Annotated in this window: 411 protein-coding genes, 10 tRNA genes, 1 other RNA gene, 37 pseudogenes and 1 riboswitch (2 of these 460 cut by a window edge); of the genes and pseudogenes, 186 read left to right on the forward strand and 273 right to left on the reverse strand. The window is 74.7% G+C overall.

The window, feature by feature from the left end; genetic code table 11:
• From JKP76_RS01965 to JKP76_RS01990, 6 genes are all read right to left on the reverse strand, one after another.
• Positions 1-288 carry the beginning of an NAD-dependent protein deacetylase gene (locus tag JKP76_RS01965; RefSeq protein WP_200489346.1) on the reverse strand. 561 nt of this gene lie to the left of the window's left edge, so only the first 288 of its 849 coding nucleotides appear in the window; its start codon is at positions 286-288; its stop codon lies off the left edge, out of view.
• Between the two features lie 38 nt (positions 289-326).
• Positions 327-773, reverse strand: a complete 447-nt coding sequence (locus JKP76_RS01970) for an SRPBCC family protein (protein ID WP_200489347.1) — start codon at positions 771-773, stop codon at positions 327-329.
• 33 nt (positions 774-806) lie between these two features.
• Positions 807-1,826, reverse strand: a complete 1,020-nt coding sequence (locus JKP76_RS01975; protein WP_200489348.1) for a hemolysin family protein — start codon at positions 1,824-1,826, stop codon at positions 807-809.
• Positions 1,823-3,226: a hemolysin family protein gene (locus JKP76_RS01980; RefSeq protein WP_200489349.1), complete on the reverse strand. Its 1,404-nt coding sequence runs from the start codon at positions 3,224-3,226 to the stop codon at positions 1,823-1,825. Before JKP76_RS01980 ends, JKP76_RS01975 begins: the two co-directional genes overlap by 4 nt.
• Before the next feature lie 148 nt (positions 3,227-3,374).
• On the reverse strand, positions 3,375-3,614 hold the full coding sequence (locus tag JKP76_RS01985; protein WP_200491432.1) for a hypothetical protein: 240 nt from the start codon (positions 3,612-3,614) through the stop codon (positions 3,375-3,377).
• Entirely contained in the window at positions 3,575-3,850 is a 276-nt protein-coding gene (locus JKP76_RS01990; protein WP_200489350.1) for a hypothetical protein, read from the reverse strand. Before JKP76_RS01990 ends, JKP76_RS01985 begins: the two co-directional genes overlap by 40 nt.
• Positions 3,851-4,038: 188 nt before the next feature.
• On the opposite strand from JKP76_RS01990, the gene JKP76_RS01995 reads away from it, so the two are divergent.
• Positions 4,039-5,010 carry a helix-turn-helix transcriptional regulator gene (locus tag JKP76_RS01995; RefSeq protein WP_200489351.1) on the forward strand — a complete coding sequence of 324 codons (972 nt, stop codon included), beginning with the start codon at positions 4,039-4,041 and terminating at the stop codon, positions 5,008-5,010.
• 14 nt (positions 5,011-5,024) lie between these two features.
• Here the strand turns inward: JKP76_RS01995 and JKP76_RS02000 are convergent, their stop codons facing one another.
• Positions 5,025-6,200 (reverse strand): serine hydrolase, encoded by a 1,176-nt coding sequence (locus tag JKP76_RS02000; RefSeq protein WP_200489352.1) that lies wholly within the window; start codon positions 6,198-6,200, stop codon positions 5,025-5,027.
• Between the two features lie 28 nt (positions 6,201-6,228).
• Positions 6,229-6,290, reverse strand: a tRNA-Arg gene (locus JKP76_RS02005).
• Between the two features lie 156 nt (positions 6,291-6,446).
• Here JKP76_RS02005 and JKP76_RS02010 point away from each other — a divergent pair.
• Entirely contained in the window at positions 6,447-6,845 is a 399-nt protein-coding gene (locus tag JKP76_RS02010; protein WP_200489353.1) for a hypothetical protein, read from the forward strand.
• Positions 6,846-8,421: 1,576 nt separating this feature from the next.
• A pseudogene (locus tag JKP76_RS02015) lies at positions 8,422-9,591 on the forward strand (IS3 family transposase).
• Between the two features lie 708 nt (positions 9,592-10,299).
• Here JKP76_RS02015 and JKP76_RS02020 read toward each other — a convergent pair.
• Positions 10,300-10,375: transfer RNA gene (locus tag JKP76_RS02020), tRNA-Arg, on the reverse strand.
• A 179-nt stretch (positions 10,376-10,554) separates the two neighbouring features.
• On the opposite strand from JKP76_RS02020, the gene JKP76_RS02025 reads away from it, so the two are divergent.
• From JKP76_RS02025 to JKP76_RS02035, 3 genes are read left to right on the forward strand one after another with little or no spacing between them, the layout of a single operon-like run.
• Positions 10,555-10,875 (forward strand): GNAT family N-acetyltransferase, encoded by a 321-nt coding sequence (locus tag JKP76_RS02025; RefSeq protein ID WP_200489354.1) that lies wholly within the window; start codon positions 10,555-10,557, stop codon positions 10,873-10,875.
• A 34-nt stretch (positions 10,876-10,909) separates the two neighbouring features.
• On the forward strand, positions 10,910-11,719 hold the full coding sequence (locus tag JKP76_RS02030; protein WP_200489355.1) for an Fpg/Nei family DNA glycosylase: 810 nt from the start codon (positions 10,910-10,912) through the stop codon (positions 11,717-11,719).
• Positions 11,720-11,772: 53 nt separating this feature from the next.
• Entirely contained in the window at positions 11,773-12,627 is an 855-nt protein-coding gene (locus JKP76_RS02035) for a hypothetical protein (protein WP_200489356.1), read from the forward strand.
• Positions 12,628-12,651: 24 nt separating this feature from the next.
• Here JKP76_RS02035 and JKP76_RS02040 read toward each other — a convergent pair whose 3' ends face one another.
• The gene (locus JKP76_RS02040) at positions 12,652-12,960 is read right to left on the reverse strand and encodes a putative quinol monooxygenase (protein WP_200489357.1); all 309 of its coding nucleotides are present in this window, start codon (positions 12,958-12,960) and stop codon (positions 12,652-12,654) included.
• Between the two features lie 85 nt (positions 12,961-13,045).
• On the opposite strand from JKP76_RS02040, the gene JKP76_RS02045 reads away from it, so the two are divergent.
• Positions 13,046-14,446 carry an FAD-dependent oxidoreductase gene (locus tag JKP76_RS02045; RefSeq protein WP_200489358.1) on the forward strand — a complete coding sequence of 467 codons (1,401 nt, stop codon included), beginning with the start codon at positions 13,046-13,048 and terminating at the stop codon, positions 14,444-14,446.
• Positions 14,447-14,461: 15 nt separating this feature from the next.
• On the opposite strand, the gene JKP76_RS02050 is transcribed toward JKP76_RS02045, so the two are convergent.
• The 5 genes from JKP76_RS02050 to JKP76_RS02070 all read right to left on the reverse strand — a co-directional run bounded on the left by JKP76_RS02050 (position 14,462) and on the right by JKP76_RS02070 (position 19,623).
• A complete protein-coding gene (locus tag JKP76_RS02050; RefSeq protein WP_200489359.1) occupies positions 14,462-15,502 on the reverse strand; it encodes an inositol monophosphatase family protein in 1,041 nt (346 codons plus the stop codon).
• A 61-nt stretch (positions 15,503-15,563) separates the two neighbouring features.
• Complete coding sequence (locus tag JKP76_RS02055; protein ID WP_200489360.1) at positions 15,564-16,424, reverse strand: tetratricopeptide repeat protein; 861 nt, start codon at positions 16,422-16,424, stop codon at positions 15,564-15,566.
• 84 nt (positions 16,425-16,508) lie between these two features.
• The gene (locus tag JKP76_RS02060) at positions 16,509-17,489 is read right to left on the reverse strand and encodes a TIGR03557 family F420-dependent LLM class oxidoreductase (protein ID WP_200489361.1); all 981 of its coding nucleotides are present in this window, start codon (positions 17,487-17,489) and stop codon (positions 16,509-16,511) included.
• A gap of 38 nt (positions 17,490-17,527) precedes the next feature.
• Entirely contained in the window at positions 17,528-18,712 is a 1,185-nt protein-coding gene (locus JKP76_RS02065; RefSeq protein ID WP_200489362.1) for an ABC transporter permease, read from the reverse strand.
• Complete coding sequence (locus JKP76_RS02070; RefSeq protein WP_200489363.1) at positions 18,709-19,623, reverse strand: ABC transporter ATP-binding protein; 915 nt, start codon at positions 19,621-19,623, stop codon at positions 18,709-18,711. Before JKP76_RS02070 ends, JKP76_RS02065 begins: the two co-directional genes overlap by 4 nt.
• A 124-nt stretch (positions 19,624-19,747) precedes the next feature.
• Here JKP76_RS02070 and JKP76_RS21995 point away from each other — a divergent pair.
• Positions 19,748-20,041 (forward strand): annotated as a pseudogene (locus tag JKP76_RS21995) (uracil-DNA glycosylase family protein); the annotation flags it as partial.
• A 43-nt stretch (positions 20,042-20,084) separates the two neighbouring features.
• Positions 20,085-20,438: a uracil-DNA glycosylase family protein gene (locus JKP76_RS22000; protein WP_309232799.1), complete on the forward strand. Its 354-nt coding sequence runs from the start codon at positions 20,085-20,087 to the stop codon at positions 20,436-20,438.
• Between the two features lie 181 nt (positions 20,439-20,619).
• Here JKP76_RS22000 and JKP76_RS02080 read toward each other — a convergent pair whose 3' ends face one another.
• A complete protein-coding gene (locus JKP76_RS02080; RefSeq protein WP_200489364.1) occupies positions 20,620-21,903 on the reverse strand; it encodes an MFS transporter in 1,284 nt (427 codons plus the stop codon).
• Positions 21,904-21,925: 22 nt separating this feature from the next.
• Positions 21,926-22,573: a pyridoxamine 5'-phosphate oxidase gene (pdxH, locus tag JKP76_RS02085; protein WP_200489365.1), complete on the reverse strand. Its 648-nt coding sequence runs from the start codon at positions 22,571-22,573 to the stop codon at positions 21,926-21,928.
• A gap of 168 nt (positions 22,574-22,741) precedes the next feature.
• On the opposite strand from pdxH, the gene JKP76_RS02090 reads away from it, so the two are divergent.
• From JKP76_RS02090 to JKP76_RS02100, 3 genes are all read left to right on the forward strand, one after another.
• Complete coding sequence (locus tag JKP76_RS02090) at positions 22,742-23,872, forward strand: citrate synthase 2 (RefSeq protein ID WP_200489366.1); 1,131 nt, start codon at positions 22,742-22,744, stop codon at positions 23,870-23,872.
• 97 nt (positions 23,873-23,969) lie between these two features.
• On the forward strand, positions 23,970-25,082 hold the full coding sequence (gene serC / locus JKP76_RS02095; RefSeq protein WP_200489367.1) for a phosphoserine transaminase: 1,113 nt from the start codon (positions 23,970-23,972) through the stop codon (positions 25,080-25,082).
• A 76-nt stretch (positions 25,083-25,158) separates the two neighbouring features.
• Entirely contained in the window at positions 25,159-27,747 is a 2,589-nt protein-coding gene (locus tag JKP76_RS02100) for an ATP-binding protein (protein ID WP_200489368.1), read from the forward strand.
• Positions 27,748-27,753: 6 nt separating this feature from the next.
• Here JKP76_RS02100 and JKP76_RS23770 read toward each other — a convergent pair whose 3' ends face one another.
• The 3 genes and pseudogenes from JKP76_RS23770 to JKP76_RS23130 form a co-directional block, all read right to left on the reverse strand.
• On the reverse strand, positions 27,754-28,116 hold the full coding sequence (locus JKP76_RS23770; RefSeq protein WP_375335635.1) for a circularly permuted type 2 ATP-grasp protein: 363 nt from the start codon (positions 28,114-28,116) through the stop codon (positions 27,754-27,756).
• Positions 28,117-28,174: 58 nt separating this feature from the next.
• Positions 28,175-29,308: pseudogene (locus tag JKP76_RS02105) on the reverse strand (circularly permuted type 2 ATP-grasp protein); the annotation flags it as partial.
• Positions 29,203-30,462: a prolyl oligopeptidase family serine peptidase gene (locus JKP76_RS23130; protein WP_309232801.1), complete on the reverse strand. Its 1,260-nt coding sequence runs from the start codon at positions 30,460-30,462 to the stop codon at positions 29,203-29,205. The gene JKP76_RS23130 and the pseudogene JKP76_RS02105, both read right to left, overlap by 106 nt.
• Before the next feature lie 859 nt (positions 30,463-31,321).
• On the opposite strand from JKP76_RS23130, the gene sepH reads away from it, so the two are divergent.
• From sepH to JKP76_RS02130, 4 genes are all read left to right on the forward strand, one after another.
• The gene (gene sepH / locus JKP76_RS02115) at positions 31,322-32,209 is read left to right on the forward strand and encodes a septation protein SepH (RefSeq protein WP_200489369.1); all 888 of its coding nucleotides are present in this window, start codon (positions 31,322-31,324) and stop codon (positions 32,207-32,209) included.
• A 60-nt stretch (positions 32,210-32,269) separates the two neighbouring features.
• A complete protein-coding gene (locus JKP76_RS02120) occupies positions 32,270-34,045 on the forward strand; it encodes an ABC transporter ATP-binding protein (protein WP_200489370.1) in 1,776 nt (591 codons plus the stop codon).
• A 195-nt stretch (positions 34,046-34,240) separates the two neighbouring features.
• Positions 34,241-35,854, forward strand: coding sequence for an ABC transporter ATP-binding protein (locus JKP76_RS02125; protein WP_309232802.1), 1,614 nt, complete (start codon positions 34,241-34,243; stop codon positions 35,852-35,854).
• A 36-nt stretch (positions 35,855-35,890) separates the two neighbouring features.
• Positions 35,891-36,364, forward strand: a complete 474-nt coding sequence (locus JKP76_RS02130; RefSeq protein WP_200489371.1) for a general stress protein — start codon at positions 35,891-35,893, stop codon at positions 36,362-36,364.
• Here the strand turns inward: JKP76_RS02130 and JKP76_RS02135 are convergent.
• On the reverse strand, positions 36,348-37,163 hold the full coding sequence (locus tag JKP76_RS02135) for an RNA methyltransferase (RefSeq protein WP_200489372.1): 816 nt from the start codon (positions 37,161-37,163) through the stop codon (positions 36,348-36,350). The genes JKP76_RS02130 and JKP76_RS02135 overlap by 17 nt on opposite strands.
• Before the next feature lie 82 nt (positions 37,164-37,245).
• Between JKP76_RS02135 and JKP76_RS02140 the strand changes: the two genes are divergently transcribed.
• From JKP76_RS02140 to JKP76_RS02150, 3 genes are all read left to right on the forward strand, one after another.
• Positions 37,246-37,965, forward strand: coding sequence for an ABC transporter ATP-binding protein (locus tag JKP76_RS02140; protein WP_200489373.1), 720 nt, complete (start codon positions 37,246-37,248; stop codon positions 37,963-37,965).
• On the forward strand, positions 37,962-38,705 hold the full coding sequence (locus JKP76_RS02145; protein WP_309232803.1) for an ABC transporter permease: 744 nt from the start codon (positions 37,962-37,964) through the stop codon (positions 38,703-38,705). Before JKP76_RS02140 ends, JKP76_RS02145 begins: the two co-directional genes overlap by 4 nt.
• 80 nt (positions 38,706-38,785) lie before the next feature.
• The gene (locus tag JKP76_RS02150; RefSeq protein ID WP_200489374.1) at positions 38,786-39,337 is read left to right on the forward strand and encodes a TetR family transcriptional regulator; all 552 of its coding nucleotides are present in this window, start codon (positions 38,786-38,788) and stop codon (positions 39,335-39,337) included.
• A 1-nt stretch (position 39,338) separates the two neighbouring features.
• Here JKP76_RS02150 and JKP76_RS23135 read toward each other — a convergent pair whose 3' ends face one another.
• Together JKP76_RS23135 and JKP76_RS23775 are read right to left on the reverse strand one after the other, a co-directional pair.
• Entirely contained in the window at positions 39,339-39,563 is a 225-nt protein-coding gene (locus JKP76_RS23135) for an acyl-CoA thioesterase domain-containing protein (protein ID WP_309232947.1), read from the reverse strand.
• Between the two features lie 331 nt (positions 39,564-39,894).
• Positions 39,895-40,176, reverse strand: a pseudogene (locus tag JKP76_RS23775) (acyl-CoA thioesterase domain-containing protein); the annotation flags it as partial.
• 27 nt (positions 40,177-40,203) lie between these two features.
• Here JKP76_RS23775 and JKP76_RS02160 point away from each other — a divergent pair.
• Positions 40,204-41,172 carry an aldo/keto reductase gene (locus JKP76_RS02160; RefSeq protein ID WP_200489375.1) on the forward strand — a complete coding sequence of 323 codons (969 nt, stop codon included), beginning with the start codon at positions 40,204-40,206 and terminating at the stop codon, positions 41,170-41,172.
• Here JKP76_RS02160 and thpR read toward each other — a convergent pair.
• The 7 genes and pseudogenes from thpR to JKP76_RS02185 all read right to left on the reverse strand — a co-directional run bounded on the left by thpR (position 41,139) and on the right by JKP76_RS02185 (position 45,530).
• Positions 41,139-41,690, reverse strand: coding sequence for an RNA 2',3'-cyclic phosphodiesterase (gene thpR, locus JKP76_RS02165; RefSeq protein WP_309229443.1), 552 nt, complete (start codon positions 41,688-41,690; stop codon positions 41,139-41,141). The genes JKP76_RS02160 and thpR overlap by 34 nt on opposite strands.
• Positions 41,691-41,710: 20 nt before the next feature.
• Positions 41,711-42,097 carry a hypothetical protein gene (locus JKP76_RS02170; RefSeq protein ID WP_200491433.1) on the reverse strand — a complete coding sequence of 129 codons (387 nt, stop codon included), beginning with the start codon at positions 42,095-42,097 and terminating at the stop codon, positions 41,711-41,713.
• Between the two features lie 49 nt (positions 42,098-42,146).
• Positions 42,147-43,106, reverse strand: a complete 960-nt coding sequence (locus tag JKP76_RS02175; protein WP_309232804.1) for an MFS transporter — start codon at positions 43,104-43,106, stop codon at positions 42,147-42,149.
• 67 nt (positions 43,107-43,173) lie between these two features.
• Positions 43,174-43,494: pseudogene (locus JKP76_RS22005) on the reverse strand (MFS transporter); the annotation flags it as partial.
• Positions 43,491-43,619, reverse strand: coding sequence for a hypothetical protein (locus tag JKP76_RS22010; protein WP_255522494.1), 129 nt, complete (start codon positions 43,617-43,619; stop codon positions 43,491-43,493). The pseudogene JKP76_RS22005 and the gene JKP76_RS22010, both read right to left, overlap by 4 nt.
• Before the next feature lie 88 nt (positions 43,620-43,707).
• Positions 43,708-43,869, reverse strand: a pseudogene (locus tag JKP76_RS23145) (MarR family transcriptional regulator); the annotation flags it as partial.
• Between the two features lie 149 nt (positions 43,870-44,018).
• Positions 44,019-45,530, reverse strand: coding sequence for an NCS2 family permease (locus tag JKP76_RS02185; RefSeq protein WP_200489376.1), 1,512 nt, complete (start codon positions 45,528-45,530; stop codon positions 44,019-44,021).
• A 123-nt stretch (positions 45,531-45,653) separates the two neighbouring features.
• Here JKP76_RS02185 and JKP76_RS02190 point away from each other — a divergent pair, with 123 nt between their 5' ends.
• A complete protein-coding gene (locus tag JKP76_RS02190) occupies positions 45,654-45,869 on the forward strand; it encodes a DUF2530 domain-containing protein (protein WP_200489377.1) in 216 nt (71 codons plus the stop codon).
• A gap of 28 nt (positions 45,870-45,897) precedes the next feature.
• On the opposite strand, the gene JKP76_RS02195 is transcribed toward JKP76_RS02190, so the two are convergent.
• From JKP76_RS02195 to JKP76_RS20025, 3 genes are all read right to left on the reverse strand, one after another.
• Positions 45,898-46,722, reverse strand: coding sequence for a DUF3027 domain-containing protein (locus JKP76_RS02195; RefSeq protein ID WP_200489378.1), 825 nt, complete (start codon positions 46,720-46,722; stop codon positions 45,898-45,900).
• Positions 46,723-46,729: 7 nt separating this feature from the next.
• Positions 46,730-47,227: a hypothetical protein gene (locus JKP76_RS20020; protein ID WP_242471152.1), complete on the reverse strand. Its 498-nt coding sequence runs from the start codon at positions 47,225-47,227 to the stop codon at positions 46,730-46,732.
• Positions 47,228-47,341: 114 nt separating this feature from the next.
• Positions 47,342-47,551: a hypothetical protein gene (locus tag JKP76_RS20025; RefSeq protein WP_242471153.1), complete on the reverse strand. Its 210-nt coding sequence runs from the start codon at positions 47,549-47,551 to the stop codon at positions 47,342-47,344.
• 86 nt (positions 47,552-47,637) lie between these two features.
• Between JKP76_RS20025 and JKP76_RS20030 the strand changes: the two genes are divergently transcribed.
• Both JKP76_RS20030 and JKP76_RS02205 read left to right on the forward strand, forming a co-directional pair.
• Positions 47,638-48,300, forward strand: a complete 663-nt coding sequence (locus tag JKP76_RS20030; RefSeq protein WP_242471154.1) for a hypothetical protein — start codon at positions 47,638-47,640, stop codon at positions 48,298-48,300.
• Positions 48,291-48,785, forward strand: a complete 495-nt coding sequence (locus JKP76_RS02205) for a DUF2771 domain-containing protein (RefSeq protein ID WP_309229440.1) — start codon at positions 48,291-48,293, stop codon at positions 48,783-48,785. The genes JKP76_RS20030 and JKP76_RS02205 overlap by 10 nt, the downstream gene beginning before the upstream one ends.
• A 217-nt stretch (positions 48,786-49,002) precedes the next feature.
• On the opposite strand, the pseudogene JKP76_RS20035 reads toward JKP76_RS02205, so the two are convergent.
• Positions 49,003-49,190, reverse strand: a pseudogene (locus JKP76_RS20035) (cold-shock protein); the annotation flags it as partial.
• A gap of 42 nt (positions 49,191-49,232) precedes the next feature.
• Positions 49,233-49,799, reverse strand: coding sequence for a hypothetical protein (locus JKP76_RS02215; protein ID WP_309229439.1), 567 nt, complete (start codon positions 49,797-49,799; stop codon positions 49,233-49,235).
• Between the two features lie 70 nt (positions 49,800-49,869).
• Between JKP76_RS02215 and JKP76_RS02220 the strand changes: the two genes are divergently transcribed.
• Together JKP76_RS02220 and JKP76_RS02225 are read left to right on the forward strand one after the other, a co-directional pair.
• Complete coding sequence (locus JKP76_RS02220; protein WP_200489379.1) at positions 49,870-50,640, forward strand: endonuclease/exonuclease/phosphatase family protein; 771 nt, start codon at positions 49,870-49,872, stop codon at positions 50,638-50,640.
• An 11-nt stretch (positions 50,641-50,651) separates the two neighbouring features.
• A complete protein-coding gene (locus tag JKP76_RS02225; RefSeq protein ID WP_200489380.1) occupies positions 50,652-50,972 on the forward strand; it encodes a hypothetical protein in 321 nt (106 codons plus the stop codon).
• A gap of 18 nt (positions 50,973-50,990) precedes the next feature.
• On the opposite strand, the gene JKP76_RS02230 is transcribed toward JKP76_RS02225, so the two are convergent.
• On the reverse strand, positions 50,991-51,212 hold the full coding sequence (locus JKP76_RS02230; protein WP_200489381.1) for a hypothetical protein: 222 nt from the start codon (positions 51,210-51,212) through the stop codon (positions 50,991-50,993).
• 73 nt (positions 51,213-51,285) lie between these two features.
• Between JKP76_RS02230 and JKP76_RS02235 the strand changes: the two genes are divergently transcribed.
• From JKP76_RS02235 to JKP76_RS02250, 4 genes are all read left to right on the forward strand, one after another.
• A complete protein-coding gene (locus JKP76_RS02235) occupies positions 51,286-53,544 on the forward strand; it encodes a helicase C-terminal domain-containing protein (RefSeq protein WP_200489382.1) in 2,259 nt (752 codons plus the stop codon).
• 95 nt (positions 53,545-53,639) lie between these two features.
• Entirely contained in the window at positions 53,640-54,920 is a 1,281-nt protein-coding gene (locus JKP76_RS02240) for a cyclopropane-fatty-acyl-phospholipid synthase family protein (RefSeq protein WP_200489383.1), read from the forward strand.
• Positions 54,921-55,039: 119 nt separating this feature from the next.
• On the forward strand, positions 55,040-56,725 hold the full coding sequence (locus JKP76_RS02245) for a DNA repair helicase XPB (protein ID WP_200489384.1): 1,686 nt from the start codon (positions 55,040-55,042) through the stop codon (positions 56,723-56,725).
• 75 nt (positions 56,726-56,800) lie between these two features.
• Positions 56,801-57,205 carry a nuclear transport factor 2 family protein gene (locus JKP76_RS02250; protein WP_200489385.1) on the forward strand — a complete coding sequence of 135 codons (405 nt, stop codon included), beginning with the start codon at positions 56,801-56,803 and terminating at the stop codon, positions 57,203-57,205.
• A 76-nt stretch (positions 57,206-57,281) separates the two neighbouring features.
• Here JKP76_RS02250 and JKP76_RS20040 read toward each other — a convergent pair whose 3' ends face one another.
• Positions 57,282-59,465, reverse strand: coding sequence for an HNH endonuclease signature motif containing protein (locus JKP76_RS20040; RefSeq protein ID WP_242471155.1), 2,184 nt, complete (start codon positions 59,463-59,465; stop codon positions 57,282-57,284).
• Positions 59,466-59,741: 276 nt separating this feature from the next.
• Between JKP76_RS20040 and JKP76_RS02260 the strand changes: the two genes are divergently transcribed.
• Positions 59,742-61,502: a DEAD/DEAH box helicase gene (locus tag JKP76_RS02260; RefSeq protein ID WP_242471156.1), complete on the forward strand. Its 1,761-nt coding sequence runs from the start codon at positions 59,742-59,744 to the stop codon at positions 61,500-61,502.
• Positions 61,503-61,684: 182 nt separating this feature from the next.
• On the opposite strand, the gene JKP76_RS22880 is transcribed toward JKP76_RS02260, so the two are convergent.
• Both JKP76_RS22880 and JKP76_RS22015 read right to left on the reverse strand, forming a co-directional pair.
• Positions 61,685-64,678, reverse strand: coding sequence for an AAA family ATPase (locus tag JKP76_RS22880; protein ID WP_309232805.1), 2,994 nt, complete (start codon positions 64,676-64,678; stop codon positions 61,685-61,687).
• A gap of 83 nt (positions 64,679-64,761) precedes the next feature.
• Complete coding sequence (locus tag JKP76_RS22015; RefSeq protein WP_255522496.1) at positions 64,762-64,896, reverse strand: hypothetical protein; 135 nt, start codon at positions 64,894-64,896, stop codon at positions 64,762-64,764.
• Between the two features lie 241 nt (positions 64,897-65,137).
• Here JKP76_RS22015 and JKP76_RS02270 point away from each other — a divergent pair, with 241 nt between their 5' ends.
• A complete protein-coding gene (locus JKP76_RS02270) occupies positions 65,138-65,383 on the forward strand; it encodes a DUF6458 family protein (protein ID WP_200489387.1) in 246 nt (81 codons plus the stop codon).
• A gap of 245 nt (positions 65,384-65,628) precedes the next feature.
• Here JKP76_RS02270 and JKP76_RS02275 read toward each other — a convergent pair whose 3' ends face one another.
• Positions 65,629-66,375 carry a phospholipid scramblase-related protein gene (locus JKP76_RS02275; RefSeq protein ID WP_200489388.1) on the reverse strand — a complete coding sequence of 249 codons (747 nt, stop codon included), beginning with the start codon at positions 66,373-66,375 and terminating at the stop codon, positions 65,629-65,631.
• 440 nt (positions 66,376-66,815) lie between these two features.
• Here JKP76_RS02275 and JKP76_RS20055 point away from each other — a divergent pair.
• The 3 genes and pseudogenes from JKP76_RS20055 to JKP76_RS20060 all read left to right on the forward strand — a co-directional run.
• Positions 66,816-67,397 (forward strand): annotated as a pseudogene (locus tag JKP76_RS20055) (M20/M25/M40 family metallo-hydrolase); the annotation flags it as partial.
• 266 nt (positions 67,398-67,663) lie between these two features.
• Complete coding sequence (locus JKP76_RS22020) at positions 67,664-67,789, forward strand: hypothetical protein (protein ID WP_255522497.1); 126 nt, start codon at positions 67,664-67,666, stop codon at positions 67,787-67,789.
• Between the two features lie 369 nt (positions 67,790-68,158).
• Complete coding sequence (locus JKP76_RS20060) at positions 68,159-68,443, forward strand: hypothetical protein (RefSeq protein ID WP_242471157.1); 285 nt, start codon at positions 68,159-68,161, stop codon at positions 68,441-68,443.
• On the opposite strand, the gene JKP76_RS02290 is transcribed toward JKP76_RS20060, so the two are convergent.
• The gene (locus JKP76_RS02290) at positions 68,382-68,660 is read right to left on the reverse strand and encodes a DUF4031 domain-containing protein (RefSeq protein ID WP_200489389.1); all 279 of its coding nucleotides are present in this window, start codon (positions 68,658-68,660) and stop codon (positions 68,382-68,384) included. The two genes, JKP76_RS20060 and JKP76_RS02290, sit on opposite strands and share 62 nt — an antisense overlap.
• A gap of 18 nt (positions 68,661-68,678) precedes the next feature.
• Here JKP76_RS02290 and JKP76_RS20065 point away from each other — a divergent pair, with 18 nt between their 5' ends.
• The 3 genes and pseudogenes from JKP76_RS20065 (at position 68,679) to JKP76_RS20075 (ending at position 70,031) form a co-directional block, all read left to right on the forward strand.
• Positions 68,679-69,041 carry a VOC family protein gene (locus JKP76_RS20065; RefSeq protein ID WP_200489390.1) on the forward strand — a complete coding sequence of 121 codons (363 nt, stop codon included), beginning with the start codon at positions 68,679-68,681 and terminating at the stop codon, positions 69,039-69,041.
• 50 nt (positions 69,042-69,091) lie between these two features.
• A pseudogene (locus JKP76_RS23780) lies at positions 69,092-69,565 on the forward strand (Gfo/Idh/MocA family protein); the annotation flags it as partial.
• Between the two features lie 61 nt (positions 69,566-69,626).
• Positions 69,627-70,031 carry a hypothetical protein gene (locus JKP76_RS20075; RefSeq protein ID WP_242471158.1) on the forward strand — a complete coding sequence of 135 codons (405 nt, stop codon included), beginning with the start codon at positions 69,627-69,629 and terminating at the stop codon, positions 70,029-70,031.
• Here the strand turns inward: JKP76_RS20075 and JKP76_RS02305 are convergent.
• The 4 genes from JKP76_RS02305 to thrC form a co-directional block, all read right to left on the reverse strand.
• Positions 70,028-70,822 (reverse strand): DUF72 domain-containing protein, encoded by a 795-nt coding sequence (locus JKP76_RS02305; protein ID WP_200489391.1) that lies wholly within the window; start codon positions 70,820-70,822, stop codon positions 70,028-70,030. The two genes, JKP76_RS20075 and JKP76_RS02305, sit on opposite strands and share 4 nt — an antisense overlap.
• Before the next feature lie 213 nt (positions 70,823-71,035).
• Complete coding sequence (gene groL, locus JKP76_RS02310) at positions 71,036-72,667, reverse strand: chaperonin GroEL (RefSeq protein WP_200489392.1); 1,632 nt, start codon at positions 72,665-72,667, stop codon at positions 71,036-71,038.
• 251 nt (positions 72,668-72,918) lie between these two features.
• Complete coding sequence (locus tag JKP76_RS02315) at positions 72,919-73,119, reverse strand: cold-shock protein (protein ID WP_040337424.1); 201 nt, start codon at positions 73,117-73,119, stop codon at positions 72,919-72,921.
• Positions 73,120-73,320: 201 nt separating this feature from the next.
• Complete coding sequence (gene thrC, locus JKP76_RS02320; RefSeq protein ID WP_200489393.1) at positions 73,321-74,622, reverse strand: threonine synthase; 1,302 nt, start codon at positions 74,620-74,622, stop codon at positions 73,321-73,323.
• Between the two features lie 12 nt (positions 74,623-74,634).
• Positions 74,635-74,765: riboswitch (SAM riboswitch) on the reverse strand.
• Positions 74,766-74,814: 49 nt separating this feature from the next.
• Here thrC and JKP76_RS02325 point away from each other — a divergent pair.
• Positions 74,815-75,645: an HAD family hydrolase gene (locus JKP76_RS02325; protein WP_207168206.1), complete on the forward strand. Its 831-nt coding sequence runs from the start codon at positions 74,815-74,817 to the stop codon at positions 75,643-75,645.
• A 9-nt stretch (positions 75,646-75,654) separates the two neighbouring features.
• On the opposite strand, the gene JKP76_RS22025 is transcribed toward JKP76_RS02325, so the two are convergent.
• The 7 genes and pseudogenes from JKP76_RS22025 to rarD all read right to left on the reverse strand — a co-directional run bounded on the left by JKP76_RS22025 (position 75,655) and on the right by rarD (position 82,336).
• On the reverse strand, positions 75,655-75,786 hold the full coding sequence (locus JKP76_RS22025; RefSeq protein WP_255522498.1) for a hypothetical protein: 132 nt from the start codon (positions 75,784-75,786) through the stop codon (positions 75,655-75,657).
• A 10-nt stretch (positions 75,787-75,796) separates the two neighbouring features.
• Positions 75,797-76,117 (reverse strand): hypothetical protein, encoded by a 321-nt coding sequence (locus JKP76_RS20080; RefSeq protein ID WP_242471926.1) that lies wholly within the window; start codon positions 76,115-76,117, stop codon positions 75,797-75,799.
• 133 nt (positions 76,118-76,250) lie between these two features.
• A pseudogene (locus JKP76_RS20085) lies at positions 76,251-76,697 on the reverse strand (ABC transporter permease subunit); the annotation flags it as partial.
• On the reverse strand, positions 76,694-79,498 hold the full coding sequence (locus JKP76_RS02335; RefSeq protein ID WP_309232807.1) for an alpha/beta fold hydrolase: 2,805 nt from the start codon (positions 79,496-79,498) through the stop codon (positions 76,694-76,696). The pseudogene JKP76_RS20085 and the gene JKP76_RS02335, both read right to left, overlap by 4 nt.
• Before the next feature lie 77 nt (positions 79,499-79,575).
• On the reverse strand, positions 79,576-80,742 hold the full coding sequence (locus tag JKP76_RS23150; protein ID WP_200489396.1) for a LytR C-terminal domain-containing protein: 1,167 nt from the start codon (positions 80,740-80,742) through the stop codon (positions 79,576-79,578).
• A 203-nt stretch (positions 80,743-80,945) separates the two neighbouring features.
• Complete coding sequence (locus JKP76_RS02345) at positions 80,946-81,296, reverse strand: DUF3263 domain-containing protein (RefSeq protein ID WP_200489397.1); 351 nt, start codon at positions 81,294-81,296, stop codon at positions 80,946-80,948.
• A gap of 122 nt (positions 81,297-81,418) precedes the next feature.
• Positions 81,419-82,336, reverse strand: coding sequence for an EamA family transporter RarD (rarD, locus tag JKP76_RS02350; protein WP_200489398.1), 918 nt, complete (start codon positions 82,334-82,336; stop codon positions 81,419-81,421).
• Positions 82,337-82,376: 40 nt separating this feature from the next.
• Here rarD and JKP76_RS02355 point away from each other — a divergent pair, with 40 nt between their 5' ends.
• Positions 82,377-82,775, forward strand: a complete 399-nt coding sequence (locus JKP76_RS02355; RefSeq protein ID WP_200489399.1) for a DUF5313 family protein — start codon at positions 82,377-82,379, stop codon at positions 82,773-82,775.
• 19 nt (positions 82,776-82,794) lie between these two features.
• Here the strand turns inward: JKP76_RS02355 and JKP76_RS02360 are convergent.
• The 3 genes from JKP76_RS02360 to JKP76_RS02370 all read right to left on the reverse strand — a co-directional run bounded on the left by JKP76_RS02360 (position 82,795) and on the right by JKP76_RS02370 (position 84,514).
• A tRNA-Thr gene (locus JKP76_RS02360) sits at positions 82,795-82,867 on the reverse strand.
• Between the two features lie 51 nt (positions 82,868-82,918).
• Positions 82,919-83,974: a trans-aconitate 2-methyltransferase gene (locus tag JKP76_RS02365; RefSeq protein ID WP_200489400.1), complete on the reverse strand. Its 1,056-nt coding sequence runs from the start codon at positions 83,972-83,974 to the stop codon at positions 82,919-82,921.
• 81 nt (positions 83,975-84,055) lie between these two features.
• Positions 84,056-84,514, reverse strand: a complete 459-nt coding sequence (locus JKP76_RS02370; RefSeq protein ID WP_200489401.1) for a GNAT family N-acetyltransferase — start codon at positions 84,512-84,514, stop codon at positions 84,056-84,058.
• Between JKP76_RS02370 and JKP76_RS22885 the strand changes: the two are divergent.
• From JKP76_RS22885 to JKP76_RS02385, 4 genes and pseudogenes are all read left to right on the forward strand, one after another.
• Positions 84,513-85,565 (forward strand): annotated as a pseudogene (locus JKP76_RS22885) (hypothetical protein); the annotation flags it as partial. The gene JKP76_RS02370 and the pseudogene JKP76_RS22885 overlap by 2 nt on opposite strands.
• Before the next feature lie 91 nt (positions 85,566-85,656).
• Positions 85,657-86,181, forward strand: coding sequence for an ABC transporter permease (locus JKP76_RS22030; RefSeq protein ID WP_309232808.1), 525 nt, complete (start codon positions 85,657-85,659; stop codon positions 86,179-86,181).
• A gap of 106 nt (positions 86,182-86,287) precedes the next feature.
• The gene (locus JKP76_RS02380; RefSeq protein WP_309229434.1) at positions 86,288-87,712 is read left to right on the forward strand and encodes a trypsin-like peptidase domain-containing protein; all 1,425 of its coding nucleotides are present in this window, start codon (positions 86,288-86,290) and stop codon (positions 87,710-87,712) included.
• A gap of 43 nt (positions 87,713-87,755) precedes the next feature.
• Positions 87,756-89,039 (forward strand): DUF445 domain-containing protein, encoded by a 1,284-nt coding sequence (locus JKP76_RS02385; RefSeq protein WP_309229433.1) that lies wholly within the window; start codon positions 87,756-87,758, stop codon positions 89,037-89,039.
• Between the two features lie 10 nt (positions 89,040-89,049).
• Here JKP76_RS02385 and JKP76_RS02390 read toward each other — a convergent pair whose 3' ends face one another.
• The 8 genes and pseudogenes from JKP76_RS02390 to JKP76_RS02415 form a co-directional block, all read right to left on the reverse strand.
• Entirely contained in the window at positions 89,050-89,478 is a 429-nt protein-coding gene (locus JKP76_RS02390) for a CBS domain-containing protein (RefSeq protein WP_200489402.1), read from the reverse strand.
• Positions 89,479-89,559: 81 nt separating this feature from the next.
• Positions 89,560-90,552: a 23S rRNA (guanosine(2251)-2'-O)-methyltransferase RlmB gene (rlmB, locus tag JKP76_RS02395; protein WP_242471159.1), complete on the reverse strand. Its 993-nt coding sequence runs from the start codon at positions 90,550-90,552 to the stop codon at positions 89,560-89,562.
• Positions 90,534-90,851: a hypothetical protein gene (locus tag JKP76_RS23155; protein ID WP_309232948.1), complete on the reverse strand. Its 318-nt coding sequence runs from the start codon at positions 90,849-90,851 to the stop codon at positions 90,534-90,536. Before JKP76_RS23155 ends, rlmB begins: the two co-directional genes overlap by 19 nt.
• A 328-nt stretch (positions 90,852-91,179) precedes the next feature.
• A pseudogene (locus JKP76_RS20100) lies at positions 91,180-91,932 on the reverse strand (cysteine--tRNA ligase); the annotation flags it as partial.
• Between the two features lie 10 nt (positions 91,933-91,942).
• Positions 91,943-92,110 (reverse strand): 2-C-methyl-D-erythritol 2,4-cyclodiphosphate synthase, encoded by a 168-nt coding sequence (locus tag JKP76_RS23785; RefSeq protein ID WP_375335636.1) that lies wholly within the window; start codon positions 92,108-92,110, stop codon positions 91,943-91,945.
• A gap of 76 nt (positions 92,111-92,186) precedes the next feature.
• Positions 92,187-92,468, reverse strand: a pseudogene (locus tag JKP76_RS23790) (2-C-methyl-D-erythritol 2,4-cyclodiphosphate synthase); the annotation flags it as partial.
• Positions 92,465-93,142: a 2-C-methyl-D-erythritol 4-phosphate cytidylyltransferase gene (gene ispD, locus JKP76_RS02410; RefSeq protein ID WP_200489403.1), complete on the reverse strand. Its 678-nt coding sequence runs from the start codon at positions 93,140-93,142 to the stop codon at positions 92,465-92,467. The pseudogene JKP76_RS23790 and the gene ispD, both read right to left, overlap by 4 nt.
• A gap of 50 nt (positions 93,143-93,192) precedes the next feature.
• Positions 93,193-93,675 (reverse strand): CarD family transcriptional regulator, encoded by a 483-nt coding sequence (locus tag JKP76_RS02415; RefSeq protein WP_040337433.1) that lies wholly within the window; start codon positions 93,673-93,675, stop codon positions 93,193-93,195.
• Between the two features lie 123 nt (positions 93,676-93,798).
• On the opposite strand from JKP76_RS02415, the gene JKP76_RS02420 reads away from it, so the two are divergent.
• Entirely contained in the window at positions 93,799-94,653 is an 855-nt protein-coding gene (locus JKP76_RS02420; protein WP_200489404.1) for a UbiA family prenyltransferase, read from the forward strand.
• Here JKP76_RS02420 and JKP76_RS02425 read toward each other — a convergent pair whose 3' ends face one another.
• Positions 94,654-96,219 (reverse strand): cryptochrome/photolyase family protein, encoded by a 1,566-nt coding sequence (locus JKP76_RS02425; protein ID WP_309229430.1) that lies wholly within the window; start codon positions 96,217-96,219, stop codon positions 94,654-94,656.
• 107 nt (positions 96,220-96,326) lie between these two features.
• On the opposite strand from JKP76_RS02425, the gene JKP76_RS20115 reads away from it, so the two are divergent.
• From JKP76_RS20115 to disA, 3 genes are all read left to right on the forward strand, one after another.
• Positions 96,327-96,887: a copper chaperone PCu(A)C gene (locus JKP76_RS20115; protein ID WP_200489405.1), complete on the forward strand. Its 561-nt coding sequence runs from the start codon at positions 96,327-96,329 to the stop codon at positions 96,885-96,887.
• A 60-nt stretch (positions 96,888-96,947) separates the two neighbouring features.
• Positions 96,948-98,312 carry a DNA repair protein RadA gene (radA, locus tag JKP76_RS02435; protein ID WP_200489406.1) on the forward strand — a complete coding sequence of 455 codons (1,365 nt, stop codon included), beginning with the start codon at positions 96,948-96,950 and terminating at the stop codon, positions 98,310-98,312.
• A gap of 102 nt (positions 98,313-98,414) precedes the next feature.
• The gene (gene disA, locus JKP76_RS02440) at positions 98,415-99,500 is read left to right on the forward strand and encodes a DNA integrity scanning diadenylate cyclase DisA (RefSeq protein ID WP_200489407.1); all 1,086 of its coding nucleotides are present in this window, start codon (positions 98,415-98,417) and stop codon (positions 99,498-99,500) included.
• Here the strand turns inward: disA and JKP76_RS02445 are convergent.
• Both JKP76_RS02445 and JKP76_RS02450 read right to left on the reverse strand, forming a co-directional pair.
• Positions 99,491-99,919 carry a hypothetical protein gene (locus JKP76_RS02445; RefSeq protein WP_200489408.1) on the reverse strand — a complete coding sequence of 143 codons (429 nt, stop codon included), beginning with the start codon at positions 99,917-99,919 and terminating at the stop codon, positions 99,491-99,493. The genes disA and JKP76_RS02445 overlap by 10 nt on opposite strands.
• A 126-nt stretch (positions 99,920-100,045) precedes the next feature.
• Positions 100,046-100,732, reverse strand: coding sequence for a MucR family transcriptional regulator (locus tag JKP76_RS02450; RefSeq protein ID WP_200489409.1), 687 nt, complete (start codon positions 100,730-100,732; stop codon positions 100,046-100,048).
• Between the two features lie 77 nt (positions 100,733-100,809).
• Here JKP76_RS02450 and JKP76_RS02455 point away from each other — a divergent pair, with 77 nt between their 5' ends.
• Positions 100,810-101,712: an A/G-specific adenine glycosylase gene (locus tag JKP76_RS02455; RefSeq protein WP_200489410.1), complete on the forward strand. Its 903-nt coding sequence runs from the start codon at positions 100,810-100,812 to the stop codon at positions 101,710-101,712.
• A gap of 175 nt (positions 101,713-101,887) precedes the next feature.
• On the opposite strand, the pseudogene JKP76_RS02460 reads toward JKP76_RS02455, so the two are convergent.
• The 8 genes and pseudogenes from JKP76_RS02460 to JKP76_RS02490 form a co-directional block, all read right to left on the reverse strand.
• A pseudogene (locus JKP76_RS02460) lies at positions 101,888-104,426 on the reverse strand (ATP-dependent Clp protease ATP-binding subunit).
• Between the two features lie 290 nt (positions 104,427-104,716).
• On the reverse strand, positions 104,717-105,073 hold the full coding sequence (locus tag JKP76_RS02465) for an Lsr2 family protein (RefSeq protein WP_200489411.1): 357 nt from the start codon (positions 105,071-105,073) through the stop codon (positions 104,717-104,719).
• Between the two features lie 157 nt (positions 105,074-105,230).
• A complete protein-coding gene (gene lysX / locus JKP76_RS02470) occupies positions 105,231-106,754 on the reverse strand; it encodes a bifunctional lysylphosphatidylglycerol synthetase/lysine--tRNA ligase LysX (RefSeq protein ID WP_200489412.1) in 1,524 nt (507 codons plus the stop codon).
• Positions 106,755-106,765: 11 nt separating this feature from the next.
• Entirely contained in the window at positions 106,766-107,554 is a 789-nt protein-coding gene (locus JKP76_RS02475) for a type III pantothenate kinase (RefSeq protein ID WP_200489413.1), read from the reverse strand.
• 25 nt (positions 107,555-107,579) lie between these two features.
• Positions 107,580-108,005, reverse strand: a complete 426-nt coding sequence (gene panD, locus JKP76_RS02480; protein WP_200489414.1) for an aspartate 1-decarboxylase — start codon at positions 108,003-108,005, stop codon at positions 107,580-107,582.
• Complete coding sequence (locus tag JKP76_RS02485) at positions 108,002-108,655, reverse strand: pantoate--beta-alanine ligase (protein ID WP_309232809.1); 654 nt, start codon at positions 108,653-108,655, stop codon at positions 108,002-108,004. The genes panD and JKP76_RS02485 overlap by 4 nt, the downstream gene beginning before the upstream one ends.
• A gap of 28 nt (positions 108,656-108,683) precedes the next feature.
• Positions 108,684-108,860, reverse strand: a pseudogene (locus JKP76_RS23160) (pantoate--beta-alanine ligase); the annotation flags it as partial.
• Positions 108,857-109,801, reverse strand: coding sequence for a Rossmann-like and DUF2520 domain-containing protein (locus JKP76_RS02490; RefSeq protein ID WP_200489415.1), 945 nt, complete (start codon positions 109,799-109,801; stop codon positions 108,857-108,859). The pseudogene JKP76_RS23160 and the gene JKP76_RS02490, both read right to left, overlap by 4 nt.
• A 285-nt stretch (positions 109,802-110,086) precedes the next feature.
• Here JKP76_RS02490 and JKP76_RS02495 point away from each other — a divergent pair, with 285 nt between their 5' ends.
• Positions 110,087-110,827, forward strand: coding sequence for an SDR family oxidoreductase (locus tag JKP76_RS02495; RefSeq protein ID WP_207146666.1), 741 nt, complete (start codon positions 110,087-110,089; stop codon positions 110,825-110,827).
• A gap of 5 nt (positions 110,828-110,832) precedes the next feature.
• Here JKP76_RS02495 and JKP76_RS02500 read toward each other — a convergent pair whose 3' ends face one another.
• The gene (locus JKP76_RS02500; protein ID WP_200489417.1) at positions 110,833-112,260 is read right to left on the reverse strand and encodes a DUF6779 domain-containing protein; all 1,428 of its coding nucleotides are present in this window, start codon (positions 112,258-112,260) and stop codon (positions 110,833-110,835) included.
• An 89-nt stretch (positions 112,261-112,349) separates the two neighbouring features.
• Between JKP76_RS02500 and JKP76_RS02505 the strand changes: the two genes are divergently transcribed.
• Entirely contained in the window at positions 112,350-112,958 is a 609-nt protein-coding gene (locus JKP76_RS02505) for a DUF1684 domain-containing protein (protein WP_200489418.1), read from the forward strand.
• 96 nt (positions 112,959-113,054) lie between these two features.
• Here the strand turns inward: JKP76_RS02505 and JKP76_RS20125 are convergent, their stop codons facing one another.
• From JKP76_RS20125 to JKP76_RS20135, 3 genes and pseudogenes are all read right to left on the reverse strand, one after another.
• Complete coding sequence (locus JKP76_RS20125; protein ID WP_309232810.1) at positions 113,055-113,609, reverse strand: glycine betaine ABC transporter substrate-binding protein; 555 nt, start codon at positions 113,607-113,609, stop codon at positions 113,055-113,057.
• A gap of 136 nt (positions 113,610-113,745) precedes the next feature.
• A pseudogene (locus tag JKP76_RS20130) lies at positions 113,746-114,051 on the reverse strand (glycine betaine ABC transporter substrate-binding protein); the annotation flags it as partial.
• Between the two features lie 121 nt (positions 114,052-114,172).
• Positions 114,173-115,609 (reverse strand): ABC transporter permease, encoded by a 1,437-nt coding sequence (locus JKP76_RS20135; RefSeq protein ID WP_309232811.1) that lies wholly within the window; start codon positions 115,607-115,609, stop codon positions 114,173-114,175.
• Between the two features lie 182 nt (positions 115,610-115,791).
• Between JKP76_RS20135 and JKP76_RS22890 the strand changes: the two are divergent.
• Positions 115,792-116,070: pseudogene (locus tag JKP76_RS22890) on the forward strand (ATP-binding cassette domain-containing protein); the annotation flags it as partial.
• 67 nt (positions 116,071-116,137) lie between these two features.
• Complete coding sequence (locus JKP76_RS22895; protein WP_304504696.1) at positions 116,138-116,833, forward strand: CBS domain-containing protein; 696 nt, start codon at positions 116,138-116,140, stop codon at positions 116,831-116,833.
• On the opposite strand, the gene JKP76_RS02530 is transcribed toward JKP76_RS22895, so the two are convergent.
• From JKP76_RS02530 to dacB, 10 genes and pseudogenes are all read right to left on the reverse strand, one after another.
• Positions 116,823-117,329 carry a DUF3180 domain-containing protein gene (locus JKP76_RS02530; RefSeq protein WP_200489420.1) on the reverse strand — a complete coding sequence of 169 codons (507 nt, stop codon included), beginning with the start codon at positions 117,327-117,329 and terminating at the stop codon, positions 116,823-116,825. The two genes, JKP76_RS22895 and JKP76_RS02530, sit on opposite strands and share 11 nt — an antisense overlap.
• A gap of 10 nt (positions 117,330-117,339) precedes the next feature.
• On the reverse strand, positions 117,340-117,843 hold the full coding sequence (folK, locus tag JKP76_RS02535; RefSeq protein ID WP_200489421.1) for a 2-amino-4-hydroxy-6-hydroxymethyldihydropteridine diphosphokinase: 504 nt from the start codon (positions 117,841-117,843) through the stop codon (positions 117,340-117,342).
• Entirely contained in the window at positions 117,840-118,214 is a 375-nt protein-coding gene (gene folB / locus JKP76_RS02540) for a dihydroneopterin aldolase (RefSeq protein ID WP_200489422.1), read from the reverse strand. The genes folK and folB overlap by 4 nt, the downstream gene beginning before the upstream one ends.
• Entirely contained in the window at positions 118,207-119,055 is an 849-nt protein-coding gene (gene folP / locus JKP76_RS02545; RefSeq protein WP_309229426.1) for a dihydropteroate synthase, read from the reverse strand. The genes folB and folP (JKP76_RS02545) overlap by 8 nt, the downstream gene beginning before the upstream one ends.
• A gap of 11 nt (positions 119,056-119,066) precedes the next feature.
• Positions 119,067-119,642 (reverse strand): GTP cyclohydrolase I FolE, encoded by a 576-nt coding sequence (gene folE, locus JKP76_RS22040; protein ID WP_309229425.1) that lies wholly within the window; start codon positions 119,640-119,642, stop codon positions 119,067-119,069.
• Positions 119,639-121,625, reverse strand: a pseudogene (gene ftsH / locus JKP76_RS23795) (ATP-dependent zinc metalloprotease FtsH). The gene folE and the pseudogene ftsH overlap by 4 nt, the downstream one beginning before the upstream one ends.
• A 369-nt stretch (positions 121,626-121,994) precedes the next feature.
• The gene (gene hpt / locus JKP76_RS02560) at positions 121,995-122,582 is read right to left on the reverse strand and encodes a hypoxanthine phosphoribosyltransferase (protein WP_200489423.1); all 588 of its coding nucleotides are present in this window, start codon (positions 122,580-122,582) and stop codon (positions 121,995-121,997) included.
• On the reverse strand, positions 122,579-123,601 hold the full coding sequence (tilS, locus tag JKP76_RS02565; RefSeq protein ID WP_200489424.1) for a tRNA lysidine(34) synthetase TilS: 1,023 nt from the start codon (positions 123,599-123,601) through the stop codon (positions 122,579-122,581). The genes hpt and tilS overlap by 4 nt, the downstream gene beginning before the upstream one ends.
• A gap of 2 nt (positions 123,602-123,603) precedes the next feature.
• A complete protein-coding gene (locus JKP76_RS02570) occupies positions 123,604-124,686 on the reverse strand; it encodes a zinc-dependent metalloprotease (protein ID WP_200489425.1) in 1,083 nt (360 codons plus the stop codon).
• A 44-nt stretch (positions 124,687-124,730) separates the two neighbouring features.
• On the reverse strand, positions 124,731-126,053 hold the full coding sequence (dacB, locus tag JKP76_RS02575; protein ID WP_309232812.1) for a D-alanyl-D-alanine carboxypeptidase/D-alanyl-D-alanine-endopeptidase: 1,323 nt from the start codon (positions 126,051-126,053) through the stop codon (positions 124,731-124,733).
• Positions 126,054-126,207: 154 nt separating this feature from the next.
• Here dacB and JKP76_RS02580 point away from each other — a divergent pair, with 154 nt between their 5' ends.
• Positions 126,208-126,702, forward strand: a complete 495-nt coding sequence (locus tag JKP76_RS02580; RefSeq protein WP_200489427.1) for an inorganic diphosphatase — start codon at positions 126,208-126,210, stop codon at positions 126,700-126,702.
• A gap of 99 nt (positions 126,703-126,801) precedes the next feature.
• Here JKP76_RS02580 and JKP76_RS02585 read toward each other — a convergent pair whose 3' ends face one another.
• The 11 genes and pseudogenes from JKP76_RS02585 to tmk all read right to left on the reverse strand — a co-directional run bounded on the left by JKP76_RS02585 (position 126,802) and on the right by tmk (position 137,683).
• Positions 126,802-127,503: a PIG-L deacetylase family protein gene (locus JKP76_RS02585; RefSeq protein ID WP_200489428.1), complete on the reverse strand. Its 702-nt coding sequence runs from the start codon at positions 127,501-127,503 to the stop codon at positions 126,802-126,804.
• A 150-nt stretch (positions 127,504-127,653) separates the two neighbouring features.
• Entirely contained in the window at positions 127,654-128,097 is a 444-nt protein-coding gene (locus JKP76_RS02590; RefSeq protein WP_200489429.1) for a hypothetical protein, read from the reverse strand.
• A gap of 237 nt (positions 128,098-128,334) precedes the next feature.
• Positions 128,335-130,197 (reverse strand): non-hydrolyzing UDP-N-acetylglucosamine 2-epimerase, encoded by a 1,863-nt coding sequence (gene wecB, locus JKP76_RS20140; RefSeq protein ID WP_242471160.1) that lies wholly within the window; start codon positions 130,195-130,197, stop codon positions 128,335-128,337.
• Positions 130,194-130,736 carry an ATP-grasp domain-containing protein gene (locus JKP76_RS23165; protein ID WP_375335637.1) on the reverse strand — a complete coding sequence of 181 codons (543 nt, stop codon included), beginning with the start codon at positions 130,734-130,736 and terminating at the stop codon, positions 130,194-130,196. The genes wecB and JKP76_RS23165 overlap by 4 nt, the downstream gene beginning before the upstream one ends.
• Positions 130,642-131,124 (reverse strand): annotated as a pseudogene (locus JKP76_RS23800) (ATP-grasp domain-containing protein); the annotation flags it as partial. The pseudogene JKP76_RS23800 and the gene JKP76_RS23165, both read right to left, overlap by 95 nt.
• A 116-nt stretch (positions 131,125-131,240) precedes the next feature.
• Positions 131,241-132,455 carry an exosortase/archaeosortase family protein gene (locus JKP76_RS02600; RefSeq protein ID WP_200489431.1) on the reverse strand — a complete coding sequence of 405 codons (1,215 nt, stop codon included), beginning with the start codon at positions 132,453-132,455 and terminating at the stop codon, positions 131,241-131,243.
• The gene (locus tag JKP76_RS02605) at positions 132,452-133,954 is read right to left on the reverse strand and encodes a glycosyltransferase family 2 protein (protein ID WP_200489432.1); all 1,503 of its coding nucleotides are present in this window, start codon (positions 133,952-133,954) and stop codon (positions 132,452-132,454) included. The genes JKP76_RS02600 and JKP76_RS02605 overlap by 4 nt, the downstream gene beginning before the upstream one ends.
• A 188-nt stretch (positions 133,955-134,142) precedes the next feature.
• Positions 134,143-134,215 (reverse strand) — tRNA-Thr (locus tag JKP76_RS02610).
• A 57-nt stretch (positions 134,216-134,272) separates the two neighbouring features.
• Positions 134,273-134,617: a hypothetical protein gene (locus JKP76_RS23170; RefSeq protein ID WP_309232814.1), complete on the reverse strand. Its 345-nt coding sequence runs from the start codon at positions 134,615-134,617 to the stop codon at positions 134,273-134,275.
• Positions 134,618-134,651: 34 nt separating this feature from the next.
• Positions 134,652-135,449: pseudogene (locus tag JKP76_RS23175) on the reverse strand (DNA polymerase III subunit delta'); the annotation flags it as partial.
• Entirely contained in the window at positions 135,446-137,683 is a 2,238-nt protein-coding gene (gene tmk / locus JKP76_RS02620; protein WP_200489433.1) for a dTMP kinase, read from the reverse strand. The pseudogene JKP76_RS23175 and the gene tmk, both read right to left, overlap by 4 nt.
• A gap of 112 nt (positions 137,684-137,795) precedes the next feature.
• Here tmk and JKP76_RS02625 point away from each other — a divergent pair, with 112 nt between their 5' ends.
• Entirely contained in the window at positions 137,796-138,599 is an 804-nt protein-coding gene (locus tag JKP76_RS02625; protein WP_200489434.1) for a trans-aconitate 2-methyltransferase, read from the forward strand.
• A gap of 28 nt (positions 138,600-138,627) precedes the next feature.
• Here JKP76_RS02625 and topA read toward each other — a convergent pair whose 3' ends face one another.
• The 4 genes from topA to JKP76_RS02645 all read right to left on the reverse strand — a co-directional run bounded on the left by topA (position 138,628) and on the right by JKP76_RS02645 (position 145,961).
• Positions 138,628-141,471, reverse strand: coding sequence for a type I DNA topoisomerase (topA, locus tag JKP76_RS02630; RefSeq protein ID WP_309232815.1), 2,844 nt, complete (start codon positions 141,469-141,471; stop codon positions 138,628-138,630).
• A gap of 259 nt (positions 141,472-141,730) precedes the next feature.
• Positions 141,731-143,233, reverse strand: coding sequence for an alpha/beta hydrolase (locus JKP76_RS23180; protein ID WP_200489436.1), 1,503 nt, complete (start codon positions 143,231-143,233; stop codon positions 141,731-141,733).
• The gene (locus JKP76_RS02640) at positions 143,230-143,526 is read right to left on the reverse strand and encodes a type VII secretion target (RefSeq protein WP_200489437.1); all 297 of its coding nucleotides are present in this window, start codon (positions 143,524-143,526) and stop codon (positions 143,230-143,232) included. Before JKP76_RS02640 ends, JKP76_RS23180 begins: the two co-directional genes overlap by 4 nt.
• Before the next feature lie 170 nt (positions 143,527-143,696).
• Positions 143,697-145,961, reverse strand: a complete 2,265-nt coding sequence (locus JKP76_RS02645) for a sodium-translocating pyrophosphatase (protein WP_200489438.1) — start codon at positions 145,959-145,961, stop codon at positions 143,697-143,699.
• A gap of 295 nt (positions 145,962-146,256) precedes the next feature.
• Here JKP76_RS02645 and JKP76_RS02650 point away from each other — a divergent pair, with 295 nt between their 5' ends.
• Positions 146,257-148,701, forward strand: a complete 2,445-nt coding sequence (locus JKP76_RS02650) for a DEAD/DEAH box helicase (protein ID WP_309229422.1) — start codon at positions 146,257-146,259, stop codon at positions 148,699-148,701.
• Between the two features lie 45 nt (positions 148,702-148,746).
• Here JKP76_RS02650 and JKP76_RS23805 read toward each other — a convergent pair.
• From JKP76_RS23805 to JKP76_RS22045, 3 genes and pseudogenes are all read right to left on the reverse strand, one after another.
• Positions 148,747-149,079, reverse strand: a pseudogene (locus tag JKP76_RS23805) (Rv3654c family TadE-like protein); the annotation flags it as partial.
• Positions 149,076-149,414, reverse strand: a complete 339-nt coding sequence (locus JKP76_RS02660; protein WP_200491238.1) for a TadE family type IV pilus minor pilin — start codon at positions 149,412-149,414, stop codon at positions 149,076-149,078. The pseudogene JKP76_RS23805 and the gene JKP76_RS02660, both read right to left, overlap by 4 nt.
• Before the next feature lie 52 nt (positions 149,415-149,466).
• On the reverse strand, positions 149,467-149,727 hold the full coding sequence (locus JKP76_RS22045) for a DUF4244 domain-containing protein (RefSeq protein ID WP_309229420.1): 261 nt from the start codon (positions 149,725-149,727) through the stop codon (positions 149,467-149,469).
• A gap of 210 nt (positions 149,728-149,937) precedes the next feature.
• Here JKP76_RS22045 and JKP76_RS02670 point away from each other — a divergent pair, with 210 nt between their 5' ends.
• Positions 149,938-150,366, forward strand: coding sequence for a cupin domain-containing protein (locus tag JKP76_RS02670; protein WP_200489441.1), 429 nt, complete (start codon positions 149,938-149,940; stop codon positions 150,364-150,366).
• A 3-nt stretch (positions 150,367-150,369) separates the two neighbouring features.
• Here JKP76_RS02670 and JKP76_RS02675 read toward each other — a convergent pair whose 3' ends face one another.
• Genes JKP76_RS02675 through ssd form a run of 3 tightly spaced genes read right to left on the reverse strand, consistent with a single transcriptional unit; the run spans position 150,370 to position 154,122 of the window.
• Positions 150,370-151,113 (reverse strand): type II secretion system F family protein, encoded by a 744-nt coding sequence (locus tag JKP76_RS02675; RefSeq protein WP_309229419.1) that lies wholly within the window; start codon positions 151,111-151,113, stop codon positions 150,370-150,372.
• 13 nt (positions 151,114-151,126) lie between these two features.
• Positions 151,127-153,040, reverse strand: coding sequence for a TadA family conjugal transfer-associated ATPase (locus JKP76_RS20160; RefSeq protein WP_309232817.1), 1,914 nt, complete (start codon positions 153,038-153,040; stop codon positions 151,127-151,129).
• Complete coding sequence (ssd, locus tag JKP76_RS02690) at positions 153,037-154,122, reverse strand: septum site-determining protein Ssd (protein ID WP_309229418.1); 1,086 nt, start codon at positions 154,120-154,122, stop codon at positions 153,037-153,039. Before ssd ends, JKP76_RS20160 begins: the two co-directional genes overlap by 4 nt.
• A 127-nt stretch (positions 154,123-154,249) precedes the next feature.
• Between ssd and JKP76_RS02695 the strand changes: the two genes are divergently transcribed.
• On the forward strand, positions 154,250-155,095 hold the full coding sequence (locus tag JKP76_RS02695; protein WP_200489444.1) for an HAD family phosphatase: 846 nt from the start codon (positions 154,250-154,252) through the stop codon (positions 155,093-155,095).
• Positions 155,096-155,152: 57 nt separating this feature from the next.
• On the forward strand, positions 155,153-155,425 hold the full coding sequence (locus JKP76_RS02700; RefSeq protein ID WP_200489445.1) for a hypothetical protein: 273 nt from the start codon (positions 155,153-155,155) through the stop codon (positions 155,423-155,425).
• Between the two features lie 14 nt (positions 155,426-155,439).
• Here JKP76_RS02700 and JKP76_RS02705 read toward each other — a convergent pair whose 3' ends face one another.
• Positions 155,440-156,228: an oxidoreductase gene (locus JKP76_RS02705; RefSeq protein ID WP_200489446.1), complete on the reverse strand. Its 789-nt coding sequence runs from the start codon at positions 156,226-156,228 to the stop codon at positions 155,440-155,442.
• A gap of 145 nt (positions 156,229-156,373) precedes the next feature.
• Between JKP76_RS02705 and JKP76_RS02710 the strand changes: the two genes are divergently transcribed.
• Positions 156,374-156,925: a histidine phosphatase family protein gene (locus JKP76_RS02710; protein ID WP_200489447.1), complete on the forward strand. Its 552-nt coding sequence runs from the start codon at positions 156,374-156,376 to the stop codon at positions 156,923-156,925.
• Positions 156,926-157,028: 103 nt separating this feature from the next.
• Positions 157,029-157,790 carry an adenosylcobinamide-GDP ribazoletransferase gene (locus JKP76_RS02715; protein WP_200489448.1) on the forward strand — a complete coding sequence of 254 codons (762 nt, stop codon included), beginning with the start codon at positions 157,029-157,031 and terminating at the stop codon, positions 157,788-157,790.
• Positions 157,791-158,183: 393 nt separating this feature from the next.
• Here JKP76_RS02715 and JKP76_RS02720 read toward each other — a convergent pair whose 3' ends face one another.
• Entirely contained in the window at positions 158,184-158,516 is a 333-nt protein-coding gene (locus tag JKP76_RS02720; protein WP_309229416.1) for a tetratricopeptide repeat protein, read from the reverse strand.
• 149 nt (positions 158,517-158,665) lie between these two features.
• Here JKP76_RS02720 and JKP76_RS02725 point away from each other — a divergent pair, with 149 nt between their 5' ends.
• Positions 158,666-159,382: a DUF4383 domain-containing protein gene (locus JKP76_RS02725; protein WP_200489449.1), complete on the forward strand. Its 717-nt coding sequence runs from the start codon at positions 158,666-158,668 to the stop codon at positions 159,380-159,382.
• A 1-nt stretch (position 159,383) separates the two neighbouring features.
• Here the strand turns inward: JKP76_RS02725 and JKP76_RS02730 are convergent, their stop codons facing one another.
• A complete protein-coding gene (locus JKP76_RS02730; protein ID WP_200489450.1) occupies positions 159,384-160,565 on the reverse strand; it encodes a glucose-1-phosphate adenylyltransferase family protein in 1,182 nt (393 codons plus the stop codon).
• Between the two features lie 62 nt (positions 160,566-160,627).
• Between JKP76_RS02730 and JKP76_RS02735 the strand changes: the two genes are divergently transcribed.
• A complete protein-coding gene (locus JKP76_RS02735; RefSeq protein ID WP_200489451.1) occupies positions 160,628-161,893 on the forward strand; it encodes an MFS transporter in 1,266 nt (421 codons plus the stop codon).
• Here JKP76_RS02735 and JKP76_RS02740 read toward each other — a convergent pair.
• From JKP76_RS02740 to def, 3 genes are all read right to left on the reverse strand, one after another.
• Positions 161,878-162,504, reverse strand: a complete 627-nt coding sequence (locus JKP76_RS02740) for a flavodoxin family protein (protein ID WP_200489452.1) — start codon at positions 162,502-162,504, stop codon at positions 161,878-161,880. The two genes, JKP76_RS02735 and JKP76_RS02740, sit on opposite strands and share 16 nt — an antisense overlap.
• A gap of 37 nt (positions 162,505-162,541) precedes the next feature.
• Positions 162,542-163,045, reverse strand: coding sequence for an FBP domain-containing protein (locus JKP76_RS02745; RefSeq protein ID WP_200489453.1), 504 nt, complete (start codon positions 163,043-163,045; stop codon positions 162,542-162,544).
• A gap of 85 nt (positions 163,046-163,130) precedes the next feature.
• Positions 163,131-163,688: a peptide deformylase gene (gene def / locus JKP76_RS02750; RefSeq protein WP_200489454.1), complete on the reverse strand. Its 558-nt coding sequence runs from the start codon at positions 163,686-163,688 to the stop codon at positions 163,131-163,133.
• 158 nt (positions 163,689-163,846) lie between these two features.
• On the opposite strand from def, the gene JKP76_RS02755 reads away from it, so the two are divergent.
• Genes JKP76_RS02755 through JKP76_RS02765 form a run of 3 tightly spaced genes read left to right on the forward strand, consistent with a single transcriptional unit; the run spans position 163,847 to position 165,658 of the window.
• Positions 163,847-164,515 (forward strand): 1-acyl-sn-glycerol-3-phosphate acyltransferase, encoded by a 669-nt coding sequence (locus JKP76_RS02755; RefSeq protein ID WP_200489455.1) that lies wholly within the window; start codon positions 163,847-163,849, stop codon positions 164,513-164,515.
• Between the two features lie 44 nt (positions 164,516-164,559).
• On the forward strand, positions 164,560-165,195 hold the full coding sequence (locus tag JKP76_RS02760) for an MSMEG_1061 family FMN-dependent PPOX-type flavoprotein (protein ID WP_200489456.1): 636 nt from the start codon (positions 164,560-164,562) through the stop codon (positions 165,193-165,195).
• Positions 165,196-165,232: 37 nt separating this feature from the next.
• Positions 165,233-165,658 carry a VOC family protein gene (locus JKP76_RS02765; RefSeq protein WP_200489457.1) on the forward strand — a complete coding sequence of 142 codons (426 nt, stop codon included), beginning with the start codon at positions 165,233-165,235 and terminating at the stop codon, positions 165,656-165,658.
• Between the two features lie 3 nt (positions 165,659-165,661).
• Here JKP76_RS02765 and JKP76_RS02770 read toward each other — a convergent pair whose 3' ends face one another.
• Positions 165,662-165,859, reverse strand: coding sequence for a hypothetical protein (locus tag JKP76_RS02770; protein ID WP_200489458.1), 198 nt, complete (start codon positions 165,857-165,859; stop codon positions 165,662-165,664).
• Positions 165,860-166,190: 331 nt separating this feature from the next.
• Between JKP76_RS02770 and JKP76_RS02775 the strand changes: the two genes are divergently transcribed.
• The gene (locus JKP76_RS02775) at positions 166,191-166,574 is read left to right on the forward strand and encodes a type II toxin-antitoxin system PemK/MazF family toxin (RefSeq protein WP_309229415.1); all 384 of its coding nucleotides are present in this window, start codon (positions 166,191-166,193) and stop codon (positions 166,572-166,574) included.
• Positions 166,575-166,581: 7 nt separating this feature from the next.
• Here the strand turns inward: JKP76_RS02775 and JKP76_RS02780 are convergent, their stop codons facing one another.
• Complete coding sequence (locus JKP76_RS02780; RefSeq protein ID WP_309229414.1) at positions 166,582-166,797, reverse strand: hypothetical protein; 216 nt, start codon at positions 166,795-166,797, stop codon at positions 166,582-166,584.
• Positions 166,798-167,005: 208 nt separating this feature from the next.
• Between JKP76_RS02780 and cobT the strand changes: the two genes are divergently transcribed.
• On the forward strand, positions 167,006-168,049 hold the full coding sequence (cobT, locus tag JKP76_RS02785) for a nicotinate-nucleotide--dimethylbenzimidazole phosphoribosyltransferase (protein WP_309232949.1): 1,044 nt from the start codon (positions 167,006-167,008) through the stop codon (positions 168,047-168,049).
• A complete protein-coding gene (gene cobA, locus JKP76_RS02790; RefSeq protein WP_200489460.1) occupies positions 168,049-169,287 on the forward strand; it encodes a uroporphyrinogen-III C-methyltransferase in 1,239 nt (412 codons plus the stop codon). The genes cobT and cobA overlap by 1 nt, the downstream gene beginning before the upstream one ends.
• Before the next feature lie 5 nt (positions 169,288-169,292).
• Here cobA and JKP76_RS02795 read toward each other — a convergent pair whose 3' ends face one another.
• The 4 genes from JKP76_RS02795 to JKP76_RS02810 form a co-directional block, all read right to left on the reverse strand.
• Positions 169,293-169,934 (reverse strand): class F sortase, encoded by a 642-nt coding sequence (locus JKP76_RS02795; protein ID WP_200489461.1) that lies wholly within the window; start codon positions 169,932-169,934, stop codon positions 169,293-169,295.
• Positions 169,912-170,802 (reverse strand): hypothetical protein, encoded by an 891-nt coding sequence (locus tag JKP76_RS02800; protein ID WP_200489462.1) that lies wholly within the window; start codon positions 170,800-170,802, stop codon positions 169,912-169,914. Before JKP76_RS02800 ends, JKP76_RS02795 begins: the two co-directional genes overlap by 23 nt.
• A gap of 218 nt (positions 170,803-171,020) precedes the next feature.
• Complete coding sequence (gene ygiD / locus JKP76_RS02805; protein ID WP_200489463.1) at positions 171,021-171,872, reverse strand: 4,5-DOPA dioxygenase extradiol; 852 nt, start codon at positions 171,870-171,872, stop codon at positions 171,021-171,023.
• A 75-nt stretch (positions 171,873-171,947) separates the two neighbouring features.
• A complete protein-coding gene (locus tag JKP76_RS02810) occupies positions 171,948-173,081 on the reverse strand; it encodes a CdaR family transcriptional regulator (RefSeq protein ID WP_200489464.1) in 1,134 nt (377 codons plus the stop codon).
• Positions 173,082-173,156: 75 nt separating this feature from the next.
• Here JKP76_RS02810 and JKP76_RS02815 point away from each other — a divergent pair.
• The 9 genes and pseudogenes from JKP76_RS02815 to JKP76_RS02845 all read left to right on the forward strand — a co-directional run.
• Positions 173,157-174,071, forward strand: a pseudogene (locus tag JKP76_RS02815) (MBL fold metallo-hydrolase); the annotation flags it as partial.
• A 91-nt stretch (positions 174,072-174,162) separates the two neighbouring features.
• Positions 174,163-174,333 (forward strand): annotated as a pseudogene (locus JKP76_RS23810) (alkyl sulfatase dimerization domain-containing protein); the annotation flags it as partial.
• Positions 174,334-174,458: 125 nt separating this feature from the next.
• On the forward strand, positions 174,459-174,818 hold the full coding sequence (locus JKP76_RS02820; protein WP_200489466.1) for a DUF202 domain-containing protein: 360 nt from the start codon (positions 174,459-174,461) through the stop codon (positions 174,816-174,818).
• Positions 174,818-175,138: a DUF202 domain-containing protein gene (locus tag JKP76_RS02825; RefSeq protein ID WP_200489467.1), complete on the forward strand. Its 321-nt coding sequence runs from the start codon at positions 174,818-174,820 to the stop codon at positions 175,136-175,138. Before JKP76_RS02820 ends, JKP76_RS02825 begins: the two co-directional genes overlap by 1 nt.
• Before the next feature lie 31 nt (positions 175,139-175,169).
• A complete protein-coding gene (locus JKP76_RS02830; RefSeq protein WP_200489468.1) occupies positions 175,170-176,333 on the forward strand; it encodes an acyl-CoA dehydrogenase family protein in 1,164 nt (387 codons plus the stop codon).
• Between the two features lie 312 nt (positions 176,334-176,645).
• Complete coding sequence (locus JKP76_RS02835; RefSeq protein ID WP_255522501.1) at positions 176,646-177,800, forward strand: AMP-binding protein; 1,155 nt, start codon at positions 176,646-176,648, stop codon at positions 177,798-177,800.
• Positions 177,688-178,596 (forward strand): AMP-binding protein, encoded by a 909-nt coding sequence (locus JKP76_RS23185; protein WP_309232818.1) that lies wholly within the window; start codon positions 177,688-177,690, stop codon positions 178,594-178,596. The genes JKP76_RS02835 and JKP76_RS23185 overlap by 113 nt, the downstream gene beginning before the upstream one ends.
• 153 nt (positions 178,597-178,749) lie before the next feature.
• Complete coding sequence (locus JKP76_RS02840; protein WP_309232819.1) at positions 178,750-179,262, forward strand: phage holin family protein; 513 nt, start codon at positions 178,750-178,752, stop codon at positions 179,260-179,262.
• The gene (locus JKP76_RS02845) at positions 179,259-180,185 is read left to right on the forward strand and encodes an alpha/beta fold hydrolase (RefSeq protein WP_200489469.1); all 927 of its coding nucleotides are present in this window, start codon (positions 179,259-179,261) and stop codon (positions 180,183-180,185) included. The genes JKP76_RS02840 and JKP76_RS02845 overlap by 4 nt, the downstream gene beginning before the upstream one ends.
• Positions 180,186-180,188: 3 nt before the next feature.
• Here JKP76_RS02845 and JKP76_RS02850 read toward each other — a convergent pair whose 3' ends face one another.
• From JKP76_RS02850 to nth, 5 genes are read right to left on the reverse strand one after another with little or no spacing between them, the layout of a single operon-like run.
• Positions 180,189-181,361, reverse strand: a complete 1,173-nt coding sequence (locus tag JKP76_RS02850) for a MarP family serine protease (RefSeq protein ID WP_309232820.1) — start codon at positions 181,359-181,361, stop codon at positions 180,189-180,191.
• Positions 181,362-181,372: 11 nt separating this feature from the next.
• Positions 181,373-181,840, reverse strand: a complete 468-nt coding sequence (locus tag JKP76_RS02855; protein ID WP_200489471.1) for a cupredoxin domain-containing protein — start codon at positions 181,838-181,840, stop codon at positions 181,373-181,375.
• Complete coding sequence (locus JKP76_RS02860; protein ID WP_309229412.1) at positions 181,837-182,604, reverse strand: CoA pyrophosphatase; 768 nt, start codon at positions 182,602-182,604, stop codon at positions 181,837-181,839. Before JKP76_RS02860 ends, JKP76_RS02855 begins: the two co-directional genes overlap by 4 nt.
• Complete coding sequence (locus tag JKP76_RS02865; RefSeq protein ID WP_200489472.1) at positions 182,601-183,170, reverse strand: TlpA disulfide reductase family protein; 570 nt, start codon at positions 183,168-183,170, stop codon at positions 182,601-182,603. The genes JKP76_RS02860 and JKP76_RS02865 overlap by 4 nt, the downstream gene beginning before the upstream one ends.
• Positions 183,170-183,970, reverse strand: a complete 801-nt coding sequence (gene nth, locus JKP76_RS02870) for an endonuclease III (RefSeq protein WP_309232821.1) — start codon at positions 183,968-183,970, stop codon at positions 183,170-183,172. Before nth ends, JKP76_RS02865 begins: the two co-directional genes overlap by 1 nt.
• Positions 183,971-184,085: 115 nt before the next feature.
• On the opposite strand from nth, the gene JKP76_RS02875 reads away from it, so the two are divergent.
• Positions 184,086-184,325, forward strand: a complete 240-nt coding sequence (locus JKP76_RS02875) for a hypothetical protein (RefSeq protein ID WP_200489474.1) — start codon at positions 184,086-184,088, stop codon at positions 184,323-184,325.
• Between the two features lie 150 nt (positions 184,326-184,475).
• Positions 184,476-185,150, forward strand: coding sequence for a Crp/Fnr family transcriptional regulator (locus tag JKP76_RS02880; RefSeq protein ID WP_091987614.1), 675 nt, complete (start codon positions 184,476-184,478; stop codon positions 185,148-185,150).
• A 63-nt stretch (positions 185,151-185,213) separates the two neighbouring features.
• Here JKP76_RS02880 and JKP76_RS02885 read toward each other — a convergent pair whose 3' ends face one another.
• The 3 genes from JKP76_RS02885 to JKP76_RS02895 are packed head-to-tail and all read right to left on the reverse strand — an operon-like array spanning position 185,214 to position 186,639.
• A complete protein-coding gene (locus tag JKP76_RS02885; protein ID WP_200489475.1) occupies positions 185,214-186,005 on the reverse strand; it encodes an NUDIX domain-containing protein in 792 nt (263 codons plus the stop codon).
• A complete protein-coding gene (locus JKP76_RS02890; protein ID WP_200489476.1) occupies positions 186,002-186,472 on the reverse strand; it encodes a RidA family protein in 471 nt (156 codons plus the stop codon). Before JKP76_RS02890 ends, JKP76_RS02885 begins: the two co-directional genes overlap by 4 nt.
• Positions 186,469-186,639, reverse strand: a complete 171-nt coding sequence (locus tag JKP76_RS02895) for a hypothetical protein (RefSeq protein ID WP_091767663.1) — start codon at positions 186,637-186,639, stop codon at positions 186,469-186,471. The genes JKP76_RS02890 and JKP76_RS02895 overlap by 4 nt, the downstream gene beginning before the upstream one ends.
• A 92-nt stretch (positions 186,640-186,731) precedes the next feature.
• Between JKP76_RS02895 and JKP76_RS02900 the strand changes: the two genes are divergently transcribed.
• The 4 genes and pseudogenes from JKP76_RS02900 to JKP76_RS02910 all read left to right on the forward strand — a co-directional run bounded on the left by JKP76_RS02900 (position 186,732) and on the right by JKP76_RS02910 (position 191,375).
• Entirely contained in the window at positions 186,732-187,727 is a 996-nt protein-coding gene (locus tag JKP76_RS02900) for an ArsA-related P-loop ATPase (protein ID WP_309229410.1), read from the forward strand.
• A pseudogene (locus JKP76_RS02905) lies at positions 187,724-188,539 on the forward strand (ArsA family ATPase); the annotation flags it as partial. The gene JKP76_RS02900 and the pseudogene JKP76_RS02905, both read left to right, overlap by 4 nt.
• 109 nt (positions 188,540-188,648) lie before the next feature.
• The gene (locus JKP76_RS20170) at positions 188,649-188,921 is read left to right on the forward strand and encodes a hypothetical protein (RefSeq protein WP_242471161.1); all 273 of its coding nucleotides are present in this window, start codon (positions 188,649-188,651) and stop codon (positions 188,919-188,921) included.
• Between the two features lie 228 nt (positions 188,922-189,149).
• Positions 189,150-191,375, forward strand: coding sequence for a transglycosylase domain-containing protein (locus tag JKP76_RS02910; RefSeq protein ID WP_242471162.1), 2,226 nt, complete (start codon positions 189,150-189,152; stop codon positions 191,373-191,375).
• Positions 191,376-191,381: 6 nt separating this feature from the next.
• Here the strand turns inward: JKP76_RS02910 and JKP76_RS02915 are convergent, their stop codons facing one another.
• Complete coding sequence (locus tag JKP76_RS02915; protein WP_200489478.1) at positions 191,382-191,834, reverse strand: GatB/YqeY domain-containing protein; 453 nt, start codon at positions 191,832-191,834, stop codon at positions 191,382-191,384.
• Between the two features lie 356 nt (positions 191,835-192,190).
• On the opposite strand from JKP76_RS02915, the gene JKP76_RS02920 reads away from it, so the two are divergent.
• The 3 genes from JKP76_RS02920 (at position 192,191) to JKP76_RS02930 (ending at position 194,805) form a co-directional block, all read left to right on the forward strand.
• Entirely contained in the window at positions 192,191-192,841 is a 651-nt protein-coding gene (locus tag JKP76_RS02920) for a metallophosphoesterase (RefSeq protein WP_242471163.1), read from the forward strand.
• A gap of 17 nt (positions 192,842-192,858) precedes the next feature.
• Positions 192,859-192,935 (forward strand) — tRNA-Pro (locus tag JKP76_RS02925).
• 61 nt (positions 192,936-192,996) lie between these two features.
• Positions 192,997-194,805: a prolyl oligopeptidase family serine peptidase gene (locus JKP76_RS02930; RefSeq protein ID WP_200489479.1), complete on the forward strand. Its 1,809-nt coding sequence runs from the start codon at positions 192,997-192,999 to the stop codon at positions 194,803-194,805.
• Positions 194,806-194,861: 56 nt separating this feature from the next.
• Here the strand turns inward: JKP76_RS02930 and JKP76_RS20175 are convergent, their stop codons facing one another.
• Genes JKP76_RS20175 through JKP76_RS02940 form a run of 3 tightly spaced genes read right to left on the reverse strand, consistent with a single transcriptional unit; the run spans position 194,862 to position 197,162 of the window.
• Entirely contained in the window at positions 194,862-195,110 is a 249-nt protein-coding gene (locus JKP76_RS20175; RefSeq protein WP_309232822.1) for an Asd/ArgC dimerization domain-containing protein, read from the reverse strand.
• Positions 195,094-195,900: an aspartate-semialdehyde dehydrogenase gene (locus tag JKP76_RS02935; RefSeq protein ID WP_242471164.1), complete on the reverse strand. Its 807-nt coding sequence runs from the start codon at positions 195,898-195,900 to the stop codon at positions 195,094-195,096. Before JKP76_RS02935 ends, JKP76_RS20175 begins: the two co-directional genes overlap by 17 nt.
• Positions 195,897-197,162 (reverse strand): aspartate kinase, encoded by a 1,266-nt coding sequence (locus tag JKP76_RS02940; protein ID WP_200489480.1) that lies wholly within the window; start codon positions 197,160-197,162, stop codon positions 195,897-195,899. The genes JKP76_RS02935 and JKP76_RS02940 overlap by 4 nt, the downstream gene beginning before the upstream one ends.
• 74 nt (positions 197,163-197,236) lie before the next feature.
• Between JKP76_RS02940 and JKP76_RS02945 the strand changes: the two genes are divergently transcribed.
• From JKP76_RS02945 to leuA, 4 genes are all read left to right on the forward strand, one after another.
• Positions 197,237-198,838 carry a phospholipase D-like domain-containing protein gene (locus JKP76_RS02945; protein ID WP_200489481.1) on the forward strand — a complete coding sequence of 534 codons (1,602 nt, stop codon included), beginning with the start codon at positions 197,237-197,239 and terminating at the stop codon, positions 198,836-198,838.
• Positions 198,839-199,135: 297 nt separating this feature from the next.
• Positions 199,136-200,557, forward strand: a complete 1,422-nt coding sequence (locus tag JKP76_RS02950) for a ferric reductase-like transmembrane domain-containing protein (RefSeq protein ID WP_200489482.1) — start codon at positions 199,136-199,138, stop codon at positions 200,555-200,557.
• 295 nt (positions 200,558-200,852) lie between these two features.
• The gene (locus JKP76_RS02955; RefSeq protein ID WP_200489483.1) at positions 200,853-201,494 is read left to right on the forward strand and encodes a helix-turn-helix domain-containing protein; all 642 of its coding nucleotides are present in this window, start codon (positions 200,853-200,855) and stop codon (positions 201,492-201,494) included.
• A gap of 172 nt (positions 201,495-201,666) precedes the next feature.
• Positions 201,667-203,400, forward strand: a complete 1,734-nt coding sequence (gene leuA, locus JKP76_RS02960) for a 2-isopropylmalate synthase (protein ID WP_200489484.1) — start codon at positions 201,667-201,669, stop codon at positions 203,398-203,400.
• A 22-nt stretch (positions 203,401-203,422) separates the two neighbouring features.
• Here leuA and mnhG read toward each other — a convergent pair whose 3' ends face one another.
• From mnhG to JKP76_RS03000, 8 genes are all read right to left on the reverse strand, one after another.
• Positions 203,423-203,872: a monovalent cation/H(+) antiporter subunit G gene (gene mnhG / locus JKP76_RS02965; protein ID WP_200489485.1), complete on the reverse strand. Its 450-nt coding sequence runs from the start codon at positions 203,870-203,872 to the stop codon at positions 203,423-203,425.
• Positions 203,869-204,213 (reverse strand): monovalent cation/H+ antiporter complex subunit F, encoded by a 345-nt coding sequence (locus JKP76_RS02970; protein ID WP_309229407.1) that lies wholly within the window; start codon positions 204,211-204,213, stop codon positions 203,869-203,871. The genes mnhG and JKP76_RS02970 overlap by 4 nt, the downstream gene beginning before the upstream one ends.
• Positions 204,210-204,629 (reverse strand): Na+/H+ antiporter subunit E, encoded by a 420-nt coding sequence (locus JKP76_RS02975; protein WP_309232823.1) that lies wholly within the window; start codon positions 204,627-204,629, stop codon positions 204,210-204,212. The genes JKP76_RS02970 and JKP76_RS02975 overlap by 4 nt, the downstream gene beginning before the upstream one ends.
• Positions 204,630-204,821: 192 nt before the next feature.
• A complete protein-coding gene (locus tag JKP76_RS02980; protein WP_200489486.1) occupies positions 204,822-206,585 on the reverse strand; it encodes a Na+/H+ antiporter subunit D in 1,764 nt (587 codons plus the stop codon).
• The gene (locus JKP76_RS02985) at positions 206,582-207,112 is read right to left on the reverse strand and encodes a Na(+)/H(+) antiporter subunit C (protein WP_200489487.1); all 531 of its coding nucleotides are present in this window, start codon (positions 207,110-207,112) and stop codon (positions 206,582-206,584) included. Before JKP76_RS02985 ends, JKP76_RS02980 begins: the two co-directional genes overlap by 4 nt.
• The gene (locus JKP76_RS02990; RefSeq protein WP_200489488.1) at positions 207,109-209,985 is read right to left on the reverse strand and encodes a Na+/H+ antiporter subunit A; all 2,877 of its coding nucleotides are present in this window, start codon (positions 209,983-209,985) and stop codon (positions 207,109-207,111) included. The genes JKP76_RS02985 and JKP76_RS02990 overlap by 4 nt, the downstream gene beginning before the upstream one ends.
• 83 nt (positions 209,986-210,068) lie before the next feature.
• The gene (locus JKP76_RS02995) at positions 210,069-210,731 is read right to left on the reverse strand and encodes a response regulator transcription factor (RefSeq protein WP_200489489.1); all 663 of its coding nucleotides are present in this window, start codon (positions 210,729-210,731) and stop codon (positions 210,069-210,071) included.
• The gene (locus JKP76_RS03000) at positions 210,728-211,912 is read right to left on the reverse strand and encodes a sensor histidine kinase (protein WP_200489490.1); all 1,185 of its coding nucleotides are present in this window, start codon (positions 211,910-211,912) and stop codon (positions 210,728-210,730) included. Before JKP76_RS03000 ends, JKP76_RS02995 begins: the two co-directional genes overlap by 4 nt.
• 145 nt (positions 211,913-212,057) lie before the next feature.
• On the opposite strand from JKP76_RS03000, the gene JKP76_RS03005 reads away from it, so the two are divergent.
• Positions 212,058-212,756, forward strand: a complete 699-nt coding sequence (locus JKP76_RS03005) for a hypothetical protein (protein WP_200489491.1) — start codon at positions 212,058-212,060, stop codon at positions 212,754-212,756.
• A 115-nt stretch (positions 212,757-212,871) separates the two neighbouring features.
• Here JKP76_RS03005 and JKP76_RS03010 read toward each other — a convergent pair whose 3' ends face one another.
• Entirely contained in the window at positions 212,872-214,632 is a 1,761-nt protein-coding gene (locus tag JKP76_RS03010) for an ABC-F family ATP-binding cassette domain-containing protein (protein ID WP_242471166.1), read from the reverse strand.
• 220 nt (positions 214,633-214,852) lie between these two features.
• Between JKP76_RS03010 and JKP76_RS03015 the strand changes: the two genes are divergently transcribed.
• Positions 214,853-216,043, forward strand: coding sequence for a hypothetical protein (locus JKP76_RS03015; protein ID WP_200489492.1), 1,191 nt, complete (start codon positions 214,853-214,855; stop codon positions 216,041-216,043).
• Positions 216,040-216,720, forward strand: a complete 681-nt coding sequence (locus tag JKP76_RS03020) for a hypothetical protein (RefSeq protein ID WP_200489493.1) — start codon at positions 216,040-216,042, stop codon at positions 216,718-216,720. Before JKP76_RS03015 ends, JKP76_RS03020 begins: the two co-directional genes overlap by 4 nt.
• A 19-nt stretch (positions 216,721-216,739) precedes the next feature.
• Here JKP76_RS03020 and JKP76_RS03025 read toward each other — a convergent pair whose 3' ends face one another.
• The 6 genes and pseudogenes from JKP76_RS03025 to JKP76_RS03040 all read right to left on the reverse strand — a co-directional run bounded on the left by JKP76_RS03025 (position 216,740) and on the right by JKP76_RS03040 (position 224,199).
• A complete protein-coding gene (locus JKP76_RS03025; protein ID WP_200489494.1) occupies positions 216,740-218,647 on the reverse strand; it encodes a clostripain-related cysteine peptidase in 1,908 nt (635 codons plus the stop codon).
• Positions 218,648-218,747: 100 nt separating this feature from the next.
• Positions 218,748-219,635, reverse strand: coding sequence for a transglutaminase family protein (locus tag JKP76_RS03030; protein ID WP_200489495.1), 888 nt, complete (start codon positions 219,633-219,635; stop codon positions 218,748-218,750).
• Between the two features lie 7 nt (positions 219,636-219,642).
• The gene (locus JKP76_RS23815; protein WP_200492697.1) at positions 219,643-220,593 is read right to left on the reverse strand and encodes an alpha-E domain-containing protein; all 951 of its coding nucleotides are present in this window, start codon (positions 220,591-220,593) and stop codon (positions 219,643-219,645) included.
• A 210-nt stretch (positions 220,594-220,803) separates the two neighbouring features.
• Positions 220,804-222,225: pseudogene (locus JKP76_RS23820) on the reverse strand (circularly permuted type 2 ATP-grasp protein); the annotation flags it as partial.
• 567 nt (positions 222,226-222,792) lie between these two features.
• Positions 222,793-223,116, reverse strand: a pseudogene (locus tag JKP76_RS23825) (class I SAM-dependent methyltransferase); the annotation flags it as partial.
• Positions 223,117-223,182: 66 nt separating this feature from the next.
• Complete coding sequence (locus JKP76_RS03040) at positions 223,183-224,199, reverse strand: methylenetetrahydrofolate reductase C-terminal domain-containing protein (RefSeq protein ID WP_309229405.1); 1,017 nt, start codon at positions 224,197-224,199, stop codon at positions 223,183-223,185.
• Between the two features lie 114 nt (positions 224,200-224,313).
• Between JKP76_RS03040 and JKP76_RS03045 the strand changes: the two genes are divergently transcribed.
• Positions 224,314-225,309, forward strand: a complete 996-nt coding sequence (locus JKP76_RS03045) for a pirin family protein (protein ID WP_200489497.1) — start codon at positions 224,314-224,316, stop codon at positions 225,307-225,309.
• 70 nt (positions 225,310-225,379) lie between these two features.
• Here JKP76_RS03045 and JKP76_RS03050 read toward each other — a convergent pair whose 3' ends face one another.
• The 3 genes and pseudogenes from JKP76_RS03050 to JKP76_RS03060 all read right to left on the reverse strand — a co-directional run bounded on the left by JKP76_RS03050 (position 225,380) and on the right by JKP76_RS03060 (position 229,367).
• The gene (locus JKP76_RS03050; RefSeq protein ID WP_200489498.1) at positions 225,380-226,135 is read right to left on the reverse strand and encodes a VOC family protein; all 756 of its coding nucleotides are present in this window, start codon (positions 226,133-226,135) and stop codon (positions 225,380-225,382) included.
• Between the two features lie 71 nt (positions 226,136-226,206).
• Positions 226,207-227,302 (reverse strand): annotated as a pseudogene (locus tag JKP76_RS23830) (LLM class flavin-dependent oxidoreductase).
• 76 nt (positions 227,303-227,378) lie between these two features.
• Complete coding sequence (locus JKP76_RS03060) at positions 227,379-229,367, reverse strand: TPM domain-containing protein (RefSeq protein ID WP_200489499.1); 1,989 nt, start codon at positions 229,365-229,367, stop codon at positions 227,379-227,381.
• A 113-nt stretch (positions 229,368-229,480) separates the two neighbouring features.
• Here JKP76_RS03060 and JKP76_RS03065 point away from each other — a divergent pair, with 113 nt between their 5' ends.
• Positions 229,481-229,855 (forward strand): Rieske (2Fe-2S) protein, encoded by a 375-nt coding sequence (locus JKP76_RS03065; RefSeq protein WP_200489500.1) that lies wholly within the window; start codon positions 229,481-229,483, stop codon positions 229,853-229,855.
• Between the two features lie 16 nt (positions 229,856-229,871).
• Here JKP76_RS03065 and JKP76_RS23190 read toward each other — a convergent pair whose 3' ends face one another.
• Positions 229,872-231,566 carry an ABC transporter ATP-binding protein gene (locus JKP76_RS23190; protein ID WP_200489501.1) on the reverse strand — a complete coding sequence of 565 codons (1,695 nt, stop codon included), beginning with the start codon at positions 231,564-231,566 and terminating at the stop codon, positions 229,872-229,874.
• Positions 231,563-232,132 (reverse strand): ABC transporter permease, encoded by a 570-nt coding sequence (locus JKP76_RS03075; protein ID WP_200489502.1) that lies wholly within the window; start codon positions 232,130-232,132, stop codon positions 231,563-231,565. The genes JKP76_RS23190 and JKP76_RS03075 overlap by 4 nt, the downstream gene beginning before the upstream one ends.
• Before the next feature lies 1 nt (position 232,133).
• On the opposite strand from JKP76_RS03075, the gene JKP76_RS03080 reads away from it, so the two are divergent.
• Complete coding sequence (locus JKP76_RS03080) at positions 232,134-232,649, forward strand: hypothetical protein (RefSeq protein ID WP_200489503.1); 516 nt, start codon at positions 232,134-232,136, stop codon at positions 232,647-232,649.
• Here the strand turns inward: JKP76_RS03080 and JKP76_RS03085 are convergent.
• The 11 genes from JKP76_RS03085 to JKP76_RS03135 all read right to left on the reverse strand — a co-directional run bounded on the left by JKP76_RS03085 (position 232,624) and on the right by JKP76_RS03135 (position 244,359).
• Positions 232,624-233,724 carry an ABC transporter permease gene (locus JKP76_RS03085; protein WP_200489504.1) on the reverse strand — a complete coding sequence of 367 codons (1,101 nt, stop codon included), beginning with the start codon at positions 233,722-233,724 and terminating at the stop codon, positions 232,624-232,626. The genes JKP76_RS03080 and JKP76_RS03085 overlap by 26 nt on opposite strands.
• Positions 233,725-233,829: 105 nt before the next feature.
• On the reverse strand, positions 233,830-235,449 hold the full coding sequence (locus JKP76_RS03090) for an ABC transporter substrate-binding protein (protein WP_242471168.1): 1,620 nt from the start codon (positions 235,447-235,449) through the stop codon (positions 233,830-233,832).
• Between the two features lie 236 nt (positions 235,450-235,685).
• Positions 235,686-236,507 (reverse strand): MetQ/NlpA family ABC transporter substrate-binding protein, encoded by an 822-nt coding sequence (locus tag JKP76_RS03095; RefSeq protein WP_200489506.1) that lies wholly within the window; start codon positions 236,505-236,507, stop codon positions 235,686-235,688.
• Between the two features lie 35 nt (positions 236,508-236,542).
• Entirely contained in the window at positions 236,543-237,202 is a 660-nt protein-coding gene (locus JKP76_RS03100; RefSeq protein ID WP_200489507.1) for a methionine ABC transporter permease, read from the reverse strand.
• On the reverse strand, positions 237,199-238,296 hold the full coding sequence (locus tag JKP76_RS03105) for an ATP-binding cassette domain-containing protein (RefSeq protein WP_309229404.1): 1,098 nt from the start codon (positions 238,294-238,296) through the stop codon (positions 237,199-237,201). Before JKP76_RS03105 ends, JKP76_RS03100 begins: the two co-directional genes overlap by 4 nt.
• A 348-nt stretch (positions 238,297-238,644) precedes the next feature.
• Positions 238,645-239,244 carry a recombination mediator RecR gene (recR, locus tag JKP76_RS03110; protein ID WP_200489508.1) on the reverse strand — a complete coding sequence of 200 codons (600 nt, stop codon included), beginning with the start codon at positions 239,242-239,244 and terminating at the stop codon, positions 238,645-238,647.
• A 66-nt stretch (positions 239,245-239,310) separates the two neighbouring features.
• A complete protein-coding gene (locus tag JKP76_RS03115) occupies positions 239,311-239,658 on the reverse strand; it encodes a YbaB/EbfC family nucleoid-associated protein (RefSeq protein WP_200489509.1) in 348 nt (115 codons plus the stop codon).
• 74 nt (positions 239,659-239,732) lie between these two features.
• Complete coding sequence (locus tag JKP76_RS03120) at positions 239,733-241,997, reverse strand: DNA polymerase III subunit gamma and tau (RefSeq protein ID WP_200489510.1); 2,265 nt, start codon at positions 241,995-241,997, stop codon at positions 239,733-239,735.
• 76 nt (positions 241,998-242,073) lie between these two features.
• Positions 242,074-242,169, reverse strand: an RNA gene (ffs, locus tag JKP76_RS03125) — signal recognition particle sRNA small type.
• Between the two features lie 82 nt (positions 242,170-242,251).
• A tRNA-Ser gene (locus JKP76_RS03130) sits at positions 242,252-242,336 on the reverse strand.
• Positions 242,337-242,352: 16 nt separating this feature from the next.
• Positions 242,353-244,359, reverse strand: a complete 2,007-nt coding sequence (locus JKP76_RS03135; RefSeq protein ID WP_200489511.1) for a hypothetical protein — start codon at positions 244,357-244,359, stop codon at positions 242,353-242,355.
• Positions 244,360-244,565: 206 nt separating this feature from the next.
• On the opposite strand from JKP76_RS03135, the gene JKP76_RS03140 reads away from it, so the two are divergent.
• Positions 244,566-244,913 carry a hypothetical protein gene (locus JKP76_RS03140; RefSeq protein WP_200489512.1) on the forward strand — a complete coding sequence of 116 codons (348 nt, stop codon included), beginning with the start codon at positions 244,566-244,568 and terminating at the stop codon, positions 244,911-244,913.
• A gap of 25 nt (positions 244,914-244,938) precedes the next feature.
• Positions 244,939-246,582: a serine/threonine-protein kinase gene (locus JKP76_RS03145; RefSeq protein ID WP_200489513.1), complete on the forward strand. Its 1,644-nt coding sequence runs from the start codon at positions 244,939-244,941 to the stop codon at positions 246,580-246,582.
• Between the two features lie 96 nt (positions 246,583-246,678).
• Here JKP76_RS03145 and JKP76_RS03150 read toward each other — a convergent pair.
• The 5 genes from JKP76_RS03150 to JKP76_RS03170 all read right to left on the reverse strand — a co-directional run bounded on the left by JKP76_RS03150 (position 246,679) and on the right by JKP76_RS03170 (position 249,152).
• A tRNA-Ser gene (locus tag JKP76_RS03150) sits at positions 246,679-246,764 on the reverse strand.
• A 10-nt stretch (positions 246,765-246,774) separates the two neighbouring features.
• Positions 246,775-247,239, reverse strand: coding sequence for a nucleoside deaminase (locus JKP76_RS03155; RefSeq protein WP_309229403.1), 465 nt, complete (start codon positions 247,237-247,239; stop codon positions 246,775-246,777).
• Positions 247,240-247,321: 82 nt separating this feature from the next.
• Complete coding sequence (locus JKP76_RS03160; RefSeq protein WP_200489514.1) at positions 247,322-247,987, reverse strand: HAD-IA family hydrolase; 666 nt, start codon at positions 247,985-247,987, stop codon at positions 247,322-247,324.
• On the reverse strand, positions 247,984-248,493 hold the full coding sequence (locus JKP76_RS03165) for a tRNA adenosine deaminase-associated protein (protein ID WP_200489515.1): 510 nt from the start codon (positions 248,491-248,493) through the stop codon (positions 247,984-247,986). Before JKP76_RS03165 ends, JKP76_RS03160 begins: the two co-directional genes overlap by 4 nt.
• The gene (locus tag JKP76_RS03170) at positions 248,490-249,152 is read right to left on the reverse strand and encodes an O-methyltransferase (protein ID WP_200489516.1); all 663 of its coding nucleotides are present in this window, start codon (positions 249,150-249,152) and stop codon (positions 248,490-248,492) included. Before JKP76_RS03170 ends, JKP76_RS03165 begins: the two co-directional genes overlap by 4 nt.
• Before the next feature lie 11 nt (positions 249,153-249,163).
• Between JKP76_RS03170 and JKP76_RS03175 the strand changes: the two genes are divergently transcribed.
• Positions 249,164-250,114 carry a prephenate dehydrogenase/arogenate dehydrogenase family protein gene (locus tag JKP76_RS03175; RefSeq protein WP_200489517.1) on the forward strand — a complete coding sequence of 317 codons (951 nt, stop codon included), beginning with the start codon at positions 249,164-249,166 and terminating at the stop codon, positions 250,112-250,114.
• Between the two features lie 37 nt (positions 250,115-250,151).
• On the forward strand, positions 250,152-250,385 hold the full coding sequence (locus JKP76_RS03180) for a DUF2630 family protein (protein ID WP_200489518.1): 234 nt from the start codon (positions 250,152-250,154) through the stop codon (positions 250,383-250,385).
• Between the two features lie 13 nt (positions 250,386-250,398).
• Here the strand turns inward: JKP76_RS03180 and JKP76_RS03185 are convergent, their stop codons facing one another.
• A complete protein-coding gene (locus JKP76_RS03185; RefSeq protein ID WP_200489519.1) occupies positions 250,399-251,616 on the reverse strand; it encodes a CdaR family transcriptional regulator in 1,218 nt (405 codons plus the stop codon).
• A 277-nt stretch (positions 251,617-251,893) separates the two neighbouring features.
• Here JKP76_RS03185 and JKP76_RS03190 point away from each other — a divergent pair, with 277 nt between their 5' ends.
• Both JKP76_RS03190 and JKP76_RS03195 read left to right on the forward strand, forming a co-directional pair.
• Positions 251,894-252,880 carry a UDP-glucuronic acid decarboxylase family protein gene (locus JKP76_RS03190; protein WP_200489520.1) on the forward strand — a complete coding sequence of 329 codons (987 nt, stop codon included), beginning with the start codon at positions 251,894-251,896 and terminating at the stop codon, positions 252,878-252,880.
• 98 nt (positions 252,881-252,978) lie between these two features.
• Complete coding sequence (locus tag JKP76_RS03195; protein ID WP_200489521.1) at positions 252,979-254,622, forward strand: VWA domain-containing protein; 1,644 nt, start codon at positions 252,979-252,981, stop codon at positions 254,620-254,622.
• Positions 254,623-254,732: 110 nt separating this feature from the next.
• Here JKP76_RS03195 and JKP76_RS03200 read toward each other — a convergent pair whose 3' ends face one another.
• The 16 genes and pseudogenes from JKP76_RS03200 to JKP76_RS03265 all read right to left on the reverse strand — a co-directional run bounded on the left by JKP76_RS03200 (position 254,733) and on the right by JKP76_RS03265 (position 268,971).
• Entirely contained in the window at positions 254,733-255,677 is a 945-nt protein-coding gene (locus tag JKP76_RS03200) for a glycosyltransferase family 9 protein (RefSeq protein WP_309232824.1), read from the reverse strand.
• Between the two features lie 47 nt (positions 255,678-255,724).
• Positions 255,725-257,104 carry a D-glycero-beta-D-manno-heptose 1-phosphate adenylyltransferase gene (gene rfaE2, locus JKP76_RS03205; RefSeq protein ID WP_200489523.1) on the reverse strand — a complete coding sequence of 460 codons (1,380 nt, stop codon included), beginning with the start codon at positions 257,102-257,104 and terminating at the stop codon, positions 255,725-255,727.
• Positions 257,101-257,781, reverse strand: a complete 681-nt coding sequence (locus tag JKP76_RS03210; RefSeq protein ID WP_200489524.1) for an SIS domain-containing protein — start codon at positions 257,779-257,781, stop codon at positions 257,101-257,103. Before JKP76_RS03210 ends, rfaE2 begins: the two co-directional genes overlap by 4 nt.
• The gene (locus tag JKP76_RS22055; protein ID WP_309232950.1) at positions 257,778-258,074 is read right to left on the reverse strand and encodes a glycosyltransferase; all 297 of its coding nucleotides are present in this window, start codon (positions 258,072-258,074) and stop codon (positions 257,778-257,780) included. Before JKP76_RS22055 ends, JKP76_RS03210 begins: the two co-directional genes overlap by 4 nt.
• Positions 257,980-259,959, reverse strand: coding sequence for a glycosyltransferase (locus JKP76_RS22060; RefSeq protein WP_309232825.1), 1,980 nt, complete (start codon positions 259,957-259,959; stop codon positions 257,980-257,982). Before JKP76_RS22060 ends, JKP76_RS22055 begins: the two co-directional genes overlap by 95 nt.
• On the reverse strand, positions 259,956-261,005 hold the full coding sequence (locus JKP76_RS03225; RefSeq protein WP_200489525.1) for a glycosyltransferase family 9 protein: 1,050 nt from the start codon (positions 261,003-261,005) through the stop codon (positions 259,956-259,958). The genes JKP76_RS22060 and JKP76_RS03225 overlap by 4 nt, the downstream gene beginning before the upstream one ends.
• Positions 261,006-261,034: 29 nt before the next feature.
• Positions 261,035-261,943 carry an HAD-IIIA family hydrolase gene (locus JKP76_RS20200; protein ID WP_309232826.1) on the reverse strand — a complete coding sequence of 303 codons (909 nt, stop codon included), beginning with the start codon at positions 261,941-261,943 and terminating at the stop codon, positions 261,035-261,037.
• A gap of 172 nt (positions 261,944-262,115) precedes the next feature.
• Positions 262,116-262,532, reverse strand: a pseudogene (locus JKP76_RS23835) (glycosyltransferase family 2 protein); the annotation flags it as partial.
• An 86-nt stretch (positions 262,533-262,618) separates the two neighbouring features.
• On the reverse strand, positions 262,619-263,290 hold the full coding sequence (locus JKP76_RS03235; RefSeq protein WP_200489526.1) for a 3-oxoacid CoA-transferase subunit B: 672 nt from the start codon (positions 263,288-263,290) through the stop codon (positions 262,619-262,621).
• Positions 263,287-263,625 carry a 3-oxoacid CoA-transferase subunit A gene (locus tag JKP76_RS20205; RefSeq protein WP_242471169.1) on the reverse strand — a complete coding sequence of 113 codons (339 nt, stop codon included), beginning with the start codon at positions 263,623-263,625 and terminating at the stop codon, positions 263,287-263,289. Before JKP76_RS20205 ends, JKP76_RS03235 begins: the two co-directional genes overlap by 4 nt.
• 65 nt (positions 263,626-263,690) lie before the next feature.
• Positions 263,691-263,954: pseudogene (locus JKP76_RS20210) on the reverse strand (CoA-transferase); the annotation flags it as partial.
• 153 nt (positions 263,955-264,107) lie between these two features.
• Positions 264,108-265,610 carry a tripartite tricarboxylate transporter permease gene (locus JKP76_RS03245; protein WP_309232827.1) on the reverse strand — a complete coding sequence of 501 codons (1,503 nt, stop codon included), beginning with the start codon at positions 265,608-265,610 and terminating at the stop codon, positions 264,108-264,110.
• Positions 265,611-265,690: 80 nt separating this feature from the next.
• Complete coding sequence (locus JKP76_RS03250; protein WP_200489527.1) at positions 265,691-266,134, reverse strand: tripartite tricarboxylate transporter TctB family protein; 444 nt, start codon at positions 266,132-266,134, stop codon at positions 265,691-265,693.
• Positions 266,135-266,165: 31 nt separating this feature from the next.
• Entirely contained in the window at positions 266,166-267,155 is a 990-nt protein-coding gene (locus tag JKP76_RS03255) for a tripartite tricarboxylate transporter substrate binding protein (RefSeq protein ID WP_200489528.1), read from the reverse strand.
• A gap of 268 nt (positions 267,156-267,423) precedes the next feature.
• A complete protein-coding gene (locus tag JKP76_RS03260) occupies positions 267,424-267,825 on the reverse strand; it encodes a MarR family transcriptional regulator (protein ID WP_309232828.1) in 402 nt (133 codons plus the stop codon).
• A 147-nt stretch (positions 267,826-267,972) separates the two neighbouring features.
• Entirely contained in the window at positions 267,973-268,971 is a 999-nt protein-coding gene (locus JKP76_RS03265) for a hypothetical protein (RefSeq protein WP_200489530.1), read from the reverse strand.
• 746 nt (positions 268,972-269,717) lie between these two features.
• On the opposite strand from JKP76_RS03265, the gene JKP76_RS03270 reads away from it, so the two are divergent.
• Positions 269,718-271,487, forward strand: coding sequence for a right-handed parallel beta-helix repeat-containing protein (locus JKP76_RS03270; RefSeq protein ID WP_200489531.1), 1,770 nt, complete (start codon positions 269,718-269,720; stop codon positions 271,485-271,487).
• A gap of 111 nt (positions 271,488-271,598) precedes the next feature.
• On the opposite strand, the gene JKP76_RS03275 is transcribed toward JKP76_RS03270, so the two are convergent.
• The 3 genes from JKP76_RS03275 to JKP76_RS03285 form a co-directional block, all read right to left on the reverse strand.
• Positions 271,599-271,671, reverse strand: a tRNA-Arg gene (locus JKP76_RS03275).
• A 20-nt stretch (positions 271,672-271,691) separates the two neighbouring features.
• Positions 271,692-271,780: transfer RNA gene (locus JKP76_RS03280), tRNA-Ser, on the reverse strand.
• 176 nt (positions 271,781-271,956) lie between these two features.
• Positions 271,957-273,168 carry an MFS transporter gene (locus tag JKP76_RS03285; RefSeq protein ID WP_200489532.1) on the reverse strand — a complete coding sequence of 404 codons (1,212 nt, stop codon included), beginning with the start codon at positions 273,166-273,168 and terminating at the stop codon, positions 271,957-271,959.
• Between the two features lie 103 nt (positions 273,169-273,271).
• Between JKP76_RS03285 and JKP76_RS03290 the strand changes: the two genes are divergently transcribed.
• From JKP76_RS03290 to JKP76_RS03325, 8 genes and pseudogenes are all read left to right on the forward strand, one after another.
• On the forward strand, positions 273,272-273,805 hold the full coding sequence (locus tag JKP76_RS03290) for a CGNR zinc finger domain-containing protein (RefSeq protein WP_200489533.1): 534 nt from the start codon (positions 273,272-273,274) through the stop codon (positions 273,803-273,805).
• Between the two features lie 157 nt (positions 273,806-273,962).
• Positions 273,963-274,214, forward strand: coding sequence for a hypothetical protein (locus JKP76_RS03295; RefSeq protein WP_200489534.1), 252 nt, complete (start codon positions 273,963-273,965; stop codon positions 274,212-274,214).
• A gap of 335 nt (positions 274,215-274,549) precedes the next feature.
• Positions 274,550-274,885, forward strand: a pseudogene (locus tag JKP76_RS23840) (phosphatase PAP2 family protein); the annotation flags it as partial.
• Between the two features lie 268 nt (positions 274,886-275,153).
• Positions 275,154-275,816 (forward strand): annotated as a pseudogene (locus tag JKP76_RS03305) (diacylglycerol/lipid kinase family protein); the annotation flags it as partial.
• A gap of 214 nt (positions 275,817-276,030) precedes the next feature.
• Entirely contained in the window at positions 276,031-276,579 is a 549-nt protein-coding gene (locus tag JKP76_RS03310; protein ID WP_200489536.1) for a DoxX family membrane protein, read from the forward strand.
• 78 nt (positions 276,580-276,657) lie between these two features.
• Positions 276,658-277,623 (forward strand): PHP domain-containing protein, encoded by a 966-nt coding sequence (locus JKP76_RS03315; protein WP_309232829.1) that lies wholly within the window; start codon positions 276,658-276,660, stop codon positions 277,621-277,623.
• 163 nt (positions 277,624-277,786) lie between these two features.
• A complete protein-coding gene (locus tag JKP76_RS03320) occupies positions 277,787-278,539 on the forward strand; it encodes a class I SAM-dependent methyltransferase (protein ID WP_200489537.1) in 753 nt (250 codons plus the stop codon).
• A gap of 1,839 nt (positions 278,540-280,378) precedes the next feature.
• Positions 280,379-280,951, forward strand: coding sequence for a sugar transferase (locus tag JKP76_RS03325; RefSeq protein WP_200489538.1), 573 nt, complete (start codon positions 280,379-280,381; stop codon positions 280,949-280,951).
• 28 nt (positions 280,952-280,979) lie between these two features.
• Here the strand turns inward: JKP76_RS03325 and JKP76_RS03330 are convergent, their stop codons facing one another.
• From JKP76_RS03330 to JKP76_RS03350, 5 genes and pseudogenes are all read right to left on the reverse strand, one after another.
• Entirely contained in the window at positions 280,980-281,357 is a 378-nt protein-coding gene (locus JKP76_RS03330; protein ID WP_200489539.1) for a hypothetical protein, read from the reverse strand.
• A gap of 154 nt (positions 281,358-281,511) precedes the next feature.
• Positions 281,512-281,730: a hypothetical protein gene (locus JKP76_RS03335; RefSeq protein WP_200489540.1), complete on the reverse strand. Its 219-nt coding sequence runs from the start codon at positions 281,728-281,730 to the stop codon at positions 281,512-281,514.
• A gap of 100 nt (positions 281,731-281,830) precedes the next feature.
• Positions 281,831-283,444: a glycosyl hydrolase family 28-related protein gene (locus tag JKP76_RS03340; protein ID WP_200489541.1), complete on the reverse strand. Its 1,614-nt coding sequence runs from the start codon at positions 283,442-283,444 to the stop codon at positions 281,831-281,833.
• A gap of 271 nt (positions 283,445-283,715) precedes the next feature.
• A pseudogene (locus tag JKP76_RS23845) lies at positions 283,716-284,588 on the reverse strand (glycosyltransferase); the annotation flags it as partial.
• A 90-nt stretch (positions 284,589-284,678) separates the two neighbouring features.
• Positions 284,679-285,830: an OmpA family protein gene (locus JKP76_RS03350; protein WP_200489542.1), complete on the reverse strand. Its 1,152-nt coding sequence runs from the start codon at positions 285,828-285,830 to the stop codon at positions 284,679-284,681.
• Between the two features lie 300 nt (positions 285,831-286,130).
• Here JKP76_RS03350 and JKP76_RS03355 point away from each other — a divergent pair, with 300 nt between their 5' ends.
• From JKP76_RS03355 to JKP76_RS03365, 3 genes are read left to right on the forward strand one after another with little or no spacing between them, the layout of a single operon-like run.
• Positions 286,131-287,564, forward strand: coding sequence for a polysaccharide biosynthesis tyrosine autokinase (locus tag JKP76_RS03355; protein ID WP_200489543.1), 1,434 nt, complete (start codon positions 286,131-286,133; stop codon positions 287,562-287,564).
• A 32-nt stretch (positions 287,565-287,596) separates the two neighbouring features.
• A complete protein-coding gene (locus tag JKP76_RS03360; protein WP_200489544.1) occupies positions 287,597-288,898 on the forward strand; it encodes a hypothetical protein in 1,302 nt (433 codons plus the stop codon).
• Positions 288,895-289,788 (forward strand): glycosyltransferase, encoded by an 894-nt coding sequence (locus JKP76_RS03365; protein ID WP_200489545.1) that lies wholly within the window; start codon positions 288,895-288,897, stop codon positions 289,786-289,788. Before JKP76_RS03360 ends, JKP76_RS03365 begins: the two co-directional genes overlap by 4 nt.
• A 432-nt stretch (positions 289,789-290,220) precedes the next feature.
• Here the strand turns inward: JKP76_RS03365 and JKP76_RS03370 are convergent, their stop codons facing one another.
• Positions 290,221-290,496: a hypothetical protein gene (locus tag JKP76_RS03370; RefSeq protein ID WP_200489546.1), complete on the reverse strand. Its 276-nt coding sequence runs from the start codon at positions 290,494-290,496 to the stop codon at positions 290,221-290,223.
• Positions 290,497-290,714: 218 nt separating this feature from the next.
• On the opposite strand from JKP76_RS03370, the gene JKP76_RS03375 reads away from it, so the two are divergent.
• Together JKP76_RS03375 and JKP76_RS03380 are read left to right on the forward strand one after the other, a co-directional pair.
• Positions 290,715-291,137 carry a hypothetical protein gene (locus JKP76_RS03375; protein ID WP_200489547.1) on the forward strand — a complete coding sequence of 141 codons (423 nt, stop codon included), beginning with the start codon at positions 290,715-290,717 and terminating at the stop codon, positions 291,135-291,137.
• 20 nt (positions 291,138-291,157) lie between these two features.
• The gene (locus JKP76_RS03380; RefSeq protein WP_200489548.1) at positions 291,158-292,240 is read left to right on the forward strand and encodes a glycosyltransferase; all 1,083 of its coding nucleotides are present in this window, start codon (positions 291,158-291,160) and stop codon (positions 292,238-292,240) included.
• A gap of 4 nt (positions 292,241-292,244) precedes the next feature.
• Here JKP76_RS03380 and JKP76_RS23195 read toward each other — a convergent pair whose 3' ends face one another.
• Positions 292,245-293,282 (reverse strand): GNAT family N-acetyltransferase, encoded by a 1,038-nt coding sequence (locus JKP76_RS23195; protein ID WP_200489549.1) that lies wholly within the window; start codon positions 293,280-293,282, stop codon positions 292,245-292,247.
• Between the two features lie 510 nt (positions 293,283-293,792).
• On the opposite strand from JKP76_RS23195, the gene JKP76_RS03390 reads away from it, so the two are divergent.
• Genes JKP76_RS03390 through JKP76_RS03405 form a run of 4 tightly spaced genes read left to right on the forward strand, consistent with a single transcriptional unit; the run spans position 293,793 to position 298,879 of the window.
• Positions 293,793-295,217: a polysaccharide biosynthesis tyrosine autokinase gene (locus JKP76_RS03390; protein WP_200489550.1), complete on the forward strand. Its 1,425-nt coding sequence runs from the start codon at positions 293,793-293,795 to the stop codon at positions 295,215-295,217.
• A 4-nt stretch (positions 295,218-295,221) separates the two neighbouring features.
• Positions 295,222-297,093, forward strand: coding sequence for a nucleoside-diphosphate sugar epimerase/dehydratase (locus JKP76_RS03395; RefSeq protein ID WP_200489551.1), 1,872 nt, complete (start codon positions 295,222-295,224; stop codon positions 297,091-297,093).
• Entirely contained in the window at positions 297,090-298,238 is a 1,149-nt protein-coding gene (locus JKP76_RS03400; protein ID WP_200489552.1) for an aminotransferase class I/II-fold pyridoxal phosphate-dependent enzyme, read from the forward strand. Before JKP76_RS03395 ends, JKP76_RS03400 begins: the two co-directional genes overlap by 4 nt.
• Positions 298,235-298,879: a sugar transferase gene (locus tag JKP76_RS03405; protein WP_309229397.1), complete on the forward strand. Its 645-nt coding sequence runs from the start codon at positions 298,235-298,237 to the stop codon at positions 298,877-298,879. Before JKP76_RS03400 ends, JKP76_RS03405 begins: the two co-directional genes overlap by 4 nt.
• Before the next feature lie 62 nt (positions 298,880-298,941).
• On the opposite strand, the gene JKP76_RS03410 is transcribed toward JKP76_RS03405, so the two are convergent.
• The 3 genes from JKP76_RS03410 to JKP76_RS03420 form a co-directional block, all read right to left on the reverse strand.
• Entirely contained in the window at positions 298,942-300,603 is a 1,662-nt protein-coding gene (locus tag JKP76_RS03410) for an FAD/NAD(P)-binding protein (RefSeq protein ID WP_200489553.1), read from the reverse strand.
• Positions 300,600-301,307, reverse strand: coding sequence for an acetyltransferase (locus JKP76_RS03415; protein ID WP_200489554.1), 708 nt, complete (start codon positions 301,305-301,307; stop codon positions 300,600-300,602). Before JKP76_RS03415 ends, JKP76_RS03410 begins: the two co-directional genes overlap by 4 nt.
• 120 nt (positions 301,308-301,427) lie before the next feature.
• Entirely contained in the window at positions 301,428-301,634 is a 207-nt protein-coding gene (locus tag JKP76_RS03420; protein ID WP_200491248.1) for a phosphatase PAP2 family protein, read from the reverse strand.
• Positions 301,635-302,305: 671 nt separating this feature from the next.
• Between JKP76_RS03420 and JKP76_RS03425 the strand changes: the two genes are divergently transcribed.
• The 9 genes from JKP76_RS03425 (at position 302,306) to JKP76_RS23200 (ending at position 313,191) form a co-directional block, all read left to right on the forward strand.
• Entirely contained in the window at positions 302,306-304,132 is a 1,827-nt protein-coding gene (locus JKP76_RS03425) for a hypothetical protein (protein ID WP_200489555.1), read from the forward strand.
• 184 nt (positions 304,133-304,316) lie between these two features.
• The gene (locus JKP76_RS03430; RefSeq protein WP_200489556.1) at positions 304,317-305,411 is read left to right on the forward strand and encodes a Gfo/Idh/MocA family protein; all 1,095 of its coding nucleotides are present in this window, start codon (positions 304,317-304,319) and stop codon (positions 305,409-305,411) included.
• On the forward strand, positions 305,395-306,576 hold the full coding sequence (locus JKP76_RS03435; RefSeq protein WP_200489557.1) for a DegT/DnrJ/EryC1/StrS aminotransferase family protein: 1,182 nt from the start codon (positions 305,395-305,397) through the stop codon (positions 306,574-306,576). The genes JKP76_RS03430 and JKP76_RS03435 overlap by 17 nt, the downstream gene beginning before the upstream one ends.
• 597 nt (positions 306,577-307,173) lie before the next feature.
• Positions 307,174-307,500 carry a hypothetical protein gene (locus JKP76_RS03440; RefSeq protein ID WP_200489558.1) on the forward strand — a complete coding sequence of 109 codons (327 nt, stop codon included), beginning with the start codon at positions 307,174-307,176 and terminating at the stop codon, positions 307,498-307,500.
• Positions 307,497-309,107: a lipid II flippase MurJ gene (locus JKP76_RS03445; RefSeq protein WP_200489559.1), complete on the forward strand. Its 1,611-nt coding sequence runs from the start codon at positions 307,497-307,499 to the stop codon at positions 309,105-309,107. Before JKP76_RS03440 ends, JKP76_RS03445 begins: the two co-directional genes overlap by 4 nt.
• Complete coding sequence (locus tag JKP76_RS03450) at positions 309,104-310,552, forward strand: hypothetical protein (RefSeq protein ID WP_200489560.1); 1,449 nt, start codon at positions 309,104-309,106, stop codon at positions 310,550-310,552. The genes JKP76_RS03445 and JKP76_RS03450 overlap by 4 nt, the downstream gene beginning before the upstream one ends.
• Complete coding sequence (locus tag JKP76_RS03455; RefSeq protein WP_200489561.1) at positions 310,539-311,186, forward strand: sugar transferase; 648 nt, start codon at positions 310,539-310,541, stop codon at positions 311,184-311,186. The genes JKP76_RS03450 and JKP76_RS03455 overlap by 14 nt, the downstream gene beginning before the upstream one ends.
• Positions 311,183-312,157 (forward strand): glycosyltransferase, encoded by a 975-nt coding sequence (locus JKP76_RS03460; RefSeq protein ID WP_200489562.1) that lies wholly within the window; start codon positions 311,183-311,185, stop codon positions 312,155-312,157. The genes JKP76_RS03455 and JKP76_RS03460 overlap by 4 nt, the downstream gene beginning before the upstream one ends.
• The gene (locus JKP76_RS23200) at positions 312,154-313,191 is read left to right on the forward strand and encodes a GNAT family N-acetyltransferase (RefSeq protein ID WP_200489563.1); all 1,038 of its coding nucleotides are present in this window, start codon (positions 312,154-312,156) and stop codon (positions 313,189-313,191) included. Before JKP76_RS03460 ends, JKP76_RS23200 begins: the two co-directional genes overlap by 4 nt.
• A 50-nt stretch (positions 313,192-313,241) precedes the next feature.
• Here JKP76_RS23200 and JKP76_RS03470 read toward each other — a convergent pair whose 3' ends face one another.
• Positions 313,242-314,138, reverse strand: coding sequence for a right-handed parallel beta-helix repeat-containing protein (locus JKP76_RS03470; protein WP_375335638.1), 897 nt, complete (start codon positions 314,136-314,138; stop codon positions 313,242-313,244).
• A 246-nt stretch (positions 314,139-314,384) separates the two neighbouring features.
• Here JKP76_RS03470 and JKP76_RS03475 point away from each other — a divergent pair, with 246 nt between their 5' ends.
• The 8 genes from JKP76_RS03475 to JKP76_RS03510 all read left to right on the forward strand — a co-directional run bounded on the left by JKP76_RS03475 (position 314,385) and on the right by JKP76_RS03510 (position 324,890).
• On the forward strand, positions 314,385-315,656 hold the full coding sequence (locus JKP76_RS03475) for a nucleotide sugar dehydrogenase (RefSeq protein ID WP_200489565.1): 1,272 nt from the start codon (positions 314,385-314,387) through the stop codon (positions 315,654-315,656).
• Entirely contained in the window at positions 315,653-317,494 is a 1,842-nt protein-coding gene (locus JKP76_RS03480) for a GNAT family N-acetyltransferase (protein ID WP_200489566.1), read from the forward strand. Before JKP76_RS03475 ends, JKP76_RS03480 begins: the two co-directional genes overlap by 4 nt.
• A 1-nt stretch (position 317,495) precedes the next feature.
• Positions 317,496-318,653, forward strand: a complete 1,158-nt coding sequence (locus tag JKP76_RS03485; protein ID WP_200489567.1) for a lipid II:glycine glycyltransferase FemX — start codon at positions 317,496-317,498, stop codon at positions 318,651-318,653.
• Positions 318,650-319,888, forward strand: a complete 1,239-nt coding sequence (locus JKP76_RS03490) for an FAD-dependent monooxygenase (RefSeq protein WP_200489568.1) — start codon at positions 318,650-318,652, stop codon at positions 319,886-319,888. The genes JKP76_RS03485 and JKP76_RS03490 overlap by 4 nt, the downstream gene beginning before the upstream one ends.
• Positions 319,889-319,963: 75 nt before the next feature.
• Complete coding sequence (locus JKP76_RS03495) at positions 319,964-320,920, forward strand: LGFP repeat-containing protein (protein WP_200489569.1); 957 nt, start codon at positions 319,964-319,966, stop codon at positions 320,918-320,920.
• A 65-nt stretch (positions 320,921-320,985) separates the two neighbouring features.
• The gene (locus tag JKP76_RS03500) at positions 320,986-321,144 is read left to right on the forward strand and encodes a hypothetical protein (protein WP_200489570.1); all 159 of its coding nucleotides are present in this window, start codon (positions 320,986-320,988) and stop codon (positions 321,142-321,144) included.
• Between the two features lie 111 nt (positions 321,145-321,255).
• Positions 321,256-324,627 (forward strand): SIS domain-containing protein, encoded by a 3,372-nt coding sequence (locus JKP76_RS23205; protein ID WP_200489571.1) that lies wholly within the window; start codon positions 321,256-321,258, stop codon positions 324,625-324,627.
• Positions 324,628-324,722: 95 nt separating this feature from the next.
• A complete protein-coding gene (locus tag JKP76_RS03510) occupies positions 324,723-324,890 on the forward strand; it encodes a hypothetical protein (protein WP_200489572.1) in 168 nt (55 codons plus the stop codon).
• Position 324,891: 1 nt separating this feature from the next.
• Here JKP76_RS03510 and JKP76_RS03515 read toward each other — a convergent pair whose 3' ends face one another.
• The 4 genes from JKP76_RS03515 to JKP76_RS03530 form a co-directional block, all read right to left on the reverse strand.
• Complete coding sequence (locus JKP76_RS03515; RefSeq protein WP_200489573.1) at positions 324,892-325,734, reverse strand: NAD(P)-dependent oxidoreductase; 843 nt, start codon at positions 325,732-325,734, stop codon at positions 324,892-324,894.
• Complete coding sequence (rfbB, locus tag JKP76_RS03520; protein WP_200489574.1) at positions 325,731-326,726, reverse strand: dTDP-glucose 4,6-dehydratase; 996 nt, start codon at positions 326,724-326,726, stop codon at positions 325,731-325,733. Before rfbB ends, JKP76_RS03515 begins: the two co-directional genes overlap by 4 nt.
• A gap of 144 nt (positions 326,727-326,870) precedes the next feature.
• A complete protein-coding gene (locus JKP76_RS03525; RefSeq protein WP_309229396.1) occupies positions 326,871-327,728 on the reverse strand; it encodes a hypothetical protein in 858 nt (285 codons plus the stop codon).
• A gap of 112 nt (positions 327,729-327,840) precedes the next feature.
• The gene (locus JKP76_RS03530) at positions 327,841-329,154 is read right to left on the reverse strand and encodes a UDP-glucose/GDP-mannose dehydrogenase family protein (protein WP_200489576.1); all 1,314 of its coding nucleotides are present in this window, start codon (positions 329,152-329,154) and stop codon (positions 327,841-327,843) included.
• A gap of 557 nt (positions 329,155-329,711) precedes the next feature.
• On the opposite strand from JKP76_RS03530, the gene JKP76_RS03535 reads away from it, so the two are divergent.
• On the forward strand, positions 329,712-330,518 hold the full coding sequence (locus JKP76_RS03535; protein ID WP_309232830.1) for an LCP family protein: 807 nt from the start codon (positions 329,712-329,714) through the stop codon (positions 330,516-330,518).
• Between the two features lie 227 nt (positions 330,519-330,745).
• On the opposite strand, the gene JKP76_RS03540 is transcribed toward JKP76_RS03535, so the two are convergent.
• The 3 genes from JKP76_RS03540 to JKP76_RS23210 form a co-directional block, all read right to left on the reverse strand.
• The gene (locus tag JKP76_RS03540) at positions 330,746-332,359 is read right to left on the reverse strand and encodes a sugar transferase (RefSeq protein WP_309229393.1); all 1,614 of its coding nucleotides are present in this window, start codon (positions 332,357-332,359) and stop codon (positions 330,746-330,748) included.
• A 205-nt stretch (positions 332,360-332,564) separates the two neighbouring features.
• Positions 332,565-333,647: a glycosyltransferase gene (locus tag JKP76_RS03545; protein WP_200489577.1), complete on the reverse strand. Its 1,083-nt coding sequence runs from the start codon at positions 333,645-333,647 to the stop codon at positions 332,565-332,567.
• Complete coding sequence (locus JKP76_RS23210) at positions 333,644-334,729, reverse strand: glycosyltransferase (protein WP_200489578.1); 1,086 nt, start codon at positions 334,727-334,729, stop codon at positions 333,644-333,646. The genes JKP76_RS03545 and JKP76_RS23210 overlap by 4 nt, the downstream gene beginning before the upstream one ends.
• A 662-nt stretch (positions 334,730-335,391) precedes the next feature.
• On the opposite strand from JKP76_RS23210, the gene JKP76_RS03555 reads away from it, so the two are divergent.
• The 4 genes from JKP76_RS03555 to JKP76_RS03570 all read left to right on the forward strand — a co-directional run bounded on the left by JKP76_RS03555 (position 335,392) and on the right by JKP76_RS03570 (position 340,336).
• The gene (locus JKP76_RS03555) at positions 335,392-336,528 is read left to right on the forward strand and encodes a glycosyltransferase family 4 protein (protein ID WP_242471174.1); all 1,137 of its coding nucleotides are present in this window, start codon (positions 335,392-335,394) and stop codon (positions 336,526-336,528) included.
• Between the two features lie 87 nt (positions 336,529-336,615).
• Positions 336,616-337,578 carry a hypothetical protein gene (locus JKP76_RS03560; RefSeq protein WP_200489580.1) on the forward strand — a complete coding sequence of 321 codons (963 nt, stop codon included), beginning with the start codon at positions 336,616-336,618 and terminating at the stop codon, positions 337,576-337,578.
• The gene (locus JKP76_RS03565) at positions 337,575-339,047 is read left to right on the forward strand and encodes a hypothetical protein (protein ID WP_200489581.1); all 1,473 of its coding nucleotides are present in this window, start codon (positions 337,575-337,577) and stop codon (positions 339,045-339,047) included. The genes JKP76_RS03560 and JKP76_RS03565 overlap by 4 nt, the downstream gene beginning before the upstream one ends.
• Entirely contained in the window at positions 339,044-340,336 is a 1,293-nt protein-coding gene (locus tag JKP76_RS03570) for a lipopolysaccharide biosynthesis protein (protein WP_200489582.1), read from the forward strand. Before JKP76_RS03565 ends, JKP76_RS03570 begins: the two co-directional genes overlap by 4 nt.
• A 255-nt stretch (positions 340,337-340,591) precedes the next feature.
• Here the strand turns inward: JKP76_RS03570 and JKP76_RS03575 are convergent, their stop codons facing one another.
• The 5 genes from JKP76_RS03575 to JKP76_RS03595 form a co-directional block, all read right to left on the reverse strand.
• Positions 340,592-341,578 carry a cellulase family glycosylhydrolase gene (locus tag JKP76_RS03575; protein ID WP_200489583.1) on the reverse strand — a complete coding sequence of 329 codons (987 nt, stop codon included), beginning with the start codon at positions 341,576-341,578 and terminating at the stop codon, positions 340,592-340,594.
• A gap of 569 nt (positions 341,579-342,147) precedes the next feature.
• Entirely contained in the window at positions 342,148-342,639 is a 492-nt protein-coding gene (locus tag JKP76_RS03580) for a glycosyltransferase family 4 protein (RefSeq protein WP_200489584.1), read from the reverse strand.
• Positions 342,581-343,261: a glycosyltransferase family 4 protein gene (locus JKP76_RS03585; protein ID WP_200489585.1), complete on the reverse strand. Its 681-nt coding sequence runs from the start codon at positions 343,259-343,261 to the stop codon at positions 342,581-342,583. Before JKP76_RS03585 ends, JKP76_RS03580 begins: the two co-directional genes overlap by 59 nt.
• A gap of 112 nt (positions 343,262-343,373) precedes the next feature.
• Complete coding sequence (locus JKP76_RS03590; RefSeq protein ID WP_200489586.1) at positions 343,374-344,204, reverse strand: hypothetical protein; 831 nt, start codon at positions 344,202-344,204, stop codon at positions 343,374-343,376.
• Between the two features lie 613 nt (positions 344,205-344,817).
• Positions 344,818-345,090 (reverse strand): hypothetical protein, encoded by a 273-nt coding sequence (locus JKP76_RS03595; RefSeq protein ID WP_200489587.1) that lies wholly within the window; start codon positions 345,088-345,090, stop codon positions 344,818-344,820.
• 178 nt (positions 345,091-345,268) lie between these two features.
• Between JKP76_RS03595 and JKP76_RS03600 the strand changes: the two genes are divergently transcribed.
• Positions 345,269-346,189: a glycosyl hydrolase family 18 protein gene (locus JKP76_RS03600; RefSeq protein WP_200489588.1), complete on the forward strand. Its 921-nt coding sequence runs from the start codon at positions 345,269-345,271 to the stop codon at positions 346,187-346,189.
• Between the two features lie 7 nt (positions 346,190-346,196).
• Here JKP76_RS03600 and JKP76_RS03605 read toward each other — a convergent pair whose 3' ends face one another.
• From JKP76_RS03605 to JKP76_RS23215, 11 genes and pseudogenes are all read right to left on the reverse strand, one after another.
• The gene (locus JKP76_RS03605) at positions 346,197-347,012 is read right to left on the reverse strand and encodes a polysaccharide deacetylase family protein (RefSeq protein WP_200489589.1); all 816 of its coding nucleotides are present in this window, start codon (positions 347,010-347,012) and stop codon (positions 346,197-346,199) included.
• Positions 347,009-348,523, reverse strand: coding sequence for a hypothetical protein (locus tag JKP76_RS03610; protein ID WP_200489590.1), 1,515 nt, complete (start codon positions 348,521-348,523; stop codon positions 347,009-347,011). Before JKP76_RS03610 ends, JKP76_RS03605 begins: the two co-directional genes overlap by 4 nt.
• Positions 348,520-348,693, reverse strand: coding sequence for a hypothetical protein (locus tag JKP76_RS03615; RefSeq protein ID WP_200489591.1), 174 nt, complete (start codon positions 348,691-348,693; stop codon positions 348,520-348,522). The genes JKP76_RS03610 and JKP76_RS03615 overlap by 4 nt, the downstream gene beginning before the upstream one ends.
• Positions 348,693-350,018 (reverse strand): glycosyltransferase family 2 protein, encoded by a 1,326-nt coding sequence (locus tag JKP76_RS03620; protein WP_242471448.1) that lies wholly within the window; start codon positions 350,016-350,018, stop codon positions 348,693-348,695. Before JKP76_RS03620 ends, JKP76_RS03615 begins: the two co-directional genes overlap by 1 nt.
• Before the next feature lie 645 nt (positions 350,019-350,663).
• The gene (gene nrfD, locus JKP76_RS03625) at positions 350,664-351,581 is read right to left on the reverse strand and encodes an NrfD/PsrC family molybdoenzyme membrane anchor subunit (protein WP_242471177.1); all 918 of its coding nucleotides are present in this window, start codon (positions 351,579-351,581) and stop codon (positions 350,664-350,666) included.
• Between the two features lie 119 nt (positions 351,582-351,700).
• The gene (locus JKP76_RS03630; RefSeq protein ID WP_200489594.1) at positions 351,701-352,771 is read right to left on the reverse strand and encodes a 4Fe-4S dicluster domain-containing protein; all 1,071 of its coding nucleotides are present in this window, start codon (positions 352,769-352,771) and stop codon (positions 351,701-351,703) included.
• Between the two features lie 25 nt (positions 352,772-352,796).
• Positions 352,797-356,093 (reverse strand): annotated as a pseudogene (gene fdh / locus JKP76_RS03635) (formate dehydrogenase).
• 46 nt (positions 356,094-356,139) lie between these two features.
• The gene (locus tag JKP76_RS03645; protein ID WP_200489597.1) at positions 356,140-356,352 is read right to left on the reverse strand and encodes a hypothetical protein; all 213 of its coding nucleotides are present in this window, start codon (positions 356,350-356,352) and stop codon (positions 356,140-356,142) included.
• A 4-nt stretch (positions 356,353-356,356) separates the two neighbouring features.
• Positions 356,357-356,557 (reverse strand): hypothetical protein, encoded by a 201-nt coding sequence (locus JKP76_RS03650; protein WP_200489598.1) that lies wholly within the window; start codon positions 356,555-356,557, stop codon positions 356,357-356,359.
• A gap of 71 nt (positions 356,558-356,628) precedes the next feature.
• Positions 356,629-356,751: a hypothetical protein gene (locus JKP76_RS22065; protein ID WP_255522502.1), complete on the reverse strand. Its 123-nt coding sequence runs from the start codon at positions 356,749-356,751 to the stop codon at positions 356,629-356,631.
• Between the two features lie 358 nt (positions 356,752-357,109).
• Positions 357,110-357,637 carry a GNAT family N-acetyltransferase gene (locus JKP76_RS23215; protein WP_200489599.1) on the reverse strand — a complete coding sequence of 176 codons (528 nt, stop codon included), beginning with the start codon at positions 357,635-357,637 and terminating at the stop codon, positions 357,110-357,112.
• Positions 357,638-357,656: 19 nt separating this feature from the next.
• On the opposite strand from JKP76_RS23215, the gene JKP76_RS03660 reads away from it, so the two are divergent.
• The 7 genes from JKP76_RS03660 (at position 357,657) to JKP76_RS03690 (ending at position 367,830) form a co-directional block, all read left to right on the forward strand.
• A complete protein-coding gene (locus JKP76_RS03660) occupies positions 357,657-359,534 on the forward strand; it encodes a bifunctional diguanylate cyclase/phosphodiesterase (protein WP_200489600.1) in 1,878 nt (625 codons plus the stop codon).
• Positions 359,531-362,098, forward strand: coding sequence for a diguanylate cyclase domain-containing protein (locus JKP76_RS03665; protein WP_200489601.1), 2,568 nt, complete (start codon positions 359,531-359,533; stop codon positions 362,096-362,098). Before JKP76_RS03660 ends, JKP76_RS03665 begins: the two co-directional genes overlap by 4 nt.
• Before the next feature lie 129 nt (positions 362,099-362,227).
• Positions 362,228-363,037, forward strand: a complete 810-nt coding sequence (locus JKP76_RS03670; protein ID WP_200489602.1) for an MBL fold metallo-hydrolase — start codon at positions 362,228-362,230, stop codon at positions 363,035-363,037.
• Positions 363,034-363,684 (forward strand): VTT domain-containing protein, encoded by a 651-nt coding sequence (locus JKP76_RS03675; RefSeq protein ID WP_200489603.1) that lies wholly within the window; start codon positions 363,034-363,036, stop codon positions 363,682-363,684. The genes JKP76_RS03670 and JKP76_RS03675 overlap by 4 nt, the downstream gene beginning before the upstream one ends.
• Positions 363,681-365,828, forward strand: coding sequence for a phage holin family protein (locus JKP76_RS03680; protein ID WP_200489604.1), 2,148 nt, complete (start codon positions 363,681-363,683; stop codon positions 365,826-365,828). The genes JKP76_RS03675 and JKP76_RS03680 overlap by 4 nt, the downstream gene beginning before the upstream one ends.
• Before the next feature lie 74 nt (positions 365,829-365,902).
• On the forward strand, positions 365,903-366,877 hold the full coding sequence (locus JKP76_RS03685; protein WP_200489605.1) for a glucosyl-3-phosphoglycerate synthase: 975 nt from the start codon (positions 365,903-365,905) through the stop codon (positions 366,875-366,877).
• Positions 366,878-366,987: 110 nt separating this feature from the next.
• Entirely contained in the window at positions 366,988-367,830 is an 843-nt protein-coding gene (locus tag JKP76_RS03690) for a glycerophosphodiester phosphodiesterase family protein (protein WP_200489606.1), read from the forward strand.
• Between the two features lie 119 nt (positions 367,831-367,949).
• Here JKP76_RS03690 and JKP76_RS03695 read toward each other — a convergent pair whose 3' ends face one another.
• Positions 367,950-368,615 (reverse strand): HAD family hydrolase, encoded by a 666-nt coding sequence (locus JKP76_RS03695; protein WP_200489607.1) that lies wholly within the window; start codon positions 368,613-368,615, stop codon positions 367,950-367,952.
• A 29-nt stretch (positions 368,616-368,644) separates the two neighbouring features.
• Complete coding sequence (locus tag JKP76_RS03700; RefSeq protein ID WP_200489608.1) at positions 368,645-369,754, reverse strand: NDMA-dependent alcohol dehydrogenase; 1,110 nt, start codon at positions 369,752-369,754, stop codon at positions 368,645-368,647.
• Between the two features lie 178 nt (positions 369,755-369,932).
• Here JKP76_RS03700 and JKP76_RS03705 point away from each other — a divergent pair, with 178 nt between their 5' ends.
• Positions 369,933-370,631 carry a TetR/AcrR family transcriptional regulator gene (locus JKP76_RS03705; RefSeq protein ID WP_200489609.1) on the forward strand — a complete coding sequence of 233 codons (699 nt, stop codon included), beginning with the start codon at positions 369,933-369,935 and terminating at the stop codon, positions 370,629-370,631.
• Between the two features lie 12 nt (positions 370,632-370,643).
• On the opposite strand, the gene JKP76_RS03710 is transcribed toward JKP76_RS03705, so the two are convergent.
• The 6 genes from JKP76_RS03710 to JKP76_RS03735 all read right to left on the reverse strand — a co-directional run bounded on the left by JKP76_RS03710 (position 370,644) and on the right by JKP76_RS03735 (position 374,514).
• Positions 370,644-371,243 carry a TetR-like C-terminal domain-containing protein gene (locus JKP76_RS03710; RefSeq protein WP_200489610.1) on the reverse strand — a complete coding sequence of 200 codons (600 nt, stop codon included), beginning with the start codon at positions 371,241-371,243 and terminating at the stop codon, positions 370,644-370,646.
• A gap of 131 nt (positions 371,244-371,374) precedes the next feature.
• Positions 371,375-371,707, reverse strand: a complete 333-nt coding sequence (locus tag JKP76_RS03715) for a hypothetical protein (RefSeq protein ID WP_200489611.1) — start codon at positions 371,705-371,707, stop codon at positions 371,375-371,377.
• Positions 371,708-371,816: 109 nt separating this feature from the next.
• On the reverse strand, positions 371,817-372,704 hold the full coding sequence (locus tag JKP76_RS03720) for a 1,4-dihydroxy-2-naphthoyl-CoA synthase (RefSeq protein WP_200489612.1): 888 nt from the start codon (positions 372,702-372,704) through the stop codon (positions 371,817-371,819).
• A gap of 43 nt (positions 372,705-372,747) precedes the next feature.
• The gene (locus tag JKP76_RS03725; protein WP_200489613.1) at positions 372,748-373,539 is read right to left on the reverse strand and encodes a hypothetical protein; all 792 of its coding nucleotides are present in this window, start codon (positions 373,537-373,539) and stop codon (positions 372,748-372,750) included.
• A gap of 71 nt (positions 373,540-373,610) precedes the next feature.
• Entirely contained in the window at positions 373,611-374,114 is a 504-nt protein-coding gene (locus JKP76_RS03730; RefSeq protein ID WP_309229390.1) for an NUDIX hydrolase, read from the reverse strand.
• Positions 374,115-374,130: 16 nt separating this feature from the next.
• Entirely contained in the window at positions 374,131-374,514 is a 384-nt protein-coding gene (locus tag JKP76_RS03735; protein ID WP_200489614.1) for a nuclear transport factor 2 family protein, read from the reverse strand.
• 150 nt (positions 374,515-374,664) lie between these two features.
• Here JKP76_RS03735 and JKP76_RS03740 point away from each other — a divergent pair, with 150 nt between their 5' ends.
• The 4 genes from JKP76_RS03740 to JKP76_RS03755 all read left to right on the forward strand — a co-directional run bounded on the left by JKP76_RS03740 (position 374,665) and on the right by JKP76_RS03755 (position 378,012).
• Positions 374,665-375,123: a MaoC family dehydratase gene (locus tag JKP76_RS03740; RefSeq protein ID WP_200489615.1), complete on the forward strand. Its 459-nt coding sequence runs from the start codon at positions 374,665-374,667 to the stop codon at positions 375,121-375,123.
• Complete coding sequence (locus JKP76_RS03745; RefSeq protein WP_200491251.1) at positions 375,120-375,710, forward strand: TIGR00730 family Rossman fold protein; 591 nt, start codon at positions 375,120-375,122, stop codon at positions 375,708-375,710. The genes JKP76_RS03740 and JKP76_RS03745 overlap by 4 nt, the downstream gene beginning before the upstream one ends.
• Before the next feature lie 118 nt (positions 375,711-375,828).
• The gene (locus JKP76_RS03750; protein WP_200489616.1) at positions 375,829-376,791 is read left to right on the forward strand and encodes an alpha/beta fold hydrolase; all 963 of its coding nucleotides are present in this window, start codon (positions 375,829-375,831) and stop codon (positions 376,789-376,791) included.
• Positions 376,792-376,896: 105 nt separating this feature from the next.
• On the forward strand, positions 376,897-378,012 hold the full coding sequence (locus tag JKP76_RS03755) for an NAD(P)/FAD-dependent oxidoreductase (protein ID WP_200489617.1): 1,116 nt from the start codon (positions 376,897-376,899) through the stop codon (positions 378,010-378,012).
• 76 nt (positions 378,013-378,088) lie between these two features.
• On the opposite strand, the gene JKP76_RS03760 is transcribed toward JKP76_RS03755, so the two are convergent.
• From JKP76_RS03760 to JKP76_RS03770, 3 genes are all read right to left on the reverse strand, one after another.
• Positions 378,089-378,751 carry a GerMN domain-containing protein gene (locus JKP76_RS03760; protein ID WP_200489618.1) on the reverse strand — a complete coding sequence of 221 codons (663 nt, stop codon included), beginning with the start codon at positions 378,749-378,751 and terminating at the stop codon, positions 378,089-378,091.
• Positions 378,748-380,121, reverse strand: a complete 1,374-nt coding sequence (locus JKP76_RS03765) for a HAMP domain-containing sensor histidine kinase (RefSeq protein WP_200489619.1) — start codon at positions 380,119-380,121, stop codon at positions 378,748-378,750. Before JKP76_RS03765 ends, JKP76_RS03760 begins: the two co-directional genes overlap by 4 nt.
• A 76-nt stretch (positions 380,122-380,197) precedes the next feature.
• Positions 380,198-380,911, reverse strand: a complete 714-nt coding sequence (locus tag JKP76_RS03770) for a response regulator transcription factor (protein WP_200489620.1) — start codon at positions 380,909-380,911, stop codon at positions 380,198-380,200.
• Positions 380,912-381,045: 134 nt separating this feature from the next.
• On the opposite strand from JKP76_RS03770, the gene JKP76_RS03775 reads away from it, so the two are divergent.
• From JKP76_RS03775 to JKP76_RS03785, 3 genes are read left to right on the forward strand one after another with little or no spacing between them, the layout of a single operon-like run.
• Positions 381,046-381,402, forward strand: a complete 357-nt coding sequence (locus JKP76_RS03775; protein ID WP_200489621.1) for an STAS domain-containing protein — start codon at positions 381,046-381,048, stop codon at positions 381,400-381,402.
• On the forward strand, positions 381,402-381,665 hold the full coding sequence (locus JKP76_RS03780; RefSeq protein WP_375335639.1) for an STAS domain-containing protein: 264 nt from the start codon (positions 381,402-381,404) through the stop codon (positions 381,663-381,665). Before JKP76_RS03775 ends, JKP76_RS03780 begins: the two co-directional genes overlap by 1 nt.
• 57 nt (positions 381,666-381,722) lie before the next feature.
• Positions 381,723-382,199 (forward strand): hypothetical protein, encoded by a 477-nt coding sequence (locus tag JKP76_RS03785; RefSeq protein WP_200489623.1) that lies wholly within the window; start codon positions 381,723-381,725, stop codon positions 382,197-382,199.
• Here JKP76_RS03785 and JKP76_RS20245 read toward each other — a convergent pair.
• The 5 genes from JKP76_RS20245 to JKP76_RS03810 form a co-directional block, all read right to left on the reverse strand.
• Positions 382,196-382,477, reverse strand: coding sequence for a hypothetical protein (locus tag JKP76_RS20245; protein WP_242471179.1), 282 nt, complete (start codon positions 382,475-382,477; stop codon positions 382,196-382,198). The genes JKP76_RS03785 and JKP76_RS20245 overlap by 4 nt on opposite strands.
• Positions 382,478-383,388: 911 nt before the next feature.
• Positions 383,389-383,475: transfer RNA gene (locus JKP76_RS03795), tRNA-Ser, on the reverse strand.
• A gap of 36 nt (positions 383,476-383,511) precedes the next feature.
• The gene (locus JKP76_RS03800; RefSeq protein WP_200489624.1) at positions 383,512-384,543 is read right to left on the reverse strand and encodes an LLM class F420-dependent oxidoreductase; all 1,032 of its coding nucleotides are present in this window, start codon (positions 384,541-384,543) and stop codon (positions 383,512-383,514) included.
• Complete coding sequence (locus JKP76_RS03805; protein WP_200489625.1) at positions 384,504-385,412, reverse strand: thioesterase family protein; 909 nt, start codon at positions 385,410-385,412, stop codon at positions 384,504-384,506. Before JKP76_RS03805 ends, JKP76_RS03800 begins: the two co-directional genes overlap by 40 nt.
• A gap of 102 nt (positions 385,413-385,514) precedes the next feature.
• The gene (locus JKP76_RS03810) at positions 385,515-388,163 is read right to left on the reverse strand and encodes a bifunctional diguanylate cyclase/phosphodiesterase (protein ID WP_200489626.1); all 2,649 of its coding nucleotides are present in this window, start codon (positions 388,161-388,163) and stop codon (positions 385,515-385,517) included.
• Between the two features lie 479 nt (positions 388,164-388,642).
• On the opposite strand from JKP76_RS03810, the gene JKP76_RS20250 reads away from it, so the two are divergent.
• Positions 388,643-389,533 (forward strand): MFS transporter, encoded by an 891-nt coding sequence (locus JKP76_RS20250; RefSeq protein WP_242471180.1) that lies wholly within the window; start codon positions 388,643-388,645, stop codon positions 389,531-389,533.
• A gap of 95 nt (positions 389,534-389,628) precedes the next feature.
• Here JKP76_RS20250 and JKP76_RS03820 read toward each other — a convergent pair whose 3' ends face one another.
• From JKP76_RS03820 to JKP76_RS03880, 13 genes are all read right to left on the reverse strand, one after another.
• Complete coding sequence (locus JKP76_RS03820) at positions 389,629-390,660, reverse strand: ABC transporter ATP-binding protein (RefSeq protein WP_200489627.1); 1,032 nt, start codon at positions 390,658-390,660, stop codon at positions 389,629-389,631.
• Complete coding sequence (locus tag JKP76_RS03825) at positions 390,657-391,796, reverse strand: ABC transporter ATP-binding protein (RefSeq protein ID WP_200489628.1); 1,140 nt, start codon at positions 391,794-391,796, stop codon at positions 390,657-390,659. Before JKP76_RS03825 ends, JKP76_RS03820 begins: the two co-directional genes overlap by 4 nt.
• Positions 391,793-392,581, reverse strand: a complete 789-nt coding sequence (locus tag JKP76_RS03830) for an ABC transporter permease (protein WP_309232831.1) — start codon at positions 392,579-392,581, stop codon at positions 391,793-391,795. Before JKP76_RS03830 ends, JKP76_RS03825 begins: the two co-directional genes overlap by 4 nt.
• A gap of 141 nt (positions 392,582-392,722) precedes the next feature.
• A complete protein-coding gene (locus tag JKP76_RS03835) occupies positions 392,723-393,664 on the reverse strand; it encodes an ABC transporter permease (RefSeq protein ID WP_200491252.1) in 942 nt (313 codons plus the stop codon).
• Positions 393,661-395,184 carry an ABC transporter substrate-binding protein gene (locus tag JKP76_RS03840; protein ID WP_200489629.1) on the reverse strand — a complete coding sequence of 508 codons (1,524 nt, stop codon included), beginning with the start codon at positions 395,182-395,184 and terminating at the stop codon, positions 393,661-393,663. Before JKP76_RS03840 ends, JKP76_RS03835 begins: the two co-directional genes overlap by 4 nt.
• Before the next feature lie 120 nt (positions 395,185-395,304).
• Positions 395,305-395,460, reverse strand: a complete 156-nt coding sequence (locus JKP76_RS03845; RefSeq protein WP_200489630.1) for a hypothetical protein — start codon at positions 395,458-395,460, stop codon at positions 395,305-395,307.
• 13 nt (positions 395,461-395,473) lie between these two features.
• A complete protein-coding gene (locus JKP76_RS03850) occupies positions 395,474-396,430 on the reverse strand; it encodes a class E sortase (protein ID WP_309229382.1) in 957 nt (318 codons plus the stop codon).
• Between the two features lie 180 nt (positions 396,431-396,610).
• Positions 396,611-398,314, reverse strand: a complete 1,704-nt coding sequence (locus tag JKP76_RS03855) for a hypothetical protein (protein ID WP_200489631.1) — start codon at positions 398,312-398,314, stop codon at positions 396,611-396,613.
• Between the two features lie 345 nt (positions 398,315-398,659).
• The gene (locus tag JKP76_RS22920) at positions 398,660-400,318 is read right to left on the reverse strand and encodes a fibronectin type III domain-containing protein (RefSeq protein WP_200489632.1); all 1,659 of its coding nucleotides are present in this window, start codon (positions 400,316-400,318) and stop codon (positions 398,660-398,662) included.
• Between the two features lie 338 nt (positions 400,319-400,656).
• Complete coding sequence (locus tag JKP76_RS03865) at positions 400,657-401,871, reverse strand: acyl-CoA dehydrogenase family protein (protein ID WP_200489633.1); 1,215 nt, start codon at positions 401,869-401,871, stop codon at positions 400,657-400,659.
• Entirely contained in the window at positions 401,871-402,176 is a 306-nt protein-coding gene (locus JKP76_RS20265; protein ID WP_309232832.1) for a MaoC/PaaZ C-terminal domain-containing protein, read from the reverse strand. The genes JKP76_RS03865 and JKP76_RS20265 overlap by 1 nt, the downstream gene beginning before the upstream one ends.
• A gap of 563 nt (positions 402,177-402,739) precedes the next feature.
• Positions 402,740-403,606, reverse strand: coding sequence for a 3-oxoacyl-ACP reductase (locus JKP76_RS20270; RefSeq protein ID WP_309232833.1), 867 nt, complete (start codon positions 403,604-403,606; stop codon positions 402,740-402,742).
• Between the two features lie 585 nt (positions 403,607-404,191).
• Positions 404,192-405,484, reverse strand: a complete 1,293-nt coding sequence (locus JKP76_RS03880) for an acetyl-CoA C-acetyltransferase (RefSeq protein WP_200489634.1) — start codon at positions 405,482-405,484, stop codon at positions 404,192-404,194.
• 59 nt (positions 405,485-405,543) lie between these two features.
• Here JKP76_RS03880 and JKP76_RS03885 point away from each other — a divergent pair, with 59 nt between their 5' ends.
• Positions 405,544-406,260: a TetR family transcriptional regulator gene (locus JKP76_RS03885; protein ID WP_200489635.1), complete on the forward strand. Its 717-nt coding sequence runs from the start codon at positions 405,544-405,546 to the stop codon at positions 406,258-406,260.
• Complete coding sequence (locus tag JKP76_RS03890; protein ID WP_309229381.1) at positions 406,257-408,305, forward strand: acyl-CoA dehydrogenase; 2,049 nt, start codon at positions 406,257-406,259, stop codon at positions 408,303-408,305. The genes JKP76_RS03885 and JKP76_RS03890 overlap by 4 nt, the downstream gene beginning before the upstream one ends.
• Positions 408,306-408,407: 102 nt before the next feature.
• On the opposite strand, the gene JKP76_RS03895 is transcribed toward JKP76_RS03890, so the two are convergent.
• Entirely contained in the window at positions 408,408-411,125 is a 2,718-nt protein-coding gene (locus JKP76_RS03895; RefSeq protein WP_309232834.1) for a SpoIIE family protein phosphatase, read from the reverse strand.
• 182 nt (positions 411,126-411,307) lie between these two features.
• Between JKP76_RS03895 and JKP76_RS03900 the strand changes: the two genes are divergently transcribed.
• Positions 411,308-412,405: an EAL domain-containing protein gene (locus tag JKP76_RS03900; RefSeq protein WP_200489636.1), complete on the forward strand. Its 1,098-nt coding sequence runs from the start codon at positions 411,308-411,310 to the stop codon at positions 412,403-412,405.
• Positions 412,406-412,466: 61 nt separating this feature from the next.
• Positions 412,467-412,640, forward strand: coding sequence for a DUF1059 domain-containing protein (locus JKP76_RS03905; RefSeq protein WP_200489637.1), 174 nt, complete (start codon positions 412,467-412,469; stop codon positions 412,638-412,640).
• 63 nt (positions 412,641-412,703) lie between these two features.
• Here the strand turns inward: JKP76_RS03905 and JKP76_RS03910 are convergent, their stop codons facing one another.
• Positions 412,704-413,627, reverse strand: coding sequence for an aldo/keto reductase (locus tag JKP76_RS03910; RefSeq protein WP_200489638.1), 924 nt, complete (start codon positions 413,625-413,627; stop codon positions 412,704-412,706).
• A 180-nt stretch (positions 413,628-413,807) separates the two neighbouring features.
• On the opposite strand from JKP76_RS03910, the gene JKP76_RS03915 reads away from it, so the two are divergent.
• Positions 413,808-414,095, forward strand: coding sequence for an HU family DNA-binding protein (locus JKP76_RS03915; protein WP_200489639.1), 288 nt, complete (start codon positions 413,808-413,810; stop codon positions 414,093-414,095).
• 132 nt (positions 414,096-414,227) lie between these two features.
• Positions 414,228-415,484: a serine hydrolase gene (locus JKP76_RS03920; RefSeq protein WP_200489640.1), complete on the forward strand. Its 1,257-nt coding sequence runs from the start codon at positions 414,228-414,230 to the stop codon at positions 415,482-415,484.
• Positions 415,485-415,763: 279 nt separating this feature from the next.
• Here JKP76_RS03920 and JKP76_RS23220 read toward each other — a convergent pair.
• A pseudogene (locus JKP76_RS23220) lies at positions 415,764-416,222 on the reverse strand (MaoC family dehydratase); the annotation flags it as partial.
• Here JKP76_RS23220 and folP (JKP76_RS03930) point away from each other — a divergent pair.
• Positions 416,147-416,983 (forward strand): dihydropteroate synthase, encoded by an 837-nt coding sequence (gene folP / locus JKP76_RS03930; RefSeq protein ID WP_309232835.1) that lies wholly within the window; start codon positions 416,147-416,149, stop codon positions 416,981-416,983. The pseudogene JKP76_RS23220 and the gene folP (JKP76_RS03930) overlap by 76 nt on opposite strands.
• Positions 416,984-416,986: 3 nt before the next feature.
• On the opposite strand, the gene JKP76_RS23850 is transcribed toward folP (JKP76_RS03930), so the two are convergent.
• From JKP76_RS23850 to JKP76_RS03935, 3 genes and pseudogenes are all read right to left on the reverse strand, one after another.
• Positions 416,987-417,109, reverse strand: a complete 123-nt coding sequence (locus tag JKP76_RS23850) for a DUF5808 domain-containing protein (protein WP_375335640.1) — start codon at positions 417,107-417,109, stop codon at positions 416,987-416,989.
• Positions 417,110-417,542: 433 nt separating this feature from the next.
• Positions 417,543-418,088 (reverse strand): annotated as a pseudogene (locus JKP76_RS23855) (DUF1648 domain-containing protein); the annotation flags it as partial.
• Entirely contained in the window at positions 418,085-418,519 is a 435-nt protein-coding gene (locus JKP76_RS03935) for a GntR family transcriptional regulator (RefSeq protein WP_200489642.1), read from the reverse strand. The gene JKP76_RS03935 and the pseudogene JKP76_RS23855, both read right to left, overlap by 4 nt.
• A gap of 206 nt (positions 418,520-418,725) precedes the next feature.
• On the opposite strand from JKP76_RS03935, the gene JKP76_RS03940 reads away from it, so the two are divergent.
• From JKP76_RS03940 to JKP76_RS03950, 3 genes are all read left to right on the forward strand, one after another.
• The gene (locus JKP76_RS03940; protein WP_207146562.1) at positions 418,726-419,106 is read left to right on the forward strand and encodes a VOC family protein; all 381 of its coding nucleotides are present in this window, start codon (positions 418,726-418,728) and stop codon (positions 419,104-419,106) included.
• Between the two features lie 135 nt (positions 419,107-419,241).
• On the forward strand, positions 419,242-419,667 hold the full coding sequence (locus tag JKP76_RS03945) for a PaaI family thioesterase (protein WP_200489643.1): 426 nt from the start codon (positions 419,242-419,244) through the stop codon (positions 419,665-419,667).
• A gap of 85 nt (positions 419,668-419,752) precedes the next feature.
• A complete protein-coding gene (locus JKP76_RS03950) occupies positions 419,753-421,348 on the forward strand; it encodes a 4-coumarate--CoA ligase family protein (protein ID WP_200489644.1) in 1,596 nt (531 codons plus the stop codon).
• Between the two features lie 21 nt (positions 421,349-421,369).
• Here the strand turns inward: JKP76_RS03950 and JKP76_RS03955 are convergent, their stop codons facing one another.
• A complete protein-coding gene (locus tag JKP76_RS03955; protein WP_200489645.1) occupies positions 421,370-422,326 on the reverse strand; it encodes a hypothetical protein in 957 nt (318 codons plus the stop codon).
• Between the two features lie 166 nt (positions 422,327-422,492).
• Here JKP76_RS03955 and JKP76_RS03960 point away from each other — a divergent pair, with 166 nt between their 5' ends.
• On the forward strand, positions 422,493-422,669 hold the full coding sequence (locus JKP76_RS03960) for a hypothetical protein (RefSeq protein ID WP_200489646.1): 177 nt from the start codon (positions 422,493-422,495) through the stop codon (positions 422,667-422,669).
• 24 nt (positions 422,670-422,693) lie between these two features.
• Positions 422,694-423,686 carry an NAD(P)H-quinone oxidoreductase gene (locus JKP76_RS03965; RefSeq protein WP_200489647.1) on the forward strand — a complete coding sequence of 331 codons (993 nt, stop codon included), beginning with the start codon at positions 422,694-422,696 and terminating at the stop codon, positions 423,684-423,686.
• A gap of 34 nt (positions 423,687-423,720) precedes the next feature.
• Here the strand turns inward: JKP76_RS03965 and JKP76_RS03970 are convergent, their stop codons facing one another.
• Complete coding sequence (locus JKP76_RS03970) at positions 423,721-424,980, reverse strand: cysteine desulfurase-like protein (protein WP_200489648.1); 1,260 nt, start codon at positions 424,978-424,980, stop codon at positions 423,721-423,723.
• 108 nt (positions 424,981-425,088) lie between these two features.
• Between JKP76_RS03970 and JKP76_RS03975 the strand changes: the two genes are divergently transcribed.
• Complete coding sequence (locus JKP76_RS03975) at positions 425,089-425,634, forward strand: bacterial proteasome activator family protein (RefSeq protein WP_200489649.1); 546 nt, start codon at positions 425,089-425,091, stop codon at positions 425,632-425,634.
• Positions 425,635-425,789: 155 nt separating this feature from the next.
• Positions 425,790-426,797, forward strand: a complete 1,008-nt coding sequence (locus JKP76_RS03980; RefSeq protein ID WP_200489650.1) for a hypothetical protein — start codon at positions 425,790-425,792, stop codon at positions 426,795-426,797.
• A 114-nt stretch (positions 426,798-426,911) separates the two neighbouring features.
• Here JKP76_RS03980 and JKP76_RS03985 read toward each other — a convergent pair whose 3' ends face one another.
• The 5 genes from JKP76_RS03985 to serS all read right to left on the reverse strand — a co-directional run bounded on the left by JKP76_RS03985 (position 426,912) and on the right by serS (position 431,675).
• Positions 426,912-428,567 carry a methyl-accepting chemotaxis protein gene (locus tag JKP76_RS03985; protein WP_200489651.1) on the reverse strand — a complete coding sequence of 552 codons (1,656 nt, stop codon included), beginning with the start codon at positions 428,565-428,567 and terminating at the stop codon, positions 426,912-426,914.
• 87 nt (positions 428,568-428,654) lie between these two features.
• On the reverse strand, positions 428,655-429,038 hold the full coding sequence (locus JKP76_RS22070; protein WP_255522503.1) for an HAD family hydrolase: 384 nt from the start codon (positions 429,036-429,038) through the stop codon (positions 428,655-428,657).
• On the reverse strand, positions 429,035-429,460 hold the full coding sequence (locus JKP76_RS22075; protein ID WP_255522504.1) for an HAD family hydrolase: 426 nt from the start codon (positions 429,458-429,460) through the stop codon (positions 429,035-429,037). The genes JKP76_RS22070 and JKP76_RS22075 overlap by 4 nt, the downstream gene beginning before the upstream one ends.
• A gap of 11 nt (positions 429,461-429,471) precedes the next feature.
• Entirely contained in the window at positions 429,472-430,383 is a 912-nt protein-coding gene (locus tag JKP76_RS03995) for an HAD family hydrolase (RefSeq protein WP_200489652.1), read from the reverse strand.
• A complete protein-coding gene (serS, locus tag JKP76_RS04000) occupies positions 430,380-431,675 on the reverse strand; it encodes a serine--tRNA ligase (protein ID WP_200489653.1) in 1,296 nt (431 codons plus the stop codon). The genes JKP76_RS03995 and serS overlap by 4 nt, the downstream gene beginning before the upstream one ends.
• A 151-nt stretch (positions 431,676-431,826) precedes the next feature.
• Between serS and JKP76_RS04005 the strand changes: the two genes are divergently transcribed.
• From JKP76_RS04005 to JKP76_RS04015, 3 genes are read left to right on the forward strand one after another with little or no spacing between them, the layout of a single operon-like run.
• The gene (locus JKP76_RS04005) at positions 431,827-433,254 is read left to right on the forward strand and encodes a GuaB1 family IMP dehydrogenase-related protein (protein ID WP_200489654.1); all 1,428 of its coding nucleotides are present in this window, start codon (positions 431,827-431,829) and stop codon (positions 433,252-433,254) included.
• Between the two features lie 4 nt (positions 433,255-433,258).
• Positions 433,259-433,606: a metallopeptidase family protein gene (locus JKP76_RS04010; RefSeq protein ID WP_200489655.1), complete on the forward strand. Its 348-nt coding sequence runs from the start codon at positions 433,259-433,261 to the stop codon at positions 433,604-433,606.
• A gap of 59 nt (positions 433,607-433,665) precedes the next feature.
• Positions 433,666-434,001, forward strand: a complete 336-nt coding sequence (locus JKP76_RS04015) for a co-chaperone GroES (RefSeq protein WP_309229376.1) — start codon at positions 433,666-433,668, stop codon at positions 433,999-434,001.
• Here JKP76_RS04015 and JKP76_RS04020 read toward each other — a convergent pair.
• Positions 433,928-434,554, reverse strand: coding sequence for a MarR family transcriptional regulator (locus JKP76_RS04020; RefSeq protein ID WP_309232836.1), 627 nt, complete (start codon positions 434,552-434,554; stop codon positions 433,928-433,930). The two genes, JKP76_RS04015 and JKP76_RS04020, sit on opposite strands and share 74 nt — an antisense overlap.
• A 76-nt stretch (positions 434,555-434,630) precedes the next feature.
• Here JKP76_RS04020 and JKP76_RS04025 point away from each other — a divergent pair, with 76 nt between their 5' ends.
• Positions 434,631-436,772: an MMPL family transporter gene (locus JKP76_RS04025; protein WP_200489656.1), complete on the forward strand. Its 2,142-nt coding sequence runs from the start codon at positions 434,631-434,633 to the stop codon at positions 436,770-436,772.
• 95 nt (positions 436,773-436,867) lie between these two features.
• Here the strand turns inward: JKP76_RS04025 and JKP76_RS04030 are convergent, their stop codons facing one another.
• Together JKP76_RS04030 and pheA are read right to left on the reverse strand one after the other, a co-directional pair.
• Positions 436,868-437,212, reverse strand: coding sequence for a hypothetical protein (locus JKP76_RS04030; protein ID WP_200489657.1), 345 nt, complete (start codon positions 437,210-437,212; stop codon positions 436,868-436,870).
• Between the two features lie 145 nt (positions 437,213-437,357).
• Positions 437,358-438,305 (reverse strand): prephenate dehydratase, encoded by a 948-nt coding sequence (pheA, locus tag JKP76_RS04035; protein ID WP_200489658.1) that lies wholly within the window; start codon positions 438,303-438,305, stop codon positions 437,358-437,360.
• A 115-nt stretch (positions 438,306-438,420) separates the two neighbouring features.
• Between pheA and JKP76_RS04040 the strand changes: the two genes are divergently transcribed.
• From JKP76_RS04040 to JKP76_RS04050, 3 genes are all read left to right on the forward strand, one after another.
• Positions 438,421-440,112 carry a GGDEF domain-containing protein gene (locus JKP76_RS04040; RefSeq protein WP_309232837.1) on the forward strand — a complete coding sequence of 564 codons (1,692 nt, stop codon included), beginning with the start codon at positions 438,421-438,423 and terminating at the stop codon, positions 440,110-440,112.
• Between the two features lie 101 nt (positions 440,113-440,213).
• A complete protein-coding gene (locus tag JKP76_RS04045; RefSeq protein WP_309229375.1) occupies positions 440,214-442,910 on the forward strand; it encodes a diguanylate cyclase domain-containing protein in 2,697 nt (898 codons plus the stop codon).
• 45 nt (positions 442,911-442,955) lie between these two features.
• Positions 442,956-443,600 carry a YitT family protein gene (locus JKP76_RS04050; protein WP_200489660.1) on the forward strand — a complete coding sequence of 215 codons (645 nt, stop codon included), beginning with the start codon at positions 442,956-442,958 and terminating at the stop codon, positions 443,598-443,600.
• Here JKP76_RS04050 and JKP76_RS04055 read toward each other — a convergent pair.
• Positions 443,597-444,703 carry an MFS transporter gene (locus JKP76_RS04055; RefSeq protein WP_309229374.1) on the reverse strand — a complete coding sequence of 369 codons (1,107 nt, stop codon included), beginning with the start codon at positions 444,701-444,703 and terminating at the stop codon, positions 443,597-443,599. The two genes, JKP76_RS04050 and JKP76_RS04055, sit on opposite strands and share 4 nt — an antisense overlap.
• 311 nt (positions 444,704-445,014) lie before the next feature.
• Between JKP76_RS04055 and JKP76_RS04060 the strand changes: the two genes are divergently transcribed.
• From JKP76_RS04060 to JKP76_RS04070, 3 genes are all read left to right on the forward strand, one after another.
• Entirely contained in the window at positions 445,015-445,611 is a 597-nt protein-coding gene (locus tag JKP76_RS04060) for a TMEM165/GDT1 family protein (protein ID WP_200489661.1), read from the forward strand.
• A gap of 206 nt (positions 445,612-445,817) precedes the next feature.
• Positions 445,818-446,570 (forward strand): MerR family transcriptional regulator, encoded by a 753-nt coding sequence (locus JKP76_RS04065; protein ID WP_200489662.1) that lies wholly within the window; start codon positions 445,818-445,820, stop codon positions 446,568-446,570.
• A 142-nt stretch (positions 446,571-446,712) separates the two neighbouring features.
• Positions 446,713-447,795, forward strand: coding sequence for an aromatic acid exporter family protein (locus JKP76_RS04070; protein WP_200489663.1), 1,083 nt, complete (start codon positions 446,713-446,715; stop codon positions 447,793-447,795).
• 6 nt (positions 447,796-447,801) lie between these two features.
• Here JKP76_RS04070 and JKP76_RS04075 read toward each other — a convergent pair whose 3' ends face one another.
• From JKP76_RS04075 to JKP76_RS23865, 3 genes and pseudogenes are all read right to left on the reverse strand, one after another.
• Positions 447,802-448,596, reverse strand: coding sequence for a methyltransferase domain-containing protein (locus JKP76_RS04075; RefSeq protein ID WP_200489664.1), 795 nt, complete (start codon positions 448,594-448,596; stop codon positions 447,802-447,804).
• 58 nt (positions 448,597-448,654) lie between these two features.
• Complete coding sequence (locus tag JKP76_RS23860) at positions 448,655-449,011, reverse strand: glycerol-3-phosphate dehydrogenase C-terminal domain-containing protein (RefSeq protein WP_375335641.1); 357 nt, start codon at positions 449,009-449,011, stop codon at positions 448,655-448,657.
• A 177-nt stretch (positions 449,012-449,188) separates the two neighbouring features.
• Positions 449,189-450,185: pseudogene (locus tag JKP76_RS23865) on the reverse strand (FAD-dependent oxidoreductase); the annotation flags it as partial.
• A gap of 38 nt (positions 450,186-450,223) precedes the next feature.
• On the opposite strand from JKP76_RS23865, the gene JKP76_RS04085 reads away from it, so the two are divergent.
• The gene (locus JKP76_RS04085; protein ID WP_200489665.1) at positions 450,224-451,891 is read left to right on the forward strand and encodes an FAD-binding oxidoreductase; all 1,668 of its coding nucleotides are present in this window, start codon (positions 450,224-450,226) and stop codon (positions 451,889-451,891) included.
• Between the two features lie 169 nt (positions 451,892-452,060).
• Here the strand turns inward: JKP76_RS04085 and JKP76_RS04090 are convergent, their stop codons facing one another.
• Positions 452,061-453,506, reverse strand: a complete 1,446-nt coding sequence (locus tag JKP76_RS04090) for an FAD-binding oxidoreductase (protein WP_200489666.1) — start codon at positions 453,504-453,506, stop codon at positions 452,061-452,063.
• A 263-nt stretch (positions 453,507-453,769) separates the two neighbouring features.
• Between JKP76_RS04090 and JKP76_RS23870 the strand changes: the two are divergent.
• Both JKP76_RS23870 and JKP76_RS04100 read left to right on the forward strand, forming a co-directional pair.
• Positions 453,770-454,114 (forward strand): annotated as a pseudogene (locus JKP76_RS23870) (winged helix-turn-helix domain-containing protein); the annotation flags it as partial.
• A gap of 31 nt (positions 454,115-454,145) precedes the next feature.
• On the forward strand, positions 454,146-454,576 hold the beginning of the coding sequence (locus tag JKP76_RS04100) for a BTAD domain-containing putative transcriptional regulator (RefSeq protein WP_255522570.1). Its footprint extends 1,810 nt past the window's final position; 431 of the gene's 2,241 nt are visible here — the first part of the coding sequence; its start codon is at positions 454,146-454,148; its stop codon lies beyond the right edge, outside the window.

The raw sequence follows: 454,576 nt of genomic DNA on the forward strand, positions 1-454,576 counted from the left end.
CTGCAGCCGGCCCACCGCCCGGTGCCCGTCGTTGGGCCGGGCCGCGCGCATCTGCCGCCAGCCCACGAAGCTGCGCGCCCAGTACCGGTGCCGGCCGCGCGGGTCGCGGGTGAAGGTCTGGTAGGTCATCGGGGTGTGCCGGCGCAGGCTGCCGGTGGCGCCCCGGTAGTCGGGGATGCCCGAGTCGGTGGACAGGCCGGCTCCGGAGAGGACGACGACGTCGCCGTCGGCCAGCAGGTCGGCCAGGGCGTCGAGTGCGGCGCCGACGGCGGGCGGGGCGAGGGTCACCGGCCCATGGTCCCCGCCGAGCGGCGTCCGCGCCCGGATCAGCCGGCGGCGAGCTCGGCGTCCAGCCGCGCGATGAGGTCGGAGTACACGCGGGCCAGGCCCTTGGGCGCGAAGGTCCGCTCGAAGAACCCGCCGATGCCGCCGGCGCCGTTCCAGGTGGTGCGCACCCGCACGGTGGTCACGCCGGTGTCCGCGGCGAGCACCGTCCAGGTCGTGACCATGGAGGAGTTCCGGTCGGTCTCCACCAGGGTGCCGGGGGCCGGCTCGGTGACGTCGAGCAGCTGGTCGCGCACGCGCTTGGAGGTGGCGGCGAACTTCCAGTGCACCGTCGTCCCGACCCCGTGCCCGCCGGCCTCGACCCGGTACTCGCTGAACTGCACGGGCAGGATCCGCGGCCGCACCGTCTCGTAGTCGGCGAGCGCGCGGACCACCAGCTCGGCGGGCGCGGACACGATTCCTCCAGCGGTGGCGACGACCTGGCTCATGCCGCCATCCTCCCGTGCGCCGCGATCCGGCGATCAGGCGGTCACCGCCTCCCGCGGCGGGAACAGCCGGCGCAGCACGTCGGCCAGCGTGACGACGCCGACGACCGACCCGCCTTCGACGACGACGGCGAGGTGGTTGCGGGTCTCGCGCATGGCCTTGAGCGCGGCGTGCACGGTGGTGCCGGCGTCCAGCCGGAACACCGGCCGGGCGAACTCCGCCACCGGCGCGTCGTCGGCCGCGGCGAGGGTGTCGCGGACGTGCACGACGCCGACGATCCGGTCGCCGCTGCGGGTCAGGATGCGCAGGTGCCCGGTGCGCCGGGTGGCCGCGCGGAGCTCGCCGGCGGTGGCGCCGGCGGGCACGGCCGCCAGCGGCACGGTCGGGTCGACGAGCTCGCGCACGGTCAGCTGCTCGAGCTCGAGGACGCCGGCGATCTGCTCGGAGAAGCTGGCGTCCAGCGCGCCGACGTTCGCCGAGTGCTCCACCAGGTGCCGCAGCGCGTCGGGGCTGTGGCCGACGGCCAGCTCGTCGACGGCGTCGACGCCCACGAGGCGCAGCAGCCGGTTCGCGGCGACGTTGAGCAGGCGCAGCACCGGGCGGAACACGGCCATGAAGGCGCGCATCGGCACCGCGAGCAGCGTGGCCGACCGCTCGGGGTGGGCGATCGCCCACGACTTCGGCGCCATCTCCCCCACCACGAGGTGGATGAAGGTGACGATCAGCAGGGCGAGGACGAAGGCGACGACGTCGGCCGCGACCAGGGGCAGGCCCCAGCTCGTGAACAGCGGCGTCAGCCAGTGGTGCACCGCGGGCTTGCTGATCGCACCGAGCGCCAGCGTGGCGGCGGTGATGCCGAGCTGCGAGCCGGCCAGCAGCAGGGTCAGCTCGGCGGAGTTGCGCAGCGCGGCCCGGGCGGCGCGGCTGGTGGGCGCGGCCTCCTCGAGGCGGTGCCGCTTGGCGGCCAGCGCGGCGAACTCGACGGCCACGAAGAACGCGCTCAGCGCCACGATGACGACCGTCGCGGCGACGACGACCCACGGGTTGTCGCTCATCGGGAGGTCTCCTCGGTGTCCGTGGCGTCGTCGTCGGCACCGGCGGCGGTGCGGTCGGGCAGCTCGAGGCGCACCCGTGAGGGCACGTGCCGTTCCACCTCGAGCACCTCGATGCTGAGCAGCCGCGGCTCGGGCTCGTCGGCGTGCACCAGGTCGCCGGGGTCCGGCGGCAGCTCGACGGTCAGCCGGGTGCCCGGCTCCGGCAGGGTGCCGGCCGCGGCGATGACCAGGCCGGCGATCGTCTCGTAGTCCCCCTGCGGCAGGTCGACGGCCAGCGCCCGCTCGACCTCGTCGACGTGCACGTCGCCGGGCATCTCCCAGACGCCGTCGCCCTCGACCGGCACGTACTCGGGGTGCTCCTCGTCGTGCTCGTCGGTGATCTCGCCGACCAGCTCCTCGGCGAGGTCCTCGAGCGTGATGACGCCGGCGAAGCCGCCGTACTCGTCGATGACGCAGGCCATCTGCTCGCCCGCGTCGGTGAGCTGGCGCAGCGCGTCGGGCAGCGAGGTGAAGGTGGAGACGACCAGGCAGGGGCGGGCCATGGCGGTGACCGGCGCGTCGTCGTCCGCCGTCGTCGTCAGCAGGTCGGCGAGGTGGACGACGGCGACCACGTCACCGGTCGCGGGGTCCAGCACCGGGTAGCGCGAGTGGCCCTGGGCCATGAGCTCGCGCAGCTGGCCGACCGTGTCGGCCGGGGTCACGGTGCCGACCCGGGGGCGCGGGATCATCGCGTGCTCGACGTGCTGGTTCGGGAAGTCGAGGATCCGGTCGAGCATCATCGACAGCTCCGCCGGCAGGTTCCCGCTCTCCCGTGACTCCTCGAGGATGTGCTCGAGGTCGCGGGCGGTGGCGGCGTGCTCGACGTCGTGGACCGGCTCGATCCGCAGCGCCTTGAGCAGCAGGTTCGAGGCCTGGTCGAAGACGCGGATCAGCCAGCCGAGCAGCGTCAGGTAGACCACGGTGGACCGCGCCAGCCACAGCGCGACCGGCTCGGGCCGGGCGATCGCGAGGTTCTTCGGGAAGAGCTCGCCGAAGAGCATCTGCACCAGGGTGGAGAAGAGCAGGGCCAGCACGGCGCCGATGCCGACGCTCACCCCGGAGGGGACGTCGACCCCGCCGAGCAGCCCGCCGATCGACTCGCCGATCAGCGGCTCGGCCACGTACCCGACCAGCAGGCCGGTGACGGTGATGCCCAGCTGGGCGCCGGAGAGCATGAACGAGGTGCGGCGGGTGACCGTCAGGGCCCGCGCCGCCGCGGGGTCACCGGCCTCGGCGCGGGCGGCCAGCGTCGAGCGGTCGATCGCCATGTAGGCGAACTCCTGCGCCACGAAGTAGCCCGTGACCGCGGTGATGCCGAGCACCACCAGCACGCCGAGCAGGAGGGAGAGGAGATCTGTCACCGGCCACGCACCCCCTCAGCGGGGCAGGGAGTCGTGGCCTGGGGACTGTGACTTGTACTCATGTCTCTCTTCGACGAGGGCGCGGGCGCCGGCGGGCGCTCGCGGGGGTCAACGGGCGGATGGGCCGCCGCGTTCCGGCTCCGCGGGATCAGTGCGCGGGATCTCCGCCGCCGTGCAACCGGTGGACGACGGCGTGCCCCTCGCCCCGAGCGATCAGCCGGCGGTCGACCGGCACGGTGACGACGTCGTCGACCAGCTCCACGACGGCGATCGCGACGGTATCGGCGGCCGGCGCCACCCGGACGGCGGCGCGCAGGGGCAGCCCGGCCCGGGCCGCGGCATGGTCCCTCAGCGAGTCAGCGCGTGGCAGATCCAGCAGCGCGGCCACTCGTCACCGGTGTCGTCCGGCCAGCGCCAGTCCGCCGGGTCGAGCAGCACGACCGGCGCCATGCACACCGCCCGGCCGACGAGGAAGCCCGCGCTGTCGACCGCGTGCAGCCGACCGGTCGGCATCTCCACCGGCTCGCCGGACCACGACCGGACGCCGATGCCGTCGGCGCCCACGATCCACCTCGGCCGACCGGTCTCCGGTCGGTTCGCGCCCTCGTCGTGACCGGTCGTCACCTCCGCACCTCCGGTGCTCCATGACCCCACGCCCGGAGGGCCGGCAGCAAGAATCGGGCGGGCGGACCGCGGCCCGCGGCTCACCCGCCGCGCATCCCGGACCACCGGGCCGGGTAGCAGCAGGGAACCGGCCCGGACGGGTCAGGGGCACCACGGCCCGGTCGCATCGCGTGGCGAGGGGAGGGCGCATGTCCGGCGAGGACGCGGTCCAGCGGTTCGAGTTCGCCACCGGCGACGTGCTCCGCGCGCACGAGGCCATCCGGGACACGTTCGCCGGCCACCGGCTGTTGATCCGGGGGAGCCAGGAGGACTTCCGCTACCGGCAGACGACGGCGACGGCCGGCGACCTCTCGGTCGACTCGCTGCTGCACACCACGTGCGTGCGCGAGGAGGTCGACCCGATCGACGCCGTGTGGGTCGGGCTGGTCGCCGGCGGCCGGTTCCAGGTCGGCCACGCCCGGGAGCAGGTCAGCGGCACGGCCGGTGAGGTCCTGCTGTTCCCGCAGGGCGTGGACTTCACCTGCGAGTGGCGGCTGATGGACCTGCGGGTCGTCCGGCTGCCTGCCGCCCAGGTCGCCCGCCGGGCCGCTGAGGTCGCCGGGGTCGATCCGCGGGACTTCCGGTTCCACGGGCTGACCCCGATCTCCCCCGCCCTCGGCCGGTACTGCGCGAACACCATCGGCTACGTGCGCTCGCTCTTCGCGGGCGACGACGCGACGATCGCCGAGCCGCTGGTCCGGGCCGCGGCGCTCGACTCCGTCGCGGCGGCCGTGCTGGCCACGTTCCCGTACAGCGCGACGGACGACGAGGCGGCTCGGTCGGTCGATCACGGCACACCGGCCTCGGTGCGACGCGCCCTCGAGCTCATCGAGGCCCGGGCCCACGAGCCGCTCACCCTGCACGCCATCGCCGAGGGCGCCCGCGTCGGCCCGCGCGCGCTGCAGGAGGCGTTCCGCCGGCACCGCGACACGACGCCGATGGCCCACCTCCGCGAGACCAGGCTGGACCGGGCGCACCGGGAGCTGCTGGCCGCCGACCCCACCGGGGGCACCACCGTGGCCTCGGTCGCCGCCCGCTGGGGGTTCGGCCATCGCGGCCGGTTCGCCGAGGAGTACCGACGTCGCTTCGGGCGCAACCCGCAGCAGACCCTGCTGTCCTGAGCTGCGCGGGCCCGCTACCGGGCGGCGGTGACCGCCGCCTCGACGGGGTCGTACAGCTGAGCGGCCAGGGTCACACCGAGCTGGGCGTCGGCCTCGAGCACGAGGAAGGCGCCGAAGCCGCCGTCGAGGTCGAGCCACGGGACCGCCCCGTACGCCCCGGGGTCGTTGATCCGGTTGCTCCCGTCGCGGTCGACCCACCAGCCGAGGCCGTACCCCGTACCGGTCAGGGTCGTGCCGCCGAAGACCTCGCCGATGCGGTCGGTGTGCATGCGCTCGACCGACTCGGGCTCCAGGACCTGGGTGTCCCCGCAGCGGCCGCCGCGCAGCTGCATGAGCAGCAGCTCGGCGTAGTCGACGGGGTCGATGTAGAGGCCGCCCTCCATGCTCGGGTTCTCGGTCGGCGCCAGCACGCCCGGGTCGCCCCCGAACTCGGCCGGGTAGCCGGACAGGCCCTCGCCGATCTGGGTCCAGTGGTTGTTGTAGCCCAGGGAGTCGACGCCGCACGGCTCGACGTAGGTCTCCTCCAGCAGCTCCGCCCAGGTCCTGCCCGAGACGGTCTCGGCCACCGCGCCGGCGATCTGCCACTGCACGCCGCCGTAGCGCCACTCGGTGTCCGGCGGCGCGATGTCGGCGTCGTCGGCGGGGGTGGTCCAGGCGCCGGTCCCGCACTGCTCGAGCTCGCCCGCCGGCAGGAACTGGCAGACGTAGGGCCCGTACGCCGGGCTCGGCAGCAGCCCCACGAATCCGGAGCTGCTCGAGAGCAGCTGGGCGACGGTGACGCCGGGGTTCTGCCCGGCCGCCCAGTCGACGTACTCGGCGATCGGCTGGTCGAGGTCCAGCAGGTCCTGGTCGGCGAGGCGCACCAGCACCCCGGCGGTGACCATCTTCGACGCCGACGCGACCAGCGACACCCGGTCGGCGTCGAACTCGCCGACGTACTCCTCGCCGACGATCCCGTCGTCCTCCTGGACGACGACCAGGCCCGCGCCGTTCAGGTCGTGCTCGGCGACGAACGCCTCGAGCACCGGCCGGACGGCGGAGATGTCGTACTCGCGCTCGGCTGCCCCGGACGCGGTGGAGGCCTCGGCGGCGTCGGCGGAGTCGTCGGACGAGCAGCCGGTCGCGGTGAGCGTCGCCAGCAGGGCGAGCACCCCGGCCGTGGACCGGAGGCGGGCGCGGGAGGAGGTCACGCGGCGACAATGCCGCAGATCGGAGTGCCCCCGGCAGGATTCGAACCTGCGACACACGGTTTAGGAAACCGATGCTCTATCCCCTGAGCAAGTGCTCGCGCATCGACACCGTCTTGACCAGTAAGGACGCGATCGCGACCTAAACCGACGTTCGCTGCGGCCCTCGACGTCCGATCCTTATCGCATGCGAGTTGCACGACCGGCTCACGCCTCAAGCGGCGCAGACGGCGACCCGACAACCCCGACATGACTGAGAGCGCAGACGCGACAGACGTCCACCCCTACACGACCGTGGAGCGACGAGCGGCTCGCCTGAAGGACGAGGCGGAAGCGTGGGCGGCAGGAGACGCAGCCTTCATCGCGCTCGCTGGTGGTCCCATCCGAGCGAACCGCATCTACCGCCGCACCCAGCGGGGGCTCTCGTCCCCGGTAACGATGCACGGCGTCCTGATCGAGCCGGTGCAAAACGGACTTTGGCGCGTGAGCCGGACGGGCCGCCACCCACTGCTCTTGCGGGCCGTTGAGTACCACTTGGTTGGCAAGCGCCGGCTACTCGTCGTTGAGAACGAGTTGTCCGCCCTCCCACCTAAGACCGTTGCGGCCGATCCCCTGTTTTGGATGGATCAGGCCATCGACTTGGAGTGAACGGCCACGGGCGGGGCGCTCCTGTCACAGTCTGCGCCATCAGTGCTCTTGTCACCGGTGTGTGCGATTGCGACCCGACGGACACGGGCGGTCGATAGATCGCGAAGTTGTCAGACATGTCCTATAGACAGCACTCATCACCGCTGAGAAGGAGATGAATGGCAGTCGACGACCGGCCTCTGGGTGGACCCGAGTCAGTTCCTGAAACTGCACTTGAGCGGGCGTACTGGTACCTCGCGGGCCAGCGCAAGCATCTCCCGTGTAGGCCCCGGTCCGCCTGCGGACAGTGCATCCAGTCCCTTGATCTCATGCAAGCCATCTGGGAAGAGTTGTGGCCATGGGACACGGCTGACGAAGTGGAACGCGAGGCTCGACTGCTGGTGGAGTTCTTTTATCTCCAGGGGGCCTTGGGGCTCGACATCCACGTTCCAGGTCCCCTTTTCGACGTTTCCCTGGTCCCGTAGCCCGGTTGGGATGCGAACTCCGCACCGGGGACGCTCCGCCCTCGCTGGTCGACTCAAGTCGATGTTCCCGGCGGCTCCTTGGTCGTTCCTCCCGCGTCCCGCCGGGAACATCGAACTTTCGAAGACCACTCTTTAGACCCCGGTATTGCCCCTGATGCCATCAAGGGCAGTCGACCCTGACGGCATCAGGGGTAGATCGAGGCGTCGCATGTCGGTCGTCGGAGTCCCGTCACAAAAATCTTGCCGAGAGGAAACTGCAGGTGAGCGCAAATCACAGGGGCTACGCGGTTCCGGTCCGCCGAGACAGGGACGGCAGCCCGATCGTGCTGTGCTACTGGGATTCGCAGGCAGGCACGGGTCCCGCCGAGTATTGGGCGATCTGGTGCAGCACCTGTGCCGAGGTCGTATCCCCTCCCTTGGAGGGTTCGTTGGGTCTCGTGGACCTCGACGGCGCGCCCGAGTCGCAGGCGAACATCGTCCTGAGGGACGAGGAGCGCATGAGCGTCGCCCACGCCATCGCGATGGGTCAGCATTCCCACCGGAACACGGAATACGCGGCGCCAACCACGTCCGGTGGACCTACGTCCTCCCGAGTCGCCACAGAGGATCGTCGAACAGGCGAAGCATCCGACGACCTGATCGCCCTCGCTGCGAGGGGGTGACTCGGCCCTGCGCCTCACACAGCGAGGCGCTGAAGATGCAACCCACCGCATCGCGGACTCCGCCCCGGAAGTTGAACAGACCTCGCCAGCGGCGGTCGGGTCCCCCAAGATCATCACCGCCTGGACGACGGGGCAAACGACCTCCTTCTGCGTGTGTAACGCCTTCCCGCCTCGGTGAACGCCCAACCGAGGGCCTTGCGATGTCTCCGACGGGCATGGCTATCATCGCTGCGTGTCGATGAAAGCGGAGTCTGCCGCAATCACTGTGGACGCAACGGTTAACGAGCCGGCCGCGCTCTCGGCGGCGGCATGCATGTTCCGCAGCCTGGGCGATCCGGCTCGCCTAGCGATCTTGCGCCACCTCGCACTTGGCGAGCACAAAGGGGACTGCCCAGGGTTCGGTTGACTCCTTGCCTGTGAGGTTTCGGCCTCGCTGGAAGGATCAGCACCGTGCCCAAGCCGTTCCCCAAGGAGTTCCGGCGTGACGTGATCGCGGTGGCCCGGCAGGGCGACCAGTCGATCGCACAGGTTGCCAAGAGCTTCGGGATCTCCGAGTCCTGCCTGCAACGCTGGCTGAAGATCGCCGACCGCGACGACGGCCTGGCCGCCAAGACCTCGCCGCCGGCCGGCTCGAGCACCGGCAGCGACCTGGAAGCCGAGAACCGGGAGCTGCGCAAGCGGGCCAAGCAGCTGGAGCAGGAGAACGAGATTCTGCGCCGGGCGACCGCGTACTTCGCCCGCGACGTCCTCCCAAAATGATGTACCCGCTGGTCCAAGACCTCGCCGCCGACAAGATCCCTGTCGCGGTGACCTGCCGGGTGCTCGGCTTCTCCAAGCAGGCCTTCTACAAGTGGCAGGCCAACCCGGTCAGTCAGCGCGACTGGGACGACGCGCACCTGATCAACGCCGCGATCGACATCCACCACGACGATCCGGAGTTCGGCTACCGGTTCATCGCCGACGAACTCGCCGACAAGGGGCTGCGGGCCTCCCGCAACCGGGTCAACCGGCTCTGCACCTCGCAGCGGCTGTGGTCGGTGCACTCCCGCAAGCGCGGCCTGAACCGCAAGCCCGGACCGCCGGTGCACGACGACCTGGTGCGCCGGGACTTCACCGCCGAGCGCCCCAACCAGCTGTGGCTGACCCGACATCACCGAACACCCCACCGCCGAGGGCAAGCTCTACCTCTGCGCGATCAAGGACGCCAGCTCCAAGCGGATCGTCGGCTACTCCATCGACGCCCGGATGACCTCCGAGCTGGCGGTCAACGCGCTCCGTAATGCCATTGCCCTGCGCGGCCCGGTCGGCGCGATCATGCACTCGGACCGCGGCAGCCAGTTCCGTTCCCACGCCTACGTCCGGGCTCTGCGCGAGGCCCAGTTGCGCGGCTCGATGGGCCGAGTCGGAGCGTGTGCTGACAACGCCGCCATGGAGTCCTTCTTCAGCCTGCTGCAGAAGAACGTCCTCAACCGACAACGCTGGACCACCCGCGAGGAACTACGACTGGCGATCGTGGTCTGGATCGAGAAGACCTACCACCGCCGCCGGCGCCAAGACGCCCTCGGCCGCATGACCCCTATCGAGTTCGAGACACTGACCCAGACCGCTCACGCGGCCTGACCGCCCCTACCGAGACGAGTCAACTGAAGTCTGGGCAGTCCCCCCCGCGCCACCTGGACCTCGATGCGGGCGGCCTAAGGGTTGAGCGTGCTGCGGAGGAGGTTCGAGGGCGACTCGGCTGGAAGCCCCCAAAGGACCACGAAGTCCGTGTGGTCCGGCTGCCCCGCGCGCTCGTCTCCGACTTGATCACGCATCGGAGAAACATGGAAGCCGCAGGCAGCCCACTGCTCTGGCCGGGCCCGCGCACGCATGGGGTGGACATCCCTCGTCGTCAAGGATGGATGCACAGGGCGTGGGCGCCAGCAGCCGACGCGGCGGGCCTCGGCCCAGATCCCGCAGGGGACGTGGCGTCGAGGAGATCGCTGCGAAGGTCCGACCTTCGCCCGACGTGCGCGTCGCTGATGCACGCCGCAGGCGCCACCCTGGCCGAGATCCAGCGCCAACTCGGGCACGCTCCGGGAAGTGACGTGACGCTGCGCGTCTATACGGAGGTCGCTGAGGCGGCGGAACAGGCCCAAGGTGGATGGGCTCATGCCCGCGACCTCACCGGAACGCTCGTAGACCGCTTGGACGTGCTCTACCGCGAGGGTGTCCGCCGAGACCTCCAACAGATGGGTCGTCTTCCGTTGGATCGCACGCTAGTTGCACGGGTTCCGGCGCGGCCAACCCGCGTCAGGGAGCCCCTGCCCACCTGACCTGCGTTCTTTCTGGTGCCCCCGGCAGGATTCGAACCTGCGACACACGGTTTAGGAAACCGATGCTCTATCCCCTGAGCTACGGGGGCCTCGCGCGACGGAGCTGCGCGACACCGACGGCGCAGAGGCTATCGGGGTGGCGCGGGGAACCCCCGGGCGACCCGACTCGTCGTATCGGGGAGAGACGAACCGGTTCCCAGGCGTTACGGTTCTGGGTCACACGTCGAGCTCCGGCAACGGCGCCGGGGATGACGGAAGGTGGATCGCAATGGAGACCTCGGTGGTCGACGTCCCCGAGCGGGGACGCTTCGAGATCCGGCAGGGCGAGCGTGTCGTCGGCCTGGCCAGCTACCACGTCGACAACGGCCAGATGACCCTCCCGCACACCGAGGTCGACCCGTCCGTGGGCGGTCAGGGCATCGGCACCAAGCTGGTGGACGGCGTCCTCACCGCGGCGCGCGAGCGCGGCCTGACGGTGCTGCCGTACTGCTCCTTCGTGCGGCGGCACATCCTCCAGCACCCCGAGTTCCTCGACCTCGTCGCCGTCGACGACCGGCCGCACTTCGGCCTGGAGACCGCCGACCGCTGAGCGGGTACCCCGCGGGGGCACCTACGCTGCGCGGATGCCCGAGGGCCACACCCTGTACCGCCTGGCGCGGGAGCAGTCCACGCTGTTCGCCGGCCGGCCGGTCCACGTCACCAGCCCGCAGGGCCGCTTCGAGGCCGGGGCGGCGCTGCTCGACGGCCGCGTCCTCGACGAGGTCTTCTCCTACGGCAAGCACCTGTTCGCCCGCTTCGGCGAGGACCACCTGCACGTGCACCTGGGCCTGTACGGCAGCTACCTGACCGGCCCGGGCACCCCGCCGCCGGCGAAGGGCGCGCTGCGCATGCGGTGGGTGGCCGAGGGCCCCGACGGCGCGGGGGTGTGGACCGACCTGCGTGGCCCGACGGCCTGCGAGGTGCTGCAGACCGACGAGGTCGGCACGATCCTCGACCGGCTCGGCCCCGACCCGCTGCGCCCCCGTGCGGACGGCGGACGTGCGCACCGGCGGATCGCCGGCAGCCGCACCGCGATCGGCGCGCTGCTCATGGACCAGTCCGTGCTCGCCGGCGTCGGCAACGTCTACCGGGCCGAGCTGCTCTTCCGGCACCGGGTCTCCCCGTTCCGCCCGGGCCGCGCGGTCGACGAGGCGCTGTGGGCGCAGATGTGGGCCGACCTGGTCACCCTGCTGCGGTCCGGCGTCCGGATGGGACGCATCGTCACCACCCGCCCCGAGGACCGGTCCCGCCGCAGCGGCGCCGTCCGCCGCGAGGACGCGCACTACGTCTACCGGCGCACCGGCCTGCCCTGCCGGATCTGCGACACCGAGGTGCGGACCGAGGTCATGGTCGGCCGGAACCTCTACTGGTGCCCCACCTGCCAGGCCGTCTGAGCCCGCTCCTCGCGGCGCCCTGCGGAGCCGCCTCCCCCGGTACGGTCGCGGGTGTGGGCATCGGGGGCACGCGTCGTGGACGGCTGCGGTCCGCCGCCGTCGTGGCGCCGGCCGCCGTCGCGACCCTGCTGGCCGGGCCCTCCCCCGCGGGCGCGGCGCCCGCCGAGTACGACCGCCCGGTGAGCCCGGTCGGCGTCGACATCTCGCACCCGCAGTGCGACGCCGAGCTGCCCGACGACCGGGCGTTCGCCGTCGTCGGCGTCAACGGCGGCTCCGCCACCCGCGAGAACCCGTGCCTGGAGGAGCAGCTCGCCTGGGCCTGGGAGTCCAACGGCTCGGTGGACGAGCAGCCGGTCGCGCAGCTCTACCTGAACACCGCCAACCCCGGCCAGGTCATGGGCCTGGTCACCACCTGGCCCACGACCGGCGCAACCCCCTACGGGGACTGCGCCGGCGAGAACTCGCCCGCCTGCTCGTGGCGGTACGGCTGGGAGCGCGCCCGCGAGAGCGTGTCGGAGGTGTTCCAGCCCGCCGCCCGCGAGGCCGGCGTCGACAGCCTGCCGTCGAGCTACATCTGGTGGCTGGACGTCGAGACGGAGAACACCTGGCAGGTCGGCTCCGACGTCGCGCGCGCCCGCAACCGGGCCACGCTCGAGGGCATGGTCGCCTACCTGGACTTCCGCGGCGCGCGGACCGGGCTGTACTCCACCGCCCAGCAGTGGTCGGAGATCGTCGGCACGGTGCCGGCCGACAGCGCGCTGGTCGGCCTGCCCAGCTGGCTGGCCGGCTCGGTGAGCCTCGCCGAGGCCGTGGCCGAGTGCGACCAGCCGCCGCTGGTGCCCGACGGCGAGGTCGCCCTCGCGCAGTACGTCCCCGACGACCTCGACCGCAACCACTCCTGCGGCTGAGGTCGCCGGGCCCGCAGCGTCAGGTCAGACGGCGCCCTTGCCGGCGTCGCCGGCCGGCACGGGGGTGAGCCGGCGGACGTCGGGAGCGGCGGCCATCTTCCCGGCCAGGGCGGCGCCCAGGGTGGCCAGCGGCTCGGCCTTGCCGTGCGCCTTCATGGCGTCGGCGTCGGCCCACTTCTCCACCATGACGAACGCGCCGTCGGCCTCGTGGAGGGAGTAGAGCTCGCAGCCGGGCTCCTCGTGCACCTTCGGGATGGCGGCCAGCAGGGCCTCCCGGACGGCGTCCACCGCATCGGGCTTGGGGGTCAGGGTGGCGACGACGACGATGGACATGGAGGGGCCTCCTCGAGCGACGGTGATCGGGAAACCGGGCGCGCGCTCTGGTGGAAGCGCCCCCGGCCGGGTCAGGATGCCAGTCATGGTCGCCGAGGGTTCCGCCGCTCCCCCGTCCGAGCGCCACCCCCTCCGGGTGGCCATCATCGGCGCCGGGCCGGCGGGCATCTTCGCCGCCGACGCGCTGACGAGGCAGGACGATGTCCAGGTGTCGGTCGACCTCATCGACCGGCTGCCCACCCCGTTCGGCCTGGTCCGGCACGGGATCGCACCCGACCACCCCAAGATGCGCGCCATCCGCGAGACCCTGCACCGCAGCCTCGACCAGCCGCTGGTCCGCTTCGTCGGCAACGTCGACGTCGGCGTGGACGTGTCGCTGGAGGAGCTCCGCGAGCACGTCGACGCCGTCGTCTACACCTACGGCGCGGCGCTGGACCGTCGCCTGGGCATCGAGGGCGAGGACCTCCCCGGCAGCCTGGCCGCCACCGACGTCGTCGCCTGGTACTGCGGGCACCCCGACGCCGACCGGGAGCGGATCGAGTCGGCGCTGACCCACGCCCGGTCGGTCGTGGTCGTGGGCGTCGGCAACGTGGCCCTCGACGTGGCCCGGGTGCTGGCCCGCGCCCCCGAGGAGCTCGAGCCGACCGACATGCCGCAGCACGTCCTCGACGCGCTGGCCGCCGCCCCGGTGGAGCGGGTGACCATCCTCGGGCGCCGCGGCCCCGCGCAGGCCAGCTTCACCACCCAGGAGCTGCGCGAGCTCGACGAGATGACCGCCGCGACCGTCCTGGTGGACCCGGCCGACCTCGAGCTGGACGCGGCGAGCGAGGAGCGCGCCGCCGCCGACCGCGTGGTCGGCCGCAACCTCGGGGTGCTCCGCGGGTGGGCCGACCATGTCCTCGACGCCGACCGCATCCCGCTGCGGCTGAGCTTCTTCCGGCGGCCGGTCCGGCTCGTCGGCGAGGGCCGGGTCACCGGCATCGAGGTCGAGCGCACCGCCGTCGACGGCGACGGCCGGGCCGTGGGCACCGGCGAGACCGAGGTGCTGCCGGCCGACCTCGTCGTCCGCTCGGTCGGCTACCGCGGCACCCCGCTGCCCGGCCTGCCGGTCGACGAGAGCAGCGGCACGGTGCCGCACGACGGCGTCGGCCGGGTGCTCCGCGACGGGCAGCCGTCGGCCGGCGAGTACGTGGCCGGGTGGATCAAGCGCGGGCCCAGCGGCGTCGTCGGCACCAACAAGCACGACGCCCGCGAGACGGTCGACGCCCTGCTCGCCGACGCCGCGGACGGCACGCTGGCCGTCCGGGGCCCGGTCGACGACCTGGTGACGACGCTGCGCGCCCGCGGCGCCGAGCCGGTCCTGCTGGAGGACTGGCGGGCCATCGACGCCGCCGAGGTCGCGCTGGGCGCCACCCGCGGCCGGGCGCGGACGACGATGCACGAGCGGGAGGCGCTGCTCGCCGCGATCCGGGCCGCCACCCGCTGAGGCGGGCGGCCCGGGTCAGCCGAGCGCGGCGAGCAGCGACCGCGCGCCCTGCTCGTCGGCCGCAGCCACGAACCGGATGCGCGCCCCGGTGCCCGGGCGCAGCACCACCGGGCCGCCGGTGTCGGTGAGCGCGGACCCGCCGGCGGCGAGCAGGACGGCGAGCCCGGCGGCGATGTCGTGCACGTAGGTGCCCTGGCGGTCGACGTCGTGCCAGGCGGCGGCCGCGCCGTCGGCGACCAGGCACAGGTCGATCGCCGTGCAGCCGGTGATCCGCAGCCGCCCGGCCGCGCCGTGCACGCCGACGGACCCGCCGCCCGGCGCGTCGCGCACGACGACGGTGCTGCCGGCCCGTGTGCGGATCACGGTCCCGTCCCGCTCGGCCCCCCGCCCGTCGATCGCCGACCAGCGGCGGCCCGAGGAGAGGTCGGCGACCAGGCCGGCGACCGGCCGCCCGTCCTTCACCAGCGCCGCGGAGAACGCCCACGGCGGCAGCCCGGCGCGGAAGTTGCGGGCCCCGTCCAGCGGGTCGATGACGATCCACGGCATGCCCTCGGGCACCGCCTGGTCGCGGCTCAGGGCGCCCAGCACCGGCACCCCGAGCGCGCCGAGCACCGAGACGGCGGTGTCGTGCGCGGCGGCGTCGGCGTCCTCGTCTCGGGTGAGCGCGGTGGCCGTCTCGACCCGGGTGGCGGCCAGCGCGGCCAGATGGGCGAACCGGACGGCCAGGGGTGCGTCGACCGGCGGGGCCGGCACCGGCACGCAGCGGTCGCTGGCCAGGTGCCGCACGCGGTCGCAGCCCCAGGCCGCGGCGACGGCGAGGACGTCGGGGTGGTCCAGGGGCACGCCGGCCCGGCGCACCACCACGGCGTCGGCGGTCGCGTCGGGCGACCAGCGGCGGCGCAGCAGCACGACCTGCCCCTCGGCGCCGATGAGCACCCGGGCGCCCGGCTCGACGAGCGCGGGCGCGAGCGCCGGAACCGGCAGCCCGAGCGCCGTCCCGACCGCTTCCAGGTCGGTCCGGGTCGCCGTCCGCAGCGCGTGTGTGGCGTCGGTCACGCGATCAGTATCCGGACCGGGTGGAACCGGTCCGTACCGGGATGGGTGCGGGTGCTGCGGATCAGCCCAGTTCGAGGCCGCGCAGCGTCTGCGCGGCCAGCTGGTCCCCGGCCTCGGCGCCGAGCCGGAACTGCTCGACCGCGCCGTCGAAGTCGCCGCGGTCGGCCAGCAGCACCGCGAGGTTCTGGTGGCAGTAGACGTCGCCGGCGGCGATGCCGGCGCGGAACGCCTCCTCGGCGGCCTCGTCGTCGCCGAGGTCCTCGCGGTACAGGTTGCCCAGCGGCAGCCAGGCCACCTGCTCGCCGAGCTTCGCGCCGCGCTCGAGCACCGAGCGCGCCTCGGCGCCCCGACCGCTCTCCCGCAGCAGGTGCGCCAGGTCGGTGCGCGCGGCCGGGAAGTGGTCGGCCCCGACCCGCAGGTCGGCCTCCAGCGCCGGGTCCAGCGTGGCGCAGAACCGCCAGCACGCGACGACGGCGGCGGCCTCGGCGTCCCCGGCGGCGGCGATCTCCTCGGCGACGGCCAGCGCCTGCTGACGTTCCCCCTGCTCGCGCAGCAGGAACGCCAGCTGCAGCCCGCCCTCGAGGTCCCCGGCGTCGACGGCGCCGCGGTAGGCCCGCATCGCACCGGCGAGGTCGCCGAGGTCCTCGAGCACCAGGCCGAGGTTCCGCCAGGCGTCGGCCTCACCGGCGGAGAGCGCGACCTCGTAGGCGTCGACCGCCTCGGCCCACCGGCCCTGCGCGGCCAGGGAGTTGCCCAGGTTGAAGGAGGCGACCGTGTCCCCGGCGTCCGCGGCCCGGCGGAAGCACGCCTCGGCCTCGGCGTGCCGCCCGGCGTCGGCCAGGTCGCAGCCGAGGTCGATGAGCGCGTCGACGTCCCCGGAGGCCTGCAGCCGCCGGAGGCGCCTGTCGAGGTCCTCGGTCATGCCGCCGATGATTCCGGCGACTCCCCTGCTCGCGCGCCGCCCGCAGGGGTGACCTCACCCCAACGGGAGGGACGGCCGGCCCGGTCAGCCCCCGAACGCCTCCCGCCAGGCCGGCAGCAGGGTGCTGCGGGTCCACTCCAGGTAGGGCTCCTGCTGGTCGCCGCCGATCTGCACCAGCGCCAGGTGGGTGAAGCCGGCCTCGGCGTACTCCTTCGCGGCCTCGATCACCGCCTCGACGTCGTCCCCGCACGGGATGCTGTCGGCGACGTCCTCCTCGCGGACGAACTGGGCGGCCGCGTCGAAAGCGCTGGGCCCGGGCAGCTCGGCGTTGACCTTCCAGCCGAAGCCGAACCAGCGGAACAGCGTGTGCGCCCGGGTGACCGCCGCGGCCTTGTCGGTGCCGTAGCTGATCGGCATCTGCGCGATCCGCGGCTTGCCGGCGCCGCCGGCGGCGTCGAAGGCCTCGATCAGCTCGGCCTTCGGCTCGGTCGCGATGAGCGCGTCGGCCAGCTGACCGGCGATCGTCGAGGCCTGCTTCCCGCCCGACGCCACCCCGATCGGCACCCGCTTCTCGGGCAGGTCCCAGAGCTTGGCCGACTCGACGTCGAAGTGCTCGCCGCGGAAGTTGGTGTAGCCCTCGCCGTCGAAGAGCTCGCGGATGATGTGCAGGCCCTCCTCCAGCATCTCCTGGCGGACGTCGGCCGGCGGCCAGCCGGCGCCGACGACGTGCTCGTTGAGGTTCTCGCCGGCGCCCAGGCCCAGCGTGAACCGGCCGTCGGACAGGATCTGCAGGGTCGCGGCCTTCTGCGCCACGACGGCCGGGTGGTAGCGGAACGACGGGCAGGTCACGTACGTCATGAGCGGGATGCGGCTGGTGGCCTGCGCGGCGGCGCCGAGCACCGTCCAGGCGTGCGGCGAGTGGCCCATCTCGTCCAGCCACGGGAAGTAGTGGTCGCTGCTCACCGAGAAGTCGAAGCCGACCTCCTCGGCGCCCACCACGTGGCGGACCAGGTCCTTCGGTCCGGCCTGCTCGGTCATCATCGTGTAGCCCAGCTGCATCGCCATGACGCCCGGCTACCCGGGCGCCACGGCGACGAACCGGCTCACACGCGCTCGGCGGCCAGGGCCTCGCGCATCTTCAGCTTCCCGCCGGTGCGCAGCAGCGCTCCGGCGTAGATCCGGCCGCCCAGCCGGACGACCAGCCCGATCGCCACGACCATGAGGACGACGGCCAGCCCCAGCTCCCACAGCGGCACGTCGCCCGCCGCCTGCCGGACCGGCATGACCAGCGGCGAGAGGCCGGGCACCAGCGAGGTGATCCGCGCCAGCGCGCCGTCCGGGTCCCCCGCCGCCTGGATGCCGATGACGAAGGCGACGATGAGCACCGCCGACGTCGGCATGAGCACGGTGGCGAGGTCCTCCTGGCGGCTGACCAGCGACGCGGCCACCGCGAAGACGGCCGCGTACCAGGCGTAGCCCAGCAGGAACCAGGCGATGACGATCCCGACCGTGCCGATCAGGTCGCCGGGGACCTCGACGACGTCGAAGGCCAGCGCCGCCCCGACGGCGACAGCGCCGATGAGCACCATCTGCCCGAGCGCCAGGACGCCGAGGCCGATGATCTTGCCGGCCAGCAGCTGCCACGGGCGCATGGTGGCCAGCAGCAGCTCCACCACCCGGCTGGCCTTCTCCTCCACCACGCCCTGCGCGATGAACTGGCCGAAGAGGATGAGCAGGCTGTAGAGGATCACCACGCCGAAGATCGCGGCGATGACGCGCTGCTGATCGGCCGCGGCGTCGGCGTCGGTGGCCGTCACGGTCACCTCGGGCACGGCGAGCTCGGCCACGCCGGCCTCGGCGAGCTGCTCGGCGATCGCCAGCTGCGCCACGGCGCCGTTCACGATCGCCTCGAGCGTGCCGTCGGCGGAGTCGAGGACGAGCAGCTCCGGGTCGCTCCCGGCCAGCAGCGCGGCGTCGACGTCCTCGTCGTCGACCGCCGTCCGGGCCGCCGCCTCGTCGTCGAGGTCCACGACGGCCACCTCGACCTCGAGCGCCTCGCCCTGCGCCTCGAGCGCGGCGGTCAGCGCGGCGTCACCCCCGACCAGGCCGACCCGCCGCTCCTCGTCGCCGGAGCCGACCAGGACCTGGAACACCATCACGCCGACGATCAGCACCAGGATGACGACGGAGCTGATGATGAAGCTCTTGTCGCGGATGCGGGTGGCCACCTCGCGGGCGGCGACCAGCCGGACGAGGCCGGCGGAGGACGGGTCGCGGGTCTCGGTCACGCGGCCACCTCCTCGGCGGCGGGCGCCGCCACGGCACCGCGGAACAGCTCGACCAGGGTGGGCTGCTGCCAGGCGAAGTGCTCCACCCGGCCGGTGCGCAGCGCGGCCGCGAGGACGGACTGGTCGTCGGTGCCGGCGTCCAGCTCCAGCAGCGCGTCGCCGGCCCGGTCCGACACCACCCGGACGCCGGGCAGCGCCCCGGCCCAGGACGACGCCGGGTCGGGGGTCACGACCCGGAGCAGCCGGCCGGCCTCGCGGCGGCGCAGCTCCTCGACGGTGCCGGTGGCGACCATCCGACCGCGGGCGAGGATGCCGACGGAGTCGCACAGGCGCTCCACCAGGTCGAGCTGATGGCTGGAGAACACGACCGGGACGCCGGCGCGAGCCTGGTCCAGCAGCGCCTCGGCGAGCGAGTCGACGCCGATCGGGTCGAGCCCGGAGAACGGCTCGTCGAGGATCAGCACCTCCGGCCGGCTGACCAGCGCGGCGGCGAGCTGGACGCGCTGCTGGTTGCCCAGGGACAGCTTCTCCACCGCGTCCCCGCGGCGGGCGCCCAGACCGAGCCGCTCGAGCCACTCGTCGGAGGCCTTCGCGGCAGCGGCGGCCCCGAGGCCGTGCAGCTTGCCGAAGTAGGCGACCTGCTCCCCGACCTTCATCTTCGGGTAGAGCCCGCGTTCCTCGGGCATGTAACCCACCCGGCGGCGGGTGGCCTGGTCCAGCGGCCGGCCCTGCCAGCGCACCTCGCCTGCGTCGGCGCGGACGAGACCCATCGCGATCCGCATCGTGGTCGTCTTCCCGGCCCCGTTGGAGCCGCAGAAGCCGAACATCGAGCCGGGGGCGACGCCGAAGCCGACACCCTCCAGGACCCGGACGTCGCCGAAGCTCTTGTGGAGCCCGTCGAACTCGAGCACCTGTCCTCCTGCCGTCGTGGATGGCTGCTGCCGAACCGTATCGGCCGCCCCTGACCGGACGGCATCGTCCGCAATCTCGCCGGCTCCCCTCGCGCGCCGCCCCGACCTGCGGTGTCATCGGTGCATGGCCGAGCCGAACGGGACCGCGCAGCCCCCCACCGGGGTCGGCCTCGACGGCCTGGCATCCGCCGCGGCCGGCTGCCGGGCGTGCGAGCTGTGGGAGCCCGCGACGCAGACGGTGTTCGGCTCCGGGCCGCCGACGGCGCGGATCGTGCTCGTCGGCGAGCAGCCCGGCGACCACGAGGACCGCACCGGCGAGCCGTTCGTCGGCCCCGCCGGGAAGCTGCTGGACCGCGCGCTGGTCGACGCCGGCATCGAGCGCGACGACGCCTACGTCACGAACGCCGTGAAGCACTTCCGGTTCACGCAGAAGGGCAAGCGGCGGATCCACCAGAGCCCGGGTGCCGAGCACCTGCGGGCCTGCGCGCCAGTGGTGGCACGCGGAGCTCGCCGTCCTCCGGCCCGAGGTGGTGGTGGCCCTCGGTGCGACGGCGGCCAAGGCGCTGATCGCGCCGTCCTTCCGGATCACCGCCGACCGCGGCCGGCTGCTGCCCTTCGAGCTGCCCGGCCTGCCCCCGCCGCCGGTCACCGACGAGGCGGACGACGACGAGCCGGACGAGGCCGCGCCGGCGCAGACCTGGGTGCTCGCGACGGCGCACCCCTCGGCGGTCCTGCGCACGCCGGACGACGCCCGCGCCGCCGCCTTCGACGCCCTGGTCGCCGACCTGCGGGTCGTCGCCGGCGCCCTCGCCTGACGCGCCTCGCTGCCGCCAACTGCGGGGAACCTGGCCCTCCGCGACGCCCCCCGGGCCCGACTTCCCCGCAGTTGGGGCCGTCCGCCTGGCGCGCCGCCGCCTGACGCGAGGGCGGGCTTTGCGGGGTCCGGCGACGCCTGCGAAGCCCCGCAACCCCGCCCTCGACGCAGCAGCCGCCGGCTCAGACCGCCGAGCGGGACGCCCGGAAGAGCCAGAACGAGGGCACGAGCAGCGCGACCAGCGCCATGGCGACCACGACGACGACGCCGCCGGACACCATCGCCACGCTCACCGACGCCGCGCTGGCCAGCGCCCCGGCGCGCAGGTCGCCCAGCCGCGGCCCCCCGGCGACGACGACGATGAACACGCCCTGCATCCGGCCGCGCATCTCCTCGGGCGCGGCCAGCTGCAGCATCGACGAGCGGAGCACCGCGCTCACCATGTCCCCGGCGCCGGCCACGGCCAGGCAGAGCACCGCCAGCCACAGCGAGTGCGCCCAGCCGAACCCCACGATCGCCACACCCCAGACCGCGATGGCCGCGAGCACGACGGCGCCCTGCCGGTCGACCCGGGAGACCCAGCCCGAGGTCAGCCCCATGAGCAGGGCACCGATCGAGACGCCGGCGAACAGCCACCCCAGCGCGTTCGGGGAGTCGGTGAACCGGGTCTCCGACAGCTCGGGGAACACCGCCTGGGGCCAGGCGAAGCACATCGCGACGATGTCGACGACGAACGTCATGAGCAGCACCGGCTGGGTGCGCAGGAAGACGAAGCCCTCCCCCACGCCCCGGATCGCCGCCCCGAGCCGCAGCGGTCCGGCGTTCCGCCCGGGCGGCAGCGAGGGCAGCCCGCGCAGCAGCAGCGCGGCGACCAGGAACCCCAGCGCGTCGATCGCGTAGGCGAGGAACAGCTCACCCATCCCGATGAGCACCCCGGCCAGCAGCGGGCCGACGATCACGCCGGCCTGGCGCACCGTCATGGACAGCGCGTTGGCCGCCGGCACGCCCGCGGCACCGACGATCGCCGGGATCGCGGCGCTGCGCGTCGGCTGGTTGACCGCCGCGAACCCGGAGACGCAGGCGGTCAGCACCCACAGCACGACCAGGTTGCCCTCGCCCGGGAGCAGGGCCTGCACCGCCAGCAGCGCGCTGGTCACCGCGGCCCCCGCGGAGGTGATGAGCATGAGCGTGCGGCGGTCCATCGAGTCGGCGATGGCGCCGCCGAGCAGGCCGAAGACGATCAGCGGGACCAGCGCGACGATCGACGTCACGCCGACCATGAGCGAGTCGCCGGTCAGCGCGTAGACCTGGAACGGGACGGCGACCAGCGTCATCTGCTGGCCGAGCATCGTCGCGGCCACACCCCAGAACAGCCGCCGGTAGGCGGGGTTGCGCAGCGGCGTGGTGTCGATCGCCCAGGAACGCCGCCGGGGAGCCTGCTGGACCTCCTCGTGCGGCTCGCTCACGGCGTCATCAGTGCGCTGCCGCTCACGGGGCGAGCCGCTGGACGATCCAGCCCCCGCCCTCCTCGTCGTCGCGCACGAAGCGCAGGCGGTCGTGCAGCCGGTCGGCGCCGCCCTGCCAGAACTCCACGACCTCGGGGAGCACCCGGTACCCGCCCCAGGCGGCCGGCCGCGGCACCTTCCCCTCGGGCGTCTGCTCGTCCAGCCGGCGCACCCGCTCCTCCAGCTCCTGCCGCGACTCGACGACGGTGGACTGCACCGACGCCGCCGCGGCCAGCTGCGAGCCGCGAGGCCGCGGGTCCCACAGCGCGTCGGAGGCGGTGTCCCCGATCCGCTCCACGGCGCCGGTGATGCGCACCTGCCGCTGCAGCGCGTGCCACGGGAAGACCAGCGCCGCCCGGGGGTTCGCCGCCAGCTGCGCGCCCTTTGCCGAGGCGTAGCTGGTGCCGAACACGATCCCGACCTCGTCGTAGCCCTTCATCAGCACGATGCGGGCGTCGGGGGCGCCGTCGGCGTCGGCGGTGGCGACCACGACGGCGTTGGGCTCGGGGATCTCCGCGGCCACGGTGTCGGCGAACCAGCGGTCGAACTGCTCCACCCAGGTGGCGGCGAGGTCGGCCTCACCGAGCCGGCCGAGGGTGTAGTCGTTGCGCATGCGGGAGAGGTCGGGCACCCCGCCATGCTGACACCGCACGGGCCGGTCGGCTCGGAGGAGCTCTCCGCAGCTCAGGGCGGGGCCCCCACTTGCGCCGGGGGCGTCCCGACGGCCTAGTGTCGACAGGCAATCCCGTGCCCCGCGCGACCCGCGGGTCAGGGTCCCGCGCGCAGAGGAGCAGCCGAGATGGCCGACGACTTCGTACCCGGCCTGGAAGGCGTCATCGCCTTCGAGACGGAGATCGCTGAACCCGACAAGGACGGCGGCGCGCTGCGCTACCGGGGCGTCGACATCGAGGACCTCGTCGGCAAGGTCACCTTCGGCAACGTCTGGGCCCTGCTGGTCGACGGCAAGTTCGGCCCGGGCCTCCCCCCGGCGGAGCCGTTCCCGATCCCGGTGCACACCGGTGACGTGCGCGTCGACGTGCAGGCCGCGCTGGCGATGCTCACCCCGATCTGGGGCTACCGCCCACTGCTGGACATCACCCACGAGGAGGCGCGCGAGGAGCTCGCCCGGGCCGCCGTCATGGCGCTGTCCTACGTGGCCCAGTCCGCCCGCGGCATCGGCACCCCCGCCGTGCCGCAGAAGCGCATCGACGAGGCCTCGACCATCGTCGAGCGGTTCATGATCCGCTGGCGCGGCGAGCCCGACCCCCGCCACGTCGCCGCCGTCGACGCCTACTGGACGTCGGCCGCCGAGCACGGCATGAACGCCTCCACCTTCACCGCCCGCGTCATCGCCTCCACCGGCGCCGACGTCGCCGCCTCGCTGTCCGGTGCGATCGGCGCGATGTCCGGCCCGCTGCACGGCGGCGCCCCCTCCCGCGTCCTGCACATGCTCGACGAGGTCGAGCGGACCGGCGACGCCGAGAAGTACGTGAAGGACCTGCTCGACCGCAAGGAGCGCCTGATGGGCTTCGGGCACCGGGTCTACCGCGCCGAGGACCCCCGCGCCCGCGTGCTCCGCCGCACCTCCGAGGAGCTCGGCGCCCCGCGCTTCGAGGCCGCCCTCGCCCTGGAGAAGGCCGCGCTCAAGGAGCTGCGCGAGCGGCGCCCCGACCGGCCGGTCGAGACCAACGTCGAGTTCTGGGCGGCCATCGTCCTGGACTTCGCCGAGGTCCCCAGCCACATGTTCACCTCGATGTTCACCTGCGCCCGCACTGCCGGCTGGTGCGCGCACATCCTCGAGCAGAAGCAGACCGGCCGCCTCGTGCGCCCGTCGGCCCGCTACGTCGGCCCCGACCCGCGCAAGCCCGCCGACGTCGAGGGCTGGGACACCATCCAGACCAAGACCACCACGCAGGTCGCGCCCGCCTGAGCAGTCCGTCCGCCCGTCGACGGCCCGGTCCCGCGCCCCTGCGGTGCCGGGCCGTCGACGTTCGCACCACCCCGAGAAACCGAGAGGCACGCCCCGGATGAGCATCCAGATCCCCGCCGAGCTCCTGCCCTCCGACGGCCGCTTCGGCTGCGGCCCGTCGAAGGTGCGCCCCGAGGCGCTGCAGGCCCTGGCCTCCGAGGGCGCCGCCGTCATGGGCACCTCGCACCGCCAGGCCCCGGTGAAGAACCTGGTCGGCTCGGTCCGCGAGGGGCTGCGCACCCTGTTCGACCTGCCGGACGGCTACGAGGTCGTGCTCGGCAACGGAGGGACGACGGCGTTCTGGGACGCCGCGCTGTTCGGTCTCATCCGCGACCGCGCCGCCTTCGGCACCTTCGGCGAGTTCTCCGCCAAGTTCGCCTCCGGCGCGAAGGAGGCCCCCTTCCTCGGTGACCCGGTGATCGCGAAGGCCGAGCCCGGCACCCTGGCCCTGCCCACCGCGCAGGACGGGATCGACGCCTACGGCTGGGCGCACAACGAGACCTCCACCGGCGTCATGGCGCCCGTCGAGCGGCCGGCCGGCACCGACGACGCGCTCGTGCTCATCGACGCCACCTCCGGCGCCGGCGGGCTCCCGGTCGACGTCTCGCAGACCGACGTCTACTACTTCGCACCGCAGAAGTCCTTCGCCGCCGACGGCGGGCTGTGGGTCGCGCTCATGTCCGCCGACGCCCTGGCCCGGGTCGCCGAGATCAAGGCCTCGGGGCGCTGGATCCCCGGCTTCCTCGACCTGTCGATCGCGGTGGACAACTCCACCAAGGACCAGACCTACAACACCCCCGCCCTCGCGACGCTGTTCCTCCTGGACAACCAGATCCAGTGGCTGCTCTCCCTCGGCGGGCTCTCCGGCGCAGTCGACCGCACCCGCGAGTCGTCGAGCCGGCTGTACTCGTGGGCGGAGAAGTCGCCGTACGCGACGCCGTTCGTGAGCAACCCCGACGAGCGGTCCTACGTCGTCGGCACCGTCGACTTCGCCGACTCGGTCGACGCCGCCGCCCTGGCCACGACGCTGCGTGCCAACGGCATTGTGGACGTCGAGCCCTACCGCAAGCTCGGCCGCAACCAGCTGCGCGTCGGCATGTTCCCCGCCGTCGACCCCGACGACGTGACCGCGCTGACCGCCTGCATCGACCACGTGGTCGAGCGCCTCTAACGCGTGATCCCAGGACCCGACGGCGCCGCCGACGCCGGACCGGCTGTTCGCAGCCGGCGGCGAGGCGGGCCGCATCATGGCTGCCCTCGACTGGGCGGCGACCCCGGTCGGACCGGTGGAGAGCTGGCCGGCCAGCCTGCGCTTCGCGGTGCGCACCGTGCTGGTCTCCCGGTTCCCCATGGTCCTCACCTGGGGGCCGGAGTTCACCCAGTTCTACAACGACGCCTACGCGCCCTTCATCGGGGCGAAGCACCCGGCGATCGGCGCGGACATCCGCGCCACGCTGGCCGAGGGGTGGGACGCGCTCGGCCCGCCGATCGAGCACGCGATGACCACGCTCGAGGCCTCCTGGCTGCCGGGGCTGTTGCTGCTCCTCGAGCGCGCCGGCTACCGCGAGGAGACCTACTTCACCGTCTCCCACGCCCCGGCCTTCGACGACGACGGCCTGGTCGCGGGCATGCACGCGGTCTGCACCGAGGTGACCGGGGAGGTCCTCGGCTCGCGCCGCCAGGCGTTGCTGCACGAGCTGGCCACCGTGGGCGGCCGGCTCGGCGCGGAGCGGGACGTCGTCAGCGCCATGTGCGCCACCCTCGGGGACGACCCGCTCGACGTGCCGGTCGCCGCCGTCTACCTCTCCACATCCGGTGGCACCGGGTTCGACCGGGTCGCCGCGGTCGGCTGCGACGCCGGGCTGCTGCCCGCGACGGCGGTCACCGAGGCCGACCTGGCGGGGGTCGTCGAGGCGCTGGGCGTCGCGGGCGGACCGTGGGGCGACCGCGTGACCGACGCCGTCGTCCTCCCCCTCTCGGCAGGCCGGGACGGCGAACCCCTGGGCCTCCTGCTCGCCGGGCGGAGCCCCAACCTCGCCCTCGACGAGGAGTACCGGAGCTTCCACGAGCTGGTGGCCGCCCAGTTCGCCGGCGCCGTCGTCAACAACCGGGCGTTCGAGACCGAGCGGCGGCGGGCCGAGTCGCTCGCCGAGCTCGACCGCGCCAAGACGACCTTCTTCTCCGACGTGAGCCATGAGCTGCGGACGCCGCTCACCCTGCTGCTGGGCCCGATCGGCGACGTCCTGGCCGACTCCCGGGAACCGCTGCCCGCCGCCGCCCGGGAGGAGCTCGAGCTCGCGCTGCGCAACGGCCAGCGCCTCCAGCGGCTGGTCAACGACCTGCTCGACTTCGCCGGCATCGAGGCCGGCCGGGCGACCCCGGTGCGCGTGCCGACCGACGTCGCCACCTTCACCGCCGAGCTCGCCGGGATCTTCCGCGCCGCGGCCGAGCGGGCCGGGCTGCGGCTGTCCGTCGACTGCCCGCCGCCGGCCCGGACGGCGCACGTCGACCCGCGCATGTGGGAGAAGATCGTCGTCAACCTGCTGGCGAACGCGGTCAAGTACACGTTCGTCGGCGGCATCGACGTCGTGCTCCGCTCGGACGACGCCGGCTTCTCGCTCACCGTCCGCGACACCGGGGTGGGCATCGTCGCCGAGGAGCTGCCGCACCTGTTCGAGCGCTTCCACCGCGTCCCCGGGGCCGTCGCCCGCACCCGGGAGGGCACCGGCATCGGGCTGGCCCTGGTGCAGGAGCTGGCCGCCTTGCACGGCGGCACGGTCGCGGTGACGAGCGAGCCGGGCCGCGGCAGCGCCTTCACCGTGACCCTGCCCTACGGCACCGCCGACGGCGCCGACACCGACGGACCGGCCCGCCCCTCCGACGCCGCGCGCGGCGAGGCGGCGAGCTGGGCGGCCGACACCTCCCGGCCGGGCGGGCCGGCGGCCGCGCCCGCGGGGGCGGCCGAGCTGCTGGTCGTCGACGACAACGCCGACATGCGCGGCTACCTGGCCCGGTTGCTGGGCGCGCACTGGTCGGTCCGCACCACGGCCAACGGCGAGGAGGCGCTCCAGGCGGTCGCCGAGCGGCAGCCCGACCTCGTGCTCACCGACGTGATGATGCCGCGGGTGGACGGCTTCGAGCTGCTGCGCGCCCTGCGCGCGAACCCCGCCACCCAGCACATCCCGGTGGTCATGCTGACCGCGCGCGCCGGGCAGGAGGCGTCGGTCGAGGGCCTGGAGGCCGGCGCCGACGACTACCTCGCCAAGCCGTTCCGCGCCGACGAGCTGATCGCCCGGGTACGGGTCGCGCTGGAGCGGAGCACCTGCCGGACGGCGCCGATCCGGCTCGGCGCGATCGCCGAGGCCGCCGGGCTCGCCCCGGCTCCCGCCCCGCCGGTGCCGGCGCCCCTCCCCCGGCCCGCGCCGCCCGCGACCCCGCCGGCCGCGGCCGACCGCGAGCCGGTCCGGCTGCTGGCCAGCTGGCGGCTGCCGTCGGAGCCGACCTCGGTGGTGGTGCTGCGCCGCGCGCTGCGCGGGGCGCTGGACGCCGCCGGCGTCGACCCGGACCGGGCCTACGACCTGCTGCTGGCGGCCGGCGAGGCCGTGACGAACGCGATCGAGCACGCCCAGGAGCCGACCGAGCCGTTCGTCGAGGTCGCCGTCGCCACCCGCGGGGAGCGGCTGGAGATCACCGTGCGCGACTTCGGGCAGTGGCGGGAGCGGGTGCCGAGCATGGACCGCGGCCGCGGCTCCACCCTGATGAGCTCCTTCGCCGACGTCACCGCGACCCCCAGCCCCGCCGGGACGACCGTCGTCATCAGCAGCCCGAGGGCCTGACCGCCGTCAGGGCAGCAGCCAGGTGTCCTTGCTCCCGGCGACCGGACCGCCGGAGGCGACCCGCGTCCAGGGCGCGGGGAGGGCGCGGACGCCGTCGCCGCAGACGACCGAGAACACCCGCAGCCTTGCCGAGCGCGGGCGGAACGTGCCGTCGACGAACGCCGGCACGGTCGCCTCCGCCAGGGGCTCCCGCGCGACGAACCGGTGCGGCGTCGCGGCGACCTCGGCGGTGAGGCGGTCCAGCTCGGCGGCGCTGCACGTGCGACCGTCCACGGCCGCGTGGCCGCCGTAGCCGGCGACCTCCTCGACGACGAGCTCGGCCAGCCGGCCGCGGACCTCGGCCAGCGAGGCCGGGTCGGCGAGCACCACAGGTGCGCGGCGAGGGCAGCAGCGGCTGCTCGCCCAGGTAGAAGCCGATCATCGCCGGCACCCACGCGAAGGTGGCGGCGTCGTCGGCGACGCCGTTGCCGGGCACGTTGGCCAGCCCGAGCAGTCCGGCCCGCACGGCCTCGGTGAGCTGCACGTCCAGTGGCGAGCCGACCGGGGTGCGGTAGGCGCCGAGGGTGCCCTCGTCGAAGCGCCGGTACAGCACGTCGACGGGCCGGCGCTCGCCGTCGACGGCCACCTCGAGACCGCCGTCCGGGCGCGGCCACAGGTCACCGGCGGTGACCACCGGCACGCCCAGCGCCGCGGCGAGCACGGCGTGCTCGAAGCGGGAGCTGTCACCCTCCCCCGCGCTGAGGACGGCGACCTCCGGGACACCGGCGCAGGCCGGGGGCGCCGCCTCGGCGAGCGCCGCGCGGAGCAGGTCCACCGCCGCCTCGAGCGGGGCCGGCGCGGCCGCCGCGAACAGCCCCGGGAGGGCCGCGCGCAGGGCCAGCCGGTCCTCGAGGGCGAAACCCAGGCCGGCGGGGGTGCGGAGGTCGTCCGCGGTCACCGCCCAGCCGCCGTCGGCGGTGCGCACGAGGTCGGCGGCGGCGACGGTGGCGCGCGGCTGCCCGCGCCACGCCTGCCCGATGGCCGCGGGGTCGCGGGCCGGGTTGTGCTCGACCGCCCACTCGGGGAGCACGCCGGCGCGGACGATCTCGGGCGCCCGGTCCACGTCCCCGCGGCGGCGACCGGCCGCGCGGTAGACGTCGGCGAGGAAGGCCCCCAGGGCGCGGTGCCGCTGCTCGACACCGGCCGCCACCGACCGCCACTGGTCGGCGGGGAGCACCCGGGGCAGCGGGTCGAGGACCACCGGGTGCCGCTCGTGCCGCCCGTCGGTCCAGCTGCCCAGCGCCACCCCCCGGGCGGCACGCAGCTCGGCCAGCGCCCGCGCGGCCCCGGCGATCCCCTCGGTGCCCAGGCCGGCCACGACCGGCTCCAGCGCCGCGTACTCCGGACGCAGCCGGCCCTCGGCGGTCACCGCCTCGTCGGCGGTGGGCGCGGGGTAACCGGCGAGCAGGCCGCCGCTCACAGCAGCCGGTCGAACCAGGCGGTGACGGCACCGCTCAGCTCGACCAGGTGGTCGCGGCCCACCACGGTGTGGCCCTCGCCCGGCAGCAGGAGCAGCTCGCACGGCGCACCGCGGGCGGTGAGCGCGGCGTGCGCCTGCACCGACTCGGCGACCGGCACGTTCGTGTCGCGGTCACCGTGCGCCAGCAGGACCGGCGCGGTGACCCGGTCCAGGGCCGCCATCGGCGAGATCGTCGCCAGCATCCCGGCGTCGGCGACGGGGTCGCCGTACTCGGTGACGGAGGCGGCGGCCATCCACGGTTCGGTGCCGGCGAAGAAGGTCCGCAGGTCGCTCATGCCGGCCAGCGTGGCACCGGCGGCGAACAACCCCGGCCACCGGGTCAGCGCGACCAGGGTCAGGTAGCCGCCGTAGGACCAGCCGTGCGCCCCGATCCGGCCGGGTGCGGCGATGCCGGCGGTGACCAGTTCGTCGACCGTCGTCCGCACGTCCTCGAACGAGGCCTCGCGGGCGCCGAGGTCGTCGGCGGTCGTGAACGCCCGCCCGAACCCGCCCGAGCCGCGCACGTTGGGCGCGTACACCGTCAGGCCCGCCGCGACCAGGCACTGCACCAGCGGGTCGAACGCCGGCCGGTGCTGGCCCTCGGGGCCGCCGTGGAAGCTGACCACCGTGCGGTTGGGCTCGTGCGCACCGCGGGGCGTGTACAGCCAGCCGGACAGCGGCATGCCGTCCGGGGCGACGTGGTCCAGTCGCTCGGGCAGCACCGTCCGCGCACTGCGCGGACGGCGGGCCGAACCGGGCAGGGGGACGGCGGGGCACCGTCCGTCCAGCTTCATCCGCCACAGCGCCCGCGGGGTCGTCGGGCCGGTGAGCTCGGCGACCACGGTGCTGCCGTCGGCGGCCAGCGACCAGCCGGGCAGCACGGCGTCGGGCAGCGGGACGGTGCGCACGAGGGCGCCGTCGGCGAGGTCGTGCAGCCACAGCTCGGTGCGGCCGCCGGCGTTCCATACGGCCAGGACGGTGCCGTCGGCGCGCAGCGCGTAGCCGTCGAGGTCGGCGTCGGCCCGCCGCAGCACGACGCGCCCCTTCCCGACCGGCCCGTCGGGGCCCAGCGGCACCTCGACCAGGCCGGCCCGGTCGGCCAGCAGCGGTCCCGGCAGCGAGGCACGCAGGTGCACCGACCGGCCGTCGGCGGAGAACCGCCCGTCCTCGGAGGCGACGCCGCCCGGGGCGTCCGGGCGCAGCACGGGGCGCTGCACCCCGGTGACGACGTCGACGGCGACGACGTGCCGGTGCCCGCGCGGGCCGCGGCGGGCCAGCAGCGTGCGGCCGTCGGCGGACAGCGCGCAGGCGGAGAGGAACCCGCCGCGGGCGAGCGTCTCGGTGCTGCCGCCGGCCGTGTCGACGACGACGGACGTCGGCGTCCGGACCGGTGCCGGGCGCGATCGAGCAGACGTAGCGGCCGGGGCCGGCCCAGAAGCCGGCGAAGACGGTGGCCCGGGGGTCCTGCCCCGCCACCAGCCGGGCGCCGCTGCCGTCGGGCCGCACGACGTGCAGCTCGGCGCAGAGGGAGCCGCCCGGGCTGACCAGGTAGGCCAGCTCTCCGCCGTCGGGCGACCACGCGACCGACACCACCTCCTGGTCCGGCAGCGACAGCACCCGCGGCGGCTCGGCGCCGGCGAGGTCGGTGACCTCCAGCCGCGGGATCCCGGAGCGGTCGGTGACGTAGGCGACCTGCCGGCCGTCGGGCGACAGCGCGGGGCACCAGGCGCCGACGGCGCCGGCGATGAGCGCGATCTCGGCGCGCAGGGCGCCGTCGAGCCCTGCGGGCGGGGTGGTCACCACGTCGGTGGCAGGGCCGGGCATCGCACCTCCTCGGCACTCTCCGTGCGCGTCCCCATGCGGAACGCGAGCGGCAGGATCGCACGTCAGGGCGCGTTCCCCCACTGTGCCGAGCGCAGGTTTCCGGAACGTGTCGTCGGGATCAGGACTGCTGTCCCGTGCGTCCCGTGACGCGCCGCGCCGCGGCACCTGCGGCGCGGCGCGGCCGCGCGCGGATAGCCTCGGGTCCGGTCTCTCTCCGGAGCCCAGCCGCTCATGCCTTGCAGGAGGTCGCCCGTGCGCACGCTGCGCCTCGTGGGGCTCTCCGACGACGGCTCGAGCCTGGTGCTGGTCGCCGACACCGAGGACGGCGAGGAGCGCTTCGCCGTGCCGGTGGACGACCGCCTCCGCGCCGCCGCCCGCGGGGACTCCCGCCGGCTCACCCAGATCGACGTCGACCTCGGCACCGAGCTGCCGCCGCGGGTGATCCAGTCCCGCATCCGCGCCGGCGAGACGCCCGAGCAGGTCGCGGCCGCCACCGGCGCGCGGGTCGAGCGGATCATGCGTTTCGCCCACCCCGTGCTCCAGGAGCGCGAGCGGGTGGCCGAGCAGGCGCGCGAGGCGCGGGTCCGGCTCAGCGAGAGCACCCCGGGCAGCACGCTGCAGCAGTTCATGGCCGAGCGACTGCGGCTGATCGACACCGACGTCGACGCCGTCACCTGGGACGCCTACCGCAGCGACACCGGTGCCTGGGTGGTCACCGGCGAGTGGCGGGCCGGCGAGAAGTCCGGGACCGCGCGGTGGACGTTCGACCTGCCCTCCCGCACGGTCGCCCCCCTCGACGCCGGGACGACCGACTTCGCCGAGGGCACCCGCCTGGTGCGCGTCGTCCCCGACGTCCCGGCCGGTCCCCCGCCGGCCCCGGCGCAGCCGGCCCGGCCGGTCGCCGTCGTGCGCGAGGAGCAGCCCTCCGCGCCGGTGGACGACGACGCCCACGTGCGCGACGTGCACCCGGCCAGCGGCTCCCCCGACGACGCCCGCGCGGTGGACTCCTTCCTCGACGAGATCGCCGACCACGACACCGTCGTCCTCGGCCGCCCCGGCGAGGACCTCGACTCCGACGACCCCCGCGCCCGCATCCCGGCGTGGGAGGACATCGTCTTCGGGGTCCGCCGCAACCGCTGAGCGCCGGCGTCCGGTAAGTCGGTCGCTCCTGTCGGAGGTCGGGCCTAGCCTCGATCCCCCATGGACGCCGCCCCCGCACCCGACGACCACGGCCGGCTCTCCGCCCTCCTGCGGCTGTGGCCCTACGCCCGGCGCTACCGGGGGCTGATGGCGCTGACCTTCGGCGCGGCGCTGCTCGCCACCCTCGCCCAGCTCGCCGTCCCGCTGATCACCGCCGCCGTCGTCGACGGGCCGATCGCCGACGGCGACCGCGCCGCGCTGGTCCCGCTGCTCGGGCTGGCGCTGGTGTTCGGGGTCGCGGAAGCGGGTCTGTTCTTCCTCCGCCGCTGGTCGATGAACCGCAGCTGCCTGCAAATCGAGCGCGACCTGCGCAGCGCCCTGTACGAGCGCCTCCAGCGGCTGCCGGTCTCCTTCCACGACCGCTGGCCCTCGGGCCAGCTGCTGTCGCGGGCCACCAGCGACATGTCCACCGTGCGCCGCTTCGTCGGGTTCGCCGCGGTCTTCCTCGCGGTCAACCTGATCACCTGCGTCGTCGTGGCGGTGCTGCTGCTGGTCACCTACTGGCCGCTGGGCCTGGCGGTGCTCCTCACCACCGTCCCGCTCACCGCGCTCGGCCTGCGGTGGGAGCGGCGCTACAACGTGCAGTCCCGCCGCGTGCAGGACGAGCAGGGCGAGCTGGCCACCGACGTCGAGGAGGCGGTGCAGGGCATCCGGGTGATCAAGTCGCTCGGCCGCCGGGGGCTGGTCTTCGACCGCTACGACGCCAAGGCGCGGCGGCTGCGCCGGCTGGAGCTGGACAAGGTGCGCACCCTGGCGCTGCTGTGGTGCGTCTTCGAGCTGCACCCGCAGCTGAACCTGGCGCTCATCCTGGTCGGCGGCGCGCTCGCGGTGAGCAGCGGCGCCCTGACCGTCGGCGGCCTGGTCGCCTTCGTCGCGCTGTTCACCGTGCTGCTGTGGCCGATCCTGTCGCTGGGCTTCCTGTTCGCCTTCGCCCAGGAGACCGCCAGCGCCTGCGACCGCATCGGCGAGCTGCTCGACGAGCCGCTGACCGTCACCGACCGCCCGGGCGTCGCGCCGCAGCCCGTCGGCGCGCCCGCCCGGCTGGCCTTCGAGGGCGTCGGCTTCGCCCACCCCGGATCCGACCGGCCGGTGCTCGCCGGCGTCGACCTCGTCCTCGAGCCGGGCGAGACCGTGGCGCTGGTCGGGGCGACCGGGTCGGGCAAGACGACGCTGACGTCGCTGGTCGGGAGGCTGCACGACGTCACCGCCGGCCGGGTCACCCTCGACGGGGTCGACGTGCGCGACCTCCCGCTGGCCCAGCTGCGCTCGGTCGTCTCGGTCGCCTTCGAGGAGGCGACGCTGTTCTCCATGAGCGTCCGGGAGAACCTGACCCTCGGCCGCCGGGACGCGACCGACGCCGAGCTCGCCGAGGCGGTGGGGGTGGCGCAGGCCGGTTTCGTGCACGACCTGCCGTGGGGCCTGGACACCCGCATCGGGGAGCAGGGGCTGTCGTTGTCCGGCGGCCAGCGGCAGCGGCTGGCGCTGGCCCGCGCCGTCCTGGGCCGGCCGTCGGTGCTGGTCCTGGACGACCCGCTGTCGGCTCTCGACGTGCACACCGAGGCGCTGGTGGAGGCCGCGCTGCGCGAGGTGCTGGCCGGCACCACCGCGCTGGTGGTGGCGCACCGGCCCTCGACGGTGCTGCTCGCCGACCGGGTCGCCCTGCTCGCCGGCGGCCGGATCGCCGCCGTCGGCACGCACTCGGAGCTGCTGGCCACCGAGCCGGCCTACCGCGACCTGCTGGCGCAGGGCAGCGACCTGGCGGAGGCACGGCCGTGAGCGACCAGAGCTGGCGCGGCGTCGCCACCGAGGACGCCGACGAGCTGCCCCCGGGCGCCGGGGTCTTCCTGCCGCGCCCGCTCGCGGCGGCTGCTCGGCGAGCTGCTGCGGCCGCACCGGCGGGCGCTGTGGTGGCTGCTGGTCACCGTCGTCGCCCAGAACGCCGCGTGGCTGGCCGGGCCGCTGCTCGTCGGCGTGGGCATCGACGTCGCCGTGCCCGCCCTGCTCGACGGCGACGCCGGGCCGCTCGTGTGGATCACCGCCGCGATGGTGCTGGCGGCCGCCGCCGACACGCTGCTGCGCTTCGCCTTCCTCACCGGCTCCGGACGGGTGGGCCAGGAGGTGCTGCTGACCCTGCGCCGACGGGTGTTCACCCACGTGCAGGCGCTGCCGCTGTCCTTCCACGAGCGGTACACCTCGGGCCGGACGATCAGCCGGCTGACCAGCGATGTCGAGGCGCTGGCCGAGCTGCTCGACGAGGGCCTGGACGGGCTGGTCACCGCGCTGTTCAGCGTGCTCGGCATCGGCATCGTGCTGGTCGTGCTCGACGTGCCGCTGGGCCTCACCGCCCTGCTCGGCTTCCCGGCGCTGTTCTGGGTGGCCCGCTGGTTCCAGCGCAACTCCACCGCCGCCTACCGGCGCACCCGCGAGACGATCGCCGCGCTCATCGTCCAGTTCACCGAGACCTTCGGCGGCATCCGGGCGGTGCAGGCGTTCGGCCGCGAGCCGCGCAACGACGAGCTGTACGCCGCGCTCAACGACGACAACCGGCAGGCGCACCACCGCGCCTTCTGGTTGATCGCGGTCTTCGTGCCGGCGGTGACGCTGATCGGCAACCTGGTCACCGTCGCCGTCCTCGGCTACGGGGCGCTCCGCGTGATGGACGGCGCCCTGGCGGTCGGGACGCTGGTCTCCTTCCTGCTCTACCTGCGCCGGTTCTTCGACCCGCTGCAGGACATCGCGATGTTCTACAACAGCTACCAGTCGGCCACCGCGGCGCTGGAGAAGCTCTCCGGGGTGCTCGAGGAGCGGCCCACCGTGCCGGAGCCGGTGGACCCGGTGCCGCTGCCCGCCGCGGCCGGCGAGCTGGTCTTCGACGACGTCCGCTTCGGCTACGGCGGCAGCACGGTGCTGCCCGGCCTGGCGCTCACGCTGGAGCCGGGCCGCACGGTCGCGCTGGTCGGCACCACCGGCGCGGGGAAGTCCACGCTCGCCCGGCTGGCCGCCCGGTTCTACGACCCGGTCGAGGGCGAGGTGCGGCTGGACGGCGTCCCCCTGACCCGGCTGGCCGACGCCGACATGCGGCGGGCGGTCGTGATGGTGACCCAGGAGAGCTTCCTGTTCTCCGGTTCGGTCGCCGACAACATCGCCTTCGGCCGGCCCGGCGCCGACCGCGCGCAGATCGAGGCGGCCGCCCGGGCCATCGGCGCGCACTCCTTCATCGCCGCCCTGCCCGACGGCTACGACACCGAGGTGGACAAGCGCGGCGGCCGGCTCTCCGCCGGGCAGCGGCAGCTGGTCAGCTTCGCCCGGGCGTTCCTGGCCGATCCCGCGGTGCTCGTCCTCGACGAGGCGACCAGCTCGCTCGACGTCCCGAGCGAGCGGCTGGTGCAGCACGCCCTGCGCACGCTGCTGGCCGACCGGACGGCGCTGATCATCGCCCACCGGCTCTCGACGGTGGAGATCGCCGACCGCGTGCTGGTCATGGAGGGCGGCCGGATCGTCGAGGACGGCACCCCCGCCGAGCTCGTCGCCGGGCCCGGCCGGTTCGCGGCGCTGCACCGCGCGTGGGCCGACAGCCTGGTCTGAGCGGAACAGCGGGCCGGAGCGGGCCGTTCTCCTGGCATGAGTGCTTCCGTGTCGATGCCGCTGGGCGGCGTCCAGGTCGGTTCCTACGACACCTACGAGCGCGCGCAGGCCGCCGTCGACCACCTCTCGGACGAGAAGTTCCCCGTCGAGAACGTGACGATCATCGGCTCGGACCTGCGCCAGGTCGAGCAGGTGCTCGGCCGGCTCACCACCGGCCGCGCGATCGCGGCGGGTGCGGCCGGCGGCGCCTGGTGGGGCCTGTTCGTCGGGCTGCTGCTCGGCATCTTCTCCGAGGACGGCGCCGGCTGGATCGGTGCGGTGCTCACCGGGCTGCTGGTCGGGGTCGTGTTCGGCGCGCTGTTCGGGTGGATGGGTTACGCCGCCACCCAGGGCAAGCGCGACTTCACCAGCACCAGCCGGATCGTCGCCGGCCGCTACGACGTCATGTGCACCCCGCCGCACGCCGAGCAGGCCCGCGAGATCCTCGCCCGCTTCAGCCTGCGCTTCTGAGGGTCGCGAAGGCGATAGCAGCCGCGGCGGCGACGCCCAGGGAGTCGACGCCGGAGCGCATCGGGATGCGGGCGCGCACCCGGGCGGCCTGCTGCGCCTCGGGGGTGAGCCCCGGCCCCTCCGCGCCGAGCAGCACCGCGGTGCGCGGGTGCGCGCGCGGGTCCACCTCGTCGAGGTCGACGGCGTCCGCGGCCGGGGTGAGGGCCACCGTCAGGTACCCGGCGTCGTGCAGCCGGTCCAGGCCTGCCGGCCAGTCGGGCAGGACGGCGAACGGCAGCGTCAGGACGTGCCCCATCGAGACCCGCACCGAGCGGCGGTAGAGCGGATCGGCGCACCGCGGGTCCAGGAGCAGGCCCTCCACGCCGAGCGCCACGGCCGAGCGGGCGATCGAGCCCAGGTTCTCGTGGTCGTTGAGCCCCTCGAGGACGGCCAGCCGGCGCGGCGCTGCCGGATCCGGACCGGCGAGCAGGTCGCCGAGGTCGGGTGCGGGCAACCGGTCGGCCGCGGCCAGGGCGCCTCGGGTCAGCCGGAAGCCGATGACCTCCGACAGCACCCACTTGTCGGCGACGTAGACCGGCACGCCCTCGGGCACGTCGAACGCCTCGACCCGGCCGGCGACCCCGAACACGGAACGGACCGGGTAGGGCGAGATGAGCAGCCGCTCGATCGCGGCGACGCCCTCCACGATCACCGGCGCGGTGCCCCGCGACGCGCCCGCCGGCCGGTCCCCCGCCTTGAGGTCGCGGAAGTCGGCCACCCGCGGGTCGGCCGGATCGGTGATGACGACGGGTTCGGGCACCGCGTGATCCTGCCCCATTGACGCTCCCGCGATAACTCATCTAGCGTTGAGTTCATCAGCCGTTGAGTTGTCGGGAGCTGCCATGGACGCCGTCGTCGTCCGGGACCTGGTGGTCGACCGCGGCCGCCGCCGCGTGCTGCACGGACTGGGGTTCACCGTTCCGCCGGGCCAGGTGACCGGCCTGCTCGGCCCCAGCGGGAGCGGCAAGACCACGCTCATGCGGGCCGTCGTCGGGGTGCAGGTGGTCCGCTCCGGCGAGGTGACCGTGCTCGGCGAACCGGCCGGCTCCCCCGGCCTGCGCAGCCGGGTCGGCTACGTCACCCAGGCCCCCAGCGTCTACGCCGACCTCACCGTGCGGGAGAACGTCCGCTACTTCGCCGCCCTGCACGGCCGCGGTGCCCGCGAGGCCGACGCGGCGGTCGTCGACGTGGGGCTCGCCGACGCCGCGCACCAGCTCGTCGTGGACCTCTCCGGCGGGCAGCGCGGCCGCGCCTCGCTGGCCTGCGCACTGGTCGGGGACCCCGAGCTGCTGGTGCTCGACGAGCCGACCGTCGGGCTGGACCCGGTGCTGCGCGTCGAGCTGTGGGCCCGCTTCGCCGCGCTGGCCTCTGCCGGGACGACGCTCGTCGTCTCCAGCCACGTCATGGAGGAGGCCGCGCGCTGCGACCGGCTGCTGCTGCTCCGCGGCGGCGACCTGCTCGCCGACACCACGCCCGCGCGGCTGCGGGCCGACGGCCGCTCGCAGGACCTCGAGGAGGCGTTCCTCACCCTGGTCCGCGACTCCGAGCGGGTGGCGTCGTGATCGCCGCGACCGCGGGCCGGGTGCTGCGCCAGCTGCGGCACGACCCGCGGACGATCGCGATGCTGCTGCTCGTGCCCAGCCTGCTGCTGGGCCTGCTCTACCTGCTCTGGGCGGACGTGCCGGCGCCGCCCGGGCAGCCCGGCATCTTCGACCGGGTCGGGCTGACGATGCTCGGCATCTTCCCCTTCGTCGTCATGTTCCTCGTGACCAGCATCGCGATGCTCCGCGAGCGGACCTCGGGCACGCTCGAGCGGCTGCTCACCACGCCGCTGTCCCGGCCGGCCCTGCTGGCGGGTTACGGCGCCGCGTTCGGCCTGGCCGCTGCCGTGCAGGCGCTGCTCACCGTCACCGTGGCGGCGACGGTCTACGACCTGTCGGTGGCCGGACCGCTCGCCCTCGTCGTCCTCATCGCGGTCGTCGGCGCCGTCCTCGGGGTGGCCCTCGGCCTGCTGGCCAGCGCCTTCGCGCGCAGCGAGTTCCAGGCCGTGCAGTTCATGCCGGTGATCGTGCTGCCGCAGTTCTTCCTGTGCGGCCTGCTCGTGCCGCGCGAGCAGATGGACGGGTGGCTGCAGGCGGTCAGCGACGTGCTGCCCCTGACCTACGCCGTCGACGCGCTGCAGGAGGTCGGCCGCTCCCCCGACCCCACCGGCACGATGTGGCTCGACCTCGCCGTCGTGGCCGGCGCGGCGGTGCTCGCACTGGCCCTGGCGGCCGGCACCCTGCGCAGGAGGACCAGCTGAGCGGCGGGAGCACCGGCCGCGCCGGGCGGCCGGGCCGGCGCCCCGGCCGGCGGCCAGGGACCAGCGGAACCCGCGAGGCGGTGCTGGCCGCGGCGCGCACCGCGTTCGCCGAGCGCGGCTTCGACGGCGCGACGATCCGCGGCATCGCCGCCGCCGCGGAGGTGGACCCGGCGCTGGTGCACCACTACTTCGGCAGCAAGGAGCAGCTCTTCCTGGCCGCGGTCGAGGCGCCCGCCGACCCCGCCGACCTGCTGCCCGGCGTGCTGGCCGGCGGGCGGGACCAGCTCGGTGCCGGCGTCGTCCGCACGCTGCTGACCGTCTGGGACGGCCCGATGCAGCCCGCCGGCCTCGCCCTGGTGCGCTCGGCGGTCGCCAGCGAGTGGGGCGCGAAGCTGCTCCGCGAGTTCCTGGTGACCCAGGTGGTCCGCCGGGTCGTGGGCACCCTGGAGGTGCCCCCGCGGGAGGCCGAGGTGCGCGGCGCGCTCGTCGCCGGCCAGCTCATCGGGCTGGTGATGGGGCGCTACGTGCTCCAGCTCGAGCCGCTGGCCACCGCCACCCCCGACGCCCTCGTGGCCGCGATCGGCCCCACCGTGCAGCGCTACCTCACCGGCGAGGTGGCGCTGCCGGCCTGAGTCAGTGGCCGCGGGCGAGGCGGGCGAGCTGCCGGGCCTGGGCGACGAGCTTGCCCTCGGAGTCCCAGATCGTGCAGTCCTCGTCGATCCAGCCGCCGGCGATCTGCACGGCGCGGGTCTCGGCGAGGCACCAGCCCGGCGCCGGCACGCCGCGCACCAGCACCTGGAGCTGCACCGTCGGCGCCCAGCCCTTCTGGCCGATGGAGAAGCCCAGCGGCGGGAGCACGTCGGCGAAGGTCAGCAGCGAGACCGGGTCGGCGGGGCGCTCGTCGACGAAGCCGGATCCAGGCGCGCAGCAGCGGCTCGTCGCCGGGCTCCCCGACCGTCCAGCCCGCGGTGGCGGGGTCCAGCCGGGTGTCGATGTGCCGGCTCAGGCCGGGCCGCTTGCTGCGGTCGGGCTGGAGCCGGGCGGAGAGGTCCACGCACTCGTCCGGCGGCGGGATGGACGGCGCCGGCGCGGAGAAGTACTCCGGGGTGTCGTCGGTCAGCGTGGCCGTGGTCGCCTGGACGACGATCGACGGGCCGGCGCCCGAGCCGGAGAGGGTGACCACCGAGTGCGCCAGCGTGCGGCCGGCCGCGCCCGGGGTGACCTCCAGGGTGGCCTCGCCCGCGGGCGTCGGGCGGAGGTAGCTCGCCGCCACCGCCACGGGGTGCGGGTGCGGGCTCTCCTCGATCGCGGCGCGGGCGGCCACCGACAGCAGGTAGCCGCCGTTCAGGATGCCGCCACCGACCTGCCAGGTCTGGTCGAGGTCGGCGACGAGGCCTCCCCCGTCGCCCCGCCGCACGGCGGTGGCGGTGTCGAAGTCGTAGGTCGGCGAGGCGTCGTCAGTGTGCGGCACGCATCACAGACTGCCAGGGTGCTCGTCATGGAGTACGAGCACCTCGGCCGCAGCGGCCTGTCCGTGTCCCGTCTGTGCCTCGGCACGATGAACTTCGGCTCGCGGACTCCGGAGTCCGCATCGCACGAGATCATGGACCGAGCCCTGGCCGAGGGCGTGAACTTCTTCGACACCGCGAACGTCTACGGCGGCGAGGCCGGCAAGGGCCGCACCGAGGAGGTCGTCGGCAGCTGGTTCGCCCAGGGCGGGCAGCGCCGCGAGAAGACCGTCCTGGCCACCAAGGTCTACGGGAGCATGTCCGACTGGCCGAACGACACCTTCCTCTCCGCGCGCAACATCGTGCGGGCGTGCGACGCCTCGCTGCGCCGGCTGCAGACCGACTGGATCGACCTCTACCAGTTCCACCACGCCGACGTCCGCACGCCGTGGGAGGAGATCTGGCAGGCCTGCGAGACGCTGGTCGCGCAGGGCAAGGTGCTCTACGTCGGCTCCTCCAACCACGCCGCCTGGCAGATCGCCGCGGCCAACGAGGCCGCCGCCCGCCGGCACTTCCAGGGCCTGGTCAGCGAGCAGTCGCACTACAACCTGCTCACCCGGCACGTCGAGCTCGAGGTGCTGCCGGCCGCGGCGCACTACGGCGTCGGCATCATCCCGTGGAGCCCGCTGGCCGGTGGCCTGCTCGCCGGCGTCCTGGAGAAGGCCGAGGAGGGCCGGCGCGCCGACGAGCGCACCCAGAAGCGGGTGGCGAAGCTGCGGCCGCAGCTGGAGCAGTACGAGGCGTTCTGCCGCGAGATCGGCGCCGCACCGGCCGACGTCGGCGTCGCATGGCTGCTGCACCAGGAGGCGGTGACCGCGCCGATCATCGGCCCGCGCACGATGGCGCAGTTCGAGGGCGCGCTCACGGCGCTGGACCTGACGCTCGCCGACGACCAGCTGGCCCGCCTCGACGAGATCTTCCCCGGCTACAAGGCCGCGCCGATGGAGTACGCCTGGTGACGCTCGTAGGTGGGCGCCGGGCCGAGCCGGCTCTCCAGCAGTAGCACCTCGGGAGCCGGCCAGACGGGCCCGCGGTACCCGGCCAGCCGGTCGGGGAGCGCGCCGTCGGCCGGCTGCCGGGGGCGCCACCGGCCCAGGGTGAGGTGCGGCCGGAACGGCCGGTCCTCGACCGGCAGGCCGAGGCCGCGGGCGAGGTCGGCCAGCCGGTCGGCGAGGGCGGTGAGCGGGCCGACGTCCCCGGCCAGCCCGGCCCACGCCACCTGCGGACGGCGGGCGCTGCCGAACCGCCCCGCGCCCGCCAGCCGGAGGTGCAGCGGCGGCGCGGCGGCCACCAGGGGTGCCGCTCCGGCGGCGAGCGCGGGCAGCACGTCGCGGGGCACGGCGCCGAGGAACAGCAGGGTCAGGTGCCAGCGCTCGGGCGGGGTCCAGCGCGGGGCGCCGGGGAGCTCGCGCAGCGGGTCCAGCGCCCGGAGCAGGTGGGTGCGCGCGACCTCGGGCGGGTCGACTGAGAAGAACACCCGGGCCGGATCCGCCCGCGTCAGCCCCGCACCGCCAGCCCGGCCGCCTCGAGCGCCGCCAGCAGCCGGAGCCGCTCGGCCTCGCGCCCGGGCCCGTCGGGCTCGGCGTCCAGGGCGTGCGGGACGCCGAGCATCCCGGCCGCCTCGATCAGCACGTCGTCGCAGGCCGCCTGCAGCGCCCGCCGCCGCGCCATCGGCGCACCCGCGGGAACGAGCGCCAGCCGGCGGAGCAGCCGGCGGACGTCGGCGGCGACCACCTGCACGGGGCGGCGGTCCAGGGGTGGGAGCCGGCGGGCGCGTCGCCGGGCCGAGCGCTCGGCCAGCCACCTCTCGGCGGGGCCGAACCCGACCACGACGGCGCACAGCGCGGCGAACGGGAGTCCCAGGAGGACGAGCGAGCCGGTCATGGCATCTCCGGACCGAATCGGGCGGACGGTGCGCACCGTACCCCCGGGATCAGCCCACCGGGGGCCGGACGGCGCGCTCCCCCACCTGCAGCCGAAGCCACGGCCGCTCGGGCCGTCGCTCCAGCCGCACCGACCGGCCGCGCGCGAGCAGCGCCCCGGCGAGGGCCGCGGCCACGACGACGATCCCGCCGCCGAGCAGCAGCCCCCAGCGCGGGCCGAGGTGCTCGCCGACCACACCGATCAGCGGCGCGCCGATCGGCGTCCCGCCCATGAAGCACATGAAGTACAGCGCCATGACCCGGCCGCGCATCTGCGGGTCGACGCCCAGCTGCACGAAGCTGTTGTTGGCGACGCTGAAGACCAGCGCCGCCGCGCCGGTGGGCACCAGCAGCACCCCGAAGGCCACGTGGCCGGGCATCAGGCCGGTGATGACGGTGAGCACGCCGAAGACCAGCGCCGAGCCGATGAGGAACCGCACCCGCGGCCGGCGGCTGCGCCTGGTGGACAGCAGCGCGCCGCTGAGCGAGCCGACGGCGAAGACCGTGGCGAGCAGGCCGAACGCCTCGGCGCCCAGGCCGAACTCCGCGCGGGCCATCAGGGCGATGGTGATCTGGTAGTTGAACCCGAAGGTACCGACGACGAAGGCCAGCGCCATCGCCAGCACGAGGTCGCGGTGCGCCCAGGCGTAGGCCGCCCCGGCGCGCAGCTGCCCCTTTCCCCGCGCCACGGGGGCGCTGGGTCTCAGCTGATCGGCGCGCATGGAGCCCAGCGCGAGGATGGTGAAGCCGAAGCTGGCCGCGTTGATGAAGAAGGCCGGTGCGGTGTTCCCCGACGCCGCGCCGATGAGCACGCCGGCCACCGACGGGCCGACCAGCCGGGCACCGTTGAAGATCGTCGAGTTGAGGCTGACCGCGTTGGTCAGCAGCTCGGGCCCGACCATCTCCGAGACGAACGCCTGCCGGACGGGGGCGTCGATCGCCGCGGCGGCGCCGAGCCCGCTGGCCAGCACGAAGACGTGCCCACAGGGCGACCGCGTCGGTGACCACCAGGACGGCGAGGACCAGGGCGAGCAGCCCCATGACGGCCTGCGAGATCTGGAGCAGCCGGCGCTTGGGGTACCGGTCGGCGAGCAGCCCGCCGTAGGGGCTGAGCAGCACCGTGGGGGCGAACTGGAGGGCGGTGATCAGGCCGAGCGCGACGCCGCTGTCGTCGGTGAGCTGCAGCACCAGCCAGTCCTGGCCGATCCGCTGCATCCAGGTGCCGGTCTGGCTGACCAGGTTGGCCGAGGCGTAGCGGCGGTAGTTGGGCACCCGCAGCGCGCGGAACATGCCGCCGCCGGCGGGCTTCTCGGCCGCCACCGGCCGGTCGGTGCTCTCGTCGGTGTCCGTGGTGCTCATCCGGCGGCCAGCTCGTCCATGATCGCGGCGGCCTCGCGGAGCGCCGCCCGCTTCTCCGGGCTCAGCTCCTGGAGGCGGCCGGACAACCACGCCTCCCGGGCCCGCCCCTCGGCGGCGAGCAGCATCCTGCGCGGGGGCGGCCAGCCCGATGACGACCTGCCGGCCGTCGGTCGGGTGCGGGGTGCGGGTGACCAGCCCCATCGCCTCGAGCGCCCCGACGACCCGCGTCATCGACGGCGGCTGCACCCTCTCGTGGGCGGCGAGCTCCCCGGCGCTCATGGGGCCGTGCCGCTTGAGCGTCGACAGGGCCGAGAGCTGAGTGAGGGTGACGGTGGTGTCCACCCGCTGGCTGCGCAGCCGGCGGGCCAGCCGCATCACCCCCAGCCGCAGGTCGTGCGCGAGCGCCGCGGTGTCGAGGGTGGTCCGGGTCACATAGTTAGCGTACCTCACTAACTGTTCCCCCGCCGGGACGCAGAGGGGCCCGCCACCGGCGAACCGGTGACGGGCCCCTGGGACGTCCGGGATCAGACGATCTGCTGGATCGGCTCGAGCGCGAAGTAGACGACGAACAGCGCCGTGATCACCCACATCAGCGGGTGCACCTCGCGGGTCCGGCCGGTCGCGACGCGGAGCAGCACGAAGGTGATGACGCCGGCGCCGATGCCGTTGGTGATCGAGTAGGTGAACGGCATGAGCGCGATGGTCAGGAAGGCCGGGATGACCAGGGACATGTCGTCCCAGACGAGGTTCCGGATCTGGGTGATCATCAGCGCGCCGACGATGACCAGGGCGGGCGCGGCAGCCTCCGAGGGCACCATCTCGACCAGCGGCGTGAAGAGCATGGCCACCAGGAACAGCACACCGGTGACGACGCTGGCCAGGCCGGTGCGGGCGCCGTCGGCGACACCGGCGGTGCTCTCGATGTAGGTCGTGTTCGACGAGACGCTGCCCGCACCACCGGCGGCCGCGGCGATCGAGTCGACGAGCAGGACCGGCTGCGACTTGGGCAGGTTGCCCTTCTCGTCGAGCATCTCGCCCTCGGCGCCGACGGCGGTCACGGTGCCGACGGTGTCGAAGAAGTCCGCGATCATGATCGAGAAGACGATGAGCAGCGCGGCGATGATGCCGATGCGCTCGAAGCCGCCGAACAGCGAGAAGTTGCCGAGCAGCGAGAGGTCGGGGCTGCTGACGACGTCGTCGGGCAGCTCGGGCACCTGCAGCTGCCAGCCGCGGGCGTTGACCGAGCCGTCGTCCAGGAACGTGGGGCCGACCTCCGCGATCGCCTCGACGATGATCGCGAGCACGGTCGTGGCGACGATGCCGATGAGCAGCGCGCCCTTGACCTTGCGGACGACGAGGACGGCGCTGAGCAGCAGGCCGACGACGAAGACGAGCATCGGCCAGCCGGCGAGCTGGCCGCCGATGCCGAAGCTGATCGGGGTGCCCTGGCCGCCCTCGATGATGCCGGCGTCGGCCAGGCCGATGATCGTGAGGAAGAAGCCGATGCCGACGGCGATCGCCGTCTTCAGCTGCGCGGGGATGGCCTCGAAGACCGCACGGCGGAAGCCGGTGAGCACCAGCACCGTGATGAGCAGGCCCTCGAGGACGACCAGACCCATGATCTCGGGCCAGGACAGCTGGGTCGAGGCGTAGACCGCGACGATGGCGTTGATGCCCAGGCCCGTCGCGAGCGCGAAGGGGTACCTGCCGACGACGCCCATGAGGATCGTCATCGCGCCGGCGATCAGCGCGGTGACCGCGGCGACCGAGGCGAAGGGGAGCTCGTTGCCCGAGACGTCGAACCCGGACAGGATGATCGGGTTGAGCACCACGATGTAGGCCATCGTGAAGAAGGTGGTGAAGCCACCGCGGACCTCGCGGGCGACCGTGGAGCGCCGGGCGGTGATCTCGAAGTAGCGGTCCACGCCGTTCTTCGGCTTCCCGCGCGGGCCCTCGCTGCGGTGCGGTGCGGCGGGCGCGTCCGCGACGACGTCCGCGGGTGTGCCACCCGTGGTCGAGCGGGGCTGGTCGGCCATGGTCTGTACTCCCGGAGCGTGCGGCGGCGTCGAGCGGCGACAGCGTGCCACATGATCGTTTCGGGGCGATGTCGGGCCGCGGGCGGCGTCGTCCGGCGCGTCGCGCCGCCCTAGAGTCGGGGCGTGCCGACGCCGACGAAGCAGGCCCCTCCCCCGCTGCAGGTGGACACCGCGCGCGTGGTCCTCGCCGGGATCGCGCTGTGGGCGGTGGCCCTCGTCGTCGTGCTGCTCCTGGGCGATCGCGTCGACCGGATGTGGACCTGGACCTGCGTCGCCGCCATCGGCCTCGCCGTCCTGGGCCTGGCGATCATGCGCTGGCAGGGGCAGATCAAGCGTTGATGCCGTCGCGAGTGGGCCCCCGAGGCGGCTAGTCCGTCAGGACGTCGTAGGTGCCCGTGTCGTAGCGGGCGGTGTGCACGACCTCGCTGCGGTCGGCGACCACCAGCGTCGCCTGGCTGTGCGCGCCGCAGCCGTAGTCGGCGGTGACGACCCGGCCGTCGGCGGGGGCGTAGGCGTTGCCGCAGGCGCCGACCCGCTGCCGCAGCGATCCGGCCAGCGGCAGCCAGAACCCGCAGGTGACGCAGGGGCCGGGGGCCGAGCGGGCCATCGCCGAGGCGGGGCCGAAGTCGCCGTCGCCCCAGCGGGTGACGGCCTCGGCGCGCCCCTCGGCCGACATCACGCGCTCGCGGCCCAGGCCCAGCTCGGAGGCGACGATGCTGCCCTCGGGGTCGTCGGCGGAGTCGTCGTCCGCGGTGTAGGCCGGCACCAGGCGCGGGTCGTCCTCGGTGGAGGGCAGCACGTCGCCGACCGAGAGGTCGCCGGGGCGCAGCCGCTCGTGCCACGGCACCCAGGCCGGGGCGAGCAGCGCCTGCTCGCCGGGGAGCAGCACGACCTCGTCCACGGTCACGGTGTCCCCGCCGGGCACCGCCGCCAGCGTCACCGCCCAGTGCCAGCCGACGTAGCCGGGCAGGCGGCTGGCGAAGGTGTGCGTCGCGGTCGCGCCGAGGGCCTCGGGGGCCACCTCGTCGGTCGCGGGGCGGGCGATCTCCGGCTCGATGCCGAGGTGCTCACCGACCAGCTGGGGGTCGCCGGCGGTCTCCGCCGCCGCCGCACGGGCCTGCTCGACCGCCGCCGCCTCCGTCAGGACGGCGGGGAGGGAGGACACGGGCCGGGAGGCGGAGGGATCGGGCACGGGCCCATCATCCCTGAGGACGCCGCCCCGTGGTCGGCGGACCCTCCGCACGCCGCCGACGTCGCGAGCCGTCGGGCCGCCCGGCAGCCGGGGTGCGGCACCATGGGGGCGTGCCCGCCTCCCGCCGTCCGGTGCCCCCGCCGCCGGACCGGGCCGACACCACCCCGCTGCACCGCCCGCCGACGACGCCGATGCCCGCGGCCGGGGGCGCCGGCCCGGCGCAGCCCCGCGTCACGGTCACCCGCGTCGCCCTCTCGCGCAGCCGCGAGCTGTCCCGCGCGGCCGCCCGCCGGGTGCAGGCGGCCAGCCGGGCCGACGGCGCGGAGGCCAGCGGGCTGAGCCAGCTGCTGTGGGTGAACGCGCTGCACATGGCCGGGGACGCGCTGATCGCCGTCTCGCTGGCCGGCACCCTGTTCTTCGCCGCCGCGTCCGACGCCCAGCGCGGCAACGTGGCGCTGTACCTGCTGGTCACGATGGCGCCGTTCGCGGTGCTCGCGCCGGTCATCGGCCCCCTGCTGGACAAGCTGCAGCGCGGCCGCCGGTGGGCGCTGGCCGGCAGCCTCGGGGGCCGTGCAGTGCTGGCGCTGTTCATGGCCGCCCACTACGACGACCTGCTGCTCTACCCGGCCGCCCTGGGCGTGCTGGTGCTGTCGAAGGCGCACAACGTGCTGCGCGCCGCCGTCGTCCCCCGGGTGCTGCCGCCGGCGCTGACGCTGACCTCGGCGAACGCGCGGCTGTCGGTGTTCGGCCTGGCCACCTCCGGGGTGGCCGGTGGGATCGGCGCCGCGGTCGCGTGGGCGGTCGGCTTCGAACCGGAGCTGTGGGTCACCTCGGCGGTGTTCGCGGCCGCGGCCGTGCTCGCCGTCCGGCTGCCGCAGCACGTCGACGTCCCGGCGGGGCGAGCAGCCCGCGGACGTGTTCAGCACCGCGGAGATCCCGGTCGCCGGGGGCCGCCGCACCCGGGTGAGCCCGCACGTCGTGCTGGCGCTGCGCGCGACCGCGGCGCTGCGCGGGCTGACCGGCTTCCTCACGATCTTCATGGCGTTCCTCGTGCAGGCCGAGTTCGCCGACGGCTGGACCGCGACCCTGGCCCTGGGCGGGGTGGCCGTCGCGGCCGGTGCCGGCAGCTTCCTCGGCACCGCCGCGGGCTCGCGACTGGGCACCGCCACCCCCGACCGCGTGGTGCTGGTCGCGGCGGTCTCCGCGGCGGCGGTCACCGTGCTGGCCGCGGTCTTCTACGGCTTCGGGATGGCCGTGCTGGTCGCCGGGGTCGCCGCGGTCGCGAACGCCATCGGCAAGGTCGCGCTGGACGCGATCATCCAGCGCGAGGTACCCGAGAACCTGCGCGCATCGGCCTTCGCCCGGTCCGAGACGGTGCTGCAGCTGGCCTGGGTGGCCGGCGGCGGGCTGGCGATCGTGCTGCCGACGACCGGCTGGATCGGCTTCTCCGTCGCCGCGGCGATCCTGGTGCTCGCCGTCGGCCTCGTGGTGTGGAGCCTCCTGGGCGGCCGGCGCCGCTCCCCCGCGCCCGCCGCCCCCGACGACCCGACGACCCCGATGGGAACCCCGTGGACCTGAGACGGACGACCGCGCTGCTGCCCGTCGCCGCGCTGCTGCTGGCCGGTTGCGCGAGCGAGGAGGAGGGCCCCGGCCAGGTGCGCGTCGAGGTCGGCGCCGTCGACGTCACCGCCTCGGCGACGCAGGGGTGCGACGACGGCGAGAAGGTGCGCTACCAGACCGAGCCACCCGTGGTCGAGGTGGCGCCGGACAACGACATCACGATCACCGTGCCCGGCTCCGTCGCCGAGCGCGGCTGGGCCGTCCAGGTGTTCGACGTGAAGCTGGACACGGTGCTCATGGAGGCGATCCCGGCGCCCGAGGGCGAGGACCGTTTCACCGTCCTCGAGAGCTCCGCCGATCTCCCGAAGGCGTTCTACCTGCTGGTGGTGGAGGACAAGGGCGGCGCCTGCGGCGAGTGGTCGCGGGCGTGGCCCGTCGGCGTCATCCGCGCCGGGGGCGACCTCGGCGACGCCCCGTCGTCCGAGGCGCCGCCGGAGGGCTGACGGCGGGTCAGGCCTCCAGGTCGCCGGCGACGGCGCGCAGCACCGAGCCGATCTTGCGCGACTCGGCCCGGTCGGGGTGCCGGCCGTGCCGGAGCCCCTCGCCGACGTCGTCGAGCAGCTTGATCAGGTCCTCGATGATCGGGACCAGCTCGTCGGGCTTCTTCCGGCTCTTGGCCGCGACCGTGGCGGCCACCGACGGCAGCGGGTCGAGCATGCGGACCTGCAGCGCCTGGTCACCGCGGCGGCCGGCGACGATGCCGAACTCCACCCGCTGCCCCGGCTTGAGCTCGTCCGTGCCGGCGGGGAGCGCGTCCTTGTGCACGAAGACGTCCGGCCCCCGTCCTCGCGAGCGAGGAAGCCGAAACCCTTCTCCGCGTTGAACCACTTCACTTTCCCGGTGGGCACGTTCGATCCCTCAGTTCTCGCTGGAAGATGCTGCCACCCAGGCTAGGGCACCACGTCGAGCCGCCGGAGCAGTTCCAGGAAGACCACCGCGAAGTCGTTGCCGGCGACCTCCCGCGCCACCAGCGGCCAGTCGACCTGCTCGCGCAGCGCCCGGGCGACCGGCAGCATCCGGCCGAAGTCGCAGTAGTGCTCGTCGAGCGCCATCAGCTTGGTGACCACGATGTCGGTGGCGGCCAGGACCGGCATCTGCACCGACAGCACGGGCAGCACGTCGGCGCGGTCGACCAGGTCGGTCTCCACCGGCCGGCCGCAGGTCCGCCACAGCACGTCGACGAAAACGTCGTCGCGCACCACCTTGAGCAACCAGTCCTCGGCCGGGTCGACGACCTGGAGGCCGGCGTCGGCGAGGGCCTTGGCCGCGCGCTCCGCCTGGGCGGCGGGGACGAGGAAGTCGGCGTCGTGGTCGGGTTCGGGGGCGCCGCGCACGTAGGCGGCGTACCCCCCGCAGAGGGCGAAGGGGACGTCGCCCTGCTTGAGCGCGACCGCGGTGCGCTTGAGGAGGTCGCGGACGTTCTCGCGGAGGTCGTCGACGGTCGGCAGGCTCGGCACGGGAGGCTGCTACCCGCTCCCGGCGCGATACGCACCGTGTATCCGCCCCCGCCCCGGGCACTGCAGGCCCGTGCGCATCGCGACCTTCAACATCCTGCACGGCCGGTCCCTCGACGACGGGCGGGTCGACGTCGACCGGCTCGCCGCGGCGGTGAAGACCCTGGACGCCGACGTACTGGGCCTGCAGGAGGTCGACCGCGACCAGCCCCGCTCGTTGGGCGCCGACCTGACCGCCGTCGCCGCGGAGGCGATGGGCGCGGTCGACTCGCAGTTCGTGGCGGCGCTGTCGGGCACGCCGGGCGGCACCTGGATGGCCGCGACCGGTGAGGAGCAGCCGGGCTCGGCCAGCTACGGGATCGCGCTGCTCTCCCGCTACCCGGTCGTCTCCTGGCGGGTGGTGCGGCTGCCCGCGCTGCGGGCCAGCGTGCCGCTGTGGTCACCGCAGAGCCGGCGGCCGTTCCTGGCGCGGGACGAGCCGCGGGTGGCGGTCGCCGCCGTCCTCGACGGCCCGCACGGGCAGTTCACCGTCTGCAACACGCACCTGTCGTTCATCCCCGGCTGGAACGGCTCGCAGCTGCGCCGGCTGGTGAGCTCCCTGGCGGGGACCCGGGAACCGCTGGTGCTCATGGGCGACCTGAACATGGAGCGCCGGAAGGCGGCGCGCACCAGTGGGCTGACCCCGATCGCGTCGGTGCCGACGTTCCCCGCGGGGCGCCCCGCACGGCAGCTGGACCACGTGCTGGTCCGCGGGCCGGTCAGCGCGACCGGGCCGGCCGAGGCGGTCCGGCTGCCGCTGTCCGACCACCGGGCGCTGGTGGTGCCGGCCACGCTGGGTTGGTAGATCATGTCGCCATGGCAGCGACCGGCTCGACGCGCATCTTCACCCTGCTGGCCACCGTCGTCCGGGTGGTGGCGTCGGTGGTCGGTGCCCTGATCGTGGCCCACGCGGTGTTCGTCTTCTTCGAGGCGAACCCCACGAACCCGCTGGTGGAGTTCACCGCGGGCATCCGCGACAGCTTCGGCTGGTTCACCAAGGACCTGTTCCAGCCCTCCGACCCCAAGGTCGGGGAGACGATCAACGACGCGCTGGCCGCGCTGATCTGGGTGGTCGGCGGGAACCTGGTCTCGAAGCTGATCGTCCGGCTGGCGCCCGCCTCGAGCGCGCGGGCCTGAGGCGGGCGGCCGGGGCGCTCAGCGGTTCTCGGGGAGCTGCACGCCGGCGCGGTTGGGCTTGTCCGTCGGGTGCGCGTAGCGGACCAGCTCGACCGGCATCGGGAAGCCGTGGTCCTGGCCGAAGGGCGACAGGCCACCGGCGACGGACGCCGAGAGCTCGGTGAGCGGCGGGCCGCCGTCCTCGGACTCGCCCCAGGTGGGCTCGACCAGGTGGGCGTTCTTCGCGTTGCGCTTGGACATGGCGCCCATCTTCCCCGACGCCCCGGCCGCACCGCACGGCGCCGCTCCCCGCGCGCGTCGTAACGTGGTCCGGATGCCCGCCGCCCCTCCGCCGACGCTTGCCGCCTGGCTGCGCACCCGCGACGACGACCAGCTCGCTGCCCTGCTGGCCGCGCGCCCCGACGTCGCCCGGCCCGCGCCCTCGGACGTCGTCGCTCTCGCCGGCCGGCTGGCCGTGCCGGTGTCGGTCGACCGGGCCCTGGACGAGCTCGACGCCGGGACGCTGCAGGTGCTCGACGTGGTGCTGCTCGCGCCCACCGACGGGGTCTCGCCGGACGAGGTGGTCGCCGCGCTGCCCGACGTCCCCGGGGCGGTGCTGACCGCGGCGCTGACCGCGCTGACCGACCGGGCACTGCTGTGGGGCGACGAGGTGCTGCGCGCTCCGGACCCGGTGCGGCGCGCGGTGCGGCACCCGGCCGGGCTCGGCCGCCGCGCCGTCGACCTGCGGGTGCAGCTGCCCGCCGACCTGCCGGCGGTGCTGGACGGTCTCGACGACGACGAGCGCCAGGTGCTGGAGCGGCTGGCCAGCGACCGCCCGGTCGGCCACCTGCCCGACAGCGCCGGCGGCGCGGACTCCCCCGCCCGGCGGCTGCTGCAGCGCGGCCTGCTGGCGCGGATCGACGCGCTGAACGTGGAGCTGCCCCGCGAGGTCGGCCTGCTGCTGCGCGGCGACCGCCCCTACGGCCCGCCGCGGCTGCGGCCCGAGCCGGCGGTGACCACCCGCGATCCGCAGACGGTGGACCGGCAGGCTGCCGGCGCGGCGATGGAGTCGGTGGGCCGGATCGGCGAGCTGCTCGCGCTGCTCGAGGAGGAGCCGGCCGGGCTGCTGCGCAGCGGCGGGGTGGCCGTGCGGGACCAGAAGCGGCTGGCGCGGGAGCTGCACGTGCCCGAGCCCGAGGCGGCCTGGCTGCTGGAGCTGGCACTGGCCGCGGGGCTGCTCGACGTCGGCGGCCCGCACCGCGACGAGTGGCTGCCCACCCGCGGCTACGACATCTGGCGGGAGCAGGACCTCGCCGACCGCTGGGCGGTGCTGGCGGCGGGCTGGCTGGCCGGCATCCGGCTGCCCGCCCTCGTCGGTCAGCGCGACGTCGCCGGCAAGGCCGCCAACGCGCTCTCCCCCGACCTCGTGCGGCACACCGCGCCGACCATCCGCCGCTCGGCGCTGGCCGCGCTCGCCGAGCACCCGCCCGGCGCGGGGCTGGGCGCCGACGACCTGGTCGCGCTGCTGCGCTGGCGCACGCCGCGGCGGGCCGACCGGCTGGCACCGGTGCCCGGCATGCTCGCCGAGGCGGCGCGGCTCGGCGTGCTGGTCGGCGGGGTGCTCTCCTCCGGGGGGCGCGGCCTACTGGCCGGCGGCGAGGACGGCGCAGCCGCCGGCATGCGCGGACTGCTGCCCGCGCCGGTCGACCACGTGCTCGCCCAGCCGGACCTCTCGCTGATCGCGCCCGGCCCGCTGGTCGCCGAACTGGCCGACACGCTCTCCGTCGTCGCCGACGTGGAGTCCTCCGGCGGCGCGACGGTATTCCGCGTCTCGGAGTCCAGCGTGCGCCGGGCGCTGGACGCCGGCTGGTCGGCGTCGGACCTGCACGACTTCTTCGCGCGGGCCTCGCGCACCCCCGTGCCGCAGGCGCTGGACTACCTGGTCGACGACATCGCGCGGCAGCACGGCCGGCTGCGGGTCGGCGCGATCGAGAGCTACGTGCGCTCCGACGACCACGGGCTGCTCTCCCAGGTGCTCGGCGACCGGCGGACGGCGCCGGCCGAGCTGCGCCGGCTGGCGCCGGGCGTGCTGGTGAGCGGCCTGGGCGCGGACGAGGTCCTCACGGTGCTGCGCGCGGCGGGGTACGCCCCGGCCGGGGAGAACCCGGGCGGCGCCGTCCTGACCCGGCCGCCCGGGCGGCCCCGCGCCGCCGGCCGCCGGACCGGCAGCGAGGGCCCGTCCGCACCGCGGCCGCTGACGCCCGACGAGCTGGCCGCCACGGTGCGGGAGATCCGCGCGGGCGACGCCGCCGTCGCCGCCCGCCGCGGCGAGGCGGTCCGCCAGGTGCCGGGCGTGACGACGGCGTCGACGCTGGAGCTGCTGTCCCGGGCCGTCCGCGAGGGGACGCCGGTGTGGCTGGGCTACGTCGACGCCCAGGGCAGCGGCAGCCAGCGCGTGGTGCAGCCGGTGTCGCTGGTCGGCGGCTTCCTGCAGGGCTTCGACGAGCGCCGCGGGGAGAGCCGGACGTTCGCCGTCCACCGGATCACCTCGGTCGCGCTCGTCGAGGACGACGGCGCCCCCGCTCCCGCCTGACCTGCGCCCGGCGCGTCCCCGCCGCTTCCCCTCCCCCAGCGCGCTGCGGGAGGATCCCGCCACCGCTCAGCGATGCCTTGCGGTGAGGAGCAGTGATGGCACGACGGACGGTGGCCGACCGGCTGGCGGAGGCCCTGGGCCTCGTGCTCGGGACGCAGCAGCTCCCGCTGCGGCTGCGCGGGTGGGACGGCTCGGTCGCGGGCCCGCCGGGGGCCCCGGTCGTCGCGGTGCGCTCGCGCCGGGCGCTGCGACGGCTGGCGTGGTCGCCGGGGCAGCTCGGCCTGGGCCGGGCCTACGTCGCCGGCGAGATCGAGATCGAGGACGACGTCTTCGAGACCTTCGACGCGCTGCGCTCGGTCGGCCGGCTGGCCGAGAAGGGGTCCGTCCCGACGCCCACCGCGCGCGAGCGGCTGGCCCTGGCCGGCACGGCGCTGCGGCTGGGCGCGGTCGGCCCCGAGCCCGCGCCACCCGCGGAGGAGGTCGACCTGGGCCGCGTCGGCCGGCGGCACTCCCGCGGCCGGGACGCCGCGGCGATCGCGCACCACTACGACGTCGGCAACGAGTTCTACGAGCTCGTCCTCGGGCCGTCGATGGTCTACTCCTGCGCGGTCTGGGCCTCTCCCGACGTCGGCCTGGAGGCGGCCCAGGAGGCGAAGCTCGACCTGGTCTGCCGGAAGCTCGGGCTGAGCGGGGGCGACCGGCTGCTGGACGTCGGGTGCGGCTGGGGCGGCCTGGCGATCCACGCCGCGCAGCGCTGCGGCGCCACCGTCGTCGGCATCACGCTGTCGGAGGAGCAGGCGCAGCTGGCGCGCAAGCGGGTCGCCGAGGCCGGGCTGACCGACCGCATCGAGATCCGGGTGCAGGACTACCGCGCGGTCGACGACGGCCCGTTCGACGCGATCGCCTCGATCGGCATGTCCGAGCACGTGGGCCGCGCCCACATGCCCGCCTACGCCCGGCAGCTGCACGACCTGCTGCGCCCCGGCGGGCGGCTGCTCAACCACGCGATCGCCTGGAACGCCGGGACCGCGACGTGGAACCCCGACACCTTCATCGCGCGCTACGTCTTCCCCGACGGGGAGCTGCTCGGGCTGGGCGAGACGGTCGGGCTGCTCGAGGCCGGCGGCGCCCTGGAGGTGCTCGACGTCGAGGCGCTGCGGCAGCACTACGCGCTGACGCTGCGGGCCTGGGTGCGCCGGCTCGAGGCGCACTGGGACGCCGCCGTCGCCGCGTCGAGCCCCGGGCGGGCGCGGGTGTGGCGGCTGTACATGGCCGCGTGCGCGCTGGCCTTCGAGAGCGGGGAGCTGGGCCTGAACCAGGTGCTGCTGCGCCGGCCCGGGGGTGAGCAGCCACCGCTGCGGCGCGACTGGATCTGAGCCGGGGGGCTGCGCAGCCGAGCCCCGAAGGCGGAAGGGACCGCCCCTCCGCGGCGTTAACCTGGGCAGTCCGGCGCGCTCGCCCGCGCCGAAATCCCCGAACGAAGGACGCTGAACGCGTGTCTGACGGCCCCCTGATCGTCCAGTCCGACAAGACGCTGCTGCTCGAGGTCGACCACCCGCTGGCCAAGGAGTGCCGGTCGGCGATCGCTCCCTTCGCGGAGCTGGAGCGCTCCCCCGAGCACGTGCACACCTACCGGGTCACCCCGCTGGCGCTGTGGAACGCCCGCGCCGCGGGGCACGACGCCGAGCAGGTCGTCGACGCGCTGGTGCGGTACTCGCGCTACCCGGTGCCGCACGCGCTGCTGGTCGACGTCGCCGACACGATGGACCGCTTCGGCCGGCTGACGCTGGCGAACAACCCGGTGCACGGGCTCGTGCTGACCTCCACCGACCGCGCGGTGCTGGAGGAGGTCGTCCGCTCGAAGAAGGTCGCCCCGATGCTGGGCGCCCGCATCGACGAGGACACCGTCGTCGTGCACGCCGCCGAGCGCGGGCGGCTGAAGCAGGCGCTGCTCAAGATCGGCTGGCCGGCGGAGGACCTCGCCGGGTACGTCGACGGCACCGCGCACCCGATCCACCTCGACGAGTCCGGCTGGAACCTGCGCGACTACCAGCAGGAGGCGGTGGACGGGTTCTGGGCGGGCGGCTCGGGCGTCGTCGTCCTGCCGTGCGGTGCGGGGAAGACGTTGGTCGGCGCGGCGGCGATGGCCGAGGCGAAGGCGACCACGCTGATCCTGGTGACGAACACGGTCGCCGGGCGGCAGTGGAAGCGCGAGCTCATCGCGCGCACCTCGCTCACCGAGGAGGAGATCGGCGAGTACTCGGGCGAGCGCAAGGAGATCCGCCCGGTCACCATCGCGACCTACCAGGTGATCACGACCCGCCGGAAGGGCGAGTACATCCACCTGGACCTGTTCGACGCGCAGGACTGGGGCCTGATCGTCTACGACGAGGTGCACCTGCTGCCGGCGCCGATCTTCCGGCTGACCGCCGACCTGCAGTCCCGCCGCCGGCTGGGGCTCACCGCGACGCTGGTGCGCGAGGACGGCCGGGAGGACGACGTCTTCTCGCTGATCGGGCCGAAGCGGTACGACGCCCCGTGGCGGGACATCGAGGCGCAGGGCTACATCGCGCCGGCGGAGTGCATCGAGGTGCGGGTGTCGCTCGACGACGAGGAGCGGATGACCTACGCGGTCGCCGAGCCGGAGGAGCGGTACCGGATCGCGGCGACGGCGCAGTCGAAGCTGCCGGTGATCCGACGCGTGCTGGAGCGGCACCCCGACGAGCCGTCGCTGGTGATCGGCGCCTACCTCGACCAGCTCGAGGAGCTCGGCGCCGCGCTGGACGCCCCGGTCATCCAGGGGTCCACGACCAACCGCGAGCGCGAGAAGCTGTTCGACGCCTTCCGCGCCGGGGAGATCCGGACGCTGGTGGTCTCCAAGGTCGCGAACTTCTCCATCGACCTGCCCGAGGCGGCCGTCGCCGTGCAGGTGTCGGGGACGTTCGGGTCGCGGCAGGAGGAGGCGCAGCGGCTGGGCCGGCTGCTGCGGCCCAAGGCCGACGGGCGGCAGGCGCACTTCTACAGCGTGGTCAGCCGGGACACCCTGGACAGCGAGTACGCCGCGCACCGGCAGCGCTTCCTCGCCGAGCAGGGGTACGCGTACACGATCGTCGACGCCGCCGACCTGGCCGGCCGCGGCGAGGTCAACGGCCCGGACTGGGTGGACGAGCCCGCCGACTGAGACCCCGGTCACTGCTGGTCAGGGCTGCGCCGTAGGTTCCTGCCCACCGGTCCCCACTCCGAGAGGCATGCACCCATGGACGAGATCCAGCAGCTGGTCGCGCAGAACGAGATCCGCAACCTGGTCGCGCAGTACGCCCAGCACACCGACGACACCCGGATCCAGGAGTGGACCGAGCTGTTCGTCGAGGACGCGCGCATGGAGGCCGGCGGGCAGCCCCTCGAAGGCCGCGCTGCGCTGACCGAGTGGATCACCGGCGTGACCTCGAGCATGAAGCTGCGGCACGTCATGGGCGGGCACACCGTCACGCTCGACTCCGCGACCGAGGCCCACGGCGCCGCCGACATGATCCTGCTGGCCGCGGTCGAGGGGAACTGGATCCTCGCCGGCGCCCCGCGCTACGTGGACAAGTACGTGAAGACCGACGCGGGCTGGCGCTTCGCCGAGCGGATCCTCGAGGACCGTCCGGCCAAGGGCTGACGCCATCCCGCTCTACTGCTCCACCCGCACTGACTCACCTCCTCGCCGCTCAGCTGCCCCGCCGCCGTGACCCCGGTCAGAACGGCGGCGGGGCGCTGCGCGCCCGCAGCCCGGACGGCGTCGTCACGGTGAGCGTGCCGTCGGGCGCCAGCACGTGCCGCCAGCCCGGGGCCTGGTGCTTGCCGCGGTGGTGCGGGGTGCAGTAGCCGGCGAGGTTGGCCGCGCTGGTCGGCCCGTCCGGCCAGGGCCGGCTGTGGTCGAGCTCCCCGCCGCGCGGCACCGGTCGCCGGCAGCCCGGCAGCCGGCACCGCCGGTCCCGGGCGCGCAGGTAGCGTTCGAGCGCCGCTCCCGGCCGGTAGCCCGGTGACGGGGGCGGCGGTCCGAGCGCTCCACCCCGACGGAGCTCGCGGCTGTCCGCGAGCGCCACCAGGGCGCCCGTGAGCGCGTCGACCACGGCGATCCGCGGTCGCTCCGCCAGCCCTCCTCCCGCGGTCGCCTGGAGCAACCGGGCCAGCGCGGCCCGCTGCCCAGCACTGGCTGCCCGGAGCGCCTCGAGCGCGTCGGGAGCGGCTGAGACCCGCCCCGCGGGCGAGCCCTGCCACGCCGCCTCGTCAGCGGCATCGGCCACCTCGGCCCGCCGGACCTCGGTCGCCGCCCGGCCGACCGCGCGGTCGAACTCGAGAAGCGCTCGTCCCGCCGCGTCCACCGCCGCGTCGGCCGCTGCCCACGTCGGCGGGTCCGACGAGGCGGCTGGCGGATCCGGTGCGGCTGCGGTCGTGGCGCCCGGCGACGTCAGCGCGGCGGCGGGTGGACCTCCCCCACCCGCTGGATCCGGGGGTCGCGATCGGGCCGCGTGGAGCACGCCGTCGTACTCGAAGACCGGCCTCCCGCGGGCGCCCCACTCCTCGACCACCGCGCGTTTCTCGACGTCGCGCCACCACTCCGCGAGCGCGCGTTCCATCGCCGACGCGGATGCCGCGGGCACGAGCGCCGCCACGGTGCCTGCGTCGGGACGTTCCTCCCGCGACGCCTCTGCGCCCGGTGGAGCAGCGCCCGGTGGAGCAGCGCCCGGTGGAGCAGCGCCCGGTGGAGCAGCGCCCGGTGGAGCAGCGCCCGGTGGAGCAGCGCCCGGTGGAGCAGCGCCCGGCGGAGCAGCGCCCGGCGGAGCAGCGCCCGGCGGAGCAGCGCCCGGTGGAGTAGCGCCCGGTGGAGCAGCGCCCGGTGGATCGGCGCTCGGTGGATCGACATCCAGTGGATCGCCGTCGGGACGGGTCACGTCACCCTCGCCATCGGCCTCCTCGCCCGCGTCGGCGGCGCAACCGGGCCCGTCGCCGACGTCTGCGTCCTCCTCGGGCAGCAGCCCCAGCGCCCGGGCGAGCGCGCGCACCACCTCCGCGGGGACGACCTGGCCGGCGACCTCGCCCGGCTGATCCCCGCCGAGCAGCGTGGACACCGCGGCGACCACGGTCAGGTGCGCCTGGACCGGCGCGAGGTCCGACTCCCCCGGCCGCAGCACCAGGTCCAGCAGGCAGTCGGCCATCTTCTGGCCGCGGGTGCGCTCGTCGCCCGGCTCGTCGAGGGCGTCGGCGTACCGGCCCAGCGCGTCGACCAGCGCCGCCGCCTCGGGCACGGTCAGCAGCGCCACCGCCTGCGCCATCCCGTCGTCCCGGTCGGGCCGGACGTGCACCCCGCGCCGCCGCACCGCCTCGGCCAGCCGGCGCGCGCTGTCCCGCGCATCGACCAGCAGTCCCAGGCGGCGGGCCTTCGCGGCCAGCTGCGCCGGCGTCGTCACCCGCCCTTCCATCCAGGCGAGCAGCCGTGCCTCCAGCTCGGCCCGCTTCCGGTCGTCCGCGATCGGGCCCACCCGCTCCAGCACCGGGAACAGGTGGCCGACGTGCAGCCGCCCGGACTCCAGCGCCTCGAGCGTGCGCGGCAGCCGGTGCACGAGGGTGAGCGACCGCTCCAGCAGCGTCTCGGCCGCCGAGCCGCTGACCTCCAGCGCGAGCGCGAGCTCGTCCCCGACCCACTCGCTCACGTCGGCGAGCACCTGGGGCCGGGCCGCCCGCCGCTCCTCGCTCATCGACCCGGGCACATCGGCGGGGCGGTCGGCCGAGGCCGGGCGGGTGGCAGCGAAGGCCGCGACCGCGCGGGCCCGCACCGCGGTCTGCCGCGAGATCTCGCGATCGGCCGCCTGGACGGCACCGAGCGGCCCGGACGCCCACCCCGCCGTGGGCCTCGCCGTCGTCCCGCCGTCCCTCATGTGTTCGAACATACGATCGACCACCGACACTTTTCCGCGCATCCCGAGGCGGCCGGGAACGATGTGACCGGCGGGGCGTGACGTATCCGTCCCTCACAGGATGGGAATCACCACAGGACTCGCCGGGTGGATCGCATCGCCGCAGGTCAGCGACCCCGTCGCGGCGCTCCATACGCCGCCGGGGCCGGGGCACGCGGCAGGACCCGGGTTGGGCGTGTTGCCCTCGCGGCAGCCAGAATGGACCCCGACATGGGGAGCGCAGCACGAGCGGAGGCCTTGAGCCCGCAGACGAACAGCCGGCCGCTCCGGGCGTGGCAGCGCACCGCCCTCGAGCAGTACGAGGAGACCTCCCCCAAGGACTTCCTCGTCACCGCGACTCCCGGCGCCGGCAAGACCACGTTCGCCCTGACACTCGCCGCGCGGCTGCTCGCCCGCCGTGAGGTCGCGCGGGTCGTCGTCGTCTGCCCGACCGACCACCTGCGCCTCCAGTGGGCCGACGCCGCCGACGCGATGGGCATCGTGCTCGACCCCGGCCTCACCAACGCCGTCGGCCCCGTCCGCGCGGGCACGCAGGGGTACGTGACCACCTACGCGCAGGTCGCCGGCAAGCCGATGCTGCACGCCGCCCGCTGCACCTCGGTGAAGACGCTGGTCATCCTGGACGAGGTGCACCACGCCGGCGACGGGCTCTCCTGGGGCGAGGCCTCCGAGGAGGCGTTCGGCCGGGCCGCGCGCCGGCTGTGCCTGACCGGGACGCCGTTCCGCACCAAGCCCGACGAGCGCATCCCCTTCGTCCGCTACGAGGAGGACACCTTCGAGGGCGACGGCGGCGAGCGCGGCGTCGGCCTGGTCAGCCGCGCGGACTACACCTACGGCTACAAGGAGGCGCTGGCCGACAACGTCGTCCGCCCCGTCGTCTTCGCCGCCTACACCGGCACCTCGCGCTGGCGGAACTCCGCCGGCGAGGTGGTCGCCGCCTCCCTGTCGGAGGCCGGCACGCGGTCGGTCGAGATGCAGGCCTGGCGGACGGCGCTGGACCCCAAGGGCCAGTGGGTGCCGCACGTCATCGCCGCGATGGACGACCGGATCACCCACCTGCGCGAGAACGGCATGCCCGACGCCGCCGGGCTGATCCTCGCCAGCGACCAGGACGACGCCCGCGCCTACGCCAAGATCGTCCGCCGGGTGACCGGCAAGGCGGCCGAGCTGATCCTCTCCGACGACCCGAAGGCGTCGAAGAAGATCGAGCGCTTCGCGACCGGGTCGGCGCGCATCGCCGTCTGCGTCCGCATGATCTCCGAGGGCGTCGACGTCCCGCGTGCCGCCGTCCTGGCCTGGATGACCTCCTACCGGACGCCGCTCTTCTTCGCCCAGGCCGTCGGCCGCGTCGTCCGCTCGCGGGCGCCGCACGAGTCGGCGACCGTCTTCCTGCCCGCCGTCCGGCCGCTGTTGTCACTGGCCGCGTCGATGGAGGAACAGCGCAACCACGTCATGCCGCCGCCGCGCACCCAGCCCGAGGAGGAGCTCGAGGCGCTGGACCTGCCGCCGCGGGAGCCCCGCGAGGGCGAGCAGAAGCAGTGGGAGGCCCTCGAGGCCGACGCCCGCTTCGCGCACGTGCTGCACAGCGGGACGGCGCACACCGGCGAGGGCTCCGGCCCGACCGTGGTCGTCGGCGAGGAAGAGGAGGAGTTCCTCGGCATCCCCGGGCTGCTCACCCCGGCCCAGACCGCCGAGCTGCTCTCCAAGCGCGACGAGGAGCTGCGGCTGCGGATCGCGGCCAGCCACCGCGCGGACGCCGACGACTTCATGGTCGTCGAGGACCACCCCGACGAGGACGACGCCGGCCGCTCGTGGCGCGACGCCGCCGAGCTGCGCCGGGAGATCAACAAGCTGGTGAACCGGGTCGCCGCGCGCACCGCGCAGCCGCAGGCCGTGGTGCACACGCAGCTGCGGCAGTCGGTGCCCGGCCCGCCGTCGGCGTCGGCGTCGGTCGACGTGCTCCGCGCCCGGCGGGAGCGCCTCCGCACCATGCTCTGAGGGCGCCCCGTCGCCGACTGCTGACCTGATGTCGCTCGCTGCGGCGCGTCCGCCCGTGTCGGCGACCGCAACTCAGCAGTCGACCCCGGCGGGGCCGCCGTCCACACGCCGGCCGTTCTTCCACAGATGCGCCGGCGGCCGGTCGGACGAGGAGATCCTCCGACTCCTGACCGACAGAGCGGCTAGGACTCCACCGGCAGCAGACCTCGCGCCGCCGCTATGGCGACCGCCTCGGTGCGGCCGCCGGCGCCCAGCTTCGCCAGGATGTTGCTGACGTGCACGCTGGCCGTCTTCTCGCTGATGTAGAGCTCCGCGCCGACCTGCTTGTTCGTCCGGCCCAGCGCGAGCAGCCGCAGCACCTCGGCCTCGCGAGTGGTCAGCACCGCGCTCACCTCCACCGGCCGCACCCCGGCGACGTCGAGCCGGCCGCGGCGGGCCAGCGCCTCGAGCGCGGTCCGCAGCGGCTGCGCCCCCAACCGGACGGCGACCTCGTGCGCGAGCGCCACCTGCTCGGCCGCCCCCGCGCGGTCGCCGGCCGCCAGCAGCGCCTCGGCCAGCCGCCACCGGGACCGCGCCTGTTCGTAGACGTGCCCGAAGCCGAACGCCTCGACCGCCGCGCGCCACGGCTCGACCGCCGGCTCGTCCCGAACGCGGGCGGCCTCCGCCGCGACCCGGGCCAGCCACGCCCGCGCCTCGACGCCCATCGTGTCGCCGTACGTCCCGCGGTAGATCTCGACGGCGGAGTGCGCGGCCTCGACCAGCTCCTCGCCCTCGCCTCGCCAGCGGGCCTCGGCCTCGGCGTCGCCGCCCCTCCGCGCGGCGACGGCGGCATCGGCGACCGGTGCGAGCGCGCTGCCGGCCAGACGCAGCACGCCGAGGTGGTCGTCGTCCCACTCCTGCCGCAGCCGCCGGTAGCTCGCCAGCGCGACGTCGACGGCGTCCCGGGGCCGGCCCTCCCACGCGGCCAGGTCGATCTCCGAGCCCGCCGTGACCAGGTCGAGCAGCACGTGCGCGCTCAGCCGCGGGATCAGCCCACGGGCCCAGTCGATCCGCGCCCGGGCGGACGGATCGCCCCGGCCGACCAGCACGAGCAGCCCGTCGGCCCGCACGTGCGCGGACATGTCGGGCACGCGCGCCAGCACGTCGGCCTCGGCCAGGCTGCCGTCCCAGTCGCCGGCCATGTACAGCGCCGTCACGTGCAGGTGCCGCAGCTCGGCCGGGTAGTACGACCACTCGACGCCGAGGTCACGGGCCCGCCGGGTGCCCTGCCGCGTCCACTCCAGCGCCTCGGCGATGCACCCGGCCTCGAAGGTGACCGTCGCCAGGTTGAACAGCACCCGCATCTCGACCTCGACGTCGCCGGACCGGGCCGCCCGCGCCAGCGCCTCGTCCAGCCGCGCCCGCACCACGACGGGGTCGGCACCGGGCCGCGCCCGCACCTGGGTGACCGCGATGTCGGCCCACGCTCCGTCGAAGCCCAGCGCGTCCGCGGCCGCCAGGGCCTCCTCCGCCGTGGCGTCCGCCTCGTCCAGCCGGCCGACGGAGTAGCTCATCCGCGCGTGCGTCGCAGCCGCCCAGGTGCGCGCCTCCGACGGCGGCTGCGCGGGCACCAGCGCCATCGCCGCGGCGCTCTCTCGGTAGGCCCCCGCGTCGTCCTCGACCCGGACCATCGCCTGGGCCAGCGTGTAGTGGATCCGCGCCCGGACGGCGGGGTCGCCGTCGGGACCCAGCACCTGCAGCGCGGCCCGCAGCAGGGCGACGGCGCGGTGGGACTCCCCCACGGTGCGCGCGCTCGCCGCCGTCTCCAGCAGCAGCGCCGCCTGGTCGCGGCCCGCCCGCTCCTCGGCGTCCGGCACCGCCGACCACAGCGCCAGCGCCGCCTCCAGGTGCTGCAGCTGCTCGGCGGGGGCGCCGACACCGCGCGCCGCGGCCGCCGCCGCCAGGGACGCCTCGAACGCGCCCGGCAGGTCGTTGCTCTCCCGCGCGTGGTGGGCGCGCTCGGCCGCGGTGCCGGCGGCCGGGTCGCGGGCCAGGTAGGCGGCGATCTCCGCGTGCAGCCGCACCCGCTCCCCCGGCAGCAGGTCGGCCAGCACCGCCTCGCGGAGCAGCGCGTGCCGGAACCGGTAGCGGCCGTCGTCGGAGACCACCAGCAGGTAGTGGTGCACCGCCTCGGCGAGCGCGGCCTCCAGGTCGCCGTCCGCCAGTCCGCTGACCGCCGCCACCAGCTCGTGCCGCACCCGCCGGCCGGCGACGGCGGCGACCCGCACGACCTGCTGGGTCGCGGGCGAGCGCTGCTCCACGCGGGCGAGCAGCACGTCGGTCAGGCCCAGCGGCAGCACCTCCCCGTGCAGCCCCGCCGCCAGCAGCTCCTCGGCGTAGAAGGCGTTGCCCTCGGCCCGGGTGACGACGTCGTCGACGACGGAGTCGGGGAGCACCCCCGCGTCCGCCGCCAGCCGGCGCACCAGCGCGCCGACGTCGTCGTCCGGGAGCGGGCCGAGCTCCAGCCGCTCCACCGCGGGCAGCCGGACCAGCTCTGCGAGCAGCGGGCGCAGCGGGTGCCGCCGGTGCAGGTCGTCGGCGCGGTAGGAGGCGACCACCGCGACGCGCTCGTCGCTGAACCGGGCCAGCAGGTAGCGCAGCAGGTCGCGGCTCGACCGGTCGGCCCAGTGCACGTCCTCCAGCACCAGCAGCAGCGGCTCCTGCCCGGCGAGCTCGCAGACCAGGGCCGCGACCGCCTCGAACAGCTGGAGCCGGCCGTCGTCGACCGGCGGGGGCGCCGCGCGGTGCGGCAGCTCTCGCCCGAGATCGCGCGCCTCCGGCACCGCCGGCGGCGGCGCAGCCACCGGCCGGCCGGCGAACAGCGGGGCCAGGACGGCGCTCGTCGCCGCGACCGGGGCCGGCTCGGGATCGGCGGCCACCGGGCGCAGGAGGTCCACGAAGGGCAGGTAGGGCAGGCCGACGTCGCCCAGGTCGACGCAGTGCCCGGTGAGCACCCGGAACCCGCGCTGCTCGGCCCGGGCGGTGAGCTCGTCGAGCAGCCGGGTCTTCCCTACGCCCGCGTCGCCGGACAGGAGAACGGCCCCCGACCGCCCGGTGGCGGCGCGGTCGAGGGTCGCCAACAGGCGGGCGAGCTCGGCGGCCCGTCCCACCATCGGCGCGTCGTCCCGGTGCGGCACGGCGATGATCGTGGCACGGGCATCCGACGGGACCGAGCGGGTTCCGGGGCGCCCAGCGGCAGCGGCCGGCAGCGCCGGGGTGGTCAGCGCCGACGCCGGCGGGCGCGGAACCACGGGTTGGGCCGGGACCGGGTGCCGGCGCCGGCCGCGGTCAGCACCTCCCGCCGGTAGGCGAGCTCGGCCTCGAGCGCCGGGTTGCTGTAGTGCAGGGTGGTCATCGTCGTGCCTTCCGTCGTCCTCGGTTCGATGACGACGACGTTCGTGCTGAGGCCCCCTGTCCGGCATCGGTAGGTCACGCAGTTCCGCGGGCAGCCCGTCGTCTGAGGCCCTCAGACGGCACCCCCGTTCGGGGGACATCGGCGGCCCGGGCGGTTCCCGGCGGAGCCGGAGGGCAACCAGGCGTCCGCGGCGCCCGCCGTCGGCCCGGGTGCGCCCGGCCGCCAGCACAGGGAGTACGGCATGAGGCTCGGAACCGGCATCGTCCTGCTCGCGCTCGGCGCGATCCTGACCTTCGCCCTGGACGTGGACATCAGCGGCCTCGACCTGCAGGTGGTCGGGTGGATCCTCATGATCGTCGGCGCGCTGGGCATCGTCCTCGAGCTCGCCGTCTGGGGCCCGCGGCAGCGCCGGGTCACCCGCACCGACGCCTACGCCGAACCCGGCGCCGCGCCGGTGCGGCGCAGCACCACCGAGGAGACCTACTGACCGGCGCCTGACCACGACGACGAAGGGCCCCGTCCGCACGGACGGGGCCCGACGTGTGCGTGGAGGTCCGGACCGGGTGACGGCCGCCTCGCGGCGAAAAGCACAACACGGCTCCAGGCCCCCGACCGAGGTCGGGGCGGTAGTCCGTGAAGGCGTAACCAAATGGCACCCGGGGGCACGTGGCACCCGGCCCGGACCGCTCCCAGGGTACGCGCCGCTCCTCCGCGGTGCTGTCGTGAGCAGTCCTAGTTGAAGCCGCGGTCGTCCTGCTTCAGGGCGGTGTCGACGGTGAGCGCGGAGGCCAGCACCAGGCTGGCCAGCGGCTCCGGCAACCGGGCGTGCACGAGGACGACATAGCGGTCGGCCGTGGTGAACAGCGTGCGCGCCAGGCCCTCCCACTTCTTCGTGATCCGAGCGACCTCGGTGCCCGCCGCGTCGGTGATCGCGAAGTCCCAGGCCCGCCAGTTCTCCGCCTGGATGGCGCCGACCAGCTGGCCGCCGGACACGAGGTCGAAGCCGATCTTCCCGAAGACGTTCGCCTGCACGATCTCGCCGATCGGGCTGCCGTCCGGCCGCTGGACGACCACCCGCGACTTCACGAACTTCGCCGGTCGGGTCAGCACGAGGACCGGCCCGGTGGCGTCGCGCACCTCGAGCCGGTGGGTGAGGAACTGGTCGAGGTTGCTGAACAGCCGCACGGCCTTCTTCACCGCGCTCTGCCCGACCTGGACGACGGCGCCGATCTGGGTGCCCTGGCCGTCGAGCACGGCGTACTCGTTGGTGAGCTCGACGAGCTTGGTCTTCTGGTTCACCAGCAGGACCGGCTGCTCGTAGAGGGACGGGCCGGCGCCCCCGGGTGCCGGCGACGCCGCCGGCGGGGGCGGTGCTGCCTGCTGGACGTGCTCGGTCCAGCCCTGCCCGTCCCACCAGCGGGTGCCGGTCGCGCCGGAGGGATCGGGGTACCAGCCCGGAGGGGGCGGTGGCTGAGTCACGCGCGCACGGTAGCCGTCGGACGCCGGGACGCCGTCCTCCCTCACCGCAGCGCCTCCTCCCCCACGGTGCGCGCTGAGGGAGGACGCTCGACGATCAGGTGACCTGATCCCAGCGGGGGCGCCGTGCCAGACTCGGCGACGTGCCGCCGCTGACCGCCGTCGAGGAGCGGGTGCTGGCAGCGGTCGACGAGCGCTGGGTGGTCGAGCGGCTCTCCGCGCTGGTCCGCGTCCCGTCGGTGGGCGGTACCCCGGCCGAGAGCGAGATCCAGCACCTGCTGGCCGGCTGGCTCACCGAGCTGGGCTGCGACGTCGACCTGTGGCCGATCGACCTGGCCGAGGCGGCGCAGGCGGAGGACGCCCCCGGCCAGGAGGTCGAGCGGAGCGAGGCGTGGGGCGTGGTCGGCACGGTCCCCGGTGCCGACGACGGCACGCCCGCGCTGGTGCTCGCCGGCCACACCGACGTCGTCCCGCCCGGTGATCCGGCGCGCTGGCCCGGCGACCCGTTCGAGCCCCGGCTGGCCGGCGGCGAGCTGCACGGCCGCGGCGCGTGCGACATGAAGGCCGGCGTCGTCGCCTCGCTGGCCGCCGTCGCCGCCCTGGGGACGGCGGGGGTGCGGCTGCGCCGCCCGCTCGCGCTGCACGGCGTCGTCGGCGAGGAGGACGGCGGCCTGGGCGCCTGGGCCGCGCTGCGCCGCGGGCACACCGGCGACCTGTGCGTCATCCCCGAGCCGACGGCGGGTGCGGTCGTCACCGCGCACGCGGGCGCGCTCACCTTCCGGCTGGAGGTGACCGGGCGGGCCGCGCACGCTGCGATGCGCGACCGCGGGGTGAGCGCCGTCGAGCTGTTCGCCGTCGTCCACGCGGGGCTGCTGGAGTTCGAGGCCGAGCGGCAGCGGGACGCCGATCCGCGGTTCGGCGACGCGCGCTTCCCGTACGGCCTGTCGATCGGGCGGGTGCAGGCCGGCGACTGGGCCAGCTCCGTGCCCGACCGGCTCACCGCCGAGGGCCGCTACGGGGTTCGGATCGGCGAACCGGTCGCGCAGGCGAAGCGGGCGTTCGCTCGACGGCTGACCGCGATCTGCGCGGCGCACCCGTGGCTGGCCGAGCACCCCGTCGGTCTGGCCTGGACCGGCGGCGCGTTCGCCAGCGGCGCGCTGCCCGAGGGTTCCCCGCTGCTGCCCGCCGTCCGCGGCGCGGTCGAGGACGCCGGCGGCGGGGTGCCGCCCGAGCGGGCGCTCCCGGCCGGCGCACCGATCTCCGGCTCTACGCCGCCGCGGCCGTCCCGACCTTGCACTTCGGCCCCGGGGACCTGCACCTCGCGCACGGCCCCGACGAGCGGGTGCCGATCGCCGAGGTCGTCACCGCGGCCCGCGCCTTCGCGCTGCTCGCGCTGCGCACCTGCGGGTTCCGATGAGCGTCGACTTCCCGGCCTGGGCGGCGCTGGCCGGCGACTCCCCCACCTCGCGCACCGAGTGGGCAGCCCTCGTCCGCGCCTGGGGCGAGCCGCACCGCCGCTACCACGACCTCGCCCACCTGGCCGCCGTCCTCGGCATCGTCGAGCAGCTGGCCGACGCCGCGAGCGACCCGGACGCGGTGCGGCTCGCCGCCTGGTACCACGACGTCGTCTACGACCCGACGCGGAACGACAACGAGGCGGTGAGCGCCGGGCGGGCCCGGGCCGGGCTGCGCGGGCTGGTCCCCGACGAGCGGATCGCCGAGGTGGAGCGCCTGGTGCTGCTCACCGCCGGGGCACGCCGTCGAGCCCGGCGACGCCAACGGCGCGGTGCTCTGCGACGCAGATCTGGCGGTGCTCGCCTCCCCGCCGGAGGCCTACGCCGCCTACGCCTCGGCGGTGCGCGAGGAGTACGGCCACGTGCCCGACGAGCAGTTCACCGCCGGCCGGATCGCCGTCCTCGAGCAGCTGCTCGCGCTGCCCCGGCTCTACCGGCTGCCCGCGGTCGCGGGCACCTGGGAGCCGAGGGCGCGGGCGAACCTGGCCGCCGAGATCAGCCTGCTGCGGGCCCGCGCGGCTTCCGGACCCGCAACCCCGCCGCCAGCAGCCGGCTGAGCAGCTCCCGGCACTCGACCGGCGTCGCCCCGGCCGAGACCGCGACGTCGTACAGGTCCTCCGGGACGTCGTAGTGGTCGCCCTGGAACGCCCGCCGCGGGATGCCCAGCTCGACCTCGACGAAGGCGTGCAGCTCCTCGTAGGACACGTCGCTGACCAGGTGCGACCAGCGTCGGCCCCGCCACGGCCACACGGGGGTGTCGATCAGCACGGTCACCGTGCCAGTCTGCCCGCCATGGCGCCCGAGCACCCGGAAGTCCAGGTCTCGCCGATCTTCCCGGTCACCGACCTGCCCCGGGCGCTGGCGCACTACGCCGCCCTGGGCTGGTCGGTGTCGGCCCACGACGACGGCTACGGCTTCGCGGCGTGGGCCGGGGTCGAGCTGCACCTCGTCGTCACGGAGGGGCACGACCCGCTGCGCACCGCGGCTGCCGCCTACCTGCACGTGCCCGACGCCGACGCCCTCGCGCAGCGCTGGGCCGGCGTCCCGCGGACGACCACCCCGGTCGACACGGACTACGGCCTGCGCGAGGGCGCGCACGTCGACCCGGACGGCAACCTGCTCCGTTTCGGCTCCCCGCTACCGTCGGCCCGGTGACCACCGAGATCCGCTGGGGCGTCGTCGGGCCGGGCCGCATCGCGGAGAGCGTGCTGCCGGACTTCGCGCACGTCCCGGACGCCCGCGTCGTGGCCGTCGCCTCCCGGTCCCAGGACCGCGCCGACGCGTTCGCCGCCCGGCACGGCATCGACCGCGCGCACGGCTCGTACGCCGCGATCCTCTCCGACCCGGACGTCGACGTCCTGTACGTCGCGACCCCGCACGCCCAGCACGCCGCCTTCGCCGCCGCCGCCCTGCGCGCGGGGAAGGCCCTGCTGGTGGAGAAGTCGTTCACCGCCACTCCCGCGGGGGCCCGCGGGGTCGTCGCCCTCGCCCGCGAGACCGGCGTCTTCGCCATGGAGGCGATGTGGACCCGCTTCCAGCCGGCGGTCGTCGCGCTGCGCGAGCTGGTCGCCGACGGCGCGATCGGCGAGGTGCGCTCGGTGCAGGCCGACCTCGGCGTCGCCCGCGAGTACGACCCGGCCGACCGGCTCTTCGCCCTCGAGCTCGGCGGGGGCGCGCTGCTCGACCTGGGCGTCTACGTCGTCTCCTTCGCCCAGATGCTGCTCGGGACGCCGGACACCCGTGACGGCCACCGGCTCGCGCTACGAGACCGGCGCCGACGCCGAGGCCGGCCTGCTGCTGGGATACGACGACGGCAGGAGCGCCACGCTGCTCACGTCGTTGCGGCAGGCGCTGCCCGGCCAGGCGCGGGTGTTCGGGACGACGGGCTGGATCGACGTCCTCCCGCGATTCCACCACCCGGCCACGATCGTGCTGCACCGCGCCGGCGCGGAGCCCGAGACGATCACCCGCCCCCCGGCCGGCGCCGGGTACTCCCACGAGCTGATCGAGGTGGTCGAGTGCCTGCGCGCCGGCCGCACCGAGAGCGCGGTGATGCCGCTGGCCGACACGCTCGCCGTCCAGGACGTGCTGGGCCGGGCCGCGGACCAGCTCGGGGTACAGCACGCCGAGGACCCGGACTTCTAGCCCTTCGGCACGGGGACCGGCCACGCGGCGCCGGTCGCCTGCTCGGCGGTGGGCACGCGGGTCGTCGTCCCCCCGGCCCGGCGGACGGCGTCGGCGAAGCGCACCGCATCGATGACGGCGTTGCAGCCCGGATCGTTGTTGAAGTACACGAGGACGTCGGCGTCGCCGTAGGTGCCGACCACCCGCTCGGCCCAGAGCTCCAGGGTCTGCGCGCGGTACCCCCAGCCCTCGAAGCCGTGGTGGAAGCGCAGGTAGCCCCACTCGGCGGTGCGCCACAGCGGGGCGATCGGCTGCTCGTCGCGGTCGGCCCAGCACAGCGCGGCTCCGTAGCGCTCCAGCAGCGCGCGGACCTCGTCGGTCCACCACGACTCGTGCCGCGGCTCGACCGCCACCCGCGTGCCGGGCGGGAACTGCGCGAGGCACTCGCGCAGCAGCTCGGGATCGGCCTTCAGCGTGGGCGGCAGCTGCAGCAGGATCGTGTCGAGCTTGTCGCCCAGGCCCGCCGCGCGCTCCATCAGCCGGCCGACCGGCTCCTCGGGCTCGCGCAGCCGCTTCATGTGGGTGAGGAACCGGCTGGCCTTGACCGCCCACCGGAACTCCGGCGGGGTGCGGTCGCGCCACTGCTCGAAGGTCGCCCGCTCGGGCAGCCGGTAGAAGGCGTTGTTGCTCTCGACGGTGGCGAAGTGCTCGACGTAGTGCTCGAGCCACAGCCGCTGGGCGAGCTTCGGCGGGTAGAAGGCGCCGCGCCAGTCGCGGTACTGCCACCCCGACGTCCCGATGATCACCGTCACCGACGCCGCCTACCCGGCGCGACCGGCTGCGACGCCTCCGCCGCACAAGGGCCCGTCGTCCCCAACTGCGGGGAAGTTGGCCCCTCGGGCACCGCTGAGAGCCCTGTTTCCCCGCAGTTGCGCGGGAGGCAGGGCCCGGGAACGCCGACAGGGGCGGCCCGCTCGGAAGCGGACCGCCCCTGCCGGGCAGTGCGTTGTGCCAGGGGGCTGGACTCAGAAGTCCATGCCGCCCATGCCACCCATGTCGCCGGCGCCGGCGGCCGGGGCGTTCTTCTCCGGCTTGTCGGCGATGACGGCCTCGGTGGTGAGGAAGAGCGCCGCGATGGAGGCGGCGTTCTGCAGCGCGGAGCGGGTCACCTTGGCGGGGTCGATGATCCCGGCGGCGATCAGGTCCACGTACTCGCCGGTGGCGGCGTTGAGGCCGTGCCCGGTGTCGGAGTTGCGGACCTTCTCCGCCACGACGCCGCCCTCGAGGCCGGCGTTGACGGCGATCTGCTTCAGCGGCGCCTCGAGCGCGACGCGCACGATGTTGGCACCGGTGGCCTCGTCACCCTCGAGCTCGAGCTTGTCGAACGCGACAGCCGTGGCCTGCGCGAGAGCGACGCCACCACCGGCGACGATGCCCTCCTCGACGGCGGCCTTGGCGTTGCGCACGGCGTCCTCGATGCGGTGCTTGCGCTCCTTGAGCTCGACCTCGGTCGCGGCGCCGGCCTTGATGACGGCGACGCCACCGGCCAGCTTGGCCAGGCGCTCCTGCAGCTTCTCGCGGTCGTAGTCGGAGTCCGACTTCTCGATCTCGGCGCGGATCTGGTTGACCCGGCCCTGGATCTGGTCGGCGTCCCCGGCACCCTCGACGATCGTCGTCTCGTCCTTGGTGACGACGACCTTGCGGGCGCGGCCGAGCAGCTCGAGGTCGGCGTTGTCGAGCTTGAGGCCGACCTCCTCGCTGATGACCTGGCCACCGGTGAGGATGGCGATGTCGGTCAGCATGGCCTTGCGGCGGTCACCGAAGCCCGGGGCCTTGACGGCGACGGACTTGAAGGTGCCACGGATCTTGTTCACGACCAGGGTCGCGAGGGCCTCGCCCTCGACGTCCTCGGCGATGATCGCCAGCGGCTTGCCCGACTGCATGACCTTCTCCAGCAGCGGGAGCAGGTCCTTGACGGTGCTGATCTTCGAGTTGACGACGAGCACGTACGGGTCGTCGAGGACGGCCTCCATGCGCTCGGTGTCGGTCACGAAGTAGGGCGAGATGTAGCCCTTGTCGAAGCGCATGCCCTCGGTGAGCTCGAGCTCGAGGCCGAAGGTGTTGCTCTCCTCGACGGTGATGACGCCTTCCTTGCCGACCTTGTCCATCGCCTCGGCGATGAGCTCGCCGATGGCCGGGTCAGCGGCGGAGATCGAGGCGGTGGCCGCGATCTGCTCCTTGGTCTCGACGTCCTTGGCGGTCGAGAGGAGGTACTCGCTGACCGACGCGACGGCGGCCTCGATGCCCTTCTTCAGGGCCATCGGGTTGGCGCCGGCGGCGACGTTGCGCAGACCCTCGCGCACGAGCGCCTGGGCCAGCACGGTGGCGGTGGTCGTGCCGTCACCCGCGACGTCGTCGGTCTTCTTGGCGACCTCCTTGACGAGCTCGGCCCCGATCTTCTCCCACGGGTCCTCGAGCTCGATCTCCTTGGCGATGCTCACACCATCGTTGGTGATGGTGGGCGCGCCCCACTTCTTCTCAAGAACGACGTTCCGGCCACGGGGGCCGAGGGTCACCTTGACGGCGTCGGCGAGGGTGTTCATGCCCCGCTCGAGGCCGCGGCGCGCCTCTTCGTTGAACGCGATCATCTTGGCCATGTGGTGATGTCCTCCGAGCATGGATCGCTGCACGGCCGGGTGGGTGCCCGCGACGGACGACACCGGGGGACGCGGACTCCCTTGCGTCCGCGCGCCAGTGCCTCACCGTTCCGACCTGATTGGCACTCGGGAGCCCCGAGTGCCAGAAACGAGTCTGGCACTCGACCCTGGCGAGTGCAAGGAGGGGTCCCCCGGAACGCCGGAGGCCCGGCCCCTCGCGGGGACCGGGCCTCCGGGTCGTGCCGGCGTTCTCAGGCGCTGCGCACCGCGTCGGCCTGCGGGCCCTTGGCCCCCTGGACGACCTCGAACTCGACGCGCTGGCCCTCGTCGAGGGACTTGTAGCCGTCCATCTGGATGGCCGAGTAGTGGACGAAGACGTCCTGGCCGCCGTCGACGGCGATGAAGCCGAAGCCCTTCTCGGCGTTGAACCACTTCACGGTGCCCTGTGCCACGTGTGCTCCCACGTTTCGTGCATGCGGTCGTCCCATCCTGATGAACGGACGAGGTCTCGCTCTTCCGCCCGCGAACACGAACATGGAGGTCGAACCGGGCGGAAAGGTACAGCAGAGTGACGTGGCACACACGCATTTCGGGCACGACTCGTTGCCGGATCCGGCGAACGGTGTCACCTGAACCGGTGACACCGTCCGCGGTCAGCCGATCAGACCGGCCTGGCGGGCCGACTTCAGCGAGGGCTCGACGGTGTGCGTCGGGCCGACGACCGGCTCCAGCGGGTCGAGGGTCTTGAGCCCCTCCCCGGTGTTGAGGACGACGGTCTCCTTCGCCGGGTCCAGCCGCCCGTTCCCCACCAGCTGCCGCAGCACGGCGACGGTGACGCCGCCCGCGGTCTCGGCGAAGACGCCGGTGGTGCGGGCGAGGTCGCGGATGCCCTGGACGATCTCGTCGTCGCCCACCCGGCCCACGGCGCCCCCGGTGCGGCGGATCGCGTCGAGCGCGTACGGGCCGTCGGCGGGGTTGCCGATGTTGAGCGACTTGGCGATCCCGGTCGGCTTGACCGGCTTCACGACGTCCCAGCCGTTGTCGAAGGCCGTGGCGATCGGGTCGCAGCCGGCCGACTGCGCGCCGAAGATCGTCCACTCGGTGGCCTCGACGATGCCGGCGGCGGTGAGCTCGCGGAAGGCCTTGTCCACCTTGGTGAGCAGCGAGCCCGAGGCCATCGGGATGACGACCTGCGCGGGGATCCGCCAGCCCAGCTGCTCGGCCAGCTCGTAGCCCATCGTCTTGGAGCCCTCGGCGTAGTAGGGCCGCACGTTCTGGTTGACGAAGGCGGTGTCCTCGAACTCGTCGGTCTCGGCGAGCTCGCTGGTCAGCCGGTTGACGTCGTCGTAGGAGCCGTCGACGGCGACCAGCGTCTGCCCGTACACCGCCGACTGCACGATCTTGCCCGGCTCCAGGTCGGAGGGGACGAACACGAACGAGGGCAGACCCATGCGCGCGGCGTGCGCGGCCACGGAGTTGGCCAGGTTGCCGGTCGAGGCGGCGGCGATCTTCGTGTAGCCCAGCCCCTTGGCCGCGGTGGCGGCGAGGCTGACCACGCGGTCCTTGAAGGAGTGCGTGGGGTTGGCCGAATCGTCCTTCACCCAGAGCCCGCCGGTGAGGCCCAGCTCCTCGGCCAGCCGGTCGGCGCGGACCAGCGGCGTCATCCCCGGGTCGAGCGAGACGCGGGAGGCCGGGTCCTGGCCGACCGGCAGCAGCGCGACGTAGCGCCAGATGTTCTGCGGCCCCGCCTCGATCTGCTCCCGGGTCACCGCCTTCATCAGCTCGGGGTCGTAGTCGACCTCCAGCGGCCCGAAGCACTCGGCGCAGGCGTGCTCGGCGATGAGACCGAAGGTGGCGCCGCAGTTGCGGCAGATCAGCCCGCGCGCGGGGCAGGGCGGCACCGGGCCACCGGCGTGCGAGTCGGCCTGGAGAGAACCGGGAGCGGTCAGAGTCATGCGACGACTACCTCCTCATCTTCCCCGCGTCGGGCCGTCGAGCCGCGCGGGACGGAATTGGCACCTCCCGCTGCAGACGTGCGCGCAGTCGGCGGTTGCCGGGGCTTCATCGGGCCGTGTCCCTCTGCCCCTCTGGATGAGTGAACGACCGAACTCTACCCACCGGGCGGCCGGTAGCGAGCGGCGGACAGGATGGGGCGCGTGGCAGCACGCATCGTCTACACCGATCTCGACGGCACGATGGTGGGGCCGCGGGGGTCGTTCTGGCACACCGCCGGCCGCGATCTGACCGCCGACCCGGCGACGGCGCTGCTGGAGCTGCACCGCGCCGGGATCCCGTTGGTGCTGGTCAGCGGCCGGACGCTGGACCAGGTGGTGGAGGCCGGCCGGATCTTCGCCGCCGACGGCGCGATCGCCGAGCTGGGCGCGACGGTCAGCTGGGACGGCGGCCGGGAGCGCCGGCAGCTCACCGGCGAGCTGCCCGCCGAGCACGAGGGGCGCACGCCCATGGAGGCCATGGCCGCGCTCGGCGTCGTCGAGGAGTTGATGGCAGCGCACCCCGGCCGGCTGGAGTGGCACGCGCCGTGGCACGCCACGCACGAGACCGACGCGCTGCTCCGCGGCCGGGTGGACGCCCGCGCCGTCGACACCTGGCTGGCCGAGCGCGGCCTGGGCTGGCTGACCCTCAACGACAACGGCGCGATCCAGCGGACGTCGCGGATGACGCTGGCCCCCGATCCCGCGCCGCCGCGGGTCTACCACCTCATGCCGCGCGGGATCTCCAAGGGCGCCGCCATCGCCTGGGACCTCGAGCGCCGCGGCATCGACCCGGCCGACGCGGTGGCGATCGGCGACAGCACCAGCGACCTGGACATGGCCGCCGCCGTCGGCCGGCTGTGGATCACCGCCAACGGCGCGGCGGTCGACGGGATGGCCGACCGGATCGCCGCCGTCCCGAACGCCGCGGTGACCGGGGCGCCCATGGGCGAGGGCTGGGCGCAGGCGGTGCGGGCGAGCCTCTGAGCGCGCGGGTCACCGGTCCAGCGGCCGCACGACCCGGCGGCACCGGCGGCAGGCCGCCGTCCCGTCGGGACGCAGCGGGCCGAAGCGGTGCCCGCGCCACCAGCAGACCAGGCGCGCACGCACCGTGCTGGGCGGGGTCACGCCGGGCAAGCTAGCTGGTCACGTCGCGGCGGGCGAAGGCGCGGAAGCCCAGCGCGGTGAACAGCGCCGCGTAGACCAGGGACTGCACGACGCCGCGGAACAGGTCGCCGTCCTGGACCGGGGTCTGCAGCAGGTCGACCCAGGCGAACTCGCCGGCGGTCGGGAACCAGTCGCGCAGCGAGCCCAGCTGCTCGACCTGGTCGAGGATGGCGAAGACGAACATGGTGAACACCGCGCCGCCGACGGCGGCCAGCGGCGCATCGGTGATCGTGGAGAACCAGAACGCCAGGGTGCCCACGACCAGCAGGTGGACGGCGAGGTAGCCGAGCATCCCGGCCCAGCCGCACGAACCCCTCCCCCTGCGCCAGCGTCACGCCGATCGGGGTCTCGACGGCGCCGAACCCGAAGGCGATCGAGCCGGCCACCACCGCGACGGCGGTGAGCGTCAGCAGCGCACCCACCGACAGCACCAGCGCGGCCAGCCACTTCTGCCGGAGCAGCCGCATCCGCGGCACCGGCGTCGCGAGCGTGTAGCGCAGCGCGCCCCACTGCGCCTCGCTGGCCACGGTGTCGCCGAAGAACAGCGCGAAGACGACGACGAGGAAGAAGCCGGTGGTCGCGAAGAGCACGAACAGGGTGAAGTTCAGCCCGCTGGCGGTGGCGACGTCGACCAGGTTGATCCGGTCGTTCCCGCGGGCGTTCTCGCTCGCCCCCAGCTGCAGCGCGGCGATGAGCAGCAGCGGCAGCGCGGCCATGAGCGCCAGCACGCCGAGCGTCCGGCGCCGGGCGAACTGGCGGCGCAGCTCGACGGTCAGCCGCAGCGTGCGCGAGGGCCGGTAGCCCTGGACCGCGCCGCTGGCCTGGACCCCCGGGGCAGAAATGGCCATTTCTGCCCTGTCGTCGGTGCTCATGACTCCCCCACCAGCGCCAGGAAGGCGTCCTCGAGCCGGCGCCGCGGCGTGAACTGGTCGACCGCGATGCCGGCCGCCACCAGCGCCTGCAGCGCCGCGGCGCGGCCGTGGCCGTCCAGGTCGGCCACGAGCCCGTCGTCGGTCCGCGCGGCGGTCACCCCGGGCAGGCCCTCCAGGACGGCGATCGCCCGGTCGGTGTCGGCCTCGGCCACCCCGACGAGCACCGCGCCGCCCACGCCGACGATCTCCTCGACCGTGCCCTGCGCGATCTTCCGGCCCTTCGCCATGACGACGACGTGGCTGCAGGTCTGCTCGATCTCGCTGAGCAGGTGGCTGGAGACGATGACCGTGCGCCCGGTCGCGGCGTAGGAGCGCAGCACCTCGCGCATCGCGTGGATCTGCGGCGGGTCAAGCCCGTTGGTCGGCTCGTCGAGCACCAGCAGGTCGGGGAGCCCGAGCATCGCCTGGGCGATCGCGACGCGCTGCCGCATGCCCTGGCTGTACCGGCGGACCGGCCGGTCGAGCGCGGCACCGAGGCCCGCGACCTCGATCGCCTCCTCCATGTGCGCATCCTCCGCCGGGCGGCCGGTCGCGGCCCAGTACAGCCGGAGGTTCTCCCGGCCGGACAGGTGCGGCAGCAGGCCGGTGCCCTCGACGAACGAGCCCAGCCGGGACAGCACCGGGGCGCCCGGGCCGGCGGCGTGACCGAAGACGCTGATCCGCCCCTCCGTCGGCCGGATGAGCCCCATCAGCATGCGCAGCGACGTCGTCTTGCCCGCGCCGTTCGGGCCGAGCAGGCCCAGCACCTGTCCCCGGCGGACCTCGAAGGAGAGGTCGCGGACGGCGACGAACCCGTCGCCGTAGGCCTTGGTCACGCCCTCGAAGCGCAGCGGCACGTCCTCGCCGCCCGGCTCCACCGCGTTGACCCGGCGGTCGCGGCGCCGCGCGAGCAGCACCGCGGCGCCCCACCCGAGCAGCCCGAGGGCGGCGAGCGCGCCGAGCAGCACCCACCAGCGGCCGGCGCCACCGGCCGCCTCGGTGCGCCCCTCGACCCGGGGCACGCTCACGCCGGCCGCGGGGTCGGCGAGCGCCACCGAGTGGACGGCGGGCTCGACGGGGACGGCGAATCCCTGGTCGGTGGAGGAGACGACCAGCCGCATCACGTGGCCGGCCTCGAACCGGTGCACGAACGCCGGCAGGGTCACCTCGACGCGGGTGGGGGCCGCCGGGTCCGCAGACAGGCCGGTGAGCCGCACCGGCGCGACCAACCGGGCCGGCAGCGTCGTCGACCCGTCGGGGCCGACGTCGTACAGCTTGGCGAAGAGGGTGGCCGAGCCGCCGGCCGACGACACGTCCAGCGCCACCGACGGAGCGCCGACCACCTCGACCGCGCTGTCCAGCGGTGCGGTCTCGAAGCGCGCGGACTGGCCGGGGATCTCCAGCGTCGAACCACCGAGCGCCGCGGTCAGCGCGCCCAGCCCCGGCACCGTGGTGAGCGCGGCGGGCGTGCCGCCGGCCGGGTTGGCGACGGGCTGGAGCGCGCCGCCGAGCGCGAACGAGGTCCGCCGCACCGGCTCGGCCCCGTCCAGCCCCGGGTAGGCGTCGGCGGTCACCGTGCGGCTGCTGCCCTGGACCCGGCCGACGGTGCCCGCCGTCCCGAGCCCGGTGGGGGCGGGGAACTCGAAGCCGGCCGTACCGCCGTCGCGGCCGCGCAGGTGGACGTCGAACCAGTCCGCGACCTGGGCCCGCAGCTCCCCGGCGAGGCGGTCCGACGCCGGGGCGTCGTGCCCGCCCGCGTACCAGACGACCTTCACCGGGGTGCCGTTCGCGGCGATGCCGCGGGCGTTGGCGTCGGCCTGGCCGAGCCCGAAGAGCGAGTCCTGGGTGCCCTGGACCAGCAGCGTGGGCGCGGTGATCCGGTCGAGCACGCCGGCCGGGCTGCCCCGGTCCAGCACGGCGGCCGCCTCGGGCGTGAGCACGCCGGTGGCGGCGGCGGACTCGTAGGCCGCGCACACCTCCGGGCGGAAGCGGCCGCAGGTCAGGGCCTGCGTGACGTCCTCGACGTCGACGTCGGCGGGCGCGGGACCGTCCCCGCCCGCTCCCCCGAGCAGGTCGAGCAGGCCGCCGGACGGCGCCGCCCCGAGCCCGAAGAAGAGCCCGGACCACAGCCGCTTGTAGACGCCGGACCCGTCGCCCTGGGGGGTGGCGGCCGGCGTGCCGCCGGGCACCTCGCCGAGCTGGGAGGGGAACAGCGCCGAGGTGAGCGAGTGCCAGGTGATCTGCGGTGCGATCGCGTCGATGCGGTCGTCGTAGGCGGCGCCGAGCAGGGCCAGCGCACCGCCGTACGAGGCGCCGGCGACGCCGACCCGCGGGTCGCCGTCGGCGTCCTGGACGACGTCGTCGCGCTCGGCGAGGACGTCGATCAGCGCGGAGAGGTCGGCGACCTCGTAGCGGGGGTCGTCCAGCCCGATCAGGCCGGTGCTCTCGCCGAACCCGCGCGCCGAGAAGGTGAGGACGACGTAGCCGCGCTCGGCCAGCGCCTGGGCGTCGTCGGCCACCGACTCCTTGCTGCCGCCGAAGCCGTGCGCCAGCACCACGGCCGGGGCCGGGCGGTCGGTCGCCGGGAGGTGGAGCGTGGTGTCGAGCTCGACGGCGTCGGCACCGGAGCCCGCCGGGACCCGCGCCTCCTCGGTGCGCACCTCGTCGGCCGCCGCCGCGGGGGCGGTGCCGACGACGAGGCCGGAGACCAGCAGGGGCAGCAGGACGGCGAGCGCACCCCGGGCGCCGGAGCGCGGGCGCACGGGCCCGCGGGAGCGACGCACGAAGCGGCCAACGGACGACGCGCGGTGGGGGTTCCGCGCGCCGCTCGCGGCTGGGGTCAGGGCTTCCAGTCGCCGGCGGCGACGATGACCAGGCTCGGCGTGGTGACCTCGGCGGGCAGCTCGAAGAACCGCGGCGCCGGGCCCGCCAGCTGGGGGAACTGCTCGACCAGCTGGAGTGCGGCCTGGTACTGGGTGTCGTCGCCCTCGGTGTAGAAGACGGTGCTGGCCGAGACGTCGTCGCCCTCGTAGGCGCCGACGCCCGCGGACTCCCAGCCGCCGGCCTCGACGACGCCGGAGATCTTCGCGGCCAGGCCGGTGACGGTGGTGGCGTTGAGCGTCACCAGGGGCACGCGGACCGGGGTGGTGACGGTCGGCTCGACCGGGGCGGCGTCGATCTCGAGCTCCGGCAGCGGGGCCAGGGGCGCGATCGGCGCGACGGGGGCCGGCGTCGTCGCGGTGGAGGCGCCGGCCTCGCTCGTCTGCGGCGAGGTGAACTGGTAGACGCCCAGCACGCCGAGCGCGACGACGGCCATGGCGACCAGGCCCGTGGCGACGCGGCGGGGCGCGCGGCGGGGCTCCTCGTCGAGCAGCGCGACCCCGCTGTCCTTGGCGGCCTTGAGGCGGGCGGCCTCGGCGGCCTGCCGCTCGGCGCGCAGCGCGGCGCGGCCGCCGACGGGGCGGGCGGGCGAGCGCTCGGCGCGGGGGGCCGGGATCTCCTCGGAGAAGTTCCCGATGTCGGAGAGGTCCTCGTCGCGGGCGTCCGCGTCGCGGCGGGTGACCGAGCGCTCGGGGATGGCGGTGGTGGCCGGGGCCGCGGCGACGGCGGGAGCGGGCGGCTGGTCGGCCGGCTGGTCACCGGAGCGGGAGGGCTTGGTCCAGTCGCCGTAGCGGGAGTCGGAGGCGCCGGCGGTCTGCCGCGGGAGGCGCGGGGCGGGCTCTCCGGTGCGGAGGCCGGTGGGGCCGGTGCTGGAGGCCAAGGGCTCGGCGTCCGCGGTCCAGATGCTCTTGCGGCGGGCGGCGGCCGCCTCGGCGGCGCGCAGGCTCTCGGCCAGCGGGCCGGCGGTCACCGGCCCGGCCGCGCGGGGGGCGGCGGACACCGGAGCGGCGGACACCGGGGCAGCGGGCGCCGGGGCGGCGGCCGGTCGGCCGGAGGCCGGGACGGGGGGCAGCGGGAGTCGCGAGCGGGACATCTGGCCGGGGGCGTCCCCGGGGCGGTTGGCCACGGCGGCAGCGGTGGGACGGCGCGACGGGGCGGCGTCGAGGCGGGCGCGCTCGCGGCCCGGGGCGGTCGGGGGGTCGCTCAGGCCGGCGTCCGGGACCCCCCGCCACAGCGCATCGGGCGCGTCGGTCCGACGCCGTCCACCGATGACGGGAGAGCCCGTTCCGTCACTGCCTGATCCCGCGTGCCTGCCCACGGTGACCGAATCTAATGCTTGTAACTCTCCTTGCCCAGAACCCGGGACGGACGCGTCCGTTGCCGCGCCGCCCGCACCCGGCGCAGCCGCCGGACGAGCAGGGGATCCGCCGCCAGGGCGGCCGGACGGTCGACCAGCGCGTTGAGCACCTGGTAGTAGCGGGTCGGGCTCAGCTCGAAGTGATCGCGGATCGCCGTCTCCTTGGCGCCGGGCACCCGCCACCACTGCCGCTCGAACGCCAGCATCTCCTGCTCGCGCGCCGAGAGATCCGGCCCGCCGACCTGCGACGACACGGCCGCGGGCGCCTCGGCGGCGTCGTCCTCCGCGCCCGCGGCGGGCGCCGCGGAGAGGTCGGTGCTCATGCTCGGTGCAGCTCCTCCCGGACCCGGCGGCCCGTGGTCCGGGCGGCTCGGGAGGAACGCTAGCGGCGACCTCCGACAGTTCCGGGCGCCTCCCGCGGCGCTGCGGCGGAGGGCGGCGGAGGTCACAACCCGGCGGGCGCGACCTCCGGAACCGACCGGCGTGTCCCTGCACGGGCGTGTCGCAGGGTGTCCGCCGTGAAGACCGCCAGCGCCACCCAGACGATGGCGAAACCGGCCAGCCGCGCCGGCGGCATCGGCTCGTCGTAGACGAAGACGCCGACCGACAACTGCATCAGCGGCGTGACGTACTGGAGCAGCCCGACGGTCGACAGCGGGATGCGCCGGGCCGCGGCGGCGAACAGCAGCAGCGGGACGGCGGTGGCGATCCCGGAGCTCACCAGCAGCAGCGCCTGGCCCGTGCCGGCGGAGCCGAAGGTCCCCGACCCGTCGGCGTGCAGGAAGGCCAGGAACCCGAGGGCGGGCAGCGTGACCAGCGCCGTCTCGATCAGCAGCCCGGGCGCGGCCTCCACGCGGACCAGCTTCTTCATCAGCCCGTAGAGGCCGAAGCTGGCCGCGAGCCCCAGCGCGATCCACGGTGGCCGGCCGTAGTCGACGGTCAGCACGGCGACCGCGACCGCCGCGATGCCGACGGCGACCCACTGCAGCCGGCGCAACTGCTCGCCGAAGACGACCACGCCGAGCAGGACGCTCACCAGCGGGTTGATGAAGTAGCCGAGCGAGGTCTCGACGACGTGCCCGGAGTTCACCCCGTAGACGAAGATCAGCCAGTTCGCCGCGATCAGCACCGCGGCCCCGGCGAGGACGAGCACCGTGCGCCGGTCGGTGACCGCGGCGCGGACGTGACCCCAGCGACGGGCCGCGGTCAGCAGCAGCGCGACGAACAGCAGGGACCAGACCACGCGGTGCGCGACGATCTCGACGCCGCCCGCCGGTTCCAGCAGCGGGAAGTACAGCGGGAACAGGCCCCACATCGAGTAGGCGGCCAGCCCGGAGGCCACTCCCAGGCGACGGTCGTCCACGGGCCGCCACCGTACGCCCGGCGCGCCTACCGTCGGAGGCGTGCACGCAGAACGGCCCAACCCGGCGCAGTGGGTCTGGTATGCGCTCGGCGGCGGCCTCCCCCGGCGGCTCTCGCCGTGGGTGCTGGCCGACACGACCCGGCGCACCTGGATCTGGCGGCACTTCACGCGGGCGGTCGTGCAGATGCTGCCGTTGATCGCGCTCTGCCTGATCGTTCCGCCGGTCGCGCTGTCCTACCGGCTGTCGGCCGCGTTCGGCGGGCTGCTCATCGGGCTGCTCTTCTCGATGGCCTTCATGACCGAGACGATCGAGCACCGGGTCGTGAAGGCCGGCTACCCGCCGGGGACGGCGGCCCGGGTGCGCGAGGAGCGCGCCGAGCGGGACCGCATCGAGCGCAGGGCGCGCTACCGCCGGGACGGCGCCGGCAGCTTCGACTGAGCCGGTCGCCCGGGCATCGAGCCGACGAGGGGACTTGAACCCCTAACCGCCCGATTACAAGTCGGGTGCGCTACCAATTGCGCCACGTCGGCGGGACATGGGACAGGTCCCCCGACCAGCATAGGGAGCGTGCAGCGCACCGTTCAGGGGCGCGCGTCCAGCACCAGGTTGAACGGGGTCTCGGTGGCCCGCCGCACACGGGTGAACCCGGCCTCGCCGAGCAACGACGCGAGCCGCGCCTCGCCGGCCTGCGCGCCGAGCGCCGTCCCCGGTTCGCCGCTCTTCGAGTGCGCCACGCAGATCACCGTGGATGCCCCGTAGAAGAGCCGGCCGACGGGGTTGAGGTTGTCTTCCAGCCGGTCACCGGCGAACGGCTCGACCAGGAGGAACACGCCGTCGTCGGCGAGCGCCTCCCGGACGTGCCGGGCGGCGCCGAGCGGGTCGGGCATGTCGTGGAGCGCATCGAAGACGGCGACCAGGTCGTAGCCCTCGCCGGGGAAGGACGCGGCGCTGGCCACCTCGAAGGAGACCCGGCCGTCGAGCCCGGCGTCCGCGGCCCGTTTGCGCGCCTGCTCGATCGACGGCTCGTGGTAGTCGAAGCCGACGACGCGGGACTCCGGGTAGGCCTGCGCGAGCAGCAGCGTCGAGGAGCCGTGACCGCAGCCGATGTCGGCGACGTCCGCCCCCGCCCGGAGCCGGTCCTCGACGCCGTCGAGCGCGGGGATCCACGAGGAGACCAGGTTCGCCACGTACCCGGGGCGGAAGAAGCGCTCGGTGCCCTCGAACAGCATCGGGTCCTGGGCGTGCCAGGGGAAACCGTCACCGGCGCGGAAGGCCTCGGTGATCGTGTCGAGGTTGACGCCGGCCGCCAGCGGGATGAGGAAGGCGGCGGCCGCCTGCATGCCGGCCGGGTCCGCGAGCACGAAGGCCTGCTCCTCGGTCAGCGAAAACGTCCCGTCCGCGGGGTCGTAGGTCACGTAGCCGCCGGCCGCCTGCGTGGACAGCCACTCGCGCACGTACCGCTCGTCGACGCCCGCCTCGCGGGCGACCTCCGCCGGCCCGGCCGGCATCACCGCCAGCAGCGCCCGGTAGAGCCCGAGCCGGTCGCCGATGACCGCCCCCAGCGCCTGGAAGCTGGCCCCCACGTCGACGACGAACCGCCCGAGCAGCTCGTTCATCCTGGCCTCGTCCACGGTCATGGCGACTCCCAGCGGAGGAGCGGACCCCGTGGCGGTCCACTGTCCCGCCGGGTGGCGGCCCGGTGCCAGGGACGCAGGTCCCTACGCCGGCCGCCACCGGTAGCGGACGTCGGGCTCGCGCTCCTCGTTGCCCGACCCGTCGGTGCGCTCGACGGCGACGAACCCGTGCCGCTCGTAGAACCGCTGCGCGGGGCGGTTGACCCGGAAGGTCCACAGCTCCAGCCCACCGGGGTAGCGCTCCTGCGCCAGCGCCACGCACCGATCGCCGATCCCCCGGCCGCGGGACGCCGGCGCGAGGTAGAGCTGGTCGATCCACCCCGGGGAGAGCGCGAGGACGCCGACGACCGCGCCGCCGCTCTCGGCCACCCAGGTGTCCTCCCCCGGCACGACGACGTCGCGGATCCACCGCCGGACGTCGTCGTCGCCGTGCGCCCGGCGCACGGTGGGCAGCGCGGCGGCGAAGGAGCTCAGCCAGACCTCCGCGACGTCCGCGGCGTCGGCCGCCCGGGCGCGGCGCAGGACCACGTCGTCGGCCGTCATGCGGAGCAGGCTGCACCGGTCCGCAGCGGGGCGCGACCGGTTTCCGGCCGCGGGTCAGGCGGCCTCGGTGCCCGCCGCCGGGTGGTCGCGGACGTGCTCCGCCGGATCGTCTGGCCGCCTCCGGGCCGCCGGCCAGCCACCGCGCCACGCCCGCCGGGTCGCGCCGCTCCAGCTCGTCGAGGAGCTCCTCCCGCCGCGCCACGACCGCCCGCCGCACGACCGGGTCCAGGCGGGCGTCGAGCAGTGCGGTGCTGCGCACCCACTCCTCGCCCAGGGCGGGTGTGCTCAACCCGCCCACCGGCGGCACGAGGAGCGCCGATCCGGCAGGCGCGGGACGACGGGCGGGGGTGGGGCGGGCCGACACGGGACGGGGACGCGTGGCCGCGTGCGGCGGGTCCTCGGCGCGGTGCAGCCGCACCGCCAGCACGACGGCCCCGACCACGGCACCGGTGAGGACGGCGACCAGACCACCGGCCAGCGCGGCGGTCCCGGCGAGCACCAGCAGCACCCCGGCCGTCCAGCCGGCCGCCCGGGGGCCCGCGTCGACGGCCGTCCCCCGCTGCGCGCCGCCCGCCTCCCGGACCACCCCGGCGCTGGTGACCCCGACCACCGCCGCCACGACCAGCACCGAGACCAGGCCCGGCACGCCGAGCGCCAGAGCACCCACCACCGCCAGGACGGCGCCGACGGGGACGGCGACCACGAGGGCCGACCGGAGGAACGGAGCGGGCACGGGCGGCCTCCGCGGTGCGCCGGGACGGGAACGGCGCCCGCAGCGGGCGCCGGTGCGGGCGCACTACCCCCGCCCCGCCCGTTATGCACGGGCTCCCGGGGTGTCGCGCAGCGCCCGGGTCGGAGCCGACGCGGCCGCCGGGCAGGATCCACGCCCGTGGGCTCCTCCGTCGTCGACCCGGACCTCCGGCTGGCCCTCGTCCTCGTCGCGCTGACCGCCCTGGCCGCCACGGCCGGTCACCTCTCCGGCCTCGGCGAGGGGCGGCCGATCCTCGTCGCGGCGGTCCGCGCCACGGTGCAGCTGGCCGCGGTCTCGGCGGTCCTGCTCGCCGTCGTCGGGTCGTTGCTGCTGTCCGCGGCGTTCGTCCTGCTCATGACCGGCCGTCGCCGCGGTCACCGCCGCCGGGCGGGTGACCGGGCGGCCGCTGCGCTCCCCCGGCGCGCGCGAGCGGCTGCTGTCCACCGTGCTGCCGATCGCCGGCGGCGCCGCGCCGGTCGTGCTCCTCGTGCTGGCCAGCGGGACGGTGCCCTTCCGCGGCGAGTCGGTCATCCCCATCGCCGGCATCCTCATCGGCGGCGCCATGACCGCGACCTCGCTCGCCGGGCGCCGGCTGCGGGAGGAGCTGGAGCAGCGGCGGGGCGAGGTGGAGGCCGCGCTCGCACTGGGCTTCCTCCCGCGCGAGGCGGTGCTGTTCGTCATCCGCCCCGCGGCCGCCTCGGCGCTCGTCCCGCCGCTGGACCAGACCCGCACCGTCGGCCTGGTCACCCTGCCCGGCGCCTTCGTCGGCGTCCTGCTCGGTGGCGGGACGCCGCTGGAGGCCGGTGCCGCCCAGCTGCTCGTGCTCGTCGGGCTGCTCGCCGCGGAGACGCTGGCGGTCTGGGCCGTCACCGAGCTGGTGGGGCACGGGGCATTGCTGGACGACGTCCCGCGTTGACCCGTCCAGGCAGCTCACAGGCAGCCTCCAGCCGCGCGCCAGTGCGGGGCTGGACAGTGGGACCGTCGCGCCGGCCGGACGGCCGCGCGGAGGGAGGAGTCGACCAGTGAGCGCACACGGATCCTCGGGTACCGGCCCGGAGCCCGCGGACGGCGGCGCCGGCGGGCAGTCCCTGCCCGGGCAGCAGCCTCCCGCCCGCCCGCAGCCCTACGGCGCCCCCTACGGGCAGCCGCACCAGGGCCAGCCGCAGTACGGGCAGCAGCCCTACGGCCAACCGTCGTACGGGCCCCCCGCCTACGGCCAGCAGCCCTACTGGGGCCCGCCGCGCCAGGTCACCACGCCCGTCCCGGCCCCCGCCGGGACGGGCGGCCTCGGCGGCCCGCCGCCCGGCGCTCCCGCCGGGGATCCCGGTGCCGCGCCCGAGCCCACGCCGGCCGCCCGCCGGTCCGGCCGGCTGCGCATCGGCCTGGCCGGGCTGGTCGCCGGCGCGCTGATCGGCGGCGCCGCCGGTGCCGGCGTCGCGGCGCTGGACGACGGCGGCGGCAGCTCCGGCAACTCGCCCGCGGCCGCGCAGAACGTCGTCATCCGCAACCCCGAGTCGGCGACCACCGCCACCGCGGCCGCCGCCAAGGCCGCGCCCAGCGTGGTCACCGTCTACGTGACCAGCCGGACCAGCGCGGGTAGCGGCTCGGGCGTCGTCCTCACCGAGGACGGCTACGTCCTCACCAACAACCACGTCGTCGAGGCCGAGGGCGGCACAGTCCAGGTGCGCACCTCCGACGGCACGCTCTACGACGCCGAGGTGGTCGGCACCGACCCGGCCTCCGACATCGCCGTTGTCAAGCTGGCGGACGCCTCCGGGCTCACCCCGGCCACCTTCGCCGACTCCGACGACGTCCAGGTGGGCGACGTCGCCGTCGCCATCGGTGCCCCGCTGGGCCTGTCCAACACGGTCACCGACGGCATCATCAGCGCCACCGGGCGTGCCGTGCAGACCGGCTCCTCGCAGGACGACGCCACCGTCATCGACGCGATCCAGACCGACGCGGCGATCAACCCCGGCAACTCCGGCGGCGCGCTGGTCAACGGCGCCGGCGAGGTCATCGGCATCAACACCGCGATCGCCACGGTCGCCTCCGGCAGCGTCGGCGGCGACGCGCAGAGCGGCAACATCGGCGTCGGCTTCGCCATCCCGAGCAACACCGCCAAGCGGATCGGGGACGAGATCCGGGAGACCGGCAAGGCCACCCGCGCCTACCTGGGGGTCCGCGCCACCACCGCCTCCGGCGGGGCCAGCAGCGAGGTCGGCAACGGCGCCGAGGTCGTCAGCGTCGAGCCCGACAGCGCCGCCGCGGACGCCGGCATCGTCCCCGGCGACGTCGTCACCGCCGTCGGCAAGCGCCCCGTGACCACCTCCACCGAGCTGACCGCGGCGGTGCGCAGCGAGGCGCCGGGCTCGAAGGTCGAGCTCACCGTCCGCCGGGACGGCGGCGACCGCACCGTCGAGGTCACCCTCGGCACCACCGGCTGAGCCGCGGAGGCAGGAGGGCAGGCGGGGTACCTAGGCTCGGCCCGTGCAGGTACCCCGCCCGTCGACCCTCCCGCTGACCGGCTCGCTGGACGATCCGCAGCGGGCGCGCGACCTCGCCCGCATGAAGCGGCTGGCGACCGGGCTGTTCCTGGTCGCCGCCGCCGTCTTCGTCGGCTGCGTCCTGCTCGGGCCCGAGCAGGGCGCCTGGGTCGGCTACGTCCGCGCGACCGCCGAGGCGTCGATGGTGGGCGCGCTGGCCGACTGGTTCGCCGTCACCGCGCTGTTCCGGCACCCGCTCGGGCTGCCCATCCCGCACACCGCGATCATCCCGCGCAAGAAGGACCAGATCGGCGAGAGCCTGGGCACCTTCGTCCAGGAGAACTTCCTGACCCGCAGCGTCGTCGAGGAGAAGCTCACCACCGTCGACGTCCCCGGGCGGCTGGGCGCCTTCCTCGCCTCCCCCGGTCGCGCCGAGCGCCTCTCTGGGGACGCCGCCGCGGCCCTCAGCGCGCTCACCGACCTGCTGCGCGACGAGGACCTCGAGCCCGCCGTCGCCGCCCTGGTCCAGCGCAAGCTGCACGAGACCCCGGCCGCGCCGGCCCTCGCCCGGGTGCTCGAGCTGGTCGTCGACGGCGACCGGCACCAGGAGGTGCTGTCGGCGGCGCTGCGGCTGCTCTCCCGCTTCCTGGAGGACAACCGGCTGGTGTTCCGGGCGCAGCTGGGTGACGCCTCGCCCGCGTGGGTGCCGGACTGGGTCGACGACCGGGTGTTCGACCGCATCTTCGCCGGCCTCCAGCGGTTCTTCGAGGAGGTCGGCAGCGACCCCCGCCACCCGCTGCGGCACTCCTACGACGTCCGGCTGCGGGCCTACGTCGAGGCGCTGCGCACCGACCCGGACACCGCGGCCCGCGTCGAGTCGCTCAAGAAGGAGCTGCTCGAGCACCCCGCGGTGCGCACCTGGTCGGGCTCGCTGTGGTCCAACGCCAAGAGCGCCGTCCTCACCGCGGCCGCCGACCCCGGCTCCGAGCTGCGCGCCCGCGTCACCGGCCTGATCCTGCACGGCGCCCGGCTGCTGGAGACCGACCCGACGGTCCGCGAGCTGGTGCAGCGGCACGCCCACGGCGTCGCCGGCTACCTGGTCGAGCGGTTCTCCGCCGACGCCGCGGACCTGGTCAGCAGCACCGTGGCCCGCTGGGACACCGAGGAGACCAGCCGGCGGATCGAGCTCCAGGTCGGCCGCGACCTGCAGTGGATCCGGGTGAACGGCACCGTCGTCGGCGGCCTCGCCGGGCTGGTCATCTACACCGTCGCCCAGCTGATCGGCTGAGCCGCCGCGGTCAGGTCTGGATGTAGTCGACCAGCTGCCGGCGCTCCTCCTCCAGCTCGTCCAGGCGCGCCTTGACGACGTCGCCGATCGAGACGATGCCGACCAGCACGTCGTCGGCGACGACGGGCACGTGCCGGACCCTGTGGTCGGTCATCGTGCGGGCCAGGCCGTCGACGCTGGCGTCGGGCGGGCAGACGTGCACCTCGGTGGTCATGACGCTGGAGACCGGTTCGGCGAGCAGCCCCGCCCCGCGTTCGTGCAGCCCGCGGGCGACGTCGCGCTCGGAGATGATGCCGTCGACGTGGCGGCCGTCGGAGGAGACGACGAGCGCGCCGATCCCCTTCGCCGCCAGCAGGGCGAGCGCGGAGCGGACGCTGTCGGACCCGTCGATCGTGGCGACCACGGGATCCTTGCGGCGGAGCAGGTGGCTGATCTGCACGGGGACCTCCTCGGGGGCGGTGCCGCGGAGTGTGCTCCTCCGCCCCCTCGGGAGGCAACGGGCCCGGCTGCAGGGCCCGTGTTACAGGGCCGCGGCCTCCCGGCGGCGCAGCGCCACCTGGTAGAGCGCGACGCCCGCGGCGACGCTCACGTTGAGCGACTCGGTGTCCCGGTCGATCGGGATGCGGACGACGACGTCGCACTTCTCGCGCACCAGCCGCGACAGGCCGGTGCCCTCGGCACCCACGACCAGCGCCACCGCGTCGGCGAAGCCGTCGTACTCGTGCAGGTCGACGTCGCCCTCGGCGGCCAGGCCGACCGTCTGCAGCCCGGCGTCCTGGTAGGAGCCGAGCGCGCGCGGCAGGTTCACCGCCCGCGCCACCGGGATGCGCGCGGCGGCACCGGCGCTGGTGCGCCAGGCCGACGCGGTCATGCCGACGGCGCGGCGCTGCGGGACGACGACGCCGTGCGCGTCGAAGGCGGCCGCGGAGCGGACGACGGCACCGAGGTTGCGCGGGTCGGTGACCCCGTCGAGGGCGACCAGCAGCGGCGGGCGGCCGGAGTCGTTCGCCAGGTCGAGCAGGTCGTCGGGGTGCGCGTAGTCGTACGGCGGCACCTGCAGGCCGATGCCCTGGTGCAGCGCACCCTGCGACATGCGGTCGAACTCGGCCTTGCCGACCTCGAGCAGCGGCAGGCCGCGGTCGGCGGCCAGGCCCAGCGCCTCGATGATCCGCTCGTCGGTGGTGCGCTGGTTGTCGCCGGTGACGACGTAGAGGGCGTTGGCCGGGATCCGCGCGCGCAGCGCCTCGACCACCGGGTTGCGGCCGAGGAGCAGCTCGGGCGCCTCCTCGGCGCGCTGCCGGGCCCGGGTGCGGTCGGCGCGCTGCCGCTCGGCGGCCTGGGCCCTGCGCTGGGCCGGGTGGCCGTAGCGCTGCTCGGCCGGCGGCGTCGCGCCCCGGCCCACGAGGGAACGGCGGTTCTTGCCGCCGGTCCCGGCGGTCGCCCGCTTCTTGCCGGCGCCGTCGCTCCGGCCTCGGCGCTGGCTGTTGCCGGCCATCAGCGGCTCAGCTCCCATCGGGGTCCATCAGGGGTGTCCTCGACGGTGACGCCGAGGGTGGTCAGTTGGTCGCGGATCGCGTCCGCGGCGGCGAAGTCCTTGCGGACCCGTGCGGCCTGGCGCTGCTGCAGGGCGAGCGCCACCAGGCCGTCGGTCGCCTGCGCGAGCCGGTCGTCGGAGCCGGTGGCCCACTGGGGGTCCAGCGGGTCCAGGCCCAGGACGCCGAGCATGGCCCGGACGGCGCCGAGCGCGGCCGCGGTGCCCGAGTCATCGCCGTCGCCCAGCGCGGTGTTGCCCTGCCGGACGGCCTCGTGCACCGCGGCGATCGCCGCCGGGGTGCCCAGGTCGTCGTCCAGGGCGGCCGTGAAGGCCGGGGGCAGCTGCCCCTCGGCGTCGGCACCGACGCGCTCGGCCGCGCGCTTCACGAACGACTCGATCCGCCGGTAACCGGCGGCCGCCTCGTCCAGGGCGGCGTCGGTGAACTCGATCGTCGAGCGGTAGTGCGGGGCGACGAGGTAGTAGCGCAGCTCCACCGGGCGCACCCGCCGGACGACCTCGTCGACCAGCGCGGTGTTGCCCAGCGACTTGCTTCATCTTCTCGCCGCCGAGGGTGACCCAGCCGTTGTGCATCCAGTACTGGGCGAACCGGTCACCCGCTGCGCGGGACTGCGCCTGCTCGTTCTCGTGGTGCGGGAAACGCAGGTCCAGGCCGCCGCCGTGGATGTCGAAGGCCTCGCCCAGGTACTTGCCGGCCATCGCCGAGCACTCCAGGTGCCAGCCGGGCCGGCCGCGGCCCCATGGCGTCGCCCACGAGGCGGTCTCCGGCTCGCCGGGCTTGTGCGCCTTCCAGAGGGCGAAGTCGCGCGGATCGCGCTTGCGCTCGTCGGTCTCGGTGTCCGCCGCCGGTTCCAGGTGCTCCAGCCGCTGGCCGGTGAGCGCCCCGTACTCCGGGAAGGAGCGCACGTCGAAGTAGACGTCGCCGTCGACGGCGTAGGCGTGCCCGCGGTCGATCAGCCGCTGCATGAGCTCGACCATCTCGGGGACGTGCCCGGTGGCCCGCGGCTCGACGGTGGGCGGCAGCACGCCCAGGACGTCGTAGGCGCGGGTGCAGGCGCGCTCGTTGAGGAACGCCCACGCCCACCACGGCACGTCGCGCTCGGCGGCCTTCGCGAGGATCTTGTCGTCGAGGTCGGTGACGTTCCGGACGTAGGTAACCTCGAGGCCGCTCGCGTCCAGCCAGCGGCGCAGCACGTCGAAGGAGACCGCGGCCCGGATGTGGCCCACGTGCGGGGGGCCCTGCACGGTGAGACCGCAGACGTAGAGCGACGCCCGACCGGCACGCAGGGGCGTGAAGTCGCGGACCGCGCGGGCGGCCGTGTCGTACAGGCGGAGGCTCACTGCGCCGAGTCTACGGAGTCGCGGGGACTGCTTCCGCCTGCGGAGAGCCGGGCTCCCTCGTCCGGACCACCAGCGCGGTGGCCACCGCCGCCCGCCCCTCGCCCCGGCCTGTCAGCCCGAGCCCGTCGGTGGTGGTGGCGGTCACGCTCACCGGGGCGCCCAGCGCGGCCGACAGCACCGCCTCGGCCTCGGCACCGGCGCGGCCCCACCTTGGGGGTGTTGCCGATCAGCTGCACCGCGACGTTGCCGACCAGCCAGCCGGCGCCGGCGAGCACCTCGCGGACGTGCGCGAGGACGTCGGCGCCGCGGGCGCCGGCCCAGCGCGGGTCGTCGGTGCCCAGCAGCCCGCCGATGTCCCCCATCCCCGCCGCGGAGAGCACGGCGTCGGTGATCGCGTGCGCCACGACGTCGCCGTCGGAGTGCCCGGCGCAGCCGTCGGCGCCCGGCCACTCCAGGCCGGCCAGCCAGCAGGCGCGGCCGGCCTCGACGGGGTGGACGTCGGTGCCGACGCCGACGCGGGGCAGTGCGCTGCTCATGGGGCGGCCTCTTCGAGGGTCAGGGCGAGCTCGGCCAGCGCCAGGTCGTGGGCGACGGTGACCTTCGCGGCGCGCTCGTCCCCGGCGACGGTGGTCACCGGCACCCCGGCGGCCCGGACGACGGCGGCGTCGTCGGTGAGGTCGGCGTCGGGGTCGAGGGCGGCGTAGGCGGACTCGAGGGTGGCCCGGTCGAAGCCCTGCGGGGTCTGCACGCGGCGCAGCTGCGCGCGCGGCACCGCCTCGACGACCAGGCCGTCGTCGTCGACCAGCACGGTGGTGTCGACGACGGGGAGCACGGGGACCACCGCGGGGGCGCCGGCCTCGAGCGCGCTCAGCACGCGGGCGATCGCCTCGGGCGGGGTGAGCGGCCGGGCCGCGTCGTGCACCAGCACCGCGGTGGCGGCCGGCCCGGCGGCGGCCAGGCCGGCCCGGACCGAGGCGGTGCGGGTGGCGCCGCCGTCGACGACGGTGACCTCCGCGGGGAGGGCGGCCTCGAAGGCCGGGCGCTGCGCGGCGGGGACGACGACCACCACCTCGGCCACGCCGCCGGCGAGCAGACCCTCGACCGCGCGGGCGACGAGCGGGCGGCCGCCGAGCAGGACCAGCGCCTTGGGCAGTTCGGCCCCCAGACGCGAACCACTCCCGGCCGCTGCGACGATCGCGACAGCGTGCACGGGAGTGGTCCGGACGTTCTTCGGGACAGCGGTGCTCGGCAGGACCGGGCTCAGCTGGCGAGGACCTCGTCGAGCAGGATCTCGGCCTTGTCCTCGTTGGTGCCCTCGGCGAGCGCGAGCTCGCTGACCAGGATCTGGCGCGCCTTGGAGAGCATGCGCTTCTCCCCGGCCGACAGGCCGCGGTCCTTGTCGCGGCGCCAGAGGTCGCGGACGACCTCGGCCACCTTGTTCACGTCACCGGAGGCCAGCTTCTCGAGGTTGGCCTTGTAGCGGCGCGACCAGTTGGTCGGCTCCTCGGTGTGCGGGGCGCGGAGCACCTCGAACACCTTGTCGAGGCCCTCCTGGCCAACGACGTCACGGACACCGACGATCTCGGCGTTGTCAGCCGGGACGCGCACGGTCAGATCGCCCTGGGCGACCTTCAGCACGAGATACGCGCGCTCGACGCCCTTGATGGTCCGCTGCTCGATCGCCTCGATCAGAGCGGCGCCGTGGTGCGGATAGACGACGGTCTCGCCGACAGTGAAGCCCATGTGAATGTGACCCCTTTCGCTGACCCCAGAGTACCACGGCAGACTGACCCGACGGATCCGAGCAGTGCCGCAAAGGTGCAGGTCAGAGGGCTGATCGCCCCCGGACGAGGGGTTGACAGAGGCATGGACGGTGTGCGTGGACACAGCTCGCGAGGGGGTCTCGCGGTCGCGCTGACGCGCGCCACGCACCCCGGTCCGGCGCTCGCCGTGACCACGGTGGCGACGCTGCTGGCGGTCGCCGCGGACGTCGGCGCCGCGCGGACCGCGCTGGTCGGCCTCGCCGTTCTCGCAGGTCAGGCGTCCATCGGCTGGAGCAACGACTGGCTGGACGCCGACCGTGACCGCGCCGTCGCGCGCGCCGACAAGCCGGTGGTGACCGGCGCGGTGGACCCGGGGCTGCTGCGCGCCGCGGCGCTCGGCTCGGCCGCGGCGGCCGTCGTCCTCTCCCTGCTGCTCGGCCTCACCCCCGGGCTGCTGCTGCTCGTCCTGGTGGCCAGCGGATGGGTCTACAACGCCGGTCTGAAGCGCACCGCGGCCTCCGTGCTGCCCTACGTCACCGGGTTCGGGGCGCTGCCGGCCGGCGTGGTCGCCGCGGCGCCGGGCACGCCGTCGGCACCGTGGTGGCTCGTCGCCGCCGGGGGGGGGCTGGGGGCCGCGGCCCACCTGGCCAACGTCGCCCCCGACCTGGAAGACGACCTCGCCACCGGTGTCCGGGGCCTGCCGCACCGGCTCGGCGCCCGCGCCTCCGCGATCACCTGCGCGGTGCTGCTGCTCGCCGCCTCCCTGGTGCTGGTCCTCGCCCCCGACGGCGCGCCGACCGCCGCCGGGTGGGCCGGGCTGGTCGTCGCCGTGCCGGCCGCCGTCGTCGCCTCGCTCGCCGGCACCCCGCGCGGCAGCCGGCTGGCCTTCCCGGCCGTCATGCTGCTGACCGTGCTGGACGTCGTCCTGCTGCTGGCCGGCGGAGCGGCGCTCGGCTGATCAGGGCGCCTCGGTGCCGCGCAGCCGCTCCTGCTCGACGACCGCGGGCAGGTCGGCCAGCCGGTCGAGCCCCTGGAGGGGACGGCGCATGCGGTGGTTGCCGGCCAGCCGCTCCCGCGTGCGGTCCAGGAACGCCCAGTAGCCGGCGGTGAACGGGCAGGCGTCCTCCCCCAGCCGCTTCCTCGGGTCGTACCGGCAGCCGCCGCAGTAGTCGCTCATCCGGTCGATGTAGGCGCCGCCCGAGGCGTAGGGCTTGGTCGCCAGCACCCCGCCGTCGGCGTGCTGGCTCATGCCGACGACGTTGGCGACCATCACCCACTCGTAGCCGTCGACGAAGCTCTCGTGGAACCAGTCGGTCATGGTCGAGGGGTCGATGCCGCGCTGCAGGGCGTAGTTGCCGAGCACCATGAGCCGCGGGATGTGGTGCACCCAGCCGTCGCGGCGCAGGTCGCCCAGGACGTCGGAGAGGCAGGCCGCGTCGACCGCCGCGTCGTCCAGCCCGGCCAGCCAGTCCGGCACCGCGGCGTGCGCCCCGAGGTGGTTCCGGGCCCGGAAGTCGCGGCCGAGGTGCCAGTACATGTGCCAGACGTAGTCGCGCCAGCCCATGACCTGCCGCACGAAGCCCTCGACGCTGTTGAGCGGCAGGAGCTCGCCGGCGGCGGCGCGGTCGCGGGCGCTGCGCTCCGCGGCGACGACGACCTCGAGCGGGTCGAGCAGCCCCAGGTTGAGCGCCGGGGACAGCAGCGAGTGGGCCAGCCACCGGTCGCCGGTCAGCATCGCGTCCTCGTGCGGCCCGAACGCGCCCAGCCGGTGCTCGAGGAAGTCCTCCAGCCGGTGCAGGGCCTCGGCCCGGGTGACTGGGAACAGCCGCGGGCCGTCGTCCCCGATGAAGGAGACCAGCCCGTCGGCCGCCCACCGGTCGAGGTCGGCGCGGACCTCGGCGTCGATGTCGTCCTCCTCCGGCCACCAGGGCTCGGGGACGCCGATCCGCCCATCGGCCGGCGGGGGTTCGCGGTTCTCCGCATCGAGGTTCCAGCGCCCGCCCACCGGCTCGGCCCCGCTCATGAGGACGTCGTGGCCCCGGCGGGACTCGCGGTAGAAGTCCTCCATCAGCAGCCGGCGACCGCCCCGGCCCTCCGCCCAGGCGGCGAACTGCGGCTGGGTGGTCACGAAGCCGCGCGCGGCCAGCACCTCGACGCCGGGACGGCGGAGGACGAGGTCGCGGGCGGCCCAGGACGTCGGTGCGCAGACGCTCAGCGGCTCCCGCACCCGGTCCAGCGCCTCGGCGTAGGTGCCGACCTGGTGGAACTCCGCCCGGTCGCCCAGCTCGGCGGCCCGGTGCCGCAGCGCCGACAGCACCAGGTGCGCCTTCTGGCGGTGGAACCGGCGGCGTCCGAGCACCGCCCGCGACTCGACCAGCAGCACCGGCTGGTCGGGCCGGTCGAGGAAGTGCGGGCCCAGCTGGTCGGCGAAGCACCAGCGCCGGGTGCCCGGGGCCTCCGCGGGGAAATCGGCGAGCGCCGGGTCGCCCGCCCCGTGCCCCATCCCGGTCGTGCTCGACGCCACCGGCCTCACCTCCCGGCGAGCATCGTGCGGTGCCCGATAGGCTGCACGCGACTTCGGTCCCGACCCCCGGGAACCGCTACCTCGAACCTGTGTGGAGGTCGACGGCTGTGAACCGCGCTCTGCGGGCCGCCATCGTGGGCGTTGCTCTGTTCTCCCCCATCGCCCTCTCCGCGTGCTCGGCGGGCCAGGTCGCCCAGACCGCCACCCAGGAACGGGACAAGGTCGGCGCCATGGGGGAGGTCGGCGACATCCTGCTCCGCCAGGTGCACCTGGCCTTCCCGCGCAGCGGCAGCTACGACGCCGGGGACGACGCCGAGGTCACGATGGCGATCGTCAACACCGGGGGCGAGGCGGACACGCTGGTCTCGGTCGAGGGCGAGGGCTTCGGCGACGCCGAGATCCAGGACGGCTCGGCCACCGGCGCCTCCACCGGCTCGGCCCGCTCCGGCGGCCTCGAGGTGCCTGCGGGCGGCACCGTCTTCGTCGGCTCCGACGACGCCACGATCACCCTGAGCGACCTCGACGAGGACCTGACCGTCGGGCAGGCCGTGAGCCTCGTGCTGACCTTCGAGAACGCCGGCGAGGTGACCGTGCGCGCCACGGTCGCCACCCCGTCCTCGGAGCTCGAGCGCGAGGAGGGCTTCGACTTCCACCACTCCGAGGAGTAAGCGGTACCCGCTCCTCTCCGGCTCCCGCGTCCTGTCGGTGGGCCGGGTTAACGTCGCGGCGTGCCGCCCGCTGGAGTGAAGACCGCCCGCCCTGCCCACCGCTGCACCGAGTGCGGCTACGCCTCGGCCAAGTGGGTGGGCCGCTGCCCCGAGTGCCAGGCCTGGGGCACGATCCAGGAGATCGGCACCGCCGCCCCGTCGCTGCGCGCGGTGACGGCCGGCCCGGTGACCGCGCCCGCCCGGCCGATCGCCGAGGTGGAGCTCGCCGGGGCCCGGGCGGTCCCCACCGGCATCTCCGAGTTCGACCGGGTGCTCGGCGGCGGCCTCGTGCCCGGTGCGGTACTGCTGGTCGCCGGGGAGCCCGGGGTCGGCAAGAGCACCCTGCTGCTCGAGGTGGCCCACCGGGTCGCCGAGCGCAACGGCCCCGCGCTGGTCGTGTCGGGCGAGGAGTCCGCCGGCCAGGTGCGGCTGCGGGCCGAGCGCATCGGCGCCCTGCACGAGCGGCTCTACCTCGCCGCGGAGACCGAGCTGTCCGCCGTCCTCTCCCACGTGGAGCAGGTCGCCCCGACGCTGCTCGTCCTCGACAGCGTGCAGACCGTGCGCTCCCCGGGCGACGGCACCGACGGCGGCGCCACGCAGGTCCGCGCGGTCGCCAGCGCGCTGACCGCCGTCGCCAAGAGCCGCGGGATGACGACCATCCTGGTCGGCCACGTGACCAAGGACGGCGCGATCGCCGGTCCGCGCACCCTCGAGCACCTCGTGGACGTCGTCGTCGCCTTCGACGGCGAGCGGCACTCCACCCTGCGGCTGGTCCGGGCCACCAAGAACCGCTTCGGCCCGGCCGACGAGATCGGCTGCTTCGAGATCGGCGACACCGGCGTCGTCGGCGTCCCCGACCCCTCGGCGCTGTTCGTCTCCCGCCGGGCGGCGCCCGTGCCCGGCAGTTGCGTCACGGTGACCATGGAGGGCAGCCGGCCGCTGCTGGCCGAGGTGCAGGCGCTGGTCGCCAGCTCGTCGGGCGGCGGGTCGCCGCGCCGCGCGGTCAGCGGCCTGGACGCCCAGCGGGTGGCCATGGTCAACGCCGTCGTCGAGCGGCGCGGCGGGGTCAAGCTGGCCGACGCCGACGTCTTCACCGCCTCGGTCGGGGGTGTGCGCATCGCCGAGCCCGCCGCCGACCTCGCGCTGGCCCTGGCGATCGCCTCGGCGTCCCGGGACCGCGCGCTGCCCCCCGGGGTGATCGCCCTGGGCGAGGTCGGGCTCTCCGGCGAGATCCGGCGGGTGGGCGGCACCGGCCGCCGGCTGGCCGAGGCGGCCCGGCAGGGCTACCAGGTCGCGTTCGTCCCGCCGGACGCCGGCCCGGCGCCCGCGGGCATGCGGCTGGTCGAGGTGGGCGACCTGGGGTCGGTGTTCGCCCGCCTCCTCTGAACCGGCCAGGTTCCGGATCTGGCAGGCTGACCCGGAGCCCGGTCCTCCGGACACCGGGCACGTAGACTCGGTGCCCGTACCTCTCGACCGTCAGGAGCGCTCGTGCCCGCCGCTGAGGACCCCGAGGTCGCCTTGCGCGAACTCCTCGGCCGGATCGCTCCGGGCACCGCCCTGCGCGACGGTCTGGAGCGCATCCTCGCCGGCCGGACCGGGGCGCTCATCGTGCTCGGGTACGACCGCGTGGTCGAGTCGCTGTGCACCGGCGGGTTCGCGCTGGACGTCGCGCTGTCGGCGACCCGGCTCCGCGAGCTGGCCAAGATGGACGGCGCGGTCATCGTCTCCTACGACGGCAGCCGCATCGTGCGCGCCGGCGTGCACCTCATGCCCGACCCGACCGTGCCGACCGAGGAGTCGGGCACCCGGCACCGCACCGCGGAGCGGGTGGCGATCCAGACCGGCTTCCCGGTGATCTCGGTCAGCCAGTCGATGCACATCATCAGCGTCTACGTGGCCGGGCGCCGCTACACCCTCGAGCACCCGACCACGATCCTGGCCCGCGCCAACCAGGCCCTCGCGGCGCTGGAGCGCTACAAGCTGCGCCTGGACGAGGTGGCCAGCACCCTCTCGGCGCTGGAGATCGAGGACCTCGTCACCGTCCGCGACGCGATGAGCGTCAGCCAGCGGCTGGAGATGGTCCGCCGCATCGCCGACGAGATCGAGGGCTTCGTCGTCGAGCTGGGCACCGACGGCCGGCTGCTGGCGCTCCAGCTCGACGAGATGCTGGCCGGCGTCGAGGAGGACCGCGGCCTGCTGGTCCGCGACTACCTGCCCGACGGTGGCCGCCGCGTGCGCACCATCGACCAGGTGCTCACCGACCTGCGGGCGCTGACCGCGACCGAGCTGCTCGACCTCTCCGCGGTGGCCCGCTGCTACGGGCTGCCCACCTCGCCGGACGCCCTGGACTCCCCCGTCAGCCCGCGCGGCTACCGGCTGCTCAACCGGGTGCCCCGGCTGCCCTCGGGCATCATCGACCGGCTGGTCGAGCACTTCGGCGGCCTGCAGAAGCTGCTGGCCGCCACCATCGAGGACCTGCTGGCCGTCGAGGGCGTCGGCGAGGCCCGCGCCCGCGGCATCCGCGAGGGGCTGTCCCGGCTGGCCGAGACCTCGATCCTCGACCGCTACAGCTGATCCCCACCGGCGCTCGGCGCAGGGCCCCAACGGGTGGTCAGCACGAGCACGCGGACGTAGGCCACCACGGCGACCGCACCGAGCGCGGTCGTGACCACGTCGAGCCAGACGCCACCACGATGCAGCAGCTGCTCGACGAGCACGCGGAGGAGTAGGGCGACGCCCCAGGTCGCGACCGCCCCGTCGGCCCACCGGCGACACCGGACGGCGATCGGGTCGCCGGCGAGCTCCGCCACCGCCCAGACGCGGCGCAGGAACGCGAAGGCGCACACGGTGGCAACGATCGCGCCGACGGCCAGGAGGAACAGGACGCTCCCGGGCTCCTCCTGCTCCGCCCCGTCCAGCAGCCATACAACGCCTGCTGCTCCGGCGAGGACCGGGGCAGCCCAGCCCGTCACCAGTCCGGTGCGCCGCCACACCGGGAGGCTCCGGACGTCATCGGCCGTCGATGGCTGGCGGGCACCCGTCACACGCCTCATGTCGGGCGGTGAACATTACGGCCGGGAGCCGCGACGCCGTCGGACGGACCGGCGCCCGTGCAGCGATCAGGTGAGCGTGAGCGTGGCGTCCGGGGAGCCGACCGTGTCCAGCCGGCCGCGGACGGCGTAGCTGCCCGCCGGCGGCGGGGTGCGCTCGCCGGCGCAGTCCGGGGCGCTGGTGAGCCCGCCCCAGCGCACCGGGAAGACCACCGGCTCGCCGGGCGCCAGGGTGCGTACGTCGGTGCCGGACTCGGGGAAGCAGTCGTTGCTCCCCCACACCCGCTGACCGGTGCCGTCGACCAGGATCAGCTCCTGCAGCGCCTTGTCCAGGTCGCGGACGCAGGGCACCGCCGAGGTGTTCACGACGACCAGCTCGAACAGCGGCTTGCTGCCCACCGCGGCCGAGCCCGGTGAGCGCACCTCGACCGCGAGCGCGTCGTCGCCGCAGGGCCCCCCGGCCTCGGGCTGGGGCGCGGCCGCCACCGTCTCCTCCGGCGGAGGGACGGCCGTCTCCGGCTCGGGCGCGGCCGGGGTCCGGACGGCGCCGAGCGAGGGGACGACCCGCTCCAGGGCGGGCGTGGGCGCCGGTTCCGCGGCCTCCGGCGTGATGCCCCGGGGGCCGGCGGAGCCACCGGTCAGCAGCGCGATGCCGCCCCAGGTGCCCGCGCCGAGCACGGCCAGCAGCGCCCCCAGCACGACCAGCCGGCGACGCCAGTAGACGCGCGCCGGCAGGGGTCCGACCGGGTGCAGCACGCCCGGAACGCTATCCGGGCGCGGCCGTGCCGCCCGACCCGGCACGCCGCGCCCGCGGGACGGCACACTGGACCCCCGTGACCAGCCTTCCCACCCGCCCCGTGCCGCACGCCGGACCGGACGCCGGCGAGGTGATCGTCGACTGGTTCGCCACAGCCGCCCGCGACCTGCCGTGGCGCCGGCCCGGCGTGGATGCCTGGGCGGTGCTGGTCAGCGAGGTGATGCTGCAGCAGACGCCGGTGGCCCGCGTGGAACCCGTCTGGCGGGAGTGGCTGGAGCGCTGGCCCACGCCGTCGGCGCTGGCCGCCGCGAGCCCGGCCGACGTCATCCGGGCCTGGGGCAAGCTCGGCTACCCGCGCCGGGCGCTGCGGCTGCGCGAGGCCGCGGCGGCGATCGCCGAGCGGCACGGCGACGTCGTCCCGTCGTCGGTGGAGGAGCTCGAGGCGCTGCCGGGGGTGGGCACCTACACCGCCCGTGCCGTGGCCTGCTTCGGCTACGGGCAGCGTCAGCCGGTGGTCGACACCAACGTGCGCCGCGTCGTCGCCCGGCTGGTGCACGGCCGGGCCGAGGCCGGCACGGCCCGGGCCGCGGACCTCGACGACGTCGCCGCCCTGGCGCCCGAGGACGACGAGCGGGCGGTGCGCTTCTCGGTGGCGGTCATGGAGCTCGGGGCGCTGGTGTGCGTCGCCGGCAGCCCGCGCTGCGGGGCCTGCCCGGTGCGGGACCGCTGCGCCTGGCGGCTGGCCGGCTCGCCGGCGCACGAGGGCCCCGCGCGGCGGGTGCAGAAGTTCGCGGGCACCGACCGCCAGGTGCGCGGCCGGCTGCTCGACGTCCTCCGCGCCGCCTCCGGCCCGGTGGACGCCGCGGCCCTCGAACCCGCCTGGGCCGAACCCGTCCAGCGTTCGCGCTGCCTGGACTCGCTGCTCGCCGACGGCCTGGTCGAGCAGACCGAGGACGGCCTCTTCCGGTTGCCGCACTGAAGGATCCCCGGGCCGCGCCCGGCAGTCCTCCCTCACCGCCGAGCGTCCTCCCTCACGGTGTGCGGTGAGGGTGGACGCTCCACGATCAAGTCACCTGATCCCAGCACGAGGCGGCCCGGGCGTGCGAAGAGGCCCGCCTCCCTCACGGGAGACGGGCCTCTTCGGCGTCGTGTGCTTACTCTGCGGCGGCCGACGAACCGTCCTCGTCACCCTCGGCGCCCGACAGGGCGACCGGTGGGGTGTCGGGCAGGTCGACCGGCTTGGCCTCGCCGCGGAAGGTGAACTTCTGCGCCGGGCCCTCCGCGTCGTCGACGTCCACCACGATGATCTGCCCCGCGGACAGTTCGCCGTAGAGGATCTTCTCGCTCAGCGCGTCCTCGATCTCGCGCTGGATGGTCCGGCGCAGCGGCCGGGCACCCAGGACGGGGTCGAAGCCACGGGCGGCCAGGAGCTTCTTGGCCGCGGGCGTGATCTCCAGCGCCATGTCCTTGTTCGCCAGCTGGCTCTCCACCCGGGCGACCATCAGGTCGACGATGTGGATGATCTCGTTCTCGGTCAGCTGGTGGAACACGACGATGTCGTCGATGCGGTTGAGGAACTCCGGCCGGAAGTGCTGCTTGAGCTCCTCGTTGACCTTGAGCTTCATGCGCTCGTAGTTCGACTGGTCGTCGTTGCCGGCCTGGAAACCGAGCCCGACGGCCTTCGAGATGTCCCGCGTGCCGAGGTTGGTCGTGAGGATCAGGATCGTGTTCTTGAAGTCCACGATGCGGCCCTGACCATCGGTGAGCCGACCGTCCTCCAGCACCTGCAGGAGCGTGTTGAACACGTCCGCGTGCGCCTTCTCGATCTCGTCGAAGAGGACCACCGAGAACGGCTTGCGCCGCACCTTCTCGGTCAGCTGGCCGCCCTCGTCGTAACCGACGTAACCGGGAGGGGCACCGACGAGACGGGACACGGTGAAGCGGTCGTGGAACTCGCTCATGTCGATCTGGATGAGCGCGTCGTCCTCGCCGAAGAGGAAGTTCGCCAGCGCCTTGGCCAGCTCGGTCTTACCGACACCCGAGGGGCCGGCGAAGATGAACGAGCCGCCGGGACGGCGCGGGTCCTTGAGGCCCGCGCGCGTGCGCCGGATCGCCTGGCTGACGCTCTTGATGGCCTCTTCCTGGCCGATGATCCGCTTGTGGAGCTCGTCCTCCATGCGGAGCAGCCGCGAGGTCTCCTCCTCGGTGAGCTTGAAGACCGGGATGCCGGTCCAGTTCGCCAGGACCTCGGCGATCTGCTCCTCGTCCACCTCGGCGACGACGTCCATGTCGCCGGCCTTCCACTGCTTCTCGCGCTCGGCCTTCTCGCCCAGCAGGGTCTTTTCGGTGTCGCGCAGGGACGCGGCCTTCTCGAAGTCCTGGGCGTCGATGGTCCGACTCCTTCTCGCGGCGGATGGCCGCGATCCGGTCGTCGAACTCGCGCAGGTCCGGCGGGGCGGTCATCCGCTTGATCCGCATCCGGGCGCCGGCCTCGTCGATCAGGTCGATCGCCTTGTCCGGGAGGAAACGGTCGGAGATGTACCGGTCGGCCAGCGTCGCGGCGGCCACCAGGGCGGCGTCGGTGATGCTGATCCGGTGGTGCGCCTCGTAGCGGTCCCGCAGGCCCTTGAGGATCTCCACCGTGTGGGCGAGGGTCGGCTCGCTGACCTGGATGGGCTGGAAGCGGCGCTCGAGCGCGGCGTCCTTCTCCAGGTGCTTGCGGTACTCGTCCAGCGTGGTGGCGCCGATGGTCTGCAGCTCGCCGCGGGCCAGCATGGGCTTGAGGATGCTGGCGGCGTCGATGGCGCCCTCGGCGGCACCCGCCCCGACGAGGGTGTGGATCTCGTCGATGAACAGGATGATGTCGCCGCGGGTGCGGATCTCCTTGAGGACCTTCTTCAGCCGCTCCTCGAAGTCACCGCGGTAGCGGGAACCGGCGACGAGCGCACCCAGGTCGAGGGTGTAGAGCTGCTTGTCCTTCAGCGTCTCGGGCACCTCGCCCTTGACGATGGCCTGCGCCAGGCCCTCGACGGCGGCGGTCTTGCCGACGCCGGGCTCGCCGATGAGAACCGGGTTGTTCTTGGTGCGGCGGGACAGCACCTGCATGACCCGCTCGATCTCCTTGGCCCGCCCGATGACCGGGTCGAGCTTCTGGTCACGCGCGGCCTGGGTCAGGTTGCGGCCGAACTGGTCGAGCACCAGCGACGTCGACGGCGTGCCCTCGGCCGGGCCGCCGGCCGCGGCCGGCTCCTTGCCCTGGTAGCCGGAGAGCAGCTGGATGACCTGCTGGCGGACGCGGTTCAGGTCGGCGCCGAGCTTGACGAGGACCTGGGCGGCGACGCCCTCGCCCTCGCGGATCAGGCCGAGCAGGATGTGCTCGGTGCCGATGTAGTTGTGGCCGAGCTGGAGCGCCTCGCGCAGCGAGAGCTCGAGGACCTTCTTGGCCCGCGGGGTGAAGGGGATGTGGCCGGACGGCGCCTGCTGGCCCTGCCCGATGATCTCCTCGACCTGCTGGCGGACGCCCTCGAGCGAGATGCCCAGGGACTCCAGGGCCTTGGCAGCGACGCCTTCACCCTCGTGGATCAGGCCCAGGAGGATGTGCTCGGTGCCGATGTAGTTGTGGTTGAGCATCCGGGCCTCTTCCTGGGCCAGGACGACGACACGGCGGGCTCGGTCGGTGAACCGTTCGAACATCTGCTGCTTCTCCTTCGACCGGCTGGTCCGGCACTGTCCTCCCCTGGGCGGGGAGGAGCACCCGACATCCGTCGGCGCTGGGGGCACCGGTCATTCCACTGTAGTCGCGAACCACTCCGTCCCGTCGCGGTCCGACGGGCGTGGTGGATGGCTGCCTGGTCCAACGGAACCCGGTGGGGTGCTGTTCCGCCGGGGTTACGCCGTCAGCGGACGCCGGCCGGCCCCGGGAACGCCGGAGGCCCGCCTCCCCGGGGGGGAGACGGGCCTCTCGGACGTGCGGGTGGAACGGCTCAGTGCGCGGCCTCGTAGGCCTCGACCACACCGGCCGGGATGCGGCCGCGGTCGCTGACCTGGTGGCCGTTCTTGCGGGCCCAGTCGCGGATCGCGCCGGCCTGCTCGCGGTCCATGCGGCCGCCGGTCGCGCGCGAGCGGCCACCGCCGGAGGCGCCACCGCTGCCGCGGCTGCCACGGCCGACCTTGCGGGCGGCCGACACGTAGCGGGAGAACGCGTCGCGCAGTTCGGCGGCGTTCTTCTCGGCGAGGTCGATCTCGTACGAGGTGCCGTCGAGCGAGAAGCTCACGGTCTCGTCGGCGGGGAGATTCTCGTCGAGGTCGTCACTCAGGATGACCTGTACCTTGCGAGCCATTCACGTTCCTCACTTCTGTTTTCCCAGCCCCGTGATCGGATGGGTGCGTCGCCGTCGGCGACGAAATCATCAAACCACATCGGTCGACCATTAGTCGCACCCGTTCGACTAAGTCACTGAATGGAGCGGTAACAGAAACTCGGGTTCTCGCAATGGTTCAGGAAGTGAGGGGGCGGACCAGCGGGAAGAGGATGGTCTCGCGAATACCCAGTCCGGTGAGGGTCATCATGAGGCGGTCCATGCCCATGCCCATACCGCCGGTCGGCGGCATTCCGTACTCGAGCGCCTCCAGGAAGTCCTCGTCCAGTGCCATGGCCTCGGGGTCGCCGGCGGCGGCCAGCACGGCCTGGGCGGTGAACCGTTCCCGCTGCACGACCGGGTCGACCAGCTCGGAGTAGGCGGTGGCCCGCTCGATGCCCCCGATGTAGAGGTCCCACTTCTCCGCGAGCCCCGGCGTCGTCCGGTGCGCGCGGGTGAGCGGCGAGGTGTCCACCGGGTAGTCGATGACGAAGGTCGGCGACTGCAGCGAGTCCTGCACCAGTGCCTCGAAGATCTCCTCGACGACCTTTCCGGGCAGCCACGCGGGATCGACGCCGACGTCGTGCCGTTCGGCGACCGCGCGCAGCGTCGCGATCGGCGTCTCCGGCGTGATCTCCTCCCCCACCGCGTCGGAGACCGCGGTGTACAGCGGGATCTGCGGCCACTCCCCGGACAGGTCCACCTCGGTGCCGTCGTGGTGCCGGGCGGTGTGGTCGCCGAACAGCGCGACCGACGCGTCCTGGATCAGCTCGCGGGTGACCGTCGCCATCTCCTGGTAGTCCGCATAGGCCTGGTAGGCCTCGAGCATCGCGAATTCCGGCGAGTGCGAGCTGTCCGCGCCCTCGTTGCGGAAGTTGCGGTTGATCTCGAAGACGCGGTCCAGCCCGCCGACGATGCAGCGCTTGAGGAACAGCTCGGGCGCGATGCGCAGGTACAGATCCAGGTCGAAGGCGTTCATGTGCGTGCGGAACGGCCGGGCGGCGGCACCGCCGTGCACCGTCTGCAGCATCGGCGTCTCGACCTCGAGGTAGCCGCGCGCGGTGAGCCCGGCGCGCAGCGAGGACATCACCGTGGCGCGCTGGCGCACGGTGCGGCGCGCCTCGTCGCGCACGATCAGGTCGACGTAGCGGCGGCGGACCCGCAGCTCCTCGCTCATCGGCTTGTGCGCCACCGGCAGCGGGCGCAGCGCCTTGGCGGTCAGCTGCCACGAGCCGGCGAACACCGACAGCTCCCCGCGGCGCGACGTCCCGACCTCGCCGGTGACCAGCACGTGGTCCCCGAGGTCGACGTCGGCCTTCCACGCCGCCAGCGACTCCTCGCCGACGCGGTCGCGAGAGAGCATCACCTGCAGCTCGGCGTCGCCCTCGCGCAGCGTCGCGAAGCACAGCTTGCCGGTGTTGCGGAAGAAGATGACCCGGCCGGTGACGCCGACCTGCTCGCCGGTCATGGTGTCCGGCTCGAGGTCGGGGTGCGCGGCGCGGACCGCGGCCAGCGTCGTCGTCCGCGGGACGGTCACCGGGTAGGGGTCGACCCCGGAGTCGCGCAGCCGGTCGAGCTTGGCGCGGCGCACCCGCATCTGCTCGGGCAGCTCGTCGATACTGCCGTCGTCGTCCGCGGCCGGGCCGTTCGGTGCGTCGTTCACGGGGGCCGAGCCTACGGGCGCGCCTGCTGCCGCTCGAAGGCCAGGCGCAGGCCGTGCACGGTGAGGTCGGGCTCCCGTTCGGAGATCGTCCGGCAGTTGTCGGCGATCAGCGGGGCCAGGCCGCCGGTGGCGACGACGACCGGCGGGGTGCCGAACTGCGCGACGAGCTCCGCCGCGATGCGCGCGACCAGCCCGTCGACGAGCCCGGCGAAGCCGAGCACCAGCCCGGACTGCAGCGCGCTGACGGTGTTCTTGCCGATGGCGTGCGGCGGGGCGGTGAGCTCCACCGAGCGCAGCTGGGCGGCGCGGGAGGCCAGCGCGTCGTGGCTGACCACGACGCCCGGGGCCAGCGCGCCACCGAGGAACTGCCCGCCGGGGCCGACGGCGTCGACGTTGGTCGAGGTCCCGAAGTCGACGACGACGACCGGCCGCCCGGCGCCGTCGGGGCCGCGCCCGAACAGCTCGTGGGCGGCCAGCGCGGTGACCACGCGGTCGGCACCGACCTCCCGCGGGTTGTCCACGTGCAGGGGGACGCCGGTGCGCACGCCGGGGCCGATGAGGACCACCGGCACCTCGAGGGAGTCCATCAGCCGGCGCAGCGCGGGCAGCAGCGCCGGCACCGCCGAGCACGCGGCGACGCCGGTGACCGTGGTGTCGCGGAGCAGCCCGCGCCAGAGCATGAGCAGCTCGTCGGAGGTCGCCCGCGGCGCGGTGGTGACCCGCCACGAGCCGACCCGCGTGGCGCCGTCGAACGTGGCGAGGACGGTCTGGCTGTTGCCGACGTCGACGGTCAGCAGCACGGCCGCGTCCTCCCCGGCCGGGCGGTCACCGGACCGGGACGCCGAGGTCGCTGCGCCGCTGGTCGGTCGCCCCGGGCACGGGGGCCGACGGGTCGCCGCCGAGCTCCACGACCCGGTTGTCGGCGTCCACGTGCACGACCGTGGGGATGTAGCTCTTGGCCTCGGTCTCGTCCATGAGCCCGTAGCTGATCAGGATGACCAGGTCGCCGGGGTGCACGAGGTGCGCGGCGGCGCCGTTGATGCCGATCACGCCGGTGCCGCGCTCGCCCGGGATCACGTAGGTCTCCAGCCGGGCGCCGTTGGTGATGTCGACGATGGCGACCTGCTCGCCGGGGATGAGGTCGGCGGCGTCGAGGAGGTCCTCGTCCACCGTGACCGAGCCGACGTAGTGCAGGTCGGCCTGGGTCACCGTCGCACGGTGGATCTTGGACTTGAGCATCGTGCGCATCATCGGGGGTCTCCCAGTCGGACGGCGGTGTTGTCGAGGAGCCGGGTGCTGCCGGCGCGGACGGCGACCAGCAGGCGGGCGGGACCGGCGGCGGGCGCCGGCCCCAGATCGGTATCGGTGAGCTCGAGGTAGTCCTGGAGCAGGTCGGGGCGCTCGGCGAGCACGGCGCGGGCGGCGGCCAGGACGGCGTCGGCGCCCTGCGGGCCGGCCGCGGCTCCCGCGCGCAGCGCGGCGGAGATCGTCGCGGCGGCGGCCCGCTGCTCCGGGTCCAGGTAGCGGTTGCGGCTGGACAGCGCCAGGCCGTCGTCCTCCCGCACGGTCGGCACGCCGACCACCTCGACCGGCAGCGCCAGCTCCCGCGCCATGGCGCGCACGAGGGTGAGCTGCTGGTAGTCCTTCTCGCCGAAGCAGGCGGTGTCGGGGCGCACCAGGCCGAACAGCTTGGCGACGACGGTCAGCACGCCGGCGAAGTGCCCGGGGCGGACCGCGCCCTCCAGCACCGAGCCGAGCGGGCCGGGGTCGACGGTCACCCCGACCGCGGCGGGCGGGTAGACCTCGTCGACCGGCGGGTGGAACACCACGTCGGCGCCCTCCTCGGCCAGCGCCGCGAGGTCGGCGTCCCAGGGTGCGGGGGTAGCGGTCGAAGTCCTCACCCGGGGCGAACTGGGTCGGGTTGACGAACACCGAGACGACGACGGTGGCCGCGCGCTCGCGGGCGGCGCGCACCAGCGTGCGGTGGCCCTCGTGCAGCGCGCCCATGGTCGGCACCAGCGCGACCGGTCCGGGCAGCGCGGCGAGCAGCTCGCGCAGGTCGGCGACCGTCTCGGCGACGGCGGGGGTGCCGCGCACCGCGGTCACCGGGAGCCCGCCTCGTCACGGGAGGCGGCCAGCAGGTCGAGCAGCGGCGCCCCCTCGTGCGGCTTGAGCCGGCCCGCGGCCAGCGCCCGCTCGGTGGTGCGGTGCGCCATCGCCACGTAGGCGGCGACCGACTCGGGAGCGCGCTCGGTGAGCGTCTCGAGGTGGCGGCCGACGGTGCCGACGTCCCCGCGGCTGACCGGGCCGGTGAGGCCGCTGTCGCCGCGGCGCAGCCCGTTGTCCAGGGCGGCGGTCAGCAGCGGCGCCAGGATCCGCGCCGGCTCGGCGACCCCCGCGGTGCGCAGCAGGTCCGCCGCCTCCGCGACCAGGGTGACCAGGTGGTTGGCGCCGGTGACCAGGGCCGCGTGGTACAGCGTCCGGTCGGCCTCGGCCACGAAGAACGGCTCGCCGCCCATCTCCAGGACCAGGGTCTCGGCGACCGGCCGGTAGGCCGGGGCGCTGGTCACCCCGAAGGGCGAGCCGGAGAGCCGGTCGGCGTCCTCGACGGCGCCGGTGAACGTCATGGCGGGGTGCAGGGCGAGCGGCAGCACGCCGGCCCGCTCGGCCGGGGCGAGCACGGCCAGGCCGTGCGCTCCGGAGGTGTGGAAGGCCAGCTGGCCGGCGCGCCAGGCACCGGTCTCGGCGAGGCCGGCGACCAGCCCGGGGAGCGTGTCGTCGGGGACGGCGAGGACGACGAGGTCGGCAGCGGCGACCACCTGGTCGGCGGGCAGCAGCGGGACGCCGGGCAGCAGACGGGCCGCGCGCAGGTGCGAGGCGGCCGACAGGCCGGAGGCGGCGACGACGTCGTGACCGGCGGCGGAGAGCGCGGCGCCGAGGACGGCACCGACGCGGCCGGCGCCGATGATGCCCACGCGCAGACGGGCGGGGGCGTCGTGCGCGTCGGGGATCCCGGCGGCGCGGGGGTTCCTGCGGGCAGCAGGCATCGGTGCACCTCTCGTTCCAGTCCCTCGCGGGTACCGGACGTCGGTTCGGCACCCAGGGTCGGGAGCCGGGTCGTGCGGGTCGGGCGGATCGTGCGGGCGGGTCCTGCTGCAACCGGTCGGGTGTCGCGCAGGGAGAACGCCGTGGGCGAGTCTGGAACTCCCTCGTCCGTATGCGCAACGCGCAGGGGGTGTGGCATGGCTCACCCGAGGGGGCCGCCACCCCGCGGGGGGCCGCCCCTACCGTGACCGGGAACACCCCAACGGCGAGGAGGACTCGTGAGCGAGATGGAGGGGCGGACCGCCCTGGTGACCGGCGGCAGCCGCGGGATCGGCCTGGGCATCGCCCACAGCCTGGTGAAGCGCGGGGCCAAGGTGGTCCTGACCGCCCGCAAGCCCGAGGCGCTCGCCGCGGCGGTCGAGGAGCTCGGCGGACCCGACGTGGCCGTGGCCGTCGCGGGCAACGCGGGCGACGCGGAGCACCGCGCCACAGCGGTACGCACCGCGATCGAGACGTTCGGCAGCCTCGACATGCTGGTCGGGAACGTCGGCATCAACCCGGTCTACGGCCCGATGATGGACCTGGAGCCCGACGCCTTCCGCAAGATCCTCGACACCAACGTCGTCGCCTCGCTCGACCTCGTGCAGCAGGCCTGGCGGGCGTGGATGTCCGAGCACGGCGGCTCGGTGCTGTTCGTGGCCTCGGTGGCCGGCCTGCGGTCGTCGCCGATGATCGGCGGCTACGGCGTGAGCAAGGCCGCGGTCATCAACCTGACCACGCAGCTGGCCGTCGAGATGGGCCCGAAGGTGCGCGTCAACGCGGTCGCCCCGGCCGTGGTGAAGACCCGCTTCGCCGAGGCCCTGTACGAGGGCCGCGAGGCCGAGGTCGCCGCGAGCTACCCCGTGGGCCGGCTGGGCGTCCCCGAGGACGTCGGCGAGGCCGCGGCCTACCTGCTCGGCGACGGCGCCGGCTGGGTCACCGGGCAGACCATCGTGCTCGACGGCGGGTCGGGCTCCCGGGGTCGCTGAGCCCCTCAGTCGCGGCCGAGCACCCGCGACAGGACGTCGTCGGCGTCGCCCTCCTCGCGGTAGCGGCGCCGACGGCGGCCACCCCCGGCGGCGCTGACGCCGTTCTCGGCCAGGATCTCGGCCAGCCGGTTGCTGCTGCCCGGAGAGGTCTCCGGACCGGCCGGCGGCGCCGGGGCGGGCTGCGCGTCGGGCACGGGGGCGGGCATCGCGATCCGGTAGCCGCCGCGGTCCTCGATCCGCGGCCGCCCGGCCACCGGTGCCGGCCGCTCGGCGGTCAGCGCGTCCGCGGCGGGCAGCTCGGCGTCGTCGCCGCGGCGGCGGCGCGGGGACGGCCGCACCTCCGGCCGCGGGGGCGCCGGGCGCTCCGCCGGCGCGGCGGGGGTGTCGAGCAGCTCGCGGGCCACCAGCCAGTCCAGCGGGGACGGCGGCGGCGGGACCGGCGCGACCGGCAGCGGCGCGAGGGGCTCCACCGGTTCGGCCGGCGGCAGCAGCGGGAACGAGGTCGTCGCCGGGGGTGCGGGCGGGGCGGGGGCCGGAACCGGGGCCTGAACCGGGGCCTGGGCCTGGGCCGCCGGCATCGGCGGCGGCGCCAGCCGGGCTGGCTGCGCACCCGGGAACACCGTCGTGGCCGGACCCGGCCGGACCTCGGTCCGCTCGACCCGCACCTGCTCGACCTGGCGGGTCTCCCGCGGCTCGTCGAGGCGGACGGCCGGCCAGCCGCCGGTGAGCTCGCGCGGCTCCTCCCCCGACCAGACGGCGTCCAGCGTGCGCGTCGCCTCGCCCGGCACCCGGCTGGCCTGGGTGCGCATGACGATCCGCTCGATGAGCATCTCCGAGGAGAGCTGCTCGGTCAGCTCGGCGCGCAGCCGGCCCATGTCGGCGCGCAGCTCGTGCAGCTGGCCCAGCTCCTGCCGCAGGGCGCCGAGCGCGGCGAGGTCGTCGCGCATCGCGGCCACCCGGGCGACCTCGTCGCGCAACCCGGCCAGCCCTCCGGCCTCGGCGCCCAGCGCGGCCACGCCGGCCACCTGCTCGCGCAGCCGGGCGAGGGCGGCCAGCTCGGCGCGGAGCGCGTCGAGCTCCGCGCGCATGGCCTGCTCGCTCTCCCGGCGGAGCTCGGTCTCCAGCTGCAGCTCGTACTCGCGGCGCGCGGCGACCTCGAGGTCCAGCTCGTGCTCGTAGGCCCGGCGCAGCTGCCCCTCGCGGGCCGCGGCGGCCGCCCGGTCGCCCGTGCGGCGGCCGGCGGCGAAGGTCGCCAGGACGAACGCCCAGGCCACGGCGACGACGGCGACCCGGAGGTGCTGGGGGTTGTCGGTGAGGAAGACCGCGAGCGTGGCACCGACCGCCAGCAGGAAGCCCGCGCCGACGACGAGGGCGCGCCGGCCGAGGCGGTCCGTGCCCCCGGCTGCGGCGTCGTCGTCCAGGGCGCGGGGCATGCACCAAGAGTAGCGGCGCAGCACCTCGCCGTCCGCCTTCCGGCGGCCGGCGGCCTGCCGCCGTCGCGGCCTCCTGCGACAGTGGCCCGGTGACCCTCTCGCTGCTGGACTGGCGCCGCCGCACCGCCGCCCTCTACGCCGCCGCGCGCGCGGCCGCCGATCCGGAGAGCGGCTGGCGCACCTGGCGCGACGGGCGGGACGAGCTGTTCGCCGGGCACCCCGACTCGCCCCTGGACGCCGCCGCGCGGGCGTCGTTCGACGGGCTGCCGTTCGCCCCCTACGACCCCGCGCTCCGGTTCGAGCCGGTGCTGGAGCCCGCCGGGGCGGCCCGCCTGGAGGTCCCGACGGCGGCCGACGGGATCGTGCCCCTGGAACGCATCGGGGCGGTGTCGCTGCCCGGGCTGGGCCGGCTCGACGTGTGGTGGGTCGCGCTGTACGGCGGCGGGGTCTTCCTGCCGCTGCGCGACGGCTCGGCCGGACGCACCACCTACGGCGGTGGGCGCTACCTGCTCGACACGGTCAAGGGCGCCGACCTGGGCGGCACCGGCGACCGGCTGGTGGTCGACCTCAACCTGGCCTACCACCCGTCCTGCGCCTACGACCCGCGCTGGTCCTGCCCGCTGGCACCCGAGGGCAACCGGCTCGCTGCACCGGTCGCCGCCGGGGAGCAGCTGCCCCCCGGCGGCGGGTGGTACTGAGCCGGGATCAGGTCACCTGATCATCGAGCGTCCTCCCTCACCGCCCACCACGAGGGAGGACGCTCGGCGGTGAGGGAGGACGGTCTCCGGGCTCGCTCAGTCCTGGGCGAGCGCGCCGTCGGAGCTGAAGACCAGGCCGATCGAAATCTCGCCCTGCTGGAGGGCGGCCTTGGTGAGCGGGCCGCCCGCGTCGAGCTCGCGGAAGCTGTCGAACTCCAGGCCGTAGGTCTCCTCGAGGCCCGGCTGGCAGAACGGCCGCTCGGGGCACTCGGCCGGGCCGCCGAGGACCAGCGAACCGTCGCCGCACGCGTCGGCCAGCTCCGAGAGCGTGGTGACGCCGAGCTCGTCGGCGAAGGCCTGGGTGACCGCGAAGGCGTTCTGGTCGGCGGCCTCCGAGGGCTCCCCGACGACCAGCCCGTTGGCCTCGGCGAGGGGCTGGAGGGCGGCCAGGGTGGCGTCGACGTCACCGGAGGCGATCTCGCTCTCGGCGTCGTCCTCCAGGAACTCGGTCAGGGTGGAGAGGTACTCGGGGAAGACCTGGATCTGCCCGCTCTCGAGCGCCTGCAGGTACAGCTCCCGGTTGCCGACCTCCTGGACCGTGGCGTCGAAGCCCGCGGCGGAGAGCACGTCGGCGTAGATCGTGGCCAGCACGGTGGACTCGGTGAAGTTCCGACCCGCCGACGACGACGGCGCCGCTGCCCTGCTCGAGGCCGTCGGTGACGCCGGACTCCTCGACCCAGGCCTGCGCGACCTCCTCGGCGCTCTGGCGCTCGACGTCGACGGCCGCGTTGAGCTCGACGAGGTCGTCGGTGGTCAGCGCCGCGGAGACGGCGTTCAGCGCCGGGAGGAGCGCCGGGGAGGCCGCGCTGGCCGCGGCGTTGACCGCCGGGATGACGTTGTCGGCGTTCTGGAGCTCCTCGTCGTCCTCGAGGACGACGAGCTGGTCGCCCTCGACCGGGGCGCAGGCCTCGCCCGAGGCCGAGCCGCCGGAGCTGCCGCCGTCGTCGGAGCCGGAGGAACCGGACTCCCCGCAGGCGGCGGTCAGGGCCACCACCATCGCGAGGGGAGCGAAGATCCGGAGTCGCGCGCGCATGTGCCCGCCTTCTGTGTCCCGTGGCCGCCTTGTTGCAGCCACGCGTGTCTGGCGGGAGGTCTCCCGCGGAGGCCATCGAACCGAACAGTTGCGCGCAACGCAACGGGTAGCGGCGAGGGATCTAGAGGGGGACGCCGCTGGCCGTCGGTTCGGGCTGCCCGGCGACGGTGCGCTCGCGGAGCCGGTGCAGCGGTCCGCGGCGCGGGCCGGGGGTCACCAGGCGGGTGACCAGCACGAGCAGCAGCTCGGTGAGCAGCGCCAGCGCGGCGATGAGGATCGCGCCGGCGATGATCCGGCCGTAGTCCTGCTGGCCGAAGCCCAGGTTCACGATCCGGCCGAGCCCGCCGCCACCGACCAGCGCGGCCAGGCCGGCGGTGGCCACGACCTGCACGGCCGCCGTCCGCACACCGGTCATGACCAGCGGGAGCGCCAGCGGCAGCTCGACCCGGCCGATGACCTGGCGCCGGGTCATGCCCATGCCCCGGGCCGCCTCGCGGACGTCGGCGTCGACGCCGCGGAAGCCGACGAAGGTGTTGGTGAGGATCGGCGGGATGGCGAAGACCGCCAGCGCGATGGTGGTGGCGCGGTTGCCGAACCCGATGGGGCTGACGGCGAACAGCGTGAGCAGCGCCAGCGTCGGGACGGCGCGGCTCACGTTGGACAGCACGACGACCGCGCCGCTCCCCCGCCCGGCGCTGCCCAGCGCGACACCGACGGGGAAGGCCAGCACGAACGCCGCGAGCACCGCCACCGCCGAGATGGCCAGGTGCTCGCCCAGCAGCTCGAGGACGCCGCCGCGGCGGGTCCAGGTGAGCGGGTCGTTGAGGTAGCGGAGCGCGTCGCCGAAACCGGTCATGCGCGCGCCGCCCGTGCCCAGGGCGTGAGCAGCCGCTCGACGCCGGCCAGCAGCACGTCGGCGACCAGTGCCAGCAGCACGCAGCCGACGGCGCCGGTCACGATCTCCGCCCGGTAGAAGTTGGCGTTGAAGCCGCCGGTGATCAGCTGGCCCAGCCCGCCGTGACCGACGAGCACGCCCACGGTGGTCAGGGCGACCGTCGAGACGGTCGCGATCCGCAGCCCCCGCCATGAACGCCGGCAGCGCCAGCGGCAGCTCGATCTGCCAGAACCGGCGCACCGCGCCGTAGCCCATGCCCCGGGCGGCCTCCTGCACGTCGTCGGGCACGCCCTGGAGGCCGACGAGGAAGTTGCGCACGAGGATGACCAGCGAGTACGCGGTGAGCCCGACGAGCACGGTGGTGGCGCTCAGCCCGGTGAACGGGAAGATCAGCGCGAACATGGCCAGCGACGGGATCGTGTAGACGACCGTGGACAGGCTCAGCACCGCGGCGCCGAGCAGCCGGTTGCGGCGGGCGACGAGCGCCAGCGGCAGGGCGATCGCCGCCCCGATCAGCACCGCGCCGACGGTCAGGCGGACGTGCTCGCCGAGGTAGCCCATGATGGTGTCCCAGTTGTCGGCCACGTAGGAGCCGTCGAACCACGGGTTCGGTGCCGCGTCCACCGCGAGCACCGACGTCCCCGCGCTCAGCACCGGGCGCACTCGAGGAGGGTCACGTCGTGGACGCTACTGCGCAGGACCGACGACCGGCGAGGGCGGACGAGCCCGCCGCCGAGCCCGGGTCCGCCGTCGACATCCGGCTGGAGGGCGTGAGCAAGGTCTACGCCGACGGGACCGTGGGCGTCGCCGAGCTGGACCTGACGTTCGCCGCCGGCGAGCTGACCGTGCTGGTCGGGCCCTCCGGGTGCGGCAAGACGACCACGATGAAGATGATCAACCGGCTGATCGAGCCGTCCAGCGGGCGGATCCTCATCGGCGGCGAGGACGTCACCCGCGCCGACCCCGAGCAGCTGCGCCGGCGGATCGGCTACGTCATCCAGAGCATCGGGCTGTTCCCCCACCAGACGGTGCGGGCCAACGTCGGGACGGTGCCCCGCCTGCTCGGCTGGGACCGGGCGCGCACGCGGGCGCGGGTGGACGAGCTGCTCTCCACCGTCGGGTTGGACCCCGCGGCACACGGCGACCGCTACCCCGCCCAGCTCTCCGGGGGCCAGCGGCAGCGGGGCGGGCGTGGCCCGAGCGCTCGCGGCCGACCCGCCGGTGCTGCTGGTCGACGAGCCGTTCTCCGCCGTCGACCCGGTGGTGCGCGAGCGGCTGCAGTCGGAGTTCCTGCGGCTCCAGCAGGCCGTGCGCAAGACGATCGTCTTCGTCACCCACGACATCGAGGAGGCCGTCCGCATCGGCGACCGGATCGCGGTCATGAGCCAGGGCGGCCGGGTCGAGCAGTACGCCACCCCCGCCGAGCTGCTGGGCCGGCCGGCCAACGACTTCGTGGCCGACTTCGTCGGCGCCGACCGGGGGTTGAAGCGGCTGGCGGTCACCGGCATCGACCCGCAGGACCTGGAGCGGCCCCCGGTCGTGCACGTCGCGGACGGCCTGGCCGACGCCCGCGCCGCGCAGGAGCGGGCCGGCGCCCGGTGGGCCGTCGTCCTCGACGACGACGAGAAGCTGCACGGCTGGCTGTCGCTCGAACGCTCCGCCGGCGCGGGCACGGTCGGCTCGGCGGCCCGGCGCATGGAGGCCTGGGTGCCGGCCGACGCCAGCCTGAAGGCCGCGTTCGCCACGATGCTGCAGCACGAGGCGGGCTGGGTGGCGGTGCTGGACGGCGACCGGTTCCTGGGCGTCCTCACGCCGGAGTCGCTGCACGCCGCGCTGCGCCGCTCGGTCGAGGGCACCGTCCCGGAGACGGCGGGCGCTACGCGCTGACGCCCTCCGAGGGCTTCTCCCCTTCGGGTGGGATCCGGCAGACCGACTCCAGCCAGAGTGCGGCGGCGACCAGCGCGGCGGCGCCGAGCACCCCGACGACGGCCGTGACGGTGTCGCCGCGCGCCGCCTGGAGCCGGTCCACCGCCGGGGCGACGTGCAGCAGCACCCCGGCCCACACGCCCAGGAAGACCGCGCCGACGTAGGCGCTGGCCTGCGCGAGCACCGCCAGCCGGGCGACCAGCAGCGGCTCGACCCGCCGCACCGCGGCCTCGCCCGAGCGCGGCGCCCGCCCTGCGCGGGCGGCGCGCTCGGCGGCCAGCCGGGCCCGCAGGGTGCGGGCACCCCACGCCTCGGCGGCCGCGAGCACCGCCAGCGGCGTGGGCAGCCACCAGTCCAGGGCCGGCAGCGAGCCGTACCAGGAGCGGACCAGCAGCCAGGCCGCGGCGGTCAGGCCGAGGGCGAGGACGACGAGGTCGCGACGGCGCACCGGGCTCATCGGCGTGCGCTCACCCCTCGGCGTCCCAGCGGCGGACGGCGGCGACGTCCGCCGGGTCCAGGCCGGCCAGCAGCGCGTCGACCCGGCCGTGGCCCGGCAGCTCCGCGTCGGGGTCGACGGCCAGCCACGGCACGAGGACGAAGGCCCGTTCGTGGGCGCGCGGGTGCGGCAGGGTCAGCCGGGGATCCGCGGAGGTGACCGGGGCGCCGTCGTCGGCCCGGACTGCGACGACGTCGACGTCGAGCGTGCGGGCGCCCCAGCGCACCTCGCGGGTCCGGCCGGCGCCCTGCTCCAGCTCGTGCGCGCGGGCCAGCCACCCGGCGGCGTCGCGGTCGCCCTCGACCACCGCCACGGCGTTGAGGTAGGGCGGCTGCTCGACCGGCCCCCACGGCGGGGTCTCGTACAGGTCGGAGTGCACCAGCGGCCCGTCCGCGGCCAGGGCTGCCAGCGCGGTGCGCAGGGTGGCGGCGCGGTCGCCCAGGTTGGCGCCCAGAGAGAGGACGACGCGGGTCATGCCCGCTCGCGCCGGATGGTCACGGTGACGTCGTCGAAGGGCACGCCCAGCTCGGCCTGCGGCTTGTGCAGGGTGATCTCGACCGCCTGGACCAGCGGGTCGGCCAGGCACACGTCGGCCATCCGCTGGCAGAGCGTCTCGAGCAGGTCGACCGGTTCGCCGAGCAGCACGTGGTGCAGCTGCTGGGCGAGGTCGGCGTAGTTGACGGTGAGGGCGAGGTCGTCGCCGGCGGCTGCGGGGGCGGTGTCCAGCTCCAGGACGGCGTCCACCGTGAACAGCTGCCCGCGCTCGCGCTCCCATGCGTAGACGCCGTGGTGGGCGTGCGCGCGCAGGCCGCGCAGCGCGATCCGGTCGGGGCGGGGCTCAGCCACGGCGGGCTCCTCGGGCGGCTCGGACGGCGTCCAGGGTGCGCAGCGCGTCCACGGAGCCGGCGGCGTCGTGCACCCGCACGCCCCAGGCGCCGGCCTCGGCGGCGAGGACGGTGGTCGCCAGCGTGGCCGCGTCGCGCTCCTCGGCGGGCCGGGGCGCGCCGTCGGGTCCGGCCAGCAGCCGGCCCAGGAACGTCTTGCGGGAGGCGCCGACGAGCACGGGCAGCCCCAGGGAGGTCAGCCGGTCCAGCCCGGCCAGCAGCGCCCAGTTGTGCTCGGCGCGCTTGGCGAAGCCCAGACCCGGGTCGAGCACGAGCTGCTCGGGGGCGACACCGGCGGCGACGACGTCCTCGACCCGGGCCGTGAGCTCGGCGCAGACCTCGGTGGCGACGTCGCCGTACTGGGCGGCGGCGTACATCTCGCGGCTGTGCCCGCGCCAGTGCATGAGCACCCACGGCACGCGGGCCCGCGCGACGAGCTCGGCCATGCCGGCGTCGGCCAGCCCCCCGCTGACGTCGTTGACCAGCTGCGCGCCCGCCTGCAGCGCCGCCTCGGCGACCTCGGCGCGGGTGGTGTCGACGCTGGTGCGCACGCCCGCGGCGGAGAGCTCACGGATGACCGGCACGACCCGGTCGCACTCCTCGGCGGCGTCCACGCGGTCGGCGCCCGGGCGGGTGGACTCCCCGCCGACGTCCACGTAGTCGGCGCCGGCGGCGTGCATCGCGAGGCCGTGCGCGATCGCCGTCGCCGGGTCGGAGAAGCAGCCGCCGTCGGAGAAGGAGTCGGGCGTGACGTTGAGGACGCCCATCACCAGGCAGCGCCCCGGCCGCGGGAGCGGGATCACCGGTCGCCCCGTCAGCGGCCCAGCACGAGACTCATCGCCTCGCTGCGGGTCGCGGCGTTCTCCCGGAAGATCCCGCGCACCGCGGAGGTCACCGTGGTCGTGCCGGGCTTGCGGATGCCGCGCATCGCCATGCACAGGTGCTCGGCCTCGATGACGACGAGGACGCCCTGTGGCTTGAGCACCTCGTCGAGCGCGTCGGCGATCTGGCGGGTCATCCGCTCCTGCACCTGCGGGCGCCGGGCGTAGATCTCGACCAGCCGGGCGATCTTCGACAGCCCGGTCACCCGGCCGTCGGTGCCCGGGATGTAGCCGACGTGCGCGACGCCGTGGAAGGGCACCAGGTGGTGCTCGCAGGTCGAGTACATCGCGATGTCCTTGACCAGCACGAGTTCGTCGTGGTTCTCGTCGAAGGTCGTCGCGAGGATCTCGAAGGGATCCTGCGAGAGGCCGGCGAAGGTCTCGGCGTAGGCCCGGGCCACCCGGGCCGGGGTGTCCTGCAGCCCCGGGCGGTCGGGGTCCTCGCCGAGCGCGAGCAGCAGTTCGCGGACGGCCGCCTCGGCGCGGGCGGCGTCGATCCGGTCGGTCACCGCTGGACCGGTGCGCCGACGTCCCCGACCGGTGCCGGGTCGTGACCGGCCGCACCGTTGTGGCCGGCCCGCTCCGAGGGCGTGAGGACCGGCGGCTGGTCCGAGGGGGTCCGCTTGCCGAAGCCGTTGTACGGGGCGAGGGAGGGCCGCTTGGTGACCGGCGCGCAGATCCGCGACATGTCCTCCTTGGACAGCGTCTCCTTCTCCATGAGCTCGAGCACGAGCTGGTCCAGGACGTGCCGGTACTCGACCAGGATCTCCCAGGCCTCGTCGTGCGCGGCCTCGATCAGCGCCCGGATCTCGGCGTCGATGTCGGCGGCGACGGCCTCGGAGTAGTCCGGCCGGGAGCCCATGTCGCGACCCAGGAACGGCTCGGCGTCGGTGCTGCCGTACTTCACCGCGCCCAGCTTGGCGCTCATGCCGTACTGGGTGACCATCGCGCGGGCCATCGACGTGGCCTTCTCGATGTCGTTGCCGGCACCGGTGGTGGGCTCGTGGAAGACCAGCTCCTCCGCCGCCCGGCCACCCAGGGCGTAGGCGAGGGTGTCGATCATCTCGGAACGGGTCTGGGTGTACTTGTCCTCGGTCGGCAGCACGAGGGTGTGCCCGAGGGAGCGGCCGCGCGGCAGGATCGTCACCTTGTGCACGGGGTCGAGGTTCGGCAGCGCGTGCGCGACGAGGGCGTGCCCGCCCTCGTGGTAGGCGGTGACCTTCTTCTCCTTCTCGCTCATCGCCCGCGTCTTGCGCTCGGGGCCGGCGATGACCCGGTCGATCGCCTCCTCGAGCACCTCGTCGGTGATCAGCGAGCCGTTGTTGCGGGCGGTGAGCAGCGCACCCTCGTTGAGCACGTTGGCGAGGTCGGCACCGGTGAAGCCGGGCGTGCGCCGGGCGACGGTCTCGAGGTCGACGTCGGGGGCGAGCGGCTTGCCCTTGGCGTGCACGCTCAGGATCGCCTTGCGGCCCATGAGGTCGGGGCGGTCGACGGCGAATCTGCCGGTCGAAGCGGCCCGGGCGCAGCAGCGCCGGGTCGAGGATGTCGGGCCGGTTCGTCGCGGCGATCATGATCACGCCGCCCTTGACGTCGAAGCCGTCCATCTCGACCAGCATCTGGTTGAGGGTCTGCTCGCGCTCGTCGTGGCCGCCACCCATGCCGGCGCCGCGGTGCCGGCCGACGGCGTCGATCTCGTCGACGAAGATGATCGCCGGGGCGTTCTCCTTCGCCTCCTTGAACAGGTCGCGCACGCGGCTGGCGCCGACGCCGACGAACATCTCGACGAAGTCCGAGCCGGAGATGGAGTAGAAGGGCACGCCCGCCTCGCCGGCCACGGCGCGGGCGAGCAGCGTCTTGCCGGTCCCGGGCGGGCCGAACAGCAGCACGCCCTTGGGGATCTTGGCGCCCACGGCCTGGAACTTGACCGGGTTCTGCAGGAAGTCCTTGATCTCGTGCAGTTCCTCGATCGCCTCGTCGGCGCCGGCGACGTCGGCGAACGTCGTCTTCGGGGTGTCCTTGGTGACCTGCTTGGCCTTGGACTTGCCGAAGGCCATGACCCCGCGGCCACCGCCCTGCATCGAGTTGAACAGCCAGAACAGCAGGAGCAGCAGGATGACGAAGGGGAGGAAGCTGATCAGCAGGCTGGCGAGCAGGCTGTCCTGGCTGACGTTGGTGTCGAACTCGACGCCGTCGTCCTGCCCTGCGGTCGACGCGAGGTCGAAGATTTCGTCCTCGGCGCCGATCGGGTACGAGGCGGTGATCTGGCGGTTGCCGTCGACGGCCTGGTCGAGGTCCAGGTCGACCGTCTGCTCGCGGTCGTTGATCGTGACGCCTTCGACGTTGCCGTCGCGCAGCTGCTCGAGGGCGACGGAGGTCGCGACCTCCTCGTACTTGTCACCGCCGCGACCGAAGAGGGAGGACAGCGTGAGGGCCAGGAGGACGACGACGACGACCCAGAACCACACGGAGCGGTAGAACTTCTTACGTTCCATACACCGATGCCGGGCACCGGCGGAGCCGGTCTGCCCGTCGACCCTCCTGCTCGTCCGGTGACACTGCCTGCGACCCGGGCAGGGCCCCCGGCGCTCCGTGCAGCGTCGTCGGCCCCGAAGGTACACCGGCGAGCCTGTCAAGCCCCTGGGTGACCGCGGCCCCGTCGCGGGGCCCGGAGGGTTCCCGACGGGGACGCGGTGGAGCGGCCGCACCTGCTGGGGGACGGCCGGAAGTCGCTGCCGCAGCGCGACCCGCCCTGCGGGGTCGGTGCGCCGAGCGGGGGCCGGAGGCTCCCCGAGGTGTACCGAGGACGCGCTCAGCGCAGCAGGGGGACGGCTCCTGGCCGCGGTGTCGTCCGGAGGACGACGTCAGGCATACACCTCGGGCTTGAGCGTCGCGATGTAGGGCAGGTCGCGGTACCGCTCGGCGTAGTCCAGGCCGTAGCCGACGACGAACTCGTTGGGGATGTCGAAGCCGATGTACTTGACCGGCACCTCGACCTTGACCGCGTCGGGCTTGCGCAGCAGGGCGCAGACCTCGAGGGAGGCCGGGGCGCGGCCGCCGAGGTTCTTGAGCAGCCAGGAGAGGGTCAGGCCGGAGTCGATGATGTCCTCGAGCACCAGGACGTGCTTGTCGGTGATGTCCCGGTCGAGGTCCTTGAGGATGCGCACGACGCCCGACGAGCTGGTGGCCGAGCCGTAGGACGACACCGCCATGAACTCCATCTGCGTGGGCAGCTGCAGGGCCCGGGCGAAGTCGCTCATGAACAGCACCGCGCCCTTGAGGACGCCGACGAGCAGCACCTCCCTGCCCGCGTAGTCCGCGGCGATGGTGGCGGCGAGCTCGGCGATCTTCGCGCGGATCTGCTCCTCGCTCAGGAGCACGTGGTCGATGTCCGGTCCGTACCCGTGGTCGGGGCCGAGGGCCCCGGTGGTGCTGGTCGCAGACTCGCTCACGCGTCAGGCTCCTCGCGGTCGTGTGGTGCCGGGTGCGGGCCGCCGCCGTCGCGCGCGGGCTCCAACCTCAGGGTGCCAGACGCCCGGACGACGCCGGCGCCGCCCGGCAGGTCGACCCGGCCCTGCCCCCTCCAGCGGACCACGAGTGCGTCGACCGCGTCGAGCTGCACCGCCCGCAGGTCGGGCACCCCTGCGGCGCGGAGCCACCCGCGCAGCACCCGCGTGCGCAGCGCCCCCGCCAGCCCGGCCACGCCCGCGACCGGCAGGCCGTCGGCGCAGGCCAGCGCCGCGAGGTGGGCGTCGGCGAGCTCGTCGAGCGCGTCCAGGTCGGCGCGCAGCAGGCCCGCCGTCCGCGCCAGGGCGGGCGCCACTCCCCCGCCCAGCACCTCCTCCAGCAGCGGCAGCACCTCGGCGCGCAGCCTGGCCCGCGTGTAGGCCGGATCGGTGTTCCACGGGTCGTCCCACACCGGCAGCCCCGCGGCGGTGCAGGCGGCGCGCGTCGTCGTCCGCCGGACGCCGAGCAGCGGCCGCCACCAGGTGGCGCCCCCGTCCTGGCGCTCCTCGACCATGCCGGCCACCGAGCGGGGGCCCGAGCCGCGGCCGAGGCCGAGCAGCACCGTCTCGGCCTGGTCGTCGAGCGTGTGCCCCAGGGCGATCCGCGCCCCGTGCTCGCCGGCGGCGCGGGCGAGGGCGGCGTACCGGGCGCTCCGGGCCGCGCCCTCGGGCCCGCCGTCGGCGCCGACGTCCACCCGGACGACGACGACCGGCGCGAGCCCCAGGTCCCGCAGCAGCCCCGCCGTCGTCGCCGCCCGCTCCGCGGACCCGGGCTGCAGGCCGTGGTCGACGGTCACCGCGCCGGCGCGCACCCCGGCGCGCGGGGCCTCGAACGCGACCGCGGCGGCCAGCGCGAGGGAGTCCGCGCCGCCGCTGCAGGCGACCAGGACGGGCCGCGGATCACCGGTGAGGCCGGAGCGGACCGCGCTGCGGACCTGCGCGACCGCCGCGGGGGGCCCGACCACGCTCAGGCGGGGATGGCCGGCCGGCCGAGGACCCGCTCGACCCAGCGCTCGGGCGCGGTGAGCTCGTCGAGGTGCGGGAGGTTCTCCGCCTTCACCCAGACCTGGTTGAACCCCTCCATGCCGGCCCGGTCGATCACCCCGCCGACGAACACCCGCCCGTCGGCGTACTGCTTCATCTTCTGCTCCAGGCCGAGCAGCCGGCGCAGCACGCGGTCGAGCGGCCCGCGGCCCTTGCGGCGCTGGGCGAACCGCTTGCGCAGCGTGCGCACGGTCGGGACGACGTCGGGGCCGACGCCGTCCATCACGTACTCCGCGTGCCCCTCGACCAGGCTCATCACCGCGGTCACCCGGTCGAGCACCTCGCGCTGCCGGGGGTCGCGGATGAGCGCCATGAGCCCCTCGGACTCGTCGTCGTCGCCGCGGAGGGCCCCGGTGATGCCGCGGAGCACGTCCTGCAGGCGGTCGCGCAGCACGTCGGCGGTGAGGTCGGTGGCGTCGACGAACTCGGCGATCTGGCTCTCGAGGTAGGGCCGCAGCCACGGGACGGCGGTGAACTGCAGCTGGTGGGTGACCTCGTGCAGGCACACCCAGAGCCGGAAGTCCGACGGGTCGACGCCCAGCTTCTGCTCGGTGGCGACGATGTTGGGGGCGACGAGGAGGAGCCGCCCGCCGGTGCCGAAGACCTCGTACTGGCCGAGCACCCGCGAGCTGAGGAAGGCCAGGACGCCGCCGGCCTGGATGCCGGTGGCCCGCGAGCCGATCGCGGTGGCGAGGGCGCCGGGGCGGCTCCCGGTGCGCTCGGCGAGCGCGTCGACGAGCGGGTCGAGCAGCGCGGCCATCCCCCGCGCGTTGGCGTCGACCCAGCCGGGCCGGTCGACGACGGCGACCTCGGGGACGGGGCCGCCGGCGACCGGGGTCATCCCGGTCAGCCGCTCCACGTGCGCGACGGCGGTGGCCGCGGCCTCGTGCAGCTCGCGGACGACGGCGGCGGCGTCCTCGCGGGTCGTGGCCGGCCCCGGTCCGGCGAGCCGGCGCGCGGTGCGGCCGGCGAGCTTCCAGTCGACCATCGAGGAGGGGCTGCTCATCGGCCCACGGTACCCACGGGGGACGACGTCCCCGGGTGCGCGCGTCAGCTGCAGCCGCAGCCCGCGAGCGCGGCGGCGACGGCGTCCAGGGCCGCCTCGGCACCGGCCTCGCTGCCCGAGTCGTCGGCGACGAGGGCGAAGGCCAGCAGGCGGCCGTCGGCGGTGACCGCCGTCCCGGCCAGGGCGTGCACGCCGAGCAGCGTCCCGGTCTTGGCCCGCACGACGCCGGGCGCGGTGTTCGCGTCGCCCCGGTCGAACAGCGTGCCGGTGTACCCGGCGACCGGGAGGCCGGACAGCACCGCGGAGGCGTGGGGCAGCGAGCCGTCCGCGGCGCCGGCGACCAGGTCGGTGAGCACGTCGGCGGGCACCTGATCCAGCCGCGACAGGCCGCTGCCGTCGGCCAGCGCGACGCGGCCGACGTCGATCCCGGCCTCACCCAGGGCCTCGACGACGGCCTCCGCCGCGCCCTCGAACGAGGCGGGCAGGTCGCGGGCCAGCGCCACCTGGCGGGCCAGGGCCTCGGCCAGCACGTTGTCCGACATGGACAGGGTCTGCTCGACCAGCCGGGCGATCGGCGCCGACTGCACGGTGGCCAGCGTCCGCGCGCCGGCCGGCGCTTCGCCGGGGACGACGGTCGCGCCCGGGGCGCCCAGGGCGTCGGCGAGCGCGACACCTGCGTCGATGCCGGGCTGGCCGCTGCGGGCCAGCGAGCCGGGGCTCACGCGGGCGCCGTCGACGGCGGTCGCCGTGACGGGGGCGGCGTAGCTCGACGGGGCGTCCGAGGGCCCCCAGCCCTGCGCCGTCAGCGGCCCGGTGAACAGCGAGCTGTCGACGACGACGCGGCTGACCGGGGTGCCCGCGGGCAGCGCCACGACCACCTGCGACGCGAGGTCGGCGACGGTCGGGGCACCGGGGTAGGTCTGCGACGGCGAGGTGCGCGACAGCGTCGGGTCGCCGCCCCCGACGAGGACGACCTCGCCGGGCGTGCTGCCCGCGACGACGGTCGTGGGGATCGTCTGCGCCGGGTCCAGGGTGGTGAGCGCGGCGACGGCGGTGAGCAGCTTCGCGGTCGAGGCGGGGATGGCGGGGTCGGCGGCGTCCAGGTCGAGGAGCACGTCACCGCTGGCCACGTCGACGACCTCGGCGGAGACGCCGGACCCCAGGCCGGGGTCCTGCAGCAGCGGCCCGATCCGCGCGGCGAGCACGTCCGGGTCCGGCGCCGGGGCGGCGGAGTCGAGCGAGGCGAGCACCGGCGTGACCTCGCCGAGCTCGGGCAGGTCGGCGTCCGGGACCGACACCGTGCCGGCGGTCGCGTCGTCGTCGCCACCGAAGCCGCCGGTGAGCGCGATGCCGCCGCCGACGAGCACCAGGACCAGCGCGATGACGCCGAGCGCGATGCGGCGCCGGAACCGTCCGGTCCGCGCTGTGACGATCGTCGAACTCGCTCGACGCGATGGTGCCCACCCCCCAAAAGGTGACCTCCGCAGAACATGCGGGGTCACCGTGCGCAAGACTAGGCGGGTGCAGTTCGACGTGACGGTAGAAATCCCGAAGGGCCAGCGCAACAAGTACGAGCTGGACCATGCCACCGGACGCATCCGATTGGACCGGATGCTGTTCACCTCAACCCGCTACCCGGCGGACTACGGCTACATCGAGAGCACCCTGGGACAGGACGGCGACCCGCTCGACGCCCTGGTGCTGCTCGAGGAGCCGACGTTCCCCGGGTGCCTGATCACCTGCCGGGCCATCGGCATGTTCCGCATGACCGACGAGGCGGGCGGGGACGACAAGGTCCTCACCGTGCCGGCGACCGACCCGCGGATGTCCCACCTCAAGGACATCTCCGACGTGTCGGAGTTCGACCGCCTCGAGATCCAGCACTTCTTCGAGACCTACAAGGACCTCGAGCCGGGCAAGTCGGTCGAGGGCGCCAACTGGGTCGGCCGCGAAGAGGCCGAGGCCGAGATCATCGCCTCGCTCGAGCGCGCCAAGAACGCGGCACCGCACCACTGACCCCTGTCCACGGCCCTCCGGGTCCCCGAGCGCACCGACGGCGGCTCACCCTGCACGGGTGGGCCGCCGTCAGCGTTCCGGGCGTCGGGGGTGCCGGCGTCAGGTGGAGAGGGAGGGCGCGAGCTGCCACGCCGCCGGGATCGCGGCCACGCCGAACCCGCTGACCGGGACGAGGTCGAGCACGAGACGGGTGGGCTGGAAGGCCTCGGCGTACCCGATGCGGGCCTGGGCCCCCCAGTGCCGGGCCGACGCCACGACCGCGTCGGGCTCGACCATCGCGGACAGCTCCACCTGGGAGGCGTGGGCGGACAGGGCCGCGACCTTGCCCGACAGGTAGGCGGTCACGTCGACGTAGACGGTCGGGGTGAACGACAGCGTCGACGGGCTCTGGTAGTGCAGCACCCGCGACAGCCGGCGCGTGGCGCCCAGCGTCGCGGCCGCGACCGCCCGGTGGTCCTGGTGGCTGTCCTCCGGAGCGTGCACGTAGACCAGGTCGGCCCGGGTGTCCTGGAGGACCTGCTCGATCACGCGGACGGTCGCGGAGTCCGCGACGACCTCGCAGTCGCGCAGCCCGCCCCACACCAGGCGGGCGCCGAGCACGCGCGCGGCGCGCTCCTGCTCCTCGCGACGGACGGCGTCACCCGGGCCGTTCTCGCCGCCGGTCACGACCAGCATCGTCACCGAGTCGCCCGCCGCGGCGTGCGCCAGCAGCGCCCCTCCGCAGCCGAGCTCGATGTCGTCGGGGTGTGCCCCGATGGCCAGGACGTTGCGTCCCGACTTCCTCGCGCCCGCACCGTTCATGGTGAGGTGTCCTCCCGGTCCGTCGGCGTGGTCGTCCTCGCCGTCGCATCTCCATCGGCGTCCGCACCGGGCGCCTGCAGCACGACGGCCCGGTACTCACCCCCAAGGGGTGGGTACCGGGCCGCTGCGCGTGGCTCGTGGGGGCGGCCGTCAGACCGCCGTCGTCGTTCCCGCGGGGTCCGGCAGGTTCGCGAGCCGGCGGCGCGAGCGGTAGAGCATGAACGCGCCGACCACTCCCGCTCCACCGAGCGCCATCGTCGTCCCCAGGCCGTTCCCGTCGGCCGGGAGGACCGTGCTCGGCGGGCAGACCGTCGCGTACTGCACGTACTGCGAGTACTGGATCGTCGTGCCGTTCAGGGTCCACCGCGCGTTCTGGTAGAAGATCTCGCTGAAGGTCAGCTTCACCTGCCAGGCGCCGTGCACGGTCCCCTTGGCGAACGTGGTGGGCTGCTGGCCCTGCAGGCGCGTCGGGTACACCTGGTTCGCCGTCCCGTACGGGTAGGTCTTCTGGCTGCCGGTCGTGTTGTTGTAGCCCACGACGACCCAGTAGCTGCCGTCCCCGTTGTCGCGGTAGCAGTCGACGATCGGGGCCACGCTGCCGGCCGCCGAGGCGGTGCCCGGGATCCCGCGACCAGTGACAGCGCCGCGACCACCGCGGCCGTGGCGAATCGTGCGAGCCGCCCGCGGAAGCGGGGGGCGGATGTGGTTCGGGTGCCGATCACGGCGTCGTCTCCCTGTCCGGAGCGGCGTCCCCGCTCGTCCCCGTGGCCATCGGACGTTCCCGGCCCCGGCTGGAGCGGACGGCGGACCACCTCACCCGGAGGAGGGACGTCAGGCCGGGACGACGGCGCCGTCGAGGAGCCCGAGCGCGACGTCCACCGCGGCCGGGAACGAGTCGACGACGGCCTCCGCCCGCGGCTCGTCCGGCGCGGAGGCGTACTCGCCCTGGCGGATCCGCACCGCCCGCGCGCCCACGGCAGCGGCCACCGCGACGTCCTTGCCCGGCCGGTCCCCGATGACCAGCACCCGGTCGGCCGGCACGCCCAGGGCCTCGGCGAGCGCCAGCAGCCCGACCGGCGCGGGCTTCCGGGCCGCCCGGCCACCGAGCGTGTCGGTGACCAGCACGACGGGCAGCAGCGGCAGCAGCCCGGTCGCGGCCAGCTTGGCATCCTGGATGACGGGGTTGCCGTCGGTGAGGCACCCCAGCGGGGCCACCGCGGCCAGCGCCCGCAGCCCGGCCGCGACGCCGGGGTACGGGCTCAGCCGCTCGGGCTGGAACCCGGTGAACGCGGCGACCAGCCCCGGCACCAGCAGAGGCAGCTCCGCGGCGGGCACCCCGGCGGCCAGCAGCGCGCGGTCGATCGTGCCGCCGGCGTCGGAGCCGGCCGCGAGCTCGCGCACCAGGGCCTCGTGCACCCGGGCGCCGTCCACGCCGGCCGCGGTCGCGGCCGCGCCCACGGCGACCGCGGCACCGGCCAGGTACTCGGCCTGCGGGTACAGCGTGTCGTCGAGGTCGACGACGACGGCGAGCGGCCGCCGGGTCACCACGGGAGGCTGCCGTCGGTGAAGTCCGGCTCCTCGATGGCCAGCAGGGCGTCGGTCCCCGGATCGGAGAGGATGGCGGCGAGCCTGCCGACCCGTGGTCCCGTCGCCGTAGGGGCAGGGCAGGGAGGCGGCCCGCGCCTGCGCCTCGGGCGTCGCGTGCCGGGCCGCGGCGGCGAGGACGGCGTCGGCAGAGGTGTCGTCCGCGAGGCCGGCCAGCGTGGTCGTCCCGGCCTCGACACCCTCCCAGCGCGGCGTGGAACCGCGCAGCACGACGACCGGGACGCCGAGGTAGGCGGCCTCCTCCTGGATCCCGCCGGAGTCGGTGACGGCCAGCCGGGCCGAGGCCAGGGCCGTCAGGAGGTCGTCGTACCCGAGGGGCCCGCTCAGCGCGACGAGCGGGTGGTCGAGCTGCACGTCCAGGCCGGTGGCGGCCAGCCGGGCGGCGGTGCGCGGGTGCAGCGGGAAGGTCACCGGCCCGACCCGCTCGGCCAGCGAGCGGACGACGGCGACCAGGCGTTCGAGCCGGACCGGGTCGTCGACGTTGGTCGGGCGGTGCGCGGTCACCAGGACGCCGGAGCGGTCGGCCACGGGCACCGGGCGGACGCCCCGCGCGACGAGGGTGTCGACGACGGGGTTGCCCACGACGAAGACGCGGTCCGCGGGCACGCCCTCGGCCGCGAGGAACGCCGCCGCGCGGCGGGTCGGGGCCAGGTGCAGGGCGGCGACGGCGGCGGCGACGCGGCGGTTGACCTCCTCCACGCTGCGCGGGTTGAGGCTGCGCAGCCCCGCCTCGAGGTGGGCGAAGGGGATCCCGGCGCCCCGGGCGGCCAGCGCGTACGCCGGCACCGTGTTGGTGTCGCCGAGCGCGAGGACGAGGTCCGGGCGGAACCGCGCCACCGCGCGGGCCGCGTCGGCGTGGAGCGCGCCGAGCCGGGCGGCCGGCTCGTCGTCCGGGAGCGTGAAGCGGTGGGTGGGGGTCAGCCCCAGCGACTGCTGCAGCTCGCCGGCCAGGGCCGGGTCGGTGTGCTGGCCGGTGTCGACGACGTCGACGCGGTGGCCGGCGGCGGTCAGCGCCGCGACCACCGGCGCTAGCTTCACCACCTCCGGGCGGGTGCCGAAGGGCACCAGGACCGAGCGGCTGCGGCTCATGCCTGCCCGACCCGGACGTCGCTGGGATCGGGCAGGTGGCTGCCGTCCTCGGCGGTGAACACCTCGGCGAAGTAGCGGCGCATGCTCACCCCCGGGGTGAACCAGAGGTGCTGCAGCTGCCGGCCCGGCTCCCGGATCCCGGACAGGTAGGTGCTCACGACGTCGGCGCCGGCCGCCAGGGTCAGCGGCAGGCCGCCGGAGAACCGCGGGTTGATCTCGAGCACCGTCACCCGTCCGTCGTCGGCGACGAACCCCTGGACGTTGGCCGGCCCGGTCAGGCCGACGGCCTCCAGCGCGCCGGCCACCGCGTCGGTCACCGTCGAGGAGTCGAAGGTGGTGCCCTTGACCGAGATGCCCGCCTTGACCTCCGTGCGCCACCGGGGGACGACGGTCAGCAGCTCGCCGTTCCGGTCCACCAGGGCGTCGGCGGTGAACCTCCCGGCCGGAGAGCCGGGTCTGCACGATGAGCGACGGATCGGCCCGCATGGCCTCGACGACGGCCGAGCGCGAGTCGAGCAGGCGGACGCCGCGGCTGCCACGACCCGCCCGCGGCTTGACCACCCAGGGGCCGGGGACCTCGTTGAGGCCCGCGGGGGTGTCGGTCGTCGCCGGGTGCGGGACCCCGGCGAGCCGCAGGGCACGGGCGAAGGCGGACTTGTCGCAGCACAGCTCGACGCTGAGCGGGTCGGCGAACCAGGTCGCCACGCCGGCCCGGGCCAGCCGCTCGGCACCGGCGGCCAGTGCGGGCAGCTCCTCGGCGACCGTGCCGATGAGCGCGTCGACGCCGTGCGCCGTCGCGACGCCGATCAGGGCGTCGACGAAGTGCAGGTGGTCCGCGCGCGGGACCATGGCACCGACCGTCGCCAGCTCGCAGCCGGTCGCCCACGGATCGGCATCGACGGCGACCACCCGCTGCCCGCGTGCCATGAGCCGGCGGATGACCGCGATCCCGGCCGGTCCGCCCGCTCCGGTGACGAGAACGGCGGGGGCGTCGTGCGCGTCCGGGCCGCTGGGCGCGGGCGGCGGCGCGTCGAGGGTGGAGGTCACGAGGCGTCTCCTGGTGGCGTCTGCGGGGGGAGCGGGCGGGCGAAGCTGAGCCGGCGGTGCCGGGTGAGCCCGTCCGGGCCGGTGGTGGGCGGCGGCGGCGGGACCGCCATGCGGGTGACCGTCACGGCCGGGATGCGGACGGTCCCGTCGAGGAGGTGCGGCTCCTCGACGGCGTGCACCGGGTCGTCGGGCTCGTTCCCGGGGCCGCGGGCCAGCAGCCAGCCGCGGGCCCACAGCCGGAGGGCGGCCACGCGGTGGTTCGTGACCGGTTCCCACTGGCGCGCCGCGACCGCCTGCGCCAGGGCGTCGAGGACCAGCGGGTCCTCGTCGTAGGAGGCGACCGCGACCAGCGAGGCCGGGTGCGCGCCGAGACCGTCGGAGACCAGCGCCCGGACGCGCGCGATGCGCGCCGACACCGGGAGGTGACCGATGCGGTAGTCGATCCGCCCGGCCTCCCGTCGGGCGCCCAGCCACGCGGACAGCCGGGCCGGGTAGACGTAGCGGTGCAGCAGGCCGGTGATCGACGTCCTCCGTCGGCCCGGCTTCCGGGCCTCCTCGACCTCCGGCGCCCGGTAGCCGAGCCCGGGTCGGGCCCAGCTGTCGGGACGGCGGGCGGTGTGCCGGCCCGCGACGTCCTGCTCCGCCCGCTCAAGGGTCGGCAGGGCGAACCACACCATGAGCAGGAACCCGCCCAGGGTGGCGGCCAGGTTCCACAGCGTGCCGACCCAGTCGTGGAAGAGCACGAGCGCGGCGTCGCTCCACCACATGCCGGCCAGGGCCGACAGCAGCAGCCGCACGTGGTTGAGCACGAGGAGGGCGGCGACGGCGACCAGCAGCCCGGCGACCGCGTGGAGCTTGCGACCGCGCAGGATGACGGCGGTGAGGGCGGTCAGCCCGAGCACCGACAGGATCGACGAGCACGAGGCCGTGACGACGGCGTCGATCATGCCGCCGCGCTCGGGGAAGAGCAGGACGTGCCCCGGCAGGATGTCCGAGGCCCGCCCCGGCTCGATCCAGGAGACCACCTGGGCGAGGCCGAGCGCTTCGAGTTCGCGCAGCGGATCGGTCAGGTAGCGAAAGCCGACGAAGCAGATCAGCGCCGCGAGGACCAGGTCCAGCGCCACGGGGAACAGCCGGCGGGCGCTCCCCCGGCGGACGAGGCCGGCCCTGCGGGACACCGCGGGCGCCGGGTCGGCGGCGACGGACGTCATCGCTCCCCCACCTCCGCGGGCCGCGGGCCGCTCAGGGCGAAGGTCCGCGGGCGGGTCGGCGCCCCCGCGGGCACGGCAGCGGGGCCGGCGCTCTCCGCCCGCGCGACCGCAGCCGGGCGGACCGTGGACGTCGCGCCGGAGCGGGAGGTCTTCACCCACGTGTACGGGCGGCCGAGCATCCCGTCGACGTAGGCCCGGGTGGTGATGACCACCGCCAGCGCGAACGAGGGCAGGAAGCCGAGCAGCCGCCAGGCCGACCGGCGCTCGACCCGGCCGACGAGCAGGCCCACGCACAGCTCGGCCAGGGGGCCGACGAACAGCAGCATCGACAGGGGCAGCACCGCGACGGCGGGCAGGTCGCCGATGCCGAAGGCGCGCAGGACCGTGAGCAGCAGCCCCAGCCCGCTGAGCACCGGCACGTGGTAGACGAGCAGGAACAGCGTCGTCTCGACCTTCTCGAGCAGCGAGAGGTGCGGGGAGCGCATCAGCGGACGCCAGTAGTCGCGCAGGCACTTCTGGTGGCCGCGCGCCCACCGGTACCGCTGCTTCCAGAACCGCTGGGCGGTGACGACCGCTTCCTCGAAGTCGATCGCGGTGACGTCGAAGCGCACCCGCTGGCCGGCCATGAGGATCCGCAGCGTGAGGTCGGTGTCCTCGGTGACGGTCTCCGGGTTCCAGCCGCCCAGTGCGCGCAGCGTCGACATCCGCACGGCGCAGTTGGCGCCACCGTAGGCGGGCAGCTCGAACAGGGCCTGGCGGCCGTACTCGTTGACCAGGTAGCCGGAGAGGTAGTCGACGAAGACGGTCCCGGCCATGGACGAGTCCTTGCCGTTGCGGATGACGCACCGGCCCATGACCGCGCCGACCGTGGGGTCGCGGAAGTGCCGGACCAGCCGGCGCAGCGCCGAAGGCTCCGGCTCGTGGTCGGCGTCGAAGACGAGCACGACCTCGGCCTCGACGAGTGCCAGGGCGTCGTTGAGGGCACCGGACTTCCCCCCGCCGGCGCCCGGGGGCCGGTGCAGCACGCGCAGCCGGGGCTCCCGGGCGGCCCACGCGTCCAGCTTCGGACCGGTGTCGTCGTCCGATCCGTCGTCGACCACGACCAGGGTCAGCCGGTGGGCCGGGTAGTCCAGGGCCAGCAGCGCGCTGACCATGCCGTCGACGACCAGTTCCTCGTTCTTGCAGCCGACGAGGACCGCGACGTCCGGGGTGTAGTCCCCCAGGCCGATGTCCGCGGCCAGGAGGTCGCGCTCGGCCCACCGCGCGGCGGCGACGGCGAAGGAGAGGTGCCGGATGAAGAAGACCGCGAAGACGACGTTGAGCGCTCCGGCGATGACGCCCAGCGTCGGGTCGACGCCGAAGACGACCAGGGCCACGGTCGTCACGACGCCGTACGCCGCCAGCACCCACGGCCGGCCCTCGGGTGACGCCGCGTGCCCGGGCCCGGCCGCCACGGCGGGCGCGGGCGCTAGCCCGTCGCTGCCGGGCGTCGATGCCACCACTGCCGGCTTCCTCCCCCGCGATCCGCACGCTGCCCGACGCACTCGTCGGTCCTGTTCATCGGCAATGCGGCGCCGGATCTGTAGTGGAACCACCGACCCTGCACGGACGGGGCGCATGGGGTCGCGGACCCCGGGAACGAGACAGCGGGCCCTCCCCGGAGGGAGGACCCGCTGATCCCTGGCAGAGCCGCCTGTCGGAATCGAACCGACGACCTTCTCATTACGAGTGAGATGCTCTACCGACTGAGCTAAGGCGGCGGACGTGCCCGCACAGACTACGGCACCGCCGCCGCGATCCGGCGCAGGGGCCGGGGGTCAGGCGGGCAGCCGCAGGGCGACGGTGAGCGCCTCCAGCGCGATCTGCGGCTTGACGTTCTGCTCCAGCGCCGTCCGGCAGTCGAGGATGGCGTCGATCCGGCGCAGCGCCCCCTCGGGGCCGATCAGCCGGGCCAGCTCCACGGCGTCCGCGCGGCGGTCCGGGTGGTTGAGCGGCAGCTCCCCGGACGGTGCCGCCGCCAGCACCAGCGCGTCCCGGTAGAGCCCGGCGAGGTCGACCAGCGCCCGGTCCAGGGAGTCCCGTCCGATGCGGGTGGCCCGCGACTTCTGCCGCTTCTCCAGCTCCTTGAGCTGGCCGGCGCTCCCCCTGCTGGCCGCGACCACGCCCGGCCCGCGCGCTGCCCACTCCCAGGCTGTTCTTCAGCGCGTCGGTCTCGGCGCCGTCGAGCACCTCGGTGGCCGCCTCGGTCTCCTCCTTGGCGGCCCCGACGAGGTCGTCGGCGGCGTCCATGCAGGCGGCCAGGGAGACCAGCCGCAGCGGGACGTCGAGCACCGCCTTGCGGGCCAGCCGCGCCTCCTCGTCCCGCGCCAGCCGGCGGGCCCGGCCCACGTGGCCGCCGGAGGCCGCGGCCGACCACGCGGCCAGCGCCGGGTCGACGCCGTCGGCCACCAGGACCTCGGAGATGGCCGCGACCGTGGGGGTCCGCAGCGCGACGACGCGGCAGCGCGAGCGGATGGTCACCGGGACGTCGTCGGGGTGCAGGCTCGGCGCGCACAGCATCACCACGGTGCGCGGCGGCGGCTCCTCGATCATCTTGAGCACCGCGTTCGACGCGGACTCGCTCATCCGGTCGGCGTCCTCGACGATGATCATCTGCCACCGGCCCTGGGACGGCGACCGCCCGGCCACCCGCACCAGCTCGCGGGCCTCGTTGACCCCGATGGACAGCCCGTCCGGGACGATCACCGTCACGTCGGCGTGCGTCCCGGCGAGCACCGTCCGGCAGGCGTGGCAGGTGCCGTCGCCGCCGTCGGGGCACTGCAGCGCCGCGGCGAAGGCCCGCGCGGCCACCGACCGGCCGGATCCCGGCGGGCCGGTGAACAGCCAGGCGTGCGTCATCGCCGTGGGGTCGTCGATCGCCGCCCGCAGCTCCGCCACCACCGCGGGCTGGCCGATCACCTTCGCCCAGACGCCCTGGCCCGCCACCACGCTCATGGGTGCAGCTGCGGGGTCGGGCCGGTCTGGGCGTGCGGGTGGCGCTGCACCGGCGTCGGGGCCGCCCCCTGGGTGCGCTCCGGGTCGGTCTGCGGGAGTGTCTGCAGCGGCAGCCCGGAGAGCAGCTCGGCGACGCGCACGCGGATGGCGGCGGCGAGCTCGTCGAGGTCGCGGGTGGCGTCCAGCACGAGGTAGCGGTCGGGGTCGCTCTCGGCCAGGGCGCGGAAGGTCTGCCGCACCCGCTGGTGGAACTCCAGGGACTCCGATTCCATGCGGTCGGCCACCGACCGGCCGCGGGCGCGGGCCAGCCCGGTCTCCGGCGGCAGGTCCAGCAGCACGGTGAGGTCGGGGCGCAGCCCGCCGGTGGCCCAGCGGGAGAGCATCCGGACGTCGTCCAGCGGGATCGTGCGGCCGGCGCCCTGGTAGGCCAGCGAGCTGTCCACGAACCGGTCGGTGATGACCACCTCGCCGGCGTCGAGGGCCGGCCGGAGCACGTCGTGCACGTGCTGGGCGCGGTCCGCGGCGTAGAGCAGCGCCTCCGAGCGGGGGGCGATGGCGGTGTGCGACCGGTCCAGCAGGATCGCCCGGATGCCCGCGCCCGACGGCGTCGCGCCCGGCTCGAAGGTGGTGCGGGCCACCAGCCCCTCGTTGGTCAGCCACTCCTGCAAGCGCTTGACCTGGGTGGACTTGCCGGCGCCCTCGCCGCCCTCGAAGGCGATGAACACCCCGCCCCCGGCCAGCCGGCGCCGGGCGGTGGTGTCCCGGCGCAGGGCGGTGACGACGTCGGCGAGCAGCGGGACCGGCCGGCCGTCGTCCATCTGCCGGTAGGCCAGCAGCCCGACGCCGACGGCGAGCAGCCCGGCGGCCAGCAGCATGATCCGCTCGCCGGTGACCGGGAGGGTGACGACGCCGAGGTCGACCGAGTGCCGCCCGATCAGCCCCACCCCGAAGGGCACGACCGCCAGCGACAGGATCAGCGCGGCCCGGACCAGGGACTGGACGATCGCGAAGGTGCGGCCGCGCACCTCGTCCTGCACCTCCGTGCCGAGCAGCGTGAAGCCGGCCAGGTAGGCGATGCCCGCGAAGAAGCCCATGAGGACCACCAGCAGCAGCGCGACCCACAGCGTGGACGTCCACGACATGATCACGACCATGATCCCGGCGCCGACGATCGCGATGCCGAAGAGCCGCTCGCGGGCCAGGTCGTGGGCCACGCTCGGCCCCAGCGCGATGCCGAGCCCCAGCCCGATGAAGACGGCGCCGAACAGCAGCCCGTAGGCGGACTCGCCACCACCGAGGGCGTTCGAGTACGCCTGGCCGGTCGCGATGATCACGCCGGCGGCGGCGAAGGCGCCGGTGATGCCGACGACCAGGCCCCGGACCAACGGCGTGTGCCCGGCGAAGGAGAAGCCGTTCCTCAGCGAGCCGAGGAAGCTCTCCCGCTCGGTGACCGCGTCGGCGGCCCGGCGGCCGCTGATCGAGGGCAGCCGCCAGATGACGACGGCGGCGACGAGGAAGGTGAGGGCGTTCAGGTACAGCGCGACGTCGACCTGGTCGACGTCGGGCAGCCAGGTCTGCAGCCAGCCGTCGGTCGAGTTCAGCACCGCGAACACGACCGCGGCGAGCACCGGCGTCAGCCCGTAGGTGGTCACCAGGGAGAGCTGGTTGGCCGGCTCCAGCTGGTCCTTGCGCAGCATGTTCGGGACGGCGGCGTCCTTCGCCGGGATCCAGAACAGGCTGATCGCCTCGATGAGGAACTGCGCGACGAACAGCCAGACCAGCTCGTCGACGATCGGGATCGACGCGAACAGGCCGAACCGGAGGATGTCGGTGACGACCATCGTCTTGCGGCGGTCGAAGCGGTCGGCGAACGCGCCGGCCAGCGGGCCGAGCACGATCGCGGGGAGCAGGCGGAACAGCAGCACGCCGCCGAGGGCGAAGTTGGCCGCCGCGAAGCCGTCCACCAGCGCCGTCGCGGTCGCGGTGATGGCCAGCAGGCCCAGCCAGTCGCCGAAGCTGGACAGTGACATCGACAGCCACAGCTTGCGGAAGTCGCGCACCCGCAGCACCGCGCGCAGCTTGGCGACCAGGCCGACGCCCGGCCGGGCGCCGCCGTCCGGCGCGACCGGCGTCGCCGCCGGCGGCAGGCCGTCGGCCGGGGGTGCGGTCCGCTCGTCCGGCGTCGCCGGCTCATCGCGCGGCGGCACCGGTGGCGTCGGGTCGGGCTGGATCACGGCTCCCGGGTTCGTGGCGGAGGGGGCGGAGCTGGCCCCGGAGAGCTCACGCTACCGGCCGGCACCGACGATCCCGATCCCTTTCGGCCGTCCGGGGGGCTAGCGTCCCGGCGTGCGCGCGGACGAGCAGCCGGAACCGTCGGACGGCGACTGGGATCCCGCCGTCTACCTGCGGAACGCCCGCGAGCGGGCGCGACCGTTCCTCGACCTGGTCGCCCGCGTGGACGTCGCCGCCCCGGCCGTCGTGGTCGACCTGGGCTGCGGCGAGGGCTCGGCGACCGCACTGCTGGCCGACCGCTGGCCGGCCGCGCGGGTGACCGGCGTCGACTCCTCGCCCGCGATGCTGGCCACCGCGCCCGCCCGGCCGGGGCTGGAGTTCCGGCTCGGTGATGTGCGGGACTGGCGGCCCGACGGCCCCGTCGACGTGCTGGTGAGCAACGCGGTGCTGCACTGGGTCCCCGGCCACGACCGGCTGCTGGAGCGGTGGGCGGGGCACCTCGCGCCGGGCGGCGCGCTGGCGGTGCAGGTGCCGGGCAACTCCCGGGCACCGACGCACGCGCTGCTGGCCGACCTGTGCCGTTCGCCGAGGTGGGCCGCCCGGGTCGCCGGTGCGGCACCGTCGCCGTCGGCCGTGCTCGAGCCGGCCGGGTACCTCGACGTCCTCGGCGCGGCCGGGCTGGCCGCCGACGTCTGGGAGACCACCTACCTGCACGTGCTGACCGGGTCCGACCCGGTGCTCGGCTGGGTGCGCAGCACGGTGCTGCGGCCGGTGCTCGCCCGGCTCGGCGCGGCGGACGCCGCCGCGTTCACCGCGGAGCACGCCGCCGCGCTGCGCGACGCCTACCCGGAGCGCGCCGACGGCACGACCGTGCTGCCGTTCCGCCGGATCTTCGCCGTCGGCACCCGGCCGTCCTGACCACGGGGTCGGGGCGGCCGGGACCGGCTCAGCTGGTGGCGACCGGCTCCGCGGCGGCCTTCTTCGTGGCCGCCTTCTTCGCCGGGGCCTTCTTCGCGGCGGTCTTCTTGGCCGTGGTCTTCTTCGCGGCCTTCTTCTTCTTGGCCGGGCCGGCCGCGCGGCGATCGGCCAGCAGCTCGGCGGCGCGCTCGATGGTGATCGTCTCGACGTCGTCGCCCTTGCGCAGGCTGGCGTTGGTCTCGCCGTCGGTCACGTACGGCCCGAACCGGCCCTCGCGGACGGTGACCACGCCCTCGGTCACCGGATCGGGGCCGAGCTCCTTCAGCGGTGCCTTGGCCGCGGCGCGGCCCCGCTGCTTGGGCTGGGCGAAGATCGCCAGCGCCTCGTCCAGGGTGATGCTGAACAGCTTCTCCTCGCTGTCCAGCGACCGGGAGTCGGTGCCCTTCTTGATGTAGGGCCCGTAGCGGCCGTTGAGCGCCTGGATCTCCTCGCCCTCGGGCGTGGACCCGACGGTGCGGGGCAGCGTCAGCAGCTTGAGCGCGTCCTCGATCGTCACCGTCTCCGGCGACATCGAGGCGAACAGGCTGGCCGTCCGCGGGGACTCCTTGCTGCCCTCGGGGACGACGGTGGTGACGTAGGGGCCGTAGCGCCCGGCCTTCACGACCACCGGCAGCCCCGACTCCGGGTCGGTGCCCAGCTCGCGGTCGCCCGACGGCGCCTCGAGCAGCTCCCGGACCTTCTCCTCGGTGAGCTCGTCGGGAGCGAGGTCCTCGGGGATGCTCACCCGCCCGCCGTCCTCGCCGGCCTGCAGGTAGGGGCCGTACCGGCCCACCCGGACGACGACCGGCTCCCCGTCGGGGGTGGTCGCGCGCAGCGGGATGCTGTTGACCCCGCGGGCGTCGATCTCCTCGAGCCGCTGGCCGACGATGTGCTTGAGCCCGCCGGACTCGGCGATGCCCCCGGTGTTGCGGCCCTCGACGCCGAAGTAGAACTCGGTCAGCCAGTCCACCCGCTGCAGGTTGCCGCCGGCGATCTGGTCGAGCTCCTCCTCCAGCGAGGCGGTGAACTGGTAGTCGACGAGCTGGGTGAAGTGCTGCTCGAGCAGGTTGACCACCGCGAACGCGATGAAGGAGGGCACCAGCGAGTTGCCCTTCTTCCAGACGTAACCGCGGTCCTGGATGGTCTGCATGATCGAGGCGAACGTCGACGGGCGGCCGATCCCGAGCTCCTCGAGCCGGGCGACCAGGCTGGGCTCGGTGTACCGGGCCGGCGGGCTGGTGGTGTGGCCCTTGGCGTCGAGCTCCTGGGTGTCGAGCTGCTGCCCGCGCTCCAGGCGGGGCAGCCGGCGCTCGGCGTCGTCGCCGCCCTCGTCGTCGTCCCCGGTGCCCTGCCGGCCCTCGTCCTGCGACTCGACGTAGGCCTTGAGGAAGCCGGGGAAGGTGATGGTCCGGCCGCTGGCGGTGAACTCGACCGCCTCGTCGGTGGCGCTGCGGCCGGCCAGCCGGATGCTGACGGTCTGCCCCACGGCATCGGCCATCTGCGAGGCGACGGTGCGCTTCCAGATCAGCTCGTAGAGGCGGAACTCGTCGCGGGCGAGCTCGGCGGCGAGCTGGCCGGGGGTGCGGAAGCTGTCGCCCGCGGGGCGGATGGCCTCGTGCGCCTCCTGCGCGCCCTTGGCCTTGCTCTTGTAGCGGCGGGCCTCCGCCGGCACGTACGCGTCTCCGTACAGCTCGCGGGCCTGGCTCCGCGCGGCGTTGATCGCCTCGTCGGAGAGGTTCGTCGAGTCGGTCCGCATGTAGGTGATGTGACCGTTCTCGTACAGCCGCTGCGCCACGCGCATCGTCTGCGCCGAGGACCAGCCGAGCTTGCGCCCGGCCTCCATCTGCAGCGTGGAGGTCGTGAACGGCGCGTACGGGCGACGGCGGTAGGGCTTCTCGTCGACCCGGGCGACGGTGACCTGGCGGCCCTCGAGCCGCGCGGCCAGCCCGCGGGCGCCGGCCTCGTCGAGGTGCACCACGTCGCCGGAGACCCGGCCGGTGGCGGCGTCGAAGTCGCGGCCGGTGGCGACGCGGCTGTCGTCGACGCTGACCAGCTTGGCGCGCACCGTGGTCGGCTCGCCCTCGTCGGCGCCGGTCACCGTCCCGGGGACGGCGAAGGTGCCCTCGAGCGACCAGTAGTCGGCGGCGTGGAACGCCATGCGCTCGCGCTCGCGCTCCACCACGATCCGGGTGGCGACCGACTGCACGCGGCCGGCCGACAGCTTGGGCAGCACCTTCTTCCACAGCACCGGGCTGACCTCGTAGCCGTACAGCCGGTCGAGGATGCGGCGGGTCTCCTGGGCGTCGACCAGGGCGGTGTCGAGCTCGCGCGGGTTGGCGACGGCGCGGGCGATCGCCTCGGGGGTGATCTCGTGGAAGACCATGCGGCGGACGGGCACGCGCGGCTTGAGGGTGTCGATGAGGTGCCAGGCGATGGCCTCGCCCTCGCGGTCCTCGTCTGTCGCGAGGTAGATCTCGCTGGCGCCCTTGACCAGCTGCTTGAGCCGGCTGACCTGCTGCTTGCGGTCGGGGCTCACGACGTAGAGCGGCTCGAAGGAGTTGTCGACGTCGACGCCCAGGCGGGCCCAGGACGCGCCCTTGTGCTCGGCCGGGACGTCCGCGGCGTTGCGCGGCAGGTCGCGGATGTGCCCGACGCTGGCCTCGACGACGTAGCCGCTGCCCAGGTAGCCGGCGATCTTGGTGGCCTTGGTGGGCGACTCCACGATGACCAGCGGCTTGCCGCCGGCCGCGGCCGAGCCCCGTCGCGGGGTCTTGGCGCCCCCGGCGGTCGGCTCGGTGCTCTCGCTCCCGGTCTGCGTGGTCTTCGTGGGCACGGTGCTCCTGTCGGTGGTGCCTGGGGGTGGTGCTGTGTGGTGCTGTGCTGCGGGCCGGCGCTCTGCGGGTGGTGCCCGCATCCGGACGGGGGCTTCGCACGGCGCGGTGCCGCGACGTGGATGCCCCCTCGGCGGGCCACGGTAGGCCACCCTGCCGACGGCGCGCCCGGGACGAGCCCGGGTGGGCGTGCCGTCCCCTTGCCGAACGTGCATGCTGCGCGACTGTTCCCGCGGGCGGAAGGGGCCTCCCGCCGAGGGGTCAGCCCGGGCGCGTGCCCACGACCACCTCCCCCACGGCGGCGAGCGTCGGCCGGTCGGGGTCGAACCACCCCGAGTGGCCCGTTCCGGCGTCCGCCGGGAGGCCCGTGGAGCCGAACGCCCGGGACCACGTCTCGGTGCCGAACCAGCCCACCCACGACACCGGATCGGCCGGCGACGCGGCGTCGAAGACCTCGGCGGCCTCCAGGTCCGCGGCGGTCTCCTCCATCCCGGGGCTGCCCAGCAGGACGAGGGCATCGGCGGCCAGCCGACCGGGCCGATCGGCGGCCTCGTCGACGACGACGGTGCCGTAGCTGTGCGCGACGACCGTCGTCCGCGCCGGCGGGGCACCGGTCGCGGCCCGCGCCGCGGCCAGCCCGCCGAGCGCCCGGTCGAGGAGCGCGCCGCCCCGCGTCGCGGCCCCGCGGGCGGCCGCGGAGAGGAACTGCGGCGCCCGGTAGCCCAGCCAGGCCACGGTCGCCACGGCGACGCCCGGTTCGGCCTCCCGCGCGGCGCGGGCCAGGTCGCGCGCGTCCCCGGAGACGGCGGCGAGGTCGTCGGCCGGCGAGGTGGCCATGCCGGGGACGACCAGGGCGACCGCGTCCGCGGTGTCGACGTCGCCGAACGCCACCGCGACCCGGTCGCCGGCCAGGTCGAGGAGGTGGAGCTGGGCGCTCCGCCCGGCGCGCTCCTCCCCCGCCAGCAGCTCGTCGACCACCCGCGCGGCCGCCCGGACCCCGTCGCCGGCCGCCGGATCGGCGAGCACCTCGCCGAGCGCGATCCGGTTGGCGCGGTCCCGCGCCCAGGCGGGCACGCCGTCCATCGCGCCCACCCGCCCGGGCTCGCTGGCGATCAGCGACAGCTGGTCGGCCAGCGGGAGCGCCGCCCACCAGCGGGCGACGAGGGCAGGCGAGCCCGCGGCGGGGAGCGCGGGCGGCGGGCCGACCGGACCGATCGACCCACCGGGCAGGGCGACGAGCGCGGGCAGCTCGCCGGCCGCCCGTCCCGCGGCCGCCTGCACCGCCTCGGCCGCAGCCAGCGCCTCCTGCGCGGCGGTCACCGCGGGCGCCACCGCAGCCGGCCCGAGGACCAGCCGGTCCACGGCGGCCGACAGGGTGCCCGCGTCGTCGAGGGCGGCGTCCAGGGGGACGGGCAGCTCGCGGGCGAGGGCCAGGGCGGTGGTCGCGCGGTCGGTCGCGGTGATCGCCGCCCGCAGGAGCCGGGCGCAGTCCGCGCGCGAGCCGGAGAAGCCCGCGTCGAGCGACGCCGCGGCGGAGGACAGCTGCAGGAGCAGTTCCCGCGCCTGCGTCGCCGCCGGGCCGGACCAGTCACGCCCCTCCTCCAGGGTGCGGGCGACGACGTCCAGCCGCGCCCGCCAGGCCGGGAAGCCGTCGTCCAGCTCGCCGAGCGCCGCCAGCCCGCCGCGCACCCCGGGCACGTCCCAGCCCGCGACGACCGCCAGGCGCGCCGCGGCGCCCGGTCCGGCGGGGAGCGGTGCGGTCACGGCGGGTCCATCCGCCCGGCGAGCTCCCGGTCCACGGCGGCGTAGGCCTCGACGGCCGAGCGGATCGCGTCGGCGACCACCCCGGTGCCCTCGGCGAGCGCCCCGGCCAGCACCGCCCAGCGGTCGGCCACGGCGCCGGCGGCGGCTCCTTCCCGGCCGCCGAGCGCGCCGGTCAGGGTGCCGGCGGCGACCCGGCACCGGTCGCCGTCCTCGGCGAGGGTGCGGGCCAGCCTGGACAGCTCGTCGGCGAGCGCAGCGAGCTCGCCGGGGTGCACGGAGATCCTCGGTGCCATGCGGCCTCCCGGTCGTCGCTCCGCGTCCGGGGTGGACGGGAGGCGGCGACGCTAGGCACCCGCGCCGACGTCGTGCCGGCCGTCGTCCACAACGCGTGCGGGCGTCCACAGAACGCACCGCGACCCTCCCGACCCGGCGTTCCGGGCGGGAGGGTCGCGGTGTGCGCGGATCAGGGAGCGGTGGTCGTCAGGGAGCCCGCGTCGGGCTGGGCGGTGACCTCGCCGACCACGACCGACCGACGCTTGGACACCACGACGGCCCCCACGACCACCGCCGTCGCGACCAGGGCGATCACGATCCGGAGGGCGTCGTTGGCGTCCTCGCCCACCGAGAGGCTGACGACCGCCGGGGCGATGATCAGGGCCACCAGGTTCATGACCTTGATCAGCGGGTTGATGGCCGGGCCGGCGGTGTCCTTGAACGGGTCGCCGACGGTGTCGCCGATGACCGTGGCGGCGTGCGCCTCGCTGCCCTTCCCGCCGTAGGCGCCGTCCTCCACCATCTTCTTCGCGTTGTCCCAGGCCCCGCCGGAGTTGGCGAGGAAGACCGCCATCAGGGTGCCCGCCGCGATGGCGCCCACGAGGTAGGCCGCGAGCGGGCCGAAGCCGAGCCCGAAGCCGACCGCGACCGGCGCGAGGACGGCGAGCAGCCCGGGGGTGGCCAGCTCGCGCAGCGAGTCCTTCGTGCAGATGTCGACGACCGCGCCGTAGTCGGGCTTCTCGCTGAAGTCCATGATCCCGGGCTTGGTGCGGAACTGCTCCCGGACCTCGAACACCACCCGCCCGGCGGCCCGCGAGACCGCGCTGATCGCCAGGCCGGAGAAGAAGAACACCACGGCCGCGCCGATGACGGCGCCGACGATGTTGTTCGGGTTCACCAGGCTGAACGCGTCGCCGAGGGTGTCGCCGGCGTCCTCGAGGGCGACGTTGATCTGCGCGTTGTAGGAGCCGAAGAGGGCGGTCGCGGCCAGCACGGCGGTGGCGATCGCGATGCCCTTGGTGATCGCCTTGGTGGTGTTGCCGACGGCGTCGAGGTCGGTGAGGACCCGGGCGCCGGCCTCGTCGATGTCGCCGGACATCTCCGCGATGCCCTGCGCGTTGTCGCTCACCGGGCCGAAGGTGTCCATCGCGACGATGACGCCGGCGGTGGTGAGCAGGCCGCAGCCGGCGAGGGCGACGGCGTAGAGGGCCGCGCCACCACCGATGAGGAAGGCGCCGTAGACCGCGCCGCCGATGAGCAGCGCGGCGTAGACGGCCGACTCCAGCCCCAGCGAGATGCCCGAGAGGATCACGGTGGCCGGGCCGGTCAGCGAGCTGCGGCCGATGTCCTTGACCGGCTTGCGGCTGGTCTCGGTGAAGTAGCCGGTGAGCTGCTGGATCGCGGCGGCCAGGACGACGCCGATGAGCACGGCGACGAACCCGAGGACCTGCGGGCTGACCTCCATGTCGACGCCGTCGGAGATGCTCGGCAGGTAGGTGAAGGCGGCGGCCGCGACCAGCACGAGGGAGACCGCGGCGGCGACGAAGAAACCTCGGTTGATCGGTGCCATCCCGCTGGCGTCCCCGGCGTTGGGGCGGGTGGCCAGCACGCCGACGACCGAGGCGATGACGCCGATGGCGGCGACCAGCAGCGGGAAGACCATGCCGACCGGGCCGAAGGCGACCTGGCCCAGGATCAGCGCGGCGACGAGGGTGACCGCGTAGGACTCGAAGAGGTCGGCGGCCATGCCCGCGCAGTCGCCGACGTTGTCGCCCACGTTGTCCGCGATGGTCGCGGCGTTGCGCGGGTCGTCCTCGGGGATGCCGGCCTCGACCTTGCCGACGAGATCGGCACCGACGTCGGCGGCCTTGGTGAAGATGCCGCCGCCCACACGCATGAACATGGCCAGCAGCGCGCCGCCGAAGCCGAAGCCCTCGAGGACGACCGGTGCGGTGTCGTCGAAGAGCAGCAGGGCCATGGCGGCGCCGAAGAGCCCCAGCCCGATGGTGATCATGCCGACCACGCCACCGGTGCGGTACGCGATCCGGAAGGCCGGTTGGTAGCCGCCCGCGTTGCCCGCGGCCGCGACGCGGACGTTGGCCCGGGTGGCCAGGGTCATCCCGATGAAGCCGACGGACGCCGAGAAGAGCGCGCCGACGAGGAAGAACACCGCGCGCCCGGCCCGGGTCCCCCACCCGCCGTCGGCGACGGGCAGGACCAGCAGCAGCAGGAAGACGATGACGGCGAAGACGCCCAGCGTCCGGAACTGCCGGCGCAGGAAGGCCGCGGCACCTTCCTGGACCGCCAGCGCGATGTCGCGCATCCGCGTCGTGCCCTGGTCCGCGGCCATGACGGCCTTGACCAGATAGGCGGCGAAGCCCAGGGCGGCCAGCGAGATGACGAGGATGACGGCGACCAGCGCCGTATCCCCGCCGGACAGCGAAGCGTCGGGCATGCGTACCTCCCAGCGTCGACCGCCGCCGGGAGGCGCCGTTGCTCCCCGGTGCGGCGGAGGTGCCGAAGCGGTGTGACGGTGGCGCACCGCAACGCGCGGAAGTGTAAGGGAGATCACACGATGTGCATCCCCCTTGGACGCTGCGTCCTTCCCCGCCGGCGACCCGTCCTCGGCGCCAGGCCGACCGGGGGTTGCCGCGGGGTGTGACAGTGGTGGAGCGGAGCGGGTGCACCCCGCCGCGGAACCCACGACGAGCCGGACGCAGGACCGGCCGGCACCAAGCGAGGAGGCCCCGGTGACCACCCTCCAGCCGCCGCCGGGCGCCGAGCTGCTGGCCTCGCTGCTCGCCACCACGGCCGAGGACGAGCAGCCGGTGACCCACGTGCACTCGGTGCCGGTGCGCGAACGCCGCACGCGGCCCTGGCCCGAGTGGGTGAGCGAGCCGCTGCGCGCGCGGCTGCAGGACCGCGGGGTGACCGCGCCCTACGCCCACCAGGTGGAGGCCGCCGAGCTGGCGCACGCCGGCCGGCACGTCGTCGTCGCGACGGGGACGGCGTCGGGCAAGTCCCTGGCCTACCAGCTCCCGGCGCTGAGCCGGCTGGCCGAGGACCCCCGCGCCTGCGTGCTCTACCTCGCCCCGACCAAGGCCCTCGCGCGCGATCAGCTGGCGGCGGTGGCGACGCTGGCCGACCCCTCGGTGCGTCCCGCCGCCTACGACGGCGACACCCCCGGCGAGGAACGCGACTGGGTCGGCCGGCACGCCCGCTGGATCGTCACCAACCCGGACATGCTGCACCGCGGGATCCTGCCGGCGCACCAGAAGTGGTCGAGCACGCTGCGCCGGGTCGCCTACGTCGTCATCGACGAGTGCCACGCCTACCGCGGCGTCTTCGGCTCCCACGTCGGGCACGTGCTGCGACGGCTGCGCCGGATCTGCCGGCGGTACGGCGCCGAGCCGGTCTTCGTGCTGGCCTCCGCGACCGTCGCCGACCCCGCCGGGGCGGCCTCGCGGCTGGTCGGTGAGCCGGTGGTCGCGGTGACCGAGGACGGCTCGCCGCGGCCCGGGGCGACGTTCGCCCTCTGGGAGCCGCCGCTCACCGAGCACACCGGCGAGCACGGCGCCCCGCTGCGCCGGTCCGCGGCCGCCGACGCCGCGGGGCTGCTCGCCGACCTGGTGGAGCGGGGGGCCCGCACGCTGGCGTTCGTGCGCTCCCGGCGCAGCGCGGAATCCGTCGCCGACCAGGCCCGCCGGCTGCTGCAGGACCGCGGCCGCGGCGATCTCGTGCGCCGCGTCGACTCCTACCGCGGCGGCTACCTGCCCGAGGAGCGGCGCGAGCTGGAGCGGGCGCTGTCCTCCGGCGACCTGCTGGGGGTCGCGACGACCAACGCCCTGGAGCTCGGCATCGACATCGCCGGCCTGGACGCGGTGGTGCTCGCCGGCTACCCCGGCACCCTCGCCTCGCTCTGGCAGCAGGCCGGCCGGGCGGGGCGGGCGCAACGGGAGTCCCTCGTCGTCTTCGTCGCCCGCGACGACCCGCTGGACCACTACCTGGCCCACCACCCGCAGGCGGTGTTCGGTCGCGCCATCGAGGCGACCGTCACCGATCCGGCCAACCCCTACGTGCTCGGCCCGCAGCTGTGCTGCGCCGCCGCGGAGCTCCCGCTGACCCCGGCCGACCTGCCCGACTTCGGCGGCCCGGTGGCCGAGGCGCAGCTCGAGCAGCTGGTCGCCGACGGGCAGCTGCGCCGCCGGCCGGCCGGCTGGTACTGGGCCGGCCGCGGCCGCCCCGACGTCGACATCCGGGGCAGCGGCGACGAGCCGGTGGCGATCATCGAGGGCGCGACCGGGCGGCTGCTGGGCACCGTCGACGGCGGCGCCGCCCACGCGACGGTGCACGAGGGCGCGCTCTACGTGCACCGGGGCGAGACCTTCGTCGTCGACGAGTACGACGTGGCCGACGCCTGCGCCGCGGTGCACCCCGAGAGCCCCGAGTGGACGACCGTGGCGCGCGACATCACCGACCTGTCGATCGTCTCGACCGACCGCAGCCGCCGGTTGGGCACGGTCACCGCGCACACCGGCGTCGTCGACGTGACCAACCAGGTGGTGGCCTACCAGCGCCGCCGGCTCGGGACCGGCGAGGTGCTCGCCGAGTTCCCGCTGGACCTCCCGCCGCGGCAGCTGCGCACCCGCGCGGTCTGGCTGACCCTCAGCGACCGCGCCGTGGAACGCGCGGAGCTCGACGAGGTGGCGCTCCCCGGGTCGCTGCACGCCGCCGAGCACGCCGCGATCGGCATCCTGCCCCTGCTGGCGACCTGCGACCGGTGGGACCTCGGCGGCCTGTCGACGGCCCTGCACCCCGACACCGGGACGGCGGCGATCTTCGTCTACGACGGCCATCCCGGCGGCGCGGGCTTCGCCGAACGCGGCTTCGCGGTGCTGCGCGAATGGCTGCGGGCGACCCGGGCCACCGTGTTCAGCTGCGAGTGCGAGAGCGGCTGCCCGTCGTGCGTCCAGTCGCCCAAGTGCGGCAACGGCAACGACCCGCTGGACAAGGCGGGCGCGGTCCGCGTGCTGGACGTGGTGCTCGACGAGCTCGCCGTCGCCGCCGACCTCGTCGAGGAGCGGGCCGGCGCCGAGGAGATCGCCGTCGAGCAGCCCGCCGCCGAGAAGCCCGCCGCCGAGAAGCCCGTGGTCGAGGAGCCCGCGGTCGAGGCGGAGCCCGACCTCGTCTTCTGAGCCACCGGCGGCCGGGCCCTGGTCCGGCGCCACCGGGCCGGCCCGGGCCCGCGCGGTCGCCGTGCGCTCCCCGACCGGGCCCAGGTCCACCCGGACGCTGACGGTCACCTCGACGGTCCCGGCCGGATCGACCGCGCAGCGGTCCAACCGCGCGGCGTTCTCCGCCGCCACCTCCCCGGCCGCCCCGCAGGCGCTCGGATCGGCGAGCACCGCACGTGCGGCCGCGGCCAGTGCGGCCAGGTCCGCCGCGCTGCCGGCGCGGTGCCGGGCGACGGCGGCAGCCCCCACCAGCACCGCGGCCAGGCCCACCAGCGCGAGCACGCCGACGAGCGCGAGCACCCAGACCGTGGCCGACCCGCGCTCGCCGTCGCCCCTCACGGCGGCCCGCCCGCGCCCGGCTCGCGCTGCGCGACCGCCTCCGCCGAGACCCGCGTGCGCAGCGGCACCGGGCCCAGCGGCGCCACCTCGACGCTCACCACGACCCTGACGCGGTCCCCGGCGAGGCGGACGGCGGTGACCGCTCCGTCCGGGGCGATCCGGCCGGCGAGCTCGGCCACCACGGCGTCGGCCTCGCCCCGCGCGGCGGCGCGGGCGCCCTCCCGGGCGGCGTCGACGCAGCGGAGCTGGGCGCCCACCAGCGTCACCGCCGCGACCGCGCACACCAGCACGAGCAGCAGCACCGGCAGGACGACCGCGGTCTCGGCGGTCACCATGCCCGCCTCGCGACCTGCCCGCCGGCGACTGCCGCCCGGGAGGGAGCCCACGTCAGGCGAGCGTGGCCAGCGCGCGGTCGACCAGGTCGGTCAGCCCGTCGACGACCGAGTCGCCGGTGACCACCCGGAACAGGACCGCGGCGAAGGCGCAGGCCGCCACCGTCCCGACCGCGTACTCCGCGGTGCTCATGCCGGCCTCGGGCTCGGCGGCCAGCAGCGCGAGGCGGCGGCGGAGGGCTGCGCGGGGACCGCGCGGACGGGCCGGGCCCCCGTCGGGCGCGGGCTCGGGCACGGTCGCGGAACTGGTGGTCACGGTCGCCTCCTGGCGTCGGGGCCCGCGGCTCGGGCCGTGAACCGAGCCTCGGCGGTCCCGGTGCTCCGGCCCAGGCCCCGGGCGCATCTGTGGAGGGCCGGTGCCGCTGTGGATCCGCGGCGGCGCAAGCGCGGCACCAGTGCGGCCCAAGGGCCCGCGGGCAGCCTTCGCGGCGACCGCACTCCCCCGAGACGACCACGAGGACGCGCCATGGAACCGACCGTGCTGGACGACGGCAACGTACGGCTGGAGTTCACGACCACCGGCGAGGGCAGCGGCGGGCAGGTGCACGCGATGCTGGCCACCTACCGGCCCGGCTCCGACCTGCCCCCGGCCCACCTGCACCCCCAGCAGAGCGAGCGATTCACCGTGCTGGAGGGCGAGATGTGGTGCGAGGTGGACGGCGCGGCGACCACCCTGCGGGCCGGGGACACCGTCGACGTCCCGGCCGGGAGCGTGCACCGGATGCGCAACCCCGGCGCGGTGCGCGCCGTCGTCAGCTGGGAGACCCGGCCGGCGCTGCGCACGGGCGAGTTCCACCAGCGGATGGCCGAGGCGCGCGCCACCGGTGACCTCACCGCGGTGCTGGAGGTCGTCTCCGAGTTCTCCGACGTCTTCGTGCTTGCACCGCACCCCTGACCCTCACCCGAGGACGTCGCCGGCGATGCCGAGCACCAGCGGCGCGACCCCCAGGCAGACGAAGGCCGGAAGGAAGCAGGCACCGAGCGGGGCGAGCACCCACACGCCGGCCCGCTGGACGGCGGCCTGCGTCGCCGCCCGGGCAGCGGCCCGGGTCTCCGCGGCCAGCGTCCGCAGGGCACCGGCCACCGAGGCGCCGGACTCCCCGGCCCGGACGAGCACCCGCGCCAGCGGCGCCAGCTCCGGTGGTGCGTCGGCCCACGCCCGGCGGGGGTCGGCGCCCAGGCGGGCCACGGCCGCCACGGCGCGCAGCTCGCCGCCCAGCGGGCCACCCAGGGCGGTCCCCACCGCCTCGAGCGCGCCCTCGACGGGCAACCCCGCGGCCAGGCACACGCCCAGCAGGTCGCAGGCCGCGGGCAGGTCGCGCACCAGCGCCGCGCCGTCCCGGGCAGATCCGTCCTCCCGCCCGCGCAGCAGGCGGTCGACGACGACGGCGAGCACGCCCCCGGTGGCCAGCCCGACGATCCCGCCGAGCAGGAGCGCCACCGCGGAGCCGGCGGCCGCGGCGAGCAGCCGGCGCCGGAGCCGCTCGCGCGCGGCGTCCGGCGGCGGGGGTCCGGCACCGGGCGACGCAGCGGCGGGCCGGATCGCCGACCAGCGGGCCGCCCCCGCACCGCCGGCCGCGGGCCACAGGGCCAGCGCGGCGGCGAGCACCAGCAGCACCGCCCAGGGACGGTCCGTCGTCACGGCCGACGGCGGGTCACCGCAGCGCCCGCTGGACCAGCCGGCGCGACCAGGCCAGCCCCGCCGCCTCGAGCGCCACCCCGACGACCAGCAGCACCTGCCCCGTCCCGGTGGTCGTCAGCACCCGCCACGGGTCGGCGCCGACCCCGCTGCCCATGAGCAGGCCGAGCACCGGCAGGCCGGCCAGGACCGCGGCGCTCGCCCGCGGACCCGCCGTGGCGGCACGCAGCTCCTCCCGGTGCCGGGACCGCGCCCGCAGGTCGTCCTCGACCGCGGTGGCCACGGCTGCCAGGGAGCACCCGGTCCGCGCGCTGAGCCGGGTACCGGCGGCGATCCGGCCCAGCGCGGCACCCATCTCCCCCGGCACCTCGGGGAACGCGACGTCCGGCGCCCGGACCGCGCGGGCGAGGAGCCGGCCGGTGCCCGCGTCCCCCGTCGCGTGCTCGGCGGCCGCGGTGGCCTCCTCCATCGACCGGCCGCTGCGCAGGTCCGCGGCCAGCGCGCCGAGCCCGTCGGCCAGTCCGCGCAGGCTGGCGCCGGCGAGGGCATCGCCCCGGCGCGCGGCGTGCGCGCGGACGCCTGCGGCTGCGGCGGCGCCGGCGAGCGCCGCGACCAGGGGTGTGCTGACCAGCGCGGCGACCGCGGCCGCCAGAGCGGCCACCAGCAGGACGGGGAGGTCGGGCATCCAGGCGACGCGCGGGCGCGCGCCCGGACCGGTGCGGGACAGCCGGACGCCGGCTCCCCGCCCGGGCCACAGCAGCAGCGCTGCCGCGACCAGCAGCAGTGCGCTCATCTCCGGGCCGTCCCGTCCAGCAGCTCGTGCAGCCGGTCGGCCGCCGGGCACGGGCCGCCGTCGGCCCGCCAGCCGGGCTCCACGACCACCCGCTCCCCGGCCCGCCACAGCACCCCCAGCTCCTCCACCCGACGGCCCTCCGGGGTGCGCCCCAGGTGGACCACGACGTGGAGCGCTGCGGCCGCGAGGCTGTGCACCGCCGCGCGGTCCAACCCCGCCGCCACACCGAAGCGCCTCCAGCCGCGCCGGAACCTCCGCCGGCCGGTTGGCGTGCAGGGTGCCGCAGCCTCCGTCGTGGCCGGTGTTCAGCGCGGCCAGCAGATCGCCGACCTCGGCGCCGCGCACCTCCCCGACCACCAGCCGGTCCGGGCGCATCCGCAGCGCCTGCCGCACCAGGTCGCGCAGCGTCACCTGCCCGACGCCCTCCACGTTGGGGGGGCGGGTCAGCAGCCGGACGACGTGCGGGTGGTCCGGCGCGAGCTCCGGCGCGTCCTCGCAGGTCAGCACCCGTTCGGCCGGACCGACCTCGCCGAGCAGGGCCGAGAGCACCGTCGTCTTGCCCGAACCGGTCCCGCCGGTCACGAGGAACGCCCGGCGCCACCGCACGAGCGCCCGCAGCAGTGCCGGGCTCTCCCCGGGCAGCGCACCGAGCGCCGCGAGGTCGGCCAGGCTCCGGTGGCAGCGGCGCAGCACCCGCAGCGACAGGCAGGTGCTGCCGGCCACCGGTGCCAGCACCGCGTGCAGGCGGGTGCCGTCGGGCAGCCCGACGTCCACCCAGGGCGCGGCGTCGTCCAGGCGCCGCCCGGCGGCCGCGGCCAGCCGGACCGCGAGCCGGCGGACGGCCGCGTCGTCCGGGAAGCGCACCTCGGTGAGCTCCAGACCCGATCCGCGGTCGATCCACACCCGGTCGGGTGCCGCGACCAGCACGTCGGTGACGTCCGGCAGGCGCAGCAGGGGCTCGAGCGGACCGGCCCCGGCCAGCTCGTCGACGGCGTCGCGCACCGCCCGCAGCACGTCGTCGTCCCCGAGCAGGCCACCGCTCTCGGCGCGGACGACCGCCGCCACCTCGGCCTGGGTCGGCAGCCCGGGCCCCAGCGCCAGCCGCGCCCGGACCCGGTCCAGCAGCGCGGCGCTCACGCCGCGGCCTCCCGCACCCGGGCGAGCACCCGCCGGGTGACGCCACCCAGCGGCGTGCGGGGGGCGACGGCCGGCGGCTCACCCCGCTCGCCGCGCGGCACGGCGCTGCGGTCGTGCGGCAGCTCGGCCAGCACCGGCCGCCCCACCACATCGGCCACCTCGGCGGGGGCCAGGCCGCCGGCGACGGGCCGGACCACGAGCTGGGCCGCCGACCAGGGCGAGCCCGGGCCCGTGACCAGCACCCGGGCCGCGGTGGCCGCGCGCAACCGGGCCGGGACGACGAGCAGTGCCAGGTCGGCCTCGGCGAGCACGGCGTGCGTCGTCGCGCAGGCACCAGCGGGCCCGGGGCGGGGCAGGTCCACGACCACCGGGGAGCCCTCGGCGCGGGCCGCCTCCACGACCGCCCGCACCGCCTCCTCCGGCAGCGCGGGCCCGGCCGACCGGGCCGCGGCGAGGACGTGCACGCCGGCGACCTCCGGCAGGCAGGCCCGCAGGGCCTCGCCGGAGACCCGGCCCCGCAGGCCGGTCAGCTCCGGCCAGCGCAGCCCCTCAAGCCGCTCGGCCCCGAGCAGCAGGTCGAGCCCGGCGCCCCAGCCGTCGGCGTCCACGAGGAGGACGCCGGGTGCGGCCGCCACGGCCAGGGCCGCGGCGACGGTGCTCGCCCCCGCACCCCCGCAGCCACCGCCGACGGCCACGAGCCAGCCGCGGTCGACCGGCGTCCGGACCGCGGCGACCGCGCGGGACAGCAGCCACCCCTCGTCGTCGGGCAGCGTCGCGACCCGCTCGGCGCCGACCTCGACCGCCGCGGCCCACTCGGCGGCGGGCAGCTCACCGCGGGCGACCACGACGACCCCCGGCCGCCGCCCCAGCCCGCGCACGGCGGCCGTGCCGAGCACGTCGGCGCCGAGCAGGACCAGCGGGGCCTCTCGGTGTGCGCGCCGCAGCGCGGGGCCCCCGGCGGCGATCTCGGGCTCGGTGCCGGCGGCGGCCAGCACCCGCAGCAGGTCGTCGAGCAGGTCGTCGTCCCGGCTGACGACCAGGGGCCGCGGGGACGGATCGGGTGGGTAGGCAGCGGCAGGCACGGCGCCGAGCCCACCGGAGAGCGGGCGAACTGTGCCAGATCGGCGGCCGAACTGTGGATGACTCCTTCGGGTGTGGACGGCGCGCGCGATCTGTCCGCGCCGTGTGGCACCACTACCGTCATGCCTCGTGACCCGCGCCGCGGCGTTCTTCGATCTGGACAAGACGATCATCGCCAAGTCCAGCACCCTGGCCTTCGGCCGCCCGTTCTTCCAGGGCGGGCTGATCAACCGGCGGACGGTTCTCAAGACCGCCTACGCCCAGCTGGTGTTCTCCCTCGCCGGAGCCGACGCCCAGCAGATGGAGCGGCTGCGCGCGCAGATGACCGCCATGGTCACCGGCTGGGACGCCGCGACCGTGCACGAGATCGTCCGCGAGACGCTGCACGAGATCGTCGACCCGCTGGTCTACGCCGAGGCGGCCGACCTCATCGAGGAGCACCGGGCTGCCGGGCGGGAGATCGTCATCGTCTCCAGCAGCGGGGCGGAGATGGTGGCGCCGATCGGCGAGATGCTGGGCGCCGACCGCGTGGTCGCCACCCGGATGGTCGTCGAGGACGGCCGCTACACCGGCGAGATCGAGTACTACGCCTACGCCGAGAACAAGGCGGCCGCGATGCGCGAGGTGGCCGCCGAGGGCGGCTACGACCTCGCCGACTGCTACGCCTACAGCGACTCCGTCACCGACCTGCCCATGCTCAGCGCGGTCGGGCACCCCACGGCGGTCAACCCCGACCGCGGGCTGCGCAAAGCGGCGCTGCAGCACGGCTGGCCGGTGCTCCGGTTCGAGCGGCCGGTGAGCATGCGCGCCCGGTTCTCCGTGCCGACCACCCCGGTGGTCACCGGCGCGGCGGCGATGGGCGTCGGCGCCGCGGTCGTCGGGCTGGCCTGGTACGCCCGGCACCGGTCGGGCCGCGCGGTCCTGCCGGAGGCGTCGGGACCCGTGCCCGGTCGCCGGCGGCGCTTCGGGGCCTGACCCCCTCTCCCGGCGGGGCACCGGCCGGGACGTTCCCGCGTCGGCCATCCTGCGGACGTGCTCACCGCGGTCCTGGCCTGGCTCGCGGCCCTGGCCGTGTGCGTGGCGGCGGCCCTGCTCGGGCAGTCGGTGCGCACCGCGCCCCGCCGCCGTCGCAGGGGGCCGGCCGCGCGGCTGGGCCTGTTCCTGTCGCTGTCGGGGCCGTGGCTCGTGCTGCTCGCCGCCCTCGGCTGGGGTGCCGCGACCCGGGCGTGGGTGCCCGCCGCGGCCGGCTGCGCCGTCGCGGCGACCGCCGTCGCGGTCACCGGCCTGGTCCTCGCCCGGCGCTGAGCGCCGGGCCGCGGTCAGCCGCGGAGCAGGCTCTCGCAGATCGCCAGGCCCTCCAGGGCGCCGTGCTCGGTGGCCTGGCAGCAGTGCACCAGCCAGCGCGCCACGCCCGCGGGATCGCCGGAGGCGTAGCCGGCCAGCGCCTCGGCGTAGGCGTCCGCGCCCAGCTCGACGAAGCCGACCTCCGGCACCGAGACCGCCTTGGGGTCCAGCCCGCGGGCGACGCCGGTGAGCCGGCCGGCCGCGCGGGCCACCAGCCCGTCGGCCACCCCGAACGGCGCCAGCGCCGCGATCTCGCCGTGCACCAGCGCGGCGACGAGCACCGCGGGGACCGACGTCGTCGCCGTGACCAGCGAGAACAGCCCGGACAGCCGCGGCCCCGCGTGCGCTGCGGGCCGGCCCAGCTCGGCCGGGTCCACCCGGTCGCTCGCGGCGAGCACGTGCAGGCGGGCGAGCACCTGACCGGGCGCCTTGGGCCAGGTCTCGAGCATGCCGCCCAGGCCCGCGGACACCCGGAGCGCGCCCTGCACGACGGGGTCCTCGACGGCGCCGGCGCGCAGCTCGGCCAGGGGCACGTCGACCCCCTCGAGCGCGGCCGAGGCGCGGGCGCCGCGCAGCGCGGACTCGGTGCTCACCCCGGCCGACTCGCGGCGCAGCACCTTGTGGCTGAGCAACCGGTCCACGCCAGCGCGGGCGGCGTCGGCAGCGACGCGGACGCCGGGCAGCTCCAGCAGCGGCGCCAGCGGGTCCGGGGCACCCGGCCGGGCCGCGGGACGGCCGGCGCCGGGACGGACGGGGATGCTCACGTGATCTCCTCGCTGCGCGCGTCGGCGGGGCCGATCGGCGCTGCTGCTGTGCCGGTGCGTCGCGGCCTCGCTGGTGGGCCGCCAGGACGACGGTACGAGGCGCGGTCCGCGGATCGTCGCCCACCTGGCTACGCTCCCTCCCACCATGGCCCGCCCGCTGACCCTCCTGCTCGTCCGCCACGGGCAGAGCGAGTGGAACGCCGCGGGTCTCATGCAGGGTCAGACGCCGCACGTGCCCCTGACCGCGCTGGGCCGCAGCCAGGCCGAGGAGGCCGCGGCCGAGCTGGCGACCCTCTCCCCCGGCGCGCTCATCAGCAGCGACCTGCTGCGGGCGGTGCAGACCGCGGAGGCCTGCTCCCGCGCGACCGGCCTGCCGGTCGTCACGACGCCGTCGCTGCGCGAGCAGGGTTACGGCGTGCTCGAGGGCCGCCCGTCCCGGGAGCTGTGGGACGTCGTCGACTGGTCCGACGCGCAGTGGTCGGCCGAGGGCGGGGAGAGCCTGGCCGAGCTGCACGGCCGGGTCGCCGCCTACCTCAAGGACCTGTGCGCCGAGCCGCCCGCGGACGTGATGGCGCTGGTCACCCACGGGGACACGATCCGGGCGATCCAGGCGGTCGTCGCCGACCTGGGGCCGGACGCGATGCCCGCGGTCACGCCGCACAACGGCAGCGTCACCCGGGTGGAGTTCTGCCCGTGACGCCCGCAGCACCCACGGCACCCGCGGCACCCGCAACACCCGCGAGCCGGCCCGCATCCGCGACCTGGCACGTGCCCGCGGCCGGGGCGGGGCGCCGGTCCCGATGAGGACGACCGGCCCCTGGGAGTCGGTCGCGCTGCTCACCGCCCTCCCCGTCCCGGCGTCCGGGGCGCGCTCCACCCGCGGCGTGCTGCCGTGGGCCCCGCTGGTGGGGCTGCTGCTGGGTGGCGTCGCGGCCGCGGCCGGGGACGGCGGTGCACGCGTCGTGTCGCCGCTGACCGGCGCGGTGCTGGCGGTCGCCGCGCTCGCGCTGCTCACCCGGGGCCTGCACCTGGACGGGCTGGCCGACACCGCGGACGGGCTGGGCCCGCTGCGTGGCCGGGAGCGCGCGCTGCAGGTGATGCACCAGAGCGACGTCGGGCCGTTCGGCGTGGTCACGCTGGTGCTGACCCTGCTGCTGCAGATCGCCTGCCTCGCCGCGCTGCTCCCGCGCGACGGCGGCTGGCTGGTGCTCTGGGCCGCGGTCGTGGGCGCCCGGCTGGTGATGGCGCGCAGCGGGCTACCGGGCATCCCGGTCGCGGAGGGGTCCTCGCTCGGCCGCACGGTCGCCGGCACCGTCTCGCGCGCCTGGTTCGCCGGCGCGGCCGCCGCCACCGTGCTGCTCGCCGCGGGGGTCGCGGCCGCGCTGTTCGGGCCGGGGCAGGCCGCCGTGCTGCTCGGCTCGCTCGTGGCCGGCGCCGCGGCCGCCGAGGTGCTGCACCGCCGGGCGGTGCGCCGGCTCGGCGGCACGACCGGCGACGTCATGGGCGCCACCGCCGAGGTGGCGACGGCGGCGACCCTGCTGGTCGCCGCCGCCCTCTGGTAGCTCCGCCCTCTGGGGTTCGGCCGAAAACTCAGCGCCGGGACCTCAGCGCCGGGACCTCAGCGCCGGCGCAGCAGTCCGCCGACGAGCGAGCCGAGCCCGCCGGTAGCCGCCGGAGCGGCCCGGCCGCGCCGCATGCCGCCGCCGAGCGCGCCGCGCCCGCCGACCGCTCCGCGGGCGGCCCCGCGGCCGGTCCCCCGCGCGGGTCGTGCGGTCGTGCGTCCGCCGCGGACCGCTCCACGCGCGGCGCCTTCAGCCGTTCCCATCAGTCGTCCGAGGATGCTCATGGGCAGGTGGGTGCCCCGCCCGGCGGGACCCGATCCGTCCCGTCGCAGCGCCCCCGGCGTGGCGTGACGGGCGGTGGAGGAGCACGGACCAACCATCCGTGCCGGGGGGTCAGCCGGCGCCGAGGGCGTCGGCCATCCGGTGGTGCGGCACCGCCTCGGCGTGCCGGCTCTGCCGCTCCAGCGTGCGGGCCAGGGCCCGGCGGGCCCAGCCGTGCGCCGGCGCGAGCGCGACCAGCCGGGTGAGCGCGGCCTCGGCCCTGGCCAGCTGGGCGGAGCCGAAGTAGGCCCGCGCCAGCGCCTCGAGCGCCGCCTCGTTCTCGGGTGCGGCGTCGACGACGGGCTGCAGGATGCGCGCCGCCTCGTCGGGCCGACCCATGGACAGGAACAGGTCCGCGCGCAGGAACTCCGAGTGCAGGTCGATCTCGAACGGCTGCTGGTCCACGGCACCTCCAACGCCCGCGGGGGGCCGCGGCTTCCCCGGCCGACCTGGTGCTTCGCAGTCACCCCGCGCGACACGCCGGGAAGCCGCATCCAGGGCGCGGGGAGCGGCTGAAGACACGGGGCATCCCTCCCCCTCCCGAGGAGCTCGCCATGCAGCTTCGCCACCGCCCCACCCCCCGGACGACGGACCGCCCCGACCCGGCCCGCGCCACGGCCCGTGCCACGGACGCGCACGGCCGCAGCTACGACCCCCGCGTCTTCGCCGTCCAGCGGACCGGCGCACTCGTCGTCGCCGCCGTGATCCTGGTCTTCGGCGTGCTCGGCTTCGCCGGCGGCCTGGACTTCTTCTCGACCGACGGCGAGCCGATCCTGGGCCTGTCGTCCAACGGCCTGCTGTCGACGGTCTCCGTCGTCACCGCCGCCGTCCTGGTCCTCGCCGCGATGCGCAGCCCGCGGACGGCCTCGACGCTGATGATGGTCGTCGGCGTCCTCTTCCTGGTCTCCGGCCTGGCGAGCCTGGCGGTGCTCCGCACCGAGGCCAACCTGCTCGCCTTCGAGATCGAGAACGTCTTCTTCGCCGAGATCACCGGGCTGGTCCTGCTGCTCCTGGGCGCCTACGGCCGGGTCAGCGGGAACCTCCCGCCGGACAGCCCCTACGCCCGGCCGCGCCCGGGGAGCGACGACGCCGACGGACCGGAGTCCTACCCCTCGACGCCGGCCGAGTTCGCCGCCGAGCGCGCCATGCGCGAGGCCGAGATCGCCGTGGTCGAGCACCGGGCCACCGACGACCAGCGCCGCCGGGTCGAGGCCATGGCGCAGGTGCACACCCGGGGCGACCGGCGTCGGGTGTGGATGCAGTTCGGCTGACTCAGTCCTCGTCCGGCTCGGGGTGGCGGGCGCCGGCGGCGAGCCGGGTGCCGGCCGGCACCGCCGCCCGCCGGCCGACCAGCGCGATGTCCCCCTCACCCCCGACCTCGGCCGACGGGCCGATCTCGACGCCGTCGTCCAGCACCGCCCGGGTGACCCGCGCGCCGGCCCGCACGCGGACCCCGGGCAGCAGCACCGAGTCGACGACGACGGCGCCGCGCTCCACGACGACCCCCGGGGACAGCACCGATCCGCGCACCTCGCCCGCGACGCGGGTGCCGCCGGAGATCAGGCTCTCCTCGACCACCGCGCCGCGCAGCAGGCGCGCTGCGCTGTGCCGGCCGCCACGGGTGCGGATCGCCCAGGACGGGTCGTCGAGGTCCAGCGGTGGCTCCTCGCGGATGAAGTCCCGGTGCGCCTCCCAGTAGGCGGGGACGGTGCCGACGTCGCGCCAGTAGCCGTCCAGCGGCACCGCCCGGGCCAGGCCGTCGGCGGTCTGCGCGGGCAGCAGCTGCGAGCCGAGGTCGTCCAGCCCGTCCTCGCCCGCGTCCCGGGCCAGCGCCTCGAGCCGGTCCAGGGTCGGGCCGGGCGAGAAGACGAACACCTCGTTGGTGGCCGTCGTCGTCGCCGGCTCGTCGGGCTTGTAGGCGTAGCCGGTCACCCGGCCGCCCTCGCCCACCTCGACGATGCCGTAGCGCGAGGCGTCGTCGGGAGCCACCTCGGTGGTCACCATCGTCACCTCGGCGCCCGAGCCGAGGTGGGCCTCGGCGACCTCGCGGTAGTCCAGCTTGTAGACCGCGTCGGAGCTGACCACGACCAGCGCGTCGGGCGCGAAGGCTCTGATCAGCTCGGCCTGGCGCCACAGCGAGTCGGCGGTGCCGGTGTGCCACCCGCCGCGGTCGGTGCCCTGGAACGGCGGCAGGGTCAGCAGCCCGCCGGTCGTGCGGTCGAGGTCCCACGGGCGGCCGTTGGCCAGGTGCTCCGAGATCGAGGTCGGGTGGAACTGGATCGACACCCAGACGTCGGCGATCCCGGAGTGCAGGCAGTTGCTCAGCGGGAAGTCGACCAGCCGGTAGACCCCGGCGAACGGGACGGCGGGCTTGGCCCGTCGGTCGGTGAGCAGCTCGAGCCGGCCACCCGCTCCACCGGCCAGGACGAGGACGAGGATGCGGGGAAGCGCCATGAGCCGCCCCTACCCCGCCGCGCGCCGTCCCGACACGCGTCCGGGGAATCAGCACCCGGGCGATGCGCTTGCTCTCTGTCGTGCCCCCGTCCCGACGCCTGCCCCGCGCCCCCGCCTTCTGGTCGGTCGCCGTCCTCCTGGTGCTCATGCTGGCCGCGTCGGGCGTGCCCTCGCCGCTCTACCGCGTCTACCAGGACGAGTTCGGCTTCGGCCCCGGCGTCCTGACGACGATCTTCGGCATCTACGCGTTCGCGCTGCTGGCCTCGTTGCTGGTCGTGGGTGGCCTGTCCGACCACGTCGGGCGCCGGCCGGTGCTGATCGGGGCGTTCCTGCTCGAGGCGGTCGCCATGGTGCTCTTCCTGGCTGCCGACGGCGTCGGCTGGTTGCTGGCCGCGCGCGTGGTGCAGGGCCTGGCCACGGGCGCGCTCACCAGCACGCTGGGCGCCTCGCTGCTGGACCTGCAGCGCGCCGACCGCCCGATGGGCGCCTTCATCAACAGCGCCTCGCCCGGCCTGGGGCTGTCCGTGGGCGCGGTGGGCGCCGGGCTCCTCGTGCAGTCCGTGGCCAGCCCGGACACCTGGGTCTTCGCGGTGCTGGCCGTCGTCTTCGTGCTGGCCGCCCTCGGCGCCCTGCTGCTGCCCGAGAGCTCACCCCGCCTGCCCGGGGCCGTGGCGTCCCTGCGCCCGCGGGTGCACGTGCCACCGGCGAACCGGCGACCCTTCGTCGCCGCGCTGCCGCTGCTCGTGGCCTGCTGGGCGCTCGGCGGGCTGTACGCCTCGCTCGGCCCGTCGCTGGTCGCCGACGTCTTCGCCATCGACAACCACCTCGTGGGTGCGCTGCTGATCCTGGCGCTCAACGGCACCGGCATCCTCGGGTCGCTCGCGCTGCGCACCGCGGCACCCGAGCGCGCGATGCTCGTCGGCGCGCTGGTCTTCACCGCCGGCGTCCTCGGCACCCTCGGGTCGCTGGCCCTCACCTCCGCGCCGCTGCTGTTCGGCTCGGCCGTCGTCACCGGCTTCGGCTTCGGCGCGGCCTTCCTCGGCGCCGTCGCCACCATCACCCTCGGCGTCGCTCCCGGGCACCGCGCGGGGCTGCTGGCCGCCGTCTTCGTGGTCGGCTACCTGGCGTTCAGCCTCCCGGCGATCGCCGCGGGCATCGCGTCCGGGCACGCCGGGCTGACGGGGACGACGGAGGTGTACGGCGCGACCGTCGTCGTCCTGGCGCTGCTGGCCGTGACCGCCCTCGTGCGCGCCCGCCGGGCGGCCGGGTCGCTCGGCCCGGCCGCCACGGACGCGGAGCTGCGGGCTCCGGCTCAGCTGCCCGGGTAGGGCGTCGCCGTGAGCGCCCGGGCCAGGTGCGCGGCGTTCTCCGCCAGCGTCGCGGTCGTGGAGGCGACGGCCTCGGGCGTCTCGTCCAGGTCCTGGTAGTCGCGGCTGCCCATCGCCACGTCGTTCCAGTAGGTGCCGCCCTGCGACGGGATGGTGAAGCCGATGTCGTTCAGGCCCTGGAACAGGTCCGCGGTGATCTTGTGCGCGCCGTCCTCGTTGCCGACGACGGCGGTGACCGCCACCTTCCCGGCGACCAGCGGGCGACCCGAGTCGTCGGTCTCGGACAGCTCGCCGTCCAGGCGCTCGAGCACCCGCTGCGCGACGCTGCTCATGTGCCCGACCCAGGTGGGCGTCGAGACGATCAGGATGTCGGCGGCCATCAGCTGCTCGCGGATGGCCGGCCAGGCGTCGCCCTCGCCCATGTCGATCTCGACGCCGGGCTTCACGTCGTGGTCCACGACCCGGACGACGTCGCCGGTGACGCCGTGCTGTGCCAGCTGGTCGAGGACCTGGCGGGCGAGGAGCTCGCTGCTGGACGGTGCGGGCGAGGGCTTGAGGCTGCACACCAGGGCGAGGGCGCGCAGCGGCGGGGTGGGTGCGGTGTCGGTCATGCGGGGCGGGTGCCCCGGGAGGCCCCCGCCCCACACCTCAGCGGCGGACGGCGTCGACGAAGCCCCGCACCCGGTCGCGCAGCTCGGCGGCGCGCTCGGCGACCACCTCGGCCGGGTCGCGCTCCTGCAACCACGGCGGGATCTCCGTGCGGACGCGGTCCGCGCAGCCCAGGTCGGCGCAGATGTAGGTGCCGATCGTGTTGCCGTTGCGCCCGGCCGCCCCGGTCCGCTTCGCCGTGAACAGCGAGACGGCGTCCCCGCTCTGCGCCGTCTGGCAGAGCAGGCACATGGCCGTGGTCCGCGCCGACATCCGGGACTCCGCGGCGCGCACCGCGATGCCGACCGGCCGGACCCCGGAGGCGTCCCCGGTCTCGACGACGAGGTAGCCGCGCAGCGGCGCCTTCGGGTCCCGCCAGCCGAGCAGCTCGAGGGCGCCCCAGTCGAGCTCCGCGAAGTCCTTCGGCAGGGCCAGGCCCCTGGCCTCGCCCTGGGAGCAGTTGACGAACGAGCGGCGGACCTGCTGCTCGGTGAGGGCGTGCACGATCGATCTCCTCGGCTGGTGGGAACGCTCATCGTGCGGGACGACGGCAGTTCCCTCACCCGGTTTTCCGGCCCGGGAGGGCCCGTCAGGCGGGCAGGTCCCCGTTCGGGCCGGCGGCCTCGGCGAGCAGCCGTTCCCGGTCCGCCTCGGGCAGCCGGTCCACGTACACCGTGCCGTCGAGGTGGTCGACCTCGTGCTGGAGGCACCGGGCGGCCATGCCGGTGGCCTCGATCCGCACCGGGTCGCCGTGCACGTCGACGCCGTCGACGCGGGCGCGGAAGGCGCGCGGCAGCTCGGCATAGGGGCCGGGCACCGACAGGCAGCCCTCCTCGGTGACCTCCTCGGCCGGCTCGCCCTCCTGCGGGTCGAGGATCGTCAGCACCGGGTTCACCACGTACCCGACGACGTCGTCACCGACGGCGTCGGGGCAGTCGATGACGAAGATGCGGGCGTCCACACCGATCTGGTTGGCGGCCAGGCCCACGCCGTCCGCGGCCTCCATCGAGGCGAACATGTCGAGCACCAGGTGCCGCAGGTCCCGGTCGAAGGCGGTCACCGGCGCGCAGGAGCGGTGCAGCACGGGGTCGGTGCCGTAGGTGACGATGGGCCGGGCGACGCCGTCGTAACGGCCGGGCAGACGCATGACGCCGACTCTATTGACCGCCCGGACCGGAGCACCCCCGCGCTCCGGCCGCGGGGAGCCTGCGCGGGGCGCCCGGGGCCGTCGGGGAGGATGCGGACGCCGTACGAGCCGACGGTCCCCCGCCGCCGGCCGGGGGCGGGCCGAGGAGGGAGCACCCGGTGTTCTACGTCGTCGCCCGCTTCGTCATCCGCCCGCTGCTGTGGGTCCTGCTCCGGCCGCGCGTGACCGGCCGGGAGAACGTGCCGCGCACCGGCCCGGTCATCCTGGCCAGCAACCACCTGTCCTTCATCGACAGCATCGTGATCCCGACCGTGGCCCCCCGCCGGGTCGCCCTGCTGGCCAAGGCCGAGTACTTCACCGGCACCGGGATCTCCGGCTGGTTCACCCGCGTCCTGTTCACCGCGCTCGGCGCGCACCCCGTCGAGCGGGAGACCCACCGCGCCGCCCAGGCCGCGCTGGACACCGCACTCGGCCTGCTGCACCGGGGTGAGGCGTTCGGCCTCTACCCGGAGGGCACCCGCTCGCGCGACGGCCGGCTGGCCCGCGGCAAGACCGGGGTCGCCTGGCTCGCCCTGACCGCCGACTGCCCCGTCGTCCCCATCGCCGTGCACGGCACGGACCGGGTGCAGCCGATCGGCGCCCGCTGGCCGCGCCCGCGGCGGGTGTCGGTCACCTTCGGGGCGCCGCTCACCTTCCCGGAGCACCGGGGGCTGGCCGGCAAGGGGAAGGCCCGGCGCGAGGTCACCGACCTGATCATGGAGCAGATCGCCGCCCTCTCCGGCCAGGAGAAGGACGGCTGGGGCGCGCCGACGGGACCCGCCGCCTGAACGGACCGCCAGGGGGTGACGCACCCGCCGGTTACCGTCGTCTCGTGGCTCCCGTTCCCGCCCCGGTCCCCCCGCCCGCAGCGCCCGCCGACCGCGAGGTCCTCGAGGGCTACCGCGCGCCGGGCGGGCTCGTGCTGGACAAGGTGATCGACCACCTCGACCCGCACTGCCGCGAGTTCATCGCGCACTCCCCCTTCGCCACGCTCGCCACCGCCGATCCCGAGGGCTGGCCGGAGATCTCCCCGCGCGGTGGCGACCGCGGGTTCGTGCACGTGCTCGACGAGCACCGGCTGGCGCTGCCCGACCGCCCCGGGAACAACCGGGTGGACAGCCTGAAGAACCTCGCGGTCAACCCGCGGGCGGCGCTGATGTTCTTCGTCCCCGGCGTGGACCAGACGCTGCGCGTCTACGGGACGACGGCGCTGCTGCGCCCCGAGGAGCTCGACGTCGACCTCACCGAGTTCGGCCGCGCGCCCCTGTCGGTGCTGGTCATGACGGTCCGCCGGGCCTTCTTCCAGTGCCCGAAGTCGGTCATGCGCTCGGGGTTGTGGGACCCCGAGCAGCGGGTGGCCCCGGCGACGCTGACCCCGTTCGGCCGGGTCATCAAGGACCACTGCGCGCTCGAGGCGGACCTGCCCGACGACGCCACCATCTGGGCCGACCTGCGCCAGGAGCTGTAGCGCCCGTTCTGTCGGTGGGCTGCCCTAGCGTCCCGGCATGGCATTCGATGTGCAGGTCGTCGTCGACTCCACCGCACCGCACGAGCTCGCCGACTGGTGGGCCGAGGCGCTGGGCTGGCAGGTGGAACCGCAGGACGAGGCGTTCATCACCCGCATGGTGCAGGCCGGGGCCGCGACCGAGGCGGACACGATGCGGCACCGCGGTGCGCTGGTGTGGGCCGTGGGCGCAGCCATCACCTCGCCCGACCCGGGCCGGCCGCGGGTGCTGTTCCAACGGGTCTCCGAGGCCAAGACGGTCAAGAACCGGCTGCACCTCGACGTCCGCGTCGGGCCGGAGCAGCGGGAGGCCGAGATCACCCGGCTGGTCGGGCTCGGGGCGACCGAGCTCTGGCGGGGGGCGCAGGGGCCGATCGCATGGGCGACGCTGGCCGATCCGCAGGGCAACGAGTTCTGCGTGACCTGAGGGTCAGTCCTCGGTCTGGTCCCGGGCGAGCCGGCGGTCGGCGACGGCGCGCTCGGCGAGCACGCGGGCCCGCTGCAGCTTGCGCCTGCGGCGGCTGTCCCGGTAGCGCGCGTCCTCGACCAGCTGGAGGGCGGCCAGGACGCTCGCCTGCACCTCACCGGTCCGGGGACCGGCCGGGGGGACCGGCTCTGCCGACGTCATGGGAACCCCTCATCTCCCGGGGGCGAGCCACGAACGCGCGTGCTCCGGCCGACCCCGTGCGGCGAGTGTTTCCCACCGATCGTGTTCCCTAACCACTCCGTCACCAGATGATTTCCATGTGTCACACGGGACACAGGGGGCGCCGCCCGGGAGCCGCGGCCGTAGCGTGCCGGGCATGGCAGCAGAGCGCGGGCTCCGGAGAGCGGCCCGGTCGATCCTGGGGCTCCTCCGCCCGTCCCACCCGGCCGGAGCAGGCCCGTCCCGCCCGGCCGGAGCAGGCCCGTCCCGCCCGGCCGGAGCAGGCCGGACCGCGCCGCCGCCCAGGCCAGCGGTGCCGGACGTCGAGTACCGGCCGCACGCCGACGACGCGGCGGACCCGGGCGAGATCGTCTGGGCGTGGGTCCCCTACGACGAGGACGACGGGCGCGGCAAGGACCGGCCGGTGCTGGTCATCGGGCGGCGCGGCCCGATGCTGCTCGGCCTCATGCTCAGCAGCCAGGACCACGACCGCGACGCCGCCGACGAGGCCCGCCACGGCCGGATCTGGACCGACATCGGCACCGGCTCGTGGGACGCCCGCCGCCGCCCCAGCGAGGTGCGCCTGGACCGGCTGCTGGAGCTGGCGCCCGGCGATGTGCGGCGCGAGGGCGCCGCGCTGGACCGCGCCCGCTTCGACCGCGTCGTCGCCGAGGCCCGGCGCGTCCAGGGCTGGTGAGCCCGACTCAGTCGGGGACGGCGTCGTCCGGCACGGGGCGCTGCGTACGCGGCCGCACGGTGTAGACGCCGGCGCCGTCGGCGAGGGTCTGCAGGTCGTAGCGGTGCACGACCTTGGGGCCGCCGTGCAGGTGCACGTGCGTGACCGTGGGCAGCGGATCGCCGTGGCAGGCCTTGCGGATCTCCACGCGGCCGTCCAGCGGGCCGCCGACGTACAGCAGCACGGCGTCGTCGTCGGCCGGTTCGGCCCCGGTTCCAGCGTCCTCGGACAGGTCAGCGCTCCCTCGCTCGTTCCGCGACCAGCAAGGGTAGGCGCGCCCCGCGGTCCGGGGGCGGCGTCCGCGCTGCGATCCTTGACCCACAAGCCCCTGCCGAGGAGTTCCGCTGAACACCGACCCGACGCCCTTCGCCGGCACGCTGCTGGGCGACACCATCGCCGCGGTCACCCCGCGGGACGCGGCCGCCGAGCGGGCCGCCCGCGAGCGGCTCGACCGCATGACCAAGCCGCCGGGCTCGCTCGGCGTCCTGGAGGACGTGGCCGCGCAGCTGGCCGGCATCGCGGGCACCTGCCCGGCGCCGCTGCCCGAGCCCGCCGCCGTCGCGGTCTTCGCCGGCGACCACGGGGTGCACGCCCAGGGCGTGACGCCCTGGCCGCAGGAGGTCACCGCGCAGATGGTGGCGAACTTCGTCGCCGGCGGCGCCGTGGTGAACGCCTTCGCCGCGGGCCTCGGCGCGGAGGTCCTCGTGGTCGACGTCGGCGTCGCCGTCCCGCTGGAGCCCGCGCCGTCGCTGCTCGACCGGAAGGTCCGCCCCGGCACCGCCGACCTCGCCCTCGGCCCGGCGATGACCGTCGACGAGGCGCGCCGGGCCGTCGAGGCGGGCATCGAGGTGGCGACGACGCTGGCCGCGCGCAGCGGCTGCCTGGTCACCGGCGACATGGGGATCACCAACACCACCGCCTCGGCGGCGCTCATCTGCGCGTTCACCGGCGCCACCCCGGCCGCGGCGACCGGCCGCGGCACCGGCATCGACGACCCGACGCTGGCCCGCAAGGTCGAGGTCGTGAGCCGTGCGGTGGCCCGCATCCCCTCGCGGCCGACGACGCCCGAGGCCGCGCTCGCCGTCCTCGCCGAGCTCGGCGGTCTGGAGCACGCCGGCCTGGCCGGGTTCGTGCTCGGTGCCGCCGCCACGCGGGTGCCGGTGCTCCTCGACGGCGCGATCGCGGGGTCCGCGGCCCTGGTGGCCGCGGCGCTGTGCCCCACCGCGGTGGAGTTCGCGCTGGCCGGGCACAGCTCGGTCGAGCCGGGCCACGCGGTCGCCCTGGAGGCGCTGGGCCTCCGGCCGCTGCTGGGTCTGGACCTGCGCCTCGGCGAGGGCACCGGCGCGCTGCTGGCGCTCCCGCTGGTGACCAGCGCCGCCCGCGCGCTGCGGGACGTCGCCACCTTCGACTCCGCCGGCGTCACCGAGAAGGCCTGATGGTCTCCCCCGTCTACCCGGTCGGCCTGCGCCTGCGGGACCGGGCCGTCGTCGTCGTGGGCGGCGGGCAGGTGGCGCACCGGCGGGTCGCCGGGCTGCTCGAGGCCCAGGCCCGGGTGACGGTGGTCAGCCCGGAGGTCACCCCGGCCATCGAGGCGCTCGTCGCCCCCGGCTCGCTCACCTGGGTGCGCCGGCCCTACGCACCCGGCGACCTCGCCGGCGCCTGGTACGCGGTGGCCGCGACCGACGACGCGGAGGTGAACGCGGCCGTCGCCGCCGAGGCCGAGAGCGCGCGGATCTTCTGCGCCCGCGCCGACGACCGGACCGCCTCCAGCGTCTGGACGCCGGCCACCGGGCGGCACGGCGACCTCGTCGTCGGCGTCCACGGCGGCGGGGACCCGCAGCGGGCCGTCGCGGTGCGGGACGCCGTCCTCACCGGGCTGACCGACGGCACGATCGCCGACCGCACCTCCCGCCCGGTCGCCGCCGGCCGCGCGGGCGGGGTCGTGCTGGTGGGCGGCGGCCCCGGCGACCCGGCGCTGATCACCGTCCGCGGGCGGCAGGCGGTGGCGCAGGCCGACGTCGTCGTCGCCGACCACCTGGCGCCGCTGTCGCTGCTCGCCTCCCTGCCCCCGGACGTCGAGGTCATCGACGCCTCGAAGCTGCCGCGGGGCCGGTCGATGGCGCAGGAGCAGATCAACGAGCTGCTGGTGGACAGGGCGCTGGCCGGCAAGCGGGTCGTGCGGCTCAAGGGCGGCGACCCGTTCGTCTTCGGCCGCGGCATGGAGGAGGTCGAGGCGTGCCTGGCGGCCGGGGTGCCGGTCGAGGTGGTCCCCGGCGTCACCAGCGCGATCTCCGTGCCCGCGCTGGCCGGGATCCCGGTCACCCACCGCGGGCTGACCCACGAGTTCGTGGTCGTCTCCGGCCACCTGCCCCCGGGCCACCCGAACTCGCTGGTCGAGTGGCCGGCCATCGCCCGGCTGCGCGGCACCGTCGTCGTGCTCATGGGCGTCGACACCGCGCCGGCGATCGCGGCCGCGCTGGTCGAGCACGGCCGCGACCCGTCGACCCCGGTCGCGATCGTCAGCGACGGCTCGACGCCCACGCAGCGCACGGTGCGCACCACGCTGGGCGGGCTGCCCGGGACCCTCGCGACCGCCGACATCCGGCCGCCCTCGGTGTGGGTGGTCGGGCCGGTGGTCTCACTGGCCCCCGGGGACGACGCGGCCGGCGGCTGACCCGCTCAGCGGACGACGGTCGCGAAGACCACCGTGTTGTCCGTGCTCGCGCCGGCGTCCTCGACGAACTCGCCGCCGCAGGTCACCAGCGCGACGTCGGCGCCGGCCGGGTGGGCGTTGAGCGTGTCGGACAGCGCGGACGTCGCCTTGTCCAGCCCGGTCACCGGCTCGCCCAGGACCTGCAGCCGCAGCACCGCGCCGGCGCCGTCCCGCAGGGTGACCTCGTCGCCGGGGGCCAGCGTGTGCAGCCGGTCGAACACCGCTCCGCCACCGGCCTGCTGGTGGCCGAGGATGACCGCCATCTGCCCGGAGCCCGGCAGCGGCCCGTCGGACCACCACGAGGTCGTCCGCATCGACTCCGGGACGCCGTACCCGTCGACCGGCTGCCCGGTGAACGGGTTCTCGTAGCGGACCGTCCCGCGCGACTCCACGGGGCTGTCCACGCCGATCGCCGGGATGCTCAGCGCCGCGGGCTGGATGGGCCCGGTCGCCAGCACCTCCCCGGGAGCCGCCGCCGCGGGGGCCGGCTGCGGAGCGTCGTCCGCACCCGGCCGCCCGGCGACGAGCAGCAGCATCCCGAGACCGGCCGCCAGCACCACCAGGAAGGCGCCGGCGGCGCGCAGGTCAGCCGCGCGAGCGAACCGCACGGCCCCGCATCCCGTATCCGGCCGCGCCCGCCCCGGCCAGGAGGACCAGCCCCCCGGCGACGGCGGTCAGCGGCACCGACGTGTCGTCGGCCCGCGGCGCGTCGGCGCCGGTCGGCGCGTAGCCGAGGTAGGCCACCGGCTGCGCGGTGGGCGCCGCGGCCACGGGGGCCGGGGTCGCCGCCGGCGGCTGCTGGGTCGGGCTCGCGACCGGCGCAGCGGGCTGCGGGGTGCCGGTGTCGCCCGGGGCGGGCAGGGCCGGGAGGCAGCCGGCCAGCGCCTCGCCGAGCGCCAGCAGGCCGTCGACCAGGGTGGGCAGCTCGGGCGACTCCTCGGCGGGCGCTCCCTCCTCGGGCGCTTCCTCCTCGGATGCCGTCGCCGGCGCGGTGGTGGTGGTCGCCGCGGGCGCCGTCCCCTCCTCCTCGGTCGTGCCACCGGCCGCCAGGGGGGCGGGGACACCGCCACCCAGCCCACCGGTCAGGCCGCCGAGCAGCTCGTCGAGCAGGTCCTCCAGCACGGTGAGGTCGCCGGGCGTGGGCAACCCGCCGCCGCCCAGGAGGGCGAGCAGGTCGGCCAGGACGTCGGCCAGCTCGAGCGGGAGCGCGACCAGGCCGTTCAGGATCAGCTCGAGGGCGTCAGCGACGCCGTCCACGCAGTTCTCCGGCAGCATCGCGGCGTCGGCCAGCTGCTGGAAGGCGTCGCGGATCTCCGGGGGCACCGCGAACTCCGGCAGGCCGGGGACGCTCTGCGCCGACGGCGCTCCCCCGGCCAGCTGGTCGAGGAAGCCCGTCACCTCCGCCACCGGGTCGGGATCGGCCGCGGCGGCGGTCCCGGGGACGGCGACCAGGGCGGCGGCGAGGCCGGCGGCCACGAGGGCACGTCGCCCGGACGGAGAGGAGGAACGGCGCAGAGACAAGTGTGACCCCCGGTAACGACAAGTTGGTGAGCGCCCTCACTGTCCGGAGACGCCTGGATACCTGCCAGCCGGCGCCGGGACTTTTACCTGTGACGCGCGTGTGCCGTCACGATCCGCGACCAGAACGGGACGGACCGTTCCCACTCTTCTCGCCGCAGGCCGCTGACCTGCGGCTAGATGTTGGCGCCGTCGGTCGGCGGGTCCTGCGGCAGCGCGGCGGCGACGCCCGAGCCGGTGGTCTCCGGCGGCGCCATGCCGACCGTGTAGGCGGTCATCGACAGCGAGCCGTAGGCGTAGCCGTCGACCAGCACCTCCGCCGCGTCGCCGGTCGCGCCGGCCAAACCGGCGAGGTAGAGCAGCGGGAGGAAGTGGTCCGGCGTCGGGACGGCGAGGTCGAAGTCGCGGTGCCCGTCGAGCCGCGCGACGTCGGTCGGCGCGGTGAGCATCTGCTCCTTGGCCCGCTCGTCGAAGCGCTGGGCCCAGTCGAACCCGGCGTCGGGCATGGCCCGGCTGACCCCGCCCAGGTTGTGCACGACGTTGCCGCTGCCGATCACCAGCACGCCGCGGCGGCGCAGCGGCGCCAGCGCCGCCCCGAGCTGCAGGTGGTAGTCGAAGGACTTGAGCGCGTTGATCGACAGCTGGACGACCGGGATGTCGGCGTCCGGGAAGGCGTGCAGCAGCACCGACCAGGTGCCGTGGTCGATCCCCCAGCTGTCGACGTCGGCGCCGACCCAGGTGGGGTGCACGACGTCGGCGATCTCGTCGTGGAGATCGGGCAGCCCCGGCGGCTCGTACCGGACGTCGAACAGCTCCCGCGGGAAGCCGTAGAAGTCGTGGATCGTGCGCGGCCGCGGCATGGCGGTCACGGCAGTGGCCTGGATGTACCAGTGGGCGGAGACGACCAGGATCGCCCGCGGGCGTGGCACGGAGCGGCCGAAGGCCCGCCAGGCGTCGGTGTAGCGGTTCCTCTCCAGCGCGTTCATCGGATTGCCGTGCCCGAAGAACGCGGCGGGCAGCACCGTCATGCGACTTCTCCCCGGTCGACGCCGGGTGCGATCATGCACCCGGTCGGCACCCGGCCGCGAGGCCTCCGGCCGCGGTCAGGCCGGCGCCCGGCGCAGCGCGAGCGCCGCGCCGAACAGCTGGATGCCGCGCGCCGACCGGGGATCCACGCCGGTGAGCTCGGCGATCCGCTCCAGCCGGTTGTCGACGGTGTTCGCGTGCACGCCCAGGGCCCGCGCCGTGCCGCGGCGGTCCAGGTCGGCGCCGAGCCATGCGGTCAGCGTGGGCAGCAGGTCGGGGTGCGCGACCAGCGGGTCGAGCACCGCGGCCACCTCGGCGGCACCGTCGCCGGGCTGCGCCAGGTGGTAGTCGAGCAGCACGTCGGCGAGCCGGTGCAGGCCGGGCGTCCCGGCCACCGCCGCGATGCGACCGGCCCGCCGGGCGGCCGCCGGGACGTCCGCCGGCGTCGCGGCCGGCGCCACCCCCACGACCGGGACCCCCTCCCCCGGCGCCGCCGCCCGCACCAGGTCCGCGAGGGGGAACGACGGGGGCAGGAGCACGTGCCCGCCGAGGTCGTCGCGCAGGCTCAGCGCCCGGCCCTCCGCCCGGGCCGCGGTGCGGGCCAGCACCCACCGCAGCGCGACCCGCGGGTCGCCGTCCCCGGGCGCGCGCACCCGGAGCACGAGGTAGCCGCTCTCCAGCGGCAGGCCGTAGCGCGCGGCGACGTCCTCCGGCCGCTCGCCGCGCAGCAGGGCCCAGGTCAGCTCGCGGACGGCGACGTGCTGGTCGGCCCCGCCGGCCAGGTACGCCTCGGTCACCCGGGTGACCGCCGAGCCCACCGCGCGCAGCTGCTCGCGGACCAGGTGCAGCACGGCGGCCGCCTCGTCCGGCCGGGACTCGGCCGCGAGCGCGTCGACGACCACCTCGGCACCGACGTGGTAGGTCTGCACCAGCGCCGCGAGCGGGATGCCCTCCTCCGCCCGCTGCACGGCCCGTTCCCGGGACAGCGCGGAGCCGGCGCCGGGCAGCCCCTGCGCGTGCCGGAGGAACGCCCGGATCGACGCGCGCGCGGTGCCGGCGACCTCGACGTCCTGGATCTCGCCGGGCAGCCGGTCGAACCCCGGCACCTCGGCGCGGATCCGTTCGACGACCCGCCGGGCCAGCTCCGGCACCCGCGGGACGAGCCGCGCCGCCAGCGCGGCGGCCTGCTCCGGCACGTCGGGCTGTGACATCTCACAACGATAGCGGCGTCGACCTGGCGCGCCCGCTCCTTGCCCGCCCCGCGCGCAGCCGCCACGGTGGACGGCATGACGCGCTCCCTCATCGACTACGCCGACGACGTCTGGAACGGGGCGGCGGACGACAACATCGCCCAGAGCGGATCGGCCGGCAGCGGCGTCCTCGACGTCGCCGACGGCGTCGGGTTCCACCCCGGCTTCGGCAACGTCATCACCTTCAAGGCCGGCGGCGAGGTGCTGCTGTTCGACAGCGGCAACCCGATGGGCGCGGCCGCGCTGCACACCGCGATCCGCACCTGGAGCCCCGACCCGGTCAGCACCGTCGTCTTCTCCCACGGGCACATCGACCACGTCTTCGGCGTCGGGCCGTTCGACGCCGAGCCCGGCCCGCGGCCCACCGTCGTCGCCCAGGAGCTCATCGGCGCGCGCTTCGACCGCTACGTCCTCACCAACGGCTACAACGCCGTCATCAACCAGCGCCAGTTCCAGGCCCCCAACCTGACCTGGCCCACCGAGTACCGCCGTCCTGACGTCACCTACCGGGACGCCATGACGCTGACCCGCGGCGGCCTGACGATGGAGCTGTTCCACGTCCAGGGCGAGACCGACGACGCCACCGTCGCCTGGCTGCCCGAGCAGAAGATCCTCTGCCCCGGCGACATGTTCATCTGGGTGACGCCGAACTGCGGCAACCCGCAGAAGGTGCAGCGCTACCCGCGCGAGTGGGCGATCGCCATGCGCCGGATGGCGGCCCTGGGCGCGGAGACCATGCTGCCCTCGCACGGGGCCCCGGTCTTCGGTGCCGACCGGATCCGCCAGGCGCTCACCGAGACCGCCGAGTGGCTGGAGAGCCTGGTCGAGCAGACGCTGGACGGGATGAACGCCGGTGCCCGGCTCGACGAACTGGTGCACGCCGTCCGGGCCCCCGCGCACCTGGCCGACCGGCCCTACCTGCGCGCCCGGTACGACGAGCCCGAGTTCATCGTGCGCAACCTCTGGCGGCGCTACGCCGGCTGGTACGACGGCAACCCGGCCAACCTCAAGGCCGGCCCCCGACGCCCAGCTCGCCGCCGCGGTGGCCGAGCTCGCCGGCGGCTCCACCGCACTGGCCGACGTCGCCCGCCGCTACGCCGACGCCGGGGAGCTGCGCCTGGCCGCGCACTTCGCCGAGCTCGCCGTGCAGGCCGACGCCGCCGACGCGACGGCGCACGCCGCTCGCGCCGAGGTGTACGAGGCGCGGGCGAAGGCCGAGGAGTCGCTGATGGCGCGCGGCATCTTCACCTGGGCCGCCGCCGAGTCCCGTAAGGTCACCGGCGGGGCCGGGCAGCAGGCGGGGCCCTCGGCCCGGCTGCTCGCCGGCCCGCGGGACCAGTGACGCGCTGGCCCCGCCGCGTCTACCGGGAGGGCGTCGAGCCCGACCCGCGGTTCACCTTCGCCAACGAGCGCACCTTCCTCGCCTGGCTGCGGACGGCGCTGGCGCTCGTGGTGGCCGGCGTGGCCGTCGACGTCCTCGCCGAGCAGGCCGACGGCGACGCGGACGGCTACCGGCCGCTCGCCGTCGCCCTCATCGTGCTCGGGATGGCCGCCAGCGGGACCGCCTTCGTCCGCTGGATGGCCAACGAACGGGCCATGCGCCGGCAGGAGCCGCTGCCCGGCCTGGGGGTCGGGACCGTCCTGGCCGGGGGCGTCGCGGTGATCGCCCTCGGCCTGGTCCTCGTCCTGCTCCTCTGATGCCTCCCTGGGATCCCGGCCTGCAGCTCGAGCGGACGACCCTGGCCTGGCGGCGGACCGTGCTCTCCGGGTACGGCGCCGCGCTGCTGATCGGCCGGTTGCTGCTCGACCGCTCCCCGGCCACCGCGATCACCCTCGCGGCGGTCGCCACGGCGCTCGTGGCGGTCATCGGCGCCCGTGCGGCGCTGCGGCACCGCACCGCGGAGGACCGGCTGCGGCGCGACGAGGTGCTGCCCGACGCCCGGCTGTTCGCGGTCGTGACCGCGCTGATCCTGCTCGTGGGCGTGATGGCGCTGTCCACCGTCGTCCTCGGCCCCTGACGCCGGTGCCGGGACCTGGTAGGACGGCGGGATGAGCAGCGACGCACAGCTCCGCGACGAGGTCCGCGCCTGGCTGGCCGCGCACTGGGACCCCGCCGCCGACCGGGCCGCGTGGACCGCCGCCGTCGTCGACGCCGGGTACGCGGTGCCGCGCTGGCCGCGCGCGGCGTTCGGCCGGGAGCTGGACGAGGCGCAGGCGCGGATCGTCGAGGCGGAGTTCGCCCGGGCCGGCGCCCCCGGCAGCGGGCAGGACCGGACCAACCTGTGGGCGGGCACCCTGCTGACCTTCGGCACCGACGAGCTGCGCGCCCGGCTGCTGCGCCCCCTGCTGGAGAACCGGGTGCGGATGTGCCTGCTCTACAGCGAGCCGGGCGCGGGCTCCGACCTCGCCGGCGTGCGCACCAGCGCGGTGCGCGACGGCGAGGAGTACGTCGTCGACGGCCAGAAGGTGTGGACGTCGAACGCCGCCGGCGCCGACTACGGGATGCTGCTGGCCCGCACCGACCCGGCCGTGCCCAAGCACCGCGGCCTGAGCTTCTTCTTCCTCCCGATGGACCAGCCCGGTGTCGAGGTCCGGCCGCTGCGGCAGATCACCGGCGAGGCGCACTTCAACGAGGTCTTCCTGACCGGCGCGCGGGTGCCGGCCGCCAACCTGCTGGGCGGGCCCGGGCAGGGCTGGCGGGTGCTGCTCACCGCGCTGGCCTTCGAGCGGGTCGCGCTGGGCTCCACCAACCTGGGGGCGATGACGCGCGCGAACGGGCGCGCGGAGGCCGACCTGCCCGAGCTGGCGAAGCGCCACGGCCGGGCCGGCGACGTGCTGCTCCGCCGCGACATCGCGCGCGTGTTCGCCCTGCGCTCGGTCAACCGCTGGACCAACCAGCGGGCGCTGGCCCAGGCCGAGCAGGGCGGCTCCTCCCCGCTGGCGTCGCTGGGCAAGCTGGCGATGTCGCGGATCGTGCACGAGACCGGCCGCGTGCAGTCAGCGATCGTCGGGGCGCAGGCGCTGCTCGAGGGCCCGGAGCACCCCGACGGCGACGACGCCAACTTCGCCTCGATGAACGCCTACTTCACCTCGATCGGCGGCGGCACCGACCAGATCCAGCGGAACATCATCGGCGAGCGGCTGCTCGGCCTGCCGCGCGAACCCGAGGTGGACCGCGACGTCCCGTTCCAGGACGTGCCGCGCTCCTCCTGACCACCCCCTCCCGGGACTTTCTGTACCGAAAGTCCCCCTCCCATCGGGACTTTCGGTACCGAAAGTCCCCATCCCGTCGGGACTTTCGGTACCGAAAGCCCCTCCCGGGGTCGGCAGCCGGATCAGCGGCGCCGGTCAGGCGCTCGAGGAGGGCGTCCTGCTCCGGCGTGCGCACCCGGCCGCTCTGACCGGCCGCCGCACGGATCCCGCCGCCCGCCGTCCCGGGGCAGACGGGCGGGCACGGGAGGCCATACGGTGACCTGAGCCACGCTGCGCCGCCGATCCGGGCGGCGCCGGACACGGAGGTAGGGCATGAGCGAGACGACCCCGACCGGCAGCCGCACCTTCCCGCCGCCCGAGGCGATCGCCGCCCGGGCCAACGTCGGTCCCGAGGTCTACGAGCGGGCGGCGGCCGACCGGCTGAGCTTCTGGGCCGAGCAGGCGGGCCGGCTGTCCTGGGAGCGGCCGTGGGACGAGGTGCTCGACTGGAGCAACCCGCCGTTCGCCAAGTGGTTCGTCGGCGGGAAGCTCAACGTCGCCTACAACTGCGTGGACCGGCACGTCGAGGCCGGCCACGGCGAGCAGGTCGCCTACCACTGGGAGGGCGAACCCGGCGACACCCGGACGATCACCTACGCCCAGCTCAAGGACGAGGTCAGCCGCGCGGCGAACGCGCTGGTCGAGCTCGGCGTGCAGGCCGGGGACCGGGTCGCGATCTACCTGCCGATGATCCCCGAGGCGGTCATCTCGATGCTGGCCTGCGCCCGGATCGGCGCCGTCCACATGGTGGTCTTCGGCGGCTTCTCCGCCGACGCCCTGGCCAGCCGCATCGACGACGCCGGCGCCGTCCTCGTCATCACCGCCGACGGCGGGTACCGCCGCGGCGCGCCCAGCGCGCTCAAGCCCGCGGTCGACGACGCGGTGGGCCGCTCCCCCGGCGTCCGCAACGTGCTCGTCGTGAAGCGCACCGAGCAGGACGTGGAGTGGACCGAGGGCCGCGACCTGTGGTGGCACGACGTGGTGGGCCGGCAGTCGACCGAGCACACCTGCGAGTTCTTCGACGCCGAGCACCCGCTCTACATCATGTACACGTCCGGGACGACGGCGAAGCCCAAGGGCATCCTGCACACCTCCGGCGGCTACCTGACCCAGGTGAGCTTCACCCACTGGGCGAGCTTCGACCTCAAGCCGGACGAGGACGTCTTCTGGACGGCGGCCGACGTCGGCTGGGTGACCGGCCACAGCTACATCGTCTACGGCCCGCTCTCCAACCGGGCGACGTCGGTGATGTACGAGGGCCACCCCGGAGACCCCGCACCGCGGCCGCTGGTTCGAGCTGATCCAGAAGTACGGCGTGACCATCCTCTACACCGCCCCGACGGTGATCCGGACCTTCATGAAGTGGGGCGCGGAGATCCCGGCCGGCTTCGACCTGTCCAGCCTGCGGGTGCTGGGCTCGGTGGGTGAGCCGATCAACCCCGAGGCCTGGCTCTGGTACCACGAGCACATCGGCGGCGGCCGCTGCCCGATCGTCGACACCTGGTGGCAGACCGAGACCGGCGGCCACATGATCAACCCGCTGCCGGGCGTCACGTCGCTGGTCCCGGGCTCGGCGCAGGTGCCCTTCCCCGGCATCGCGGCGAAGGTGGTCGACGACGAGGGCAACGAGCTGGCCGACGACTCGACCGGCCTGCTCGTGCTCACCGAGCCGTGGCCGTCGATGCTGCGCACCATCTGGGGCGACGACGACCGCTACGTGGACACCTACTGGTCGCGGTTCGGGAAGAACGTCTACTTCGCCGGCGACGGCGCCAAGAAGGACGCCGACGGCAACATCTGGCTGCTCGGCCGGGTGGACGACGTGATGAACGTGTCGGGGCACCGGATCTCCACGACGGAGGTGGAGTCCTCGCTGGTCGGGCACCCCGCGGTCGCCGAGGCGGCGGTCGTCGGCGCCACCGACCCGACCACCGGCCAGGGCATCGTGGCGTTCGTGATCCTCCGCGAGAGCGGGGTGGACTCCGGCGACGAGCTGGTGCAGACGCTGCGCACGCACGTCGGCAAGGACATCGGGCCGATCGCCAAGCCGCGCCAGATCATGGTCGTGCAGGAGCTGCCCAAGACGCGGTCGGGCAAGATCATGCGGCGGCTGCTCCGCGACATCGCCGAGAACCGCGAGCTCGGCGACGTCACCACGCTCACCGACTCGTCGGTGATGAACCTGATCAAGGAGAAGCTGCCCGCCGCCCCCGCGGAGGACTGACCCGCCGGCTCCCCCCGAGGGCAGAAATGGCCATGTCTGCCCTCGGGGGGTGACCCGTCGGGGGACGCGAGGGCGCGCCCCGGTCCGCCGTGGGGCACCATTCCCCTGGTCAGGAACGCTGATCCGCACGACCCGACGAAGGAGGAGCCACCCGTGGCCCACAGTGTGTCGCCGACCCCGCTCGGGACGACCGCCGGAGCCGAGGAGCCCTCGGTCGGGGCCCTCGTCCAGAGCGCGATGGCCGACATGTCCACCCTGGTCCGCGCCGAGATCGAGCTGGCCAAGGCCGAGGTCGGCAAGTCCGCGAAGAAGGCCGGCATCGGTGGTGGCCTGTTCGGCGCCGCCGCGGTGGTCGCGGGCTTCTCGATGTTCTTCGTCTTCATCGCGCTGGCCGAGGGGCTGACCGCGATCGGCCTCCCCCGGTGGCTGTCCTACCTGCTGGTGTGGGTCTTCCTGCTGCTGCTGGCCGGGCTCCTCGCGCTGGTGGGCAAGCGCCTGATCTCCAAGATCGAGAAGCCCGAGCGCACGCTGGAGACCCCTCTCCGACCTGCCGGACGTGCTGCACCGCGAGGCTCCTGGCCAGCGGCACCGGGCCGTGCCCGAGGTGAGCGGCGGCAAGGTCGCGCTGCGCGGCAACGAGTCCTACAAGCTCTGAGCCGGCGGTGACCGTCCCGCCGGACGGGCAGCCGGACGCGACCAGCGTCCTGCTGCCGGGGCCGTGGACCCACCGGGACGTCTCGGCCAACGGCATCTCGCTGCACACCGCCGAGGCGGGCGAGGGTCCGCTGGTGCTGCTCCTGCACGGCTTCCCGCAGTTCTGGTGGGCCTGGCGGGCCCAGCTCACCGCCCTGTCCGCGGCGGGTTTCCGCGTGGTCGCGCCCGACCTGCGCGGCTACGGCGCGAGCGACAAGCCGCCGCGCGGCTACGACCTGCCCACCGCGGCGGCCGACGTCGCCGCGCTGGTGCGCGCCCTGGGCGAGCGGGACGCCGTGCTGGTCGGGCACGACTGGGGTGCCCTGGTCGCCTGGACGACGGCCGCGCTGCACCCGCGCAGCGTCCGCCGCCTCGTCGTCCTGTCCATGGCGCATCCGCGCCGGCTGCGCGCCGGGATGGCCGACGCCGCGCAACGGCGGGCGTTCCGCTACTTCCTGGGCGCCCAGCTCCCGCGGCTGCCCGAGCGCCGGCTGACCCGTGCCGACGACGACCCGGTGGCCGAGCTGCTGCGCGACTGGTCGGGCCCGGCGTGGACGCAGGCGCCCGGCTTCGCCGAGGCCGTCGACCGGTACCGCTCCGCCGCCCGCATCCCGCAGGCCGCCTACGGCTCGATGGAGTACTTCCGCTGGGCGGGCCGCTCGCAGCTGCGGCCCGACGGCCTGCGGTACGCCCGGCGGATGGCCGCGCCGATCTCCGCGCCGACGCTGCAGCTGCACGGCGAGCTCGACGGGTGCGTGCTGCCGGCCACCGCGGCGGGCTCGGGCCGCTACGTCGCCGGTGCCTACGAGTGGCGCGAGCTGCCCGGTCGGGGGCACTTCCTCCCCGAGGAGGCCCCCGACGAGATCAGCGCGGCCATCGCCGACTGGGCCCGCTGAGGCTCACTCGCAGGGGCCGGTCCCGACGGTCGCGCGGGCGGTCGTGCCGGCCAGTGCAGCGTCCTCGACCTCGGCGCCGGTGAGCGCGTAGCCGGTGTCCGGGTCGTCGATCGCCGAGGCGAAGACCACGCCGAGCACCTGGCCGTCGGGCGCGAGCAGCGGGCCGCCGGAGTTGCCGGCCCGCACGGTGCCGAACAGCGCGTACACGTCGCGGACGACGGTGCGGCTGCCCCGGAAGTCCGGCCCGCTGATGTCGCCCTGGTCGCGGATCCGCGCGGCACCGACGAAGAAGTCCCCGCCCCCGGGGTAGCCCATGATGATCGCGTCGTCCCCGGCCGCGGCCGGCGCCGTGGTGAGCGTCAGCGGCACCTGCGGCAGGCCCGGCACGAGCAGGACGGCGACGTCGATCGCCTCGTCCACGTACACCGGCGTCGCGTCGTACTCCTCGCCCTCGGCCTCGACGGTGGGCTCGGTGACCCCGGCGAGCACGTGCGCGTTGGTCATGACCCGCTCCGGCGCGTAGACGAAGCCGGAGCCGTCGATCTGCCGCGAGCAGGACGGCGCGATCCCGGTGATCTTGACGACCGAGCCGCGCACGGAGGTGACGACCTGGCTGCCCTCGAGCGCGGGGTCCGGCGCCGGCACGTCGCGGACCCGTGTCGGGGTGAGCGGGTCGAGCACGTCGGGCAGCCCCCGCCGGTCGATGGCCTCGCGGAGGCTGTCGTAGACCGACCGGACGCCGGAGGGCACGGTGCTGTCGACGGCCTGCACCAGCGCCGACTGCCGCACCTGCGCGGCCACCTGCGGGAACGGCGAGCTGGCCAGCGGCGAGGCGACCATCCAGGCGACCAGCAGGACGGCGGCCGCGGAGACGACGGCACCGGCGACCGAGTCCAGCATCTTCGCCGGCTCCCAGGTCACCGTGCGCCGGACCGCCCGGCCGATCGCCCCGGCCAGGATCTGCCCGAGCAGCGCCCCGGCGAGGACGACGACGAGCGCGGCGAACACCCGGGTGACGCTGGAGCCGTCGATCCGCTCGGCGACCGGCCCGGACAGCTGGGCGCCGAGCACCGCGCCGCCCAGGAAACCGGCGATCGAGGTGGCCGACACGAGCAGCCCCTGCCGGAACCCGGACAGCGCGAAGGCCATCGCCAGCACGATCAGCACCACGTCCACCAGCGACACGGTCAGCCCCCCTGGCTCACCGTCATGGTGCCCACCTGGCCGAGCTGGGTGTGGAACGTGCAGGTGAACGGGTGGTCGCCGGGCACGGCGACCTCGAAGTCGATGGTCAGCTCCTGGCCGGGGGCCAGGAAGTCGATGCCGGCGCCGATCGGTTCGGGCCCCTCGCCCTCGTCGAACTTCAGGTTGTGGGTCATCTCGTCGGCGGCGTTGACCACCGTCAGCCGCACCTTCCCCGGCGCGACGGTGAAGGTGTCCGGGGTGAAGACGTAGTCGTCCTGGGTCCGGATCGTGACCTCCTGGACGCCGTCCTCGGCGATGGTCACCACCCCGAGAACCTCGGTCGAGGCCGACGTCCCGTCGCCCCCGCCGCCGTCCCCGCCGTCGTCGCCCCCGCAGCCGGTGAGCGCCCCGACCGCGAGCACCGCCCCGGCGCACAGCGCCGCCGTCCGCCGCCTCGCGCCCGCCCTCATCGGGGAGGGACCGTACGCGTCGGCGGGCCGTCGGGCGCGGGATCGGCCACCGTCGGCGCGGCGGCGTCGCCGGCCGGGTCGTCGTCCCCGGAGCCGGGCAGCGTGTACCGCTTCGGCCGGGCCGCGCCCATCGTGCGGACGTCGCGCTGGTCCCACGGCCGGGTCAGGCCGGCGGCCTCCAGGATCGTGTCGACCAGCCCGGCGGTGAAGCCCCACACCTCCATGTCGGCGACGGCGAAGGCCGGGCCGATGTAGCCCGACGGGTGGCGCAGCCGGTAGCGGTTGGCCGGGTCGACCAGCTCGGCCAGCGGCACCCGGGCCACGCGGGCCACCTCGTGCGGATCGCCGACGGTGACGTCCCGCGGGTCGTCCCACCAGCCGACGACCGGCACCACGAGCCGGTTCGACGGCGGCAGGTAGAGCTCCTGCAGCGTGGCCAGCACGCGCACGCTCTCGGGGTGGATGCCGGCCTCCTCGTGCGCCTCGCGCAGCGCGGTGCCGATCGGGAAGTCGTCACCGGCCTCGGCCCCGCCACCGGGGAAGGCGGGCTGGCCGGCGTGGCTGCGCAGGTGCGCGGACTTCTCGATGAACAGCAGGTCCGGGCCGGCCGGGCCCTCGCCGAACAGGATCAGCACGGCCGCGCGCCGGGCGGTGGCCGAGGGCTCCGGCATCCGGCGGGCCAGGGGCAGGTCGTCGGCGGCGTCCAGCAGCCGCCGCAGGTACTCGGGCACCCCGTCGGTGCGGACGTGGTCCGCTGCGCTCACAGCTGCACCCCGAGGTGCTCGGCGACGAGGGTGCGCAGCTCCTCGACCGAGGTCACCTGACCGACCTCGGTGTGCACCAGCGCGCCGTCGGCGTCGAGGAAATAGGTGAACGGCAGCGCGTTGATGCCGAGCTCGTCCATGAGCTCACCGTCCCCGTCGAAGGCACCCGGAAACGTGATCCCCAGATCAGCGGCGAGCGAGTCGGCCTGCGGCGCACCGTCCTTGCTGATGACGCCGAGCACGCGGACCCGGTCGCCGGCCGCCGTCGCGAACTCCTGGATCAGCGGCAGCTCGGTGCGGCAGGGCGCGCACCAGCTGCCCCACAGGTTGACCAGCGTCGGGACGCCCGGTGCCCGTCCGAGGTCGAGCGAGCCCCCGCCCAGGCAGTCGAAGACCAGCGGGGGCAGGGTCGCCGCGCCCGCGGCCGGCTGGTCCGGCTGCTCGGGGCATGGTTCCAGGGCGGTGGCGTCGGCGAGGGTGCGCGAGGGGGCGGCGTCGTCGGCGTCGTCACCGGTGCAGGCGGTGAGGGCGAGCAGCGCGGCGAGCCCCAGGAACCGGACGCGCATCACTCGGTGTCCGAGGCCGCGGGGGTCTTGACCAGCTTCCCGGCGACCTCGGGGTCGACCGGGCCGATGCCGTAGGAGGGGCACCACTGCGCCAGCCCGCATGCCCCGCACGCGGCCTTCTTGGCGTGGCACACGCGCCGGCCGTGGAAGATCACGCGGTGGGAGAAGTCGGTCCACTCCTTCTTCGGGATCAGCTCGGCGATCTGCGCCTCGACCTTGACCGGGTCTTCCTCCTCGGTCCAGCCGAAGCGGCGCACCAGCCGGCCGAAGTGCGTGTCGACGGTGAGCCCGGGGATGCCGAACGCGTTGCCGAGGACGACGTTGGCCGTCTTGCGCCCGACGCCGGGCAGCGTGACGAGGTCGGCCATCCGGCCGGGCACCTCGCCGTCGAACCGCTCCACCAGCGCCTGCGCCAGCCCGAGGGCCGAGTTCGTCTTCGCGCGGAAGAAGCCGGTGGGCTTGAGGATCTCCTCGAGCTCGGCGCGGTCGGCACCGGCGAGGGCGTGCGCGTCCGGGAAGCGGGCGAACAGCCGCGGGGTGACCTTGTTGACCATCTTGTCCGTCGTCTGCGCGGACAGCACGGTGGCCACGAGCAGCTCGAAGGCGTTCGTGAAGTCCAGCTCGCAGTGCGCGTCGGGGTGGATGACGGCCAGCTCGCGCGCCATGCGCCGGGCCCGGCGGGTGCGACCGAGCGGGGTCTCGCCCGGATCGAAGGGGGAGGCCCCCGTGCGGGCGGCCTTCGTGGGCCGGCGGGGCTTGACCGGGCGCGCGTAGGCCGGCGACGGAGCGGGGGCGGACACGCGACCGAGCGTAGGCGGCCCGGCTGACAGGGAGCGGTCGTGCCAGAATCGAGAACGGCCGATCCCGCGTCCCGCGGGCCGGCGACGCGTCGCACGAGGTCGGGAGGAGGTCGCCGTGGTCGCGCTGAGCGTCATCCTCTTCCCGCCCCTGCTGATCGCCTTCCTGCTCGTCATGGAGCGCGTCGAGGAGCCGTTGCGCCGTCCCGCCTCGCCGCGCGAGGTCGGCGAGTTCCTCGACACCGCCACCGCCGACGAGGTCGACACGCTGGCCTCCTCGGGCATCCGCCGGGCGCTGTTCCGCTGGCGACGCCGCCGCAAAGGCGGCGCGAGCACCACGAACCCCCCGCTGGTCTGACCCCCGGCCGGGGCGCCTGTGAGCCGGCGCACTCGCTCGCAGGGGGGACACCGGGTGCCACCGAACGGGTGACCCGGGGCACAGGCCCCTAGACTCGCTGCGGACACGGGAGCAATGCGCCCGTCGAGCAGCAGTGGGAAAGGACGTGCAGTGGACGAGGTGCTGGCCCAGTCGGGGCTCTTCCAGGGGCTGTCGGAAGACGCGGTGGACCCCGTCCTCAGCCGGCTCGAGATCGTCACGCTCCCCCGCGGCCGCGTCGTCTTCAACGAGGGCGAGCCCGGCGACAGCCTCTACATCGTGATGACGGGCAAGATCAAGCTCTCCCGCCGCGCCCCCGACGGCCGCGAGAACGTGCTGGCCGTAATGGGCCCCTCCGACCAGTTCGGCGAGCTGTCGGTCTTCGACCCCGGCCCGCGGACGGCGACGGCGACCGCGGTCACCGACGTCCGCCTGGCCCGCATGCCGCAGTCGGTGCTGCGCCCGTGGATCGAGGCGCACCCGGAGATCGGCGAGCAGCTGCTCCGCGTGCTGGCCCGCCGCCTGCGCCGCACCAACGACTCCGTCGCCGACCTGATCTTCACCGACGTCCCCGGCCGCGTGGCCAAGGCGCTGCTGCAGATGGCCGACCGCTTCGGCAACCGCGAGAGCGACGGCCTGCGCGTCAAGCACGACCTCACCCAGGAGGAGCTGGCCCAGCTCGTCGGCGCCTCCCGCGAGACGGTCAACAAGGCGCTGGCCGACTTCGTGCACCGCGGCTGGATCCAGCTGCAGGGCAAGTCGGTCGTCGTCCTCGACGAGGAGCGCCTGCGCCGCCGCGCGAGGTGACCTGAGCGTTGAACGCCAGAGGCCCGGAACCGTCACGGTTCCGGGCCTCTGTCGTTCGATGCCCTACTTCTTCGTCATAGCCACCAGGGGGACCTTCTCCCCGTTGGGCAGGACTGCGAAGCGGCCCTCGTCGGTCTGCTCGAACTCGGGCAGGATCGGCTCGATCGGGTCCGGCGGGGAGCCGGCGAGCGCGGCGGAGACGTCGGCGAACCGGCCCAGCTGGGACAGCGTGTGCGACGTCGGCGGCAGCATCGGCCGGGTCCCGGCGTGGTGCTCGGCCAGCGCGGCGGCCGGCGAGAGCCAGGCGGCCTCGTCGGCCTCCCCGGAGACGTCGCGCGCCTCCTGCCCGGCCGGCAGCGCCGCCACGAAGAACTTGGTGTCGTAGCGGCGGGACTCCATCGGCGGGGTGATCCAGTGCGCGAAGGGGCGTAGCAGGTCCGAGCGCAGCACCAGGCCGCGGCCGGCGAGCAGCTCGGTGAGCGACAGGTCGCGGCGCAGCAGCGCCTGGCGCTGCTGCTCCCAGTCGTCGCCGGAGACGTCCGGCACGACCGCACCCTCGGCGGGCCCGGCCAGCAGGACGCCGGCCTCCTCGAAGGTCTCCCGCACCGCGGCGCAGACCAGCTCGCGGGCCAGCCGCTCGTCGCAGCCGAAAGCGGCCGCCCACTCGGCGGGCGTCGGGCCGGCCCAGCCGATCTCGGTGTCGGCGTCGCGCTCGTCGACGCCGCCACCTGGGTAGGCGGTCATCCCGCCGGCGAACGGCATGCCCTTGGTGCGCCGCAGCAGGTACACCTCGAGGCCGGGATCGCCGTCGCGGACGACGAGGACGGTGGCCGCGTGCCGGATGTCGGCGCTCATCGCAGCTCGACCGTCAGCTCGACCTCGACCGGGGAGCCCAGCGGCAGCTCGGCGACGCCGACGGCGCTGCGGGCGTGCCGGCCGGCGTCCCCGAAGATCTTCGCGAGGAACTCGCTGGCGCCGTTGATCACCCGCGGCTGGCCGGTGAAGCCCTCCGCGCTGGCCACGTAGCCGACCACCCGCACCACGCGGGCCACCTCGTCCAGGCCCACCAGGTCGTCGACGGCGGCGAGGGCGTTGAGCGCGCACACCTTGGCGTCGGCGGCCGCGGCCTCCACGTCGACCGAGCCGCCGACCTTGCCGGTGCGGCGCAGCCCGCCGTCGACGAACGGCAGCTGGCCGGAGGTGAACACCAGCGACCCGGTGCGCACGGCCGGCACGTACGCGGCGACCGGCGCGGCCACGGGCGGCAGCCGGATGCCCAGTTCGGCGAGCCGGGCGTGCCAGCCGCCCGCGGGCGCCGTCACGCCGGGCGCTTGAGGTACGCGACGAGCTGGTCGGACCCGCTCGGGCCGGGGAGCACGGTGACCAGCTCCCAGCCGTCCACGCCCCAGGAGTCGAGGATCGCCTTGGTGTTGTGGATGAGCAGCGGGATGGTGGCGTACTCCCAGCGCTGGCGTGCCGATTCCGTCATGCGCGCGACGCTAGCGCAGCGGGCGGCGCCCGCCGAGCATGCGTCCCCGGCTGCGCCGGGCCGGGCGACCGACCTGCTCCTACGCTGGAGCGGTGAGCCCCGACCCCTCGTCCGCGCGCCTGCACGTCGTCACCGGCAAGGGCGGGACGGGGAAGACCACCGTCGCGGCGGCGCTGGCGCTCGCACTCGCGGCCGACGGGCGCTCGGTGCTCCTCGTCGAGACCGAGGGCCGCCAGGGCATCGCCCAGCTGTTCGACACCGCGCCGCTGCCCTACGAGGAGCGCCGCGTGGCCGTGGCCCGCGGCGGCGGCGAGGTGCGCGCGCTGGCCATCGACGTCGAGGAGGCGCTGCTGGACTACCTCGACATGTTCTACAACCTGCGCCGCGCCGGCCGGGCGCTGCGCAAGATGGGCGCGATCGACTTCGCCACGGCCATCGCCCCGGGCCTGCGCGACGTGCTCATCACCGGGAAGATCAAGGAGGCGGTCAGCCGCCGCAAGGACGGCCACCCGGTCTACGACGCCGTCGTCGTCGACGCGCCGCCCACCGGCCGGATCACGCGCTTCCTCGGCGTCACCGGCGAGATGTCGCAGCTGGCCCGCTCCGGCCCCATCAAGACCCAGAGCGACGGCGTGATGGCGGTGCTGAAGTCGCCGCAGACCGCCGTCCACCTGGTCACGATCCTCGAGGACATGCCCGTGCAGGAGACCGCCGACGCGATCGCCGAGCTGCGCGAGGCCGGGCTGCCGATCGGCTCGGTGATCGTCAACCTGGCCACCGAGCCCGTGCTCCCGCCCGCTGACCTCGCCCGCGCCGCGGACGACGGGCTCACCGGCGCCGACCTCGCCCCCGCGCTGGCCGCCGCGCACCTGCCCGGCGACGGCGCGGTCGCCGAGGCGCTGGCCACCCAAACCGTCGAGCACGCCCGCCGCTGGGCCGCTCAGGACGCGCTGCGCGACGACGTCGAGGCGCTCGGCCAGCCCACGGTCGAGCTGCCGCTGCTCACCGGCCCGGTGGACCTCGGCTCGCTGTTCGAGCTCGCCGGACGGCTCGAGGAGCACCTGCTCGCCGAGGACGTCGCCGCGTGACCGCCGCCCGGCCCCGCCCGCAGGCACCCGCGCTCGACCTCGGCGCGCTGATCGCCGACCCGGCGACCCGGATCGTCGTCTGCTGCGGCGCCGGCGGCGTCGGCAAGACGACGACGTCGGCCGCGCTCGCCCTGGCCGCCGCCGAGGCCGGCCGCAGCGTCGTCGTCCTCACCATCGACCCGGCCCGCCGGCTGGCGCAGTCGCTGGGCCTGACCGAGCTCGACAACGAGCCGCGGCGGGTCGACGTCCCGGGGGCCCCGGGCGAGCTGCACGCGATGATGCTGGACATGAAGCGGACGTTCGACGACGTCGTCGCCGCGCACTCGACGCCCGAGCGGGCCCAGCAGGTCCTGGACAACCCCTTCTACCAGACCCTGAGCTCGTCGTTCTCCGGGACGCAGGAGTACATGGCGATGGAGAAGCTGGGGCAGCTGCGGGCCAGCGACCAGTGGGACCTCATCGTCGTCGACACCCCGCCGTCGCGGTCGGCGCTGGACTTCCTCGACGCCCCGAACCGGATGAGCCGCTTCCTCGACGGCACGATGATCCGGCTGCTCATGGCGCCCAGCCGGGCCGGTTTCAAGTTCGCCAGCGCCGGCTTCCTGCTGTTCAGCCGGATCGTGTCGAAGATCCTCGGCGGCCAGCTGCTGCGCGACATCTCCGCGTTCGTCGCCGCGCTGGACACCATGTTCGGCGGCTTCCGCGAGCGGGCCACCGCCACCTACGAGCTGCTCCGCAAGCCGGGGACGTCGTTCGTCGTCGTCGCCTCCCCGGAGCCGGACGCGCTGCGCGAGGCCTCCTACTTCGTCGACCGGCTCTCCGCCGACGAGATGCCGCTGGCCGGGCTGGTCGTGAACCGCACCCACCCGCCGGCCACCGCCGCGCTGTCGGCCACCCGCGCCGAGGCCCGCGGCCGAGGAGGTGCTGGAGGCCGGTGGGCCCGACGCGCCGCTGGCCGCGGCGGCACTGCGGGTGCACGCCGAGCGGATGACGCTGGCCGCGCGCGAGCAGCACCTGGCCGACCGGTTCACCAGCGCCCACCCGGAGGTCGCCGTCCGCACCGTGCCGGCCGCTGCCGGCGACGTCCACGACCTGGACGGGCTGCGCACCATGGCCGACGCGCTGACCGGCGCCGACGGGGACACGCCGACCGGCACGCCGCGCACGCGCATCCTCCCCGCGCGCCGAGGCTGAGCCGGGGTTCCTGTCGGCCCCGCGCCGTACATTGGGCGGCGATGTCGGACAACGCCCGCCTCCGCACCCGCCTGCTCGCCAAGCTCGCCCTGACGATCGTCGTCGCCGGGGTGCTCGTGGCCGGTCTCCTGCTGCCGTGGGTCGGGGGCGGCGGGCTGGTCGCCCGCAACTCGGCGAACCTGCTCGACGCGCTGCCGGTGGAGCTGACCGACTGCGACGCCGGCCGGGATGACGAAGGTGCTCGCCGCCGACGGGCAGCTGATCACCAACCTGTACGACAAGAACCGGACGCCCGTTGCCTCGGACGAGATCGCCGACGTGATGAAGCAGGCGCTGGTCGACATCGAGGACTCGCGCTTCTACGACCACAACGGGCTCGACGTGCAGGGCACGATGCGCGCGCTGGTGAAGAACCTGGTCGCGGGCTCGGTGCAGGAGGGCGGCTCGACCCTCACCCAGCAGCTGGTCAAGCAGACGCTGCTGCAGACGGCGGACACCGCCGAGGCCCGCACCGCGGCCACCGAGCAGACGCCGGCGCGCAAGCTGCGCGAGGCGCGGCTGGCGCTCGCGCTCGAGGAGACCTACGACAAGGACGAGATCCTCACCCGGTACCTGAACATCGTGTACTTCGGGAAGGGCGCCTACGGCATCCAGGCCGCGGCCCAGCGCTACTTCAGCGTCGACGCGCGCGACCTGACGCTCCCGCAGGCGGCGATGCTCGCCGGGCTGGTGCAGAGCCCGTTCCTCGACGACCCGATCGACAACCCGGAGAACGCGCAGACGCGGCGCAACCAGGTGCTGAAGCGGATGTTCGACCTCGGGCACATCACCGAGCAGCAGTACACCGAGATCGCGGCCACCCCCGTCGAGGTCGCGCCCGGCATCCCCCCGGCCAACGGTTGCATCGACGCCACCATCGGCGGCTTCTTCTGCGCCTACGCCGTCAACTACCTCACCGGGGAGCTCGGCCTCACCGAGAGCCAGTTGAAGACCGACGGGCTGACCATCCAGACCACGCTGCGCCCGGACATGCAGGTGCTGGGGGACCAGGCGGTGCTCAACACGCTGCCCATGGGCGACCCCCTCGCCGGCATGTACACCGCACTGGAGCCGGGCACCGGCAAGCTGCTGGCGATGAGCGTCAACCGGCGCTTCGGCTGTGACGGCCAGGAGTGCGAGTCGGTCATCCTGAACGCCCGCGCCAGCCAGGGCGCGGGTTCGACGTACAAGGTCTTCACCGCCGCCGCAGCGCTCGCCGAGGGCATCCCGGCGACCACGACGATCTCCACCCCGGGCGACCGCTACACCTCCCGGATCTTCCGCGGCCCCAGCTGCGGCGCCGACCGCAACGGCACCAACGCGCGCGGCATGTACTGCGTGCAGAACGTGGGCAACTACCCGGACACGCTCGACATGCGCGGCGCCCTGGTGCGCTCGTCCAACACCTACTTCCTGGCCCTGCTCGACCAGCTGGGCAGCGTCGAGCAGCCGGTGCGGATGGCCCAGGCGATGGGGCTGCGGTCCCTCGACCCGGTGGCCGACCAGATCATCGCCGAGCGCCGCGGCTCGTTCACCCTCGGGTCGGAGGCCACCAGCCCGCTGGACCTCGCCAGCGCCTACGGCACCATGGCGGCCAACGGCACGGCCTGCCCGCCCACGCCGATCGATGGCGTGCTGGACCGCTTCGGTGAGCCGCTCGAGAAGGACGACGGCACGCCGGTGTGGGCCGGCAACGCCTGCACCCCGGAGGCGATCCCGCCGGGCGTGGCCACCACGCTGAACGACATCCTCAAGGGTGACGTCATGAGCCCGGAGGGCACCGGCACCCGGGCCGCCGTCCCGGGCGTCGACATCGCCGGCAAGACCGGCACCTCGCAGAACAACTTCTCGGTGGCGTTCGTCGGCTACACCCCGCAGTACGCGGCCAGCGTGATGGTGCTCAACCCCAAGGAGAACCAGGACGTCGGCGGCTTCGGCGGCAACAAGCCGGCCACCATCTGGCACGACGCCATGGCGCCGATCCTGAGCGCCCAGCCGAACGTGCCGTTCGCCCCGCCGGACCCGCAGGTGCTCAACGGCCGCAGCGTTCCGGTGCCGAGCTGCTCCTCCCCCGCCGAGTGCGAGCAGGCCCTCACCGCCGCCGGCCTGCAGGTCACCAGCCGCACGGTGGAGAGCGACTCCCCCCGCGGCACCTTCCTGGGCACCAGCCCGGCGGTCGGTCAGCAGGCCTACGTGCGGGAGCCGGTGGCGATCCTGGTCAGCGCCGGGCCGCGGCCGGTCGAGACGCCGTCGCCGACGCAGCAGCCCGACCCCACCCAGCAACCGCAGCAGCAGCCCCAGCCCCAGCCACCCGCTCCGGGTGGGCCGCAGGGCCCGGGCGGAGGGCCCCGCACCCAGCCGGGCGAGCCGGCGCCCGAGCCGCCGCCGGCACCCGAGCCCCCGCCGGCGCCCTGAGCCGGCTCAGCCGAGCTGGCGGCGCACCTCGGCGGCCACGCGCCCGCCGTCGGCCCGACCCGCGACGACGCCGTTCGCCGCGCCCATGACCTTGCCCATGTCCTTCATGCCGGAGGCCCCGGTGCGGGTGATCACGTCGGCGACGATCGCGGCCAGGTCGGCGTCCTCCAGCTGGGCCGGCAGGTAGCCGGCGAGCACCTCACCCTCGGCCCGCTCGCGCTCGGCCTGCTCGGCCCGGCCGGCCCCGGCGAACGCCTCCGCGGCCTCCTTGCGCTTCTTCGCCTCGCGGCGCAGCACCGCCTGCACCTCGTCGTCGTCGAGCTCGCGGGCCTCCTTGCCGGAGACCTCCTCCGCGCTCACGGCGGTCAGCACCATGCGCAGCGTCGCGGTGCGCAGCTCGTCGCGGGCCTTCATGGCGGTGGTCAGGTCGTCGCGCAGCTGCTTCTTCAGGTCACTCACGTTCCCAGCCTGGCACGGCGGCCCGCGGGCCCGCGCCCGTAGGCTCCCCGGTGTGCGCTGGTACACCGTCCCCGCAGCCCTCGCCGCCACCGGCGCCGGCACGATCGCCTACGCGAGCCTCTACGAGCGCACCCGCTGGACGCTGCGCCGCTTCGAGGTGCCGGTGCTCGCGCCGGGCTCCGCGCCGCTGACCGTCCTGCACCTGTCCGACCTGCACATGACCGCGACCCAGCGGTCCAAGCAGGAGTGGGTCGCAGCTCTGGCCGCCCTCGAGCCGGACCTGGTCATCAACACCGGCGACCAACCTGGCCGGCTTCGACGCCGTCCCGGGCACGCTGCGGGCGCTGGACCCCCTCATGGACCGGCCGGGCGCCTTCGTCCTGGCCAGCAACGACTACTACGCGCCCCGGCCGAAGAACCCGTTCAAGTACTTCTTCCCCAGCCACAAGCGGGTGCACGGCGACGAGCTGCCCTGGCGGGACCTGCGCGACGGCATGCGCGACCGCGGCTGGCTGGACCTCACCAACGGCGCCGGCGAGCTCGTCGTCGGCGACCGGCGGATCGCGCTCGCCGGTGTCGACGACTCGCACCTCAAGCGCGACCGGTACGACGTCGTCGCCGGGCCCGCCGACCGCTCCGCCGATCTGCGCCTGGGCCTGGCGCACTCCCCCGAGCCGCGGGTGCTCGACCGGTTCGCCTCCGACGGCTACGACCTGATGCTGTGCGGGCACACCCACGGCGGCCAGCTCCGGGTGCCCTTCTACGGCGCGCTGGTCACCAACTGCGGCATCGACCGCGACCGGGTGCGCTGGCTGCACCGCTGGGCGGAGCCGGACGCCGAGCGCCCGAACGGCACGTGGCTGCACGTCTCGGCAGGTCTCGGGACCAGCCCCTACGCCCCGGTCCGCTTCGCCTGCCCGCCCGAGGCCACGCTGCTCACCCTCGTCGCGCGGGAGGCCGCAGCCGCCGCCGCCCCCGCCGGTCGGGGCGCGAGCGGGGAGCGCTAGACTCGTCCAGCGCACCTCGGGGTGTGGCGCAGCTTGGTAGCGCGCGTCGTTCGGGACGACGAGGCCGCAGGTTCAAATCCTGTCACCCCGACCAGCACTCAGGGGCCGCCGATGGCGGCCCCTGAGTCGTTTCCGGTCAGGGGCAAGATGGTGCGGTGACGTCCGAGCCGACCGCCCCCGCCCTTCCCCCCGAGGTCACCGCCCGCTGGCAGGCGCGCTTCCGCGCCCCGCGGGTGTCGCTGCCGGACTGGGCGTTCGACGCCCCGCACCGCAACCTCTACGCCTCCGACGTCAGCGGCGTCATCGAGCAGTACGCGTGGGACCGCTCGACCGGCACCCACCGCCAGGTCACCGACCGGCCGAACGGCACGCTCATCGGCACGCTGAGCCCCGACGGCGAGACGATCTGGTGGTTCGCCGACACCGACGGCGACGAGTTCGGCGTCTGGATGACCCAGCCCTTCGCCGGCGGCCCCGACGTCGTCGCCGTCCCCGAGGTCGGGCCGGCCTACCCGGCGGGCCTGGAGCTCGGCGACGACGTGGTGGCCATCGGGCGCTCCACCGACGACGGCAGCGAGCTGTGGCTCTGCCCCCGCGGCGCCGACCCGCGGGTGGTCTACCGGCACCCCGACCCGGCGTCGGTCGACGCCCTCACCCACGACGGCGACCTGCTGGTCATCTCGCACTCCGAGCACGGCGACCCGCGCTACCCGGCGCTGCGCGTGCTGCGGACCGCCGACACCACCGAGGAGGCGCCGGCCGTCGTCGCCGAGAAGTGGGACGGCGAGGGCCTGGGCCTGCACGCCTCGGAGTTCGCGCCGCTGCCCGGGGACACCCGGCTGCTGGTCGGCCACGAGCGCCGCGGCCGCGAGGAGCTGCTGATCTGGGACGTCGCGACCGGCACCGAGACCGAGCTCGACCTGGACCTGCCCGGCGACGTCTCGGCCGGCTGGTACCCCGACGGCAGCGCGCTGCTGGTGGGCCACGACCACGCCGCCCGCACCGAGCTCTACCGCTACGACCTGGCCAGCGGGGCCCTGGAGAAGCTGGACACGCCGACCGGCGTCGTCCGCGGGGCCACCGCGCGCCCGGACGGAACGGTGGAGCTGGCCTGGTCCAACGCCGAGCTGCCGCCGGTGATCCGTCGCGCGGACGGGCCCGTCGTCCTCTCGGTGAGCGAGGAGGAGCCGCCCGCGGCCTACCCGGTCGAGGACCGCTGGGTGCCCGGCCCGGGCGGGGACATCCACGCGCTGCTGGTGCGCCCGGCCGGCGACGGGCCGTACGCGACCGCGTTCCTCGTGCACGGCGGCCCCGAGGCGGCCGACGACGACTCCTACCGCGCCCGCCGTGCGGCCTACGTGGACGCGGGCTACGCCGTCGTCCACGTCAACTACCGGGGCTCCACGGGCTACGGCTCGGCCTGGCGGGACGCGCTCACCGGCCGTCCGGGCCTGACCGAGCTGGAGGACATCGGCGCCGTCTACGACGCCCTGGTCGCCGAGGGGATCGTCGACCCGGCCCGCGCGCTGCTGACCGGCGGCTCGTGGGGCGGCTTCCTCACCCTCCTCGGCCTGGGCACCCAGCCGGAGCGCTGGGCGGCCGGCATCGCCGAGGTGCCGGTGGCGGACTACCTGGCCGCCTACGAGGACGAGATGGAGGGCCTGCGGGCCTACGACCGCGCGCTGTTCGGCGGCTCACCGGACGAGGTGCGCGACGTGTACGTGCGCTCCTCGCCGATCACCTACGTCGACGCCGTCGCCGCCCCGGTGCTGGTGGTCGCGGGCGCCAACGACCCCCGCTGCCCCATCCGGCAGATCGACAACTACCTGGCCCGGCTGGCCGAGCTCGGCAAGGAGCACGAGGTCTACCGCTTCGACGCCGGCCACGGCTCGCTGGTCATCGAGGAGACCATCCGCCAGGTCGAGGTCGCCCTCGCCTTCGCCCTCCAGCACGTCAAGCCGTGAGCAACCGCGACGGGGACGCGCTCAGCGCACCCGGGGCACGGCTCCTGGTCGCGGTGTCACGCGGAGCGTGACGATGCGATGAGCTCGGCGATCTGGATGGTGTTGAGCGCGGCGCCCTTGCGCAGGTTGTCGTTGCTGACGAACAGCGCGAGGCCGCGCTCGCCGTCCTGCCGGATGCGGCCCACGTAGCTCGGGTCGCGGCCGGCGGCGTGCAGCGGGGTCGGGACCTCGGAGAGCTCGACGCCGGGTGCTGCGGCCAGCAGCTCGGTGGCCCGCTCGACACTGATCTCACGCTGAAATTCCACGTTCAGCGACAGCGAGTGGCCGGTGAAAGACGGGCACCCGCACGCAGGTGCCCGAGACGCGCAGGTCGGGGATGCCGAGGATCTTGCGGCTCTCGTTGCGGAGCTTCTGCTCCTCGTCGGTCTCGAAGCTGCCGTCGTCGACGACGGAACCCGCCATGGGCAGCACGTTGAAGGCGATCGGCGCGACGTACGTGGCGGGCGCTGGGAACTCGACCGCGGAGCCGTCGTAGGCCAGCTCGTCGGCCTTGTCGACGACGGCGCGGGCCTGCGAGTGCAGCTCCCGGACGCCGGCGATGCCCGAACCCGAGACCGCCTGGTAGGTGCTGGCGATGATGCGGACCAGGCCGGCCTCGTCGTGCAGCGGCTTGAGCACCGGCATCGCGGCCATGGTGGTGCAGTTCGGGTTGGCGATGATCCGGCCGTGCGCCTTGGCGATGTCGCCGGGGTTGACCTCGCTGCAGACCAGCGGGATCTCCGGGTCGCGGCGGAACGCGGAGCTGTTGTCGATGACGGTGACGCCGGCCTCGGCGAACCGGGGGGCCTGCGCGCGCGACGTGGTCGCACCGGCGGAGAACAGCGCGACGTCCAGGCCGGTGGGGTCGGCGGTGGCGGCGTCCTCGACGGTGATCTCGCCGTCGCCCCACGGCAGCGTGCTGCCGGCGGAGCGGGCGGAGGCGAAGAAGCGGATCGAGGCGATCGGCAGGTCGCGCTCGGCCAGGATCGAGCGCATGGCCGCGCCGACCTGGCCGGTCGCGCCGACGATCCCGACGTTGAGCGGGCGCATGGTCATCGTCCGGTCCCTCCGTAGACGACGGCCTCGACGTCCGAGCCGAGGTCGAAGGCGTCGTGCACCGCGCGGACGGCGATGTCGACGTCGGTGTCGCGGCAGACCACGGAGATGCGGATCTCCGAGGTGCTGATGAGCTCGAGGTTCACGCCGGCGTCGGCGAGCGCGCCGAAGAACTTGGCGGAGACGCCCGGGTGCGAGCGCATGCCGGCGCCGACCAGCGACACCTTGCCGATGTGCTGGTCGAAGCTCACGTCGGTGTAACCGACGGTGTGCTTCACCCGTTCCAGGGCGGCCAGCGCGGTGGGGCCGTCGCCCTTGGGCAGCGTGAAGGAGATGTCGGCGAGCTTGTCCGCGGCCGTCGACACGTTCTGCACGATCATGTCGATGTTGACCTCGGCGTCGGCCAGGACGCGGAAGAGCTGGGCGGCCTCGCCCGGCCGGTCCGGCACCCCGTAGACGGTGATCTTGCCCTCGGAGCGGTCGTGCGCGACGCCCGTGATGATCGCCTGTTCCACCGGGAGGTCCTCCATCGAGCCGGACACGATCGTGCCGGGGAGCTGTGAGTAGGAGCTGCGGACGTGCACGGGGATGCCGTAGCGGCGGGCGTACTCGACGCAGCGGAGCATGAGCACCTTCGCCCCGGACGCGGCGAGCTCGAGCATCTCCTCGTAGGTGATGGTGTCGAGCCGCTGGGCGTTCGGGACGATGCGCGGGTCGGCGGTGAAGACGCCGTCGACGTCGGTGTAGATCTCGCAGACGTCGGCGTTCAGCGCGGCGGCGACTGCGACGGCCGTGGTGTCGGAGCCACCGCGGCCGAGCGTGGTGATGTCCTTGGTGTCCTGGCTGACGCCCTGGAAGCCGGCGACGATGACGATCGAGCCCTCGTCCAGCGCGGAGCGCAGCCGGCCGGGCGTGACGTCGATGATCCGGGCCTTGCCGTGGCTGCCGGTGGTGATGACGCCGGCCTGCGAGCCGGTGAACGAGCGCGCCTCGTAGCCGTGGGTCGAGATGGCGATCGCGAGCAGCGCCATGGAGATGCGCTCGCCCGCGGTCAGCAGCATGTCGAGCTCGCGACCGGGCGGTTCGTCGGTGATCTGCCCGGCGAGGTCGAGCAGCTCGTCGGTGCTGTCCCCCATCGCGGAGACCACGACGACGACGTCGTCGCCGTTCTGCTTGGCGGCGACGATCCGCTCGGCGACACGCTTCATGTGTGCTGCGGAGGCGACGGAGGAGCCGCCGTACTTCTGGACGACGAGGGCCACGGGTCCACAGGCTACCGACGTCGGCGCAGGCGCCGGCGGTTGCGTCCGCCGTTCCCGCAGGGTGGGATCGGCCGGTGGACGACCCGTCGCGCTGGCTGCTGACCTCGGAGGAGCGCGGGAACCCGGGCACCCCCCTCCCCGCGTGGACGTCGGGGAACCTCGTCCGCCCCCTCCTGCACGGCGCCGCGTACTTCGACCGGCTGGTCGAGGTCGTGCAGCAGCTGGGCGAGGGCGACCGGTTGTGGTTCACCGACTGGCGCGGCGATCCCGACCAGCGGCTCCGCGCCGACGGGCCCACCGTCGACGAGCTGTTCAGCGCGGCGTCCCGGCGCGGGGTGGATGTCCGGGGGCTGGTCTGGCGCTCGCACACCGACGCGATGTCCTTCAGCAAGGAGGAGAACCGGGCGCTGGACCGGGAGATCGAGGAGGACGGCGGCAAGATCGTGCTCGACCAGCGGGTGCGGCGGGCGGGCAGCCACCACCAGAAGCTGGTGCTCGTCCGCAGCCCCGGCGATCCGTCCCGCGACGTCGCCTTCGCCGGGGGGATCGACCTGTGCCACAGCCGGCGGGACGACGCCGCGCACGGCGGGGACCCGCAGGCGGTGCGGATGTCGGACGCCTACGGCCGCACCCCTCCCTGGCACGACGTGCAGGCAGAGATCCGCGGCCCGGCCGTCGCGGTGCTGGAGACGGTGTTCCGGGAACGCTGGGACGACCCCACCAATCCCGACAGCGGCAACCCGATCGCCTACCTGGTCGACCGGTTCCGGCGGGCCCGGCTGGACCCCTCACCGCTGCCGCCGGAGCTGCCGCCGCCGGCGGAGTGCGGGCCGCACCTGGCGCAGACGCTGCGCACCTACCCGAAGATCCGACCCGCCTACGACTTCGCGCCCGAGGGCGAACGGTCGGTCGCGCGGGGCTACACGAAGGCGATCAGGAGGGCCCGCCGGCTGATCTACCTGGAGGACCAGTACCTGTGGTCGGCCGAGGTGGCCCAGCTGTTCGCCGACGCTCTCGAGGCCAACCCCGACCTGCACCTGGTGGTGGTGGTCCCCCGGCTGCCGGACCAGGAGGGCTCGTTCAACGCGACGCCCCAGTACGTGGGCCGCCGGCAGGCGATCGACCTCTGCGTGCGGGCCGGCGGCAAGGAGCGGGTGCACGTCTTCGACGTGGAGAACCACGAGGGGACGCCGGTCTACGTGCACGCCAAGGTCTGCGTCGTCGACGACGTGTGGGCCAGCATCGGCAGCGACAACTTCAACCGGCGCTCCTGGACCCATGACAGCGAGCTGTCCACGGCGGTGCTCGACACGACGCGCGATGCGCGGGAACCCCTCGACCCGGGTGGTGCCGGCGACGGTGCGCGGGTGTTCGCCCGGGACCTGCGCCTCGCGCTCGCCCGCGAGCACCTGGACCTCGATCCCGACGGCGCCGAGGACGAGCTGGCGATCGACGTGCAGCGCTTCGTCGACACCCTGGAGGCGCGCGCGGCCGCACTGGCGGAGTGGCACGAGGGTGGCCGGCAGGGCCCTCGCCCGCCCGGCCGCCTGCAACCGCACCGCCCGGAGAAGCTCTCCCGGCTCACCCGGCTGTGGGCCACGCCGGTCTACCGGCTGCTGGTCGATCCCGACGGCCGCCCGCTGCGCCTGCGCCTGCGCCTGCGCAAGGGCTTCTGACCGCGCGGGCACTCCCCCGGCACGCGGTGACCGACATCACGGTGGTCCCCGACCAGCACGGATGCGGACCGGTCCGTCTCACACCTTCTCCGAGCCCGCTCGGTCACCTACCGTCGTCAGCCGAGCACGGTGCGTCTCGTCGCCTCGCGCCCCGCCGTGAGCGGTGCCGTGCCCGTGGGCTCCGCCGCCCACCTTCCCCGGTCGCGTCCTCCAGGAGAGCCATGTCCACGCCGCTCGTGTCGACCCGGAGCGGTGGCCGGCACTCCGAGGAGCGCGCCTCGCTCCCCTCCCGGCCGGGTGCCCGCGCCACGACGGCCCACGCCGCGACCGCACCCTCCGCGACTGCCCGCGCCGGACTCCGGCAGCTACCCGGCGGTCCAGAGCCGGCCCCGGCGGGCCGCCCCCTCCACCGGCGGACGGGCGGCGGGGTGGGTCGCGGGGCACGTCGCCATCGGCCTGACCCCCCTGGCGCTGTGCTTCGGCGAGGAGCACGCCGGGCGGGGCTTCGTCGTCAACCTGTCGGTGGCGCTGGGATTCGTCGCCCTGTCGGTCCTGGGCCTGCAGTTCGCCCTGGCCGCCCGCTTCACCCGCGCGACGGCCCCGTTCGGGATCGACGCGGTCCTGCGGTACCACCGACAGATCTCGTTCCTCGCGGTGCTGGCCGCCTTCGGCCACCCGGTGCTGCTGTTCTGCACGTCGGACACCTACCGCCGGCTGCTCGACGTCGTCCACGCCCCGCTGCGCGCCCAGCTGGCGTGGCTGTCGGTCCTCGCCCTGCTGGCGCTGATGGTGACCTCGATCTGGCGGCGGGCGCTGCGGATCAGCTACCCGGTGTGGCACGTGCTCCACTCCGCCCTCGGGGTGGGGATCGTCCTCGCCGGCCTCGGCCACGCGTTCGGCGTCGGCTACTACTTCAGCGAACCCCTGATGCGCCTGGTCTGGGGCTGCTACACCGCGGCCTTCCTGTGGCTGGCCGTGTGGGTCCGGCTGGTGAAGCCCCTGGCGCTGTGGCGGCGCCGCTTCCGCGTGGCCACGCTGTGGCCCGAGCCGGGCGGGAGCGTCACCGTGGGGCTCGAGCCCGCGCGGCGGCACGCCCGCCCGTTCCGCTTCCGCGCCGGCCAGTTCGCCTGGATCCTCCCGGGCCGGACCCCGTTCACGCTGACGTACCACCCGTTCTCGATGTCGTCGAGCGCGCACGCGGCCCGCGTCGAGTTCACCATCAAGCAGGTCGGCGACTTCACCGACTCCATCCGCGGCCTGCAGATCGGCGACACCGTCTACGTCGACGGCCCGCACGGCTCGTTCACCCTCGAGCGGCACCCGGGCATGGGCTTCGTCTTCATCGCGGCCGGGGTCGGGGTCACGCCGTTCCTCAGCATGCTCGCCACCCTCGCCGACCAGGGCGACCAGCGGCCCTGCACGCTGATCCTCGCCAACCGGTACGAGGACCAGGTGACCGGCGTGCGGCAGCTCGCCCGCCTGCAGGACCGGCTGAACCTCCGGGTGGTCCACGTCATCAGCCGACCGTCGGAGCAGTGGACCGGGGTGCGGGGGCACGTCGACGCCGATCTGCTCGACCGCCTGCTGCCGCAGCACCGCCGCTCCCTGCAGTACTTCATCTGCTCGGGGGAGCAGATGGTCGAGTCCGTCGAGGCCTACCTCGACTGGCTCGACGTCCCCCGCCACCGCGTCCACAGCGAGAAGTTCGGAATGGTCTGACATGCGCTCCCTCGGCACCAACGGCACCGCCCTGCTCAGCAGCCTGGTCATCCTCCTGGCCTGCGTCCTGTGGGCCGCGGCGCAGGTCTGACCCGTCGCCCCGGAGCGCGACCTCGCCCGATGCTCCCGCGCACAGTTGGCTTCTGCCCATCTCCGTGGGCAGAAGCCAACTGTGCGGGGAAGAGTGTTCGCAGGACCGCCGGGCGTCCGCCGCCGACCCTGTGGGCACGGACCGGCTGTCCACAGATGCACGAGCTGCCCCGGGACGGCGGTCGGGGTCGACCACCATCGACACGTGCCCGGGACCGGCTTCGACCTGAGCGGCATCCTGCGCCGCATCCGCCGGTCGGCCGACCTGTCGCAGCGCGAGCTGGCCGCGCGGGTCGGCGCCTCGAAGTCCGCGATCGCGGCTGCTGAGACCGGCGGTGGTGGCCTCGACGTCCGTGTCCTCGCGGCAGCGGCGGACCTGGCCGGCCTGCGCCTGGCGCTGCTCGACGGCGACGACCACGAGGTCCGGGGCATGCGCCCGGACGGCGTGCGGGACAGGGGCGGACGGCGGTTCCCGGCCCACCTCGACACCGTGCTGAGCGAGGAGCGCGCCTGGAGGTGGGAGCACCGCCCGACCCTGCGCCGGCCGACGTACACGTTCGACCGCCGCTCTCCGTGGGACGACGCCGGCACCCGGGCAGGGGACCGGCCGGACGACCACCTCGTGCCGCAGCCCGGCGACGCACCGGAGGAGCGGGCCGCGGCCCGGCGTCTCGCCGCGATCCGCCGCCTCCGCGAGGAACGGGCGCACCGGTTCCTCGCAGGCGAGCTCCGGAGCGGCGACCCCGGCTTCGAGTGCGCGTGCCCGCCGGCGTGCGACGAGCTCGACGACCGGTCCGGGCCGCCCGTCCACACCGAGAGCTGCCCGTGTTCCTGCGACCTCGCCTGAGGCGCTGGTACCGTGACGGCGTGCGCGGCAGCCTCCTGCTTATGAGCCGCGGCGAGGCCCTCTCCTAGGTCGGCCCCCTCGCCGCGGTGTCCCGCCGTGACCCCACGCGTTCCCGGCGCCTGCTGACCGCCCCACCGGAGCTGAGTCCAGCCCGCGCCAGAGGAGCCCTTCCGTGAACGAGCAGCACCCGCACGTACGCCATCCGCAGCAGGCCTCGCGGATGCCGATCCACCGCTACGCCCCCTTCACCCCGGTCGTCCTGGCCGACCGCACGTGGCCCGACCGCGTCACCACCCAGGCCCCGCGCTGGTGCGCGGTCGACCTGCGTGACGGCAACCAGGCCCTCATCGACCCGATGACCCCCGATCGCAAGCGGCGCATGTTCCAGCTGCTGGTCGGCATGGGCTACAAGGAGATCGAGGTCGGCTTCCCCGCGGCCAGCCAGACCGACTTCGACTTCGTCCGGCAGCTCATCGAGGACGACCTGGTCCCCGACGACGTCTGCATCCAGGTGCTGACGCAGGCCCGCGACGAGCTCATCGAGCGCACGTTCGAGTCCCTGGTCGGCGCCAAGCAGGCGATCGTCCACCTGTACAACTCGACCAGCACCCTGCAGCGCCGCGTCGTGTTCGACTCCGACCGCGCCGGCATCGTCGACATCGCCGTCCACGGCGCCCGGGTGGTGCGGAAGTTCGCCGAGCAGATGGGCGACACCGACATCCGCTACGAGTACTCCCCCGAGTCCTTCACCGGCACCGAGCTCGACTTCGCCGTCGAGATCTGCGACGCCGTCACCGACGTCTGGGAGCCCACCCCCGACCGGCCGACGATCCTCAACCTGCCGGCCACCGTCGAGATGGCCGAGCCGACCGTCTACGCCGACCAGATCGAGTGGATGCACCGCAACCTGGGCCGCCGCGACTCGGTGGTCCTCAGCCTGCACCCGCACAACGACCGCGGCACCGCCGTCGCCGCCGCCGAGCTGGGCTACCGCGCCGGCGCCGACCGCATCGAGGGCTGCCTGTTCGGCAACGGCGAGCGCACCGGCAACGTCGACCTGGTCACCCTGGGCCTGAACCTGTTCAGCCAGGGCATCGACCCGCAGATCGACTTCTCCGACATCGACGAGATCCGCCGCACCGTCGAGTACTGCAACCAGCTGGGCGTGCACGAGCGGCACCCCTACGGCGGCGACCTGGTCTACACCGCGTTCTCCGGCTCCCACCAGGACGCGATCAACAAGGGCTTCAAGGCCCTCGAGGCCGACGCCGCGGCCGCCGGCACCACCGTCGACCGGATGCCGTGGGCGGTGCCGTACCTGCCGATCGACCCCAAGGACGTCGGCCGCAGCTACGAGGCCGTCATCCGGGTGAACAGCCAGTCCGGCAAGGGCGGCGTCGCCTACATCATGAAGACCGAGAACCACCTCGACCTGCCCCGCCGGCTGCAGATCGAGTTCAGCGCGGTCATCCAGCAGCACACCGACGACGAGGGCGGCGAGGTGACCGCGGCCCAGATGTGGACCGCGTTCTCCAACGAGTACCTGCCCGACCCCGACGCCCCGTGGGGCCGGTTCGGCCTGGCCGGGCACCGGCACACCGCCAGCGGGGAACAGGAGGACGAGATCGTCGTCGACCTGGTGGACAACGGCGTCCCGGTGACGCTGCAGGGCCGCGGCAACGGCCCCATCGCCGCGTTCGTCGACGCCCTGTCCGGCGTGGACGTCGACGTCCGGGTGCTGGACTACGCCGAGCACGCGCTCTCCGCCGGCGGCGACGCCCGCGCGGCCGCCTACGTCGAGTGCGCCGTCGGCGACCGCATCCTGTGGGGCGTCGGCATCGACGCCAACATCGTCACCGCCTCGCTGCGCGCGGTCGTCTCCGCGGTCAACCGGGCCCAGCGCTAGGCGGACCGGGGGTCCCTCCCGCTCAGGCGGGCGGGAGGGTCCCCTCGTCGCGACGGCTCTCCTCGAGCGCCGTCGCGGGCTCCTCCGGCGGGGCGTCGGCCGGCTCGTCGCCGCGGTACAGCCGGTCGGCCGCCTCGCCGGTGCGCAGCTCGTCGACCAGCAGCAGGTCGCGCCGCACGTGCCGCCGGCGGTAGGCCACCCGGCTGATCATGTGCGCGCTCACCGGGGCGGTGAGCATCTGGAACACCGCGACCAGCAGCAGCATCCACGTTGCCGACCAGCCCTCCAGCCGGATCGCGCCGCCGATCATGATCAGCAGGATGCCGAGCACCTGCGGCTTGGTGCCCGCGTGCATGCGGGTCAGCACGTCGTGGAACCGCACGAGGCCCAGCCCGGCGGTGAGGCACAGGAACGCCCCCGCCAGCAGGAGCACCACGGCCACGACGTCGCGGACGCTGTCCACGTCGCTCATCGCCGCTCCTCCTCCGCCCCTCGGGCGATCCGCTCCTCGTCGGCCAGCGGCAGGCCGACGTCCTGGCCGTCCCCGCCGGAGGTGAGGAGCATGCCGCCGATGTAGCGGGCCACCGACACCGAGCCGACGAAGGCCAGCAGCGACACCACCACGAGCACCGGCACGACGGTCGGGTCGCGCTGCAGCGCCGCGTACACCGCCAGGCCCGCCGAGATGATCACCAGCAGGACGTCGGTGGCCACCACCCGGTCCAGCAGCGACGGGCCGCGCGCCAGCCGCACCAGGGTGAGCAGCGCACCCGCGCCGAGCATCACGTAGGCCGCCCAGAACACGGCGATCACGGTGTCCGCCTCCCCGTCGCGACCGGCGCCTCACCCGGGGCGTGCGCGAGCGCGGCGATCTCGTCCGGCGACCCGAACGCCCGCACCACCCGCTCCTCCTCGGCCAGCACCGCGGCCCGGCGCGACTCCACGTCGGCGAGGTCGCGCACGTGCAGGATGTGCAGCGACAGCGTCCGCCGCTCGCGGTCCATGTCGATCACCACCGAGCCGGGCACCAGCGTCAGCGACTCGGCCACGATGGTCAGCAGCAGGTCGGAGTCGGTGCGCATCTGCACCTGGATGATCGCGCTGTTGCCGATCCCGCCCGGCCGCAGCGTCTGCCACGCCACCAGCGCCGCCGAGCGCACCAGGTCGACGAAGAAGTAGCCGACGAAGACCGCCAGCCCCACCGGGTGCACCCGTGCGCCGCCGATCACCGGGGGACAGCGGCAGCAGCACGGTCACCGCCAGGGCCACCACGGACCCGCTGATCAGGTTCGCCCACGACCAGGTGCCCCACAGCAGCATCCAGACGAAGACCAGCCACAGCATCAGCGGCACCTGGTGCTTCAGCTGGTGGGCCAGCCCCTCGCCACCCGGGTCCGTGCCCACGGCTCGCCCCCCGGCGCTCACTGCGCGTCCTCCGCTCCGAAGACGGCGGAGATGTACGGCGTCCGGTCCCGCAGGTCCTCGGCAGCGCGCATCGCCACCCCGTACAGCGGGCCGGCGACGGCGGTGAGGCCCACGGTCACCACGACCATCGCCGCGGTGGCCCCGACCATCACCCGGGGCAGCGGCTCCAGCGGCCGTTCCCGGCCCCGCCCGCGCTCCCCGCCCCGCCCGGCCTCGGCCGGCTCGGAGTCGGTCGCGACGGCGGTGTGCCGCAGCCACGCCGCGCGCCGCGCGGCCCGGCGTCCCCCGGCCGCCGACGCGCCCGCTGCGGCCGCCTCGTCGGCACCCCCGGCGTCGGTCTCCGCGGCACCCGGGGCGTCGGCGGACACGCCCGCCGGCTGCAGCTCCGGCCCGGCGTCGGCGGCCGCGGCGTCCGAGGAATCCTGCGCCGCCGACTGCGCCGGTGGCCGCCAGAACGCGCGGTTCCAGACCCGCGAGATCGCCACCAGCGTGAGCAGGCTGGTCACGACGCCGCCCACGACCAGCACCACCGGCAGCGTGCCGCCGTCGTCGATGCCCGCCTCGAGCAGCCCGACCTTGCCGATGAAGCCGGAGAACGGTGGGATCCCCGCCAGGTTCATGGCCGGCACGAAGTACAGGACGGCGAGCAGCGGCGACGCCGTCGCGAGGCCGCCCAGCCGGTCCACCGACGTCGACCCGCCCTGCCGCTCGACGAGCCCGGCGACCAGGAACAGCGTGGTCTGGATGGCGATGTGGTGGACGACGTAGAAGATCGCGCCGGCCAGCCCCGCGGTGGAGGCCAGCGCGATGCCGAACACCATGTAGCCGATGTGGCTGACCAGCGTGAACGACAGGATCCGCCGGATGTCGGTCTGCGCCACCGCACCGAGGATGCCGATCACCATCGTCGCGAGCGCCGCCCACATGAGGATCCCGTCGAACGCCCCACCCGGGAACAGCAGCGTCTGGGTGCGGATGATCGCGTAGACGCCGACCTTGGTCAGCAGGCCGGCGAACACCGCGGTGACCGGCGCCGGCGCGGTCGGGTAGCTGTCCGGCAACCACGCCGACAGCGGGAAGACCGCCGCCTTGATGGCGAACGCGATGAGCAGCATCGACTGCAGCAACAGCTGGGTGCCGTCGGGCAGCTCCTGCAGCCGGACGGCGAGCTGGGCCAGGTTCACCGTGCCGGTCGACGCGTAGACCAGCGCGATCGCGGCGAGGAAGATCAGCGACGACAGCAGGCTCACCACGATGTAGGTGATGCCGGCGCGGATGCGGGGGGCCGAGCCGCCGAGGGTCAGCAGCACGTAGCTGGCGGTCAGCAGGATCTCGAAGCCGACGTAGAGGTTGAACAGGTCGCCGGCGAGGAACGCGTTGGCCACGCCCGCGATCAGCACCAGGAACGTCGGGTGGAAGATCGACAGCGGCGTCTCCTCGTCGCCGTCGGCCGAGCCCTGGCCGACGGCGAACACGAGCACCCCGAGCGCCACCGTCGCCGCGACCACCAGCATGAGAGCCGACAGCCGGTCGACGACCAGCACGATGCCCAGCGGCACCGGCCAGCCGCCCACGGAGACCGAGGCGGCGCCGTCGGAGTCGGCGATGACGAGCAGCACGACCGAGACGGTGAGCACCGCGGTGAGCACCACGATGCTCAGCGCCCGCTGCACGCCCGGGTGCCGCCCGCCGACCAGCAGCGCCGCGGCTGCGCCCAGGAGCGGCAGCAGCACCGGCAGGGGGGTCAGGACGCTGATCACCGGTTCCCGCCTTCCCCGACCGGCAGGTCGACGTCGTCGGAGGGGATGCCGGGGAGCCGTTGCTCCAGCAGCGCCTCCACCTCGGCGTCGGACTGCAGGCTGTCGGCGTGCCCGGCCGGGCGGTCCTCGGGGGCGAGGTCGTCCGGGTCGATCTCGTCGGCGTCGGTGCTGCGCGAGCGGCGCGCCACCCGGCGGTCCTCCTCGTCCACCCCGACGACCTCCTGCCGGACCAGCCGCCAGGAGCGGTAGATGATCGCCAGCAGGAACGCGGAGATCCCGAAGGTGATGACGATGGCGGTGAGGATCAGCGCCTGGGGCATCGGGTCGGTCATCTCCTCGGGTTCTGCGTAGCCGAGGATCGGCGCGCGGCCGTTCGGGCCGCCCGAGGACAGCAGCAGCAGGTTGGTGGCGTTGCCGAGCAGCAGGACGCCGAGCAGCACGCGGGTCAGGCTGCGGTCCAGCAGCAGGTAGACCCCGGCGGCGTAGAGGCCGCCGATGATCACCGGCAGGACGACGGTGGGCGTCATCGGACGATCACCTCGTCGGGCGCGGCGTCGATCGGGTCGTTCTCGTCCACCTGGCGGTCCAGCTCGGCGCCGAGGCTGCGCAGGATGTCGAGGACCAGGCCGACCACCACCAGGTAGACGCCGATGTCGAAGAACAGCGAGGTCACGAGCTTGACGTCGCCCAGGACCGGCAGCGTCGTCTGCAGGATCGCCGTCTGCAGCACCTCGGCGCCCAACGCCAGCCCGACGACGCCGGTGCCGCCGGCGAACAGCAGCCCGATGCCCAGCAGCAGGCCCGGGTCGACCGGCGCCGCCTCGCCCAGCTCGTAGCGGCCGCCGGCGAGGTAGCGCAGCACGAGCGCGAGCCCGGCCACCAGCCCGCCGGCGAACCCGCCGCCGGGTTCGTTGTGCCCGCTGAACAGCAGGTACACCGAGAACACGACGACGGTGTGGAACAGGATCCGGGTGATGACCTCGAGCACCACCGACCGCCGCTCGGGGGCCAGCGCGGCCGACGCCGCCAGCCACTGCCCGCGGGGCGCGCGGCGGAGGTTGTCGGTGCGCCGGGCCAGCTGCACGGGGTCGATCCGCTCGACACCGCCGGTGCGCCGGCGCAGGAACACCAGGCTGGCGACGCCGGTGGCGGCCACGACGAGCACCGAGATCTCGCCGAGGGTGTCCCAGGCGCGGATGTCGACCAGGGTCACGTTGACGATGTTCTGGCCGCCGCCGAACTCGTAGGCGGCCTCCGGGTAGTCGACGGAGACCGGGGTGGCGGTCCGCGAGCTGAGCGCCACGGCCCCGACGCAGGCCATGAGCAGGCCGACGGCGACGGCGATGACGCCGCGGACGGCGCGCTCGCGCGGGCGGTGCCGGTCGGTGATGTCCTTGGGCAGCTTGCGCAGCACGAGGACGAAGACGACCAGGGTCAGCGTCTCGATGAGGAACTGGGTGAGCGCGAGGTCCGGCGCCCCCTGCAGCACGAACAGCACGGCCAGGCCGTAGCCGGTGACGCCGACGACGAGCACCGCCGACAGCCGCTGGCGGATCCGGAGCGCGAGCACGGCGGCGATGAGCACGACCGCGCCGACGAGCGCCTGGATCGGGGTGTCCCAGGCGCGCCACTCCCCCGGCCACGGCGCCCGGAACAGCAGCACGCTGCCGGGCAGCGCGAGGACGACGACGAGGATCGTGCCCAGGTAGGCCGGCAGCGAGCCGCGCTGCGTCGTCCCGGTGACCAGCACCGACAGCCGGTCCAGGCCCTGCATGACGTTCCAGTAGCCCTCGTCGGCCGAGGCGCCGACGGCCACCTTCCGCTGGAACCGGTTGATCGGCGCGCGGAGGGCGAAGATCGCGTAGCCGCCGAGCAGGGTGATGGCCGAGAGCGCCAGGGCCGGCTGCAGGCCGTGCCACAGCGCCAGGTGCTCGGCCTCCGGGGCGATCAGCGGCAGGTCCTCGGCGTAGCCGGCAGCCAGCGGGTCGAGCAGGGGGCTGCCCGGGCCGAGGACCAGGCTCGCCGTCGCCAGCAGCGCCGGGGCGGCGAGGAAGAGTCCGGTCGGCGGGTGCACCAGCTCGGTGTCGGCGCAGGCGGGCTTGCGGGCGAAGGCGCCCCACAGGAAGCGGAACGTGTAGGCCGCGGTGAGCACCGACCCGAGCACCAGCCCGGCCAGCTCCAGCAGGGCGGCGGTGCGGTCGGGCAGGCCGCCGTCCAGCAGCGCGGTGAACGCCGCCTCCTTGCCGACGAAGCCGAGCAGCGGCGGGATGCCGGCCATGGAGGCCCCGGCCAGCCCGGCGACGAGGGCGAGCACCGGCAGCCGGCGGCCGAGGCCGGAGAGCACGCGCAGGTCGCGGGTGCCGGTCGCGTGGTCGATCACGCCGACGCTCAGGAAGAGGGTGGACTTGAACAGGGCGTGCGCGACCACCATCGCCAGCCCGGCCGCGGCCATCTCCTGGCTGCCGGCGCCGACCAGCACCATGAGGAAGCCCAGCTGGCTGACGGTGCCGAAGGCCAGCAGCAGCTTGAGGTCGTTCTGCCGCAGCGCGCGGTAGCCGCCGACGAGCATCGTCGCCAGGCCCAGCCCGAGCACGATCGGCCGCCAGCCCGGCACCTCGGCGAATCCGGGCGCCAGGCGGGCCACCAGGTAGATGCCGGCCTTCACCATGGCCGCGGCGTGCAGGTAGGCGCTGACCGGCGTCGGCGCCTCCATGGCGGCGGGCAGCCAGAAGTGGAACGGGATCATCGCGGACTTGGTGATCGCCCCGACCAGGACCAGCACCGTGCCCGCGATCAGGAACGGCCCGTCGCCCGGGTTCGCGACCACCTCCGACAGCAGGTAGCTGCCGCTGGTCTCCCCGATCATGATCAGCCCGACCAGCATCGCCAGGCCGCCGGCGGTGGTGAGCACCAGCGCCTGGCTGGCCGCGCGCCGGGCCGCCAGGCGGGCGCCGGAGCCGCCGATCAGCAGATAGGAGAAGACGGTGGTGAGCTCCCAGAACACGTAGAGCAGGAGCAGGTCGTCGGCGAGGACGAGCCCGAGCATGGAGCCCGCGAACGCGGTGAGGTTGCCGGCGAAGCGGCCGATGCCCTCGTCGTCGGGCTCGAAGTAGCGCGCGCAGTAGAGCAGCACGAGCGCGCCGACGCCGGTGACCAGCGCGGCCAGGGTCAGGGAGAGCTCGTCGAGGCGCAGCGCGAGCTCGAGGTCGAGCGCGGGCACCCACGCCGTCGTCTCGCGGACCTCGTCGCCGCCGGTGACGGTGCCGAGCTGGGCCATGGTCCAGGCGAAGGCTGCCGCAGGGACGAGCGCCAGGGCGAGGAAGGCCTGCCGCCCCCACCAGCGCACGAGCAACGGCGCAGCCGTCGCAGCGACCAGGTGGAGGAGCAGCAGAGCGAGCACGGGTCTCCGGGAGTCTCGAGGGGCTCGGGGGACCACAGACGTCGGAGGACACCGGCGGTGCCGTCCAGGTTACCGTCCCGCGTTCAACGACCGCCGGGCGTCACCAGCCCGCTCTCGTAGGCGAACGCCACGGCCTGCACCCGGTCGCGCAGACCCAGCTTGAGCAGGATCCGGCTCACGTGGGTCTTGACCGTCGCCTCGCCGAGGTAGAGGCGGGCGGCGATCTCGGCGTTGGAGTGCCCGGCGGCGACGAGGGCCAGCACGTCGGTCTCCCGCTCGGTGAGCCCGGCGAGCGCGGCGGCGCGGGCCGGATCGGGGGCCGGGGCGGCGGCGTACCGCTCGATCACCCGCAGCGTGACCGCCGGGTCGAGCAGCCCCTGCCCCGCGGCCACCGTGCGCACGGCGCCGACCAGGTCCTCCGGCGGGGCCACCTTGAGGAGGAACCCGCTCACCCCCGCGCGCAGGGCGGCGGCCACGTACTCGTCCTCGTCGAACGTGGTCAGGACGACGACACGGGTGGGCAGGTCCGCGACGAGGATCTGCCGGGCCGCCTCGAGCCCGTCGGTCCCGGGCATCCGCACGTCCATGAGCACGACGTCCGGGATCAGCTCGGTGACCACGCGGACGCCGGCCGCGCCGTCGTCGGCCTCCCCGACGACCTCGATGTCGTCCTCGGCGGCGAGCACCATGCGCAGGCCGGTGCGCACCATCGCCTGGTCGTCGACCAGCACCACCCGGATCGTCACGCGCGCACCGCCGCGGCCTCCGCCGGCAGCGGGAAGGTGGCGCGCACCCGGTACCCGCCGCCGCGCACCGGCCCCACCTCCAGCGCGCCGCCGGAGACCGCCACCCGTTCGCGCATGTGCAGCTGGCCGTGCCCACCGGAGGTGCCGCCCGCGCTCCGCGGGGCCGGCACCCGCGGCCGCCCGTCGTCGCAGACGGCGACGGCGACCTGGCCCCGGCTCCAGGCCACCTCGACCCGCGTGGCGGCGGCGCCCGCGTGCCGGACGACGTTGGACAGCGCCTCCTGCACGACCCGCACGGCGCTCACGTCCACGAGCTGGGGCAGCTCGACGGGCTCGCCGGTGACCACCAGCTCGATGGGCATGCCGCCGGCGCGGAGCTCGTCGAGCACGGCGTCCAGCCGGGCCAGCGAGGGCTGCGGCGCCGGGTCGGCGGCCTCCCCTGCCACCCCGTCGCGCAGGATGCCGACCACCCGGCGCATCTCGTCGACCGCCTCGCGGCCCAGCCGCTCCAGGCCCAGCAGCACCTCCTGGGCCTCCGGGTGGTCGGGCAGCAGCCGGCGCAACCCGCCCATCTGCAGCACCATCACGCTGACCGAGTGCGCCACGGAGTCGTGCACCTCGCGGGCGATCCGGGCCCGCTCGGCGACCACCGCGGACGCCGCGACGGCCTCCTGCTGCGCGGCCAGGCGGGCCGCGAGCACCTGCAGCTCCCGCGAGCGCGCCTGCACCTGGTGGACCAGCGCCCCGACGCCCCACGCGGCGGCGGCGACCAGCAGGTAGAACAGCCCCTCCCAGGGCGAGGGGATGGCCAGGAAGCCGGAGCCGACCACGACCAGCGCCGAGAGGGCCGCGACGCCGGCACCGCGCCAGGGCGGCAGCACCGCGGCGGCGTGCCCGATGAGCACGCCCATGCCGAGCAGCTGGGCGCCCCCGGGACCGGGGGTGCCCAGCGCGTAGTTGCCGAAGACCGAGAACGCGCCGGCCAGTGCCGCGGCCGCCGGCCAGCGCGGGCTGAGCGCCAGCAGCACGCCGACCGCGACCCCGGGCAGCGCCGCCGCCATGCCGTAGTCGAAGACCGAGTCGGTCGCCGTCTCGACGACGGACATGCTGCCCAGCGCGAGCCCGACGGCGGCCCAGACCAGGTGGCTGCGGTCGGGGAGGGAGGCGGACCAGCGCGGCATGCGAGCACGCTAGGGGCCGCGCGGACCTGCGCACATCCCCCTCGCGGCCGAACGGGGACGCCGTCGGGTCCCCCTCGCGGCGGAGGGAGATCGGTCCGTCCCGGTGGACGCCCCGCACCCCCGGCCGTCCCTAGCTTTTCCGGCCATGACGACCTCACTCACCACCCCGCCCGCCCCGGCTCTCGACGAGCGCCCCCGTTCCGCCGGCTCCCGCCTGCTACCGCTCGCCGGCGGCGCGCTGATCGCCGGCTCGCTGCTGTACGTCACCGGTATGGCCGCCTCGCCGCCGGCCGACTCGATGTCCGACGCCGACTACATCGCCTCGCTGGCCCGCGACGAGGGCCGGACCGCGCTCTCCGCGATGCTCCTGCACTACGGGAACCTGGCGCTGGCGCTGGCCTGGCTGGCCGCACCGGCGCTGGTCCGCGGCCGCCGCGGCAGCAGGACGACGATCGTCGGCGCGCTGCTCTCGGCGATCGGCCTGGTGACCGTCACCGGCATGGTGCAGTTCGACTACTGGACCGGCGCCATCGGCAGCGAGCTCGACCAGGCCACCGCCCTGGCGCTGTTCGAGACCGTGAACGGCTCCGTGGGGGTCGCCGTCGCCGGCACGCTGACCCTGTTCGGGCTGCTCGGGCCGGTGATCGCCTACTCGGGCCTGGCGCGGGCCGGCGTCATCAGCTGGTGGCTGGTCGCCCCGTGCGTCGCGTCGCTGGTTGCCTCGATGGCGACGCCCTTCAGCCCGGTGCTGTTCGGCGTGTACGCGCTCGTCGGCGCCGTCCCGGCGATCGCGATCGGCCTGCGGATGATCCAGCGCTCCCGCGTGGAGGCCACCACCGCCTGAGTCACCCCGCCACGATCAGGTCACCTGATCATCGAGCGTCCTCCCTCACGGTCCGCGGTGAGGGAGGACGCTCGGCGGTGAGGGAGGACGCGCTGCGCCGGGAGTACGTGCCGGCTCAGCCGTCGGCGAGCTCGGAGGCGGTCAGCCAGGCCTCCTCGACCTCGGTCTTCTCCGCCTGCAGCTCCTTGAGCTTCGCGTCCAGCTCGGCGGCCTTCGCGTAGTCCGTCGCGGCGGCGGCGAGCTGCTCGTGCAGCTTCTTCTCGTCGGCGTCCAGCTTGAGCATGCGGCGCTCGAGCCGGCCGACCTCCTTCTTCGCCGCCCGAGCATCGGCCGCCGAGACGGCCGGGGCGGAGGTCGAGGGCGCGCCCACCGGGCGGGTGCCCCCGCCGCCGGACGCCGTCGACAGCGGAGCACCGCCCGCGGCGCGGCGGCGCAGGTACTCGTCCACCCCGCCGGGCAGCTCGGCCAGCGAGCCGTCGCCCAGCAGCGCGACCACCTTGTCGCAGACGCGGTCCACGAAGTACCGGTCGTGGCTGACCACCAGCACCGTGCCGGGGAAGCCGTCGAGCAGGTCCTCCAGCGCGGTCAGGGTGTCGATGTCCAGGTCGTTGGTCGGCTCGTCGAGCACCAGCACGTTCGGCTCGGCCATGAGCAGCCGGAGCAGCTGGAGCCGACGCCGCTCGCCGCCGGAGAGGTCCCCGACCGGCGTCCACTGGCGGTTGGCCGCGAAGCCGAACCGCTCGGCCAGCGTCGACGCCGAGATCTCCTGGTTGCCGATCCGGGCCAGCCGGGCGACGTCCTGCACCGCCTCCAGCACCCGCGCCTTGGGGGGCAGCTCGGTCACGTGCTGGGACAGGTAGGCCGGCGACACCGTCTGCCCGACGACCACGGTGCCGGCGTCCGGGGAGGTCTCCCCCACGAGCAGCTTGAGCAGCGAGGTCTTGCCCGCGCCGTTCACGCCGACGATGCCGATCCGGTCGCCCGGGCCGACGTTCCAGGTCAGGTCGCGGAACAGCGTGCGCGGCCCGTCCTCGGTGGGGACGGCGTAGCTGACGTCCTCCAGCTCGTAGACGGTCTTGCCGAGCCGCTTCGCGGCGAACCCCTTGAGCGCCATCGAGTCCCGCGCCGGGGGCTCGTCGGCGATCAGCGCCTGCGCGGCCTCGATGCGGAACTTCGGCTTGCTGGTGCGGGCCGGCGGGCCGCGCCGCAGCCAGGCCAGCTCCTTGCGGACCAGGTTCAGCCGGCGCTCCTCGGTGACCGAGGCGATCCGCGCCCGCTCCGCGCGGGCCAGGGTGTACGCCGAGTACCCGCCGTCGTAGGCGTGCACGTTCCCGTCGGCGACCTCCCACGTCGTGGTGCAGACCTCGTCGAGGAACCACCGGTCGTGGGTGACGACGACGAGCCCGCCGGCGCGCTGGTTGACGTACTCGGCCAGCCAGGCGACGCCCTCGACGTCGAGGTGGTTGGTCGGCTCGTCGAGGACCAGCAGGTCCAGCGGGCGGATGAGCTGCGCGGCGAGCGCCACCCGCCGGCGCTCGCCACCGGACATCGGGGCGACCGGGGCGTCCAGTCCCATCCGGTCGAGCTCGAGGCCGGCGAGCACGCTGCGGACGGCGGGATCGGCGGCCCACTCGTGCTCGTTGGCGAACATGCTGGTCGGGAGGACGACGTCGCGCACCGTCGTCCCCTCGGGCAGCGTGCCGAGCTGGTCGAGCACGCCCATGGCGAGGTCGCCGCGCCGGGTCACGCGGCCGGAGTCGGGTTCGTCGGTGCCCGTGAGCAGGGACAGCAGCGTGGACTTCCCGCCGCCGTTGCGGCCCACGACGCCGATCCGCTCGCCCGCGGCGACGCCCAGGGAGACGTCGTCGAGGATCATTGGTGGTGCCGTGCGCCTTGTGCACCCGCTCCAGGTTGACCAGGTTCAAGGGGGTGCTCATCACCCCCCAGTATCGCGCGCTGATGGCGGACGTTGACGAAGACCCCTCCCCCGGCCCGTCAGGACACGCCGCACGCCGCTGACCTGCGCAGACGCCCGGACGAGGACAGTTCCCGCTCGACACGCCGAGTGGCTCGGCGGTCCACCCCTGGAGCTCTCCGTGTCCCTCGCCACCTCCGCCCGTGCCCGTCGTGCCGGCGGGCTCACCGCCCTGACCCTGGGCGCCGTCACCCTCGGCGTCCCGGCCACCGCCCTGGCCGCCCCGGCCGACGAGACGCCGGACCCGGGCGCCGCCGCGCAGCCCGAGGCCGGGACGGAGGCCGCAGAGGTCCTCACCCCCGCGCCGCTGGCCGCCGGGGCCTCGCCCGCGAGCGCCACCGCGGCCCACTTCGGCTGGGGCAAGCTCGAGCCCGACCTCCTCGTCAGCGCGGGCAGCTCCTTCCCCGCGGACGCCGAGCTCGACCGGACCGGCGCGACGTTCCGCGTGACCTACACGAAGGTCTTCGACCGGGACACCTCGGACACCGAGGACTTCCCGGACGGCGTCCCCGTCATCGAGTGCACCTGGGACGAGGCGGACACCGACGGCAACGGGAACCCCTGCGACTTCACCGGCTCCGAGATGGTGATCGACACCGACGTCGACGGGGCGATCCTCTTCCCGCTGTCCGAGTTCACCGTCGAGCTCGTCCGCGTCCCGACCTCGGGCCAGGTGCTGCTCCCGGCCGGCGGCCGGACCATCGCCGGCTACACCGACGAGGACTTCGAGGGCCCGGTCGCCGCGGTGTTCGAGGCCCCGGGCGCCTACCGGACGCTCGGGGTCACCCTCACCGGTGCCGGCGGCGCACCCGTGGCCGGCGCGACCTTCGAGCTGTGCACCCAGCCCGGCGGCACCTGCGCCGCCGCCGCGCCGACGACGGCGTCCGGTTCCGCGCCGATCGCCGCCGCGAGCCCGCTGACCGTCAGCGCCGTCTCCAGCGCGGGCGGGCAGCTGCTCTTCCCCGGCCTGTACCTCCCCGGGCAGTACCAGATCCGGCAGACCGCGTCCGCCGACGGCTCGCCCTTCTCGACGGCGCCGTTCCTGCTGACGCTGGCCGCTGCCAGCAGCGTCGCCGACACCGGCGCCCCTGTTCTGCTGCCCGTCTCGACCGCCCCTGCGACGACCCCCGCGAGCAGCACGCTCGCCGCGGCCGCTCCCGCACCCGCTGCGGGCGCGTCGGCCCCGGCGTCCGGCGGCTCCGGCCGGCTGGCCGCCACGGGTGCTGCGCCGATGCCCGTCCTCGCGCTCGGCGCCGGCCTGGTCGCCGCCGGCGCGGTGACGGTCGGCGTCGCCCGGCGGCGCACCCGGTGATCGACCCGGCGGCACCCGGGATCTGGTACGCCTCCCACGCGGCGCCGCCGGGGCGGGTGATCGTCGGCGTCGCCACGCCGGACTTCGCCGCCGGCACGGTCGTCGAGCTGCCCGGCCCCCCGCGGCACCCCGCCGGCTGGCAGGTCGAGGCGCAGGTCCCGGTGCCCGGCCGGCTCCCGCGGCGCGTCCTGGTCTCGCCCGAGGCGGCCCCGGGCGCGCCGCTGCTGTGGGGCGTCGTCTCCCCGGCCGGCTGCGGCGACCAGGTCGACCTGGTCGCCTTCTCCACCGCCGACGCCCCCGACGGCGCACTGCTGGACCGCGCCGCGTTCGCCCGCCGGGACCTGTCGTGGGCCAACCAGGTCGGGGCGCTGCGCTGGTCGCCGTCCTCCGGCGTCATCGGGCAGATCTACGTGGCGCCCGCCCACCGCCGCCGCGGGGTCGCCGGCAAGCTCGTGCTGATGGCCGTGGGCATACGGATCGCCATGGGCTGGGCGGCGCTGGGCAGCGACGGCCGGCTGACCGACCTCGGCGACGCCTGGCTGGCCGACGCCCCCGGGTGGTGGCAGCGGTACGTCCCCGCCCGCACGGCGCACCTGCCGCCCATGACCCCCGACGACGAGGCCGCCGGCGTCCCGATCCGCAACCTGCGCCCCGACCGCGAGCTGCCGGCCCCCTGAGGGACCGGCAGCCGCCGCATCAGGGGACGACGACCTCCGCCGACACCGCGTCGCTGTTGCCGCCGAAGTCGGTGACCGACAGCTGGGCGAACAGCGCGGTGCCGCTCTCCAGCGTCTCGAAGTCGTACTGCAGGCTCGGCAGGTCGGCGTAGAGCCCGACGTCGGTGGCCGGCTCCCAGGACGAGCTGCCGTCGGCGGCGACCACCAGCAGCTTGGGCACGATGATCCCCTCGGGGTCGGCGGTGAGCTCCCCGTAGGTGCCGGCGGACGTCGTCCCGTAGTAGGTCTCGTTGAGCACGTCCCCGGTCTCCGGGTCGAACGTGATCGTCAGCGTCACGTCCCGGTACTCCTCGTCCTCGCCGGGCTCGAAGTAGGCCAGCGGGACGTCGATGGTGCCCACCTCGGCCTCGTCGTCCCAGGCCAGCGTCAGGTAGGCGTACGAGGTGTCGATGCCGTCGCTGATCGTCATGACGGTCAGGTCGTAGATCCCCAGGACGCCCCCGGAGCCGTCCTCGGCGATGTCGGCCTCCTCCTCGCCGAAGAAGGTGACCGACCCGTCGTCGGCGAGCTCGCCGTAGCTGATCGAGGACCAGACCACGTTCTCCGCGGCCGCCTCGGCGAAGGTCGCGAAGAGGTTCAGCCCGTCCTCGTCGAAGAACGCCTCGACGCTGCCGTCGCCGAAGGACGCCTGCTGCTCGACCGGGATGGCCTTGCCGGCGTCGAAGTAGCTGGCCAGGAACTCGCTCCACGCCTGCGCGCTCTCCACCGAGGCGTAGTCGGGGTTCAGCAGGTCCTCGGTCGGCGGGAAGTAGATCGACAGGCCGCTGGCGCCCAGTGCCGCCGGGCCGGCGATCTTGTACGGGACGGCGTCGTCGAGCGCCCGGATGACGGCGTCGGCCTGGTCGGAGACGTCGAGGGCGTCCACGCCGATCTCGGCGGCCAGCAGGCCGAGGTCGGCCATGTGCGTGTCCACCTCGGGGTCGGGGTCGCGGCCGAAGGAGAGAACCGAGGCGCGCTCCCGGCCGACGACGGGGGCGACCGCGGCCGCGCGCTCGCCGAGCGCCTCGCCGAACGCGGCCACCGCCTCGTCGACGGCGTCCATGGCGGTCAGGTCGATCATCGAGAGGGTGATGTCGGCGCCGGTCCCGGCCTCCTCCGCCTGCGCGGCGAAGCCGTCGACGATCGCGGTCCCGAGGGTGTCGACGTCGACCGCGGGGTCGTCGGCGGCCACCTGGAAGGCGCGGTAGTCCCAGCCGTGACCCGGCTCCAGCTCCTGGCTGGCGATCATCCGGTCGGCCAGCGGGGCCATCGTGCTGGCCGTCTCGTAGGTGGCCATGAGGCAGGCGTCGAAGCCCAGCAGGTCCAGCTTCTCCACGCCGGCCTGGTCCAGGCCGTCGGCGATGCCGCTGCGGATCTCCTCCAGGCTCAGGCTGCTGAAGTCCGAGCCCTCGTCCCCGCCGACGCCGGGCCAGGAGGCGCCGTGGTCGCTGATCACCAGCGCGTAGTGCTCGGCCGGGTGGTCGGTGATCCCGGCGGCGATGAAGTCGGCCAGCGGCGTGGGGTCGCCGGTGTCGACGTCGCCCACGTCGGCCAGCTCGGTGGCCTCGCCCTGGCCGATCGACACGTACTTCGCGCCGACCCAGTCGTCCAGGCCGAGGAACGGGTCGCTGCTGTAGTCGGCGGAGCGGTCGACCATGGCCGCGACCTGCAGGCCGTCCTGCGACCCGACCTCGGCGAACTCCTCCAGGTCGGCCAGGAGGTAGGGCTCGAGGTCGGTGTCGGCGATCGAGTAGACGAGCACCGTCCAGCCCTCGCCGTCGGCCGCGGCCGCCGCCGAGGGCTCCGCCGGCTCCTCCGGCTCGCTCGTGCACCCCGCTGCCACGAGCAGGCTCGCCGCCGCACCCAGGACCGACCACCGACGACGCATGGGACCCCATCCGCTCCGCCCCGGCCGGGACGGCCCGGGCACCCGCGGCATCCTGGCAGGTCGGACCGGTGGAGCGACACCAGTCAGCGGGTGTCGCGGGTCAGGCGAGCCGGGTGACCTCCACGGTGACGGTGTGGCCCTCGCTCTTCGGGCCGGAGAACAGCCCCTTGAACGGCGGGACGTCTCCGTAGTCGCGTCCCCGGCCGAGCGTGACGTGCCGGTTGCCGATCGGCACCGCGTTCGTCGGGTCGAAGCCGTTCCAGCCGCCGTCCCACCACTCCACCCAGGCGTGGCTCTCGCCGGTCACCGCGGCGCCGATCTCGCCGTCGGGCCGCGGGTGCAGGTACCCCGAGACGTACCGGGCGGGCAGCCCGAGCGCGCGCAGGATGCCCACGGTGACGTGCGAGATGTCCTGGCAGACACCCTTGCCGGACGTCCAGGCCTGCATGGCGTTGGTCTTCACGTTGGTGGAGCCCGGCAGGTACTCCATGCGGTCGTGCACGAACTCGCACACCAGCGGGCCGGCGTCGTGCGGGATCGCGTCGCCCACGGCCTCCCGCGCCGCGGCGACGACGTCGTCGTCGATGGCGGTGAGCGCCGTCGGCGCGAGCAGCTCGCCGAACTGCTCGCGGACCTCGCGGCCGGTGAGCGCGGACCAGCCCAGCCGGTCGTGCGCGGCGAGGTCCGGACCGGCCTCCACGGTCGAGGTGCCGGTGACGACGAGCTCCGCGTGCGGGGTGTGCAGGTCGAAGGCGGTGACCGTCGAGCCCCAGTAGTCGCGGTAGGCGTAGGCGGTGGCGCCCGGTTCGATCTCCACCCGGGAGCGCAGCGTCGTCTGCCGCGCGCTGTTCTCCGGCGTCAGCCGGGCCTCGTTGTAGGAGGAGCGCACCGGCCCGCTGTAGTGGAAGCGGGTGCGGTGCACGATCTGCAGCCGCCAGCGGGAGCCGCCGCTGCGCGCGGGCGGCGCCTGCGTCTGGAACTGGGTCATCGGCCGCTCACCCTGCCTCCTCCGGCACCCACACCTGCGGCGCCTGTTCGGTGAAGAAGCGGTGGGTGACCGCCGCGCTCGCCGCCGAGCAGGTCCGCTGCAGCTCCTCGAGCCGGACCGGCAGCTGGGCCAGCAGCTCGGGGGTGGACATGAACTCGAGCATCGTGCGCGCCCGGCCGACGATGCGGTGCGCCTCCCCGGCGACGCCGACCCGGGCCGCGTCGCGGACCGTGGAGCGCTCCAGCTCGGCCAGGCACGCCTCGGCCTGCTCCAGCGAGGCGAACACCGAGCGCGGGAACAACCGGTCCAGCAGCAGGAACTCCGCGGCGCGGCTGGAGTCCACGACCCCGCGGTAGGTGCGCAGGTAGGGCTCGTAGGCGCCGGTGGAGCGCAGCACCAGCGTCCAGGACGGCGCGGCGTCGCCGGCGAGCACGCGGGTGGAGAGCATCCGCGCGGTCATGTCCACCCGCTCCAGGGAGCGGCCCAGGATGAGGAACAGCCAGCTCTCGTCGCGGCTCATCGTGGCGTCGGCCAGCCCGAACACCATCGCCGAGCGCTCGCGGACGAAGCGGAACAGCGAGTGCGGGCCGTACCGGCGGGCCATGGTGCGCTGCTGCGGCAGCGCGTTGTGCGTGACGTTGAGCGACTCCCAGATCTCGGCGCTGAGCACCTCGCGGGCACCGCGGGCGTTCTCCCGCGCCGCCGAGAGCGCGCCGACGATCGAGCTCGGGCTGGCCCGGTCGAACGCCAGGCCGGCCAGTACCCGCTCGGTGTCGGCCTCCTCCTCGGGTACCGGCGTCCCCATGAGCGCGAGCAGGTTGGCGCAGGCCCGGCGCTCGTCGATCCACGGGTCCTCGACCAGCCGCTGGGTGTGCACGTCGAGGATGCGGGCGGTGTCATCGGCCCGCTCTACGTAGCGGCCGATCCAGAACAGCGACTCCGCGATCCGGCTCAGCATCCCGCGCCTCCCCGAGGGGCAGACATGGCCATCTCTGCCCCCTTGCTGCTGCTGCTCCGACTGCTGCGACTGGGCCAGGGCGTTGTCGTTCAGCGGGCCGGGGTCCTGCGTCGGTGGCTCGTCGGGCAGGTCGGCGGCGGTGAACTCGATGGTGGTGGTGTCGCGGGCCGGGCCCAGCGGCACCGTGCTGTCGACCGGCCGGGGGCGGCTGAGCACCCAGGTGTCCTTGGAGCCCCCGCCCTGGCTGGAGTTGACCACCAGCTCCCCCTCCGGCAGCGCCACCCGGGTCAGCCCGCCGGGCAGCACCCACACCTTGTCGCCGTCGTTGACCGCGAAGGGCCGCAGGTCCACGTGCCGCGGGGCGATCCGGCCACCCACCAGCGTCGGGCAGGTGGACAGCCCGATCGGTTTCTGCGCGATCCAGTCGCGGGGCTTCGCACGCACCTTCACGGCCAGCTCCTGGAGCGTCTTCTCGTCGGCGCGCGGGCCGATGACGATGCCCTTGCCGCCGGAGCCGTCGACCGGCTTGAGCACCAGCTGGTCGAGGGACTCGAGCACCCACTCGACGGTGTCCCGGTCGTCGAGCCGGTGCGTCTCGGCGTTCTGCAGCACCGGCTCCTCGCCCAGGTAGTACCGGATCAAATCGGGCACCCAGGTGTAGAGCAGCTTGTCGTCGGCGACGCCGTTGCCGACCGCGTTGGCGATGGTCACCCGGCCGGCGCGGGCCGCGTTGAGGACGCCGGCGCAGCCGATCACCGAGTCCGGGCGGAAGTGCACCGGGTCGAGGAACTCGTCGTCGATGCGGCGGTAGATGACGTCGACGCGGCGCTGCCCGTCCGTCGTCCGCATGCTGACCTGGTTGCCGGCGCAGACCAGGTCGCGCCCCTCGACCAGCTCGACGCCCATCTGGCGGGCCAGCAGCGCGTGCTCGAAGTAGGCGGAGTTGTAGACGCCGGGCGTGAGGACGACGACCGTCGGGTCGGCGACGTTCGACGGCGCGCTGGCCTTGAGCGCGGCCAGCAGGCGGGACGGGTAGTCGTCGACCGGCTGGATGCGGTGGTCGGCGAACAGCTCGGGCAGCACCTGGCTCATCGCCGCCCGGTTGGTGATCACGTAGCTGACCCCTGACGGCGAGCGCAGGTTGTCCTCGAGCACCCGGAAGTCGCCGGCCTCGTCGCGGACCAGGTCGATGCCGCTGACGTGCACGCGGACGCCGTTGGGCGGGACCAGCCCGTGCGCCTGGCGGTGGAAGTGCGCGCTGGTGGTGACCACGCTGCGCGGCACCACCCGGTCGGCGAAGACCTGGCCGGCGCCGTAGACGTCGGCGAGGAACGCCTCGAGCGCCAGCACCCGCTGGACGACCCCGCGCTCGATGACGTCCCACTCGTCGGCGCCGATGACCCGCGGCACGATGTCCAGCGGGAACGGCTGCTCCTCGCCGGCGTGGGCGAAGGTGACACCGGCGTCGCGGTAGGTCTGGCTGAGCAGGTCGGCCCGCGCGGCCAGCTCCTCGCCGTCGATCGGCTGGAGCGAGGAGTGCAGGCCCGCGTACGGCGGCCGGGGTTCGCCGACGTCGCCGAACATCTCGTCCCACTGCTGCCCCAGGAGGTAGCCGTCGAAGAGATCCGCCATGGTCGAGAACCTAGTTCGGGGATGTGTCCCGCGCGTTTCGGCAGCGCGAACCCGCCGCCCGCTCCCCCGTCGACGCGACCAGATCGCCGATCTCGCCGCGTAGGGCGCCCGGAAGGCGCCAGATCGCCGATCTCGCCGCATAGGACGCCCGGAAGGCGCCAGATCGCCGATCTCGCGGATCTCGCCGGGAGGGTTCAGACGGCGACCGCGACGGCGAGCCAGGGGCGCAGCGCGCCGTCGGCGAGCAGCCGGCCGACCCGCCCGGAGTTCTCCTCCGCCTGCCGGAACGCCGGGTCCCCACCGTGCCGGCGGGCCACCTCGGCGTCGACGGCGTCGGCGGCGCGGGTCCACTCCTCGGGGCTGTCGGAGAGGTCGGCCTCGGCGGTGTCGATGACCTCGAAGCCGGCGGGCGGCGAGCAGCTCTCGGGTCTCCGCCTCGGACGGGAACTCGTTGCCGTCGGGCGCCGGGGAGGTGAGGGGGCCGTCGGCGACGAAGACGAGCAGGCCGAGCCGGGCGCCGTCGACCAGCACCCGCCGCAGCTCGCCGAGTGCACCGGCCTTGTCCGGCATGGTGTCCAGCACGCCCAGGCACTCCGCGGCGTCGAAGGAGCCGTCGGCGAAGGGCAGCTGCTGGCCCAGGGCCACGACCGAGCGCAGGCCGAACATCCGGCGCGACGCCCGCACCGCCGCGACCATCGGCTCGGCGCACACCGGCCGGACGCCGCGCTCGGCGGCGAGCCAGGCGGCCGGCCCGCCGACGCCCGCGCCGGAGTCGAGCACCCGGCTCCCCGGGCGCAGCTCCAGCCGGTCGGCCAGCCAGCGCAGCGCGCCCTCGCTGCCGCTCCCCCGGCAGCCCGCCGGGATGGCGGTCTCCGGCCCGAGGGCGCGCACGGCCTCCTCGGTCCAGCCAGGCGACGGTGTCGAACTCCGCCTCCATCGCCTCGCTCGCGAGCTCCGTCATGCCATCCCTCTCAGCTCCGTCGCGACGGCGGCCTTGATCCGCGCGCCGTCGTCCTCGCCCCGGCCCGAGCCCATCCCGGACAGGTTCACCCCGACCACGCCCTCCACGGCGAGCAGCGCCCGCGCCTCCTCGACGGCCGCAGCGATCCCGGCGGCCCGCGGGTCGGGCGCGGCCAGCACCTGCTCGACCCGCTCGTCGTCCAGGTGCAGGCCGGGGAAGCGCTGCAGCACCCGCGCCGAGCGCTCGTCGGTGTAGACGGCGACCCCGGCGAGGAACGGCAGCGTCGCGCCGGCCGCCCGAGCGGCGGCCACGAACTCCGCGACCCGCGCCGGGCTGCTGACGTGGTTGAGCACGCACAGCTGCGCCCCGGCGCGCTGCTTGGCGGCCACCCGCGCCGGGCGGGCGGCGACCGGCGGCGCCTCGGGCGACTCGGGGACGGCGACCGGCAGCCCGGTGGCGGCGGCCAGCGCGGCCAGCCGCGGCCCGTCCAGGTCGAACACCTGGGTGGCCCCGGCCGCGACCCCCGGCCCGCGGGCGTCGCCGGTCACGCACAGGACGCCGTCGACGCCGAGCGCCGCGAGCCCGGCCAGCTCCTGCTCCAGCACGACGCGGTTGCGGTCGCGGCAGGCCAGCGTGGTCCACAGCCGGCCGCCGGCGTCGTGCACCCGCGCGGCCAGCATGGTGGGCGGCACGTCCGGGCGGTTGGCGTGCTCCCCGGCGAGCACGGCGTCGCAGACCGGGGCCAGCACCTCCACCACCCGGCGCACGGAACCGGCGTCGAACGGCGCCGTCGTGAGGTCGGCGAGCACCACCGGACCGGTGTCCGCGGCGGCGAGCAGGGCGCTGGTCGCGGCCGGTGCGACCGGCCGCTCGGGCCAGTGCGGCGCCGGCTCGTCGAGGAAGACGCACTCGTGCTCGGCCACCTCGCAGCGCCCGTCCCCGCGGACCCCCCCGCAGGGGCCGAAGACCATGCGCTTCGGGCAGCCGAGCCGGGGCAGCTGCAGGTCCGGCACCGTCGCACGGTGTCCGGTCCGGCGACCGCCGAAACACGGGCACGGAGCGGGAAGACAGCACGGCCGGGACGAGTTACGGTGGCACTAGTTGAACTCTCAACCGAGGAGGCCGGCATGCCCGCCGTGACCGTCGAGGACACCACCACGCTGCCCCGCGTCCCCCTGCCCGCGCCCCGCAGCGTCCGCCGCCGGACCCGCTCGGTCACCACGGCGCCGTCGGGGTTCGAGGGCGAGGGCTTCCCGGTGCGCCGCGCGTTCGCCGGCGTCGACCTCCGCGACCTGGACCCGTTCATCCACATGGACCAGATGGGCGAGGTCGAGTACGCCCCCGGGGAGCCGAAGGGCACCTCCTGGCACCCCCACCGCGGCTTCGAGACCGTCACCTACATCATCGACGGCACGTTCGAGCACGCCGACTCCCACGGCGGCGGCGGCACGATCACCAACGGGGACACCCAGTGGATGACCGCGGGCGGCGGCGTCCTGCACATCGAGCGCCCGCCGGAGCAGCTCGTCGTCAGCGGCGGGCTCTTCCACGGCCTGCAGCTGTGGGTGAACCTGCCGCGCGCGCAGAAGTGGGTCGAGCCGCGCTACCAGGACCTGCGGGCCCAGGAGTCGGTCCTGCTCGCCAGCCAGGACGCCGGGGCGCTGCTCCGGGTGATCGCCGGCGACATCGGTGGGCACACCGGCCCGGGGTCGACCTACACCCCGATGGCGATGGTGCACGCCACCGTGGCGCCGGGCGCGCGGCTGGACCTGCCCTGGCGGCCGGACTTCAACGCCCTGGTCTACGTGCTCTCCGGCGCGGGCTCCGTCGGCATCGACGGCGCCCCGGTGCGCACCGGTCAGCTCGCCGTGCTCGGTCCCGGGGACACCGTGTCGATCACCGGCGCGGTGGCCCAGGAGTCGCGCACGCCGGCGCTCGACGTCGTCGTCCTCGGCGGCGCCCCGATCCGCGAGCCGATCGCCATGGCCGGCCCGTTCGTCATGAACTCGCGGCAGGAGGTCCTCGACGCGTTCGAGGACTTCCAGAAGGGCCGGCTGGGCTCCATCCCCGCCTCCTACGGACGCCGCGCACCGCACGCCGACGTGCAGGGCGAGTCCCGGTAGCCCTGACCCCCTGCTCCTCGCCGGTCTCGCCCCTCCGGGTCATCCTCCGGAGGGGCGGGACCTGCGGCGGTCACTCCTCCGTGGCGGCCTCCATGATCGAGAAGGCGGCGCCCCAGGGGTCCTCGAGAACCGCGAACCGGCCGAACTGGCTGTCCTCGGCCGGGTGCAGCACCTTCCCGCCGGCGGCCTCGACGGCGGCCACGGTGCCGTCGGCGGACGCGACGGCGAAGCAGACCGTCCAGCCCGTGGGCAGGCCCGGCTGCACCGGCCCCAGCCCGCCCAGCGGGCGGTCAGCGGTGCGGAAGGTCGAGTACTCCATGCCCTCCACCGGATCCCACCGGAAACCGAAGACCGCGGTGTAGAACTCCTGGGCGGCGGCCGGGTCCTGGACCGCGGCCTCGTTCCAGACCAGCGAGCCGGGCTCGTTGAAGCGCTGGACGCCGGTGTGCTCACCGGCCTGCCAGAGGCCGAACGCGTTCCCCTGCGGGTCCCGCGCCATGACCATCGTGCCGACCGGCCCGATCTCCATCGGCTCCACGACCACGGCGCCCCCGGCCTCGCGGATGCGCGCCGCCGTGGCCGCGGCGTCCTCCGTCGCGAAGTACGTCGTCCACGACGGCGGGTCCCCCTCGGTGAGCGGGCCGAGGCCGGCGACCTGCCGGCCGTCCTTCTCCGCGTTCGCGTAGCCGCCGTACTCGGGTTCGCCGCCGGTCCACACCCAGCCCATGAGCTCGGCGTAGAAGGACTTGGCGGCGTCCGGGTCGGCCGCGCCGTAGTCGATCCAGCAGGGGGTGCCGGCGGGCCAGGCGGTGTCTCGTGTGGGCATCTCGTTCCTCCCTCGGGTGTGAGGCAGGTCACGATGCCACCGGGGTCCGACAGAACGGCGGCCCGTCGTCTTCAGGCGGCGAGGGCCTGCGCGCCCAGCAGCGGGAGCACCTCCTCGCCCACCCGCCAGGCCTCCTCGAGGTGCGGGTAGCCGGAGAGGATGAACTCGTCGAAGCCGAGGCCGGCGTACTCCGAGATCCGCTCCGCGACCTGCTCGTGGCTGCCCACGAGCGCGGTGGCCGCACCCTCGCGCACCAGCCCGATGCCGGCCCACAGGTTGGGTGCGACCTCCAGCGAGCGCGCCCCGTCGGCCGCGGTGCCGCCGTGCAGCGCCGCCATGCGCGCCTGCCCCACGGAGTCCATCCGGGCGAACCGGGCCTGCGTGGCCGCGATCGCCTCGGGCGCCATCCCGGCCAGCATGCGGTCGGCGACGCCCCAGGCCTCCTCGGCGGTGTCCCTGCTCAGCACGTGCAGCCGGATGCCGAACCGGACCTCCCGGCACCGCGGCCGCGGCCTTCTCGCGCACCCGCTCCACCCGCTCGCCGACCAGCGCGGGCGGCTCGCCCCAGGTCAGGTAGGTGTCGACCAGTCGCGCCGTGACGTCCTCGGCCGGCCCGGAGGCCCCGCCCAGGTAGATCCGCGGCATCGGCGCGGGCGCGGCCAGGCCGGCGCCCTCGACGCGCACGTGCTCCCCGGCGAAGTCGAACGGCCGGCCCTCGAAGCTGCGGCGGAAGACCTCCAGGAACTCCCCGGTGCGGGCGTAGCGCGCGTCGTGGTCCAGGAAGTCGCCGTAGGCCCGCTGCTCGACCGGGTCACCGCCGGTGACGACGTTGATCCGCAGCCGGTTGCCGCTGAGCTCCTGGAAGGTCGCCGCCTGCTGCGCGACCAGCGTGGGCAGCGCGAACCCCGGCCGCAGCGCGACCAGGAACTCCAGCCGGTCGGTCAGCGCGGCCAGCGAGGAGCAGACGATCCACGGATCGGGGCAGCCGGCGCCGACCGGGGTGAGCACGCCGGTGAAGCCGGACTGCTCGGCGGCGCGGGCGACGTCGCCGAGGTAGCGCAGCGTGGCCGGCCGGCGCAGCGCCGTCCGGGAGGTGCCGGTGACCGTCGTCGCCGGAGCCGCGTCGTGCCCGTCGCCGCGCGTGGGCAGGAACCAGTGGAACTGCATGAGGACCTCGCGAGCGTCGGGACGGCGAGATCCCAGCAAAGCACACCAATCCGGTGCGCTTGCACGGGATTGCGGATCAGAACCGGCCGCCGCCGCCCCCGCCACCGCCGAAGCCGCCGCCCCCTCCGCCACCGCCGCCGAAGCCGCCGCCTCCCCCGAAGCCACCGCCGCCGCCGAAGCCACCGCCGAACCCGCCGCGGGAGCCGCCGGCGAGGATGCCGCCGAGCACCAGGCTGCCGAGGTCCACCCCGCCGCGGCGGTACCCCGGCCCGTACCCGCCACCGAAGCCGCCGGGGCCGCCGCCCCAGCCCTGCAGGTCGTCCTGCGCCCGCGACAGGGCCGACCGCGCCAGCGAGGTCGCCTGGTGGGCCTCCTGCAGCGCGGCCACCGGCTCGTCGCGCCCGCGGTCCACCGCGGCGTCGAGGTGCCGCTGCGCCTCGGCCAGCCGGGTGCGCGCCTCGGCGCCGACCGCGCCGCGGCGGGTGGCGATGAAGTCGCGCGCGGACGCGATCTCGGCCCGGGCGGTCAGCACCGCCTGCTCCAGCGCGCCGGCCGCCCGGCGCGCCTGGGCCTCGGCGTCGCGGGCCACGGTGAGCCCCTGGTCCAGCGCGATGTCGGCCTCCTCCAGCTGCCGGAGCGCGGCCAGCGGGTCGGGCCGCTCCCCGGCGAGCAGCTCGTCGGCCGCGGCCAGGGCCGCCTCGGCGCGGGAGATCTGCGGGCGCAGGCCGCTGCGGTCCCCGGACGCGGTGAGCGCCCGGGCCTCGGCGAGATCCTTCTCCGTCTCGGCGCGCACCGCGGCGACGCGGCCCCCGGCGGCCTCCAGGTCGGCGCCGAGCCGGCCGACGGCGTTCAGCAGCGTGGTCGTCTGCGCCACCGCGTCCTCGGCCGCGCGGATGTCGCCGACGGCGGTGCCGGGCTCGGGCGAGGCGAGCGCCGTCCGGGCCTCCTGCACCTCCTGCTCGGCCGCGGCCAGCCGGGCGCGGGCCTCGGTCACGTTGTCCGCGACCGGGGCCGTGGCGGTGTCGGCGAACCCCTGCCGCAGCGCGCCGAGCCGCTCCTCCTCCTGCGGGATCCGGGCGTGCAGCTCGGCGATCCGCGGCGCGAGCGCGTCCAGCACCTGCGGCGCGGTGTGCTCGAGGTCGCGCAGCGCCGCGAACGCCGCGGCCTGCTCGTCCAGGCGTGCGCCCGCCGCCTGGGTCAGCTGCAGCATCTCGCCGAGCATCTTCCGGGTGGTCGGCTCGTCCTCCGGGACGTCGTCGTCCAGCTGCTGGCGCAGCGTGAACGCCCGGGAGAGCTCGTCGCGGGAGGCGGCCAGGGCCTTGTCGAAACCCTCCACCGCCTGCGGCCCGTACTGCGCGCGGGCGTAGTCGAGGTCGAGCTGGGAGGTCTGCATCGCCTCGTCCAGCTCGAGCAGCGCGGTGCTGGCCCGGAACTGCAGCTTCTCCGTCGGCTCGCCGGCGTGGGGGTCGACCTGCTCGATCCGCGCGACCGGCGGCAGTGCCGCCCGCTGCTTCTTGCGGCGGTTCCGCGCGACCAGGTAGGCGCCGCCGCCGACGACCGCGACCCCGCCGACCACCAGCAGGGCACCCCCACCGCCCGATCCGGAGCCGGGCGCCTTGCCGGTGCGCAGGATGTCGGCGAACGCGACGACACCGGCCTCCCAGTCGCCGTCGGCGAACTCCGGCTCCACGGCCTGCCCGGCCAGCCGGTCGATCTCCTCGTTGCTCATGTCCGAGCCGTTCGGCGGGATGAACCCGTAGGCGCCGTCGTCGACCGCCACGGCCAGCATCGCGTCCCCGCCGCCCAGCCCGGAGAGCTCGCCGGTCGACAGCATCCAGTCCTGCGAGTCCACGCCGTCGAACGAGTCCACGAAGACGACGAACAGCTGCGTGCCGTCCTCGGACTGCAGCTCGTCGAGCGCGGCCTCGATCTCCGACTCGTCCCCCAGCACCCCGGCCTCGTCGACGATCTGGTCCTCGAGGCGGAACGGCTCCTGCGCGAGGGCCGGGGACGCGGCCAGGCCGAGCACGGCGGATGCGCCGAGAACCACGAACAGCCGGCGCACGGCCACCTCCTGGAGCGAATCGGTGCGGGAGACGACAGTACCGAGGAGGTGGGGGTCCGGCGGCCGCCCTGCGGGTAGGGGGGCTCGACGTCCCGACCACCCGAGGAGACCCCGTGCCGGACGACGACCGGATCCCCGCCACCGAGCTGCCCCCGGGCACCGTCCGCCGTGTCGGCGACTGGGCCGTGGGCAACCGCGGCCCCGAACCCGACGGCGCGGACCGCCACTTCGCCGTCTCCCGCCGCTGCCGGCACCAGCTGGCCGACCTGTCGGAGGGCTCGCTGGACGCCGACGGCTGCCTGGTCTGCCCCTGGCACCAGAGCCGCTACGACGTGCGCACGGGCGAGATGGTCGAGGGGCCGCGCGGCTTCCTCGGCTACCACGGCCCGACCCCGGGCTACACCCAGCTGGTGCGGCTGCTCGGCTCGCTGGCCCGGCTGCGCGTCCGCCGCGCCACCCGCTCCGGCACCGACGTCGTCCTCGAGTAGCCCGCCCTCCCGTCGGTCAGCGGAGGCGGTCCCACTCGGCGCGGCGGCGGGCCTGCTCGTCGGGATCGGGCACGGGCAGCGAGGCCAGCAACCGCTGCGTGTACGGGTGCTGCGGAGCGCCGAGCACCTGCTCGCCGGTGCCCTCCTCGACCAGCTCGCCCTTGTAGAGCACCGCGATGCGGTCGGCCAGCAGGTCGACGACGGCGAGGTCGTGGCTGATGAACAGGCAGGCGAAGCCCAGCTCGCGCTGCAGCTCGTCGAACAGCTCGAGCACCCGCGCCTGCACCGACACGTCCAGCGCCGAGGTGGGCTCGTCGGCGATCAGCAACTCGGGGTCCAGGGCCAGCGCACGGGCCAGGCTCGCGCGCTGCCGCTGACCGCCGGAGAGCTCGTGCGGGAAGCGGTCGCCGAAGCTCTTCGGCAGCTGCACCGCCTCGAGCAGCTCGTCGACCCGGCCGCGCGCCGCCTGCGGGTTCTTCGCCCGCTTGTGCACGACGAGCGGCTCGGCGACGGCGTCGGCGATCGTCAGCAGCGGGTTGAAGCTGGACGCCGGGTCCTGGAAGACGAACCCGATCCGCTCGCGCAGCGGCCGGAACGCCCGCTCCTTGAGCCCGTTCATCTCGGTGCCGTGCACGGTGAGCGAGCCGCCGGTGACCTTGGTCAGCCCGGCGATCGCCCGGCCGATCGTGGTCTTGCCGCTGCCGCTCTCGCCGACCAGCCCCAGCACCTCGCCCGGGCGGATCGCGAAGCTGACCCCGTCCACCGCGACGAAGTCGGGCTGGCGCAGCCGGCCGGGGTAGACGATCCGCAGGTCGCGGGCCTCCACCACCGGCGCCGCCTCCTGCCAGCCGGCGGGCCGGGCGGCGGCCCGGTCGGCCGTGCGGGCGCGTCCCTCGCCCAGCCGCGGCACGGAGCCCAGCAGTTGGCGGGTGTAGTCGTCCTTCGGCGCGGTGAACAGCGTCCGGACGTCGGCCTGCTCGACGATCCGGCCGTGGTACATGACCGCGACCCGGTCCGCGAGGTCCGCGACCACGCCCATGTTGTGCGTGATCAGCACGATCGCGGTGCCGAACTCGTCGCGGCAGCGGCGCAGCAGGTCGAGGATCTCGGCCTGCACGGTCACGTCGAGGGCGGTGGTCGGCTCGTCGGCGATGATCACGCCGGGGTCCAGCGCCAGCGCCTGGGCGATGACGATGCGCTGCTTCTGCCCGCCGGAGAACTGGTGCGGGTAGTGGTCGACCCGCGTCTCGGGGTCCGGGATGCCGACGCGGCGCAGGACGTCGATCGCCTTGGCCCGCGCCTCCTTCTTGCTGTAGTCGCCGTGGGCGCGCAGGCCCTCGGCGATCTGCCAGCCGACCGGGAACACCGGGTTCAGCGCGGTGGAGGGCTCCTGGAACACCATGGCGGCGTCCCGGCCGCGCACGTCGCCCAGGTCGCGGCGGGACAGCGCGACGACGTCGGCACTGCTGCTGCCGTCCTTGCTGGTGAGCACGATCGCGCCGCGGGTGAGCGCGGTCTCGGGCAGCAGCCCGAGGATGCTCCGCGCGGTGACGGTCTTGCCGCTGCCGCTCTCCCCCACGATCGCCAGCACCTCGCCGGCGCCCACGGTCAGGCTGACGTCGCGGACGGCGGCGACGTCGCCTGCGTCCGTGGCGAACGTGACCGACAGCTTCTCGATCTCGACGACGTCGCGCGCGGGTGTGGTCGTCACAGCTCGGCACCCTTCTCGTCCACGTACAGGTCGTCCGCGGCGATGGCGCCGGGCACGACCGAGGTCTCCGCGACGTCGGCCGCCGTCGTCGGGCCGCGGCGGCGGGTGCGCAGCCGCGGGTCGGCCAGGTCGTTGAGGCTCTCGCCGACCAGGGTCAGCCCCAGGACGACGAGCACGATCGCCAGGCCGGGGAACAGCGAGGTCCACCAGATGCCGCTGGTGACGTCGGACAGCGACTTCTGCAGGTCGTAGCCCCACTCGGCGGCGGCCGTGGGCTCGATGCCGAAGCCGAGGAAGCCCAGGCCGGCCAGCGTCAGGATCGCCTCGGACGCGTTGAGGGTGAGGATCAGCGGCAGCGTGCGCGTGGCGTTGCGGAAGACGTGCCGCGACATGATCCGCCAGTGCGAGGCGCCGATGACGCGGGCGGACTCGACGTAGGCCTCGGCCTTGATCCGCACCGTCTCCGCGCGCACCACCCGGAGGTATTGCGGCACGAAGATCACGGTGATGGAGAGGGCCGCGGCCATGATGCCGCCCTTGAGGCTGGACTCGCCCCCGTTGAGCACGATGGCCCACGACGATCGCCAGCAGCAGCGACGGGAAGGCGTAGATCGCGTCCGCGACGACGACGAGCACGCGGTCCAGCCAGCCGCCGAAGTAGCCGGCGATCAGCCCGAGCAGCACGCCGATCACGATCGACATGAGGACGGCGGCGACGATCACGTACAGCGCCGTCCGCGTGCCCCAGATGACGCGGGAGAGCACGTCGTACCCACCGACCGTGGTGCCCAGCCAGTGCGCCGACGACGGCTCCTGCTGGGCGCCGAACGGGCCGCTGGGGTCGCGCAGCTGGTTGAACTCGTAGGGCGCCAGCAGCGGCGCGAAGATCGCGGTGATCAGGAAGATGCCGGTCAGGACCAGTCCGGCGACGAGCATGCCGCGCTGCAGGCCGACGCTCTGGCGGAGCTGGTGGACGACCGGCAGGCCGCGCCACCCGCGGGGCCGGCGGCCGGCGGCGGGGGCGTCGGCGGGCTCGGCGTTCGTGCTGGTGGCCATCTCAGTACCTCACCCGGGGGTCGATGAGCGCGGCGATGACGTCGACGACGAAGTTGACCAGCGCCACGATGACCGCGGCCAGGACCACGATGCCCTGGACGGCGACGAAGTCGCGGGCCTGCAGGTACTCGACCAGCTGGAAGCCCAGGCCCTTCCACTCGAAGGTGGTCTCGGTGAGCACCGCGCCGCCGAGCAGCAGCGCGATCTGCAGGCCGATCACGGTGACGATCGGGATGAGCGCGGGCCGGTAGGCGTGCTTGCGCAGCAGCCGGCGCTCGCTGACCCCGCGGGAGCGTGCCGCCTCCACGTAGCCGCTGCCCAGGGTGCCGATGACGTTGGTGCGCACCAGCCGGAGGAAGACCCCGGCGGTGAGCAGGCCCAGCGCGATGGCCGGGAGGACGGCGTGCTCCAGCACGTCCCGGAGGACCTCGCCGTCGCCGAGCTTGATCGCGTCGATCAGGTAGATGCCGGTGGGGTTCTCCAGGGACTGGAGCTGGATCTCCGCGCCGGTGGAGGCGCGCCCCGCGACCGGGAGCCAGCCGAGGTTGACCGCGAAGACCAGCTTGAGCAGCAGGCCCGCGAAGAAGACCGGGGTGGCGTAGCAGAGGATCGCGAACACGCGCAGCAGCGCGTCGGGCCAGCGGTCGCGCAGGTAGGCGGCGAGCCGGCCGAGCGGGATGCCGACGGCGAACGCCACGATCAGCGCGTAGAAGGCGAGCTCGAGGGTGGCGGCGCCGAACGTGGTCAGCATGTCGCTGATCTCGCGGCCGTCGCTGATCGCCGTCCCGAAGTCGCCGCGGGCGAGCTGGCCGAGGTACTCCCAGTACTGGACGAGGATCGGCCGGTCGTAGCCGGCCTCGGCGATCCGCCGGGCGAGCTCCTCGGCCGGGAGCCGGCCGCCCTGCGCGGCGGTGATCGGGTCACCGGTCAGGCGCATGAGGACGAAGACCGTCGTCACGAGGATGAAGATCGTCGGGAAGATCAGCAGGAAGCGGACGAGCAGGTAGCTGCCCAGCCCCCCGCTGCGGCGCTGACGAGCCGCGGTGGGCGCGGCCTCGGGGGCGGCTCCGCCCCCGGTCAGCTCGGTCGTGGTGGTGGTCATCTCTCCCACTCGGTTCTTTCGGGCCCTCACACGGCAGACCCCGGGTGACCCGCTCGCGGCGGGTCACCCGGGGCCGTGGTGCCTACAGTCTCCCAGCTGGTGGGATCAGCCCTTGCTCAGGGCGCCGTAGCGGAACTTGAAGGACGCATCGAGCGTGTCCTCCGCGCCCTCGACGTCGGAACCGACGACGGCGACCTGGGCGCCCTGCAGGTAGGGCAGCGTGGACAGGTCGTCGGCGACCAGGTCCTGGATCTGCTCGAGCAGGCCCTGGCGCTCGGCGGGGTCGGCCGTCGTCGCCTGCTGCAGGATCAGGTCGTTGACCTGCTGGTTCTCGTAGTGGTTGCTGAGGAAGTTCTCCAGCAGGAAGAACGGCGTCAGGTAGTTGTCGGCGTCGGAGTAGTCCGGGAACCAGCCGAGCTGGTAGGCCGGGTAGGCGTCCGCGGTGCGCTGCTCCGAGTACTGGGTCCACTCGGTGGTCTGCAGGTTGACCGTGAACAGGCCGTCCGCCTCGAGCTGGTCCTTGATCAGCGCGTACTCGTCGGCCGAGGACGGGCCGTAGTGGTCGTTCGAGTACTGCAGGTTCAGCTCGACCGGGGTGGTGACGCCGGCCGCCTCGAGGCGGGCCTTCGCCGCGGCGGCGTCGGGGCCGCCCTCGTTGTCGCCGTACTTCTCCAGGAGCGGCTCGATCGCGCCGGTCAGGCCCTCGGGGACGTGGGAGTACAGCGGCGTGTAGGTGCCCTTGTAGACCTGCTCGGCGATCTCCTCGCGGTCGAGCAGGTCGGCGGCGGCCTGGCGGACGGCCAGCGCCTTGGCCGGGTCGACCTCCGGCGTGGTGGCGCCGAACGGCTGGGTGTTGAAGTTGAACACGATGTAGCGGATCTCGCCGCCGGGGCCGTCGACGACCTTGACGTCGTCGTTGCCACGCAGGTCGTCGATGTCCGTGGCGGTCAGGCTGCGCCACGCGACGTCGATGTTGCCCTGCTGGATGTCCAGCTTGAGGTTCGAGGCCTCGGCGTAGTACTTGACGTTGACCTTCTCGGTCTTCGCCTCGCCCAGCACACCCTGGTAGTCGGGGTAGGCCTCGTAGGAGATCAGGTTGTTCTGGTCGTAGTTCGTGATGACGTACTGACCGTGGAAGGCCTCGCCGTCGACGATCTCCTGGTCCGGGGTGATCTCGTCGGCCGAGAAGACGTCCTCGTCCACGATCGGGCCGGCCGGGCTGGAGAGGATCTGCGGGAAGACCTGGTCGTTCTCGGTCTTCAGGTTGAACACGACCGTGGTGTCGTCCGGGGTCTCGACGCTGTCGAGGTTGTAGAGCAGCGAGGACGGGCCGTTCTCGTCCGCGATCGCCAGCTGGCGGTCGAAGGTGAACTTGACGTCGGAGCTGGTCAGGTCGTTGCCGTTGGCCCACTTCAGGCCCGGCTTCAGGGTGACCGTGTACTGGGTCGGGGAGGTGAACTCCGCCGACTCGGCGATGTCGGGCTCGACGTCCGGGCTGCCGTACGGGGTGTTCAGCAGGAACGGGTAGATCTGGTTCATGACCGCGAACGAGCCGTTGTCGTAGGAACCGGCCGGGTCGAGGAAGGTGATCTTGTCGGTGGTGCCGATGGTCAGGGCGCCGCCGCTGCCGGAGCCGCCACCGGAACCGCCGTTGCCACCGTCGTCGTCGCCGCCGCAGGCGCTCAGCAGGAGAGCGGTCACCGCGACGCCCGCCGTGGCGACCATGCGCCGACGGCTGCTCGATCCGGAGATCATCCGATACCTCGTCTTCATCAAAATGCGACCCGCGCGGCGCACCGGGCGCGGCTGCGGGCCACCACAGGTCAGTGGATGAAGCAGGTCTAACACGCCGGTGCGGCCGCAAGGAATCCCGTCCCGACACCGTTATGACGTCGTGACTGCAGCAGTGAGCCCGGACACGCGGACGTCCTCGTCCGTGTGCCCGGGCTCACCGGATGTCATCAGAACGCGGGCAGGACCGCGCCGGAGTAGGTCTCCTCGATGAAGGTGCGGACCTCGTCGGAGTGCAGCAGCTCCTCCAGCTTCGTGATCCGCTCGTCGCCCTCGTCGCCGGTGCGCACGACGAGCAGGTTGGCGTTCGGGTTGCCCTCGCCCTCCTCCAGCACGAGCGCGTCCTCGGCCGGGTTCAGGTCGGCGTCGATGGCGTAGTTGCCGTTGATGACCGCGGCGTCGACGTCGGCCAGCGAGCGGGGCAGCTGCGCGGCCTCGACCTCGGTGATCTCGAGGTTCTTCGGGTTCTGGTCGACGTCGAGCGCCGTCGGGGCGTCGTCCCCGGTGTCGGCCAGCGTGAGCAGGTCGTTGGCCTCGAGCAGCCGCAGCGCGCGGCCGGCGTTGGTCGGGTCGTTCGGGATGGCGATCGTCGCGCCGTCGGGCAGGGCGGCGACGTCGTCGATCGACTCGGAGTACAGGCCCAGCGGCTCGATGTGCACCGGGTCGAGGGCGGTGAAGTCGTAGCCGGCGTTCTTCTCCTGCTCCTCCAGGTACGGCACGGTCTGGAAGAAGTTGGCGTCCAGCGAGCCGTCGTCGAGGGCGACATTGGGCTGCACGTAGTCGGTGAACTCGACGATCTCCAGCTCCAGACCGGCGTCGTCGGCGAGCTCGTCGGCGATGAAGTTCAGGATCTCGGCGTGCGGCACCGGCGAGGCGCCGACGCGCAGCGGCTCGTCGGCGCCGGAGAGCTCCGCGTCACCCCCGCACGCGGACAGGCCGAGCACGGCGGCGGCCGCGACGGCGGCCAGGACGGACCTACGGGGGCGGGACATGGTGGATCTCCTTGCTCGTGGGGCGGTGCGTGGGCTCAGACGTGCGCGAGACGCCGGGCCCACCGGTCGCCGGCCCACTGCAGGAGCTGGACCAGCACCAGCAGCAGGACGACGGTGGTCACGGTGATGTCGGTGCGGAACTGCTGGTAGCCGTAGCGGATGGCGAAGTCGCCGAGCCCGCCGCCGCCGATCGCACCGGCCATCGCGGAGTAGCTGATCAGCGCGACGACGGTGACGGTGACGCCGGCGACCAGCGAGGGCAGCGCCTCGGGCAGCAGCACCGTGCGGACGACGTCGCGCCGGCGGGCGCCCATGGACAGCGTCGCCTCGACCTTGCCGGGGCTCACCTCGCGCAGGCTGGTCTCCACCAGGCGGGCCAGGAACGGGACCGCGCCGATGGTGAGCGGCACGATCGTCGCGGTGGAGCCGATCGTGGTGCCGACGATGCCGCGGGTCACCGGGGCGACCAGCACCAGCAGGATGATGAACGGCAGCGAGCGGCCCAGGTTGACCACCAGGCCCAGCACCCGGTGGAGCACCGGCCGCGGGGAGAGCGCGCCGGGCGCGGTGATCGTGAGCAGCACGCCGAGCGGCACCCCGACGAGCACGGTGAGCAGCGTGGAGACGCCGACCATGTAGAGGGTGTCCCAGGTGGCCTCGGCCAGCTGCGGGGCGATGCGGGACCAGTCGTTCACCGCTGCACGTCCGGGGAGTCGAGGAGGCGGGTCAGCGCGGGGGCGCCGGCGCCGGGGGCGGGTTCGGGCCCGGGCCCGGTCAGGTCGACGGGCGGCGGCTGGTCGCAGGGCACGGCGCGCTCCACCAGCGAGCCGCCGTCGCGGAGCCGCTCCAGCGCGGGGTCCAGCCGGCCGTCGTCCCCGGTGACCGCGAGCAGGAGGCGGCCGAACCGCCGGCCGGCGACGGTCTCCACCGACCCGCCGACGATCTCGACGTCCAGCCCGAGCTCGCCGGCCAGGGTGCGCAGCACCCGGCCCTCGGGTGCGGCCTCGGTGACGGTGATCCGCACGAGGTCGCCGGCGGCGCCGGCGGCGGCCGGGGCGGGCAGCAGCTGGGCGGCCAGCGCGGAGTGCGGCCGGGTGAGCACCTCGGCGAGGGGTCCGCCGTCGACGACGCGGCCGGCGTCCAGCAGCACGGCGCTGTCGCAGACGGCGCGGACGACGGCCATCTCGTGGGTGATGAGCAGGACGGTGAGCCCCAGCTCCGCGCGCACCTGGCGGAGCAGGTCGAGGACGCCGGCGGTGCTGGCCGGGTCCAGCGCGCTGGTCGCCTCGTCGCAGAGCAGCACCTTCGGTCGCGCCGCGAGCGCCCGGGCGATGGCGACGCGCTGCTTCTGGCCGCCGGAGAGCTGGGCCGGCCGGGAGCCGTGCCGGTCGCCCAGGCCGACGAGGTCGAGCAGGTCGGCGACCCGGCGGCGGCGCTCGGCCTTGCCGACCCCGGCGAGCTCGAGGGGGTGCTCGACGTTGCCCGCGGCGGTGCGCGAGTCGAGCAGGTTGAAGTGCTGGAAGACCATGCCGACGGTGCGCCGGGCCTGCCGGACGCCGTCGCCGTCGAGGTCGGTGAGCACCTGCCCGTCGACGACGACCCGGCCCGAGGTCGGCCGCTCGAGCAGGTTGACCATCCGGGCCAGCGTGCTCTTGCCCGAGCCGCTGGGGCCGACGACGCCGGCGAACTCGCCGTCGGCGACCGACAGCGAGATGCCGTCGACGGCGGTCACCGCGGCCGCCCCGCGGCGGGCGGGGAAGACCTTGCGGACGTCGGTCAGTTCGATCACGGGGAGGCCTCGGTGGGGGCTCGGCGGTGCGGCACGGGACGGGGCGCCGGCGCGGGGATCCCGGGCAGGCGCGGACGAGCCGCAGCTACAGGCGGCTGGCCGTGCGCATGAGGTCGATGGCACGCCGACGCGTCAGCACCCCACCTCCCACCACGGGTCGAGTCTCCCCCGTCCCGGCGGTTTCCGACCACGGACCGTGCCGGATGTGAGCGACCCCTCACCCCTCCCGGATGTGAGCCACCCCCGACCCGTGCCGTTGTCCTCCCCGGACACCCCCTCGGGACTTTCGGTACCGAAAGTCCCCCACCTCCCCGGACTTTCGGTACCGAAAGTCCCTGTGCGGTGCGGTCAGGCGGTGATGGTGCGGCGGCCCTCGAAAGCGCGGCCGAGGGTGACCTCGTCGGCGTACTCCAGGTCGCCGCCGACCGGCAGCCCGCTGGCCAGCCGGCTCACCGTCAGGCCGAGCGGGCCGACGAGCCGGGCCAGGTAGGCCGCGGTCGCCTCGCCCTCCAGGTTCGGGTCGGTGGCGATGATCAGCTCGGTGACGCCGCTGTTCATCAGCCTGGTCATGAGCTCCTTGACCCGCAGGTCGTCGGGGCCGACGCCGTCGATCGGGCTGATCGCTCCGCCGAGCACGTGGTAGCGGCCGCGGAACTCGCGGGTGCGCTCGATGGCGACGACGTCCTTGGGCTCCTCGACGACGCAGATGACGTCCTCGGAGCGGCGCGGGTCGCGGCAGATGCGGCACTGCTCGGCCTCGGCGACGTTGTAGCAGGTGACGCAGAAGCGGACCTCGGCCTGCACGCGGGTGAGCGCGGCCACCAGCCGGCCGACGTCGGCGGACTCCGACGCCAGCAGGTGGAAGGCGATCCGCTGCGCGCTCTTGGGCCCGACGCCGGGGAGGCGGCCGAGCTCGTCGATGAGGTCCTGGACGGCACCCTCGTACACGGTGTTCCTCGTTCCCTGGGCGATCTGGAGGGGCAACCGGTCAGGCGCGCTGCCCGGGTCGGGCGGTCAGAAGCCGGGCAGGCCCAGCCCGCCGCCGGGGCCGCCGAGCCCACCGGCCAGCGGGCCCATCGCGTCGGCGGCCAGCTCGTCGACGGCGCGCTTGGCGTCGCGGACGGCGGCGACGACGAGGTCCTGCAGCGTCTCGACGTCGGCCGGGTCGACCGCCGACGGGTCGATGGTGAGCGCGGTCAGCTCGCCGGCGCCGGTCATGGTGGCCGAGACGAGACCGCCGCCGGCGGTGCCGGTCACCTCGCGCGACGCGAGTTCCTCCTGCGCGGCGACCAGCTGCTGCTGCATCTGCTGCGCCTGCTTCATCAGCTGCGCCAGGTCGGGCTGGCCACCTCCGGGGAACATGCTCCGAGAGTAGGCCGCGGATACGACCGGGAGCGGCTCGGCCGGGACGGCTGGTGTCGGCGGGGCGACCGGGCTCAGGAGTCGATCGGGCGGGCGCCGAGCTGCGCCTTGAGCAGCTGGAGGGCGGCCTGCTCGGGGTCGACGGCGGGCTCGCGCTCGCCCTCGGGCAGCGACGCCTCGGCCGCCCGCTCGGCCATGAGCTCGCGGGCCTCCGCGGCCTCCGCGGCGCGGGCCGCCGCGCGGGCGTCCTCGCGGCTGGCCCCCGGGCCGGCGGCCGTCGCGCCCTCGACGACGACCTGCACCTTCCAGCGGACGCCGAGCAGCTCCTGCAGCGAGGCGCGGATGACGTCCTTGTTGAGGTCGTCGCCGAGCATCTTCGCCAGCGCCGGCGAGGTCGCGGCCAGCGTGAGCACCCCGTTGGCGAGGTCGTGCACCTGGGCGCTCTTGAGCAGCGCCTCGGTGGTGCGCTTGTGCCCGCGGACGACCTTGAGCAGCTCGGGCCACACCCGCCGGACGTCGCTGGTGTTCAGCGTGCCGTCGGACTCCGGCGGGTTCGCCGACACCACGGGGGTCGGCTCGCCGCCGCGCGGCACCGGTGAGGACTCGGCGGCGGGACGCGGCGCGGTCTCCGACCGGGGCTCCTCCACCCGCTCGGCGGCGGCGCGGACGGCCTCGGGCCGGGCCGGGTGCGGCCAGTCCTCGTCGTCGGTGGGCTCGGGGGGCAGCGGGATGTCGGGCTCGCCAGCGGCCACCCGCGGACGGCTCGGCTCGGGCGCGCGCTCGGCGGCGGGCGCCGGGGACGACGGGGCCGGGGACGGCGGGGCCGGCGTCGCAGCCGGGGCCGCCGCGGCGGGTGCGGAGCGGCGGCCCGAGCCGGGCTGCACCGTCTCCGGCCAGTCGTCGGTGGCCGCGGCCGCGGGCGGTCGGGCGGCCGGCTGCTGGGCGGCGGGCGGCTGGGCGGCGGCCTCGCGGCGCTGCGACGGGCGGACGTACGCCGGCGCGGCGGCCGGCTGCTCGCGGACCGGCTCGGCCGCGCGGGCGGGCTCGGGTGCCCTGGTGGGCTCGGGCGCCCGGGTGGGCTCGGGCGCGCGAGCCGGTGCCGGGCGGGACTCGGCGGCCCGCGCGGGCTCGGGCGCGGCTACCGCTCCCCCGCCCACCCGGCCGGCGTGCTCGCCGGCGATCGACATCCGCCGCTCGAGGCGCTCGAGCCGCTGCAGGGTGGCCACGGCCGAGCCGTCGGTGCCGGGCAGCAGCATGCGGGCGCAGACCAGCTCGAGCAGCAGCCGCGGCGCCGTCGTCCCCCGCATCTCGGTGAGGCCCTCGTGCACGGTGTCGGCCATGCGCGACAGCGTCGCGGAGCCCAGCGCCTGCGCCTGAGCGCTCATGAGGTCCACCCGGTCGGACGGGGAGTCGAGCAGCCCGTTGCCGCCGGCGTCGGGCACCGCGTCCAGCACGATCAGGTCGCGCAGCCGGTCCAGCAGGTCGGTGGCGAACCGGCGCGGGTCGTGCCCGGCCTCGACCACGCGGTCGACGGCGCGGAACACCCCGGCGGCGTCGTGCGCGGCGAGGGCGTCGATGGTCTCGTCGAGCAGCGCGTCGTCGGTGACCCCGAGCAGGCCGACGGCGCTGCGGTAGGTCACGCCCTCGGGCCCCGCACCCGCCAGGAGCTGGTCGAGGATGGACAGCGAGTCGCGGACCGAACCGCCACCGGCGCGCACGACCAGCGGGAACACGGTGGGCTCGACGGTGACGCCCTCGGCCTCGCAGGTCTTCTCCAGCAGGCCGCGCAGCGTGGTCGGCGGGACGAGCCGGAACGGGTAGTGGTGCGTGCGCGACCGGATGGTCGGCAGCACCTTGTCCGGCTCCGTCGTCGCGAAGACGAAGACGAGGAACTCCGGCGGCTCCTCGACCACCTTCAGCAGGGCGTTGAAGCCCTGCGTGGTGACCATGTGCGCCTCGTCGACGATGTAGACCTTGTACCGGCTGCTCACCGGGGCGAAGAAGGCCCGCTCGCGCAGGTCGCGGGCGTCGTCCACACCACCGTGGCTGGCCGCGTCGATCTCGATGACGTCGAGCGAGCCGGGGCCGTCGGGGGCCAGGGCGACGCAGGAGGCGCAGACCCCGCACGGGGTGGACGTCGGGCCCTGCTCGCAGTTCAGCGAGCGCGCCAGGATGCGCGCCGAGGACGTCTTGCCGCAGCCGCGCGGACCGCTGAACAGGTAGGCGTGGTTGATCCGGCCGCCGTCGACCGCGTTCACCAGCGGCGCGGTCACGTGCTCCTGGCCGACCACCTCGGCGAACGTCGCCGGGCGGTACTTCCGGTACAGAGCCAGGGCCACGGAGGCAGGTTACGCGGAGGCGGGGACACTCCCGGAGCAGCCGGGTGGAACCGGTCCGCGGAGCGGCCCGGGGAAAGAAAAGGACCCCCCGCGCACCCGCCAGAGCCCGCTTATCCTTGCTGCCTTCCGGCCCTGGGGAGGTTCACAGGGTGACGCCACACGAGGGGTCGGGCTCCACTGTAGAGCACGGCCGCGACCACCCCCGGACGCAGGCGGGCCCGCCGCGTCCTGGTGGACGGGCGGGCCCGGTGCTGCGGAGGATGGGAGATTCGAACTCCCGAGGGTTTTATCCCAACCCGCTTTCCAAGCGAGCGCCATAGGCCACTAGGCGAATCCTCCAACTGCGGAGCCGATCCTACCGGGCGCCCCCGGCACCGCTGCCACGGCTCTCGACGACGAGCACCGAATCGGCCGCACCGAGGTCCACCACCTCGCTCTTGGCGGGGTTCAGCCGCACCTCCCCGGTCGCGCCGACGCGGTAGCCGAGCACCGACTGCCCGCGGGACGCCCCGGCCGCCACGACCGCGCCGAAGGGCACGGGCTCCCGGCCGACGTAGCGGCGCGCCGGGTGGAACCCGAGCCGCGCACCCTCGGGGTCGAAGAGCTCCACGAAGACCTGGGCCAGCTCCGTGCGCTCCGAGAGCTGGGCCAGCACGAGGCTGGTCACCTCGTCGCTGACGATCCAGTCGTCCACCCCGCCGGCCCGCACCAGCTCGACGTCGTCGCGCTCGAGCACCTCGGCGACGATCCGGACCGCCCGCTCACCGCCGGCCGGCCAGGCCCGCCGCAGCGCGAGCAGGGTGAGCAGGGTGCGGGCGTCGCCGTCGGCGGCCGCGACGGCGTCGCGGTAGCTGAGCACGATGCCCTGGTCGTAGTCGCCGTCCTGCACCAGCGCGGCGAGCTCCTCGGGCCCGGCGCTGGTCGGGTGCACGCGGACCTCGGTGTGCTGCAGATCCTGGACCAGCACGTCCCCCGGGTCGACCAGCGCTGGGTCGACGACGACGTCGACGACGGTGCCGGGGACGGCGAACTGGTCGAACTCGCGCACCACCTTCGCGCCGAGCTGGCTCCAGCCGACGATGAGCAGCCGCTTGGGCAGCGGGACCTCGTCCGCCAGCAGCTCGGCCTCGGGCACCGGCCAGGTGGTGGTCCCGGTGCAGCGGAACGTGGAGTCGTCCTCCGCGACGGCGATGACCTGGTCGCCGTCGCCGAGGACCGTCGCGGCCGGCGGGTTGAGCAGGATGCGGCCGTCGGCCCGGGCCAGCCCGAGGACGGCGCAGGCGTCGAACGCGGTCAGCACCTCGGCGTAGGTGCGGCCGGTGAGCTCGTCGAAGGGGGCGAAGTAGATCTCGTCGCCGTCGAAGTCGATGAGGTCGCGGAGCACCTGCGACAGGCCGCTCTGCCGGCAGGACTGCGCGGTGATCTCGGCGATCACGTGGTCGGAGTTGACCGTGACCACCCGCCCGTCGGTGAGCGCGGCGAGGCTCGCGGCGTACGTGGGGTCGGAGATCTCGGCGACCACCCGCGGGCCGGCGAACTCCGGGTCGAGCGTCTTGAGGGCGAGCACGGCGCGGATCGCGTCGGCGTCGCCGTTCCCGGCGCTCATCACGATCACCGAGCGCGCACCGAGGACGTCGACCATCTCCAGGTCCGCGACCGAGGCCGGCGAGCCGGAGCGGCAGACCAGCCGGGTCGTGCCGGTGTCGCCGACGGCGGCCGCCAGCGCGTCCTCCATCACGGTCTTGTCCTCCGCGCCGAGGACGACCACGGCCGCGCGCCGCTCGCTGGCGTTGGCGACGACCAGCTCCGACACGATCGCGGCGATCCGCGGCGACCAGCCGAGGACGACGGTGTGCCCGGACTCGAGGACCTGGCTGCGCCCCTTGCGCAGGCCCTCGATCCGCTGGTCGACGGCGTTGGCGATCAACCCGATCAGGCTGCCGGCGATGAAGATGCCGGCGAGGGTGACCAGGAAGGACAGCAGCCGCATCGGCCAGCTGCTGTCGCCTGCGAACGTGCCGGCGTCGACGACGCGCAGCATCGCCTGCCAGATGCCCTCCGCGGGGTTCGCCACCGGCCCCTCGCCGTTGACACCGTCGAGCCCGAAGCCCCAGAACGCCAGGCCGGCGACGACGAAGATCGCCAGGGTCAGCAGCGCCAGCCAGCCGATCACGACGCCGGCACCGCGGGCGAGGGCGTTGTCGAACCGGTAGCGCAGCCGCTGGCCGGGGGTCGGCGTGCGCGCCGGCCGGGACGCGCGCCGCACCGGCGCGCCGGTGGCCGGCGTCGCCATGCGGGTGCGGCGGCTGACCGCCTTGCCCGGCCGCGTCGCCCGTGTCGTGGTGGTCCTGATCTCGCCCATGCCCGCTCCCGCCCGGAGCCGCGGCTGCCGGCGCCGGACCGCCGGCCGGTCAGGCGGCCGGCGACAGGTTAGGGGCTCAGACCCGGAACGACGCGGTTCCCGGGCCGCCCGGGTGGTTGAGTGTCGCGACCTGCGGGCATCCCCGCACGCAACGATCGGGTGGCCCCGGAGAACGCGCCGCGCGGCGACCGGAGGAGGAGACGGACATGAGCGAGGACACGCAGGTGCGGCCCGACGTCGTCGAGGCGATCGTCGGCGTCCTCAAGGGCGGCGACGCCGCCGCCCTGCCGGAGGGCGCGACCGCCGCGGAGAAGGCCGCGGCCAAGGACTCCTACCTGTCGGACTTCGTCGCCGACCGGCAGAAGCGCGACCGCCAGTCGCAGGCCTGGGAGCTGCTGGTGACCCGCAGCTACGACGAGCCCCCGACGTGGGCGCAGATCTTCGACGACCTCGACCCGGCGGTGCACGCCGAGCTCGGCGCCCTCTTCGACGCCCTCCCCGCGGGGGCCCGCGACGAGTACGTGCGCCGGTACGGGGAGCCCACGGGCGCCTGACCACGCGGTCGACCCCGACACCCCCATGTCCACATCCCTCACCACGCCCGGCCGGCTGGTCGCCGGGCGCTACCGGCTGCAGTCGCAGATCGGCGGCGGCGGCATGGGCGCGGTCTGGCTGGCCCTCGACGAACTGCTGGGCCGGCAGGTCGCGGTCAAGCAGGTGCTCGTCTCCGAGAGCGACCCGGTGCTGGCCGAGCAGCAGCGGCAGCGCGCCCTGCGCGAGGGCCGGATCGCCGCCCGGCTGAGCCACCCGCACGCGATCTCGGTGTACGACGTCGCCCAGGAGGGCGAGGTCCCGTGGCTGGTCATGGAGTACCTGCCCTCGCGCAGCCTCGCCGAGGTGGTCAGCGCCGACGGCGTGCTGCGGGTGGACCAGGTGGCGCAGATCGGCGCCCAGGTCGCCGACGCGCTCGCCGCCACGCACGCCGCCGGCATCGTGCACCGCGACGTGAAGCCGGCGAACGTCCTCATCGGCCGGGGCGAGCGGATCGAGGGCCTGGTCAAGATCACCGACTTCGGGATCTCGCACGCCCACGGCGACGTCACGCTCACCCAGACCGGCCAGATCACCGGGACGCCGGCCTTCCTGGCCCCCGAGGTCGCGCAGGGCGCCGAGATGGGCGAGGCCAGCGACGTCTTCTCGCTGGGCGCGACGCTGTACACCTGCCTGGAGGGCCAGCCGCCCTTCGGCATGGAGGACAACGCGCTGGCGATGCTGCACAAGGTGGCCGGCGGCTCGATCCGGCCGCCGGTACGGGCCGGCTCGCTCTCCGGTCCCCTCACCCGCATGCTCGCGGCCGATCCCGCCGAGCGGCCCACCATGGCCGAGGTGCGTGACGAGCTCGCCCGGCTGGCCGCCGGCCGCAGCGGCGACACCACGACGGTGCTGCTGGCGCGCACCGACCTGCGCCCGGCCGGCGGTCGGCCGCGCACCGAGGTCCTCCCCGTCGCAGCGGCCGCCGGTGCGGACGACGCGACCGCCGAGCCCGCCCCCGCCACGCCTCCCCCGGCCGCGGCTGCCCCGGCCGCGGCTGCCCCCGCGGCCGCCCGGCCCCGGGTCACACCGGCCCCTGCCCGCCGCGGCCGCCGGGCCGCGTGGCTCGCCGCCGCGCTGGTCGCCCTGGTGATCGTCGGGCTGGTCGGCTTCCTGCTCCTCCGCCCGGACGGCGACGACGGCGACCCGCAGGCGGGAAGCACGCCGTCGTCGTCCGCCGCGCCGTCCTCCGAGGCGACGTCCTCGGCCGCGCCGTCCTCCGAGGCGCCGTCCTCCGAGGCGCCGTCCACCGGATCGGCGGACGGCGACGGCACGACCGGAGGCGCCGCCGGCGGCGGCGACCAGCCCGCCGACGAGGGGGCGCCCACCGCGGGCGACCCGGCCGCGGCGACGCGGGCCTTCTTCGCCCTCGTCCCCGGCGACCTGGCGGCGGCGCACCGGCTCACCAGCCCGTCGTTCCAGGAGGAGTTCCCGCTGGAGCGGTTCGCCGGCTTCTGGGACGACTTCTCGGCCGTGCAGATCAGCGACGTGCAGGCCGACGGCGACGACCGCGCGACGGTCGACATCACCTACGTGCGGCCCGACGGCTCCCGCGAGACCGAGCAGCACGAGCTGCGCTTCGTGGCCGGCGCGGACGGCCGGCTGCTGCTGGACCGGGACGAGGCCCGGTAGGGCGTCATCGGCCCCGAGCGGCCCCGGCCCGGCCCCGACCGGCCCCGGAAAGCGGCGACGGCGGCGCCCCCGTGAGGAGACGCCGCCGTCGGACTGCGGTGGCGGTGGGATTTGAACCCACGGAGGCTGTGAACCTCACACGCTTTCGAGGCGTGCTCCTTCGGCCGCTCGGACACGCCACCGCCGAAGAGACTACAGGCCCCTCTGCGCGCGGAAGAACGCACGTAGCAGCGTGGCGGACTCCTCGGCCCGGATGCCCGCGGTGACCACCGGCCGGTGGTTGAGCCGCCGGTCCCGGACGACGTCCCAGAGCGACCCTGCCGCGCCCGCCTTGGGGTCGTCGGCGGCGTAGACCACGCGGTCGACGCGGGAGAGCACGCTGGCGCCGGCGCACATCGTGCAGGGCTCGAGGGTGACCACGAGCGTGCAGCCGGTCAGCCGCCAGCCGTCGCCGTGCACCCGCGCGGCCGCCCGCAGCGCCAGCACCTCCGCGTGCGCCGTCGGGTCGCCGGTCTTCTCCCGCTCGTTGGCCGCCTCGGCCAGCACCACGCCGTCCGGCCCCAGGACGACGGCCCCGATCGGGGTGTCGCCCCACTCCTGCGCGGCGGCCGCGAGCTCGAGAGCCCGGCCCATGGCCGCGTCGAGGTCGAGCGTCACGCATGCGCTCCGCGCACAGTTGGGTTCTGCCCACCACCGCGGGCAGAACCCAACTGTCCCGGGAACGGATGTGCCGGTCGGCTCACGCGGCCTCGTCCAGCGGGAAACCGACCAGCGCGGACAGCTCGGCGATCGCGACGGCCGGGTCGACGACCTTGATGGTGGAGAAGCCCAGCGCCCGCGCGGGCTTGAGGTTGATGCCCAGGTCGTCGAGGTAGGCGCAGTCGGTCGCCTCGATCCGCCGGCCCACGGCGTCGGAGAGCCGGTCCAGCGCCCGGACGTAGATCTCCGGCTCGGGCTTGCGGATGCCCTCGATCGAGGACTCCACGATGACGTCGAACAGGTCCAGGATGTCGTCCATCCGGCCGCCGCGCTCCATCGGCGAGACGTTGTTCGACACCATGCCCAGCGGCAGGCCCGCCGCGCGCAGCCGGCGGATCGCCTCGACCATGGCGGGCCGCACCTCGCCCCGCAGCGCGGCCAGCACGCGGCTCGCGTCCAGCGTGTGCCCCAGAGCCGCCGCCTCGGCCTCGAACGCCGCGGAGAACCCGGCCACGTCGAGCTCGTTGCGCTCGAAGCGCGCCCAGGCGTTGGTGTCGGGGTCGGTGGAGTTCAGCTGCCGGATCAGCCCGTCCGGGAGACCCGCCTCCCGCTCGTAGGCGGCGAAGGCGATCATCGGGCTCTCGGTGATCACCCCGCCGAGGTCGAAGACCACCGCCGAGACGGTGCCGGCCGCCGGAGCGCTCACGCGGTCACCGCCGCGGCCAGCTCGTCGGCGAACCCGAGGCGGGCGGCGATCCGTTCCACCATCTCCTCGGCCCACAGGTCATCCGCTGTCACGATCGTCCTCAGCTCCTCCGCGGGCAGCCCGTCGTCGGCGAACACGTCCATGTCGCCACCGGGCCAGCCGCTCTCGTCGTCGTCGAAGGCGCCGTCGGTGTCGACGCCGATCCCGTACCGCTCCACCACCTCGGCGGCGAGCACCCATTCGAGCATCGTCGCGTCGGAGATGAGCGCGCGGACCATGCCCTCGGGTCCGTGCCGCAGGACGACGAAGTACAGCCGCGAGTCGACCACGACGACGAACGGCGGCGGCCAGGCGGCGCGGTCGAACTCGCCCAGCGCGCGCTCCAGCACCGGCAGCTCGTCGCCGGCGTCGTCGGCCAGCAGCTCCACCCGCCAGCGGGCGCCCTCCCGCGCGACCCGCACGGCGAAGCTGCCCGAGGCCGTCGGCCCGCCCTCGAGCGCGCTCACCGCTTGCGCAGCAGGGTCAGGCCGTCGGCCAGCGGCAGCAGCGCGGTCTCCCAGCGCGGGTCCGCGGCCAGGGCGGCGTTGAGCGCGGCGAGCGCGCCGTCGTCCTCGTCCTGCGGCTCCAGCACCCGGCCGCCGCGCAGCGTGTTGTCCAGCAGCACGACGCCGTTCGGGTGCAGCCGCGGGTGCAGCTCCTCGACGTAGGCGGCGTAGCCGGTCTTGTCGGCGTCGACGAACGCCAGGTCGAAGGCCGGCTCGGCGGGCAGCGACCGCAGCGCGGGCAGCGCGTCGCCCAGCCGCAGCTCGATCCGGTCGGCCACCCCGGCGCGCTCCCAGTACCGGCGCGCCACCGCCGTGACCTCGGGATCGCGGTCGAGGCAGAGCAGCATTCCGCCGGCCGGCAGCCCGCGGGCGATGCACAGCGCGGAGAGCCCGGTGAACGTGCCGATCTCGATCGCGGTGCGCGCGCCGAGCGCCGTCGTCAGCAGTTGCATGAGCACGCCCTGCTCGGGGGCGATCTGCATCGTCGCCGACACCTCGCCGCGGCCGGCGAGCTCCGCGGTCTCGCGCACGAGATCGGCCGCGACGTCGTCGAGGGGGTCCGAGGAGGCGCGCACGTAGTCGGCGAGCCGTGGCGTGAGGAGGAACGACCTGGGGGTCATAGCCTCTGATCATGGCCGATGCCGCAGGTTCCGGGACCGCTCCGCCCGGGACGCCGTCGTTCCCGGTGCCCACGATGCCCGCACCGCCGGTCTCCGTGGTGGGGCTGGGGCAGCTGGGCGGCTCGCTGGCCGCGGCGCTGGTCGCCGCCGGTCGCGCCGTCTCCGGCTGGGACGTCGACCCCGCCGCGCGCGACGCCGCGGCCGCCCGCGGGGTGACGATCTCCCAGCAGGTCTCCGGTGTCGTCGTCCTGGCGGTGCCGCTGCCCGCCATGGCGACGGCGCTGGACGGGCTCGCCGTCGACCCAGACGCCACCGTCACCGACCTCGGCTCGGTGAAGACCCCCGTGCTCGAAGCGCTCACCCCGGCGCTCGGACGACGGTTCGTGGGCGGGCACCCCATGTGCGGCACCGAGCGCTCCGGCCACACCGCCGTCGACCCCGCGCTCTTCGCCGGCCGGCGCTGGGCGCTGTGCCTGGAGCCGGACACCGACCTCGCGCGGTGGCTGCGGGTGGCCGAGGTCGCGCTCGCCGTCGGCGCGGAGGTCGTGCCCGCGACGGCCGCCGAGCACGACGCCGCGGTCGCCGCGATCAGCCACGTGCCGCACCTGCTCGCCGCCGCCCTGGCCACCGCGGCCGCGGAGGCCGGCCCGCTCGCCCTCGCGCTGGCCGCCGGCAGCTTCGGCTCCGGCACCCGGGTCATCGGCAGCGACCCGGCGTTCGTCACCGCGATGGTCGAGGGCAACGCCGGCCCGACCGGGGCGGCGCTGGACCGGGTGCGCGCCGAGCTCGCCCGCCCGTGGCCGGAGCTGGTGGCCGCCGGGCACGCCGTCGTCACCCGGGAGACCGGGCGCCGGTCGGTGCGGATGCCGCTCGAGCGGGCCGCGCTGCTGGCGCTGGGCCGGGCCGGGGGCGCGGTCACCGGGCGGCTGGCGGCGTTCCTCGAGGGCTGGGTGCCCGCCTGACCGTTTCGGTCCGCCGTGGAGGGGCAGGCACCCGGGCATGGACGAGACCGACATCCTCAGCCGCATCCACGCGCTCGTCGACGAGGAGCACCGGCTCCGGGACAGCACCGAGCACACCGACGAGACGCGGGCCCGGATGACCAAGCTCGAGGCCGACCTGGACCAGCTGTGGGACCTGCTCCGGCAGCGCCGGGCCAAGCGCCAGTACGACGAGAACCCCGACGAGGCGGAGCTCCGCCCCGAGCCGCAGGTGGAGAACTACCTGCAGTGAGCCCCCGGGCGGGCTAGGCCGACCGAGCGGCCGGCCGCCCGTGCTGCGCGCCCAGCAGGGCGAGCTGCCACTGCAGGCGCGCGCGCGGGTCGGCGACGGTGCGGCCGGTGACCTGCTCGATCCGCCGCAGCCGATGCATGACCGTGTTCCGGTGGCAGTACAGCTCGTCGGCCGCCCGGGTCGGCGAGCCGTCCGAGGCGAGGAACGCGGCGAGCGTGTCCAGCAGCACGTCGCGCTCGTCCTGCGGCAGCGCGAGCAGCCCGCCCAGCGTCTGCCCGACCAGCCGCGAGCTGATCTCCGGTGAGTTGCTCAGCAGCGCCTCGGGCAGCCGCTCGTCGATGGTGACGACGCGGCGGGTGCCGCGCGGCAGCGTGCGGGCGGCCGTCTCGGCCAGCCGGTAGGCCGAGCTCACCATCGCGGCGCCGTCGACCGGCGCGGAGACCCCGACCGGGCCGGTGGTCAGCGCCTGCAACCGGGCCCGGACCTCGTTGGCGCCGAGCGCGCCGAGGGCGATCACGCCGACCTGCGCGCCCGACCGGGTGCCCCACACCGAGCGGACGCCGTGGCGCAGCAGCTCGGGCCCGACGCCGTCGAGCCCCGGCTCGTCGTCCTCGGCGGGCAGCGCGACGACCGCCATCAGCCGGCCGTCGAGCGGCATGGACAGCAGGTCGGCGGCGGTGCGCACGAACGCGGGGTCGTCGCCGCGGCCGTCGAGCAGCCCGTCGAGCACGCGGCGGCGGGTCTCCTCGTCCACCCCGGCCAGCCGGCGCTGCTCCTCGCGGTAGCCCTCGGCGAGCTCCGCGCACTCGATGTCGTTGGTGCGCCAGACGGTGCCGGCCACCTGCAGCAGCAGCGTGTCGTGCCGGCCGCCGGCCTGGGCCGAGACCGTGAGCAGCGCCTCCCAGGTCACCTGCCCGCCGAGCCGGTAGGCGCGCAGCGCCGCCTCCAGCGGGATGCCCTGCGCGGCGCGGCGGCGGCCGATCTCGCGGGCCGCGTGCAGCGCCGGCCGGTCGGCGACGGGGGCGCCGACGAGCGCGAGCAGGCCGTGCTCGAGGTTGTCGCGGGTCGAGCCGCGCAGCTCCTCGCCGGACGCCTCGATGAGCTCGCGGTAGGACGGCTCGGTGCGCGAGAGCACGTCCATCATCCGGTCGGTCATCGAGTCCAGCTGCTCGAGCAGCATCGGGGCCAGGTCGACCAGACACGACGTGACCTCGGTGTCGAACGCCTGCACTCGAGCTCCTTTTCCGACCGGACGGTTCCGACGTGACGTACAGCACAACACGTCGCCACCATGACTGTGCGGTGAGCCCATTGTGACCCGACGCACGACAGGCCCGGCGCTTTCGGACGTACTCGTGACCTAATCGTCGCCGTCCCCGGCGGCGCTCTCGACGCCGGGTACCCTCCCGACGCCGTCGCGGACGACGCGTGTCACTCCACGCCGGCCGGGTAGGAGTCCGGCCTGCGCGAGCGCCTCGCCGGGCGCCGCGGCGACCGAGGGAGCGGGCATGGCGGAGCCGGTGCGGGCGGCGCGGGACAACCGGCGCGCGGTGGTGACCGGCGGCGCCGGATTCCTCGGCTCGCACCTCTGCGAGCACCTGCTCGACCGCGGCGTCGAGGTCGTGTGCCTCGACAACTTCCTCACCGGCTCGCCCGAGAACGTCGTGCACCTCCTGGAGCGCCCCGGCTTCCGGCTGGTGCGCTGCGACGTCACCGACTACGTGCACGTGCCCGGCCCGGTCGACCTCGTCCTGCACTTCGCCTCGCCGGCCAGCCCGCTGGACTACCTGAGGATGCCGATCGAGACGCTCAAGGTCGGCAGCCTCGGCACGCTGCACACGCTCGGCCTGGCCCGCGAGAAGGGCGCCCGGTACGTCCTGGCCTCGACGTCGGAGGTCTACGGCGACCCGCTGGTGCACCCCCAGCCCGAGGAGTACTGGGGCAACGTCAACCCGGTCGGCCCGCGCGGCGTGTACGACGAGGCGAAGCGGTTCAGCGAGGCCCTGACGACGGCCTACCGCAGCTCCCGCGGGACCGACACCGGGATCGTCCGCATCTTCAACACCTACGGACCGCGGATGCGCGCCGACGACGGCCGGGCCATCCCCGCCTTCGTCGGCCAGGCGCTCGCCGGCCGCCCCCTCACCGTCGCCGGCGACGGCTCGCAGACCCGCTCCATCTGCTACGTCGACGACACCGTCACGGGCATCCTCGCCATGGCCTTCTCCGAGCACCCCGGCCCGGTCAACATCGGCAACCCCGACGAGCTGTCGATGCTGCGGCTGGCCGAGTGGATCGTCGAGCTCACCGGCTCGGACTCACCCGTCGAGTTCATCGACCTGCCCGTCGACGACCCGAAGGTCCGCCGCCCCGACACCACCCGCGCCGAGCAGCTGCTGGGGTGGCGGCCCTCGGTGCCGAGCGAGGTCGGGCTGCGCCGGACCGTGGCCTGGTTCGCCGAGCAGCTGGCCCGGGACGAGGTGCGCGCCGGTTGATCCGGCGGGCCGGGCGGCGGTGCGGCGGCTTCCCACTAGGCTGGCCACCGCGGGCCGGGGGGCCGCGCCCGTCACCGAGTCGATGACAGAGAGCGAGCATGGGCCGCCACGCTGACCCGACCGAGAACCGCCGCCCGTTCCCCACGCTGTGGGTCGCCGCCGCGGGGGCCGTGGTCGTCCTCCTCCTCGCCGGCGGACTCGTGTGGTGGCTGGCCGGGGGCGACGACGAGAGCTGCGCGACGCGCTCCACGGTCGCCGTCACGGTGACCCCCGAGATCGCCGACCTCGTCGACGGGCTCCTCTCCGATCCCGATGCGCTGGGTGCCGACGGCTGCGTCACCGCCGACGTGACCGCCCAGAGCCCGCTGCAGACCGCTGGTGACCTGAGCGCCCTGGACGACGACGCGCTGCCCGACGTCTGGGTGCCCGACTCCTCGATCTGGTTCCCCCGCGCCGGGGACGCCGAGCTCTCCCCCGACTCGTCGCTGGCCACCTCGCCGGTCGTCCTCGGCACCAGCACCGCCGTCGTCGACGCGCAGGGCTGGGCCGACGCGCCGCCGACGTGGGCCGAGGCGCTCACCGGCGACCAGCCGGTCGCCATGCCCGACATCGCCTCCAGCGGCGAGGCGCTGGCCGCCCTCTCCGCGCTCATGACCTCCGCCGGCGACGCCGACGCGGGCGACACCGCCGTCGTCCAGGCCGTGCTGGCCGCCGACCGCGGCGCCGGGGGCGCCTCCAGCGCCCTGGACGCCGCCGCCGGGGGCAGCGCGGACGCCCCGCTGGTGCCCGTCACCGAGCAGGCGGTCTACGCCGCGCGGGCGACCGACGCCGGTTCCGCCCTCACCGCGGTCTACCCCGAGGGCGGCTCGCCGGTGCTCGACTACCCCGTCGTCCGGGTCGGCTCGCCCAGCGGCGACCAGAGCCGGGCCGTCGACTCCGTCGTCGCCGTCCTGACCTCGGCCGACGCGCGGACCGCCGCCGGCGAGGCCGGGTTCCGGGACGCCGACGGCACCGCACCCCCCGCGGCCGGTGAGGAGAGCGGCATCCGCGAGGAGGCCCCGGAGGAGGTGCCGCTGGACCCCGACGAGGTGCAGGCACTGCTCTCCCGGCTGGCCGCGCTGGCCGCGCCCTCCCGGCTGCTGGCCGTCGTCGACGTCTCGGCGTCGATGGAGGCGAACGTGGGCGGCGGCGGCACCCGCGCCACGCTGGCCCGCGACGCCGCCAAGAGCGCGCTGGCGCTCATCCCGGGGCGCTCGGCGCTGGGCCTGTGGGTGTTCGCCCGCGAGCTCGACGGCGGCACCGACTGGCAGGAACTGGTGCCCACCCGCGTGCTCGACACCGAGATCGACGGCCGTACGCAGCGGGAGATCCTCCAGGAGCAGGCGGACTCGTTCCCGACCCGCCTCTCCCCCGGCGGCACCGGGCTCTACGACACGGTGCTGGCCGCCGTCCGCAAGGCCCGCGTCGACTACGACCCGACCGCGGTCAACACCGTCGTGATCATCACCGACGGCACCGACGAGGACGACGGCAGCATCGGCCTGGACGGGCTGCTGCAGACCCTCGCCTCCGAGGCCGACCCCGGCCGCCCGGTGAAGGTCATCGGCATCGCCCTCGGCCCGGACGCCGACCTGAGCGCCCTGCAGTCCATCGGCGAGGCGACCGGCGGTGACGCCTACTCCGCCCTCGACGAGAACGACCTGCAGACGGTGCTCTTCGACGCCCTCCGCCAGCGCGGCTAGGGACTTTCTGTTACCGAAAGTCCCGATCAAGCGCGGACTTTCGGTACAGAAAGTCCCGGGGACGAGCGGACTTTCGGTACCGAAAGTCCCCTGGGGAGCAGTCCACGTCCTCACGGGAGGGACTGCACGGCGTTCACCACCTCGTCGACGGTGATCTCCGCCAGCGCGGGGTCGAGCTCGCTGCCCCACGGGTCGCCGCTGCCGCCGTGGACGCCGCCGTGCCAGAGCACCACGTGCTGCGAGCGGTCCGGCGGGCCCCACAGCGCGGGTGACACCGGGCCGAACAGCACCACCGAGGGACGGCGGTAGGCGGTCGCGAGGTGCGCCACCCCGGTGTCGCCGCAGACCACGACCCGCGCCGCGGCGACGACGGCGGCGAGCTCCAGCGACGTCGTCCGCCCGGCCAGCACGGCGTCCGGGCCGAGCCCGGCGGCCTCGGCGACCGCGCGGGCCAGCTCGACCTCGTCGGGGCCGCCGGTGATCCGCACGTCGTGCCCCGCGGCCGCCAGATGGCGGGCGACGGCCGCGAACCGGTCGGCCGGCCAGCGCCGGCTCGGGTAGGCGGCGCCGGGGTGCACGACCGCGACGTCCCGCACCGCCCGCGGCACCCGGGGGACGGCGAGGTCGAGCGCGTCGGGGTCGGCCGCGACGCCCAGCCCCTCGGCGACCAGCCGGCACCAGCGCCGGACCTCGTGCTCGTCGGGGTACCACGTCGGCCCGGGGTAGCCGGGGCTGTCGAAGGTCAGCAGCCGCTCCGGGTGCAGGGCGGCGACGACGACGTGCGAGGCGGGGCCCTTGCCGTGCAGGTCGACGGCGAGCACGGGCGGTGGGCCGGTCCAGTCCAGCGGCTCGAGCTCGCGGGCGGGCAGCACCTCGTCGACGGCGTCGATCAGCCCGGCGAGCGGGCGCAGCGCCTCCGTCGTCGCCAGGACCAGCCGGTGCCCGGGGACCGCGGCCCGAACGGCGCGGATCGCGGGCACCGCGGTGAGCAGGTCCCCCAGCCCGAGCGGCCGCAGCACCACCGCCGTCGGGACTTTCTGTACAGAAAGTCCCACGGGGTCGGGACTTTCTGTACAGGAAGTCCCTGGGGCGGGGTGGTCCATCAGACGCGGGAGCGCTCGACCAGGGCGGTGGTCGAGTGCCCGTCGAGGTAGGGCAGGACGACGGCCTGCCCGCCCCAGCTGCGCAGCACCGCCGCCTCGGGCAGGTCGGCGCCGGCGTAGTCGCCGCCCTTGGCCCACACGTCCGGGCGCAGCCGCTCGAGCACGGCCGAGGGGGTGTCCTCCTCGAACACGACGACGGCGTCGACGAACTCCAGCGCCTCGAGCACGCGGGCCCGGTCGGGCGCGCTGGTGAGCGGTCGCGACGGGCCCTTGAGCCGGCGGACGGAGTCGTCGGAGTTGATGCAGACCACCAGGCAGTCGCCCAGCCCGCGCGCGGCGCGCAGCGTGGCGACGTGCCCGGGGTGCAGCAGGTCGAAGCAGCCCCCCGTGGCGACGACGGTGCCGCCGGCCGCCCGCACCCGCGCGATGACGCCCTCGGCTCCAGGTCGGGCGACGACGACGTCGGGCGTCTCCCGGTCCCACGCCGTGGCGCCGCCGCGGCCCACGAACGCGGAGGCGAACGCGACGGCCGACGCGACGGCCTCCCCGGTGACGGCGCCGTCGGCGAGCGCCAGCGCGGCCGCCGCAGCGAACGAGTCGCCGGCGCCGCAGGGGTCGCCGCCGGTCACCGGCACCGCGGGCACGACCATCGGCGCCCCCGGGCCGTAGGAGAGCAGCGCCCCGCGGGCACCCATGGTCACCGCGACCGCCCCGACCCCCCAGCGCCCGATCAGCACCTCGGCCCGCGCGCCGACGGCGGCCAGCCCCTCGCCGGGCACGTCGGGCACGACGCGGGCGGCCTCGGCGCCGTTGGGTGTGACCAGCCGGACGCCGCGCACCGGGTCGGCGCCGCGCGGGTGCGGGTCCCACACGACCGGCCCGCGGGCGGCGGCCAGCGCGGCGCGCACGTCGGCGGCGGCCGTCGTCCCCCGGCCGTAGTCGGCGAGGAGCACGGCGGCGGCGTCGCGGATGGCGTCGGCGGCCTCGGCCGGCAGCGCGCCCAGCTCGGCCACGGGGGCGCCGCTGTCGAGCCGGGCGACGGAGTGGTCACCCACCCGGATGCGCTGCTTGACCGCGGTGCCCCCGCCGGCCGGGATCGCGATCAGCCGCACCCGCCCGTCGAGCAGCGCCCGCAGCCGGCCGGCGCCCTCGTCGGAGTCCAGCGGGGCGACCAGCACCACCTCGCGGGAGGTCGCGGCCGCGGCGATCACCGCGGCCAACGCGGCCCCGCCGGGGCGCTCGCGGCGCTCGACGTCCTCGACCACCGGCACCGGCGCGTCGGGGGTGAGCCGCGAGGCGCTGCCGACCAGGTCGACGTCGAGCAGCGCGTCGCCGACGACGACCAGCGGCCGGCCGGCCGAGCCCGTGCGCCCGCTCACCGGACCGGGCCCAGCGCCGGGCCCGCCGGCACGCGGGAGGGCTCGGCCAGCACGGCCGCGTCGAAGGCGGCGCAGACCAGGTGCAGCGCGACGAGGTGGCACTCCTGCACCGTCGCCGTCCACGGGCTGTCGATGCAGATCGCGTCGTCGGCCGCGGCGGCCAGGGGGTTCGGGCCCGGACCGGTCATGGCCAGGGTCGTGATGCCGCACGCGCGGGCGCGGCGGGCGGCCGCGACGGCGTTCGGCGAGCGGCCCGACGTCGAGAGCAGCACCAGCACGTCGCCGGGCCGGCCGTGCGCCTCCACCTGGCGGGCGAAGAGCTCGTCGGCCGGGTAGTCGTTGGCGATCGCGGTCAGCGACGAGGTCTCCGCGGTCAGGCAGATCGCCGAGAAGGGCGGCCGGTCGGCCCGGTACCGCCCGACCAGCTCGGCGGTGAGGTGCTGCGCCTGGGCGGCGCTGCCCCCGTTGCCGGCGGCCAGCAGCCGGCCGCGGCCCTCCCCGCACAGCACGCCGGCGAGCAGCCGCCCCCAGTCGTCGAGGACGTCGAGCTGACCGTGCAGCGAGCCGAGCGCGGCGGTCAGCGAGGCGACGTGGTCGGCGCCGGTGAGGTGGGTGCAGGTCGCCGGGTCGGGGACCTCGGCGGCCACGTTCTCGAAGAAGGAGTGCGGGCGGCTCATCGGAGGACCTCCACGAGACGGCGGCCGGTGCGCACCTGCCGGTAGACGGACTCGGTGTCGGCCGCGACGCGGCTCCACCGGTAGCGGTCGCGGGCCCGCGCCACCCCGGCGGCGCCGTAGGCGGTGCGGCGGGCGTCGTCGGCGAGCAGCGCGGCGAGCACCGCGCCGAGCCGCTCCGGGTCCCGCGGGGGCACGAGGTCACCGGTCACGCCGTCGACGACGCTGTCCTGCAGCCCGCCGACGGCGGTGGCCACGACCGCACGGCCGCAGGCCATCGCCTCCAGCGGCGTGATGCCGAACGGCTCGTACCAGGGGACGGCGAGGACCACGTCGGCCGAGCGCACCCACGCGGTGGACGTCGGCGCGCGCCACGGAACCGGCGAACACCAGCCGGTCGGCCACCCCGGCCTCGGCGGCGATCGCCCGCAGCCGGCGCACCTCGGGGTCGGCGTCGACCCGGTCGGGCGGCGGGCCGCCCACGACGACCAGCTCGGCGTCGGGCACCGCCCGCAGCGCCCGCACCGCGTCGTCCTGCCCCTTGCGCTCGACCAGCCGCCCGAGGACGAGCAGCCGCCGGCGGCCGGTGCGGGGCGCGACGGGGCCGTCGGGGGTGAAGACGGCGGTGTCCACGCCGCAGGGCACGACCGAGACGCGGTCGGCGCTCAGCCCGAGCCGGCGCAGCTCGAACACCTCGTCGGTGCAGGTCGCGACGACGTGGTCGACCGTGCCGCACAGCGAGCGCTCGAGCGCGATCCGGTTCGGCGGCGACGTGTCGGCGTCGCCCTGGTGGCGGCGCTTGACCGAGCCGAGGGCGTGGAAGGTCTGCACGACCGGGAGGGCACCGGCCGCGGCGACGGATGCCAGGCCGCTCATCCAGAAGTGCGCGTGCACGAGGTCCGGCGGGTGCGCGGCCCACGTGCGCCGCAGGTTCGCGGCGAACTCGGGCATGTGCCGCAGCAGGTCGTCCTTGGGCAGCTCACGGGCCGGCCCGGCGGGCACGTGCACCACCTCGTAGCCGTCCTGCAGGACGACGCGCTCGGGCAGCGCCGCGTCGTCCCGGCGGGTGTGCACCGTGACGTCGTGCCCGCGCTGGGCCAGGCCGGCCGCGAGCGCGGCCACGTGCACGTTCTGCCCGCCGGCGTCGACGCCGCCGATGGCCGCCAGCGGGCTGGCGTGCTCGCTCACCAGGTGGATGTTCACCGGGTCACCTCCGCCAGGAGCTCGTCCCAGTCGCGCAGGAAGCGGCCGAGCCCGTAGCGCTCCAGCGCCGCGGCGCGGGCCGCCTTGCCGGCGAGCCGGGCGGCGTCGTCGTCGTGCAGGAAGGTGCGCACGCCCTCCCACAGCCGCTCGGGCCCGGGTGCTGATCAGCCCCGCCCCGGCCGGCACCGCCTCGACCACCTCGGTCGTGGCGAGCGCCACCACCGGCATGCCCAGGTGCATCGCCTCGAGCAGCGAGAGCCCGAGGGAGGTCCAGCGCACCGGGTGCACGTAGACGCGGCGGCGGGCCAGCTCGGCGTGCATGGCGGCCTGCGGCGGGTCGTCGAACAGCGCCACCCGCGCGGGGTCCAGCCCGTACCGCTCGTGCAGCCCGGCCAACCCCATGCCGAAGACGTCGACCGGCGCGACCGCGGCCAGCCCCGGCAGCAGGTCGGCGCCGACGGTCCGGCCGCGGCGCACCGGTTCGTTGGTGACGACGGCCGCGCGGGCGAGCTCGCCGGTCCAGCGCTCGCCGGGGTCGACGATGCCGTGCTCGATCACCGTCGTCGGCGCCCGGCCGTTGTCGTAGAAGAGCCGGTTGAAGTGCGTGACGTGCGCGATCGGGATGTCCGACCGCCCGGCCACCGGGTGCAGGGTGTGGGGAACGGGTGCGGCTCCGTCGTCCAGGCCGGGGGCGTTGTGCTCGAGGAAGACCGCCGGCAGGTCGCGGCCGGGCTCGCGGCCCAGCCACTCGCGGACCAGCTCCAGGTCGCGCACCCGCTGCAGGACGACGACGTCGGGCTGCTCGGCCCGCAGCTGCTCGGGCGTCACCTCCCGCGCCGAGGCCGGCCAGTCCCAGGTGCGGGCGCGGCCGAGCCCGTCCGGCCCGCGCCCCTCGACCACCGGGAGCAGGTACTCGTGGCCGCCCTGGACGAAGGCCGTCGTCCACGAGCCGTGCACGTGCCAGACCAGCACCTTCATGCGTCCACCAGCTTCCCGACGGCCGCGACGACGTCGTCGGCGGTCACGGAGGTCAGGCAGGGGTGGCCGGGCACGGGGCAGACGCGGGCGCGGGTGCCGCGGCAGGGGGCGGACTGGTCGCCGAGCAGCACGGTGGGCACGCCGTAGGGCGCCCACCGGCTCGCGGGGACGACGGGGGCGAACAGCGAGACCACCGGCGTCCCGACGGCGGCGGCCAGGTGCGCCGGGCCGGTGTTGCCGACGACGACCGCGGCCGCCCCGTCGAGCAGCGCGGCCATCTCCGCCAGCGTCGTCGCACCGCCGAGATCCAGCCCGCGGGTGCCGGCGACGCGCGCGGTCAGCGCGCGCTCGCCGGGCCCGCCGGTGACCACGACCCGGTGCCCGGCGTCCGCGAGCGCCTCAACCGCCTCCGCGCAGCGCTCCGGCGGCCAGGCCCGGGCGGGTACCGACGCCCCCGGGTGCAGGACGACGTACCCCGGCGCCAGGTCCACGAGATCTGCGCACTCGTGGCTTTCCGCGCTGCGGATGCCGCGAGTGTGCAGATCTCGCGGAAGGGTCAGCGGGCGGCGCAGCGCCAGCCGGCCGTCGTCGCCGGGCGGCAGCTCGAACCCGGCGGCGCGGGCCAGCGAGAGGGCCCGCTCGGGCTCGGGCAGGTCGTCGTCGACGGCGTGCCGGACGTCGAGCAGCGAGCCCGGGTAGTCGACGCTGATCGCGGAGATGCGTCGCACGCCGGCGGTGCGCAGCAGCAAGGCCAGGGGCAGCGGCGACTGGTGGAACGAGGTGGAGACGACCGCCTCGTCGGGTGCGAGTCCCCGGATCCGCTCGGTGAGGGCGGCGAGGTCGTCGGCGTCCACCGGGGGCGGGTCGCCGAGGATCCACGGGCAGGCCCACGTCCAGACCTCGTCGACGCCGGGCAGCAGCTCGGCGGCGGCGGCCCCGGCCGGCCCGGCGAGGAACACCACGCGCTCGGCGCCGTGCGCGACGGCACGCACCAGCGGGCCCTGCAGGAGGACGTCGCCGGCGTTGTCCAGCCGGGCGACCAGCACCGTCCGGGGTCCCGGTACCGGGCGGGCGGTCACCACCGGCCGCCCAGGACGTCGTCGACCGCGGCGGTCAGCGTCGGCGCGACGTGCGCGGCCGCGGCGACCTCGGCCTTCCGGGTGACCGGCGTCGGCACCATGATCCCGGTGGCGCCGGCGGCGGCCGCGGCGTCGACGTCGGCGGCGATGTCGCCGATGACCACGCACCGCGCGGGGTCGACGTCGAGCTCGGCGCAGGCGGTCTTCACCATGCCGGGCGCGGGCTTGCGGCAGGTGCAGCCGTCGTCCGGGCCGTGCGGGCAGACCTGCAGCGTGTCGAACGGGCCGAGCAGCTCCGCGAGCCGCGCCATGCAGGCGTCGACCTGCGCCCGGATGATGATCCCGCGGGCCACGCCGGACTGGTTGCTGACCACCCCGACCCGCACGCCGCGGGCGCGCAGCGCGTCCAGCGCCGCCTTCGCGCCGTCCACCGGCCTCACCAGCGCCGGGTCCCCGTTGTAGGGGTAGTCGCGGACCAGCGTGCCGTCGCGGTCGAAGAGCACGAGGTCGGGCAGCCCGCGCCACGGCCGGACGCCGACGTGCCGCACGACGCCCCGCAGCCAGTGCCACGTCGCCAGGGGCGGGATGACGGCGCTGGTGGCGAGCATCGTGCGCACCTCATCGCGGGTGCGCGGCCCGGGCGCGATGCGGCGCCAGGCGAACTCCGCGGTGCCGGCGGCCCAGGCGCCGGCCGCGGCGAGGGCGGCCCGGGGCCGGCCGCTGAGCGCGAGGCCCGCGGCGGCGACCGCGGCGGCGGTGACGGCGGTGTGCTGGGGGCGGCGGCCGAGCGGGGCGTTCGCCCGGTGCGGAGCGCGCCAGCCCGGCCCGTGCAGCCGCCGCATGAGGACGTCGTCGGCGTTGCCGGCCTGCACGCGGGCGCTCACCCAGCGGTCGGTGGGGCGCACCGGGTGGGTGATCCACCGCTCCCCGCGGACCAGGCGCGCGCCGGTGGCCGTGATCCGCAGCGCCAGGTCGGAGTCCTCGCGGAAGGCGCGGGGGAAGCGCTCGTCGAAGCCGCCGACAGCGGAGAGCGCGGCCCGGCGGTAGGCCAGGTCGGCGGTGATCCAGGAGCTCGTGGCCAGGCCGGCGGTGCCGCCGCTCCCAGTCGGTGGGCGGGCGGTCCTCCGGCAGCGGGACGCGCACCCGGCCCTGGCTGCCGGCGACGTCGGCCGGCAGCTCGGCGAGATCGCGGTCCAGCGCGGCGTACCAGTCGGGATCGGGGACGACGTCGTCGTCGAGGAACGCGATCCACGGGGTGCGCGCGGTGCGCCAGCCGAGGTTGCGGGCGCGGGCGGGGCCCCCGCCCCCGGTGCGGACCACGCGGACCGGCGGGAGGCCGGGGCGCTCGGGCGCCAGCGGCGGTCCGGCGGGGCGGTCGTCGACCAGCACCAGCTCGGCCGGGCGCGGGCCGGAGGCGGTGGCGAGCGCGTCCAGGAGCACGTCGAGCGAGGGCCGCCCGACCGTGGGCACGACCACGGTGCACTCCGCGAGCATGACCGGGGCGGTGCCCGGACCGGTCAGCGCAGAAACACTACGGGCTCGAAGCGTTCCGGTTCTCGGCGGTGCGCACGCCGCCCCCGTCAGACCGCGCCGGGTACCAGCGGGACGACGTCGTCGGCGAAGGAGAGCCGGGCGCCGGTGCGCTCCTGGAGCTCGTCACGGCCCAGGCCCTCGACCACCTCGCGCACGAGCAGCCCCCCGGGCACGACGTCGATGACCGCCAGGTCGGTGTAGATCCGGTCGACCACGGCCGCCGCGGTGAGCGGGTACGTGCACAGCGGCAGGATCTTGGGCCGGCCGTCCTTGGTGGTGTGCGTCATCAGCACCAGCACCCGCTTGGCGCCGACGGCGAGGTCCATGGCGCCGCCGACCGCCGGCGGGTGGCCGACGTCGTCGGTCGCCCAGTTGGCCAGGTCGCCCTTCTCCGAGACCTGGAACCCGCCGAGCACGGTGACGTCGATGTGCCCACCGCGCATCATCATGAACGAGTCGGTGTGGTGGAAGAACGAGCCGCCGGGCACCAGGGTGACCGGCTGCTTGCCGGCGTTGATCAGCTCGGGGTCGCCTTCACCGGGCGCGGGCGCCGGCCCCATCCCGAGGATGCCGTTCTCCGAGTGGTAGACGATCTCCTTCTCGGGCGAGACGACCTGGCCCACCAGCGTGGGCATGCCGATGCCGAGGTTGACGTAGGCGCCGCTGGGGATGTCGCGGGCCACGCGCCGGGCCATGTCGGTGAGCGCGAGCCGGCTCATGCGGGGACCTCCACGACGCGGTCGACGAAGATGCCGGGGGTCACGACGCACTCCGGGTCGAGGTCGCCGAGCTCGACGAACTCGCGCACCTGGACGACGGTCAGCGCCGCCGCGGTGGCCATCGTCGGGCCGAAGTTCCTGGCCGCCGTCGAGTAGACGAGGTTGCCCCAGCGATCCGCCTTGCGCGCCTTGATCAGCGCGACGTCCCCGTGCAGCGGCTCCTCGAAGACGTGCCGCCGGCCGTTGATGACCCGCACCTCCTTGCCCTCGGCGAGCAGCGAGTCCGCGCCCGCGGGGGTGAAGAAGCCGCCCAGGCCGGCGCCGGCGGCGCGCATCCGCTCGCTGTGAGCGTCCCCTGCGGGACGAGCTCCAGCTCGATCTCGCCCGCGCGGTAGCGCTCCTCGAACCACACCGAGCCGCTGGACCTCGGGTAGGAGCAGATGATCTTGCGCACCCGGCGCTCGCGCAGCAGGGCGGCGACGTCGGTCTCCCCGCTGCCGGCGTTGTTGGTCACCAGCGTCAGGTCGCGGGCGCCCTCGTTGAGCAGGGCGTGCACCAGCTCCACCGGGATCCCGGAGTTGCCGAACCCGCCGACGAGCACCGTCGCGCCGTCGGCGATCCCGGCGACCGCCTCGGTCAGCGACCCGACCCGCTTGTCGATCACTGGCTCCCCGTCCGCTGGTGTCCTCCGGCCTCCCCACTCTGCCCCAGGTGCCCAGCGGTCGCGGCTCAGGGGCGGTCGATGTCGACCCGTGTGCTGCCACCGCCGTCCCGCTCGCCGGGGCCGACCTCCCGCGTCGCGTCGTCGTGGTCCGACTCAGGGGTCCACGAGGTCCCCTCGGACTCGGGCGCCCGGGGTGTCCTGACCCGGCGCCGCGGACTCGAGCTGGTCGGCGTACAGCGCCGCCGGCCGGCCCCGGCGCTGCCGCCGGATCCCGCGCACCGTGCTGTAGATGACCACCGCCGCCATGAGCGCGAAGATCGTGCCCGAGAGCGGCCGGGTGATGAAGATGTCGAACTCCCCTCCGGAGAGCAGCATCGACTGGCGGAACGCCCGCTCGAGGATCGAGCCGAGCACGAACGCCAGCACGAGCGGCCCGGGCTCGAACCCGGTCTTCTTCATCAGCCAGCCGACGACGCCGAACACCAGCACGACCCACATGTCGAACGGGTCGTTGTTGACCGAGAAGACTCCGGCCATCGTGATCAGCAGCGCGAAGGCGGCGAGGATGCCCGCCCGCACGCGCAGCAGCTGCACGAAGACGCCCACCAGCGGCACGTTGAGCGCCAACAGCATCAGGTTGCCGATGAACATCGAGGCGATGACGCCCCAGAAGATGTCCGGGTTCTGGTCGATCAGCTGCGGGCCGGGGGTGATGCCCTGGATGAGCAGCGCGCCGTAGATCAGCGCCAGCACGACGTTCGCCGGGATGCCCAGGGTCAGCAGCGGCACGAACGCCGAGGTGGAGGACGCGTTGTTCGCCGTCTCCGGCCCCGCGACGCCCTCGATGGCGCCCTTGCCGAACCGTGTCGGGTCCTTGGCGCGGCGCTTCTCCAGCGCGTAGGAGGCCAGCGAGGAGATGACCCCGCCACCGCCCGGCAGCACGCCCAGCACGAAGCCGAGCACCGAACCGCGCCCGATGGCGCCGGAGGAGTCGCGGAAGTCCCGACGAGAGGGCCAGATGTTCTTGATCCGCGTCTTGATCTGCTCGGCCTTCTCGGTCTGCTCGAGGTTGTAGAGGATCTCCCCCACACCGAACAGGCCCATGGCCACCGCGACGAAGTCCAGTCCGTCGAAGAGCTCCACCTGGTCGAAGGTGAACCGCGTGGTGCCGGTGATCGCGTCCTGGCCGATGGTGGCCAGCAGCAGGCCCAGCGCTGCCATGCACAGGGCCTTCACCGGGTGCTTGGTCCCCAGGTAGGTGACCAGCAGGATGCCGAACGCGGTGAGCGCCACGTACTCCGGAGGGCCGAACTCGACCGCCAGGTCGGCCAGCGGCGGCGCGAGCAGGATCAGCCCGATCACCGAGACGGTGCCGCCGATGAACGAGCCCACCGCCGCGATGCCCAGCGCCGGCCCCGCCCGGCCCTGCATCGCCATCTGGTGCCCGTCGAACACCGTGACCACCGATGCCGCCTCGCCGGGCAGCCGCAGCAGCACCGACGTGATGGTGCCGCCGTACATGGAGCCGTAGTAGATGCCGGCCAACATGATCACCGCCGTCGCCGGCTCGATCTCGTAGGTCAGCGGCAGCAGCAGCGCGATCGTCGCCGTCGGCCCGAGGCCGGGGAGGACGCCGATGACGGTGCCGATCAGCACGCCCAGGAAGACGTACAGGATGTTGATGCGGGTCGAGCGCGACGGAGAAGCCCTCGCCGAGGCCGTCCAGGATGCCCACGTCAGCCTCCCAGCACGATGTCGTCGGGGAAGGGCACGCCGAGGGCCTCGACGAACACCAGGTGGAAGACCACCGCGCCGATCACCGCCAGCGGCAGCGCCCACCTCCACGGCTCCCGGGCGAACAGCCGCAACCAGACCAGCAGCATGAGCACCGCCGGGACGAGGAAGCCGATCTCCTGGAACAACACGATGAACACCGCGAGGCTGACCAGCCCCAGGCCGATGCCGACCGTTCCGCGGGTCCACGGCTCGTAGTCCTCCGGGTCGTCGACGACGAGCAGGACCAGCGCTGTCAGCGCGAGCAGGGTCGCGCAGAGGAACGGCCAGAGGCCGGGCCCGGGCGAGCGGAACTCCCCCAGGGTCAAGTCCCGGGCCATCAGCATCGCGGCGATGCCGAGCAGCAGCAGGACGAGCGGCGCGAGCCGGAACAGGTGCCTGGACATCGAACTCCCGTCGATGGGCGGAACCGCTCGGTCAGTCCCCGAGGATCGGGCCGTAGACGTCGACGATCTCGTCGATGCGCTCCCGGAAGGCGTCGGTGCCGATGAACTCGTCCGGCACGTACTGCTCCCCCAGTTGCTCGACGACGTCGGGCTTCTCGAGGCAGGTGCTGACGGTGTCCTCGAGCGTGCCGACGATCTCGTCGGGCGTCTCGGCCGGGGCGGCCAGGCCGAACACCGAGACGCTGTTGGTCAGCTCCGGGAAGCCGACCTCGGCCAGCGGCGGGGCGTCGATGTAGTCGACCGGCTCGGGCGTGCTGACGGCCAGCGGCACGAACTTGCCGGCGTCGATGTTCTCCAGCACGTCCTGCGAGCTGTTGATGAAGATCGCATCGACGTTGCCACCGGCGAGCGCCGTCGTCATCTCCGCGTTGCCCGTGAACGGCACGAGGGTGAGCTCGGTGTCGTACTCCTCGGCCATCCGCTTGAGCTCCATCGCCTGCGAGGTGGTCGTCCCGGGGACCCCGACGTTGAGGTCGCCGGGGTTCTCCCGGGCCGCCTCGAAGAACGCTTCGGCGTCCGCGTACTCGGAGTCCGGGCCGACGACGAGGGCCGAGGGGATCTGGGTGACCGCGGCGATCGGGACGTAGTCGTCGTTGGTGTAGCCGACGTCGTCGCCCTGCAACGGGTTGGTCGCCGTCGCCGGGACGGCGATCAGGGAGAGCGTGTAGCCGTCCGGGTCGCCGGCCAGCATGGCCTGCATGCCGATCGAACCCGAAGCGCCCTCGCGGTTCTCCACGATGACGGTCTGGCCGAACTCGTCCTCCATGCAGCTCGCGATGGTGCGTGCGGCGAGGTCGGTCGGGCCGGCGGGCGCGTAGGGGACGTAGAGGGTGATGTCGTCGTCGGGGTACGAGGCGGCATCACCCCCGCCGGAGGATCCCCCCTCGTCGTCCCCGCAGGCAGCGAGCAGCAGCAGAGTCGCGGCGGTCAGGGCGGGAGCGGTCGTTCGGGTGGAGCGCACGGTTTCCTCCGGTCGGTGAGCTGGCGGACGGCAGTTCAGCCGAGGATCGGCTCGTGGCCCGCTGGTCGCGGGCGAGTGCACCGGCCGGCGTCACCGCCGGCGAACTCCTCGGGCGGGCCGTCCTGAGGGCGACCGCACGGCCGCCTCCTCCACGTCGTTGTGATCGGGACCACAGCCATGCAAACACAGGTCGTCGGGCCGGGCCCGCCCAGTTGGCAACGAAGCTGCAACGGTCCGGACGGTTCCGTTCCCGGTCGTGGGCGTCGGGTCAGCGCCGGGAACGGGCGGCGGCGGAGACCCGCGCCAGGGCGTCGGTGACGACGGCGGCGTCGTCACCGAGCGGGGTGAGCAGCTGCGCGACCAGCTCGTCGTGGGTGATCGCCGCCTCGGCGACCCGCCGGCGCCCGGCGTCGGTGAGGCGGGCGTGCAGCACCCGCCGGTCGGCGTCCACGCGCTCGCGCCGCACCAGCCCGTCGGCCACCAGCCGGCTCACCGTGCTGGTCACGCCCGGCCGGGAGAGCCCGAGCGCCTCGGCCACCTCGCCCATCGACGCGCGCTCCCCCGGGGCGTCGGCGATCCGGCGCAGCGCCTCGAAGCCGGTCAGCGAGAGGCCGTGCCGGCGGTGCAGAGCGGAGTCGACCCGCCGGGTGATGCGGTCGTGCACCTCCACGACACGGAGCCACGTCCCGGCGGGGCGGGGTGCGGTCCCGGGGGGAACGGCCGGAGCCGGGGGGATCCGCGCGTCCTCGGAGAGGCTCACGCGGGCGTCGTCCCCCGTTCCTCTCCGGCCGAAACCGCGCGCCGGGCGGGTCGGGACTCAGCCGCGCCCGGGTCGCGGCTTCGTCATGGACACCAGCGCGCCGCCGGCGACCGCGAGCGCAGCGGCCGCGGCGAGAAGCGGGACCAGCGGCGGCCCCGCCTCCGCCGGCTCGGTCACCGCGGTGGCGGTCACGTCGAGCGGGACGCCGGCGACGGCGGAGGACGTGGTGCCGACGGCGTCCAGCGAGACCGGGCCCGCCGCCGTCCACGCCGGGATGAGCACCTGGGTGACGACCGCGCCGTCGTCGTCGGCGGTGGCCGAGCCGAGCACCTCGTCGCTGCCGTGCAGCGTGAAGGTCACGAGCTCGCCCGGCTGGTAGCCGTCCACGCGCACCCGGAGCGTGCTGCCGCGCTCGACCGGCGCGGCACCCTCGCGGGCCTCAGCCGGAGGCGCCGGCGGGCGGGGCGCCGTCGTCGGCGCCGGGGTGGACGGGGCCGAGGGGGCAGGCGCGCTCGACGAGGGGGCCGACGGCGACGGGGTCGGTTCCGGGGACGACGAGGGAGGCGGCCTGGGGCCGGTCGTCGTCGGCGGCGCGGGAGCCGGCTCGGCCGGCGTGGTGGGCTCGGCCGGCGTCGGCGGCTCGTCGCCGGGCTCCGGGTCGGGGCTCTCGGTCGCCTGCTCGCAGGCCTCGGCGGTGGGGCGGGTGAAGGTGGCGCCGGCGAGCTCGTCGACGACGTCCGGCCCGGAGCCGTCCTGCGCCGTGTACTCGAGCCGGCCGTCGATGGTCTCGCCCGGGGCGACGTCGCCGGTCCGCAGCACGACGGTCTCGCCGGGCTGCACCACGCCCTCGTCCTCGCCGGCGGGCGCGCGGGTGGTCGCCAGACGGACGGCGTAGGGGGCGGTCCCGCCGACCACCTCGACGACGAGACCGCCGGGCCGGCAGCTGGGTGCGCCGGTCACGCGTGCGTCCGGGACGGCGGGGTCGTCGATCGCTGCGGCGGGGGGCGCGGCCAGGACGCCGATCGCGGTGAGGCCCAGCACGAGCCCGGCGAGCACGGTGGCGAGCGCAGAGGGCGCCGGTCGTGCGGCACCGTGCCGGATGGTCTCGATCGCCCTGCCCCCGCTTCGTGCGTCGTCCCCCCGATGATGAACGAGGTCACGGATCGTCGCCAGGGAGTCACCGGATTCGATGGGCGCGGGCGGCGTGTCCTCCGGTGTGTCCTGCCCGCGCTCCGGCGAGTTGCGTCACGGACGGCAACCCCGCGGTAGATCTCTGCGCCCCGGGGGCCGTGACCAGCAGGGACACGCCCGGGGCCGGGCGATCTCCCCGGCGGGGTTGACGCCGCGCTGTGGCCTGGCTCACAGTTGGTGCGGGCGGGGGAGCCGGCAATGAGTGGCCACCCATCGCTGGGTGGACCGACCAACGCGGCCAGACCGTCAGGACCGGCCCCCCGCCCCTCAGCTCTCCCCGCGGCCGGCGCACGCCCCGCGGGGAGTTCTCCTGCGCGGGATCCCGGCGTCGGCGCGCCCGCGAAGGCGCCCTCGATGTGACGGCTGTGACCCATGGGGCGGGAAGAGTCGACATGTCGACTTTTTCGTGACTCATCAGTACCGCGTGGCTACCGTCTGCCGCGAACCACAGAGGGCAGGAGGGGTCCGGCGCGGACCTCACCGCCGCATCGCCGCGGACGACGCGGCGTCCCCGAACCGTCCGGACCACATCCACGGCATCCGGTTCCGCCTGCAGCAGCGCGGCGACGGCTCGGAGGACGGCGTCTCCGCATGGAGAGGACCCACGGCTCGTGACGACAGCAGCCCCCGCCCGCCCCACCCGCCCGTCCACGACCCCCGCGACGGGCGACCCGGCCTGGCGCGCGGACGCGCGCCGGACCCGCGCCCGCCGGCACCGGACCCGGCTGAACTGCCTGCTGGTGGCGGCCCTCGCGCTGATCGGCGCGGCGGCGTTCCAGATCTCGTCGTCGCCGAGCGCGGAGGACACCGGAACGGCCGTGACGGACGCCGCACGGCACCGCACCTGGAACGGCACCCGCGGCGCGCATCCGCACGCGCCCCGTGCCGGCAGCGTGGCCGCCACCCAGACCACCGCCGCGACCCCGCCTCCCACCGAGGCGAGCGCACCGCCGGCCGTCCCGTCGAGCAGCGCCCCGGCCCCCCGGCCGGCGGCTGCGCCGGCACCGGCGCCCGCCGGCGTGAGCGTCGCCTCCTACGGCGCGCGGGCGGACGGGCGCACCGACGCCGCGCCGGCCATCCGCGCCGCGCTCGCCGCCAACCAGCACGTCCACATCCCGGCCGGGGAGTACCTGCTGGAGACCTTCGAGAGCCCGCGGCAGACCCGGTTGCACGCCGACTTCATGTTCTCGCTGCGCAGCGGGCAGACCGTCACGGCCGACCCCGGCGCCGTCCTCACCTTCGCCGACGGCATCATCCCGGGCTCCCCGACCCTCTGGGGCGGCAACCTGTTCATGATCGACGGCGCGTCGGACGTCACCATCTCCGGCGGCACCTGGGACTTCAACGGCGCGAACAACCTCGTGCCCGCGGGCCGCACGATCACCGGCTACGGCGTCTACACCTACGGCGCCGACCGCGTCACCGTGCGCGACGTGACGATGCAGAACACGCCCGGCCAGAACTACATCGTCATGCAGGGCCGCGGCGACGGCTTCCGCGTGGAGGGCTCGACCTTCGTCAACGGGGGCACGTCACTGGCGGCCAACCGGGAGCAGGTCGACTACTCGGCGATGTACTTCACCGGCTCGAACGTGGTGGTCGACCGGGTCCGCATCACCCACGACCGGCTGCCCTGGTTCTACAGCGGGGGCATCGAGCTGCACGGGACCCGCAACGCGGTGACCAACAGCGTCATCGAGCGCAGCTTCCCCGCCGTCTACATCGGCCCCGACGTCGCCTCCGAGCTCGAGGTCATGGAGGACACGGTCGTCACCGGGAACCAGTTCCTCGAGGTGGGGCGCGCGGTGACCTTCCACGCGCTCGGCACCGGGGCGATCGCCGGCGTCGAGTTCGCCCGCAACACGGTGACGATGACGTCCTTCCCCGGCCTGGGCGCGGGGCGCGGCGTCGACCAGGACGCCCCGCCGGACGGCAACTGGACCTACCACCACATCATCACCGGGCTGGACATCCGCGACAACGACTTCCACGACGCCGACGGGCAGAGCGACTTCGGCATCCGGCTGTCGCAGATCCACAGCGGCACCATCCAGCAGAACCGGTTCCACCAGATGTCTGGCACCGTGTTCCAGCTGGGCGGATCGCCGTGGGACACCCGGAACGTGACCTTCTCGGACAACAGCGCGACCTGGCTGGGCAGCACCGGCGCCCCGGCCATCGCGCTCGGCCTCGACGGCTACCGGGCCGACGGCATCGTGGTGACCCGCAACCGGATCACCCGGACCCAGGCCGAGGGATCGGCGTGCGGCGTCTACTCCGACGGCGTGATCACGTCGTCCAGCGTGACGGGCAACGGCTTCGCAGGCATCGGTCTGCCGATGTGCGGCCCGACGATGGGGAGCCTCGCCTTCGCCCCGTGACGGGCGGGCCCGCGGGGCTCGACCCCGCGGGCTGGACCCCTCGGGCCCTGCACACGAAACGGCGCGCCACCCCCGTCGGGGTGGCGCGCCGTTCGGTGTCTCAACCAGACGTGCACCCGAAGGGATTCGAACCCCTAACCTTCTGATCCGTAGTCAGATGCTCTATCCGTTGAGCTACGGGTGCCGGTGTTCAGTTGTCGTGCGCGGAGGCTCCGGGATTTGAACCCGGGATGGGGATTAACCCAAACCGCATTAGCAGTGCGGCGCCATAGACCGGACTAGGCGAAGCCTCCCGGGGTCCGAGTTCCCTCGTAACCGCCGACGGGAAGACTACCAGCGCCCCGGAGGGGAGTCGTAGCCCGGGGTGGTCGGCCACCCCTCCCGCCCGCGCGACGAGTGCGACGAACTCGTGGCGATCAGCGGCCGATGGCCACGAGTTCGTCGAACTCGGCGCACGGGAGGTGCCGGATCAGGCGGCGACGGGGGTGCGGACGGCGTCGGCCGCGTTGACGGCGGGCCGGCGGCCGGGCACCAGCGTGATGGCGACGGCGGTCGCCGCGCCCAGGGTGGCGAGCGCCAGGCTGCCGCTGACCCCGAACCGGCCCTCGATCAGCGCCCCGCCGACCGCGGCACCGACCGCGGAGGCGCCGACGGTGATGGTCGAGAGCCAGGTGAACGCCTCGGTGGTGGCGTGCGCCGGGGCCATCGAGCCGACCAGGGTGTTCTGCACGGTGAGCGTGGGGGCGATCGCCGTCCCGCCCAGGAAGAGCAGCACCCCCAGCGCCCAGGGGCTGGAGATCCACGCCAGCGGCGCCAGCCCGATCGTGACGCCGAGCAGCAGCAGCCGGTACTGGCGGGGCAGCGACATGCTGAGCACGCGGGCGCCGAACCACAGACCGCCGATCGTCGAGCCGAGCGCCCACAGCGCCAGCAGCAGGCCGGACATGCCGGGGGCACCGATCCCGTCGGCGAACGCCGGGACGGCCACCTCGAGCGCGCCGAAGCCGAGCATCAGGGCCGCGCCGCTGATCAGCAGGCGGGGCATGCCCGGCGTCCGCACGGTCGAGAACATGCCCGACGCCGTCCCCGGTGAGGGCACGTAGGCGCGGGTGGCCGCGGAGGTCGCGATGCCCAGGGAGCCGGCGACGGCGAGCACGCCCGCGACGCCGACGGCCAGCGCCGGCGAGGTGAGGACGGCGAGCGCGGCGACCAGCGAGGGGCCGACGACGAAGACGAGCTCGGTCGCGGTGGCGTCCAGCGCGTAGGCCGTCGGGCGGACGCGCGGGTCGACCCGGGACCACAGCGCGCGCACCGTGCCCGACACCAGCGGGGTGGCCGCGCCGGCACCGGCGGAGGCCGCGACGACGGCCGCGTCGGGAGCGCCACCGAGGACGACGGCGATGAGCAGCGCGAGGAGCAGCGGGTAGGCGGCGGCCTGGGCGAGCAGCACGGGCCGGGGACCGCGGCGGTCGGCGAGCCGGCCGAGGATCGGGGCCATGACGGCGGAGGCGACGCCGAGGGTCGCGGCCGCGAGCCCGGCCACGGCGTAGGAGCCGGTCTGCTGCTGCACCATGAGCAGCAACGCCAGCGGGACCATGGCCGAGGGCAGCCGGCCGGCGAAACCGGCGATCAGCAGCACGGGGGCCGACGGCAGCCGCCAGACAGGGAGGTACGCGCGCACGGGGAAGCTCGTTTTCACTTGCAGGGGAGAGGAATCCGTAGGGGGTCAATGCTCGTTGACCGCCTACGAGCAGCGACGGTAGCACGGATCGGTAGGGAGCCACATGGATTACGACACCTACGGGTCGACGGCGGTCGAGCTGGCGATCGAGCTGGCCAACACCGACCGCAGCGACCCGGAGTGGGCGCCTGCCTTCCTGGGCTCCCACGACGAGTGGTTCACCCCGGGCACGGCGCTCGAGCTCTCGCCCGGCGAGACGCAGAAGGCCGCCTCGGCCGCCGCTCTCGTGCGCGCCGTCGCGCTGGCCGAGACGCAGGACGACGTCCTCGGACGGCTCAACGAGCTGCTGGCGATGGCGCGACCACGGCCGTACGCCACCGACCACGACGGCGAGCTGCACCTGCACTACGCGCGCCCCGACGCCCCGGCGCTCGAGCAGCTGACGACCACGGTGGCGATGGGCCTGTCGCAGGTGGTCGTGCAGCACGGGTGGCGGCGCCTGGGCGTCTGCGCGGCCGAGAACTGCGACGACGTCTACGTCGACACCTCGCGCAACGCCAGCCGGCGCTACTGCTCCAACACCTGCGCGAGCCGCTCCACGGTCGCCGCCTACCGGGCCCGCCAGAAGACCGACTGACCCGCGGTCGCGGCCGGTCCGATTCCGGAACCTTTCCGGCCGTGCCGCCGTCCGAACTGCGCAGGAAACCGCTGGTCAGCGCCCCGCTGTCACCCGAACGGGTGAACGTCGGTGGAGTCGGTACAGCCAGTGCCGGACGACGCCGAATTCCCGGGGCATGAGCAGGTTCACGACCACGACGGCGATGCCCTACGCGCACCTCGCCGGAGCGACCTCGGTGCTGCGCGCCGAGCTGAACCGCCAGATCGCCGCCGACGGCGAGTACGCCGGCGCCGACTGGTCGACCCTCCGCGTCATCGGGCCGGTCGAGGTCTTCGGCCCGCGCGGCGCGCTGGAGTACGAGTACCGCGGGTCGGTGGAGCCCCGCCGCCTCGCGCCGCTCCCCAACCGGCTGGCGCGCAGCCGCTGAGCTCCCTCCGGAGCTCGTCCTCCCTCCCCGCCGGGCGTCCTCCCTCACCGCACACCACGAGGGAGGACACGCCACGATCAGGTTCCCTGATCCCAGCGGGGTCACGGGGGCCGCACCGCGCAGAGCGGATGACGCGCCCGGGGCACGGCTGAACTAGCGTCCGGGCGTGCCTACCGCGCGCGACCTGGACGCCCGCCTGCACGCGCTGGTCGGCGGGCTGCCCCACTCCCCCGCCGACCGCTGGCTGCGGCGGCTCACGCACGCGGCCGACCACGGCCGGCTCTGGCTGGCCATCGGCGGGCTGCTCGCGCTCCGCCGCGGCTCGCTGCGCCGGGGTGCCCTGCGCGGACTCGGCTCGCTGGCGATCTCCAGCACGGTGGTCAACGCCGTCCTCAAGACGCTGTTCCGGCGCCGCCGGCCCGACCCTGATCGTCCTGCGCGCCGAGCGGCTGCTGCGCCGCTCGCCGACCTCGTCGTCCTTCCCGAGCGGGCACTCCGCGTCGGCGGCGGCCTTCGTCACCGGCATGGCGATGGAGTCGCTGCCGGTGGGCGCCGCGCTCGCGCCGCTGGGGCTGGCCGTCGGCTACTCCCGCGTGCACGTGGGGGTGCACTACCCGGGGGACGTCGTCGCCGGGTTCGCCGTCGGCGCGGGAGTCGCCGCGGCGACGCAGCACTGGTGGCGGGTGCGGCCGACCGAGCCGGCCCGGGTGCGACCGGCGTCGCACGCACCGGCCCTCCCCGGGGGCGAGGGGCTCGCCGTCGCGGTCAACCCGCGCTCGGGCCCGGACGACTACGACCCCGCCGCGGACATCGCCCGCCTGCTCCCCCGCGCGCAGGTGTTCGAGACGACCGAGGAGGCCGGCGTCGACGAGCTGCTGCGGACGGCGGCCCGCGAGGGCGCCCGCGCCCTCGGCGTCGCGGGCGGCCGACGGCAGCGTCGCCGCGGCCGCCGCGGTGGCGCTGGAGCACGGCCTCCCGCTGGCGGTCATCCCCGCCGGCACCCTCAACCACTTCGCCCGCGACGTCGGCCTGCTGGCCCCGCAGGACGCCATCGACGCGGTGCTGGCCGGGGAGGGGGTGAGCGTCGACGTCGCCGAGGTGAACGGGACGCCGTTCCTCAACACCTCGAGCATCGGCGCCTACCCGGAGATGGTGCGCCGCCGCGATCGGCTGTCCGGGACGCTCGGCAAGTGGCTGGCGCTCAGCGTGGCCGCCGCCCAGGTGCTGCGCACGGGGACGCCCGTCGAGCTCGACGTCGACGGACGGCGGCTGCGGGTGTGGATCCTCTTCGTCGGCAACGGCGCCTACACCCCGCGCGGGCTGGCACCGGCCTGGCGCCCGCGGCTCGAGGACGGCGTCCTCGACGTCCAGTACCTGCGCGCGGACCTGCGCTTCGGCCGCACCCGCGCGGTGCTGTCCACGCTGCTGGGCGTCAGCGAGCGCAGCCGCAGCTACGGCGGGTTCCAGGCGCGCGAGCTGACGGTGGTCTCGCGCTCCGGCCCGCAGCGGGTGGCCTACGACGGCGAGATGGGCGCCCCGGCCACCGAGTTCCGCTTCCGCAAGCGCGCGACCCTGACCGTCTACTGCTGCCGCGGCTCCTGACCCCCACCCCCGGCGAGATCGGCGATCTCGCACGCCACGAGGGCCCCTTCCGTGCGAGATCGGCGATCTCGACGGGGACGGACGGGGTGCGCCCCGCGTCGAAGGGCGCGCCGCGCCGGTGATCACTACGGTCGGGTGCGGGGATTGCCCGGGCCGCGCACCGGGCAGTGCACGACCCGACGACCCACCGAGGTACAGAGGGAAAGAGGTCACCATGCTGGTCCGCCGGATCGCCCGGCCCCTGCTCGCCGCCCCGTTCGTGTACGGCGGCATCAGCACCCTGCGCAAGCCGCAGGACCGCGTGCCGGGCGCCCGCCCCGTGGTCGAGAAGCTCGCGGACGCCGCCGACAAGCAGCTCCCGGTCGAGGTGCCCAAGGACGTCGAGCAGTGGGTGAAGGTCGACGCCGCCGTCAAGGTGGCCGCCGGCTCGCTGTTCGCGCTCAACAAGATGCCGCGGCTGACCGCGCTGGTGCTGTCGGCCTCGATCGTGCCGACGACGCTGGCCGGGCACCGCTTCTGGGAGCACGACGACCCGACCGAGCGCTTCGGGCAGATCTCGAACTTCCTGAAGAACGCCGGCATCCTCGGCGGGCTGCTGCTGGCCGCCGTCGACACCGAGGGCAGGCCGTCGGTCGGCTACCGCGCCCGCAGGAGCGCCCGGGCCGCCGCCGCTGCCACCGAGCACGGGTTCGAGAAGGCCTCCAAGCGCGCCGCCAAGGCGCAGAAGAAGGCCGAGAAGAAGCTGAAGAAGGCGCGGCGCTGACCAGCCCGCTCCCGCCCGCGGCCGCGCTCCGGAGGATCGCCTTCCTCCTGGAGCGCGCCCGGCGAGCCCAGCTACCGGGTGCAGGCGTTCCGCACCGCGGCCGCCGTCGTCGACGGCCTCGGCGAGGAGCAGCTGGACCTGAAGATCCGCACCGGCACGCTCAAGGACCTCAAGGGCGTGGGCCCCAAGACCGCCGCCGTCGTCGTGCAGGCGCACAAGGGGCAGGTGCCCGAGTACCTGGCGAAGCTCGAGCAGGACCTGGCCGAGCTCGTCCCGCTGGCCGACGACGTCGCAGAGTTCCGCGCCGCTCTCAAGGGCGACCTGCACCTGCACTCGGACTGGTCCGACGGCGGCAGCCCGATCCGCGAGATGGCCGAGGCCGCGATCGCGCTGGGCCACGAGTACATGGCGCTGACCGACCACTCCCCCCGGCTGACCGTCGCCAACGGCCTCACCCCGGCGCGGCTGGAGAAGCAGCTCGACGAGGTCGCCGCGCTCAACGACGAGCTCGCGCCCTTCCGCATCCTCACCGGCATCGAGTGCGACATCAACGCCGATGGCAGCCTGGACCAGACCGACGAGTTGCTCGGCCGGCTGGACGTCGTCGTCGCCAGCGTGCACTCCGACCTCCGCGCGGCGAGCGCCCAGATGACCGGGCGGATGCTCACCGCCGTCGCCAACCCCCACACCGACGTCCTCGGGCACTGCACCGGGCGGCTGGTCATCGGCCGCCGGCAGCGCAACGGCGAGCAGAAGCCGCGCCCGGAGAGCACGTTCGACGCCGAGGCCGTCTTCGCCGCCTGCGTCGAGTTCGGCACCGCCGTCGAGATCAACTCCCGTCCGGAGCGGCTGGACCCGCCCCGGCGGCTGCTCACCCTGGCCGCCGAGCTCGGCTGCGAGTTCGCGATCGACACCGACGCGCACGCGCCGGGCCAGCTGGACTGGCAGTCCAACGGCGTCGAGCGCGCGATCGAGTGCGGCGTCGCGCCCGACCGGGTGATCAACACCAAGGACGCCGACGCGTTGCTGGCCTGGACGGCGTGACGGCTCCGGCTTCACCCACGGCCACGTCCTGATCACGCACGGGTGAGGAGATCGGCGTGCCACGCCGAACCGGAACCCTCCGTGCGCACTCCGATTGCCCTGCCGCGCCCCCGTCCGCTGTGCTGCGCCGGATCCGACCCCGGCTCGCTCGCAAGGAGGACAGGTGGCTCTCTCGACGGTGACGTGGAAGCTCTCCCGCGCTGGACAACGACTGGCGGCCGCGCGGCGGAACGGGCTGCGCGGCATCCCCGTCGAGGCCGCCCGGCTCACCAAGGAGTTCGCCCGTGCGCCCCTCGCGCTCGCGGCCGAGTACGTCTTCGACGTGCGCCGCGGGGTGCGGACCCGCGGCTTCGTGCGCAACGAGAGCGCGCTCTCCCGGCTGTCCGTGGGCGGCGACGGCAACTACTACCAGCCGATCGGGCTGTCCCCGCTGCGCCGTCTGGTGGCCACCATCCCCGTGGACCCGGCCGCCGCGACGTTCGTGGACCTGGGAGCGGGACGTGGGCGGGCGGTCCTCCTCGCCGCCGAGCTCGGCTTCGGGCGCGTGCTCGGCATCGAGCTCGACCCGGACCTGGCGGCCGAGGGTGCCGAGAACGTCCGCCGCTGGCGGGCCGGGCGGCGCGGCCGGCACTCCGCCGGCCAGGTCGTCGACGTCGTGCCGGGGGACGCGGCCGGCTTCACACCCCCGGAGGGGCCCCTCGTCATCGCCCTGTTCAACTCGTTCGGCGCGACCACGCTCAAGCTGCTGCTGGCCCGCCTCTGCGAGGAGCAGCGCGAGGACGCCGCCCCGCTCTTCTTCGCCTACATCAACCCCGTGCACGAGGGCACCTTCGAGGAGTTCCCCCGCCTGGTCCCGCACTCGCGCGCACCGGGGTGGACGGTGTTCCGGCTCGCCCCGGAGTCCCCGAGGCCATGAGCAGGGCCGACGGGACGACGCGGTGCGCGGCGTGGCTGGCGGCACGGGGCGCTCACCAACAGTGATGCCCACGCCACCAGCGGAACGACTCCGCGCCGAAGCGGTTGACGCACCCCCGGCCCGGCCCGTAAGCCAGCACGGTGAGCACCGTGGTCGCGGGGCACAGCGTGAGGGAACCCGACGGGTTCCCCCACGCCGGTGGCGGCCGCGCGGTTCCCCGGCACCGCCTCCTGCTCCTCGGACTCCTCGCCGTGGGGATCTGGGCGCTGCTGGCGCTGGCCGGCCGGCCGGCCCTGGCCGACTCCGCGGATCCCCCCGGCGTCGAGCCCGCAGGTGCGACGGTCGGCGCGGCCCAGTCCGCGGATCCCGGCCACGCCGGAACCGACGAGGACCACTCGCTCCCGCCCCGGCACACGCCCCACACCGCTCCGCCGGCGCCCGCACTGCTCGCGCCGGTCCCCGAGTCCGCAACGCAGCCGCCGGACGAGGCGCTCCCGGCGACGAGCGAGCCGGCCGAGGAGCCGTCGGACCCGGAACCGGCACCGATCCCCACGAGCGCCGGGTCCGACGAGCCCGTGGCCGAGCCCGCGGCCGAGCCCGTGGCCGAGCCCGCGCCTGAACCGGCGCCGGTCGCGGCGTCCGAGCCTCCGCCCGCGCAGCCGTCGTCGACCCCCGCGAGCGGTTCGGTGCCGGTGACCAGCGTCCCGGCCACCAGCCCGTCCACGGCGCCGGCGCCGGGGCCGGCCCCGGCCCCGACGACGACCACGACCGCCGCCACAGCCACGACCACCGCGACCGGCACCGGCACCGCCACCACCGGCACCGGAGCGGTGACGGGCAGGTGCCCGGCGGGCGGGCCGACGTCCGCCGCAACCGCGTCGACCACCGGTTCGAGCACCGTCCCCGCCCCGACCACGGCGACCACGACCACGACCACCACCACGGCCACGGCGCCGGTCCTCGGAGCAGCCACCGCCCCCGACCCGGCGGAGCCCGTCGCTGCGCCGCCGGGGTGCGCGCCGCCGACCGAGAGCTCCTCCTCGCAGCCGACCCCCGCCGCCTTGCCGGCCGGAACGGGTTCGGCAGCGCTCCCGGCGGTCAGCCCCGGCCCCGGTTCCGGCTCCGCTGGTCGGGCTCACGAACGCGCAGGCGCCCGCTCTCCCCACCACCGCGGACGCCTCCGGGCACGTGTCCGGCCCGCCGTGCCTCGGCGCTCAGGCAGACGTCTCCTCGAGCTACCGCGGCCCGGCCGGCGAACGTCGCCAGGCCGTGCCGAGCAGCGGCACGTCCTCACCGGCCGGGGGCGCCGACGCGCGACCGGCCACCGGCGCGGCGCATCCGGCCGTCGCCGCACCCGCCCTCCCGCTCCCCGCTCCACCGGCACCGTCGCCCGCCGCACCTCCTCCGGCGCTGCCCCCTGCCCCCGCCTCGACGTCGTCGGGCGCCGGGTGCGGCCCCGCGGGACCGACGCGCGCGGACCCCGGTGCCGAGCCGGCCGCGCTGATCGCGACCACGACCGAGGTGACGGTCCTGCAGCTCCGGACGGGCCTGCCCGTGGACCTCGGCTCCGTCCTCCCCGCGGACGAGGACCGGGACGTCCGGCCCGACTAACCTGAGGTCCACGGCGCCCCGACGCATGCCCGGCGCCGTTCGACGGGACGGCCCCGAGGTCGCCCGTACCGGGTCCGGCTCTGCCACGCCCTGGCACCCGAAGCCCTGGCACCCGGTACCCCGTCGCCCATGCACCGCCACGCCGCGACGGCAGTGATCCCGCGCCGTCCGCCCTCCACCCAGCACGCTTCGCTCAGCCCGGCGCGATCCGCACAGGAGGCCGCAGCCATGTCACTAGCGCCTGCCAGCCGATACGACCACCCGACGACCCCGCACCACCGCATCAAGGCAGCGGTGGACCGGACGGGCGCCGCCGTCCTGCTCGTCCTCGCCCTGCCGTGGCTGGGGCTCATCGCGCTGGCCATCTGGGCCGAGGACGCCGGCCCCGTGCTGCGCCGCGAGCGCCGGCTGGGCAGGTGGGGGCGGGAGTTCTCGCTGCTCCGGTTCCGGACCACGACCTCCGGCGGGCGGCAGGACGGACAGGTCACGCGCGTCGGCGCGGTCCTCCGGCGCTACGCGGTCGAGGGGCTGCCGCAGCTGATCAACGTGCTCCGGGGGGATCTGTCCTTCATCGGTCCGCGGCCACCGGCACCCGGGGTGCGCTCGGGAGAGTGGCCCAGCTGCGGCCCGAGCATGCGACCCGGTCTCACCGCTCCCTGGGATCACCGCGGGGCGCCCCGGTCGACCGAGGAGGCGTCGCGCGAGCTGGAGCGCTACCTCGGCAGCTGGTCCCTGCGGTCGGACCTGACCATCCTGTGGCGCTGGCTGCGGAACGGCTCCGCGCGGCCGGGAACCGCCTAGCCCGCGCCCGCCGGCTGCGTCGCCCCGGTCAGGCGGGCTGGTCGGGGCCGGGCCGCCGTGGCCCCTCGTCCCGGGGATCCGTGCCCCGGTCCGCGTCGGCGTCCGCGTCGGCGCACCACTGGTCGACACCGCGCCGGAGCTCGTCCTCCCAGCGCCAGAGCTCACCCCAGCGGTCGAGCTCCTCGTCGTCCACGAGCGGGCTCCCCGGTTCGGGTGCGAAGGGGCCGACCTCCCCGAGCCCGCCGGGTGACCGCGTGGCCAGATCCGCCCGGGAGAGCGCCACCAGCCTGGCCCGGGCGCCCCGTTCCTCGGCCAGGTCGCCCGCGCGCAGCGCACGGCCGATGACCAGGCACAGGGCGGCCGTCAGCGCGAGCCACACGAGCCCGACCATCAGCATCTGGACCATGGGTCCTTCTTCGTCCGCGACGTACCCGTAGCCCTACCCGCGGGCCAGCCGGCGACGGCTCCGGACATCGTCTACCCCACGTCGGCGGGCGACAACCCGGACCGGCACGGGCGGCTGCGTCGACTTCGGGCAGCGACGTGGCGCGGACCGAGAGTCAGCGTTCGGCGGGGACGTCGGGAGCGACCGGGTCCTGGGGCGTGCGCGCCTCCGCGCCCGCTCCGGGCGTCCCCTCTCCGGGTGTCTCGTCCCCGGGCGTCTCCTCCCCGCGCGGTTCCTCCGCGCGGTCGGCGCGGCGCAGCACACGGCCGATCACGAGGCCGGCGCCCACGAGGAGGATGGGCCAGGCCAGCGCGACGACGTGCACCGTGCTCATCCGTGCGTCCCCGTTCCCGCCGTGCCTGGCCCCGGCCTGATGCAGCACGGGGTGGCACCCCGACGCTACAGAGCGTGAGCGGACCCCTGCACGTCGGGCGTCACGGCTGGACGGACAGCTCTCCTCCGCGGGGACCGCAGGTGACCCGCTCGGCGTCGTCGAAGTCGTTGCCGCGCAGGGAGATGCCGCTGACCGTGGCGCCGTCGCTCCAGTTGGCGTGCACGGCGCAGGCCCGCGACTGGGGCCAGTGCAGGTCGAGGCGGTTGCCGGAGACCACGATGTCGCGGGCGTCGAACGCATCCTTCGGCGGTGAGGTCGAGCTGCCGTCGAGCGAGAGGGCGATCGCCGGCGCGCCCTCGGCGCTGCGCCACCCGATGTCGTTGTCCGCGATGAGCACGTTCTTCGTGTCCCACGGCGAGCTGTTCAGCGCGATCACGGTGCCGGCTATGTCGTCGAACCGGTTGCCCTCGATGGTGGCGGAGTGCACCTGGGACAGCCGCACGATCGCGTCGGACCGGCTCCCGTCGGCCTGGAAGCGGTTCTCACCGATCGTCAGGCCGGTGATGATGTGGTGGTAGGTCCACCTGCCGTCCGGGGGCATGTCCTGGTCGATCCCGCGGGTCGGCTCCCCCTCGAACCCGGCGAAGTCGGCCAGCCGGAAGAGGTTGCCGGTGATGCTCACGTCGTCGATCGCGCCGGTCCCGCCGGCGTTGAACACCACCCCGCGCCCGACGTCGAGGAACTGGTTGGCCTCGACGGTGATGCCGTCCTGCAACGCGAGGTCGCTGTACACGTCGGGGCCGATGTAGACGGCCGGCCAGCTGTCGCTGATGCGGCTGTTCGTCAGCGACTGCCGGGGCCCGTGCAGCTCGACGCCCCCGCTGTAGGTGAAGGGCTGCTGGTCGTGCTCGACCGTGATGCCGTCGACCACGACGTCGGTACCGGTGAAGTAGAGCGCGGAGAAGTCGATCTGGTCCTCGTTGCCCGGGATCGAGGTGCCGCCGTTGCGGAAGGTCGAGTCCCGGACCTCGAAGCCCGAGCCGCCGCCCTGGGCCACGACGTAGTTCTGGCCGGGGGTGTCGACCATGGTCACGTCCTGCACGGTGACCTGGTCGGCGCCGAAGGTGTACAGCCCGTAGGCGGTGATCGTCCGCCCCGCCGGGACCAGGTTGCCGGGGCCGTTGAGGTCGAGGGTGAAGCCCGAGAGGGTCACGTCCCGGGTGCCCTCCGCGAGGAACACGTTCCCGCCCCACTCCGCGGACGAGTCGGCGATCACGCCGTCGGCCATGCGGAGGACCGCACCCGGGTCGGCGGTGACCGTCTGGCCGTCGCGCAGCCGGAACACGAAATCGGCATCGATCACCGTCGTCCGCGGGGTCGCGTAGCTCCCGAGCAGGTAGGTGCCGGCGCTCAGGTGCACCGCGTCGGCGCTCTCCAGGGCCTGCCGGATCGCCGGGGCGTCGTCGGTGACGCCGTCCCCGGTCGCGCCGAAGTCCCGGACGTCGACGGCGCCCGGCGGAACGCCCCCGCCCTCGGCCGCCGGCGGGGCCTCCTGCCCCGGGCCGGCCGGTGCCCCGTCGCCGCCCGTGGCGACGACGGCCCAGATGATCCCGAGCCCGGCGACCAGAGCGAGGCCGAGCGCCCAGAGCGTGCGCCACCGCCGGCGCGGCACCGAGCCCGGTGGGGCCGGGGGCTCCGGCCGGTCCTCGGCCACCGGCGCCTCGGCCGGCGGGCTGTCGCTCTCGGCGTTCAGGGCTCGACCTCCCCCGCGGCGCCGGCGCGGTCGGTCGGGCGAGGGGGCTCCGGGGCGGCCGGGAGGTGGAGCGCTCGCAGGAAGTCGTCCTGCCAGGCCGCGAAGCTGTAGTGCTCCGCCACCGCTCTGCGGGCCGCGTCGCCGCGGGCGCGGCGGGCCCCGCCTCCGGTTCGGAGAGCAGCGCGAGCACCGCATCCACCCAGGAGCCGGTGTCGGTGGCGGGTAGGCCGTGCAGCTGCTCGAGGACCCGGGCGTTCACCCCCACCGGCGAGGCCACCGACGGCAGGCCCGCCGCCCCGTACTGCAGGAGCTTGTAGGCGCATTTGCCCCGCGACCAGGCGGTGTCGGGCAGCGGCATGAGACCGCAGTCCGCGGCGGCGATGAGCCGGTCGGTGCGCGGGCCGTCCCACGTCACCCGGTCGGTCATGGCCTCCAGCTCGCCGAGCGGCCGGCTGCCCGCGCTGATGACGGTCAGCCGGGCGCCGGTCGCGCGGTGGACCTGCAGCAGCGCCGGCGCCACCTCGTCCAGGTAGGGCTCCGTGGACGGCGATCCGAGCCACAGCAGCCGGGGCACCTCCCCGACGGCGTAGTCCTCCTTGACCGGGTAGTCGTCGGGGTCCACGCAGCTGGGGATCACCGTCACGTTCGGGTTCAGCCGGGAAGCGGCCTCGGCCAGGAGGTCGTTGCCCGCGACGACGAGATCCGCCCCGCGGACCGCCGTCGACCAGCCGGCCGCCTCGCCGAACACGCGGTGGACGCCGCCGCGCCGGTCGTCGTGGAGGGCGTCGTCGAAGTCGTACACCCCCCAGCCCGCCCGCTGCATGAGCCCGGCCTCGATGCGCCCCCGGGTGAACGGCCCCATCGAGCGGGAGATGAGCACCCGGTCCGGGGGCGCCGCGGAGCGCAGCGAACGGAGGTGCCGCTCGGCCCGGAGCACGGCGAGCGGGTCGCGCAGCAGCGTCCCGGGCCGGACGTTCGCAGCGCCGAGGTAGTCGTGCACCTCGGCGTCGAGGTCCAGGAACCGCAGCCAGTCGAGCACCCGCACCCGCGTGCTCGCCCCGGCAGGGCCGTAGGAGGTCCCCACCACGAGCCGGCGGCCGGTCATGGAGTCACTGTAGGTGCGGAACGGCGCAGCAGGACGCGGTCCGGCCGCCGTTCACCCGACCGGCGAGGAGGAACGGCAGGTGCGCCCCGCTCACCCGCAGTCCACGTCCGCGGTGAAGTCGATGGTCACCACCCGGTTCAGCGCGGCCGCGGCCGGGTCGAGCCTCCCTGCCGCGTCCCGGTCGGGGACGTAGTCCTCGGAGGAGCTCCCGAAGCCCAGCACCCGCAGGTTGTCGACGTCCACACCGAGCTCGATCAGCACGTTGGCCACCTGCTGCGCCCGCTCATGGCTCAGCGTGACGACGCGCTCGGGATCGCCGACGGCGGGGTGGAAGCCGAACACCTCGCCGATGATCTGCCGCTCCTGCATCTGCCGGGCGAACGGGCCCAGGACCTCGATCACCCGCGCGCGGTCCAGGAACTCGATCTCGCCCGGGCGGAAGCCCACGTCCCCGCCGCGGAGGACCAGCTGCTGCGGCGAGCAGGACACCCCGGGACCGACGTCGACGGACCGGACGGCCGGCAGCGGGCCCTCGAGCGGTGCGGGGTCCCGGACGTCGTCGAGCTCGACCGCGACCGCGCCGGAGCGGAGGGCGATCGTGGTCCAGAGCTGCTCGACCTGGGTCCGGCGGGCCTCGTCCGGGGGCGCCTGGGGCAGGACCGCCTGGCCCAGGCCCTGGAACACCACGGAGAACCCGTCGAGGGCGGGCAGCAGTCCGGCGTCCGCGAGCGAGTCGGCGACCTCCTTGGGCTCCGCGTCGAGCAGGCCGGGCCGGGTGAGGTCCATCGGCCCGGCGGTGGACAGCCCCGGGTCGAGGACCACGAGGGTGCGGAGGCCGGGACCGGGCGGCACGCTGCGGGCCGCGACGCCCAGCGCGGTGAGCAGGTCGGACTCGGGAGCCTGGGCCCGGACGCCGGAGACCGCGTCGTCGACCCGCTGCCGGTTCTCCGCGCGCTGCTCCGCGCTGCCACCGGCCAGCCGCACCGGCTCGCCCACCGGGGTGGGCGCACCGTCGGCGACCACCACCGACAGCATCGACTGCTGGGCGACCGCCAGATCACGGGCGGCAGCGGCCGCGCCGGTCAGGACCGGGGCGGGCGCACCCGCGTGCCCGCCGACCACCACCGCGAGGACCCCGCTCGGCTCGGCCGCGACGGAGCTCCCCCCGCACCCGGCCAGGCCGGCCGTCACCACCGCGGCGACCAGCACGGCTCCCCACCGGCCGGGGGTCCGGACCCTCATCTGCGCTCCCTCCGCGGCTATGGCTGCGCTCCCGGCGGACCTCGTCGACCGGGTCGGCGCCGGAACATACCCGTGCGCATCGCCCATCGGGAGGTATCGGGCTCTCCAGCGTGCCGGAACCGGACCGTGCGGACCCATTTCCGACCCAGCGCCTGGGCGGATGGTGACTCAGCGCGACGGAAGGGGCTGACGGGGCCGGTGGGCAGAGGTAACTTGTGGCCCTCCACGGCCTGGGCCGGGTGCCGCGGGGCTACCTGGTCGACGGCCGGGCAGGAGATCGCCACGTCGAGCGGGGGCATCGTGACCGGACAGGACGCGCTGGGTGCAGCGCGCTCCCGCTGGTGGCTGCCCGCGCTCGGGATCGTCCTGGGCCTGGTCGCCGCGGGCGTCGTCACCTGGCAGACGACGCCGCTCTACCGGTCCTCCACGCAGGTGTTCGTGGGGCAGACCGGCTCGGCCGCGGCCGCCGACGCCTACGCGGCCGGGCTCTTCGCGCAGCAGCGCGCGCTGTCCTACGCGACCCTCGCCGAGAGCGAGGACGTGCTCCGCGCCGCCGCCGACGGCCTGGGCCTGGACCTGCCCATGGCCGAGCTCACCGAGCGGGTGTCCGCCCGCTCGGTGCCCGAGACGGGCATCATCGAGGTGACCGTCACCGACCCCTCCGCGGCCCGGGCTCAGCAGCTCGCCGACGCCGTCGGTGAGGAGTTCACCGCCGAGGCGACGGCGGTGGAGTCCTCCCGCGGGCGGGTGGGCGCGCCGGTGTCCTTCACGACGATCCGCTCGGCGCCGCGTCCCACCGAGCCGATCTCGCCGGACGCGACCCGCAACCTCTCCTTCGGCGCCCTGGCCGGACTCCTGGCCGGCCTCCTGCTCGTCGCGCTGCCCCCGCGATCGACCCGCACCGTCACGCACAGCGACGACGTGCGCGACTGGTCGGGCACCGAGCTGCTCGCGACGCTGAGCGGCGTCCCCGACACGGCGGCCTTCAGCAGGCTGCGCACCCGTCTCCTCGGCGGTGGCGACGGTCCACCGCCCCGGGTCGTCGTCGTCGCCGCCACCGGGCCCGACGGCCCGCGGCCGGACGTCGCGGCCGGGTTGGCCGAGGCGATCGCCCGCGCCGGCCTGCGGGTCGCCCTCCTCGACGCCCGTCCCCTCCCGGTCGGCACCGCCGTCCCGGAGGGCCCCGGGGACCCGGGCCTCACCGACCTGCTGGCCGGGAAGGCCACGCTGGAGGAGGTGCTGCGCGTCGGCGAGGAGGACCGCCCGGACGTCATCCCCGCCGGCACCGTCGACACCCTGGACGCCAGTGCGGTGCACGCGTCGCCGGCCCTGGCCGGGACGCTGCGCACCCTCACGAGATCCCACGACGTGGTCGTCGTCGACAGCCCGGCGCTGAACCCGGTGCCCGATGCGGCCGTGCTCGGCGCCGCCGCGGACGGCTGCCTCCTCGTCGCCCCCTACCGGCGCACCGGACAGCGGGAACTCGCCGACGCGGCCGCCACGCTCTCCGAGCACGGCGCGCGGCTGCTCGGCGTCGTGCTCGACGGGGTCCCGGCGCGGAGGGCGCGGGCGCTGGGGCTCCGGTACGACTACCCGGTCGACGAGGACAGGCGATCGATGCTCCCCCCGGTCGGCCGGCGCATCGTCGCCGGTGGCGGTTCCCCGACCGACGAGCCGGCGCCGGCCCCCGGGCCGGTGGGAGCCCCGTCGGCGGCAGAGCCAGGGGTCTCGTGAGCAACGAGCCAGGACCGGCCACGGTGGCCGAGGTGGAGGCAGCGCAGCCCGACGCGCCGGAGGTGGCCCCGCCGTCGTCCCGCGTGGGCCGGCTGCTCCAGGGACCGCTCGCGCTGCTCCGCTCCGGCGGGTTCTTCGACCTCCTCGTCGCCCAGATGGCGCCGCTCGCGGTCAGCTTCGGGCTCACCCTCGTCTCCGCGGCCCTCCTCGGGCCGGAGCTGCGCGGTGTCCTCACCTTCCTGATGACCGGCGCCCTGCTCTTCGGCGCGCTGGCCTACGGCAGCCTGCACGTGCCCGTGGTCGAGGCGCTGCGCGCCAAGGACCGCACCGGCCTGCGGCACGGGCTGCGGCTCATGTGGGTGCTGGCCGGGAGCATGACCGCGGTCGGGCTGGTGCTGGTGCTCGTCGGCGGCGCAGCTCGGGACGACGTCCCCTCCACGGTCGGGACGACGGGCTGGGCCCTGGTCGGCGGCGCGATCGTGGTGACGCAGCTGTTCACCGGCCGGGTGCTGCAGGGCCTGGCCCGCAACCGCGAGTACCAGGTCACCATCGTGGTGCAGAGCCTGCTGTACCTGCTGGGCGCCGGGGCGATGCTGCTGGCGACCCGCTCCCCGCTGCCGGTCTTCGCCGCCTGGTACGCGTCGGTGGTCCTCAGCGTGGGCCTCACGTCGGTGCTCCTCCACCGCCACCTGCAGGCCACCGGCCCCTGGCGCTGGAGCGGCAGCCCGTGGCGCGGGTTCCTCCGGTCGGCCACGGCGAACAACATCGGCAGCATCGGCCAGATGGTCATGCTCCGTGCCGACGTCCTCGTCGTGGGCGTGCTGCTCGGCGCGACCGACGCCGGCATCTACGGGCTCGCGCTCTCCCTGACCGAGCTCGCGCTGATCGTCCCCGAGGTGTTCGCCCTCTCCGTGTTCGCCAGTCGCGCCCGGCTGGACGGCCCCCGCTGGCGCGACGAGCTCGACCGCTCCGTCCGGCTCAACGCCGGGCTCGGACTGCTCGCCGCCGTCGCGATCGCCGGCGCGGCCGTCGTCCTCGCGCTCGGGCCGCTGGCCGACTACGACGGGCTGGTCCCGCTGGTGCTCATCGTGCTGCCCGGCGTCTTCGTCGCGGGCTACTCGCGCATCGCGTTGAGCGCGCTCCAGGCGCTCGGCGCCAGCTCGCGGGTGTGGATGTTCGGTGCGCTCGCCGTCGCGCTGTCGATCGGCTACGTGCCCGCGGCCGCGCTCGGCGGCACCCCGGGCGCCGCGGTCATGTCGACGATCGCCTACACCGTGACGGCGGTCTTCCTCCGCAGCAGCCTGCGGTCGGCCCTCCGGGGAGACGTGCGGTGACGCGGACGGCGATGGTGCTCGTGGCCTACCGGTCGGCGGCCTACCTCGAGCAGGGGCTGCCGCCGGTGGTCGCCGACCCGTGCGTCGGCGACGTCGTGGTGGTCGACAACAGCAGCGACCCCGCCACGGCCGAGGTCGTGGCCCGCTTCGGCGACCGGGTGCGCTACATCGACCCGGGCGCCAACCTGGGCTTCGCGACGGCGTGCAACCTGGGCTACCGGGCGACCACCGACCCGGTCGTCACCTTCCTCAACCCCGACGTGCTCCTCGACCGGGGCGTCGGCGAGCTCGTCGCCCGCTGCGCCGCGGAGCGGACGGCCGTCGTCGGCGGCGGTCTCACCTTCGTCCCCGGGGAAGCGGAGCTGGCCAACGCCCGCCGCGCCGTCACGCCGCTCCGCGAGCTGAAGCGCGCCGTCCTCGGCGCCGAGTCCTCGGTCGTCCCCCTGCGGGCCGGCACCTCCGTCATCCCCGTCGAGCAGGTGGACGGCGCGTTCCTCATGGCTCCCCGGCCCTTCCTCGACGCCCTCGGCGGCTTCGACGAGCGGTTCGAGCTGTACTTCGAGGACGTCGACCTGTGCGACCGGGCCCGTGCCGCAGGCCAGGTCCTGCTCGACACCCGGCCCTACGGCACGCACGCCCACGGGGCCAGCTCGCGCACGGTGGCCGGACCGTCCTTCTGCGTCTTCCGCGTCTCGCGCGCCCGGTACTTCGCCAAGCGCTGGGGGGTGGCCGGCGCCCTCGGCGCGGTCCTCATCGGGCTCGCCGAGGTGCTGGTCCGGACCCTGACGCGGCAGCCGGAGGGCTGGCCCGTGCGGTGGCGCGCGCTCCGGCTCACCGTTCGCGAACTGGCCCGCCCCGGCTCCGTCCGGGTGCTCTCGGAACGGTCGTAGGAGGGTCATGTCCAGCGCGGTGCTCCTGATCGGGTGCGTGCTCCTGCTCGTGCCCTGCTACGCGCGGTTCGGCATGGTGCACCCGCTCACCGTGACGCTGGCGCTGTGGACGGGCACCGCCGTGCTCGTCGTGATCCGGCCGATGAACCTCGTGGACCCGGACCTGCGGGTCTCGGTGGCCATCGTGCTGGGGCTGGCCGTCCTCACGATCACCCCGCTGGTCCTCGACCACCGACGGCGCGGACGCGGACCGGCCCCCGAGGACCGGCCGGTGGTCCCGATGACCCTGCACACCGGGGCGCTCGCCGTCGCCACGGTGGTCGTCCTGGCCGCCGTCACCTGGGCCAGCCTGCAGTACCGCAGCGCCATCTCGGCGGCCCTGGGCCAGCCGTTCAGCGAGGCGGACCCCAAGCTGGTCCGCTGGGCCGAGCTCTACGGGAACGTGAGCGCCGGCGGGACGGTGGGCATGGCGCTGGCGCTGGCGCCGCTGCTCGGGGCGTTCGCCGTCATCGGCGGGCTGTGCTCCAGCCGGTTGTGGTACCTCCTGCTGCCCGTCGCGGTGATCGTGACCATGCAGTCCCCCTCGCGCACCGCCACGCTGACCGTGGTCGTGACGGCCGCCTTCTTCCAGGTCCTGCTCGCGCGGAGCCCGGGCCTGCCCGTCCGCCGGCGGGCGCGCACGCCGGGCCGGTGGCGGGCGCTCGCCATCGCCGTCGGGGCGGTCGTCCTGGCGGTGGTCTACTTCGGCTTCGTCGGCCAGCAGCGGGACGGCACGGAGATGCCCGACACCCTGCGCGTCGCCGGCTGGGTCCCCCAGGCCCTGGTCGAGCCGCTGCTCTACCTGCTCGGCGGGAATCAGCGCCTTCAGCGTCGGGCTCACCGAACCGCTGGGGGACCACGGCCCCTACGGCGAGTTCGGCCGCTCCATGTACGCCGTCGTCCGGATCGGCCAGCTCATGGGCTTCGACCTGCCCTCGCCCGAGCCGTTCGCCGGCTACGTCGACATGCCGGTGTCGTTCAACACCTACACGTCCTTCGGGGACGCCTACTTCGACTTCGGCCTGGCCGGGGTCCTCGGGCTCTCGCTGCTCACCGGCCTGCTCGTGCACCTGCTGAGCGTGTGGCCGCGCCGCGGCCACCCGGGCTCGGCCTGGGGCATGAGCGTGATGGCCGCGGTCCTGACCGCGACACCGATCCACATGCGGCTGCTCGACCTCGACATCCTCATCCCCGCCGCCGTCGGCCTCGTGGCGATCGCGGCGATCCTCCGGCCGACTCGCGGGCCCACCCGCCGGGCCGGGGTCCTCACCGCGCCGCCGTGGGCGGCACGGGGGCGGGTGGGCGCATGACCGACGGAGCGGAGGCAGTCGTGGACGGACCGGTCCGGATCGGCCTGGTGACGAGCGTCGGGCGCACCCTGGACGCCTTCTTCCCGGCGATCGCCGCACGGCTGGAGGAGCGGGGCTTCGTCGTGACGTCGGCGAGCGGCACCCACTCCGACATCGCGTCCTGGACGCATCTGGAGGGCTTCTCGCAGCGCCCCTCGCTCGGCGTGGTGACCGCGGTCCGGTCGCTGCGCGCGTGGTCCCGGGCGCAGCAGCACGACGTCGTCATCACCAACACGGCGACGGCGTCGGCGATCGTGCGGCTCGCCGGCCTGCGCGCACCGGTCGTGTACTTCTGCCACGGGCTGCACTGGGGGGACGAGCACGCCCCGGGCGCCCGGCCGTGGCAGCTGATCGAGCGGGCGCTGCTCCGGCGCACCGCGGGCGTCATCACGATCAACCGCGACGACCACGCCTGGTTCGAGCGGCACCACGCGCCGCACGTCCACCGGCTGCGGTCCGGTGTCGGCGTGCCGCTGGAGGAGTACCCCGCCGCACCCGTGCCGGCGGACGGCCACGACCTGCTGTGGGTCGGGGACTTCACGCCGCGGAAGCGCCCGCACCTGGCCGTGGACGTGGTCGAGCGGCTGGTCGAGCTCGGCTGCCCCGTGCGGCTGCGCATGCTGGGCGACGGGCCGCTGCACGAGGAGGTCCGCTCACGGATCGACGCCGCCGGTCTCGGCTCCGTCATCACCGCCGAAGGGCGCGCCGCGGTGGCACCGGCCCTGGCCTCGGCGACCGCCCTGCTGCACACCGCCGAGTGGGAGGGGCTGCCGCGCGTCGCCCTGGAGGCGGCGGCGGTGGGCCGCTGGTCCTACGGGTTCGACGTGAAGGGCCTGCGCGACGCCCCGCTGGTGCGACTGGCCCCGGACGGCGACGTGGCGGCGCTGGCCGGACTGGTCGCCGCGGACGTCTCCTCCGGCGCCGTCCGATCGGTGCCCGACGTCCGGGAGTCGCTGGGCGTCGACGCGGCCGCCGACGGCATCGCCACCGCGGTCCTGGACGTCCTCGGCCGGCCCGCCCTGGACAGCGACGGTCGCACGTCCCCCGGGCAGCAGTCCGCCTGACCGGTCAGGCGGAGCGGCGCCAGGGCGGGAAGTAGCCGGCCGTCTCGTCCGTGCCGGCGAGCTCCCGGTACCGGTCGCGGTCGTGCACGAGCTTCGCGACGGAGAAGGGCAAGGGTTCGCTCGCGGGGTCGAACCGGTGCTTGAAGGTGAACAGGGACGAGGTCATCGACCCGCCGAGCCCGCCGCCGAGGTGGAAGACCTCCACGCCCTGCTCGCGTCCCCACTCCGCAGCCGCGAGGAAGCAGCGGTTGGACGCGCCGATGGAGCGGGCGGCGTCGGCCGACGCCCCCAGGTGGTAGTGCAGCCGCGGACCTTCGACGAAGCAGAGCAGGGCGGCGATGAGCTCTCCGTCGACCCGGCCCTCCACCAGCACCGGGTGCAGGGTCTGCTGCTCGGCGACCAGCGCCTTCCAGTACGCGGCTGGGAAGTAGAAGAACGGATCCGCGTGCTGGCGCTCCATGGTGGTGACGTAGAGGTCGCGGAAGGCGCTGAGCGAGAAGGGCCGCGGGGTCACGGTCACCTCGAGGCCCGCCCGGTCGGCCTTGCGCGCGGCCCGGCGGTGGTGGGCGTGCATGCCGGCGAACAGGTCGCGCCCCGGGGTCAGGTCCCAGGCGACCGTGCACCCGGCGGTCACGACCTCGGCCGTCGGCGGGACCAGCGCGGTGTTCCCCAGCGGCGGGTGCAGCCGGAGGAAGGTGCACACCACCCCGTTGACGCGCGCCCACTCGTCGAGGGCGGGACCGAAGGCGGCGACCGCCGCCCCGTCGCGGGCCAGGGGGCCGCCGTAGCCGTAGGCGCTCACCGCGTCCCAGCCGCTGCCGTCCGGCAGGGGGCGGAGCAGGAGCGGGAGGACGAGAACGGCGTCGCGGTGCCGGAACCGCAGCAGGACCGGCACCGTGCCGGGCACCTCCAGGAGGGCGGAGGCCCGGTAGTAGGCGGCGCGGGTGTAGGTGTCGAGGCCGCCGGCCTCGGTCACCGCGGCGTCCCAGTCGGCCGCCCGGACCACGCGCACGCCCGGCGTGGACACGACGGGGGCCGCCACGGACGGACGGCCGGCGCTCAGCTCCACTCCGGGCACTTCAGCGTCCGCAGGACGGAGCAGCGAGCGCGCCGGCGGGGCCGAGGAGGGTCACGCGCCGGAGGCTAGCGCCGTCCGGGCGGGGGCAGAAGGGGTCACGCCACGTAGCAGGGCATTTCCTCCGACCGGGTCGCGCGGGTGACGGCCGCGGAAGCCGGGGCCGTCGCTGCTCACGGTCGGTGACCAGATCGTGCGGTCACCTACCGCCGCCCTCCGACCACGCTCCGCGACGACAAGCCAGATGTGCACCGTCCGTTACCGGATCTCACCGCGCGCAGTTTCAGCTGTCTGACCTGCTGTTTCTCCGTTCCGACGGCCGATCCGGCCGCTCCGCTCCGTAACTGCCGTGCACCGAACCGACCACTTGGGGCGACAGCGGCACTAGCGTCCGCCCCATCATCGACACGAGGCCGCCGTGACGCACCGGAGCGGGCGCCTCCACCTCGAACGGGGAACTGCGTGGGCACCATCGACATGACGGGTCTGATCCGCCGCTACGGCCGGCTGGTGCTCGCCGGCGTCCTCGCCGGGCTCGTCGTCGCGGGGCTGCTGAGCTGGACCGCGGAGAAGACCTACACCTCGTCCACCCAGCTGTGGGCGAAGGCGGCCGGGCCCACCGCCAGCTCCGACGCCTACGAGGGCAACCTGTTCACGCAGGAGCGGATCAACTCCTACCCGCAGGTGCTCACCAGCCCCGACCTGACCAGCAAGGTCGTCGACGAGCTGGGCCTCGACGAGACCCCGGAGGAGCTGGCCGGCCGGATCTCGGTCGCCGTGCTCCCCGAGAGCATCGTCCTGGACGTCCGGGTGACCGACAGCACCCCGCAGGGCGCCCAGGCCATCGCGAGGTCGCTCGGCGAGCAGTTCAAGCAGCGGGTGGCCGAGCTGGAGACCCCGGCAGGTGCCACCGCCTCCACGGTGGAGGTGACGACGATCAAGGCCCCCACCTTCGAGCCCGATCCGGCCGGCCCGGACCTGGTCGGCAACCTCTGGCGCGGCGCCGCCCTCGGCCTGCTGCTCGGTCTGGCCCTCGCCGTGGTCCGCAGCCGCACCGACCGCACCGTCCGCACGGACGACGACGTCGAGGCGGCCGCCGGGGCGCACGTCGTGGGCCGGCTGTTCTCGGACCGCTCCCTCGGCAAGCAGGCGGTCCTGGACCAGCTGGACGGGCAGCGCCCGCTCTCCGAGGCGTTCCGCGCCCTGCGGCTCAACCTCCGCCACCTCGCCGTCGAGTCGCCGCCGAAGGTCGTCGTCGTCTCCGGGCCGCTGCTGGGCGAGGGCGCCAGCACGGTCGCGGTCAACCTGTCCCTCTCCCTGGCCACCGCCGGCCACCGGGTGATCCTGGTCGACGGCGACCTGCGGCGCCCCCGGGTCAGCCGCTACCTCGGCCTCCCCGACGGGCCCGGGCTGACCGACGTCCTCAGTGGCGCCGCGCAGCTGCAGGACGTCGTCCAGACCGGCGTGGAGGGTCGGCTGACGGTCCTCGGCGCCGGGCCGATGCCGCCGGACCCGGAGGCCGCGCTCGGCTCACCGCGGATGAAGACCGTGCTGGACGTGCTGCGCAACCACTGGGACTTCGTGATCATCGACGCTCCGCCGCTGCTGCCGGTCGTCGACGGCGCGGTGCTGAGCGCGCTCGCCGACAGCTGCCTGCTCGTCGCGCGCCACGGGCGGACGAAGCGCGAGCACCTCGCCGAGGCGGCCGCGTCCGTGGCACGGGTGCACGTCCCGTCGCTGGGCGTCGTGCTCAACCGCATCCCGCGGAACGGGGGCGACGCGACCCCCGGCTCCCGCCCCTACAAGGCCGACGCGCGGCGACGGGCGAACGCGACCACCGCAGCGCACACCGAACCCGAGGCCGGCTCGGCTGCGGGCAACCCCGACCACACCGCGGAGTGACGACATGACTGCCACGGACCGCAACGTGCGGTGGAAGCTCATCCGCTACGCCATGCTCGGCGGCGACCTGGTGTCGCTGCAGGCCGGCCTCGTGCTGGCCATGACCGCCCGGTACGAGGGCTCGGTGGACCGCATGAACACCCCGGGCCTCGTGGCGGGCATGGCGCTGGCCGTGTTCCTCTTCCCCCTGGCCTCGGCCGGCCTGCGGCTGCACCAGGGGCGGTACGCGGTGGGCACCGCCGAGGAGGTCAAGAGCCTGGGCGCCGCCGTCGGCCTCACCGCGCTGGCGATCCTCGGGGTCGTCGCCCTGAGCGGCACGCCGCGGCTGATGCCCCTCAGCGTGCCGGTGATCGGCGCGGTCCTCTCCTTCGTCATGATGATCGGCTTCCGGCTGGCCATCCGCAGCCAGCGCGAGGGCGCCATCCGGCCCCGCACCGGCCAGCGCACGCTGGTGTTCGGGGCCGGGATCGCCGGCGAGCAGCTGATCCGGTCGATGCTCGCCGACCCCGCCAGCCCCTACCTGCCCGTCGGCCTGCTGGACGACGACCCGCGCAAGCGGCACCTGCGCATCCGGGGCGTCCGGATGATGGGCGGCCGCGAGCGGATCTCCGCCGCCGCGGCCGCCACCGAGGCCGAGACCGTCGTCGTGGCCATCCCCTCGGCCGACTCGGCGCTGGTCCGCGACCTCTCCCAGCGGGCGAACGACGCCGGGCTCTCGGTGAAGGTGCTCCCCCGGGTCACCGACCTGCTCAGCCGCCGGGTGGGCATCCGCGACGTCCGCGACATCAACGTCGCCGACCTGCTCGGCAGGCGGCAGATCGACACGAACCTCACCGAGATCGCCCACTACCTGCGCGGCAAGCGGGTGCTCGTCACGGGCGCGGGCGGCTCCATCGGCGCCGAGCTGTGCCGCCAGATCGACCAGTTCGGGCCGGGCGAGCTGATGATGCTCGACCGGGACGAGTCGGCGCTGCACGCGCTGCAGCTGACGATGTTCGGCGAGGCCAAGCTGCACGAGCCGCAGGCGATCCTCGCCGACATCCGCGACGCCGAGGCCCTCGAGCGGCTGTTCGCCGCCCGGCGGCCCGAGGTCGTCTTCCACGCCGCCGCCCTCAAGCACGTGAACATGCTCGAGCAGTACCCGGACGAGGGCTGGAAGACCAACGTCCTGGGCACCCGGAACGTCCTGGCCGCCGCGACGTCGGTCGGGGTCACGCACTTCATCAACGTCTCCACCGACAAGGCCGCCGACCCGCAGAACGTGCTGGGCCGCACCAAGCGGATGGCGGAGCGGCTCACCGCGACCTACGCCCAGCACAACAGCGGCCGGTTCCTGTCGGTGCGGTTCGGCAACGTGCTCGGCAGCCGCGGCTCGGTGCTGGAGACCTTCGCCGCGCAGATCGCGCGGGGCGGGCCGGTCACCATCACCCACCCCGACGTGACCCGCTACTTCATGACCATCCCCGAGGCGGTCCAGCTGGTCATCCAGGCCGGCGCGATCGGCCGCAACGGCGAGGCCCTCGTCCTGGACATGGGGCAGCCCGTGCGGATCGGCGACGTCGCCGCCCACCTCATCGGCCTGGAGGGCCGGCACATCCCGATCCACGTCACCGGCCTGCGGCCGGGCGAGAAGCTGCACGAGGACCTCTTCGGCACCGGGGAGCAGGACAGCCGCCCGATGCACCCGATGATCAGCCACGTGCCTGTCCCGCCGCTGGAGCACCCCGCGGTGGACCGGCTCGACCGCACCTACCGGTTCGCGGACATCACCCTCGAGGACCCGCAGGACCCGGGCGTCCCCACCGCACCCCAGCCGCGGGTCGCGCGCGCCGCGGCGGAGGACCAGCTGGGCCGCACGGGACGGGTGGCCCTGTGAGCGCAGCTCCCGCCCGGACGCGGATCCTGCTGTCGTCGCCGGACGTCGGCGACCGCGAGCAGGAACTGGTCGCCGAGGCCATCGCCTCGGGGTGGATCGCCCCGCTCGGCCCGATGGTCGACGCCTTCGAGCAGCGGATCGCCGAACGCTGCGGACGGGCGCACGCGGTCGCGCTCTCCTCCGGCACGGCCGCGCTGCACCTGGGGCTGCTCGAGCTCGGCGCACGCCCCGGGACGGCGGTCGTCGTCCCCACGTTGACCTTCGCCGCGACGGCGAACGCGGTGGCCTACTGCGGTGCCGAGCCGGTGTTCGTCGACTGCGATCCCGAGAACGGGCTGATGAGCCCCGCCCTGCTCGACGACGCCCTGCGCGCGCTGCGCGCCGAGGGCACGCCGGTCGCCGCCGTCGTGCCGGTCGACCTGCTGGGCCGCTGCGCGGACTACACCGCGCTCGCGGAGGTCTGCGCCCGGTACGACGTGCCGATCGTCTCCGACGCCGCGGAGGCGCTGGGCGCGTTCCACGGCTCCGCGCCGGCCGGCTCGTTCGGCGCGGTCGCGGCGCTGTCGTTCAACGGCAACAAGATCATGACAACCAGCGGTGGCGGCATGCTGCTCACCGACGACGGCGAGATGGCCGCCCGCGTGCGCTACCTGAGCACCCAGGCACGGCAGCCCGCGGTGCACTACGAGCACACCGAGATCGGCTACAACTACCGGCTGAGCAACGTCCTGGCCGCGCTCGGCCTGGCGCAGCTGGAACGCCTGGACGGGATGATCGGCCGCCGCCGGGCGCTGCGCGAGCGCTACGCGGCGATCTTCACCGACGTGCCCGGCGCGCGGATCTTCCAGCGCGAGGGGGACGCGGCGGACAACTGCTGGCTCACCGCCGTCCTCGTCGACCCGGCGGTCGCGGGGTGGTCGGCGGAGGACCTGCGCGCCGCGCTGGACGCCGCGGACATCGAGTCCCGGCCGCTGTGGAAGCCCATGCACCGGCAGCCGGTCTTCGCCGGGGCGCGCAGCTTCCTCGACGGGTCGGCGGACCGGCTGTTCGCCACCGGGCTGACCCTGCCCAGCGGGTCGGCCCTGACCGGCGACCAGGTGAACGCCGTCACCGGCGCGCTGGGCGCGTTCCTGGGGCTCCGGTGAGCCGCCGGTCGGCCCGGCGGTCGCTGTACCCGCCGGTCAAGCGTGCCGTCGACGTCGTCGTGGCCGGGGCCGCCCTGGTCGTCGCCGCACCCGTGATCGGGGCGGTGGCCGTGGCGGTGCGCCGCGACCTGGGCAGCCCGGTGCTGTTCCGGCAGCTGCGCCCCGGACGCGACGGTGCACCGTTCGAGCTGGTGAAGTTCCGGACGATGCGCATCCTGACCGAGGCCGACGGGGTGGACACCGACGGCGAGCGGCTGACCCCCTTCGGCCGCTGGTTGCGCAGCACCAGCCTCGACGAGCTGCCGACGCTGTGGAACGTCCTGCGCGGCGACATGAGTCTCGTGGGCCCCCGGCCGCTCCTGATGGAGTACCTGGACCGGTACACCCCCGAGCAGGCGCGACGGCACGAGGTGCGGCCCGGTGTCACGGGCCTGGCCCAGGTGCGCGGCCGGAACGCGCTGAGCTGGGAGGAGAAGTTCGCCGCCGACGTCGAGTACGTCGACGGCCTCGGGCCGGCGATGGACCTCCGCATCCTGCTGGCCACCCTCGGCACGGTGCTCCGCCGGCACGGCATCTCCGCCCCGGACGCGGCGACGATGCACCTGTTCACGGGCTCCGACCGGAACGACGCCGCCGCCTGACCACCGGCCCTCCCGACCTCCGCCGCTGGGCGCGCCGGGGTCGGGAGGTCGCGTGGCCGCGCCTAGGACGCGGAGACCGCCTGCGCCGCGGCCAACCGCTCGGGTGGCGGGAAGCCCTCCACCGCGGCCGGGCGCTGCGGCGCCAGCAGCGTGCCGGCGAGCTCCCGGCCCAGCACGGAGCCGAAGCTGCTGATCCGCCCGCAGTGCTCCATGTGCCACACCGGGCCGCCGTTGACCACGTTGCCGGCCAGCAGCGGGCCCATGACGAACATCCCGGGGGCGGCCGCCAGGGTCTCGTCGACGACGATGCCGCTGCCGTGGCGGGTGGGCCGGCACACCCCGCTCTCGATCAGGCCGGCGACGAGCGACGGCGTCGCGTCGGCCACGTGCTTGACCGGGCCGCCGCAGTTGATGACGGCGTCGGCGGGGTCGTCGAGGACGGTCTCCACGCCGTCCCGCCGCACCCCCACCAGCACCCCGTCGCGTCCGGCCCCGCGCACGCCGGTGAAGCTGCCGGCGACGACCTGCAGCCTGCCCGCCGTGGCGAGCTCCTCGACCACCTCGTGGTACTCCCAGCCCGCCCGGCGCTGGTGCCGGCCGAGCTCGACGCCCCAGTGCCCCGCGAACTCCAGCGCCTCCTCGTGCGACAGGCGCGGGAGCACGCGGACCACGCCGTCGGAGATGGGGCGGAGCGTGTCGCAGACCGAGAGGCCGGCCGCCCTCCCGCGGGCGAGGTCCTCCAGAGCCGCCTCGAACACGGCGGCCGCGCGCACCGGCTCCGCGTCACTCAGCGCGTGCAGGCGCTCCGGCCGGAAGTCGACCGGGCCCTGCGCCTCCCGGATCCGCTCCGGCAGCTCGCCGCGCGGGGAGAGCACGGTGATGCGGGCCGCGCGCTCGGCCACGACGGGCGAGTCGCGCAGCTGGTAGAGCATGTCCATGGTGCCGGCGTTGCCGCCGATGAGGACGACGTGCGGCGGGCGGTCCTCGATGCCGGGCCGGGTGATCGCCTGCTCGACCCGGGCCATCGCGACGTCCATCCCGTGCCCGAAGGGGTCGTCCTCGAGGGCGGCGGCGGTCGCGCCGTCGTCGCCGGGCAGGCGGGGCATGACCGGGGAGCAGCCGAGCGCCAGCACGACGTTCCGCGCGCGGATCTCCCCCCCGCCGCAGGTGAGCCGGTACCCGGGACCGTCGGGACGCGCGGCGAGGACGTCGTCCCGGATCACCTCGGTGGCGGCCACCCCGGCCGCCTCCGCGGCGGCGATGGCGGCGTACGCGCGCTCCATGAGGTAGGTGCCGAAGACGTAGCGCGGCAGGTAGAGGTCGTCGAAGTCGTCCCGCGCGACGGCGTCGCGGTGGCGGGCCCACCACCGCGACGACACCTCGCCGTCCACGGCGAGGAACTCGTCGAAGGCCCGGTGCTTGTTCTCCGCCAGCCACCCGGTGAACCGCCGCAGCTCCCCCGGGGGGAGGAAGTCGCGCAGCGGGGTGATCAGCAGGGAGGTGCGCGCGGCCCGGCTGCCGTAGGCGACGCCGGAGAAGGCGTCGGGCGCCCGCTCCACGACGGCGATCCGCACCGGGGCCTCCGGCGGGCTCTCGCCGAGCGCCGCGAGCAGCGCGATGAGCACGTAGGCCGTGGAGGCGCCCGCGCCCACGAAGGCCAGGTCCACCGCGTCGAGATCCTCGGCGTCGTCGGCGACCGGCCGGTCCAGCGTGTCCTGCGTCATCGGGCCCCCAGCCCACTCGCCAGGCGGCCGCCGGACCGGACGAAGTCCGGGTCGGGGGGCCGCTCACCACTCCGGTCGGGCACGATCCGGGCCGGGTTGCCCACGGCCGTCACGTGGTCCGGCAGGTCCTCGATGACCACGGTGCCGGCGCCGATCTTGCACCAGCGGCCGATCCGGACCTTCGGGATCACCACGGCGCCGACCCCGATGTGCGTGCCCTCCCCGACGGTCACGTGCCCGCTCAGCGCCGCCTGCGGGCTGATGTGGGCGTAGTCCTCGACGACGCAGTCGTGGTCGACGCTCGCACCCGTGTTGATCAGCACGTGCCGGCCGAGGGTCGCGTTCGGCTGCACGATCGCCCCGTGCAGGACGACCGTGCCCTCACCGATCCGGGCGGTCGGCGCGATCAGCGCCGACGGGTGCACCGCCGTGCCGTACGTGGCCTGCAGCACCTGCGCCAGCTCGGCGCGCTCACCGTTGATGCCGACGGCAAGGACCAGCGGCACGTCCAGCTCCGGAAAGGCGTCCGGGCCGACGATGCGGATGCCCGGGTGCACGTTCCGGCTCGCCGGGTGCTGGTTGGCCGGGACGTCGTTGAACTGCCGCCGCACGTCGAGGCCCCGCGCACGGAGGACGTCGATCACGACCTGCGCGTGCCCACCGCAGCCGTAGACGTCGAACACCGCCTGTTCGCGGAACGTCACGCGGCCTCCTCCGGCGCTGCCGCCGAGCTCCCCCGCTCCAGGCCGGATCGGGGCGTCGGCGGGCGAAGTCTAGGTCGCATGTGCGGACCGGGGACCCGTTCCGCGCGCGCCAATCCCGCGTTACGGATCCCGCCGGTCCGTTCCGGTCGCCGCGGACGGCCGGATCCCGCGCCGGGCCGGCCGCCAGGCGGCGAGCCGGAAGGCGACGAAGCCGATCGCCCCGCCCAGCGCCCAGCCGGCGAGCACGTCGCTGAGCCAGTGCGCACCGAGGTAGACCATGCTGAGGCCGATCAGCACGGTGCCGGCCGTGAGGACGGCGGCGAGCAGCCGCCCGTACGAGGTCGGCGCGGCGCAGCCCCCACAGGATCAGCGGCACGGCCGCACCCGCGGTGAGGGCCCCGATCGACGACGGCATGGCCGTTCCGTCCGTCGGCACGAGCGCCAGACCGGCGGGAGGCCGGGCCCGGCCGATGACCTCCTTGGCCCACTCCGCGACACCGGTGGCGACCACCGACGACACCAGGGCGGCGACGACGGCCCCCCAGGCGCGGAACACCAGCGCGAAGCCCAGGGCCAGCACGAACGCGAGGACATAGGTCCCCTTGGGCTGTCCGATGTCCATGAGCCGTCGCGCGACGTCGTCGAGCCAGTCGACGCGATGGGCGTCGATCGTCTCCAGCACCGCCGTGTCCCACCCCATGCTCCCGAGTATCGACCACCGGGACGCTGCGACGGCCAACAAGGTGGACGCTGGGTGACGCTTCGCACCCGCCGGCGACGCGGGAACCCTCTCGACCGGCCATTTTGGAACGTGTTACGCCCCGCACGATCACCGTGGGTGAGACAGGGCCGAGCGTGTCGCGCCTCGCCGCTGTCCGGTCGCACAGGGGGTTGCCAGGACGTAGCGGGGGGCGGAGGTTCCGGGCAGCCCGGGTGCCGGATGTCCGCGTCGCCGACGTGACCTCCGGCCGGAGCCCGGCCTTCGGGAGGAGCGGGACGTGCACCTCGCAGACGGGGGTCACCGTGGCCGCCGGCCACCGGTGTCCCCCGAGGCGCGTACTCAGCCCGCGAGCCCTCCCCCGCGCCGGCGCTGCTCGGCCGGCCGGCTGGCGGCCGTCCCCGGCCTGGTGCTCTCCGCGTGGGTGCTGACCGGGCTGTGGTCCGGCACGGCGAACGCCGACACCCCGACCGTGCCGCCGGAGAGCTCCGCGGCCGCCTCGTCGCTGCTGCCCGACGTGCCGCTGCTCGATCGGGGGCCCTCGGCGCCGATGACACAGGTGCCGGACGCCGGACCGCCGCCCGACGCCGGGCCCGTTCCCGACCCGGGCGTGCCCCCGAACCTGGGCGTGCCCCTGGACCTGAGCGTGCCTCCCGACCTGGTCGCGGCTCCGGACCTGGGCGTGCCCCCGGGTACCGCGGGCTCACCCGGAGCGGCGCCGGCAGAGCCCGCGAAGCCCCCCGACGCCGGCCCGCCACCGGGCGGCGGATCCGCCCCGGACCCCGGACCGCCGCCGGACGCCGGTCAGCAGCCGCCTCCCCCCGGACCACCGGCCGTCGACCAGCCGCCTGCCGCGAGCGTGCCGGGTCCGCCCCCGGTCATGAGCCCGGACTCCTCCGGGCCACCGCCGCACGCCGGCCCGCCGGACGCACCACCGCCGCTCTCCCCGCTCCCGGACGTGCCGCTCCCGGACGTGCCGCTCCCGGACGTGCCGCTCACGGACGTGCCGCTCCTCGCCCTGCCGCTCCCCGCAGTGCCGCTCTCGGACGTGCCGCTCCCGCCCCTCCTCGCCGTCCCCCCGGTGCCGCCGATCCCGCCGGTGCAGCCGCAGGCCCCCGCCGCGCCGGGGCTCCCCCCGCTCGCGGACGCGCCCCGCACGCCCGATGAGCCGGCTGCGCCCGAGGAGCCGGTCGGGCCGGTCGCGCCGGCCGCTCCGGCCGCTCCCGTCGCGCCGGTCGAGCCGGTCGCGCCCCAGCTCGTGGTGCTGCCCGACCGCGATGAACTCCCCGCCCCCGAGCGCCCCGACCTCCCCGCCGAGCCGGTCCTCACGCAGCTCCGCACCGTCCCGCTCCCGCCGGAGGAGCCGCCGATCCCGGAGGTCGACCCCTCCCCCGCGCCGAGGCGCCCGCTCGCGGTCGAGCCGTCCGCGCTCGCGGAGCCGGCGGACCCGGCTCGTCCCCCGCCCCCGGTTCCGGCCCCCACCGAGCCGGCCCCCGCCACGCCCGCGCAGGCAGCGCCCGCACCCGCAGAGCTCGCACCCACGCCGCCACCCTGCGCCACCGACGACGCCCCGCCCGTTCCCGCCGACGTCCCCCCGGACGTCCTCACGGCGCTCCCCCCGACAACTGCCACCGACGATCCGCCGCCCTCGGGAACGGGCACGGCCTCCGCGGCCGCGCCGGCGCCCGCGCCCGCGGCCGCGACGCTCGCGACCCCGGCGGACCCGGCGGACCCGGCGGACCCGGTGATCCTGGTGAACCCGGAGCTCGCGACGACGCCGGCGGACCCGACGGCGGGAACCGGTCGCGCGTCGCCGGCGACTCCCGCCGCGGCTGCGGCGGTCGCACCGGAGCAGGCGGCCGCACCTGCCGGCCGGTGGCCGCTCCCGACGGCGCCCGCGCAGACGCCCGGCCCGCCGGCCGGTGCGAACGGACCGACGAGCGCCCCCTCCGGCGGAGGGCCCGGCGCGGGCGGCCCCACGCTCCCCTGCGCCGTCCTCGGCGCGCTCCAGAAGGTGCTGCTGGTGCCGGTGCCGACGGGGCCCCGCGCGGAGGACGACGCCCTCGTCCTCAGCCGCGCCGAGGAGCCGCAGCCCAGTCCCGACTGAGCCGGGTCGCCCGTCTCCGGAGAAGCGCTCCGTTCCGCCCCGGCCCCGCCGTCGCCTCCGCACAGGCGCGCACACCGCCGGGCGCGACCCCCTCCCCGTCCGATCCGCCGAAGCCCTGCACCCCTCCGCAGGCACACGCACCCCGAGGACACCCCTGATGAGTTCAGCAGCGCACCCGTTGTCCGTGCCTTCCCCTCGCCGAGGTCGACGGCGCGATCGCATCGCCGTCGTCGGCTACGGCTACTGGGGCTCCAAGCACGTCCGCGTGCTCAGCAGCACGCCCGGCGTCGACGTCGTCATCGTGGACGGCGGACCCGCCCGGCTGGCCGAAGCGGCCGCCCACTACCCCACCGCCAAGCGCGCGGCCTCCCTCGACGAGGTGCTGGACACCGTCGACGCCGTCGTCATCGCCACGCCGCCCGCCACGCACGCGGCGCTCGCGCTGCGCGCGCTGGAGGCCGGCAAGCACGTCCTGGTGGAGAAGCCGATGGCCACCTCCGTCGAGGACGCGGAGCTGCTCGTGAAGACCGCGGCCCGGCAGGGCGCCCGCCTCATGGTCGGGCACACCTTCGAGTACAACGCCGCGGTCTGGAAGCTGCGCGACCTGGTCCGGTCCGGCGAGCTGGGCAAGATCCTGTACGTCGACACCGCCCGGCTGAGCCTCGGGCGGTACCAGAGCGACGTCAACGTCATCTGGGACCTCGCCCCGCACGACATCTCGATCGTCTCCTTCATCCTCGACGAGGTGCCGTCCTGCACCACGGTGTGGGCGCACAGCCACATCAGCCGGCAGCACGCCGACGTCGCCTACCTGCGCTTCGACTTCCCGGTCTCGCAGACCCGCGCCTACGTGCACGTCAGCTGGCTGACCCCGAAGAAGGTCCGGCAGATGACCGTGGTGGGCCAGCACAAGATGGCCGTCTACGACGACCTGTCGGACAACGAGCGGATCCGGATCTACGACATCGGGGTGGACGTCGAGGAGATCGACGCCGCCACCCAGGCGCACGCCCTGCCGGTCACCTACCGCACGGGCGACATCGTCTCCCCGTACGTGCCGTTCCAGGAGCCGCTCCTGGTGCAGGACCAGCACTTCCTCGAGTGCGTCCGCGCCGGCGCCGTCCCGGCGACGCCCGGCGAGCGGGGTCTGGAGATCGTCCGCGTGCTCGCGGCGACCGACGAGCTGTCGGGGGTCGCCGGTCTGGACGTCGTCGCCGGCGCGGCCGCGTCCACCGGCCGGACGACCCCGGAGGGGAGCGGTCATGTCGGTCGCCGGTGAGAAGCCCCGGGCGGCACGGGCACTGCACCTGGCCGCGGTCCCCGCGCCCGTCCCGTTCCTCGACCTGCCGGCGGGCGCGGCCCTGGTGCGGGAGGAGCTCGACCGGCACTGGGAGCGGGTGCTCGCCCACGGCCGGTTCGTCGGCGGTCCCGAGGTGACCGTCTTCGAGCAGGAGTTCGCCTACTACTGCGCGCGCACCGGCTGCGTAGGCGTGGCCAACGGCACCGACGCCCTGGAGCTGATCCTGCAGGCCCTGGGCATCGGGCGCGGCGACGAGGTGGTCGTGCCCGCGAACACCTTTGTCGCGACGGCGGAGGCGGTGTGCGCGGTGGGCGCGCGGCCCCGCTTCGTCGACGTGGACCCCGGGACCCTCGAGGTGGATCCCGACGCGGTGGCCGCCGCCGTGGGGCCGCGGACGGCGGCGGTGATGGCGGTGCACCTGTTCGGCCAGATGGCCGACGTCGACCGGCTGGTCCGGATCGCGGAGCGGCACGGGCTGGCGCTGATCGAGGACGCCGCCCAGGCGCACGGGGCCCGGTTCGGCGGCCGGCCGGCCGGCAGCGTCGGGACGGCGGCGGCGTTCAGCTTCTACCCGGGCAAGAACCTCGGCGCCCTGGGTGACGGCGGCGCGGTCGTGTCCAACGACGCGGCGCTGCTGGGGCGGATCCGGCAGCTGGCCAACCACGGCCGGTCCGACGGCGGCCGGCACCTGCACGAGCTGCGCGGGCGCAACAGCCGGCTGGACAGCCTGCAGGGGGCCGCGCTGAGCGTCCGGCTGGCCCGGCTGGACGCGGACAACGAGCGGCGGCGGGCGGCCTGGCGGCGGTACCGCGACCGGCTGCCGGAGGGGTTGCTCCTGGAGCAGCACCCGCGGGCCGAGTCGGTGCACCACCTCGCCGTCGTGCAGGTGGCCGACCGCCCCGCGGTCACGGCCGCGCTGGACGACGCCGGGATCGGGTGGGGGCTGCACTACCCGGTGCCGTGCCACCTGCAGCCGGCTTTCGCCGAGTTCGCGGACGGGCCGCTCCCGGTCGCGGAGCGGGCCGCCGGGCGGATCCTGTCCCTCCCGATGTTCCCGACCATGAGCGTCGCGCAGGTGGACCGGGTGTGCGACGTCCTCTCCGGCGTGGGCGACCTCGCCGCCGTCCCGGGCGGGGTCCGGTGACCAAGCACGGTGCGGACGACCCGATCCCCGCGGGCGGCGGGAGCAACGGCGACGGCCGGCGGACGGCGCTGGTCGGCCGGCTGCCCGCGTTCGGTGGGGGCTCCCCGCTGCTCGCCGCGTCGTCCGCGCTCGGGGGCGGCTCGGCGCAGCGGCGGCCGGCTCCCCCCGAGCCGGCGGCCCGCCGGAAGCTCTCGGCCGGCCAGTGGACCCGGCTGGGGATGCTCGCCCTGGCAGTGGTCGTCCTCGGCGCGGTCACCGGCTTCCTCGTCGCCGCGCGGATGCCCGAGCAGTACGCCGCCCGGGCCGAGGTCCTCTACGCGCTGACCCGGGAGCAGCCGACCGGCTTCCTCCGCGAGGACCGCAACATCAGCACCCAGCTGGTGGCCCTGGAGAGCCGCGCCGTCCTCACCCCGGTGGCCGACGAGTGGGACGTCTCCGTGGAGGACCTCGCGGCCGCCCTCAGCGCGAGCGTGGTGGACGAGAGCGAGGTCATCTCCGTCGAGCTGACCGACCCCGACCCGGACCGGGCGGAGGGCATGCTCGGCTCGGTCCTCGCGAGCTACCTCCGACGTCGCCCCCAACGACACCCGCGCCGACGTGCGGGACTACCTGAACCTGCAGCTCACCGACGTGCTCCAGCGGATCGCCGCCGTTCCCCCGGGGGTCGCGGACCGGCAGGGCGTCCTCGCGCCCCTGACCGACCGGGAGCAGTGGCTGCGCACGCGGCTGGACGAGCTGGCGCTGGCCGACCTCGCCGGCCCCGCGGCGTCGGTCCTCACCGGGCCGTACGTGGACAGCGATCCGGTGAGCCCCCGGCCGGCCGTCGCCGCGGCGGCCGGCGCGGTGACCGGCCTCCTCGTGGCCGCCCTCCTGGTCGCCGGGCTGGCGCGCAGGATGACCCGCCCGGACACCGAGCGGGCATGACCACCGCGGAGGAGGCCCGCAGCACGGGCGGCGCACCGGGGGCGTCGCCGCGCTCGGTGGCGCGCAACTCGGCCACCGTCGCCGCCTGGACCCTGATCAGCCGCGCCACCGGGCTGCTCCGGGTCGTGGTGATCGGCGCCGTGCTGGGCCCCACATTCCTCGCCAACACGTTCCTGACCACCAACGGCGTCCCCAACCTGGCCTACTCGGTCGTGGCCGGGCCGGTCCTGGCCCTGGTCGTCGTCCCGGCCGTCGTGCGGGCGCTCGACCGGGGCCCCGAGGCGTGCGCCGCCCACGTCCGCCGGCTCAGCGGGTTGCTCGTCACCGTCGCGGGCGCCATCGCGCTGGCGCTCGTGCCGGTCTCGCTGGTGCTCGGGTACGTGCTGACCCTGGGCGTGCCCGCCCCCGACCGGGGACGGGCGCAGGTGATCGCCACCGTCCTGCTGCTGCTGGTCACGCCGCAGGTGGTGCTGTACACCGTGGCCGCGCTGGGGGCCGCCGCGCAGCAGGCGCGGCAGCGCTTCGCCCTCGCCGCCGCGGCCCCGGCGATCGAGAACGTCGGGCTGATGGCCACGATGGTCGCCGTCGCCCTGCTCCACCAGCGCGGGGCGGAGGTCGGGGACGTCCCCTCCGGGGTCGTGCTGCTGATGGGCACCGGTGCCACGCTCGCCGTGGCCGCCCACGCCGGCCTCCAGGTGATCGGCGCCCACCGGGTCGGCCTCTCCCTGCGGCCGGCCCGGGGCTGGCGCGAGGACCCCGAGATCCGGGCCGTCCTCGTGCGGCTGCGCGGCTCCGTGCTCGTCGCGGCGCTGCCGGCCGGGGCCTTCTTCCTCCTGGTGGTCTGCGCGGCGAGCATGCCGGGCGGCGCGCTGGTGTTCCAGATGGCCTTCGCCGTCTACGCGGTGCCGCTGGCCCTGGGCGCCCGGGCGGTCACGACCGCGGTGATGCCCGGGATGTCCGCCGCCGCCACGGCCGGTGACCGGTCCGGGTACGCCGCGTCCTGGCGGCAGGCGATCCGGTACGGCGTGGTCGCCGGCCTGCCGGCGCTGCTCGTCCTGGTCGCGTTCGCCCGCCCGGTCGCGGGCACGCTGGCCGCCGGCGACCTGTGGGACAACGCGCTCATCGGCGCGCTGGCGGCCTGCATCGCCGTCCTCGCCGTCGCCCAGCTGGCCGCCGGGATGCACGAGATCGGGCGGCAGGCCCTGTACGCCTCCCTCGACGTCCGGGGTCCGCAGCTCGCCGGGTGCGTGGCGTTCGCGCTCACCGCGGTGTGCGCCGGTGCCGCGCTCACCCTCCCCGCCGGGCCGCCCCGGCTGCTCGGTCTGGCCCTGACCGTGCTGATCGCCGACACCGGGGCCGCCGCCACGGTGATCGCGCGCGTGCGGCGCCTCGTGCGTCCGGCGGCGGCGGTCGACGCCCGCGGCCTCGCGGCGGTCGTGCTCGCCGCGGTGCCCATGCTGCCCGTGCTCGCCGGCGGCCGGCTGCTCAGCCAGGACGACGGCGAGGCGCTCCGCGACGTGGCCGTCCTCGGCGCCTCGGGGCTGCTCGCCACGGCGGTCTTCGCCGTGTGCCTGGCCGAGCTGAACCGACGGCGGGCGGCGTCGTGACCGCCGTCGGCACGCCGCCTCCCGGCGCGACCGCGCACCGGCCGCCGTCGGGTCGGTCGCCGGGTCGCTCACCCGGTCGCTCCCCGGTCGCCCTGGTCGCGCCGGCCGCCGGCGCGGTCGTGGCCGTCACCGCGGCCGGCGCGGTCGTCGGCCCGCTCGAGGCCGTCGCGGCCGGTGCGGCGCTGGCCCTGCTCGTCGGCGTGGCCGTGCGGCCGGTGGCCGCCGTCCACGTGTACGTCGCCACCCTGCCGTTCGTCGCCGGCATCGAGCGCGGCAGCCTGATCCCGCTTCTGCGGCCGAACGAGGCGCTCTTCGCGCTCCTGGTCGCCGGCGCCGTGCTGGGCGCCTACCTGCGCTTCGTCCGGGGCGACGAGGTGCGGTTCCGGTTCGGCCCCCTGGACCTCCCCCTCCTGGTCTTCGTGCTCTTCTCGACGCTCTGGCCGGTGGCCTGGCTGCTGCTGCGGGGCACCGTCCCGACGGGGAGCGACCTCGCCGCCCTGCTCCCCGTCGTCAAGCTGGTCGGCCTGCTCGTCCTCGTGCGGGTCACGATCCGGACCGGCGACCAGCTGCTCCGGCTGGCGCGGCTGGTGATCCGGACGGCGGCCGTCATCGGGGTGATCGCGGTCCTCCAGACGCTGCAGTTCCGGCCCGTCCTCGCCGTCCTGGAGACGAACTGGATGGACCCGAACCTCGACCCGGTGGAGCTGACCGAACGCGGGACGACGACGCTCGCCTCCTCGATCGCCACCGGCGACTACGTGGTCATCGCGCTGGCGCTGCTGGTCGGGCTGGCCGCGCGGGGGCTGGTGGGCCGGCGCGAGACGGTCCTCGCCGCGCTGCCCCTGCTGGCCGGTGCGCTGGCCGCCGGGCAGTTCTCCACCTGGGCGTCGGCGGTCGTCGTCGGCGCGGGGCTGCTCGTCCTGCACCCACCGCTGCGGCGGATCGCCGTGCGGCTGCTGCCGGTCGCCGTCGTGGGCGTCCTGCTCGGGCTGCCCGCCTTCGTCACGCGGGTCGCGGAGTTCGGTGACGGCTACGGCGTGCCCCGCAGCTGGCTGGGCCGCTGGGACAACCTGGTCACCTTCTACCTGCCCGGGCTCGGGGACCTGCGCTGGGTGCTGGGGGTCTCGCCCGACTCGGTCCTGCAGGCCCCGGAGACCTGGCGGGACGAGATCTACCTCGAGTACGGCTACCTCCAGTTCCTGTGGGTGGGCGGGGTGCCGCTGCTGATCGCCTTCCTCTGGCTGTCGGTGCGGGTGCTGCGGTCCGCCCGGGAGTGCGCCGCCCGGCCCGACGTCGCCGGCGCCTACGGCTCCACGCTCTGGGTCGTCTGGTGGATGGTCCTGGTGCTGTCGGTGATCGACATCCACCTCGTACTCCGGGGAGCCGGCGAACTGATCTTCATCTGCCTCGCCGTCGTCAGCGGGAGGGCACATGACCGTGGATGACCGCGCGGACCCGGTCGTCGACCGGGTCGTCCGGCGAGCCGTGGACGTCGTCGTGTCGGCGCTGGCCCTCCTGGTGCTGTCACCGGTGATGACCGCGCTGGGCCTCTGGGTGCGGCTGGACAGCCCCGGCCCGGCGCTGCTGCGGCAGCAGCGGGTGGGGCTGGGCCGCCGGCCCTTCACCCTCTACAAGTTCCGCTCGATGCGGGTCGGTGGCGACGACGCCGCACACCGCGAGCTCATCGCGGCCGAGCTCCGCGGCGAGGACACCGCGCGGGAGGGCAGCACCAAGCTCGCCGAGGACACGCGGGTGACGCGGTCGGGCCGCTTCCTGCGGCGCACCAGCCTCGACGAGCTGCCCCAGCTGATCAACGTGCTCCGCGGCGAGATGTCCCTGGTCGGACCGCGGCCCTGCCTGGTCTGGGAGGCCGAGCTGTTCCCCGAGGAGTTCGCCGGGCGCTTCCGGGTGCGGCCCGGGCTGACCGGGCTCTGGCAGGTGACCGGCCGCAGCACGGTGGGGACGCTGGAGATGCTCCGCGCGGACGCCGAGTACCTCCGCGACCGCTCGGTGGCGCTCGACCTGGCCATCCTGCTGCGCACCGTCCCGTCGCTGCTCCGCGGGGACGGCGCCCGATGAGCACGCTGTTCCTCGCCACCACGGGCGGCCACCTCGAGCAGCTGGTGTCGCTGGCCGCCCGCGTGCCCGAGGAGGGGCCGGCCGTGTGGGTCACGCACGAGAACGAGCAGAGCCGCGCCCTGCTGGCCGGCCGCGACACCGTCTTCGTCCCCTACGTCCGCGTGGGCGAGGTCGGCGACGTCGCCCGCTGCGTCCCCACGGCCCGTCGGCTGCTCCGGACCCGGTCGTTCACCCGGGCGGTCTCCACGGGCTCCGGCATCGCACTGGGGTACCTGCCCTTCCTGGCCGCCCGGGGCGTGGCCTGCCACTACATCGAGAGCGCGGCGCGGGTGAGCGCCCCGTCGCGGACGGGCCGGGTGCTGCACCACGTGCCGGGCATCCGGCGCTACACGCAGCACGCCGGGTGGGCCGGCCGCCGCTGGGCCTACCGGGGCAGCGTCCTCGACAGCTACGAGCCGGACAGCCGCACCCGGCCGCCGGGCGACGTCCTGCGCGTCGTCGTCACGGTCGGGACGGCGGCGGAGTTCCCGTTCGGCCGGCTCGTCGACCGGCTGGCCCCCCTCCTGGCGCCGGACGGGGAGCTCGCACGGGCGACCGGCCGGCCGGTGGACGTCCTCTGGCAGACCGGCTGCACCCCCATCGACCACCTCCCCGTCGCCGCGCGGCCCTTCCTGCCGGGGGACGAGCTGGCCGAGCAGGTCGCCCGCGCCGACCTCGTGGTCAGCCACGCCGGTGTCGGTTCGGCGCTCACCGCGCTGGCCGCCGGCCGCCGCCCGCTGCTGGTGGCCCGGTCGGCCGCGCTCGGCGAGGCCGGGGACGACCACCAGACGCAGCTCGCCACCTCGCTGGCCCGCCGCGGGCTCGCGGTCCACCGCTCCCCCGAGGACCTCACGGTCGAGGACCTGCTGGAGGCCCTGACCTCGGGGGTCCGGCGGTCGGACACCCCGCTCCCGTTCGAGCTGCTGCCGTGACCGGCGTCCGGCAGGTGGACCCCCGCACCGACCCGCTGTGGGCCGAGCTCGCACGCAGCGGCGGCAGCCTGTTCACCTCCCCGCCCTGGATCGGGGCGGTCAGCTCCTCCTACGGCTTCGAGCCGACGGCCCGCGTGGCCGTCGACGGGTCCGGGCGTGCGGTGGGCGGCGCGGTCTGGGTGGACGTGCAGGACCTGCGCGGCGGGCGCCGGCTGGCGCTGCCGTTCTCGGACCGGGCCGACCCGATCGTCGCCGACGCGGCCGCGTGGGCGGAGGTGGCCGCCGACGCGTTCGCCGGAGACCTGCCGTTCACGCTGCGCTGCCTCGACGGCTCGCCGGCGGTCACCGATCCGCGGTTCACGGCGACCGGCGAGGCCGCCTGGCACCGGACCTGCCTGGACCGGCCCCTCGAGGACCTGCGGCGGGCCGTCCGCTCGCAGACCCGGCGGAACATCGCCACCGCGGAGCGCGCCGGCGTCGAGGTGGTGCTCAGCCCCGAGCGGGAGGCCGTGGCCGAGTACCACCGCCTGCACGTAGGGCTGCGCAAGCGGAAGTACCGGCTGCTCGCCCAGCCGCTGGAGTTCTTCGACCGGATCTGGCAGGCGTTCGCCCCCGCGGACGGCATCCGCACCGGGCTGGCCCTGGTGGACGGCCGGCCCGTGGCCGGTGCGGTGTACCTGGTCTGGCAGGACACCGTCTACTACAAGTTCGGGGCGTCGGAGGCGGACAGCCTGCACCTGCGGCCCAACGACGCCCTGCACTGGGCGCTGCTGCGGTGGGCGCACGACCGGGGTCTGCGGGCCCTGGACTGGGGGTTGTCCGAGCTCGACCAGCCCGGTCTGTGCGCCTACAAGCGCAACTGGGGCAGCGAGGAGCGCCGGATCCGCACGCTCAACGCGGGCGGGCCGCCTGTCGGCCGGTCGGCCGAGGTCGAGCACACCCTGCGCCTGGTCACCGACCTCCTCACCGACCCGGCCGTCCCCGACCCGCTGGCCGCCCGTGCCGGGGCGTCCCTCTACCGGTTCTTCTGCTGATCGCCGTGACCGAGCCGAGGACTGCGCCGATGACCAGGACCCCGCCGGGCTCAGCCCGGCTCGTCGGTGCTGAACCCGTCCTCGGACTCCTCGTCGAGCTGGTAGGGCACCAGGCCGGCAGGCACCTCGTTGTCGGAGAACTCCGCGCCGGTCGACCCGTCGAGGAAGATCGCGCCGCGGTCGAGCGCCGGGCCGGTCAGGGTGTTGCCCCGCACGACGACGCCCGGGATCCACTGGACGAGCACCGCCTGGGAGCCCTCGACGTCGCACACGTTGCCGGTGAACTCGATGTCCCGCGACCGCCCCACCTCCCCGGCGGTGCCGGCCTCCTCCGCCGTGGCGATGAGGCACTGGTGGTCGACGTTGCGGCAGACGTTGCCGGCGATCAGCGCCCCCACGGTGGGCGGGCGGCTGTTGTCGTAGGTCTGGAAGCAGTCGGTGTGCGGCGGATCGGCGTACCCGTCGTCCTTGATGTCCTGCACGGTGTTGCCCAGGATCCGGATCCCGGTGCCGAAGAAGCGGATGCCGTCGGCGTCCCCGGACTCCCGCCGCACCGACCCGCTCACCGTGTTGCCCTCCACGGTGATCCGCTCGCCCTCGACGAGGATGCCCGACCCGTCGGTGCCCTCCACGGTGTTCCCCTCGACCGTCACGTCGGCGCAGGGGCGCTCGCAGCTGATCCCGTCCAGCTCGGCTCCGCGCACCTCGTTGCCGCGGACCACCAGGGAACGGCCGCTCAGCACGATGCCGTCGCCGTCGACGACGACGAAGCCCTCGACGACGACGTGCTCCTCGTCCTCCACCGTCAGGGACCGCACCGTCGCGCCGTCGCCGAGCAGCCGGATCGGCGCGTCCTCGGTGCCCGAGCGCTCGAGCCGCAGGTCGGCGTCGAGCAGGTCCGCCGTGACGCAGACCGTCGAGCCGCCCTGCGCCTCGTCGAGCGCCAGCTGCGGCTCCGGCCGCCGTGCCGGCCGAGACCGTGCACCCGTCCGGGCCGGTCGGGGCGGCCGCCTCGGGCTCGGCCCCGGAGGTGCAGGCGGTCAGCAGCAGCGCCGCGACGCCGGCCAGGACCAGGGGCGGGGCTCCTCGGCGCGGCAGCACGACCACCCCTCTCCCCCGTGGGACGCGGGTTCCACATCGTACGGGCGGGAAGCCCTCCCGCCCTCCACTCCGGCCACCCCGAGGAGCAGTTGATGAGCAGTGCCGGTGGACGACGCCTGGTGGTGATGGGGCAGGGCTACGTCGGGCTGCCCCTGACCATGCGCGCGCTCGAGGTCGGGTTCGAGGTGGTCGGCTTCGACGTGGACGAGGCCCGCGTCGACCGGCTGCGCACGGGCCGCACCTACATCGACGACGTCTCCGACGAGGAGATCGCCGCCGCGCTCGCCACGGGCCGGTTCCGGCCCACCCGGTCCGTGACCGACCTCGCCGGCTTCGACGTCGCCGTCATCACGGTCCCGACGCCGCTGCGCGACGGCGCACCGGACCTGCGGTTCGTGGAGTCGGCGGCCACCATGCTGGCGCCGCACGTCACCACCGGGTGCTGCGTCGTCCTGGAGTCGACCACGTACCCGGGGACGACGGAGAGCGTCCTCATCCCGCTGCTCGAGGCCGGCAGCCCGCTGCGGGCGGGGCAGGACTACCGCGTCGGCTACAGCCCGGAGCGGATCGACCCGTCCAACCCGGTCTGGAACTTCCGGAACACCCCCAAGATCGTCTCGGGCGTCGACGAGCTCTCCACCAAGGCGGTGGCGCAGTTCTACGGCGGGCTGGTCGACCGCGTCGTCCCCGTGGCGGGCATCCGGGAGGCCGAGCTCACCAAGCTGCTGGAAAACACGTTCCGGCACGTCAACATCGCGCTGGTCAACGAGCTGGCCATGGTCTGCCACGGCCTGGGGATCGACGTCTGGTCGGTCATCGATGCGGCCGCCACCAAGCCGTTCGGGTTCATGCCCTTCCGCCCCGGCCCCGGGGTGGGCGGCCACTGCCTGCCGATCGACCCCTCGTACCTGTCGTGGCAGGTCCGCCGCTCGCTGAACCAGAACTTCCGGTTCATCGAGACGGCCAACGACATCAACGACCACATGCCGGACTACGTCGTCGCCCGGGCCGGTGAGCACCTCAACCTGCGGGCCCGGTCGGTGAAGGACAGCTCGGTGCTCCTCGTGGGGCTCGCCTACAAGCGCAACAGCGGTGACGCGCGGCAGTCACCGGCCCTGGAGGTGGCCCGCCGCCTGCTGGGGCTGGGCGCCCGGGTGCGCGGGGTCGACCCGCTGGTCGACCGGGCGCACCTGCCGGCGGGCCTGGAGCTGGTGGCGTGCACCCCGGAGGAGGTCGCGGCCGCGGACCTGGTCATCGTGCTCACCGACCACGACGACCTGCCGTGGGAGCTGCTGGAACGGCACGCCGACCACGTCCTCGACACCCGCAACCGGGTGCGCAGCGAGGCGGTGGACCGGCTGTGAGCGCGCCCGCGACGAGGGGCAGGGGGACGACGGTCACGACCGCCACCCCCGCGGACACCGGCTCGCTCGAGGGCTGGGACGACTTCGTCCGCGCGCATCCGGCCGGCGACGTCGCGCAGCTCTCCGGCTGGGCGCGGGTGCGCGCGGAGGCCGGCATGACCTCGCTGCTCGTATTGGCGCACCGGGACGGGCGGCTGGCCGGCGGTGCGCAGGTGCTGGTGCGGCGGGTGCCCGTCCTCGGCGCCATCGGGTACGTGGCGTACGGCCCGCTGGTCGACGTCGGCGAGGAGTGCGCGGGCCCGGTCGCGACCGCGCTGGCCGACGAGCTGGCGGCGCTCGCGCGCTCCCGGTTCCGGATGCTCTTCGTGCAGCCGCCCTCGGGCGGGGCGGGGGCCGCGCGGGCACTGGCCGACCGCGGCTTCCGCCCGTCGGACGCGGGCATCGCCCCCCGCACGTCGGTCCGCGTGGACCTCGCCCGCGACGAGGACGAGCTGCGCAGGAACCTCAGCCGCCGGCTGCGCCCGTGGGTCAACCGCTGGCCGCGGGCCGGGGTGGAGGTGCGCATCGCCGGCGAGACCGACCTGCCGCAGGTGGCCGCGCTGCTCGCGCACACCGGCGAGCACCACGGCTACACCTCCTTCGGGGTCGAGTACCTGCGCGGCATGTACCGGGAGCTGTTCCCGAGCGGCGACCTGGTGGTGTTCCTCGGGGAGGTCGCCGGCCGGCCCGCGGCGACGGCGGTCTACAGCGCCACCGGAGGCGTGCTCAAGACCCGGCTGCTCGGCTTCGACCGGGACGGCGAGGCGGCCCGGCTGAACGTCCCGGCGGCGGTCGACTGGACGGCGATGACCTGGGCGCGGTCCCAGGGCTTCCGCTGGTTCGACCACGGCGGCCTGTCCGAGTCCGCCGCCGAGGTGCTGCTGTCCGGCGGCGAGCTGGACGTCGACCGGCTCTCCGGTCCGGACCGGCACAAGCTGCGGTTCGGCGGGACCCCGATCCGCTATCCGGACCCGGTCGAGCTGATCGCCTCGCCGCTGGTCCGCGCCGCCTACGACCTCTCCCTCCGCTCCGGGGTCGGGCGGGTGCTGGTCGATCGGGCCAAGCGCCTGGCCCGGACCGGCCCCCGCCGCGGCACCTCCCCCGATCGACCCGTCGCCAGGAAGGGCGCAGCCATGACCGCATCCCTGCTCCGGACCGTGGGCCGCCCCTACGCGTGGGCCAAGCGGTCGGCCAACCGGGCGCTGTTCGACCGCCGTTACGGGCTGGACACCGACGGGGTCATCCAGCCGGGCGAGCTGGGCTTCGACAACCCCGAGTACACCCGGTACGCCCCCGCCGGCCTGGTCACGCTGCGGCGCCTGCTGCCGCCGGGCGACGTCGGCCCCGACGACGTCTTCGTCGACATCGGCTCGGGCAAGGGGCGCGTGGTCCTCCAGGCGGCGCTGCGCCACCCGTTCCGCACCGTGTACGGGGTGGAGCTGTCCGAGCGCCTGCACGAGGTGGCCGTGCGCAACCTCGCGAGCGTGCGCGACCGGCTGCGCTGCCAGGACGTCCGGCTCGTGCACGGCAACGCCCTGGAGTTCGACGTCCCGGACGACACCTCGGTGGTCTTCCTCTACAACCCCTTCGACGGCGCCACGTTCGCGCAGGTGGTCGAGCGGATCCTGGCGTCGGTCGACCGGGCGCCCCGCCGTCTCCGCATCCTCTACGGCAACCCGCGCGAGGAGGCGGCCCTGCTCGCCACCGGGCGGGTCCACCCGGTCCGGACGCTCCGGGGCTGGCGTCCGGGGCGGGAGTGGTCCCGGTCCAACACCTTCCGCGTGTACGAGGTGGTCTGAGGTGAGCGCCGGCCTGCTGACCACCGAGCAGCGCGCCACCCCGTGCGCCGAGGTGCTCGGCGAGTGGGACCGGCTCGTGGCCGGGACCCCGGGCACCGACGTCACCCAGCTGTCGGCCTGGGCGCGGGTCCGCGCCGCGGAGGGGTTCGCGCACACCTACGTCCTCGCCCGCCGCGGCGGCCGGCTGGTCGGTGGCGCGCAGGTGCTGCTCCGCCGCGTCCCCGTGCTGCGGCTGATCGGGTACGTGCCGTACGGGCCGGTCGTCGCGCCGTCCGCCTCGGACCGGTCCGCCGTCGTCGACGACCTGGCGCGCGCGCTGGCCGACCTCGACGGCGTGCGGATGCTCTTCGTCCAGCCACCGGAGGGCGCCGACGACGTGCACGCGGCGCTGCTGCGCCGGGGCTTCCGCCCGTCGACGGCGGGCATCGCCCCGCCCGGCTCGGTGCGGCTGGACCTCGACCGGTGCGAGGAAGAGCTCCGGCGCGGGCTCCCGCCGAGGCTGCGCTCGCTCATCCGCCGCGCCGCCGAGCGCGGGGTGCGGATCCGCCGCGGCGACGAGGACGACGTCCCGGTGCTCGCGGCCCTGATGCGGGTGAGCGGTGACGCGTGCGGCTACCGGCCGCCCGACGAGGACCACCTGCGGCGCCTCTACGGCGAGCTGGCCCGGACGGGCAACGCCGCGCTGTTCATCGGCGAGGTCCGCGGTGTCCCGGTCACGGCCGACCTGGTGACGATGTGCGGCTCGATGGTCCGCGGCCGGTTGGGCGGCTTCGACCGCAGCGGCGACGGCGCACGGCTCGGCGTGCCCGGCGTGGCCCGCTGGGAGATCGGCCGGTGGGCGCACCGCGAGGGCTACCGGTGGCTGGACTTCGGCGGGCTGGCGGAGCAGACCCTGCACGACGCCGTCGACGAGGGCATCCGGTCGAGCCCGGCGTGGTCGGGGGTCGACCAGGCCAAGATGCGCTTCGGCGGCGAGGCCTTCCGCTACCCGGGCGCGGTGGAGCTGATCCGCCCCGCAGCGCTCCGGCAGCTCTACGACGCCGTGTCCGCCCGCGACTGCGGTCAGGCCCTGCTGCACCGCGCCAAGGTCCGGATGCGCGCGGGCACGCGCCGGCCGGCGGTCCGGCTCCCCCGCCGGCCGGGAGGGGTGCCGGCGTGAACGTGCTGGTCGTCGGCGGAGGCCCGGGCGGGCTGTTCCTCGCGGTCGCCCTGCGGCGGCTGGACCCGGCCTGTCGCGTCACCGTGCGGGAGCGGCGGCCGGCCGGCACGACGCACGGCTGGGGCATCGCCGTCGCGACCGCGGCCTCCGACCGGGACGACCTGCTCCGGGGTGTGGGCGCGGTCGACCCGGAGACCGCCGAGGCGCTGCGGCGGACGTCGGTGGGCTGGGAGAGCCAGGTGGTGGTGGCACCGGGCGGGCGGCGGGTGCACCTGGGCGGGTCGGGCTGGTGCACGAGCCGCCAGCGGCTGATCGACGTCCTGGCCGGGCGGGCCCGGGCCCTGGGCGCCGAGGTGCGCTTCGACGCGGAGGTCCCGGACGCGGAGGTCACCGACGCCCTGGCCGGCGAGCACGACCTGGTGGTGCTCGCCGACGGCGCCGGGAGCCGGTTCCGCCGGGCCCGCGCGGACCGGTTCGGGACGACGGAGTCCCCCGGCGGCACCCGGCACGTGTGGCTGGGCACCTCGATGCCGCTGCGCGACTTCACCTACGCCTTCGAGCGCACCACCGCGGGCTGGATCTGGTGCTACGGCTACCGGCACGCGGCCGACGCCGGCACCGTGATCGTCGAGTGCTCGGCGCAGACGTGGGCCGGGCTGGGCTTCGACACGGCCGACGCCGCGGCGACGACGGAGACGCTGTCCCGGATCTTCGCCGCGCACCTGGAGGGGCACCCGCTCCGGTGCCGGCCCGGGGAACCCGGCCGCGGCCCGTGGGAGTCGTTCACGACGATCCGCAACGAGCGCTGGTCCGACGGCAACCTGGTGCTGCTGGGCGACGCCGCGCACACCGCGCACTTCTCCATCGGCTCGGGCACCACCATGGCCCTCGCGGACGCCGCGGCGCTGGGCCGGGCGCTCGCGGGACGCGGCCCCGACGGCCTGCCGGCCGCCGTGCGGGCCTACGAGGACGAGCGCCGCCCGGCGGTGCTGGCCCTGCAGGAGGCCGCCGCGCGCAGCGCCGGCTGGTTCGAGGCGGTCGACCGGCACGCGCAGCTGCCCCCGCTGGAGTTCGGCCTCTCGCTGCGGCTGCGCCGCAGCGGGGACGCCGTCGACGCACCGCCGGCGCTGCTGCGCGGCCTGCACCGGGCCACCCAGTGGCGGCTCGGCCGCGGGCTGCGGCGGGCGGTGGCGCGCCGCAGGAGGGGAACCCGGCGGCGGGCGCCGGCCGGCTGACCCTCCCGTCCCACCTGCACCATCTCGTACCGGAAGCCTTCCGCGCAGGTCAGCCGCCCATTAGCGTCCCGCGGCATGTCCCGCTCCTCCCGCGCCCGCCGTCGCACGGCCGCGTCCCTGCTCTCCGCCGCGGTCGCGGCGGTCGTGACCTTCGGCGGCACCGCCGTCGCCACGGCCGACGTGTTCCAGACGCCGACCGGCCCCCAGCACGTCAACGGGGCGATCCTCGCCACCTACCGGGCGCAGGGCGGCACCCTCGGGCCGCTCAGCTACCCGATCACCGGCGAGCGCGGCACCCCCGACGGGCTCGGCCGGTACAACCTGTTTCAGCGCGGCGGCATCTACTGGACGCCGTGGACCGGCGCGCACGCGATCTCGGGCCAGATCTGGAGCTGGTACGCGCTGCTCGGCTGGGAGGCCGGCCCGCTGGGCTACCCGATCACCAGCGAGCTGAGCACCCCCGACGGCCGCGCCCGGTTCACCGCCTTCCAGCACGGCGTCATCTACCAGCTGCCGCAGCGCATGCCGCGGCACGTGCGCGGCGCCATCTACCAGCGGTACGCCTCGCTGGGCTGGGAGACCAGCCCGCTGGGCTACCCGCTCACCGACGAGCTGGGCACCCCCGACGGCCGGGGCCGGTTCAACGACTTCCAGGGCGGGCTCATCTACTGGACGCCGTGGACCGGCGCGCACGCCGTGTGGGGCTCCATCCGCCAGGCCTACGGCGGCCAGGGCTTCGAGACCGGCCGGCTCGGCTACCCGGTGACCAGCGAGCTGCCGACGGGGGACGGCATCGGGCGCTTCAACCACTTCGAGCGCGGCTCGATCTACTGGACGTCGGAGACCGGCGCGCACCCGGTCGCCGGCGAGATCCGCGACACCTGGGCGGCGCTGGGCTGGGAGAACTCCGAGCTGGGCTACCCGACCACCGACGAGTACGCCGTGCCCGACGGCGGCCGGGTGCAGGAGTTCGAGTTCGGCTGGATCGAGCTCTACCCGGGCGACGGCGCTGCCGTCTACCTCGACTCGTGAGCGCGCACCTGCTCGCCCCGGAGCGAGCCGTCGACAGCCGGGCGGTCCCGGTGCACGCTGGACGCATGCTCTCCCCGAGGCCGTCGCAGCGCGCCGGCCGCAGCCTGCCCGCGCGGCCCCGGCCGCCGTGGCACGTGCACTGGTTCCGCCACGTCGGCGAGGACCCGCTCGGCCCCGCCGGCGTCTACGCCTGCCGCTGCGGCGAGGTCCGCCCCGGCCTCTGATCGGGGTGCCGCGCAGGGCACCGCGCACCGCTCCGGCGTGACACCATCACGCCTCCGACGAGGGCATGCCCGGCTGCCCGCTCCGGCGGCCGGGGGCGGAACGGAGAAGCCGTGTGCGGTGTGGTGGCCTGCCTCCCCGTCTACCCGGACGGCACCGGGGGCGGGGTGCCGGAGGGCTTCCCCGACCTGGCGGCCGACTGGCCGGATCCCCCGACCTCCGCCTCCGCGGGCGCCGCGCTGGCGGAGACGAGCGCCCGGGTGTCGACGGCGACCCGCACCTGGTCCGAGCCCCTCGCCTTCGCCCGGCTGGTCGCCTCGCCCGACGCGCACGCCGCGCTCGAGGAGTCCGCGGCCGCCGCGCGGGCGCTGGTCACGAAGGCCGACGACGCGCTGGACGGGCTGCTCCTCGCGGCCGGCGGGGAGGGGGCCGAGGAGCTGCAGGCCCGGGTCCGTGACGCGCGGGACGCCTGCTGGCGGCTCCGGCACGACCTGCTCGGCTCGGCGGTCAGGGTCCGCGAGCTGGTGCAGGACGCCGCGGAGCCCGCCGTCTGCCACAGCTACCGGGCGATCGACGTCGTCCTCGACAGCCTCGGCCGGCTCGAGGTGCGCGGGCGCGACTCGGCCGGCCTGCACGTCTTCGTCGCCGTTCCGGAGACCGCCGGCCTCGACGTCCCGCCCGGCCGGGACGACCCGCTCTTCCGCGACCGCACCGTCGCCGTCGTCGAGGGCGGGCTGTCCTTCGTCTACAAGACCGCCGTGCTCATCGGGCGGCTGGGCGACAACGTCGCGCGGCTCCGGGCCGCCATCGCCTGCGACGAGCACCTCCGCGCCGCCCTGCACCTGCCGTCGGCCCGGATCACGGTCGTCGCGCACACCCGCTGGGCCAGCGTGGGCCGGATCAGCCAGGCGAACGCCCACCCGGTCAACAACGCGCTCACCCGCGCGCCGGGGCACCCGTACGTCATCGCCGCCTTCAACGGCGACGTCGACAACCACGACGCGATCCTCGCGGTGCCCGACGGCGACCACCCGGCCGCCGACATCACCACCGACGCCCGCGTCATCCCCTTCGTCGTCGGGACGGCGCTGGCCGGCGCGGCCGCGACCTCCGGGCAGGCGCTGGCCGGCTGCCTGCGCTCGTTCGAGGGCTCGATGGCGATCGTCGTCCAGGACCAGCACTCCCCCGACGGGTTCACCGCCGGGGTCAAGGGCAGCGGGCAGGGCCTCTACCTCGGGCTCTCCCCCTCCCTGCCGATGGTGGCCAGCGAGGTCTACGGCCTGGTCGGGGTGAGCGCCGACTACGTGCGCGTCGACGGGCGGCTGGTCGGCGCCGACGCCACGGCGCCGGTGGTCGCGCACGTCGAGCGGCGGGCCGGCGGGTACGACGTCACCCTGTGGGACCCGGCCGATCCCGCCGCGAGCCGGCCGCTGCCGGACGGCGTGCGGCAGCGGGCCGAGATCACCACCGAGGACGTCGACCTGGGCGACGAGGAGCACTACCTCGCCAAGGAGATCGCCGAGGCCGCGGAGTCGATGCGCAAGACGCTGCGCGGCCGCGTCGTCGACGGCGAGCACGGACTCCGGGCGGCTCTGTCGGAGGCGGAGTTCCCGGCGGCGATCCGCGCCGCCCTCGCCGACGGCGCCGTCACCCGCGTGGTCCTGCTCGGCCAGGGGACGGCGGCCGTCGCCTGCGCGGGCATCGCCCGGGTGGCCGCGGACCTGCTCGGGCACCGGATCGCCGTCTCGTCAAGCACCGCGACGGAGATCTCGGCGGCCCCGCTGCCCGCCTCGCTGGCGGACACCCTGGTCATCGCGGTCAGCCAGTCCGGCTCGACCACCGACACCAACCGGACCGTCGACATGCTGCGCGCGCGCGGCGCGGCCACCCTCGCCGTCGTCAACCGGCGGGACAGCGACCTGGCCAAGCGCGCCGACGGCATCGTGCACACCTCGGACGGCCGCGACGTGGAGATGGCGGTCGCCTCGACGAAGGCGTTCTACGCGCAGGTCGCCGCCGGGATCCTCATCGCCTGGGAGGTCGCGCACGCCCTGGGTGACGTCCCGGGCTCGGCCGAGGACGGGATGCTGCGCGGGCTGCGGGCGATCTGCGGCCAGCTGCGCACGCTGTACCAGCGGCGCGATCGGATCGAGGCGGTCGCGCAGCGCACCTTCGCCCGGCGCGCCTGGTCGGTCATCGGCTCCGGGCTCAACCAGGTCGCGGCCGCGGAGGGGCGGATCAAGCTCTCCGAGCTCTGCTACAAGACCGTCTCGGTCGACGCGATCGAGGACAAGAAGCACATCGACCTCTCCGCCGAGGCGCTCGTGCTCGTCTGCGCGGCCGGCACCTCCCCGCTGCAGCGCGCGGACCTCGGCAAGGAGATCGCGATCCTGCAGGCGCACGGCAACCTGCCGGTGCTGATCACCGACGAGTCGGCGGCCGGCGACTGGCCGGTGGACGACGTCATCGCCGTCCCCGACGCGCACCGCTCGCTCGGCTGGATCCTGGCCACCGCGGCCGCGCACCTGTTCTCCTACTACTGCGCCCGCGCCATCGACGACCTCGCGACCGACGCCCGCCGGGCCCTGGCCGAGCTGGAGACCGCCCACGACGCCGGGGTGGAGCTGACCGACGACTGGCCGGGGACCAAGCCGCTGCAGGCGTTCCTGGAGCTGGCGGGCGGCACCGCGGCGGGCAGCGTCTACGTGCCGAGCGGAACGGCGCTGCAGCTCACCGAGGTGTTCGTGCAGCTGGTCGCGCCGAGCGCCTGGCGGCTCGCGCTCACCGACGCCGACGTCTCCCTCGAGCAGCGGCTGCGCGAGCTGCTGACCCGCGCGGTCGACGAGTTGACCCGGTCGATCGACAGCGTCAAGCACCAGGCGAAGACGGTCACCGTCGGCACCTCCCGCGGGGACGCCGACCTGTTCGACAACCCGCTCGTGGCGCACCTCGTGCAGCTCGGGGTCGACCCGCAGGCGCTCAACTACGCCTCGCTGGACGCGCTGCGCGCCTGGGCGCCGGTGCTCGCGCCGCCGCTGGGTGCGACCCGGTACCGGTTCCGCGAGCACGCGGGCGAGCCGTCGCTGCACGTGGTCGCCCAGACCGGCACCAGCGCGGGGCTGCGCAGCCGCTACTCGGAGCGGCGGACGCCTGCGGGGTCGAAGGGGCTGGTGCTCAGCACCCGGGTGCCGCGGATCATCCGGGGCGCCTCCGACGGCCGGCTCGTGCTGCTGGTCCCCGAGGTCGCCGGCTCCGAGCCGACCGGCCTCACGCTGCTGCACGTGGCGACCGTGCCGACCGCGCCGTCCGAGGTCCTGGCGCGAGCGCTGCGGATCGGCGGGCGGGAGCAGGAGCTGGCGGCCGCGCTCGGCGAGCGCGGGCTCACCCTCGACGTCGGCCGGCTCGGTCCGGGTTCGGTCGAGTTGCTGCTCACCGCCTCCGTCGAGCACCTGGTCGAGCGCCTGGCCGGAGCCGCGTCGGCCTGAGCGCACGGGCCACCACCAGCTCAGGCGGACCAGTTCGTCACTTTCTGCCTGCGTGGGATCACGGAGAATCACGACGCCCGCCGTAGAAATCATCTATGACCGTCGCACTGATCGCAGCCCTCGTCTGGGTGGGAGCCGCTCTGCCGGTCGGAGTGCTGTTGGGCCGGGGCATGCGCCTGGCCGACCAGCGCGAGCAGGACCCTTTCCGCGTCGACGGCGTCGAGCGCTACCTGCGCGAGCAGGCCTCCGCGCCCACCGCCTGACCTACTGCGCGGCGAGCAACCGGGCGAGCGCGTCCCGCCAGTCCGGCGGGGCGAACCCCGCCGCCTTGATCTTGCTCAGGTCGAGCACGCTGTTCAACGGGCGCGGAGCGGCGTCCGGCTTGTCGGCGAAGTAGTCGGCCGTGCTGACCCGGGTGACGTCGTCGGCCGAGCGCCCACGTGCCTCGAACACCGCGGCGGCGACGTCCGCCCACGACACCGGCTCGCCGTCGTTGGTCAGGTTGTAGGTGCCGAACGGCGCCTGCGTCTCGACCAGGTGCTTGATGCCGGCGGCGAGGTCGTCGGCGTGCGTGATCCGGCCGATCTGGTCGTCGACGACCGAGGGCGAGACGCCGCGGTCGGCCAGGCCGGCCATGGTGCGCACGAAGTTGCCGCCCTCGCCGGCGACCCACGTCGTCCGCACCAGGTAGTGCTTGGTCACGTGGCCGGCCTGCACGTCGCCGTCGGCCTTGCTCTGCCCGTAGACGCTCAGCGGGTTCGCGGGCCAGTCCTCGGGGTGCGGGCCCTCGTGCCGGCCGTCGAAGACGTACTCGGTGGAGATGTGCACGAGCGTCGCGCCGCAGGTGCGCACGGCTCGGGCCAGGTAGCCGACGGCGTCGGCGTTGGCCGCGCGGACGGCGGCCAGGTTGGCCGGGTCCTCGGCGGCGTCGACGGCGGTCCAGGCGGCCGCGTTGAGGACGAGGTCGATGTCGGCCCAGTTGTGCTCGCGGACGGTGGCGGGGTCGGAGATGTCGAACTCGGGCAGGTCGAGGGCGACGGCGCCGGGGAACTGGCGCTGCAGCGCCCGGCCGAGCTGGCCGCGGGCACCGAGGATGAGGACGCTCACTGGCCGCGCGCCGCGTACTGGGCCTCGACCTGCTCCTTGAGCGGGCGCCACCACGGCTCGTGATCGCGGTACCAGTCGATCGTGGCGGCCAGGCCGTCGCGGAACTCGGTGTAGCGCGGCGCCCAGCCCAGCTCGTCGCGCAGCTTCGAGGCGTCGATGGCGTACCGCAGGTCGTGGCCGGCCCGGTCGGTGACGAAGTCGAAGGCGTCGGACGGCTGCCCGGTGAGCTCGAGGATCAGCTCCAGCACCTCGCGGTTGTTCTTCTCGCCGTCGGCGCCGATGAGGTAGGTCTCCCCCGACCGGCCCTTGTCCAGGATCAGGTGCACCGCCGCGTTGTGGTCGTCGACGTGGATCCAGTCGCGGACGTTCTCGCCGGCGCCGTACAGCTTGGGGCGCAGCCCGGAGAGCACGTTGGTGATCTGGCGCGGGATGAACTTCTCGACGTGCTGGTACGGGCCGTAGTTGTTCGAGCAGTTCGAGATGGTGGCGTGGATGCCGAACGAGCGCACCCAGGCGCGGACCAGCAGGTCGGAGCCGGCCTTGGTCGAGGAGTAGGGGCTGCTCGGGTTGTACGGCGTCTCCGCGGTGAACTTCGCCGGGTCGTCGAGCTCGAGGTCGCCGTAGACCTCGTCGGTGGAGATGTGGTGCAGCCGGACGCCGTGCTTCCGCACGGCCTCCAGGATCGTGAAGGTGCCGATCAGGTTGGTCTGCAGGAACGGCGAGGGGTCGCGCAGCGAGTTGTCGTTGTGCGACTCGGCTGCGAAGTGGACGACGACGTCGTGCCGGGCGACGAGGGAGTCGACGAGCTCGGCGTCGGCGACCGAGCCGTGCACGAATTCGATGTCGTCGCGCACCGGGGCGAGCGAGGCCTCGTTGCCGGCGTAGGTGAGCGCGTCGAGCACGGTGACCGAGTGCTCGGGGTGCTCGCGCAGCGTCTGGTGCACGAAGTTGGCGCCGATGAAGCCGGCTCCGCCGGTGACCAGCATCCGCATCGTCCAAGACCTCCGAGTCGTGCGTAAGTCGTCGGCCTCCTGACCTGCGACCGGCTAAAGCAACGCTAGCCGCAGCCCCGTGGGCATGTCCCGCGTTTGCGCCCCCACACGGGCCGTTACCCGGACCTCCCCTGAACGGGTGACTCAGCCCGACGCGCGCTGCTGACGGGCCTCGGAGACCGGGGCGTCGAGCGTCTGGGCGTCGGCAGCGCGGCGCACCGCCCATTCGGCGGGCAGCACGAGGCGCGGCGCGACACCGATGAGCACGGCGACGAGGAAGGCGACGCCGGCCAGGGCCTCGCCGGACTCCTCGAGGTAGGTGGCGGCCGCGGCGACGTTCGCGCCGAAGCTGCTGGCCGCGACGCCGGAAACGGCGGAGAGGCCGACCGATGCCCCGGCGTACAGGGCGAGCACGCCGAGGACCCGGCGCCGGTCGCGGCGCTCGGTGCGGCTCAGGAACCAGAGCGCGCCGATGACCACGGTGGCGGCCGCGACGCTGACGACGAGCGCGCCGGCGCTGCCGAACGCATCGGTGAGCGCCTCCATGGCGTTCACGTGGACGGTGCTGCCGAACTTGACGGCCGCGATCAGGCCCGAGACGAGCCCGACGCCGAGCCACCAGGCCCGGCGGCCGGGCAGGCGCGAGGCGCCGGCCACGGCAGCGATCGCCGCGACGGCGAAGAGGACGGCGACGAAGGTGCGCGGCGCCGAGTAGGCCGCGTCCATGGAGAGAGCGCGGGCGACCGGCCCGCTGTCGCCCCGGAGGCGGACGACGAAGCCGACGGTCTCGAGCGTCACGGCCACCGCGGCCAGGGCGATCCCGACCGGCGGTAGCGGAACGGCGCGGCGGCGGGCACCGGCACCGGAGGGCTGCGACGCGGGCGCGACCTCCGGCCGGTCAGCGGGCACCAGCCAGGAGGAGGGCTTCAGCTCCCGCTCGTCGGCCATGCGCATGCCGCGGCCCAGGACGACGCCGCCGACGACGGCCAACGCCGTCCACACGGCCACTGCTGCCAGAACCCAGACCCACCACACGCTTGGTCTATCGGCACTCCGGGGGAGGAACCTGAACGCAGCGTCCGGCTCGGCCCGTCGATCAGGCCATCAGGCCCGTCTAACCTGCCCGGCGCCCCAGCGCCCGGTAGCTCCAACCCGCAGCGGTCCACGCATCGCGGTCGAGGGCGTTACGCCCGTCGAGCACCCGACGCTGAGCAACGACCCTTCCGAAATCAACCGGGTCGAGCTGCCGGTACTGCTTCCACTCCGTGAGCACGAGCACAGCGTCCGCGCGGTCGGCCGCCTCCTCCGGGGTGTCGGCGTAGTCCAGTTGCGGGAACAACCGCCGCCCGTTTTCTACGGCCGCTGGGTCGGTTACGCGGACAACGGCACCCTGGAGCTGCAGCTGAGCTGCGACGTTGAGCGCAGGGGAGTCGCGGATGTCGTCGCTGTCGGGCTTGAAGGCGGCCCCAAGGACGGCGATGCGCTTGCCGAGCAGCGAGCCGTCGCACACCTCGCGGGCGAGCTCCACCATCCGGATGCGCCGCCGCATGTTGATGTTGTCGACCTCGCGCAGGAAGGTCAGCGCCTGGTCGGCACCCAGCTCCCCCGCCCGGGCCATGAAGGCGCGGATGTCCTTGGGGAGGCAGCCGCCACCGAAGCCGAGGCCGGCGTTCAAGAACTTGCGGCCGATCCGGTCGTCGTAGCCGATCGCGTCGGCCAGCTGCTTCACGTCGGCCCCGGTCGCCTCGCACAGCTCGGCCATGGCGTTGATGAACGAGATCTTGGTGGCCAGGAAGGAGTTCGCCGCCGTCTTGACCATCTCGGCCGTCGCGTGATCGGTGACCACCTTCGGCGTTCCTCGCGCCACGATGCGGGCGTAAACCTCGTCGAGGATGCCGACCACCCGCTCATCGCCCTCGGAGACCCCGTAGACGAGCCGGTCCGGGTAGAGGGTGTCGCGCACGGCGAACCCTTCCCGGAGGAACTCCGGGTTCCAGGCGACCGAAGACCCGGGGACCTTCTCCCCGAACATGGTCGCCAGCCCCGCTGCGGTGCCCACCGGCACGGTGGATTTGCCGACGACGACATCGCCGGGCTCGAGCACTCGCAGCAGCGACTCGGCCGCGGCCTGGACGAAGCGCAGGTCCGCGGCGTACTCGCCGTGCTTCTGCGGGGTCCCGACGCAGATGAAGTGGACCTCGGAACCTGCTGCGTCGGCCATCGAGGTGCTGAAGCGGAGCCGCCCGGTGGCAAGCGACGAGCGGAGCAACTCATCGAACCCTGGCTCGTAGAAGGTCGCCTTCGCCTGTGAGAGCGACCGGACCTTCCGCTCGTCCACGTCGATCCCGACGACCTCGTGGCCCAGCTCGACCAGCGAGGCCGCATGGACCGCGCCGAGGTAGCCGCAGCCGATGACGGAGACGCGCATGCCCACCCTCCGGCGCAGATCGGTCCCGAATGACCAACCTCAGGAGTGGATCACGCGCCTGCAGCGTGCGCCTTTCGAAGGAGCCCATCCCCCCTCGGACCGAGCCGCCCCCGACCGTGCGCGAGGGCCCCCCTCCGCAGAGTGAGGTCGCCTTCACCAGGTCTTTTGCGGCCGTACGCTCGATTTCGGTTGTCCGCAGACGGGGGTCGCAATGAGCGCCGACGAGCACGATGCATCCGGCACGGGTGGCGTCGCCGTCCCTGCTGTCGGTCCCGACGTCGCCGCCACACCATCGCCCGGAGAGGCCGCAGAGCCACTCACGGACGGCACTGCCAAGGTCCTTCGCGGCAGTCGACGTCGGCGCGTGGTCCGTCGTGCGCTGATCGGCCTCGGCGCCAGCGCCCTGGTCTTGGGCCTCCTCGTCGGAGGCGGCGCCTGGTACCTGACCGAGCGCTACGCCGGCAACATCGACCGCGTTGCCGACGTGCTTCACGCGCATGGACCAGCAGTCGCGGCCTGCCCGGGCGACGCCGGCTCAGGCCGCGTCGCACAGCCCGGTGACCTTCTTGCTGGTCGGCTCCGACACCAGGGTTGCGGCCGAGGAGGGCGAGGACCCGTCAGGGCGCTCCGACGCGATCATGATCGCCCGGTTCAGCGGGGACCGCGAGCACGCCCAGCTCATCTCGATCCCGCGCGACTCGTGGGTCGACATCCCCGGCCGCGGCATGAACAAGATCAACGCCGCCTACGCGTTCGGTGGACCGTCGCTGCTGATCCAGACGGTCGAGCAGCTCACCCAGATCCGCATCGACCATTACCTGGCCATCGATTTCGACGGGCTCATCCAGGTGACCGACGACCTGGGCGGGGTGGAGGTCCTGGTAGCCGAGACGACGAGCAACGGCCCGTACACGTTCCCCGCCGGTGTCAACACGCTGAGCGGCGACGAAGCTCGCTGGTACCTCGGTCAACGCTACGGCCTGCCCGGTGGCGACTTCGACCGGGTGCGCCGCCAGCAGGAGTACCTGCGCTCGCTGTTCACGAAGCTGTTCAGCACGAACACCTTCACCGACCCGGGCCGGCTGGACGACGCCCTGCTGGCCGTCACCAGGGCCGTCGCCGTCGACGACACCCTCGGGAACCGGGACCTGTTCGGCCTGGCCTATTCGATGCGCAACGTCCGCCCAGCGGACGTCGAGTTCTTCACCGCACCGGTGCTGGGCACCGGCATGGAAGGACCGGCGAGCGTCGTCTACCTGGACGCGACCACTGGTGAGCGCATGTGGTCGTACCTCCGTAACGACTCCCTGGCTCCCAACGCCGGCGAGTTCGCCACCCAGGCACTGCCCGATGTCCCCCGCTGACCTGCGGGCCAGGGCACTTCCGCACCACTGATCACGGCCGTCACGATCTTGACCCGTGGCGCGGCGAGCCTGCCCTGAGTGGGACCGATCCCTCTCAGGCTGACCCCGTGATGTTCCTGGCGGAGACGACGTGGCTGGCTCTCAGCATTTGGGTGAGCGATCACGGCCTGCTGCTCGGCGCCGTGGCCCTGACCAGCCTGCAGCGGCTCCCCGCTCGCCGCCCTGGCTCAGTACGCGCCTGATCCGCGGAGCACGGCTCCGGCGGTCTTCCAGAGGATCATGAAGTCGAACGCCAGCGACCAGTTCTCGACGTACCGGACGTCGATGCGCACGGACTCGTCCCAGGAGAGGTCCGAGCGGCCGCTGACCTGCCACAGGCCGGTCAGGCCGGGCTTGACCAGGAAACGGCGGTGCATGTCGTAGCCGTACTTGTCGACCTCGCGCTGCAGCGGCGGACGCGGGCCCACGAGGCTCATGTCGCCCTTGACCACGTTGATCAACTGCGGCAGCTCGTCGATGGAGTAGCGCCGCAGCATACGGCCCACCCGGGTGACGCGGGGATCGACCTTCTTCTTGAACAGAATGCCGTTCCCGTCGCTACTGTCGGCCAGGTCGTCGACCATCCGGTCAGCGTCGACGACCATGCTGCGGAACTTCAGCATTGAGAACGTGCGTCCGTCGCGGCCCACCCGCTCCTGCCGGAAGAACACCGGACCGCGGCTGCCTAGGCCGACAGCGAGGGCCACGGCCACGAGCACCGGGGCGAGGAAGAGCAGCCCCAGCGTGGCGCTGGTGCGGTCGAACACCTCCTTGGTGAGGCGACGGATCCCGCGCAGCTCGGGGCGCTCCATGTGCAGCAGCGGCAGGCCGCAGACCGGGCGGATCCGCACCCGGGAGCCCACGAGCTCGGTGACCGCCGGGGCGAGCAGCAGCTCCGCATCGGTGTCCTCGAGCTCCCAGCCGAGCCGCCGCAGCTCGGACCCGTCGAGCTCGGGGCATGGGAGGACGGCGACGGTGTCGACCTCATACGCTTTGACGACCGCGGCGACCTGCGTCAGATCGCCGAGCACGGGGATGCCGTTGAACGCGTCCTTGCCCGCACCGGACTGACCGGCTGGCAGGCAGCACCCGATGACGCGGTAGCCGTGAAAGGCCTCGCGGTCGAGCTGCTCGTCCAAGGCGGCAACTCCCCCGCGGTGACCGACGAGGATGGTGGTCTGCATCCTCGTGCCGTGCTGCCTCGCCCGGTGCAGGGCTCGACGCTGGGCGTAGCGGGAGATCAACGTGAACACGGTGGCCAGCGGGAGCGCCAGAACGACGAACCCGCGGGCCACGTCGAGCTGGAAGGCCCAGGAGACGGTGCCGACAGCGGCCAGCATCAACACCGCAGCGGCGGTGACCCGGTGGAACTCCTCCGGTCCCACCCACAAGAACCGCTGCTCGTACGCCCGCGCGACAAGCATCGCCACCACCCACACCGCGGGCATGAGGAGGGCGAAGGCGAAGGGCACGTGCGAAGGCGTCACGTCCGCCGAGCCGAAACGCACAAGATAGCCCATGCCGGCCGCAACCGCGGCCACGAGTGCGTCGACGGCGACGAGACGGCGCACATACGCGCTGCGCCAGGCGCGCCGCGCGGATGTCCCCTCGCCACGCAAGCGCGGGGCAACGAAGCCCCACCCCCGACCGCGGACGGCCTCGACCTTGCGAACGGCTTTTTGCCGCGCGACAACCATGTGCGAGCGCACCCCCGTGCGAATGGCAGCCCGTTGCACTCTGACCGAGGCACGAGGCTGATCCTGCGAAGTGAGGCTCGGCGAACGTTGGTGTTCAGCCGGCACGGAGGAGGTTACGGACCGACCCCGTTCACCGCCTATACGAAGGTGGAGTCAGTCGCGTCACACACAATACCGTGCGCGCATGACGACGTTCAGTGACGTCTTTCCGGGCTCTTCCGCCGGCGCTCGACAACTCCAGCTAGTGGTGACCCCAGCTTCTCGGGCAAGGAGGCTGCGGCCGTCGATGACGCCACGGACATCTGGCTCGTCAGCCCGATGCCACCACATTCGCCAAAGCACTCGCAAACGACGTTTGCGAGAACCGCTCGACAGACGAACGGACCACATCGGCTGCCCACGACCTCGCTCGTGCCGCCCTGACCACATCGTTGATGGCGCCCGGGGAGGGATCGTGGAAGAGCAGTCCGTTCACTTCAGGAATCACCGTGTCCAGCGCCCCACCTGCGCCGTAGGCAACAACGGGGGTTCCCGAGGCCATGCTCTCGATGGGCACCATTCCGAAGTCATCCACACTCGGAAAGATCGTTGCGAAGGCATTCGCATACAGCGATCTCAACGCCTCCCCTTCAAGAGCTCCGACGAACGTTACATTCTCGGGACTGGTCGCCTCCAACCGAGCACGGTCGCGCCCCTCACCCGCGACGAGCAGTCGTTCGCCGCTGGATCGGACCGCCTCGATGAGCAATCCCAACCGCTTGTACGGTTCGACGATGCGACCGACGAACAGCAGGTAGTCGCGACTCGGCGACGCTGCGGGGGAGAAGTGCGCGAGGTCCACTGGGGGCGGAATGACTATATCGGGTCTCCTCCCCCAGTACTCGGCGATCCTGTCGGATACTACCGAACTCGTGGCGACAATGACGTCGGACTCGGTTGACGCCCTCCTATCCAGGGCCCAGATGGAGGACAGCGCCCTGGAGCGGAGGCCGGCCGGCACGAGGCGGAGGGGCGAGTCGTCGATAGCGCTGTAAATCTGACGCAGCGGCGAGTGGCAGTAAATAATCTTCTTGCCCTCAGCTCGCCTCCAGTGCGCGAAAGCGTACGTGGAGGCAAGAAGATGGCCCTCGTATGGGGGGAGCGAGAGGATCCGAGCAGCCCCGACCGGGCTGAGCGCGCGGTGCAATCGACCAGATCGAGCGCCCCCCGGAAGAATGGTTCGGACCCGCTGAGGATCGAGCCCCATCCTGGTAATAGTTGGTTCATCGCCGCCCATAAAGAGCAACTCTGCGTCTGGCAGGACGACATCTGCCATGACGGCCGTGCAGCGCTCCGCCCCCCCGAACTGATAAGCAAAATCATGGGTGATGAGCCACTTGTCATCGCTGGTCATCTGTCCACTCCGAGAACCAGGTTGGCCACATCAGCATTATTCCAACGGGCCCTACCGGCGGCCCACACTTGGTGCCCCTGCTTCTGCGCAAAGGTGCGATCCTCGACTAGCGAAATTACGCTCGCGATGAACTCGTCATCATTGTCGACCGGGTGGATTGGCAAGTACTCCGGGATGTCGCCCCCGCCGGCGAAGGACGTCACGACCGGCACGCCTCTAGCCACCGCATCGAGAATCTTGACACGCACCCCGCCACCGGTGGCGACGGGAGCTACGACGCAACGAGCCTGCCGATAGAGCGCGTCGATGTCATCGACGTAGCCATGGATGACCACGCCCGAGGGAACATCGCGGTAGGGAGTCGATGGCAGCGCACCGACGACGTCCACCGGCACGCGAACGCCTCGAGCCTGCATCCGGCGCACAAGCCCGAAGAGATTCTCGACGGCCTGGCGGTTGGGAAACCATCGCTGATCCCCCACGAACAAGACGTGATCACCCAGGGCTTGGGGTTGCTTCATCGGAGGAAGGACAAGATCGAGAACAGAGACTTCGCTCACGCCGCCGTCCCGCAGGGCCGCTGCCTGCTCACGATCGAACGTGAGGCTGCGATCGGCCCGCCTGTTCACCCGGATCTCATCTTCCTGGAGCCGCATCCGCAGCAGTACCGTCGCCAGACCGCGTCGGGCTAGCGCCACCGACTCGGATACGTGGTTATTGACCGCCACGGTCCATGAGCCCCCCAAGGACAGCGGCTCTTCGGCCATGTAGGCATGCTCGGCGACGATGAGGTCCGGCTTGAGGTCTGCGAGGACCGCACGGAGTCTTCTTGACCGGAACCGAGCGTGGATAAGGCTCTGTCGGTACCGCACGGCTCGGCTCGCGACGGCCAGCACGCTTGCCGACGGCTTCGGCACGAGCGTCTGCGTGATGGAGCCGTGGTGCCGGCGAGTCACTTCCGTGACGGCACTGTCGAGCGAGACGAGCGACACCCGAGCGCGGCGGCAGAGCTGTTCCACGAGGAGACGGGACAGCGCCGAATCGCCGGCACCCTCCGTGAATATGTTCTTCGCAGTGAGCACGACGACGTGCTGGGGCGCAACTGCGCGTGGGTCCATCATGAGGCTTGGAGCTTGCCGGTAAGCGCTACCGTCGCGCGATCCGGCGATGCTTCGACAGCCATGGGGCTCCTTCATTCAAACCGGGAGATCGACCGCGCTACGAGTGGACCATCGAGCCTTACAGATCCTTACCTACGCGCGCCGCGAAGTTCGACAGAGTCGCCCTTTTGGGGCACTCCGGCCCGGACCTCATGGTGGGCGAGAGTCGGTCTCTCATCTCGCTCGTCAGTGCGCAGGCCAGCGGCGGCCCACGTCACACCAGACCAACTCAGATATTTGCACCCAGCCTGACATGGTGAGCAAGGCCACACAGATGAACTTCGGACCCACTCCCGGGAGCTCGAACCGCAAGGTCGGCGCAACCTCAAGGGCCGCGCTTGCCCCCGACAGGGGAGATTTGGTCCAACATGACAACACGAGCTTCCATCAACGGGACTCAACAGGGATGCTGCCTTGGGCCGGCTCACAGCGGGCTTGGCTCCATTATTGTGAACGCATGGAAGGAGGGCGGATGCCCGCCTGCATCACTCACGCGCTTCGTCGTTCGAGGGGCGGGCGGCACCGTTGACGCGAGCGCCAACCGCCGTTGCACAGAGGCGGCGTCTGCCACGGGATCACGAAGAATGAGCCGGAATGTGCTCATCGTGACGCCCTCGCTGCACGCAGGAGGAGCGGAGGTCCACGCTGTCTTGGCGGCACTCCATCTCGACCGCCGACGGTGGAACCCGCACGTCCTCTCATTCGGTGACGGGCCCCTTCGCGACCGGTTGATAGGCGCCGGGGTGTCGCACGAGGTACGCCCTCTCCCCGACAGTGGCAGAGGCATCCTCGAAGCAGCAAGGCTTGTGCGCAAGACGCTCACGCGAAATCAGTCGCATGCCATCAGCGGCCACGGAGTGTTTACGGAGTTCGCGGTTCGCCTGGCCCTCCGCGGGGACGCCGTTCCATATCTTGCGTGGAAGCACACGTACGGCCACATCGGCTATCGGGGATTGCGCGAGCGCATCTTCGAGCAACTGACCGGCCAGGCCGTCACCCGCTATGGGGCGGTCTGCCACAGCCAAGTGCGTTATCTGATGGACGACCTGCGGTTGCCAGCGCCCAAGATAAGCGTCGTGCCTAATGCCGTCCCGGCCCCCGCGACACCTCGTTCGCTGCCCCCTGCCGTAGCTCCGACCGTTCTCATGGTGGCGGCGATGCGCGCGGACAAGGGGCATGAACTGGTCCTTCGCGCCATGCGGCAGGTGCTAGCTCAGCATCCTGAAACGCGGCTCCGCCTGGTCGGCGATGGACCGTGCCGAGAGAACCTCCAGCGAACGGTCCGTGAGCTCGGACTGGCCGAGCGCGTCGAGTTCCTCGGCGTCAGGTCCGATATCGACTCCCTCATGCAAGACGCTCATCTGCTCGTGCTGGCTTCGTACAACATCGAGTGCTTTCCGTACGCGGCTCTTGAAGCGATGGCTGCTGGACGAGGCGTCGTGTCCACGAATGTCGGAGGGCTGCCAGAGCTCATCGACGATGGCGTGACTGGGCGCCTCATATCGCCGGGGGATCCTGTGTCTCTCGGCCGAGCGATCATCGAAGGCCTCGATGACGGACTGAGCGAGCGGCCTCGATGGGGGAGAGCTGGCTGGGAGCGGGTTCAGCGGGTCCACTCCATGAACCGCTGGACCCAGCAGTTCGCCGACCTCCTCGACGACATCACCGTCGCGAGCACCAGCCTCCCGGTGGAAATGCCGGCGAAAGGGATGTCCGAATGACCAAGCACCGCGCCGCCCGATCGGGTCGGTTTATCACGGTCCTGATAGTTGCCCTGGTAGCGGCGGGCGTCGTGTCCGGTCTCGTCGTTGGGCAGGCTCGCGGCCCGGAATGGCCAGGCGTCGACCAGTGTCCAGGTCCAGATCGGCTCGAGTGAAACGTTGCTGATGACCGGTCAGGTCACACCGGTGACCGCGCAGGACACTGCCGAGGCGGCGCTTATGGCGGGCTCAGAGCCGGTGTTGACCCGCGCCGCGGCCGCCCTCGGTGACGGCCAGCCTTGGAGGTACTACGCCGAGCGCGTGAATGCCGCCCCCGAGTCGACCTCGCACGTCGTCATGATCCAGGCCGCCGCCAGAGGCGGTGCAGAAGCACGACGGATCGCCGAGGCCGTCGGCGTTGCGCTCTCGGACACCGCAAGCGAGCAGATCGCCTCAACGGCGGCCACGCTGCCGAGCCTCGATCCGGAGGGGGTGGACAGCGGACTGTCCATCCGCGCGCAACTACTGCAAGGAACGGTTCAACCCTTTCGGGTGATCGGAACGACGGAGGCGATCAAGACGTCGCCGACTGCTCAGCTCCCAATAGCGCTGGGCATCGCCGGCTTGGCACTGGGCGTATTGCTGGTGATTGGCTTGGCGACCATTCGACCGACCGTGAGCCGGGTCCGCGATGCTCAGCGACTGACCATGCTCCCTGCCGTTGGCTTTGCGCGCCGCACCGGTGGGGCCGACAGCGCCCGCCTCGCCCGTCAGCTGTTCGACAACGAGCTCGACGGTGACGTCGTTGTTTGCCCCGTGGAAAGCGACGCGGAGAAGTCCGCTCTAGATGTCGCGGATTGGTTCCGTGCGCAAAGCCGTGACGAAGATGAGGCCGCTCGTGTCGTCACGGTCAGCGATCCCGTCGCTGCGGTCGTCGGCCGACGCCCAGCAGACGGTGTCGCCGCGCTGGTGCTCGTGGCGCCGGTGGGGACGTATCGCACCACGCTTTCAGACGCTGTCGACTTGCTGGCGGGATGGCGGAGCGCAGACGCCGTCGTCATCCCGACATGATCACAGCGATCGGGCGACTCGACCGGTCCGGGGCGACGGCGCTCGACGTAGGGCTACTTCAGCGGTCGTGGTGCCTGCTGCTGGGGGTGGTGGTCGCGGGGACCGCGGGTTATGTCGCCACCTATCCGGACAGCGCAGCCATCGGCGTGGCTGGCGTGGCCATCGGCCTGCTGATGGTCGTCGGGACAGTTCGCCTGCTGCTTCGCGCTCCGTGGCTGGCTCCTTGGGCCGCTTTGATCATCTTTTCGACATCAAGTGAGCTCCGTCTTCGGGTGCACCCAGGAATAGGGCTCCTGAAAGACGTCCTCGTCCTCGTCCTCGTCCTGGTGGTCGTCTCGAGGTTGCTGAGCCGGGGCCCGCGTGCGCTGGCGGGGACGCGGACTCTCGGCGGCGTGCTCGCGGCGATTGCCGTCGTACCCGCTCTGTACCTGCTCGATCCGGCCGGCCAGCACGGCAGCTCGTGGATCTTCGGCTCCCGACTGCTGATGGAGGCCCTCGCCTTGCTGCTCGTCGGACTACTTACCGATCGGCCGCAGCGCACACTCCAACACCTGGTGAGGGCCATGACCGTGGTGCTCCCTCTCGAGGCAGCGTTTGCATGGGCTCAACGCGCGGCCGGTCTGGAAGCCCTACTACGCGGATGGGGATACCAGTACGGCGCCCAGGTCCGAGTGACCAGCGGCGGCTCACTGAGGACATCAGGCACCTTCGACGATCCGTTCCAACTCGCCGCCCTCGCTGTCCTCGGTTTGGCACTGGGCCTGTTCGTAGCCAAGCGGGGTCAGGCCGTCGTCCTTCTGGTGGCCGGGGCCGCTGCTCTGGGCGCGACCTCGGTGCGGACGTCGCTCGTCCAGGTGGCAATTCTTCTGCTTCTCTACGCGGTCAGGCGTGGATGGTGGCGCCAGGCCTTGGCGCTGACCGCCGTCGCTGTTCTCGCGGGGATCTTCCTGCTGGCGACCATCACCACATCGGTGCGCCCTGGGGCCCCGGAGACACCGCTGTTGTTCGGCTTGAATGGCCGCAACCTGGCATGGGGGCAGGCCGTGCAGGGCTGGGAATCGATGCTCATCGGCAACGGTGTCGGCGCCCTGGGCATCGGGTCCACCCGCGAACTGCCACTCGCGATTACGCCACCCGCATCTCATGACCCCGCCGTTGCCCCGACGGCCAGTTTCGCAGGCGACCCGGCCTTCCTGGACTCTGCCTACGCACAGGTGCAGTCGGACGTCGGCTTGGCTGGCACCATCGCGCTCGTCGGCGGCTTCGTCGGCCTGGCGGTGATCCTGCTTAGACGGTGCCGAAGCGGGCGTTCGGATGCGACCTCCTGGGCGGCCCTGGCCGTGCTCGCAGTATCGATGGTCGATTGGATTGGCCGTTCCTCGTTGGCGAGCTACGCGACAGGCTTCCTGACGCTCTATGTGCTCGGCCTTCTGCTCGCCGCCGATCAGGAACGGCAGATCCAGCGATGACCGGTGTGACGGACTCAGGATTCCGACTTGCCCGCCTGGGGTTGGCCGCTGCGATCATCTCCCGGCTGGCCGGCCGGCTCATCGGCATCCTTCTGATCATCGTGCTGGCGCGCGTGGCTTCCGCTGACACGGTGGCCGTCTACGGGTACCTCTTGGGAACCGCAACCCTCGTCACGATGCTCACCGATCTGGGTGTCTCAGCGATCGCTGGCCGGGAGGTCGCAGCAGGCAAATTGGCCGCCGGTGATGCATTGCGAGCCGCCTTCCTGCCTCAATTGGCGTCCGCCCTAATGGCGGCGTTTGCCACCGTGATCCTGACTGTGACGCTCGGACCCGACGCCGCCTCCCTTCCTGCCATCGCCGTAGCCGTCGCTTTCGTGATTGTGGGCAGCATGGTCAACCTCTGGTCGGAGGTGCTGAGGGCAACTGGACGGGTCGTCCTGGAAGGTGCTCTGCAGGTTGCATCGGCGGCGCTACTTGCCGTGGCCGGTGTCATCGTGGTGCATATGGGCGGCGGAGCGACCGAACTGTTGGTGGTCGTGGCCCTGAAGGAGACCGGGGTCCTCGCCGTAGCGACATTCGTCGTTCGGCCTGCTCGGCGCAACCGAATTCGCAGCCGACAACTGCTCCGGCAGAGCGGCTGGCTCGCCATCGCTGGGACCGCCGTGATCCTGCTATGGCGGCAAGGGACCATCGTCGTCGGTTCCCTAGGGGACGTCGGCGCATTGGCCGTATACATTGTCGCGACGCGGTTCTTCGACGCGGGCGTCACAGTGGCACACACGGCGGGTCTGGGGCTGGTCCCCGGCCTGTCAGCCCTCGTCCAGGATCCTGCGGCGTTCAAACGCGCAGCCCGCAAGTACGTGGGGCTGGCCGCGGCCGTCGGAAGCATCGTCGCGCTGACCGGCGCGACCTTAGCCGAACCGCTCACCACGATCCCCTTCGGCGAGACGTGGCAGTCTGCCGTTCCCTCCGTACGCGTCGTCGCCCTATCCGCGCTGCCGATCATGTTGTGCTACGTGTGCTTCACCGTTCTGCTTGCCGCTGGCCGGCTCCGGTGGATGTTCGCAGCAACCGTGGCCGGAGCCTCGGTCGGCATTCTGGTCAGCGTGGCCCTAACGGCGCACTCCCCGACCGCCTTGTCCGCTGTGGTGGGGACAACCGTGGGCGCCACCGTCCTTGCCGTCATAGAACTCATCGGCATCAGGGATTTTCTCGGGCGGGGCCGACGGGAGCGGCGAGGAGCCGACAAGTTCGCAGCGATCCCATCCGACTCATCGGCTTGGTGAAGACGCGGCCGCAGCTTGGTGGACTCGCCTTCACCGCCCACGCCGGGCCAGCGGCCCCAGCGCTGGAAGCGAGTTGACAGTTGACCGGCCCGAGTCCGCTGAGGACTCGCTGACGTCGACGGCGGTCGAGATGACGACCATGTTCAGCGGCAATTCATCGCAGACTTGTCCCGAAGTCACGCGGTCCACGACCCGGACACCCACATCCGGACTCCGGCCGATATCTATTCATGTCCGGGGAAAGGAGTCCGGCCGTTACTTTGCTCCAAGCCAGGCGTTCGCCTGTTGCAGCGCCGCAAACGAAGGCTTGGCCGAACCGTCCAGACGCAACAGGCCGAAGTGGTTCTCATAGGGAGTCCAATCGTCTCTGTCACGCATGCAGAACCAAAACGCTGCCGTCACGTAGGGGAACCGACGAACCGTCAACTCTACCGCCGATCGCAGATACGCCGCCTGCGTGGCCTCGTCGACCCCGGGCCGCTCTCCTGACGAAGCAGTGGTCCAGCCGAACTCGGTGAACCAGATGGGTTTCCCTTGGTCGCCATACCGCACCATGACGTCGTGGACGGCCTCGACGGACGTGAGGCGGTAGACCATGTTTGCCGAGGGAGCGTCCGGGGGTGCGGTGACCGGTTCCAAGTAGGGATGCACTGCTAGAACGTCGAAGAACCCCTTTGCGCCGGCCGCGTACATCTGCTCGATCCACGGCGCATTGTTGCCGCTCGTGCCTGCGCTGACGACAACAGCCGACGGATCGCCGGCCCGCACTCCGCGGTAGCCGGCTTGGAGTACCGGCACGTAGTCGCTCGCCGAGCCGTTTGGACATCCCCCACGGCAGTCCGGCTCATTCCAGATCTCCCACGCAGCGACTCTGCCCTGGTACCGGGAGGCCAGATAGGTCATCGCGCGGGTGAAGTCCGACGGATCGCTGGGAAAGCCTGTCAAGTCGTCACCTCCGCCCGCCCACTTTGGCGTGCAGCCCACCATGATCAGCAGCTTCAGACCTCGCTGCGCTGCACTGTCCACGACGAAGTCCAGCCGCTCCTGATACCAAGCAGAGACGCGGTCCGGACCCTCCTCCTGCAGGGTGCACCACCCCATGTCAACGCGAATCCAAGACGACCCGGAATCCCGCGCGTGGTCCATCAGTTGTTGGGTCATCGGCCAATCCCGCCACATCGCGAAAATGGTCACTCCCAGAACCAAGCTCTCCGAAGGAGCCACCGGCACCACGCCATCCACGCCGACTCGGCTAGATGGGACTGGAGGTACCGGAACGACCGCGCCAGCTGAGAGCGTGCCGCTCATGGACGACCCGGAGCCGGTTGATGCGGGCGGTGCGCCTGCCGAGGTGGGCTGCCCAGCCGGTCCCGCATACGACTCTTCGACGTGCGGAGAAGCCTCCGGCGAGATTGCCGCCGCGGTGGACCGTCCCCCGTCCATGGCCCTTGAGGCCGTCTCCGGCGCCACACCACACCCCGACATGCCCACCAAGGTAAGTGCTGTAACTGCGACAGCCCCGACCCTCAGCCGCCGGCTGACGGCTAGCCATAGTGGGTGGGTGGACGAGATCATCATGGCCCCTTGACACGTGGGGTCGCGAAGATGTGTGCGACGGACCACTCCGATGGACGACGACAACGCGGTGCCAGCGAGTGACCGATTCCTACCCCGCAGTGGGTGCAGATGCGACGATCCTCGCGGGCAGGCAAGAACTCACCTTTGCACGAATCGTCGCGGACCGAAAGCTCATCCTTGCACCCTGTCACACCAGCCCCACCTAGGACTGGTCAGACGAACCGCCCCGGCAACTAGTTCGGCAAACCCTCGGCCGCAGATCGGATTTGATCGAACAGTCGGTTCGCTGTCAGTCGGACGTCGAGGTAATCTTCGACGCGCCGGCGGGCACTCTCACCGAGGCGTCTCCGGCGTTCCGGGTCGTCCAGCAGGCTCGCGACCGCGTCACGGATAGACTCCAGGCTCCGATCGGGGAGAACCACGCCCGCCCGGCCGTTGTCGACCATCTCTGGCATCCCGCCGACAGCAGCAACGACCGGTGTCACGCCATAAGCCATCGCTTCCATGACGGCATTGGGCCACTGATCGAGCCGACTGGGAAGCACCAGCAGGTCACTGCCCGCTATGAGCCCGCCTATGCGCCCATCACCAGGCCGAATGTCGTCGACGACCCGCACGTTTCGACCGGGAGTTACTCGATCTTGCGTCACCAGGACGAGTTCACACCTATCGGCCAACCAGCGTTGGTGGGCCTCGAGCAGGTCGTAGCCACCCTTGCGCTCCATGGCTTCGCCCGATGAACAGGATGCGGGGCAGGGGGCGCCCGCCGCGGCCGACCCGTGACAGTTTAGGGAGCGCTACTCCCATCGGCACGACCTCGATCTTCTCAGCGGCAATCCCGTAGTCCTCCCGCACCGAGCGAGCGCACCAGGCACTGTTGGCGATCACTCGATGCGCCTGGGCGTAGACCCGCCGCTCGAACGGCCTGACTGCCCTGGTCGACCAAGAGGAGAAGCGCGTTGGTTCGCGAGCCGGGTGCATGAGATTGCTCTGCGCATTGGTCGAGTCGATCGTCACCACGTACGGGATCTCGCGCAGCAACCGCCCGGCGAGGAGGCCGACATTGTGAGTGTAGAGGTGGACGACGTCAGGACGCTCCCCCGGCCATGCCTCCGCCAACCACCTCGGTAGCTGCCGCGCCACGCTGGCCGACTGTGCGAGTTGGTAGCGGACCGAGCGCAAATCAGCATCCAACCTGGCCAGTCCCGGGACCGCAACTGCCGCGACCTTCCGCAAGAAGGTGGGCGGAGGAACATCGATGATGCGTACGTCCAGATCGTCGCGCTCGGCTGCCACGGTCCTCAGGTGGTGGTGAACCGTGGCGTGGCCGCCGATGTTCTCGTTCACCAACATCGCCCTGAACGGTCGCTGCCTCATGCGTCCTTCGGTCCTGCAGCCGCGGACACCGAGGCAGAATGCTGCGCCGCTATCTCGCGCGCGCCCGGGGTCTTGTTTCGGGTCAACGGCTCACGCACCACCCGAAACGGTCCGCCCTCGCCCACCCACCATCACGCAGCGGGGACTCGAGATGCTCCGGGTGACGGGTGACCACTCCGTCATGGACGTCCGCTAATGCCTGGTGGAGCTCGGCCCACGACGGAAAATCTTGGGGGTCCAGGACTGTCTCCACAGTCACTTCCCAACCGAATCGCCCGCGCGGCCTAACTGAGATCGGGACGACCAGACTGTTCGTGGCCGACGCAAGCTTCGACGTTCCGTTCGCCAATTCAACCGACTTGCCCAAGAAGTCTGTCGGCGTCGGACCGGGGACATCCATGGCGACCATGACGATCCCTGCGCTGCCGAGCACCTCCCGCAGCGCTCGACCTGACCCTTTGGCCGGAAGAATCCGATAGTCCGAGGCTCGAAGAATCCTCCGGATCCGCTCCGCTCGGTAACCGTCATAGCCAGGAGGATTGTTCTGGAACAGGTACTCCGCCACCGGCAGATGGGCGGTGGGCAGCAGGCGTCCCAGGACTGCCCGACCAACCAGCGGGCCGAGATGGACGAAGCTGACGATCACTCCTCGACCGCTCGCCACAGCCTCCGTCAAATGGCCAGCGCCCCTGATGGGAAGACGGCGTAGCAACCACGGGCGCCAGGCCAATTCCTCGCCTTGCGCCTGCGCCACCGCGTGCCGGCGAGCTAGACGTTGTATGTCAGCCTCGGAACACGTTCCGCCCACCACCGCTTCCATGGCCGCTCGAGACGCATCGAGGCGCTCAGGCCGTCGAGAAGAAGCGAACATCTCGATCGCGGCAATGAGGCTCAGCATGACCGGCGCAGGCACGAACCTTCGCCATACGGTCGAGGCCCTGATGCGCGCTCCCCATCCGCCCCATGGCACCGGCCGCGGCGTCCACCCGAGATCCATTGCCATAGCGAACACCGAGCCCTTCTGAACCTGTAAAATTCCTCAACAACGCGCCCGGAGGGTATCGCCGACCGCAAGAACGCGGGCCAGCAGGATGTCGATCCTTCCACCGAAGGGGGGGTATCGCCTGCGCTCTGACTCCCGTGCGTGAGGATGAGGACAGGCGCATGCCGCTCTCTTCGGGTCGTACCACACGGCGATGGTGGTCGATAGTCGAAATGGTGATCAATTGCGGCCGTTGTGAAGTAGATGTCGAGTCAGCCGATGGTGGGGCCCTTCGCTGAAAGGGACGCGCAAGTCCGACGACGAGGAACGCCGGACCCCGGGCACCCTGCGGCCACCGACACACAGGCCGGCGGCTCTCGTCTTGCCACGCCATGGGCGGCGCTTCCCCGGCGCCCGGCTGGGGTGCGGGTCCCGGAGCGCCTCGGTCAACGCCAGCCTGATGGCTGGGTACTCGTAGCACGGCCAACCCGAGGCCGGCCGCCGTGCTGGCCCGGGCCGCACGCATGAACTGGCCCGGCCGGCCCTAGTGGGACGGCTCGGCCAGGATGCTGGCGCTGTCCTCAACGGTGCGCAGCGCGGCCAGCTCGATGCCCGTTCTGATGATCGCCCTCATGCGCACGGGCTCGGACTCACCCGCCGGCGTGAAGGCCAGGCAGATGCCGCCGCCGGCCGCCATCGCCGAACCGTCGAACACGAACGGCAGCTTGGTGTGGAGTTCGTGCCACGACGGCACCGCGATGTTGGCCAGCAGCACGCCGGTGTACGTGGCCAGCGGCCCGCCGAACACTGCGGCCACCGCCCCACCGAACCGCTCGAGCCGCGGGAACCGCGGGAACCAGGTCAGCAGCTTCGACCGCTGCCGACGCCGGCGCGCCGAGCCGTAGTGTGGTCACCTCCGGCCATCGGCGCCGGACGAGTGCTGAAGGGATGCCGTGCGGTTGCGCACTCGCCATACCGCAAGTCTCATCACCGCCGTGACACTTCTCGTCACCCTGGGAGTCGTCATCGCCGTCCGCTCGTCCGGCCCGTCCGACGAGACCACCGCCCGGGATCCGCTCCCGACCGCCGTCGTCGCCGAGTACTGGCGTACCGATGGCTCCCCCCGGCTGACCTCGGCGAGCGACCGGGTGAACGTCTTCTTCCTCGCCTTCGCCACCAGCGCCCAGCCCGGCACGGGCCGGCTCGCCTTCGAACCGGACCAGGGCAGCGGGATCGCCTCGGAGCAGTTGCGCGAGGACATCGCCGCGGTCCAAGCCCGGGGTGCGGTCGTCCTGCTCTCCATCGGCGGTGCGGTCGACGGCGGGATCGAGCTGCGCACCGCGGCGCAGTTCGACGAACTGGTCGCGAGCGTCGAGCGCATCTGCGACGACTACGGCTGCGACGGCATCGACTGGGACCTTGAGCGAGGCGGCGCCGGCACCGACCTGGACGCCCTGGTGACCGCCAGCGCCCGGCTGAAGGCCGGCAGAGGATCCGACTTCGCCGTCACCGCCTCCGCCGAGCCGGGCCTGCGCCTCTACGAGGACTTCGCGCTGGCCGAGGGCGAGGCCACGGTGGACGGCCGCACGTGGCGCGGCCCTGTCTGCGACCTCTACGGCCCGCAGTTCTACGACTTCGCCCAGCCCCCTGCCGAGCGCCGCGCCGACATCGAGGCCACGGCTCGGCGGATGGTCGACCGCGGGCTGCCGCCGTCCCGGTTCGCCATCGGCACGTCCTACGCCGGCTCGGCCATCGGCGCTCCGGGCCAGATGCCGGTCACCGAGTATCTCGCCGCCTACCGCGCCCTGGCCGACGCCGGGCAGCGGGTCCGTGGCGCCTACGTCTGGGACATGACGATCGAGGCGGCCCAGGGCTATCCGTTCGCCGAGGCCTTCGGCGCCGAGCTCGGGACCTGACCGGCGCTCACTCGCCGAACTGCAGGACCCGCCCGCTCGCGTCCGGCCGGACCTCGGTGGTCGCGCACAACCGCCGCTGGTTCATCTCGTCGACGATGGGCTGCAGCGCCTCGATCGAGTTGAGCGTCGCCTGTCCCAGGCCGTCGTGCATGGTGATGATCACGCCGTCCCGGAGCTGACCGATGACGTTGGCCGAGACCTCCCCGGCGGAGATCCCCTCGGTGTCGTGGGAGTCGACCAGGCCGTCGCTCGCCTCGTGGCCGTAGGACATCACCAGTCGCATCCCGAGCGACAGGGCGACGTCGTCGACCTGCCGGTTCACCGCGCCGTAGGGCGGCCGGTAGTACTGCGGCGCCGGTGCGCCGTGGCGCTCCAGCAGGTCGCTGGCCCCCTGCAGCTCCGCACGGATCTGCTCGGCGCCCCAGGGCGCGACCGTGGCACCGGACGGCAGCACACCGCTGGTCAGGTTCGCGTGCGACTGGGTGTGGTTGCCCAGCACGTGCCCATCGGCGGCGGCGCGCCGCACGACGTCTCCCCGGCCCTCCAAGTTGTGCCCGCTCCAGAAGAAGACGGCGCGGATCCGGAGGTCCCGCAGCCGGTCGAGCAGCTCCCCGGTGTGCTGCCGCGGCCCGTCGTCGAAGGTGAAGACGACGGAGCCGCCCGAGCAGTCGTTCGCGACGGGCCGCACGGCCTGCTGGACGCCGGCCTGCACCTGGTCGGCCGACGACGCAGCCTCCGAGACGTCGTCGACCACCCGGGAACCGGCGAAGGCGAGCGCCAGCACGACCGCCAGTGGCACCAGTGCTGCCCGCCACCGGCTCATCGGGACACCTGGCGGTAGACCAGCCACACGTCGGCGTCGGCAACGCCCGACGCCGGGATCGACGCCACCAGCTCGTAGTCGGTGTAGTTGTCGTGCAGTGCCGTGAGGACGACGTCCTCCATCGCGTCCTCGGCCGGCGAACCCGTCTCGGCGGAGTGCAGGACGATCGTCTCGTAGCGCAGGTCCTCCACCGCCACGCGGACGGCGTCCTCGCCCTGGGCGTAGAGGCCGTAGGTGTCCTCCCACTGCACGGCCGGCAGGTCGTTCGTGGAGTACTCCAGCGCCTCGGCGGCAGGACCGCTGGCCAGGTACAGACCCGGCCCCGGGTCCTCGAGGATCGCGGCGGCGACCGGCCGGACGTCGGGCCAGTTGCCGTGGATGACGCCGGACCGGGAGACGCCGAACAGCACCAGGACCGGCAGGATCAGCAGCACCGGCCCCAACCGCCACGGCCCCCGCGACATCCGCGTCAGCGCGATCCCGGCCAGGGGCGCCAGGAACAGGGCCGAGTACGCCAGGTTCCGGTCGAACGTGCCCGCCTCCCCGGTCCACAACTGCGCCGCCGGGAACGAAGCGCTCCCCACGAGCAGGGACGCAGCCACCAGCGCGTCGCGTCCGCCTGCGCCGGCGAGCCGGACGGCTCCGAGCACGGCGAGCGCCGACAGCACCCCGATGTCCAGCACCAACCAGCCGAGCGACCCCGTCCACGACTGCGGGCTCAACGGCTCGTCGCCGAGGAAGTCGGTCCAGGCGCGGGCGCCCGGCCCTGCGCCGACCACGTACGCGAAGGCCGTGAGCAGCACGGTGGTTCCGGCGGCATACCCGGCCCGCCGCAGAGCGCCGACGCCGGACAGCGCCGCCCCGGCGACGAGCACGACCGGCACCAGGACGGCCGTGGAGTACTCGAGGAGGGATGCCAGGGTGAGCAGGCCGCCCGCGACCAGGGCGGTGGCGGCGCTGCCCCGCGCCGCCAGACACCAGAGCGCGGCGGCGAGGCAGGCCAGGGCCACGGCGTCGGCCGTGCCGAGCGCCGCGACGAACACGACCGGAGCGCTCAGCGCGAAGGCGGTGGCGGCGAAGACGCCGGCCCGGTGCGAGTACCGCGGGGCGACGGCGCCCGACACCAGGAGGATCGCGGCCACCGCGCAGGCCAGCCCGAACGCGCGGACGAGGAACAGGCCGCCGACGCTGTCGAGCGTGGCCGCCAGGAAGGGGTACAGGTAGCGCGCGCCGGAGAGCGCCTCGCCGTTTCCGGTCACGGCGGTCTGCGTCACCCACGAGGAGATCAGGTCGCGGCCGCTGTTGATGGCGAGCGCCTCGTCGGCGGATGCGCCGTTGCGCAGCCGCAGCGCCAGCGCCGTGAAGACGACGACCACGGCGACCAGCGGAACCCGTTCGATCCACCGGCGGGTGTGCGGGGAGATCAGCCGGTCGGGCAGGCTCAGCAGCAGCGCGTCGTGCCAGTGCGGTGCGCGGTACTCCCCTGCCGGCGTGACCGTGGGAACGGTCATGGGTTCCCGCCGCGGGGCGGCAGGGTGTCGTCGCGCTCGTGGCCCGGGAGGATCCGGCGCACCGCGAGCGCGAGCATCACGACGGTCACGGTCGCCAGCACGGCGGTGACGCCCATGAACCCGTCGTGGGTCACCTCCTCGAGGAGGCCCGTGAAGCCGGCGGCGTCCATCAGGTGACCCACTCGGTCTCGGCGCCGTGCAGCGCCTTCGACAGCGCCTGCCAGTTCACGACCGACTGAGCCAGGTCGTAGACCATCATCGGCAGGAGCACCGCCGCGTAGCGACGGCCCCGCCGGCCCGATGTCCAGGACGCCAGGAGCTGGTCGAGGACGAACACCGGCAGGATCGCCAGCCAGATCAGCTGCAGCGACAACTCCTCGAAGGCCACCGCGTAGGACCAGGCCGCGAGCATGAGCAGCGGCACCAGGCTCCGGAAGTACGTCCACGCCTGGACCAGCCAGGCCTTGCGGGTGTGGGCGACGAAGCCGTACGTCATCAGGGTCTCGAGCGTGCCCCGCTGCCACCGGAGCCGCTGCGTCCGCCAGTCCGACCAGGTCGGCATGATGTCGGTGACGACCCGGCAGTCCCGCGCGCACCGCGGGTCGTAGCCCAGGCGCTGCAGGGCGACGGTCAGCTCGTAGTCCTCGGTGAGCGACGTCTCGGCGTAGACCTGGCCGGGCACGCCCGGGATAAGCTCCGAGCCGCGCGCGTCGGCCACGGCACGCAGCGCCGCGACGGTGAACATGGCGGCAGCCCCGGAGAGCACGTGGATCCGGCCCGCACGGCGGTGCACCGTCCGCAGGCCCTGGCTGTACTCGATCTTCTGGAGCAGGCCGACGCGGGACGGGTGGTCGTCGGCGACGTAGGAGCCGCTGATCCCGCCGCGCTTGCCGTACGCCTCGAAGTAGCGGAGCCCGCGCTCGATGAAGTCGGGGCTCAGCCGGCTGTCGGCGTCCATCGACAGGACGACGTCGTCGGGCTCCATCGCCGCCAGGACCAGCGCCAGGCCCTGGTTCAGCGCACCGGCCTTCTTGGCGGTGTTGCCACGGGTCTCGAGGACGTCGACGCCGAGGGCGCGGGCGATCTCGACGGTGCCGTCGGTGCAGTTGTCGGCCGCGACGAGGATCCGCTGGGGCGGTCGCGTCTGCCGGCGGAGGCTCGCGATCGTCTGCGCGATGCCGACTTCCTCGTTGTGCGCCGGGATCACGGCCGTGACCCGGGGCTCTCGTCGTCCGCCCGCCGCATGGGGGTCCGACGCGGAGCCGGGAGCGGCCCCGGTGGGAGCGAGCACCGCAGTGTTCCCGGCGAAGCGGTACTGCCGCGCGGTCTCCGGTTCTGCCACACCGACCGCCGTGCCACGGGCCGCGCCGTCCACGACGCGCGTCTCGGCGTCCCCGTTCCCCGTTCCCACCTGTACAGCCCCCCGTGCACCGTGACGCCCGGGGCGCAGGCGCGCCGGGCTCACGGAATGGTCATTCGTCCACCGGCCGCGCATCACCTCGCAGTGATGAGCGGACACAGCGAACGTAGGACCTGTCGGACGGAAGGAGAAGGAAATCCCGGAGTCCACGCAGGGCTGCCAACCGGTTACTCACAGCAATGAGAGCACTACCAGCCCGCGCCTCTGACCTGCCTGTTTCCGTCCGAGCGGGCGGCGGGGGACATGATTCATCCGCACTGACGTGACGCTGAGTACGCGCATGCGAGTGCGGGTGTCGCAGCCCGAGCGGCATTCCAGCAATGGTCAGGCAACCATTCGTGAAGCCATTCATCGAATCCGTCCCGCACGGTTCGTTTATTCGAGCGGCAGGTGTCCCGCGCGACGAAGACGCTGGTCAGCGCCTCGGCCGAGGGCTGGCACCCGACCGCTGGACGGAGCCGCCCACAGACCGGTGCGCGTCTCGGGATTCCGCCGGGTTCCGCTCGTCGGCGGCGCCGACCGTCAGTAGCGCAATATGGTTGTGTGCCGCCATGTGGACGGCCGGGCATTGTGTCCGTCGTCGTTCCTCGCGCCGACCGACGTGGCGCCCGCACGCCGGGCGCGTGGCCGGGCGAGCGGCCGCTGTCGTGCCCTGGAGCAGCACCGCGGCGCCCGTCGGTGATGGACATCACCGGTCGCAGCGGCCCGATGAGCCGTCGATCAGCGGGCGACGGAGCGGGCCTCGGCCTCCCGGGCCGCCATCCGCTCCCGCTGCGGGACGACGACATACTTCGGATCCTTGGTGCTGGCGATCCCGGCCTCGAAGACGCCGAACCGGGTGAGCAGCGAACCCGCCGCCAACAGCGCACCTGAAGCAACCGCCCCCCACCGTCGGCGCCCGCCGAGCACGGCCAGCCCGAGGCCACCGGCGGTGCACGCCCGGGCCGCGCGCATGAACTGGCCCGGCCGGCCCTCGTGGTACGGCTCGGCCAGGAAGCTGTCGCTGCCCTCGATACCGCGCAGCGCGGCCAGCTCGATGCCGGCGCCGAGGATCGCCATCTTCCGCGCCGGCTCCGACTCGCCCAGCGGTGTCAGGGCCATGCAGATGCCGCCGCCGGCCGCCATCGCCGAGCCGCCGAACACGAACGGCAGCTTGGTGTGGAACTCGTGCCACGACGGCACCGCGGTGTTGGCCAGCAGCACGCCGGTGTACGTGGCCAGCGGCCCGCCGAACACCCCGGCCACCGCCCCACCGAAGCGCTTGAGCCGCGGGAACCAGCCCAGCAGCTCCACCGCCGCCGTCGCCCCGGCCGCCGCGCTGAACGGCGCCAGGATGTAGGTGCCGACCGACAGCGGCGAGGTCACCTTGAGCACCCGCAGCATGTGGAGGAACCGCTCCGGCCGCCCCAGGTCGTGGATGAGGAAGACCACCGACAGGATCGAGCCGCCACCGGCGGTGAGCCGCGCGGTGCGGGTCAGCGCCTGCCGGCCGGTGACGTCGGCGAGCGCGCCGAGGATTGCCGACGAGCCGGCCGCCCCGCCCAGGAACAGGTACAGCGGCACGTCGGGGCTCTTCCACACCGGCGTCTTGACGATCTGCCGGCCGTAGTACGAGGTGAACTCGACGTCGTCGACCATCGGGACCTCGCCGCGCCCGCGCCCCCCGCCGCGCCTGCGCCGCTTCCTGCCGGTCCGCTGCGTCGCCGGGCCCCGGTCCGCCTGCCGCCACCCGGCCCCCGGGCTGGTGATGCCGCCGGTCACCGGGCGCCCCGCCGCGAGCCCAGGATCGCCGTCGCGGCGACCCCCACCATCATCAGCGCGGCCTTGCCCGCCGCCCGCCACATCGCCGGCAGGTCGCGGGTGGTCACGATCGGGTCCGGCGGCAGGCCGTAGACCTCCGGCTCGTCGAGCAGCAGGAAGAACGCGCCGTCACCACCGACGCCGTCGTCCTCGTCCCGCCCGTACAGCCGCGCCGTCTCCACGCCCTGCGCCTTCAGCGTGGCCAGCCGCGCGTCGGCGCGCTCCTGGAGCTCGTCGAGGTCGCCGAACTGGATCGACTGGGTGGGGCACGCCGTGGCGCACGCGGGCATCAGCCCGTCGGTCAGCCGGTCGTAGCACATCGTGCACTTGAAGACCCGGCCGTCGTCCTTGCGCTGGTCGATGACGCCGTAGGGGCAGGCGGCGACGCAGTAGCCGCAGCCGTTGCAGATGTCGCCCTGGACGACGACGGTGCCGAACTCGGTGCGGAACAGCGCTCCGGTCGGGCAGACGTCGAGGCAGCCGGCGTGCGTGCAGTGCTTGCAGACGTCGGAGCTCATCAGCCACCGCACCTGCTTGTCCGCACCGGTCTGCCCGGTCTGCGGGTCGAACTCGGTGAGCGCCTCGGCGTTGAGCACGCTGGCCTGCGCCGTCGCCGTCGAGTTCAGGTCGCCGCTGCCCGCCACCGAGGTGCCGTGGTCGTGCCGGTCGTCGCCCGGCCGCCCGAACGTCGGCATCGGCAGGTCGACCGCGCGGCTCTGCTCGATGAACGCCACGTGCCGCCAGGAGTTGGCGCCCAGCTGCCCGGTGTTGTCGTAGGACATCCCGGACAGGCCCAGCGCGTCCTTCACGCCGTGCGAGTCGTCCATCGGGAGGGTGTTCCACTCCTTGCAGGCCACCTCGCACGCCTTGCACCCGATGCACACCGAGGTGTCGGTGAAGAAGCCGACCCGCTTGGGGTGCTCCTCGGCGTACCCCGACTGCTCGGTCACGTCGGGCACCGGGCCGTAGAGCCGGTTGCCGCGGTCGCGGCCGGTGAAGGCCGCGCTCACGGAGCTGATCGAGGTCATGCCGCGCCCTTCGTCTCGTGGGTCATCAGAGCCGGGACCCCTCGCCCGCGTCGGCGTCCACCGGGTCGCGGCCGTTGACCCCGACCCGGCCGGACTCGACCCCGGCCCGGCGGCGGTAGGACTCGACGAACTCGAGCAGCTCCGGCCCGCGCGGGCGCCGTCCGGGGACGATGTCGGCGGTGCTGACCTTGTCCTCCTGGATGTGGGTGTTCGAGTCCAGCGCGATGCCCAGCAGGTCGTTCGCGGAGTCGCCGGTGGAGATGCCCGCGTAGGACCAGTGGTACGGCATGCCGATCTGGTGCACCACCTGGCCGCCGCGCAGCCGGATCGGCCGCATCCGCTCGGTGACCAGCACCTTCGCCTCGATCGCCGTCCGGGAGCTGACCAGCGTCGCGTACTCGCCGTTGCTCAGCCCGCGCAGCCGCGCCAGCTCCGGGCTGACCTCGACGAAGAACTCCGGCTGGAGCTCGGACAGGTAGGGCAGCGTGCGGCTCATCCCGCCGGCCGTGTGGTGCTCGGTGAGCCGGTAGGTGGTCACCTGGAACGGGAAGACCTCGCTGCGCGAGGGGTTCTCCCGGTTCCACGGCCCCGGGATCCGCTCGACCGTCGGGTTCGCCTGGATCGAGTACAGCGCGTTCTCGACGACGGACTCCACCGGCTCGTAGTGCGTCGGCAGCGGGCCGTCGACCAGCCCGGCGGGCGCGTACAGCCACCCCTTGCCGTCGCCCTGCATGACGAACGGGTCCGTCCCGGCCAGCGCGTCCTGCGCCCTGGCCCCCTCCGGGGGCACGTAGTCCGGGCGCTTGGTCTTCTCGAAGTCCGGGACGTCCTTGCCGGTCCACTCGCCGGCCTCCTCGTCCCACCAGACGTAGGCCTTGCGCTCGCTCCACGGCCTGCCCTCGGGGTCGGCCGAGGCGCGGTTGTAGAGCATCCGGCGGTTCAGCGGCCACGCCCAGCCCCACTCGGAGCCGGCCACGCCCATCTCCTTGGCCGGCTTCCGGCGGGCGGCCTGGTTGACCTCGTCGGCGTAGACGCCGCAGTAGATCCAGCAGCCGCCGCTGGTCGAGCCGTCGTCCTTCATCTCCAGGTAGGACGACAGCGCCCGGCCGTCGGGGCCGACGCCGTTGATCTCGCGCAGCACCGCGGCGGCGTCCGGGTCCTGGGTCTCGCCGTGCACCGGGTAGTCCCAGGTGAGGTCGAGCAGCGGCCGGTCGCGCGGGTCGGTCGAGTCCTTCAGCCGCTCCCGCAGGATCCGGCCCAGGTGGTAGTAGAACCACAGGTCGCTGCGGGCGTCGTTCGGCGGCTCGACCGCCTTGTGCCGCCACTGCAGCACCCGCTGGGTCTGGGTGAAGGTGCCTTCCTTCTCCACGTGCGTGGCCGCCGGCATGAAGAAGACCTCGGTGCCGATCGTCTCCGGCGCCAGCTCGCCGGTCTCGTGCTCGGGGCCCTGCTGCCAGAAGGTGGCCGACTCGATCATCTGCAGGTCCCGGACGACGAGCCAGTCCAGGTTGGCCAGGCCGAACCGGTTCATCCGGCCGTTGGGGTGCCCGACGCTGGGGTTCTCCCCGACCAGGAAGTAGCCCGAGACCTTCCCCTCGATCATGTCGGCGATCGTCCGGTAGGAGCTGTGGTCGCCGTTGATCTTCGGGATGTAGTCGAACGCGAAGTCGTTCTCCGCCGTCGCCGCGTCGCCCCACCAGGCCTTGAGCAGGCTGGTCATGTACGCGCGCTTGTTGCCCCAGAACCCGGCCTTGCCGGCGGCGTCGGCGACGTACTCCTCCAGCGAGCTGTGCTGGGCGGCGTGCGGCATCGGCAGGTAGCCGGGCAGCAGGTTGAACAACGTGGGGACGTCGGTGGAGCCCTGGATGCTGGCGTGCCCGCGCAGCGCCATGATCCCGCCACCGGGGCGGCCGATGTTGCCCAGGAGCAGCTGCAGGATCGAGCAGGTGCGGATGTACTGCGCGCCCACGCTGTGCTGCGTCCAGCCCACGGAGTACACCCAAGCCGTCGTCCGGTCGCGGTTGCTGTTCGCCGTCACCCACTGCGCGACCTGCTCGAACACCTCGGGCTCGATGCCGCACACCTCGGACACCATCTCCGGGGTGTAGCGGGCGAAGTGCCGCTTGAGCACCTGGAACACCGTGCGCGGGTGCTGCAGCGTCTCGTCGCGGTGCGGCTTGCTCGGGATCGTGGGGCCGCCGCTGCCGTGGGTCTGCCCGCGGTCGCTCGCCTGGACCTCCGGGGAGTCCTCCTCGTCCTCCTGCGAGGCCGCCTCGCCCGGGTGCTCGGTGGCGGAGTCCTGCTCACCCGGGTCGTAGGACCACGAGGTCTCGTCGTACTGGCTCTTCTCCGGGTCGAACCCGGAGAACAGGCCGTCGAAGTCCTCGGTGTCGACGAAGTCCTCGCTCACCAGCGCCGCGGCGTTGGTGTAGGCGACCACGTAGTCCTTGAAGTACAGCTCGTTGTCCAGGACGTACTTGATCAGCCCGCCGAGGAACGCGATGTCGGTGCCCATGCGCAGCGGCACGTGCAGGTCGGCGATCGCGCTGGTCCGGGTGAACCGCGGGTCGATGTGCACGATCTTGGCGCCGCGCGCCTTCGCCTCGCTGACCCACTGGAAGCCCACCGGGTGGCACTCGGCCATGTTCGAACCCTCGATGACGATGCAGTCGGAGTTCGCGAGGTCTTCCAGGTAGTTGGTCGCGCCACCACGGCCGAACGAGGCACCCAGACCGGGCACCGTGGAGGAGTGCTATATCCGGGCCTGGTTCTCGATCTGGATCGCGCCCATGGCGCTGTAGAGCTTCTTCATGAGGTAGTTCTCCTCGTTGTCGAGGGTCGCCCCTCCGAGGCTCGCTATCCCCATGGTGCGGTTGACGCGCTTGCCGCCGTCCTCGACCTGCCAGCCCTTCTCGCGGGCGGCCAGCACGCGGTCGGCGATCATCTCCATCGCCGTGTCGAGGTCGAGGTCCTCCCACTCCGTCCCGTAGGGACGGCGGTACCTCACGGTGGTCACGCGGGTCGGGCTCGTCACCAGCTGCTTGGTGGCGCTGCCCTTGGGGCAGAGCCGGCCGCGGTTGATCGGCGAATCCGGGTCGCCCTCGATCTGGACGATCTGCTCGTCCTTGACGTACACGTTCTGCGCGCAGCCGACGGCGCAGAACGGGCAGACGGTCTTCACCACCCGGTCCGCGGTGGCGGTCCGCGACACCGTCGCGTCGGTCGCCTTGCTGCGCGCGGCCGCGCCGCGCCCGAACGGGTCCGCGCCGGTGAGCTGCCGGTACACCGGCCAGCTGTCGAGCCACGTCTTCACCGTCGCCATGCTGCCACCGGGCCGGCGATCCGGCGCGACGACGGCGTGCGGTGGCTCAGTCGCGCGGGCGCTCGAGCGCCAGGACCGCGACGGCGATCATCCCGATCAGCCAGCCGCCGGCGACCAGCACGTCACCGCGGTGGATGCCGTGGTCGTCCCAGAGCGTGACCAGCACCTCGCCCTCGACCCGGTACTGCCCGTTGAGCAGGAGCAACGCGAAAGCGGTGAGCACCGCGGCGGCGATGAAGGCGACCAACCAGCGGAGCACGAGGTCATCTTGCCGGTCGGCTCCAGCGGTCGGGGACCTCCGACGACGTGCCGCCGGCCCAGTCGGCGGATTCGTTGTCGTGGAAGCGGAAAACCCGCTCCTCCTCCTTGCGGACGACCGTCGCCGACGCACCGAGGAAGACGGCCGCAACGATCGCGAGCAGCACCCACCCGAGCGCGATCCCGACCCACGCCCACCACGGCATCGCGCACCTCCTCGTGCCGATGCGCGGACGATCTCCCTGTTCCACGCCCCCGGCAAGAGGCTTTCGCCCGCTCAGACGAGGACGTCGCCGTCCAGGTCCAGGCCCAGCGCGGCGGCGGCACCGGCGGCGAACAGCCAGAAGCCGATGCTGAGGTAGCGGCGCACGCCCTCGGCCTGCGGTAGCTGGTGCTCCATGGCGTCCCCCTTCGTCCGTCGCAGGGGACGAAGCTACGACTCCCGCGGGATCGGCGCCTCGCGGTTGGGACGGGTGTGACGGGCGGTGCACACCGCACCCGAGCCGTCACAGTTCCCATCGGGGCACCCCGTGGTCGCCCCGATGGGAACTGCCAGTACCGGAAGTCTCGGACCCCTCCGGAACCCCGGCTCGCCGGCCGGCGGTCGAGCAGTGCTCAACGCGCCGCGCCGTCGCGCTGCGTGGCCTCGAAGACGACCTCGACGGAACTGCGCTGTCCTGCGCCTCCCACCGTGACGGCCCACCCGCACGCCGGGCTGGAGGATTCCGCAAGGGATCCGCAAGACCCCGGCGGCCGGATCAGGCCGGGGCGGGCCCGGTCAGGTCGGCCTGCACCAGCAGGGTGTCCAGCCAGCGGCCGTGCTTGAACCCCACGGCGCGCAGCCGCCCGGCCTCGACGAAGCCGAACCGGCCGTGCAGCTCCAGCGACGCGGGGTCGCCGCTGTCGGTGATCACCGCGATCACCTGCCGCACGCCCGCCACCCGGCCGCGTGCCAGCAGCTCCCCCAGCAGCACACGCCCGGTGCCCCGCCCCGTGCGGCCCGGCGCCAGGTAGATCGTGTCCTCGACCGTCTGCCGGTAGGCCGGCTTGATCCGCCACGGCGCCAGGTAGGCGAACCCGAGCAGCTCGCCGTCGTCCTCGGCGACCAGGAACGGCCATCCGGCGCTGTCGAGGTCGGCGAGCTTCGCCGCCCACCAGGCGGTGCCCGGCGCCTCGAGGTCGAAGGTGGCGACGCCGTGCTCGACGTGGTGCGCGTACACGGCGGCGACCGCCGCGAGGTCCTCCGCCGTCGCCGGCCGGATGCGGGGTGCTGTCGTCGCGTCCACGGCTGGGCACGGTAGGTCGGTGACGGCGCTCACCACACCGGACGCCGTCCGGGGAAGCGCTCTCCCCCGGCCGGGTGAGGACGGCGGCCGCGCGCTACGGGGCCCGGGCCGGTGGACCGACAACACCCGGGTGACCACCGTCGTCGTCCTCGCCTGCGGCCTGGCCGTCGTGCTGACGGCGCAGGTCCGGCTGGTGCGCTGCCGGCGGCGGCTGGCCGCCGCGCTGGTGCGCAGCCAGGACGCCCTGCACGCGCTGGTGCGCAGCAGCGCCGACCCGGTGGTCATCGTCGACGACGCGCTGCGTGTCACGTTCGCCTCCGAGGCCGCCGGCGCGCTGCTGGGCCTCGGCGACGCCGACCTCACCGGCCTGCGCCTGGCCGAGACCGTGCACCCCGACGACCGCCCCGCGCTGTTCGCCGCCCTCGGCGGCGACGGCGAGTCCGCCGTCCGCACCGCCCGCGTCCGCCAGGCCGACGACGGCTGGAAGCTGGTCCAGGCCACCGTCCGCGACCTGCGCGGCGTCGACGGCATCGGCGCGCTGGTCCTGCACTGCCGCGACGTGAGCCCGAGCGCCCCTGCCCCCGGCGACGGCTCCGAGCTGCTCGAGCTCTCCCTCACCGACCCGGTCACCGGCCTGCCCAACCGCGCCGCGCTCGTCCGCCGCCTCGGCGCCGTGCAGCGCGGGCCGGCCGACGCCGGTTCGGCGATGGCCGTCGTCGGCATCAGCGGCTGGGGCCCCGACGCCCTCTCCCCCGGCGAGGAGGCGACCGTCCTGCGGGCGCTGACCGCCCGCCTGGCCCGCGTCCTGCGCGGCGAGGACTGGCTGGCCCGCACCACCGACGGCGAGTTCGTCGTCGTCGTCCAGGGCAGCGTCGCCGACGCCGAGGTCGTGGCCGCCCGGCTGATCGCCACCGTCGGCCCGCTGGTGACCACCGACGCCACCCTCCCGCTCACCGCGGCCGCCGGCGTCAGCCGGCTGGAGGCCGACGTCGACCCCGGCGAGGCCCTGCGCCGCGCCGACCTGGCCCTGCGCAGCGCCCGCCGCGCCGGCGCCGGCTGCGTGCACCGCTACGACGACGCCCTCCGCAGCGAGCAGGACCGGCGCAGCGCCCTGCGCGCCGACCTCGAGGGCGCGCTGCTGCGCGGCGAGCTGCGGCTGGTCTTCCAGCCCGTCGTCGACGCCGTCCTGCACCGCACCGTCACCGTCGAGGCGCTCCTGCGCTGGCAGCACCCCGAGTTCGGCGACGTCTCGCCCCTGGAGTTCGTGCCGCTGGCCGAGGAGTCGCCGCTGATCGTCGACGTCGGCCGCTGGGTGCTGCTCGAGGCCTGCCGCACCGTCGCCGCCCTGGACGACACCGAGCTCTCCGTCGCGGTCAACGTCTCCGCCCGCCAGGTGCGCAGCGGCGAGCTCGTGCCCGACGTCGTCGCCGCCCTCGAGGCCAGCGGCCTGCACCCCTCCCGGCTGCTCGTCGAGATCACCGAGTCGGTGCTGCTCGACGACGCGCACGTCATCGAGGACCTCGGCGCCCTGCGGACGCTCGGCGTCCGCATCGCCGTCGACGACTTCGGCACCGGCTGGTCCTCGCTGGCCTACCTGGTCGGGATGCCGGTCGACGTGCTCAAGATGGACCAGTACTTCCTGGCCGACGTCGAGCACGACCCCGCCCGCCGCGCCATGTGCCGCGCCGTCCTCCAGCTGGGCACCAGCCTGGGCCTGCCGGTCATCGTCGAGGGCGTCACCACCCCCGCCACCCTCGCGCTGCTGCGCGACATGGGGCACCGCTACCTGCAGGGTTTCCTGCTCTCCCGCCCGCTCGAGCGCGACGCGCTGGTCGACGGCGTGCTCCACGCCGCCGATCCCACCCGCGCCGACGACGCCCCGGCGGTCCGGCCGTGACCGGGCTGCGGGACCTCCCGCACCAGCTGCGCGCGACGCTGGGCCTGGGCCTGGTCGGGCTGCTGCTCGCCGTGCCGTTCAGCGCCCCCGACGGCACCGGCATGCAGTGGGACGAGCTGGTGCTCGGCTCGGTCGCGCTCAGCAGCGCCACGATGCTGTGGTCCCGCCTCCGGCGCATGGACCGCCTCGCCGCCCGCCCCTGGTGGCCGCTGCTGGTCGGCACGCTGTGCTTCGCCGTCGCCCAGTTCCTCGCCGGCTCCTTCCCCGGCCCCGCGTTCGACGCGTTCGGCGTCGACGACGTCGTGCTGCTCGCCGGCGCCACCTCCCCGCTGGTCACCTGCGCCTTCCTCGCGCGCCGGGTCATCCGCACCCGGTGGACGGCGCTGGTCGTCGACGGGCTGCTCACCAGCACCGCGCTGCTGGTCATGACCGAGGTGCTGCGGACGCCGTTCGTCAACCCGGCCGACGCCCCCGAGGACCTGCGCACGCTGGTGCTCGCCTACGGCGGCTACGTCGCCGTCATGCTCGGCGGCGCCGGCGCGCTGTGCACCGTCGCCACCCGCGACCTGCGCCGGGCCGCCACCACGATGATCGCCGCGGTCACCGCCCAGGCCACCGCCGCCGGGTGCGAGGCCATGGCCATCGTCGCGCCCTCCCCGCTGTGGACGGCCGCCTCCGACACCGCCGTCGCCCTCGCGCTCGTGTCCTGCGCCCTGGCCATCCAGCAGGCCCCTCTGGGCAGCGCCGACCGCAGCGCCCGCGCCTCGGCCCCCGTCGTGTCGGCCGCCGGCATGTCGCTGGTCGTCGCCGCCATGGCCGGGCTGCCGCTCGCGCTCGGCCTCGCCGTCGCCAACCGCCAGGCGCTGTCCTCGGCCGCCGAGCTCGGCTGCTGCGTGATCTTCGCGCTCATGGCCCTGCGCCTGGTGCTGCGGATCCGCGAGGACGGCCGCGTCAGCGAGGACCTCGTGCGCAGCGAGGAGGACTTCCGCGGGCTGGTCGAGGCCAGCTCCGACGGCATCGCGATCATGGACGACGGGTACCGGCTGCTGTTCACCTCGCCCGCCGCCCGCACGCTGCTCGGCATCGAGGACGACGACGTCTCGCTGCTCGACGTCGTCCGCCCGGAGGACCGCGCCGCCGTCCGCAGCGCCGCCGAGGGCGTGCCCGCCGGCGGCGCGCTGCTGCACTTCGCCGTCCCCGGCCCCGGCGGGGAGCTCCGCGAGCTCGAGGCCACCACCTCCGAGCGCCCCGGCAGCGGCCGCCGCGTGCTCCAGCTGCGCGACGTCACCACCCGCCGGCGTCGCGAGCGCGAGCTCGAGCGGATGGCCTACACCGACCACCTCACCCGGCTGGCCAACCGCGCCATGCTGTTCCAGGAGATGGCCGCCGACGCCGCCGGTGAGCGCTGCCTGCTGGTGCTCGACATGGACGGCTTCAAGGCGGTCAACGACGTCGCCGGGCACGAGGCCGGCGACCAGCTGCTCGTCGAGGTCGCCCGCCGGCTGCGCACCGTCGTCCGCGACGGCGACCTCGTCGCCCGGCTCGGCGGCGACGAGTTCGCCGTCCTGGCCACCGGCAGCCTGGCCGAGGCCGAGGAGGTCGCCGCCCGCATCGTCGTCGTCATGGCCATGCCGCACCGCGTGGACGCGCACACCTTCGCCGTCGGCGCCAGCGTCGGCGTCGCCGCGCTCGGCCCGGCCGGCGGGCAGGCCGCCTTCCGCGAGGCCGACGCCGCGCTGCGCGCCGCCAAGGCCGCCGGCAAGGGCTGCGTGCGGGTGGGCGCCGGCACCCGCCCGGGCAGCGGCGCCGCCACCTTCGCGGAGTACTACGCCGCCCGCGCCGAGGGCACGATGGGCCTGCGCCTGGACTCGGTCCTGCGGCCCGACGGCGGCATCGACCTGGTGCACGCCGCGCCGCAGTGGGTCCACCCGGAGCTCGGCGTCCTCGGCGGCGCGGAGATCTGGGCCGCCGCCGAGCAGCAGGGCCGGTCGGCCGACCTCCAGTCCTGGCTGCTCACCTCCGCCTGCGCCGCGATCGCCGAGCTGCCCGACCCGCGGATCGGGCTGGTCATCAGCCTGAACGCCGGGCACGTCACCGTCGACGGGCTGGCCGCCGAGGTCGCCGCCGCGCTCGCCGCCTCCGGCCTGACCCCCGGACGGCTCGTCGTCTCCTTCACCGAGGAGACCCTGCTGACCTCGTCGGCGGAGCTGGTCGCCGAGCTCGGCGCCATCCGCGGCACCGGCGTCCGGCTCTGCCTGGACGAGTACGGCATGGGCCACAGCCTCTACGCGCTGCTCGCCCGCACCCCGCTGGACCTCGTCCGGGTCGACCTCGGCGCGCTCGCCGGCGGCGAGGACACCGCCCGCGCGCTCCAGGTGCTCGCCGCCATCGTGCGGACGACCGAGCAGTTCGGCGTCGACGTCGTCGCCGGCGGGATCACCAGCCCCGCGCTGCGCGAGGCCGCCCTCGACGCCGGTGTCCAGCTGCTGCACGGGCGCGCGCTGCCGCACGACCTGAGCCCCGGCGACGTCGCCCGCCTGCTCACCGCCGTCCCCACCGCCTGACCCCTTCAGGGCAGTAAGGGCCATTTCTGCCCTGGGGGGGCGGGTTCACCCTGGTTCTGCCTGGGGGAACTCCCCCGTTCGGGGCCGGGTCGCTGGGTTCCGTCCCCGCCCCGGCGAATACTGGCGCGCGTGGGATCGCCCCGGCTGCACTTCCTCGGCCACTCGACGGTGCGCGTCGAGCTGGCCGGGCGCACCGTGCTGACCGATCCCCTGCTCACCGCCTCGGTCGGCCCGCTGCGCCGCGTGGTGCCGGTGCCCGACCCGGCGCTGCGCGAGGGCGTCGACGTCGTCCTGCTCAGCCACCTGCACGCCGACCACCTGCACCTGCGCTCGCTGCGACTGCTCGACCCCGGCGCCCGGTACGTCGTGCCGCGCGGCGCCGGCCGCTGGCTGCGCCGGCACGGCTTCGCCCGCGTCGACGAGCTCGGCGCCGGCGAGACGCTGGCGGACGGCGACCTGCGGATCACCGGCGTGCACGCGGCGCACAGCGGCCACCGCTGGGGCCCGCGCTACACCGGCGGCCCCGACGCCGGCGCCGTCGGCCACCTGCTCGAGGGCGACGGCTCCACCGTCTACCTCAGCGGCGACACCGCCCTGCACGGCGGGATGGAGCTGCTGGGCGAGCGCGGGGTCGACGTCGCCGTGCTGCCGGTGTGGGGCTGGGGCGCCGACCTCGGGCCGGGGCACCTCGACCCGGCCGACGCCGCGGAGGCCGTCGCCCGGCTGCGCCCGCGGATCGCCGTCCCGGTGCACTGGGGCACGCTCGCGCCGATGGGCGCCACCCGGCTGCCGACCCCGCTGCGCGCCCGCATGCGCCGGCTGCTGGTCGAGCCGCCGCTCACCTTCGCCCGCGAGGTCGCCGCGCGCGGCCTGGCCACCGACGTCGTCGTCGCCCGGCCCGGCGACCCGGTGCCCCTGCTGCCGGGGGTGGCGCCGTGAGCACGCTCGCCGCCGCCACGCAGGCCTCGACGGTCGGCTACCCGCTGCTGTTCTTCGGCGTGCTGCTGGGCTCGATCGTGCCGGTGGTGCCCACGGGCGCCGTGGTCGGCTCGGCCGCGGCCTTCGCCATGAGCAGCAACGACCTCGGCCTGCCCACCGTGCTGGCGCTGGCCACCCTCGCCGCGCTGCTCGGCGACCTGATCACCTTCGCGGTCTGCCGGTCCGGCGGGCCGGCCGCGGTGCGCTGGGTGGTGCGGGGCCAGCACACCGAGCGGCTGGCGGAGGTGCGCGACCAGTTCCGCCGGCACGGCTGGCAGATCCTCGTCGTCGGCCGGCTGCTGCCCGCCGGGCGGATCCCGGTGCTCGTGGCCGCCGGCGCGCTCAGCTACCCGTGGAAGCGGCTGCTGCCCGCCCAGTTCTGCGCCGCCCTGCTGTGGGCGCTGGCCTACGCGCTGCTCGGCGTGCTCAGCGGCGGCGTCTTCGACTCCCCGCTGGTCGCCGTCCTCATCGCGACGCTGCTCGTGCTGCTGGTCGGCCTCCTGCTCAACGCCGTCGGGGCACGCCGCCGGCGGCGGGCGGCTCCCCAGCCGCAGACCGACCCCGAGCTCGATCCGGAGCCCGAGCCGGCGCCGAGCGACGCCCGGTGACCGCGCCTCCTCCCGGCGGCCGGCTGCTGCGGGCCGGCCGCGGCATCGCCCGCGTCCTGCTCACCTGGGCGCTGGCCACCGGCGCCCTCGCCGCTCTGGACACCTGGCTCGACGGGTTCGCGATGCGCTCGTGGTGGCAGCCGCCGGTCGCCGCCCTGCTGCTCGGCGTGCTCACCGCCGGCGTCTGGCCGCTGGTGCTGCGGATCGCCCTGCCCGTCGCCTTCCTCACCCTCGGCCTCGGCGGCTTCCTGCTGCTGGGCGCCGGCGTGCTGGCCCTCTTCAACGCCATCCCCGGCGTCGAGGTGACCAGCTTCGGGACCTCGGTCGTCGTGGTGGTGGCCATGGCCGGGGTCTCGGGGGCGATCAACAGCCTGCTCGCCGTCGACGAGGACGAGGTCTTCTTCCGCCGCGCCCGCCGCCGGGCCGCCGGCTCCCCCGCCGCCGGGCCGCTCCCCCCGGGCGTGCTGTTCCTCCAGATCGACGGGCTCGGCCACGACACCGCCCGCCGCGCCGTCCGCGACGGCTCGATGCCCACGCTGGCCGCCTGGCTGCGCGCCGGCAGCCACGTGCTCACCTCGTGGCACACCGACTGGAGCTCGCAGACCGGCGCCAGCGTCTGCGGGATCCTGCACGGCTCCAACCACGACGTGCCCGCCTTCCGCTGGTACGAGAAGGAGCGCGACCGGCTGGTCCAGGTCTCCAACCCGCGGGACGCCGCCGAGATCGAGCGCCGGCACTCCGACGGGCGCGGCCTGCTCGCCGGCGACGGCGCCGGCCGCGGCAACCTGTTCACCGGCGACGCCCGCCACGTCAGCCTCACGCTCAGCTCGCTGGCGCACGTCGTCCCGGCCGGGGCGCGGCGGCGGCGCCGCGGGCGCGACCGCGTCGGCGCGGGCTACTACGCCTACTTCGCCAATCCGGTGAACGCCGTCCGCACGCTGGGGGTGGCGCTGGCCGACGTCGTCCGCGAGCTGACCGCGGCCTCCCGGCAGCGGCGCGCCGACGTCCGCCCGCGGGTGCCGCGCGGCGGGCTGTACCCGCTGGCCCGCGCGGGGACGACGGTGCTGGCGCGCGACGTCGTCGTCGCAGGCCTGCTGGAGGACATGATGGCCGGGCGCCCGGTGGTCTACGCCGACTTCGTGGGCTACGACGAGGTCGCCCACCACTCCGGCGTCGAGCGGGCCGACACCCTCGAGGTGCTGCGCAGCATCGACCAGCAGATCGGCCGCCTGCACCGCGCCGCCGCGCTCGCCCCCCGCCCGTACGCGCTGGTGCTGCTCTCCGACCACGGGCAGACCCAGGGCTGGTCGTTCGCCGACCGGTTCGGCTACTCCGTCGAGGAGCTCGTCGGCTCGCTGTGCGGCGCCCCCGTGGTCCCCCGGAAGCGGCACCTCTCCGGCCCCCGGGACAGCCGGCGGACGGCGGAGGGCTGGTTGCTGGGCGCGGCGATGGGCGAGGGTGGGCCGATCGCCCGCCGGCTGCAGCAGCGCGTGCAGGACGCCGCCCCCGGCAGCCCGCCGTCCGGACCGGGGACGGCGGAGGTGCCGCAGGTCGCCCCCGGGGTCGTGTGCGCGGTCTCCGGGCACTGCGCGTCGGTGTCGTTCCCCGGCATCCCCGGCCGCGCGACGCTGCAGGAGATCGAGCAGCGCTGGCCCGACCTCCTGCCCGGCCTGGTCGACCACGACGGCGTCGGGTTCGTGCTCGTGCAGTCGGCGGAGTCCGGCCCCGTCGTCCTCGGGCGGGAAGGCGTGCACCGGCTGCGCACCGGCGAGGTGGAGGGCACCGACCCGCTGCTCCCCTACGGCCCGCACGCGGCGGCGCTGGTCGCCCGCACGTCGTCCTTCCCGCACTGCCCCGACCTGCTCATCAACAGCCGCTACGACCCCGACACCGACGAGGCGTCGGCCTTCGAGCCGCACGTCGGCTCGCACGGCGGGCTGGGCGGGCCGCAGCAGCGCGCCTTCCTCGCCCACCCCGCCGACTGGGCCGCGCCCGGCGAGGTGGTCGGCGCCGAGCAGCTGCACCGGGTGCTGCGCGGCTGGCTCACCGACCTGGGCCACCCCGAGCCCGACGGCGAGGGGGCGGCCGTCGGCGAGCAGAGCCGGCGCGCGCTGGACGCGGACGGGGCGGCGCTGCGGAGGTGACCGCGGGGCGGCGGGCGGGTGAACAGCCTCACAGGGCAGTGGTGCGAAGCGGGATCGTGGTCGACAGTGAGGCCGTGCGACCCGACGCCCGAGCCTGGTTCCGGAGCCGCACCACGTCCGCCCGCACCCTCGCCGCCATCGACGCCGAGGCCCTGCTGACCGCGAAACGGCGCACCGGCACCCGCGTCAGCGTGGTCCTGCCCGCCCGCGACGAGCAGGCGACGATCGGCCCGCTCGTGGCCGACATCGCCTCGCGGTGGGTGCACCGCACGCCGCTGGTCGACGAGCTGCTCGTCGTCGACTCCGACTCCACCGACGCGACCGCGGCCGTCGCCCGCGCCGCCGGCGCCGACGTCGTCGCCACCGCGGACGTGCTGCCCGCGCACGGCAACCGCCCCGGCAAGGGCGAGGCGCTGTGGAAGTCGCTCGCCGCGACCACCGGCGACGTCGTCGTCTTCCTGGACTCGGACCTGCGCGGCGACGTCGCCCACTTCGTGCCCGGGCTGCTCGGCCCGCTGCTGACCGATCCCACGGTCCAGTTCGTGAAGGGCTGCTACACCCGGCCGCTGGAGATCGACGGCGTGAGCGCGCCGTCGGGCGGCGGGCGGGTGACCGAGCTGACCGCGCGGCCGCTGCTCAACGCGCTGTGGCCGGAGCTGGCCGGGTTCGTGCAGCCGCTGGGGGGCGAGTACGCGGGCCGCCGGTCGGCGCTGGAGCGGGTGCCGTTCGCCGGCGCGTACGGCGTCGAGGTGGGGCTGCTCGTCGACCTGCTGGAGCTCGTCGGGCTGGGGGCGCTTGCCCAGGTCGACCTCGGGGAGCGCCGGCACAGCTCGCAGAGCCAGGAGGCGCTCGGCGCGATGGCCGGGCAGGTGGTCGCGACGGTGCTGGCCCGCGCGGGGACGGCGCCGGCCGCCGGCGGGCTGCTCACCCAGTACCGGCACGACGGCGCGGCGTTCGTGCCCCGGAGCACCGCGGTGGCCCTCGACGAGCGGCCGCCGATGCTCACCGTGCCGGAGTACCGCGCCCGCGCGGCCGGCCTCGCCGGCTGACCCCCCGGGGCAGAAAGGGCCATTTCCGCCCCTCCGGCCTGCCCTCTCGCGTGACCGGGCGACGACGGGGAGGATCGACCCGTGCTCGTCGTTCATCCCGCCCTCCCCCGTTGACCGCCGTCGAGGTCGTCGCCCACCGCGGCGCCACCGCCGAGGCGCCGGAGCACACGCTCGCCGCCTACCGCCAGGCCGCGGCCGTCGGCGCAGACGCCGTCGAGTGCGACGTGCGCCTGACCCGTGACGGGGTGCTGGTGTGCGTGCACGACCGGCAGATCCGGCGGACGTCGAACGGCCGCGGCGTCGTCTCCGCGCTGCACCTCGAGGAGCTGGAGCAGTACCAGTTCGGGGCGCGCAAGCCGCGGGGCCGCAGCCGCTGGGCCGACGACGAGATCCTCTCGGTCACCGACGAGCCCGACCTCGAGAACGGGCTGGTGCTCACCCTCGACCGGCTGCTCGAGTACATCACCGCGACGCCGGGCAGCCTGCGCCTGGCGATCGAGACCAAGCACCCGACCCGGCACACCCGCAAGGTCGAGGAGGCGCTGGTCGAGAGCCTGCGCCGGTACGGGCTGCTGACCGGCGGCCGCCCGGTCGAGTGGGCCGGGCGCCCCGCCGTCCGGATGATGAGCTTCTCGCAGCTCGCGGTGCGGCGGATGGCGGAGCTGGCGCCGGGGATCCCCACCGTGCAGCTCATCGGGAAGCGGCTGCGACCGGTGCGCCGGGAGCTGCTGCAGGGCAACGCCACCGCCCTGGGCCCGGCGGTCGCGGTGATCCGCGCCGACCCCGGCTTCGTCGCCGACGCCCACGCCGCCGGCAAGCAGGTGCACGTCTGGACGGTGAACAAGACCGCCGACATGGACCTGATGCGCGAGCTCGGCGTCGACGCCGTCATCACCGACCACCCCGACGAGATGCTGCGCCGGCTGGGCCGCGGGACCTCCGCCGCCTCCTGACCCGCCAGCCGCCCCACATCGGCGATGTGGGGCGTTCCCGCGCCCCGTGCCGCCCACATCGGCGATGTGGGGCCTTCCCGCGCTCCATGGGCCCCGGATCGCCGATGTGGGCGGAACCGTCAGAGCAGGTCGAGGTCGTCCAGGGCGGCGACAAGGTCGGCGGGGGTGTCGTGGATGCCGACGGCCCCGGCGTCGCGCAGCTCGTCGTCCCCGAAGCCGCCGGAGCGCACGACGATCGCCGGCATCCCCGCGTTCTTCGCCGCCTCGACGTCGTAGACCGAGTCGCCGATGACGACGCTCGGCGCGTCCACCGGCTCGCCCAGCTTCTTCAGCGCGACCTGCAGCAGGTCCGGCGCGGGCTTGGTCGCCTCGACGTCCTCGCTGGTGGTCCAGGCGTCGGCGAGGTCGCGGGCGTCGAGCAGGTCCAGCGCGCGGTCGACGTGGTGCGGCTTGCCCGAGCTGGCCAGCACGACCCGGTGCCCGCGCTCCTTCAGGGCCACGACGAGCTCTCGCGCGCCGGGCAGCAGCGCCGTCTCGCCCATCATCGGGTCGACCTCCTCGACCCAGCGCTCGCGGGCGGCGTCCCCGATCCGCTGCTCCACCTCGTCCCCGCCGAGGGCGGACACCAGCTGGTCACCACCCATGCCGATCAGCCGGTGGATGCGCCAGACCGGGAACGTCTCGCCCAGCGACCGGAGCGCCCGGTACCAGGCGAGCGCGTGCTGGTAGTTGGTGTCGACCAGGGTGCCGTCCACGTCGAGGACGACGATGCGCGGGGAGCTCATGCCGCGAGGCTGCCCACGCCCCGCCGTCCTCAATCGGTGTGGACGAGCAGCCCGCGGACGATCTCGCCGGCCGCCTGGTCGCGGTACCCCTGGTTGAGCTCGTCGAGGGAGTAGCGGCGGGTGATGAGCCGGTCGAGCTCCAGCCGGCCCTCCTCGTGCATCTGCAGCAGCCGCGGGATGTCGGTGCGGGCGTTGCACGAGCCGTACAGCGAGCCCTGGATGCGCTGCTCGTAGACCGTCGCCATCGGCCCGTTGAGGGACAGCCGGCCGTCCTTCTGCTCGTCGGGGAGCGCGGTGAGCACCATCGTCCCGGCCTTGCCCAGGCAGGACATCGCACCGGCGTAGGCCTCGGCGGTCAGCTTGCCCACGGTCAGGACGACGACGTCGGCGCCCGTGCCGCGGGACAGGCTGCGGGCCAGCTCGGCCGCCTCCTCCGCGCCGGCCACCGTCACCGTGGCACCGAGCGACTCGGCGAACTCCCGCTTCATCGCCACCGGGTCGACGCCGATGACGTGCAGCGCGCCCGCGTGCACCGCGCCCTGCACCGCGTTGGCGCCGACCCCGCCCAGGCCGACGATCACGACCGTGTCCCCCGGCCGCACGCCGCCCGAGTAGACCGCCGAGCCCCAGCCGGTGGGCACGCTGCAGGCCAGCAGCGCCGCGGTGTCCAGCGCCACCGACGGGTCGATCCGGATGCAGGAGAACTCGCTGAGCACCGAGTGGCGGGCGAACGCCCCGACCATGCAGAACCCGCCGAACGACTGGCCGTCGAGCGAGAAGGGGAAGGTGCCCGAGGGCAGCTGCCCGGTGCCGATGGTGGCGCCCTTGTCGCAGAGGTTGGACTTCCCGCGGGCGCAGTACCGGCACAGCCCGCACGCCGGCAGGAAGCTGGTGATGACGTGGTCGCCCGGGGCGACGGAGGTGACGCCGGCACCGACGGCCTGCACCACCCCGGAGCCCTCGTGCCCGCCGACGATCGGCCGGACGCCGGGCCCGTGCCGCAGGTGCTCGTCGGAGTGGCACATGCCGGCGAAGGCCATCTCGACCAGCACCTCGCCCGGGCCGGGGTCGACCAGGTCGAGCTCGACGATGTCCCAGTCGGTCTCCGGTGCCCGCATCACCGCTGCTCTGGTCCTCATCCTGCGACTCCCCCGCTCGACGTCGGCGCCCGGCACTCGCGGGACCGTGGTTGCGGCACGATCGCACAGGAGCCGACCGGCGGGGTGCGCCGCGACACTCCGTGACGAGATGCGAGTCTCACCGGTAGCGGCGCCCGGGCGGCAGCGCCGAATACGTTGGGTGTCTAGTATCCATACAGTGAGTGATCTTGTGGATCGTCGTGCGCAGAAGAAGGCCCAGACCCGTCAGCTGGTCCGCACCACGGCGCACCGCCTCTTCGCCGCCCGCGGATTCGACTGCGTCACCATCGCGGACGTCGCGCGCGAGGCCGACGTCGCCGTCCAGACGGTGTTCAACCACTTCGCCACGAAGGAGGAGCTCTTCTTCGACGGCCGGGTGCCGTGGGTCGAGGCGATCGCGGGCTCGGTCATCGACCGCGAGCCCGGCACCACACCGCTCACCGCGCTGCGCAGCCACCTGCTCACGTTCATGACCGGCCAGCTCCGCCGCATGGGCTCCGCGGAGGAGCGCTCCTTCCGGGCCACCATCCAGGCGTCCGAGACCCTGCGCACGTACAACCGGCTGCTCGTCCTCGACGCCGAGCGGCGGCTGTCCGACGCGCTGCTGGAGGCGTGGGAGAGCAGCGACCCCGACGACCCGACCCGCCCGCTGCACCCCGCGATCGCCGCGCCGCTGACGGCCGCCATCTGGCTCTCCGTCGTCCGGGTGCTCGTCGTCGAGAACCGGCTGCGGATCATGGAGGGGCTCGGTGCCGCCGAGGCGGCCGCCGCCGTCGAGCAGATCGGCCAGCGGCTGTTCGCCCGGCTGCAGGACGGGTCCGACGCGATCAACGACCTGGTCGCGCCCGATTTCGCCGCGCACGTCCGCGTCAGCTGAGCTGAGTCGCGGTCAGACGGCGACCGGCAGGTCCTCCGACTGCTCCACCAGCGGGCACAGCACCTCGTCGACGACCCGGTCCACCTGCTCGGCCAGGACCGCGCCGTCGCCGGCCACGGTGAAGCGCTGCCACCAGAAGGCCTCGACCACCGAGTAGAGCAACGCCAGCCGGTCGTCCTCGATGGTCTCGCCGCGCGCCTGCGCGCGCTCGCCGATCGTCGCGACCGCTTCGGTGAGCGGCCGGACCAGGGCCTCGTCCAGGCCCGCGCGCAGCTGCTCGTCGTAGCGGGCGGCGCCGACGATGCTGGCGGCGGCCTTCTCCTCGCGGTCCAGCGGAACGGTCCACCGGTCGGCCAGCGCGCGCAGGTCGCCCCGGACGGAGCCGGTGTCCTCGGGCAGCTCGACCAGCCGGAAGCGCCCCACGGCGGCGCGTGCCAGGGCGGCCATCGTGGGCCAGCGGCGGTAGATCCCGGCCTTGCCGGCGCGGGCGCGGGCCGCGACGCGGTCGCTGTTGAGCCGGCTCCAGCCCTCCTCGGCCAGGATGTCGACGGCCACGGCCAGGAGCTGCTCGGAGAGCTCGGCGCTCAGGGGTCTGCCCGGGGTCCCGGTCACGACCGGTCTCCGCGCTCGCGGGTGATGTGCACCGCGACATACTGGCCTGACAGTGGAGTGACCACAATGACCCAGCGCCCAGTTCCTACCGGCGAGTTCGGATTCATCCGTGCAGGTGGGCGGCGCGGCGGTCACGCTCCGGCGGCGGACTCCACCTCCACGCGGATGGTCGCGCCGTCGTCGGAGAGCCGTCCCTCGGCCCGCGCACGGGTCACCATGGCGTCCCAGCTCGTGATCCAGTCGGCCGCCGTGGCCCGCGGTTCGGCGGCCGCCCGCAGCGCCGCGGCGTCCAGCAGTGCGGCACCGCCGTCCTGCATCCGGCCCAGACCCGAGCGCTCCAGCACCTCCGCGGCCTCGTCGTCCGTGACCTGACCCAGGGCCAGGACGACCCGGCTCAGGTCGTCGATGTCGACCACCCGCGCCTCGGGCCGCTCGTCCGCGCCCGTCACCACCTCGACGATCACGTGCGCCTCCGCCTCTCTCCGGGACTTTCGGTACCGAAAGTCGCTTCTCTCCGGGACTTTCTGTACCGAAAGTCCCCCTACTGACGGGACTTTCTGTACCGAAAGTCCGTCAGACGTGCCAGGGGAACTGCGAGAAGTCCGGGTCGCGCTTCTCCAGGAAGGCGTCCCGGCCCTCGACGGCCTCCTCGGCCATGTAGGCCAACCGGGTTGTCTCGCCGGCGAAGAGCTGCTGGCCGACCAGGCCGTCGTCGATGAGGTTGAACGAGTACTTGAGCATCCGCTGGGCGGTCGGGGACTTCGCCACGATCTTCTTCCCCCACTCCAGGGCGGTGGCCTCCAGCTCCGCGTGGGGGACGACGCGGTTCACCATGCCCATCGCGTGCGCGTCGGCGGCGGTGTACTCCTCGCCGAGGAAGAAGATCTCGCGGGCGAACTTCTGCCCCACCTGACGGGCCAGGTAGGCCGAGCCGAACCCGCCGTCGAAGCTGCCGACGTCGGCGTCGGTCTGCTTGAAGCGCGCGTGCTCGGCGCTGGCCAGGGTCAGGTCGGAGACGACGTGCAGGCTGTGCCCGCCGCCGGCCGCCCAGCCGGGGACGACGCAGATCACGACCTTCGGCATGAACCGGATCAGCCGCTGCGCCTCGAGGATGTGCAGCCGGCCGCTGGACCCCTGCGCGTGCTCGTAGCCGTACCTGCCGCGCACCCGCTGGTCCCCGCCGGAGCAGAACGCCCAGCCGCCGTCCTTGGGGCTGGGCCCGTTGCCGGTGAGGATCACGCAGCCGACGTCGGTGGACAGCCGGGCGTGCTCCAGCGCGGTGATCAGCTCGTCGACCGACTGCGGCCGGAACGCGTTGCGCACCTCGGGCCGGTCGAAGGCGATCCGGACGACGCCGGCGTCCACCGCGCGGTGGTAGGTGATGTCGGCGAAGTCGAACCCCTCGACCGGCCGCCACGCGGAGCTGTCGAAGATCTCGGAGACGTCGTCGCGGGCGCTCATGGGGTGCACCCTACGAAGGGACGGCGGCCGCCCGCCCGTCGCGTCACCGGCCGAGCAAGCCGCCGACCGGGGCGAGCACGCCGCCGACGAGCCGGGAGAGGCTGACCAGCACGCCGTCGACGAGCCGGCAGGGGCAGGGCACGCCGTCGGCGTCGGTGCCCGGGTCGGGCTGGGGTTCGGGCTGGGGCTGGGGCTGCGGGGCGGGCTGCGGCTGGACCGGTTGCTGCGGTTGCGGCTGGGCGGGTTGCGGCTGAACGGGCTGCTGCGGGGCCGGTTGCTGCACGGGCGGCTGGGCCGGCTGCTGCCCCGGCTGCGCGGCCGGGGTGGGCGCCGGCTTCGAGGGCAGGACCTCGATCGGCCGGGTGCCGGGCTGCGTCCAGCCCGTTCCGCTGCCGCCGCCCGTCGTCGCACCGGGTGCGGTGCCCGTGCCGACCGGCGCACCGGCCACCCGTTCTGCCGCCGTCTCCAGCCCGGCCGGCCCGGGATCGGTCGTCCCCGGGTCGGTCGTCCCGGGGCCCGGCGTCCCTTCGTCCGGCACCGCGGGCGGCGTCCCCGTGCCCGCATCCGCTCCGTCGCCGTCCCCGGTGGCGCCGTTCCCCGGTCCGCCGTCCCCGCCGGTCCGCGGGTCGGTCGCCTCGGACTCCTGTGCGGCCGGCTCGCCCGCCGTGGACGAGCGCACGATCGCCAGCGGCGCGGCGACCAGCAGCGCGGCGCAGACCAGCGCGAGCAGCAGCAGCGCGCGGGCACGGCGGCGGTCGGCCGACGGCGTCGTCGCTCCGGGACCGGTCCGCGGCGGCGCGGGCTCGGGGGCGGCGTGACGGGCGGCGGAGGACACCGGCGGCTCCTCGGGTACGGGATCGACTCCGCCCCTGCCCAGCCGCGTTAGGTATTACTCCTGTTCCGCAATCAGCCGCGCGTGTCGGGCGCGCCCACGACCAGCGGGACCAGCCGGTCCAGGGACGCCGCGAGACCCGGGTGCAGCGCCACGGCGTCCAGCCCGCCCAGGGGCCACCAGGCGACGCCGTCGCTCTCGCCGTCCAGCCGCAGCTCCGCCGGATCGATCGGCCGGGCGGGGCGGGCGAGCACCGTCGTGTAGGCCCAGCCGCCGTGGTCGTCGACCGAGCGCGCCCCGAGGACGACGTCGGCGGGGGTCAGGCCCAGCTCCTCCCGGCACTCGCGCAGCGCCCCGACGTGCGGGTCCTCGCCGGCGTGCAGCGCGCCGCCCGGCGTCCCCCAGGTGCCGCCGTGGTGCGACCACAGGGCGCGGTGCTGGAGCAGCACCTCCGGGCCGTCGACACCGTCGCGGTGCAGGAACAGCCCGGCCGCGCCCGCCCGGCCCCAGTGCTGGTGCCCCAGGGCGCAGGAGGTCCAGCCGTCGGTGGAGGCGAACACCCGCCCAGTGAACCTCACCGGCCGGCTCCGGCCGTCACGCGGCGGGCGCCGTCCCGGTGTCGCTGTCGAAGAAGCCGGTGAGCCGGGCGATGCGGCCCGCCGGGTCCAGCTGGACGACGTCGAAGCCGGTCATGACGACGGCGCCGTCGGCGTCGGTGAGGGACCACCGGAAGAAGGCGCTGTCGTGGTGCCGCACCGGCTCGCTGGTCACGGCGATGCGCCCGCCCGGCATGGCCGCCTGGAACTGCCCGATGTGGTCGGCGAGCGCCGCGCGCCCGGCCACGTGCGCCAGCGGGTCGGAGTAGACGGCGTCGGTCGCCCAGGCCTGCTCGAGGAGGGCCAGCCGCGCGGTCGCGTCCGGCTCCACCCAGGCGGCCCCGTAGGCGGCGACGGCGTCCGGTGCGACCTCTGCGGTCATGGCTGCTCCTCGGGTGGACGGGCCCGCCGGGACCGGACGCGGGCGGTGGTCGCGGTGCAGGCTGCCAGAACCGGGCGTGGTCGGGAACCGGTCGGGGCGAGGACGTAGGTTCCAGGGGACAACGTCAGCGCTCCCGACGGAGGACCACCCATGAGCACCACCACGACCATGGCCGAGCTGCCCGGGCTCGTCGGCACCGAGCTGGGCACCAGCGAGTGGTACGAGGTGACCCAGGAGCACGTGAACCTGTTCGCCGACGCCACCGGCGACCACCAGTGGATCCACGTCGACCCCGAGCGCGCCACCAAGGAGAGCCCCTTCGGCGGCCCGATCGCCCACGGCTACCTGACGCTGTCGCTGCTGGTCCCGCTGTTCGGCTCGGTCCTGCGGGTCACCGACACGGTGATGGGCGTCAACTACGGCCTGAACAAGGTCCGCTTCCCCTCCCCCGTGCCCGTGGGCTCGAAGGTCCGGCTGACCGCGACGCTGACGAACATCGAGGACATCGCCGGCGGCAAGCAGCTCACCTTCTCCTGCGTCATCGAGCGCGAGGGCGGCGACAAGCCGGTCTGCATCGCGGAGCCGGTGTACCGCTACTACGGCGGCTGACCCCTTGCGCGTCGGCCGTCTTCACCGGGTCGCACGCCGGTCCCGCAACGCACGCCGAGGCGGCGGCGACCTTCGCCGCCGACCTCGCGCGGGCCGGCGTCGGCATCGTCTACGGCGGCGGGGACGTCGGGCTGATGGGTGTCGTCGCCGACGCGGCGCTGGCCGCCGGCGGCGAGGTCATCGGCGTGATCCCGCAGCACCTGGTGGACGACGAGGTCGCGCACACCGGCCTCCCCCGCCTCGAGGTCGTGCAGACGATGCACGAGCGCAAGGCGGTCATGGCCGAGCTGTCCGACGCCTTCGTCGCGCTGCCGGGCGCCGCGGGCACCCTCGAGGAGCTCTTCGAGGCCTGGACGTGGGGCATGCTCGGCCTGCACGCCAAGCCGACCGCGCTGGTCGACGTCGACGGCTTCTGGCAGCCGCTGGTCGGCCAGTTGCAGCGGATGGTCGACGACGGCTACCTCGACGCCGCCCGCCTCGACGCCCTCGGCGTCGTGCAGGACGCCGCGGAGCTGCTCCGCTTCGTCGAGGGCTATCAGCACCCGGCCCGCAAGTGGAGCGCCGAGCACCCGCCACCCCGCCCCTGACCCACCCTCCCCAGGGGACTTTCGGTACAGAAAGTCCGGGGATGGACGGGACTTTCGGTACAGAAAGTCCCTGCGGTTGGCGTAACCCGGCGGCAACAGGGCCGTGCTGCACTGGGGCATGCCGACGACGCCGCTGCCGCGGGAGACCCGGGTGGTGCACGGGCACCGGCGGGCGTTCGTGCGCGCCGGCGAGGGCCCGCCGCTGCTGCTCCTGCACGGCATCGGCAACAGCGCGCAGACCTGGGCCGGCGTCGTCGAGCGGCTCGCCGCCTCGCACACCGTCATCGCGCCGGACCTGCTGGGCCACGGCTCCTCGGACAAGCCGCGCGGCGACTACTCCGTCGCCGGCTACGCCAACGGGATGCGCGACCTGCTCTCGGTGCTCGACATCGAGCAGGCCACCGTCGTCGGGCACTCGCTCGGCGGCGGGATCGCGCTGCAGTTCGCCTACCAGTTCCCCGAGCGCTGCGAGCGGCTCGTGCTCGTCGGCAGCGGCGGGCTGGGCCCGGAGCTCTCGCTGACCCTGCGCGCGGCGGCGATGCCCGGCAGCGAGGCGGTGCTGACCGCGCTCACCCACCTGCCGCTCCCCCTGCGCGCCGGGGTGCGCGCGCTGGACGCCGTCGGCCGGGCCGTCGGGTGGGAGCGCGGCCGGGACCTCGCCGAGGCGGGCGAGGCGATGCTGGCGCTGTCCGACGCCGAGGCGCGCCGGGCGTTCCTGCGGACCCTGCGCAGCGTCGTCGACACCCGCGGCCAGTGCGTCACCGCCATCGACCGGCTGTACCTGGCCGAGGCGATCCCGATGCTGGTCATCTGGGGCAGCCGCGACCCGATCGTGCCGGTGGCGCACGCCGAGGCGATCCGGGAGCGGGTGCCCTCGGCCCGGGTCGAGGTGTTCCCGGACGCCGGGCACTGGCCGCACCTCGCCCGCGCCGGACCGCTTCGTCGAGGTGCTTCTGGACTTCATCGCCGCCACCCGGCCGGTCCAGCACGACCGCGACGGCTGGCGGGCGCTGCTCGCCGCCGAACGCGCCCTCGCCAGGACCTAGCCCGGGGACTTTCGGTACAGAAAGTCCGGGGTTGAGAGGGACTTTCGGTACAGAAAGTCCCAGGGCGGGGCGGACTTTCGGTACAGAAAGTCCGGGGGATGGGCGGGCGGTGGGGACGCCGGGTGCCTAGCGTCGCTGCCGTGGAGCACTGGGACGTCGTCGTCGTGGGGGCCGGACCGGCGGGAGCGGCGACGGCGCTGGCGGCCCGGCGAGCGGCGCCGTCGTCCCGGGTGCTGCTGCTCGACCGCGCCGACTTCCCGCGGGACAAGGTGTGCGGCGACGGCATCGCACCCGAGGCGCTCGACGTGCTGGCCGGCCTCGGCGTGGACCCCGCCGCGCTCACCGACGGCTACCCGGCCGTGCCGCGGCTGCGGCTGCGCTCCCCCGGCGGCGCGGCCGTCGAGCGGGCGCTGCACCGGCCCGCGCACGTCGTGCCGCGCGCGGTGCTGGACGCGCGGATCCTCGACGCGGCCCTCATCGGCGGCGCCGAGTTGCGGCGGCACCAGGTGCGCCGGCTGACCGCGCACCCCGACCGGGTGGAGATCGACGGCGTGCTCAGCGCGGACGTCGTCGTGGGGGCCGACGGCGCGGAGTCCGTCGTCCGCCGGGCGCTGGGCCTGGCCCCCAACGAGCCGGACCGGATGGCCGTGGCGCTGCGCGGCTACGCCCCCGAGCTCCCCGGGCAGCGCGGCGTGCAGGTCATCGCGACCACCGAGCAGCGCTGGCCGGCCTACGCGTGGTCCTTCCCGCTCGGCGACGGCCGGGCCAACGTCGGCTACGGCGAACTGGTGTCCGGCGGCGCGAGCCGCGCCGCGCTGGTCGAAGGGCTGCACCGGCTGCTGCCCGGCGTCGAGCCCGACGGGCTGCGGGCGCACCGGCTGCCGCTGTCCACCCAGCGGCCGCGGCAACCCGACGGCCGCGTGCTGCTGGCCGGCGACGCCGCCTCGCTGATCAACCCGCTCACCGGCGAGGGCATCTTCTACGCGGTCCTCTCCGGCTCGCTCGCCGGCGCGGCGGCGGTGCACGGGGCCGACGCCGGGCGAGCCCACCGGCGGGCGCTGCAGCGGCGGCTCGGCCGGCACCTGCGGCACTCGTCGGCGGCGTCCCGGCTGAGCCGCTGGCCCCGGATCATGGACGCCGCGTTCCGCGCCGCCGCGGCCGAGCAGCGGGTGTTCGACGACGTCGTCGACCTCGGGCTGGCCGACGGCCGGCTCACCCTGCCGACCCTCGCCGCCGCCGTCCGGCACCTCCGCTGACCTCCACGAGATCTGCACACTCGGGCCTTTCGGTACCGGGAGAGCCCCGAGTGTGCAGATCTCGCGGACGGGGGCGTCAGGAGGGCGGGGCGGCCGGGACCGGGGAGACCTCGGGGACGGCGGTCGGCGCGGGGACGGCCGTCGGCGAGGGCGTGGTGGCGACCGCGTAGTCCTGCGCGGTGAGCGGCCCGGCGGTCAGCGCGCCCGCCGGCAGCGGCGCCTCGATCGGCTCGCCCGCCAGCTCCAGCAGCACCGCCTCCACCCCCGGCACGCTGGTCGCGGTCAGCACGATCTGCGCGACCGCGCGGCGCCCGGCGACCACGGAGAGCGCCTGGTCCTGCACCTGCAGGTCGATGGTGGCCGTGCCGTCGTCGAAGCCGGTCACGCTCAGCCGGACCTCCGGCGGGAGCAGCGAGTACAGCTGCTCGTCCCGCTCGGCGCGGCTGGGCCCGGCGGCCAGCTGCTCCAGCAGGAACGCCAACCGCTCGCGGCGGGTCGAGCCGCTGACCTCGCGCACCCGCGGGACGACGGCGTCCTCCGCCGACACCCAGTAGACGCGGGAGGGGTCGGTGGTGGCCTCCGCGCTCGGGGTGGGCGTGGCCGTCGGGCTCGGCGAGGCCAGCCCGTAGGGGATGTCGGTGGGCTCGATCCGGTTCGGCGTGCCCCCCGTGGGCACGCCGCACCCGGCCAGGAGCACCCCGAGGACGACGGCGAGCAGCCCTGCGCGGCGGCCGGTCACGAGCCGGCCACCGGCAGGGAGAGGGTGAAGCGCGCGCCGCCGTCGGGCCCATCGGTGACCCAGGCGGCGCCGCCGTGCCGCGTCGCGGTCTCGGCCACGATCGCCAGGCCGAGCCCCGCGCCGGGCAGCGAGCGCCGGGCGGCGCCGGCCCCGCGGGCGAACCGCTCGAAGATCCGCTCGCGGTCCTCCACGGGCACGCCCGGTCCGGCGTCGTCGACGGTGAGGACGACGGCGTCGTCGCGGCGCCACACCTCCAGCCGGCAGGCACCGCCGGCGTGCCGGTCGGCGTTCTCCAGCAGGTTGCGCACGGCCCGCTCCAGGCTGGTCTTGTCGCCGAGCACCGTGGTCGCGTCGTCCGGAGCGGCCTCGAGCAGGTCCGCCGGGCGGCCGGTCACGGCCAGCACCTCCCGGGTGAGCGCGCCGAGGGACACCGGCCGGCTCGTCGCCGTCGTGGCGTCCCCGTCGATGCGGGCCAGCTGCAGCAGGTCGTCGAGCATCCGGCGGAACCGGCCGAGCTCGCCCTCCACCAGCGCGAGCGCCTGACCGGCACGCGGCGAGAGCTCCTCCCGGCAGGTGCCGAGCACCTCCACGCTGGTGACCAGGCTGGTCAGCGGGCTGCGCAGCTCGTGGCTGACGTCGCCGACGAAGCGGGCGTCGCGGTCGATCCGGGCGGCCAGCGCGTCGACCATGCTGTTGAAGCCGGCCACGATCGCGACCAGGTCGGGGTCGTCGGTCGGGGGCAGCCGGGTGGTCAGCTCGCCGCCGGCGATCCGGGTGGCCGCACCGGCGACCTGCTCCAGCGGCTGCACCGCCCGCCGGCTGGCCCACACGCCGAAGGCCGCCCCGACTGCGGTCGCCGCGGTGGCCGCCGCGGCGAGCACCGCGGAGAGCGTCGTCAGCGCCTGCCGCAGCTCGGTGAGCCGGCCGATCTCGTAGTACTCCACGCCGGCCGCGCGCAGCGGCACCCCCACCATGAGCGCCGGGCCGTCGGGGGCGTCGATCCGCACCGAGCCGGCCGCGCCGTCGGCGACGATCCGCTGCAGCTCGGCCGGGACGTCGCGGGCGCCGAGGTCCAGGCTCGAGGAGTACCAGGACTCCCCGCTGCGGACGACGACGTCGGCACCGCCGGAGGGCACCAGCTCGGTGATCAGCTCACCGACGTCGGCACCCGCGGTGGCCAGCCGGCCGTTGAGCACGTTGGCGTCGGCGAACGCCTGCCGGGTCAGCGAGCTCTCCCGCTGGTCCAGCAGGTAGCTGCGCGCGAGCAGGAAGGTGGTGCCCACGAGCACGACCGACACGAGCAGGGTCACCGCGGCGAACCCGAGGACGATGCGCGCCCGGAGCCCGAGCCCCCCGAGCGCCCGCCTCACGGTGTCCCTGCGGTGGCTCCGGCGGGCCGCTCCGCTCCTCGCTCGTTCCTCGCTGCGATGCTCACGTCCCTGTCGCTCACCGGGGATCCAGCCGGTATCCCAGCCCTCTCACGGTTACGACCAGCCGAGGAGAGCCGGGGTCGGTCTCCACCTTGGTGCGCAACCGCCGCACGTGGACGTCGACGATCCGCTCGTCGCCGAAGAAGCCGTGCTCCCACACCCGCTCCAGCAGCGCCTGCCGGCTGAACACCCGCCCCGGCGAGCCGGCCAGCTCGCACAGCAGCCGGAACTCCGTCAGCGTCAGCGGCAGCTGCTCCTCGCCCCGGTGCACGGTGCCGCGGCCCTCGTTGAGCACCAGCGGCGCGACCGGGTCGGAGTCGAGCACGACCGCCTCGGGCGGCCGCTCGGCGGCGCCGCTGCCGGCCCGGCGGCGCAGCGCCCGTAGCCGGGCGGTGATCTCCTTGACCTCGAACGGTTTCGTCACGTAGTCGTCGGCGCCGGCCTCCAGCGCGGCGACGATGTCATGGGTGTCGGCGCGGGCGCTCACCACGATGATCGGCAGGTCGTGGCCCCGCCGGACCTCGCGGATCACCGCGTAGCCGTCCATCGAGCCGAGCATCAGGTCCACGACCATGAGGTCAGGGGCGGCCACGGCGACGGCGCGCACGGCCTCCTCGCCGGACACCGCCTCGGCGACGTCGTAGCCCTCGTCCTCCAGCGCCCACCGCAGCGCGGTACGGATGGAGTCGTCGTCCTCGACGACCAGGAGACGCAGTGCCACGGCCGCCATGCTGCCACCGCGCCCGCACCGTCCGGTCCGGGAGCGGAGGACCGTCATGCGATCGCAACGGACCGTCGCAGCCGATCGCAACGTCCCGCGGCCACGCTGGTGCGCAGTGCCCGCGCCGTCGTCGAAGGAGCCGCATGACCACCACCGCCGCCATCCGCGCCGCGGCGTCCAGCCGGGTCGACGCCACCGGGGACGAGGTCACGATCCACCTCGACGACACGCTGTTCACCGACGGGCTGGCCGACGTCCGCTGGCTGCTGCACGACGCGCTGCTGGCCGGCGCCCGGCGGCTCGTGGTCGACCTGAGCGGCGTCCAGCACCTGTCCAGCACGGCGGTGGCCAGCTTCCTGTGGGCGCACCGCATCTGCCGGGCCCGTGGCGGCACCGTCGTCCTGCGCGGTGCCAACCGGCGCACGCTGGACCTGCTCCGGCGCACCGGGCTGTGGCGCGTGCTCCGGCTGGAGACCGGGCGCGGGCAGGAGGTGGCGTGATGCTCTCGGAGACCGTCGACCTGCGGATCGGGGTCATCCGCGCCTCCGGTCACCTCAGCGCGCAGGGCGCGGACCTGCTGCGCGGCACCGCCGACTCGCTGCGCGAGGGCGGGCACCGCCGCGTCGTCGTCGACCTCGCGGGGGTGCGGGGCGCCGACGACGACGGCCTGGACGTGCTGCGCAGCCTGCGGGCCAGCTTCGCCGCCGACGGCGGGGAGCTCGTGCTCCAGCACATCGGCCGGCTGGACGCCGACGCGGTCTGATCCGCGCAGCGGGCAGAATCGGCTCCCGTCACCGACGAGGACAGGGAGCCGCACGCCATGGGGTTGTTCGACCGCCGGGCCGCACCGCCGGACGACGGGACGGCGCCCGCCATCGGTGCCGCCGAGCTCGCCGACGCCACCGCGCTCATGGACCGCTGGGACGCAGCCCTCGGCAGCAGCGACGCCATCTGGGCGACCCTGGCGCAGATCGCCGACCGCGGCGCGACGCCCCCGTGGCCGTGGTGGGCCGCGGCGTCCCGGGCCGCGGCGGAGGCCGGCGACCCCGTGCTGGTGGGCCGGATCTTCCTGTTCACCCACCTCGTCGCGACCCAGCTGGCGCCCCGCATGACGCCGGAGAAGGAGCGGGAGGTGGGGCTGGGCCGCCCGGACCCGCTCTCCTACCGCGCCGTCGCCGAGCTGGCGATGCGGACGCTGCCCCAGCTCCCGCAGGAGCAGCTGCTCCACGACACCGCCACCGGCAAGGTGGACGCGGCGGCGGCGTGGACCATGGCCGCGGCGGTCGCCGCCAGCTAGCGCAGCGCCGTCACCAGGGCGCAGGCGGTCGCGCCGGCCGGCTCCACCACGAACCCGAGCTGCTCGAGCACCTCGAGGATCGCGGCGTTCATCAGCCGCTGCACGGCCTCGTCGGCGGTGGCGCCGCGCGACTGCTGCAGGCTCATCCGGTCGTGCGGGCGCCAGCTGACCAGCAGGCCGCCGGCGTCCTGGTCGGGCACCAGGCAGACGCCGCCGCCGGACTGCGTGGCCCCCGCGTCGTGCAGGGGCAGGCCCGCCTCGACCAGCGCCGCGGCCACCTCGACGACGAGCGTGGTGAGCGGGTCGGTGTCGGTGAGCAGGTCGTCCCACTCGGCGGGCAGCCGGTCCAGGTGCCGGCCCAGCTCGCCCAGCCAGGCGCGCTCCTCCGGCGAGGGCTTGGGCTTGACGGTGCCGTCGGTGCGGCGGGTGCCGAAGACGGGCGACGGCGGAGAGCCCGCCGGCGAACGCGGCCCAGTCGGCGTCGACCCGGTCGCCGAACGGCCCGGCCACCACCTGCGCCGCCTCGCCGATCAGCCACCAGGCGGGCCCGCCCTCGGCGACGGCGGCCGGCGCGGTGCGGACGGCGACGCTGCCCGACGACGCCCCGGCGGGCACCGCGGCCGCGGCCTCGCCGGACCGGGCGGGGGCACGACGGCCCGCGGGGTGGTTCGCCGAGCGCGGCGTGGCGGCCCGCGCGGGCTGCTGCGCGCCGTTGCGCTCGAACTCGTACCGAGCCGTGGAGCTGGCCCCGAGGGCCACCACCAGTCCGGTGAACACCAGGAAGCCCAGCACCACAACTGCCGGCCACACCAGCGTCGCGCCCATGGTCACGCGGGTACTCCTCAGCGCCAATGCCGCGGCGGGGAAGTGCCGCGGACAGGGCAGACGCTAGGGCTCTCCGGTCTCCCCATCGGCGGTCCTCGGCACGCATGTGACCGCCCCCGTCACCGGATCGTTGCGGGAGACCCCGGGAGGGGGTGGTGACCCCTCCTCCGGTCCGGCGTCTTGTCGACAAACACCCCCGTGACCAGCGTGAAAAGCCTGGTGGAGGGCGTCGGTCACCCCGGACGACGTCCCGCGCGTGGCGTGTCGGAGATCTCGCCGGCGACCGGGCGCGTGGATGCGTCATGCGTACGACGGGAACGGCGCATCAGCGCGCCAGGTCGACGCCAGGTCGACGACGGGCGAGCGGAGGGCGTGGGATTCGAACCCACGATGGGTGTTACCCCATAGCGGTTTTCAAGACCGCCGCCATCGGCCACTAGGCGAGCCCTCCTGGCCCCCGCACTCTAGGCGGGGGCGCCGGACCGGCTCAGGACGCCCAGGCCTTGACCTTCTCCAGGGTGCCGACGACGTCGTCCCCGGCGACGCTCACGTTGAGCACGGTCACGCCGGCGTCCCGGTAGGCCTCGATCCGCTCCCGCACGAAGCTCTCCGGCCCGATCAGCGAGGTGGCGTCGAGGAATGCCTGCGGCACCGCGGCGGCGGCCTCCTCCTTGCGGCCGGAGAGGTAGAGCTCCTGGATGAGCTCGGCCTCGGCCTCGAAGCCGTAGCGGCGGAAGAGCTGGTTGTAGAAGTTGCGGCTCCTGGCGCCCATGCCGCCGACGTAGAGCGCGATGCCGGGCCGGGCGTTGTCGCGCAGGTGCTCGAGCCCCTCGCCGATGGCCACGGCGCCGCCGGCGACGACCTCCAGCGGGTCCAGCTCGGCCGGCCGGGCGGCCCGGCCCGCCGCGAGCGACTCGCCCCACACCTCGGCCGCCCGCTCCGGCCAGAACAGCGTCGGCATCCAGCCGTCGGCGAGCTCGGCGGTCAGCTCGACGTTCTTGGGGCCGAGGGAGGCCAGGTAGATCGGGATGCGGTCGCGCACCGGGTGGGTGATCAGCTTGAGCGGCTTGCCCAGGCCCGTGCCCTGCCCCTCGGCCAGCGGCAGCGTGTAGTAGCGGCCCTCGTGCTCGACCGGCTCGCGCCGCCAGACCGTGCGGCAGATCTCGATGACCTCGCGGGTGCGGCCGAGCGGCGCGTCGTAGGGGACCCCGTGGAAGCCCTCGATCACCTGCGGCCCGGAGGCGCCCAGCCCGAGGATGGCGCGGCCGCCGCTGAGCAGGTCCACCCCGGCGGCGGTCATGGCCAGCAGGCTCGGGGTGCGGGTGTAGATGGGGAGGATCGAGGAGCCGATCTGCACGCGCTCGGTGATGGCGGCCAGGTAGCCCATCAGCGAGACGGCGTCGACCCCGTAGGCCTCGGCGACCCAGACGATGTCGATGCCCGCCGACTCGAGCGTGGCGACCCGCTCGGCCGCCTCCTTCATCCCGTTGGCGTAACCGACGCCGGTGGCGATGCGCATGGACCCGTCCCCTTACATCTCTTTGACCGACAACGGCGCGCCGCTGGGACCCCGGACCAGCACGCTCTGCGCGCTGAAGCCGAGCGGTCCGGCGGTGCGTCGTACAGGTGGGCGCCGCTGGTGCCGGCGCCGGTGGAACCGGTGTGGGCGGTCGTCCGGAGCCCCACCCAGCCGCCCGACAAGGGGCGGAAGGCGTTGATCGTGGTGTCGGCGTTGATGGCGTGCACGGCCCGCCCGGGTCGCCGGTCGTCGCCCCGCGCACCGCGCAGCAGGTGCGGCACGGCGTAGGTCCAGTCGGCGACGGCGGCGACCGCGACGGTGCCCGTGTTCTCCTCGCCCTCGACGAGCGGCACGGCCAGGCGGAACCACACGACCTCGGCGTCGACGTCCACGTGCACGTCGATGGCGTGGTGGAAGGCCGGCTCCTCGGATCCCGGCCGGGCGGCGAAGGGCGACACCCCCGCGGGGCCGTCCGCGGGCGGCGGCGGCGGGGGCGGCGCGTCGTCGGGCTCGTCGACGACGAGGTCGGCCACCCGCATCCGCAGCGCGCTGCCCCGGACGCACAGCTCGTCGTCGGCGTACATGGCGACGTCGACGAAGTCGATGCTCTTCCCGGACCGGACCGTCGTCGTCTCGACCCGCAGCGGCGCCATCGGCGCGGCCCGCATCATGTCGACGGTCAGCCGGACGACCTGCCGCTCCACCTCGCTCGGGTGGCGCTCCGCGGCGCGGGCGATCGGGGCCAGCATGGCGCTGCCGTGGAGGGTGCCGTGGTACCAGGGCCCGCGCGTGAGCGGCCCGGGGACGAGCAGGTCGCCGTCCTGCCGGAACAGCGCGCCCTCGCGCTGCGGCGTCCAGCTACCCGTCACGTCGCGGCTCCTCAGCAGGTCACGGACGACCGCCGGGGCCGCTCCCTGCCGTGGAGTGTGCCAAAGCACATCCCGGCGCCGGCCCGGAGGCCACCGACCAGCTCAGGACGACGGGACCAGCGCCTCCCGCCACGCGTCGCGAGCAGCGGCGGCGGGCAGCGGGCGGGACAGCAGGTACCCCTGGGCGAAGTCGCACCGCTGGTCGCGCAGCCAGGCCAGCTGGGCCTCCTCCTCGACGCCCTCCGCGACGACGCTCAGCCTGAAGGTGTGCGCGGCGCGGATCATCAGCTCGACCAGCTCGGCGTGGCCGGAGTCGGCCGACGCGACGAAGCTGCGGTCGATCTTCAGCGTGTCGACGGGCATCCCGGCCAGCTGGCCGATCGAGGTGTAGCCGGTGCCGAAGTCGTCGATCGCGACGGAGACGCCCAGGTCACGCAGGGCGACCAGGTGGCCGAAGGCGGCCGGGTCGTTGACCAGCACGGTCTCGGTGACCTCGACGACGAGCAGCTCCGGCGGCAGCCCCGAGGCCGCCAGCGCGTCGACGACGTCCTGGACGACCCGGGAGTCGGAGAGGTGCCGGCCGGAGACGTTGACCGCGACGGTGAGCAGCTCGGCGGCCGGGTGCTCGGCGCGCCAGGCGGCCACCTGCCGGGTCGCCTCGTGCAGCACCCAGCGGTCCAGGTCGCAGATGAGCTTGCTGGTCTCGGCCACCGGGATGAAGTCGTTGGGCGGCACCATGCCGACACCGGGCCGGTTCCAGCGCAGCAGCGCCTCGTAGCCCTCGAGCCGGCCCGACGCCAGGCCGACCACCGGCTGGTAGTGGACCTCGAGCTCCCCGGCGGCCAGCCCGGCGGTGAGCGCCGTCTCCAACTCGGACTGCGCGGCCAGCTGCGCCCGCAGCGACTCGTCGAACAGCTCGGCCCGCCCGCGGCCACGCGCCTTCGCGCGGTAGGCGGCGGCGTCGGCCTCGGCGAAGAGCACGTCGGCGTCGACGGAGGCGTCCTGGGCGACGGCGATGCCCACGCTGGCGCCGATCCGCAGCTCCTGGCCGCCCTCGACGGCCGGGTGGCTGACGGTGTCGATGAGCCGGCGGGCGAGCTCCAGGAGCTCGCGCTCGCCGGTCACCTGCTCGACGAGGACGACGAACTCGTCGCCCCCCAGCCGGCAGACGACGTCCCCGGGCCGCAGCGCGACGCGCAGCCGGTCGGCGACGATGCGCAGCAGGGCGTCGCCGGTGGCGTGGCCGAAGCGGTCGTTGACCCCCTTGAAGCCGTCGAGGTCGACGAAGAGCAGCCCGGTCATCGTGCCGGCGCGCCGGCCGCGGTGCAGCGCGGCGGCGGTGAGCGTGCGGGCCTGGATGCGGTTGGGCAGATCGGTGAGGGGGTCGTGCGCGGCCTGGTGGGCCAGCGCGGTCTGCAGCGACTCGCGCTCGCGGACCGAGGCCACCAGCTTCTCGACCGAGGCGTGCAGCAGCTCGCCGAGCGGGCCGGGCAGCGCGTCGGCCAGCACCGGGTCGGCGAGGTCGCCGCGGGTGACGGCGGCGGCCTGCGCCTGGATGCGGCTGAGCCCGGCGACCGTGGTCGCGAGCGCCGCCGACACCGTGCGCGCCTCCCGCGGGCCGCGGTCGGAGATCTCGACCAGCTGGCCGTGGCTGATCTTCTCCGCCTGGTGGGCCAGTGCGCCGAGGGCGCGGGAGACGATCCGCCCGACGACGACGGCGCCGGCCAGCGAGGCGACGACGAGCACCAGCCCGACGCTCAGCAGCAGGTCGCGCCGGTCGTTGGCCGCGCGGTGGTCGGCGACCGCGAGCGACTGGGCCTCCGCGGCCGCGTCGGCGAGGAGGTCGCTGAGCCGCGCGTCGCGGGCCGTCGCCTGGTCCACGAGGGAGATCAGCTGGGGCACCGACAGGATCGCGGCCTCGCCGGCGGCGTGCGCGGCGAGCAGTTGGTCGATGACGGCCACCTCCGGGGAGGAGGCCAGCGCCCGCCAGCTCCGCTCCAGCCGGTCCTGCGAGAGCTTGGCCATGTTGTCGCGGGCGGCGGTGTAGAGCGCCCAGTCCGCCCGCCAGGCCTCCCGGTCGTCCATCGCCACCCCGACCAGCTGCGTCCCGATGAACTCGGGCACCAGCCGGCCGGCGATGGTGGCGGCGTCGGCGACGAGCTGGACGTCGCGCACGGCGTCCGTCGTCGCCACCGGCGCCAGCTCGGCGCGGGCCGCGCGGGCGGCCCTCGCCTGCGCGCCGGCCAGGTCGTCGGCGAGCTCGAGGAAGTCGTCGTAGATCGACTCCGGGTCGGCCCCGGGCGCGTCCGCCGCGGCGCGCACCCAGCCGATCCGCCGGATGGCGGCGGCGGTCTCGGCCGCGGCGAGCGAGCTCTCCGGGATGGCGGCGAGCGCCTCGTTGGTGGCGGCCCGGGTGTCCTGCAGCAGCTGCCTGGCCGGCTCGCGCAGGTCGACGACGATGTCGCTGTCCTCGCCCAGCAGCGCCGAGGCGCTGTTGGGGGTGCCGACGATGACCTGGGTGAGCGTCGGGATGATCTCGCGGATGATGGCGCTGCGCGCGCTGTGCAGCCCGCCCAGCGCGGCGATCGCGGACTCCGATCGCGCCGCGCTGGCGGCCTCGGTGACGGCGACGCGCACGATGGCGCCGGTCAGGGCGAGCACGCCCACCAGCGGGACGAGCACCAGCGCGGTCAGGTACACCCACAGGGGCGTCCCGCGACGGCGTCGTGCCGCCCGTTCCTGGATCCGCATGCCCCTGCTGTCGGCGTGCCCGGCGCTCCTCTTGAGCGGACCCCCTCGCGGGGGTCGGGTTCCGGCCGTCCGGAGCCGCCCGCCGCGGGCGGGCGGGGCGCGCCGACAATGGCCGGGTCGCGCGCCGCGCGGCGAGGACGGAGGGCACGTGTCGCAACAGGCCCCGGCGGACGCCGGCCGGGTGGGGACGGCGCGCTGGTGGTGGTTCGCCGCACCGGCCGTCGCGTTGGTGCTGGTCGCGCTGTGCCTGCGGGCGCCGTTCGCCGCCGTCGGACCGCTGCTCGGGGAGCTGGGCGACGAGCTCGGGCTCTCCACCGGCGCCCTCGCCGTCGTCACCGCCCTGCCGCTGGTGTGCTTCGGGCTGGTGTCCTCCTTCGCCCCGTCGCTGGCCGCCCGGCTGGGGGTCCACGGCGCCGTCCTGACCGGGGTCGCGCTGATCGCGGCCGGCGTGCTGCTGCGGATCGCCGGCGCGCCGGGGGTTGTTCGCCGGCACCGTCCTGCTCAGCGGCGGCATCGCGGTGGGCAACGTGCTGCTGCCGGCGGTGGCCCGGGCGGAGTACGGGGCCCGCGCCGCCGTCGTCCTCGGGGTGATCACCGCGGCGATGTCCGGCTCGGCGAGCATCGGGGCGGGCCTGGCCCGGCCGATGTCCTCGGCCGCCGGCAGCGCCTCGGCCGGGCTGCTGCTGTGGGGCGCGCTGGTGCTGGTCGCGCTGCTGGCGATGGCCGCGCTGACCCGCGCCCGCCGCGGCGCACCCCGGCCCGAGGCGGCGCCCCGTGGCGCCCGCACCGCGATCCTGCGCGACCCGGTGGCGCTGGCCGTCACGCTGTTCTTCGGCTTCCAGTCGCTGTCGTTCTACTCGATGCTCACCTGGCTGGCCGACGTCCTGGAGTCCGGGTCCGGGGTCTCGCCCGTGGCCGCCGGCGGGCTGCTCGCCGTCGCCACCGGGCTGGCCGTGCCGCTGGCGCTGGTCGTGCCGGGGCTGGCCGGCCGGCGCCCCGGGCAGCAGCCCTGGGTCCTGGTGGGCACGGTGCCCGTGCTGGCCGCCATAGCCGGCCTGCTCCTCGCCCCTGAGGCCGCGCCCCTGCTGTGGGCGGTGCTCTACGGGTTCGGCAGCGGCGTCTCGTTCCCGCTGTCGATGATGCTGATCGTCGCCCGCAGCCGCGACGTCGCCCAGACCGGCCGGCTCTCGGCGACCGCGCAGAGCGTCGGCTACCTGCTCGCCGCGACCGGCCCGCTCGGCGTCGGCCTGCTGCACGACGCCACCGGTGCCTGGGCCCCCGGCCTGGCGCTGATGTTCGGCGCCGTCGTCCTGCAGCTGCTCTCCGGCCTCGCCGCCGCCCGCCCCCGCTTCCTCTCCCCCGCCGTCTGAGCGCTCCCCGCTGGGATCAGGTCACCTGATCGTCGAGCGTCCTCCCTCGTGGTGCGCGGTGAGGGAGGACGCTGCGCGGTGAGGGAGGACGGCGGTCAGGGGGTGGCGGTGATGCCCTCGGGGGCGTCGGTCGCCGGGGTGCCGACGATGCCGTGCAGGTGGCACGCCGCCTGCTGCCCGGGGGCGCCGACCGGCTGCAGCGCGGGGTCGACGTCGTCGCACGGCTCGAAGACGTGCGGGCAGCGCGTGCGGAACCGGCACCCGCTGGGGACGGCGGCCGGCGAGGGGACGTCGCCGCTGAGCACGATCCGCTTCCGCTCCCGCTCGAGCGCCGGGTGCGGCAGCGGCACCGCCGAGAGCAGAGCCTGTGTGTATGGCATCTGCGGATCGGTGCCGACCGCCTCCGCCGGGCCGATCTCCACGATCCGCCCCAGGTACATGACCGCGATCCGGTCGGAGATGTGCCGGACCGCGGAGAGGTCGTGCGAGATGAACAGCAGCGTGAGCCCCAGCTGGCGCTGCAGCCGGCGCAGCAGGTTGAGCACCTGCGCCTGCACGCTGACGTCGAGGGAGGCGATCGCCTCGTCGCACACCAGGAAGTCCGGCTCCCCGGCCAGCGCCCGCGCGATGCCGACCCGCTGCCGCTGGCCGCCGGAGAACTCGTGCGGGTAGCGGCCGGCCACGCCCGGGTCGAGGCCGACCAGCTCGAGCAGCTCGGCCACCCGGGCCGCCTTGTCGCGGCCCTTCCGCAGCCCGTGCACCTCCAGCGGCTCGCCGACCGTCTGGGCGACGGTGCGCCGCGGGTCCAGCGACGCGAACGGGTCCTGGAAGACCATGCCGGCGCGGCGGCGCAGCTCCTTGAGCCGGCGGCCCTCCAGCCCGGTGAGGTCGGCGCCGTCGAAGGTCAGCGTGCCGCCGGTCGTCGGCACCAGCCGCAGCAGCGCGTTGCCCAGCGTCGACTTCCCGCAGCCGGACTCCCCCACCAGGCCCAGCGTCTCGCCGCGGCGGATGTCCAGGTCGACGCCGTCGACGGCGCGCAGCACGCCGGCCGCCTTCTTGCGGTAGCTGCCGCCGATCGGGAAGTGCACCTCCAGCCCGCGGGCGGAGACCAGCACGTCGTCGCTCATCGGGCCCCTCCCCCCGCACGTCCGGGACTTTCGGTACCGAAAGTCCCAGCACCGGACGGACTTTCGGTACCGAAAGTCCCAGCACCGGACGGACTTTCGGTACCGAAAGTCCCGGCACCGGGCGCCTCGGCGCACCAGGTGGCGGCGCGGTGCGGCAGATCCAGGCGGGCACGGCCATCGTCGGCCCGGGTGATCTGGACCAGCGGCGGCTGCTCGGTCTCGCAGCGCGCGTCGCCGCGCACCGGGCAGCGCGGCCAGAACACGCAGCCGGCCGGCAGGTCGGTCGGGGCGGGCGGCGTGCCGGGCACCGTGGCCAGGTCGGGGACGACGCCGTCGACGGCGGGCTGCGCGAGGTCGGGCAGCGCACCGAGCAGCCCGCGGGTGTACGGGTGCCGCGGGTTCTCCAGCACGTCGTCGACCGTGCCGTCCTCGACGCACCGGCCGCCGTACATGACCAGCACGCGGTCGGCGATGCCCGCGACGACGCCCAGGTCGTGGGTGATCCAGACGACGCCGGTGCCGCGCTCGGCCTGCAGCTTCTCGACCAGGTCGATGATCTGCGCCTGCACGGTGACGTCGAGCGCCGTCGTCGCCTCGTCCGCGATCAGCAGCGCCGGGGAGTTGCACAGCGCGATCGCGATGACCACCCGCTGCCGCATGCCGCCGGAGAGCTCGTGCGGGTAGCGGTCCAGCGTGCCCACGGGATCGGGCAGCCCGACCTCCGCCAGCAGCTCACCGGCCCGCCGGCGGGCGGCGGCCTTGTCCACGTCCTGGTGCGCGCGGATCCCCTCGACCAGCTGCCGGCCGATCGTGAGCACCGGGTTGAGCGAGGTCATCGGGTCCTGGAACACCATGCCGGCGCCGGGGCCGCGGACCTGCCGCAGCCGCTCGGGCTTCATGGTGAGCAGGTCCTCGCCCTGCAGCACCGCCCGCCCGGTGACCGTCGCGATGCCGCGGGGCAGCAGGCCGAGCAGCGCGAGCACCGAGACGCTCTTGCCGCTGCCGGACTCGCCCACCACGGCGACGGTCTCGCCCGGGGCGACGGTGTAGGACAACCCGTTGACGACGTCGGCCCGCCCGCGCGGGGTGCGCAGCCGCACCCGCAGGTCCTCGACCTCCAGCACCGGCTCGGTCATCGCCCACCACCGGCCATGAGCGTCCGCTGCCGCGGGTCCAGCACGTCGCGCAGCCCGTCGCCGAGCAGGTTGAAGCAGAGCACGGTCAGGAAGATCGCCATCCCCGGGAAGAACGCCAGCCACCAGGCGTCCTGGATGAAGCCGCGGCCCTCGGCGAGCATCCGGCCCCACGACGGCGCCGGCGGCTGGGTGCCCAGGCCGAGGAAGGACAGCGCCGCCTCGGCCAGCACCGCGAACGCCAGGCTGATCGAGGTCTGCACGATGATCGGCGGCGCGGCGTTGGGCAGCACGTGCCGGGTGAGCAGCCGGAGGTCCGAGGCCCCCACGGAGCGGGACGCCCGCACGTAGACCTCCTCGCGTACGCCGAGCACGCTGGCCCGGGTGACCCGCGCGAACACCGGGATGTAGACGACGCCGATGGCCAGCGCCGTATTGCCGGAGCCGGGCCCCCGCACCGCCAGGACGGCGATGGCGAGCAGCACCGCCGGGAAGGCGAACAGCATGTCCATGAACCGCATGAGGACGTCGTCGACCCAGCGGCCGTAGAACCCGGCGAGCAGCCCCACCACGGTGCCGATCACCAGCGCGATGCCGACGGCGAGGAACCCGACGCGCAGCGACACCCCGGTGCCGAGGACCACCCGGCTGAAGATGTCGCGGCCGAGGTCGTCGGTGCCGAACAGGTGCTCCCAGCTCGGCGGCTGCAGCCGGTCGGGGATCGAGGTCTCGTTGGGGCCCTGCGGGGCGATGGTCTCGTCGAACACGGCCACCAGCACGAGGCCCACCAGCAGGACGGCGGAGACCGCCGCCGTCGGGTTGCGGGCCAGCAGACCCAGCGTCTCCGCGCCAGCGCGGGCGGGCGGGGCGCAGGGACGGCGCGCCGGTCGACGGGCCGGCGGACGGCGCGGCCGGGTCCGGGAGCGCGGTCATCGCCGGATCCGCGGGTCGATCGCCGTGTACAGCAGGTCGACGACGAGGTTGATGACCAGGAAGACGATCGCGAACAGCAGGACGGCCCCCTGGAGCACCGGGTAGTCGCGCGCCTGGACCGACTGCAGGGCCAGCTGCCCGAGCCCGGGCCAGGAGAAGACGATCTCGACGACGACGACGCCGGAGAGCAGGTAGGCCAGCTGCACGCCGGTGACGGTGACCAGCGGCAGCAGGGCGTTCCGGAGCACGTGCCAGGTGAACACCTGCCGGGCCGGGAGGCCCTTCGCCTGCGCCGTCCGCACGTGGTCCGAGCCCAGCGCCTCGAGCATGCTGGAGCGCACGAAGCGGGTGATGACCGAGCCGGACACGACGCCGGTGACCACCGCCGGCAGGATGAGCCGCTGCAGCCAGCCGGCCGGGTCCTCGGTGAGCGGCACGTAGCCCCCGGTGGGCAGCCAGCCCAGCGTGCCGGCGAACACCAGGATCAGCACGATCGCCATCCAGAACTCCGGCACCGAGATGCCGATCTGGCTGAACACGGTGGCGATGCGGTCGACGACCGACCGCGGCCGCAGCGCCGACACGGTGCCCAGCGGGATCGCGATCGCCAGCGCCACCAGGATCGAGGCGAAGGCCAGGGTGAGCGTGGCGGGCAGCCGCTCGCCGATCAGCGAGGCGACGGTGTCCCCGCTGCGGAAGCTGACCCCCAGGTCACCGGTGAGCGCCCCGCCCAGCCAGGAGACGTACTGCTGGAGCAGCGGCAGGTCCAGCCCGGAGCGCTCCCGCAGCGCGTCGTAGGTCTCCTGGTTGAACCGGGTGCCCAGCGCCAGCCGCACCGGATCGCCCGGGACGAGGTGCACGAGCGCGAACACGATGACGCTGACCCCCGCCAGCACCACCACCGACTGACCGGTGCGGCGGAGGAGGTAGCCGCTCAGGGCAGCTCCACGTTCTCGAAGTTGATCGCCTTGTCCGCGCGGATCTGGTAGCCGGACAGCCCCGGCGCCCAGGCCTGCACGACGTCGGGGTTGTACAGGTACAGGTAGGAGACGTCGTCGACGATGATCGTCGCGGCCTGGTCGTAGATCGCCTTGCGCGCGGCGTCGTCGGTCTCCGTGGCGCCCTGCTGCAGCAGCTGGTCGACCTGCGGGTTGCTGTAGCCCTGGTAGTTGTTCGGGCCGTCGGTCTGGTGCTGCTCCTGGTAGAACGCCGCGGGGTCGAGGTTGCCCAGCCAGCCCAGGTAGAAGGCGTCGTAGTCACCGGCGCCCTGGCGGTCCAGCCAGGTGGCGAAGTCCAGCGTCTCGATCTCGACCTCGATGCCGACCTCCGAGAGCTGGTCGGCGATGACCTGGGCGGCCGTGACCGTCTCGGGGTACTCGTCGGTGACCATCAGGCCCATCGTCAGCGGCGTGCTCACCCCGGCCTGGGCCAGCAGCTGCCGCGCCTGCTCGGGGTCGCGGTCGAACGGCTCGTAGTCGTAGTAGAAGAAGCTGTCCTCGGGGATCGCCGTCTGGTTCTCCTCGGCCGCGCCGAACCAGGCCGCCTCGGCCACCGCCTCGCGGTCGATCGCGAAGGAGATCGCGCGCCGCACGTCCCGGTTGTCGAACGGCGGGCGGGCGTAGTTCATGGACATGTACCAGTAGTCGACGCTGGAGGTCGTCTCGAGCTCCACCGAGTCGTCGTCGTCCAGGGACTCGATCTGCTGCGGCGGCACGTTGTCGGTCCACTGCACCTCGCCGTTCTGCAGCGCGGTCAGCGCGGCGGCCGGCTCGGTGATGTAGCGGAACTCGACGCCGTCGATGCTCGGCGCGCCGCCCCAGTAGTCCTCGTAGGCGGCGAGGACGGTGCTGCTGGCGTCGGAGCTCTCCAACTCGAACGGGCCGGTGCCGTTGGCCTCGGTGGTGAGGTCCAGGTCCTCGGCGGCGTTCTCCGGGAGGATCGCCATGCCCTTGAACGAGCCGATCCGCTCCAGCAGGTTCGGCGTCGGCTGGGTGAGCCGGATGACGACGGTGTCCGGCCCGTCGGCCTCGACGGACTCGACGTTCTGGAAGCGGAAGGAGTTGCTGAGCTCCTCGTCGATGATCCGGTTGTAGGAGTAGACGACGTCGGCGGAGTCGAACTCGCTGCCGTCGTGGAAGGTGACACCGTCGCGGAGGGTGAACCGCCACTCCAGGTCGTCCTCGCTGGTCGACCACTCCGTGGCCAGGCTCGGCTGCATCGTGAGGTCCTCGGGGTCGGGGACCACGAGGGTGTCGTAGACGTTCTCCAGCACCTGGAAGCTCGCGTACGCCGTCGTGACGTGCGGGTCGAGCTGGTCGGGCTGGGCGCTGACGGCGGCGACCAGCACGTTGTCCCCACCCCCGCCTCCGCCGCCGGTGTCCACGGATTCCCCGCCCCCGCAGGCGGTCAGCGCGAGCGTGCCGGTTGCGGTGAGGGCGAGCAGTCGAGGAGCGCGCACGGAGGCCTCCGGAGGCGTCGAGGGTCGTCGTCCGCCCCCGACACTTCACCCGACCGCGCAGGTCGGCCACCCGAGACCGCGATCGTCACCGGGCCGCAACACTGCGGCCCGGCCACGGGCTCAGTCGACCGTGACGTCGTTGAACGGCAGCCGGGGCTCCACCCACGGGAAGACGACGAACAGCAGCAGCGCGGCCACCGCGGCGACGAGGAGCAGCGCGAGCACGGCCTTGCTCGCGACGGGGCCGGGCAGGTGGCGCCAGATCCAGCTGTACATGCGGTTCTCCTGGTCAGCTCTCGTAGAGGGCGTCGGGGCCGTCCGGGAACTCCGCCTTGCTGATCGCGCCGCCGTCGAGACGGGCGTGGATGATCATCCGCTGCCGGGCCGAGTAGCGCGGGTGGCAGGTGGTCAGCGTCAGGTAGGCACCGGTCGGTGCGGCCGACGCCGCGGCGTTCGGCGTCGGGGAGACGACCTGGACGTCGGTGGGGGCCACGATCTGCCGGCCCGGGATCCCGCTGGGGTCGGCGTCGACGTCGCCCGTCGCCGGGTCGCCCAGCATCCGGTAGACGAACCAGCTGTCGGCGGTCTCGACGACGATCGGGTCGCCGGGCCGCATGGTGTCCAGCTCCAGGAACGGCGAGCCCTTGCCCACCCGGTGCCCGGCCAGCGCGAGGTTGCCCTGCTCGCCGGGGAGCGCGGAGTCGACGTAGTGGCCGGGGCCCTGGGCGAGCTGCTTCTCCTCGGTGCCCTCGAGGATGACCCGCGTGTAGTCCTCGCCGAGCCGCGGGATGCGCAGCACCCCGAAGGCGTCGCCGAGCTCGACCTGGGTCAGGGAGCGCGCGTCGGCCGGCTCGTCCGCCCACTGCTCGCGCAGCTCGGTGGCCAGCTCGTCCTGCTTCTGCGCGGTGAGGAAGTCGGTCACGTAGACCTCGTAGACGACGAACAGCAGCAGCACCATGCCGGCGGTGACCAGCAGCTCGCCGACGCCCAGGGCCGCGGAGCGCCAGAAACCGCGGCCGCGCGGGGCGTCGTCGTCCCAGTCCTCGTGGCCGTCGTCGTCGGACCAGGCCTCGCCCCAGCTCTGCCAGCTGCGGTCCCGCTCGGTGACGACGTCGCCGGTGGCGTCGTCCGCGGCGGGCTGCTCGGCGGCGGACGGCGCGGAGGCGCCGGGCACGGGTGGCCGGCTGCGCGGCGGGGGGCCGCCCAGCTCGGGCACGCGGTCCCAGGGCTGCGTCCGGTCGTCCACGATGCCGCTCCCTGGTTCTGTCCGTGCTGCCGCGCAGGTGCGCGTGGTCGCGACCGGTACCGGCCCGAATGCTAGGTGACGCGGCCGCCGGTGCCCGGCTCCCGCGCCCAACCGAGCGGGCCCTGCTCCACGAGGGAGCAGGGCCCGGCCGGGGTTGCTACCGCCCGGAGGCGGCGGGGGTCACGCGGACTGGCGACGGCGGGCCGAGACGAGCAGCCCACCACCCACGCCGACGGCCACGAGGCCACCGATGAGGGGCAGCGCGACGGAGGCGCCGGTGAAGGGCAGCTTCGCCGACTGCGCGCCCGCGGCACCGACGGTGAAGTCGGAGCGCATGACGTAGGGGTTGCCGTTCAGGTCGACACCGCTGGCCACGAGGCTGTGGTTGCCCAGCTCGAGACCGGCCGGGATCGTGACGTCGACGGTGAAGCGGCCGTCCTTGTCAGCGGTCACGTTGCCCAGGAACGTGGGCTCCGAATAGACGTACAGCGCCACCGTGGAGAAGGGCAGGTAGCCCTCGCCGCGGAGGGTCAGCGTCTGGCCGGCGGCCACGTTGGTGATGGCGGAGCCGTCGGCCTTCTTCAGCGAGGTGTTGCCGGCCGGGGGCGTGGCGGCCTTGACCGGGGCGGCGACGACGGGGCTGGTGACCCAGTCGCCGGCCTCGCCGGCGACCTTGTCCTCGTCGAACGCCAGGACGCCGACGGTGTAGGCGCGGCCGGCCTCGACGCCGAGGCGGCAGCTGCGGGCAGCGGCCTCGACGAGGCAGGCCACCATCTCGCTGGTGCTCTGCGCACCGACCGGGTTGGCGAACGCCTGGTAGCCGAAGACGGCCGAGTCGTCGGCCGGGGCGTTCCAGGTGACCAGGAGCGACGAGACGCCGGCGCTGACCTTGATGTCACGGACGGCGGGCAGCGTGACCACGGGGGCCTGCGGCGTCGTCGTCTCGGGGGCCGACGTGGTGGTCGGAGCCGAGGTCGTGGTCGGAGCCGGCGTGGTGGTCGGAGCCGAGGTGGTGGTCGGGGCCGGGGTCGTGACGGGCGCCTCGGTCTCCTCCTCGTCCTCCGGAGCCGCGGTGGTGGTCGGAGCCGGCGTGGAGGTGGGGGTCTGCGTCTCCTCCTCCTCGGCGTCCGAGGTCGGGGCCGGGGTGCTGGTCGGAGCCGAGCCGGTCGACTCCTCCGGGGTGGAGGTGGGGGTGCCGGTCTCCTCCTCGGCGTCCGAGGTCGGGGCCGGGGTGGTCGTCGGGGCCGAGCCGGTCGACTCCTCCGGGGTGGAGGTGGGGGTGTCGGTCTCGTCCGAGCAGGGGTCGGACGCCTCCGGGAAGGACTCGAGCGCCTCGGCGATCGCGAAGCCACCCGCGTACTGGACGCCCGGGGGCAGCTGGCTCTCGCCGCCCTCGTCGGCCGGGCTGCTCGACTGGGTCGGCTCGGCCTCCGTGGTCGGCGCCGGAGTGGTGGTCTCGCCGCCCTCGTCAGCCGGGCTGCTCGACTGGGTCGGCTCGGCCTCCGTGGTCGGCGCCGGAGTGGTGGTCTCACCGCCCTCGTCAGCCGGGCTGCTCGACTGGGTCGGCTCGGCCTCCGTGGTCGGCGCCGGAGTGGTGGTCTCGCCGCCCTCGTCAGCCGGGCTGCTCGACTGGGTCGGCTCGGCCTCGGTCGTCGGCGCCGGCGTGGTGGTCTCACCGCCCTGGTCGGCATCGCTGGTCGGGGCGGCGGTGCTCGTCGGCTCCGCGGTCGGCTCCGGCGTCGGCGTCTGCGTCTCGCAGGTGGACGCCGAGACGTCGCCCTCGGCCTGCGCCACGCCGCCGACGCCGAGGACGGCGGTCGACAGCACGACGGCGCTACCCGCCAGCAGCGCGCCCCAGCGGCGCGAAGGGCTCGTGATGCTCACATCAACTCCTGTGGTGACCCGGGACCCCGGGGACCGGTGCCCGGACCTCCCGAGCACCGCGTGACCAGCGCGTCGACGCCCACGTGCGGTGCACAGGTGCCGACGACGTGGAGCGGACGCTACGGAGCCGGAACCGCGTTTCGATACTGCGCGGTCCAGCAGATGCTGCCAACAACTCGACGTGCAGTTGGGAGATCCGTGACTCCTGGAACGGGTGGGGCAGGTGAGCGTTCGTGGGGCGTCGACAAGTCCCTCACCTGGGCGTTCGGGAACGCGCAGGAGCCCGGGTCGCCGTCGCGGCGACCCGGGCTCCCGGGGGTGCGTGCTGCCGGTGGCAGCGGTGGGTCAGGCGGTGGCGCGGCGGCGGGCGCCGACGATGAGGCCACCGCCGGCGAGCAGCGCCAGGGCGCCGGCACCGAGGTAGGGCAGCGCGGCGAAGCCGGTGCTGGCGAGGCTGGCCGCCGCCGCACCGGACACGGTGATCGGCATCGTCAGGTAGCGCGCGTTCCCGTCGCCGTCGTACCCCGCGGCCACGAGGGTGTGCGAGCCCGCCGCGAGCCCCGCCGGCAGGGCGCCGGTGAAGGTGAAGGCGCCGGTCGCGTCCGCCTGCACGGTGCCCAGGACGGTCGGGGTCGAGTAGACGAGGACGGTCACGGTCGAGAAGGCCGCGTAGCCGCTGCCGGAGACCGTGATGGTCGAGCCGGGCGTCACCGCGCCGGCGGAGAAGCCGGAGGTGGCGAGCGGACCGTTGGAGGCCGGCACCGCGGCGGGGAAGGGCAGGGCGCCGGTCATCAGGAACGGCGACGCCTTGCCCGCGTTGCCCGCGCTGTCGATCGCGTAGACCACGACGCTGTAGTCCGTGCCGGCGTACAGGTCGGTGATCGTGCAGGTGAGCACGTCGGCCGCGGTCTCGCAGGCCTCGCCACCCATCTCACCGGCACCGAGGCCGACGCCGTACCCGGCGACCGGGAAGGTGCCCGCGACGGTCGGGGCGGTCCAGGTGACCGTGATCGAGCCGTAGGTGCTGGTGACCTTCACGTTGCCGGGGGCGCCGATCGGGGCGTAGGGGATGCCGGTGACGACGCTGCTCGCGGCGCCCTCGAGACCCTCCTCGCTGATGCCCCGGACCTGCACGCCGTAGCTCGTGCCGTTGGTGAGGCCGGTGAGCGGGAAGGACAGCCGCGCCGAGTACTCGTCCTCGCGGACGGGCGTGACCGCGGTCCAGTCGCCGGCACCCAGCTTGTACTCCCAGGTGTCGGGCTGGCTGCTGTTCGGCTCGTCGTTCCAGGTCGGCACGAAGCTCACCTGGAGGGAGCCGTTGCCGCCGGTGACGTCGACGTCCTTCGGCGCGAGGGGCGCCGCGATGCAGGGCTGGACGTCGGCCGAGACGTAGCTGGAGTAGCCCACCTCGAGCGTGGTGTTCTGGGCGACGGCGGCACCCGGCCAGGTGACGACGTTCGCGGTGCCGCCACCGCCGGCACCGCCGACGTCGGCGCCGCCGCCCACGCCACCGTGCGCGAGGAGCGAGACCGAGGGGCCGGTGACCGTGGTGGCCCCGCCACCACCGCCGCCCCCGCCGACGAGGGTGTCGTCCCCGTCGAGGACGTCGTCACCCGCGGCGCCCGCGGGCGCGCCGGCGCCGCCGGCCCCACCACCGTCCGGGTCCCCGTCGACGCCGTACTCGCCCGTCACCCAGGAGAAGGTCTGGGTGGCGGAGACGCCGGTCGTCACCACGAGGCGGCCGGCGCCGGTGGCCGGGTCGACGATCTCGTCGTCCACCAGCCAGCCGCGGCCGCCGTCAGCGCCCTGGAGCTCCCAGTCGACGGAGCAGTAGCCCTCGGGGACGACGAAGCCGGCGTCGCCCTCGTACGAGGAGAAGTAGAGCGTCTCGAGCTCCTCGGCGGCCGAGGCCGTACCGGTGACGCCGAGAACTGCGGTGGACATGCCGATCGTGCTGACGGCCAGCAGGCCCAGTGCACGTCGGGGTGAGGACGTGAGCTGCACGTTTCGCTCCCTCGAGGATCCCGGGGCGCCGGGTCGCTGGCCCGGTCATCCGGACGGCGCACGACACCACGCGGAACGCGCCGTCGCCGGAAGGGCGCGCACGTCCGAACCAGTGGGGCGTTGCGTGACCGGATCGTGACCCGGGAGGCGAAGACGCAGGTCAAACGGGTGGCGACTGCAGTCGGAATGCGACGAGAATGGGTGATGGTTGTTGTGCACAACCGTTGCGGAACCGACCGGCACCGGAGCTCGGGACCCCCCGGAACGGGCACACGCCGCGCGGCCACCGTCCCGGGTGCGGACGGCGGCCACGCGGCGTGGTCGGCCGAGGAGCGGGGTCAGCGGATGTGCACGCCCGAGATGGTGCGGGCGATGACCAGCCGCTGGATCTCCGAGGTGCCCTCGAAGATCGTGTAGATCTTGGCGTCGCGGGCCATCCGCTCGACCGGGTAGTCGCGCGTGTAGCCGTTGCCGCCGAGGATCTGCATCGCCTGCTCGGTGACCCGGACGGCGGTCTCGCCCGCGACCAGCTTGGACATCGAGCCCTCGGCCGCGGTGAACTGCTGGCCGTTCTGCGCCATCCACGCCGCGCGCCACACCAGCAGGCGGGCGGCGTCGATGGAGGTCTTCATGTCGGCGAGCATGAACGCGATCGCCTGGTTCTCGATGATCGCGCGGCCGAACTGCTCGCGCTGCTTGGCGTACTCCAGCGCGTACTCGTAGGCGGCGCGGGCGACGCCGACGGCCTGCGCGCCCACCGCGGGCCGGGTGCGCTCGAAGGTGGCCATCGACGGCTGGGTGCGGCCGCCCTTCACGCCCTCGCGGGCGCGGGCCAGCCGCTGGTCGAGCTTCTCCTTGCCGCCGAGCAGGCAGCTGCCCGGGATGCGGCAGTCCTCGAGGACGACCTCGGCGGTGTGCGAGGCCCGGATGCCGTGCTTGAGGAACTTCTGCCCCTGGGACAGACCCTTGGTCCCCGGCGGCACGATGAAGCTGGCGTGCCCGCGGGCCTTGAGCTCGGGGTCGACGACGGCGGTGACGACGTGGATGTCGGCGATGCCGCCGTTGGTCGCCCACGTCTTGGTGCCGTTGAGCACCCACTCGTCGGTCTTCTCGTCGTACACCGCGCGGGTGCGCATCGCGCCGACGTCGGAACCGGCGTCGGGCTCGGACGAGCAGAACGCCGCGACCTTCGGCTCGGCCTCGGTGCCGAACATCTGCGGCACCCACTCGCCGACCTGCTCGGGCGTGCCGTTCGAGCTCACCCCTGCCGCGGCCAGCGCCGTGCCGACGATGGCCAGCCCGATGCCGGCGTCACCCCAGAACAGCTCCTCCAGGGCAATCGGCAAGCCGAGTCCGGACTCCTCGAACGACTGGGCGGCGAAGAAGTCGATCGAGTAGAGGCCGACCTTGGCCGCCTCCTGGAGGATCTCCCAGGGGGTCTCCTCCCGCTCGTCCCACTCGTGGGCCGCGGGACGGATGACGTCCTCCGCGAACTGGTGCACCCACTTCTGCAGCTCGATCTGGTCCTCGGTGAGCCCGAACGACACGGCCATCAGTGCTTCTCCTCCAGGGTGCGGATCGTTCCGACCACGTGCTCGGTGCCGCTGCCGGCGTTGCGGACGGCGACGTCCCAGCCGCCGTCCACCTGCCCGGTGGCCAGGTGCACCGTCGACGGGAGGAACAGCGGCTTCGTGAACTGGACGTCGTACGCGAACGCCTCGGGCAGCCGGTTGGCCACCGCACCCAGCACGCGGGCCTTCACCCACATGCCGTGCGCGATCGCCCGCTTGAAGCCCAGGGCCTTCGCGGTGAGCCCCGACAAGGTGGATCGGGTTGACGTCGCCGGAGACCTTCGCATAGCGGCGGCCGGCGTCGTCGGGCACCCGCCAGGTCGCGGCGGGGCGCTCGAGCGCGCCGACGACCACCTCGACGTCGGCCTCCGGAGCACCGGCGGGCGCCTGCGCCCCGCGGGCGAGGTAGGTCGAGCGCGAGCGCCAGACCTCCTCCCCCGCCACGGCGGCGGTCGCGCACAGGTCGACGGTCGCCCCGCTGCGATGGGCCGCGAACCGCTCGGCCCACACCTCGACGTCCAGCGGCTCGTCCGCGCGGATCCCGCGCAGCAGCTCGATCCGGTTGCGCACGTGCACCAGCCCGACCGTCGCCAGCGGGAAGGCGCGGTCGGTCATCAGCGCCATCTGCAGCGGGAAGGTGAGCATGTGCGGGTAGGTCGCCGGCAGCACGTCGGTGAACGGCAGCCGGCAGACCCGCGCGTAGGCGGCGAGGTGGTCGCGGTCGACGGTCACGCCGCGCCGGGCCAGGTGCGTGTCGGGGAGGTCGCCGCCCCGGCCGCGCCCGGTGAGCGCGGCCCGGGCGTACAGCGCCGCCAGGTTCGGCGGGCCGTCCAGCACCGTGGTGGCCATCTCAGGCTCCCAGCAGCGACTGACCGCAGACGCGCACGGTCTGGCCGTTGACGCCGGCGCTGGTCGGCTGCGCCAGCCAGGCGATCGTCTCGGCGACGTCGACCGGCAGCCCGCCCTGCTGCAGCGAGTTCAGCCGGGCGCCCACCTCGCGGGTGCCGAACGGCATCTTCGCCGTCATCTCGGTGACGATGAAGCCCGGCGCGACCGCGTTGATCGTCGCGCCGCGCTCGGCGAACGCCGGCGCCCACGCGCGCACCATGCCGATGACCCCGGCCTTCGACGCCGCGTAGTTGGTCTGCCCGCGGTTGCCGGCGATGCCCGACTGCGAGGAGACGCAGACGACCCGCGCGCCCGGGTTCAGCACGTCGCCGTCCAGCAGCGCCTGGGTGATGTCCAGCTGCGCCTGCAGGTTCACGGCCATGACCGAGTTCCAGCGGGCGGCGTCCATGTTGACCAGCAGCTTGTCCCGCGTGATGCCGGCGTTGTGCACGATCACGTCCACGCCGCCGTGCCGCTCGCGCAGGTGCTCGACCAGCCGCTGCGGGGCGTCCGCGGCGGTGATGTCGAGCTGCAGCGCCGTCCCGCCGATGCGGTTGGCCACCGCGGCCAGGCTGTCGCCGGCCGCGGGGATGTCGACGGCGACGACGTGCGCGCCGTCGCGGGCCATGACGTCGGCGATCGAGGCGCCAATGCCGCGCGCGGCCCCGGTGACGACCACGACCTTGCCGGCCAGCGGCTTCGCGGCGTCCTGCGCGGCGGGGACGTCGGCGGCCGAGAGCGTGACGCCCTGCCCGTCGACGTAGGCGGAGCGGCCGGACAGGAAGAAGGTCAGCGGCCCGGCGACGGCCGACTCCGCACCCTCGGGCACGTAGAGGGCGTTGGCCGTCGAGCCGTCGCGCAGCTTCCTTGCCGATCGAGCGGGTGAGCCCGTCGACGGCCTGGCGGGCGGCGGCCTGCGCCGGGGAGTCCGCGGCCGACGGCGGGTCGGTGAGGATGACGACCCGGCCGTTGGCGCGCAGCCGCTTCACGGCGGGCGCCAGGAAGGCGTGCGCCGCGGCGAGGTCGGCCGGGCCGGTCACGCCGGTCGCGTCGAGCACCACCGCGCCGAACTTCTCGCCCGCGGCGTCGCCGTCGGCAGCGACCGGCGAGACGACGGCCACCCCGGCGTCCTTCAGCACGGCGGTGACGGTGTCGCGCAGCCGGCCCTGCCCGGCCGAGCCGACCACGGCCGGCCCCTCCAGGAGCGGGCCGCCGGGCTCGTAGCGGCGCAGCACGCCGGGCCGGGGCAGGCCGAGCTGCTTGGTGACGGTGGTGCCGAAGCCGGAGTTGGCGAAGTTGGTGTACCAGTCAGCCACTGGAGGGGTTCCTTCCGAGAGGGACTTTCGGTACCGAAAGTCCGGGAGGCGGCCTGCGGCCGGGGGACTTCCGGTACCGAAAGTCCCCCGGCGGTGGGTCAGGACTCGAGGATGGCGACGACGCCCTGGCCGCCGGCCGCGCAGATGGAGATCAGGCCGCGCTTGCCCGGGCCCGCCTCGTGCAGCATCTTCGCCAGCGAGGCCACGATCCGGCCGCCGGTCGCGGCGAACGGGTGCCCGGCCGCCAGCGACGAGCCGTTGACGTTGAGCTTCGAGCGGTCGATGGAGCCCAGCGGGGCGTCGAGGCCCAGCTTGTCCTTGCAGAACGCCGGGTCCTCCCAGGCCTTCAGCGTCGAGAGCACCGTGGACGCGAACGCCTCGTGGATCTCGTAGAAGTCGAAGTCCTGCAGGGTCAGGCCGTTGCGGGCGAGCATCACCGGCATGGCGTAGGCCGGCGCCATGAGCAGGCCCTCGCCGCCGTGCACGTAGTCGACGGCGGCGGTCTGCGCGTCGACCAGGTGGGCGAGGACGGGCAGGCCCTTGGCTGCGGCCCACTCGTCGGAGGCCAGCAGCACCGCGGAGGCGCCGTCGGTCAGCGGGGTGGAGTTGCCCGCCGTCATCGTGGCGCCCTCGCCCCTGCCGAAGACCGGCTTGAGCTTCGCCAGCTTCTCGGCGGTGGAGTCGGGGCGCAGGTTGTTGTCCCGGGCCAGGCCGAGGAACGGCGTCACCAGGTCGTCGAAGAAGCCGCGGTCGTAGGCGGCGGCCATGTTGTGGTGCGAGCGGGCGGCGAGCTCGTCCTGCTCCTCGCGGCCGATCCCCCACTCCTCGGCGGTGATCGCCTGGTGGTCGCCCATCGCCAGGCCGGTGCGCGGCTCGGAGTTGCGGGGCATGTCCGGCACGAGCTGGCCGGGGCGGATCTTCGCCAGCGCCTTGAGCCGGTCGCCCATCGTCCTGGCGTTGTTCAGCGAGATGAGCACCCGGCGCAGGTCGTCACCGACGGCGAGCGGGGCGTCGGAGGTGGTGTCGACGCCGCCGGCGATCCCGGACTCGATCTGCCCGAGGGCGATCTTGTTGGCGACGAGCACCGCGGCCTCGAGGCCGGTGCCGCACGCCTGCTGGACGTCGTAGGCCGGCGTCGTCGCCGCCAGCGTCGAGCCGAGGACCGACTCGCGGGTCAGGTTGAAGTCGCGGGAGTGCTTGAGGACGGCGCCGGCCACGACCTCGCCGACCTGCTCGCCCTGCAGCCCGAACCGGGCGACCAGCCCGTCGAGGGTGGCGGTGAGCATGTCCTGGTTGGACGCCTGCGCGTAGGCGCTGTTGGACCGCGCGAACGGGATCCGGTTGCCGCCGACGATCGCGGCCGTGCGGCGAGGCTTGGCGGTGTCAGCCATGGGGACCTCCGAGGTCGGGTGAGTGGCCGGTACCCAGGGTACGCGGTACCGTCGTTCACATGAAGGCAGAGGTGGTGAGACGCTCCTCGCAGCCCGGACGCGAGCCGCGGGCGGCCGCCCGACGCGCCCCGGGCACTGTTCCGCAGGGCCGGGACCGCCGCGACTCGAGATGGGACGAGCACCGCCGTGCGCGGCGCGAACAACTCGTCCAGGCGACCCTGACCGCGGTCGGCAGGCACGGCGCCGGCGTCGGCATGGAGGAGATCGCCGCCGCGGCCGGCACGAGCAAGACCGTCGTCTACCGGTACTTCGCCGACCGCTCGGAGCTCTGCGTCGCGGTCTGCACCGAGGTCGCCGGCCGGCTGCTCGCCCAGCTGCGGGCGGCGATGGCCACCAGCGACCACCCCCGCGCGATGACCGCCGCGGCGATCGGCAGCTACTTCGCCTTCCTCGAGGCCGAGCCCGAGATCTACCGCTTCGTGGTCTCCCAGCACCCGGCCGACGGCGCCGACCCCCTCGCCACCCTCGCCGACCTCGTCGGCGACCAGGCCGCCGCGCTCATGGCGGTCGCCCTGGAGCAGGCCGGACGCGATCCAGCCGCCGCCGGCGCCTGGGGGCACGGGCTGGTGGGGCTGGTCCGCTCCGCCGCCGACTGGTGGCTGCGCGCCGAGCGCCCGATGCTGCGCACGGAACTCGCCGCACACCTGACCGATCTCGCCTGGGCCGGGCTCTCCGGCGTCGTGGCACCCGCACCGAACAGCATGGAGGAGTCGTGACGAAGTCCCTGCCCGCCCCGGTGGACCTGAAGGCGATCCGCGAGGTCCTGGACGGCCGCTGGGCGCACGTCCGCCGCGACGCCCGCGAGAGCCTCACCGACCCCGACTTCCTGCCCGTCTACGGCGAGACGATGCAGCAGGCCCGCGAGCGCGTCACCCGCGCGGCCAAGGTGCTGGCCGACTCCGGCCGGGTGGGCTTCGGCTTCCCGAAGGAGTTCGGCGGCGAGGCCGACTCCGGCGCCTCGGTCACCTCGATCGAGATGCTCGCCTTCGCCGACCTCTCCCTCATGGTCAAGGCCGGCGTGCAGTGGGGCCTGTTCGGCGGCGCGCTCGAGCTGCTCGGCACCCGCCGGCACCACGAGACCTACCTGCGCGACGTCATGAGCTTCGACCTGCCCGGCTGCTTCGCCATGACCGAGACCGGGCACGGCTCCGACGTCCAGCAGCTGCGCACGACCTGCACCTACGACCCCGCGACGCAGACCTTCGACCTGCACACCCCGCACCAGGCCGCGCGGAAGGACTACATCGGCAACGCGGCGAAGGACGGCCGCATGGCGGTCGTCTTCGCCCAGCTGGTGAGCCAGGGGACCAACCACGGCGTGCACGCCTGGCTGGTGCCGATCCGGGACGCCGACGGCAACCCGCTGCCGGGCGTCACCATCGAGGACGACGGCCCCAAGGCCGGCCTGCTCGGCGTCGACAACGGCCGGCTCACCTTCGACCACGTGTCCGTGCCGCGGGACATGCTGCTCGACCGCTACGGCCAGGTCGCCGAGGACGGCACCTACACCTCGAGCATCGAGAACGAGACCCGCCGCTTCTTCACCATGCTCGGCACGCTCGTGCGCGGCCGGGTGAGCGTCGGCGGCTCGGCCGGCTCGGCGACCAAGCTGGCCCTCGACATCGCCGTCCGGTACGGCGAGGTGCGCCGCCAGTTCGCCGCGCCCGGCGAGGAGCGCGAGATCGTCATCAACGACTACCTCGTCCACCAGCGCAAGCTGCTGCCGGCGCTGGCCAAGACCTACGCGCTGCACTTCGCGCAGGGCGAGCTGGTCTCGACGATGCACGACGTGCAGACGGCGGTGCACGTGCACGGCCAGGAGGTGGACGAGCAGGCCCAGCGCGAGCTCGAGTCGCGGGCGGCCGGGCTCAAGGTGGCCCAGACCGCGCACGCGACGCAGACCATCCAGATGTGCCGCGAGGCGTGCGGCGGGGCGGGCTACCTGCAGGAGAACCGGCTGCCGCACCTCAAGGCCGACACCGACGTCTTCACCACCTTCGAGGGCGACAACACCGTCCTGCTGCAGCTGGTCGCCAAGGGCCTGCTCACCGGGTACCGCGACAACTTCGGCTCGCTCGACGGCTGGGGGCGGGTGAGCTTCGTCGCCGACATGGTCCGCGAGACCGTGCTGGAGCGGACGGCGGCCCGCGCGCTGATCGCGCGCCTGGTGGACGCCGTCCCCGGGGTGGACGACGTGCCGATGCTCGACCGCGGCTGGCAGCTGAAGATGTTCGAGTTCCGCGAGAAGCACTCGCTCGAGGGCGCGACCCGGCGGCTGCGCAAGAACTCCACCATGGAGGGCATGGCGCCGTTCGACATGTTCAACGACGTCCAGGACCACGTGCTCAAGTCCGCGCAGACGCACATCGAGCGGATCGTGCTCGAGGCGTTCGTCGCCGGCGTGGACCGCGTCGACGACCCGGCCACCAAGCAGCTGCTCGACACGCTCTGCGACCTCTACGCGCTCTCGACCATCGAGGCCGACAAGGCGTGGTTCCTCGAGCACGGGCAGCTGACGCCGGCCCGCGCCAAGACGCTCACCGCCACGGTGAACCAGCTGCTCAAGGAGCTCCGCCCGCACCTGATCACGCTGGTCGACGGCTTCGCGATCCCGGAGGACTGGAAGGCCGCCGCGATCCTCGAGGAGGAGCCGGGCCGGCAGGAGGCCATGGCCGCCCGCGACGCCGAGCTGCGCGCGCAGACCGGCGAGGAGCCGCCGATGGGCACCGCCACCGCCGTCGACGTCCCCCCGGGCCAGTAGCACCCACCCCCGAGTTGATCATCGTCGATCGGCCGCCCCCACCGGCGTGGCGGGCAGCCGTTCGACGATGATCAACCGGGCTGGGGCGCAGGGCCGCGTGGGTCAGGTGAGGCGGACGGCGAGGACGGCGACGTCGTCCTCGGCGTCCGGGAGGAACAGCCGGCGCAGCACCTCGTCGCACAGCTGCTCCAGCGGCAGCCCGCCGCACTCGCGCAGCACCTCCAGCAGCTCCTCGGTGCCGGCGTCGATGTCGCGGTCACGCCGCTCCACCAGCCCGTCCGTGTAGAGCAGCACGGTCGCTCCGCGCTCGACGGGCACGGTGCGGTCCTCGCGGGTGAAGCCGGGGTCCACACCGAGCAGCAGGTCGGCCTCGGCGACGTCGAGCAGCCGCACCGCGCCGTCGGCCCCCACCAGCACCGGCGGCGGGTGCCCGGCGTTCGACCAGCGCAGCAGCGCGCCCCCGCCGTCCTGCGGCTCGAGGTGGGCGATGACCGCGGTGGCCATCGTGCGCAGCGCCAGCCCGGCCAGCGCGCGGTCCAGCTCGGTCAGCACCCGCGCCGGGGAGCCGCCGCTGGAGTAGCTGATCCCCCGCAGCAGCCCGCGCACCTGCCCCATCGCGGCGGCCGCCCGGGTGTCGTGCCCGACGACGTCGCCGATGGCCAGCACCGTCGTCCCCGTGGCCTGCTCGAAGGCGTCGTACCAGTCACCGCCGATCTCGGCGCCCTCGGCGGCCGGGACGTACCGGACGACGACCTCGCAGTCCTCGATCGCCGGCGGCTCGGTGAGCATGCTGCGCTGCAGGGCGTCGGCCAGGGCGCGCTGCTGCCCGTAGAGGCGGGCGTGGTGCAGCGCCATCCCGGCCCGGCGGCCGATCTCCACCGCGGTCTCGACGTCGGCGGCGGGGTGCGGCCCGCGGTCCGCGCCGTTGAGCAGGCACAGCACGCCGACGGTCTGCCCCCGGATGGTCAGCGGCACCGCCGCCACCGACGACGGCGCCAGCTCCACCAGCATCGCCTTGGCCTGCGGGTCGGAGACGACCGAGGCGATCCGCTCGGGAGTGAGGTCGCGGACGACCAGCGGCTGACCGGTGCGGAACACCCGGCGCGGGGCGCCCTCCGGCGTCACCGTGCGCACCATGCGGCTGACGTATTCGGCGACGAACTCCTCGCGAGCGGGGTCGCGGTGCGCGCTGGCGGTCTCGCGCAGCCGGCCGTGCTCGTCGGTGCTGACGATCCAGCACCAGTCCCCGAGCCGGGGGACGACGAGGGAGGCCAGCCGCTGCAGCTGCTCGCCGATGTCCATCGTGCCGGACAGCACCCGCCCCGCCTCGGCCAGCAGCTCGAGCCGCTGGTTGGCCTCGGTCACCGCGGCCACGGCGCGGTCCCGGTCGGCATCGGCCTGCAGCCGCGAGACGCTCAGCGTGATCTGCGCGGTGAGGCCCTCCAGCAGCCGCAGCTCCTCGGCGTCGAACGCGTGGTCGGTGGTCCAGTAGGCGACGAAACTGCCCAGCAGCCGGCCCTCGACCACCAGCGGCAGCGAGGCGAGGGCGCGCAGCCCCAGCACCTCGGTCCACGGCGCCATCGCGGGGAAGCGGGCGATGCCCTCCTCGACGCTGCTCAGCACGACCCGCTCCCCCGTGCGCGCCGTGTACTGGGTGGGCAGCGCGTCGTCGAGGTCGACCAGCACGCCGCCGGAGGGCACCTCGCCCACCTCGGCGCGGACGACGTCGAGGATCCGGCGGCCCAGGTGGACCCGCACGCGCTCGTCGTCCCCGGGTTCGCGGACGGCCACGCCGCCGGACACCGCCCCGAGCACCTCGGCGCCGCGCAGCGTGATGTCGGCGAGCTCGCCGATCCCGGTCGCGTTGGCCACCTCGGCGGCCACCGCGGCGATCGCGGCCGCCCGCTGCACGGCGGCCAGCCGGGAGCGCGCCTGGTTGCGCGCGTCGGTCACGTCGAGGACGGTGCCGAGGATCCGCTGGGCCGCGCCGTCGGGCCCGGTCAGCACGCGCCCCCGGCAGACGATCCAGCGGACCTTCCCGTCGCGGCGCAGGATCCGCAGCTCGACGGTGTACTGCGCCCGCGCCTCGACGGCCTCGGTCATGGTCCGCTGCGAGGAGTCCCGGTCGTCCGGGTGGACGAACTCGGCGAACAGCCGGTCCATCGGCACGCGGGTGGCCTGGTCGACGCCGAAGATCGCCGCGCTGCGCTCGTCCCAGTCGATAAAGCCGGCGCGGAGATCGACCTCCCAGATGCCGACGGAGCTCGCCTCCAGCGCCACGCCCAGCCGGCGGGCGGACCAGGCGGCGTCCGCGTTGGCCGCGGCGAGCTCGAGCTCGGCGACGACGGAGCTGGCCAGCTGGCGCAGCAGCTCGGCCTCGTCCCCGCTCCAGGGCCGCGGCTCGGCGTCGTACAGCGCCAGCACGCCGACGACGTGCCCCGAGGCCGTCACCAGCGGCGACCCGAGGTAGGCGCCCACCTGCCCCGACGTGACCGCCGGCAGGTCCGCGACGTCCGGGTCGGCCCGCGCGTCGGGCACGGCGAGCGGCAACCCGCTCGTCACGACCATCGCCGAGAAGGCGCCGGTCAGGAGCGCCGGGCCGCCCACCACGCCGGGCGGCAGCCCGTGCCCGCCGACGACGAGGTCCTGGTCGGTGAAGAGCGTGATCTTGGCGTGCCCGGCACCGACCAGGCGCGCGGCCAGGCCGGAGAGCCGATCGTAGGCGGCGGGGCCGGAGACCTCGGCGAGCATCCGGCGGGCCACGGCGATGCGCGCCGGGTCCAGGAGGGGCCCGAGCACAGGCGGCTGCGAGCCGGACACGCACGCCTCCCAACCGCGGCCTCGGCGCCCCGGGCAGGGCCGCCGGGATCATGCTTGCACGGGTGGCGCCGCGACACGGTCGACCGCTCCTGCGAAACCCGCCGACCGCGGCCGCTCCCCCGCCCGGGTGACGGGGCCCACTCGGGGTCAAGCACCGACCCGGGACGACCGATCACCGGCTCATGCTCGGCACACGCACGGCCGGCCTGCCGGACTGCCGTCCGCTGCTCGCCGACCCCGACGACCTGACGCTGGCCTTCCAGCCGATCGTCGCCCTCGAGACCGGCACGGTGGCCGGGTACGAGGCGCTGGCCCGCTTCCCCGGCGCGGCCGGACCCGACGTCTGGTTCGCCGCCGCCGCCGAGGCCGGGGTCGCCGCCGAGCTCGAGGCGCTGGCCATCCACAAGGCCCTGGCCGTCGTGCCCCTGCTGCCCGACGACACCTTCCTCACCGTCAACGTGAGCCCGCACCTGCTCGGTGCCCGGTCGGTCCAGGAGGCGCTCGCCACCCGCCCCGACCTGCACCGCGTCGTCGTCGAGCTGACCGAGCACACCCCCGTCGACGACCTCGGCGCCCTGCGCCGGCAGACCGACGTGCTGCGCGCCCGCGGCGCCCTCATCGCGCTGGACGACGCCGGCAGCGGCTACTCCGGCCTGCAGCAGATGGCCGCGCTGCGCCCCCAGATGGTCAAGCTCGACCGCGCCCTCGTGGCCGACGCCGACGCCGACCCGGTGCGCATGGCCCTGGCCGAGATGGTCGGCGAGTTCGCCGGCCGGATCGACGCCTGGCTGCTCGCCGAGGGCGTCGAGACGGCGGCCGAGCTGGCCGCCTTCGCCCAGCTCGGCGTCCCGCTCGCGCAGGGCTGGCTGCTGGGCCGCCCCGGCCCGACGTTCGCCCCGCTGGCGCCCGAGGTGGTGCAGCTGGTGCGCGCCCAGGTGGCGCGGGCCCGGCTCACCGAGAGCGTGGCCAGCCTGCTGCGCCCCGTCCGCCACTGCGCGCTGGGCGCCCAGGTGCTCGGCATCCCCCCGGCGGTGCTGGTGGGGTCGCACGGCGAGCCGGCCGGGCTGCTGCTCAGCGACCCCCGGACGGCCGAGGTCTACACGGCCCCGGTGTCCTTGCGCGTGCACCCCTCGACCGACATCGAGGAGACCCTCGCGCGCGCCCTGACCCGCCCGATCGCCCGCCGGTGGGAGCCGGTCGTGTGCACCGATCCGACCGGCCACGTCCTCGGGATCCTCCGGGTCGAGGACCTGATCACCGCGGGGCGCAGCGCCCGCTGACCCCACCCAGACCCCGGCGCCAGCTCAGGAGCCGGTCGCCCCACCGACGAGGAGTCCACCCATGAAGCGTTTCGCCTGCGGCGACGTCATCCCCGACTGCAACGCCACGTTCACCGCCGCCGACGAGGACGGCATCTTCGCCCAGGCGGTGCCGCACGCGGCCGCCGAGCACGGCATCAACGAGGTGACCCCCGAGCTCCAGGCGACGGTCCGCAGCCTCATCGCCACCGTCTGACCGACCTCCCCTCCCACCCGGGAGGGCCCCGGGGCCGGCGCCCGTCATCGCGGCGCCGGTCCCCTAGACGGCGCTGGCCTCGTCCAGGGCCGCGCGCTGCGCGTCGTCCAGCACCAGGTCGCGCATCGGGAGCAGGTCGGCCAGCTGCTCGACCGTGCGCCCCGAGGCGATCGGCGCCACCACCGTGGGCTGGTCGGCGAGCCAGCGCAGCGCCACCGCCGGCACCGGCACGCCCTGCTCGCGCGCGATCGCGCCCAGCACGGCGAGCACGCGGTCGCCGCGCTCCCCCACGTACGCCGACGCGCCCTTGGCCCGCGGCGAGTCGATCTGCTCCCCCGCCCGGTACTTGCCGGTGAGGAAGCCCTTGGCCAGCGCGAAGTAGGGCAGGGTGCCGATCCCCTGCGCCTGCACGGTGTCGCGCAGGCCGTCCTCGAAGCCGGCCCGCTCCACCAGGTTGTAGTGCGTCTGCAGCGCCGCGTACCCGCCGACGCCGAGGCGCTGCGCGGTCTCCCGCGCCTCGGTCAGCCGCTCCGCCGAGTAGTTCGAGGCCGCGACGTGGCGCACCTTGCCGGCCTGCACCAGCTCGTCGAACGCCGTCAGCGCCTCCTCCAGCGGCGTCGTCGCGTCGTCGTAGTGGGCGTAGTAGAGGTCGATCCGGTCGGTGCGGAGGTTGCGCAGCGACCGCTCGGCAGCGGCGCGGATCTCCCCCGCGGCCAGCGGGTGCTCCTTCGTCCCGGGCGAGGCCTTGGTGGCCACCACGACCCGGTCGCGGACGCCGCGGGTGGCCATCCACTCACCCAGGATCTGCTCCGAGACGCCGTTGCCGTACATCTCGGCGGTGTCGACGAACGCCGGCTGCGGAGCCGAGGCGTCGAGGAAGCGGTCGAGGACGGCGAAGGACGTCGGCGCGTCCGCCGTCCACCCGAAGACGTTGCCGCCCAGGCAGAGGTCGCTGACGGTCAGGTCGGTCCCGGGGAGCTGCGGCATGCCCCCACGCTAGGTGTGGTCCACGACACGCGCAGGTCACCCCCGGGGTGGTGCGGGTGTGACCTGCGAGCCATCCAGGGCCCGGAAACGGGGGTGCAGTGGCGGATTGTCGGGGGTTCGTGGCAGCGTGCCCCCGGTCCGGCTCTCGTTCGACCCGGCCTCCCGACGAAAGGTTGCTCCATGAACAAGGCTGAACTGGTCTCCGCCATCGCCAAGCGCGCCGACGTCCCGGCCTCGACGGTGGACGCCGTCATCGCCGGCCTCCAGGACGAGCTCGTCGACGCCATCACCCGCGGCGACAAGGTCGCCGTCTCCGGCCTGCTGACCGTCGAGCGCACGCAGCGCTCCGCTCGCACGGGCCGCAACCCGCAGACGGGCGAGGCGATCGAGATCGCGGCCGCGAACACCGTCAAGGTGACCGCCGGCTCGAACCTCAAGAAGGCCGCGAGCGCCGTTCCGGTCTCCTGACCTGACCCCTGCGCTGCCCACCGTCGGGCGTCGCGCCGCACCCGTGTGGTCCAGGCCACAGGCCCATGGGCCAGGATGCGGGTGCAGGCGCCGCCCGACGGTGGACGGCGCCCAGGGCAGCGGAGGTCCCCCGTGGGCAGTGATCTGACCGTCAGCACCGATCCGGGCGAGGTCGGTTTCGACGCCGGCCGGCTCGAACGGCTCGACCGGCGGCTGGCCCGCTGGGTCGACGACGGGCAGCTGCCCGGCTTCCTGGTCACCGTCGCCCGGCACGGCAAGCTCGTGCACGTCGGCCGGGCCGGCCACCGCAACGTGGAGGCCGGCCTCCCCGTCGAGGACGACACCCGCTGGCGGATCTTCTCGATGACCAAGCCGATCACCTCGGTCGCGGCGATGATGCTGTACGAGGAGGGCGCCTTCGAGCTCACCGACCCGATCACCAGGTGGCTCCCCGAGTTCGCCGAGACCCGCGTCTACGTCGGCGGCTCCGCGCAGAAGCCCGTGACGGTCCCCCAGATCGAGCCGATCCGGGTGTGGCACCTGCTCACCCACACCTCCGGGCTCACCTACGGCTTCCACCACGCGCACCCGGTCGACGCCATCTACCGCGCCCTGGGCCACGAGTGGGGCAGCCCGCGCGGCGCCGACTCCGCCGACGTCTGCCGCCAGTGGGCCTCGGCCCCGCTGGTCTTCCAGCCCGGCAGCGAGTGGAACTACGGCGTCTCCACCGACGTCCTCGGCCGGCTGGTCGAGGTGATCTCCGGCCAGACGCTGGACGACTTCTTCGCTTCGCGCATCTTCGCCCCGCTGGGCATGCGCGACACCTCCTTCGGCCTGCGCCCCGAGGACGACCCCGAGTCGCTGGCCCGCCTGTACCTGGCCACGCCGGGCAAGCCGGGCGGCCCGTCGTCCGGCATGACGTTCAGCGAGGCGATGGACCGCGGCGCGCACCGGAAGCCCGATTTCCTCTCCGGTGGCGGCGGCCTGGTCTCCACCGCCGGTGACTACCTGCGCTTCCTGGAGATGCTGCGCCGCGGCGGCTCCTACGACGGCGGCCGCATCCTCAGCCCGCGCACCATCCGGCAGATGACGACCAACCACCTGCCCGGCAACCAGGACCTGCAGTCCTTCGGCCGCCCGCTGCACGCCGAGTCGCCGATGCGCGGCGTCGGCTTCGGGCTGGGCTTCTCCATGGTCATGGACCCGGCCGCCTACGGCGTGCTGGCCAGCCCCGGCGACTACAGCTGGGGCGGCGCGGCCTCGACCGGCTTCTACGTCGACCCGGTCGAGGACGTCACGGTCGGCTTCTACACGCAGCTGCTGCCCTCGAGCACGCTGCCGATCCGCAACTACCTGCGCCAGCTGGTCAACCAGGCGCTCGTCGACTGAGCCCCGCGCTGGGATCAGGTGACCTGATCGTGCTGCGTCCTCCCTCACCGCCCACGGTGAGGGAGGACGCTCGATGATCAGGTCACCTGATCGTCGCGGGTGGGCGCTCAGACGTAGCGGCGGTAGACGACGGTGGCGACCATCGCCGGCTTGCTGCCCGCCCTCGATCTCCATCGTCACAGCGAGATTCATCGCGACGCCGCCGGCGAACGGGGTCGCCGACTCCATCGTCGCGCCGGCCCGCACCCGCGCGCCCACGGGAACCGGCGAGGGGAAGCGCACCTTCTCGGTGCCGTAGTTCACGCCCATGCTGAAGCCGGTGATCGTGACGATCTGCGGGATCAGCGAGGGCAGCAGCGACAGCGTCAGGTAGCCGTGCGCGATCGGGCCGCCGAAGGGGCTCTCCTTCTTCGCGCGCTCCGGGTCGACGTGGATCCACTGCTGGTCGCCGGTGGCGTCGGCGAACTGCTGCACCTGCTCCTGGGTGATCGTGACCCAGTCGCTGTAGCCCAGGTGCTGGCCGACCAGCCCCTGCACGCCCTCGACGCCGTCGACGGTGGTCTGCGCCATCTGCTCGCCCCTCTCCTCGGTCTGGTTGGCTGACTCCACCACACCGGCGTCACGAGGGAGGGAACGGGTTGCTCCGCATCGGTGCGCTGGACGTGCCAGACGGTGACTTCGTCCTGATGGCGATCGTGAACCGGACACCCGACTCGTTCTACGACCGCGGCGCGACATTCGGAATGGGTGCCGCCCTCGAGCGGGTGGACCGGGTCGTCGCCGAGGGCGCGGACATGGTGGACGTCGGCGGGGTGAAGGCCGCCCCGGGCGAGGAGGTCAGCCCGGCCGAGGAGATCCGCCGCACCGTCGATCTGGTCGCCGCCATCCGCGCCGCGCACCCGGGCCTGCCGATCTCGATCGACACCTGGCGGGCCGAGGTGGCCCGCGAGGCGCTGGCCGCCGGCGCCGACGTCGTCAACGATGCCTGGGGCGGGGTGGACCCCGAGCTCGCCGGCGTCGCCGCCGAGGCCGGCGCGGGCATCGTCTGCACGCACGCCGGCGGGCTGCCGCCGCGCACCCGGCCGCACCGCGTGCAGTACGACGACGTCGTCGCCGACATCGTCACGCGGACGACGGCGCTGGCCGAGGCCGCCGTCGCGGCAGGGGTGGACCGCGAGCGGGTGGTGATCGACCCGGGCCACGACTTCGGCAAGAACACCCGGCACTCGCTGGAGGCCACCCGGCGGCTGGACGAACTGGTCGCGACCGGCTGGCCGGTGCTCGTGGCGCTGTCGAACAAGGACTTCGTCGGCGAGACCCTCGGCGTCCCGCTCGAGGAGCGGCTCACCGGCACCCTGGCGACGACGGCGGTGAGCGCCTGGCTGGGTGCGCGGGTGTTCCGCGCGCACGACGTCGCCCCCACCCGCCAGACGCTGGACATGGTGGCCTCGATCCGGGGCACCCGGCCGCCGCTGCGCACGGTCCGCGGGCTGGCCTGAAGTTCAGCCCAGGACCAACGGGGCGGCGATACCAAGTCCGACCAGGGCCAGCAGGCCGACCGCGACAGCGATGCCGCCGGGCGAGCCGAGGTTGATCGTCCAGCCGATGCCGACCCGCTTGGGCACCCAGACCGAGGGGTCCTGCCGGTTGACGTAGACCCAGCCCGCCCGGCCAGAACCGGTCGTCGTCCGGGGCCTCCGCCCGGCGGTCCGCCGTGGGCAGGTCGGCGCCGGCCAGCTCCCGGCGGTAGCGCCGGACCGCCTCGACCGTGCAGCCGATCACCGCCACCACGAAGAGCACCAGCGCGGGAACGCTCCAGCGCAGCCCCTCCGGGGAGAACCACGTGTCCAGGCCCAGGGCGCAGACCAGGGCCGTCGTCGCGAGGGCCGTCGTGGCCAGCACCCACTGCGCGACGTCCTGCTGGGCCCGCGCCCGCCGCGGGGCGAGCTCCACGGGATCGCCGGGGTGCACGCGGACCGGGAAGCGGGTGGCGGCGAAGGCGAGAGCGGCCACGAGGGCGAGCGCCGCCCAGCCGATCCAGACCGCGGCCAGCGCCGTCCACCAGGTCGTGTCCGCGTAGGAGTCGGGGCTGCCGGCCAGGTCCCAGTGGACGGGCACGCGGCCGGGGAGGTCGTCGTAGCGGAGGGCGCCCACGAGCGTCGTCCCGGCGAGCAGGACCACGGAGGCGAGGTACCAGCCCACCGGGACGCGGACGTCCTCGTGCGTGGCGGTGACCGCCGCCGACATGCGCACCGCCTTGCCGGCGAACCAGGCCTCGGAGGCCTTGGCGGCCATGAGCGGCCGGCGGGCCTGCACGAATGCTGCGATCCCGCCCGCCGTCGCGATGAGCACCGGCACCGCCACGGCCGCCGGTGGGGCGACGGCCGCGAGCGCGCCGGTCAGCGCGAGCGCGACCGCGGTGACGACGAGGACGGCGGAGCGGTAGGTGCGCAGCGCCCGTCCGACGGCGGGGTCCTCGACCCGGTCGGCCGGGACGCTCACGCCCAGGGGCAGGGTGGGCCGGGCGAGCGCCGGAGTGAGGAGGAACGAGCCGCCCACGAGGAGCGTCGTCCCCGCGCCGAGTGCCAGTGCCGACCAGGTCATGGGGTTTCCTCCGAGGTGCTGCCGGCTGCCGCCGGGGTGGTGAACGACGCGGCCAGCCGGCCGCAGATCTCGGCCGCCTCGGACGACGGCAGCCCGCGGGCGACGGCCTCGGCGAGCAGGGTGCGGGCGCGCGCCGACCAGTCGGCGACGAACGCGGGGTCGGGTGGGCCGCTCGTGGGATCGCGGACCACGACCGAGCCGGACTTGCTCGTCGTGGCGATCAGCCCGTCCTGCCGCAGCCCGTCGTAGGCCTTGGCGACCGTGGCCACGTTGATCCCGAAGGCCTTGGCGAGCGCGCGGACCGAGTGCAGAGACTGACCGCGGACGAGCCGCCCCGAGGCGATCGCCTCGATCACCCGCTCGCGGATCTGCTGGTAGATCGGCACGGGCGAGAGCGGGTCGACGTCGATGAGCACGCTCGGTTCTGACACACCTGTATTAGTACTAGTGATACAGATGCTCCGTCAAGCCGGCCGCCGTCCCGGTACCGCGCCGTCCGCCCTGCTACCGCGCCGCACCGCGGTACCCGCGCCCGCGAGGCGGTACCGGCGGCGGTGCGGAAGGCCCTGGCGACCGTCCGGCGACCGTTCTAGCGTCCGCGCCCTCAGAACCCTCGTGGAGCACCGGAGGTGGCGGGATGGCTGGTCGGGTCGTGCACTTCGAGGTCCCGTTCGACGACGGCGACCGCGCGCGCAGCTTCTACGCCCGGGCATTCGACTGGCAGATCGTGGAGATGCCGGAGATGGGCTACACGATGGTGACGACCGGCCCGAGCGGGGACACCGGGCCGACCGAGTCCGCGTTCATCAACGGTGGCATGCTCTCCCGCACCGACGCCGCCACCCGGGGCCCGGTCCTGGCCGTCGACGTCGACAGCATCGACGCCACGCTGTCCCGCATCGGCGAGCTCGGCGGCGCCACCGTCGTCGGCCGGACGCCGGTGGGCGACATGGGCTTCGCCGCCTACTTCACTGATCCCGAGGGCAACGTGATGGGCCTCTGGGAGACGGCGGCCTGACCTCCCCCGGCGCCTCTCGATGATCAGGTGACCTGATCATCGAGCGTCCTCCCTCACCGTGGAACGTGAGGGAGGACGCTGCACGATCAGGTCACCTGATCGTGGCGCGACCCGCGGGTCGCTACGTTGCCGGGCATGGCTGCCACGGGTTTCCACACCGCCGACGAGCTCAACGCGATGCTGCCGGGCACCTTCCCCGGGCTGCTGGGCATCGTCGTCGACACCCACGAGCCGGGGCGGCTCACCAGCCACCTCGACGTCCGACCCGAGCTGCTGGCCCCCAACGGCTACCTGCACGCCGGCACGGTGGTCACGCTCGCCGACACGTCCTGCGGCCTGCCCACCCGCGCACTGCTGCCCGAGGGCTCCAGCGGCTTCACGACCATCGAGCTGAAGAGCAACCACCTGGGGACGGCGCGGGAGGGGCGGATCAGCTGCGAGGCGACGAACGTGCACGCCGGTCGCACGACGCAGGTGTGGGACGCCGTGGTGCGCAACGAGGCCAGCGGCAAGCCGATCGCGCTGTTCCGCTGCACGCAGTCGGTGCTCTGGCCGCGCTAGACCCGGATCCCCGCGAACCCGGGTGTGCCGCGGGACACGGGTCGATGTGAGACTGGCGCCACACCAGCGATCCAGGAGGAACCCCGTGGCACTGGCCAGCCCGTACCCCGACGTCGAGATCCCGGACCTGTCGGTCCCCGAGGCGGTCCTGGCCGCGGGCAAGGAGCGGCCCGACGCCCCGGCGCTGATCGACGGCCTGAAGGGTGACGTGATCACCCACGGCCAGCTCGCCGCCTACGTCGACCGGGTGGCGGCCAACCTGCACGCCCGCGGGCTGCGCAAGGGCGACGTCGTCGCCGTCTTCTGCCCCAACACGCAGTGGTTCCCGGTGGTCTTCCACGGCATCGCCGCGGCGGGCTGCGTGATGAGCCCGATCAACTCGCTCTACACCCCCGACGAGATCGCCTTCCAGCTGAAGGACTCGGGCGCGAAGATCCTCATCACCATCTCGATGTTCCTGGACCGCGCGCAGGCCGCGGCCGAGAAGGCGCCGGTCGACGAGATCGTCGTGCTCGACGGCGCCGAGGGCCACGCCAACCTGTTCGACCTGCTGGGCGCCGACGCCCCCAGCGTCCAGGTGGAGTTCGACCCGGCGAACGACCTGGTCACGCTGCCCTACTCCAGCGGCACCACGGGCCTGCCCAAGGGCGTCATGCTCACCCACCGCAACCTGGTGGCGAACGTGACGCAGTGCCTGCCGCTGCTCAAGACCGGCGCCGACGAGCGGATCATCGCCGTCCTGCCGTTCTTCCACATCTACGGCCTGACCGTGCTGATGAACCAGGGCCTGGCGCTGGGCGGCACCGTGGTCACCCTCCCCCGGTTCGAGCTCGAGGACTTCCTGCGCACCATCCAGGAGCACAAGATCACCCGCGCGTTCGTCGCGCCGCCGATCCTGCTGGCGCTGGCCAAGCACCCGCTGGTCGACCAGTACGACCTGAGCTCGCTGGAGTCGATCCTCTCCGGCGCCGCCCCGCTGGACGAGCAGCTCGCGCTGGCCGTGCAGGACCGGCTCCGGGCGAAGGGCGCCTCCGTCACGGTGGCCCAGGGCTACGGGATGACCGAGCTCTCCCCGGTCTCGCACACCACCCCCGACCCCGACTCCATGCCGCCGGGGTTCACCCTCGAGGTGCCCAAGGGCTCGGTCGGCTTCGCGATCCCGAACACCGAGTGCCGGCTGATCGACCCGAACACCGGCGAGGACGCCGCCCCGGGCGAGCGCGGCGAGCTGTGGATCCGCGGCCCGCAGGTGATGAAGGGCTACCTCAACAACGAGGAGGCCACCCGCGCCACCCTCGACGCGGACGGCTGGCTGCACACCGGGGACGTCGCCGTCGTCGACGAGCACGGCATCTACACCGTGGTCGACCGGGTCAAGGAGCTGATCAAGTACAAGGGCTACCAGGTGGCCCCGGCCGAGCTCGAGGCCGTGCTGATCAACCACCCGGAGATCGCCGACGCCGCGGTCATCGGCGTGCCGGACAAGGAGAGCGGCGAGGAGCTGCCGAAGGCGTTCGTCGTCCGCGCGCAGGGCTCACAGCTCACCGAGGAGGCCGTCATGGCCTACATGGCGGAGAAGGTCGCCCCGCACAAGAAGATCCGGTTCGTCGAGTTCATCGACGAGGTGCCCAAGTCCTCGGCCGGCAAGATCCTGCGCAAGGACCTCAAGGCCCGCGCCTGAGCGCCGGCGGCGCGCCCCGGGTCACCCGCTCCGCGGGTCCCGGGGCGTGCTGCCGATCGTCGGGCCCCGCTGCGCGTCGGCCGCCGAGCTGCGGTCGACCGGCGCCGGCGGCGCCCAGCCCGGGGGCGGACCACCCGGGGGCGGCGTCCAGGCGTACCGGGGGACGGCGGGACGGCGCAGCGCGAGCACCAGCAGCAGCACGGCCAGCCCGACCAGGACCAGGCCGCCGCCCAGCAGGCCCCAGGCCAGCCCGGTGAGCGCGGGGAGCGTGGCCCCGATCCGGGCGTCCACGGCCACCCCGGCCGAGCCGTCGGCGTTCATCACGACCAGCGTCCAGGAGCCGTCGTCCGGCTCCCAGCTCAGCTGCTGGGTGCCCGGCCCGGTGGCCTGCACGGTCCAGAAGTCCTGGTCCGCGGGCGGTCCGCTCGGGGCGCCGCCCGCCAGGAGCTCCTGGTCGGCGGCGGAGGTGTCCAGACCGAGGTCGTCGACGACGGTCCGCTGCACCCCGGCCAGGTAGGCCGCGGCGTCGGCGGCCGGCGCGATGCCCACGAACACGTCCGTGCCTGGCTCGGCGGTCGTGACCTCGACGCGGGCGGTCCCCAGCGCCGCCGAGGCGCCCACCCAGTCCGCGCCGGTGTCCAGGTCGATGGTCTCGGTGACCAGCGCGTGGCCGGGCGTCGCGAAGGTGTCCGAGGCCGTGTAGAGGTAGCCGTCGTCCGCGCGCTCCCGCTGGTCGACCCACAGCAGCACCCCGCCGCCGGCGAGCAGCCCGAGGGCGGGCAGGAACAGCAGCGCGCCGACGACCGCGGCGATGACGCGGCCCGCGCTCGTCCGGCGGGGTGGCGGCGGCATCCACGCACCCGGCGGGGGTCCGGCCTGCGGGGGTCCGGCGTACGGCGGCGCACCGGCCGGCGGGGGCTGGTGCGAGGGCGGTGGGCCGACGGGGCGCGGATCGCCGATCGGCGGGTCGGTAGCCATGGGGCAGCTCCTCGGCGCCGCCGGAGCCGCTGCACCGCGGCGGGGGCCGGCGGTGCCCCCACCCTGGCACCGGGGAGCCGGCCCGCAAGGCCGCTGCGGCGCCGGCGTCCGGGGGCCGGGCGCCCGACCGGCGCGTCCGCGCGCACCGTCGACCGGCCGCGACGACGTGCACGCCCGCGACCTGCTCTCCCGGCGGCGCCCGCCCGTCGCCCTGCGGTTCGGCCCGTCCGTCGACGTCTCCGCCGGTGACGTGCGGGTCGCCACCGACGCGCTCATGGGGGCCATCCAGCAGCTCAGCGGGCAGGAGTACCTGCCCGGCTACGCGCCCCGCAGGGCCGCCTGAGGCCGCTGCTCCTAGGGTCGGGGCATGCGCGCGGTCACGATCAGCGAACCCGGGAGCCCCGACGTCCTCGGCTGGTCGGAGGTGCCCGACCCGGTCGCCGGCCCCGGCGAGGTGGTCGTCGACGTCGCCGCCACCGCGGTGAACCGGGCCGACCTCATGCAGCGGCAGGGCTTCTACCCGCCGCCGAAGGGCGCCAGCGAGATCCTCGGCCTGGAGTGCAGCGGCGTCATCAGCGAGGTCGGCGAGGGCGTGACCGGCTGGTCGGTGGGCGACGAGGTGTGCGCGCTGCTCTCCGGCGGCGGCTACGCCGAGCGGGTCGCCGTCCCCGCCGGGCAGCTGCTGCCCCGCCCCGCCGGCGTCGAGCTGGCGACGGCGGCCGCGCTGCCCGAGGTGGTCTGCACCGTCTGGTCCAACGTGTTCATGCTCGCCGGGCTCTCCCGCGGCGGCACCTTCCTGGTGCACGGCGGCTCCAGCGGCATCGGCACCATGGCCATCCAGCTGGCCGCCCGGGCCGGGGCGCGGGTGATCACCACCGCCGGCACGCAGGCCAAGCTCGACGTCTGCCGCGAGCTCGGCGCCGACGTCGCGATCAACTACCGCGACGAGGACTTCGTCGAGCGGGTCCGCGAGGCGACCGGCGGTCGCGGCGTCGACGTCGTCCTCGACAACATGGGCGCCAAGTACCTGGCCCGCAACGTCGACGCCCTCGCCGTCGGCGGGCGGCTGGTGGTCATCGGCATGCAGGGCGGCACGAAGGCCGAGCTCGACCTCGGCACGCTGCTGGCCAAGCGGGCCTCGGTGCACGCCACCGGGCTGCGCGGCCGCCCGGCCACCGGCCCCGGCGGCAAGGCCGAGATCATCGCCGCGGTGCTCCGCGACGTGTGGCCCGACGTGGAGCGCGGCACGGTCCGCCCGATCGTCGACCGGCGGCTGCCGATGTCCCGGGCGGCCGAGGCGCACCGCGCCGTGGAGGCCAGCGAGCACGTCGGCAAGGTGCTGCTGCTCCCCGCCGACTGAGGCTCGGAGGGCACCCGCACCAGCTCGCGGCGCGTCAGCGGCGGTGCGACGGAGCGGGCGGCGGCACCGGGCGGGCGGGGACGCGGGCCCGCAGCGCGGCGACGGCGTCGATGACCAGCCCGACCTCGTCGGGGGTGTTGTAGTGCATGAGGCCCAGCCGGACGGCGCCGCCGCTCTCGGTCACCCCGAGGGCGTCGAACAGCTCGCGGGCGTAGGCGTCGCCGTCCCAGACGCAGATGCCCTGCCGGTTGAGCTCGGCGGCCACCTGGCGGGGGCGCATCCCCTCGACCCGGAACGCCAGCGTCGGCGTCGTCCGCTCCGGGCGGCCCAGCACGTGCACGTGCCGCATGGCCCGCAGGGCGTCGTCCAGCCAGCCGAACAGCTCGCCCTCGTAGCGGGCGACCGCGGCAAGCGAGGCGCGCAGCCGGTCGCGGCGCGAACCGGTCGCCGTCCCGTCGAGGGCGGCCAGGTGGTCGACGGCCGCGGGCACCCCGGCGTACAGCTCGTAGGGCGCGGCGCCGGCCTCGAAGCGGTCGGGCACCTTGTCCGACGTCGGCAGCAGCTTGTCCGGGTGCAGGTGGGCCAGCAGCTGGGGATCGGCGACGACGGCGCCCACGTGCGGGCCGCCCCACTTGGACGCCGAGAGCGCGAGGAAGTCCGCGCCCAGCGCGGTGCGGTCCAGGTACATGTGCGGGGCGGCGTGCGAGGCGTCGACGTAGACCATCGCGCCGACGGCGTGCGCCCGGTGCGCGATCTCGGCGACCTCGGGGCAGGTGCCGATCGCGCTGCTCGCCGCGGTGAAGGCGACCAGCCGGGTGCGCGGGGTGACCAGGTCGTCGTACTGCCAGGCGGGCAGCTCACCGGACTCGATGTCCACCTCGGCCCAGCGGACGACGACGCCGCGCTCCTCGGCCAGCTGCACCCAGGGGCGGATGTTGGCGTCGTGGTCCAGGCGGCTGACGACGATCTCGTCGCCGGCCCGCCAGGTGCGCGCGATCGCCCGGGCCAGCGTGTAGGTCACGGCGGTCATGCTGGGGCCGAGGACGACGCCGCCCGGGGTCCCGCCGACGAGGTCGGCCAGCGCGGCGCGGGCGGCGGAGACCAGCCCCTCGGCGCGCGCGGAGGCGGCGAACACCCCGCCGCGCTCGGCGACCGGCATCCGCAGCGCGTGCCCGACCGCCCGGGCGACGTCCTCGGGCAGCAGCGCGCCGCCCGGCCCGTCGACGTGCACGTGACCGTCGGCCAGCGCGGGGAGGAGGCCGCGGACCCGGGCGACGTCGAGCCGGGACTCCATGGTGCGCACCCTAGTGGCCGCCCCGCCGCTCCCGTCGGGGCTGGGGGCGGCTGCGCGCGGGCGCCGACCTGCCGTTCGGCGGCACCGGGCGCGGGGCAGGATGGAGCCATGACTGCACCCGGCACCGGCAGCGAACGTCCCCAGCAGGTCGTCGTCGTGGGGCCCGACGGCCAGCCCGTGGGCGCCCTCCCGGTGGGCTCGGCCCCCGGTGGAGGCGAGGACGACGCGATGCAGATCAACGAGATGGTGGAGCAGCCGGCGAAGGTCATGCGGATCGGCACGATGATCAAGCAGCTGCTGGAGGAGGTGCGGGCCGCGCCCCTCGACGAGGCCAGCCGCAACCGGCTGCGCGACATCCACGCCTCGTCCATCCGCGAGCTCGAGCAGGGCCTGGCCCCCGAGCTGCGCGAGGAGCTCGAGCGGATCACGCTCCCGTTCGACGAGGACCAGACGCCCACCGACGCCGAGCTGCGCATCGCCCAGGCGCAGCTGGTCGGCTGGCTCGAGGGCGTGTTCCACGGCATCCAGACCGCGCTGTTCGCCCAGCAGATGGCCGCCCGCGCCCAGCTCGAGGAGATGCGCCGCAAGGCCCTGCCCGGCGGCCAGAGCAGCGCCCAGCCCGACCTGCGTCCCGGCGGCGGCCAGTACCTCTGACGAGCTCAGCCGCTGGGATCAGGTGACCTGATCGTCGAGCGTCCTCCCTCGGCGCACACCACGAGGGAGGACGCTCGGAGCTGTGGGTGGACGAGGTTGTCCACAGATGCGCCCGCGCCGTTCCGCTCCGGGCACGGCGCCTCGATCGTGGGCACATGCACCCGCACCTGCAGGCCGTGGCCCGGCGACGCGGCGGTGTCTTCACCGTCGCCGACGCCCGCCGCGTCGGCTACCGCCCTGACGAGATCCGCGCCGCCGTGGTCAGCAGGCGCTGGCGCCGCCTCCGCCGCGGCATCTACGTGGCCGCCGAGACCTGGGCGGCGACCGCCGGCGACGAACGGGAGCGCCACCTGCTGCACGCCCTCGCGGCCTTCGCCGCGCTCGGACCGGGCCCGGCGCTCAGCCACTCCTCGGCAGCCCGGCACCACGGCCTCGTGCTGCCCCGGGCTGTTGACGCCGACGTCCGCCTGACGCACCCGGACCAGTGGCGGACCGGCCCCGGCTACCGGATCGCAGCGGCCGAGCTGCCGCCGGAGGACCTGGTGGACGCCGGCCCCTTCGTCGTGACGACGGCGGCGCGCACGCTCGTCGACTGCGCCCGCGAGTGGGACCTGCTCGACGCCGTCGTCGCTCTGGACGACGCCCTCCACAGAACGCAGGTGCGCCGCGTCGATCTCGTGGCCACCGTGCTGCGGCAGACGCACTGGCTGGGGATCGGCTCCGCCGCGCGCGCCGTCGACCTGGCCGACGGGCTGGCGGAATCACCCCTGGAGACGCGCAACCGGTTGCGGCTGCTCGAGGCGGGCTTCCACGCGTTCGAGTCGCAGGTGGAGTTGCACGGGCCCGGCGGCTTCGTGGCGCGGGTGGACGGCTGGCTCGACGACATCGCCGTCGCGATCGAGGTCGACGGGTACGTCAAGTACGCCGATCCGCTCGACGGGCGGACGCCGGCCGAGGTGGCCTGGCAGGAGAAGCGGCGGGAGGACCGCATCCGCGACCTCGACGTGCCGGTGGTCCGGATCACGCAGGCCGACTTCCCCCGGCTGGAGCGGCCCATCCGGCGGCTGCACGAGCTCGGCAACCGCCCGTCGAGCGGCCCCCGACGGTTCCGCGTCGTCCGTCGTCCGGAACCCGGGGCGGAGCCCGACGACGCCGTCGCCTGACCCTCTCTGAGGCCCGACGGTGGCGTCCTCCCTCACCGCAGAGCGTCCTCCCTCGTGGTGCACGGTGAGGGAGGACGCTCGACGATCAGGTCACCTGATCCCAGCGGGGAGGGGTCAGACGCGGAAGCGGGCGACCGCCTCCTGCAGCTCGCCGCTCATGCGGGCGAGGTCGGCGGAGGCGTCCTGGGCGTCGGTGACGCGCTGGTTGGTCTCCTGCGTGCCGGCGGCGAGGCCGGAGATGGCGGCCGCGATGCCCTGGGTGCCGCTGGCGGCCTCGGCGACGTTGCGGTTCATCTCGTTGGTGGTGGCGGTCTGCTCCTCGACGGCCGCGGCGATGGTCGCCTGGAAGTCGTTGATCTCGCCGATGACCGAGGAGATCTGGCTGATCGCCTCGACCGCGCCGGCGGTGTCGGCCTGGATGGCCTCGACCCGCTGGGAGATGTCCTCGGTGGCGCGGGCGGTCTCCTGCGCGAGCTCCTTGACCTCGCTGGCGACGACGGCGAAGCCCTTCCCGGCCTCACCGGCGCGCGCGGCCTCGATGGTGGCGTTGAGCGCCAGCAGGTTGGTCTGCTCGGCGATGCCGTTGATCAGCTTGATGACGGTGGCGATCTCCTGCGAGGAGTCGCCCAGCTTGCCGACCGTGCGGGTGGTGTTCTCGGCGACGGCGACGGCCTGGCCGGCCACGCGGGCGGCCTCGGTGGCGTTGTGCGCGATCTCGCGGATCGCGGACTCCATCTGCGAGGAGCCGGTGGCCACGGTGTCGACGCTCGCGGCGACGGCACCGGCGGAGGCGACGACGTCGTCGGCCTGGCCGGCGGCGGTGCGGGCGTTGGCCGAGATGCCCTCGGCAGCGGCGTTGAGCTGCGTCGAGGCGGCCGCGAGGCGGGCCGAGGAGTCATTCACGAGGAGCAGGACGTGGGAGATCGCGTCGAGCGTCTCGTCCAGCGACTCGGCCATCTCGCCGAGCTCGCCACCGCCGGTGCGGCCGGCGCGGACGGTGAGGTCGCCGTCGGCGACCTGACCGAGGATCTCGCGGATCCGCTGCACCGGGCGGGTGACCCCGCGGGAGACGATCGTGGCCAGGACGACGCTGATCGCCAGGCCGGTCAGCATGATGACGATGGTCAGGTTGCGCGCCGAGGCGTAGGCGTCCGCGGCCTCCGCGGCGGTGGCGGCCGAGGACTCGGCGGCGGCCGTGGTGGCGGCGGTGATCGACTCCTTGATCACCAGTTCCTGCTCACCCATGACCCCGAGGAGCTGGATGGCGCGCGCCGGGTTGGCCGCGATGAAGCCGGGCTGGGAGAGCTCGGCGAGCGCCGGCAGGTAGGTGTCGACGGCGGTGGCGAACTCGGTGAACGCCGCGCGCGCCTCAGCCGGCAGCGGCATGGCGTCGACCTCGGCGGTGTGCTCGGCGAGGATCTCCATGTAGTCGGCCGCGGCCTGCTTGGACTTGGCGATGGTCTCCGCGGGCAGCACGGTGACGTTGGACCGGGCGACGTTGGCCGACAGCTGCCACCAGTCGGCCTCGAGGCTGCGCAGGCCGTCCAGCGGGACGGCGCCGTCCTCGTACACCTCCTGGGCGTTGCCGCTGAGCTCGGACATGCGGTTGATGCCGAAGGCGCCCACGCCGACGGTGGTCAGCGCGACGACGAGGATGGAGCCGAGCATCCGGGTCCGCAGCCCCAGCCCGGAGCCGCTCGCGCGCGTCTCCGCCGGCTCCTCGGGCGCGAGCGCGCCCGCCCCGACCGCGTGGTCGTCCGCCTGAGTCATCCCTGCCCGCTTTCCTGTACGACTGGATGTCGAAATCCCGACGCAGTGCCTATCGGCCGGGGACGGCGGAACTCGTGAGCAGAGGCCTCAGAGGGTCGCGAGGAAGGCCGCGACGCCGTCCTCGTCGTTGCCGAGCGTGACGTCGGTGGCCACGGCGAGCAGATCGGGGTGGGCGTGCGCCATCGCGACCGCCCGCCCACCGCCGTCGCGGACCCACTCGAACGCGGCGATGTCGTTGGGCATGTCCCCGAAGACGACGACGTCGGCCGGGCCCAGGCCGTGCCGCGCGGCGACCGCGGCCAGCCCGGAGGCCTTGGTGACGCCGGGGGCGCTGATCTCGGCGAGCGCGTCGCTGGAGGAGTGCGTGACCGTGGCCCGGTCGCCGACGATCTCCTCGATCAGCTCGACGAAGGCGTCCGGCGCCATCGATTCGTGGCGAGCCAGCAGCTTGGCGGCCGGCGCGGCGGTCATCTCCTCCAGCGTGGCGACGCCGACGCCGGGCGCGTCGACGTCCCAGCGCGGGCGGTAGACCGGCTCGTGGCGGAACTCCCAGCCGTGCTCGACGGCGAACCACGTCTCGTGGGCTGCCGGACCCGCAGCTCGGCGGTGATCGCCTGCAGCGCGTCGGGCGTCAGCGGCGCCTCGTCGACGATCTTCATCGGCCCGAGGTCGAGCAGCACGGCGCCGTTGCAGCAGACCGCCGTCCCGAACTCGATGACCTCGCGGACGCGGTGCATCCAGCGCGGCGGCCGGCCGGTCGCGAGGACGAACGGCACCCCCTCGGCGCGCCACCGGGCCAGCTCGGCGACCGTGGCGTCACCGACGGTGTCGTCGGAGCGCAGCAGCGTGCCGTCCATGTCGCTGGCGATCAGCCGCGGTCTCCAGTCAGACATCGCGCACCCGGTCACACATCGGCCAGCACCGCCTCCAGGTAGCGCGCCACGCCGTCGGCCCGGTGCCCGCCGGCGACGCCGTCGGCCAGCGTCTTCACCGCCGGGTGCGCGTTGGCCACGGCCACCGCGCGGCCGCCGGCGGCCTGGACGGCGCCGAGCATCGGCAGGTCGTTGGGCATGTCCCCGAAGACGAGGACGTCGCCGAACCCGACGCCGTGCCGGTCGAGCGCCAGCTGCAGCCCGCTGGCCTTGGTGATGCCCGGGGGCAGCACCTCGATGAAGCCGAGGCCGGCGTGCGTCAGCTCGGCGTCGGCGGGGTCGACGACGCTGCGGGCGAGCGCGAGCAGCTCGTCCTGGTCGAGGCTCGCCGAGCGCGCGAACACCTTGAGGACGGCGCCCGCGGGTAGCACCTCGTCCCGGGCGAGCAGCTGCGACGGCTCCGGGTAGGGCCAGTCGAAGCCGTGCTGGACGCGCAGCCGGGTGCGCACCTCGCCCTGCTCGGCGGCGTCCTCGACGGCGAGGACGACGTCGCCGGCGACGGCCTCGATCGCCTCCACCACGCGCACCGCCTGGGCGCGCGGCAGCGCCACGGTGCGCAGCACCTCGTCCCGCTCGAGGTCGACGACGAAGCCGCCCTGCGAGAGGACGGCGATGCCGCGGTGGTCCAGCGCCGCCTTCACCGTGTCGAGCAGCCGGGGCCCGCGGCCGGTGACGCCGACGACGGGGATGCCGGCGTCCCAGCACGCCTCCAGCGCGTCGCGGGTGCGCGGGCTGACCAGCCCGTTCTCGTCCAGCAGCGTGCCGTCGAGGTCGCTGGCGACGAGCTTGGGCCGCCACGCGCCCAGGTCTCCGTGGTCCACGACCCGGTCGGCGCCGTCCAGGATCCCGTGGGCCCGGATGGCGCGCGGCGGGCTCCCGGTCATGCGGGCGGCACCGGGGCGGCCAGCGCCATGCCCGGGGTGAGGGCCTCGACCCCGCCCAGCCAGGGGCGCAGCGCGACCGGGACGTGCACCGAGCCGTCGGCGCGCTGGTGCACCTCGAGCAGGCAGGCGATGGTGCGGGCGATGGCGCAGAGGGTGCCGTTCAGCGTCGCCGCCGTCTGGTTCTTCCCGTCCGCGTCGCGGTATCGGATGGTGAGCCTCCGGGCCTGGAAGGTGGTGCAGTCCGAGGTGCTGGTGAGCTCCCGGTAGGTGCCCTGGGTCGGGAACCACGCCTCGATGTCGTACTTGCGCGCGGCGCTCGTGCCCAGGTCACCCGCGGCGATGTCGACCACCCGGTAGGGCAGCTCCAGCGCCTGGAGGAACTCCTCCTCCCACTGCAGCAGACGCAGGTGCTCGGCGGCGGCGTCCTCGGGTGCACAGAAGCTGAACATTTCGACCTTGTCGAACCAGTGCACGCGGATCAGGCCGCGGGTGTCCTTGCCGTAGGAGCCGGCCTCGCGGCGGAAGCAGGACGACCAGCCGGCGTAGCGCTTCGGACCCTGCGACAGGTCGAGCACCTCGTCGGAGTGCATGCCGGCGATGGCGACCTCGGAGGTGCCGACGAGGTACAGGTCGTCGCGCTCGACCCGGTAGACCTCCTCGTCGTGCTCGCCGAGGAAGCCGGTGCCCTCCATGGCGGAGGGCTTGACCAGCGCGGGGGCGATGACCGGCGTGAACCCGGCGGCGACGGCGCGGGTGATGGCCAGCTGGGCCAGCGCGAACTCCAGCAGCGCACCGGGGCCGGTGAGGAAGTAGAACCGCGAGCCCGACACCTTGGCGCCGCGCTCCATGTCGATCGCGCCCAGCGCCTCGCCGATCTCGAGGTGGTCGCGCACCGGGAAGTCGTAGGTGGGCACCTCGCCGACGGTGCGCAGCGTGACGGCGTCGTCCTCACCGCCGGGCGGGACGTCATCGTGGACGACGTTGGCGATCGCCAGGTGGGCGGCGCGCAGCGCGGCGTCGGCCTCGCGCTGGGCCTCCTCGGCCGCCTTCACCTCGGCGGCCAGGGCCTTGGCCCGCTCGAGGACGGCCGGCCGCTCCTCCGGGGTCGCCTTCTTGACCGCCTGCGAGGCGGCCTTCTGCTCGCTGCGCAGGTCGTCGACCCGCTTGACCCCTTCCCGGCGGGCGGCGTCGGCGGCCAGGAGGGCGTCGACCAGGGACTCGTCGTCCCCCCGCGCCCGCTGGCTGGCACGGACGAGGTCGGGGTTCTCACGCACGAGCCGCAGGTCGATCACTGTGTGATTTTGTCACCCTCCGGGTGACACCGCGGCCAGCACCCGTCCCCCCCGCTGCGACGAGCGTGTCCGGGCCACGCGCCGAGGACCCTCCGGGCCCGTCTGCGCGCAGCCCCTCGCAAGCGACCTCACGTAAGCGACAATCCTTGTCATGCGCTTCCTGCAGCGACCCGAGCACGACCTCACCTACGCCGACGTCTTCATGGTGCCCAACCACTCGACGGTGGGCTCCCGGCTCGAGGTCGACCTGACCACGCCGGACCGGGTGGGCACGACCATCCCCGTCGTCGTCGCCAACATGACGGCGATCTCCGGCCGCCGGATGGCCGAGACCGCGGCCCGGCGCGGTGGCCTGGCCGTGCTGCCGCAGGACATCCCGGTCGACGTGGTCGGCGAGGTCGTCTCCTGGCTCAAGCAGCGGCACCCGGTGTACGACACCCCCATCACCCTGGCCCCCACCTCGACCGTCGGCGAGGCGCTGTCGCTGCTCACCAAGCGCGCGCACGGGATCGTCGTGGTCGTCGAGGGCGGCTCCCCGGTCGGCATCGTCACCGACGGGCAGTGCCAGGGCGTGGACCGGTTCACCCAGCTGTCCGAGGTGATGACCGGCGACCCGCTCACCATCCCGGCCGGCACCGACCTGCCCAAGATCTTCGACGTGCTCTCCGACGAGCGGGTCAGCGCGGCGCCCGTCGTGGAGGGCGACCGGCTGGTCGGCGTCATCACGAAGAAGGGCGCGCTGCGCTCGGCGATCTACACGCCCGCGGTGGACGGCGACGGCCGGCTGCTCGCCTCGGCCGCCGTCGGCATCAACGGCGACGTCGCCGGCAAGGCGCAGGCCCTGCTCGCCGCGGGCGTCGACGTGCTCGTCGTCGACACCGCCCACGGGCACCAGGAGAAGGCGATCGAGGCGCTGCGCGCGGTCCGCTCGGTGGCCGGCTCCGTGCCGGTCGTCGCCGGCAACGTGGTGACGGCGCAGGGCACCCGCGACCTGATCGAGGCCGGCGCCGACGTCGTCAAGGTGGGCGTGGGCCCCGGCGCCATGTGCACCACCCGGATGATGACCGGCGTCGGCCGGCCGCAGTTCTCCGCCGTCGAGGAGTGCGCCGCGGAGGCGCGCGCGCTGGGCAAGCACGTGTGGGCCGACGGCGGCGTCCGGCACCCGCGCGACATCGCCCTGGCCCTGGCCGCGGGCGCGGCGAACGTGATGGTCGGCTCCTGGTTCGCCGGCACCTACGAGTCGGCCGGCGACATCCACGACGACGGCTCGGGCCGGCTCTACAAGGAGTCCTTCGGCATGGCGTCGGCGCGCGCGGTCAAGGCGCGGACGGCGACGCAGAGCGGCTTCGAGCGCGCGCGGGCCGGCCTGTTCGAGGAGGGCATCTCGTCCTCCCGCATGTACCTGGACCCCGCCCGCCCCGGCGTCGAGGACCTGATCGACCAGATCGTCGCGGGTGTGCGCTCGTCGTGCACCTACGCGGGCGCCCGCACCGTGGACGAGCTGCACGAGCGCGCGGTGCTGGGGGTGCAGAGCGCGGCCGGCTACGAGGAGGGCCGCCCGCTGCCGACGTCCTGGTGAACGCGTGAAGGCGCTGCCCCTGCCGGTGTTCGAGGCGCTGGTCGCCGACGCCCTCGACGAGGTGCCGCCGGACCTGCTGGCGCTGATGGACAACGTCGTCGTCCTGGTCGAGGACCGGAACCCCGACGAGCCGGACCTGCTCGGCATCTACGAGGGGTTCGCGCTGACCGAGCGCGGCTGGGAGTACGGCGGGGCGCTGCCCGACCGGATCATGATCTACCGCGAGGCGATCTGCGACATCTGCGAGACGGCCGAGGAGATCGTCGAGGAGGTCACGATCACCGTCGTCCACGAGATCGCGCACCACTTCGGCATCGAGGAGGAGCGGCTGCACGAGCTCGGCTGGGGCTGACGCCTCCCTGGCTTTTCCGCGAAAAGGCGGGGATCGAGCGCCGGGTAGCGTTCCGGGACGTGCCCGACGACTTCGCCGCTGCCGGCAAGCTGCCGATCAAGATGCTGCACGACCGCATCCTGGTCGCGCTCCGCAAGGAGGACGGCGACCGGCGGTCCAGCGGCGGCATCCTCATCCCCGCGACGGCGCAGGTGGCCAAGCGGCTGGTGTGGGGCGAGGCCAGGGGCGTCGGCCCGTCGGTGCGCCAGGTGAAGGTCGGCGACCAGGTGCTCTTCTCCCCCGAGGACCAGCACGAGGTCGAGGTGCACGGCGAGGACCTGATCATCCTGCGCGAGCGCGACGTGCACGCCGTCGCCGCCGAGCGCATCGAGGAGTCGACCGGGCTCTACCTGTAGGCGCGATCCTGAGCGCGAGTGTGCGTTCATCGGGGTCATCCAGCGGCCGTGGGCCCGGAACGTGCACAGTCAGGACGGCGGCGGCTCGCCCTCGGCTCGGGCGTGCCGGGTGATGACGGCGGTCATGTCCTCCAGCCACCGGGCGGACGACGGCGAGCTCCTCGGGCGCGTACCCCTCCATCGCGGCCGCCATGTCCTGAGCCAGCCCGCCGAAGTGCTCGGACCCGGCGGCCATCGCGGTCTCGGACATCTGCAGCACCACCCGCCGGCGGTCCGCGTCGTCCTTGGCGCGGCGCACGTGCCCGACCCGCTCCAGCCGGTCGACCAGCGCGGTCACCGACGCCGAGCGCAGCTCCACGGCCTCGCCGAGCCGGCCCGCGGTGAGCGCCTCGCCCCGTCGGGCGGCATCCATGATCGCCACCAGGGCGCGGACGTCGGTCCGGTTCAGCCCCTGCTCGTGGGCGAATCGCTGCCCGACTGCATCCAGTTCAACGTTCAACCGCCGAAGGAGCAGTGCCAGCTCCTGGTGCCTGCGTGCGGCGTCCTCGGCCATGCCACCTCCGTTCGCGCGCCGTGCCCCTCCGACGTAATCTCTCGATGATCGAGATTATCGACCAGCAAAGGACATCATGCCCAGCCGCACCCGCACCCTCCGCTGGTTGATCCCGGCGCTCATCGCCATCGCCTGGCTGGTCCTGGCCGGCCCGCTCGGCTCGTTCAGCGGCAAGCTGGCCGAGGTCTCGGAGAACGACTCCGCGGCCTTCCTGCCCGACAGCGCCGACTCCACGCGCGTCACCGAGCTCAGCCGCGCGTTCCAGAGCGAGCGCACGCTGCCGGTGATCCTGCTCTGGGAGAGCGAGGACGGCGCGCTGGACCCGGCCGTGCAGGCCCAGGCGCAGGAACGGCTCGACGAGGCCGTCGGCATCGCCGAGGAGGCCGGCGCGCTGGAGGGCGAGCCCTCCCCGGTCATCCCGTCGGAGGACGGCGCGGCCGTGCAGGCGGTGCTGCCGTTCGACCCGGACCTCGGGGACACGCTCAACGAGGTCGTCGCCGACCTCCGCGACCTGGCGCCCATCGACGGCACCACCGCCTACGTCACCGGCCCGGGTGCGATCTTCGCCGACTTCGCCGAGGGTTTCTCGGGCATCGACGGGCTGCTGCTGGTCGCCGCGTTCGGCGTCGTCCTGCTCATCCTGCTCGTCGTCTACCGCAGCCCGCTGCTGCCGCTGCTGGTCATCGGCACCGCCGGGATGGCGTTGGTGGTCTCGCTCGCGGTCGCCTACTTCCTGGCGAAGCAGGGCTGGATCGACGTCAACGGCCAGAGCCAGGGCATCGCCTCGATCCTCGTCGTCGGCGCCGCGACCGACTACGGCCTGCTGCTCGTCGCCCGGTACCGCGAGGAGCTGCGCCGCGAGGAGTCCAAGTACACCGCGATGCGGGTCGCCCTGAAGCAGTCGTGGGAGCCGATCCTCGCCTCCGGCGGCACGGTGATCCTCGGCGTCCTGTGCCTGGTGTTCTCCGACCTCGGCTCCAACCGGGGGCTCGGCCCCATCTCCGCGGTCTGCATCGCCTTCGCCATGCTCGCCGCCCTCACCTTCCTGCCCGCCGTCCTGGTGCTCCTCGGCCGCGCCGCGTTCTGGCCGTTCCGGCCGAAGTACGGCCAGGAGCAGCCGCACGGCAAGGGCTGGGAGCGGATCGCCACGTCCGTCGGCCGCCGCCCCCGCCCCTACCTGCTGGCCAGCGGCGGCGCGCTGGTCGTCCTGGCGCTGTTCCTGCCGCTGTTCGACTCCGACGGCATCCCGCTGTCCGAGGGCGTGCGCGGCGGCTCGGAGTCCGGCGCCGGCCAGGAGGCGATCGCGCGGCACTTCGACGCGGGTGCCGCCAGCCCGGCGATCATCATCACCCCCGCCGAGGGCTGGCAGGACGTCGCCGCAGCGGCCGCCGACACCGCCGGCGTCACCGAGGTGGCGCCCTACACCGGCCAGCAGGCCGGCCCGCCCGGAGCCGGCGGCGGTGAGCCGCTGGAGGTCGACGGCCTGGTCCGCCTCGAGGCCACTCTCGACGCCGCACCGGACAGCGAGGCCGCGCAGGACACCGTCTCGGAACTGCGGACGGCGGTCCGCGACGTCGACCCCGATGCCCTCGTCGGCGGCACCTCGGCGCAGGACCTGGACACCCAGGAGACGGCGGCCCGCGACCTGCTGGTCATCGTGCCGCTGGTGCTGCTGGTGATCACCGTCGTCCTGGCGCTGCTGCTGCGGGCGATCGTGGCACCGATCCTGCTGGTCGCCACGACCGCGCTGAGCACGGCCGCGACCGTCGGCGTCGCCGCGCTGGCCTTCGACCACCTCTTCGACTTCCCGGGCAGCGACCCCCAGGTGCTGCTCATCGGGTTCGTCTTCCTGGTGGCGCTGGGGATCGACTACAACATCTTCCTCATGACCCGCGCCCGGGAGGAGTCGCTCCGGCACGGGGCCAGGGACGGCGTGCTGCGCGCGCTGTCCGTGACCGGCGGGGTGATCACGAGCGCCGGCCTGGTGCTCGCGGCCACCTTCGGCGCGCTCACCGTGCTGCCGCTGGTCATCCTCATCCAGCTCGGGTTCCTGGTCGGCTTCGGCGTGCTGCTCGACACCTTCGTCGTCCGCACGCTGCTGGTGCCGGCCGCCGTCCACCTCATCGGCGACAAGGTCTGGTGGCCGAGCAGGCTGGCGCACGGCCCGACGGCACCCGGGCCCGACGAGGACCGCGCGCTGGAACCCGCCCGCGCCTGACCCCACCCCGAAGTTGATCATCGTCGGATGGCTGCCCCCAGCGGCGTGGCGGGCAGCCATCTGCCGATGATCAACCCGGTGGGGGCGCGGAGCGGTCAGCCGGCGACGACGATCCAGGCGATCAGCGCCACGCCGACGACGACCCACGCGAGCGGGACGCGGTTCACCCAGCGGGCGGTCGCGTACCGGCGCGTGCCGAACAGCACCCAGGCGGCGATCGTCGTCCCGAGCGCGACGAACGGGTAGCCGAACCAGGCGAAGATGATCGCCACAGAGGCCATCGACTCCCAGTTCGCCAGGCTCATGGTCCCGCCGATGGCCACGACGAACCAGGGCAGCAGGTACACGAGGTACAGGCCCTGGAGGACGCCGAGCTCGAGGGCGGCTTCCCGGCGAGGGGCGTCGACGGGGCGCCGGTCCAGCGGCGGGGCGGTGGTCACGGCGGCGGAGCGTAGCGGCGCGAACCCTGTTGATCATCGTCGAACGGTCGTCCGCCACGCCGGAGGCGGCAGCCCGATGACGATGATCAACACTGTTCCCGGCGGGGTCAGGAGCCGGGGAGCACCCGCTGAGAGGTCGAGAGGGTCACACGCCGCCGGCGCGCACCCGGTCCAGCCAGTCCCCCGCCTCGGCGAACGCGTCGTCGCCGGACTCCGCCGGCACGGGACGGTTCTGCCGCCCGTCGGCGCGCGGGTAGGAGCCGAGGAAGCGGACGTCGTCGCAGACCCGGTGCAGAGCGGCCAGCGCCTCGCCCACGCGCCGGTCGGCGATGTGCCCCTCGCAGTCCAGCGAGAACGAGTAGACGCCGAGCCGCTGGCGGGTGGGCCGGGACTCGATGCGGGTCAGCGAGATCCCGCGCGCGGCGAACTCGCGCAGCAGGTCCAGCAGCGCCCCGGTGCGGTCCCCGACGACAGCGACCAGCGAGGTCTTGTCGTTGCCGGTCGGCGCGGGCAGCGGGCCGGGGCGGGTCACCAGCACGAACCGGGTGACCGCGCCCGCGTGGTCGGCGATGTCGTCGGCCAGCGCGTCCAGCCCGTAGCGCTGGGCGGCGATCGCGGCGCAGACGGCCGCGTCGAACTCCCCCGCGGCGACGGCGGCGGCCGCCCCGGCGGTGGAGCTGGCCGGCAGCGGGGTGATGCCCGGCAGGTGGGCCTCGAGCCACCGGCCGGTCTGCGCCAGCGCGTGCGGGTGGCTGGCCACCGAGCGCACCGCGTCCAGCGTCGTCCCGGGCCGCACTGCGAGGGTGAACGCGACCGGGAGGAACACCTCGCGGGTGATGATCAGCGGCTCGCCGTCGGCCAGCCCGTCCATGGTGGCCGGGACCGAGCCCTCCACCGAGTTCTCCAGCGGCACCAGACCGGCGTCCGCCTCCCCGGACCGGACGGCGGCCAGCGTCGCCGGGACACTCGGCCGGGGGGTCCGCGTTCCCCCACCTGTGTCAACGGCACTGCTCAGGGCGGCCTCGGCGAAGGTACCCTCGGGCCCGAGATAGGCGAACCGCGTGGGAGACGTGCTGGGTGGCATCCCGGGCATCCGACGAGGGTAGTGCGGGCGGGGCGTGACGGATGCGCGACCCGGGGGAAGCTGCCTCGCTGATCGGTGGCTCCGGATCCCTCGACCCGGACGACGACCCGCGACTGGAGGTGGCGTGCCCCCCGCCTCGGCAGCCGCTGCCTCCCCGAGCCCGTCGCCGGCCGAGCTGGACCGGCTGCGCGCGGCCCTGTGGCGCCTGCTCGCCGCCGGCGCCCGGAACGACGGCGCCTTCCTCGCCGTCGCCGACGACGTGGACGACGTCCTCGCGTCGAGCACCGACCCGTACTGGACGGCGTGGCGCGCCGCGCTGGCCGCCCGCCGCGGCCTGGCCGACGGCGACTGCGAGGCTGCCAACGAGGCGGTCACCGCCGCCCGGGAGGCGCTGCACGGCTGCCTGCCCTCGGCGTGGACCGCGCTCGCCCTCGCCTACCTGGCCCACCTCGAGGTGACCGCCGACCACGTCGACGCCGCGATGCTCATGGCGGTCGACGCCAGCCTGCAGACCGACGAGCCCTCCGCCCAGGAGCCGTCGCGGCCGCTGCTGCTGGCGCACCGGTGGCTGTCGCTCGCACTGGCCGGGCTGGACCTCGAGGAGCTCGCCGTCGCGCACGCCGGCCGGGCGCAGCGGGTCGCCGCGCAGCTGCCCGACCTCGACGACCGGTGGCGGACGCTGCTGCTCAGCGCGCAGCAGCACGTCGAGCTGGCCCAGACCCTGCACCGGCGCGGCGACCAGCAGCGCGCGCACGAGCTCGCGGAGGAGGCGATCGCCTCCGCCGAGGCCGCGCGCGCCCTGGACCGTGAGCCCCGGCCGGCCGAGGCCGACCTGCTCGACGTCGTCCAGGCCTGGGCGATGACCTGCACCGGCGACCTGGACGGCGCGATCGGCCCGCTGCGCCGGGTGCAGCGCCACGTGCAGGCCGACGGCGGCGTGTGGCTGCGCGGCTACACCGACCTGGTGCTCGCCCGCCTGCTGGCGCGGCTGGCGGCGCGCGACGGCGACCGGATCCGCGGCGAGGAGGCCGTCGAGCTGCTCGTCGACGCCTCGGGCGCCTTCGCGGCGTCGGGCGACCGCCGCCGCTACCGGCAGTGCCTGCTGGAGCTGGGCCGCAACACCGCCGACCTGGGCCGCCCCGCCGAGGCGCTGCACTGGCTGGAGGCCTACCGCGCCGACACCGGCCGGGCGCACGCCCGCGGCCGCGAGCTGTGGGCGGAGATGTTCGTGCGCCGCAGCCGGCTGCGCGAGGCCGAGCGGCAGGCCGCCGTCCTGCGCCGGCACGCGCTGGAGGACCCGCTCACCGGCCTGGGCAACCGGCGCTCGGCCGAGCGCCGGCTGGCCGGGCTGCGCTTCGGCGAGGAGCCGCTCTCGCTGGCGGTCGTGGACGTCGACCGGTTCAAGGAGGTCAACGACGGCGCCTCGCACACGCAGGGCGACGTCGTCCTGCGCCGGGTCGCCGACCTGCTGCGCGAGCACAGCCGCACCGGCGACGAGGTGTTCCGCTGGGCCGGCGACGAGTTCCTGGTGCTGCTGCCGACGGCGACCGAGGCGCAGGCCGTCGTCATCATGGAGCGGCTGCGGGCCGCCGTCGCCGCCGCCGACTGGGGCGACCTGCGGCTCACCGAGCCGGTGACCGTCAGCGTCGGCGTCGCGACCGCCTCGCCGGTCGAGGAGGGCCAGCCCGATCCGGCGGTCGGCTGGCGGGCGCTGTTCGACACCGCCGACCTGCTGCTGTTCTCCGCCAAGCGGAGCGGGCGCAACCGGGTGCGGGCGCCCGGCGGCGGCCCGGCCGACGGGCGGTCGGGGGCGTGACCAGCACCGCGGGATGGGACAGGTGGGACGAGACGGACGGCGGACGGCGCGTTCGCGACCGGGTGCTCGACAGTGACGGAACTCCGGTGCACAGTGCGCTCGTGCCACCCGGGACCCTGCACCAGCGGGTGACGGCCGCGCTGACGAACTGGCAGCTGGACGACGCCGAGCAGCTGCTCTCCGACGTCGACACCGAGCCCTCCCCGTACCAGGCCGCCGAGCCCGAGGTCCCCACCGGCGGCTCCGCCCTGGGCCGCGCCTGGGCCGACACGCTGCGCGCCGAGCTGCTGGTCCGCCGGCTGCGCGTCGCCGGGTTCACCCTCGTCGGCGAGCCGGTGACCCCCGGCGGCCCGGACGGCGCCCGCGAGCCCGCGCTGGACCTGCACGCCGGCGTCGCGGAGCTGATCGACGGCAACGGCCGACCGGCCCCCGAGGGCGCCGACCCGCGCTCGGAGTCCGCCTCGCGCGCGGCGCTGGCCATCGCCCTGGTCCGCTCGGCGAAGGCCGCCTTCGACGCGACCGACGACGCCCTGCAGCGCGCCGCCGGCCTGGCCCGGCACGCGCGCATCGAGCTGCTCTCCCGGCGGATCGACGCCGCGATGGACGAGGCGGTCGAGGCCGCCAGCCTGCTCGACCCCGGCCTGCCGCCGAGCCGGCTGCTGGTCGACACCCTCGGCACGCTCGCCGGCGTGCTCGCCGACCTCGAGCTGATGCCGCTGGCCCTGGACTTCCAGCGCCGCGCGCACGAGGCGGCGGGCTGGGCCGCGGCCGACCCCGCCGTCCTCGAGCCCGGTTCCGGTGACACCGACGTGCTGGTCGCCGGCGCCGCCACCCGGCTGGGCGAGCTGTGCGCCGAGCTCGGCGAGGGCCTGCTGGACGACGGTCTCCCGGAGGCGGCCGAGCCGTACTTCACCGAGGCCCGCGAGCTGGCCGAGGAGGCGCTGCGGCTGCTCCCGCCCGAGTCGCCGCTGGTGGTGGCCGCGCAGACCGTGCACGGCTGGGCGCTCGTGGGCCTCGGCGAGCACGCCGCGGCCACCGGGCAGCTGCGCGCCGCCGTGCGCATCACCTCCGCCACCGACGACCGCGCGCAGCGCGCCACCGCGCAGCTCGCGCTGGGCCGGGCGCTGCGCCGGCAGGGCGACCCCACGGGTGCCGACGAGCACCTGGCCTCGGCCCTGCAGCTGGCCACCGACCACGGCCTGCCGCGCCTGCGCCGGGCCGCGCTGCGCGAGCTCTGCACCCTGCACGCCGAGCTCGACGACGCCGGCCGCGCGCTGCCCTACCTGCAGGCCTACCTCGCCGACGAGCTGGACCGGGTCGACGAGCGGCGCACCCGCTGGGTGGAGCTGTTCGGCCGGCGCAAGAGCCTGCTCGAGACCGAGCGCGCCGCCGGTCAGCTGCGCCGCCAGGCCTACGAGGACCCGCTCACCCACCTGCCCAACCGGCGCTACGCCGAGGCGCGGCTGGACGGGCTGCTCGCCGGCGGCGGCGTGCCCGCGCTGGCCGTCGTCGACGTCGACCGGTTCAAGTCGATCAACGACGCGATCGGCCACCCCGGCGGCGACGCGGTGCTGCGCGCGGTCTCCGAGCTGCTCATCGCCGGCGTCCGCGACACCGACGAGGTGTGCCGCTGGGCCGGTGACGAATTCGTCGTCCTGCTGCCCGACACCACCGCCGAGCAGGCCGAGCGCGCGCTGGAGCGCACCCGCCGCAAGGTCGCGGAGTACGACTGGGCGTCCCTCGGCCTGAGCACGCCGGTGACGATCAGCGTCGGCATCGCCTCGGCCGCCCGCGGCGACGACCGGCGCACGCTGTTCGCCGCCGCCGACGGCGTCCTCTACGACGCCAAGCGCAGCGGCCGCGACCGCGTCGTCCGGCTCTCCGGGGTGACCCAGAAGCGCGCCGGCGGCAGCCCGCTGGACGTGCTGTTCGGCGGGCCCCCGGCCGCGGTCCGGGACGACGCCCCGGAGCCGGCGCCGGTCGAGGAGGTCACCCCGGTGCCCGAGGTCGCCGAGGTGGTCACGGTCGTGGAGACCCCGGCCGACGACGACGGCTTCGCGCCGCTGCTGGTCGCCGACCCGCCGCTGGGCGTGGACCGCCCCGGCGAGCCGCTGCTCGGCCCGGTCCCCACCCCGACGTCCGCGCCCGCCCCCGAGCCCGCCGTCGCCGCGCCCGCGCCCCGCCTCCCCGACCCGGAGGTCGTCTGGGCCACCGGACGGACGACGGAGCAGGTGCTGGCGCTGGTCCGCGAGGCCCGCCGCGAGCACCCCGACCGCCCGGTCCTGGTGCTGCGCGCGAGCGCGGAGACGCTGGTCGCCGTGGCGGCCGAGCACGACGCGTACACGACCATGGACGCCGTCGCGATGGCCGCCGCCGTCGGCCCGCTGCCCGAGCTCGCCGGCCGGGTCGCCGTCGTCTGCGCCGACGGCGCCGGCGCCCCGGTCGCCGCCGAGGTGGCCTTCGTGGCCCGCGTCTCCGGCAGCGCCGCGGTGCGGCACGACGACGTCGCCGGCAGCCGGGTCCGTGCCTTGCTGACCGCGCCCGAGCTGCTGCCCGACGCCGACTGCCTGGTCGTCGTGGCCGGCGCGGACGCCGGGCTGGTGGCCGAGCTGGCCGCCCGCACCGACGTCCCCGTCGTCGCGGTGCCGACCTCGGCGGGCCGGCCGAGCGGGCTCGGGGGCCTGGGCGCGCTCATGACCGTGCTGACCACCGCCCCCGGCGTCGCGGTGGTCGAGGTCGACAACGGCTGGTCGGCGGGGGTCTTCGCCGCCCGCGTCGCCCGCCGCGCTCCCCGCTGACCCCGCGCCCCCGTTGACCCCGCACTCCCCGTTGATCATCGTCAGGTGGCTGCCGCCGTCGGCGTGGCGACCGACCGGATTCCGATGATCAACTCGATGACCGGGCGGCGGCTCCCCCGCAGGCTCGTCCAGCTGTACGTCGGGCTCGGGCTCTACGGCGTCTCGATCGCCGCGCTCGTGCTGGCCGACCTCGGCGTCATGCCCTGGGACGTGCTGCACCAGGGCCTGGCCCGCCAGCTCGGCTGGTCGCTGGGCACGGTGATCATCGCCGTCGGCGTGCTGGTGCTGCTCGCCTGGATCCCGCTGCGCGAGCGGCCGGGCCTCGGCACGGTGAGCAACGTCGTCGTGGTCGGGCTGGCGGCGGACGCCGTGCTCGCCGTCGTCGACCCCCCGGACGCGATGGCCGCCCGGATCGCGCTGGCCGCGGGCGGCATCGTCTGCAACGCCGTCGCGACCGCTGCCTACGTCGGTGTGCGGCTGGGCCCGGGCCCGCGGGACGGCCTGATGACCGGGCTGGTGCGGCGCACCGGCCGGAAGGTCGGGCCGGTGCGCACCGCGATCGAGGTCGCCGTCGTCGTCTCCGGGTGGCTGCTCGGCGGCTCGGTCGGCGTCGTCACCGTCGTCTACGCGCTGGTCATCGGCCCCCTGGTCCAGCCACTGCTGCCCCGGCTGACGGTCGCGGACCGCTAGCCGGCGACGGGGGCGCGCAGCCCGCGCACCACCACCGGGACGACGGCCAGCACCAGCAGCGCGGTCGCCGCCGGGCCGCCCAGCGCCCAGGCCGCGAACACCAGGAGGCCGGCCAGCTCCACGCCGAAGCCCGCGACCGAGGTGACCGTGGCGCGGTAGGGGCCCTCGATGCGCTCCTGCAGCCGGGCCTCCGCCGCGACGACGACCGCGAGGTACAGCCCGTACATGACGGCGAGCGCGGCCAGGGCGGCCGCACCGGGCAGCACCGCGGCCATCGCGAGCAGCACGCCGGCCGCGGCCAGCAGCGCCGGCAGCGCGCCGTCGGGGAGGCCGTCGGCGCGCCCGCCCAGCTCGGCTCCGGCGGCGCCGGCCAGCGCGATGACCAGGACGGCGAGGGGGACGGCGCCGGTCGGCAGCCCCCGGTCGGCGGCGAGCACCGGGAAATACTCCTCGACGGCGTCCAGCCCACCGACCAGCGCGACGGCGACCACCGCCAGCCGCAGCGGCGGCAACCGGACCACCTGCTCCGCACCCGCCCGGAGCGTGGCCAGGAAGGCGTCGGCGCGCTCCCGCGGCGGTTCGGGGAAGCGCAGCGCCAGCACGCCGGCGAGCAGGCAGACCGCCGCGCTCGCCCACCCGACGAGGGCGAACCCACCGGCGGCGTGCAGCGCGGTGGCCGCCAGCGCGGTCGGCACCTGGGCGAGCAGCTCGGCGGCGGTCATCCGGCCGTTGACGCGGGCGAACGCCGCCTCAGCGCCGGCCGCGCGCAGCCCGTCGAACACCAGCGCCTCGGCCGTGCCGGAGCACAGCGCGCTCGAGACGCCCCACAGCGCGAAGCCGACGGCGAAGGATGCCGTCGCCGGAGCCGCCGTCCAGAGCGCGAAGGCGGCCGCCTGCAGCACGGCGCTGCAGACCAGGACGCCGCGGCGGGACCACCGGTCGGCCAGCGCGCCGGCCGGCACCTCCGCCACGAGCCCGGTGACCGACCAGACCGCGAACAGCCCGGAAACCTCGGCCGTCGACAGGCCGCCGCCCAGGAAGAGCAGCGCGTACAGCGGGTAGAGGGGCACGAACTCCGAGAGCGCGGCCCAGCCCACCGCCACCCGGGCCAGGGAGCGGGCGGACGGGGGGAGATCGCTCGAGGCGGTGCGTCAACGGAACGGCATGGCGGCACGCTAGCGCCGCGCGCCGACCGCCGCAGCCGATTTCGGGACGGCACCGGCTATCCTTCCCGGCGAAGGGGAGTAGCCCCCCGTCCGCTGGTCGACATGCTGGCGCGCCCGCTCGCGGGTCGCCCGGTCAGCGGGTCCGCGCCCCGGCGCGGATGGGCGAGACCTTCGATCGCAGCCATCCGCGCTGCCGGTCGGAGGCTGCCCAGCTCCGTGCGGCGGTGCCCAGCGGAAGCAGGAATCTCGTGGTCCTCTCGGTCGTCCTGGCCGCGTTCGTGCTGGTGCTCCCCGTGGAGCTGCCGGACAAGACGCTGTTCGCCAGCCTGGTGCTCGCCACCCGCTTCCCCCCGCTGCCGGTGTTCCTCGGCGTGGGGGCCGCGTTCGGCCTGCAGGTCGCCATCGCGGTGACCGCCGGCTCGCTGCTCTCGCTGCTCCCCGAGGCACTGGTCAGCGGCGTCGTCGCGCTGCTGTTCCTGGTCGGCGCGGTCATCCTGTGGCGCAGCGCCACCAGCGGACCCGAGGACGCCGACGACGCCGGCGAGGGCAAGCGGGGGACGTCGTTCCTCCGCGTCGCCGCCATCTCCTTCGGGGTGCTGTTCGCCGCCGAGTGGGGCGACCTCTCCCAGCTCGCGACGGCCGGGCTCGCCGCCCGCTTCGACGACCCCCTGTCGGTGTTCGTCGGGGCCTGGGCGGCGCTGCTCGTCGTCTCCGGGCTCGCCGTCTTCCTCGGCAAGAACCTCGCCGACCGGCTGCCGATCGCGCTCATCCGCCGGGTCGCGGCCGGCCTGTTCCTCGTGTTCGCGCTGGTCGCGGTCGTGGAGACGGTCCGCACGCTCACCTGAGCCCCGGGCCGGAAGGCCCCCGCCGGGCGACCGCTGCCGGGCGACCGCTGCCCGATCACCACCCGGATGCGGACCGGCGTGGCCTCCTCCCCGCCGATGACCACCCGGATGCGGACCGGCGCGGTCTCCCGTCCGGGCGACACGCGCTTGACCCTGACGCGACGTCAGGGGGTTGGCTCTCCCCTGTCGGAGGAAGGGAGGGCCCGGTGAACGTGGGCGAGGTCGCGGCGCTGGCCGGCGTCACGGTGCGCACGCTGCACCACTACGACCGGATCGGTCTGCTGTCGCCGTCCGGACGGAGCGCGGCCGGGTACCGGCGGTACGCGCCGGCCGACCTGGACCGGTTGCACGCGGTGCTGCTGTACCGCGCGCTCGGGTTCTCCCTGGAGGAGGTCGCGACCCTGCTCGACGACCCGTCCGCCGATCCGGTCGAGCACCTGCGCCGCCAGCACCGGCTGCTGCTCGACCGGCAGGACCGGACGGCGGCGATGGTCGCGGCCGTGGAGAAGGAGCTGGAGGCACGCACGATGGGGATCTCCCTGAGCCCGGAGGAGCGGTTCGAGGTGTTCGGCGAGCACGACCCCGCGCAGCACGACGCCGAGGTCGAGGAGCGCTGGGGCGACACCGACGCCTACGCGCAGTCGAAGCGGCGGACCGCGGCCTACTCGAAGCAGGACTGGCTGCGGATCAAGGCCCGGGCCGAGGACCTGGAGGCGCGGTTCGCCGCCGCGCTGACCGCGGGCGTGGCGCCCGACTCGGAGCAGGCCATGGACCTCGCCGAGGAGCACCGGCAGCAGATCACCGCCACCTACTACGACTGCCCGCCGGAGATGCACGCCGCGCTGGGCCGGATGTACGTCGAGGACGAGCGCTTCGCGGCGCACTACGACGGTCGCGCCCCGGGGCTGGCGCGGTACGTGAGCACCGCCGTCGTCGCCAACGCCGCCCGGCACGCGTAGGCCCTCCACGAGATCTGCACACTCGCTGCCTTCCCGCGCCGGAAAGCCCCGACTGTGCAGATCTCGGGCCGGGAGACCGATGTCACCGCGTCCGGGACGCACCGCGGCCGGGGTCAGCCCGCATCCTGGCGGGGTGGGGTGGGTGATCGCACGGCTGCAGCAGCCGTGGGTGCAGCGGACGATCCGGGCGGCGCTGGCGGCGGGGCTCGCCTGGCAGGTGGCCCTGCTGCTGCCGCCGGCGCTGTCCGACTACGCCTACTACGCCCCGCTGGGCGCGATCATCGCGGTCAGCCCGACGATCGCCGACTCCGCGTCCGCGGCCTGGCGCAGCGTCGCGGCGATCCTCACCGGCTTCGGCCTGGCGGTCGCGGTCTACGAGCTCACCCACGCCGTCCCGAACGCGCTGACGATCGCGCTGATCGTGGCGCTGGCCGTGGTCGTCGAGCAGCTGAAGCTGTGGCGCGAGCAGGCCAGCTGGGTCAGCTTCGCCGCCGTCCTCATGATCACCGTGGGGACGGCGGACCCCGGCGACTACGCGCTGCGCTACGCCGGCCTGACCTTCCTGGGTGCGGCGATCGGCGTGCTGGTGACGACGCTGCTGTTCCCGCCGCTGCAGCTGACCCGGGCGGTGGAGCAGATCGCGCTCACCCGCGGCCTGCTCTCCCGGCACCTGCGCGACATCGGCGCGACGCTGCGCGACGGCCGGGTGCCCGACGTCCCGGAATGGGACGACCGCAACGGCCAGCTCGACCGCGCGCTGGACCGGATGCGGTTCGCCGCCACCCGGGTCGAGCGGGCGCGGCGGGCCAACCCGCGGGCCCGCCGCTGGCAGGGGCGGGCCGTGGAGATCCGCGAGGAGTCCCGCGCGGTGGACCGCGTCGCCGTCCTCGTCGACGACCTCACCGACCTGCTGGTCGAGTTCCACCCGCACCGGCGCGGGATCGACCAGTTCGACGCCGGCACCGGCTGGGTGCTGGCCGACGCACTGGACAGCCTGGCGAGCGTGGTCTGCACGCCGTACCACACCACCGACGGCTCGACGCCGGACCAGCGGGACGCCGAGATCGCCCGGGCGGGCGCCGCGCTGCACCGGCTGGTGACCCTGCTGCGCCAGTCGACCGCCGAGGACGACGAGGGCTTCTTCGCCCTCGGTGCGGTCGCCGTCGGTGTCCGGCGCAGCCTGGCCGCGCTGCAGGCCGAGGAGCGGCTGCCGGCGTCGGTCTGAGGCCCGTCAGACCCGGATGAGCAGCTCGCCGTGCATCATCCCGAGCCAGCCGTCGTCGGCGTCCCGCCAGGTGCGCCAGGCGTCGGCGAGCCGGTCCAGCTCGGCCCGGTCGGCGAGCCCGTAGGCCACCGCCTGCTCGGCGAAGGACGACGCGGTCGCCCGGCCGGCCCACGAGCCGCCCCACCACTCCCGCTCGGCGGGTGAGGCGTAGCACCAGGACGACGTCGTCGCGGTCACGTCGCGCAGCCCGGCCGCGTGCGCCCAGGACAGCAGCCGCCGGCCGGCGTCGGGCTCGGCGCGGTTGGCCCGCGCGACGCCGTAGTAGAGCTGCAGCCAGCGCTCCAGCCCCGGGTTCGCGGGGAACCAGGTGAACGTCGCGTAGTCGACGTCCCGGACGGCGAGCACCCCGCCGGGCCGGCAGACCCGGGCCAGCTCGCGCAGCGCGGCGACCGGGTCGGTGAGGTGCTGGAGCACCTGGTGGGCGTGCACGACGTCGAAGGAGTCGTCGGGCAGGTCGAGGGCGTAGACGTCGCCGACCTCGAAGGTCACCTCCACGCCGGCGCGCCCGGCCGCGGCGCGGGCCTCGTCGAGCGGATCGGGCGAGACGTCCAGCCCCAGCACCCGGCCGGGGGCGACCCGCGCGGCGAGGTCGACGGTGATCGTGCCGGGCCCGCAGCCGACGTCGAGCAGGTCGAGACCGGGGCGCAGCAGCGGGATCAGGTGCGGCGCGGAGTTCTCCGCGGTGCGCCAGCGGTGCGACTGCAGGACGGAGTCGGCGTGCCCGTGCGTGTACGTGTCCACGCGGGTAGTCCTACTCCGCGCGTCCCACTCAGCGAAACAGCATTCCCGCTAGGTGGGATCAGAGCTCGTCGGCCAGCACCTGCTCCGCCACCGGCACTGCGCGCGCCCGGTCCTCTGGCACCAGGCCGAAGCGGGTGCGGCGGTCGAGCAGGTCGGCCACCGTGCGGGCCCCCTCGGCGCGGACCGCGAAGCGCAGCTCCCCCACCGTCTCCGGGCGCCCGGCGACGACGAGGTCCGGGCCGAGCGCCTCGACGTCGGCCGCCTCGGTGCCGTAGCGGGCCACCAGCCGCGCCGGCGCGGGGAGCGCGTCCAGCGCGATCCGCGGCGCCGCCCCCACGAGGGGGAGCCGGGCGGTCGTCGAGCGCGCCGTGCCGCCGAGCCGTTCTACGACGGCGTCGACCGCCTCCTCCGCCATCGCCCGGTAGGTGGTCAGCTTGCCGCCCACGACCGAGAGGACCGGTCCGTCCCACGCCAGCAGGTGCTTGCGGGAGAGGTCGGCGGTGGCGTCTCCGGGGCCGGCGCCGGCCGACGCCGGCAGCACCAGCGGGCGGTAGCCGGCATAGGCGCCCACGAGGTCGGCGCTGGTCAGCGGCTCGGCCAGCACCTGGTTCACCGTCGCCAGCAGCTGCTGCACCTCGGCGTCGGAGGGCTGCGCGTCGTCGTCCGGGACCGGGCCGTCGACCGGCTCGTCGGTGATGCCGAGGTAGACCAGGCCGTCGGCCTGCGGCAGAGCGAAGACGTACCGCGAGCGCGAGCCCGGCAGCGGCACGGTCAGCGCCGCGGACGGCGAGCCCAGCCGGTCGGCGCGCAGCACCAGGTGCGAGCCGCGCGAGGGCACCAGCCGGATGCCCGGCGCCAGCCGCTGCGCCCACACCCCGGCCGCGTTGACCACCGTCCGGGCCCGCAGGGTCAGCGCCTCGCCGTCGACGTCGGCGTGCACCTCGACCGACCCCGAGGCCGCGCCGTCGACCGCGCCGTCGACCGCCGTGACCGTGGCACCGGTCAGCACCCGGGCGCCGTGCGCGGCGGCGGTGCGGGCCAGCGCAGACGACCAGCCGCACGTCGTCGCTCAGCTGCCCGTCCCAGAAGACGACGCCGCCGCGCCCCGGCCGGACCGCGGGCACCAGCCGGCCGACGGCGTCGGCGTCCACCCGCCGCGTCGAGGGCAGCGAGCCGCGCCCGCCCGCCACCGAGAGCCGCACCAGGTCGCCCAGCCGCCCGCCGACGGCGCCCAGCGCGCTGACGTCGCGCCCCGCGGCGTCGGGGATGAGGAACGGGAGCTGCCGCACCAGGTGCGGCGCCGTCGTCCCCATGAGGACGGCGCGCTCGCGGGCGCTCTCCCGCGCCAGGCCGATCTCGCCGTGCGCCAGGTACCGCAGCCCGCCGTGCACCAGCTTCGACGACCACCTGCTCGTGCCGGCGGCCAGGTCGGTCCGCTCGAGCAGCACCACCGACAGGCCGCGGGCCGCGGCGTCCAGGGCCACGCCCGCGCCGGTCACCCCGCCGCCCACCACGACGACGTCGACCAGCGCGCCGGCGGTCGCCTCGAGGTCCCGCGCCCGCCGCGCAGGCGACAGCGCGGCGGTCACTGCGGTCTCCCACCGACGGGCACCGGCAGACTGTAGCCGTGGCCGACCAGCCGGAACTGACGATCCAGGGTTGGGGTCCCCCGCCGTCCGGGGGCTCCACCGACGCCGCGGGCCCGCCCGCCCTGGAGGAGGCGCTGCCCAAGGCGGCCCGCCGCCACCTCGCCAAGGAGCTCGGCTGGACGCCGCGGCACACCCCGCCGGTGCCCGTCGCCGACATCCGGCTGACGCCTCCCCGCCTGCCCGAGGCGACGCTCGCCGCGCTCACGGCGCTGCTGGGCGAGGACAACGTGCGCACCGACCGCGAGGCGCGGCTGCTGCGCGCCGGCGGCAAGAGCTACCTGGACCTGCTGCGCCGGCGCGCGGGCGACGCCAGCGACGCCCCGGACGCCGTCGTCCTCCCGGGCACGACCGAGGAGACGGCGGCGCTGCTCGCGCTGTGCAGCGAGCACGACGTCGTCGTCGTCCCGTTCGGCGGCGGCACCAGCGTCGTCGGCGGGCTGGCCGGCGTGGACCCCGACGACCGGCCGGCCGTCGCGCTCGACCTGCGGCGCATGGCGTCGGTGCAGGCCATCGACGTGCCGTCGTCGATGGTGACCGTGGGCCCCGGCATGCGCGGCCCGCAGCTGGAGGCGGCGCTGGCCGCGGAGGGTCTCACCTTCGGCCACCTGCCGCAGAGCTGGGAGTTCGCCACCCTCGGCGGCTACGCGGCGACCCGCAGCTCGGGGCAGGCGTCCACCGGCGTGGGCCGGTTCGACGACCTGGTCGCCGGGCTCACGCTGGCCACGCCGTCCGGCGTCCTCGAGGTGGGCCACCCGCCGGCGTCGGCCGCCGGCCCCGACCTGCTCGGGCTGGCGCTGGGCTCCGAGGGCACGCTCGGCGTCATCACCGAGCTGACGCTCCGGGTCCGCCCGAAGCCGGCCACGACGTCCTACGAGGGCTGGTCGTTCCGCACCTGGGCCGCGGGGCTGGCCGCCCTGCAGCGGCTCGCTCGGCACGACCTGCTGCCCGACGTCGTCCGCCTCTCCGACGTCGACGAGACGCGCGCCAACCTGCTCATGTCCGCCGGCACCGGCGCGCGGTTGCTGCGCGGCATGCTGCGCGGGCGCGGGCACGGCGAGGGCTGCCTGCTGGTGGTCGGCTGGGAGGGCCTGCCCGACATCGTGCGGGCGCGGACGCGGGCGGCGTCGTCCCTGCTGCGCGCCGGTGGCGGGATCCGGCTGGGCCACCAGGTCGGCGAGTCGTGGCGCAAGCACCGGTTCGGGGCGCCCTACACCCGCGACACGCTGCTCGACTCCGGCCTCATGGTCGAGACGCTGGAGACCGCGGCGAGCTGGTCGGCGCTGCCCACCGTGTACGACGCCGTCGGCCGGGCGCTGCGCGCGTCGCTGACCGCCGGCGGCCGCCGTCCGCTGGTGATGACGCACCTCTCGCACGGCTACCCGACCGGCGCCTCGCTGTACTTCACCGTGCTGGCCGACCGCGACGACGAGCTGCCCATCCAGCAGTGGCTGGGCGCCAAGCGGGCCGCGACCGACGCGCTGCTGGCCGCCGGCGGCACGCTCACCCACCACCACGCCGTCGGCGCCGACCACCGGCCCTGGCTGGACCGCGAGATCGGCGCGCTCGGTGTCGAGGTGCTGCGCGCGGTCAAGGCGCGGCTGGACCCGAAGGGCATCTGCAACCCCGGCGTCCTGCTCCCCGACTGAGCGCGACCGGCCCCGCGCTGGGATCAGGGACCCTGATCGTCGAGCGTCCTCCCTCAGCGCAGGACGTGAGGGAGGACGCAGCACGATCAGGTTCCCTGATCGTGGCGGGCCCCCGCGCGACGACGCCGCGGACCGGGGGCACGGGTCCGCGGCGTCGTCCGGGCAGGCGTCAGAAGGCGTGACCGAAGGAGAAGACGCGGCGCGGGTCGACCGCCGCCTTCACCTCGGCCAGCCGCTCGAAGACGCCGGGCGGGTAGGCCGCGGCCACCTCGTCGGGGCCGGACACGTCGCCGAGGAAGTTGATCAGCGTCTCCGGCGACCGCCACGGGGCCAGCGTGCCCAGCACGCCGCGCACCACCACCGGGACCACGTGCGCCAGCTCGGGGACGCCGGGCGCGATCGCGTTGACGGCGTAGCGGGCCGACCGGCCCGGCACCGCGTTGGGCACCTTCGCCGGCCGCCCGAGCGCCCCGCCGAGCAGCCGGATCTCGACCATCATCAGCGGGATGTCCTGCTCCGGGCCGACGGCGGCGAGCAGCGCGTCGACGCCCTCCTCGGTGAGGTCGGTGAGCAGCTGGCCCTTCTCGTAGGCGGGCAGCGGGTCGACCGGGTCCATGTGGATCGAGTCGGTCTCGTCGCTCCGGATCGGCCCGACGAAGCCCAGCAGCACGCGCCCGGCGTCCCGCATCGGGGCCAGCAGCCGCTCGCCCTCGGACACGTAGGTGCCGGAGTAGGAGTACCGCAGGTGGACGGCGGTCTGCCCGCGCAGCGGCGGCGGCACGAACTCCTCGTCGGGCATCCGCAGGACGGCCACCGAGGTGCCGACCTCCTCCGGCAGCGTCGGCGCCCAGCGGCGGAACGCGTGCAGGACGGCGGCCATGTCCTCGCCGGCGAAGAAGATGCCGCCGGCGTACAGCCCGCCGACCGGCACCAGCTCGATCTCGATCGCGGTGACGACGCCGAAGTTGCCCTCGCCGCCGCGGACCGCCCAGAAAAGCTCCGGCTCGGAGTCCGCCGACAGCGTGCGCTGCCGCCCGTCCGCGGTGACCAGCTCGATCGAGCGGACGTGGTCCGCGGCGAAGCCGTAGTGCCGGCCGAGCGAGCCGAGCCCGCCACCGAGGGTGTAGCCGACGACGCCGACGTCGGAGGACGAGCCGCACAGCCCGGCCAGGCCGAACTCGGCGGCGGCGTCCATGACCCGCTGCCACTTCACGCCGGCCTGGACGCGGGCGACGCGGCGCTCCGGATCGATGGAGACGCCCTGCATCCGGCGGGTGGTGATCATCATCGCGCCGTCGGCGTTGCGCACCGGGCCGTGGCCGGTGGCCTGGACGGCGACGCCGAGCCCGTGCGCGACCGCCCAGGAGACGGCGGCGGCGACGTCGGCGGCGCAGGTGGCGCCCACCGCGATCGCCGGGGTGTGCTGCACCGCGACGTTCCACGTGGCGACCTCGGCGGCCATGCCGTCGTCGCCGGCGGCGTAGACCGGGCCGTGGACCTGGCTGCGCAGGGCCTCGACGGCGAGGGCTGAGAACGGCGGCACGAGGGTGTCGACGGCGGAGAGGTCCCGCAGGACGACGGGTCGGTCGGACTCGCGGGGGGTGGGGAGGGACATCGGGTTTCCTTCTCGCGGCCGCGGTCGGGCCGCGGATCGGGGACGCCGCGTCGGCCGCGGCGGGGAGGGACGGCGGAAGCGTCGGCCGCCCCGCTTGTCCGCCGCTTGGAGCGCACTAGGACCGCCGCTGCAAGCCCGCCCGCCGCACGTCGCGGGCGCAAAGGGGTGCCGCCACGGGCCCGGAACGAGGAACATCGCGCGACGTGCGTTTCCGCGTCCTCGGCCCGCTCGAGGTCACCGGCCCCGACGGCCGGCCGCTCGACGTGGGTGGGGCCAAGCCCCGGGCCCTGCTGGCGCTTCTGCTGGCCGACGCCGGCCGCGTCGTCGGCGTCGACCGGATCGTCAGCACGCTGTGGGGCGAGGAGCCGCCGCCCACGGTGACCGGCACGCTGCAGGCCTACGTCTCGCACCTGCGGCGCGTGCTCGAGCCCGACCGGGGGCCGCGCGAGGCGCCGACGGTGCTGGTCACCCGCCCACCCGGCTACCTGCTGCGGGCCGACGCCGCCGAGCTGGACCTCCTCCGGTTCGGCGAGCTGGTCGAGGCCGGGGACGCCGCGGTGGCCGACGGCGACCCGGAGCGGGGCGTGGCCCTGCTGGACGAGGCGCTGGGCCTGTGGCGCGGGGAGCCGCTCGCCCGAGCTGGGCGACCTGCCCGCCGCCGCGAGCGACCGGCTGCGGCTGGCCGAGCTGCAGGTCCGCGCCCGGGAGCGGCGGTGCGACGCGCTGCTGGCGCTGCGCCGACCCGAGGCCGCCGTCCCCGATCTCCAGCACCTCGTCGCCGAGCACCCGCTGCGCGAGCGGCTCTGGGCCCGGCTGGTGACGGCGCTGTACGCCGCGGACCGGCAGGCCGAGGCGCTGGACGCCTGCCGGCGCTGCGCCGCGCTGCTCCGCGACGAGCTGGGCATCGACCCGGGCCCCGAGCTGCGCGACCTCGAGCAGGCGGTGCTCCGCCAGGACCCGCGGCTGCTCGAGCGGCTGCCCCGCCCGGTGCTGCCGGCCGCGCCCGCTCCCGCGCCGAGCTCGTCGGTCGACGCGCTCGTGGGCCGCCGGGCGGAGATGGACCAGGTCCG

Origin of the sequence: Blastococcus sp. TML/C7B (assembly GCF_016612845.1) — a bacterium.
Classification (GTDB): Bacteria; Actinomycetota; Actinomycetes; order Mycobacteriales; family Geodermatophilaceae; genus Blastococcus.

Excerpts from the sequence above, each read along its gene's own strand:
- JKP76_RS03250 (WP_200489527.1), bottom strand. The coding sequence starts at position 266,134 with ATGTCCAGGCACCTGTTCCGGCTCGCGCCGCTCGTCCTGCTGCTGCTC.
- JKP76_RS02600 (WP_200489431.1), bottom strand. The coding sequence starts at position 132,455 with ATGACGTCCGTCGCCGCCGACCCGGCGCCCGCGGTGTCCCGCAGGGCC.
- JKP76_RS03025 (WP_200489494.1), bottom strand. The coding sequence starts at position 218,647 with ATGCGTCGTCGGTGGTCGGTCCTGGGTGCGGCGGCGAGCCTGCTCGTG.
- JKP76_RS03445 (WP_200489559.1), top strand. The coding sequence starts at position 307,497 with ATGACCACCGCGGAGGAGGCCCGCAGCACGGGCGGCGCACCGGGGGCG.
- JKP76_RS03390 (WP_200489550.1), top strand. The coding sequence starts at position 293,793 with ATGACGGGTCTGATCCGCCGCTACGGCCGGCTGGTGCTCGCCGGCGTC.
- JKP76_RS03145 (WP_200489513.1), top strand. The coding sequence starts at position 244,939 with ATGTCCACATCCCTCACCACGCCCGGCCGGCTGGTCGCCGGGCGCTAC.
- JKP76_RS02490 (WP_200489415.1), bottom strand. The coding sequence starts at position 109,801 with ATGCCTGCTGCCCGCAGGAACCCCCGCGCCGCCGGGATCCCCGACGCG.
- JKP76_RS03825 (WP_200489628.1), bottom strand. The coding sequence starts at position 391,796 with ATGACCGAGCCGGTGCTGGAGGTCGAGGACCTGCGGGTGCGGCTGCGC.
- JKP76_RS02570 (WP_200489425.1), bottom strand. The coding sequence starts at position 124,686 with ATGAGCAGCCCCTCCTCGATGGTCGACTGGAAGCTCGCCGGCCGCACC.
- JKP76_RS04090 (WP_200489666.1), bottom strand. The coding sequence starts at position 453,506 with ATGTCCCTCCCCACCCCCCGCGAGTCCGACCGACCCGTCGTCCTGCGG.
- JKP76_RS03865 (WP_200489633.1), bottom strand. The coding sequence starts at position 401,871 with ATGGCCGTGTCGTTCGGGCTCACCGAGGACCAGATCGAGCTGCAGAAG.
- JKP76_RS03435 (WP_200489557.1), top strand. The coding sequence starts at position 305,395 with ATGTCGGTCGCCGGTGAGAAGCCCCGGGCGGCACGGGCACTGCACCTG.
- JKP76_RS02810 (WP_200489464.1), bottom strand. The coding sequence starts at position 173,081 with ATGTCACAGCCCGACGTGCCGGAGCAGGCCGCCGCGCTGGCGGCGCGG.
- JKP76_RS02185 (WP_200489376.1), bottom strand. The coding sequence starts at position 45,530 with ATGGCCGACCAGCCCCGCTCGACCACGGGTGGCACACCCGCGGACGTC.
- JKP76_RS02985 (WP_200489487.1), bottom strand. The coding sequence starts at position 207,112 with ATGACGCCCACCGTCGTCCTGCCGGTGATCATCGGCGGCCTCTACGCC.
- mnhG (WP_200489485.1), bottom strand. The coding sequence starts at position 203,872 with ATGAGCGACGTGGACAGCGTCCGCGACGTCGTGGCCGTGGTGCTCCTG.
- JKP76_RS22075 (WP_255522504.1), bottom strand. The coding sequence starts at position 429,460 with ATGTCTGACTGGAGACCGCGGCTGATCGCCAGCGACATGGACGGCACG.
- JKP76_RS03235 (WP_200489526.1), bottom strand. The coding sequence starts at position 263,290 with ATGAGCCGGCTCGCGCTCACCGACATGGCCCGGCGCGTGGCCCGCGAC.
- JKP76_RS03570 (WP_200489582.1), top strand. The coding sequence starts at position 339,044 with ATGACCGGTGTGACGGACTCAGGATTCCGACTTGCCCGCCTGGGGTTG.
- JKP76_RS03085 (WP_200489504.1), bottom strand. The coding sequence starts at position 233,724 with ATGACCACCACCACGACCGAGCTGACCGGGGGCGGAGCCGCCCCCGAG.
- JKP76_RS02365 (WP_200489400.1), bottom strand. The coding sequence starts at position 83,974 with ATGACCGTGGACGAGGCCAGGATGAACGAGCTGCTCGGGCGGTTCGTC.
- JKP76_RS03455 (WP_200489561.1), top strand. The coding sequence starts at position 310,539 with ATGACCGTGGATGACCGCGCGGACCCGGTCGTCGACCGGGTCGTCCGG.
- JKP76_RS02170 (WP_200491433.1), bottom strand. The coding sequence starts at position 42,097 with ATGACCGGCTCGCTCGTCCTCCTGGGACTCCCGTTCGCCGCGCTGTGC.
- JKP76_RS03995 (WP_200489652.1), bottom strand. The coding sequence starts at position 430,383 with ATGACCGGGAGCCCGCCGCGCGCCATCCGGGCCCACGGGATCCTGGAC.
- JKP76_RS02465 (WP_200489411.1), bottom strand. The coding sequence starts at position 105,073 with ATGGCTCGCAAGGTACAGGTCATCCTGAGTGACGACCTCGACGAGAAT.
- JKP76_RS02010 (WP_200489353.1), top strand. The coding sequence starts at position 6,447 with ATGACTGAGAGCGCAGACGCGACAGACGTCCACCCCTACACGACCGTG.
- JKP76_RS02225 (WP_200489380.1), top strand. The coding sequence starts at position 50,652 with ATGGCAGCGACCGGCTCGACGCGCATCTTCACCCTGCTGGCCACCGTC.
- JKP76_RS02130 (WP_200489371.1), top strand. The coding sequence starts at position 35,891 with ATGAGTGCTTCCGTGTCGATGCCGCTGGGCGGCGTCCAGGTCGGTTCC.
- JKP76_RS02585 (WP_200489428.1), bottom strand. The coding sequence starts at position 127,503 with ATGAACGGTGCGGGCGCGAGGAAGTCGGGACGCAACGTCCTGGCCATC.
- JKP76_RS03135 (WP_200489511.1), bottom strand. The coding sequence starts at position 244,359 with ATGGGCGAGATCAGGACCACCACGACACGGGCGACGCGGCCGGGCAAG.
- JKP76_RS04025 (WP_200489656.1), top strand. The coding sequence starts at position 434,631 with ATGCCCAGCCGCACCCGCACCCTCCGCTGGTTGATCCCGGCGCTCATC.
- JKP76_RS03965 (WP_200489647.1), top strand. The coding sequence starts at position 422,694 with ATGCGCGCGGTCACGATCAGCGAACCCGGGAGCCCCGACGTCCTCGGC.
- JKP76_RS03080 (WP_200489503.1), top strand. The coding sequence starts at position 232,134 with ATGGCCCACGACGATCGCCAGCAGCAGCGACGGGAAGGCGTAGATCGC.
- JKP76_RS03880 (WP_200489634.1), bottom strand. The coding sequence starts at position 405,484 with ATGGCTGACACCGCCAAGCCTCGCCGCACGGCCGCGATCGTCGGCGGC.
- nrfD (WP_242471177.1), bottom strand. The coding sequence starts at position 351,581 with ATGGTCGACGACGTCGAGTTCACCTCGTACTACGGCCGGCAGATCGTC.
- ygiD (WP_200489463.1), bottom strand. The coding sequence starts at position 171,872 with ATGACGGTGCTGCCCGCCGCGTTCTTCGGGCACGGCAATCCGATGAAC.
- JKP76_RS02855 (WP_200489471.1), bottom strand. The coding sequence starts at position 181,840 with ATGAGGGCGGGCGCGAGGCGGCGGACGGCGGCGCTGTGCGCCGGGGCG.
- JKP76_RS02160 (WP_200489375.1), top strand. The coding sequence starts at position 40,204 with ATGGAGTACGAGCACCTCGGCCGCAGCGGCCTGTCCGTGTCCCGTCTG.
- pheA (WP_200489658.1), bottom strand. The coding sequence starts at position 438,305 with ATGCCCGGGATGCCACCCAGCACGTCTCCCACGCGGTTCGCCTATCTC.
- JKP76_RS01975 (WP_200489348.1), bottom strand. The coding sequence starts at position 1,826 with ATGAGCGACAACCCGTGGGTCGTCGTCGCCGCGACGGTCGTCATCGTG.
- JKP76_RS02830 (WP_200489468.1), top strand. The coding sequence starts at position 175,170 with ATGAGCAGCGACGCACAGCTCCGCGACGAGGTCCGCGCCTGGCTGGCC.
- JKP76_RS02895 (WP_091767663.1), bottom strand. The coding sequence starts at position 186,639 with ATGACGGAATCGGCACGCCAGCGCTGGGAGTACGCCACCATCCCGCTG.
- JKP76_RS03740 (WP_200489615.1), top strand. The coding sequence starts at position 374,665 with ATGAGCACCACCACGACCATGGCCGAGCTGCCCGGGCTCGTCGGCACC.
- JKP76_RS03460 (WP_200489562.1), top strand. The coding sequence starts at position 311,183 with ATGAGCACGCTGTTCCTCGCCACCACGGGCGGCCACCTCGAGCAGCTG.
- JKP76_RS02710 (WP_200489447.1), top strand. The coding sequence starts at position 156,374 with ATGGCCCGCCCGCTGACCCTCCTGCTCGTCCGCCACGGGCAGAGCGAG.
- def (WP_200489454.1), bottom strand. The coding sequence starts at position 163,688 with ATGCGTCTGCCCGGCCGTTACGACGGCGTCGCCCGGCCCATCGTCACC.
- JKP76_RS03290 (WP_200489533.1), top strand. The coding sequence starts at position 273,272 with ATGGATTACGACACCTACGGGTCGACGGCGGTCGAGCTGGCGATCGAG.
- JKP76_RS03010 (WP_242471166.1), bottom strand. The coding sequence starts at position 214,632 with ATGATCCTCGACGACGTCTCCCTGGGCGTCGCCGCGGGCGAGCGGATC.
- JKP76_RS03770 (WP_200489620.1), bottom strand. The coding sequence starts at position 380,911 with ATGGCGGCCGTGGCACTGCGTCTCCTGGTCGTCGAGGACGACGACTCC.
- JKP76_RS03005 (WP_200489491.1), top strand. The coding sequence starts at position 212,058 with ATGACGACCTCACTCACCACCCCGCCCGCCCCGGCTCTCGACGAGCGC.
- JKP76_RS02825 (WP_200489467.1), top strand. The coding sequence starts at position 174,818 with ATGCCTCCCTGGGATCCCGGCCTGCAGCTCGAGCGGACGACCCTGGCC.
- JKP76_RS02090 (WP_200489366.1), top strand. The coding sequence starts at position 22,742 with ATGGCCGACGACTTCGTACCCGGCCTGGAAGGCGTCATCGCCTTCGAG.
- JKP76_RS01995 (WP_200489351.1), top strand. The coding sequence starts at position 4,039 with ATGTCCGGCGAGGACGCGGTCCAGCGGTTCGAGTTCGCCACCGGCGAC.
- JKP76_RS03885 (WP_200489635.1), top strand. The coding sequence starts at position 405,544 with ATGAAGGCAGAGGTGGTGAGACGCTCCTCGCAGCCCGGACGCGAGCCG.
- JKP76_RS02120 (WP_200489370.1), top strand. The coding sequence starts at position 32,270 with ATGGACGCCGCCCCCGCACCCGACGACCACGGCCGGCTCTCCGCCCTC.
- JKP76_RS03720 (WP_200489612.1), bottom strand. The coding sequence starts at position 372,704 with ATGAGCGCCCGCGACGACGTCTCCGAGATCTTCGACAGCTCCGCGTGG.
- JKP76_RS03780 (WP_375335639.1), top strand. The coding sequence starts at position 381,402 with ATGCTCTCGGAGACCGTCGACCTGCGGATCGGGGTCATCCGCGCCTCC.
- JKP76_RS02865 (WP_200489472.1), bottom strand. The coding sequence starts at position 183,170 with ATGCGCGTCCGGTTCCTGGGGCTCGCCGCGCTGCTCGCCCTCACCGCC.
- JKP76_RS03210 (WP_200489524.1), bottom strand. The coding sequence starts at position 257,781 with ATGAGCCGCCCGCACTCCTTCTTCGAGAACGTGGCCGCCGAGGTCCCC.
- JKP76_RS02025 (WP_200489354.1), top strand. The coding sequence starts at position 10,555 with ATGGAGACCTCGGTGGTCGACGTCCCCGAGCGGGGACGCTTCGAGATC.
- JKP76_RS03900 (WP_200489636.1), top strand. The coding sequence starts at position 411,308 with ATGCTCGGCACACGCACGGCCGGCCTGCCGGACTGCCGTCCGCTGCTC.
- JKP76_RS03115 (WP_200489509.1), bottom strand. The coding sequence starts at position 239,658 with ATGTTCCCCGGAGGTGGCCAGCCCGACCTGGCGCAGCTGATGAAGCAG.
- JKP76_RS03985 (WP_200489651.1), bottom strand. The coding sequence starts at position 428,567 with ATGACTCAGGCGGACGACCACGCGGTCGGGGCGGGCGCGCTCGCGCCC.
- JKP76_RS03735 (WP_200489614.1), bottom strand. The coding sequence starts at position 374,514 with ATGACCGCAGAGGTCGCACCGGACGCCGTCGCCGCCTACGGGGCCGCC.
- JKP76_RS02420 (WP_200489404.1), top strand. The coding sequence starts at position 93,799 with ATGGACGGTGTGCGTGGACACAGCTCGCGAGGGGGTCTCGCGGTCGCG.
- JKP76_RS03095 (WP_200489506.1), bottom strand. The coding sequence starts at position 236,507 with ATGTCCCGCCCCCGTAGGTCCGTCCTGGCCGCCGTCGCGGCCGCCGCC.
- JKP76_RS03905 (WP_200489637.1), top strand. The coding sequence starts at position 412,467 with ATGAAGCGTTTCGCCTGCGGCGACGTCATCCCCGACTGCAACGCCACG.
- JKP76_RS03325 (WP_200489538.1), top strand. The coding sequence starts at position 280,379 with ATGTCACTAGCGCCTGCCAGCCGATACGACCACCCGACGACCCCGCAC.
- JKP76_RS03195 (WP_200489521.1), top strand. The coding sequence starts at position 252,979 with ATGGGCCGCCACGCTGACCCGACCGAGAACCGCCGCCCGTTCCCCACG.
- JKP76_RS03695 (WP_200489607.1), bottom strand. The coding sequence starts at position 368,615 with ATGAGCTCCCCGCGCATCGTCGTCCTCGACGTGGACGGCACCCTGGTC.
- JKP76_RS03845 (WP_200489630.1), bottom strand. The coding sequence starts at position 395,460 with ATGTACAGCTGGATCTGGCGCCACCTGCCCGGCCCCGTCGCGAGCAAG.
- JKP76_RS03170 (WP_200489516.1), bottom strand. The coding sequence starts at position 249,152 with ATGACCCCCAGGTCGTTCCTCCTCACGCCACGGCTCGCCGACTACGTG.
- JKP76_RS02140 (WP_200489373.1), top strand. The coding sequence starts at position 37,246 with ATGGACGCCGTCGTCGTCCGGGACCTGGTGGTCGACCGCGGCCGCCGC.
- JKP76_RS02030 (WP_200489355.1), top strand. The coding sequence starts at position 10,910 with ATGCCCGAGGGCCACACCCTGTACCGCCTGGCGCGGGAGCAGTCCACG.
- JKP76_RS03295 (WP_200489534.1), top strand. The coding sequence starts at position 273,963 with ATGAGCAGGTTCACGACCACGACGGCGATGCCCTACGCGCACCTCGCC.
- JKP76_RS02230 (WP_200489381.1), bottom strand. The coding sequence starts at position 51,212 with ATGTCCAAGCGCAACGCGAAGAACGCCCACCTGGTCGAGCCCACCTGG.
- JKP76_RS03510 (WP_200489572.1), top strand. The coding sequence starts at position 324,723 with ATGACCGTCGCACTGATCGCAGCCCTCGTCTGGGTGGGAGCCGCTCTG.
- JKP76_RS03750 (WP_200489616.1), top strand. The coding sequence starts at position 375,829 with ATGCCGACGACGCCGCTGCCGCGGGAGACCCGGGTGGTGCACGGGCAC.
- JKP76_RS02060 (WP_200489361.1), bottom strand. The coding sequence starts at position 17,489 with ATGGCGATGCAGCTGGGCTACACGATGATGACCGAGCAGGCCGGACCG.
- JKP76_RS03810 (WP_200489626.1), bottom strand. The coding sequence starts at position 388,163 with ATGCGGATCCAGGAACGGGCGGCACGACGCCGTCGCGGGACGCCCCTG.
- JKP76_RS02670 (WP_200489441.1), top strand. The coding sequence starts at position 149,938 with ATGGAACCGACCGTGCTGGACGACGGCAACGTACGGCTGGAGTTCACG.
- JKP76_RS02345 (WP_200489397.1), bottom strand. The coding sequence starts at position 81,296 with ATGAGCACCGACCTCTCCGCGGCGCCCGCCGCGGGCGCGGAGGACGAC.
- JKP76_RS02765 (WP_200489457.1), top strand. The coding sequence starts at position 165,233 with ATGGCATTCGATGTGCAGGTCGTCGTCGACTCCACCGCACCGCACGAG.
- JKP76_RS02770 (WP_200489458.1), bottom strand. The coding sequence starts at position 165,859 with ATGACGTCGGCAGAGCCGGTCCCCCCGGCCGGTCCCCGGACCGGTGAG.
- JKP76_RS03565 (WP_200489581.1), top strand. The coding sequence starts at position 337,575 with ATGATCACAGCGATCGGGCGACTCGACCGGTCCGGGGCGACGGCGCTC.
- JKP76_RS20020 (WP_242471152.1), bottom strand. The coding sequence starts at position 47,227 with ATGACCGGCGCGAGCACCGCGAACGGCGCCATCGTGACCAGCAGGTAC.
- JKP76_RS04005 (WP_200489654.1), top strand. The coding sequence starts at position 431,827 with ATGCGCTTCCTGCAGCGACCCGAGCACGACCTCACCTACGCCGACGTC.
- JKP76_RS03500 (WP_200489570.1), top strand. The coding sequence starts at position 320,986 with ATGCTCTCCCCGAGGCCGTCGCAGCGCGCCGGCCGCAGCCTGCCCGCG.
- JKP76_RS03975 (WP_200489649.1), top strand. The coding sequence starts at position 425,089 with ATGACTGCACCCGGCACCGGCAGCGAACGTCCCCAGCAGGTCGTCGTC.
- JKP76_RS03050 (WP_200489498.1), bottom strand. The coding sequence starts at position 226,135 with ATGCCCACACGAGACACCGCCTGGCCCGCCGGCACCCCCTGCTGGATC.
- JKP76_RS03000 (WP_200489490.1), bottom strand. The coding sequence starts at position 211,912 with ATGCCGCGCTGGTCCGCCTCCCTCCCCGACCGCAGCCACCTGGTCTGG.
- JKP76_RS02325 (WP_207168206.1), top strand. The coding sequence starts at position 74,815 with ATGGGGCGCGTGGCAGCACGCATCGTCTACACCGATCTCGACGGCACG.
- JKP76_RS02040 (WP_200489357.1), bottom strand. The coding sequence starts at position 12,960 with ATGTCCATCGTCGTCGTCGCCACCCTGACCCCCAAGCCCGATGCGGTG.
- rfbB (WP_200489574.1), bottom strand. The coding sequence starts at position 326,726 with ATGCGGATGCTGGTCACCGGCGGAGCCGGCTTCATCGGCGCCAACTTC.
- JKP76_RS02530 (WP_200489420.1), bottom strand. The coding sequence starts at position 117,329 with ATGAGCCCGGTGCGCCGTCGCGACCTCGTCGTCCTCGCCCTCGGCCTG.
- JKP76_RS03580 (WP_200489584.1), bottom strand. The coding sequence starts at position 342,639 with ATGGAGCGCAAGGGTGGCTACGACCTGCTCGAGGCCCACCAACGCTGG.
- wecB (WP_242471160.1), bottom strand. The coding sequence starts at position 130,197 with ATGAGCCGCAGCCGCTCGGTCCTGGTGCCCTTCGGCACCCGCCCGGAG.
- JKP76_RS03785 (WP_200489623.1), top strand. The coding sequence starts at position 381,723 with ATGGGGTTGTTCGACCGCCGGGCCGCACCGCCGGACGACGGGACGGCG.
- JKP76_RS02270 (WP_200489387.1), top strand. The coding sequence starts at position 65,138 with ATGAGGCTCGGAACCGGCATCGTCCTGCTCGCGCTCGGCGCGATCCTG.
- JKP76_RS03395 (WP_200489551.1), top strand. The coding sequence starts at position 295,222 with ATGACTGCCACGGACCGCAACGTGCGGTGGAAGCTCATCCGCTACGCC.
- JKP76_RS22065 (WP_255522502.1), bottom strand. The coding sequence starts at position 356,751 with ATGGAGCACCAGCTACCGCAGGCCGAGGGCGTGCGCCGCTACCTCAGC.
- JKP76_RS03190 (WP_200489520.1), top strand. The coding sequence starts at position 251,894 with ATGGCGGAGCCGGTGCGGGCGGCGCGGGACAACCGGCGCGCGGTGGTG.
- JKP76_RS03955 (WP_200489645.1), bottom strand. The coding sequence starts at position 422,326 with ATGGCTACCGACCCGCCGATCGGCGATCCGCGCCCCGTCGGCCCACCG.
- JKP76_RS02370 (WP_200489401.1), bottom strand. The coding sequence starts at position 84,514 with ATGACGGCCGACGACGTGGTCCTGCGCCGCGCCCGGGCGGCCGACGCC.
- JKP76_RS02045 (WP_200489358.1), top strand. The coding sequence starts at position 13,046 with ATGGTCGCCGAGGGTTCCGCCGCTCCCCCGTCCGAGCGCCACCCCCTC.
- JKP76_RS03180 (WP_200489518.1), top strand. The coding sequence starts at position 250,152 with ATGGACGAGACCGACATCCTCAGCCGCATCCACGCGCTCGTCGACGAG.
- JKP76_RS02740 (WP_200489452.1), bottom strand. The coding sequence starts at position 162,504 with ATGACCGACACCGCACCCACCCCGCCGCTGCGCGCCCTCGCCCTGGTG.
- JKP76_RS02835 (WP_255522501.1), top strand. The coding sequence starts at position 176,646 with ATGAGCGAGACGACCCCGACCGGCAGCCGCACCTTCCCGCCGCCCGAG.
- JKP76_RS03335 (WP_200489540.1), bottom strand. The coding sequence starts at position 281,730 with ATGAGCACGGTGCACGTCGTCGCGCTGGCCTGGCCCATCCTCCTCGTG.
- JKP76_RS02250 (WP_200489385.1), top strand. The coding sequence starts at position 56,801 with ATGGACGAGATCCAGCAGCTGGTCGCGCAGAACGAGATCCGCAACCTG.
- JKP76_RS23815 (WP_200492697.1), bottom strand. The coding sequence starts at position 220,593 with ATGCTGAGCCGGATCGCGGAGTCGCTGTTCTGGATCGGCCGCTACGTA.
- JKP76_RS02495 (WP_207146666.1), top strand. The coding sequence starts at position 110,087 with ATGGAGGGGCGGACCGCCCTGGTGACCGGCGGCAGCCGCGGGATCGGC.
- JKP76_RS20040 (WP_242471155.1), bottom strand. The coding sequence starts at position 59,465 with ATGAGGGACGGCGGGACGACGGCGAGGCCCACGGCGGGGTGGGCGTCC.
- serC (WP_200489367.1), top strand. The coding sequence starts at position 23,970 with ATGAGCATCCAGATCCCCGCCGAGCTCCTGCCCTCCGACGGCCGCTTC.
- JKP76_RS02920 (WP_242471163.1), top strand. The coding sequence starts at position 192,191 with ATGGACCGGCCGGGCGCCTTCGTCCTGGCCAGCAACGACTACTACGCG.
- JKP76_RS22070 (WP_255522503.1), bottom strand. The coding sequence starts at position 429,038 with ATGACCGCCGCGCCGGCCGCCAAGCTGCTGGCTCGCCACGAATCGATG.
- JKP76_RS03530 (WP_200489576.1), bottom strand. The coding sequence starts at position 329,154 with ATGCGCGTCTCCGTCATCGGCTGCGGCTACCTCGGCGCGGTCCATGCG.
- JKP76_RS03175 (WP_200489517.1), top strand. The coding sequence starts at position 249,164 with ATGGCCGATGCCGCAGGTTCCGGGACCGCTCCGCCCGGGACGCCGTCG.
- JKP76_RS03370 (WP_200489546.1), bottom strand. The coding sequence starts at position 290,496 with ATGGCGAGCGCCCGCCACCGGCCCGGCGTGCGCGCCCGCCGGCGGACG.
- JKP76_RS03775 (WP_200489621.1), top strand. The coding sequence starts at position 381,046 with ATGACCACCACCGCCGCCATCCGCGCCGCGGCGTCCAGCCGGGTCGAC.
- JKP76_RS23860 (WP_375335641.1), bottom strand. The coding sequence starts at position 449,011 with ATGGCGGAGGAGGCGGTCGACGCCGTCGTAGAACGGCTCGGCGGCACG.
- JKP76_RS03940 (WP_207146562.1), top strand. The coding sequence starts at position 418,726 with ATGGCTGGTCGGGTCGTGCACTTCGAGGTCCCGTTCGACGACGGCGAC.
- JKP76_RS02500 (WP_200489417.1), bottom strand. The coding sequence starts at position 112,260 with ATGCCCCGCGCCCTGGACGACGACGCCGCAGCCGGGGGCACGGACCGC.
- JKP76_RS20065 (WP_200489390.1), top strand. The coding sequence starts at position 68,679 with ATGGCGCCCGAGCACCCGGAAGTCCAGGTCTCGCCGATCTTCCCGGTC.
- JKP76_RS03140 (WP_200489512.1), top strand. The coding sequence starts at position 244,566 with ATGAGCGAGGACACGCAGGTGCGGCCCGACGTCGTCGAGGCGATCGTC.
- JKP76_RS03700 (WP_200489608.1), bottom strand. The coding sequence starts at position 369,754 with ATGAGGACCAGAGCAGCGGTGATGCGGGCACCGGAGACCGACTGGGAC.
- JKP76_RS20205 (WP_242471169.1), bottom strand. The coding sequence starts at position 263,625 with ATGCGCGCCGCCGGCGCCGGCCTGGGCGGCTTCTTCACCCCCGCGGGC.
- JKP76_RS02715 (WP_200489448.1), top strand. The coding sequence starts at position 157,029 with ATGAGGACGACCGGCCCCTGGGAGTCGGTCGCGCTGCTCACCGCCCTC.
- JKP76_RS03375 (WP_200489547.1), top strand. The coding sequence starts at position 290,715 with ATGTACGCCGTCGTCCGGATCGGCCAGCTCATGGGCTTCGACCTGCCC.
- JKP76_RS03910 (WP_200489638.1), bottom strand. The coding sequence starts at position 413,627 with ATGCCGCAGCTCCCCGGGACCGACCTGACCGTCAGCGACCTCTGCCTG.
- JKP76_RS03030 (WP_200489495.1), bottom strand. The coding sequence starts at position 219,635 with ATGACCCAGTTCCAGACGCAGGCGCCGCCCGCGCGCAGCGGCGGCTCC.
- JKP76_RS03915 (WP_200489639.1), top strand. The coding sequence starts at position 413,808 with ATGAACAAGGCTGAACTGGTCTCCGCCATCGCCAAGCGCGCCGACGTC.
- thrC (WP_200489393.1), bottom strand. The coding sequence starts at position 74,622 with ATGACTCTGACCGCTCCCGGTTCTCTCCAGGCCGACTCGCACGCCGGT.
- JKP76_RS02910 (WP_242471162.1), top strand. The coding sequence starts at position 189,150 with ATGACGAAGGTGCTCGCCGCCGACGGGCAGCTGATCACCAACCTGTAC.
- JKP76_RS03820 (WP_200489627.1), bottom strand. The coding sequence starts at position 390,660 with ATGAGCGACGACGTGCTGGTCTCCGCCCGCGGGCTGGAGGTGCACTTC.
- JKP76_RS02725 (WP_200489449.1), top strand. The coding sequence starts at position 158,666 with ATGCAGCTTCGCCACCGCCCCACCCCCCGGACGACGGACCGCCCCGAC.
- JKP76_RS03610 (WP_200489590.1), bottom strand. The coding sequence starts at position 348,523 with ATGACCGTTCCCACGGTCACGCCGGCAGGGGAGTACCGCGCACCGCAC.
- JKP76_RS03615 (WP_200489591.1), bottom strand. The coding sequence starts at position 348,693 with ATGGACGCCGCCGGCTTCACGGGCCTCCTCGAGGAGGTGACCCACGAC.
- JKP76_RS01970 (WP_200489347.1), bottom strand. The coding sequence starts at position 773 with ATGAGCCAGGTCGTCGCCACCGCTGGAGGAATCGTGTCCGCGCCCGCC.
- JKP76_RS22060 (WP_309232825.1), bottom strand. The coding sequence starts at position 259,959 with ATGAAGGTGCTGGTCTGGCACGTGCACGGCTCGTGGACGACGGCCTTC.
- rlmB (WP_242471159.1), bottom strand. The coding sequence starts at position 90,552 with ATGGGAGCTGAGCCGCTGATGGCCGGCAACAGCCAGCGCCGAGGCCGG.
- groL (WP_200489392.1), bottom strand. The coding sequence starts at position 72,667 with ATGGCCAAGATGATCGCGTTCAACGAAGAGGCGCGCCGCGGCCTCGAG.
- JKP76_RS02235 (WP_200489382.1), top strand. The coding sequence starts at position 51,286 with ATGCCCGCCGCCCCTCCGCCGACGCTTGCCGCCTGGCTGCGCACCCGC.
- JKP76_RS03410 (WP_200489553.1), bottom strand. The coding sequence starts at position 300,603 with ATGACGCAGGACACGCTGGACCGGCCGGTCGCCGACGACGCCGAGGAT.
- JKP76_RS03945 (WP_200489643.1), top strand. The coding sequence starts at position 419,242 with ATGGCTGCCACGGGTTTCCACACCGCCGACGAGCTCAACGCGATGCTG.
- JKP76_RS03475 (WP_200489565.1), top strand. The coding sequence starts at position 314,385 with ATGAGCAGTGCCGGTGGACGACGCCTGGTGGTGATGGGGCAGGGCTAC.
- JKP76_RS03800 (WP_200489624.1), bottom strand. The coding sequence starts at position 384,543 with ATGCGCATCGCCACCGGCGTCGGTTACGCCAACGGGATGAAGGAGGCG.
- JKP76_RS02240 (WP_200489383.1), top strand. The coding sequence starts at position 53,640 with ATGGCACGACGGACGGTGGCCGACCGGCTGGCGGAGGCCCTGGGCCTC.
- folK (WP_200489421.1), bottom strand. The coding sequence starts at position 117,843 with ATGACCCGCGTCGTCCTCTCTCTGGGCGCCAACCTGGGCGACCGCGCC.
- JKP76_RS02735 (WP_200489451.1), top strand. The coding sequence starts at position 160,628 with ATGCGCTTGCTCTCTGTCGTGCCCCCGTCCCGACGCCTGCCCCGCGCC.
- JKP76_RS02100 (WP_200489368.1), top strand. The coding sequence starts at position 25,159 with ATGGCTGCCCTCGACTGGGCGGCGACCCCGGTCGGACCGGTGGAGAGC.
- JKP76_RS02660 (WP_200491238.1), bottom strand. The coding sequence starts at position 149,414 with ATGGTGACCGCCGAGACCGCGGTCGTCCTGCCGGTGCTGCTGCTCGTG.
- JKP76_RS02885 (WP_200489475.1), bottom strand. The coding sequence starts at position 186,005 with ATGAGCGCCGACATCCGGCACGCGGCCACCGTCCTCGTCGTCCGCGAC.
- JKP76_RS03630 (WP_200489594.1), bottom strand. The coding sequence starts at position 352,771 with ATGACCTCGATCAGCTCCGTGAGCGCGGCCTTCACCGGCCGCGACCGC.
- JKP76_RS03495 (WP_200489569.1), top strand. The coding sequence starts at position 319,964 with ATGTCCCGCTCCTCCCGCGCCCGCCGTCGCACGGCCGCGTCCCTGCTC.
- panD (WP_200489414.1), bottom strand. The coding sequence starts at position 108,005 with ATGATGCGCACGATGCTCAAGTCCAAGATCCACCGTGCGACGGTGACC.
- JKP76_RS02730 (WP_200489450.1), bottom strand. The coding sequence starts at position 160,565 with ATGGCGCTTCCCCGCATCCTCGTCCTCGTCCTGGCCGGTGGAGCGGGT.
- JKP76_RS03970 (WP_200489648.1), bottom strand. The coding sequence starts at position 424,980 with ATGGAGTCCCGGCTCGACGTCGCCCGGGTCCGCGGCCTCCTCCCCGCG.
- JKP76_RS03330 (WP_200489539.1), bottom strand. The coding sequence starts at position 281,357 with ATGGTCCAGATGCTGATGGTCGGGCTCGTGTGGCTCGCGCTGACGGCC.
- JKP76_RS03555 (WP_242471174.1), top strand. The coding sequence starts at position 335,392 with ATGAGCCGGAATGTGCTCATCGTGACGCCCTCGCTGCACGCAGGAGGA.
- cobA (WP_200489460.1), top strand. The coding sequence starts at position 168,049 with ATGGTCTCCCCCGTCTACCCGGTCGGCCTGCGCCTGCGGGACCGGGCC.
- JKP76_RS20080 (WP_242471926.1), bottom strand. The coding sequence starts at position 76,117 with ATGCTCGGCTACCTCGCCGTCCACCTGCTGGTCGTGGGCACCCTGGCG.
- JKP76_RS02415 (WP_040337433.1), bottom strand. The coding sequence starts at position 93,675 with ATGGGCTTCACTGTCGGCGAGACCGTCGTCTATCCGCACCACGGCGCC.
- JKP76_RS02645 (WP_200489438.1), bottom strand. The coding sequence starts at position 145,961 with ATGCCCGACGCTTCGCTGTCCGGCGGGGATACGGCGCTGGTCGCCGTC.
- JKP76_RS03650 (WP_200489598.1), bottom strand. The coding sequence starts at position 356,557 with ATGCCGTGGTGGGCGTGGGTCGGGATCGCGCTCGGGTGGGTGCTGCTC.
- JKP76_RS03605 (WP_200489589.1), bottom strand. The coding sequence starts at position 347,012 with ATGAGCCGGTGGCGGGCAGCACTGGTGCCACTGGCGGTCGTGCTGGCG.
- JKP76_RS22010 (WP_255522494.1), bottom strand. The coding sequence starts at position 43,619 with ATGCTGCTCGCCGCCGAGGGGCGGGCCCGGGAGGCGTGGTTGTCCGGC.
- JKP76_RS22015 (WP_255522496.1), bottom strand. The coding sequence starts at position 64,896 with ATGACCACCCTGCACTACAGCAACCCGGCGCTCGAGGCCGAGCTCGCC.
- JKP76_RS02935 (WP_242471164.1), bottom strand. The coding sequence starts at position 195,900 with ATGACCATGCGCCCGCTCAACGTCGGGATCGTCGGCGCGACCGGCCAG.
- JKP76_RS02640 (WP_200489437.1), bottom strand. The coding sequence starts at position 143,526 with ATGGCACCGAGGATCTCCGTGCACCCCGGCGAGCTCGCTGCGCTCGCC.
- JKP76_RS03980 (WP_200489650.1), top strand. The coding sequence starts at position 425,790 with ATGCACCCGCACCTGCAGGCCGTGGCCCGGCGACGCGGCGGTGTCTTC.
- JKP76_RS04020 (WP_309232836.1), bottom strand. The coding sequence starts at position 434,554 with ATGGCCGAGGACGCCGCACGCAGGCACCAGGAGCTGGCACTGCTCCTT.
- JKP76_RS03620 (WP_242471448.1), bottom strand. The coding sequence starts at position 350,018 with ATGCGCGGCCGGTGGACGAATGACCATTCCGTGAGCCCGGCGCGCCTG.
- JKP76_RS02055 (WP_200489360.1), bottom strand. The coding sequence starts at position 16,424 with ATGACCGAGGACCTCGACAGGCGCCTCCGGCGGCTGCAGGCCTCCGGG.
- JKP76_RS03545 (WP_200489577.1), bottom strand. The coding sequence starts at position 333,647 with ATGACCAGCGATGACAAGTGGCTCATCACCCATGATTTTGCTTATCAG.
- JKP76_RS03350 (WP_200489542.1), bottom strand. The coding sequence starts at position 285,830 with ATGAGGGTCCGGACCCCCGGCCGGTGGGGAGCCGTGCTGGTCGCCGCG.
- JKP76_RS03310 (WP_200489536.1), top strand. The coding sequence starts at position 276,031 with ATGCTGGTCCGCCGGATCGCCCGGCCCCTGCTCGCCGCCCCGTTCGTG.
- JKP76_RS20265 (WP_309232832.1), bottom strand. The coding sequence starts at position 402,176 with ATGCGAAGGTCTCCGGCGACGTCAACCCGATCCACCTTGTCGGGGCTC.
- JKP76_RS03045 (WP_200489497.1), top strand. The coding sequence starts at position 224,314 with ATGCCCGCCGTGACCGTCGAGGACACCACCACGCTGCCCCGCGTCCCC.
- JKP76_RS03090 (WP_242471168.1), bottom strand. The coding sequence starts at position 235,449 with ATGGTCGCCACGGCGGGCGTCGCGGTGACCGCTCTCCTGCTGAGCGCC.